Below are 461,373 nucleotides of genomic sequence, written 5' to 3' on the forward strand. Positions count from 1 at the left end.
TCAACGATTTAGGCTAGCTTGATGCGCTGTCACTTGAACTTAATTTTTTTGTACCGCCTTCATTTGTGTTTGAAGGCAATGTGGCCTCGTATTTTTTAAGTGCGGGCTCAATTTTTTGTACTGCGGTGATTGCATGCGTTAAATCGGCAATCGTCTGTTTTGCATCCGCTTTGAGCTTTTTTTCAGGCAGCGGTTTTGGTAATTCAATGTTTAGCATTTTTGCACAACTGGCAGTGGCAGCGGCGGATGCTGAAGTCTGTGCATTTTGCTGCGCTGTAATGGCGTTAAACATAGACATCCCTAAGGTTTCTGTACCCGTTATATCGAGCATGCCCATAGATTGTGCCGCGGCTCCGCCGGTGAGTAATGCATTGAGTTGTGTGATTGAATCTGTTATTTGGTCGTTAACTGTGCTCATCGTTATAGTCCTTACTGGTTGATTTCTTGAGATTGACGTTAACTTTTAGGTGCGACGGCTGCTTGTGCAGCACCCGCGCATACCATCAGTACACAGCACTGTGTTACCGCCGCGTTCTGAGTTAACTGCGCATTTTTGTCATTGCTCACAGCATTTTCCATCAATAAGGCGATGGAATTAGCCATGGCGATAGCTGCGATGTCTACGGAATAGAGCGAGTCGGTCATTATGTAGCCTCTTTAGATCAAGTGTGTATCTTAGTTGGCAAAGTCATTAACGCGTTTTGGGTGCAGCATTGCCGATTAAAGCTAAGCAATGCTGCGATACTCACTAATTAGCGAAATATCTTATGTGTTGCAGTGGCTGTTGCAGCTGTATCTACGCTAAAGAGCGTATTCACACCTTGAACCAGTGCAGCCTGTGCTGTAATGCCATTGTTCTGTTGCCCAGAAGTAGCGTTATGCGCAGCATTTGACAATGCTTGGCTTGTTGCAATCATAAAATTGCCAGTTGCAAGCGCCGGTGCATCACCGAGTACTTTTGTGTTTACTTGAGATACTGAATCGGTAATTTGACTGTTTACTGCTGTTGGAAATGCCATAGTATTATTCCTTTTTAAAGTTTTAAAATGTAACCATTATGATTACAGGGGTATTTACTGGGGACGAAAAACACCTTAGCTGAAATATTATGAGCCAAGAATTGCTTTTGTCGCCATGCCAGTAGATGCGGTATCAATGGAGTAAAGTAAGCTTACCCCCATTGTGGTGGCGGCTTGCGCCGTAATATTTGCTTGCTGCTGCGCTGTGGTGGCATTGTGGGCCGCGTTAGCAAGGGCTTGTGATGTCGCTTGAAATAAGTTACCCATCGCGACGGAAGGCGCGTCACCCAAAACTTGTACATTTGCTTGTGTTACTGAGTCGGTTATTTGACTGTTCACGGCTGTTGGAAATGCCATATTAATATCCTATAAGTTAAAATGATTGACCGAGTTATTAACCTAACCCTGCGACTTTATTGCTTGGAGTAAGAATATCTTTGGTTGCGACGCCAGTTGTTGCTGTATCAATTGAGTACAACGTAGTCACCCCCATTGTGGTCGCAGCCTGAGCCGTTACTGACGTTTGCTGTTGTGCCGACGTTGCATTATGTGCAGCGTTTGCCAGTGCTTGTGAAGTAGCTTGAAATAAGTTACCCATTGACATAGCGGGCGCATCACCGAGCACTTTTACATTGGCTTGGGTGACAGAGTCTGTAATTTGGTCGTTCACTGCTGTTGGAAATGCCATAATTAAACCTTTTTGTTTTATGTTAATAATCAAATGAATAAGCGTGTTTCTCTTAAGCAATAAAAACCTATTCAGCTTGCCTAAGCACTGAACTCAGTATACGTATTGCACAGATTGGATGATTGGTAAGAACGCGTAAGCTAATTGGTAAAAACAGGGAATAAATAACGGGTCTAAAGTACACGCATTTTATTGCGTAGATGTAGAAGTTTAACCATAGAGCAATAGTTAGGGGCTGTTGATCTTTGCTGTTCTCTTTGAGCGCGCTTTTATCGCGCTTTTATCGCGGCGCTTAATATATGGCCAAGTAATCTAAGCGAATATTAAGCAGCAAAGAGAAAGGGGTGCTCAAAAGAACCGGTAGGCAGCGCTTGATTGGCTTTTCTACTATGTTATCGGCTATGGAATAATCATGCTACGCAGCCTCTGCCTTGTATAAAACCCAATCAAACTGCTGCAAAAATGAACCTGAAAGATCAACAGCCCCTAAACTTCTATATCTATTAAATACTTTATTTGGCTAATGCTTAGCCCTTTGGTCACGGTAAACTCCAGGGCTCACGCCCACGACAGCTTTAAACTTACGAACAAAAAAACTTAAATCAGAAAAGCCAACGTCATCGCATACCTCAGTAACTTGGCTGTATGGGTTCTCTTTGAACCGCGCCATAGCGGTTTTGATACGAATACGCAGCAGAGTTTGTTTAAATGATTGACCTACATAACGCTTAAATAAAAACGATAAGTGTGACGGACTGACACACGCACATTCTGCGACCTCGCTTAAGCTCAAGGGTTGTGTGTAGTGTGCTTCTAAGTAATCTAGTGCCCTTTTCAGTGCAGGGTGGGGTTTGTAATGTACCGTTGCTGCTTCGGTGAGCTGAGGAGCTGTATTGATAGTTTGAAAATCCAGAGTTAATTCACCTTCTAGGTCAGTGTCAGGTTTTGGCAGCTGAGGCTGTAAAGATAGCTGGGTATCACGATTTAGTTCTGTATTTTTTGCAAAATTGGGTGCCATACAAGGAAATACATCGATGAGGGCTTGTGGTGTGATCTCGAGGTTGTCGTTAATAAAAGTGAGCTTTTCTAAGCAACGTTTTAACTGCTTTACATTGTCGGGCCAGCTATAGTTATTAAGCAGCGCGATGGTAGACTTTTCTAATTTTAATTGCCCAATACGCAGATCGGTCTTTTGGTAATAACTTATGAGTGGCTCGACATCTCCTTTTCGTTGCGATAAAGAAGGCAACACTAAAGTGAGGCAGTAGTATTGTAGCCACATGAGTGAATCATCAACTTGACCTGCGTCGGTTCTGGCACATTGGCTGGTTGATGTAATGAGCCTAACTGCATTATTGAGTGGGTTATCAAGTAACCAGTAATCTTTTATCTGTTCAAATTGCGTGCTACTTAGCGCATCAATATTCTTCAGGTAAACGGTGCCATGACAGGCTTGGTTGATTAATGAATCAAGTTCATTTCTGATACTCTCAGGTGCCCACAATTTACAACATGAAATTACCAGTTTGCCGTGTTGGTGTGGCGAATATTGGTGTATTTGTTGTACTACAAGTGACTTACCAGTCCCTGAGCTTCCGGTAATATGGATGGGAATGGTTGAACAAGCTAGTTTCTCAATATCTTGCTTTAGTTTAAAAAGTGCATCACTTTTGCCAATCCACGGGGTTATGTTGGGTGTTACTTTCAACTGTACAGACATGATTTTTCCTTTCATTGAATGGAGGGTAAACATGCGCAGGCAAAAATTTTACTTATGAGGCTGCGCATACTATTTGCTTCAACGAAAAGATATTTTTTTATCGCTTTTTATATTGGCTCAGATCCGGCTCACTTGTGCTATTTGACCTTTTTACACAGAGTTTTTAGCAAATTGAGTATGGTGATTTTTTATGCTCTCCCAAATTAACGGATGTGAGAAACGATATTGGTCGGACTCGCGTATGACTAATCCGCTGGCTAACATTTTTTGGGCCAAACACAGTGGTGCACGTATGTGTTGTTTCTGTGTAAATTGACTTAATTGGCTGGCATTAAAATGAAATCCTTGTAAAGCTGAGAATTGGAATAACTCTGCGAGCTCTGCTGGCATATCAGTTAATGTATTATCTATAAATCGCTGCAATTCAGTGGGAGGGCACGTTTGAGAATGAGGAGAAAAGAGTAATTGTTGTAAAAAAGCGGGGTTGCCAGCAGCGCGCTCTATCGCCATTTTTACTCTGGTCTGATATTTCGCAATAGATAATCCTCTTTTGGCGAGATAATGTTTAGCTAAGCGAGTTTGGGCGTCTAGGTTGAGTTGTTTTAACGGCATGGTGTGAGCAAGAGACAGCCACCCAGGGGCTGAAGTAAATAGACCTTTTGGCTGGGCAGTAATAATAAATAAGATAGGCTGGGCGTACTCTTCTTCGGTAAATAAACGTAGGAATTGCACTTGTGTATAAGTTAAATGATGTACATCATCGAAGGTGACCAGTGCAATATGTTTGTGAGCAGCGTAACGTATTAAATCATTGGCAATCTGTTTATCTATTTTATTTATTTGCAGCGGTGTTTGTTTTTCTAGCGTGTTACGTTGATTTTGATTGAGTGAAATCGCCAGTAATTGCAAAGTCCTTACATAGCTCAAAGAAGAGCTTACCACTAAATTTACTTTTTCTTTTATCACTACCTCAGTGGCTGTATGGTCAATTTTTAAAAGTTGTTTAATTAAATTAGCGATAGAAAATTTGAGTTTATGGGGGGGGCAATTATGGGGCTGGCCAAACGCTAAATCGTATTTTCCCGCAGCTTTAACACATTCAATAAAGTGGTGAAGTAAATGGGTTTTTCCAGAACCAGTTATACCGTAAATGTAAATAGTTTTGGCGCGATGTTGGCTTTCAACATAATTTAGTAATGAATGTAATTGATGAAGTTCCCATTCTCTACCTAAACAAGGCTCTACTGACTGGCTTATTAAATGTGTGTACAACCAAGCAGGTATAGGTGAGTTAGGCAGTAATACATCAATACTGACTTGAAAGAAACGCGCAAATATCGACAGTGTTCTATAGAGTATTTTTTCTCCAGCTTCGGCTCTTTTTATTGAAGAAACCGAAATTGGCAGTCTTTTATCTATACATTCTTGAGCCAACTGTTCTTGACTTAAAGCTTTTTTTTCTCAGTAACTGTAGTGCGTGCGCATTAATATTGATGCGCCCATTCGTGAATGTTTCCATTAGGTTACTCCTTATAACGCTGTAGTGTTTTTATTAAAATGGCGATAATTAGTCGCTCAATAGTGAAAGCTTTTTGGAATTATAAGTTTACTTTTTTGTTAATGTTTTTAATATTACAGTGTATTACGCAGAGCGCTTTACCTTATTTTATTGTCATTTTAATGACAGCATCGAAAAGCGTGCCGGAATATATTGTGGATATGAATATCGCGATTGAGCAACTAGCAATGGTTTTGTTAGATAAGCTAACCTTAAGGTTTTTATGTTTAGTTAATTACTCAGCCAGTATCAATAGCAGTGGTCGTATTGTTAAATAAAGTATGCTCGCGTGGAATACCTTATTGTTGTACTTTTTTAGAGGGTGCCATTAGTATGTACTAGTGTATTAATGTGCTTAATACACTATTACCTATGTCTTCATGGGGCCCATTTTGATAGCCTGATCTTTTTACATTTAACTTATATATTTCACTAATGGAGAACGTGATGTCTGGTGAAACTGACTTAAAAAAACTAATCGCAAGCATGGAACCGTCTTTAGACAATGAGTGCTATATATTTGCGACGTTAGAAAAATGGGATTATGCGCTTTTGGCTCAGCTCATGCCGGTGAGCACTTTTCAAGAAAAAGAGGGGTTAACGGTTGTTTTAACAAAAGATAAAGCAAACGAGTATGATATTGCATACTCGAGTGTTTTTAAATGTATTACTTTGGCGGTACATTCGAGTTTAGAGGCGGTTGGCTTAACAGCGGCTATAGCAACAAAGCTCACTGAAGTGCATGTTAGCGCGAACGTGATTGCGGCGTATTATCATGACCATGTATTTGTGGGTGAGCAACATGCAGACAAAGCGTTAGCGGCTTTACTGTCATTAGTGCAAGAAGGGAGATGATGTATTGCTATCTTTATTTTTATATATTTAACTATTTAAATGTGTGGTTTTTTGTAGTAGGTTAAATACTCAAAATAAATATAAGGATAATTCCAAATGAAAATAACACTTAATAAAAGAAACTTAAAATCTCTATCACAAAAGCCACTTGATACAGCTGCAACAAAAGATGTTGCTGGTGGATTTGGTATAACAGGGCCTTGTTCCGCAAGTCGATGTCAACCTAATAAATAAACGTTTTTATGTGAGAGTTGTATACTCTCACTTTCTATCGCTTCTCTTTCACAGGGAAAGATCACTCCAACATATCTAATTAGATAAAAACGTTCTTTCTATATAATAAAGACTCATAATTTTAGTATCTTTTTAATACTACTGCTCAGATTGGGTGCTACTTGATTTATAAGAATAGAATGTTCAATATTTTCTCTGGTTAACCTTTCTTCATGTGCTTTGTAGGCTGAGATTATGAGATTTTTATAATCATGAAACTCAATAATGTATATTGTTTTAAAGTATGCTTTTATTCGCTTTAACAAAGCGATTAAGCCTTGTTCAGAATAAGGGTTAAAGTTAAAGGTGATTTGCCCTTGAGCCGAGAGTGTTTGACTAATTTTTTGCCAAAACTTGTCGTGTTGTAAGAAGTCACTTTTTTGGTCTGTATGGATGATATCTAATAAGATCACATCAAATTGCAAGCTTGTTTCGTCGATATACTGTTGAGCACAGCCAATGTGCAATGTTGATGGTGTAAATTCAAAGTGTGCTTGTGCACAATGGGCAACGGCTGCATTGTGTTCCACACTGACGAGCGTATCTAACGTAAAGGGCGTACTATTTGCTAAATGATTCAGTGCTCGTTCAATGGCAGCAGTGCCCAAACCAAGATTAAGAACTCTATAGCTAGGCTGAGGTGCCAATACAAACAATAACAAGGCCTGTCCGACAGGAGCAATAATATGTGATGGATTTGCTAGGCTCATAATGCCCTGTATTAAACCATCTGAAAACGTGAGCCATCGGTAGGAGTGATTTTCATAGACAAACAGACTTAACTCTTGTTCATGGTGGCTGGCTTTTAGGTTTTCGTCTGTACTTTCTTGCTCTAAATCATACATTAAATTTTTGCAATATAGGCTTAATCGATGCGGGGATTATGAGCTATTAAACATGTTTTGTCATGCTGATGATGCGTGTTTATTAATGTGTTGATCACATGTTGTTGTAAACAAAATCCCCTATATTTCTATGACTTATGGTGCTTTCCCTCTGCATTTCATGCCTAAAACTACGCTGAGTACGCCATTTACTTGAGTGTTTTATATAGTTTTTTACACTTTTGAATTTCATCTTACACACAGTTACAGAAACCTTAAAGATCCACACTCATATTTTAATTATTGTAATAACCTGTTTTATTTTTAGGGGTTCAAGATGAAGGTTGAGTCGGTTGTTAAGTCGTCTGTTTGTAGTTTGATAAATATTCACGAAAGTGAATTGCATGAGAATACTTTGCTATTTGGCCAATACGCGGAGTTAGACTCTATGGGGGTGGTTATGCTGTTAATGGAGTTTGAAGAAAAGCTCAATTTGAATACCAGTAATATAGAGTTATCAGCGGAGTTGTTTGAGTCATTTGGTTCATTAGTGACAGGTGTAAAATGTGCTATTGGTGAAAAAGTAAATTAATATGAAGCATTTTATTGCCAGTAACTTAATCACTTTTATTGTTTTTTTATTGAAGTTACTCAAGCGAGATACTCGAAAAAGCATTGTTTTTTGGTTAGCTGAAAAAATTATCATGGGATTTGAAAAAACCAAATGCAGAGCATTGAGTAACTTGCGTGTTGCATACCCATACAATACCGATGAAGAAAACCTGCGTATCGCGGTGAGGTCATATCAAAATATTGCCTTTGGTGTTGTAGAGTGCTTTTGGTTGCAAGAATTAGAACAGCAAATTGATATTGTATGTGATGCGCAAACACTGGATATATTATCTCGAGAAGGCGGGGTGAGTATCGCAACAATGCATACAAGTTGCTTCGAGCTTGTGCCATTTGCGATACAGCACTTAACTGGTAATGTCACGACACTCTCTAAAATTCCTAAATTTCTATCAAAAGCCAAATCCATTTATCACTCTGCCAATATTGATGTCATCGATAAGCACGACAGCAACCCAATTATTGCACTTTTGAAGGCATCACGTGATAACAGAGCAGTATGTTTGCACTCAGATCATTATGCACAAGAGACCCCTGTGTCATTTTTTGGTTGTAAAACTCAAGCACCAACAGGCGCTGCTTTAATTTCTTCATATGGAAAAATGCCAATACTGATGTGTTACACCGTACTCAAAGATAATAATCGATATGATGTGGTGATTGAACGTTTTGTTGATGGCTACGTTGATAATAATAAAGAAGAAATATCGCTTACCATGGGAAAACTATATCAACGCTTTGAAGAGGTTATATATAAACATCCCGAGCAATGGTATTGGTCATATAACCGGTTTAGGCCTTAGCACATGGGATCAGCAATGCACAATGTAAATGCTCTAGTCAATGTGGCAACCGCCGCAGAAGATAAAAATGTGAGTGTGCGGTTATATCATTATTTGATGACGCAAAAATGGGTTGTCTTTATTGGAATATGCGCGCTGATATTGTTTAGTTTAGTGGATGCAGGGATGATTTATTTTATTAAACCGCTTATTGATGATGGTCTTAATCAATCAAACCCTAATACACTCATTCAAGGAGCCTACTTAACTGTTGCGATATTTGCTGTTCGTGGTGTCGCAAGTTTTGTGTCTAACTATTGTATTTCTTATGCTGGATCAAATGTGACGTATGCGATACGTCAGCAGGTATTTGAAAGGGTACAGTGTTTTTCTATGAGTGTGTTTAATTCGTACTCAAAAGGCACGTTGATCTCTAAGATCACTTATGATGCTGAGCAACTATCAGAAGCGTTTTTAACAGCCATTATTACAGTGATCAGAGAGGGTATTATTGTCATGGTCTTGTTAGCCATGATGCTATATGCGAGTTGGCAGCTTTCATTAATTTTCCTGATAATTGGACCGCTGATCGCACTTATTATAAATATTGTGAGTAAACGTTTTCGTAAAGTGAGTAAACAATTGCAAGATGGTATGGGCGGTTTGGCTAAAGTATCAGATCAAGCATTTAGTGCACATCAAGAAATATTAGTTTTCAATGCAACAGCGCGCGTTAATCAAGATTTTCTAAAAGTAAATAACCATACTCGCCAGCAAACAATGAAACTGGCGGCGGTATCCGCCATCAGTAACCCAGTGATCCAGCTGATAGGGGCCGGTGCAATTGCGGTAATCTTGGTCTTTGCGAGTATTGAGTCAATACTTGTTGAGCTGAGCGCAGGCACATTTACAATGATGCTGCTAGCGATGGGATCATTATTGAAACCCTTAAAGCAATTAACCGTCGTGAATCAAAAATTACAAAAAGGGTTCGTTGCGGCACGTAGCTTGTTTACATTACTCGATACACCGGTTGAGCATGATGATGGCAATTTACCTCTGCTCAAATGCAGTCATGAGGTCGCATTTCGACATCTTAACTTCAGCTATGGGAGTCATTCGAGTTTGCATGTTGAAGGGGTATCAGTTGTATTTGAAGCGGGTAAAGTATCCGCGGTGGTGGGTGGTTCTGGTTCAGGAAAAACAACAGTAGCAAATTTGATTTTACGTTTATACCAAGCTCCAGAAAAGTCCATTTTTATTGATGATGTAGCCATTGAGCGCTATTCGCTGCTTTCTCTACGACAAAGTATTGCTTATGTGTCGCAAAATGTCACTTTAATTGATGATACGGTGGAAAATAACCTGCTTTTTGGTTGTGATAAAGCCGTGACTCAACAAGCAATGCATGCTGCGATAGAGTCAGCGAATGTGCATGAGTTTTTGCACACGTTACCAAATGGTTTACAAAGTCAGATTGGTGAAAATGGGTCACAGTTATCGGGGGGCCAACGACAACGGATAGCCATTGCGCGTGCGTTACTTAAACAATCAGAGATTTTAATTCTTGATGAAGCGACGTCTGCATTAGATAACCACTCAGAACATTTAGTACAGGTTGCACTTAAGCGCTTAATGGTTGGTAAAACCGTGATTGTGATTGCGCACCGGCTCTCCACAATTGTTGATGCAGATAAGATTTTTGTTATGGATAAAGGTCAAATTATTGCTCAAGGAACGCATCAGAATTTACTGCACGGCTCAGTGCATTATCAATCACTTTTCAATAAAAAATCAACGGTGTAAACCAGATATATGTTATTACATGAATTAATTGAAACACAGGCAAAGCTCAAGCCTGACGCGCCGGCTCTTGGGTGTAAAAATAGCTGGGTAAATTATCAAACTCTTTCGAATTCAGTTGATCACGTTGCTTGCTTTTTAGCTTCGATAATGGACTCTACACAAGAGAGAGTTGCTATTTATACAACCAAGTCAGTAAATTGTGTGAGTAGTATATTTGGGGTGAGTAAAGCGGGCGGTGTGGCCGTCGTGATCAACCCTATTTTGAAAAAACCGCAAGTTGATCAAATTGTTGCAGATTGCGCTGCAACGGTGTTGATCACCAGCGTATCGCGTTATCAACAATTAGACTTAGTGCAGTTACCGAGTATTAAGCATGTTGTGTTGTTTGATGGGAGTATGGGAAATACGGATGGTCAGGTGCATCACTGGCATGCAATTCAGTCTTTGGATATAACCGATTTAAGAGCTGATTTACCACAGATGATAGCAACAGACTTAGCGGCTATTTTTTATACATCGGGAAGTACAGGGCGAGCTAAGGGGGTGGTGTTAACACATCAAAATCTAGTTATTGGTGCTCAGAGCGTGGTGGCTTACCTTCCGACTAAAGCAAATGACAAACTGCTGGCTGTGCTCCCTCTGAGCTTTGACTATGGTTTTAGTCAGCTGACAATCGCGTTTTTGACGGGGGCGAGCTGTTATCTTCAAGATTACTTATTTGTTAAAGATATCGTAGATGCAGTCCGTGATCACCAGCTCACATCAATGGCGTTAGTGCCGCCACTTTGGGTGCAATTGGCAAAAGGAGACTGGCAAGCACAAGAGTTAATGTCATTACGATATTTTTGTAATACGGGCGGGGCTATGCCGAGTGCCGTGCTAACTCAATTACGACAGCGTATTCCTCACGCATTACCTTATATGATGTTTGGTTTAACAGAAGCATTTCGCTCATGCTATTTACCGCCAGAGCATCTTGATGAGCGGCCAACTTCATTTGGTAAAGCCATTCCAAATGCGCGAGTTCAAGTGATTAATGAACAAGGAAATGAATGTGCGCCGTTTGAACATGGAGAGTTAGTGCATAGTGGCGTTTTGGTAAGCCAAGGTTATTGGAATGATCCCGATAAAACGCAGGCACGTTTTAAACGAGCACCCGTGTGTTTGGCGCAGCGGATGCTGCCACAGTGGGCGGTTTGGTCTGGTGATATTGTCTATCAAGATCACGAGGGGTTTTTCTATTTTGTGTCACGTAAAGATGACTTAATAAAGACCTCTGGGTATCGTGTTAGCCCTCAAGAAGTTGAAGAGGTCGTTTATACCTGTGATCACGTTAGCGAAGTGGTGGTGATTGGTGTGCCCCATTCTGAGTTAGGTCAAGCGATTGTCGCCATCGTTAATAGTACGGTGCAAACCGCAAGTCACCTAAGTGCAATGATCCAACACTGTCGAGCACAGCTCCCCATTTATATGGTGCCAAAAAGATTTATATATACCGAGCAGTTACCAAAAAATAGCAATGGTAAATTTGATAGAAACCACTGGCATACACTGTATGGGCGTTTATTTCAGGAGCAATATTGAAAATGGCAGGGTTAAGTAGAGTGCATCATGTTGTTGAAAACAATCAGTTGCAGGTTGCGGGGCTGGCGATTGAAGACGCCATTAAGATAGCAGGTGGTACACCATGCTACATTTATGATGGACAGCAAGTTGTTAATAATATTAAGAATTTAAAGCGACGGTTGCCGAGTAAGGTGAAGCTTCATTATGCAATAAAGGCAAACCCTTTCCCTTCGTTAATTACTCGCATGGCGACAGTGATAGACGGTTTTGATGTTGCATCTCATCAGGAGATGTTACTGGCTTTAGCATCTGGGCTGAAAAGTCACGCAGTCAGTATTGCAGGACCTGGCAAAAGTGATACAGATCTGAGCGCTGCTATCTGCGCGGGTGTCACAATTAACGTTGAATCAAAATTTGAACTAACTCGCCTACATGCGTTAAGTGAGACGCTAAAAAAGCGAGCAAAAGTCGCGTTGCGTATTAATCCTGCTTTTGAGTTAAAGCAATCAGGTATGAAAATGAGTGGTGGAGCAAAGCAGTTTGGTATTGATGAAGAACAAGTATTGGGTGTACTGGACTATATTAACTCTGACTATATTGATTTTAAAGGGTTTCACATATTTTCAGGCTCTCAAAATTTAAGTGAAGCGGCGATCATAGAATGTCACAACCAAACGTTTGAACTGATAAGCCGGTTGTTAAATGATACGCCTTTTAAAGCATCACATATTAATATCGGGGGAGGCTTTGGGGTTGCTTATTTTGAGCATGAATCGCCTCTAAACTTAGAGCCTATCATCGATAATTTACAGGTGCTACTGACGACATATGCAGCGGTTTTAAAAGGGGTCGATATTCACCTTGAATTAGGTCGCTATTTAGTGGCAGATGCCGGTATATACTTAACGAGAGTTGTTGATAAGAAGGTCTCTAGAGGCACGACATTTTTAGTCGTTGATGGAGGGATGCATCATCATTTGGCAAACTCAGGGAATTTAGGGCAAGTAATAAGAAAGAATTACCCTGTATGTGTTGCCAACCGTTACCAACATAACAACCAAGAACAAGTAGATATCGTTGGCCCTTTATGTACACCTTTAGATATTGTTGCAGCAAAAGTTCATTTACCAACTTGTCAACCTGATGATATTATTGCAGTTATGCAATCGGGTGCGTACGGTGCTTCAGCAAGCCCGCAAAGCTTCCTCAGTCAGCCAACATTACGAGAGGTGCTATTGTAACGTCAGTACCCCCAATGTTTAAAAAGGAATAATAAAGTGTCTATGCGTCGAGTATTGAGAGATAAAATTATACAAGTGTGTAATAAAAAAATAGCACAAAAGGGCGAGGAGGTTGGGGTGTCATTTTATGCTTTTTTCGCAAATAAAAATGATGATCCTGCGCTGTTAATGGAAGCGGCGACTTGGTGGATCCAAATACATGAATTGGATCATTTTGAGAAAGCGGTACGGATATTAGCATTAGTTGAAGCCGAATAGGAGGATACAAAAGGGTTCTGTTGAGACGGGTTTCTCATTTTCGCGACATAAAATAGCGCCAAGTTAGGCGCTTACTTATGTATATCGGCTGATATTCATCGAGCCTTTTAAATTTCCTAAATTTTATTTTCACACATAAAAACAATGACTTGAATAGTTTTTTTATAATGATTTACAATTGTTTTTTACCTATTTGTTATTTCTTTGGATTTCTTCGGTTTGATTTTATTAGTGAACTTTCTGGCTAAGGAAGCCTCGCTTTTAATAATAATTAACTTAATTTGACGAAGGAAGTCTTATGAAAAACAAACTCGCCCTTTTAACATGTGCAGTATCTGCCGCTTTAGCATTTCAAGCCAGCGCGACCACAGACCGTGACTATGACAATCGATGGATTGATTTAAAGTACGATCCGTTGGTGCAATATCAGTGGAACCTGCTGAACGATGGCACGCGAGCAGGCACAGTTGCCGGAGTAGATTTAAATTTATGGCAAACTCATATTTGGGGGCACTTAGGCCAAGACGTCAAAGTTGCTGTCATTGATACTGGTGTTGAGCTATCTCATCCTGATTTAGCTGACAACGTTATTATCGACCCAAATACCAATGAAAATGTGTCTGGTTCTCATGGCACTATGGTGGGGGGGATTATCGCTGCGGTTATGAATGATATTGGGGCACGGGGTGTTGCGCCAAGCTCAAAAGTCATTTCTTATGCCAATTTTGGTGGAGCTGTAGATAGCCATGCACAGTGGAAGCTAAGTCATGGTGACGACGGTGACATCAATGCACACACGATTGCGGATGAAATTCGTATATTTAATCAAAGCTATGGTGTGAGCCAAGCAATCAGTATTCCTTATGAATACTCTCAAACAATTTCAGCTGCATCGGGTGAACAGGTACTTTTAATTGATCAAGCTGATCGGATGCGTGTTTTAGAGCAAGTTTCTACCAGTCATATTCTAGACCCAAGAGAAGCCACATTTGTGAAGTCTGCAGGGAATGGCTATACGGGTACGCGTGTGCATGCTTTTGGCGATAATGGGCTTATTTTTAAGGGACATAGTATCCCAAGTAACAATAATTTTGGTTTGCCGTGGCATAATTCGAATGTAGACTTTGAACAAGCTAATTATTGGAATCTGACGGTCAGTGCGCTGAATGCGGATGGTAAATTATCTTCATACTCTTCTGTTGGGAGTAATGTATTTTTGACCGCACCAGGAGGGAATGACCAAGGGACACCGGGTCACGTTACGCCTACGTTGAGTTGTGAACTACTTAAACTTCGCGGTGAATTAGATACCAATGTGTTTAACCGCATAGCGTGTGACAATGTGGAGGCGATTGATACTTTATACGCAATATCAGAAAAGTATAGAGCCAACTATGGTAAAGACTTTATGTTATTAGCGCATTTACAGGAAAATGATACACAGGTTTCAGCACAAGATAAGCAAGCGATTTCAGCGGCATTTGCGGCTAATGCAGGTCATTTAGACTACTTGATTCTATTGCAAAATCGTAATCCTACTATTTCTATTGTGGGTTATATGGCAAGCCGAGCTGAATATAGTTATAGCATGAATGGTACTTCTTCCGCGGCACCAAATACATCAGGCGCAATCGCGCTTTTGATCTCCGCAGCAGAACAACAAAGCCATTCGCTATCTGCTCGTGATATCCGCCATTTACTGGCAAGAACAGCCACTAAAGTAGACCCTCATTACCAAGATATTTTAGTGGGTGATGTTGTGGGACTAGAAGGGTGGTCACAGAATAACGCAAAAGAGAAAGTCAGCTATTCACCATATTATGGTTTTGGTTTAATTGATGTTGATAAAGCCGCTGAACTTATTCGTCGTTATGCGATCACCGATTTACCCTCAGCGTTAATAATGACGCCATGGCATGGTCTTGAGACGGCAAAAAATATCGTTATTTCAGATGATGCACAAACGGTAACAGACACAGTAACAATTGCTGATGACTTATTTGTTGAAGCGGTTCAAATTCGCTTAGATGTTGATCATACACGGATCTCAGACCTGAAGGTTGAACTGGAATCACCCAGTGGCACGCGTAGTATCTTAATGTCACCACATAATAATTTGGTTGGTCGCGCTATTTCTCAATCACAAGGCATCGATGTAACAGAAGATGTGTTATATAAGGGATACAATGATCACTTGATGTTAAGTTATAAATTCTGGAATGAAAAGTCTAACGCAGTCAATGGTGAATGGAAACTGCACGTGACCGATGTAAGTAATACAGATCGTAACTTTAGTCTAAGACAAAGCAACGGTGAAACCGTGACAATTAATAATAAGAATAATGCTGTATCAGGCATATTAAAAGGGTGGTCACTGCGGGTTATTGGCCATAAAGAGAAGGTAACGAAGAAAAAATCCCTATAGTGATTATTGACTGAATAAATAACCTCAGGTTTGGATAAGGGTTTTGGAATAGAAAATGTTTTGTAAGTAAACTTACGTACAATCCAATGATGATATTTAGTTCAATATCAAGGCGCTTTTATGCAGTAATAGCGGGCTATTACAAATGAAAGCAACACCGAGAGTGAGAAAAATAGCTTTATTGGGCAAATTCGCTTATCCAGAGCTGAGATTAAATAGATAAATAAGACGATTGCTACTATGGGTCATCATGAATTGGTGACCCATATTTTGTTACGATGCAGAATGTGATTAAATCAAGCGATGAGATTTACCTTTGACTTTATACAGGAAGTTTGGCGATTAATAGCTTAGTTATGTGCCTTATTACTTTTGAGCAATGTGATCGTTGATACATACACTTTACTCATGACGCTTCACTAAATTGCATACTTTTTTGTAACCACTCACTTACACTATGCACGGCTTGCCGACTTTGCGCATGACGGGACAGCCTAAGTGCATAACTATAACCGGTCAACTTTGGCTATTTAGCGACGGGGTGCAACCATTGCTGTGCTACTGTTGAACTTGCAATAGGTTGCTTAATAAACCCCTACCTTGACCTGTCAGTGCCGCTTGTAAGACGTATTGCTTCTGGGTAAATGATGTGGCATTAAACTCTAGGTAGTTGTATTGAGTGCGCCAATCAAATTTTGCCAAACTTGGGTTATCTTGCCATTGCGTCACAAATAGATTTGTTGGCGTGTGTGAATGGCTGTCGTTATGGTTTATCGTGCAATAAACTTGCATATATTTAATGATTTAAGAATATCAAGAGCTTGCTGATAAACGCCATGCGCATTCTTTGTTGATTGCTTACAGTCAGCTTGAGAAAATATGAACGCCGCTCTAGATGCATCAGACACAGAAAAACCAATACGGATGAAAGTACCCGCATTGGTAAAGCGGTTATCTTTCTAATAAGATTTGTTGTTTTATCCAAATTCCAGCTTCTTTGAGCTGACTGTCAGAAAAATTCCCCGCGCTGCAAGTGCCTTGTTTCCATACTGCTCCACTGCGTGGGTCGTCAGAGTAGTTCCAATTAATCCAACTGATTTTTTTCCGTTTCATCAAATTAATATACGCTTGTGCGCGTTCGAAATCATTGTCGCCATCTCCCGTATAAAGCTGAGTTCCCCACTCTGTGACGAAAACCGGTAATACATCCGATGCTGTATCAAGTGCTTCGAGGTAAGCGTCAAAATGTGAGGCTGCATAAAAATGGAAGGTGTACATGATATTGTTGAAAGAGAGTGGCTTTTGAATAACCTCTTGTACAGACCCGCCATCAGAGATGCCAAATGTGGCCCAGCCGTGAGTGCCTACTAATACAACAGCATCACTTTTTATATTGCGAATAATCGGGATAACTTGCTCAGCATAGTTATGAACAGCATCCCATGATACATTGTTAGGCTCGTTGGCAATATCGTAGAGGATGTTATCTCGATGCTTATTCTGTTGTACAACACGACTAAAGAACTCTTTGGCTAGTGCAGTGTTGGCATTAGGGTCTCCAGGAGACAATTGATGCCAATCCACTAAAACATACATTCCTCTGTCACTGGCCATTGCGATCAGTTCATTGACTTGATTAATAAAGCCAGTTTTGTCTGTTTCGAAGCCCCCTTCTTGTACGTATAAACTGAGCCTTACAATATCTGCACGCCATTCATATGCGAGCGTATCGAGTGACTGTGATGTCAGGCATTTATTTAGTCCATACCACTGCAGACCATGGCTACTCATACCACGTAATTGTATAGGGTGATTATTTTTATTACACAGGTGTTTACCACATACGGAGAGCTTACCATGAGTATCAAAAGCACCTTGAATGGGAGTAGTTGGATTTGCACATATGCCTTCATAGCGCCATGACTGGTGCGAGCCAGGTACCGCCTTTGTCCACCAATTGGCCCTATATAGTTTATTTTCATGCTGCATTAAATCTCCAGCATTAGCATGATCGTATTGGCCTGACCAATTTTTAGCGGTCCAATTTGGGTATTCATTGATTGAACTACAGTTAGCGGCGTATGCCTGTTTCATGACGAGCAGTGATGCAAGTATATAAAGTACGCATGTCGTTTTTGACAGGTTCATTGAAGTGTTCCTCTTTTACATGTTGTGAACCTTAACTTTATGCGGTAGCTAAATAATCGCCTCATAGACTTTGGTCTAGGGGTTGTTGATCTTTGTTGTTCTTTGAGCGTGCTTTTATCGCGGCGCTTAATATGTAGCCTAGTAATCTAAGTGAATATTAAACAATAAAGAGAAAGGGGTACTCAAAAGAACCGGTAGGCAGCGCTTGATTGGCTTTTCTACTGTGTTATCGGCTGACTCACAAGGAATAACCATGCCACGCAGCCTCTGCCTTGTATAAAACCCAATCAAACGGCTGCAAAAAAGAACCTGAAAGATCAACAGCCACTAGATTTTAGGTAACAGAGAAAAGTGAATGGGCAGAGGTGGCAAAGAAATATTTTTTGATAAAAAGAAAAGTTGGGTCATCAAATAATGACCCAAAAAAATATACAAAACTGAAAAAGTTGGTGCAGGGGAAACACCTGTATTTGTCGAAAACATTATCGCCTATCTCTGTGACAATTAGATGGCAAATTTAAAGTTGGTAGTGTGATGGATGCTCAGTTTATCGAATAGGGGCATAGTTTTCTGGCGAGTGGATAAAGAAGCAAGCATGGCTGATACATTTGTCTTATTACTTTAAATTTTTATTAATTGAACGTTCAAATAAGTTGTCCCTATTTGTCATATTTATTTCCCATACTGCTTCGCGTTCAGCCATTTAACCTTAAATTAGAAGTTGGGAAATCATGAAAAATACTCTCTCGCTTAACCTGATCACTGCTGCATTATTAACGAGCTTTTCTGCAAGCAGCTTTGCTCAAGGCAATGCTGTTGAAAATAGCTCAGTAGAAGATAACACCATTGAAGAAGTTACTGTCGTTGGACAGAGCGTGTCGTTTGCAAATAACGCCACCACTCAAGAAATGTCAAAACAACAAGCTGCGATGACCAGTGCATTAGCGATTATTGATAACTTACCCGGTGTTTTAATAAATGAAGGCGATACATTTGGCTCTGATGATTGGTCTACCACGGTATCTATTCGTGGTTTTCAGCTGAGCTTAGATGAGCAGCAAATTGGTATTACGATTGATGGTATTGCCAATGGTAACTCTAATTATGGCGGCGGAGCCAAAGCAAACCGCTATATTGATACAGAAAACCTTGGCACGGTACAAGTATCTCAAGGTACAGCGGATGTCGCGTCTCGTTCAAATGAAGCATTAGGGGGCACACTTAACTTCACAACGATAGACCCGACAAAAGATGCAGGCTTAACTCTTTCATTCACCAACGGGGACTTCGAAGCACAGAAGTATTTTGCGCGCTATCAAACAGGGGAAGTATTTGACAATACCTATGCTTGGGTGAGTATATCTAGTTCGAGTAATTCAGATTGGGTACAACAAGTGGCAAATAGTGAGCGAGACCATATCGCGGCTAAAGTGCTACACAGCAATGGTCCATTAAGCGTTAAAGCATATGCATCTTATGATGATGTAAAAGAAGCGAATTACCAAAGGATCAGCACAGAACAATTCGCAATAGACCCTACATGGGATAGGTTAACTGACTCGATAACAGGTACTCCCTATGTAGATCAAGTTTTTCGTAATGGCTGGCAAACGTTAAGGGAAAATACCTTTGGTTATGTTCAAGCAAACTATGAAGCGCGTAACTGGGAATTGTCCGGCAATGTTTATTATCACCATAATGAAGGACGTGGTGACTGGATCCCGCCTTACCTTGAAGATATTTCGGCTGATGGCTTTAATCAACCTCATAGTGAGATCACATCTGATAAATCGTACACTGGGGGTAGCTCTAATGGTCGAATATATTTTGTCGACAAAGTTGGCCGACAACTTAGTCCGATTTCAGGATGTGAGTCGAGCATTACTTTTCCATATGGTGGCGCTGGGGCAGAGTATGATCCAGCTTGTTATCAAGCAGGTGCAATACCAGTGGGCTCATATCGCCATACTCATTATGGTAAAGACCGCTTAGGGTTCAACGCTGATTTTAGCTTTTACGGCAAGCTAGCTGATATGGACAATACGGTTCGAGCTGGAATATGGTACGAAGATTACCAGCGTCAAGAGTGGCGAGACTGGCATAAAAGAATTGATGCACGAGTGAGCGTAAACTTCGATAGTACTCCGTATTGGATACAGTACAACAGAGAATTCAATGTGGATACAACCATGTTCTATATTGAAAATGAATTGGACTTTAAAGTTGCAAGAGTGCGCGTTGGCGCGAAAAAGTTCTTAGTCGACCTTGAAGGTATTAACCTATTTGATGGGAGTAAAAACACCTCGATTGAGTCGGATTCAGAAACTTTATTGTCTGCAGGCATAGTGGCACCGACCCCCATTGAAGGCTTAGAGCTTTTTGCAGGGTATGCAGAAAACTTTGCTGCAATTAAAGATACCGTTTTGGAAAGAGATGCATCCGCACTGGATGAAATTGAGCCTGAGACGGCAGAGAATATTGACTTAGGCTTGCGTTATAGCTCAGATAAACTCAACGCCAGTGTGACATATTATGATGTTACTTTTGAAAACCGTTTAAATTTTATTGCGCCAGACTCACCTGATGGTATTAATTATTCGATTGGTAATAATGGTTCGTTTGAGAATGTTGGTGGTATTGAATCGAATGGATTTGAAGCGTCTGCGACATGGTACATGACCAATGAATGGGGAATGTATACGTCATATACCTATAATGACTCAACGTACACAGGCGGGTTAAGTACTTTCCCACAAGGGAACACAGTGTTTGGTTCAGCGGAAAACTTAGCTGTTATCTCATTTGATTGGAGCAAAGGTAATTATTTTGCTGGTTTATCAACAAAGTGGGTTGGAGATCGTTGGATGGATGCGGCAAATACTAAGAAAATTGATGCATATACAGTATCTGATTTTTATGCAGGTGTTGCGATTGATGCACCGATATCAGGGATCAAAGCCATGGAATTACGCTTTACCTTAAACAACGTGACGGATAAAAGTTACTTAGGAGGCGTGGCGAATCAGTCTGCATGGATAGGTGCTCCTCGTACTGCAGCAGTAAACTTTAAAGCTGAATTTTAACCTTTCGCTTGTATCAAAAGGCACATTGACTGTGCCTTTTTTTATTGTGCATTCTTAACATCAATACGCCTAATATTGAGGATCGACTCGTTTTTATCGTATCTGATAAAACAAATCCATACTTTAACTCACGTTCTCGTTTTTGATTAGACGAGTGGTTATTTGCTTATGTAGCAAAGTCATTTTATGCTAAACCTATATCAATAACGAGGCGACAACATGACTCATCACCATATTAATTACATTGAAATGGCTGCGTGTGATTTAGCGAAAACAGAACATTTTTTTTCTCGTGTTTTTAACTGGCAGTTTGAGCATTTCGGGCCAGATTACCGGGCATTTAGCAGCTCAGGCTTGGCTGGTGGGTTTTATAAGTCAGAATTAAGAGCCTGCACAAAATTAGGGAGTGCATTAGTGGTTATTTATAGTGTAAACCTAGAGCAGTCTTTACAAGATGTTGAGCTCGCGGGCGGGGAAATATGTGAGGCTATTTTTAGCTTCCCAGGAGGTCGACGTTTTCACTTTATTGAACCAAGTGGTAATGAATTAGCCGTATGGTCTGACCTATGAGTTTGATATAAATTTTGGTATGCTATTGGTAAGTAACACTTTTTATTGGGTATATTGTAATCAAAACCATACTAACCGCTATTATTCTATCAGCCAGCTCAGTATTAACAATGACCTTGGTTGAGGCTCGCCAGCTTTATGCCGATTTACCAGATAGTATTGATAAGCACGCGAAATATGTGTTTTATTCTCACGGTTACATTGTTGAGGGAACAAATCCTAAGCCAGTGGATACTCGATTTGGCTGGGGAGTATATGACTTTCCGGCAATCAAAGACGCGTTGTCAGACCCTAGCTATCATTTAATTGCGCACCATCGAAGCAAAAATACGGACCCGTTTGAGTATGCATACACACTGAGTGGGCAAGTTCGAACTTTGGTTGGGCAGGGAGTAAAGCCAAGTAACATTACCATTATGGGGTTTTCTCGGGGGGCGTTTATTACCGGAGTTGCGTCTGATAAGTTGTCTGATTTAGGCGTTAATACGATAATTCTTGCAGGGTGTGGTCGTTTAGTTTGGAAAAAGCACACAGATGTTAAAGTGTATGGTCACGTGTTATCTATTTATGAAAAAACGGACAAATCTAACAGCTGCAGTGCATTAGCAGAAAAAAGTACGTCCGTAAAATCATTTACCGAGCTTGAAATTAACACCGGTCTGAGTCATGGCGCTTTTTATCGGCCGAGGCCAGAGTGGGTGACCCCTCTAAAGGCATGGATTAAGTCGCAACGTTAACAACACTGAAAACAGCATGGCTGACTTCCCATCTTTGATGGGAATTTTAGTTTAATATGTGGTGTGTATGTTCTATTTTTGAAAAAGTTATTTCTCCAAAAGTATTAGGGGCTGTTGATCTTCTAGGTTAATTTTTGCAGCAATTTGATTGTATTTTATACAAGGTGGAGGCTGCTTAGCATGGTTATTCCATAGCCGACAACATAGTAGAAAAGCCAATCAAGCACTGCCTACCGGTTCTTTCGAGCAGCCCTTTCTCTTTGTTGCTTAATATTCGCTTAGATTACTAGGCCACATATTAAGCGCCGCGATAAAAGCATACTCAAAGAGAACGAAAATAGAACAGCAAAGATCAACAGCCCCTAGGCAATGCCTACATCCAGCTTGCTAAACCACTCTAAAAACTCATTCACCATCTCGCCTTTAAAAATACGACCATGTTGAGGTGCCATCATATTAATCTCAAGCTCTCGAACCCTCGCAACCCAGTTGTTTTTTGCGCGATTTGAAGGCATCCAACGGCGATGGAAGTACTCCATATACTTGATGTGCTGTGCGAAATTTTCAACGAATAATGGCACGTCACCATGCTCTAAAGAAGCGCCAATGTCTCCGCTCATTAAGATTTTTGCTTGGGGGTCGTAAACATTAAAATTGCCCGATGAGTGCAGGTAATGCGCAGGAATAAACTTTAGCGTCGCAGTGCCAAGCTTAATCTCGCCGCCTTCGTCTTTGATTGGCATATATTGGATGTTTTCCATACCAAAGTGACGTATGAACCCTTCCCAAAGCCATGGAGCATATAGCTTAGCGTTGGGCACTGTTTTATCCCATAAACCTAGCGAAGAAATGATGTCTGGGTCTTGATGGGATGCAAATAACGTGGTGATATTTTCTAGTTTTACATGGTGTAAAACTCCAGCAAGCATTGGCGAAAATAATTCAATGCCACCTGGATCTAGAATAATTGCTTCTTCAGCGCTTTTAATTAGGTATTGATTCGTGTCTATTATTTTTTCAGGTTTCGCTGGGTCTCGGCCTAGGACTAGCCACTGATGAGATTCTTCTGAATATAACTCGTTTGATTTCAACGCAGAGCTCCTCGTAATTTATATATTTCTTGTAGGTTATCATTGACGGCTTTTTTTATTTTTTTAGCGGCTTCAGCAATGAAGTCAGACACTGACTCTAGGCTATGACTAAATTCTCCGGCATTAGAGGCTTCAACTCGACTGGTGACCGCTATGTATTCGGCACTACGCATTTGCTTTTGAATGTCTTCAAAGTAGCTTTCGAGCGAAAAAATAGCCTGCTCTAAATTGCGCGTTTTTTGTTTTAAGTCCATTAAACTTTGTTGTTGCAAGGTGATAACGCATTTGTGCGCAGAAGTACTTTGTGCTTTTGTTAGTTGGTATTGATAGTCAGTACAGCGAACCACGGCTAATGCCAATGTAAACAGTTGATTTGAAAGTTTTGATATCTCAGAAGTGGTGCGAATTGTTTGTTCAGAAAACTCGTCAATAAAGTTTGTTATCGGTTTAAAGCCGTATGCCGCATCACCGGCTCTTAATGCGACGACTCGAGCGTTCTTTGCCGTCAAAGAAAGGTTTTTTGCCTGACTTAAAATCATATCTAAATTTGTAATGATATTAGCAACTCGCACAAAATTATTCATTGCTGATGTGGCTTGCTGAGAATTGATCATTGTATGACTCGGTTGTTGCAATTTTTACAGCATAGATAACTTTTATTTTATTTCCCAATTTATTGCCTATAAAACATGGTGTATATAGTGCTTTATCTTGTTGGAAACTTGATTAATTTTGCTCTGTCGCCAATAGTTTTAGTAGGCAATGAACAGAGTAATGGCTTATTGAGTTGATAAGCATTGGGCAAGTAGCCGACTAAGGTTTACGTGGATGAAACGGCATATATTTTGGGCGATAGGTTACTTAGTAATCGCTGTACTATTTATATTATACGGGCCCCCTCAACGAGTATGGGCTAGTCTTTGGGGCGCGGACCTTTGGTTAATTGCGGGGTTCATGACACTTCAGTACGGGAGTTGGTGGAAAACATCCACGCTTGCGTTAGCATTTACTTTTTTAGGTTACGTTGCTTTTGACTTCGTGAGTGTTGACGCATTCATTGTGTTGACGTTAAATATTTTTGAAGCTTATTTCATTGCTTTTTTCTTTAAACAACATTTTCAATTTCAACAAACAGTTAACCAGCCTAGTTATTTAGTAATGTGCTTAGTAAAGTTTGTGTTTCTCCCTTCATTAATACTAGGTGTAGCCGGTACCCAGTTGATTCCTGTGTTTTCAAACATGAGTGCACAGCGAGTGTTGATGGAGTGGTTTGAAGGGTCAGTTGTCACATTAGTAGTAGGTTTGCCAGTGGTTTTGTTATGTACGCAAAATGATAAATTAAAGTGGTCGTCTATCTATAATTTGCGAGACCTTGCATGGGGCGTGTCGGTGGCAGTTATTGCTATATGTTCCGCTTATATCTCTTGGGCGATGTTTGCAGTATTTACTGTGATTTTGTTGGCACTGTGCGCTGTTTTTCGTGGTTTTAAAGCACTGAGTTTGGCGGGGCTTATCTTAGCTGTTGTAATAGCTGTTGCGTTTAGTCATGGAGATTTATTAACCAAAGCCGAAAATAACACCAAATTGACAGTCTTGGTTACTATGCTTTTGGGCTATTGTAATGCTTTAATAATTTGCATGTATGACTTATCAAATAAATGCTCGTTCACACATATGCGCGCGCTGGATAGTCATTATCAACATACTTTTGAACAAAGCCCTGTCATGTTAGTTACGCTCGATGATGAAGGTAGAATCTTACATATTAGTGATGGGTTTATATGCAACCTTGAATACCGGCGTGAACAACTTCTAAATAAACCAATTACAGATTTTATGACGGATCATTCTGCGAGCTTAATTCATCACCGCGGATTGCAAGGAAACACTCAGTTTTCGATTGAAGAAATTGTCTTAGTGACCAGCCGCAATCAACAGGTAGTGTGTTTATTAGAAGCGGAGGTTTTTAGCGACCATGAAGGTGGTGGGCACACATTATGTTTCTTTCAAGATATGTCAGAGCGGCAAAAGCTGGCCGAAGCGCTATCAAAAGAGAAAGAGCTGCTAGAAGTGACGTTAAGTTCAATTGGAGATGGTGTTATTTGCACTGATGTAGATAGTAATGTGACTTATATGAATCCTGTTGCAGAAGCTATTTTGGCAAAGCTAACAGCTGAGGTTGCTGGGCAGCCATTTCAAGAAGTAATGCCACTTTTTAACGAAGATACATTACAGCCGATAGAAAATTTGACTGATTATTGTATGGGGAACCATCAAACATTAGGGTTACCAGAGCTTACGTGTGTTAAAAACCACTTAGGGCTAACATTTGCAATCCAAGATTCTATTTCGCCCATTTACGGTAAAAGTGGCAATATAATGGGATCTGTGATGGTTTTTCAAGATGTGACTGAGTCACGAATGATGTCGCGTAAAATGAATCATTTGGCTCATCACGACGCATTAACTGGATTGCCTAATAGATTGTTATTGCAAGATCGGTTAATTCAAGCATGTAAACGAGCCCGGCGCTGTAAACATCAATTCGCGTTGGTGTTTATTGACCTCGATAAGTTTAAGAAAATTAATGATTCGTTGGGTCATGATTATGGCGACTTGTTACTGAAGCAAGTATCAGAGCGGCTTGCTGGGTGTGTAAGAGCATGCGATACCGTGTCACGTATGGGGGGAGATGAGTTTGTATTATTGCTCGATGCCATTGAAGACAAACGCCATGTACGTAAAGTGATTAAAAAAGTACTGTCGAGCACGACAGGAGAATATGAGCTTAAAGGTATTCAATTAACAGTGTCTTTAAGCGCTGGTATTGCGATATATCCTGACGATGGTGATAATGCGGAAACACTGATGAAGCATGCCGATACAGCTATGTATAGGGCTAAGAAAGTCGCTAAGACTGATTTTCAATTCTATAGCGCAAAACTAGATCATGAAGCCGAATTGCGTGTGGAGATAGAAAGTGCAATTCATAAGAGCATTGAAAAAGGCGAGTTTATTCCTTATTACCAACCTATTGTAAATGCGAAAACATTTGAGCTTGAAAAGTTAGAAATGTTGGCTAGATGGCAACAACAAGATCAGTTGCTCGACCCAATTCACTTTATTGCTATTGCGGAAGATGCCAATTTGATTGGCAAGCTCAGCCTACAACTGCTGAAGAAATCATTTTCACAATTTGCTCAATGGTTGTTAATTAAACCTGGCTTAATTTTAAGCGTTAATATATCAGTGTTACAGCTCAGTGAAACACACTTTGTAAAGGAATTGCTTGATACAGCCGCTAAATATAATGTTCCGCCGACAAATTTAGAAATTGAAATCACTGAGTCGGCACTGGTATCAAATGTTGACGCGATGAAAAAAACATTACTGGAATTACAAAAACACGGCTTTGCAATAGCGATTGATGATTTTGGTACGGGGTTTTCTAGTTTGAGTTATTTGAAACATCTTAACTTTGACACAATAAAAATAGATGAATCATTTGTTGCAGACATCAGTGGCAGTAAGAAAAATGCTGATTTAGCGATGGTCATTGTTAATATGGCGAAAAGCCTTCAAGTCAATAGTGTTGCAGAAGGGGTAGAAAATGCGATGCAAGCGAAAGCGCTGACAGCATGCGGGTGCCAGCAGCTACAAGGCTATTTTTTCTCAGAACCGACTGATGCACAGGCAATGACCCATATGATTGAACATGGTCAAGTATTTAGCTCCATACACAAAGATAATTAAACTGTAATGTCGTAGTGTGTCGATTGAGGGATTTTAAGCCCTCGATGTGACTTTTTCATTTCTTAAGTTTTCCTTAATTTTCAAATTTTATAGTGACCATACCAACAAAACAAGGTGGTCACCATGACGATAGTTCATCACAATATATACAGTAACTTGCAAGCTATGTCGCAGTGGGCTGAAGTGGGCCAGCGAGGAAGAACTGAGCTTGAGGAAGCAGTAAGGATAGGCTTTTCACATGCATTTCAAGCGATGGTTTATGAGTTTTATCCATTGTTGAGTCAATTAAAGTTACCACAAGGTCAGTGCACGTTAGGACTTAGATTTGCATCGAATAGCGAGTTGTTTATTGAACAATATCTAGATGCACCAATAGAAAACTACCTTCCTCAAGCGGAAAGTAGACGCACCATTGCGGAATTAGGAAATTTACACTCAACTTACCGACGGGCTACTGTGTCGCACTTCATTGTGGTTACGATGGCCTTATTATCATCGCAAGTGCGATTTCTAGCTTTTACAGGCACAGAACAGGTTCGGCAGTTAATGTCTAGTTTGGAAATACCAATCTGTGAATTAAGCAAGGCTGAACCTCGTCGAGTTACAACTGCCCATCACTATGGACGGTATTATCAAGCCAACCCAAAGGCCTGTGTGGTCGATTTAACTGCTGCTATGAAGGTGATTAATAGGAATCATCTTTTTACCCAAATAGTTAATCAATTCCACCCTCATATTGAACATTTAGAACAAGGCTTTTCCCTATGAATTCTTTACTGAATTATTTACCTCATCAGTCGCAGCAGATAGTACTTCAAGATGAAAGTAGTGGGGTGTCTTTAGCGCAATTACAGGAGAATTGTCTACGATTGAGCAGGGAAATTATGCAATTTGATAGTCAGTGCATAGCAATCAAACTATCAAATTGCATTGCATGGGTTGTGCTTGATATTGCAATTATGCAGGCCAATAGGATCGCATTACCTCTGCCACCATTTTTTAGCTCAGATCAGCAAGACTATGCAATGGAAAAAGCTGGCTGCCAAGTGCTATTTACAGATGAGCCCCAAGATAACAATCTACTTATGTTTCGCCAAGAGATATTTGGCCGTGCAATTTATGTATATAAAACAAAGATACATAGTCCTGTGAGTATTTTTAAACAAACAAAGAAAATTACTTTCACTTCGGGTTCTACCGGTCAACCAAAAGGGGTTTGTTTATCATTTGAAAGCCAGCTTGCAGTTGCACGAAGCTTATGTACGAAGATAGACATTCAAGCCCCAAAACACCTGTGCATATTACCATTAGCTGTATTGCTGGAAAACATCGCTGGTGTTTATGCTCCGCTACTGAGTGGTGGACAGGTGGTTTTATTAACAAATGAGCAGTTGGGGTATTTAGGGGGGGAGCTTAATGATGGACAACGGCTACTTTCTGCAATTGATGCGAATCAGCCTACTTCAATCATTCTCGTACCTGAGCTTTTGAAGTACCTAATTATGGCCTGTATGGAAGGGTGGGTACCACCAAAGAGTTTAATGTTTATAGCGATAGGAGGGGCACATACAGATCGAGAGTTATTGCGCAGAGCTTGGGACATGGGGCTACCTGTATTCCAAGGATACGGGTTATCAGAAGCTGGTTCTGTTGTATGTTTGAATAGCTCAGAATATCAAGATGGTTCGGTAGGCCCAGTATTACCACATATTATAAGCCGTTGTGTTGAAGGTGAACTGCAAATTAAAGGTCCGCTTTTCTTAGGGTATTTAGGGGGGGCAGCCCATAACCCACATTCATGGTTTGCTACTGGAGATCTCATTGGCGAATCCTCAAAGTCAATGAATGGCGACCTTAATTTGCAGATCTTAGGGCGTAAATCAAATCTTATAATTAATAGCTATGGGCGAAACATAAACCCAGAGTGGCCGGAGTCTTTACTGTTGAGTAAACCATGGTTGCAACAGGCTGTTGTTTTTGGAGAAGCGAAGCCATTTTTAATTGCTCTGTTATGGGTTGGAAAAGACATTCTAGATGAGCAGGTAAGCGAGCATATCCACATGATTAATTCATATTTACCTGATTATGCACAAGTAAAGCGCTGGGTGCGATTGAGCGCGCCTTTGAGTCTATCGCAGGGATACCTAACACCCAACTGTAAACCTAAGCGATTGCAGATAGCTCAGGGGTTTAGAAACCAAATTTTAGAATTATATAACTAACGATAGGAACTGATAATGATGAATAATTTTTACAATAAACTTCAAGAGAGCACTCAATCAGAGCGTGAATATTTGCTGACTGCACCGATTATTAATGCTGTGTTTAGTGGAGATATTCAATTAGGTCAATACGCTTCATTTTTACAACAAGCTTTTCATCATGTTAAGCATACAGTGCCGCTTCTTATGGCATGTGGTAGCAAACTGGATGAATCGAAGGAGTGGTTACGTGTTGCCGTTGGTGAATACATTGAAGAAGAAACAGGGCATCAAGAGTGGATTTTAAATGATATTGCAGCGTGTGGCTTTGATAAAGAGGTGGTGAGAAGTTCACGACCGAGTTTTGAGACCGAAATGATGGTGAGTTACGCCTATGACAGCATCCATAGAGTGAGCCCATTGAGTTTTTTTGGCATGGTAAATGTTTTGGAAGGAACATCTATTGCTTTGGCCGATGATGCTGCGTCGATGATAGCTAATAAATTAGATTTACCATCGCACGCGTTTAGTTATTTAAGTTCTCATGGTGCTTTGGATATTGAGCACATTGAATTTTTCAAAGGACTGATGAATAAAATTACCTGTCCTAACGAGCAAGCCATTATTACGCACAGTGCAAAGTGTTTTTATCGTCTTTATGGGGATATGTTTAGAAGTTTAGAGTCCAGACCTAATTACACTCATGTTGAGGAAGCTTGCTAATGAAAAATCAAAATTTAGCTGTCATTACGGGCGCAGCAGGAGGCATTGGAGCAGCAATTGCTAAGCAGTTAAGCATCGCGGGTTGGCGCTGCTTATTATTGGGGCGTAATGAACAAAAACTGATTAAATTATGTCATACCTTAGAAGGTGAGCATCGTTATCTAGTGGCTGATCTACAAGAGGACGAAAGCTGCGAAATAGTATCTAAATTGGTGAAGGATCTAGGTGGTATTAAGTTGTTGGTCAATAATGCTGGAGTTAATCAAATGGCCCCATTTTCGTCAAACACACAAGTTGATATACGCCAACAACTTCAAGTAAATTTATTCGCACCTATACAGTTAACACATCAATTGCTTGATCAGCTGTTGTCAAATCAAGGGACGGTGGTAAATATAGGCTCTGCATATGGCTATATCGGATATCCATATCAAAGTGTGTATTGTGCCAGCAAGTTTGGTCTCAGAGGTTTTAGCGAAGCATTGTCGCGAGAATATGAAGGACGTCTTGCAGTTAAATACTTAGCACCACGTGCAACAGATACTGCAATAAATAATACTCAGGTCCGTGCATTAAATAAGTCAATGGGAAACAGGATGGATAGCACTGAAGCCGTCGCAGGTGAATTTATGGGGTTACTAGAATCGCGAAAGCGAAGGTTGGTGTTAGGGTATCCCGAGAAATTGTTTTCGCGTTTGAATGGTCTACTTCCAGAAGTAATTGATGCTGTGCTTTGCAAGCAACTGCGCACCATTAAGAGCTTTGTTGGTTCTGCTAACGAGCAAAAGGAATCATCACAATGATACGTATTTATTGGGCATTATTTATCGGTTTGTCATTCAGTACGCAAGCCGAGGCAAGTTTAGATATTCATTTAAGGGCAATTCAACAAGCATGGGTTGTTGCAAATTACGAATTATTCAATAGTGAGCAAGAAGAGGCCTTTGAAACATTGGTTAGTGAGAGCCAAAATTTAGTTATCAATTACCCCAACTCGGCAGAAAGCCATATTTGGCATGGTATAGTGCAATCAAGTTACGCTGGCGCAAAAGGTGGTATCGGGGCTTTAGGACTTGCAAAATCAGCGAAGGTTGAGTTTGAGCGCGCGATATCTATCAATGAGAGTGCATTAAATGGATCGGCATTAACCAGTTTGGGGACGTTGTACAGTAAGGTCCCAGGCTGGCCGATAGGCTTTGGAAATGATAAGAAAGCAGTCAGTTATTTTAAAAAGTCATTACTTTTAAATCCAACTGGGTTAGATATCAACTACTTTTATGGTCAATTTCTTTATGATGAGCGACAATACAAACAAGCATTGGATTATTTACAGACTGCATTGCTAGCCCCCTCTCGTGAAGGGCGTGAAAAAGCAGATGAATATCGTAAAGGAGAGGTCGCGGTGTTGCTACAAAAAATTAATAAGAAATTGAAAAGTAAACGATGAAGTTATTGTTAGTTGAAGATGATGCCTTGTTAGCGCAAGGCCTTATCCATTCACTTAAAAAAGAAGGTTATAGTGTTGAGCATGCGGGCTCAATATGCTGTGCGATGGCATTCATCGATGAAGGGAATATTGAAATGGTGGTACTGGATTTAGGGCTGCCAGATGGTGATGGACTATCAATACTTAAAGCAATTAAACAGTCTAAATTACCCATCGCTGTGTTATTGCTGACAGCAAGGGATAGTACAGATGATAAAATCATAGGCCTTGACTTGGGGGCTGATGATTACTTACCAAAGCCGTTTGATGCGAAAGAGTTATTTGCTCGGTTGCGAGTAATAGGACGCCGCTTAGGCAGCCAGCTAACAACACAGCTCAGCAGTATTTTAACATGCAGCAATGTGACACTGGATCTCGGGGGCCACCAAGCGTTTGTTGATGGTATTGCTATTGAGTTACCGCGAAAAGAATTCATGTTATTAAAAGCCCTTATTGAGAATCAAGCGCGTGTTTTATCTAAAGCGCAATTAGAGAATAAGCTTTATCAGTGGGGAGAAGAGTTGGGCTCAAATGCTATTGAAGTGCACATTCACCATTTACGAAAAAAACTACCAAAAGGGTTTATTAAAACTTTACGAGGGATAGGCTACGTCGTGGGAAAACAGTAATATGCAACGTACCCACACGTATGGATTGTCAATAAGTCGCCGTTTAACCATGATTTTGATTTCAGCCATGGTGCTTGTTTCGTTTATGGCTTTACTTGAGGGGTACAAGCGGAGCATGCAGCAAGCGCAGCAGCAAATGGACGCGCACTTACATAATTTAGCTGGAGTATTAATAAATGCTCAAACAACTCAATGGCCTGAAAATGATGACGTATATGCTAAGTTATGGGACAAGGGACGCGTGGTTTTTTCAGCAAAAAAACTTATACCAATTAGTGCAGTTCAAGTTATGGAACCAGGTATTAAAACAACGAATATGGTTGGGCTAAGATTGAGAGTTTTAGCTATAAAACAGGGGGATAAACACCTAATCGTGGGTGAACCGATGCAAAAGCGCTTCAATCTAACAGAATCACTCATTTTGTCAGCTATGATGCCGTTGGTGGTTGCAATGCCGATATTGGCATTGTTTATAGCATGGTACATTCGCCTCTCACTATTGCCATTGACTCAATTATCTAAGGAGCTAAAGCATCGAAAAGCCGACAACTTTGAGCGATTAAATACGGCGAGCACTGATGCTGAAGTGGCACCGGTGATTGAGCGATTAAATAGTCTATTTACAAAAGTTGAAGCGGCTTACTTAAGAGAGAGATATTTTGCATCAGACGCAGCGCATGAGTTAAAAACACCAATAAGTAGCCTTAAAATACATTTACATAATGTATCTCAAGAAATGAATCATGTTAGCTTCGATGCTATGGCACTAGGGCTAGAGCAATTGACTCATATTGTAGAACAGATGCTTACATTGGCGCGTACTGAGCCAGATTCATGGCAGGCAAACTTCACCAACATTGATGTATTGTCGTTAACTCAAACTGTTGTCAGTAATTTGTATCCCCGCATTGAGTTGAAACGACAACAAATAAGCTTGGAGGGGGAGGATGCCTATATTAGGGGTTGTGAATTTACTCTCTCAACTTTGTTTATAAATTTAATAAGTAATGCCATAAAATACTCGCCAAATGATGGAAGCATTCAACTCTCTGTTTTGAATAGTGAAGGCCGAATTGGGTGGCAAATAGATGATTCGGGGACGGGGATGAGCGAAGCACAGATAGCGAGAGTATTTGATCGCTTTTATAGGGTGGGGGGTGACAAGCATCCATCCGGCGAAAAAGGCGCGGGCTTAGGCATGGCAATCGTTTCTCAGATATTGGCGATTTATGGCGCTAAGATTGTGTTACAAGAATCGCATTTAGGCGGCTTACGTGCACAGGTTTGGTTTTTGAAGGAGCAAACATGTGTAACCGAATCAAACTGATATTATTGGGCTTCGTGGGTATATTGTACATGAGCTCGTTAAGTGCAGATAATACAATTAGTCTGGTATTAAGGGATCATTTATTTATTCCCGCGCAATTAGAAGTGCCGGCAAATAGAAAGCTACGTTTGGTGATAGATAATCAAGATATGACAGCGGAAGAATTCGATAGTTTTGATTTGAATCGTGAAAAAGTACTGTTTCCTAGACGTAAGAGTGTTATTTATATTGGGCCTCTAAGCCCTGGCGAATATCGATTCTTTGGTGAGTTCTCCCCAAACACGGCGCAAGGCTTGATTATTGCCAAGGAGTCTAGAGATGCTTCTTAATACAGTTATTATTAGCCTGAATCAATTTCTACCGCTAGGAGTACTTTGGGTATTGTTATCTCTTTACCCGCCGTCAACACTAGAAAACCGTGAATTTAGCCATACGCTTGGGGTCTTTGTTTTTGGTCTGATAAGCTGCTTCATTTATCTATGGTTGGCTGGTGATGTGAGCCAATGGTTTGATTTTCTTGGATTAGAGTTGGCTCAAATTACGTTTCTTTGCGGTATATATGCGTCTGTACTTGCTCTTATTGTATCAAATTATTGGTTGTACAAATACAGCGCATTGGTGTGTGCAATGCTTGCGTATTTAAGCCACTTTATGACTTATTTAAGTAGTTATGGTCAAGTAGGTATGGCGAAAAGTATGTTGATTGGCACAGTTTTAGGTATGGGGCTGTGTGTTAGTTTTATTATTCTCTTGTATTTTTCATTGGTGTGGGTGCGCAATATGTACTCAAAAAACTGGCTAATCGCTTTGATCACTTTACATTGTGCCAGCAAAATCGCAACGGCGACTGATTTAGCAAGTCAGGTAGATTTAATCTCGGCAAGTTCAGAAGTTTTCAATCTTAAATGGCTACTAGATGAATATAGCATTATTGGCCGGGTCCTTAAAGCACTTATCGGCTATGAAGCAAGTCCGAGTATGCTGAGTTTAGCCAGTTTTCTAATTGCAGTATTTGTAATGTTAATTGCGTTTCAATACAGGATGAAGATGATAAAAATAAGGGGCAAAGGGGCATAAAATGAAGCCGTATTATAAATTAGTAACAGGTTTTTTGTATCTGTTTCCCATGGTGTTTTCATTGGCTAGTTATGCAGATGGTATGGTCGTTGATAAAGTATATCATCCTTATGTGTTGCCGTTCGAAAGAGAAGTGGAATGGCGAATGCTGTCACGCAAAACACAAAGTGGTAACGTTTTGGCACAACGGGCAGGGTTGGGGTGGGCTATTGCTGAAACCGTGACTGTCGAGGGCTATGCGATTGGTGAACGAGATACAGAAGATAATTTTGATTTAGCTGCATATGAATTAGAAATGCGCTGGCAAGTTGTTGAACAAGGTCGTTATTGGGCAGATTGGGGAATATTGGTTGAACTGGAAAAACAACATAAAACCTCTGCATACGAAGCTGCGATCGGACTGCTGTTTGAAAAGGAGTTCGGCAAGTTGAGCTTAACGATGAATGGTTTTGTTGTTCGGGAGTGGGGAAGTGCTGTAGAGAATGAATGGGAAGGGGAATTCCGCGCACAAATTAGGTACCGATATATGTCTGAGTTCCAACCTGCAATAGAGTTGTATTCAGGAGAGGATTTTATCGGTGTAGGCCCTGCGGTGATTGGTTTATATCGTTTTCAAGGGCAAAAGCAATTGAAATGGGAAATTGGGTTTGTCACCGAACTAAGCCAATCAGTAAATGATCATAGTTTTCGGTTAGCAGTTGAATATGAATTTTAATCTGTCAATTGACTCAATTATTTTGTGCAATACGCCACAGTACTTTGCTCGGGTCAAGTAAACAAAACTCTGTCATGCCCCAAGGTTGTGTAACAATAGGGGTTACTTTACAGTTAAATTCTTGCTCTAAATTAAGAGTGAGAATATGCTCATGCCATGCATTCACGTCAGCAACCTGTAAATGCATCATATAATTCTCGCAATGCTGAGGCTCATAAAAATCTTGCAGTAAAAACGTATATGTTTGGTAACGAAAGAAAGCAATGCCTGCGTCTTGAGATTTGAGCTCAAACCCTAACCTTTTATAAAATTGTATTGATACGTCAAAATCCTTAGCTGGAATAAATGGTTTGAGTGATATGACATTTAAATTAAGCATAATTGTTCGAGAATGTTGTGACATTTCCTTATAGACGTTTACCACTACTGGCAATTTAGTCCAAAGCATCTGCTGTTTAGTGTGCAAATTGCCAACGTTAAGTATTAACCCAGAGCCAGCGTTATCATATGGTCGTTATTAGTACGCGAAATTATGGTTAAGTTACTTGGCTAGAACGCAACTTCATGATAGTTTTTCGCAAAAATAAATTAAGAGAAATACGATGCCAAAGGCCAGTGAAATAAAAAAACATGCAGCGATAGAATATAACAGTCGCGTTATGATCGTCAGAGATATTGAACGTTCAGTACCACAAGGACGCTCTGGTGGCAGTTTATACCGAATGCGCATGTATGATGTTGTAACAGGCGGTAAAGTTGATGAAACGTTTAAAGCAGATGAAATGCTGACGCTTGCCGACTTAATTCGCCGTCCAGTGATGTTTTCTTACATTGACGGTGATGAATATGTATTTATGGATGAAGAAGATTATACGCCATATAATTTGAATAAATCTTCGATTGAAGAGCAAGTGCTATTTGTTTCAGAGGATACAAAAGGGTTACTTGCGGTCATTGTTGAAGGCAGCCCAGTTTCAATCGATTTACCATCAAGTGTTGAACTGGTTATCGAAGACACTTCTCCTTCAATTAAGGGCGCTTCAGCGAGTGCGCGTACCAAACCTGCGACCATGAGTACAGGCTTAATCGTACAAGTTCCTGAGCACATTTCAAATGGAGATCGCATTAAAATTAATACCGACGAAAAGAAATTTATGGGTCGTGCTGATAACTAATACAAAGGTTAAAAGTGAGATGCCTTAGCGTATCTCTCTTTTAACTATGACGTTTTGTTTTAGAAAGGAATTATGTATGACGAGCAAATGGTTAAGCATCAGTAATGCGCATGCCAAGAAAACCCTTATTTGTTTTCCATATGCAGGTGGCGGGGTTAATATATATGCTGGATGGCAAAAGTTACTGCCAGATGATGTTCGTTTGGTTATTGTACAACCGCCAGGCCGAGGTGGGCATTTTGGTGAACCAGCCATAGATGATATGGAGCAGTTAATTAGTGCGTTACAGGTGCATTTGGATCCCTACATGCAGGGTGATTATGTACTGTATGGTCATAGTTTAGGTAGTCGTGTTGCTTTTGAACTTTTACGTCAAGCATTAAAGCGAGGATTGCCGTGCGCGAAGCACTTTTTTGCATCAGGCAGTGCAAGTCCAAGTTATTGCGGAAATAGAAAAGCAATTTACGATTTACCTTCAGCCGAATTTAGGGCTGAGTTGGCGAGTCTGAATGGCACACCGAAAGAAATCTTAGAGCATAGCGAATTGATGGATTTGTTTGAGCCAATGTTACGCGCAGACTTTAAGCTCGCTGACACTTATGGATACCATAAAGCACTGATATTACCATGCGCAGTGAGTGTTTTTGCGGGTACACAAGACCCTATACTTGAAGAACATACACGCCATTGGTTAACTTTTTTTGAGCAAGGTGAGTTTTCGTGGTTTGAAGGTGGACACTTTTTCATCAATGATTATACAGATGAGATTGTTGAGAAAGTTGGCGATAGGCTAGCTTCTATAACATAAAGCTTGAAAGTTGTAGCCTGACAAAGGGCGTTAATTTTAGCGTATATTGTTGAATTATATTAAACATCTGCTAACGTTGAATTGACTATAATAGCAACGAAAAGGAAAGTCATGAAAATCAAGCTAACGATCAAAAAGAAAAACCTAAAGGGTTTGTCGGATAATAACCACGCTATTTTTCACCAGCAAACACCGAACATAGTGGGTGGTAGAATGGACCCGCCATCTTTTGGTTGTGATACAGGCTACTTAGTATGTGGTGGTGATTCAATTATTCAGCGTAAGTAGTGCTTAGACTTTAAGCATAATAAGGCAGCGCAGTTAACAGTGCTGCCTTTTATATTTCTACTTATTACAACATTGCCGAGGTTAGGCGTTAGACAATGCTTGCTTGGCAACTTGTAAGCTGGGTAGACTACCGACGTTTTGTAAAATATGCGCTTTGATTTGGTACGTTTGTGCCAATTGTGCTTCTGTCAAAACTTCATCTGGTTTACCATAAGCCACTACGCGTCCGTTTTCTAACATGGTAATGTTATCAGCAAAACTAGCCGCAAGTGCTAAATCATGTACGACAGCCAACACACCAGCCCCTTTGTTGGCAATATCTCTGGCTAATTGCATAACCTGATATTGATGGTACAAATCTAGACTTGCGGTTGGTTCATCAATGAGTAAGTAGCACGGCTCTTGATTTTCTAATGCTGGCAATAGTTGACATAACACACGTGCAAATTGCACTCGTTGCTTCTCTCCACCAGATAACTGTGTAAATGGTTTATTGATCAAATGCGACATGTTTAACGTATTAATAGCTTGTTTAGAATAAGCTTGTAATGTGGTAAAAGGTGTTGAATCGGCATGTACAAAATGAGACATCTCGACAATTTCTTGTACTGTAAATGGGAAGTCACAATCATAGTTCTGCGTTAGAACGGCGCGCATGCGAGCGAACTGTTTTGCGTCATATTCATGGTAGTTTAGCTGTTGATATTCGACTTGCCCAGCCGTCAGTGGTATATCACCACATAGTGATTTTAAAAGTGTTGATTTACCGGCCCCATTAGGGCCCAAGATGACAGTCAGTTGCCCGCAGTCTAACGTTAAGTTAGCGTCATGAAGTAACGTATTCTGTGCTACTTTTACGGTAATATTTTTAGCTTCTATCATGCTAAAACCCTCTCGATTTATAGGTTTTTAGTAACATAACTAAGAAAAAAGGCCCACCAATGGCGCTGGTGATTAAGCCAATAGGCAGTTCAGAGGGCAATATGAGAGTACGAGCAAGAATATCCGCAAGGCTTAACAATATTGCGCCACCTAATATTGAAGCCGGCATGAGATAGCGATGATCAGGACCCATAATTAAGCGCATGATATGAGGAACTATAAACCCCACGAAGCCAATCATTCCAGTAAGGGCGACTGCTGAGCCGGTACACAATGCAGTATAAATAAATGCCTTTTTTTTCAAGGCGACAACATTAACTCCTAAGTGTTTTGCTTGTTGTTCACCAAGCAAGTAAATATTGAGTGGCTTGGCCATTTTAGTTAATAACACACAACATATACAGATGATGATTAATGACGGTAAGATCATTTCAAAACTGTTGCCAGCGAGCGACCCCATACTCCAAAAGGTTAAATCGCGTAATTCAGCATCAGTACTTATTAAGGTTAAAATGCCTATTAAAGCCCCAACAATGGCATTTACGGCTATTCCAGCGAGTAATAAGCTGATAATAGTAAACTGGTTGCCTTGACTAGATAGGCGATAAATCATTGCACAAATTATTAAGCAACCCAAAAATGCACCTATGGGGACAGCGTATATACCATATGTGTCACTAAAGCTACTGAGTAAGGTATTGCCCAATACGATGGTGGCAATGGCACCTAGTGCGGCACCACTGGTTATGCCAATTAAACCAGGATCCGCGAGGGGGTTTCTAAATATTGCCTGCATGGCGGCTCCACTAGCACCTAGTCCAGCACCAACCGCCATAGCGAGTAACAATCGTGGTAGTCGAATTTCCCAGATAACAGCATGTTGTAGGGAATCAGATCCGACATTATTTAAAATATGTATCAACTGACTGAACGCGATGTTTACCCCGCCAGTGGCGAGTGCCGTCAAACAAACGACCATACATAGACATAATAAACCGATCAGAAAAAGGCGCTTTACCGACTGAGCAGGCATAAATGATTGGCTAAGGGCTAACACTATAGTGCCTTACTGTTATGAGACGTTTGCGCTGCGCGTAATTGGTAACCGGCAGGGTAGGTCACATTGGCATGAATAGCCTTGGCAAGTTCGACAACAGCTTGAGGCGTTCTTGGACTCATACCTAATAGGTAAGAACCATCAAATGTAAACACCTGTTTGTTTTTAACCGCGTTAGAATATTTAAAGTGCGTAATTTTAGATACATCTATAGATTTGTTGGCGCCATGTCGACCCATAGTAACAATGATATCTGGGTTCATTGCCATTGCAGACTCCGCAGACAGAGGTTTCCAACCAGTGAAGTGAGCGCCGGCTATATTATGGCCTCCGGCTGCGGTGATCACCTCATGTGCCGATGTACCAGCGCCAGAAACAAGTGGTTGTCCGGCTTTTAAGCTTAAGACAAACAGTACGTTAGGTTTTAATTGAGTTTGCGACAAAATGTGCTTAAGCGCTTGGCGATCTGCTTGAATATAGGTATTAAGCATTTGGCCTTTTTGTTCGACATTAAGTAATTTTGCAATTTGACTAATTTTGGTTTCAATACCATGAAAGTTATCATTATTAGAGAAAATATGCGTTTTAAGACCCGTATCTTGTAGCTGCTTTACTACTTTATCAGGACCCGTATCAGCTTCGCCGAGTAGTAAGTCTGGGTTTAAAGATAATACCCCTTCAACATTGATGTTACGTACATAACCGACCTGCGCTTTTTTTGCTGCTATTGCAGGGAAAACACTGGTGCTATCTACGCCGATAATACGATCTTGCTCGCCTAATGCATAAATAATTTCAGTAATTGAACCGCCTGAAACGACCACCCGCTCATAATTCTGAGCGGCGGCTATTGAGGGGAATAAAATGAATAAACTAACGAAGTAAATACAAAAAATAGAATAACAAGACCAAGCTTTAACTTTCATAACAATTCCAAAGTTGCTATTATAATAATGAGAATAATAACAGTTATCATTATCAGTAATCAACATGAAGATCTTAACCTGTACCAGTATTTCCGTTATAGCCCATAGCTTATTATGGTTAGTAATGCCCTCTCAAAGCATGCAATTTGATGGCGGGGACAACGCCAAATTAATTGCATTAAAAGTTAAAATACAACAGGTTGCGACTTACTCGCACGCCAAGAAACCGACCGAGTCAGGTTCAGAAGCCGACTTAAATAAAACCATATTTAATGGTGAGAAAAATAAATTAGCCTTACAAGAGCAAGCCGTAATTGCAAAGGTGTTACCTGCTAAGCAGTCCGTAGAGCGAGTCGATAAGATAGACCACCAGCCAGTTCATCCCGTCGTTGATGCCGTAGCGCCGACAGATGTATCGATAGAGCCACCAGAGCAGAAAAAAATAGATGAAGATACCGTTACTGAGGTTGAAGCGACAGCTATTCAACTTGCGGCGCAGCATAGTGCGAATAATGCTCCCATTAATGTTACTCAGTTGCCGCTTTTTAAAATGCCAAGACCTGCATTGAAATATCCGTTGCGAGCTAAACGCCGAGGCCAGCAAGGCGTCACTATTGTCTCTATTGAATTAGATGAATACGGGGCTATTGTCGCTGTTGCGTTGGTCAAAAGCAGTGGTTTTTCGGTACTAGATAAAGCAGCCCTGAATAATGTAAAACAATGGCAGTTTCACGCTGTAGAGCGCTACGGACATGCCGTAAAAGCAAAATTCACTGTGCCTGTCGAATTTAGCCTCACAAGTTAATTTTATCAACTGGAGTAAGTACTATGAATGAAATAATTACGCAGTTAGGAATGATGCAATGGCCATTTCTTGTTTTGTCATCAGTGGCACTGACACTGATTTTAGAAAGAGGGTGGGTGCTGATCGAGGGCGTTTGGCGATTGGCGAGCATTAAAACATCTTTACGGGAAATACAGGCAACTCCCGAACGATTACAACTTCATATTCAGAAACAAGTTGCTCGGTGGCGGAAGCGTTTATCATTGATCAGCCTAATAGGCATGCTAAGTCCACTCATGGGGCTTTTCGGAACCGTTTGGGGATTAGTTGTGATGTTTAAAGGCATTGCAGATACGCAACAAGCGGTTACGCCTGCACTATTGGCTGATGGATTATGGGGGGCAATGTATTCAACGGTCGTTGGATTAGCCATTGCAATGCCTTGCATTGTTTTCAATGGGGTTTGCCAAGCATTGGTTGAGCATATGCAAACAGAATTGACTTTGTTTGCTAATGAGCAAATTGTTACTACGCAGGCGCAACATGCTTGAATTACCAAAACCCTCAGAGAATGCGTTAGTCCCAGACTTAACTGCGTTGTTAGATGTGTTATTTATTGTACTGGTTTTTTTGCTTTTAAGTGTCGCAGTCCAAGTTAATGTGATGGAAGTGTCATTACCTGATGCTGGAGATAATGGTAGTGCTGTGTCAGAGCAAACGCCAGTAGTACTAAGTCTCATGTATCACGACGATCATGTTAGCTATGCACTAAACGATCAGCCTTTTAGCACCCAAGAAACTTTAATGCAGGCAGTTAAGCACATAGAGTACGTAAGCCCAGTATTTATTGCTGTTGATAAGCATGTGCCCAGTGAAGCTCTGGTGCAACTATTAGCAAACCTTAGCCAAGAAAATCGATCTATTGCGAATATATTAATTGAACGCAAATAAAAATAGTTATCATTATTATTTTGTTGTGATATATTGCGCGCCATAAGTTAAAACCGCGCATCTTTCAGTATGGAGTTAACACCAATGCTTTCGCATTGGTGAAGGAACTGAGTTAAATGGGGCACTGAAGAGCACGGTTTGTTTTTGCTATTAATATTTAATCAGGAGTACCCCATGCGTTTATCAAAAATTAGTTTGTGCTTGGCAACATTTTCCCTTCCTCTGATGGCACACGCTAATACTCAAAATACCAATGATGCTGCTATCGTGACATCGTTAGATGCGGTAACGGTAACGGCTACGCGCACTGAAAAAACCGTGTTGCAATCAGCACAAGCTGTTAATGTCATTTCGAGTGAGCAAATAGAGAAGCAATTAGAAAGTAGCTTATTTAACACCTTGGATATGATCCCAAATGTCAGTGCAAATGGTGGCCCTAGAAATGGTGGGCAAAAGTTCAATATTCGAGGTTTTAGTGATGCTGAAGATGTGTTGGTAACCGTCGATGGCATGGTACAAACATTTGAAAAATATCGAATGGGAAGCTTGTTCACTGATTCTGAATTGTATAGAACGATTAGTATTAAACGCGGCACGAGTACAGTATTGCATGGTGGTGGTGCATTAGGTGGCGTTGTACAGCTTGAGCTCAAAGATGCAGCCGATTTTTTACGTGATGGAGAAACCGCTGGAGCGAAGGTGAAATTGGGTTACGATAGCAATAACGAACAAAAAAATGGTTCTGTATTTGCTTTTGCAAGACCAACAGAAACGCTAGATTTACTTGCAGCAGTAGTCAAACGAGACAGTGATGACTTTGAACTATCTAATGGTGAAATGTTAGATAACTCAGGGATTGAAAATAGTTCGGTATTACTTAAAGGTGAATACTTCCTTACAGATGACTCTCTATTAGGTGTGACTTACACAACCACACAGGATGCACAACGAACTGAGTTTAATACAACGGATGCCGGCGCATGGGGAACGGTTTATCGAGAAGTCGACCAAACTGCGGCTAACTTAAGTTATGAACTGATGCCAAGTGATAACCCTTACTTAGATTTAACTGCAAAGCTAGGGTTCACAACAAGTCAGGTAACAGAGACTGACGGTGAGGGCATGTTGAAAGATTTTGTCGGTATAAAATCGACATATGAATATAACATTACGACGTTAGATGTAATGAACACATCAAAAGTAGCTGGTCATGCGTTGACTTATGGCGTGCAATATACCGACAAAGAACGTATTGGCGAAAAAACAGCACTGCCCTGTGAGCGTATTAACTTTGAGACCTATGCATGTGAGCAATATGGCACGGTTGCCCAAACGGGTGAAATGACTTCTCAGCCCGGCGGTGACCAAGTACGTACAGGTGTGTATATTCAAGATGAGTTTAAGCTACAGGATTTGACTGTGATTACCGGCGTTCGTTATGAGCGTTATGAAACAAATCCAACAGCCAGTTTTTCGGCAAAGTTCAATGATTTAGATACGAATGTTACGCACAGTGATTGGGCTCCTTCAATTAGCCTTAATTACCAAGTAACGCCTGAACTGGCAATATTTGTGAATCGACAGTCAGGCTTTAGGGCGCCGCTTATTGATGAATTATACGATCAATATGGCGGTCGTCAAAGTGCACTTAATTTAGACATTGAGTACAGTGATAATAGTGAGTTGGGGATGACATATAGCGTTGATAATGTCCTAAACAACACTGACACTTTAAATCTACGAGTGATGTATTTTGATATTAGTGTTGACGATGAAATTACTTCACTAACCAGCGAAACGCAAAACCCAATGCCCAATCCAAGATACGCCAATCGCGCAAGTAACGATAGAGACGGATTTGAACTTGAACTCAATTATGCGAACCAATATTTATATTCGAACCTAACGTACAGCACGATTGACGGGGAAGATAATACAGGTAAAGCGCTTTGGTATTTACCGGCAGATAAATTAAGTGTGGATACGGGGTTTTCAATGCTAGACAACACGGTAATGCTTGGGGCAAAAATTGTTCATACTAGCAACCGAGATGTTGAAAGTTATAACCGCAGTACGCGTCAGTATGGTGTTGTAAAGCATCAAAGCCATACATTGTGGGACTTATATGCCAGCTGGGATGTAACACAAGACGTAAACTTGCGTTTAGCGATTGATAACGTCTTTGACAAAGAATATACAGTGATTGCGGGTACAGGTGGTGGTATTGGTGATTATGGTGTTGGTCGAAGTGTTAAAACTCAAGTGAGCTGGCGTTTTTAAGGAGGATTTATGAGCACGCTATTAAAGCAGTATCAAAAGCTGATCAGTGATAACCCGAAACTTCGGGCTGTAGAAGCGGCAAAAACATTAGGCGTCAGTGAGGCGCAGTTACTTAATGCGCAGGTTGGCCAAGGTGTTGCGAGATTAGACGATAATCAGATCCCCGCGATTCTGAAAAACTTGAAACGACTTGGTTACATTATGGCGCTAACCCGCAATGGCTCAGTAGTAAATGAAATAAAAGGTGTTTACGACAAGTTATATATTTCTGAGCATCAAGACAAAACGATGGGGATTGCTATTAACCCTGGTGGGATTGATATGCGTTTGTTCATTCATAATTGGCGCAGCGTATTTTCGGTTGAAACGGACAGCTATTCTAGTATTCAGTTTTTTGACGCCTATGGCCAAGCAGTCCATAAAGTGTTTACCACAGCTGAGTCAGATTTGAATGCCTTTTTGAATTTACGAGAACGGTTTAAATTAACAGAGGCTCTGGATTTTAGTGTCGACAATGCCACGGAACAAGTTAACGAAGCAGATAGGGCTCAGTGGCATATACCAAGTGAGCAACAAACGTTAGCATTTACACAAGCTTGGTCAGATTTAAATGATGTGCACCACTTCCCTAATTTACTTAGGGAGTTTAAGCTCGCTCGGCTACAGGCATTAGAGCTTGCTGGCGAGCCTTGGAGTGCCGAGGTGATACATAATGTTTTAGAAACTGTCTTGACACAAGCCAGAGATAAGCGCATGGAAATAATGGCATTTGTAGGGAATCACGGTGCAGTGCAGATTTTCTCCGGTACAGTGCAAAACTTAAAACAAGTAGGTCCGTGGTTCAATGTACTTGATGAACGCTTTAACCTCCATGTGAAAATAGAACAGATTAGTCGTGCGTTTGTTGTACGAAAACCGACGGACAATGGCAACACCATCGTGTCATCTATTGAATTCTTTGATAAAATGAATAACACGGTACTGACGTTGTTTGGTCGTCGCGCAGAGGGAAATACACAGAGTTCAGAGTGGCAAGCTTTGTGTGATAAATTAATACAAAGCAAGCGTGAAATTGCCTAGATAAAATGTTTTTCGTATGCATATAGCATATAAGTAAAGATGTAAAAGCCAGTACAATACTGGCTTTTTTCATTAACTGCCTTAAAAATAACCAACGGAAAATGAGTACCTATCGTTTACTTTAAGGTTTAAACGGCGTAGGGTTGCTCAATACGGAGGCTGCTTATTTATTGAGCTTTATTGTTGTTTTTCTGATGTTTGTTGTTTTAGATGTTAAATGTAATGGAAAGTTCATGTACCTTGATGGTAAAAAGCATTGACTTAGACTTGCATATCTATACTATTAGGTATAGACAAAAAATATGTCAGTGTTTATAAATCTCCATTACGTTGTTGTATAAGTCTAACTTGTAGTACCGTCCTGAAGTTTTTAAGTACCGTCTAGTTTTTGCTCTATGCGCCCATATGGGCATAGTTATAATTTTTTCAGGATATCAGATATGTCTAATACAGTAACTGGCACAGTTAAGTGGTTTAACGAGTCTAAAGGTTTTGGTTTCATCGAACAGGAAAATGGCCCAGACGTTTTTGCTCACTTCAGCGCTATCAAAGGTGACGGATTCCGTACGCTAGCTGAAGGCCAACGTGTTGAGTTCACTCTAGCTACTGGCCAAAAAGGTCCACAAGCAGAGAACATTACGCTGCTTTAAGCGATAAATGCTGAGAAAAAAAAGCAAGCAGAGGCTTGCTTTTTTTGTGCCTAGCGATAAATGCCCAGTATATATGATGTGATATAAGAGGGAGAGCTTTGTGTCATTTACCAGTTACAGGGCGAAGAATACTTCCCAGATTATTATCTTTTAACGCGTCAGAAAAAAACATTGCGAGGATATCTCGGTAGCAAATTGGTCGGGTAACACGTTCAATCGCGCTTGTACCAATTGAAGAGTGGATATGGATCACACTGCGTTATGGCGGCGCATATATATGCTTGCTTAGCCTCACTCATCGTCGTCTGTAATCGATTTACCGACGATAGAAGGTTCGTTTTTCACAGTGTTTTATTGTGACATGACGCGTTTGTATTCCTTTGAATTTTGCATTGTTTTATGGGCTGCTCTCAGTGCCCGCACAATACTCATAGGTGTTGTAACGCTGGCTGCTAAGTAACCGTTTAGCGTTAACTCAGGGACTTCATAAACAAATCTAAAACTGTCGCCCGGTAACCCAAATGAGCTTGCCAGTGGCGCTAGGTAACGGGCATCGTCTAAAATAATATCGACTTTTTTCGCCATCAATAATTTGTAAGACTGAGCTATGTCTGCTGTCAATATGTAGTCAAACCCATGAGATTTCAATACAAGTTCTGAAATATCCCCTCTTTGTAGTGCGAGCCTGTAAGGGATTGCCTGAGTAAGGCTTGCTATTTTTATGTCCGTTCGTCCTTTAAGGCTTACAAAACCTAATTTAAAAAGCGCTACGGGCCCAATCCAGTGAAACAGTGGCTCTCTTTCAGTTGTTCTGGCCATACTGTAAATGAGTGTATTGGGATGCTTTTTTGCTAGTAGATAGGCGCGAGCCCAAGGGTACATGGTAAATCGTGCATTGATTTGTGCATGTGTCAGAATTTTTTTTACTAATTCGGTGCTAGTTCCTGCTACTTGGTCGTTTTGTAAGAGCTGATTTGGAGGAGAAAGCTCAGTGACAACCTCCACACTAACAGTGTTTATATTAGCTTTACTCAAGGCCCATTGAGGTATGAAGAGCAATGCGAAGAGTAGGTACTTTGTCATTCAACCTCCCTTCGTCAATTGTTATTTAATTTATATGTTGTGCATTTAAGTGTAGCAAACATCGCGATGGTCGCGAATTTACCTATATTCACCATATTTATAAAGACTATTTGGTGTTTTGTCGACAATCTGTAATTTTGAATGTTGACGTAAACGTAAACTAGATCTATATTATCTGCCCATAAGCATCACCAACAAACTTCAAAAGGCAGCAATGGCCATTTTTAAAGAGCAGGCAATAACAGCATCTGATAAAGCATTCTTTCGATTGAGAAAAGAGATTGTTGATGGGGTTATCCCTGCGGGCTCTAAGTTGAGTGAAATGGAATTGTCGACAAACTATGCGGTAAGCCGTGCTGTTGTGCGTGAAGCAATTAACCGCCTTGAAGCATGTCATTTAGTCGAGCGTAAGGCGAACGTTGGTGCGCGGGTGGTTTCTTTAACTCCCGACGGGCTAATAGAGCTCTATCAAGTACGTGAGTCGCTTGAAGGGATGGCAGCAAGGCTTGCTGCACAAAATATGTCAGAAGAGGAAATTTTAGATCTAAATACCCTGCTGAATAGTCAATCCGATGAAGTGAAAACTGCCGAACTCTATTATCAAGAAGCGGGTGACCTAGATTTTCATTATCGTATTATTCAAGGTAGCAAAAACGCGTATTTAATCTCAATGTTAGTAAACGGTTTATATCATTTGGTGCGCATGTATCGAGTTCAGTTGGGGATGGCTGGTCCGAGAGTAACGAGCGCATTTGATGAGCATAAAAGCATAGTAAAGGCGATAAGTCTTCGAGACTCAGAGTTGGCAGAAATGCTAATGCGTCGGCATATTATGTATTCAAAAAATAATATAAAAGCAAAACTTCAATCATAAGATCAAGCTAAGAGAGAACATCATGAGCACAGGATATAAAAGCCCAGGAAAGACTTTTCGAGACGCACTGACTGCCAACCAGCCATTGCAAATTGTCGGTACTATTAATGCCTACAGTGCGATTATGGCTAAGCAGATTGGCCATCAAGCAATCTATTTATCGGGTGGCGGTGTAGCGAATGCTTCTTATGGTTTGCCTGACTTAGGTATGACGTCATTAAATGATGTGATTGTCGATGTTCAGCGTATTACAGCTGCATGTGACTTACCTTTAATGGTAGATATTGACACGGGTTGGGGTGGCGCATTCAACATCGCAAAAACCATTAAAGATATGGAAAAAGCAGGTGCAGCCGCTGTACATATGGAAGATCAAGTTGCGCAAAAGCGCTGTGGTCACCGACCGAATAAAGAAATTGTTTCGACCGAAGAAATGGTAGATAGAATTACAGCTGCGGTAGATGCTAGAACAGATCCTGATTTCTTTATCATGGCGCGCACAGATTCATTTGCACAAGAAGGGCTTGAGGCTGCTATTGAGAGAGCAAAAGCTTATGTGGCCGCAGGTGCCGATGGTATTTTTGCTGAAGCGGTAAAAACAGAGGCTCATTACCGCGCATTCAGTGAAGCGCTTGATGTACCAATTTTGGCGAATATTACCGAGTTTGGTCAAACAGAATTGTGGAATAAAGAAGAGTTAGGCCAATGGGGTGTGGACATGGTGCTATATCCACTTAGCGCCTTTCGGGCAATGAACAAAGCAGCCGAAAACGTTTACCAATCAATTTTATCAGATGGCGATCAAAAAGCTGTCATCGATACCATGCAAACTCGTATGGATTTATATGATTACCTTGGTTATCACGTGTATGAGCAAAAACTCGATTCACTGTTCGCTGAAGGTAAAAATAAATAGTAATAGATATTTTTATTAAGGGCCTGTAGATACAGGTCCGTAAAACAGCAAAATTATACAAAATAACTATCAATACCCAGCAGGTTAAAAATTTCAGGAGAAAATACCATGGCAAAAGTACTCAGTGGTGCTGGCCTTCGCGGTCAAGTAGCAGGGAAAACAGCATTATCAACAGTAGGTGTGTCAGGATCAGGCTTAACGTATCGCGGCTATGATGTAAAAGACTTAGCCCAAAACTGTGATTTTGAAGAAGTTGCACATCTTATTTTAAAAGGTCATCTTCCAACACAAGCGGAACTAGACAGCTATAAAAATACACTACGTTCGATGCGTGGTTTACCTGTTGCGTTAAAAGAAGTGTTAGAACGCATTCCAGCTGATGCACACCCAATGGATGTGTTAAGAACAGGTTGTTCAATGCTTGGCAATTTAGAAGGTGAATCTAGCTTTGATATTCAAGGTCAAGTCACTGATCGCATGTTGGCGTGTTTCCCGAGTATCATTTGTTACTGGTATCGCTTTAGCCACGATGGGGTGCGTGTCGAAGTTGAAACCGATGATGATTCAATCGGTGGACATTTCTTACATATGCTGCATGGTAAAAAGCCAAACGAACTGCATGAGCGTGTGATGCATGTTTCACTTATTCTTTACGCAGAACATGAGTTTAACGCGTCAACATTCACTGCACGAGTGTGCGCGTCAACGTTATCTGATATGCATTCATGTGTAACGGGAGCAATTGGATCATTACGTGGTCCACTGCATGGCGGAGCGAATGAAGCCGCAATGGAAATGATTGAAGGCTTTACGTCTGCTGATCATGCCGAAGAAGAAATGATGGGTAAATTGGCTCGTAAAGAGAAGATCATGGGCTTTGGGCATGCAATTTATTCTGAGTCAGATCCGCGCAATGAAATTATTAAGCAATGGTCAGAGAAATTGGCCAACGAAGTGGGAGATACTGTGTTATATGCGGCTTCTGAGCGCTGTGAAGCCGTGATGTGGCGTGAGAAGAAGTTATTTTGTAATGCAGATTTTTTCCATGCATCAGCTTATAACTTCATGGGTATTCCAACTAAATTGTTTACGCCTATTTTTGTGATGTCTCGATTGACAGGTTGGGCTGCACACGTCATGGAACAACGTGCAGACAATCGTATTATTCGTCCATCTGCAGATTACACCGGTGAAGATTTACGTCCAGTAACTCCGATTGCTGAACGTTAATTTGCACGCTTGATACTTTTGGCAAAACACCTACTTTGGTGTTTTGCCTGTTTGCTTTAGAACCGTCACCTTATTTTGCCTGTGGATGTAGTTATGAACACAAAATTCCGTAAACTGTTGCCAAATAGCCAGTTAAGCTTTTACGATACGCGCGAAGCCATTGAGTCGCTAAAACCTGGCGCATACGATACGCTGCCTTATACTTCTCGCGTATTGGCCGAAAACCTTGTACGTCGTTGTGAACCTGAAAAGCTAGATGCGAGCTTGACGCAAATTATTGAACGTCGTCGAGATTTAGATTTCCCGTGGTTTCCTGCCCGTGTGGTGTGCCATGATATTTTAGGTCAAACAGCTTTGGTTGATTTAGCCGGTTTACGAGATGCAATTGCCGCCAAAGGGGGAGATCCTTCAAAGGTAAATCCAGTTGTACCTACGCAGCTTATTGTTGATCATTCACTGGCTGTAGAGCATCCGGGTTTTGAAGAAGATGCATTTGAGAAAAATCGTGCAATCGAAGATCGTCGTAATGAAGACCGCTTTCACTTTATAAATTGGACAAAAACGGCATTTAAAAATGTTGATGTGATCCAGCCGGGTAACGGCATCATGCATCAGATCAATTTAGAAAAAATGTCGCCAGTGGTACATGCGCGTGATGGTGTTGCTTTTCCTGATACGTTGGTTGGCACAGATAGCCATACGCCGCACGTTGATGCACTGGGTGTTATCGCCGTAGGGGTCGGTGGCTTAGAAGCAGAAAGTGTGATGCTTGGACGTGCTTCTTACATGCGTTTACCTGACATTGTGGGCGTTGAGCTCATGGGTAAAGCACAACCGGGGATCACAGCCACAGATATTGTACTGGCGATCACTGAGTTTTTGCGTGCTGAAAAAGTGGTGGGAGCCTATCTTGAATTTTACGGTGAAGGGGCTGCCAGTTTAACCCTTGGCGATCGAGCGACCATTTCTAATATGACACCTGAATATGGTGCAACCGCAGCGATGTTTTATATCGACCAGCAGACTATTGATTACTTAAAAATCACAGGGCGCGATGATGAACAAGTTCAACTGGTAGAAAATTACGCTAAGCACACCGGTTTGTGGGCTGATAGTTTAGAAAGTGCTGAATATGAGCGGGTTTTAAAATTTGACTTGTCAGCGGTTGGGCGCAATATCGCCGGGCCTTCCAATCCGCATAAACGGGTAGCCACCGCTGATCTTGCTAAAACAGGAATTGCCGGTAAGGTTGAGCAAGAAGAGGGTAAAATGCCCGATGGGGCAGTGATCATTGCTGCTATTACAAGCTGTACAAATACCAGTAACCCACGCAATGTTATTGCAGCTGGATTATTAGCGCGTAATGCAAATGCGAAAGGTTTGGTACGTAAACCTTGGGTTAAGTCATCGTTGGCACCGGGCTCCAAAGCTGTAAAGTTGTATTTAGAAGACTCAGAGTTACTCCCTGAGCTTGAACAGCTTGGTTTTGGTATTGTCGCGTTTGCTTGTACCACCTGTAATGGGATGAGTGGGGCCCTTGACCCGAAGATTCAACAAGAAGTTATTGATCGAGATTTATATTCAACAGCTGTATTGTCGGGGAATCGTAACTTTGATGGTCGTATTCACCCCTATGCAAAACAAGCATTTTTAGCATCCCCTCCTTTGGTGGTGGCTTATGCCATTGCAGGTACTATCCGCTTTGATATTGAAAAAGATGTACTTGGACATGAGCAAGATGGCACGCCTATCACTTTGAAAGACTTGTGGCCAAGTGATGAAGAGATTGATGCAGTTATTGCGAAAAGTGTAAAGCCAGAGCATTTCCGTCAAGTGTATGAGCCGATGTTTGATTTAACAGTCGATTACGGTGAAGACAATGATCCATTGTATGACTGGCGCAAAATGAGTACTTACATTCGCCGTCCGCCTTATTGGGAAGGTGCATTAGCTGCTGAGCGCACCATGAAAGGCATGCGTCCGCTTGCCGTGCTAGGTGACAATATTACAACTGACCACTTATCACCTTCAAATGCCATTATGGCAAGCAGTGCCGCAGGTGAATATTTGGCAAAAATGGGCTTACCAGAAGAAGACTTTAACTCATACGCGACACACCGTGGTGACCATTTAACGGCGCAGCGCGCAACGTTTGCCAACCCTAAGTTATTCAATGAAATGGTACGTGATGATAACGGTGAAATAATACAAGGTTCATTAGCACGCATTGAACCGCAAGGGCAGCAAACACGCATGTGGGAAGCGATTGAAACCTACATGGAACGTAAACAGCCTTTGATCATTGTGGCGGGTGCTGATTATGGACAAGGCTCATCACGAGACTGGGCAGCCAAAGGGGTTCGCCTAGCGGGTGTGGAAGTGATTGCCGCTGAAGGGTTTGAGCGTATTCACCGTACCAACTTAATTGGTATGGGTGTATTACCCCTTGAATTTGCTGCGGGTACAACCCGTAAAACGTTATCGATTGACGGCACCGAAACATATGATGTTGAGGGTGATACAAGCCCTGGTGCAATGTTAACGCTTATTATCCATCGCGCAAATGGTGAACGTGTTGAAGTACCGATGCTGTGCCGGTTAGATACGGCAGAAGAAGTGTCGATTTATGCAGCAGGTGGTGTATTACAGCGTTTCGCGAAAGATTTCTTAGAAGCAAATACGTAATTTCTTTCATCTGAGCACGACGGTCTAGGCTTGAAATACGATGATTTTTTCAGGTCTAACTTCTTTTAGTCATGATATGTAATGGGCTTTTATGCAACAAAAGCTCTACCAAGGAATTCTGATGTCTTATAAACCACAAATCAAAATACCCGCAACCTATATGCGTGGTGGGACAAGTAAAGGGGTGTTTTTCAATTTAACTGATTTACCTGAAGCAGCCCAACAGGCAGGCCCCGACAGAGATCAATTACTGTTGCGTGTGATTGGCAGTCCAGACCCTTATGCCAAACAAACAGACGGTATGGGGGGAGCAACATCCAGTACTAGTAAAACGGTGATTTTATCCAAAAGTAGTCAGCCAGATCATGACGTAGACTATCTGTTTGGTCAGGTTGCGATAGACAAACCTTTTATAGATTGGAGCGGTAACTGCGGTAACTTAACTGCTGCTGTGGGGTCGTTCGCTATCAGCAATGGTTTAGTGGATGCACAGCGGATCCCTGAAAATGGCATTGCGATTGTGCGTATTTGGCAAGCCAATATTCAAAAGACCATTGTCGCCCATGTGCCGATCACCAATAATGAAGTGCAAGAAACCGGAGACTTTGAACTCGATGGTGTGACATTCCCAGCAGCAGAAGTGGTAGTGGAGTTTATGGATCCGGCGGCGGGTGGTGGTGCAATGTTTCCATCAGGGAACTTGGTTGACACTTTGGAGGTGCCAAATATAGGGCGCTTTAGTGTGACGATGATCAATGCCGGGATCCCGACTTTATTCTTTAATGCTGAAGACTTAGGTTATGAAGGAACAGAGTTACAAGAAGCGATTAATAATGATGAGCAAGCGCTTCAACGCTTTGAGACCATTCGCGCCTATGGCGCAGTTAAAATGGGTTTAATTGACAATATTGAAGAGGCTGTAACTCGACAGCACACGCCAAAGATTGCATTTGTCAGTCATGCCAAAAGTTATACTTCATCAAGTGGCAAGCCGATTGGTAGTAATAATATTGATGTGTGTGTACGTGCATTATCAATGGGTAAATTACATCACGCCATGATGGGGACTGCGGCGGTCGCCATTGCCACAGCGGCGGCGATACCTGGCACTTTGGTGAATAGTGCAGCAGGAAGTATTGCACGAGACAGTGTGACGTTTGGTCATCCGTCGGGCACTTTAAAAGTAGGTGCCGTGGCCCGTGAGGTGAATGGCCAGTGGCAAGCAAAAAGTGCAGTAATGAGCCGCAGTGCTCGTGTATTGATGGAAGGCAATGTAAGAGTACCGCACAGCGATTAGTGTCTTTATCAATCAAAATAAAAAAAGCCCTACTGGGCTTTTTTACTTTAATAATTTCATTTTTAGGGTGAATATGCATGGAATCAATAATATCACTCGTGCTTACTACTGCATTGCTTTTAGGCTCTCCTGGCCCTGCGCCGTTGGCATTAGCTGGGGTTGGTGCTAGTTTCGGTTTTAAGCGTGGTATGGGTTTTTTAAGCGGTATATTGTGTGGGTTGTTGGTGGTGATCATTGCTGTTGCCTGTGGGCTGGGTACTTTATTTATGGCTTATCCAACCGCCAGACTATTTTGTCAAACAGTCGGTATTGCGTATTTATGCTATGTGGCATACAAAATCGCGTCGGCACAAGGGGGGATTTCAGGGTTACATGGTCCAGCCCCGAGCTTTAAAGATGGGTTTATTTTAAATTTGATCAACCCTAAGGCATATGCCGCTTTTTTAGCGATTTTTGCTAATAATATACTGGTACTTGAAGACCCTTTCGTTAGCGTAATTGCAACGGGTGTCGTGTGTTTTGTTGTGGCTGTAATCGTGGATGGTCTGTGGATGGCTATTGGAGGAAGTCTGCGCCCATTTTTTTCTAAACCCGTACAGGCAAGGTGGTTACGGTGGACTTTTTCAGGCGCGTTATTAGCGAGTATCATCATAACCGCCATTCAGTAAGTATGCTGAGTATGGAAAATGATGTGTTTGTGGCTTTTACTCCGAAATATGAGTGAGTAGCTGAGTTTCAACATTGAGATTAGGCACTCAGATCTTTGTTCGTTAAGTAAAGACTAATAAGCTGTTGCAAGGCTTGTGTGTCTATGGGCTTGGCTAAATGGGCATTCATGCCGATACTTAAGTATGTATTGATATCAGATTCCATAACATTAGCTGTGAGTGCAATGATTGGTAGTTCTTTGCTATTGAAATGGTGTCTGATTTCTTTTGTTGCAGCAATTCCATCCATGACCGGCATTTGAATATCCATGAGTACCAAATCAAACTGTTGTGATAATACTGCATCTATGGCTTGTTGACCATCCGCTACCATTTCAGGTGTTAACCCCATTTGTTCCAATAAACGTTTGCTAACGAGCTGATTAATCGGGTTATCTTCAACTAGCAAAACTTTGTAGCAATTCAACTTTGCACGACTTACCTCAGGATTATCAGAAGCCTGATGCTCGGGTTTATCATTATGGCTCTGAGAGTTTGATTCGGTAATAAGTCTATTTAATCGGGATGGGTTCAGTTCACTGTGTAATAGCGGTAAGTGTAACTCAGAGAACCTTTTATCGAAAATATGTGTTCGGCTATCGGTTATTTGATATAAGCATGTTGTTACAGAGGGGGTTATTTCTATCGTTTCTTGGAGAAGTTTGGCTTGAATAAATGCAATGGCAGGATTGAGCCCGTTAAGCAGCTTTTTGAAGTGCGCAATGTCTTGCGCAAGATGCACATCATAACGCCAATACAAGAGTTGTTTTTGTAGGGACTTACCCGTTGGAGTATCGGGGTAAAGTAACACACAGCTTTTCTGTGAGTATGCTTCAGTGGGCATGGGATTTGGCAGTGTCACAGGTAAAGAAAATTGGAAAACAGTTCCGCTGCCATGCTTACTTTTTACTCTTATGTTGCCACCCATAAGAGTGGCGAGTTGTTTGGAAATAGCAAGGCCAAGGCCCGTGCCACCAAATTTTCGTGATGTTGACATTTGTGCTTGTGTAAAGCGTTTAAAAAGCGTACTTTTTTGTGCTTGAGTAATTCCGATCCCAGTATCAATCACTTTGAATAGAATATGCGCGTGCCGTTTTTTGGATATAGTGACTTTTACATCTAACTTCACAAAGCCAGTGTGGGTAAATTTAATGGCATTGTTTAATAAATTCAATAAAACCTGATTGATGCGTCCTTCATCACCATTAAAATGATCATAGCCATGATCATTGATTGTAAAAATCAAATCCAGCCCTTTATCTGTAGCTGACTTAAGTAATAGGTTTTTTAAGTGGTTGAGCACATTTGATAAGCGGAAATCACGAAGTTCAATATCAAGCTTATTTTCTTCTATTTTTGAATAATCTAAAATGTCATTGATGATCCGTAATAAGTTTTTAGTAGAGTAATCGAGCATACCTAAATGAGATTTAATTTTACTTACATCAGTTTCTTTTAAGCAGATTTCACTCAGCCCTAAAATACCGTTCATAGGTGTGCGAATTTCATGAGACATATTAGACAGGAATTGACTTTTTGCGATTGATGCTTGTTCTGCTTGGTGCGAACGATATCGTAGCAAGTTGTTTATTTTTCTAAAAATAACGCTGAGCAGTAAGATGAAAAGTAGTGCTACCACAAGAATAAAATAAATGATCTGTTTATTACGCTTCTCTAGGGTTTTGCTAATCCTAATTTTTTTTATTACGATAGCTTGAATGAGTGTTTGTTGTGTTAGCTTTAATATTGCATCATTAACCACATGCTGATTAGAAATTAAAAACAGTATATGTTTGTTGAGTTGTTGCCATTTCTGTTGATTAGGGTACGCACTGGCTAGTGTATTTGTGTGTTTGTTTAAATACAGTTCAACTGATTGTTGGTTAGTAATTGATGGTTTATTATAAAATGAAAGAATTTTACCAAATAAAATATTGGACGCATTGTTTTTGTTCGTATTTTGTTGAGCCTGCGCGATGATTTTTCGAGATGTTTTTAAGACACTTACAATTTGTAAGTACTGGGATATGGTATGACTTAAGCCGTACCAGTTATTGACAATTTCGGTGTCTATTATGGGAGATAACATGAGTTTATCGACGGTAAGCTGTCGAGTCGCTTGCTTGTCAAAATAGGTTACCGTGTCGTTATTAACGAGTAAAGTTTCTATAATTAGTTCATTAAGAGCGGGTTCGAGTTGGGCGTAAATATCACGCTCTGCATAGCTGTGCTTTTGTAAAGCAAGGTTATCAACTGTGGTAATAGAAACTGCTAAGATGAAAATCAGAATGATAATTTCGAGCGCATATTCACGGAGTATCATGGCCAACTCCTTCACTGCTAAAAGCGTGTAATAGTGAGACGATATCTTGTTGGGTTTGGGCTGATAATTCAGTTCCCAGTTGTATTTTAGCCATAATAGTGACCGCTTCATCTAATGTTGCAACCGAGCCATTATGAAAATAGGGAGCGGTTAAAGCGACGTTGCGTAAACTTGGGACTTTAAAAACATGCTTATCATTGGGGTTCTTGGTTACGTTGTAACGGCCTAAATCTTTTTTTAATACACCATGTATTTCGTCAATACGGCCTAGCTTTTGATACATGTTACCACCAATATTCCTGCCTTGATGACAACTTATGCACCCCAATTCCTGAAAAGCACTCCAACCTCTCTTTTGTTGTGCCGTTAATGCATTCAAGTTACCTAAAATGAAGCGGTCGAATGCGGAGTTGGGTGTAATCAAGCTTGATTGATAAATAGTAATGGCTTTACTTATGTTGTGCTGCGTAATGTCGTTTTCATTAAGATCTTTAAAGGCTTGTTTAATCTTTGGCTCATTATTGAGTTTGCCGATTATTTGTTGCCAGTTGCTGTTCATTTCAACCGGGCTATGAATAGGCCCTGCAACTTGTTCAAATAGATCTGTGCTTCTGCCATCCCAAAATTGTCGAAAATTAAATACCGCGTTGAGTACCGTAGGAGAATTACGTTCACCAAGCGCATTGTTAACTCCAGTTGAAAGTGCGAAACCGTCGTCACCACCATAATCAACAAGGTGGCATGATGCGCAAGAAACAGTGTTGTCGTCAGATAATAACTTACTATTAAACAGCGATTTGCCTAACTGTACCCAGGCTTGATCAAAGTTCGCTTTCGTCGGTATTGGTTGAATAGGCCCGTTAACGGTGATAAATTCAAAGTGAGGTTTATTAGAGGTTGACGTTAATGTTGCCTTAGAATCATTTGCTAACTTTAACCACGCATACCCCGCGATAATCAATACAGTGACAATAGCCATATAAGCCATATGCTGTGCATAATTATTTTTCACTTTTCAGCAAACCCTTTGCCCATGATCTTCTGCTACTAAGTGTAGTCACCTTTTTATTTTAAAGGGGAATTAAAAGTAAGATTTAGCTATTTGCAACGAAATAGTTTAGGACGTTCACTACCTGAGCGCATTGAGTTTGAGTGCTTACAAAATAGGCTTGATCCGAATCTGTTTTATATGGAAAAATCACGTATGTTTATTATTCAATCGTACTCATTTGTTGGTAAACTAACGGTAAAAAATGTTGTACGTCATCACTTAGGTGCCATTTGAATTATTTAGCTCATCTTTATTTTGCCCAAGAAAATGCGCATTCTTGTTTTGGCAACTTGCTTGGCGATTTTTGTAAAGGCGTAAATATTGAATGCATAGAAAAACCAGTCAAATTAGGGCTAGATAATCATCGGTTGGTTGATGCATTCACTGACAGCCATATTGCAGTGAAAGCGGCAAAGCAACGATTTACACCAAAGAGGCGACGTTTTTCAGGGGTTGTTTTAGATGTACTGTTTGATCACTTTTTGATAAAGCATTGGACATCATACAGTGATGTGTCGTTAAGTGAATTTAAACATTCTCGATATGCCTACTTGATTGAAGCAACGCCTAATATGCCAAATCATATGTCTCACGTTATAACACGCATGGTGGCAGAAGATTGGTTTTCACGATATGAGCAACTCACTTCCTTAAGTGGCGTGTTGGATAGCATTGCGCTGCGGATCCGATTTTCTAACCAGTTTGAAGGGAGCATTGAAGATATTATTGTGAATTATGAGTACTTTAATGACGTTTTCCTGCATTTTTTCCCAGATTTACTTCGCTATGTCACAGAAAAGAGCATCGAAAGACCAACGCAGTATTAGGGGGCTGTTGATCTTTGCTGTTCTATTTTTGTTCTCTTTGAGCATGCTTTTATCGAGGCGCTTAATATGTGGCCTAGTAATCTAAGCGAATATTAAGCAACAAAGAGAGAGGGGTGCTCAAAAGAACCAGTAGGCAGCGCTTGATTGGCTTTTCTACTATGTTATAGGCTGTCTCACATGTAATAACCATGCTACGCAGCCTCTGTCTTGTATAAAATCCAACTGCTGCAAAAAAGAACCTGAAAGATCAACAGCCTCTAACGTCGCAAGTTTTAAATATGCTTTATTTTTGCCAAGTTAATTGCCATTCCCACTGCGTGGTGTATTTGCTGAATTCGGCATTGACTCACGCATACGTTTTTCTCTTTCCATTTCAGCGAGTGTTTGATCTCTAATCAGTTTGGCTTGACGATATCCAGCGAGAAATTCTTTTCGTAATTCTAAAGGGCAAATTGAGTCTGATGTCAGACCGCTTTCACCGATTTTAAATCCATTATCAAAGGTACAGTACTCAATAAGACCATCGCTATAGCCATCAACGAAAATAGGTTGTGCAAGAGCTGCTTGTTGTGAGTTACATATTTTTTTAACTTGGTCAAAGATCCTGATACTTTCGCCTTTCATGGCTGAAGAATAACCTAATTTCTTCCAGTTTTGGGTGCCACATTGTTCTGCTGTGATAAAGGTTTCAGTGCTACTGCAGGCACTTAAGAATAAGGTTAATAAAATTATTGGGTATCGCATTTTTTCTTCCTTAGAGTTGGGTTTTGTTATTAGCTCTTACGAGGCTTTCAATGATTTCAATTTGGGCTTTGATCCCTGGTGTATCAGGATATTTTTGACTGACGTCTATGAGTAACAGATGAGCGGATTTAATGTCGTTGGTATTGATATATATTTGTGCTCTGCCGAGCATTGCAGCTAAGTTTGTGGATTCAAACGCTTGTGCTCTTAAATAAAGAGATTCAGCATCGACAAATTGTTTTATTGTCATTAAGAAATGAGCGTATTGAATGAGCGCTGAGGCATTGTTGTTATCAAAATCCAAAGCATCATTGAAATATTTTATGGCTTTATCAACCTGATTTTTTTGTGCATAAATAGCCGCTCGATATAATGATAATACACTTTTGTCGACATCAGAAGTGTTGGTTTTGATAAGGTATCGACTAAGAATACGTTCGCTTTCAGAAAAGAGCTTAGCTCGGTTTAACCAATATAAATATTCTTTGATCACATCAATCGGCACGTCATTTTCTTTGATGTTTTTATCAATTAACGTAATTGCTCTTTGAAAACTCTGAGTACGAAGGTGCAGTTGGACGGCTGTTTGTAAATTCTGTTGCGATACATCACCTAATAGCAGGCTATATTCAAGAGAAGTTAGTGCACTATCAAAGTCTTTAGTCTCTAGTTCTATTGCCGCCTTTGTCAGCCAAAATGATTGTTGTTTCGGGTGTTTTTTGATCAGCTCATTAAGCAATGCATGCGCACTCGGGAACATTTTTGATTCTAATAATGCGGTTAACAGACCTTGTTGCCAATCAGGGTTTTTCGGCTCTAATGTAAGCGCTTTTTGATAAGCGTAAATAGCAGAGAAAGCCCCGTCAAGCTGCAAATTTAAATACCCTAATTGACCGTGGATCAAAGCACTTGAAGAGCCTAAAGATAGGGCTGTTGAAAAATGTTTTTGTGCTTTATTAAGTTGTTGAGTAATGAGATACAATTGCCCTAAATCTTCATGCACACGAACAAATTGAGGTTTTCTCTTTAACACACTTAGATAAGTGGCTTCTGCTTTATCGTATGCTTTAATGGTAAAGTATACTTGCGCTTTGAGTGCCAACAAGGCGGGGCTAAGCTCAATATCATAATATGTATCTAGTTTGTTTGAGACAGCTTGAAAATCTTTGTTTGCCAGCAAGGCTTTTAATTCTTCAGCAAGCTCGTATTCCTCAGGTGCAAGCGTGGATTCGCGTTCTGAATATACCTCATTAAATGCAGGTATGACGAAGCGCACAGGATCTAATTCCACGGTGAGTTGGGTTTTAGTTGCGAACACAGGTTCATGAAATAGAGAGAAAGTAAGCGCAAGTATTATCGTTATTATGTGTTTCATATGATTATCCGTAATTAAAGTTAATACCATAGAAATATACGGCTTGAACGGGCCGACCTTCTTTCTTTGGGATCTCAAAACGCGCGTGCCTTACCCACTCTCTAATTGTATCGACCATTTCGGGGTAAACAGCATCGACGATTTTTTTTATATAGGGTTTACCGGTTTGATCGATGATTAACTCTACTTTTGTTTCAATTCTTTTATTACCGTACTTTCGGATGGATTTTGGCGGTTTAATATATTGTTGACGGACGACAATAGGAACCCGGTCTAAATGTTCAACTTGGAGCATCGGAATACTGGACGAAAATGTATCGATGATTTTAAACTCTTTTAAGTCGAGCTCAGGTCGCTTTAAATCACTGACCTTAGGCATAGCCATGGTTGGTGTGTCGCTATATTGCATAGCTACATTGCCTGTGAGTCCAACAACGTTTAAAGCTGCGGTGCTACTGCTTGATTGCTGTGTTTCTAGTATTGGCGGCGGTGGCGGTGGCGGCGGCAATGTTGCAACATCGATTTTAGTATGAATTACGGTCTCTTTTGGGGCCGTTGCAACGCCTTTGATCAGTAACATGATAATAAATAATGTCGCGACACAGAGCAAAGCGCAGGCTCCGATGAACATACGTATTAAAGGCAGTTTATAGCGTTTCATGCTGATTTATTCCCCTGCAACGGTAGCGAGGTTAATATTATTGATACCAGCTAGTTTTGCTTGATCTATCACGCTGACAAGCAATTCAGTGGTCACCGTTTTATCAGCTTGAATTATAAGCGGGCGAGGATCTTTATCGTTGATGTGCCCAAGCGTTGACCTTATTCCTGCAACCCCTATATTTGTGCCACTGTACATCACCTGTCCATCAGAGGTGATAGCAAGAAGCAATACGGTCTTTTGTAAGTTCTGGCTAGAAACTGCGGTTGGCTTGTCGACCTCTACACCTGTCTCTTTAACAAATACAGTTGTAACAATGAAGAATATCAGGAGTATAAATACCACGTCGAGTAAAGGTGCAAGATCGATATCTTGGCTTTCTTGTTCAGTTGTTCGAGCGTCTAATGAAGATTTCATTTTAGCACCATGATTGACTTTTTATATTGAGATGAGAGGTATTGTCGTAACACTACAGCGGGAACGGCTAGTATTAGCCCTAATTGAGTGGTTAATAGTGCGTCTGATATGCCTCCAGACATAATTTCATTTTGGCTAAGACCATGATTAGCAGAAATATAATTAAACGTAGTGAGTAGTCCATTGATTGTACCCAATAATCCAAGTAAGGGGAGTGCTGCGATGAGTGTTGATATCGGTTTACTCCAATAACTCACTCTGGCCAACCACAGCGTGCTAGGGTGACGTACTAATAGTAGTTCAATCAATAAACAGTATGACACCACAGCAACACCAAGCAGCGCTAAAATGATAGGGTTAGTGAGTATGTCAATATAATTACTGCTCATTTTTAAGCTCATTAGAGTTAAACTCAACTTTACTTAATTTGGTTGCAATTGCTTCCAAGCGTATGTCAAAACTTTTAGACTTCTTATTCAGTAACGCACTGGCTATGAGTGCAGGAATAGCAACGATGAGACCTATTTCAGTAGTGATAAGTGCTTGTGAGATGCCTCCAGATACAACCGAGGCATCACCTGAACCAAACACATTCATCATCATGAAAGTGTGTATCATACCAGATACAGTGCCAAGTAACCCTAGCAGTGGCGCAACAGCTGCACACGTCGTAATAATACCTAAGTACTTCTCATTGCGATATTTTTGATCTTTTAATTGCGCTATTAGTGAGTCATCGCGCTTTTGGGATATGGGCGTAGATTGTGCTATTTCAACGAGTGACTTTTGAATTGGTGCTAATGTGGTAATGTATGTTTGTAGCCTTGTTGAATCTTGTTGATGTATATAGGTTTCTATCTTATCAACCATTTCGTTTGCCAACTTGGGTAAACGTAAGAATTGTTGTGCTTTAAAAAGTGCAGTCATCAATGCGAAAAAAGCAAATAAAAGTATAGGATATGCCCAAATACCCCCTTTTTTAATATAGGCTGATATTGAAAGCTGCTGTTGATTTAATTTATCTGCATTACCTAGTGTGGGGTCAAAGTGGAGTTCTGTCTGACCTTGAGCGCGTAACTGAGATAAACTGCTAAATAAAGTACCGTTATCATTCAGTGTATTTGTCGAAATGCGCAATAGCGCATTATCGTCATTTATGAACCCTGCACTACTTTCATTTACAGCAACAGAAATAGGGCCAAGGGCCAAGGTTTCGAACTGTTGTAACTGGCTACTATTGTCAATGATTTGCTTTGTTTTCCATGAAGGAGATAGCTTTTTTTCTAGAAACGCTTTTACTTGTTCAAACTGTATTATGTTGTTGCTATCAGCAAGGGGGGACTGGGTTTGACTTGCAAAGCTTTGCACAAGTTGCTGCTGATAATTTTGTTGCGCTTGCCATGCTTGAACGCGTGACTTTAATGTTTCTAAGCTAAGTAGCTGTTCATCCTCTGCGCGTTGAATGTTCGCTGCTTTTTGACGTAGTGCTTTAATTTTACTTAATTTTTCTTTAATCTGTTTTGCTAATATATGATGCTCATTATTAATATCTTGTTGTACTTTATGAAGTTGTGATTGTGCAGTATCGATACGTTTCAAAATCTCATCTGACAGAGTGTCACTGGCAAAACAGTTGGCGCTGCTAAAAAGCATTAACATGACAAGGTGCTTTATCATTATAAACTCCCCTGATCGTTGTTAAGTAATGCCAGAGGCAATTGCACATATTTTGCTTGGGTTGGCGTACGAATAATCGTGGCAACTTGGGCTATTTGGTCCGCTGAAATGGGGGAGGTAAGTAATTCTTGGGCTTCATTATTGTGCCACCACCGCCAACCATTCTTATTACTTTGGCCATAACCATAAAATTGCTTATCAGCAGAAATGTACCAGCCGTGACTAAGGCCTAAGTAAATTTGATCTACTAATATTTGCTGTGTTCCCCCACTTGTGGGGATATTTAATAGCCCTGTGTGCAATGCGACTCGATTGTTGAAATCATCAGCTTGTTTGAGGAGCTTAGTTATACTCTCTAAACGATTTGAGTTGTCTTTGTTAGCTTCTAAAGTGGGTAATTCAGCAGCCCATAGAGTCTGTACGGGGGCTGGTAGTGTTGGCTTTGTGCGATTGAGGTGTGAAATAATAGCCTGAATATTTATTGTTGATTTAGCTTGATGTTGCTCTAACTTGGTTTGTTCCTCAACAAGTTCAATACGCCGTTCGCTCACTTTGGTACTATTGTTTTTTGAAAATTCAATAAGCTTTTCAAGCGCTTCTTGCTCTTTGTTAAGTAAAGAAAGTTGTTGTTCCAAAGTGACTTTTCGTATTTTCCAGTTGCTTTGAATACTGCCAATTTGTTGCTCTAGGTTCAACCATTGCTGTAATACTTCTTGAGTATCACTTTTTTCGTAAGCGAAACTGTATGATGACATCGCTGTCATTAAGAGTGCAATCCTAAACATGGTGTTCCTTATTATTATTCTAAGCGCGGTTCGACACATAATCGTTTTAATAATCAGTATTATTAAATGGTGCTTTATAAGAAGTCAATAACCATTTTTAGTACCATAGTATAATCAATAAGCGACTTTTATCAGAACAATCACTTTACTACTTACCTTTTAAATGAAAATGTGGTTAATATTAAATTGTTTGGTTTTTTTAGACTCTAAGCTTTTTTCCTTACATAGACGGCAAACATATCTTTCAATAATATCCAGAGATTACACGTGTGTAAAAGGGGTAATTAATTTCTTCAATATGGGTGGAGTACACTATTTATTACCGTCGATATGGATGGTTACCACTGGGTTACAGTGACCATCTGATTAGAGTTTTATGCCAATAACGTATAATGGAAAAGCGTAAATATGAAAATCACCTTGTTGATTATTTGTATAAATTAAAGTTGAGTTTCGACTCTAATTTAATGTTTTTCATTTGTTGATAGGCCGATAATAAAAAACAGTTAGCTCTGATTTTTAAACGTGGTGCACTTCAGACTTGAATCTGCGGTGAAAATATCTGTATCGAGGTATTTCTATTGTGAAATCTCATCTACAGGTTTTATGAAATCCAATTGGATATTCCACTTCTATAATAAGTGAGGTACAAAACCTCACTTATTTGTGTATTAGAAACGTACTATTGTGGAAACGGCTTCTTCTGTTGCTGTTTGAATCGAGAGTTTTATTTCTCTGTTTTGCCAATCAATGTCTAGCATTCCATAGTTACTACCGGATTTATTGATTAAGTGATGGTCACTGGTTGTCATTTGATTGACATTTTGACTCACTGTACCGACTCGGCCTGTTGGAATAGTGTCGCCTGTTGTTGCGCAGAATCCCCAGTGCTGATTGGTGCCGTTGCCATCGTTATCCAGTTGCGTATAACACCAGGGCTTTTCGCGACCTTCACTAGTACAGCCTCGATATGTTTTTCCTGCATGTTTCGCTGGAAACTGACATTGCTGCGTGTAATTATTATCGCCTTTAGCGTCGGCATAAATAGGAAGACGCAATGGATTTTCAATGTGATACGGCCAACTTTGTCCAAAACCTGATGCGGTGATTTCGTAAACTGTTGTCGCTTTACCATGTTCATGACTGGCTGGTATATTTTTTTGAAGTAATTCGCCCCAATGTTGGTCACCAGATAAAAAGATGACGGCCTTGGTTTTACCAGAATTTATTGATTTTTGCACCAAACGTAGTAGGCGCTCTCTTTGCGCAGGCATTTCAGCCCAAGATTCATAGCTTGTTCCTGACATATTGGTTTCACCGAGGGATGAAATCGCATTATCAAATGTTGTGCCTTCTGCATATGCACAGTATTTAGATTTGGGCCTGCCTTGATACAAGGGAGGAAGCACTTGAATGCCACTGGCAATTAACTTTATTTGCGATGGTTTTGCTAATTCATTTTCCAACCATTGCCACTGCGCCATGCCTAAAATAGTGCTACTTGAGCCTTCACATTCACCGTAACTACTAAATGTTGGTGAACGGAAGTATCGGGCATCTAATGTGATAACGTGTGTTTGTTCTCCTGGTTGTCCCAACATTTTCGCTTCATAAATACCGGCTTGTGTTGTATGGCGGGGATCGTCTGCTGGAACATCGAAATGACGTAAGTAAGCGGCTTGAGACTGCGCTCTTTTTGGGTAGTGCTTTCCTTCATTATTTAGGCCAAAATCATGGTCATCCCATGTGGCCATGGTTGGAATTTTCGCAGCTAAAAATTGTTGGTAATCTGAATTAAGTTTTTTATCATCATACTTCTGACGCATTTTACTCATATCAGTCGTATCCGCGTAAATATTATCTCCCAGCCATAAATACAGATCGGGTTTGTGGCCTATTAGGCGAGCAAGGGCGTCAGGCATATCGCCTTGTGTTTTGAAACACGAGCCCAAAGCAATACGATCTAACCGTTTACTTTGCTGTGGGTGGGTATGAGAGAGTAATTGTGCCGGTGGCGTGCGTTCACACTCTTCCCAGTTTTTTTCATCAGTGTAGCACCAAGGTGTTGTATGGTTACGAGATGAACATCCATAAAACTGCTCTCCCATATAAGACGATGGTGATCTGCATGATGTTCCTGATATAGTAGTAAACTTGGGAATGGTTTCGACGCGGACATTCCCCCAACTAGCGCCATCGATAGGCTTTTTCAAGTAGCACCATTGGCTGCCGGTGTTATTTTTGTTTGTTGTGCCTTGATAGTCAGCGCCGAGATAATTAAAACTTGGTTTACACTCGTTGTAATGAACTTCAGGTTCAGCGTGCACTGTTGTTGATAGCAGGCCAATAAACCAATAATTGATTATTTTCATATTAGAGTCTCAAACTTAAAGCGCATCATCATAAAGAGAATAGATGAAAGTTTTTTTTCAAATTTTTTTCAATATGAATATTTTGAGGAATTTAGAATTACCATCAAATTAGCTAAAGAGAAGTATTGATTGCTATATCTGTTCTATGTTGTTTTAAGGTGATTTACTGCTGTGCTTGAGGTGTATAAATCAGCCCAAATATTAGCCTATATAATGATAGGGCGCTGAGTGTTTCATCACATGCTTTTTGTATTTATATATGCGGAAATTTTCAATGGAGTTGTAAGTGTATGAGTATTATATTGAAGTCTGAGATGCAAGCTTTGACTTTCGTTGAAAAATATAACTGGTGATGAGCAGTGTAATTAATCACAGCGGGTTTTATATTTGAATTAAGGCTTGATGGTGATACCCATCAATAAGGGGAAGGTGTCACTAGGGACCTGTATATAGCCCATTGTGTTCTCCAATCTTAGTGATAGTTTTGTTACATTAATGTCCTTGTAGGAGGTTGTGAGCGGTGCTTTCGAGAATTGCTTCAATGGTGCATGGTTGAAAATTTCATATAGGGTAGTAATTTTACCTAGATTGCACATATACCTTGTAACAAAGCAATATTTTTAAGGGAGGTTTTTAGGGGCTTTTGATCTTTGTTGTTCTATTTTTGTTCTCTTTGAGCGCGCTTTTATCGCGGCACTTAATATCTGGCCTAGTAATCTAAGCGAATATTAAGCAACAAAGAGAAAGGGGTGCTCAAAAGAACCTGTAGGTAGCGCTTGATTGGCTTTTCTACTATGTTATCGGCTGATTCACATGGAATAACCATGCTACGCAGCCTCTGCCTTATATAAAATCCAATCAAACTGCTGCAAAAATGAACCTGAAAGATCAACTGCCCCTAGTTAATTTATCTTTATTTTCGGTAACGTGTGACGCTGGCGAGCGTCACTAAATCGAAGTTATTAATTCTGACTATTTCTATTCCAATTAAAAGTATAATTTAATGCGTGACACCTGTTATTTATAATGCAGTTGCTGCACCTTTTTCTGTTTTAGTAGGCTCATGTTATAGAGCTTTAAATGCCAGTTTGGATAAGTTAGGTTATTGAAACTTAGCAAGGGGGGATGTCAGAAGAGCGATATGAAGACGGTGTTTTTGACCTATGTATGGACTAAAGTCATAAGCTTAGGAAATGATAAAGTGTACATTTTGACTTTATATTATTGATTTTTATACAAAGATAATTGTTGATGATAAAGTGCTTATTTATGCGGTCGTTTAACTTTAAATAATGGGTTTAGAGTTAATTTAATAATTATTTTTCATTAATTAATTCATGATTGTTAGTTGTTTTGTTTAGTATCATTTCCTGAGAAAGTATGTAATAAATAATTCCCCGAAGCAGTGATATAAGCTGTCAAATGGGAAGTATTTAAAATTTAAAAAAGGATATTTATATGAATAAATTATTATCTGCACTTGTAATTGCATCAGGTTTTTTGTCAGGCGTTTCGGTTGCGGCAGACATTGAGCAGGGCGTAATGAAAGACGAGAACAATTACTATGGACTTGAGAAGGCACAATCAAATATCGCGTTGAATGCACCATTTTCAAAGCAATATGAAGATATGTCAGCTGAGTCTGAGATTACACCGTTTGGACCTGCAAGAGGTATTTCTTATTTTGAGATAGGTTTGGTACGTTCAGCAAATGGTGGCGATCAAACTATTACCAAAAGTGCCTTTTCGACAGGAACAGATCATGGTGGAAGTTATTTATATGTATACGCATGGCAGGTAGGTTACGGTAACCCTAACAACGCAACGATGAATGGCCAATCAAAATCTGCAGCATTGAGTGAAGCACGATGTGGTAGCGATTTACACCGTTGTAGAGCGGGAGAGACAGTGACTGGTTGGCTATATGGCTGGGATTTTTCAGGTCAACAAAATGGACAGGTTAAAGTATCGTCAAATTCAGTCGCGTCACCTTTTGGTAACTGGAGTGATTCGCTTTACATTAATTAATGATGTAGAAGCTAAAGCATAATGTGATGTGCGCATTATGCTTGTTAGTTTATTGATTTTTGCTCTGTACTAAGCGTTCTAGTACTGCTATTGAGTCTAAATATATTTGCTTTGACTGCTCGGTATGACCGCCCATTGCCGTAGATATTTTAAATGTTTCTCGCATATCATTAAGTAAGTCATGCTTTTGGTTAGGGTCTTCGTTCATAGATGTTGGCGCGCCTATTGCTATCATTTGACCTGTGCCAATAAAGCCCCCGTCATATAGGTCTTTGGAGAGTGAGCGCATATCTTTAGCTGTAATACTGTGCACATCATACTTATTGGCAATTTCTTGCCACTTTCCTTGTGCTTGTCTACCAGCATCACTAATTGAAACTTGATCCGATTTACCAGCCGATGTCGTTGTTTGACTACTACTTGCTGCAATTGGCTTCTGAGATTGTGTTGTATATGAGTGGTTTACATAACTAGTTTGATTGACAATCATTGGTAACTCCTTCCGTGCTAGTGTTTTCAAGACATTATCAAGTGATAATATAAGCAATTTGGGTGCCATTATTACATAATTTTAACAAGTGGGTATATAATTGAAGCATTGAGTGCTGTTTGATGAGTATGCCAGACAAGATATCTTGATATCGCAACTTTGGAAGGGAGTTATTATTAAGCTTTGAGTCTGTTGGGGGTTGTTGATGAGGAGGGAAAAAGTACCGACAGCTTTGCTATCGATACTTGTCCATGTAAACACTTAAATTAGTCGAACACTATCTGCGTAGTTCGATCTAATTTAACTAGACTGGATCTGAGTCGTCAACAAGTTCATTGATACATGTTTTTACTGCCATTCGCGTGGCTTTTTTTCCTTCAAAATAGACTGTAAACTCATCTAAAGTGACATCGTTACTAGTGTCAGAGTCCATTGCAGTGAAAGTATCGGTTCTATGTGTTGTCATTGCTGATGTAATTTCTGATAAGCTTAGACCACCGTTTACATCAGTATCTAATGCTGAAAACTTGTCTTCAGGTGATGCGAATTTATCGACATCCGGTACCGTTATATTGTTGTCTCCACTGGCATCTTTAGCGTCCTGAACACATTGTACAATCGCAGCAGCATAAGTTGATAAATCTGTTTGGTTGCGTTTTTTAGCTAAAAATTCGCTTAACTCAATTTCAGAGCTCGTATCGGTATCTGCTTTATCAAGTTTTTTCTGTGCGCGACTATCAATGTTTGCAAGTAGCTCATCCAAAGTAATGGTGGTACTTTCGTCTACATCGATGCGTGCAAACATAATTTCAGGGGTTTTCTTTTTACTTTTACCACCTTTACGTGCGTCTACAGGGTTACTGAGCGTAAGCGCGGTTAATGCAGTGCCGATTAATGCGATATTGATGATTGAAAGTTTCATAGTCATTCTCTTTTTAGTAGATTCAAAGGTTACAACGGTTAAGCCAGTGAATGGTTGACAAAGTTACCGTAAAAAAACTGTTTATTTTTAACTGTATGAAATAAAAGCAATTTTATTTTTCGGAACGCATCTACCAATTGTCTCGTGTTGGTTAAATCTAAAATGAAGGGTAAATGTGCAAAAAATGTGACTCAGTTTGTCAACCATCATATTTCTGATACGTTTAATAGAATGAGGACCAGTAATGTGTAGGTGGCAATATTCATAAAGCAACAGAGTTAGCGGTGGCTAAAGGAAATAATAGTGATTGCAAATATGGGTGAAACACCCGGCCAGATGTCGTTAAATAGCTTTCTAATGGTGGTTGAGAAAAAAGCGTATAACATGGCGCTTATCTCTTTGGCAAATCATGCTGAAGCGCTAGATATTGTGCAAGATGCGATGTTAAAGTTTGCTACTAATTATCACTGTAAACCACAAGAGCAGTGGAAACCGCTGTTTTACCGCATAGTACAAAATTTAATTATGGATTGGCATAGGAAGCAAAAGGTGCGTCGAATTATGACTTTTTGGCGTGAAGAAGACGGGACGCCGGAACCTTGGCTGGCTTCACTTGCCGATTGCCCTGAGCAAAGTGCGCAACAGAAACAACAGAGTGAATATGTGCTGGCAATGTTAAATGAGTTACCAGTGAAGCAGCAGCAGTGCTTTTTATTGCGCGCTTGGGAAGGGTTATCGGTAAAAGAGACGGCTCAGATAATGAAGTGTTCGCAAGGAACAATTAAGACCCACTTCTCTAGAGCGAGTGCAAAACTGAAAGTAGGCATTGAGGTAGGAAATGAGTGATAGACCATTAGCACAGCATGAACAACAGATATGCAATGTGTTGGATCAGAAACTAAATGATACTGACGGCTTGACAGCATCTCAGCTTGCAAATATGCGACTAAAAGCCATCGAAGCAAGCACTAATGTAAAGCACCAGCCAATGAAGGTTCAATTAAAGTATGCTTCGGCATTTGCGATTGTACTGATGATTGGAGGGGGATTTTTATCTAATTTGTTAGTAGAGTCGCCGATGGGAGTCACAAGTATCCCAACAGCAATGTTACACGCAAATGATATGCTGCCATCGGAGGATATTGCCATGTTAGAAGATATCGAATTTGTGCAATGGTTAGCAAATAGTGACTATGAGCTATAAAATAGCATGGGTGGTGATGTTAAGCGCTTCCAGCTTATTGAGTGCGAATGAAACTAATGAGCACAAGGTAACTGCATTGAAAAAGCAAGATACTGGCGCCGTATCTAAAGGCGCTATTTCGGTAGAATTTTTACTATATTTATCTGATTTAACACTAGTTAATGGTGATATCGTTGGGCCTTTAGATATGACAAAAGTGCAGGAAGCCGATACGCTTGAAAATACAGAGAAACGCGTTGAAGTAGAGAATAAACAGCCATTGAAAGTAAAGGAGGAGGTAAAATGAGAATCATTTTTTTGGTCTTTTTAGCTGTTTGTTTTACCTGTATGAATGTGGATGCACAGCAAAGCTGGGAGACTTTGAGTAAAGCGCACAAGCAAGTGTTGGTTAATGTTAAGGAGCAATGGGCTGAGCTGGATACTGGCAAACAGCAGCAGCTTATGAGAGGTGCTGACCGTTGGTTAAGCATGAATGAACAGCAACGCACAAGTAGTACTAAACAATTTGAACAGTGGCGAAGCTTGCCTAAAGAGCAACAACAAAAACTGCAGATTCAATATGATAAATTCAAAAAGTTGCCAGCCACGCAACAAAAAAAGCTGCGCGATGTGCATAAAAAGTTTAATCAGTTGCCAAAAGCACAGCAGCGTGCACTTCGAGATAAGTTTCGACAAACGAAGCAGAGAAAGCAAAGAGCAGTACAGCGAAAACGTATAAGAAAAGGCGGGGGCTGAGATACCAACAGGCAATGACACTAAAACTGATAGCCAAGGCCCATAGACAAATCATTGCCAGAGGAGTCACTTGAAAAATCTTGGCTGAATGACACATCTATTGTCCAAAATTCACCCAGCAGCAACATAGTGTAAAAACGTGCTTGTCCGTAGCTATCAGTACTCAGGTGATCAGTAATGCCAATGTTTGTTCTTGAATTAGTTCGACGTGTATTGCCCTGACGTATAGGGTTGGTGTTTAGCGCGGTTATACTGTTGTCTTTTACTAGTTGGTGCCAACTGACCTGAACACCATAAATAAGTGCGTTATGTTGACCCAATGTAGCATAGCGAGAAGCATCAAGCGCGATAGAGGCGAACGTTGTGTCAATTTCTTGAACGGTACGTGCGCTTCGAGTTTTGGGAAGAGTTATAGATTCATCACTTTCCCATTTATTGCTTTGTATTGTTGTGGATACATTGTAATAAAAAGATCCCATTTCTGTACCCCAGCCAAGGGTACCTGTGTAACTATAAGCGCGGTTTTTTTGTTCCAAAGCGTTGAACTTGCGCGCCGTATTCTGTATCTGAATATTATCTTGCCAGTGATCGTAAAAAACAGACCCATACCAGGCATCATCGAAATAGTAAGTAAGGGCAATGCCATATGTATCAACCTCAATATCTGCCTGGAGAGATTCAGTGATTTGGGTATCTTGTGTCCATAAACCGTAATTGAACGAGATGGTATGTTTTGCTGTGACGTCAAATGAGGCAAGTGCATTCACCCCAATAGGGTCAAAATCAACATGTTGTTGGCGAAATGGTATCGTGTGTTTTACTTGTGAAGCGCTAAGATAAATATCACTTGCAAGTACTTGTTGTATATTAAATAAAAAAATGGTGACCGTGAGATAAATCCATACTTTAATTATTGGCATTTGCGTTCTGTATTTTCTTATTGAGTAATGAATATTAGCGGAGTTTGAAAAAATGCTGAAGTTTTTGTTATATATATCGCTTAATGTTCGCATGTTTGGCGTGTTAAATGCTAGTGTGTTGGCTATTAGTACAAGGAATGACGTATGTCTTAGCATTGTTTTTTGGTTATTCGCCGTAAAATCATTGTTTGGTGTTGAGTCATACAACTTTTTACAGTTTTATGCGTGACCAGTCCCTGTTCTTTGTATAACTTTCAGTTTTTATATTTAATGAGCTTTTTATGTCTTCCAATAAAATTAATTTGTCACTGGTTCTGTCGGCTTCTGCGTTGGCTGTTGTTGTGTATGGTACGTTTTTTAAACAAGGAAGCTCGGAGGTTAGCGTTGTAAATGCAGCGTCCGATCATGAGAACACTCAGCAATGGGGGACACGGTCTGACAATGATGATGTTGATACGGAAATATTGGAATTACGTCGTTATATTTTAGATTTGGAAGAGCGCATAAATAATATTCAGTATAGTCAAAAAGAGACAGGCACTGTCGCAGGTGTATCTGGGAACTTTGCTGACGCGGTATTAGAAGTATTGGAAAATAAAGAGCAAAAAGAACGTGAAAAACTTCGTGAGCAAAACCCGATGTATGGGTTCTACGAAGATTTACCAGAAGATTATGAAATCAGAATTAAAACAGATCCAGAGTATGCGCGACAAGTTGGTAAGGATCTCAAACGACAGATCATCGATGAGAACTTACCGGTTATGGATAGACTTGCAGCTATGAGCCAGTTACAGATGACAATGTTTATGCTTAATAAGACGGAAATGCCAGAATATGATTATGAAGCTGTTGATGCTATTTTGAAAATTAGTAAAAACAGCAGTGATGATAAAGTTAAAATTCAAGCACTTGAGGTAGTCGCACATACACCTGTTGCTGATCCAAGGGTGTCGGATAGTTTTGTCACTATGTTAGAAAAAGAACAAAATGACTATATCAGAAGTATGGCAGCGGAAGGGCTTGTGGCTCAGTATTATAAAGCGCAAAGCAAGCAGCCTGAATACAGTAAGAAAGTTGCGGAAGATATTTTAGCACTTTATGATAATGCGCCTGATGCGAAATTGAAACAGTTGTTAGAAAGCATTATAGGCGATGAGAGAATGCTTGAAGAATTAAGAAATTCAGCTAACCCATAATGTTTGCTTAAGCTCTGTTGCACAGCATAACATCATGTAATATTACATGATGTTATGCTCACATTACTTGATCAGGTAAGTACAAATAGCTTTCTTTGTTTAAGGTCCAAGCGAGATCTTTTGACGTTTTGGTTGAGCATGTTTTTTGCTTCAATACGTCGCTTTGTTTAATACTATCAAAAGAAAAAAGTTGTATTGAAATGAGTGGCATGCCACCAATACATTCGCAAACAAACACCAAGTATGCTGATTTAAAGTCTTTTTTTTGCTCCGCTTTACTCATTCGTAGTGTTTCTTTTTCTATACTATGAATAATGGCGGGGGCGAAGGCGAGTTCTTGACCTGAGACATTAATGCCTAATAGTGTTTCAAATAATTTCGGGTGGTTATTTTGACGTAAATCTTGGTGGTTTATTGTCAACTCAATATTTGATGTTTGCACAAAGTAACCCGTTTTATTAATTAACGTTGATAATGCGTGATAATTAAATGCGGAGTATGGCTTTCCTGTTGCAGGGTTAGGTGTTGTCGAAAGTGTTTTCATCATTGCCGAGAATAAACTGACTGCTTTAAAAAATTGCAACTGTACGGTACTCGGTAATGGTTTTCTTGGATCATGATGTGTGGAAAACAAAATATGGCCAGTTGCATTAAAGTAAGTATAACGGGGCAGTGTGGTGCAAAGCTGGGTATTGGCTGATGTTTCACGGCTTTTACGGCTAAATAGGCTAAACCATTTCAAAAATAATATGCTCCATCAATTGAAGGCTTAGCCATATGTGGACTAAGCCTCAAAAAGTATACTTTATGAAGTTGCTATGTTAAATGTTTCAGCACTTTGAGCAACGACATTACCCGACTTATCAAGTACTTCTATAGTAGAAACCGTTGCTTGTGTACCTGACACAGTAAAGTTAATTGAATCAGTACCCCAATTAGCAGCAGCGATCACACCGTCACCGTCTGCAAATCTTAACTTCCCAGCCTCTACTGGTAAAAACTGACCTTGGATTTGGTAGGTTGTACCCGTAGAAAGTGCTGAACCAGATTCAATGATCGAGAATGTTTTAGCATCAACGATGTCATTTATTGTCGGTGTTTGTGTCAGCAAGCCACTTAACCAGTTGATTAACTCTAAGTAGTCAGGATCAGAGTTGATGGCATCTAAGTCCCCTGCATATGATTTAATGAACGATGGGGTAACAAACATATAAGTATCTTTATGTAGTGTCCACGTTGTTGAGATTGAAGACTCACTAAAACAAGGACCTAATTTAAGTTGCTGCTTATTTTGCTCGCAATCTGCATAGACGACAATGGCACTCACTATAGGCATACCTAGTAAGTATTCACACACAAAAACGATGTTACCTACTTTACTGCTTGAGTGGCTTTTAGAACCCGATATATTTAGGCCCTCTTTACCAATTGAAGAGACCATGGCTGAGGCAAAGCTCATTTCGCCGGCGCCAGTTGCTAAACCTAATAGTGATTCGATTAGCTCCTTACTAAAATCAGCACCGAAACTTTTTGTTTCGTATTTTACATCCTCTTCAGTAACATGAACAAAGAGCCCTGAGCCACTAATGATATTTTGTAGGGCTTCGTAGTTATATAGAGAATATGGCTTTTTAGTTGCTGGGTTTTTTGTGGTTGTTATTGCGCGTGACATGCCTGCAAAAAATACAGATACTTCGGCAAACACCTTTTGAACGGACTCAGATAAAGGGGTGCTAGCGTCTATGGTACTAGACATCATGATATTCCCAGTTTCGTTGAAAACATAATATTTCTTTGCTTCAACATTGTTAGGGTTTTTGACTGCTTGCTTTAGAGGGACTGTTTGAGTGTTTGTTGCCATGATACTTCCTTATTATTAAAGTCTACGGATATATAGTTGAACATGAGACAAAATACCACCTAGTTGCATTGGCACATGCCATGCAATTTCGGCTCATTAATTGTTGTTACACAATCATGATTATCTAAGACGACGGTAATCGCTTTGAGCGGGCAAGTACTTGCTCAAAGTTCAATGATGACCAATTAACAACGAGTGTAGTAATAATAAGCAAATAATGTAATTACAGTGCATTACAAATAAATAGTAGGGAAAGGATAAGAGGGCGTTTTCTGCAGAGCAGCTGTTGTTACTCTGGAGATTCTGATTCATTGACTACTTCGTGTTGCGCTTCTCTTTCAGCTTTCGAAATATAACGCGGTTTATTGCTTTTATGTAGTTTTGCATTGGCGCGCTTGTCTTTTTTCTTTAGTTTTTCGTATATCTTTTTTTTACGGTTCATTGGTGGCTCCTCAATAACAGCCCGCCATTGTATTGCGAATGCATTCACAATGGAAATAATACGATAAAAATTCTCACTGTTAGTTCCTTTTTTATGTTTTTATGTTTTTATTTTGTGTTTTTTGTTATTTATTTTTTACTATAAGTTGCTGTAAATTCGAATAATTGCAAATATTAACATGACAGCGATGTCTTTTCCTGTTGCTGAATTGTGACCTCAGTGTTATGTTTAGTTCCCCTTTCGGGGCTTAATTCTAGGGGAAATAATGAATCATAAAAAAAATATCATTGCTGCAGCCGTGCTTTCTGCAACGTGTGCGGCAAACGCGAATACAGCACCAACACAAGAACTCATAAAAAAAGATCCGCTGACTTACCAACAGTGGCATCTACAAAATACAGGTCAAACTGGTTTTTCATTATCAGCAGGCCAAGTTGGTGAAGATTTAAATGTCGACTTTTCTGACCGAATGGGCATTAAAGGTCGAGGTATTACAGTCTCAGTGATTGATACTGGTGTTGAAATTTCTCACCCAGATCTCGTAAACAATGTTGTAGCCGGTTCTAAAAACTTAATTGATGGTACTGATTCACCAACCGATACCCATGGTCATGGTACTGCTGTTGCGGGTTTAATTGCAGCGGAAGAAGGTAATGGTTTGGGTGGACGAGGTGTTTCACCCTATGCAAATTTAGTCGGATTTAACTTTTTAGATGAGCAGTCTATCCAATCTTGGATGATATCTCATGGACTAAATGAAGATTTCCGTGCATTAGATCGCTTTACAGATCCACGTGTATTTAACCAAAGCTACGGCAGCACACCGTCAGCACCGGTCAATGGCAAGTTAGAAAACAATCCGCGTTTTGCGTTAGAAGAGCAAGTAATGCAAGATATTACGTTGGATAGCCATTGGGGACGTGGTGCTGTTTATGTAAAATCAGCGGGTAACTCATTCAGAAGTTATTCGACCTACATTCAAGGTACCCGATTCTTAGTATTACCATATGAAAATAACCAGTTTTTCAATAACCAAGGGTTACCATTTCATGACGCCAATATTACTTTAGGTAATACGACCAATTGGAACCTTGTGGTGTCAGCATTAAATGCAGATGGTAAGTTATCGTCATATTCATCGGCCGGTGCGAATGTTTTCTTGTCAGCACCAGGTGGTGAATATGGTCAAGATAAGCCCGCGATGGTGACGGTGGATTTAACCGGTTGTGACAAAGGTGGTAACGTAGCTGGTGCACACAAAAATGTCCTACATGGTGGTTCAGAGCTTGATCCAAATTGTGACTATCGCGGTACTATGAACGGTACATCATCAGCAGCACCAAATACCTCTGGCGCGGTTGCAACGGTCATGTCGGCTAACCCTGCGCTAGATTCTCGTACGGTTCGCCATTTACTCGCTTCTACAGCACGTAAAACTGACCCAACACACAATGGTGTGACCATTAATTTTGAATCCGCAACAGGCGAGCAAGTGAGCTATGATGCGATTCCTGCGTGGCAAACAAATGCGGCAGGGTATCACTTTCATAACTTCTATGGCTTAGGTGCAGTCAATGTCGATGATGCTGTTTATAAAGCGTTATTTACAGGTGTGTCTTTACCTAAGTTGCAAACACTTGATTGGCAGCGACAAGAAGCGAACGTGACTATTCCTGATGCAAGTTTGGCAGGCGCACAGAGCACAACCGTTGTTGAAGAAAATCTAACGGTTGAAGCGGTACAATTGAAACTGAACATTGACCACGAACGTTTACGCGATATTGCGATAGAGTTAACGTCACCATCGGGTACTCGCAGTGTGGTCCTAAGTGCTCGTACCGGTTTCTTAAATGGCACAGATGGCGGGTTTACAGACGCAATTATGCTAAGCCACCATTTTTACGGTGAGCAGTCGCAAGGTAATTGGACAATTAAAGTAATAGATACAGATAAAGGCACAAGTAACACGCTAATTTATAATCAAAGCATTGGCTTATTTGGGACAAATAATGCAAATAACAGTGTTGATGGCGTATTAAAAGATTGGTCTTTAAGAATTTATGGTCACTAAGGGGTCGATGCATATGAAACAACTATTAGTAATGGCTGCTTTGACAGCATCTTCAGTGGCAATCGCAAACACTGATGTGACAAATGACGAGCTTGCACAACACCAACTTCAAGATGTCAGTGTTTTATTGGCACAAGGCGGTCAATTTGGCACAGTTAATGGCAAGCAAAGTGTTGAGAAAGGTCAGGTTATCATTGGTGAAAATGGTCTGAGTGCATATGAGGCAACTGGTGAAGTCATTATCGAGTTGGCATCATTTGCTGATGCAGATAAAGTTGCAGCAGCACACGGGCTAACATTGAAACAAGCCTACAAAACATTTTATGTTGTCACGTCATCAGAGTCTAACCTAACGGCAGTTGTGAATACATTACGTAAGCAAGGTACTGTTATATCTGCTGACTTAGGCTTAATTGACTTAAGTACTAAGGTTAATTAATTCATTAAGAAGGCTCAGAAGCTTGGCTTTTGAGCCTTCTTAATTGTACGCAAGCACTCGCTTAATCGTGTTACCTTCTTCGCTTTTCTTCATTCGCGTTCGTTCTAACTTAAAAAGTATGTTATTAAAGCGTGTTCGCTGATCACAACGCAACCACAGTGATAACTTAACAGACGGAGTAATGTTACCTTGGTATCATGCACTTAGATAAGATGTACGTAGATAAGGGCGGCTAGGTAGTAATAGGATGTGACGATATAAGCCGTGAGTGTTAACGCTAACTGGCAATTAAATAAAACTCAGGTTAGACCCGCGAAACAAAAATAACTGAGTACCTTAATACTCAGCCGATTAGATCAACATGTTTTAATTACTACCCCTGCTGTTTCTAACACCGTTTTTGCGTCAGCCCGTTCAATGACTTTTAAAAGGGTTGTTTGAATCGTTTCATCTTTCCTTGCATCTGTTTTACTGGAAAATTTTTGCGCTTGTGGCTGCGCCCCTTCTTCTGCAATAAACTCGACAATGACTTCGTTTGCGCAGTCACTCGATGCGCCATAATAAGCGAGTGAGATTTGTGGATAGCCTTGAAATCCATTTTTAACTCTTTTAGCGATACGTTTTGTTGATTTATCTAAATTCATAGCGGGTATCCGAAAGTGAGATTTGTGCTGATAATATCATGACCCTAAAGTAACAGCACTCAGTAAAATAGAGTCATCATTTAACGTGAGTCATTTACGAATAGCAAGAAGAAGTTACTAGCTAACCTCAGGTTTAGATAAGGGTTTTGGAATAGGAAATATTGTTGTAAACAAACTTACGTACAATCCAATGATGATATTTTGTTCAATATTAAGGCGCTTTTATGCAGTAATAGCGGGCTATTACAAATGAAAGCAACGCCGAGAGTGAGAAAAATAGCTTTATTAGGCAAATTCGCTTACCCAGAGCTGAGGTTAGCTAAGCTAATGGGAAATAGAAAATACACTAGACATTTCAGGCATTTACTTTAGTAACATAGCAAGGCTAATCATTATCAACGAGTATTTTGCTATTTTTCGAAGTTGTTGACATTTTTGGGTCCTTAACGACAAAATAGACTGCAAAGGCTGCACAAATAAAGCCTGCGATACCATAAATGTCGAATGTTTCACCAAATGCTAACCAAGCTTGTAGTGCCGTAACTGGCGGGACCAAGTAAAACACTGATGCGACACTTTCAGACTCTCCCTGCTTAACCATATACAACAGCAGTAATATTGCCGCGACCGATAGCACCAAGACTAACCAAGCAAGTGTTGCTATAAATTCGATGGTCCACTGCACTTGCATTGTCTCAAATTGCACCGCCCATGGAATAAATAAGCAGCTTGCAGCTATGTATTGAACCAATGTGGCGCCAACCAAATCGACATTTTTACAAAATCGCTTTTGGTACATAGTACCCAAAGTGATTCCGGTTAATGCTAATAGACTCATACCGATAGCAAATTGACTCTGTGCAGCATCTTGCCATTGAATGTTGCCTTGTAATACTAAAGTGATCCCGATAAAACCCAGTAATAATCCAGTCCATTGAACAACAGAAAAATGCTTATGTGATAGCACTAATAAAATGATAACGGTGAGAATAGGTTGAATACCGACTAAAAGTGCATTGAGTCCCGCAGGCATACCAAGTGAAATTGCTTGGAAAGAACCTCCTAAGTACATGCCATGGATCAGTAAGCCAACAACACAGCTGTGTAGGAATGCACGTCCTTTAGGAATGTGCCTTTTTAATAGTGCGACCAAGGCAATGAAGAAGATAATATTGATGATCATGCGAATTGACAATAAGGTTGCTGGTTCTGCATAAGCGAGACCAAACCGAGCCCCAATAAAGCCAGAAGCCCACAGTACAACAAACAAAACGGGTATAAATTTAATGAGCATATGAAACAACTGGCTTAAATAATTAACTTATCGTAACTTTAAATGGGCACAGATAAAATAAATAGGCACAGTTTTGAATGATTTTCAGGGTACAGGTAGTAAATTGGGTAACCCTAATCGCGGTCAGTTTAAGTATCAAAAAGTGGTTGAGTATATTAGAAACGAAATTGTACAGGGAAGTTTATCGTATGGTGAAAAGCTCCCGTCAATTCGGGGGTTAAGCCAATTACTTTGTGTGAGTAAGAATTCCATAATAAAAGCATATGATATGCTAGAAGCATTGGATGTTATATATAGCGTACCGCGATCGGGTTATCGAGTTAAAGAACTCATTATTGAAGAGGTAGCCAATTTACCGCAGCCAAAAGAAGTCGATTTACTGTCTGTTTCTAAAGAAGTGCTTAAGTACTCTAAGCTCCGTCATAGCATGCCTGCAGGGTCAGCACATCCAAGTAGTGAGTTGCCAGCGGTTCGGCAACTTTATGCAGAGATTGGGCGCCATAGCCGTCGCCAAACACACACACCAAGTTATTATCAACTGCCGCCAGGGGATGATAACTTACTGAAACAGCTTTATAAAATAACTCAACAACAGGGCATTAACGTTAAGCCGGCAGACATTGTAGTAACCAATGGGGCACAACAAGCTATCAGTTTGGCACTTCGTGCGATCACTGAACCTGGTGATATTGTTGCGATAGAGACCCCATGCTACTTTGGTTTGTTACTAATGCTAGAGTCACTCGGCTTGAAAATCTTGGAGATCCCATGTGATACACACAACGGTATGGATGTCAGCGCTTTAGAGCGTGTGCTTAAGCAATGGCCTGTCAAGGCCGTGTTAGTAACCCCCAATTTTAGTAACCCGACAGGGTCATTAATGCCGCTTGCACAAAGAAAGCTGCTGTTAAGTGTATGTGGCAATACGCCGATCATTGAAGATGATGTGTTTGGTGAATTGACTTTCTCAGGTTCCTTGCCGAGTTTAAAAATGCTTGATAAGCATAATACGGTGATTTATGTAAGCTCCCTTTCGAAAACACTCGATTCTCGATTGCGCGTAGGCTGGGTCATATCTGCACAATATCAGACTTGCATTAGTAAGCGCTTGATCAGCGAAAGTATGGGAGGCCATAATTTAATTCAGTCCGCAGTGGCTGATTTTTTAGCTAGTGGTAAATACAAACAGCATCTCAAATGTGCAAGAAAACAATATCAAGAAAATTTACACGTATTTTGTACACTTTTAAGACAAGCGTTGGATCATCACCCACAATTGAATGGTTGCTATCAATTAACGCATCCGCAGGGGTCATTTTTGTGTTGGTTAACATTACCAGTACGAGTGTGTGCTTATCGTGTATATGAAGATGCTTTGCAACACGGCATAAGCATATTACCGGGTCGTTTATTTGCAACAAATCATCAGTTTGAGCATTGTATTCGCTTTAGTTTGGCCAACTTTCATGACACTATGCCATGGCGTAAAGCCATTACCGAATTAGCCGCAATTATTGTGAAACAGCTGAAATGAACGGCGATTAATCGCATTGCTGTGTATATTGGATACAATAAATGTTATTACAGCATCAATGTATTATAAATAACTCAAACAAGAACATAGAAACGTGCTAAAAATAACAATAATACTCGTATGTTCATCACTCCAAGGAATTCTACTATGATCAAACAAAGCCTACTTGCATTCGCGGTTATTACTGCACTAGCTGGATGCTCCAGTGAACGCAGTCAATCGCAAGCTAGTAATGTAGAAAGTTCGGCAAATCAAGTCGTCAGCAGAGTAAGCGTTGATAAAGTGGTTACGCAATACACCCGTAATTTTATACAACATCAACCTGCACTGGCGACCTCATTGAAATTGACTGATGATCTATATGGTTCATACGCCGACCGATTACCAGACTATTCGGTGGCGGGTATGCAAGCATTACAAATTGATATGAATAAGGCTGCAGAACAGCTAAAGCAACTTCAGAGTAAAAACTTATCAGGTAATGACAGGCTGCATGTCAGTGTTAACGAAGTTATTGCGCGTTATTATGCAGGGGATGCAAAGTTCAGTGGCGGTTACATCGATACATGGGGTGGGCACTTACCTTTTATAATTAATCAGTTAGCAGGCCCTTTGGTTGATATACCCAACATTTTGAAAGATCAGCATGGTGTAGCAACAGCGTCAGATGCAGCAAATTACATTAAGCGCTTATCGGCGTTTGCAATATTGACAGAACAAGTGAGAGAAAAGGTACTTGCGGATGCAAAAAAGGGCATAGTGTTACCTAAACCTTTATTTGAAAACACCTTTGGCTATTTGAATAATTTTACAGCCCCGAACGCGTCTGACCATCCATTAGTGAGTTCATTTGCGACAAAACTTGCAGCTGTTGACTCGATTGATAAACCTGCGCAGCAGGCTTTATTGGCAAAAGCGCAGCACATTGTTGAGCAAGAAATTTACCCTGCATTTAACAAAGTGGTTAAAACAATGCAGGTACTTGAACTAAAAGCGCCTACAGAGGTTGGTATTTGGGCACAGCCCAATGGTGCGGCTTTTTATCAGCATGAAATTACCTACCTTGCTGATTCGGATATGACTGCAGAGCAAATTCACGACATCGGCTTGCAAGAAGTTGCACGCATTACGCAGCGTATGGATGAAATACTTAAAGAAAATGGTTATAGCAAAGGCTCAGTGAGTGAGCGTATGCAACAGTTAAATGATGAACCACGTTTTTTATATGATGACACAGATGAAGGGCGTGAAAAGTTATTGACTTTCTTACGTGGTGAAATTGAGACTATTAATGCCAAGGCACCAACGTTATTTTCAACTTTACCGCCACAAAAAGTAGAAGTAAGGCGTATCCCGAAAGCAGTAGAAGCGGGCGCTCCTGGTGGCTATTACAATGGCCCGTCACTTGATGGTAGTCGTCCTGGGGTATTTGCAATCAATCTAAAAGATATGAAAGCGGTTCCGAGTTTTGGCATGAAGACGTTAACTTACCATGAAGCTGTACCGGGTCATCACTTTCAAATCGCCCTGAACATGCTGCAAACAGATATTGGTTTAATGCGACAAAATGCATCGTTTAATGGGTATATTGAAGGTTGGGCACTTTACTCTGAATTAGTTGCCTATGAAATGGGCATGTATGAAAATGACCCTTTTGGTGACTTAGGGCGATTGCAAGCAGAAGCGTATAGAGCAGCGCGCCTAGTTGTTGATACAGGGCTACACTACAAAAAGTGGACTCGCCAGCAATCGATTGAATACTTTGCGCAAGCAACCGGCTCTGCTATGAGCGATGTAACAGCGGCCATTGATCGCTATATTGCTTGGCCAGGACAAGCGTTGGGTTACAAGTTAGGGATGTTAAAGTTTGTTGAGTTGCGCAATAAAGCGAAAACGGCATTGGGTAGTCAATTTGACATCAAAGCGTTTCATGATTTAGTGCTATTAAAAGGCGCACGTCCGCTTGCAATTGTAGAAGCCGATGTCGACCAATGGATAAAAACGCTTGGCAATACTTAATACCCAGTGTGAATTTTATTAACGGGGGCTTTGCCCCCATTTTTATTTAAGGAAACCCAGTGAAACGACTTTCTTTATTTGCGTTATCAATGATTGCGTGCAACGTACAAGCAAATTTACAAGATGCTAGCAAAAGGGTCGCTGACTACGCGGTGGATACTTATCAGCAAACGCAAATACACACACTCGCGAACATGGTGTCATTTAAAACAGTCAATAAACAAGGTATTAAAGCGCCTGAAAATCCACAGTTTATTGGCTTTAAACAATTATTGAAAATGAAAGCTGCCGAACTTGGTTTAGATTATCAAGATCTGGGTTATACCGTATTAATTGGACTGGGACAGCAGCGTGAGAAGGTGACCATTGTAACACATGGTGATGTGCAGCCAGCAGATGCAAAAAAATGGCAGAAAAGCCCTTATTTACTCGATATGACGTCACAGCCAGGCAAACTAATTGCCAGAGGCACCGAAGACGATAAAGGCCCTATTGCGACAGCGCTGTACGCAATGAAAGCAATAAAAGACAAAGGCATTGCGCTAGAAAACCGTTTGGAACTGATGATTTATTTGGCTGAAGAGTCGGATTGGGCGCCGCTTAAAGCGTTTATGAAAACTTACCAACAGCCTAAATACGCTATAACAATCGACGCAAGCTACCCTGTAGTGGTTGCGGAAAAAGGCTGGAGTTTAGTGACTCCGACATTTAATGCTACATCCGCGCAGACAGGAGTTTATGTATCACAATTAACGGGGGGCGCTTTTAAAAGTCAAATCCCAGAGGATGCGAGTGTTGTTTTGCATAATGCAAGCGAGGGGGTGATCACACAGTTAAAAGCAAAGGCAATGCAGCTAAGTGCAGCTAAATTTGCGTTTAATGTGGTCGCAGATGGGATAAAAATTTCGAGTAAGGGGGTATCAGCCCACTCCTCAGAACCAGCTGCTGGTGTCAATGCGATAGCTTACTTAGCAGCGTTACTCTCAGAGGTTGAACTTGAAAAGAATAGCGATGGCCAAGCACTCACCTTTGTAGGACAACTCATCGGCTTAGATTTACATGGTAAGCAATTTGGTAATATAGCTTATGAGCATGACTTTATGGGGCCTATGACAGTGTCGCCCACACTCATTGAGCGCAGTGGTAATATTGTGGAAGTGGCTATTAATTTACGCAGACCTGTTGGCAAAGAGAAAGCAATATTGGCGCATCAAATTAGTACCGCGGTGACAAAATGGCAGCAACAACACGGTGTGACACTTGCGAATATTACGGTTGATATAGGCGAACCGATGTTACTTGATAATGCCCCTCATGCACAAAAGTTACTCGATATATTTAAATATTATACCCAAGATGAAGATGCAGGGTTTGTATCAATTGGGGGGGGAACTAACGCCAAGCTGTTTGATAATGCGGTGAGCTTTGGTCCATCCATGCCCGGTAAAAAATATACTGGTCATTCTGAGCATGAATATTTAACGGTGGAACAAATTAAGTTAAACCTACGTATGTATACAGCAATGATGATGGAGCTGGGGAATATGTAACTGACTGTTATCGCCAGTTAGCCTGAGCGCGCTAACATCTGTAAAGCCAGCATGCTTTGTTAAAGTATGCTGGCTTTTTTGTATCTGGTAAATAGATGATATATAACCTGTAATTGACTGTAATACCCAAAAAACGATTTACTTGCTAAAACCATAGTCGAGCATAGGGGCACTATGCATTAACCATAGCAGGAGCAAATTATGTCGGATTCAGCAAGTAATGAGCAAAAACCGTCTCAGCGGGTGTTAAAAGCGGTAATGGGTCAAGAGGAAGCACTTGGCCCATTTTCTAATTTACCGGGAGTGTGGAAAAATACGGGGCAATTTAGTGGTCATGGTTGGAATATGATAGCGCTACCGTTTCCTACTGGTAAACTTGATTATCGGCTTTTAAATAATCAGTATAATGAAACACTTACCTTCCAATTGGTGGATAAAAACGTCCCGAACCGAGGTATGAATGGTGACCAAGAAGTAGAAACAATCGATTATGTGCAGCAAATAGAACAAATTGCAGCAGCTGATTTTCCTGATTCAGGGCTTGCTGGTGGATCTGGGCTTGCTATTCATCATGAACCGGGGCTGTGGCTGTATATGAAAAACCATACCACGGATGATCTCAATATCGCTCGATTATCAAGTATTCCCCATGGTGATTCGTTGATGGCGTTAGGCCAAAGTGCACAAAGTAAGACTGGGTTTGAAATCCCCAAGATTAGTGGTTTACCGATAGGAGTTAATGATAATTTAGAAGAAAATCCATATTTGATACCTTACTTACATTTTCATAAACATTTATTTGAAAATGTGTTCGACCCGACGCAGCCTAATGATTTGCTAAATAAAGCAATTTTGCCTTTTTTCCAACAAGGTAAAGTGGCTAATGTCACACAGTTGAAAGTAGACTCTAGGCTCGCCAGCGGTGGGGTCAATAATATTCCATTTGTGGTACGCCAAGCCAATGCCGGTCAAGTTGAAGCAACACTTTGGATATATGAACTGACAGAAAAGCACCCAAATGGTGAGCCTAAAATGTTACTGCAATATTCACAAATTGTTATGCTTGACTTCTTTGAGAGACGGGATGGTCAAGGCTTAATTAAATGGCCACATGTGAGCATTAATACGCTTGAAAAACAGCCAACAAGTTAACTTGCTGAATACAGAGTGCCTCAGTATGGTTGTGGAACACGATTAAGTGAGCCATAGCTTTGTTTTTTGGTACTCATATTGAACATGGTTTTCAAACACCGAATTCTGTAGTTTTTATATAGCAAGGTGTCGCTATGAATTTCCTGATAGGCTTATACTTTTTTTGCATCTGCTACCTCTGCCGAGAGGTCTGGATGCAGGTGACTTAAAACGTTAAACTAATTGAGTTTGAATACTTTTATTTAAGGCCGGAGATGACCAACAAGATACAACCGAGTAACCATGGCTTTGTTGATGATGTGTCAATTTTGATTGCGCAAGCAAAACAACGCACAGCAATTGCAGTAAATAATGAACTGACGCTACTGTATTGGCATGTTGGTCAGCGGATCAGCCAAGAGGTGCTTGCAGGAGAGCGGGCAGATTATGGCAAACAGGTTGTATCTACTTTATCTAAGTCGCTAACAGCACAATTTGGTAGAGGTTGGGGTCAACGCAACTTAATGCAAATGGTTAAATTTTATGATGTTTTTAGAGAGTTATCAATTGTGCAGACAGTGTCTGCACAATTGAGCTGGAGCCATTTTGTTATTTTAAGTAACCTCAGGTTTGGATAAGGGTTTTGGAATAGAAAATATTGTTGTAAACAAACTTACGTACAATCCAATGATGATATTTTGTTCAATATCAAGGCGCTTTTATGCAGTAATAGCGGGCTATTACAAATGAAAGCAACGCCGAGAGTGAGAAAAATAGCTTTATTGGGCAAATTCACTTATCCAGAGCTGAGGTTAAGTAGTATTCATGACCCGATAAAGCGTGATTTCTATACTACGATGGCAATTCAAGAACGTTGGTCAACACAGACACTTGATGAACGAATTGGCGCTGTTATGTTTGAACGCACAGCCATAGCCAAAAAGCCAGATGATGCTATTGTGTCTGAGCTGTCAGAATTGCGTGCATCAGGGCAATTTAATCAAGAATTGGTGCTGAAAGACCCTTATATATTAGACTTTTTAGAGTTGAATGATCGTTACTTAGAAAAAGATCTTGAAGATGCTATTTTACGTGACATTGAGCAATTTTTATTAGAACTTGGATCTGGTTTTACCTTCATCGCCATACAAAAGCGTATTCAGATAGACAATGATGATTTTTATATTGATTTATTGTTTTATAACCGCAAGTTAAAACGCTTAGTAGCCATCGATTTGAAGCTTGAGAAATTTAAGCACAGCCATAAGAGCCAAATGGAACTGTACTTGAGTTGGCTCAATAAATATGAAGTAGAAGAAGATGAAAATCCACCTTTAGGGATCATTCTGTGCACCAGTAAAAAATAAGAGCAAATCGAATTGTTAGGCATGGAGCAAGGCGATATTCATGTTGCCGAGTACCTGACTAATTTAGTCTCTATGGAGCAACTGGAACAGCGCCTCCATCATTCTATAGCCAAAGCAAAACAGCGCTTAGATTTACACCATAAAGATACATAGAAAACGCTAAGCTAGTTGCCTTTAAGAGCGCTATCAGCTTGTTCAAGATCGGGTAAACATACTACGGTGGGTTTTTTATCAAGCGGAGTGGGTATTTGGGCAAGCATGGATCCCAAACACCTCATCCTCAGTTTTGGGATGACGGCAGGGGGAAGTTTTGAGCTGAATTTAGTAAAAATGCTTAGTAATCGAAGTGCTGTTACACATTCCGTCGTCCTGAAAAGTGAGGTACGAACTTGTTCAGGAACCATACAACTTAACACCGTTTTTTATATAGGTAGAAGTGGGCATTTGGCTAAGTATGGCTCCTAAATATTGAACACCTAAGTGTTACCATTAAACGCACGTTGTTTGCGCATCGTCATGAAATTACATACTATGTTACCGTTTTGTTATAAGGAGAGCCAAGCAGTTGCTGGGCGTAAGGACAATGTCAGTACCTAATTATCAAGCATTTATGCAACCATTATTGCATGTTTTAAATGCGCAGTACCCTCACCCTGTGAAGCTGGGTGAGATTGAAAATAAAGTATATACTCAGCTTAACCTCACAGCTGAGGAATTGAAACAGCGCATACCCAGCGGTAAACAAACCTATTCAAATCATCGCTTAAATTGGGCAAAAACCTATTTAGTACAAGCGGGGCTTATCACACAGCCGAAGCGTGCCTATTGTGTTATCAGTGATGCTGGTAAAGCAGCTTTGAGCTGTGGTGAGCAAATAAATAATGCATATTTAAAGCAATTTTCGTCGTTTAAAGATTTTGTTCAGCGTTCAAAAAAAGCCAATGTCACATCCTGTGAAAGCGAGACGCAAAAGCCGGTGGAGAATGATGAGCAAACCCCACAAGAGGTCATCGAATCAGCTGTTGAAACAATGAATACTTCATTACGTGATGAGTTACTTAATTCAATATTGGCAGCCAGCCCGCTATTTTTTGAAAACCTCGTGGTCGATTTAATGCTGGCTATGGGTTATGGCGGCTCCCGTCAAGATGCAGGGCAAGCCACCCAATATACGCAAGACGGCGGCATTGACGGTATTATCAAAGAAGATAAGCTCGGCCTTGAAATGATTTACTTACAAGCTAAGCGATACACTGATAAAACGGTTGGCCGGCCAGATATTCAAGCCTTTGCGGGGGCACTTGATATGCATCGTGCAAAAAAAGGCGTATTTATCACCACCAGTGGTTTTAGTAAAGAAGCTAAAGCATACGTAAACATGATTGAAAAACGCATTGTGCTAGTCGATGGCGAGCAGCTTAGCGCACTGATGCTCAGCCACAATTTAGGGGTGAGTACTAAGTATCGATTTGAAGTTAAAGCACTTGATAGTGATTACTTTTTAGAGTCATAAATATAATGCTCACGTTTTAAAGTCACCATGGAATGAATAAAAACAATAAAATAGGAGGTAAATATGACTCAAGCAGAATATCTCGGTAGAGTAAAAAAAGGGAACAATGATGATCCGGTAATTAGCGAAATTAATTGGTTAATATGCGAGATCTACCTCCCCGCACATAATAAAATGAATAAACTGAGTAAATTGACCCGAAGCCTATCGGTGTTATTTGTTATTTGGGCTTTGACCTTGTTAAGTTACTTTTGTGCATCCGAACTGTTTAAAGATTTAGCGATATTCTCGCAAACTGTATTGTGGGATGGCTATGACTTTAATTGGATGATATTGAGTAGCGTCCCCTCTATATTATTAGCTATTGCAGTAACCTTCAGAAATTTCCCCTTTAATAGCAAAAGTGAAAAAGATAAATGGCAGAAAACACAATCTTGTATGTTATGCCTATTTAACGTGCCTTTTTTTGTGATCTTATTGTTTGAGTTCAGTAAGGAAACTGTGGCTGTCGCCGGGTTATTATGCTTTGCTGGCTTCTTTATCACTTATATGTGTAATAGGCTTTTTGGTTATACCTCAAGCTCAATTCGCAACCAAACGCTTGTTCATCACTTGGAGCGCTTAAAGCGTGAATATGAAATTGCGTGTAGTCAGGGTAATAAGACTGATTTACCTTATATACAAGAGCAAACGTTTGCACATTTATTTGAAATTATTGAGCAAGGCACCAACCGAAGAGACAAAGAAGTGATGGGCGACCATTATAAAGTACATGATAGCGCGGTGAGTTGGATTAAGGGATTAAGGAAGTAACATGGCTACGAAATATTTATTAGATTTAATTAAAGAAGAATATCGTGACGACTTTATCTCTTTGGATACGCATGAAGATCAAGAATACAAAGAGTTTTGGCAATTTGAAGCACGAGATAAGTTGCTTGAAAAGCTGCAAAACTTTGTTTTAGATGCACAAGCTTATAAAAGTAGTCGGGTTAAAGATAAAAATAAAACTTGGCTCTCACACAATGCAATATTAGTGAATGGTACAAGAGGAACAGGTAAAACGGTTTTTTTAAGAAATTGCCAAGCTATGTGGCGGGTACATTGTCAGCAAAACACGAACTTTGCGACATCCAGTATTTATTTTCTGCCCGCAATAGATCCCACTATGCTGATTGACCAAGATAACTTTGCCAATGTGATCATAGCGCAAATTTACAGTGAGGTAGAGTCGTGTCTTACTGGTGAAGCGAGCCATTCACCAATACGTGAAATCGATGAAGCAACTAAAAGTGGCTTTTACAAGGCATTACAGAAACTGGCTGATTCATTAGGAAAAAAGGAAGAATTTGACGGCTGTACAGGCATAGATAAAATCTTGCAATATAAATCGGGGATCAGTGTTGAAAAGCATTTTCACAGTTATGTAGAAAGTGCTTTGCATATATTGGGTTGTAATGCTTTGGCGTTACCCATTGATGATGTTGATATGGCACTGGGTCGGGCTTATGAAGTGGTTGATGAAGTTAGACGTTTATTAGGCTGCCCATATATCATACCCATTGTGAGTGGTGATTACAGTCTTTATGAACAAATGGTGGGTATTCACTTTGATGAAAAAGCGTACAGGAAAGATACTCAAGATGGATTACAAGTAGAAAAAGGGAAAGAACTCGCTGGTGATTTAACCAAGGCCTATTTGACCAAGGTGTTCCCGAGCCAAATGCGGATCACGCTACTACCGATACACTATATTTACCCGACACTGCGCTTTAAAGCTGCGCCAGATAGTAGTGCACCAGATAAAAGTATGCGAGATAAACAAAGTCAGTATTATGAGTATCGTGATTATGTTAAAAGTATTTACGCTGAATTTTACCCGCTTTGTTTAAACGAAGAAGTATTACATCACTGGCCCAAACCTGAATTTGCCCGTGAATTTACACAACTGGCGCGTGCTATTCCACCTAATGAGTTAGTGCTGGCAAAGACGGATAAATCGCTAAGCTATAAACTGTGGAAAAACTACATCAACTGGGCTGAGCAAAAACAAGAAGGCCTAGCGTATACCAATGCAAACTCTTATTTAACCTTTAAAAATGGCTCTGAAAATGACTTGTTTAATATATTGGATTTACCGAGTTTTAATCCAAAGAAGCAGATTAAACAAGATCATATTCAGTGGGCGGACAAGCGGTTCTTACGTTCTCAAATGCATGCATTGGGTATTGAAAGTAATCAAGAAGCAGCAGAGCTAAAAGGTGATAAGGGCGTTGATGGCTGGAAAAAAGATAATGTAGCGTTACTGAAGGCGGCATTTACCTATACCGATAGAGCACTTATGAGTATGCCGCCGCTGGAGTTCTATCACCCTAAAAGTATGGTGTCTAAACAGCTGCAAATTTCTACTACAGCTGATGTAGCAGCGACTTTGCAGCCAACCAAAGGTGTCGATGGCTCAGTTGCTAAAAAAGAGCAAGAGCAAACAAGAGTTGCTAGCTGTAGTTTGGATGGACTCTTGGTGACCTTATATACCCAAGAAGATGCGTACTCAACGTTAGTAAATAACTATCGGTTTGTTTGCTTAAGCAGAGCGTTTGAGGTTTTGCTGTATTCATTTTTAATGCCTGACAGTGGGTTAAAGGTGGCAGATAACGTAAGAGGCATTTTAAATCGCAGGCCTTTTTATAGCATCTTTAATATGTCACCAACAAAAGCCCTTGAAGATGAAAGTATTGATGATCAAGGTGACAGAATTGAGGATAAAGATGAGTTGACGTTTGTTCGTAATATGGATAATTCGGGTGCGATTGGAAAAGATGCCATTTGTGATGTGCTTGAAGTTGAAATTTTAAACTGGCGTAATAAACACCAAACCTTGTTTGAGGGTATAAGCGGTGAAAAACTCATTCCCATCTTTGCTTATATGTTTAATAAGACGTTTACCGCATTTCATTCGTTTAGATTTAATAATTTCATTAAAGGGAGCATTAAAGGGAGCATTAAAGGGATCATTAAAGAGAGAAATTACGAGAACGAGTATTTGACCGATCATATAAAACGCTTTGAGTATATGCTCGTTAATGCCGCTCATACCGCAATGATAGAAAGTACAGCCGTGCACGCCAGTGTTGCAATTACACCACGAGAGGAAACGATTAGAGATCCTAAAGAATTTAGAAAATACGACCGAACGCTCGGTCGAAATACCGCCCTTTTAGAAGCGCAGGAAGCGGATGAAAGCAGCGTCAAGCGATTATTTATCAGCAGTTTAAAGGATCACCCGCTGTTTACTTTAATAAGGGCAGATGAGACAAATGACTCGGCTGTTCCACCAAGAGTGAAGCTGGGAAAAGCTCAAGAAGAGAAGCAACCAGAGAAGACAGGAAAACGTGATGTTAGAGCACCAGCTACTCTTTTAGAGTTAGTAGAAGCCGAGGCTTCGTTTGAAGAGCGTCGAGGTGAGAGAATAATTTCTATTCATTCGGATAGCATAGTTACGAGTATTGAAGCCTACATTTTGAAACATGACCTTCACAGCTTAGCTCTGTGTCGGCCAAACAATTTGACTGAAATGAAAAAGCGCATTAAATACAATTCAGCGCTAGGTGAATTGTATTTATATTTAGATGAAACTACGGAGTTAAACTTTGACTCACTTAAAAAAGTGAATGGAGATTTCATTAATAATGTTTTAGTGGTGATAAAAGAAGTGGTTGAGAAGCATCAATCATGATTTTAATTAACGATGTTCAGCTGTGTGATATTGCCTTTTTATCCTCTGATAGCGCGATTGAACAATTGCATAAAAAGGGTGAATTGGGGCATGCATTTTTCAGCAATTTGACGCGTTACATTGCAAATTATCAGCCCTATATTCAGCGTAACTTACGTAAAGAAGATATTTTAAATCAGCTGCTTGCATTTGGGTATGATAAACCTGGAGTAACCATTCAGTCGGTATTATCTCGCTTAGCCAATACCTTTTTAGAGTGGCAGGGAGATCATTTTGATGTAAAGCCACATAAGCTAGAACAATGGTTAGAGCTGTTGTCACTAGTTGATGGCAGTTGGATTATTGCGCAAGCTTACACGGATATAGCACAAGACTATCAGATTGGCGATCACGATATTATAGAGTGCGTGAGTTCACGGCAATGCCCTCATGCATTTACCAATGAAGAACTACAAAAGCCATATGCTGACAATCATGTGCATTTAGGTGGGCATGGTCACATAGGGCCGTCATTACTGAGCTTTGCGCTATATGGTGAGTCGCTGCCAAATACCGGTTGGCCTACACGACCTGAATATACCTTATTTGAGAGCGGCCACTATGCAAAGGATAGCTTACCACGCTGGTGCGATGTGTTAGGTGGTCAGTTAATTGAGCGTGCTTTTACAAGTGAGGGAAGTGATACGCCAATTGATACGTCCGTGACTCAATTTGAGCCGTCTACTCAGTTGGGTTTATATTACTTACGTACTCAAGGCGCATCTAACTTGGCACAAAAAGCGTTTATGAGCGCACATAAGCGGCCAATTCGTTCTGATAGACGTTGGTTGTTGTTTTGCCTAGGGGTGCTTAATACGTCAGCGCCCAACATGGCGGCACAATTTGTGCGAGTAGCAAATGTCCTGCGTAATTATATGGTCGTATGGGGGACGGGGCTGAGTCAGTTTGTGGAAACATCTAACTTTAGTGCTAGAAAACAGCGAAATCGGCTTAATCAAACGACCCACATGCTTGATAGTTTATCTGCGGATATTGAGCAAAGCACTTTTCGGGAGTTTCGTATTGCGCCTAATTTGCTATTAGATAAACAAGCAAAGTTAGACTCCAAGATACTTCACTTAGCTTTGTCATCAGCCTATAAACACGCTTTAGCTGAAAATATCCATTTTGTGGTGCACTTTTCTCGTAGTTTAAAGCACCATGGTATCAAGCGTGACGATCGTTATCATAAGCCGCTTAGGGCTCAGATAAAACAACAAGTGGGCGCATTGCAGCGGTTTAAGGGCTCGGTCACTTTTTCGGATCAAGATGTTCAAACATTTAATGCAAATCGGCTTTTAAAAGCACCGCAAAGTATTGATTTACGCAAAGCTATTCGTGGATATGACGTAGCAGGCAATGAAAATGACTTGCCTATAGAAGTGTTTGCTCCCGCACTGCGGGTTATTCGAAGTGCAAAATATCCAACGGTTGATATTTTCAGTAAACGTTTTCAACGACCATTTTTAACGGTGCATGCAGGGGAAGATTTTAGCCATTTATTATCTGGGTTAAGAGCCGTTGATGAAGCTGTTTACTTTTGTGATTTTAAAGCGGGTGATAGGCTGGGCCATGCACTGGCTTTGGGCGTTATACCTACACTTTGGGCAAATAGGCAGCGGGTGGCCTATGTGACTTTGGGAGATCATGTAGATAATTTGGTATGGGGATATCAAAAAGCATTGGAAGTGGTTCAAAAAGCCCCGCGTTTTACTGGGGTGTTACATTTATTACAAGAAAAAATTAACTATTGGTCTGGCAAACTACATGAAGAGGATGTTTATACCACTCGTACTCTTTATGAGGCATGGAAATTGAGACGCAATTGTCCTGAGACATTGAAATTAAGTGCAGAGCATCATGCCATTCCAGAGGTGCACGCTTTAAACCCAGGTTATCAGCATTGGGTTGTGGATTTTAACCCTAAGCAGGCTGCTTCTCTGTCTGAAAAAGAAATGACGTTATGGAGAAAGTATATTCTGGCTCATGTGAGACAGGATGCATACTATCAATTAAGAAAGACCCCTGTCATTATTGATTGTTTAGCCAAACAAAGTGGAGAGCCTTATCGCGTTGATGAAGGGCGATTTTATGACTCTATATCGGCCGCAGAATTAGAATTATTTGAAGCTATTCAAGATCTTCAAATGGAAAAATATGCAGCACAAGAAATAATGATAGAGGCGTGTCCAACATCAAATATATATATCGGTCGATTTGAGCACTATCATGAACATCCTATTTTTAGGTGGGACCCACCAGAGCAAGCATGGTTAAATACTGGGAGCAAATTCAACCGATTTGGTTTACGAAAAGGCGCTGTTCCAGTGTGTGTTAATACTGATGATGCTGCGCTAATGCCAACCACAATTAAAAATGAGCATCGCGTCTTGCAAAAATCGGCGGTAGAACATTTTGAAGTCGGCATTAATAAAGCACAAAGCTGGATTGAGAAAATTCGAGAAACTGGAATGAATACATTTCAACGTAACCATCTTGAGTGGGTGAATAAATAAGAGGTCATTCACTCTCCTAATTTAAATAAGAGAGTATATGGAATTATTTACATTTTTAAATGCGCTAGATAAAGACTTAATCGCTAAAAATACCAAAATACACCTCGCTGTTAATAATGGAGATGAGAATCCGTTAGATATGTATTTTGCTGATAGGTTTGACGCATGGCAAGCGGTGCAAAATAAGCAAAACTTTAATCGCCATTATATTGTGGCATTAATACAACTGCCCGAATCAAATACTTGGCTATTTATTGGTGCCTACCGTGTTATTGCCAACCGCTGGGCGAATGATCATTATGTGTATACGACAGAAAAATTAAAAGGCACAAGTGATTATGCAGGCCGGTTGAAAGTCGCGTTTCAGCGTACAGGCAGGCAATCTTACCTATTGGCAGAGAATTGGTGCGACGATATGACGGTGCATACATTAATGCCAGAGCGATTGGCGGTTGAGCATTTCAAAGGGTATCAATTTACAAAGCTGTCAAAAGCGCATCTAGATATTATTGTGAAGCAACAAGTACAAAGTTGGAAAACGGCATTAGAAAGTGTGTCTGGGGTGTATTTAATTACCGACCTAGCAAGTGGTAAGCATTATGTTGGAAGTGCAACGGGTTGCGAAGGTATTTGGCAGCGTTGGTGTGACTACTCAAAGCATGGTCATGGATACAATGAACGTTTAATTGAGGTATTGGAGGTTCATGGGCCTGATTATGCTCATCACTTTCAATTTAGTATATTAGAAATCGCAGATACGCACATGACTGCGGATTATATTCGCACACGAGAAGCTCATTGGAAAGATATATTGGGTAGCCGTGTTTTTGGATATAATGGCAATTGAGTAATTCAATATTGATGACTTGCAGGTAAGTTATATTTAAGGTGCTAACGTTAACGAGCAGAGCTACAATATATAAAAAAAGGAATCAATATGACTGGGTTAATCGCCCCCGAAGCAAAAGTCGCTGGTAAAGTTTTTTCGGCGTTAAAAAAGCGCTCTGAGCAACGCCAGCAAGAGCAGATCCTGTCGATGTTAGAGAGCAACATGCTGTCTATTGAACAAGCAAAATTAAAAAGCCCGAGTTACTTGGCGTGTATAATTCGTACGATTGAAGCTGTGGAGCGCGCATCTGTTGAAGCCAAAGTGAATGCGCTAAAAAACTTATTTATTGTTAGTGAAACCCAAGGAATTATTGAGCACCAACCTGATTTTTATCAAGAAATATTGGCGATTTTTTCTGAGCTATCTTATCGCGAGATCATGATTTTACACTATTTGTCGGAAGGGGGCTTACCTTACACTGACGACTTACACGTTAAAGAACCAGAGCGAGTGGCTGATGATGACAGTTTACCAAACCCGCATGAGCAATACTCAGACGCACTCGATCATTGTGTACGAGAACTCAATGTAAAAAGGGATGTAGTGGGTGCATTACTCGGTAGATTGTCACGCACTGGGTTAATTGGTAATGCTGAAGAATGGACCTCTCTAGTCTATTTTTTCACCCCCCTTTACCGTGATTTAAAGCTGTTTTTCTCGCATGAATATTACCAATCTTAATGCGCTATTCACACTTGTTTATTAGTGGTGCACGCTAAGTTGATGCTTGAAATTTATTTGGTGTATGAGCTTGTTCAGAATGCGTCTGATTAATGGTAAGTTGAACGTATCTATCGTGGTGTCAGAACCACTCAAAAACACTAGAAAGTTAGATAAAAAACGGTGCTAATTTAGCACCGTTTTTTCAAGTATACAGCTCATTTGTAAGCGGAGGAATTATGACTTATTGCATAATAATTATGCTTTCCCATTTGGGTTGAGTGTTTTAGAAATCAAATAAATCAGTTGTTCCTTATGCGCAGCGCTGACCGTGTCACCTTTACGGCGCTTGATCATATCTTTAATTTCTTTCAGGTTGTAACGGGCCAGTGCTTGAATGCTTTGCTGGCTTGCACCTAGCTTGTCGTTATTGGCAATTTTTATTAAACGATTTACATATTCACGTTGTAGATTGCGTCTAAAGCTATTAACGTCTTTTCTTGCATCGACTTTGAAAATCGCATTCGTCAATTCAGCAAATACTTCATCTAATTTAAATTCGTTACCATACAGTTCGGTATCTACAATACGTTTTAACACAACAGGGTGAAGCACATGATTGAGCACCGATTTTTGTGTGCGTAATGCCATATCATGAAACTTTGGATCTTCTGTTTTTGAGTAGTTAAAGAAGAAACGGCGTTGAGTTTGCAGGTGTTGTGCCAGCGCTTGATCGACAGAGAATGCATTTGGTGCGAACACAAAATTACTTAATGCTTGCATAGCACGTCGTTGTTCTTTTTCAGGCACGGGTGTGAATGGGGTCTTTGCATTTTTTTGACCCGCAAAATCACGCTCTACGTATACGCCGCCAATATAACGAGAAATTACACCTACATTGTTGTGATATTCACGGTTTAGTAGCGCGTAGTCGGTCACTAAGCCTTGATAAGATTCACCTTCAACAATAGAGCGATTTAATAAATCGGAGACCAGTATATTTACTGTTTCTAAACGATCGGTGGCGTAGCCGATTGCGTCATTTGATAAGTCATAAATATTAACGCGTGGGTCGATGGCTTTGCCTGGTGCACGCATATCATCCGCATCGTTGCCAAACGCATTACCCAGTTCAGTTGAGCGCGCTAAGATTTTATTTAAGCGTTGTTGCTCTGCGTGCGCATTGTCTAGTGCACTAGAGTAACCATATTCAATGGCCCAGTTATCATATGGGCCAGCCATAGTGGTGTAGTACAACCCTTGCTTCTTTCCATGCGGGGCAAAGTTAATCGCCGGATATTCCATGACAGAACCAGTCAGAGGAAGGTTGTCACTTGGCATAATTGATTGCACTTTGTCTTTTGAATGCAATTGGCTCGAACGCATATTGTGGTTTAACCCAAGCGTATGACCCACTTCATGTAGCACCAAATAATGTAAGTACTCGCTGATAAAGCGTGCTTTATCAGCACTGCTTGCTGAAGAGGCATTTAAGGCTGCTTGTCCAAATTGTGCTGATTCGAACAATGCTGAGTGGTCATGATGGTCGTTAGATGTTGTTGCTTGTGTGCCACTGAATAAATCAAGTGTATCTAAACGGCGTCTAAAGCTTGATAGCTCAAGCATAATATCTGACCCTAGGATCTGGCCTGTTTTTGGGTTTGCAAAACTAGGACCATAGCCTGAAAAGCGCACTTTTGGAGACGATGTCCAACGCATTACATTGTAACGTAAATCTCCTGCATCCCATTTAGCATCATCAGGCTGTACCTTCACTACGATGGCGTTTTTAAATCCCGCTTTTTCAAATGCAGGGTTCCACGCTAATGCTGCCTGTTTGATTGTGTCTCGGTATTCTAGTGGTGTGGTGTTCTCAATCCACCAAACAATGGGCTCTATCGGTTCAGATACTGCGGCGTTTGGATCTTTTTTCTCTAAGTGCCAGCGATTAATGACATCACGATATGGGGTCGGGTCTTGAAGTGATGTCATATCATATTTTGTTTGACCAAAATAACCAATACGGGGGTCATCAAAACGGGCCTTGAAACTATTTTCCGGCATAGGGACTAGGCTGTGGCGTACATGAATATTAATACTTCGATCGTCAGTAAAGGCAAAATCCGCGCTAGTTGGTCTGGTAACCGTCGGTCTTACTGGGGCACCGTTATCATAAACATATTCAATGCTTAAATCGGTATTTTTAGGGTAGTTATGCAGTGCTAAATATTTTGTTTTATCTTTGCTTAACTTACCAAGTGTCCGGCGTTTTCCCGGTTTCTGCTTGGGGTTTTTAGATGGTTTTATTTGCTTAAGGGCTTCTGTCAAAAAAATACTTTTGGCATCAATGAGGATATCACCGCTTTTTTCATCGTGTGCTTTAATCTTTACGCTGGCAACAATTGGGCGGTTAATATTTGCATCTTTGGCACCGCTAACTGCGTTGCTAGGAGCAAAATAAAAATGTTGATTTTCAGCGCGAATTTCAATGCGATTAAAGACGCGATTGAATGTATAAACAGTGCCGCCGCGGTAGTTTCCTCTGAACCCAAAGTCACCAGAACCATCTAGTATTTGGGCAAAGTGTATAAACTCGCTGTTCAGTTGTGATTCGTTTAACTGTAGTAAAACGGCGCCTGATTTATTACTTTGAAATAAGGTAAAAAGACCTTCGTGCTTAGTATGGTTTTTAGTGAGGTCAGCAATCGTTTGCTGCTTCTTATTTTCAGCTTTTGTGGTTTGTTTGTCAGATGCATAAGCTGGCAGGCTGCATAGTGATGTGCTGATGCATGCAGCAATGCCAAGTGCGATCGTTTTTTTATGAAAAGTCATAGATATTCCTAACAGGTACAATATCTAGAATATAACGTGTTATGAGCCTAATAGGTGAGAAAGTACGGCGAAATTCATAAAAATAGGGTGAACTGGGAAGCTTGAATATTAACTAACCGGATAATGATGATCAGTGCTAAACCAATCATCATTAAGGGTGGGTTGTATTGGGCTTCTCATTATTTAGTGTGGTTAAAATTTACCAGATGGCGGCCAGTTTGGATTATCTATTTCATCCTCACCCACAGCTGTATCTGCTTCCATGGCAATGGATTTCGGCACATTGTCTTTTGGGATCACCACCTCTACCAAGAAATTGGTATCTGGATTAGCACGAATTTCCTCCATAACATTGAGTAATTCTCCTAATTGACTGACTTTACGGCCTTGTCCACCAAAAGCATCGGTTAAATTGGCGATATTCCAACTTGGCAGCTCATTATAAGGGTACACTTCATCTAAGAGTGGGTCTTTATAATCGACTGGCGGTGTTCTAAAAGGATTTGGATTAACTAGGTATTGCTCAATACCATAAATGCCATTGGCAATAACAAATACCACCGTATTTTGTCCGTAGGCATGTTGATCTGCAACGGCCTGACACGTTTCATGAAATGCACCATCGCCCACTACTACAATGGCGCGTTTGTCTGGATAAGCGCATTTAACCCCGGTGCCAGCTGGCACCGAGTAGCCAATAGATAGCCAAGAAGCCTGCGCTACAAACCCATTTTGACTTGGAATTTTTACACTTTGGGCACCGATAAGTGGAAAGCCAGCATCGACCACCATGATATCATCTGTGCAAAGCCATTGGCCTAAAGTATGGTAAAAATTGTCATACCCGAGTGTGTTTTGAGCATGGTACTGGGTGGCTAAGAGGGGAGGCTGTTGTTTTAGTCGTAGGCCCGAAAATGGAGCGTTTTTTTGTATTTCGAGTTCAGAAAAAGCGACAATAAGTTGATCTAAATAGTCGCTAAGCTGAACTGATGGATAAAACTCAGCACCAACATGTACACCGTCATGGGCTGCCAAAATCGTTTTGTCGCTGCGTATGTCTTCATTACCTGTATCTTTTCCGGTGGTCCAAGCGCCAATACCAATGAGTGCGCCTTCATCACCAACCAGTGTATCAATTTCTTCATTTTTAAGTGTGACACAGCCTTCAAACCAAGGATGAGTTTCAGCAATGACAGACTTACTCATTGCAGACGTCACGAAATGAATATGGTTTGCCGGCAGTGTATGGCTGGTGTTGATCACATCTAACAAAGCCAAAAACTTATCTTGTAGTCCATAACGTTGTAGCTCTACGCCAGCCCAAAAAATACTTTTTGGCCGCTTTAACATCATATTAATGGTTGCTTTTGCTGCATTAGCCGCTTCACTGATGGTTATTGTGGCATTCACACCACTGCTGAGTTTTCCTGTTGGTTTTACGCAGGGGGTTCGCCACACATCTTCAGCGACTTCAAAATAGATAGGTCGCTTTTGAGTGAGCATAGCGGTAATTGCAGAGTCTATTTGAAAAGGGGCTTGCTGTGCGTTAGTAATACGCTCAGCGGCTACCGTAATAGGCTTAAACATATGAATATCAACAAATTGATACCCGGTTGTATGTGAATAAAGTAAACCAGTTTGTTTTGATATTTGATCTTCTTTATTGGTTGGTGCGCCATTAATAAGTATGACCGGGACTTGTTCAACAAATGAGCCCGCGATGGTATTTAGTAAGCTAAAAGCACCAACGCTATAGGTAACATACAATGCACTGACACCTTTTAGCCTCGCATACGCATCAGCAGCAAATCCTGCACAAATCTCATTAGCATTACCGGAAATAGTAATTGGCGTTTCTTTATCGGCTAAAATAGTATCGAGCAAAGCGGCTGTATAATTACCTGCTACGCCAAACATTTGTTCAACACCAATTTCTTCGAGGCGATCTTTTAAATAATCAGCAACACAATATTCATTGATAACGTTATTCATTGCAGCTCCTTGAATTGGATCAAAAAAGGCGGCAAAAATACCGCCTGTTATTGAGGGAAGTTATGGTTTGTCAAAATAGGTTAAATTCACCCCTATTACCGTGTGTTCGTCGAGGTGTTTATCAATTGGCGCATCACTTGCTGAAAATTGACCATCAATGTATAGGTTGATCAGTTTTGCTGAATTTTCTTCATATACAGCTTTGATTGCGGTTGAAGGAGAAACATGTGTTGTGCTTTCATATGCTTCACTTAAAGGCGCCAGTCCGAATCCACGTTCAAGTACCAAATCTGTTGAGCGCAGTGCACCTTCAACCCAACCTTGATAATCAGAAAATGCTTCACCGCAGGTGAATAAGTTAGGAAGAGGCTCAATTAAATCTTCCATGACTTGTCTGTCGTCTGCGCCTACGGCCCATTGGTGTACACCGTAGCCAAATTGTTGGCTCACAGGAATATCAAAATTTACGCTGCCTTCCCAAATTCGTGCACTGGTTAATATAGGCTCTGGCACATAGTGGGTATTGAAGATTTCTTTGAAGAACTTAGTTGCCTGTTGCACCACGGCAACTGAAGCGGGATACATGTCACTAGGGACATTCTCTACCGATTGTTCTTGTTTCGGGTTATGATAAAGTTCGCCTTTGTTTTGTAATGCACTCCAAAAGTTAATGTTTAAATAATCACAGTAAATGGTGAGTGCGGCGGGGCGTTCGTATTTTTGACTATTGACAGCATCAAGTTGATGTTGCACACTTTTACTGGGGTCGGTATCTCTTTCTTCATACATAAGTGCCGCTGCAAGCTCATCGTTTACCGCATAAAATGGATAAACAGATCCCGTGGGTAAGTCGGCAAAGTTGGGTCCAAACTCAACCGCCGGACGGCCTGTTATCCCTCGACCCCACCAAGCATTATCATAATATAGGTTAATTTTCAGCAATGGCTGATTGGACGCGGTTTGCAGTGTATTCCAGAGTTTTTCACTGTGCTCTTTAGGCAATCGATTAAATGCATTTGATTTTACAAACAAGCGTTCTAACGCTAAGCGTGGTAATCCTAGAATAACTTTTTCAGCATGGACTTGACTGCGATGTTCGCCCCCTTGTTCATCTATGTGGGTATAGTGCAATATATATTTTCCAGATGCCTCGTCGTGATCAATTTCTTCAATACTGGTCTGTAAGTGAATGCGCTCAGTACCAATCTGATCAACGAGTGCGTTAGGTAATGTACTAAAGCCATCCTTAAAAGTTCTAAATTGTACATCTGCAGGAAAATCTTCTAACAATTGATAAGCGACACCAGCATTCATTTTCGATAAAAAAGTGCCGTTGAAACCCAATACGCGATATAGCATGGTGATACATTCTTGGCTGTAACCCATATCTGAGAATAAGTCCCATAAAGTCCATTCATTCAGACCTTTATCTTGCCATTGACAATCTAAGCGAAATGCCTGCCAAAATTCAGGACCACGTACTTCAGGGCGCGCATCAAAATGTGGATTAGCTTGTAAAATTCGGTTAAATACTACATTGATGATGTCTTTCGGATTAACGCCTTGTTCAGATGGCGACAAATTGTACAATTCGGACCAAATAGCATAATTATCTTGCTGTGCATCTGTAACAGAGAAGCTCTCGCCACGAAAATATAGACGGTTGTTTCCATCACTGTTCATAGGAAAAGGAACTATTTGATCCTGTAGATCCAACGACAAAAAGAGTGCCATTAAATCATCCATTCCCTCGAATAAGAAGCGCATGCCGCCTTGCTCTTCTTTGACGGTAATGAACTCAGGTTGACCTTCTCCTGTATGTTGGTTTTTAAAGTTAATGAGGTCGGAGTCTAAGCGACCCCCTGTTCTATTTGAGCGTTCGAATATCGCGAAGTCTTGTGTTTTATGTTCTTTTTCTAACCGCCACGCGCTATATAGACCTGACATACCAGCACCAACAACCGCCACCTTTACCGATTTCGGGATCGTTTTAGACTTTATCTCGTTACCAAATTTATAATGGGTCATGATAGTTCCTTATATGGATGAGAGGAGATAACACATTGATGTAGATAGCTCCTTGTTGTTAATTTTTGTCCAGTGTTTCGATTTTTTTAGACTTGTAATTTTACCTTTTGTTTACAAGTTTTTGAGCATATAAACTTTAGTTCATACTTAACGAAAAAGTAATTACAGCAGGTTACATTTTTATATTTTTGCTTAGGTTATTGTTTTCTATTAAAAATATATTTTTATTTTAAATCAATGTACTATGTTTATCGGCATGTGTAGAAATAGTGAAAAGAATGAGCAGTCACATTACTTTTGTTATCCTAGTCATCGATTGATGATGAAGATAATTACAGAAGGAAACACTCAATACAGGTGGCTTCTTTGGTGATAAAACGTGCACTAAAGCAGTGTATTCCGTTATACCTTAAATATGCAGCTAACATGCTGGTTTACTACATCAAATAAGGGCAACCAATACGTAGTTGTGCCGCCTGTTTTTTAATAAATCCAATTAGGTATTAAACGCTAAGGACATAAAATGAAATTACCACTTTATCAAGTTGATGCATTTGCGACTCAAGCTTTTGAAGGTAACCCAGCTGCGGTTATACCGTTGGCAGATTGGCTAGATGATGTGCTATTACAAAAAATAGCGGAAGAAAATAACCTATCTGAAACGGCTTTTTTCGTTGCTCACGGGGATAGTTATCAGTTGCGCTGGTTTACACCATTGGAAGAAGTTGATCTGTGTGGTCATGCTACATTGGCCACTGCACATGTATTGTTTACACATTTGGGGTATGACCGTGAGCAGATTTGCTTTTTAACGCGCAGTGGTCCACTTTACGTTAGCAAGGCAACGGGCGGGTATTCAATGGAGTTCCCTGCGACTATGGTCCACCCAATTGATGCACCTGACGTTTTGTTAAAAGGGCTAGGTAATATGACACCTTGCCAAGTAAGAACTGGGTTTGACTATGTGGTTGTACTCGAGAATGAAGCAGCGGTGAACGCGTTGAACCCAGATTTTAGCGCATGGCAGCAGCTTGACAAACGAGGTGTTGTTGTCACAGCCAAAGGAGACCATGTGGATTTTGTGAGTCGCTGCTTTTTTCCTAAACTACGTGTAAACGAAGATCCTGTAACAGGCTCCGCACACTGTGAATTAGCACCTTTTTGGGCTGAGGTTTTCAACAAGACTGAGCTTGTTGGTAAGCAGCTTTCTGCAAGAACAGGTGTTGTTGAGTGCAATGTGAAAGGAGAAAAAGTGGTATTGTCAGGTCAAGCCATCGATTATTTGAAAGGTGAAATTAGCGTTTGATATTAATGTAAACGCTATGTTTGAGTGCTTTTAGAGTTTTAGTACACAATAAGAAGAATGTTAATAAGGATAAATATGTTAAAGAAATGTGGTGCTATGTTTGCTGGCACTTGTACAGGGCTTGACTATTCTTACATTTCATTAAGTACTAAACATACCTCTAGAGCCGATGCTTACCTTACTGTTGGTGCATCGTTATATCAGCACAGCACTAAATTTGATATTTGGCCTTATTTAGACTCACGGTACATTGGTGCAGAGCTAGATCAGCTGCGTATTTATGTAAAATAAGTGAGTAGATGATTGGTGTTAAAGCTGATGAAGTTTTAGTGCAGTAGGGTGTCACCTTTTATCAGATAACAGTAGAAGCTGGGTTTACGTAACCCAGCTTTTTTATTGCAGTATGGATATCTTATAGCTATTATTTAACACAGTCCCTAATACAACTGATATTATTTCGTTGCTTTATATTTTAGTGTGACATTTTGATAGGGGAATATGCCGCGAATACCAAAGTGCCATGTACCGCTTTGGGCATTGGTTAAGGTACATTGTTCATTGCTTCCCCAAAGGTATGGACGACAATCAAAGCTGAGAAAATAAGGCTTTTTATTATGTCGAACATACAAGTCGGCTTCACCTTGTCCCTCAATATTCACTTCTAAAGTATTATACCCTTCAGGAAGTTCAATAGAAAAACGTTGCCACCATAACCAGCCATTGATATCTGTAAATTCTCCTTCAATGATATCTTGGGCAGGCGTCGTATCAAGCTCAATCACAATGGGATCGTGATCTGAAGAGCGATAAGCATGCTCTGAATACAAACTTGCCTTGTGCTTATCAGATTTATACTCAGTATTATAGTCAAGTGCAGCTGGTTCATCTGCATTAATATGCCAATCAGATACGGCTATGACTTTATTCATAAGCTCTGTACTGGCAAAGGCATGGTCAAGGCTTCCAATACGTCCTTTATATACATATGAATAGTCAGCTGTATTGCCATTTAACTGTTGTTTGATATTGGTATATCCTTGCTCAGTGAAGGTACGAATAGGATCTTCTTGGGCATAGGCATTAATATCACCTAAGATCAATGTATCAGGATCAGATATGCCCGTTGGTTCAGTTGAAACCCACGCTGAGAGTGCTTTTACTGCATTGATACGAGTAAGGTTCCAGCAACCTTGCCCATCATTTTGGTCTTGATCTAACCCTTCAGCACGGCTACAGCTCCCTTTGGATCTTAAATGTGTAATAACCACATTGAACGCTTCTTGACTGGCCAGCGACTCAAAAGTTTGCATGACAGGTGGACGGTTCCCGTAATCAAATGGTTCGGCTTCAGTAAATGACGGATCACCTATTTCTTTGACTTTATTACTTCGGTATATGAGTGCCGACATAATGGCATCGCCACCGACTTGTGCGGTGTTCAAATTGACATAAGCATATTGGTTGGTGCTATCTTGTGCATTTAATGAAGAGGTTAAATCGGCCAGTGCACTGAGTTCATCAAAACCATCGTTCTCCATTTCTAAAATACCGATGATATCGGCATCTAGATCAAGCATAGCAGTGATTATTTTGGCTTTTTGACGGTCAAATTCTTCTTGAGTGTCGGCCCCTCTGGGCGTTGGAAATCCGCCACCTTGGCCGTCACCGTTAAAGTAATTTAAGACGTTAAAACTGGCAATACGCAAATCTCCCCGCTCGGCTACATGAGGAGCTTCAGTACGGAGATTCTGTTGTATAAAGTTCGGTTGCTGTACTGGGTGAATACGATACTGCCCGTACCCAAAGCCTAATACGCCTAGAATATTGTTGACTTTATCTCCTAGCCTCATAGTATTGTAAGCATCAAGTTCTGGGGTTGGATAGGGGATCACTTCTGGATTTTGAGTTGAAATACCATCATCGAGGGTCAGCTCTTTTTGCTTATTTTGTACTTCTAATGCATTAGCTGGCTCACCGGGTAGGGCGAGTTGAGTTGCTTGATACAGTCGCTCACTGGCGAGCTTCACTTCACCATAACGTTTTAAACCATATGTATCATTTACAATGAGTTCATTGGTCACATTAACCAACATACCTTCGTATGCTTCTAGGCTTGGAAGTACTGGCATGGTGATATCCGTTGAAGATACCGGTGCTGTGCCACAATTGGCAATACCATTGACAGAATTAATTTGAGTTTGTCCGTACTCTTCGTGCACTTTCCCTGAAAGTTTGATTACATCTCCAGCAGTCACAGTGGAGCCAGTATAGGCTACAAATATTCCTTCTGAAGTGAGAGGATCATTATCATACTGAGAGGTTTCTTCTTGTATGAAAAAACCTTTGAGTTGGTCGTCCCCTTGCAGTGCTGTTGTAACAACACCCTGTATCTCAACATATTCTCCTAATAATGGGCTCTCATCGGTGTTACCTTGAATTGTACTTATGAGTACATTGTTTTCGTTACAAGTGAGCGTCGGCGGTTCTGGTGGTTGTTCATTGTTATGTTTGCCAATATTAGAAAAGTCATCTTTTGCCAATGCTGTCCATTGTTCAGAAGGAATAAACGCGTCGCTATCGTCACTATCACCTTGTGAAATACTGCTAATGCGTATTAAAGTGCGATCTTTAGTGCTCACACCTGAATCAGACCAGCTACTACCAGGATCAACCCCTTTTTGGCCTAAGCTATCGATTGTATTACCTGCATTACTCAGTATTACGGCATCATCACCATTGTACCAACTGCCACCTGAGAGTAGTTGTGCTTTATTCGCAAGCTCTGCCGTTGCGCTAGTGTGTGCAATAACAAAGGTGGTATTTGCTGCTATGGAGCCTTCAAGGTTGATGGTTCTGCCTGCGGTCGTTTTACCATTGAAGTAATAAGAGAGTGCATAACCGTCTAAGTTAATGGTATCTGTGCCAGTATTATAAAGCTCAATAGCCTTATTATTACTACTGCCTTCTATATATTCAGAGATAATGAGTTGTGCATGTGCTGGTACGCATACTGCCGAAATGAGTGATGCTAAAATCGCTTTTTTTAACATTTTCTTATTGTTCCCGTGTTAGATTTATTATTTTGAATAGAAAATTTAGCGTAGATATTCTACTTTAATTTTGTTTCTAAAATGTGTCAAATGTTTTTATTTTGTTGTGTTTTTGGTTGGGAGTCTTGTTTTTTAGCATGGGATTAGAAACGTTTGGTCGGGCTGTGTTGGTATAGTCGCTGCCGGATAAGGTATGTATGGATTAGAGTGAAATTGTAGGATCTTACTTTTGAGTAAATTTGTCTATTTTAAGTATGTGCTGGTAAGTGAATAACTTTACATGGATAGTAAGTACACAATAGTGAAGCTTGAGTGTCGCAAGTGAGCATCACGACATTTAAGTCGTGATTATATTCGTTAGCAAATAAACCTTTACGATTGAGCTGTAATTTTAGCTGAGATAATCCCTTTTTTGTTCTCATATCGGTTATATTAACCGGGTAGACTGATGCTCTAATGCGCTTCTAAGAGAAAAATAGTCACCGGTAGATACGGCCAATTTATGGATTAATTTCAGGAGATGGTTTTACTCACTTTGTCTATTTTTTCAATGGCTTGTTCCAATTGTTGAGTGGTTATATATGGTGCAGGGCCTAATCTCAACTGATTCCCACGGCTATCGCATTGCACGCCTTGAGTAGCTAGTGCACTGACCCACTGAGCCGCTACAGGGGTTGTCAGGGCTAAAAAACCGGCATTGTGAGTTAGTGAGTGAGACGAAAATTCAAAGTGTGCATTCAGCTTTGGCTGTGATTTAATACCGTTGGCTAAATACAAAATTTGTTGTTGACTAACAGCCCTTAATTTTGAAGGGGTTAGCTGCTGCTGAGCAAAAAAATCAAATACGGCAGCGGCGCGGTAGTGACTCGTTGGATCGTAAGTTGAACCATCAAATGCGCTACTACCCACCCCATATCGTACCTCACCCGGCGATTGCTCTAGCAGGCTAAACTCTGCAAACCACCCAGTAATGATAGGGCTTCCTTGATGGCTTGGTGGTATGCGCAACATGCAGTTTCCTTCACCGGCTTGGCAGTATTTATATCCGCCAGAGACAATAAATGCATGCTCTAAGTCCCACTCTTTTAGGCTAAATGGTACGACATTGAGCGCATGATATGCATCGACTAAACAAGGAACCGTGAGCGTATGGGCGTAACGTGCAACATGGCCTATGTCATTGAATATCTCGCTGGTACCGTAAAATACAGCGGAAAGCATGACCGCGTCAGTGTGTTGATCAATTTCCTCAATAAGTCGTTCAGCCAATGTTTCACTCGGTTGAACAGGTACATTCACTATCTTTATATTGAGATCTTTTAGGCGATTCAGTTGTCGTCGCATAGAATGGAATTCACCATCAGTGGTAACAATTTTGATAGGGCGTTTTCGTGGTGTTTTAAAGCATGATAGATCAGATAGGAACCTGAGTAATAGCTCATGAGTGGATGCGCCCAATGTAATTTGGGCAGTGGGATCATCGAGTAAAGATGCATAAAACGCTTTCACTTGAGCTGCTTTTTTAAAAGCCAGCTGCCATTTATCGTCTATGTGCTCAGCAGCGTGTTGGTAACACTCTAAGACCCCTTGCTTGGCAACGTTTGGCCACGCTTGATGAGAATGACCTGATAAGAGGATTCGTTTGTCAACTTTAAAATCACTGTAGTGCGGCTGCAGTAATTTGGCGAATTCTGTTGTCATTATTTTACTCCAATAAAAGCAGTTATAGGTGAGTACGTAACTCAAAGAGCTCAGGAAAAAAACTGATATCAAGTGCTTTTTTTAAAAAGCTTACCCCTGATGAGCCTCCCGTGCCTATTTTATTGCCAATAATACGTTGAACCGTATACATATGCTTAAAACGCCACTGCTGGAAGCTATCTTCAATATCCACTAATTTCTCGGCAAGCTCATATAAGTGAAAGTACTGCTCCGCGTTTTGGTAAACCGTTAACCAGGCATTTAAAACACTTTTGTTTGCTTGATACGGCAGGCTAAAGTCTCTCTCTAGGACCGCCTTATCGATTGGTAACCCGTGGGATTTGAGTGCAAGCAATGCTTCATCGTATAAACTTGGTTGATTGAGAATGTATTGCAGTTCTTGATGCACTTGAGGGTTACTTTCGTGTACTTTTAGTAGCTCAGCGTTTTTATTGCCTAACAAAAATTCGATCTTGCGGTAACCATAAGATTGAAACCCCGAAGAGTGACCGAGTGTATCGCGAAATTTTAAGTAATCTACAGGGGTTAACGTCGATAGAATTCCCCAAGACTGAGTGAGCTGGCTAAGTATTTGTTTTACTCGTGCGATTACTTTAAAGGCATGTCCAAAATCGCCACTTTTGATATTTTCTACCGCTTCATTGAGCTCATGTCCTGCGAGTTTAATCCATAACTCACTGGCCTGATGGATGACGATAAATAGCATTTCATCGTGCTGGTTAGAAAGAGGGTGCTGAGCATTCAGTACTTTTTCTAAATGTAAATAATCACCGTATGACATGTCATCTTTAAAGTCAGTATGAATGTTGTCTTCAATTGCTCGATAGTTGGTTTGACCTTCAGGGTCAGTGGGCTTATTGCTGTACGGACAACTCATTGCTTTTCCTGTTTTATTTGGTGCTACTAATTGGTTATTTTAGTTTTTTCTAGTGCAGAATAACAAGCAATGACCATTTCAACAAAATACACGTGATTTGAGAAAAGATGAGCTATCCATATTTATCATTTTGACATGGCGAAATATGAATATAAAACTGGTAATAGGCCATACTGTTAGAATGAGTATGGCCTACTTTTTAAGTTAGTATGCAGTAAGTTGGTAGTCACTTCCGTCTTTGGCCGTATACTGTTTAACACTGGAAGTGTTACATAACGCATGTTGAACACCGGTTAAAAAGCTCACCCAAAGACGTTTTAACTGTGGCTGAACATGTTGATTATCTAACGCACTTAATGCTGTTTCGAATTGAATATCATCGATATGCGCGACATCACTTTTACCTGTATTTCCACAGCGGTTAAATGTGAGTTCAACGTGTAATCCATCTGCTTTTTTCAGTAAAATAGCGGTTGGATCATCTTTATGTCCACATAAAGCAACAAATTGACAGGGCTGTTTTAGCCCACAATGAGTCCCATCTGCGAAGAAAGCCATTAGATGATTGTAGTAAACAACGTAATGCGTGGTTTGCATATGTGAGCCGTAATCTAATGGGCAATGTTCATCTAAAAATCGTTTTGCTAGTTCTAGTTTTTGACAACCTTGTACAGAATTGTCGATGGGTGAACGGGTAAGTGCTGTCATGGTATGTTCCTCATTCTTCGAGTCAGATAAATATTGTGAGAGTGGACAAATTCAGTGTAGAAGAATATTTTTTATAATTTGACAAAAAGAATTTTACAGTGTGAATTTTACAAATAATGCTAAGGTTAATGTCTATGCAATGTAACTGAGGTCAAATAAAAACAATGAAAAATAACCAAAGTTTGATGCGAAAATCTCATTTTACGGGGACAAAAATTCGTAATTTGCGAAAACGAAATAATTTAACGCTTGAAGATTTATCGGCACGCTGTATTAGAATTGATGCAGGTTCAGCACCCTCGGTTTCATATTTATCAATGATTGAAAGAGGAAAGCGAACCCCGAGTATGGATATGTTAGACAATTTAGCGGAGGTGTTTCAAAAGCCCATTGATTGGTTTTTAGACAATGATCCTGAACCCAACACAATCGCGCCGATTAAGGGGAATCACGGTGGAATTGAAGGTATGGCGTTAGAGCCTAATTTTTTATTCTCTAATGAGATACTACAAATTGCTATCCCTGAGATGCTGTCGCAAACGGGGATAAGTGGCCGTCAATTTGCTCACTTATTGATACGTGCACATCAAGAGCACCATCAAAATCATTTCCCTGATTTAGAGCGTGCTGCCGAAGAAGTGGGAAAGAAAAACCTCTATTTAAATGCCAACGATTTACTCACCATTGCCAAGGAAAAAGGTTTAAATATCAAGTGGTTTGATAACTTACCAAAAAATTTATTAAATCAAGAGAGGGCGGTAGATGACGTATTGGTAACATCCTATTTCACACCACCAAATACTGTAAATCTAAATACACTATTGCATCAGCGAGAGAGCCGTTTAAAGTATGATCTAGCTGTTCATATTGGTCATGCCGTGTTACATAACTTGGAAGGTTTACACTGTGTATTAAAAATAGGTGGCAGCGATGTTGAAGTACAGACTGAGCTGAGTACACCCAATGCACAAGATACACTGAATGCATGGCGAGATTTTGAATCTAGCTTTTTTGCAGGGGCTTTGTTGTGCCCTAAGGCCCCATTTCGTCAATTACTCGATAGCTGTGGATATGAGATTAAAGTGCATGAACAGCTTAATATTTCAGCATCTGTTGCAATGCGCAGAATGACGGTTGTGTCGTCTTACCCTCACTGGCATTATTTTGATGCTTATCAACCAGGCAAACTAAAAGCGGTGTACCGAGGTAATGGGATCCCATTACCATGGGGTAACATGCGTGTTGTCGAAGACCCTTGCCAACATTGGGCGGTATTTCGTAAATTTACTGATGACTCAGGGGTGAGTAGCGCGCAATTGTCTGTGTTAATGGTGGCAGGCGAGCCGAGATTATATTGTTGCGAGTCTATACAGGTACATGATTTAGCTGGAAGTCCACATATTTTATGTGCTGGAATTGATCTCACTCCTGCAATAGCAGCGCAAGGCTTTGATGCCCCCGAGATAATACGTCAACTGCAGCAATTATGTATTAAACATGGGGGATCAAGTGTTGTGCCTCACGTATTAAAAACACAACTTGTGAGTGTTGCTAGAATCTTAAACATAAATTGGATAGAGCGTGGAATTGAAAATGAAGTAAGAGTTATTTGTACTCGCGGTAATACGTGTCCTAGAGAGCCAAGCTGTTATCAGGCTTAGCTTGAATGGATGTACCTTATATAGTACCTTGTTTTGGTTTTAGTTATAAAGGACATTAAATGAAAGGCTCAATAGTACGGTTAACTTCAAGCTGTGATGGGGTGAGTGAGATTTTTTCAGAAATAGATAAATTGATGCACTCATTGTACCCAAACGAACTCAACATATTGCTGTCCGTAGATGAAGTTGACCAGGATAATAGTGAGTTGTGTGGAATTTATATTGAAGGGGAGTTAGCCGCATGTGGTGCTGTTATTTTCAAGCAGGAGGACAATGCTAAATATGGGGAGTTTAAGCGAATTTATGTCAAGCCCCAGTTTAGAGGTTTGGGTCTCTCAAAAAGAATACTGTCACACTTGATTTCGCTGGTCACAGAGCGGGGTTTAAATAAAATTATGCTTGAGACTGGGGTTAAACAATATGAAGCAATCGCATTGTATCGTTACTTTGGTTTTTACGAGCGGGATAGTTACGGAGCATATAAACCAGATCCGGAATCTATGTTTATGCAGTTGTATGTGGCGGATAAACCAATCTTGGCACAGACATAATTTTATTAAAAATCGAATATTTTAACTTAAGTACTTAAATATCTAACTTTTTGTCACGCAAAATGATTTTTATCATTTTCTTTTAGCTATAAAAATTGTAATTAATGATTCAATATAAAACACTCTGTTTTAGGGCTTTTTATATTGCTATTTTTACTAACTTTAGTAATAGTACCTTTAGGTACAAACTTACGATTCCTTATTTAAAAGCGAGGTGTTTTACATGAAAACGGTTCTTATCACAGGAGCAAACCGTGGTATCGGATTTGCTTTAACCACGTTGTATTTACGTGCTGGATGGCAAGTGCTTGCGACATGTAGAGACCCTAAAAGTGCTGAAGCGCTTCAATCGCTTACGCTTCGCTACCGTTCGTTAACTATTTTTACTTTAGATATAACCAATTACGCACAAGTAACTCAGTTGGCTTTGCAACTACAAGGTCAACCAATTGACGTTTTGTTAAATAATGCCGGAATTTACGGCCCTCAGAATTACGGCTTTGGCCATTGTGACACACAGGCGTGGCAAGATGTTTTTGAAACAAACGTGATTGCACCGATTAAACTAGCAGAAGCATTTGTAGCACATATAAAAAGCGGTGAGTTAAAAGTCATTGCAGCTATTTCTTCAAAAGTAGGCAGTCATACTGAAAATACAAAGGGTGGGGGTTATATATATCGTAGCTCTAAAGCTGCACTCAATTCAGCGATAAAAAGTTTATCGAATGATCTTTTACCGGAAGGGATCAAAACAGTGTCATTGCACCCTGGCTGGGTAAAAACCTCTATGGGTGGCCCTAACGCTTTGATTGAGGCTGATGAATCAGCGCAAGGTCTCAAGTATATTATAGATAACTTGCAAGATACCCAAAGCGGTGGTTTTTATAGCTATACTGGTGACGAGATACCTTGGTAAGTATCTTTGCGGCTTTAGCTTATTAACCTTTGAGTCGCTGTGAGGTTAAATGGATGGGTTAAAATTTGACCAGTGCAATTTGTAAACTGATTGCGTCATCAAACCCCATATCATTGAAGTAGTGGCTATATGCAAATTGAACGCTTAAGCGTGCAGTAAATTTATATTTTATAAATGGCTTTACATAAGTTGAGTTTTCAAATTGATACAAGTCTTGTTCTGTACATTGCTCACAGCGTAATATTGTTCGGGTCAAATCGTTATACTGATACCCTCCCAATACACCGAACTGCAGCGCATTTTGATAAAGAAAACTGGTAAATACACCTGCTTCTACGTAGATAGCTTTTCCAAAAATACTAGACTCTTTTTCAGATAACTCGCCAGTGAATTCATTTCTTACAGACTCTGAAAAGGGGAGTTTATCTTCTATGTAAATGAAATCAATTCCTGCTGAAAATAGCCCGAAGGACTCGTATTGGCCACTATAAAAAGCCCCTAAACTAACGCCAAAGTCTTCTAACAATAAGTTTTGTTCAGGGTTATTCGTTTTATTATTTACGCTCAGGTAACTGGTTTTTAACCCGATATGATACTTATAAAAGTCTAAATCGTTGGCTTGAGTTTTTACACTATGCGCGAGTAATAATATGAATATGGTAATTGAAAAGTATTTCATAGATTAAAGCTCCTTTAATTGAATTGGCAATCTCGTACTAAATGTACGGCATGCTTTTCGGTCCTATCACCATAAAAAATAATGCTATTTTGATATTGATAATGGAAGGTTTTTTCAGTCTCTTTACTATGTGGTGTTGCGCTCCAAACCTGTGTCATCGGTACATTTGCAAATGCAAAGGGGTTAAGCGCAGGTTCTTCACATTGGTTTTCTATGGTTCTTTGTAGTTCCTTAATATTAGGTAATCGCCAAGGGGTTTTGTTGTTTGTTTGTTCATTATTTTGATTTGCATATTCGAGTGCTTCCTGCCAAGTTAGGAGTGAAGCTTCTCCTTCTGCGCAATTTTCACCACTTTGTCCAGCAACACAGGCTTGCCAGATAAGCCCTGTAAATGTATCAAATATCTCTCCAGTTTCATCTCGTTTAAATCGAGCGATTGGTGCTGTGGCTGATACTATTGAGTTACAGCGTTGTTTAGGGGCAACTTGATTTCTTAATGAGGGATCTAATTCACGTACTGTTGCTTCTGGCAATTTATTTTCGAAGCGTTTACCTCTAACAAGCCGTATCATTTGTCTATTCGAACTAATCCCTCCGGCAACTGTGCCAAAGTTAAAGTTGATTGACCAGATACTATTTGTATCATCGGTATCGAGAGTGCTTGTCCAATAATTACCAACTTTGGTATTTGGAAAAGCGGATACATCAATAGCCGGTTGTACGGCGCTGTAATCTACAAGGTCTTGTAATTCTATTTTTGAGGGCAGTCGCCAATCATTGTACCCACAAAGGTTTTGGGTGTTGATGTAAGCAATATATTTTTGAGTATCACAGTTACCTAGGTTATTACATTCTCCTTGATCATAGGTCGAGTACTCTGGGTGTTTAGGATCTGCATAGCTATAGGTTTGGTCTGATGCGTTAAAAAGGCCACTCGTAGGCGATGTTTTAACTTCCCATGTTAAGTTGGTTAGGTTATCTCGAACACATTGCCATGTAGCAAAATCATTAGGTAAAACCTGACCATCGTTTGCTATTTTAGAATAATCAAAACTGGCAACACCAAACCCGACTTTAATTAATCCAGTTGCATCAGCTAGGAAATCTCGGCCTATTTGGCAGTCTTGTAAAAACGGGTCTTGTATGTTGCAAGAAGCTAAGTTTTCAGAGACATATCCTGCGCTATATTGAATCCCTGTGTCATTTCCTTTTAGCACTATTTCGTCACAACTGCATGAACCATTGCACAAAGGTATATCTGGTAGCTCAATAGTTTGAGGGGGTTCTGGTATATCGATATTAGGAAGGTTATTATCCGAATCGTCGGGTTTATAATTACAACCTATTAATGCAAAAAAAAGAATTAAAAAAATAAATTTTATCATTCTATTTAACCAAAAATAACTCATTCTATTTTCGCTCATAGCTATCCTAATTTCGCTAAATTTGTAAAAGCTCTATTATTTATATAACTGCAAGAGATAAAAAGTGGTAGCAACACCTATTTTAGATGATGATTTTATTTTCATCAAAAAAGCGAAAGTATTCACACATTATTCAGATAGAATTTTTGCAGTTCGCTATGTTAGCTCTATGCTTAGAATAATATATTTAGTTTCATATCATGACGCGATGAGCTGAATATAGCGTATTAGCTCATAGAAACAGAAACAAAAAGGAAACATTTATGGAGTCAGTAGACCCACTTTTAATTGCATTTCTACCGAAAGATATTCGTTCGATGTTTTTCCCATATGCGAGTGTTCAATTGGGGGCGTTATTGCTTAACTTGCTACTGGGGTTTGTACTTGCATCAGTTATTGGCTACCACTTTCGTAAATATTCTTCGGCATTTTGTAATCGGCAGGACTTTTCAAGGTTATTTCCACTATTGATGTTAACCGTTATTTTGATTATTACGGTTGTGAAGGCATCGTTGGCCTTGGCGCTGGGTTTAGTTGGCGCCTTGTCAATTGTACGTTTTAGAACACCTATAAAAGAACCAGAAGAGCTTATCTACTTGTTTTTAAATATTGGAATTGCAGTTGCACTGGGAGCTGGGCAAACTTTAGCGGCTATTGTGGCATGTGTGGTTACGTTGGTACTAGTGACTTTAGCGAAAAAGCGTCATGCCAAATCGTATGAAGAGAATGGCTTATTTTTGTCTTTGAGTTATTTAAATCCTGAGTCTGGTACTTCAACAAACGTGTCTTTAGACGCTTTAAAGACAACCTTGGAAAGGTACTCCGTGCGCATGGAAATGCGGAGATATGATACTGATAATGATAGATTTGACGCAACATTTTTTATTTCAATCAAAAATGCAGAGCACGTTGACAAGTTAGTTGATGACTTGAAATCTCAGTATAATGGAATAAATGTGTCGTTATTAGAGCAGCACAACATTACAGGTGTATAGCGATGCGTTTAGATTCAACTCACGCGCGTACTTCAAAGGCTGAAAAGCTAGCACTAATAGGTGCGTTATGCGTTATTGTCATTTTATTATTGCCATCGGTGAATATGGTTAAAACGCTGCTGATTCAAAGTGGTTTTGTATCTTTACATCAAGACAGTAAAGAAAAAGCCATGCAGCTAGTCAGTGATGTAGTGCGAGCGCCTTTGAATTGGGCTATGGCTGATAGCGACCTCCCTCTGTTAAAAATAGACATTAAATACCAAGATTGGTTGTTACTTGAGAAAGACCGGGATACTGCATTTACGCACGGGCAAATTCCAGAACAAAGAAGCGAGGTGGCTGGGAGTGTATTTTTTGAAAACAAGAAACTAAAAGCGACGATTAGACTTCAAGGCGATATGTTAGATCATGTAGCGGCATTTAATCGTTGGTCATTGCGTGTTGAATTGAAACAGAAGCAGGCTTTATTCTCGGCAAGGCGTTTTTCTTTATTGAGCTCTAATGTTCGAATACATCAAGGGCCTATGTTATTTTCCGAAACGTTAAAGCTGGCGGGCTTTGATATCATCACTCCGACGTATAGGCCTGTAAAAGTGGTAATTAATGGCCAGAACTGGGGCGTAATGATGTTTGAGCAAGCGTTTAGTCAAGATATGCTTGCAACAAACAATCGCACTGAGGGGATGATTGTTCGGTTAGATTTACATCAGCAAACAGCATCAGAAAATTTGCAATTGCAGCGGGTATTGAAGCCACGAGTTATTCAAAGAAATACGGTACTGAAAAATGCCAGCCTTAGTAAACAGCGACAAATAGCGTTGGCATTGCTGAGCGACTTTCTTGATGGCAGACGCACTGCGAGTGATGTTTTTGATGTAAAAAGGCTAGGACAATATTTGGCGACAGTTGATGTATGGGGGGCATGGCATGCATTAACGTGGAATAATTGGCGCTGGTATTACAATCCACATACAGCGAAGTTAGAGCCTATTCAAAGTGACGTAGCTGTTACCCCTGCAGAGCATCACTGGCTTATGCAGCCACCTTCAAATGACTTTTTGATCAGTAAACAAATGCTCGCAGACCCTCGCGTGAAACATGCCTATAACCAAGCATTACAAACATTAAAACGGCAATTTAGTCGTGGTGAATTGTTGGCAAAACTGTCAGAGCGCCAGCAGCGTTTTATTCAACGCATTCACGCTAGTGCCCCGCTTGTAAATACATTTAATTTAGCATTGTTAGAAAAGCAATTACATTGTATTGAAAATGGGTATTTGGATGAGCCTTGTCAAAATATTCAACCGATGGATAGCGCGCTTCATCGGCATATGACAAGTATGGTAGCGCAAAGAAGTTGGGACTTGGTGAGTGGGTTTACTAAATCCTCAGGGATATCTGAGGTGACTATACGCAATCCGGATTCGCAGTCTCTTGAAATAAAGGGGATCAGTGGTGTAAATAAATTTGATTTACAGTTTCCACTCGAGAATATAAATGCGCAATTACCGGTAATGCTTACAGCCGGCTCTGAATTGACCTTTTCACTACCGCAGGAGTTAACACAGGTAGAAGTGACTGCGGGCTTAAGTGGTAAAAAGAAAGCACGGTTTACGTTTATAGAGAATATACAGCCATTGAGCTTTATACCAAGACCAACACAGCACTTAAATCTTAAAAAGTATCCATTTATTGAAGTGGCAGAAGGGCACTGGAAAATTAAAACGGGTCATTGGACTATTGATGACTATATTGTCTCTACAGATGATATTGATTTAGTCATTGACGCAGGTACACATTTGACGTTTACCGAAGGTTCGGGGCTTATGATATTTGGAGGAGTGATGTTAAAAGGAGAGCTTGAAGCACCTATTGTCATTACACGTGCTGAAAATGCCTCATATTGGGCCGGAATTTCAGTATTTAATAAAAATAGTCGCTTAGGCTCATCAATCACACATACTCAATTGAGTCATGCAAGCAGTCCTAAATTAGGTTTGTGGCAACCAAGAGGCTCAGCCTATTTTATTGGTGGGAAAGTTAATATAGATGGCTTAAAAATAAGTGACAATTACTCAGAGGATGCACTAAATATCATCAATGGCGATGTAACAATATCGAGATTATCGATACGAAATGCCTTATCAGATGCATTCGATTGTGATTTTTGTACAGGAAGCGTAAGTAATTCGGCTTTCAATGATGTTGGGGCTCGTTCTGGGGGCGATGGAATTGATGTGAGTGGGTCTAACTTAAAGATAAGTGGTACGCATTTTACTAATATACGTGATAAAGCTATCTCGGCTGGGGAGCGAAGCCAATTAGCGGTATATGATAGTCAGTTTTCTCGGGTGAACTTTGCCTTAGTAGCAAAGGATGACTCAACGATTGTAGGAAGTAAATTAACGGTAATGGACGTAAATCACTATGCGTTAATGAGTTACAGCAAAAAGCCATATTTTGGGCCTGCTAAAATGGATATTTCAGAATTTACTTGTAAAGATGTTGGTTGTGGTCAAAAAATGGTGAGTCAAATTGGGAGTATGCTTAGTGTAAATGACAAACAGATAACACCACAGCCTTTAAGTGTTAAAGGGTTGTATCAAACAGTTATGAAATCGGATAAGCCAAAATGACGCAACAAAATAGACGGTTTGAAGTTAAGATACCGATACCATTAAATCGGCTACATAATATTCAAGCATGGCTTAAAACACATTTACTTGGGTTTGAAGAGAGTTTTCCTGAGCGTTATGTTAACAGCCTTTATTTAGATGATGCTCATTTGGAGCGATATGAAGAGAACTTAAGTGGTATTAGTTTTCGCAAGAAAGTTCGAATTCGTTGGTATCATGATTTGGTACAGGCTGAGAAAGCAAAGCTAGAATTTAAACACCGAGAAGCAGGGAAAGGGTATAAAGTAACTTTTCCATTAGATTTTGACTTAGCTAATGGGCAAGGGAGGTGGCCGAACATATTGCGCGTGGCTCATAAGTCGCTGCCCCATCGAGGGCAACTGCTATGGGGTAATGAGCAGATGCCGATTTTAGTATGTCGTTATCAAAGACAATACTTTGAGTCAAAATGCCGGCGAATACGGGCGACATTTGATCAAGATATGCATGTGTTTGATCAACGGTATCATACTAGTCTGAATTTACGTAAGCAGATATCTTTAGGTGCTTATGTGTTGATGGAGCTCAAAACAGATGAGTTATATGAACGTCAGTTGTCGGCGTTGGTAGGAAGTTGTCCGCTAAGACCTTCTCGACATTCAAAATACGTGAATGGCATACGCATGTTGACGTGGTATTAATAAAGCGCATATTTTTAGGGTATATGCTGGATTTAAATAGGTAACTAAGGCTTGTTTTGGGCCTTATCGGTTCCATTAATGAGTTTTGCAGGATTTTTTAAAAAAGCACTTTGAAACGAAGGTTAAAACCAGAGTTGTTACGTTGTAATTTAAATATAAGAAGGAAAAAAACTTATATTTAAATATACATAGGCTAAAAAATCATAAGCGTAACGTTCTCTACGGCTAAGAGTCTGTTTATACTTGATGAGTTATTTTCAAATACCTCATCGTGACAGGTACCTATACATTTGTAATTGTTGTGAGAAAGATAAAATATTGGCACTAATGTGAATTGGGGCAAGGTGGGTTACGGGTGCTCTTTCTTTGCTTCTCGCTAATGATTGAATGATTTGGATACTTTTTTTACTCGCTCCGTGATAATTCGCATATTCACTTTCTTGGCTGATTAGCTGTAAATAAGCATCACGTATTTCGATTACACGGGAGGCTAACGGAGAGTTTAAGCGAGACAATGTTATTCTGGAGTTATTTAGAGATTCATCCCAGTATGCAAGGGTATGTTTAGTGTGTCGGATCATTGGTTTCATCATCGGAATGACAACAACAGGGCTAAACAAATTAAGGTTATAGATTGTTGTTGTATAAAGCTCATTTAACTGAGGCACACTAGCAGTGGAAAAATCGGCAAGCTGTTTTGTTAGTAATAGGTCTAAAGTAACTTGTAGTTGATCGACCTGATTTTGACAGGCAGTGATTAGCTCCTTTATTATTGGGTCTTGTCGAGAGTTCTTTGGGAGTTGAGACAGTACCTGAGAAATGGTGTCACCATGTGTAATTAATGATTTATAAAGCTCATTTAATGCTAAGATTTTCCAGTGTGACGCGTTAGTTGATAAAAATGTTTTGAGGGGACTGACGCGCATATAGGTATTGTAAGATTGCACCGCTTCAATAAGGTGTGACACTTGCGCATAAGTTTGTAACTTTTTTAAAGTTTCATCAACTTGTATTGAATTGTTGGACAGTTTAGCTTGGTGTGCGGCTTGTTGTGCCTCAATTATTTGGCCTGCGGCTAAGAGTTGATTTGTATTATTTAATTGCTCTATGCTGCCTTGGATATTCGCTAGATGTATTTTCCATTCATCACTATCGTAATTAACTAATTCAGATAGCACTTTATACTGACCATTTAAATCTCTATTTACTTGCGCATTTTGCAATTGAGTTTCAAGTTGCGCAATATGGTTTGGCTTACACCCTGTTATTCCCAGACACAGAGTCAATATCATCAATTTTATTATTTTTATCATCGAGGGTCCTTAATATTGAAACAATAAAATACCAATAACTTGACGTTTTTACGATGAATAGTTCGATTTTACAGCCGCTTAATGCTTGATAGCAAGCATTCTTTGAGCTAGCCTTATAACTGATAAATATAATAACAAGTGATTTTTTGAACGGTGACCGAAGTAAGTCGTATAGGGTACATCATTCATCACAGGAGCACGGAGCGGCAGATGTGAACTCTAGAACGGTATTTAAGCAATGGACTAATAAATATTCGATAGCAACCTCAGTATTGGTATTCCTTGTGTTTAGTGCGATATCACTATTTATATCTACGGGACAGGTGGGTATTGATATTTGGTATGCGAACATGGCTTTTGGACTACTACTTTCCCTACAAAGCTACCACCATTGGATTAAGCATTGCTTAATCATTTTCAGTATTAACTTATTACTTTATGTATTAGTTGACAAGATTTCTACGATCGCGATTATTACTATGCTCAGTAATATTATAGAAGCGGTGTTAATTGCGCTTTTAGTAAAGCAAGCAATGCTTAAAAAAGTCAATGGGTATAATGTACTTGAGTTTACTTTATTATTGTATAAAGTTGTTGTTATTCCGAGTGTGTTAGGGGCTTTGTTTTTTTCCTGCGTAGAAGTTTATTTAGGAAGCCAACCTTGGTTTTCTGCTTTTAGTACAAAATTAATAGCAACTGTTTTGGGCGCCGTTTCTATTTTTCCGTTAGGTTACTATATTTGTCATACTAAAAAACAAGGTCAAACTCAATATGAACATAAGTCAATACTTCTTATTGCGCTGACGACTGTGATTAATGTTGTTGCATTAAAATATTTACCTTTTCCATACGCTTATACATCACTAGCATTGGTGCTTTCAGCATTATTCATGCCGTTTAGTATGGTTTCTATTAATATATTAATTAATAGTATTGTGAGTTTATACTTCGTTTCAATTGGCCTCATCACGATCACTAAAGGTGAACACGCTGAAACTTTATTTCTACTGCCTATGCTGATCACCTATATTACGCCAGCACTGCTTTCAGCTGCGTTGACAAGTTATCGGCATACTTACGCTAAATTAACCTCAGCACATGCAACGATTAAACGAATGTATGATTATACGCCAGTTGCTATGCTTTCTATTGATAGTAAAGGCATTGTAAACGCGGTAAGTGAGCAGTGGTTAGATTTACTAGGTTACACAAGAGAAGATGTTTTAGGCCGAAGAGCGATTGATTTCTTAACACCTAACTCACGAGAGTACGCAATTAATTATGTTCTTCCTGAGTTTTTTAAATTGGGTAAAGTTGAAAATATTCGTTATCAAGTCCAGCATAAAAAAGGCATGAGTATTGATGTAGAGCTAACCAGTGTTATGGAGCCGGAGTCATTACATTTAGGAAAATACTTTAACTCTTTGGCTGTTATTAAAGACGTAACTACTGAAATCACTTTGACAAAGAAACTAGCACAAGACCGAGAGCTACTGGAAACAACATTGATGTCAATTGGTGATGGGGTTATTGCTACTGATGTGCATGGTTTAACTCGGTTTGTCAATCCGATAGCAGAAAGTTTACTCGGTGTACGTCGAGGTGAAATGCTGAAAAGACCAGCAGAAAATTATATACATTTAATTGATCGGCATAACTCCACCAGGTTACCGTGTCCTATCAGGCAAGTGCTAGATAGTCGGAAGAAGTATACGTTTGAACAAGATGCGATACTAGTGAGCAAGACGGGCGTACAATATAGTATCCAAGATACCACGACGCCAATCGTCAGTTCAAAAGGGGAGTTACAAGGTGTAGTAATGGTATTTCAGGATGTAACTGAGTTGGTTGCAAGTAATGATAGGATGGCTTACCTTGCTCAGCATGACTCATTAACGGGTCTGCCAAATAGAACGTTAGCACTCGATCGCTTGCATCAAGCATGTAGTAAGCACACTAGGGTGCCACAAGCATTTGCAGTTGCTTTCGTAGATGTGGACAATTTCAAACAAATTAATGATACGCACGGTCATGATACTGGTGATGTCATTTTGCAGACCATCGGGAAAAAACTAAATACTATTCTAAGATCAAGTGATACGGCTGCGCGCATCGGCGGCGACGAGTTTCTATTGTTACTACATGATGTTGTTGATAGACAAGCAATTTCACAAGTGTATGAAAAGCTTAATACAGCAATATCTGAGCCGATTATAGTGAACAAAAAAGCGGTTTCGGTCTCAGTAAGTATTGGGGTCTGTCTGTTTCCCGATGATGGGACAGCGCCCGAATTGTTGCTGAAAAATGCAGATGAAGCAATGTACCATTCAAAATCGCAAGGTCGCAATAGATTGAGCTTTTATAGTCAATCTGTAGATATCAAGACCTTTAATTATATGTCATTGAGTGACTTTATTTCAGATCCGAGTATTAATTTTAATGAAATATTTTATATTACACCTTTGATAAAAGCGGTTGATCACAGTATTCAAGGAATAATTATTGGTTATGATTTCTCTAGTGTGTTACCTCAGTGTGAAAGTGCAGATGTATTTACTTTGGCACAAAAGCAAGGGGTGTTTTCTAAATTGAGTCGTAAGTGGTTTTTAGGGTTAAATAAAACATTATCGGGCATAAGGGGGGAGACACTAAAAGATATCACCATTCGAGTTGATGATAGACACTTAGTCAGCTCAGAGTTTTATTTAGCGATAGAACAAACCTTGGAGTCTTTAAACATAGCGGTTGAGAAAATTGTGTTGAGCTTTAAGGAGTCTGTATTTTTTCATGATAATAAAATAACAATCAGTGCCATAAATAAATTAAAAAACCTTAATATTCGATTAGATGTCAGAGAGTTTGGAGTCAACAGTATATCGTTAGATTTTCTGAATATAGTCCCTTTAGACTCGGTCACGATTGGTGCTGGTTTAACCTCACAAATGGAGACTGAGCAGCATAATGAAGTACTTGCTTACACGCTGATAAAATTAGCTAAAAGTGTGAACTTAAAGTGCACGGCAGTCACTGTTGCAACATCATATCAAGCAACTTTATTAGAAGCGATGGGGTGCGACTATTTACTGGGGGGCTATTTTTATAAGCCTTTGCCTATCGAACAAATTAATAAACTTATTGATAAGCCATGTAATATAATGTTGGTTAGTTCAGATTACTAGCGCGTTTGTTTAAATCTTGAATTGTCACATATAGACTACATTGTGCCATGGGCTTCGAAAAATAGTACCCTTGAATTCGCTCAATATTCAATTCAGAACATATCGCTACTTGTTGTGCGGACTCAACACCTTCAGCCACGACGGAGATCCGTAATTGGTGCAGCATATGACTCAGCCCTTTAAGAATATGATAGTACCTAGGGAGTACGTGCACTTTATCAAGCAGCGATTTGTCTAGTTTCACTATATCTATTGGGAAGGTGAGTAAATGAGAAATCGATGAGTATCCGGTACCAAAATCATCTAAGGCAATTAAACATCCAAGTTCTTTGATTGCACTCACACTGTGATGGACAGAGTTATCAGATTCGAGCAGTGCTGTTTCCGTGAGTTCAAAGACGATATTCTCACCTTTTGAGCTGTGTTTAGTTAAGCAATCCTGGATAAATGCAGGCAAATCATGATCGCGTAATTGTAACGGAGATAAATTGATGGTCATGATGATTTCATAACCTAATTTTTTGCTTATTGTGGTTTGTTCAATGATGGCTGTTTCAATAATCCAGCGACCTAAGCTATTAATGAGCCTAGACTCTTCTGCAATATTCATAAACTCTTGCGGGTTAGTTGCTATCTTCGCATTTGGCCATCGAATTAACGCTTCACATGAAATAACTTGACGAGTTTTTGTATCAACAATGGGTTGATAATGCATGGCCAAATCGCCGTGCTCATTGGCATGACGTAATCCTATTTCGATACGATACTTTCGTTGGAAATCTCTTTCCATATTATCTTCGAATAAACAGGCTTTATTTTTCCCAAGCTGTTTTGCTCGATACATGGCAATATCTGCATAGCGCATTAGGTCTTCAGCGGTATGCCCATTAAGGGGATGAAGTGCGATACCTATACTGCCTGTGACATGAATATGGCGTTGCTCAATTATAACGGGGTGAGTAACAAGTGTGAGAATACGCTGGGCAATACGTTCAATATACAAAGGCGAGCTAAAGGAAGTGAGAATAAATGCAAACTCATCACCACCAATGCGCGCCACAAGATCATTTTGCTTTAAAATACCTTTAAATCGTACTGCCATCTCTTGCAATAATGTGTTGCCAATATCATGGCCGAAGCTATCGTTTATATTTTTGAAGTTGTCTAAATCTAATTGCATTACTGCCAAGTTTGCACGGTAAGTTCGATTTGCAATAATTGACCGCTGCAGGGCTTCACCAAAATAATAACGGTTGTATAAACCAGTTAAATGGTCATTCTCTGCGAGTTCTTTCACTTGCTGATAGCTGTCAACAAGCTTTTTTTCTAATTCAAAGCGCTTCTTGGCTTGTAATAGGGCACGTTTTAGCTGACCAGCAGTGACCTCTGACTTTAACAAGAAGTCTTGTGCGCCGGCATCGATACTTTTGAGGATGATTGACTCGGAATGCTCATTACTAATCATCACTACAGCCATTTTATTGAGCCAAGATCGACGCTTTAATTCAAGTAACATTTCAATGCCATTCATTTTAGGCATCATGTAGTCTAACAAAATAACATCAAAATTGTCATTTTCGATTAGGTTGAGTGCCTGCTCTGCTGTGTTGGCCTCAGTGAGCATGTAACCACTGTGTTCGGCACTAATGGAGCGTTGTATCGATTTTATATCAACGATATCATCATCAATGAGGAGTATATTCATGCAACACCTACGCTTTAGGAAGTTTCAGAATTCGCCAATAGCCATCAAGTACATCAATCACATCTAGAAATTGTGTGCTGATACCATCTTTTATAAAATACCCAGCGACATGTTTTTGATAGCTTTGGACTATATCTTGCTCATTGCTTGATGTCGTGAGCACGAATATAACGGAGTCACTTAGTTGCTGGTTGTCTCTAACCGCAGCTAAGAATTCTAGGCCATTCATACGTGGCATTTGTAAATCAAGTAAGATGATAAACGGCTTTTTAACTTTTTCTGTTTGGAGCAATTCAAGTGCATGAACGCCATCAATAGCACGAGTGATGGGGTTGAGAATTTTACGCTTTTTGAAACTGCGAACAATACTCATGTAATCAATATCGTCGTCTTCAACGAGTAAAACGTTAAGATCATGATTCATGCGTGCACTCCAAAGGCAGTATGCTTAAGCACAGAGACTGAAGGCCATGAAATAATAAAAGATGTGCCCACGTCGTTATTGCGGATTGAAATATCCCCCCCGTAATTGCGTACTATCTTTTTACAGATAGAAAGTCCAATGCCAGAACCTTCTTGTTGATCTCTGGGCTTTAAGGTTTGAAACATTTCGAAAACTTTCGCATGATACTGCGAGTCTATTCCAGGTCCATCATCGCTGACTGTAATAGTATAAAATCCTCTATTTTCAGAAATATCAACATTAATACTACCGCTGTCGAGATGATGGTGTTTGATGGCATTACTGAGTAAATTTCGCAAAACAATCGTTATGGCATCTTTTTGCATTGAAATAGTTAAATCTTTACAAGTCACGTTAAAAGCATGGTCTACGCTCATCATATCAAACTGCTCAAACACGAGCTCTTTAAGAGAAAACTCTTCGGTAATTCTTGGTGTTTGGTTGACTCGAGAGTAAGTTAACATGTCGTTAAGGAGGCAAGTCATTCTATCAATTCTATTTTTGATTAGACTAAAATGTTCAATAGCGCCGGATGGTAATTCATCTTTGTAATCTTCATCTATCCATGATGCGAGTTTTGCAATGGCATTTAATGGGGCTCTTAAATCATGAGAAGCAATGTAAGCAAATTGATCCAAATCTTGATTTGATTTCTTTAATTGCTTTATTAAATGTTCTCTTTCAGTAATGTCTGTGCAAATACCTAAAATATAGGGGCTGCCGTCTGTGCCTAAAAATCGTTTTTTCCGGGTGAGCAATGTTCTTACGCTATTGTCAGGGAAATTAATTGTTTCAATCGTTTCACTATAGCCATCGATAAGTGCTTTTTTATCCATAGCTAGAAATTGCTCTGCTTCATCAGGTTGGTAGTCTTCAACAGTGGTATAACCAATCACTTTGTCCCTAGAGTTTTCCGGATACATAGAAAGAAAGGCGGCGTTGGCTTTCACGATTTTATAGTGTTCATCTTTGACAAATGCATAGCCCGGTATATTCTCAAATAAGAGGTCATTAAACTCGTTTTGGTCGTACGGCGTTGTATCAAGTAGTGTGGATGTTAATTCTGTTTTTTCTTCCATACCTCAATTCCTTAGAGTTAAAAGAGTGTAGAATATCGAGTTTACGCGCCATATCTTTATGTATAGCCTGTTTTTATTAAAACTCAAAAATGTACGATGATAATTATGTGAAAATGCGACAGATGGCATGTTGTCGGAATGAACAGTAGATCAATAGCTAAAAGAGACTGGGAATGATAGCTATTGCTATTGTTTAGGAGTCATAAGTAATGGGTGTGTTTTTTGTAGTAAAAGACTTAGCTCGAATTAAGTGAAGCAGGCTACTTAATTGAGTCAAGCAATGAAGCATATTGATAATAGGCCATTTGAGTGAACCGTCTAAATTGCGGAAATGGAAAATAGGGGACAGGTGTTTTATACATAGGTAAATTAGGGGGTTGGTATCCAGCAATTTGTTGTGCGAGGCGAAATGCAGCTTGTGCACTGAAGCTCACCCCTGCACCGCAATACCCTAGTATATAGCCAATGTTTTGATTAAAGTATACATGGGGCATGTCATCAAATGTGGCGGCTATAAATCCACTCCAATAGTAATCGTGGTTAATATTTTTAAGGCATGGGAAGCAAGCTGCTAGTCCTTTTTTAAGGCCATTCAAATATTTAGAGTCATGCTGTTGCGCCGCAAAAACAGCGCCGCGTCCACCAAATAGTATTCGGTTATCGGGTAAAAGGCGATAATAATACTTAAGTGTCCGGGTATCCATAGTGACTTGATGTGTTTTTAAACCTGTTTGAGCAAGCTCACTTTCTGTCAGCGCTCGGGTGACCATGATACTGCTGAGAATGGGCAGATAACGATTATTGATGTCAGAATGTGTGAGCTTATTATTGTATGCGTTACCTGTATATATAATATTCTTCGCGGTAATTGGGATGTCATTAATATAGAGCGTGTATGACTCATTTTGTTTTTTGGTATCTTGTACCAAACTATGCTCGTAAATTTTCACACCTGCGTTTAGCGCCATTTCTCTATACCCCAGTACCAATTTGAGTGGATTAACACCGAATCCATCGGTCAATCGCATTGCGCCGTAAGCTTGCACATTACGCATGTAGTGGTTTTGTAGTTGGGATGATGTTAAAAACTGGGCAGAATCCCCTAATTTTTGCATAAACAGGGCTTGCTCATTGAGGTTTTGCATGGCTTTGATATTATGCGCAACCTTTAGGTAGCCATTTTGTTGCTTGTCACATTGTATAGCGTGTTGATTTATGAGACTGGCAACGCGCGAAACTGCATTAGAATATTCACTATAAATATCTTTACATGTTTGCATTCCCCACTTTTTAGCAATGTGTGGGTAGCTCAATCGACCTGCTCCTTTCAAAACAAACCCCGCATTTCGGCCACTTGCACCAAAACCAACTTGATTGGCTTCTAGAACACAGCAGCTAATATTGTAGTGCGACGCCAAATAGTATGCGGTGAGTAACCCACTAAAGCCGCCTCCAACAATGGCAACTTCAAATGTTTGTGGCGTTGTAGGAGGTGATAATGCATCAGGAAGAGATATCGTACTTGTCCAATAACTTTGCGCAAAAGGCTGACCTTGGCAATTGGCATGAGTGAGCGGATCATAATACTTTGGCATATTTCTAGAAACCAATTAAAACAGTAAAGTCATTTCAGCTGCTTGACATTGACATTGGTTACCGCAAATAGTGCAATAATAGTTGTCGACGAGACAATTCTCTAGCCATCTTTCATCGTGAACTGCGACAAGTTGCCCTCCTGCTTTTGTGAAGTACTTAATTGCCCCATTACCTGGGCTTTGTTTCCACAAATGTGCAACACCCGCAAGGGCTCCTTGTTGGCGCAGTGCGTTTATTGATGCTTGGAGTAGTTTCGGTCCAATCCCTTGCCCTTGCGCAGTCGGTGAAATGGCAATACATTTAAAATAAGCCATTTGAGAGGGTAAAACCGGCCATTCTTTAGGGGTGCACCATTTATCAATTGTCCACTGTTGTGCTGAATAGCTGGTTCTAAAGCCAAGTAATTGCTCATTGTCATCGAGTGCGACGAAGCAGGCATTGATACCGTGCTTGGTTCCCATATCACACATCTTTTCTAGTCCCAGCCGATCTAAATAGTTTTCTCCATGGACTAAGTTTGCCAATGTGATCACGTCTTCATAGTGTTTATGTGTGATTGGAGTAATGATCATAATTAGGACCCTTCAAACTGCATTTATTAACCATACTGCTAAATGAATAATAAATCTTTAATAAATTTATGATAATTGTGAATTTTTTTAATTTTTAATTTTTATAACTGAATCAGCTGATTACACGACTTTTTAACAGTTCTGGTCCCTTTTGGTAGGTCTTTCTTACCATGCACAATGATATTGGCTTATTGACAGCGATGTCATTGTGTTAATAATGTAAATTGCTTGTGTCTTTCTCAAGTTGGGTACATGCAAAACAACATGACAAAAGGGAAATAAAAAAATGCATAAATTAATTTTAACGGCTTTGGCTGTAAATATAGCGGTGGCAACAAATACGAACGCTATGACAATCAAGCCTGATCCACAAAATCCGACGGGTTATATTGTCTCTGGTACAGAATTAACCTCAGCTGAAAACAGACTAACAATCGATCCTATGTACGATGTTTGGGCGAAAGCGCTTGAAACGAGAAGCAATGATATCGTAGAAGCAATTGTGCCAAATCGGGCTGGAAATCCAGTGAATGTTAAACGTGTAGAACGCGTATTCCCGCAATCACAGTGGGACTTTTTAACCGCAATGGCAGCGCCTGAATACACATATACTCGATTTTTAAGAGCGATAGGTAAGTTTCCTGCATTTTGTGGAGATTATACAGATGGTAGAGATGCAGACAAAATATGTGAAAAGTCCATTGTAACTGCATTTGCCCACTTTGCTCAAGAAACTGGCGGCCATATAGCAAAAGATAATGTGTCAGATAATCCTCAAGGATTGGAAGAATGGCAGCAAGCACTTGTGCATGTCAGAGAGATGGGGTGGTCAGAAGGACAGCCGGGTTATACTACAGGTTGTGGCCAAAATGATTGGCAAAATCAACGGTGGCCCTGCGCACAGGGTCAAGGTTACTTTGGACGAGGCGCAAAGCAGTTATCGTACCATTTTAACTACGGGGCCTTTTCTGAAGTGATGTATGACGGAGATGCAACCGTATTACTGAATAATCCAGGTTTGGTAGCTGATTCATGGCTAAACTTGGCTTCTGCGGTATGGTTTTTCTTGACCCCTCAAGCTCCAAAACCTGCGATGTTGCATGTAATCGACCGAACTTGGGCTCCTTCGCAAAGAGAGCTTGCTGCTGGAATTGGCTATGGGTTTGGCACTACCATCAATGTTATAAATGGCGGTATTGAATGTGGTGAACAAAATAAAAATAAAGGGCAGCCGGTCAACCGTATTCGTTATTGGGAAGGGTTAGCAAACCATTATAATATTCCTATCGAAGCGGATGAAGAAAACACCTGTTGGCAGCAAATGCCGTATGGCAGCTTGAATTTAGATGGTGCGACGGATGTATTGTTTACTAACTGGGATGGAAACTGGACTTATCATGCCGATAGGCCTGGAGGCTTCTCGTTTGAGTGTAAGCTCGTTGGATATCAAACTGCTTATTCTGCGTTAAAAGCAGGTGATTATAATAAGTGTGTTACTAATTATTATGGGTCACATATAGGCTGGCCAGAAGTGCGAGTGGTGCCGCATATCGAGCCTCCGGTAGATATACCGCCTGTTGACGGTGTTGCAGCTTGGAACGTAAATAAGGTATACCTAAAAGGTGAGCAGGTCAGTCACGAAAAAGCAATTTATGAGGCTAAGTGGTGGACCAAAGGAAATATACCTGAGCGAAATAAAGGTCCTTGGAAGTTTATTAAAGCAATCCCTTAAGGTAGTAACATCAATAAGCCGATAACTTAGTATCGGCTTATTGAGATAGGCATTAGTTTAAGAGGGTTTGAACCGTGTTATTACCTTCTTTATCGGTAAATTTAAATACGAAGTCATCTTTGCCATCAGAATTAATGTCGACCAGTAGGATATCATTGCTATTTTTTGGGAGTTTATGTTTTATTCTGGTGCGTTTTTTACTCAATAAAGAGTCTTCTTTACCGTGAAAAATACTGAGTGTCCTGCTAGAGCTACGCAGAATTGCATCTTGTTTTCCATCGCCGTTTACATCACCAATAAATAAAGAGATTATTCTATCGTCGCCGTTCATATTAATTTCCATTTCAACTTCTTTTTCTAAAGTCGGCTCTGGTGGGAAATATTGATTATGTTGCTGGTAAAATCCAACGTCAATATCTATGTCTGTACTGCCTCCGCCCAAAGCCATTGCCGCGATAGTGCCAAAACCAATATCAGCTTGTAGTTTTTGCAATTCAATTTTTCCATCACCATTAAAGTCGTGTTCAAACCTTAATTGCCCTGTGCCATTAGTTGTTGGTAATGCCACTAAGCTTGTTTCGAATTGGCCACCGGGCTTTCCCTGGTAAAGAGCGTAACTGGTATCCACTTTAATAGCGTCCATACCTTTGGTACGCGGTGCTTGACGGGTTACTAAATCAACAAACCCATCATTATTGATGTCTTTTAATGCGTAAATTCTGCGTTTACCGCCGCCTTCTAATTGACCGAGTTGCACTGGGAGCGTTAAGTTTGATAATTGTTTGGCGTATCCAGTATCGGTTGCATACAGTACTTGTGCTTGATATCGGGTATGAAACAATAAATCGAGTTTACCATCCTGATTAAGATCAATGACTTGAGGTGCAGGGTTTAATTCAATTTCGACTTCGAGTCGACTACCTTTAAAGTACCCAGATAAATCGGATTGTTTAGTAAACGGATGGGCATCGAATGCTCCTGTTTTTGACTGAATATATAGCGTGGAGTGACTAATACCGGGTAGCATGATATCACTTAATCCATCGTCATTGGCGTCCAAAACAAAATCTACTTTATTGAAATTCCTTACTTTTAAATGAGTAAAGAGGGATTGAGCTGAAATCAATGTTTTGTAGCTATCTTTGTGGCTACTAACGATACCATCAGGGGTTAACACCCAGGCCTGGGGGTGAGTATGATTTGCTGATGTTGCATAATCAAAACCAATGGCATGTTTGGGTATTGATAATTCATGACTGGTGTTATTTTTAACATCAATAACAGCAAGCTGTTTAGCTTCATTATTGAAGGCATAAAGTATTTCAGATTGAGTACTCACTAATGGCTTCGAGGTTTTTATTGCAATAGGTTGGGAGGCGAATAAGCTTGAGCTGACCAAGGCTGCAGTAGCGGTAAGTATTAAGCGTGTCATGATTCTCACTACGAAGATAATTATTGTTATTGTGTTTATAGTATTGGCTAAATTTTAACGGCAAACAATTCAATACTTGTAAGAAGCTGTTACAAAGAGAATTCGATTGTTTAGAAGTAAGCTCGCTGTGAAACTTAAAAAAAGTTACAATTACGTCTGGATTTTATTTTAGTTAGGGGTCTTCAGTGCACGCTGACCGTCAATCTGTTGAAGCTATTGTTGCTAGCTTGATACACATGTTCTCACACCAGCAATATGCTGACAAAGTGATTGAGCAAACGCTTGCCCAGCATCCTTTTTGGGACTTAAAAAGTAAAGAACGTTATGTTACGGATGTTTATAATGTACTGCGGTTTCGTCGTAAATTAGATTGCGCGCTGGGAAGTACCCAAAGCCAGAATGTAGAGTTCTATGCTTGGCAGCTTTGGGTAGCTATGAAACTACTCGACGGTGTGGTATTGCCTGAGTGGCCGGAAGTGGTCCGAGTTTCTAGCGAGCAACTCAAGCAGAACTTGGCGCAAGCTACCGATGCACAGCAATACTCATACCCCGATTGGCTTTGGCAAAAAGGCTTAGATGAGTTAGGCGAACAATGGACAACCGTGGCGCAAGCTCTAAATCAGTCGGCTAAAACTTATTTGCGCACCAATACTTTAAAGGTCGATAGCAATACGCTGAGACAGACGTTGAGCAAATCAAATATAGAGACCCAAGTGCTGCCGGAGGCCGGACTTGAAGTAACACAGTATGGTCCATTATTTAAGACCAATGCATTTCAAAGTGGGTGGTTTGAAATGCAGGATGCGGGTTCACAAAAAGTAGCTTTGTTATTGGATGTGAAACCGGGACAGAGGGTGGTCGATGCATGCGCAGGTGCTGGTGGGAAAAGCTTACATATTGCTGCATTAATGCAAAATAAAGGTTATATATTGTCGATGGATATTCAGCAACATAAGTTAGATACGCTGAAAAAGCGGGCAAAGCGAGCTGGCGTACACACGCTTGAAACCCGTTTAATTAAAAATAGTAAGACAATAAAGCGACTGAAAGAAAAGTTTGATCGTGTTTTGTTGGATGTACCCTGCTCGGGTATTGGTGTGCTGCGTCGTAATCCAGATGCAAAATGGCATCTTAATAGTAATAGTGTAGATAATTTGATCACATTACAAAGTGAAATATTACAGCGATACAGCCAAATGTGTAAAATTGGTGGGCGATTAGTATATGCCACTTGCTCTATATTACCGAGTGAAAACCAACTACAAGTAACCCAGTTTTTAGCTGAAAATAAAGCTTTTAAACTCATTGAAGAGCAGACTTTATTACCAGGGTATACTTCCGAATATGATGGGTTTTATATGGCCGCAATGGAACGAATTTCATAGCAGCCTTATTATGTCATTAGTATCGATGCGACGGTAGCGATTGAGCAGAGATTATTGAGCCACCGCACCTGTAGGTGGCTTTTGAGTAGCATCCCCAATTTTGCACCTGCCAGTAACCATGCCGCATCAATATGCGCCACAACCGCTAAACATAGTAGCACAAGCAGTATTATGCCAAAGGGCTGTTCTTTAGTTGATTTTATCGGGATCACCACAGGTGTAAGAATGGTGATCAAAGATGCGTAAGCCTTTGGGTTAAAAATATTGAGTAGCAAACCATACAAAAAACTTGGCACCTTGCTGTGTTTTAGTAGATCAGGGCTATTGCGCCAAAGTTTGACAGCGATGAACAATCAGTCGCTACCACATAACAAAAATAACGCAGGGGGCATAGAATGCGTTTGCTTGAGAAATGTATTAAGCCCAATCCTCACGGTGATCATTGCAAGTAAGAACCCAACAAGAATGCTCAATAAAAAGGGCTGGCTTTGTCTGTAACCAAAACGAGTAACAGATGCCAATAGGGATATGGGCTCGGACTTCCAAAAAGCACAAGAGTCGTGAGCACAAATGAGGATATAGCTTGTTGCATACTTGCTCCTAGCAATGTCCCAGTAGCAGAGCATGTTATGCTAAAAGTTCGGAGTCATATGCAGCAGTGAGTGAATATTTGCGTTAATTGGCGAGATTAGGCAAGTGGCGATAAAAAGCATCTGTATATAAGGCTTTAAACGAAGTGCAATCATTCAATAATTGTATTGTTTATTTATTAACAATAATTTAAGTGTGTGAGGATATGTCAAATAAGCCAATGATATTGACTTGCTTATTGTGAATTAACAGTCTCAATTTTTGAAAAATATCGTTCATTCTTTTTATAAAAAAATAGCTTCACGTTGTTGCAGTACCAATAGTGGCGAGAACATTGGGAGAGTCGCTGCCATAGTGTACGAAAAGAATGTTTGGAAATGGCATATGAAGAATGTAGGTGGTTTACTATTATTAGCGGCTATATGGGGCGGCTCTTTTTTGTTTATACGCATTGCGGTTCCAGCATTTGGGCCAGTGATGTTAATGGAATTTCGTGTATTATTGGGGGCTATTTTTTTATCTGCTGTGGGGATAACTTTAAAGCAGCAACCGCAGCTTTGGAAGAGGAAGAAGCACTACCTTATTTTAGGCTGGTTTAATTCTGCATTGCCTTTTTTGCTTTTTGCATATGCGGCGCAGACAATTGAAGTATCTACGCTGGCTATATTGAATGCTACGGCCCCTTTCTGGGGGGTATGTATTGGCTATATATTGTGTAAAGAGGGAGTCGCTAAAGCAAGCTTGTTTGGGTGTGTATTTGGCTTAATTGGGGTTTCGGTTTTAGTCGGGGTTGATCTTAATGATCAGCAAGATGTATCTTATTTACCGACCTTTGCCACACTTGGTGCAACTTTGAGTTACGCCATCGCGTCGCATTATACTAAAGCGTCGGCGAATGTGGGGGCATTAAACAATGCACATGGCAGTCTTTGGGGCTCTGCCATACTCATCATCCCATTTATATTCATGTTTCCCTATAATATCAAGACTGACACGCAAGTTGTCTGGTCAGTACTCCTTCTTGGTCTTATCTGTACTGGCGCAGCCTATATTCTTTATTTTAAACTAATAAACGCTATGGGGGCACAGTCGGCTTTGTCGGTGACATTCTTGATCCCATTGTTTGGTGTGTTATGGGGATATTTAGTACTTGATGAAGCATTAACTATGTATACGTTCATTGGTGGCGCATTCATATTAGTGGGGGTTGGGTTAGTGACTGGATTATCTCAGCAGGTGTGCAAAGGTGTGATATTTAAGCTGTGTTTTCGGTAAAACGATAAAAGGGCCTTGCGGCCCTTTGGTGAAGTATCGTTCAAGTTAGTGTGATAGCCTTAACCCCTTAAGGCTATCAACCAATTGTTTTGCAACTGTGTCAGTTTATCTCGTTAAGTTTCTAAGCTAGCGAGAGGAAAAACCCTGCAATTGCGGCGCTCATTAGGTTAGCCATTGACCCTGCTAAAACCGCCCTGAGCCCTAAGCGTGCGATATCCTTTCTTCGACTTGGCGCCATACCGCCGAGTCCGCCTAGTAAGATAGCAATCGATGATAAGTTAGCAAATCCACATAACGCGAATGTGACAATCGCTTGTGTATGTTCACTTAACGTATCTCGATAATTCATAAAGTCTAGGTAAGCAACAAATTCGTTAACTACCAACTTCTGGCCGATAAAACTACCGGCTGTTACAGCTTCATGCCACGGTACGCCGATTAACCAAGCGACGGGAGCAAAGATGTAACCTAAAATTTCTTGTAATGTTAATGTTGGGTGGTCAAACAAACTCCCAATGTTGCCCAATAACCCATTTAACAAAGCAATTAAAGCTACAAATGCTAACAACATAGCGCCAACGTTTAATGCTAAATGCATACCGCTTGAGGCTCCGCCTGCCGCTGCATCAATGACATTAACTGGCTTGTCTTCATTTGCATTCACATCGGCTAAATTCTCTTTTGGCGTTTCAGTTTCTGGCACGATCATTTTAGCCATTAAGAAACCACCAGGCGCGGCCATGAAGCTGGCTGCAATTAAGTATTTTAACTCGACACCAATCGCCACATAACCTGCCATTACGGAGCCTGCAACTGTGGCCAATCCGCCAACCATTACCGCAAACAATTCCGATTTTGTCATGCTGGGTATAAATGGTTTTACAATTAATGGGGCTTCAGTTTGACCCACAAATATATTAGCTGTAGCTGACAGTGATTCAGGACGTGATGTTTTCAGCAGTTTTTGCATGCCGCCGCCCAAAATCTTAATCATCCACTCCATAATGCCAATGTGGTATAACACCGCAACCAACGCAGAGAAGAAGACAATTACTGGTAATACTTGAACTGCAAAAATAAAACCAAGCGCTTCTTTATCGGCAAGAGAGCCGAAGAGAAATCCGATCCCATCATTTGCGTAGCCTATAACTGCAGATACACCAGATGAAATACTTGCTAATACGTTCTTGCCTGCTTCTACAAACAAGATAAATCCACCGATAAGTATTTGCATAGCAAATGCAATACCGACAGTTCTTTTGTTGATTGCACTACGGTCGGTTGAAAAACCGTATGCAACGCTAAGCAGCATAAACATGCCGACCAAGCTCATTATTGTTGTCATGCCAGAAAGTCCCGTTTTATTCTTGCAGTAAATATTTTATTTTACTTTTAATTATATCAATCGCAACGCGATTCATACCGCCACGGGTAACTACCAAGTCAGCATTGTGCTTAGAAGGCTCAATAAACTGATAAAACATAGGTCTTACCGTCGCTTGGTACTGTTCAACCACTGACGGCAAGCTTCTACCGCGCTGCTCGATGTCTCGTTGCATTCGGCGTAGTAGACAAATATCTAATGGTGTATCAATAAACACCTTAATATCGAATTCTTCACTAAGTGCTGAATCACTAAGTAACAAAATACCTTCAATAATCAATATTTTTGCAGGTATTACAGTGCGAGTTTCGCTGCTGCGTGTATGTTGAGCATAGTCGTACGTCGGCACCTCTATAGATTCGCCTCGTCTTAGTTGCTCTAAATGTTGACGTAGTAAATCATGTTCAAACGCATCTGGATGGTCATAATTTGTTTGAGTTCTATGTTCAAACGGAAGATGCGATTGATCTTTGTAATAAGCGTCTTCTTCTATAATTGCAATGGCGCCTGATTCTAATTCATTAACCAATTCATTATAAATTGTCTGTGTAAAGAGAGATTTGCCAGACGCAGATGCGCCAGCAATAGCTATAATTGTTCGTGTCACTAAAGTTCACACCCAGCTGTCGTTAACGTTGGAAGATCACAATAGCAAAAAAGACACGATTAATCTCTTTTGCTTCGCTTAGGTTGCAAATTTAGCGACTTTATCAAAGACAAAACAGGACTTTTGTCCTGTGAGACAAAACAAGACGCATCATGAAGTTTATGAATTTTGTTATGCTTTTATGACAGCGGACTTATGTCCTGTAAATTATTGCAGTGCAACAATAAAGTAGCAATCACTGAGAGCGTGACAAGCATAGTGACGCATTTTAAATTTACTCAGTCAGTTTATTAAAGAGGTGAGATATGGCAAGAGCAATCATACTAATGGCAGATAGCCTAGGCGTGGGTGCTGCACCAGATGCAGAAAAATTTGGCGATGTAGGTTCAAATACACTTGCTCACCTTTTAAAAGCGTATAAACAAGAAACAGGTAAAGCACTGCCGTTACCTAACTTGACAAGGTTAGGATTGGTTGATGCATGTGAAGCGGCTGGTAAGCAAACATGTGATGTTGCAGAGCGTCAGGCTCCTGAAGCCGCTTGGGGTTATGCAAAAGAGCTTTCAAGCGGTAAAGATACACCTTCTGGTCATTGGGAAATGGCGGGAGTACCTGTGTTATTTGAGTGGGGGTATTTTCCAAATACCACGCCTTGTTTTCCGCAGACGTTTATTGATGAATTGTGTAAGCGAGCAAATATTCCAGGCATTTTAGGAAATTGCTACGCATCAGGCACAACTATTTTAGAGCAATTGGGTGAAGAGCATGTGAAAACGGGCATGCCAATTTGTTACACCTCAGTTGACAGCGTTTTTCAAATAGCCGCTCATGAGCAATCGTTCGGTCTTGACAAGCTTTATCAGGTATGTGACATCGCACGGGCACTGCTTGATGAAATGAATATAGGACGAGTGATAGCGCGGCCGTTTATAGGCACTTCGAGTGCCGACTTTATTCGTACTGGTAATCGTAGAGATTACTCAGTATTGCCTCCAGCTCCCACCTTACTAGATAAGTTGGCTGCAGATGGTGGAGAAGTGATCAGCATAGGTAAAATTGCAGATATTTATGCACATCAAGGTATTACTCAGAAGCATAAAGCACCTGGATTGATGAATTTACTAGAAAAAACATCTGAATTAATGGATTCAGCGCCTGATCACAGTTTAATTTTTACAAATCTAGTGGACTTTGATGAAAAGTTTGGTCATCGACGTAAGCCGGTCGGATATGCCGAAGCGCTAAAGCAGTTCGATGATTATTTACCAACTATACTAGAAAAACTTGGTACCAATGACTTGTTGATAATTACAGCTGACCATGGTTGTGATCCAACGGCACCAGGAACTGATCATACTCGCGAATATGTGCCAGTATTGGCTTATGCTAAAGGTATGAATAATACTCCGTTAGGAGAAAGACAAAGTTTTGCAGACATAGGTCAAACACTTGCCCAGTGGTTTAATTTATCTGCGCTTGAGTATGGTGATGGCTTTATGGCTTCACTTAACAAAGCATAAAGAAGGAAATAGGTGATGAGCACTCCTCATATTAACGCAAATAGTGGTGATTTTGCTGAAACGGTATTAATGCCAGGTGATCCACTTCGCGCTAAGTACATTGCAGAGCACTTTTTAGAAGATGCGCGCCAGGTGACTGGTGTTCGTAACATGTTTGGTTTTACAGGGACATATAATGGTAAACCTGTGAGCATCATGGGCTCAGGCATGGGGATCCCGTCGATGTCAATTTATGCGCGTGAGCTTATTGTGAGTTACGGTGTAAAAAACCTTATTAGAATAGGTACTTGTGGCGGAATTAGTCAGGATATAAAAATCCGTGATGTGATATTTGCACAAGGTGCTAGCACGGATTCTAACGTAAACCGTACTCGTGTACGAGGTTATGATTTTGCTGCAATTGCTGACTTTGGATTACTGGAAAATGGCATTAATTCAGCTCGAAAATTGGGTATTGAAGCCAAAGTTGGTAACGTCTTTACGACTGATACGTTTTATCAGGCAGATGACTCATTTTATCAAGAATTAGATAAGCTTGGTATTATGGCTGTCGATATGGAAACTGCTGGTATGTATGGTGTAGCAGCTGAATATGGTGCTAAAGCGATGGCTTTATTTACGGTAAGCGACCATGTCATTACTGGTGAAGCAACGCCAGCCGAAGAGCGTCAAAGTACCTTCAATGAAATGGTAAAAATCGCTTTAGAATCTGTATAAAAAATTTAGCTTAGTAAGATAACTTATTAAGCAAAACCGTTCCTTGGTAACGTAATCGCAGAGTTTTGGAGACACGCCTAAAACAAAGCGAATCACACCCAAAAAGCCGCACCTAGTGCGGTTTTTTTTTCGACTAAATATCATTTGTCACACTTTATGAATAATAATGTAAGAGGGTATATTCATATTGTATTCATTCAAGTCTATTATTGTCTGACCACCATAATACTCAGGTGTAGGCATGACAATTACGTCAGTGGCTTTGTCAACAGTGTTGATGCTGCCCATTTCAATTACTGAACTTAATGATTTCAAACGCCTGGCGGTGAATAACCCCAAGCATGCATTGGTTGAATTTCCCCGTTTGCTGATGCGCTATCAAGGTGAAACGAGTAATCGGATAGCTTTGTTGTACTATAGTGCGTTAACCGCAGCGTCTCGCGCTGACGACTGGCCTATGTTCTTAGACATTATTGAAAAAATGCGCGCGCCAGCTTTAAGAGCTTACTCAGATGGGAATAAGTTACAATTACTTTCTAGTATTGGTGTTGCATATCGCCTCAATGGACAGCTAGAACAAGCCAAAATACATTATCAATGTGCTTTTAAATTTGCATCTAACGATATTGAACTTGCGCAATTAAAAGTGAATCAGTCGATTGTATATCGTTTATCATATCAGCCTGCTTTGGCTTTTCAGCTTATCGAGAGCGTTAACAGTAACCAATTGTCAGACAAAGTAAAAGCGGGATACAGTGTTGTTCATGGCAACATTCAGCAATCGATAGGTAATTTTCAAACTGCTTTACATAGTTATGAGCAAGCCCATGAACTGTATATTAAAATGGGGGATAAAGTATCTAAAACGGGTGTCACAGGTAACATATTAGGTGCTGCGTTAGCGGTAAAAAATCTCACTGTTTTCAATCGTTATAGAGGTGATTTAGACAAGGCGGCTCGTATATATTACCCACGAATTTTGGATTATTTACAGTGGCTTGACATTATCGCATATGCCTTGGAATCTCAGACATTAAGTACTGAGCACCAGCAATGGATAGAAAACCATGTAGTCAAGTTTGTTGAACTTGGGTATGAAGACGTGATAAAAGCCCATCTACTTTTGATTAAGGCAAGAGATCTTTATCCGAAAGGCACAAGCATGAAGTTTAAATCGTATAGCCTACCAGAGAAGCTTGGTAAACCGTGGTGTGGATCGTTTTGACTTTGACTTTATTTATGCCATGGTTATGAATGTAAATATGATATGTGGGGATGACAATGGCACAATGGGTTACGGGCAAAATAGTTGAGTTTAACTGGTGGACACCGAGTCTTTTTAGCATCAAGGTAGCAGCAGGCATAAAGCCATTTATTGCAGGCCAATTTACAAAGTTGGCATTAAATGTTGAAGGGAGACGTGTTGCTAGGGCCTATTCATTTGTAAACTCCCCCAATGACCCTTTATTAGAATTTTACTTAATAGAAGTACCTGATGGTCGATTATCATCACATTTAGCGACGTTAGATATTGGTGACACAGTTGAGGTTGAAGCGGTTGCTCATGGGTTTTTTACGTTAGAAGAGACGCCAAAAGCAGAGGTTTTATGGATGCTTAGTACAGGTACAGCTATCGGACCATTCCTATCTATCATTGCAGATGGCAAATTGTGGGAGCGGTACGAACGTGTGATTTTGGTACATGGGGTCAGGCATAATACCGACTTAACTTACCAAGACAGTATTTTAGCCACTGCGTCATTGTTTAAACAGTTTACTTACGTACCGGCAATTACACGAGAAAAGCCAGAGCAAGGTTTACAAGGACGCGTAACTGATTTACTTAGTTCTGGTGCGTTAATAAAGCATTGCGGAATGAATCAACTCAATAAGAATAGCCATTTTATGATTTGTGGGAACCCTCAAATGGTCAAAGATACGACTCAATTGTTGCTTGATAAAGGCTTCAAACGACATCGTAGAGCAGAATCTGGACATATAACAGTCGAACAGTATTGGTAGGCTTTAAAATTTTTTATATGTCTGTTATGTTAACAAAAGTTTGTACCTTACTTGATTATCATGAAATACATTATTATTCTCTTTTTTGTTCTATTTACGTTTTTATGTAGTGCTAATCCCGCATTAGAAAATGATACGAGGCCTCTTCAGTCAGTCATGACAGAGCAAGAGCGCGGAGCATCACAAGTTGTTGATAAATTGATCTTGGCCTACAATGATAGGAATATTGAAGCCTTCCTTGATTTGTACGCAGAGGATGTTGCGTTTTATATGTATCCACAAACGTTAATGTTTACTGGAAAAAAGAAATTGATTGAACGCTACGGTCTTATGTTTAAAAAAACGAAATGCCTCAAGTCTACATCACTTAAGCGTATCATCCACGGAAATATTGTTATTGACCATGAATCGTCACAGGTATGTTTTAATGATGCAGGAAAGGTTGATAAGTATTCAGAGTTTGTAACCAGTTATCAGATTGACGATGGAAAAATACGTAAAGTTGTATTTTTTAAATAGCAAGTAATATGATTATGCAAGGTATGTTGTTATGAGTCAGGATAAAAGATTAAGTTTATTGTATCGGGTGGAACCTGGGTGTTTGGGGCCAACTGGTATTGACTTTGTGGAAGGCTTTTGTGAGTTTGCACAAAAAAAAATAAAGGCACCAGTTTATGCACAGTTTGGCTTTGTTCCTCGGTATGACAAAGCACTACCGGAAAGAGAATATAAAATTGGTAATAAAAATTTATCGGATGCGCAAGTAATGGCTTTTCTTGATAAATTTGATAAAGATAAAAGTGATTTTGAAGAACAGATTGATGAGTTATTGTCACATGCTATTGATGCTTATCTAGACCGGTTATGATAACGACTCGGCTAGCAGCACCTTGCACTAGCCGATTTAGATATGCAGTGTAGCTCAGAGAGAATTAACCCTTTCCTTAGTATCGCATAATCATTATTTATACACGTCTTTTATATACTCAAATTTTTGAAGTCATCATTATCATGTAAGCTGGTGAAAGCAGCTTCATTTGATAGCTCATTCTTTAGGTTTGGTGCATACTCTAGGGCCATACGTATATCAGCTAAGGCATCACTATGTTGATGTAGCATTGCATAAGCACACGCACGTTGCCAAAATGCATATCCGTAGTCGTTATCTAACTCTAATGCTTGGTTACACAGTTGAATGGCAACACCCGTCTGGCCAAGTTCTAATAGCGCATCGGCTTTATAAGCGATAGCTTCTACTTCATCTGGTTTTCTTTTTAGTATTTCGTCATATATTTCTATTTTGGAACTCATATCACTTTCAAGATTGGCTCTCATCCATAAAGAGTGAACCTCATTGGTTATGGTAATCTTCTTGTGGTTACTCAGTATCTCTTCTGAACGAGCTTTTAACTTATCTTCAAGTACTTGTAAGCGTTGCTCATATTCATCGGTGATATCGCCAACACGTCGATTGACGATGTCTTCCACTTTACTTTTTATGTCTCTTAAAGAGTTCCAACCAACCAACATCAAAATAGATGCCGTGGCAGTTATAATAAATAAAATATTGTTTACTGTGTCAGTTGTGTATGTAAGCGCTCTGTCTGCGGCATCTAATTGTGAATGCGTCACTTGTTTTGTGACATCTTCTCGTAATTGCTGTTGATCTTGTCGTACTGATTTGAGTTCGTCTAAGATATAACGCTCAATTAGGGGTTGATACATGGGCTGTTGAACTTGTTTAAGGTTATTGTCATGCGATGCCTTATTTGTATCTTGTTGTGCTAAACATAGGTTACAAAATAAAAGTAAAGTGGCAAAGATATATTTCATCATAAAGTTAGCCAGAGTATGCAAGGTTTGTGTATGGTGCATGACTTATATGTAAATTGCAAAGAAGTGAATTAGCGAGATATGCTCTTTGCATTAATGGTTATTAAAGCCCATAATTAGTGAGAACTTTGTGTGAGTATCGGTGTAATGCTAAGAATAGTATTGATTGGGTTATGTTGTTTTTTTGCCAATGCAAATGAAGTTCAATTACAGGTCGTTACTGAAGAGTGGGTTCCGTATAATTTCACCAACGCAAAAGGCGAAATAGATGGACGTGCCACACACAAAGTACGTGAAATCTTAGCAGATGCAAATATAAGTTACGAAATAAGAAGTTACCCATGGGCCCGGTCCATGAAGCTGGCAAAAACGAAAAAAAACACCATGATTTACTCTATATACCGGACACCGGAAAGGGAACCGTCTTTTTTATGGGCATGCCCACTATTACAGCCAGTGAAAGAGTATCTCTTCAAACTCAAAACTCGTAAAGATATTCAGTTAAACTCATTGGATGATGCGAAAAAACACCTAATTTCTGTGGTAAGGGGCAGTGTATCTAATGAGTTTTTAATAAAAAATGGGTTTGAAAATGGCAAGAATATTGATATTACTGCGGACCCAAGTTCAAGCCCAAGAAAGTTATTAGCGGGTTACACAGACTTAATTATGACGACGGAGTATACGGCTTTTGAAAGCATGAAAAAACTGGGGGTGTCATTTGATCAAATAGAGATTGCTTTGGAAGTGACAAACACAAATAATAATCGAGCATGTCTCGCGTTTAGCCCAAGTTCTGATATGGAATTAGTTGAGCAAGTAAGGGCCGCACTGGCGCGACATAATTTACGCAGCATTGGGCCATAGGACTCTATTAACTAGTTGATTTTAGGGGGAGTTATTATTATAGTTTGGCCGCTTGCTCTATCACAATGGCGTGACGTTTAGCTAACCTAAGATGGTCTCTGTCGTAGCCTCCACCGATAACTGTACTGACAGGGATCCCTGCTTGTTGGCATGTTTTCAAAACTAAGGCATCACGTTTTTCCAGTCCTTGCCAGCTAATATCTAATTTTCCTAGTCCATCATGCTCCCATACATCAACACCGGCATCATATAATACGATATCTGGGTTGATATCGGTAATTAGTCCATCCAAGGTCTCTTTAACAATGTTTAAGTAAGCGCTATCAGTTAAGTTATTGACGAGCCCGACATCTAGGTCGCTGGGATGTTTGCGAAATGGAAAGTTTTTTTCACAGTGGATAGAGCAGGTAAATACATATGGGTTATGTTTTAGCAATGCTGCTGTACCATCTCCTTGATGTACATCTAAATCGAAAATCAGTACATTATTGACCTGCTTATTATTGATAAGAGTAGTTGCTGTGAAAGCGAGGTCATTCACCATACAAAATCCAGATCCGAAATCATAATGTGCGTGATGTGTCCCCCCAGCTAAATGACACGCTATGCCACTTTCAAGCGCAAGTTCTGCTGCTTTTAATGTGCCTAAAGGTGCAGTGAATGTTCTGTTCATTAATGCCTCAGACCAAGGTAACCCAATTCGGCGCATCGACTTTTCGCATAGTTGATTGTGCCATAGATCCCAAAGATATAATTCGCAATGAACTAATTCTAATGCACTGGGGGTACCAATATCAGGCTTATATAAATTATTGTTAATTAAGCCTTGCTGATAAATATATTGATATAAGTTAGCAAATTTGCTCATAACAAAGCGGTGCTTTGGATCGAAACTGAATGAATAGTTTGGATGATAAACCAAAGGTAGGTTGGGATTTAAGGTCATGGTATTTTGAGCTAAGAAGCCGTTATTTCAATAAAAATAATAAACAAATATTAGAGGCTGTTGACCTTTGCTGTTCTATTTTCGTTCTCTTTGTGCATGCTTTTATCGCGGCGCTTAATATGTGGCCTAGTAATCTAAGCGAATATTAAGCAACAAAGAGAAAGGAGTACTCAACAGAACCGGTAGGCAGCGCTTGATTGGCTTTTCTACTGTGTTATCGGCTGACTCATATGGAATAACCATGCTACGTAGCCTCTGCCTTGTGCGAAATCCAATCAAACTGCTGCAAAAATGAACCTGAAAGATCAACAGCCCCTAACCAGTGCCGTTATCATAACGTTTTTTCAAAAGAAGCACGAGAATATCCTTATTCAAACCCTCATTACGTGAGGTCCCGCCATTTGTGTTAGTGATACGAGCATTTTGTATTTAGGGAAAATGCTATTTTTAACTCGATAAATGGCCGGTTTTAACAAAAATCACTGTGTCTTCTTCAACAAAAGGTTGGTGTTGAGAAAAGTGTGGGTTTCTTATCCAGGTACCTATAGGGTAACTGCCGTGTTCATCTTTTAATTGCCCGCTTAATACCAGTATCTCTTCGCCACCATAGTGTTTATGAAGTACAAACATTTCATTCGCTGGCCATTTAACTAACGCGGTATGTGAGGTCTCAAAAGAGTGTAAAGGCAGTACTTGTAAATTCCCTTGTCCAGGGTGCCATCGTTTAGCGTTGCTATTTATACGCAAAGATTGGGTATCGTGTTTGCAAAATTGATTTAACTTAACAAAAAGAGTACAGCCGTTTTTACTAAATGGTGTATGTTTACTGCCTGGTGGGTTGCGAAGGTAGCTGCCAGCGGGGTAATCACCATGTTCATCAGAAAAGGTCCCTTCAAGTACCAATATTTCTTCACCAAAAGGGTGCACATGTTCTGTAAATGACGCACCTGCCTTGTAGCGTACAATACTGGTGATATGGCCTGACTTTGCATGTTCTCTTGCTAACGGTTTTCGTTCAACACCGTTTAAAGGACTTGGAAGCCAAGGTTGCTGTGCAGTATTAATGGTAACTCGTTTTGAAAAGTCGAGGTTTAAGTTGCTCGTATTTGGATTCATGGTACTTCCTAATTTCTGCCGGCCATAACTCCGCCATCTATGTTGAGTATAGTGCCTGTTACCCAGTTACTTTGTTGGGAAAGAAGGTACATGACACTATTGGCAATATCTTCAGGTGTACCAATTCGACCTAATGGATGGAAGTTATCAAAGCTGGCAAGCGTGGTGCTTAATTGTTCAGGTTTAATAAAATGATTATAAATAGGGGTTTTCACAACAGCAGGTGCGACTGCATTGACGCGTATATTATGTTCAGCAAGTTCGATGGCTAGATGCTGTGTTAGGGAATGAAGCCCTGCTTTTGCCATGGAATAAGCGGAAGAAGGGGTTGCTTTTATGGCTTGATGTGCCCACATTGAACCAATATTAACGATGGCACCTCTGCGTGCCTGTTTCATTCGAGAGACCGCAGCTTGAGTGATAAAAAATATGCTTTTATTGAGTGTCATATAGTGCTCATAATCTTCTTCTGAATGCTCAACAAATGGTTTGGGGTTAAAGTAACCCGCCGAATTGACGAGGTATGATACTGCGTCTTCATGGTTGTTAATATATTTTTCAACTCTGCCCCTATCTGCTTTTTTGCAAAGGTCTGCGACGAGCCCCTCGGCTTTTGGTGAGTTGAGTAATGCAATAGCATCGTTCACTTTCTCAGCGTTTTTACCGATGATAACCACCCGAACATGGTTGTTAATAAGCTGCTGCGCTGTTGCCAGTCCAATTCCACTGCTTCCACCCACAATCATTGCGAAACCTGATTTTGAAAATAACATATCAACTCCGATTAAAATATCTGCGCGACAATCGCGCCGTTTCAACGATAGAATACGGGGGCATGATATTTGAAAACAGTAAGCACATTTAGGTGACCTAGGCACTTGTTGGTACATATTTATGATTAATAAAGAGAAAAAAATTGAACGAATTATTGGGCCGCAGCAATCTGCACGTATGGTTGAGACGATTGTTGGTTGTAAGTGGTCCTTGACGGTATATCAATTACTGGCTTTGGGTGTTAATCGCCCTGGAGAAATGGTGAGAGTGACTGATGGGCTTTCAACCAAAGTACTGAATCAATGTCTCAAGCGCAATATTGAGTTTGGGTTGTTGCAGAAAATAAGTTATCCCGAGATCCCGCCTAGGGTTGAGTATAAGGTGACTGAACTAGGGCATAAGTTTTTACCTATACTCGATTCGTTAACCCAGCTGCAAGGAGAGATCGATAAATTAGGATAGTGTATTTAATCTATTGCATACGTATTCAATAGGATATATGTAGTTCTTGCTCTACATTGTTATCGGTTTGTAAATAAATAAACGACAACAAAAGAGCCTATTATGACAACATTACTAAAAACGGTCTTACCTAATAGTATCCGATTAAAAGCCACGCAGTGGTTACTTATCAGTGGTGCAACACTGATGAGTTTGACCGCTACTGTGAATGCCCAACCAACAACCTTTGTTCATTTATTTGAATGGTCATGGCCTGACATAGCTCAGGAGTGTGAAACATTTTTAGGCCCGAAAGGCTTTGCCGCCGTACAAGTTTCTCCACCGAATGAGCATATTATTGGTGAGCAATGGTGGACGCGTTATCAACCCGTGAGCTATCAGCTACAGAGCCGAGGAGGAAGCGAACAACAATTTAAAGACATGGTGCAACGTTGCAAACAAGCTGGCGTTGATATTTATGTGGACACTGTGATCAATCATATGGCCGCAGGAAGTGGGCAGGGCGTTGCGGGTTCAACATTCTCTTATAAGAACTTTCCAACTTACAGTCCGCAAGATTTCCATACGACCTGTGCAATTAATGGAGAGGATTATGCTAATAATGCATGGCGAGTGCAAAACTGTGAATTGGTCAGTTTGACTGACTTGGATACTGACTCGTCTTATGTACAGTCACAATTGTCTGGTTATCTGAATAGCCTCGTTGAGGCGGGTGTCGCTGGGTTTAGATTAGATGCAAGTAAACATATGCCGGCACAAGACATTGCAACTATATTAGCCCAAGTTACGGGCGCACCGCTTGTTTTCCAAGAAGTGATTGATCAAGGAGGGGAAGCGGTCAGTGCCAGTGAATACTTTAACAATGGACTTGTTACAGAGTTTAAGTATTCGACTAAATTGGGAGATACTTTCAAAAATGGCAAATTGGCATGGCTGAGTAACTTTGGCGAAGCGTGGGGGATGATGCCAAGTTATAAAGCCGTGGTATTCGTCGACAATCATGACAATCAACGTGGTCATGGTGGAGCCGGAAATGTTGTCACATTTGCTGATGGTAAGTTATATGAGTTGGCAAATGTGTTTATGCTCACATACCCCTACGGGTACCCAAAAGTTATGTCGAGTTTCGAGTTTTATGGAGACACTGATGCAGGCGGTCCTAATGTACCAGTTCATCAAGGTACGCAGTTGAATTGTTTCGCGCAGCAATGGCAGTGTGAGCACAGGAAAACATTGATTTCTGGAGCCGTAAATTTTAGAAACAATACAACAGGTGCATGGCAAGTTAATAACTGGTGGGATAACGGTAACAATCAAATTGCTTTCTCACGTGGTGCTGAAGGGTTTGTTGCGATTAACAAAGAGACAAATTTATTACAGCAAACATTACAAACAGGTTTAACTAAAGGTGTTTATTGTGATGTATTAACGGGTATGCTCAGCGCTGATAAAAGCAGCTGTACCGGTAAGTCTCTGGTGGTTAACGAGCAAGGTATGAGCGTTATTTCAGTCTCATCTATGGATGCAGTTGCTGTGCATCATCATAGTAAAATTGTTAATGGACCTACCTCTTCACCAATGCAACGCACTGTTGTTTTTATTAAGGCACAGACCACCACAGGTCAAGATGTATTTATTAGAGGCGGTATTGACCATACGTATGGCAAGAGTATTGGGCGAGATTGTGATGTTGAGCCATTTAAGTGTGCATTGCCAATGGCACATAATAATTTACGTAATACCACCACGCAAAGCTGGAAGGTTGGTGATAGTTACTTGGATTGGCATGGTGCGCAATCAGGGCAAAATACCAGTGCTGCGGGGACCGCTTTAGATTGGACAACCAATAAATGGCCAAATAATTGGGGTGTTAAGCGTACAGTTGAAGTAGATGGATACGGTGAAAGTGTGCTGAATGGCTATGGCCCGCATTATTGGATGTTGGATGTTCAAATGGACTGCTCGTCTTCGGTAAATGGTTGGTTTGAAGTGAAAGCATACATAAATAATGGGCAAGGTTGGGAGGGAGACATTAACCAAGCAGGCGCTCCTTATATGAGTAATAATCACTTTGCTCAGTGTGGTCAAATAAATGTGTTCGAGTTTGGCAATAGTTCAGCTATCCATGCCGATTTTTAAAAGAGTAGACATGGTGTATTAGGTTATGACCCACAGGATATATGTAAGTAGACTGGTGATTGCTTATTTGCATATATTTTTGCGTGACATGACTGCGCTAAAACACCTCTTTAACGCAATCCAAGTAATGAAGGTTAATGCTTACATAGCTGGTCCAGTAAACTATCAGGGACCGGCTTTAATTTTACTGCATTGAGATCCATTTTCGCATAAGGTGCAACGTGTTCTGTAACCCAAGGCACATCGATAATTTCCAAATACTTTTGTAACGAGTCTTTTAAACCATATGGGTATAAGAAAATGGCTCTCTCTAGCGCATAAGCCACACGTGAAAATTGCACTTCACTGGGGAGCATTTTTGCGGTGACGACCGCCTCCATGATTAAGTAATGGTAGAAATAGTGAAAGTTCTCTTTTTTTAAGTCAAAAATAGCTTGTTTTACCGAGTTATGGTAGCGCCAAAATTGCTGATACTTCCCTTGCAAAACAAGGCTATCAAGCAGGTTCAGGCCAGCTCTAACAGCATTTTCTGGAGTGCCTCTTAAGCTGTCGTCTCTAAATAGTTGAATAAAATAGCGTTGCGCTAATTCATACTGACCTGCATCTAAATGTAAACTGGCTTTTTTTTGCTTGATACGTTGTTTATCGCGGTGTGCACTGGCCATTGACTCAGCCTGTTTAAGTGATGATAGAGCTTCGTCATGCATGCCGAGTTTTAACTGAGATGAATACATGTTGAGCAGTATTTTAACTTGTTCATTTGGGTTATTTACAGCGAAACCTAAACCGCATTGATAAGCGAGTAGTGCTTTGCTGTAGAAGCGATTTTTTCTGTATAAAATCCCTAAATTGTTGAGTAAGTGGTACGGCTTATTTTCGGGGAATTCTTGCCATTCAGGTTGACTTAAACGTTTGCTAACCTTCACTGCGATGTCTGGAACGTTGTGTTTCACAGCGGCAATTAATATATTTTTATAGAATGTAAATGCACCTAGACTGGGGGGCAAGGCGTTGTATTTTGCAAATTGAGTTGAGATATAAAGTGGGTCTTTATTGGTACGTTCTTTAAACCCGTTGATGTTGGGTAAATCGGAAGCGGTATTCAAAGCAGCAACAAAAAACAAAGATGAAATGAGTACCACGACAAGCTCCTAAAGCGCTGCATTTCGTTATATTGTGCAATAGTATTCTATAACTGGCAAGTAAAGGAATATATTAAATACCTTTAATAAACAATATATAATATTGATAATATATATTTACTGAAAGTATATCCTAAAGAGGGTGAGTATAGAATATGTGGATAAAAAACCAACCACTAGAAGGCACGTATGTACAATTAGTTCCAATTGACTTGCAACATTGCGAGGCGTTAAAGCAAGCGGTAAGGGACGGTGAGCATTGGCGGCTTTGGTATGCGAACGTACCGCATCCAGATGATATGGGAAAGTATGTAACAGATGCGCTGGAGCAGGCTAAGCAGGGAAATATAGCTTATGTGGTGGTAGATAAACGAACAAATATAATTGTAGGAACTACCCGTTATTATGAGGTGGATAAAAATAATAAGCGGGCTGCTATCGGATATACTTGGTATGCAGATTCAGCCAGGCGCAGTCCCGTAAATACAGAAACTAAGTTGTTATTATTGAAAAATTTATTTGAACAACATAATGCCATTGCAATTGAATTTAAAACTCACTTTTTGAATCACCGTTCACGTACTGCGATTGAGCGTTTAGGCGCGAAATTGGATGGTGTGTTACGTGCTCATAAAATAATGAAAGATGGCTCACTTAGAGACACCGCAGTGTACTCCGTTATTGCCAGTGAATGGCCTGCTGTGCGAAATAACCTTGAATATAAGCTGGCTAGCTAACCAATCAATTTATTTAGCAAATTGTAACGATTGCTCCACAGACAGGTAGGCTCAATGCAGCCCCTGAAATGATGGAAATCAGTGGGCAGAGTGATGATAAAAAGTAAACGTATATCTGGGCCTGATTGAGCGCGTTATTTGGTATGATTTTAGGGAACTATAAGAGGGCTGTACATGCTGAAACAGGCAATAGATGATTGTTGGCCTCGGGTGTATTTTGTGTGTTTATTGTTGTAATGACGCTTGAGTAGACGAAGTATTCTAAAGTTGACCCTTTTGACGTTTTTTAGAAAATAACAACTTAACTTTATGGGAACTAAACCGAATATTGGTCAGTCTATGTTTGCTCTGTATGAAGGATAATGAGCATAGAGGTTATATGAAGTATTTTGTAGTTCCCGTGATGCTGTTGATACAAATAATATCTACATCTGCTATTGCCAGTGCAGTGGATAAGCATCAATTGGTTAATGAACTGAAAAAGCACATAGAAGAGTTTTACGTTTTGCAGCAGAATATTCCCGCAATAATGAGTCATTTAACACACTTTACACAGTCGGAGGACTTTACAAAGGCAAAGAGTGCATCAGAATTGCTGCCGATACTTAATACTCGATTGCAAGCGTTTGATAAACATCTTGGTGTGTCTCATAAACCGAATACACAGGATGCCATGGAAGCAAAAAAAGCGCCATATGAGTCTTGGTTTACGCAATTAGAACGCAAAAATTTTGGATTCAATCGGATTGAAATTCTACCAGGGAATGTCGGTGTTATGGCATTTTGGGGCTTTGCAAATGTAACGCAGGAAAGTAAACGAAAAGTACATGCCATTATGACACTGTTGAGTGATGTAGATAGTTTGATAATTGATTTACGTGAAAATGGCGGCGGAGATGCTGCAATGGTTCAACAAATAAGTAGTTATTTTCTTGATAAAAAAACGCATTTAAACAGCTTTTACTCTCGTGACACAGACCAAACTAGTGAGTATTGGACGGTTGCTATTGAAGGAAAAAAACGCCCTTCTTTGCCTATTTATATCTTAACGAGCAATGCGACATTTTCTGCTGCTGAGGAGTTTGCATACAATTTCAAACATTTAGGGCGTGCCATAATCATTGGCGAGAATACGAAGGGCGGTGCAAATCCATGGCGATTTGTTGATATTGGCGATGATATACATGTAGCTATGCCCGTTGCTATGGCAATTAACCCAATAACAAATACAAACTGGGAAGGTAAAGGGGTGCAGCCAGATCACAGTATAACTGCTGATAAGGCGTTAGAGTATGCATATAAAAAAGCGCTAGAACAACTCGCGTTGACACAAAAGAATCCACATGAAATGAGTGATATTAAGTCTGCACTTAAGCAACCAGTTTTAAAGTAATAGGAGAGAATGATGTTTCCAGTTGAGATTGTGTTAGCTTATTCCATCGCTTGTTTGTTGCTTGTTTGCTCTCCTAGGCCTGACAATTTATTAGCAATAGGACGGGGGCTCAGTCAAGGAAAGCGGGCTGCCGTTGTCTCTGGTATTGCGTCGGGTACTGGCATACTTTTTCATGTCTGTACGGCCTCATTAGGATTAACGCTGCTACTGCAAACGTCTATTGTGGCTTTTTATATCGTGAAATTGGTAGGTGCGAGCTATCTTATTTGGTTGGGTGTAAAAGTGTTGCGTCACCGACATTTATTTAACTTTGACCCCGTAGCCAAACAATCCTTGCGCTCGATATTCTGGACTGGGTTCTTGTCGGCTGCACTGAATCCAAAACCAGGATTATTTGTGCTGGCTTTTATACCTCAATTTGTCAACCCAGATTTGGGGTCTGTGACAGGCCAAATGATGGGATATGGGCTTTGGTTTGCGCTATTGACTACGGTTGGATTTAGTCTAATGGGTATGAGTGCATCGCGATTGCGTTATTGGTTACAGAAAAGTCCCACTATTATGTCAGGACTAAATATGGGTGCTGGGGTGGTATTTTTGGTGTCAGGGCTAGCTGTTGCATTGATGCGTCAAAAGTAGAGAGCGGACATTTACTTGAATTTGTAAAATTTGCCACTATTAATAGGGTCTATGCTTTGATGCACTTGGCTTACAAAAAAATGGATAGTGAGCTTTGGCCCGATAACTCTATTTAATTAAGGTAGTTTAATGAACCCAATTATTGCGATTTTGAAAGAACATAATATTAGTGATGAAAAAATAAGCGAACTATTTCAAACGCTGACAGAAAATCCGTTGATGGCGATGGGGGTTGTATCACAGCTTGGGATCCCACCGGAAAAGCTGCAGCAGCTCATGGGGTTGGTTATGCAAAATCCAGCGCTTATCAAAGAAGCGGTTGATGAACTCGGATTAGATTTTTCGAAAGTTGAAGAAGCAAAAGCAAAGCTTAATCAATAATTTAACTAAATTTAAGAGCGATGGAAAAATCCCTCGCTCGTTTACCTATTCGCGTTTCTGTTGCCCTTACACATAAAACTGCTCACGTCACTTTTCTCAGCCTCCGTATTGTATTTAATCGCATGTTATTCGCGATTCAACGTTAACCATAAACGTATATCACATTACTCAATACAATTGTGTTGGCGGGATTGTGTAACTTTTTTACTGACACAGCTCGTAAATTAACGTAACAGACTCCGTGCGTTTCTGGTTGTTCATGAATTGAGAACATTTAGAGGTTAACGAATAGCTGTGCTGATAAGTGATAAAAAAGCCAGCAATTGAGCTGGCTTTTAACGCATCTTTAAAATGTGTATTTATTAAAAGAGGTGTTTATTGCGCCTCATAATTAGGCTCAGTAATATGAGTAATAATAGGTTAAATGAGCCTGATGATTTTTTTACCTTTTCAGGCTGTGTATCGGGTGTTGGTTTTGTCGGTGTTTCAGTTGGGCTGAGTGTGACGGTCACAATAACCTCCCCGTTGGCTGTGGCACCGGCGTTATCAGAAATTGTATATAAGATAGTGGCATTTCCCGCAAAACCTTTGGTAGGCACAAAACTCAGTGTATTACCTGACGTAATACGCACAGAGCCTTCATCAACACTTGCCGCTGTGACTGTTAGAGTATCTCCGTCAACATCATGGTCATTGGCGAGTACATCAATTTCCAGTGTTTGATTGTCTTTGGTGCTCGCTGTGTCTCGCGTTGCTATCGGTGCACTGTTCATCACGATGGTGATACTGGCATGACCGGTTGCAGACCCTCCTTGCGTGTCTCCAACCATGTACGTTAGTTGTGCAAGCCCTGCAAAGTTATTGGGTGGCGTAAAGTATATGTCGTTGCCATTGAGCTCAACCGTACCAATATCGCTAGTGACATTAACAATAGATAATACATCACCATCAGCATCGTTATCATTGCTGAGTACATCTAGCTGAGTGCGCTTACCTGCAGTGATTGTGAAGGTGTCTTCGGTGGTAACGGGCAATGAATTGCCATTGAGTACGATAGCCATGCCGCTTGGATCAACCACTGATTTATTCGCGAGGCCATCATCATCGTTAGGACCACCATCGACAATTTGTAGTTTAATACACCAGTGACCAGGGTTAAGTCCTTCATGCCATTGGCTACTGCTTGATGCAGGACAATAGCCTGATTCGCCTTGAGCTGACATCACCGTGTTTCCGTCACCGAGCGTGAAGTTGACCCATTCGCCATTTTTGTATTTGCGATAGATAGCATTTAAAGGCACCTGCTCATATTGAGGCAGCACAATGGTAAATACATCACCAGCATTCATTAGGCCAGAGGCAATAAAGTCATATAAACCACCGACATTTTGTGCCGTATCGTCACTGGGTAATTCTGAGCTTAATAGTTGCGCGCCACCGGAATTATTTTGCGCAACAGATGTGCCTTTACGCAAAGATGTACCAGGTTGAGCTTCAATCAAATGGGCAGTTGAATTACCAGCACTGCCTTGTAACACATTCGGTTGTGAAATCGCATCTAGATAATCAGGGATCCCATCGCCGTCAGAATCGGCATAGCCTTCTTCGTTATCTGGGATCATATCACCATCGCTGTCTTGCGATGTTAGCGTAGCCAGTTGTGCAATGATTTCAAAATATACATCTTGAGAAGTTGTCAGTGCTGGCGTTGCGTTATCTGTCACGCTTGCAGTAATAGTATAATTACCCGCAGGTAGCTTTGCTGGCGAGAAGGTAAACTCTTTATCTATCCCACTGGTATTGTGAAGACGAGGGTCTGTACTTGCCCATGATACTTGTAATACATCATCGGCATTAGCATCATACACAGTTGCTAAGAGTGAGACTTCACCCTGATCAGCTGCGACGAGGGTACGGTTTTCGCCTTGTTGCGAGATTGTTGTGGTGATTTGCGGGGCGATATTTCCTTCTTCGATAGATATAGTGGCTGTATTACTTGATGAATTCGCATTCACTTCATTACCTAACGTAATCATAATTGCTTCGCCTTTTTCTTGCAGATCGTCCTGAATAACATCGAATGTGATTAAGCCTGAACGGCCTGAGGTAATAATGACCTCACCATTTTCTAAGGTGTGATCTGCAGCAGACGCAGAGCCTGAGACTGTATACGGTATGGTGACTGGGTAGCTAGGGGCATCACCATTTAGTTGGACACTTATGGTATTACTGCTGCCTTCACTGACGGTAAAACCCTGATCAATAGATACAATTGGGTTTACCGTGACGGTATGAGATGCCATAGCCGTGCGTGCTTGGCTATCTTGGGTTTGCCAATAAACAAGGTGTTTACCTGGGGTAAATATGCGCTTATTAGTGACTAATGACACTGCAAGTGTATTGCCTTGACTGTCGGTCGCGGTGGCGACACCCAGTTCTACCTTAGTGAATAAGCCCGTTGCATCCACTGAAATATCAGCTGGGGCGGCAATTACAGGTAAGCCCGTTTGCTGTGAGGTAATGTTTAACGTTGCACTTGATGCACTACGTGCTTGCTCAGGGTCCACAATCACATAGTGAATAGTCACAGTGGTTGAAGCTTGGGTTAGTGCTTGATATACCAATTGATTGTTTTCAACCAAAACACTGCCGATCGATGTCTGTGCACCAACGATAGTGAGTGGCTGCTCATCGAGGTCAGTATCGTTACTTAACACATCAAGTACATAGCGATTGGCATCGTTGCCGTCAAATGTGAATGTGTCAGGATTTGCTTGTGGCATATCGTTCACAGAAACAACATTAATAGCAATACGCGCTTCTGATGATTTGTCGGTGCCATCATCAACAATATAGGTGAGTGTATCTTCTCCATTGTAGTTGGCATTTGGTGTATATGTGAGGGTATTCCCTTGTACAGACGCAGTGCCAGCATTTGGTTGAGTAACAATTTCTACATTTAACGCATCACCGTCGATATCGTTGATAGCAGGTATAAAGCTCGTTGTACCATCTTCCTGTACCGATATGGTTTGTGCTTGTGCGCGAGGCGGTGTATTTGTAAAGGTCACGTCAATATTAAAAGCGGGTAAAGAAGCTGTGAGTTCTTGGTCACTGACTGTGATAGAAATGTTGTTACTAGTACCGACATCACCGCGAGCAGGGGTGCCTGATAAAGTCCCAGTTGTACTATCAAAATTAGCCCATGTCGGCTTATTGACTATGATGTAGCTCAGCTGTGTACTATCAATATCAGTTGCACTTGGTGTAAAGGTATAGATATTACCTTGACGAACTGTGGTCGCAGGTGTGCCTGTGATGTTTGGCGCATCATTCACGTTATTTATCTGAATATTGGCAACAGCACTGTTAGAGGTGAGCGAACCATCATTTACTTGGTAATTAAAACTATCAGTACCAGTAAAATCATCATTTGGAATGTAGTTTACTTGTCCACCAGACAGTGTCGCAGAGCCATTGCTTGGTTGATTGATAATAATAAAGCTAAGGTTGTCACCATCAATATCACTGCCATTGAGTGTTATCGAAATTGGGGTTTCTTCATCCGTAGTTGCTGATACATTTTGCGCGTTGGGTGCATCGTTTATCGCTGTGATCGTGATTGCTATTTGTGCCGGCGCAGAATCTAGCTCCCCGTCATTGGCGATAAATGAAATGCTGTCAGTGCCATTAAAGTTTGCTGTTGGCGTATATGACCATACTGCACCGCTTACTGGTGTGAGTACCCCGTTACTAGGTGTAGTGCTAATTTTGTAAGTTAGCGCAGACTTTTCAATGTCTGTTCCTGTTAGTGTAATGTCGATACTACCGTCTTCGACAACAGTCATCGCACTTGGTGTTGCTATTGGTGCATCATTTACCGCTTCAACTGTTACCAAGACTTCTGCTTTATTTGAAATAGCACCAGCAATGTCTTTGATTGTATAGGTAAAGCTATCAGAACCTGAGAAGTTTTCATTAGGTGTGTAGGTCGCGGTGCCAGTAGCTGATATAACCACTGTACCAGAACTGGCTGCATCAGTTAAAGTTACACTTGCTACATCTAACTTATCATTCGCATCTACGTCAGTATCATTACCTAAAATGTTAATTTCAAATGACCCATCTTCTTGAACGGTTGCTGTGTTGTTTTCAGCCACTGGTGCGTCATTAACTGGTTTAATGGTCACTTTCACAGTAGCTGGTACTGATGCCAATGCTTCACTATCTGTTAGCACATAGGTAAAGGTCAGTTCTCCAACGGCATCTTTAGCGGGTGCTATATGTAGCTGCCCATCGGCATTTACGGTAACAGTGGCAAGGTCAAACAAGCCTTCCCCTTTGCCTTGGTCTTCCAGAATAATGTTTGCCCCGTTAAAACCTTGGTCTTCAACATCAGAGTCATTATGTAATATGTCTAATGTTAATGGGGTATCCTCATCGGTTTGTGCACTGTCATTTTCAACAACGGGTCTGTCATTAATTGCGCCAATATTGATGCTAATAGTCGCTTCGTTAGACACTTCTTCGTTGCTGTCGGCAATGGTGTACTTAAAGGTGTCGGTCGCTACCACATTGAGATTAGGTATGTAAGTTAATGTGCCATTAGCTTGGTTCAAAGTCACTGCACCATGTGTCGGCTCAGAGGTAAGCTTAATGCCCCCTGTTGGATTAGTGTCTTCGATGTCGCTTGCTTGGGTGCGAATATCGTCTATCGAGATGACTAAGTCTGTATCTTCATCCGTCATTTTAGAGATGTTGACTGCTTTTGGCGCATCGTTTACGGCGGCAACTGCAATATTGACCGTGGCAGGTTCAGAGGTTAGTGGGGTGGAATCAGACACGGTGTAAGTAAATGAATCAGGCCCATTAGCGTGTTTATTTGGCGTGTAGGTGGCACTACCATTGATGATAGACACTGAGCCAAATTTAGGCTCTGTCACAAGCATGGCAGAAGCCGCAACAAGCTTTTGTTCTGCATCAGTATCATTGTCAATGAGAGAGAAGGTAACGGGCGTATCTTCTTGTGTGCTCACTTCATCATTTTTAGCTATTGGCGCATCATCAATAGGGTTAATCGTGAGTGTCACGGTTTGAGTTGTTGATACAAGATTTGTACTGTCTTTCACTCGATATGTAAATGTATCTTCGAGTGTTTCAGACCCATCATGTTCATAGATAAATGCACCGCTTTCATTGAGAGTAAGCGTACCGTATTTTACAGACTCTCTTAATATTGCAATAAGTGTATCGCCAGAGTCTAAATCCACATCAGTGGCAGTACTAAGCAAACCGTTTACTTTCCCAATAGTCAGTGCTTCGCCTTCATTCAATGTAAATTGAAAAGGTTCAGCTGAGGGAATGTCAGGGCTGTTAATAACTGTAATACTAAACGGAGCCAAGCTCACTGATGGGCTATCTGCTGCATTATCTTTGACACTGATGATGATGTTTTCGTAAGTACCTACATCTTTATCGGCGGTTATACCCGTCAGCGCGCCAGAGGCATCATCAAAGGTGAGCCAAGTTGGTTTATTTTTTATTGAAAAAGTGTGTATGTCTTCAAGGTCTGGGTCTGTTAATGTCGGTGCGAAGTGATATAGATTGTTTTGCTCGACTTCTAGCAAAGGAGCACCAGTAAGGGTTGGCGCATCGTTGATATTAGTTACTTCAATAGCAAAAGCAGGCAGTGTTGCTGTTGCCCCTCCTTTGTCAGCCACACTGATAATAATATTATCAGAGCTACCAACATGTTCATTAAGCGGTGCGCCACTCAAAGTGCCTGACTCAGTATTAAAGGTCGCCCATTCAGGTCTGTTTTGAATAGCAAAAGTATGTGAGTCATCAACATCAATATCGCTAAGTGTGGGTGTAAAAGTATACGCACTGTCTTGCGCTACACTTGATGGCGGCGTACCTGTTAACTGTGGTGCATCATTGGTGTTTGATACTGTAATACTAAAGGTTGGTAAAATCGCTTTTTCACCGGCTTTATCTGCCACACTAATGATAATATTGTCAGTGCTACCAACGTGTTTATTGAGTGGGGTACCCGTTAATGTACCTGACTCAGAATTAAAGCTCGCCCATTCGGGTTTATTTAAAATAGCAAACGTATGTGAGTCACTTTTATCAACATCAATGAGCGTTGGTGTGAAAGTATATACGCTGTCTTGTGCCACATTCGATGACGGCACACCGGTTAATTGTGGCGCATCATTGATGTTTTCCACCGTAATATCAAAGGCGGGTAATGTTGCTTTTTCACCGGTTTTATCTGTCACACTGATGATAATATTTTCAGTGCCACCAACGTGTTTATTGAGAGGGGTACCACTGACTGTACCTGACTCACTATTAAAGCGGGCCCATTCTGGTCTGTTTTGAATAGCAAACGTGTGTGAGTCACTTTTATCAACATCGGTGAGTGTTGGTGTGAAAGTATATGGACTACCTTGGGCCACACTTGATGACGGCGTACCAGTTAATTGTGGCGCATCGTTGACGTTTTTCACTGTAATATTAAAGGCGGGTAATGTTGCTTTTTCACCGGCTTTATCTGTCACACTGATGATAATATTTTCAGTGCCACCAACGTGTTTATTGAGAGGGGTACCACTGACTGTACCTGACTCACTATTAAAGCGGGCCCATTCTGGTCTGTTTTGAATAGCAAACGTGTGTGAGTCACTTTTATCAACATCGGTGAGTGTTGGTGTGAAAGTATATGGACTACCTTGGGCCACACTTGATGACGGCGTACCAGTTAATTGTGGCGCATCGTTGACGTTTTTCACTGTAATATTAAAGGCGGGTAATGTTTCTTTTTCACCGGCTTTATCTGTCACGCTAATGATAATATTTTCAGTGCTACCTATATGCTTGTTTGTTGGTGTGCCGCTAAGCACGCCTGATGTGGTATTAAAGGTTGCCCACACAGGTGAGTTTTCAATAGAAAAAGTGTGTGAGTCATCCAAATCTACATCAGTAAGTGACGGTGTGAAGCTATATAGCACATCTTCATTGATTGAGGTTGCTGGAGTGCCTGTTAATACAGGGGCATCATTGACATTAGTTACTTGTATGAAAAATGCGGGCAGTGTTGCTTTTTCACCCGCTTTATCGAGCACACTGATAATAATATTTTCAGTGCTACCAACATGTTCATTAAGCGGAGTGCCACTTAATGTACCTGACTCTGTATTAAAGCTCGCCCATTCAGGTTTGTTTTGAATAGCAAAAGTGTGTGAGTCATCAATATCAATATCGCTAAGTATGGGTGAAAAAGTATATGGACTATCTTGAGCCACATTTAATTGCGGTGTACCTGTTAATTGTGGTTTATCGTTGGTGTTTTCGACAGTGATAATGAAGGGAGTTAATACTGCTTTTTCACCCGCTTTGTCGGTCACTGTTAGTATAATGCTTTCAGTGTTGCCAACGTATTCATTTGTTGGTGTACCTGATAAACCACCATTTTCATTGTTGAAGACTGCCCAATCAGGTTTGTTTTGTATAGATACGGTGTAAGTATCATCTACATCAATATCATTGATTACTGGGGTGAATGAATATGCTTGATCTTGTGGTATCAGTTTGTTTGGCTCGCCGGTAATTGTTGGTGCATCGTTTATATTATTCACGGTGATACTAAAGCTGGGTAAAAGGCTTCTCGCCAATGATTTGTCCAGAACGGATATTTCTATGTTGCTGTACTCGCCAACATGGCTATTATTTGGCTTCCCACTTAAAGTACCATTATTTGAGTTGAAATTAGCCCAACTTGGCTTGTTTTCTATGGTAAAAGAGTGTTTCTCATCTTTATCAGGATCTATCACCTCTGGGGTAAAGACATATTGTTCATCTTGATCAATTTCAGCCAGTGGTGAACCCGTCAGAGTTGGCTCGTCATTTACATTGAGAACTGTGATACGAAATGCGGGCAATGATGCCTTTAAACCTTCCTTATCAGTCACTGATAATAGTATATTGTTGTATTCACCAATATCATTATCATCAGGGTAACCACGCAGCTCTCCCGTACTTTGGTTTAGGCTAACCCATTTAGGCTTGTTTACAATACTAAAACTATGGCTGTCATCTTTGTCAATGTCATGCAATGTTGGATTGAAGCTATACAGTTTCTCTTCTGTTGCTTCACTGTTTGCTGCACCGGTCAATTCAGGTGCGTTGTTTACATTATTTACAGTGATTGAGAACGGTGTTAAAGAATCACTTAGTCCGGCAAAATCTACAACTGAAATTTTTATGTTTTGATATATACCAACATCATCATTATTAGGTGTGCCTGTAAGTTCACCGGAGGTGTTATTAAAACTCGCCCAAGAGGGTTTGTTTAATATACTAAATGAATGGGAATCACCGTGATCTTCATCAATTAGAGTGGGCTTAAAGCTATATTGAGTATCTTCATCTATGCTTCTAAGGGCAACGCCAGAAAGGTTCGGTGCATCATTTTCGTTTAGTACTGTTACGTTAAAATAAGGTGAGTTTGCAGATGTTTGACCATCACTTATGTAATAAATCAAATTGTAATATTGGCCAATATTATTTTGTTTTGGTGTACCTGATAATTCACCTGTCATGGTGTTGAAGCTCATCCAACTGGGTTTGTTTGATATATGAATTGATAAGGCATCACCATCAACATCAGTGATAGTTGGAGTAAATCTAAAAAACTGATCTTCTAATATAGAGACTCTTGTAGAGGAGATCGAAATTGACGGTCTATCATTAATTGGCCTAATTGTTATATTTACAATTGCATCAGAAAAAAGACCTTCGTTATCGGTGGCTCTAAAAGTAAAACTGTCAGAACCATGGTAGTTTCTGTTCGCAGAATAAGTACCTTCACTTCCATTTAATGTTATTTCACCATTCTGAGGTGATTTAATTATTTTGTATGTTAAATGCGTACTATCAATGTCTTCTGCATTTAACATAAAAAGAGTCATTTGATCTTCATTTAAATATATATGCTGTTCCCGCGCGATTGGCGGGTCATTCTTGCCAATTACGTTAATGGAGAATGACGAAAGAGCGTCAGTTAAAAGTCCGTCTGATACTCTAATAGTGATATTATTATACAGGCCAACATCGGGGTCCTGTGGTATACCTGAAAGCGTGCCTGTTGTAGGGTCAAAATCAGCCCAGTGAGGCATATTTTCAATTGAATAGGATAGATTTTCTGGTGTTTCATTATCACTGGCTTGTGGCGTAAAAGTATATTGCTGGTGTTCGTTAACGGCGGTACTTGGGCTCCCTGATATTGTAGGTGTGGTACTTTTTTTAATCGTTACAGAAAGTGGAGCAATAGTTGTGTATTGACCATTATCACTGGTTATATGCAGTGCCGCACTCACTAGTTCAGTACTGTTTGATGTCGGTATTCCGGAAATATCACCGTACTGATTAACTTTTATCCAATCAGCGTTGTCATTGTCTGGCCATATTCGATGCATTGAATAACTAACAGGGCCAACCGGACTATCATACCTGTTGGATTTCCTGCCTGATAGGGAGAGTTGCTGACCGGCAAATACCTCTGCAGCTGGAAATTCAAAGGTTTTTATAGGAGCGACTTGGACATCTTCGGAAATAATAATGGTTATAGGTGGAAATTCAATCGTATTGTGATCATTGGTCGCGGTAATTAAAATGTTATCGTAAATACCCGCTTGAGGAGCTTTACCGTAAATAGCGTCCGAGTATGAAAGGATTTCTAACCAATCAGGGTTATTTTTTATCGTAAAACGATAGTCACTGGATTCATTAATGTTTATATATTCATGAATATTGAGGCTTGTGCCTCCATATATAATGGGATCTAAGCGAGGGGAAGGAGTTAGGTTATCGACTATATCGATCTTAAAATCTCGAGTGATAGAGTGAATTGAATTATAGGCTGTGAGCCTTATTGTATATGTTCCAATATTGTTGCTTGGCTTTGAGGTTATCGTCTGGGTGTGGTGGTGAAACATAAACTTGTCATTATCTACCGCTCCTTCTTCTAAGCGATAGTTGTAGCTAGCGGCATAGTTAGGGCTATCGTATTGCAAAAATATACGAAGTGGTTCACTACCAGAGATTTTAAACTTATTACCATCAAGTAACATTTTTTTAGGTGGGTGTTCATTATTATAAATTGCTGTTGAGGCTTTCCAGCCTGTGGCGCTGAATAGTGCACTAAAGGTTTTTTTTGGTGTTGAAGTAGAAGACGCAATAGTAAATTTGTTGTAGTAAGAATAACTAATACTTGTGGGAGGATAATCAACATTATCTGCGCCAATGAATTGTTTCTCGAACCGATTATCTCGTTGTATTTTATAAGTAACGGAAGATACTACTTTGTTTGCTTGGTTCTCATCAATACATTGAAGTGTACTAGCATTATTTTCAGTGACGACATGAAATTTTGTACATTCATCGGCATATGAGCTTAGGCTACAAAATGTCAGTAAAATATAGGCAAATACTTGATATAGATAAGTACCTTTCCAAGTAATCCCGAGATGGCTATTACACTGGCTCAAGGTTTTGTGTTTAGCTGATGAGAGGAATATCCACTCCCGTCGTTTTATAGTCATAATAGTCCTTTCTATTACTTCAATGCGTACTGGGTGATTAAATCAGTACTCCATGGTGTTAAATCAAAAATGGTGAGTGCAATGCACTAAATTCGTTACACTTTTTATTATTTATATGCAAAAAGGCATAACAACTTTAATGCAGTAAGTTGCCATGCCTAGCAGGCTTTGTAAGCGTTCGCTCAATGGGTTTTAATGTTACTGATCCGCTGTAATGTTTAAAAAGGCTGACTGTGCGAGCAAGTCCCTTATTTCATTGCTTGATAGCGGTTCGGTTCTTAGCCTTTGTAGTGTGGCAAAATCACCGTTAAATTGGTGAGCGGCGAGTGTTACGCTCAGTGACGGGTTACTGAGTTGTGCGGTACTTTCATTGAGGTAGTTACCAAATGATAAATCGGCAGCAATGTTTGCTTGCGCCTTGCCCCTGATCGCCCAGCTGACATTACCATTAAATTGGTCTTGCCACCTTAGGGTAACCGTGACTTCATTTATTCTTTGATCAGCATTACCAAAGTCATATGTTACAGATTGTGAGGCGTCACTAAATGAGTTACTAAATTCAGTAAATGCTGCGGCCAGCTCATAAGAGCCTTGAATGTGGGTAAGTGTGTTATAGGTGCCAGTATCATCAATTGTATTAGTGACAAATGATGCAATCGTGACGGATATGCCCGCTTGAGATGAGGTTTGCTCTAAATATGAGGTGATGTAACTTTGTTCAACAATGTTAGGGAAGATATAGAGTGGGGTATCAGAAAATCGTGCATATCTAGATTGCTCTCGCGTAACAAGATTGGCAGGGTTGGTTGATATTAAAACGTATTCGTTGGCTTGTGTGTGTTGTGTCGTATTGACTACGACGCCTGTTGAGGTGAAGTCGGCATCGCTTAGTACAATGTGATTACCATCAGTGAGTGAAAACATCCCGCCACGTACATCACCTGTATTAGCATTTTTAATAAACAGGAGTTTCTCTTGTAGTGAGTTTGCACAAAGTGTTAATTCCGCTGGGCTTTTTGCTAAAATGATATTGTCAGAAAACCCGGTTAATGTGTAGTCTGAATTAGTTACGGCTAATTCACTAACATCAAAATTAACAGTATTACAATCGCAGCTTTGATGACCTTTGAAAGTCACTGAGCCTAATGTTAGATCACTGGCGATGTCATTTACATTGTTGATGGTGATGATTTCAGTTTGCTTTTCATTATTGCTATCAGTTTGCGTTGCAATGATAGAAATATAATGGGTATCAGCAGGTCTACTATATTGAAACAGACCGTCTGGTTTTATCACTGGTGCTTCAATGGCTTGACCTTGCTCGTTATGAAAAACTAAACTACTTGCAATAGGCGCAACGCCACAGTCATTTTCAATTACTGTATTAAAACTGATGCCGTATTTAGAAACAGGGTTTGGTGGTGGGGTCGCGTTTACAGGTATTGTTGTATTAGTAGACGAGTTAGTAACATTGATATTGCTCTTTGACGAGCCGCCACAAGCAGTTAATAAACAGGCAGTACTTACCGCACACACGAGTGTGAGTCGTTTCATCTCATATCCTTCGAAAAATTAAATTCCATAATAACGGTACAGATTGTACCGCAAATGTTTTGCTTAATTCAATAGTATAAATTTTTGTTTTATATGAATTAATAGAAACTGATTAAGGCAGTATATGAGGAATAAAAATGAAAAAGTTCATAAATGTGTTTATTTATTTCACTAAACACTCGTGACTTATCAAAAGGTCACGCGCAAACTTCATTCGCCTGTTTTAGTCCATAGTTATTCCACATTTACATTTTATGATAGAGAAAAATCATCAGAGTAACAGGCTATGACACAGCATACATTCGACATATTAACAGGCGATGAGATTACGAATGCAATTGATGAAATTGCGCGGCTCAGGATCGACATTTTTGCTGAATATCCATACTTATATGGCGGATGTGTAAGTTATGAAGTTGAGTACCTTCGTAAATTTGCGAATACCAAGCAAAGTTTTATGGTGGTAATGAAAGACCAAGGAAAAATTGTTGGAGGATTAACAGGATTACCTTTGGCCCATGAACAACCGGCTGTGCGACGTCCGTTTGTTAATAGCATGTACCCATTGGCCTCGACATTCTATTTTAGCGAGGTTTTAATGTATCCACGTTATCGTGGCAATGGTTATGCAACGACAATGTTTAAATTGGCAGAGCAGTTTGTTAGCCAATTGTGTTCTTACAATTATATTGCGCTAGCGACTGTTGTACGTGAAGCAAATCATTTGAAAAGACCTCATTCATATCAACCATTAGACGGCATGTGGCAGCACTTTGGTTATAAACCACTGGCAAATCATATTTGTATTATGGATTGGCGAGAGCATGGTGATGAACAAGAAACTGCCAAGCCATTGATGTTTTGGATTAAATCTATGACTAATATGGGGAGTAGTAAAGGTTTATTTCCTGCTGCTACACTGCTAATGAGTGTGGTAGGTTAATCGTCAAATGACATTTTAAGTATTAATTTGAGACTAAATTAATAACTATTGAATAGTAATTATCACAATCTCGGTCTTTTGGTTATTAATTAGATGCCGAGGTCGATGATGACGAACAATCAAACCAGTAATATAGTGCGTATTACATTATTAATTAGCTTTACCCTATTGGGGTTTTCATTCTTTTTGGGTAGCAATGCGAATGCCATTACACATACATTTAACTTTTATTTGTTGACTGAGTGGGTTGATACGCCATTATTAAGCATTTTGACCGGAATTGTGTTTCTAGTCAGTGCACTGTTAGTTATTTTTGCTGCGAGAGAGCCCGCTTTACGCAGTGTATTGCTTACCATTGTTGCCATTCTTGCGTTAGTCCCTTTATTTACACTATTTAGCGAAACACGCTGGATAGCGAGCCTTGGTGGCTTTCCCATTATTGGTTCTGGCCAGGGAATAATAAAATATGCGGCGTTGCTCCCGCTTGCTGTGTACCTATGCAAATATGATGCAATGAGTCTTCGTCAACATGCATTGTTGAATTTTTTACCTGTCGCGTTAGTTTTGTACTGGATAGGAGCGATGAAGTTTTTTGAATTTGAAGCAAATGGCATTGTTTCATTGGTTGAAACATCACCCTTTATGTCTTGGTTATATGCCATATTTACTGTGCAAGGTGCGTCAAATGCAATAGGGGCTTATGATGTGTTGTTTGCCACTGTTTTGGGTTTTGCGATCTGGATGAAAGCCCCTCGAGTTGCATTTATAGCGGTGGTTGGGGCCGGTGCGGTGTTTGTTATGACGCAAACCTTCTTATTAACGGCAGAAGGTGCGTTCAGTTCTGCAACACTTTTAAGCGGTTTAGGGCAATTTGTGATTAAGGATTTATGGTTTATTGGCAACCTTGCTGTTATCACACAATACAGTATCAGCTTGGATAAATCGATATTTGTGCCACAGCAAGTTGAGGCGTAACAATGAAGACAAACTTAATATTGATAGTATTGATCGGTTTAAATTTTTTTACCGGAGCAGTATTTGCAAAGAGTGATCCGATAGCGATTGGCGGCGTTAATCATGTAGGGTTAACGGTGTCAGACCTTGAGCTGTCTAAAGCGTTTTTTGTCGACCAGTTAGGTTTTAAGGTCAATGGACATGACACAACTTACCCCGCTTATTTTTTATCTAATGAGCATGTTATGGTTACACTTTGGCAAGTGGTAGCACCTTTATCAATGCAACCGTTTAACCGCAAAAATAATGTAGGGCTACATCATCTTGCATTTAATGTAAGCTCAGTTGCCCAATTGAATGCGTTACATGAGCGTTTTAAAACATTAAAAAATATGAAAATAGAATTTGCGCCAGAGCTTTTAGGTAAAGGGCCAACCCAGCATATGATGATCCGTGAACCCAGTGGAAATAGGATTGAGTTTATTGTTCGTAGTGGCAAATAACGCTTTATTAGCGCTGCGACATATGCACGATTATCTTTATTATTGAATATGCATAATGGTTACTACATACTTGTAAGCATTATGCTTGTTTCACTATTTAATACTCCTTCCAACTCCCGTACTTGCCGTAGTATTCTATCGAATTCTGTTAGGTTAGGTGTATTCATTTCAGCAATCAGATCCCAAGCCCCATTCGTTGTATGTATTTTAACAAGTGCGGGGATCCCTTTAAGTTGCTGAACAACCTGGCTCGTAGACTTGCCTACGACTTCTATCATCATAATGGCTTTAATTGAATCTGTTTCAAGTTGTTCATGCATGCGAATCGTAAAGCCTAAAATCGCACCACTGCCAATTAGTCTATCTAAGCGGTTTTGTATAGTGCCCCTCGACACTTTTAGCTGGCTTGCCAGCTCAGATATGCTTGCTCTGCCATTATTTCTTAAGGCAATGATTAATTGTTTATCAAGAGAATCGTAAATATATGGCGTCATGATTCGTCGCTATATTTTATGTGAGTAGGTGATCAAACTAGCACTTTTTGTATTTATATCTAGCAATTTGTATAAAAATATTATTATTTGTGCATTTTATTGCCATTTCTTATAGTAATTGATCACGTTAAAATAATCACTCTAGCGTGACGAAGAGTCACTGCACTGTCTGAAAGTGTGATAATGCAGCTTAAGTTTCAAAGAGTTAATAATGGTGTTCTGCATCAGTATACGAAAGTTAGCGGTTTGGTCGGAACAGGAGTTTTAATATGAATAAAGTACATGCACCGAATACAGTAGTGATGATGAGACCTCATCATTTTACGTCAAACCCTCAAACCATGATGGATAATACTTTCCAAATATGTACAAAGGGTCGTGATGTGGCTAAACAAGCCTATCTTGAGGTTACACGTGTTGCTGAACAGTTAATGGCTGCGGGCGTGATGGTACATTTGTTTGAAGACGAATCGGATAAAACACCAGACTCAGTGTTCCCTAATAATTGGTTTTCGACCCATAGTAATGGTTCAGTGGTTGTGTATCCTATGTATGCAGAAAACCGCCGCTTAGAGATCCGTCAAGATGTTTTAGATTACCTCTCAGAACACTATGAAGTAAAGCAAACGATTGACTATAGTAACAGAGTCAACCGAGAGGTGTTTTTAGAAGGCACGGGTTCGATGGTACTAGATCATAATAATAGTGCTGCTTATGTGGTTGAATCAAAAAGAAGTAACCGAGAACTCGTTGAACAGGTATGTACGGAGTTAGCGGTTGAGCCTGTCATTTTTAATGCATATGACGTAAATAAAGTACCCGTTTATCATACTAATGTGGTGATGTGTGTTGCGGATCAGTTCGTGATGGTTGGACTAGATATGGTACCAAAGCACCAGCAACCAAGGCTACTCGCGCATTTTCGTAATAATAACTTAAAAGTGATTAAATTAAGTAATACGCAAGTCAATCAGTTCTGTGGAAACGCCATAGAGCTACAAGGGCGAAACAATAAGATATTAGCATTATCACAAACGGCATTTTCAGCATTGAGCTTAGAACAAATCGAAGTACTTGAAGAGTTTGTGGAATTATTACCATTTGATATCTCAACGGTAGAATCTGCAGGTGGCTCTGTTAGGTGTATGGTTGCTGGTGTGCATTTACCAAGTAAGAAATTTAATTAAGGTGGATGTAAAATTTTGTTAGCCGCTCTCTCATTGTTAAGTGTTGCATGTATATTGCAATTTGACCTGAGTATGAGCGCATGTGATATAACAATAATAAGGTGAAGATAGAACTTTAATTCAGAAATGCAGAACCTTGGGATAACTATTATAACACGTATGAAATAGCGTTAACAAAGAGGGCATTATGTTTGAACAATTTGTAGGTACAGTGAATGGTGTTTTGTGGGGACACGGTCAAGTATTGATTTATGTCTTACTCTTTGCCGGTGTATGGTTTTCATACAAACTAAACGTGATACAAATTCGCCAGTTTTGTCATATGTTTTCTTTGCTACGAGGCAGTAATAAGGCTGAAAAAGAAGGTATAAGTTCATTTCAAGCGCTTTGTACAGGGCTTTCAGCTCGGGTTGGCACTGGTAATTTAGCTGGGGTTGCCGTTGCAATATCATTGGGTGGCAGTGGTGCCATTTTTTGGATGTGGGTGATTGCGATACTGGGTATGGCCACTGGGTTTGCGGAAAGCGTACTCGGGCAAGTGTATAAAGTCAGAGATAGTCAAGGTGAGTTTAGAGGGGGACCTGCTTATTATATTCAACTGGGGTTGAACAAGCGCTGGTTAGCCGTGAGCTTTTCTGTGTGTTTATTTTTAGGTTATGGCTTTAGTTTTAGTGCGATGCAGACGAATACAATTACGGATGCGCTGCGTTTCGCATTTGATATACCCGAACTATATTCAGGTTTAGTGATCACCATACTGGCTGGATCTATTATTCTTGGCGGGCTGAAAGCAATCGCAAGGTTTGCCGAGCGAGTAGTACCAATTATGGGCATTCTATTCGTTTCTATGGCTGTGATTATTACTGCGGTGAATATCAGCGACGTGCCTGCGATGCTCAAAGAGATAATACTCTCGGCGTTCGGCTTACAAGAGGCTGGTGCAGGCGCAATGGGCGCTGCGATAAAAAATGGCATACAGAGAGGGTTATATTCAAACGAAGCCGGAGCTGGCAGTGTTCCCCATGCATCTGGTAGCGCTAGTCCAGTGCCGAATCACCCTGTAACCCAAGGCTATATTCAAATGTTAGGGGTTTTTTTAGATACTATTGTGTTGTGTAGTTGTACAGCGGTGATCATTTTATTGGCCGATATTAACATTAGTGGAGAAATGGAAGGGATCCGTTTGACACAAAGCGCCATGACCGCACACCTTGCTACAGGTGGCGTGTATTTTGTTGCCGCAGCCATTACATTATTTGCATTTACGTCTGTTGTGGCTAATTTTGCTTACGCAGAAAGTAACTTACACCTGTTTAAGTTAGATAATAGAGTGGGTCGTGGGCTGTATACATCGTTGTATTTATTAATGATGCTCTGGGGCGCAACCGCAACGTTAAAAGAAGTGTGGAGCTTAGCTGATATGGCTTTGGGCTTAATGACGTTAGTGAATATTTTTGCCATTGTTCAATTGACCCCAACCGTGATTGCGGTCAATAAGGATTATCATAAACAGCGAGCGCAAGGAAAAGAGCCCAAATTCAGTGACACTGAGGTTAACGTGCAAGGAAAGTGTGAACTAGGAGTTTGGTCAAAAGAGTAAAGAGGGAATGTGGATATCGAACCTGAAACAAGACAGGTTATAGATTTTAGCTTGGAAGTTTAATGCGCATATATACAGCATGCTTTTACTTTTACCGAGCACGCTTGTGAAATAGTCGCATATTTTATGTCATTGCTCTTCAAGTTATGTTATCAAATGGTTACTCTTTGAGCGTTTCAGTTGATTATTGATGAAAAAAACAAAAATAAGTAAACAGACTATTAAGCACTTACTCACCGCCAGTGTGTTAATTGTGTCAAGTTGTGTTAATGCGAACGTTGACACCATTATTTATGCTGGGCAAGCGCTTATTGACCCATTAGAGCCTTCACGTTCGAAGCAAACTCTGGTGATCGACGGTGGTAAAGTTGCTGCTGTATACGATGGTTACCGCACGCCCCAGTCACTCAATGCGCCAAATGCAAAAGTTTATGACTTAAAAGACAAATATGTCATGCCTGGACTAATAGATATGCATGTACATCTGGCTTTTGAACGCAACCCCGCAGCAAACCCACACCAGTGGGTCACTGAATATGCGACCGATCAAGCACTTCGTGCTATTCCTAACTTGTCGAATACACTGGAAGCGGGTTTTACATCGGTACGGGATTTAGGTGGGCCGCATAAAGTGATATTCGCATTAAAACGTGCGGTAGATAATCACCGAATAATTGGTCCAAGAATTTTTGCTGCTGGGGATTTTATATCAGCTACGGGTGGTCATGGTGATTTACATGGCTACCGCCATGACATCAACCAACTGGTGACTGGCGGATTAGGTATATGTAATGGTGCGGACGATTGTCGTCGGGCGGTGCGTTCGGTTGTAAAAAGTGGTGCTGATGTTATTAAAGTTACAGCGACGGGGGGAGTCTTAAGTAATACAGCAGCAGGTGTTAAACAGCAATTAACAGATGATGAACTTGCTGCGATTGTGACAACGGCACATAGTTTAGGCCGCAAAGTAACAGCACATGCGCATGGCACCGAGGGGATCAATGCTGCAATTAAGGCAGGCGTTAACTCCATTGAACATGGCTCTTATCTCAACAAAGCGTCAATTGAGTTGTTTAAACAACATGGTACCTATTTAGTGCCTACTTTATTGGCTGGAGCGACTGTGACCGAAGAAGCCAAAAGTAACCCGAAAATGCCAGCAGCCATTGTTGATAAAGTAAAGCAAGTAGCACCTGTGATGAAAGAAGCTTTTCAGAAAGCTTTAAAACACAAAATTAATATTGCCTTTGGTACAGATTCGGGTGTATCACGTCACGGAACTAATGCTAAAGAAGCGGAGCTCATGGTTGCATATGGTATGTCTGAAAAGCAAGTGCTGGTGAGTGCAACCGTGTCGGCTGCAAAGTTATTGGGTCAAGAGCATAATTTAGGTCGCTTAAATACGGGAATGAATGCAGATATTATTGCACTGAATAAAAACCCCGAGCACGATATTCGGGCATTACAGCAAGTGCCATTTGTTATGAAAGCGGGTATTGTATATAAAGAATAGTGCCAGATTAAAGCGATTGTTGCTGTATGACAAAAGTGCTTTGCGCTTAACCTATATTATCGACACTGTTTTTTCGTCTACACTTGCTAGCAAGCCGCTATTTAAATGATTAACGAGAACAAACAATGAAAAAAGTAATGATATTTGTCACGAACCACGCAACACTTGGTAGTACAGCACAAGCTAATGGGACATACGCACCAGAGTTAACTCATGTTGTGAGCGCGCTATTGGCTGCAGGTATTGAATATGACATAGCCTCAATTAAGGGCGGAAGTGCGCCTTTGTACGGTGTCGAACCAGATGGTGATGAAGTAAACCAGCAGATTTTAAATAATAACCAGTTTAATAACAAAGTCGACAATACATTGACGGCAAGTGAAATTGATATCAACGCATACGATGCTATTTTCTACCCAGGTGGGTTTGGGTTATTAAGTGATTTATTTGAAGATAAAACGGTTGCTGCAATAAGTGCCCAACATTATGAAAGTGGCGGAATAATAGCTTCGGTTTGTCATGGACCAGCTGGCTTATTGCCTATTACTTTGAGCAATGGAGAGTCATTGCTTTCGTCAGTGTCTGTGACAGGGTTTACGCGCGAAGAAGAAGTGGATTTTGGCACAATTGATGATATTCCATTTTTACTCGAGGATGCGCTAGCACGTAATGCGGTGCAGTATAGTAAAAAGCAGCCGTGGCAGTCATTTGTTGTTGAAGATAAGCGGGTTATAACGGGGCAAAACCCAGCGAGTGCGCATGCAGTGGGTGAAGTGCTCGTGAAGTATTTATCGTAAGCTGCTTGTTATTATGAGCCAGAATAGTTGTACTCTGGCTCTTGTTTCTGTTCTTGCATTTGACTGAACAGTTAATCGCTATTTCGTTCATTGGGTAAATCACTGCTATATTCGACGAACTCTATTTCAAAACCATCAGGGTCAATAAAGTAGGCATTTTTTCTGTAAGGGTGAGTATTGCTGCCTGAGTCGACATTAAACCCAGCTGCATTCATCCGTGTTACCAAGTGATCTAAGTTATTTACGACATAGGCAAAATGAGCTAACCCCACTTGATATCCGCTTAAGTCTCGTCCTTTAGTGGTGCCATGGTCGCTGAGTGCAATGTAATTGTTATCGTCACCCAAATGTAGCCAATTTCTGGGTTGACCGTTCCAGTCACCAGCCCCAGAACATCTGACTCTCCAATGTGGAAAGGCGGCTTGGTAAAACGCCAAAGCACGGGGTAAATCACTGACAACTAAATTGATATGTTCTAAATGCATGGGTTGTCCTTATTTATTTTTCATTGTTGAAACAATGAGATGTTGTAGCTTTTGCATAAAGCTCGATGTATTGTCGTTTAGTCGCTTGATGTTATTCATTGATTTTTCCTTGGGTTAATTTAATGCTTAGGGTCACTTTAATACCTCAAGTTAACTTAAGGTAAAGTGCTAATTTTGTGTGTAGATGGTGAAAAGTGAAATAAGGTAGGGATATGCTGATTTTTGTGGGTCTAGTACTAATTGTTGCTTGGTGTATTGCAATGATAGATACAGTCGGTGCTTTATTTGGCCAGTGGAGTGTGGTTGGTGATGGTCGACACTTAGTATTTGGCTTTGAAATAACGACGTTAATGTTATTGCTGTTTGTAAGTGTGATGATAAGGCGTTGGGTTTATTTGCAGTCGGATAGTAAAAAACTGCGTAAAATTGCAAACTTTAGCTTAGCCTCGTTGAGTTTATGTATGGTAGGAGATGTGATTAACTTTAACCTTCGAGAGCAATTTTATCATCATGGTGAAATCATTAAGCATGATTACCTTGCTGATTCTGTTTGGTTTTTTGCTCCTGGGTACGTATTGTTAATAATGGCAGTTTTTTCCGCGATAAATCATTTTGAAGCATTAAGTAGACAAAAAACTCAAGAAAGTGTAATCCATAGCCATTCTGATTTATATCATATAGGCCATCATTTTAAATTGTACATATTGGCTATTGTTGCAATCGTGGTAGGTGGAAGCGCTTTTATGTCCATGTATTTACCCGAAACAGGTTTATATATCTCGGTGCTAACTGCTTTACATTCGATTGTTATTACAGCTGTGGCGGTCAGTGCAATGATGATGATTTATTCAGTCGGTGTAAAAAACATGTCGACTGGTTTATGGTGTGTGGTGTGTGGCTTATTGCTCGCGGCATTAGCAGATGCAATTATCGGTCAATATTGGATTTATGGTGCACAGGGAGAGGGTTTTTTTCCACAAGTTAGATATATCAATTGGGCAATTTACATTACCTCGCAGTGTTTAGTCATATTACTTCCCTATTATGTAGTTCAGCATACAAAAAAAGCGATAAATACGGTGTAAAATTTCAGCTGAAAGCGGGAAAAGAATGGCTGGTATGAAGCTAGCAACTTGTAATTCGTTGATGTTAAACATACATTGAAGAATGAAAACACGGACTCGGGTGCGGGCAGTACATCATTGAGGAAGTTCGCAATCGTTGAGGGTATTGTGGCTTTTAGAAAGGCTGAGTGTGTAACTGCGGAGTGAATTTTTGATATTTAAGTGCGGCTTAATAAACCGGTTACGCAGAGTGAACAAACGCTAGCAAAGCCAAAACAGTTGGCCGAAGCATTAGTTAGCACAGTGGATATTGTGTTGGGTTACTGGTTGGAAACAGCTGTTGTCAGAGCTGAATTCGGTGACCGATATTCACGTATAAAGCGCGATATGGATGATATATCAAAGGGTTTGATATCAGCGGGCATTCGAAAAAGGCTCTTTTGCACCAATAGCCTGTTAAAACCCATAAGAAAAGTATAACGAATTATTAGATATTAATAGATTGAGTTTTTTGAGAACTCGTTTGGAAAAATACGGGGAATGATTGTGAATATAGATTTTCGCTCAGATACAGTGACAAGACCATGTAAAGCAATGAAAAAAGCCATGTTTGACGCAGAGCTGGGGGATGATGTTTATGGAGATGACCCTACTGTTAATGCGTTAGAGGTATACGCCGCTAAACGTCACGGCTTTGAGGCTGCATTGTTTTCTAGCTCTGGTACACAAGCTAATCTTTTGGCACTGATGGCTCATTGTGAGCGAGGTGATGAGTATTTATGTGGGCAAAATGCGCACAATTACAAATATGAGGCCGGTGGTGCCGCCGTATTAGGCTCTATTCAGCCGCAACCGATTGAAAATGAAGCTGATGGCAGCCTATGTTTTAATAAGCTATCCAGCGCGATTAAGGCTGACGATTTTCATTTTGCACGAACAAAGGTGTTGAGTTTGGAAAATACCATTGGCGGTAAAGTTTTAAGCCTTGATTATTTGAAACAAGCACAAGAGTTTTGTCAACAAAACCAGCTCATCCTACATTTAGATGGGGCGCGAGTGTACAATGCAGCGACTGCTTTAAAAGTTGATATTAAAGAAATTAGTCAGCATTTTGATTCAATGACCGTGTGTTTATCAAAAGGACTAGGTGCACCAATAGGGTCCGTGTTATTGGGTAATAAAACATTTATTGCTAAAGCTCGACGAATTAGAAAGATGCTTGGGGGCGGTATGCGCCAGGCTGGTATCTTGGCGGCTGCGGGTCAGTTTGCATTGATGAATAACGTTGAGCGGTTGATTGAAGATCACGACAATGCAGGGTATTTGGCACGTGAAATTAATGGTATTTCGGGTTTAAGCACTGAAGCTTATAAAGTAGAAACAAATATTGTTTATGTTGATGTTGCAGCGCATGTTGACATGAATTTTGTAACGCAGTCGCTCGCTGACCAAGGGATTTTGATAACTTCAGCATACATAGGCATGCGACTTGTTACGCATAAGGACATTACACGAGAAGATATTGATACATTGATAACACATCTTAAAAAATATCTAACTTGATTTAGACATAATACGCAGGGTTGTGTTAATTCGATATGAGTTGTGATAGTCGCACGAGTTGGGAGCAAATCCCCAAAGCGTGCGACTCAGTTGTATTTTCCGTCGTTAGACGGCACACCGACTGCCGCATACATAGAGGTCGAAGACTTACATCATTGAAATATTATTGGTGTTTGTTCACCTGCCAATCATTGTGTGTTAAATATGTTTTCCCTGCTGAAATAGCGCCTGTCTCTAAGGTAGTCGCCATGGTATCATTCCAGCGGTTTAAATAACCAAAGAGTGAAATAACACCTAAAATTTCAACAATTTCGCCTTCATCCCAGTACTTTTTCAATTCAGCTTCAATAATATTATCAACAGCATTAGGCACACTGGATGCGGCGAGTGCGAATTCAAAAGCGGCTTTCTCTGCACTTGTATACAGCTCACTTTCTCGGAATTGCCAAATATTATTTAGTCGCTCTTCTGAACCACCGTAGCGCTTTGCGGCTAATATTGTGTGTGCCTCACAGTATCTACAACCTGTATTGGCACTGGTGATATAGCCAATAAGTCGTTTTTGTTCAGCAGTGACTCTGCCGCCGTTTTCCATTACGGCCATATTCAAGGTGATAAATGCTTTTGCAATAGCGGGGCGAATTTGCATGGTTAAAACACTGTTTGGGCAAAACCCTAGCGTTTCATTAAAAAACTTAGCTAACTCACGCACTTCTTGGTTTTCATCTTGTGAAAGGGGGGTAACTAACGCCATAATAAGATCCTGTTTTGTTTTTATGTTGCATATGCAACATAAATAGTAAAGTGTCTTGGTGATTTTGTCTAGCAAAGTTACAGTGTGAGTAATTTTGGTGTAAAAGGGTTTTAAATGAGCAATAAAATGCGAAAAGCGGCATTTACATTAAATGCAGGTATTACAAAGCCATATGATTTATATAATCACTTACCGTATCGAGTTGCAGTGGCAAGTAATTTGTTGGCCATTGATAGAGATGCTGCTATTAAACAGTTTACTGAATTAGAAACGCGAGAGATAAGAGTACTTTTGAATATTGGCTCTTATGGACCGATTAATGCTGCAGATATTGCCTATCAATCTAGGTTAGATCCTTACTCGGTTAATCGAGCAATTAATTGCTTATTAAAATTACACTATTTAGATGAAGAGAAAAAAACGGAAAATCAACGATCTAAATTGGTTAAATTAAGTGACTTAGGCACTGATGTTTATAAAAAAATCACTTGTTACCTTGAACAAAGAACAACCCGTTTAACAGCCAATTTAACCAGCGAAGAGCAAATGACGCTATTACTGCTATTAGAAAAACTGGAGCTGCAAGCAGAACAAGTTTTGGCTGACACTGCAAAAGACATCGAAGCACAAGGAAAAACCATTACCAGAGATCAAAAAGAGGTGATCCGTTGGCACAAAAGAACCACCTCATGATGTGTAGTGATTAAAGGGTATCAACCCGATCTATTAGCACGTTTCTTCGTTGTATATAGCATTGACCTGACTTTATAACTAATTGGTCTTCATAACGGCCGTTAAAGACTTTCATAGGCTGAGTGCGGTCTTCAAGGCTAGTGAGATATAAAATAAAATGAGACTGAGCAGTGAGACTATTTTTTGAACTAGGTGTAATATTCATACTGGTGATCATATGAATACTTTTCTTTGTGATAAGGGCGCTTCTGACACGGTTAGCAATGGCGTCACTTCCTTGTAATGAGATATTTAATTTTGGTACCGAAAAGGTCGCATCCTCTGTGAACAGTGCTTGATAATCACGCACTGGGCCTTTATCTCTGTGCTGGGGGTACTTCATGAGTACGTCTTCACAGAGTGTGACACTTATGTCTTTTTGACTAATTTGGCATCCACCCAGCACTATGGCTAAGGAACATATGAATAAAGTTCTAAGCATGACTTTCCTTACAGTTAAATATGGAATATCAACGAATTATATCGCCAATACAGATCAGAATATCGTAAAAGAATAGATGAAATGTGAAATATCATCATATTTTAAAATGGAATAAGGCTATCGTTTCTAAGTCGATGAGAAAGGGAACATCATATTTTAGATTGCTGGCAGGACATATGGTTAAGTCTACGGTATATTACTAATCTATCTAATTTATAATAAAAAGAGTAAAGGAATATGAAAAAGCTTATTCTTACCAGCTTTATATCGTCAAGTATCGTATTAGCGCTTACGGGCTGTGGGAGTTCTACCGTTTCTCACACTGTATCAAAAGCAAATGATAGCGTGACTGCGGTTGCACCTCCTATTGCGAAAAAAATAGCACATGAGACTAAAATTCATGGCTATGTGATGCAAGATAATTACCATTGGTTACGAGATGATTCTCGCAGTGATCCAAAAGTACTTGCTCATTTAGAGCGTGAGAATACTTATAGTGATTCAATCTTAAATTCGACACAAGCACTACAAAATACACTATTCAATGAAATAAAAAGCCGCATGGTTAAGGATAAGCGTTCAGTACCGGTGAAAGACGGTAAATTCTTCTATTTTACAGAAACACTCGGTGAGCAAGAGTACCCATCACTCTATAGAAGTGACAACGTGTCGGGAAAGGGTGCGAAGTTACTGTTTGATATGAACATACATGCGCAAGGTCACAATTATTATAATATAGCGGACTTTTCAATCAGCACAAATGGTGACCTATTGGCCTATTCAGAAGATACGTTAAGCCGGCGTATCTATACGATTCGGGTAAAAAACTTGGTGACTGGTAATACACTTAGCGACGAACTTATCGGTGTCCAGGGTGGGGTTGTGTGGGGCAATGATGATAAAACGCTCTACTATGTGAAAAAAGATCCCGTTTCGTTACTTGGTACTCAGGTATTCAGGCATACTCTCGGTACACCGCAAAGCGCAGATGAGTTGGTATATAATGAAAAAGACAATACTTATTATACGTATATAAGTAAAAGTAAGGGTGGGGAGTATGTATACATTCACCATTCAAGCACTGAATCTAAAGGTGTATCAATTATTGATGCGAACAATGCCAAAGCACAGCCTCAGCGCTTCATTGAGAGAGAGAAAGGGCTTGAGTATAGTATTGCAAAATTAAAAGACTGGTTTTATATATCGACGAACTTAAATGCAGTCAATTTTAAGTTAATGAAGGTACATGAGAGTCAGTATTCAAATAAAGCGAATTGGCAAACCGTTATTCAACATGATAGCAAAGAAAAGTTTGAAGACTTTGCGCTTTTCGATTCCCACTTAGTATATAAAACCCGAAAAATGGGCCAAGCCTATATTACTATTCGGGATTTGGCGTCAGGCAAAGAACATCCGTTAGAATTTAATGATCCTGCCTATTTAGTTAATTTAACGGGTAACAAAGAACTGGGTAACGGTGCTGTGCGGATCAGTTACTCTAGTATGACTACCCCCAAAACGACGTTTGAAATAGACCTGAATACTTATACGAAAGCGATACTCAAAGAAGCAAAAATTTTAGGTGACTTTAATGCCGATAATTATGCATCGGAGCGAATATTTGTTACCGCTCGCGATGGTAAAAAAGTACCTGTTTCTCTGGTGTATAGGAAAGAGTTGTTTAAAAAAGATGGTACCAATCCGATATTACAGTACGCTTATGGATCATATGGCTATACGCGTGACGCAAGTTTTTCTAACTCTAAACTGAGTTTGCTCGACCGTGGTTTTGTCTATGCCATTGCCCATATCAGAGGGTCGCAAATGCTCGGTAGACAGTGGTATGAGGATGGCAAAAAGTTAAATAAAAAGAATACCTTTAACGATTTTATTGATGTAACTCGTGCGTTAGTTAAGCAAGGTTATGCAGATAAAGATAGAGTATATGCCCAAGGTGGAAGCGCTGGAGGGTTACTCATGGGGGCGGTGGTCAACCAAGCACCAGAGCTTTATCATGGGGTACATGCTGCGGTACCTTTTGTAGATGTCATTAATACAATGTTAGACGAAACCTTACCGCTAACGACGAATGAGTATGATGAATGGGGAAATCCAAATGAGAAAGTATACTTTGATTATATGCGGAGTTATTCTCCATATGATCAAGTGAAAACTCAAGACTATCCAAATATGCTCGTTACTACGGGTCTACACGACTCACAGGTACAATACTTCGAGCCGGCTAAATGGGTTGCGAAATTACGAGAGAAGAAAACAGATAGCAATAAATTACTGTTTAAAGTTGATATGCAAGCAGGCCATGGTGGGGCGTCAGGTCGTTATAACAGCATTAAGGACCGAGCATTGCATTATGCCTTCTTTGTAGAGTTGGCAAACGGTCGGTTATAACTTGGGTATGAAGAGCTTAGCGTTGTGTGCCTAAGCTCTTCATTAAACAATTCATATCAGCCGATAGCTTAAAAATATGTGCGATATCTATTACATGTACCTTAGTGATATGAACAAATTCATGTTTTGAGACACTATAACCAATAATAAATGATGAATATTTAAGTTCTATATTTAATACATTTGTACTTTATCTAGTAAAGAAAGCACTCTGGTTGAGCGATTAACAGGTCTACACTTTTTTCGGTCAAGTCTTACAGACCTCCCGAGTCAACTACAGTATGTTAGTATGAGTGGGTTACCTTAAATTTTTTAATAGATATGGATATCTGGATTTAATATGAAATGGATAGTGTTTTTTATACTGAGTGTGATAACTGCGCATCAGGCCCTTGCTTCGAATGCGCGTTTCACACCATCAACGTGTGAAAAGCTCGCCTATAAAAGAGCGATTTTAATCACACAAATCGACAAAAGTAGCCCGCAAAGTAAGCAATTCTCAGTGCAAGAGCAACGTATTTTTGTGCTTCTACAGCGTCATTGTAGTCATAGTAATGCCAATAGTGAATTGCGTCTGGCTTTGCCAGATGATGAATTACTCGCTTCACCAATTGATGGAATGACCTATGCGGGGAAAATGTTTTCAAACGATAAAAAACAACGCCAGTGGCAAAAGTTTTATTCAATACCCAGTCGGTGCAAAGTGAAGAACTCGAGTTTGGATGACTTTGTTTGGTGTAGTAACAATAAAGGCAAACAAAAAAGGTTATTTGAATTGTATTTGCTTAATGATGAAGATCTGGCGGTTAGTACAAATGGCTATTCTTTAGTTGCAGCAAAGATAAGTAACCAATGATATCATTGAGTTCCATCCATATGTGCTTTGTCGCAATTTATTTGTATTGTCATAGATTTAGCGTAAAACCTCATATCATAATTAATGTTTAAAGTGTGAGAGCCTTACATGTGGTACTTGACTAGATTCATACTATGTATGAGTTTGTTTTTGTCATTTATATTATCAGCACAGCAGCAATCTGTTGTTCTTATATCTTTAGACGGGTTTCGTTGGGATTATATTGAACAGCACGATGCCAAAGGGCTGAAAAAGATAGCGCAACAAGGTGTCCAGGTAAACAAAATGTGGCCTGTGTATCCAAGTAAAACATTTCCTAATCATATTTCGATTATTACAGGGCTGCGGCCGGTCAATCATGGCATTATCGACAACAAGTTTTGCGATAAAAATCGTAACGAATGTTATAAAATGGGATCTGGAAAGGACGACAGTACCTGGTTTAATGGCATCCCACTTTGGAATTTAGCGCGCATGCAGGGGCTAAAATCAGCCACTTACTTTTGGCCTGAATCGGACGCTAGATTTAATGGCATGGTGCCAAACTACTACTATCACTATTCACAACAAAGTGACTATCAGGCACGCATTGATCAAATCATTCAATGGCTTACTCTAGAAGAAGGTATACGACCACACTTTGTGGCAGGTTATTTTTCGTTGGTAGATTCTATCGGTCATGACTTTGGCCCAAATAGTACGCAAGTCTATGATGCCGTTCAACAAGTTGATAAGTTAATCACAGATTTACAGCTACGTATTTCTCAGCTCGCTCACCCCGTAAATCTAGTTATAGTATCTGATCATGGTATGACGGAGGTTGATGTCAGCCAACAAATAGATTTAGCACATCTTAGTATCCCTAAAGAGTGGGTGGTTAAAAATACGGGACCTAGAGCGTTAATCTATGCAAAACAAGCGTCCGCAAAAGATGTGCAAAATATTAAAAAGTTGCTCACTATAGAATCTAAAGGGCGCTTTTCTATATTGGATAAACACACACTCATGAAACGCCATTATGTGGGCTCACCAAGGATACCCGATATTATTTTAGAAACATCACCACCAAAGGTGTTTAGTGAACATAACAATGTAACTTATAAAGGTACGCATGGATATGTTGATACTGATGACATGGCAGCTATTTTTATTGCACAAGGGCCTGCTTTTAAATCCGGAATGAAAATTAGTGAAATGGAAAATTTGGAAGTCTACCCAATCATAGCTGAAATATTGGGTTTAAAATTGATGAATAAAATAGACAGTAATGGAGATGTACTTCGTAAAGCAGTGAAGTGAGTTATTTTTTCTTAGGCTTTCGGGGCATTACTCGCGAGCCTAGTGCATAAACGACGTAAACAAGGATCAGTGAGTTTCCTAAAACTAGTAAGTCTTTTTCGTCTACAAAAATCCACAATGCGGCGAGTAAAATAAAGGCGATGGTAAAGTGTGAAACTAGGGGGTTAACCTTTTTATCTTTCATTTAAATAAGCACTCCTTTACATAAACTCTTTTACCGAGATTATACATTGGACGACTATATTAAGCGACTATTCCCATGTGTTTCCATGAGCATAGTGAGATTAATCCTTGCCTTTAGTAATAAATCAACCCTTTAGTATGAGGGTGTTGCACTGTTGTTTTGATACGGCATAAAATGATAGACGAAAAAGTTAGATAAAGTGCTGGTGACAAGTGGTATTAATTGCTGTTATTAACAAGGAAAGGATATGTTGGGCAGTTTCAATTTAACAAAACAAATTGATTTAAAAAGGTTAATTTTTTTATTGGCTTTCTTTAGTATGGTGGTTTCGTTAGGTAATTCTCTATACGCCACATTTAAAGTACAAAAGTCATTACTTATTAATGATACTTTGGAATCAAACCGTGTCTATGCGGCGAAGCTAGCCGAAATCACAGAGTTATTTTTACAATCGGTCATTACGCAACTACAGTTCAGTGCTCAACAAATAGGGACTAATTTTTCTAGCGCATCGCTGCGGCAAAATGAGTTGTATCGATTGCACCGGCAAACATCAAGTTTTAATTCTGTTGTGGTGGTCGATAGCACAGGAAAAGTATTATCTTCAGAGCCTAGTACTCTTAATGTAAAAGGCTTTGTGGTAAAGGAGGGGCAAGGTGCTATGCCATTAACGACACAAGAAGTTTATATTTCTAAGCCGTTTATTTCTCCTGCGGGTAATTTAATCATTAGTGTGTCTTATCCTATAACAGCGAGCGACGGGGGTTATTTAGGATTCATTGCAGCAAGCATTTATTTGCAGGGTGACAATATTCTTAATCGATTGCTCGGCGAACACCACTATAACGATGGGTCATATTTATATGTTGTCGATCAAAATAGGCAGTTAATTTATCATGTAGATTCAAGTCAAGTGGGTAATACGATAGCGAGTAATGCGGTCATAGAACATGTGATGTCTGGATATTCAGGCGTTATGGCATTGCGTAATAGTGAGAATAGAGAGGTGTTGAGTGGTTATGCAGCTGTGCCTGTATCGGGGTGGGGTATTGTGGCGCAAAGATCAACGGACGCGACGCTTTCTCAACTAAATAGTACATTGCTGAATGTGGTAAAAAGCACCTTGCCAATCACGGTTATTATGTTAATGCTAATCTTGTTACTGGGTTCAAAAATAGCAAAGCCGTTGTGGCAATTGGCGGTGGGTGTGAAGGCTATGGATAGATATGCGAAATCTGATGTTCAAGCAATTAACGCGTGGTACTTTGAGGCAGAGCACTTAAAGCAAGCGATTGTTTCAGGTACGGAGTTAGTTGGAAAAACAATTCAAGAATATGATTTGGATAGACAAAAAGATCCGTTAACGCAACTTTTAAATCGCCGTGGTATGCTAGCAAAAATTGAGCATTGTAAAGACTCAGGAGTGCCTTTTTCAATGATTGCGTTAGATATCGATCATTTTAAGCGCATTAATGACCATTTTGGTCATGATGTAGGCGATCATGTAATACGTAGTATTGCAGAACTTATGCTGATTGGTGCGAGAGAAGAAGACATTATTTGTAGAACCGGAGGCGAAGAATTTTCGATTTTTTTACCTGATGTCAACCTTAATCAAGCTTACTCTATTGCTGAAAGGTTAAGGTTACAAGTTCATCATCATACATTTATGCCTGTAGAGCAGGTTAACATTTCACTTGGCGTAGCACATTGGCCAAGTTCTGCAAGTGAGCTGTCTCAAGTCATAAAGCAAGCGGATAAAGCGTTGTATAAAGCAAAACACACTGGCAGAAATAAAACTGAAGTTGATGATATTGACGGTTTTAGCAGAACGCCCAAAGCGAGTTAATATTGGGCGTCTAGAGAAAGGAGTTAGCTCCCACAACGAAAACTGAGGTTGATGAGGTAGGGCTTTCCTAATGAATGCTCTGCACTGGCACCGGCAATAGACGCAATGGCACCAGCATCATCAACATAACCATCCCCTAATACCCATAACCAAGTTCCAGCATTGGTGATTATTTCAGCCGTAGATTTATCACTCAAAAACTCATGCTCTGTTTTCTCACCTTGATATGTTACTGATTCATTGAGGACAAACATCGATTGTTTATCTTGTTTACAAAAATGCGTTGCTTGGTCAAGCGCTTCTTTTACACCTTGACCTCGCTCAGATGATTTAATAATGACGTAGTGCTGATTATCAGAACTAGGACGAACGTCATCATGATGTGCACACGCTGATAATAAAGATGTTAGGCCAACAGCTACTAATAGGTTTTTCATTGTTTATTCCCCTTGAATTTATGATGTCATTATTGTGCTTATCCTGCATCTACACCAGTAAGAAACTGTTAAAAACTGCGAAGAACATTGAGTAGAGTTTAACAATATAGACTCTGTGTGGCGCAAATATACGTATGTTTAACGAGAGTAAGTGAAAACAGTTTTTAAAGTGGGTATTATGTTGCTATTAAGGGGTCGCATAGTGCGGTGTCAAAAATTTAGGAGTACATATGGGTCGAACGCTCAAAGTCCCTCATACCTTGATCCTGTTGTTAGGTATGATGGTGATTGCTTTAATGGCTACGTGGATAGTGCCGCAAGGTTTCTTTGAAACGAGTTTGTCAGATTCTGGACGACAAATGGTTGTCTCTGGGACTTACCAGGTAATTGAGAATAAAACCTACTTAACGCCATGGGATTTGTTGACTGCAATTCCTCGAGCATTTGCTGCTGCGCAAGATGTTATTTTTTTCGTTTTGATAGTGGGTGGTGTTTTAGCTATTGCTAGAGCGACTGGTACGGTAGATGCACTGATCGGTCGACTCTTAGAAAAGTATGGTTCACGCCCCCAAAAGCTGATTTTTATGGTGGTGTTTTGCTTTGCGATGGCCTCAAGTAGCATCGGAACCGCGGGAGAATATATTCCTTTTGTGCTGATACTGGTTGCCCTGTGTAAAGCAATGAGATTAGATGCCATGACGGCTGTAGGTATGATTGTTGCTGGGTATGGTATTGGCTATGGCGTTTCCGCATTTAATCCGTTTACCGTACTGATTGCGCAACAGATTGCAGAGATCCCAGTCTATTCGGGCATTTGGCTTAGGCTCGCTATTTTTATTCCTTTTGTATTAATTGGTTTTCATCATGTGTGGCAATATGCGCAAAAAGTGAAGCAGGACCCAAGTAATTCAATGATGATCGGTGTTGCATGCCCATTAGATGGGCAAGTACAACCAAGTTACCCTAAATTAGAGACTAGGCACCAAGTCATTTTAGGGAGCTTTTTAATTACTCTGACAGTTGCAGTGTGGGGTATTGCTACCAAAGGTTGGTATTTGTATGAGCTCGGTGGTGTCTTTATTGCTTGGGGGGCGGTGATCGCAATATTAGGCAAGCTATCAGCAGATGAAACTGCAGAACGCTTTATTGAAGGGGTATCGGATTTAGTTACTACCGCCATCTTAATAGGCGTGGCTCGAGGTATTGCGCTTATTTTAGAAGATGGGCAAATCCTTCATACATTAGTGCATAGTATGTCACTACCACTGTCCTATGTAAGCGCAGAAATTTCCGCAGTGGGTATGCTGGTTATTCAAACAATATTGAATACTTTCATACCATCAGGTTCAGGTCAGGCGTATGTGACTATGCCACTGATGGTTCCATTGGGTGATTTAGTGGGAGTTCCACGCCAAGTTGCTGTTTTGGCTTATCAGTTTGGTGATGGTTTCTCAAATATGATTATTCCGACTAATGCGGTATTAATGGGGATCATCGGTATGGCCGGCGTGCCATATGCACATTGGTTCAGATTCTGTTTGCCATTATTGCTTAAGCTGATGGTTGCCGCTTCTGTGGTATTGGTACTTGCGGTTTATTTTGGCTATGGGTTAGATGTACAGCCAATGATCGAACCTTAAAAGTAAACAGTAAAAAGCCACATATGGACTATGCGTCCCTATGTGGCTTTTTTGTGTCTGTTAGGTCAATCCATTGCATATTTTATTGATCTACATTGATGTTAGAGGTAGTTTATTGAATTACTATGCCAATAATTTTTTGTATTTGCTTAAAAACAATAAAGTTGTGATGAAATGGTGAATGTGTCTTTTAGTCAGTTTTATAATTTAGCGAGCAGCGAAGCAAGATATGAACTTGCTTTGAGTATGCTTTATCAACGGTTTGGGGCCGCACATTGTTTCATTGGCAAGTTTGTGAGCAGTGATACACAGGTTAAAACGGTGTTTTATACTATTGATGGATGCCAAGCAGAAAATATTGTTTACGACTTAGAAGGCACGCCGTGTAAAGACGCTAAAGGTAGTGACTCTATTTGTGCGATTAACTGTAATTTACAAAGCCTTTATCGTCATGATGACATACTAAAAGTACTGAATATTGATAGTTATTTGGGTATTACATTGCGTGCTTTAGACCATACGCCTATAGGCATAATGGTGTGTATGTTTAATTCGCCGACGCAAGTTAGTCATGCTGAGCAAGCATGGTTTAAAGAGCTTAGCCATATCGTCGGGGCCGAACTTAATCACAACTTAGCATTATCTTCACGGGACTTACTCTTGAAGCAATTAGCGAAAGGCGAGCGAATTGCTAAGTTGAGTTCTTGGACATGGCGTATTCATCAAAACAAACATTGGTTTAGCGCAGAGATGGCGCGTTTGCTCAAGCACCATAATCCGAATATCACCTTGAATGTCTTTTTATCTCACTTGGAAATACTCGATGAACAAAAGTTACGTCATTTGTTGGTTAAAATTGGTGATAATAAATTAGATACGTTTGATATCAATGTCTCCCACAAAAAGCGTTCAGAATTGAAAGGGTTATTGAGAATTATTGGCCGTGTTGAATGGGATGAAGACAGCCAAGAGCGCGTATTTAGCGCAACGGTACAAGATGTGTCGTATATTTCAGCATTAAACCGTCAGCTTGAGTTAACAAATGTGGTATTTGAGCATGCGACGGAAGCCATTATGATCACTGATAAAAACAACAAAATCATTATGGTGAATCGAGCATTTGAACGCTTAACGGGTTATACCGGACATGAGTTGTTAGGGAGAGATCCGGTTGTTTTATCATCAGGACAACAAGATAAGCGGTTTTATCAATTGATGTGGAACCAACTGAGTAAGGAAGGTATGTGGAAAGGGGAGATCTATAACCGTAGGAAAAACGGTCAAATTTTCCCCGAAGAGCTCACGTTAAGTGTTGTGAAAGATGAAGAAGGGTTTGTATGCAACTATGTTGCAATTTTTAGAGACATCACACAATGGAAACGTAACGAAGCCCAGCTTACTTTTTATGCCAATCATGAGCCCTTAACGGGTTTGCAAAATAGACGCAGTTTTATGGGGACGCTCGAAGCTAAGATTTCGGACTCTCGGGCACAACAAACAAGCTGTGCTTTATTGTTTATAGGATTAGATCGTTTCAAAGAGGTTAATGACGTGTTTGGTCCTGAAACAGGCGATAAAGTGTTGCTTTCTGTCGCTAAAAGGTTGAAGAATGCGCTGCGTAGTCAAGACACAATCAGTCGATATGGTGGAGATGAATTTGCGATTTTATTAGACAGCGGTGACGATGACAGCACCATGCTGATAGCCGAAAAGCTGAGTAAAAAATTGAGTTTGCCCTATGTATTTAATGATTTAACTATAGAAATTACAGCAAGTACCGGCGTAGCAATATTACCAAACGATAAGCAAATTACGGCGGCAAATTTACTTCGAAACGCAGCACATGCATTAGGTAGTGCCAAAAAAAACCGAGTAGGAAGTATTGCGCTGCATAATGCGGCTATTCAAAATGCCTACCTAAATAAAATTAAGTTAAGAGATAAACTTAAAGATGCATTGAAGCATAAATTGTTGACTGTGCATTATCAGCCTATTGTTGATGCGAGAACGGGAAACATCCGAAAATTTGAAGCACTTATTCGTTGGTTTGATGATGAGTATGGCATTGTTTCTCCAGGGCGTTTTATTCCGATTGCTGAAGAGTTTGGTATGATCCATAACATTGGCCAATTTGTTTTGGAACAAAGCTGCCATGATTTATCTTTAATGCATCATGCGGGTTTTACAGATGTATCAATTTCAATTAACCGTTCCGTGAATGAATTTAAAAGCACGAATAATCAAGTGGCGTTAATTAGTGAGGCGATAGAAAAAGCTAAGTTACCCTATCATGCCATTACAATTGAAGTAACAGAATCTATGGCAACGAATAAATATACTTGGCATGTACTGAGTGAACTCAGAGCAAAGGGGGTAAAAGTTGCGTTAGATGATTTTTGTACGGGCTATTCTTCGTTAAGTAACTTAATCGAAAACCAAGTTGATTATGTCAAAATTGACAAGTCTTTTGTTGATAGCTTAGTTGCAGATACTTCAAAACAAGCAATGATTAAATGCCTTATCGAATTGAGCACGCAGTTAGATATTCGAGTGATTGCAGAAGGTGTGGAGCAAGCGGTACAGCTTAAAATGTTACAGCAGTTTGGGTGCCATAATATTCAAGGTTTTTACTATAGTCCTGCAAAACCATTGAATGAGTGTTTAGAGATGTTAGAAGCACCCGCAGACACGGCTATTTACGCAGAAAGAGTCAGTATATTTTAATCGGTCTTAGGGCGTTTTTGCGCGCCAACGATTGACGCGCAAAACATTTAAAGCATCGGCTTTATCACATCAAAGAGTGCATCGATATGATCATCTCGGTCGTTTAAAGCAGGAATGTATCGATAGCTTTTCCCACCTGCATGCTCAAAAATCTCTCGGTTTTCTTCTTCTAATTCTTCCAATGTTTCCAAGCAATCAGCACTAAATGCAGGGCTGACAATGGCAATATCGTGTATGCCTTGCGCAGGGAAGTTGGTGAGGGTCTCATCAGTATAAGGCTTTAGCCACTCAGCTTTACCAAAACGACTTTGAAAGGTGGTCATAACGAGATCTTTATCTAGCCCTAACGCTTTTATAACCAGACTGGTCGTTTGGTGGCATAGGCAATGATATGGGTCGCCATTGGTAAGAAATTGCTTAGGCATTCCATGATAAGAAAATACGAGCTTTTGCGGCGTACCGTGTTTTTCGAGATCTTCCGCTATCGATGCGGCCAATGCGGAAATATATTTTGGTGTTTTATGATACCCATTAATAAAATGTAATTCTGGTACCCAGCGCCACTTTTTTAATACCGCGGCCACGGCGTCAAACGTTGATCCAGTCGTGGGGCTAGAGTATTGCGGGTATAGCGGTAAAACAATGATCCGTGTTAACCCCTTATCTCGCAATAGTTCGAGGCCTGACTCAATGGAAGGGTTGCCATAACGCATCGCCATCACTACTTCAGTGTTTTCGTAGCCTTGTTGTTTTATCAAAAGTGACAATTTTTCAGTTTGTTGGGCTGAAATATGAATAAGGGGAGAACCATTTTCCGTCCAAATAGACTCATAAGCTTTTGCTGATTTTTTCGGGCGAACACGCAAAATAATACCATGCAGAATCATCAGCCAGATTAAGCGAGGTATTTCTACAATACGGGGGTCTGATAAAAACTCAGCTAAATAGACCCGTAGAGCTTTCGCTGTAGGGGCATCAGGGCTACCCAAGTTCGTAACTAAGATCCCTGTTTTTTGATTAAATCTTTGATCGTGTGGATTGTCAGTAACGGCTGAGAAACGGGACACATAGAGCTCCTTGAGCATATTATTAATGCAGATTTGAGAGTGTAATAGATAGGTACTTAAGTTAAAAACTTATCTGGTTATAATTTTACAAGATATTTGATACGTACGTAACTGAAAACTCGATCTATTCTAATACAAAATAAAAAGCGATAATATATTATTCATTCTTTTGTCTTATTTTCAAAACAATTCAGCTTTTCTCGCTTGCAAGCCTGCCTTGATACACGTAATCTCTCGACACTTTTTTGTATTTGATAATGATTACTTTCCCTATGTGAGGAGGGATCAGCTAAGCATCAAATGCACTGTTGAAATTTTAGCCTAAAGGGGATTTATGCGTCTGAATCAACCTGTCACAAATAATGAGAAAACATTTGCAAACAATACTAAGCTTATTTCCGTTACAGACTTACAAGGGAATATCGTTGACTGTAATGATGAGTTTGTTTCTGTCAGTGGTTTTACTCGGCAGGAATTAATTGGGCAGCCCCATAATTTAGTGAGGCACCCAGATATGCCTGAACTTGCATTTCAAACGATGTGGCAGCAGTTGAAATCAGGCAAGCCCTGGATGGGATTGGTTAAAAACAGGTGCAAAAATGGGGATTTTTATTGGGTTGATGCTTATGTAACTCCGGTAACCGAAAATGGTCAAGTTGTTGGCTATGAGTCGGTCAGGACCTTGCCTGACAGAGCGATGATCCAGCGTGCTGAGCAGTTATATCGCACAATTAATAATGGGAATAATACGTCATTAAAGCTGCCTAAACTAAGGGCTATTTGGCCCCTATTTATGGTCATATCAGCAGTATTGATCTGGTTCTTTTTATCTGAAACAGTGGCGTTTACATGGCTTATTGTTAATGCACTAGGGCTGAGTTCTTATAATTTATGGCGTGATAATGAGCAGCTATCTAGATTGGAGAAAACGCTTGCACATAGTTTCTGTGATGACGTCGCTACACGAATATATTCTACCTGGGAAGGTCAAATGGCAAAGATCCAGGTCCGTTTGTTGAGCGAGAAAGCACACTTGAATACAGTCATTACGCGGATAGAGTATTCGGCAAAGGATGTATCAAATGGAGCAAATAGTGCATTGTACGGTGCCACTGAGTCATATGAGAAATTGCAGCAGCAGCAGTTGGAAACGGAACAAGTTGCTACAGCAATGAATGAGATGAGTACGACAATTAATGACGTTTCTAGCCATGTTCAATCTACGGCCCATGAAGCGCAACGCTCTTTATTATTGGCCAATGATAGTGCAAAGCTGAGTGTGGCTACCAAGCAAGCAATTATTGAGCTGGGAAATACCGTATGTTTAATTCGTGATTCCGTGCTGGGTGTGTCAAAGCAAACTGCACGTATTGCAGATGTTGCGCAAATCATTGACCAGATCGCAGAGCAGACTAATCTACTGGCATTAAATGCCGCGATAGAAGCAGCGCGTGCTGGTGAGCAAGGTCGCGGATTTGCAGTAGTGGCAGATGAAGTGAGACATTTAGCTCAACGCACACAACAGTCAACTCAGGAAATTCATACAATAATTCAACAGTTAACTGATAGTACGCAAAATTCCGTAGATATTGCGGAGCGAGGTCAGAAGGAGTCCCAATTTGGTATCGAGCAATTAGAAGAAAGTACGCTAATGCTGGAAAGGATCAATGGTGCCATTGAGAAAATAAATGATATGTCTATGCAAATAGCAACGTCAGTTGAAGAGCAAGCCGCGGTATCAGATGACATAAACCAACAGGTTGTCAACATTGCGTCACTCGCGAATGTAAGCTTAGACAGCGCAGAACATGTGAAAGCCGTGAGTAAAAATCTAACGGTAGTCGCAAATGATATGTATGAGCTTGTTGTACGCTTTAAACGTTAATCATCTTTTATCATAATTCTAAAAGGTGTGGGTTTTTGCGTTTCCAGTTGCTGTAGCTTATTTATTGATTTTTCAGTAAATTGATGGCCTTTAGGTAACAACATGATGCCCTTGTGGCTATGAATGGCAAGTCCGAGGATCATACCTGGTTTTAATTGTTTTGAGGTAAGAATATCCATAGATTTGACGGTGTCAGATTGGGTATTCTTTTTATCTTTTAGTGTGGCTTCTAGTGCCGAAACCACTTTTGGATGATAAAAATTACCACTATACATTTTGATTAACTCTAGTGCGTCGGTATATCGTTGTTCCTGTGGCTTTTGACTGAGACTGATATTTTGCCAATAATCACGAGCAACGGATAAAATATGAGCACAGATTGGAATGTCGCTGCCTTTAAGACCTTTGGGGATACCGTTACCATTGTATTTTTCAAACTGGTGGTATATTGCTTCCGCAACCTCACTTAAATGTTGGGCTGGCATTAGCATGAGCTGTGCTGTGGCTGGGTGAGTATAAAATAACTTTCTCTGTTTTTCATTGAGCTCGGTCGGGGGCACCTTATATAAAGCAGGATCCATTGCGAGTAGCCCAACTTGTGCTAAATACCCCGCCATATTGGCCATTTCTATTAATTTATCACTTAATTTGAGAAACTGAGCGATATGCAAGCATGTTGTGGCAATGTTTTTGGCAAGTTGTGCATCTAGATTTGGATTTGCGTTGATGAAATTGTACAACAGCTCAACGGTGGCTTTATGGTCGGTTTTTTCATGTTCATTGGCTACTTCAAGTTGCTTTAACACCTGCCGAATTTGTTTTGTTCTTTTATCTACCAACAGCTCAAGAGAGTCATTTAATTCTTTAAGCTTACTGTTTTGTTCAACAATCTGTTTTTGTAACGTTAGGTTGTGTTTTTTGAGTCTGTATTTCTCAATTGCTTGTTCGATAAGATAGACTAACCTTTGGTTTTGCCAGGGTTTTTTCACGTAAGCATGAATTTCTCCCTGATTAACGGCGTTGACCGTTGATATGAGATCTGAGTACCCAGTTAATAGAATGCGCTGGGTATCGGGGGCGATGACTTTGGCTTTTTCTAAAAATTCAGCCCCATTCATATTTGGCATACGCATATCGCTAATGATCAGTGCGAAATCTTGTTTTTTGAGGGCAGCCAGTGCCTCAGTGCCTTCGGTAAAAGGCACTGCTTGTAATTTATGATGGCGAAGTAGGCGAACGAGTGCACGCAAAACACTAGGCTCATCGTCAAGGCACATTATTTGTACAGGGAACTTAGTTCTTTTTTCAAAATCTTCCATTTAAAAACAGCGCATTAGATGAGTATGTATGTTGATAAATTTAGACTAAGCTGTAGGTATAAACAAATACTTTATCGCTGTGGATGAAATGAATGGCTGATAATTCGCTGAATATACTGCTAATTGATGATGATGAACTTCTGTTAAGGGCGTTGTCTCGGACGCTACGACGCCTGTATAAGGAGGCAACTGTCAGTTGCTTGCAGTTTCCAGAAGAGTTTATTAATTGTATCGAAAGTAATGGCACACCAGATGTCATATTCTGTGATTCAATGATGCCTATTTTGTGTGGAGCGCAGGTATTAGAGCGTGCAAAAGAAGTTTGTCCAGCCGCCATTAGGTGTTTACTGAGTGGTGATTTGAATGACAATTACAAATGGCAAATAAACAATACGATACATTTTCATTTGGTTAAACCGTTCACACAAACTCACTTAACGGAGGTGTTAGACAGTGCCGTAATATTACAGGGACTCCCTATTACATCCTCGACACGGGCAATACTAGGGCAATTGTCTGATTTACCATATTTGAGTACGGTGGCTCATAGTATGTTGAAAGAGCTGCAAAATAACGAGCCTAATTTTGAGGTGTTAGCTAAACAGATCAGTCATGACCCTATTATGTCTGGTAAAGTGCTACAAGTCGCTAACTCGGCTTTTATAGGCTTTAATAATCATACCACCGACTTTAGGCAAGCCATTATTCGTATTGGTTTAAATGGGTTGAAAGCAATCGTTGTATGTTGTGAGTTATCACAGCAATTATTGAATAGTACAGGGCAAGAAGCATTAAATCAGTTGGTTAACAAGGCTTTTCAAAAAGCGAATATGGCACAATTACTTGCAAAAATGTTGCACCAAGATACACAAACACAGCTATTGTCATTTGCTGTGGCGCTTTTAAGTGGTGTCGGTGAATTGACCTATTTTTGTGTCGTTCAGGATTCAAAAGATAAAAGCAGAGTGTCTAAATACACATTAACTGCTTATCTACTAGCATTATGGGGATTTGAAGAGGCGATAGTGAGAGCGCAACTAATTGATGAACTCCCAGCAGAGCAAGAGATATCATTGACTTTAATACATAGAGTGGTTGATCAAGTATATAGTAAGCAGGCATTTGATTTAAATAAAGCTGAATATGATTTACTGGATGAACTTGGGTTATTACAAATAGCTCAGAACTGGTTTTTTGAGTGGCAGAAAACTCATAAGGAGGCTTTGTGAAAGGCGTTATTTTTAGAGGGTTAGAGTCGTTAGTAATAGAAAAGTGTGGCATGGCTGCTTGGGAAAGCTTACTCGAAAAAAACGCGCCTGATGACAGGGTGTATGTTTCTGCAAAAAGTTACCCGGATGAAGAGCTTGTCGGGCTAGCGCAAGATGTGGCAGTGGCTTTGTCATTGCCATTACAGGATGTATTAAAAGCGTTTGGCGAGTATTTATTTGGTTATTTGTTACAAAAGCATCCTACAATTGTAGATACATTTGATGGCTTCAGTTCTTTGATCATGGGGATTGACTCAGTGATTCATGTTGAAGTGGCAAAACTATATCAAGAGCCAAATTTGCCAAAAATAGAATGCGAATTGGTGCGTGAAGGTTTTATCTTGATGCAATATTATTCAAAACGAAAATTATGCTTATGTGCCGAGGGCCTGGTTTATGGTGCGGCTGCGCACTACAGTATTGATGTTACATTAGATCACGTTGAGTGTATGCATCAAGGGGCTGATGCATGCGTGATTGAAGTTAGGTATGAGAGTACAAATATATGAGTGATGATACGCATAATTATAAAAAAGCATATTTAAGGGAAAAGGCGGCCCGTGATGAATTAGAAAGCTTATTGGAAGATAAAACACGTGCGTTGTTTAACACTAATCAAGCGCTTGAAGAAAAAATAGATCAATTACAGAATCAACAAGCCATCCTTATGCAAACTGAGAAAATGGCAACACTAGGGACTTTGTCTGCCGGTGTAGCTCATGAGATAAATAACCCTTTGGCGTATGCAACCAGTAACTTAGAGAGTATTCGATACTTAACACCCACTTTGGTGTCGTTAATTAAACTGGCGCAACAAATTATGGCTCAAACAGTTTCTGAGCAGCAGGTAAAGGAAGTATTGATTCAATTGGATCAAGAGCAAAGCTTTAACTTTGTATTAGAAGACTTAGATGAACTGTTAGATGATACACATGAAGGATTACAGCGGATAAGCGCCATAGTGAACAATTTATTAAGCTTTGCTAGGCCAAAGAATAACCTCATGGCGATGGCTGATCTCACCGAATCTTTAGATGGTGCACTGAAGTTATTAACGAATCAACTGAAGAACTGTAAAGTGACATGCAATACAGATCCTTTACCCCTTAGCTATTTTAACTTGGCGGCAACGAATCAAATATTTGTCAATTTGCTGTTGAACGCTAAGTACGCATGTGATCTTGTTGAGGGGCAATATGCACAAATTAACGTGGAGGTTTCATCTGACACCGAAAATATTTATGTGGAGGTTTCTGACAACGGCTGTGGTATGGATGAAAATACGGTAAATCGTATTTTTGAACCCTTTTTTACCACCAAACCAGTCGGTGAAGGTACAGGGATGGGAATGGCGATAGTGTATGGCATCGTAAAAGAACACCGAGGTGAGATCCAAGTACAGAGTAAACTTAATGAAGGCACTCGTGTTTTGTGCCGCTTTCCTATCGCAGAAGATCCACAAGACGTATTGGCGTAATGTCATTCACATTGTGGTGTTCACAGGTTTCATTTTTAAATCACGCTTTTCAGCATAACTATTTCTCAGAAGTTGTGTATCAAACTCTTTAATGTATCGCTTTATTTCTATCCAGCTAAGTTTGTTGAAATATAAATGGCCTATTTCCTACCTCGGAAGCCTACTTTTTTGTACCTGAATGTATATAGAAGACTCGATTGAAACTTGTTTTTGTTAAAAATGAGAATAAATTATTTACAAAACATTGAGTTACAACTCTAAAGTTTACAGTGGTATTACTCTTTAGCGGGTCAATTGATGAAAGTTAGGTTAATTCACTTTGTTTTTTTATAATCAAAAAGTATATGTTATGCCTTTGGGTTATTATCGTGGGTATTTTATATTCATTAGTTTTATTTATCCGAAAGCGAATTGATTAGTAATGAATTCAATATACGTCCCTCCAATGTACTGTTTTTAATAACTTAATGGCTTCATATTAGGAAACGTTAAGATGAGTCAAATTCATATCAAAATTGAATTGTTGAGGCTGAATATTACTCATTTAGTTTTAGTGAAAATACGACATTATTACTATTTTAATGGCCAGTACTGGTTGAAAAGTGTTCAGGGGGCGATTGACGAGCCGAAACTATGTGTTACTTTTAATGTTAATTTGTTAAACAAAAGTTACATGTAAAGGTTGGAGAAATCATGAGAACACAAAAAATGTTCAAGTCGGCATTAAAATATAGTGCTATATCCCTCGGTTTATTTTCAAGCATAGGCTATGCATCAGATTTACCATATGACTGTACAGGCGTACCTGTTTGGCAAGAAAATACAGCGTATGTAAAAGGCGATGTTGTTCAAAAAGCGGATGCGGCTTATGAGTCACAGTGGTGGAATAAAGTTGATCCTGTTACGCATTCTAACCCGTGGCAAGAGTGGATTAAATTGGGTGTTTGTGACAGCGTTGTCAATAACACACCTCCTACAGTATCGGGGTTAACGCCCGCGTCAGGTACTGAATTTAACGTAAATGACAGCGTTGCCATTAGCGTAAACGCAACAGATTCTGATGGCACTGTAGCCAAAGTTGAGTTTTATGTTGATGATGTACTTGTGGCAACTGATACACAGGGTGCAGGTCAGGTATTTGACAGCGCGTGGGCGGCAACAGAAGGTACGCATACAATTTCGGTGAAAGCGACCGATGATAAAGGTGCGGTGTCAACGAAATTGAGTAACCAAGTAATTGTTAAAGCTGTAGTAGATCCGGTGAATAAAGCGCCAGTCGCGGCATTAGAACTGGTGAGCCTACCGACGGAATTGGTGATAGGTTCAAGCGTTGAATTTAATCTTTCTGGCAGTGATAGTGATGGTCAAGTAACGGCGCTAAGCTTTGCAGTCGACGGTGTTGAAGTTGCAGCTTCTAATGGGTCAGCAACGATGCACACTTGGCAGGCTTCTCAGTTAGGTTCGGTTACATTTACGTTAACGGTAACTGATAATGAAGGTGCCACAGGTCAAGTAAGTAAGACCCTAACGGTTGTAGAACCAGGGCAAGTCGATAACCGAGATGCTTGTCAGCCAGCAGGTTTATATCAAACTCCAGGTGTCAACACCCCATATTGTACTATTTACGACCAAAATGGTCGTGAAGTAATGGGGGCAGATCACCCTCGACGTGTAATTGGCTATTTTACAAGCTGGCGTAACGGCGCAAACGGTCAACCTAGTTACCTAGTTAATGACATTCCTTGGGATAAAATTACGCATATTAACTATGCCTTTGCACATGTTGATGCAGCGAACAAAGTGTCAATCGGTGATCCGAATGCAGTTGGCAATCCAGCCACCAATATGGAATGGCCTGGTGTCGCCGGTGCAGAGTTAGATCCAAGCTTGCCTTACAAAGGACATTTTAACTTGTTGAACAAGTATAAAAAGCAACACCCTGATGTTAAAACACTTATCTCAGTTGGTGGTTGGGCTGAAACTGGTGGGTTCTTTGGTGGGGATGGAAAGCGTGTTAAAAGCGGTGGTTTCTACACAATGACAACCAATGCAGATGGTTCAGTCAATCACGCTGGCATAGAGGCTTTCGCACAAAGCTCTGTTGATTTTATTAAAAAGTATGGTTTTGATGGGGTTGATATAGACTACGAATATCCGTCATCAATGAAGGATTCAGGTCACCCTGATGACTTCCCTATCTCTAATGCGCGTCGTGCAGGATTAAATGCGTCATACCAAGTTCTGATGAAACGATTACGCGAGGTACTTGATAAAGCGGGTGAAGTGGATGGTAAGCACTACATGTTGACAATAGCGTCACCTTCATCCGGTTATTTGCTACGTGGTATGGAAACTTTCCAAGTGACTAAGTATTTAGACTACGTCAACATCATGTCGTATGACCTACATGGCGCATGGAATTCGCATGTTGGACACAATGCGGCACTGTTCGATACCGGGTTAGATTCTGAATTAAAGCAGTGGGATGTGTATGGAACAAAAGAATTTGAAGGGATTGGATATTTAAATACAGATTGGGCCGTGCGTTATTTTAGAGGCGCAATTTCTGCTGGACGTATTAACATCGGTATTCCTTATTACACGCGTGGATTTCAAAATGTACAGGGTGGAACAAATGGCCTTTGGGGACAAGCAGCACTTGCAAACCAAAGTGCATGTGCGCCGGGTACTGGGGTTGGTGAGAAGAATAAATGTGGTGATGGTGCTGTAGGTATTGATAACCTTTGGCATGATAAGAATGATAACGGATATGAAGTACCAGCGGGGTCAAATCCACTTTGGCATGCTAAAAACCTTGAAAAAGGTGTTACACCAAGTTACTTAGGGGTATATGGTCTCACGCCGGACACAGATCCAACTGATGTATTAACAGGGACTTATACTCGCCACTATGATTCTGTTGCTGTAGCACCTTGGCTATGGAATGCAGACAAAAAAGTATTCATTTCAATTGAAGATGAACAGTCCATGGGCACCAAAGTTGATTATGTAATTAATAATGGCTTGGGCGGGATCATGTTCTGGGAACTGGCTGGCGATTATGATTACGATGCTGCTAAAGGTGAGTACTTTATGGGTTCAAGCATGACATCGCTTGCTTATAACAAGTTCAACCAAAGTGGTGTTGCATACGATGTTCATAATGGTGACCCGACATTCGTTGTGCCAACTGAGTCCGTTGATGTTTCTTTTGTAGCGAAGGATTTCCCAACGGGGGATGACAACTACCCTATTGCACCGACATTTGCTTTTACCAATAACTCTGCCATTGACTTAAGCGGGGCAAAAATTTCATTTGATGTGCCGGTATCGACATCAGCGATATTTAAATCAAATTGGGCTGCACAAGAGAAGTTGACTATGGCAGTTGACGTAAATGGTTCAAATGCCGCGGGTAATAACATTGGTGGTTTCGAGAATGAATATCATCGCTTCTCAATCACCCTTGTCAATGAGTGGGGAAGTGTACCTAAATCACTTGCGCCAGGTGAAACGGTTAATGCACAAGTGATGTATTACAACCCCATTACAGGCCCTGCTAACTTTGTCGCAGAGAAAGACGGTAAACGTTACGCATTTAAATTTGAGTATCCGAAACTACCAGCTGCGAAACCAGGTAATGGGGATGGCGGTCCAATCACCAGTTGTGAAGGAGTGCCGATTGCAGATATTTCGGTTTATCCAGCATTCCCACGTTCAACGCATGCAGCGGCAGGTGATTTGATTATTCAAGGGAACAAGGTATACAAAGCGAAATGGTGGTCGAATAAAGCACCACAGACAAGCAGTGATTATGACAAAGTCTGTAATTTATAAGCGTCAACTTTAGGGCAGCTATGCTGCCCTAATAAAGGGAATGATTATGAAAACATTAGATAAGAATATATCACGTCTGGGCTCTAGTATTGGCGCCATTGCCTTAACAATAGTAAGTCAAACGGTAATGGCACATGGCTTTATGGAGATCCCTAAAGCACGTCAAGCGATCTGTCAGGCGCAAGGTGGTTATTGGTGGCCAGATGATGGTTCCAGTATTCCTAACTTAGCGTGTCGCGCTGCTTTTTTAGAGTCTGGGTATGTTCAGTTCATTCAGGAACATGAGTTCGCAGTCAATACACCCGATTATAATAATCAAGCTGCAGTAGAGCAAAATATTCCTAATAGCACATTGTGTGCAGCTGGGTCGAATGAAAAACGCGGGATGAATTTACCTTCGTCGCATTGGCAAAAGACCGAGGTTACCCCGAATGCGCAAAATGAGTTAGCAGTTCGGTTTCGTGCGACAACGCCACATAACCCAAGCTTTTGGAAGTTTTACATCAGCAAGCCAACTTTTGATCCGTCAGTTGATACCTTGGGTTGGCAGGATCTCGAGTTGGTGACTGAAGTTGGAAATGTGGATTTTGTTAAAGACCCAGATGGCAAGCGCTTTTATGAAATGAAAGTTGCCATTCCTCAAGATCGAGTTGGTGATGCAATTTTATATACCCGTTGGCAACGTATTGATGTTGTTGGTGAGGGTTTTTATAACTGTAGTGATATAACGATTGTTCGAGACACCGGCCCAGTTAACTGGACTAGCGCTGGTTATTATTTAAAACAAGGTCAGTCTGCAAAAGTAACAGATACGGTATGGACACGTATTTTTGACGGCACAGGTAAAGAAATTGTTAGTAAGTCTCTAAAAGTGACCGCGGATAATGAATTGAATTGGCAGCAAAAATTGGCAGATATGCTTAATTTGGACCACGCCAATATAGTGCAAGTTGGTGTGCGCCAAGCGAGTGGTGACATCACCTTTGATGCTCAGAATTTATTGTCGAATGAAGTATTTGTAAGTCATAGTGAACATACCTATAACTTAACAGTACAAGTACAAGCCCCGAATACAGCACCTAAAATTCATAAGCCGGAACCTTTTATCTTAGATGAAAGTGCCACAGCGCAACTTCATGTTCATGCGTTTGATGATGAGCAGCAGGCACTGACGTATCAATGGCAGGTGCCGAGTCCTTTAACGTTCACAGGTAGTGGCGCAACGATTGATGTTACAGCTTCACAGGTAGATGTAGACACCGATTTTTCAATACTCGTTACGGTATCAGATGGTGAACTGAGCACTTCAGCAACCGTTCCTGTCACTGTCAAAAACACAACTGCACCACAATTTCCTAAATGGCGGGTTGATGGCACGTATGTTGGCGGAGATAAGGTCAGTCATAACGGAAATAATTATGAAGCTAAGTGGTGGACGTTAGGCGAAGAACCCGGTTCAGCACAAGTATGGAAGAAGCTATAGCGCCAATTTCTATAATGGACGCATAGTTCACAGTACAAATTTAGCAGTACAACAATAAGCAGTACAACAATAATCATCCACCATATTGGTTGGATACAACATGTAAAGAAGGTTGAGAAAGTAATGAAACTAAAGCAACTAACGGCTCTTGTAGGCTTAGCGTTGGCTTCAGGTGCAGTAATGGCAGCGCCATCTACACCAAGCCTAGATTGGAAACCACAGCAGTATTCATTCGTTGAAGTTAATCTTGATGGGAATGGATCATATAAGGATATCGTTACCGCCAAAGACGTTGTGACGATTAGTCTCAAATGGAATGCGTGGAGTGGTAGCGGTGGTGATGGCTACAAAGTTTATTTTGATGATATGTTAGTCAATGAAGGTGCACTCACTGCGGGAACAAAAGCGGGTACGGTCTCTTTTCCATACACAAAATCTGGGCGTCACACAGTTTATCTTGAACTATGTGAGGGTACTACGTGTGCACGAAGCGCAGGTAAACCCATTGTAATCGCGGATACTGATGGCGGTCACTTAGCGCCACTGCCAATGAATGTTGATCCTAACAATAAAGACTATGGTACTAAACCAGGTATGGTAACGGGTACTTACTTTGTTGAGTGGGGCATTTATGGTCGTAATTTTGACGTTACGCAAATTCCAGCACAAAATTTATCGCATTTATTGTATGGCTTTATTCCAATTTGTGGTGCAAATGAGTCGCTTAAAGAAATTGAAAATGGTAATAGCTGGCGTGCACTTGAAAAAGCATGTGGTGGTACAGCCGACTATGAAGTTGTTATACACGATCCTTGGGCAGCAGTACAAAAAGCACTACCAGGAGTAGACTCAAAAGATCCAATTCGTGGTACTTATTCGCAATTAATGGCACTAAAACAACGTTATCCTGATTTGAAAATTTTACCATCGGTAGGTGGTTGGACGTTATCAGACCCATTCCACGGTTTTACTGAAAAAGCCAACCGAGATACCTTTGTTGCATCAATGAAGAAATTCCTGAAAACATGGAAGTTCTATGATGGTGTTGATATCGATTGGGAATTTCCAGGTGGTGGTGGTCCAAATGCTAACTTAGGCGACCCAGTCAAAGATGGACCTGCATATGTTGCGTTAATGCAAGAGCTACGAGTAATGCTTGACGGTTTAGAAGCTGAAACGGGACGTACATACGAATTAACATCAGCAATTGGTTCTGGTTACGATAAGATTGAAGACGTAGATTATCAAGCCGCATCACAGTACATGGATTATATTTTTGCCATGACGTATGACTTTTTTGGTGGTTGGAACAATGTAACAGGTCATCAAACGGCACTGTATTGTGGTTCACATTTAAGTACTGACGAGTGTAATGGTACAGGTCTAGACGATAACGGCGAGCCCCGTAAAGGCCCAGCATATACAACGGATCACGCGGTACAATTATTGTTACAACAAGGTGTGAACTCGAAAAAAATCGTTGTTGGTGCGGCAATGTATGGTCGCGGTTGGGAAGGTGTGCAAGAACAAAATGCAACAATCCCTGGTAACCCAATGACTGCACCAGGTAATGGTAAGTACAAAGGTTCAACCTCTGAAGGTGTGTGGGAGGCGGGTATTATGGATTATAAGAGTGTTGCCGCTAACTTAATTGGACCAAACGGCACCGGTATTAATGGTTTTGAGGTAGGTTATGACGATCAAGCCGAAGGTGCATATGCATGGAATCGCAGTAATGGTAAATTATTGACCTTTGATACACCACGTTCAGTGAAAGCGAAAGGGGCTTATGTGAATACACATAACCTTGGAGGCTTATTCTCTTGGGAAATCGACGCCGATAATGGTGATATCCTTAATGCAATGCACGATGGCTTAGCAGGCGGAGTACCAGCAAATAGATTGCCTGTCGTGACGGTTGATTCTCAAGTGACAATCGCATCAGGTACGAGTGCTGTTGTGACCGCCAGTGCAACGGATGCAGACCGTGATGCTCTGACATATAGTTGGTCAGGTGATGCAGCACTGATGTTAACTAATGGTAATTCAGCATCTGTAACGGTTGCAGTACCAGCGGTAACAGTGGATACACAATACGCATTGTCAGTGACTGTATCTGATGGCAAAGGTCAAGTGACTCGTAGTGTCGTGGTAACAGCGAAAGCGGCTGGCTCAAATACTGCGCCGGTACTTTCTCCTATAGCAGATGTGACCGTAGAAGAGTTGGCGAGTGTCTCTGTTACTGCGTCGGCCTCTGATGCAGATAATGATGCATTAACGTACAACTGGACAGTACCTGCAGGTTTAACTTTATCAGGAACCGGTGCGAACGTGTCTTTGACAGCTGGTGAAGTTGCTGCTGATACAAGTTATCAAGTAACGCTGACTGTGTCTGATGGTCAAGCTGACGCATCGCAAACGTTTAGTGTGACCGTCACAAATAAAGTGGGCGGTGGTGACACTTGGCAAGCGGATAAAGTGTATGTTGGTGGAGACAAGGTTGTTTATGGTGGTGTAAATTACCAAGCTAAGTGGTGGACACTTGGTGAAGAACCGGGTAAAGCACAAGTATGGAAAGCGTTATAAGTAAGTTGTTATGGGCTTGATATCGATGGTGTTTAGTTGGTTGACTCAAGGATGGGCCAAGCCCTAAAAAAAATGTTATATATTGAATGATTAAAGGCGCCTTTGGCGCCTTTGTTTTTATGGTATCATGTTCCATAATGTAGTGACCTACTCTATTATCTTTGGCGTATTATTCTGAAATTCTCTTCTTTTTTTCTTTTTATTTTTAGTTGGTTGAGCTTTGTTACAAGCGCTTGCACTGATACTTTTAAAGTGGGAGTTGGTACCTCGTGGCCCCCTTATGTAATGTATGATGATGTTAGGTATACAGGTTTAGATGTTGAAATTACAGAACAGGTGTTTCTTCGCGCTGGGTTTTGTGTAGAGTTTGTTAAACTACCTTCCTCAGCACGAGGAATTGTCGAGTTACAAAAAGGTGAAATCGACGTGCTACCCTCTGCCAGCTATAACAAAAGTAGAGCGAAAATAGCCCACTTTAGTAAAGGGTATCGTAGAGAAAGGATGCGCCTATTTACCCGTCACATAAATCAACCCATTAATAGTCTGACCGAGCTTTTCTCTGCGGAATACACCTTTACGGCAAACCCTGGTGCGTATTATGGTGAGGAGTTAGCACAGATATTAACAATAAAATGGTATAAACAAAGATTGTTTGAGGTTGCAAGCGTGACACAACGGATGGAGTTAGTTAAGCGAGGGAGAGTGGACTTCTTAATTGAAGATGAAATAAGTGGTTTGTATTTTAAACGGTTATTAGGCTATAAAGATATTCAATTACATAGCTATGTTGTTAATGATAACGCCATTCATTTTATGCTCAACCGAAAAAATTTTGATAGTGAAAAGGTCAAGAAGGTAAATAACGCGATTAGTGAGTTAAAAGTAAGCTTGAAGGCAATTGAAGATAAGTATACCAAATGGATCAAGTCGCCTTAGCGCCCACTATATTAAGGACGCTGACAGTTTTTCGACGGGGGTATTTACCCTAGCCGTGTAATGCAAATACTGATATAACCAAAATTTTGACCGTAGTCTTGTGCAATATCATTGGCAAATGGAGTAAATTCACCTGAACGGTTTATCCTCATTTCACACGCATCGGTAATTACAAACGCATAATCATCAAGACAGCTAATACAGCCAATAAGCGCAAACCAAGGCGTGTTCATTGCACGCTTAAACGGCGTAAATAATTCGACCGGTTGCTGTTTTACGCCAATTGTTTGGCCTGTGCGTTGCCAACCTTTAATGCCAACTTCTTGCCCTTTATCATACCAAATACTGTTTTTCTCTATATTGAATTTATATGTGGCGCCTTTTTCAAGCATGATACCGGTTAGGTTATAGTATTCAGAGGCGTACGCCCTTATAGTGATACTTTCTCCTGCTTTTAATATGGTGATATGTTGATTTTCAAGTGTGATATGGGGGTTTAACCCTGAACACATAAGATGCTCTGCGTGGCTGTTTTCAATATTGTGAGGAAGCGACTTAAGTGATTCAGGTCGATAGCTACTGATTTTATTGATCCGTGTTGCAACGCTGTGATGAATGATTGGTAATCGTTCACTTACTTGGTTTTGTTCGAGCACAGTGCATAAACGGGTAACAGATTTAAAACTACTGTGCATCCAAAAATAGTCATGTTGATGACTTATAGCCAGTGGATCGGGGCTTAGTGTAAGGTCATCTTTATCAATGAGTAGCGTACCATCGTGTGGTAAGAGTGCTTGAAAGTTAATGTGTTCTTGATTCAAAAGCGTCAGAGGGATGTTAAGTGTAATAAGCCAGTTTAGTGCATAACGTAGGGTAATGTCAGATAAGCCACTGCGGTAATATCCACCACCAACATCTGAATGGCAGCCAGCAAACCAAATTTCTGTGACGTGAGGCGCATAATTAAATAATGTGGGCTCAAATGAGCGCCGCTTATCATCTAAGCTCACACAATGCAGTGCTTGTTCCACATTACTAGCGACACTGTGATCTTCAAAAATAACATGCTCAGCACCGCAGGTCGCCTTTGTTATTTTGGAAAAACCGATTGACGCGATAGTATCAAATACACATAAATAAACGCCACTACTTATATAGCGCTCTAAGCACTTTGCAAATCGTCTAGCCAGTGCCGCACCACGACTAAAGCCAATCAATAGCACTTTGTCGCCATCTTGGTAGTGATGGTTAAAGTCATTCATTGCGGTTGAAAGAATAGATCCGACTTCGGTGTCGTTAGGTGCCAGTATTTGATTGAGCAGTTTTTTTACCTCACTGCCTTGGTTCCCAATGCCTGAATAATAAAAGCATAGCTGTTGTGGCAAGGCTGCTTGAGCATGAGAGTGGAGTTTGCCTCCCAGCATAAGATGCAATTTAAGGACATTACTGATCCCGGTATCTTCTTTAAAATGCTCACTACTGTATTGATGCGTGTCTCTTGGTTCACTGGATGTTCCATCAAAGTTGAAAATGAGAGTTTTGTAAGCGGTAGGGTTAGGCATCAAGAACCTCTATGTTGGTTTTCAAGTGAAGTGAAACCCAGCTGACTATGAGCCGAGAACGTAATAAAAACTTCTACAACATGATCAGATACTGCACATTAGAGTATAAAAATATGATATTTTTAGGTCACTTTATTGAATATACTGAGACCATCTCTATGGTGCATGAGCAGCAACTGCTTCAAAGCTTATCGCAACATTTTGGATTTGCCACCTTTCGCACGGGGCAAGCACAAACAATCACACAATTATTAGCTGGGCAGTCGTCTTTAGCGATATTTCCCACAGGATCCGGTAAATCCTTGTGTTATCAATTGACAGCTTTGCATTTGCCTAACTTGACTTTGGTTGTTTCTCCTTTGTTAGCGTTAATGCAGGATCAAATAGATTTCTTGCAAAAAAAAGGCATTGCAGCTGCGAGTTTAGATTCAACGCAATCAAAAGCACAAAGTCAGGCGATTATGCAGGGAATTCGCAGTGGCGACATCAAGATATTAATGGTGTCTGTTGAACGCTTTAAAAACGAGCGGTTCCGTGAGTTTATTAAGCAAATTCCTGTTTCGATGATGGTTGTTGATGAAGCGCATTGTATTTCTGAGTGGGGCCACAACTTTCGACCTGACTATTTAAAATTACCTGAATATCGAAAAGCGTTAAACATTCCATTGGTGCTGTTACTTACTGCAACGGCGACAAAGAAAGTAAAAAAGGATATGGCTGAAAAGTTTCATATTGAAGCACAGCATATTGTTCAAACCGGCTTTTACCGCGCGAACTTGGATATTAATGTACTTGCGTTATCAAATGATGAAAAGCTCACTCATCTGGTACATTCGGTAAATGCTCAAATTGGAGCGGGGATCGTATATGTTACGTTGCAACAGCAAGCTGAGCAGGTCGCTAAACAATTACAGGCCTCAGGTATAAAAGCTGCAGCGTACCACGCAGGTTTAGGTGACGATGTACGGCAGCAGGTACAGCAAGCGTTTATGCAAAATCAACTTCAAGTCGTTGTTGCAACCATTGCATTTGGTATGGGTGTGGATAAATCGGATATTCGATTCGTGATCCATTTTGATTTACCGAAATCCATTGAAAATTACAGTCAAGAAATAGGTCGAGCGGGCCGAGATGGGCAATCATCGCAGTGTACTGTTTTGGCAAACCTGGATGGCATTGCAACGGTCGAAAACTTTGTGTATGGCGACACTCCCGAACTTTCAGGTGTTGAAACGGTTATAAAAACCATTCAATCTGAGCATCAAAGTGGTCGTTGGGATATGCAAGAGCTTGCATTATCAAAGGCAAGTAATATACGGGTGTTGGCTTTGAAGACGCTGTTAGTGCAATTAGAGATCCGTGGTGTCCTCACCTCACAGTACGCGTATTACGCTGATTTTAGAGTTAAATTGTTATATGCAGAACAAAAAATTCTGGCTAAGTTTGATCAACAGCGACAGCAGTTTTTACAACTGGTGTTTTCGGCAACGCAATTTAAGAAAGTGTGGGGAACGGTTGATATAGCCTCGTTAGTATCTCAGGGAGTTGATAGAGAGCGGGTTGTTTCAGCACTTGATTACCTCAGTGAACAAGGCTTAGTCGAACTAGAAAGTAAACGTGTCATGCAGGTGTATGATGTCAATATTGAACGGTTAGAGCAAGCCAATTTGGCTGAGCAACTCTATACGTATTTTAAATCAAAAGAGCAAAGTGAGTTGAAGCGTATTGCTGCGATGATCCGCTTTTTTGAACTAGACCGTTGTTTAAGTGCTAATTTGGCACATTACTTTGACGATACAGACGCGCCAGAAATGTGCGGACACTGTAGCGTATGTAAGGGGAGAGTGGCGCAGCTAGTAGCAAGCCAACAACGTGTTTTGCCAAGTGATGAACAGTTGCGAACAAATGTATTTGGTTTACAAAAGCACCTACATAATGCATCTGAAAGTGCCAGTGCAGATACGGTTCTACGGTTTTTAACTGGCGTAACCACGCCAATGTTTAGCAAATACAAACTCAAGCAGTTACCGGGGTTTGCCTGTTGTGAAGGCCATAGATACGCAGTGGTAACGGATAAAATTAAACAACTTGGGCTAGTTAGGGACTAGCTTATCAGGTGTTATTCAGATTGTGTTGAGTAATATTATGCTGATGATAAATAAAGGGCTAATGGTTGTGATGAAATTACAGATGTATACTTTTTTCGGTATTTTACTATTTAGCAGCACGCAAGTGTTGGCACAAAGCGACATATATAACTTTGATACTATTCAAACATTAATGCCTGCAAGCGCTTTTGAAAACAATGAACGCGTTTACCCTAAGCAAAGTGATTTTAGTATTGTGCGTGCGATCCCAATGAGTACAGAGTCAGGAGAACGCGCAGCGTTAGTTGTTATAAAAAACCAAGCATCAGGTCAGCGTATTTTTGATATCAAACAGGTTGTGGCCATTATCGCTGACGGTACGCGTGTTTATGCTCAATCGGAGAATTTAAAAGTGAAGCTCTCCGGCAATGAGCAAACAACAGTGAAGTTGGAATTTGGTAAATTTGATTACCCAATAGTGAGTTTATATACCTCAGAGAGTGAGTCGTAAAATACCAATGCATGTACATATAACAAAACTGGCAGACAGTGCAGCCCGTCAAAGCAAGTATATAATTGGCCTAATGAGTGGCACCTCACTCGATGGGCTCGATATTGCTTTATGCAGAATATCAGGCCATGGTCGTGCAACAAAAATAGAGGTCTTACAATTTACGACCTGTGATTATCCAAAAGAAGTGAAAGATAAAATAAGAACGGTTTTTGCTAAACCTCATGTAGATCTGGCGTATTTAACGTTATTGAATGGTTGGTTAGGACGTTATCATGGTCAGTTAGTCATTCAAGCGCTTACGCAGTGGCAAGTTGACTCGAAAGACATAGATGTTATCGCAAGCCATGGTCAAACGATTTATCATTGTCCAGCCCATCAACATCAATATAGTGAGTTTGGCGATGGTACCTTACAAATTGCAGATGCTGATCATATCGCAGTAACCACCGGGATCACAACATTGTCTGATTTCAGGCAAAAGCATATCGCGGCAGGTGGGGAAGGGGCGCCTTTGGCACATTATGGAGACTATTACTATTTCAGTAGTGATAGCGAGCACCGTATATTGTTAAATATGGGTGGTATAGCGAACCTAACCTGGTTACCTAAAGGTGCGAAATTTAATGAGGTTGTTTGTTCTGATATTGGTGCGGGTAATACGATTATGGATGCATATATGTATCGCTATTGTGCTCAGGAATATGATAAAAATGCACAATTGGCACTCCAAGGCCGTATTCATCACGAGTTATTAGCGCAGTTAATGAGTGAACCTTTTATTAACCGTCTGGGGCCAAAAACCACAGGGCCTGAAGTGTTTAATTTGGCAATGCTGGCAAAAGCTCAAGCACGCAGTGGTACTTGCTCTTTATCACACATGGATGTAATGGCGACTTTAAATGCCTTTAGTGCCCGTGTAATAGCAAAATACATCAATAATTTGGTTGAAGATGAACCGGTAACGATTTATGCAAGTGGTGGTGGGTATCATAACCCTTTGCTTGTGAAACAAATAAAAGAAGCACTCAACGAGAATTTTGTATTGGCAAGTAGCACTGAATTGGGAATAGACCCAGATGCAAAAGAGGCGGTTTTATTTGCCATCTTAGCCAATGAAGCACTCTCAGGAGAAAGTGACCAAGTACAAGCTGCTGCGCAAGGAAAACCAATGGTTACGATGGGAAAAGTCAGTTTTCCAGATTAAAATATCGAGAGGAATGATGTGAGCACACTGGCGGCATATCTTTTTGCTGTTTTGCTCCATGGCATGCTTAAAAATGGTTTTGAAGCACGTTGTTTTACTTTGAATTGATTTTGCAGTTGTGCACTAAACTCGGCTGAGTTTTTTACGGTGTTATAGATCCCAAGCAAGTTTAATTGGATCACATACTCACCATCATTACCACGCCCTTTAAGGCATAACTCAACGTGACCATTATCTAGGTGTTGTTTGGTCAGGTGACTATCAGCTGCAAAACTAGCGCCTCTGCCTGTTACAGATGTGGCAGACAGTGAAATACTATCTCCAATTTTTGCATCATAAGGTAAAATGCAATTAATCATTACCCCAGCTGGTTGATAATTAAGCAGAAGAGTGTCGTACTGCATCGCTTCTGCGCATACATTAGTGGTATGTTCGTCTAAGGTGCGTGCTGCAAAACTAAGCCGTACAGGCTGGTGGTTCATGATAGTTAACGTGCTCTGGTTATTTGATGGCGGTATTATTGATCAATACCATGACATTTTTATGACTTTAAATGCAATAAAGCGGTTTGTGACTATTAACTCAGTCTATGCAGGTGTGTTTAGGTATTAACCAGATTAAACCTGCATTGATAATGTTATAAATTTACTTTTTAAGCATAATTTTTTATTAGTGTGCCAATCTATTGCGTTACGCGAAGTATTTGCTCACCCACTGTAATCTCTTTAAAAGTGGGGGGCTGGGAGGTAAACTTTTGCTTGAGAAGCGCATCAATTAGCTGTGCTTCCGTAAATGGATTTTGGCCCATAGCAAAATGCATATTGGCGGTTTCCCAGTTAAGTTGTGGTTTATAAAATAGTATGAGCTCAAAGTGATGATCAAAGTGTGCGATTAATAGGTATTCTTTTTGAGAGTCTCCATATAAATCAACAGCAATAAAATTAAGCTTGGTACTATCAAATAAACTTCGATGTGTATTTTGGACGTGGCTTTGTAAGGCCACCAAAAGCTGTTTTGGGAGTTCTACCATGAGTAAGCCAATACTGCTGTCTAGCTTATCAATAATATTTACATTTTTGTGGCTTTGTTGCTGTGCGTATTCAGTTTCACCCGAAAGTACTCGATCAATTCTTTTTTGCAGTACTGTATCGTTTTGAGCGTAGGTATTTTTTAGCGATATTAGTGCCTCTTTACCAGGGATGCCTAACGAAAATGCAAAGTAATTAAGATCAATGTCTTCAACGGCTATACGTCCAGAGTTAATATAAGCCATTTGGCTCGATGCTGAGATTTTTTTAAAGTCGAGTAGTGGAGATTGACTTGCAAGCAGTGCTATCACCAATAACACCCCAATCCGTGTATTTATATTACCAAGATGTTGGTACCAAAGTGTTTTATATTTGACTATCACGGTACTGTAACAGGCATAATAAGCCATCAAAAATAGGCATACAAATATTCCCCATAGCCTATCAACAGATAACCCATATTGGCTGACTCGGTTGTACAGTCCATATCCACTTATTCCAACATAGATAGGTAAAATCAAGACACCGAGCGTGAGTGCAATGTATAGTGAGTTGGGAGCACTGAGTTTGTCTTTATCGTTTTGTAACGCCGTATTGAGCGTTAGAAGAATGAGCGTGAGTAAAATAAAAATTAACGCACTGCCACCATTATCCCAAAGCGGTTGTAAGCCTTGAATCATCAGTGTCATTAAAAATAAGCTACTTAGCGCAATTAAAAGAGGCAACAACGACAATGACAGTGCTTGAATGAGCCTATTGACTGTTTTCACCACGGTGACGTTGTTTTTTACTTTAATGACAGCCAATGCGTGACTGATTGATATCATAGGATAGATAAACCATGGCTCGTAGAATATGGTTTCAAAAACCGTAATATTAATAACGGCAAATAATTCGGCCCAAAGAACAAAAATCAACCAGACCATAAGTGTAAACAACCCTGCAAAAATTAGGGTAATGGCCAGTTTTGATGCGTGGTCTATCACGGCTGCATAGTTAATACGCCAGCCTTGTGAATGCTTTACAATGGACTTTGTAAACAACAGTACTTTGAAAGTGATGAGGGTCATGATCACAGTATAATTAAAACTATGATACCCGAGGGATGAGCCCGATATATCAGAGACTTGACTGCCCACATATGCGCCTAAGCAGCTACACATGAGAGAAAAGAAAGTCGCGTACCAAAAGTGTTTGGAGGGCGTGCTATTATTAACACCATATGTAAGAAGAGTCGGCATAGAAATCGAGAAAGTGTAGCAGGCAAACATGACAGCAGGGGAGCGTGCGATAGGCCAATTAAAGTCAATTGCTTGGTGTAATAAGAGTAATGTAAGCCCTTGCAACAAGGCAATTAAAAGTAACAATTTTGATTGAAATGGGGTTATTTCAGTATGCTTTGAAAGCATGAACAATCCTTGTTTTTGAGGGCTTTAAGCCTACTATACTATGTATTGTGAAGATTAGGTATTTCGTATTGCATTCAGCTTTGCTGAGAAGGTTTTTCTTAAATAGCCGGTTTTGCCACATCTAAAGCTTGATAGTATTTATCGGTGATCTTTTTTATATTTTGTTTATTTTTTATAATGGCCAAATTAAATGCTTGTAATTTGGATTCACTAAACATGCCAGGCCTGAGCATGTAATGGACAGGATCTTTGCGCACATTGAATCTTGTCGCTTTCACGTGACCTTCAATTTCTTTGCTATTTTTAATCAGGTAAGCACCCGTGAGTAAATCTTCAATAACGAAATTAACGCGTTTGTATTTTAATAATCGAAACCGTGCGATTGAAGCGTTCATTTCAACAACGCAGTCAGGGCATTGCGCTTTAAATTTGCTAAAAGGTGCACCGTACACACTGCCTCTATTGATTGCCGTTATTGATTTTTCTAAAAAGTCAGGAATACCTTTGGTTTTACCTGTCTCCATTGTGTCTGCGAGGATAAAGTCTTGGTGTGAGAACAGCTGCATGAACTCTGTTCGATAAGCGACGCTAAATTCGGAAAACCCCCTGCGCGGCGAGGTATAACTGGCTGCAAATATAAGGTCAATGTTGTCTTTTTTAAATTCTTGAAACGCACGACTAGAAGAAGGATAAGCAACATATTCCCAACACAAATTGATATCTGATAGGATCATTTCAATAATGTCGATATCTAAGCCTGAAAAGCCACCGTTATTTATATAAGAATAGGGGGGCCAGTCTTTTGCTGCACTGATGCGTATTTTTTGCTCGCACGCGTAACTCAACGGCACTAAGCCTAATGCAAAAAGCGGTATAAGAAGTTTAAAGAGGAACATGGCCCGCTTTATTGGCAAACAGGTTTGTACTATATACCTAAACATTAAGCGCCTTAGCACTGAGAACAGTTAATATCAGTAGTATAGCTATCGAGTAGCTTGAATCAATGTAAATGCGTTTCTTACTAAGAAACGCATTACTCAGGTTAATCTATGTTGAATCTACCCACAAGTTTGTCTAGTCCATCAGCTAAACTCACCAGTTTTGTCGCACCGTCGGACAGGCTGTCGGTGGAGTGACTCACTTGCTGCACCGATTCGGTCACTTTTTGAATCTGGCTATGGGTTTCATTGGCCGATATGCCCTGTTGACTTGCTTCATGGGCAATGGTGCTAATGAGCTCTTTTACCTTGGTTACACTACTGGCGATATCGTCGAATGCTTGATGTGCTTGTTCAGATTGGGTAATCGCATCATTCGATGCTGACACGCTTTGTGTCATTTTTTCTGATACAGAGCGAGTTTGGTCAATGAGTTTGGTTAGCACCTGCTCTATTTCTTGGGTCGCATCGTGAGAACGTTGCGCGAGGGTTCTTACTTCATCGGCAACCACGGCGAATCCTCTGCCTTGCTCTCCTGCTCGAGCAGCTTCAATGGCTGCATTAAGGGCAAGCAAATTGGTTTGTTCAGCAATTGCCCGAATAACACCCAGAATATTGGTGATATTGTTACTTTCACTTTCGAGTTGACTCATGGCCGCAGCTGATCCACTTAATGAGTCATTCAGCTGCGCAACTTGTGTTACGGTGTTACCAATTAACGTATTACCATTATGTGCGCACTCATCAGTTTGCGCAATTTCAGTCAAAGAGTCTTGGCAATTTTGGCTGACGATATGTGCCATATTGTTGACTGATTCAGTATTTGTGGCTGCTTGGTTTGCAGTGTCGGACTGACTATGGCATTGCGTGCGAATATCTGTAATTTGGGTTTCGAAATGATGGGCTGCACTATTTAAGGTATGCGCATTTTGTTGAATATCTTTAACCAGGCCATTGATTGAATTTAAAAATTGATTAAACCATGTGGCCAACTCACTGATCTCATCATTGCCAATGACTTGCAGTCGTTTTGATAAATTACCTTCCCCTTGGGCTATGTCTCTTAAGCCTTCAGATACTCGCTCGATAGGGTAAACAATTTTATTCGCCAGTACCACGGCGATAATGCCAAAAATAACCAGCATAACCAGAGCAATCATGCTGATGAGCATTGACATACTATAGGCCGAAGAAAGGATCTCCTCCTCATCAATGATTGCAACAAATCGCCAATTGAGTTTATCTGAGTGATAACGTTTTGCAGTGACCGTTTTTTGCTCTGTTTCAATAGATAAAAACGGCTGGTTACCGGCAGCTCCCAGTGCTTTATATAGCGGCGAATTCAACTCTTTCATATTTTTAAAGTTGTTATCTGGGTTTTTAGGATCGGCAAGGATCACACCATTGCCATCCATTAAAATTAAATAGCCCGTTTCACCTAAACGAATGTTGCTGACTATGTCAGTAAGTGTTGATAAGGTAACGTCTAAAGATTGCACACCGGCAAAGCTGCCATTTTTGTATATGCCCGTTGCTACAGACACCATAGCCTGGCCTGTGACACCTTGGTAGGGTTCAGTAATAATAACGTCGCGAGGGGACTTTTTCGCATTTTGATACCAAGGGCGTTTCCTAGGATCATAACCACCCAAAGGTTCAGCAGGGTATTGAATAAACCCGCCTTTCTCAGAGCCTAAATAAACAAATAAAAGTTCTTCGTGGGTTACGCCAAACGCTGTGAATAGTTCAAATATTTCAGCTTCTTGCGCGCCATTCTCAAGTGGTGCCATCATTCTTTCAGGGCCAGTGTAGGTGCTTATATCATCAGGAATATTACTGACCAGTTTACTTTGCGCTAAAAAACGTGCGTTATTTTTCATTTGATCGAAGAACAGCACAAACGTATTTTCGACTTGGCGAATTTCGTTACTGGAAGAGTCTAAAAATTGTTCCAAAGATTCCTGCTTAGTTTGAGAAATACTCACCAATGAAATGGCTAAAATGGGCACTATCACCGTTAATAGAAAACTCACTATGAGCTTTTGACGCATTCTCATCTGATACTCCCGAGATTGTTTGAATATTGGTTACATTTGTTATGTGATTATGTGTAACCCATTAAATTATACATACAATCGCAGATTTTGCTGGTTCTGTACAAAAATACACAATAAATAGTTGACGGAAAGGCGTCGCTTTATCTAGATTAGTCAGCATTCGATCTTACAAATTTAAAAATAGAGTTTTATTTAAACTGACAAATCACACATCTTTTTTAATCAGAAAAGGGCAGCTAATCCGACATTGCGGCCATAAACCCTCGTATAATTAATTACCAATTTTATTTAGATAATTTACTTACCCTTAAATTCAAGAAAATGTGCAATTCGCACGCTATTAAATAGTTATGTCGATTCCATAAACGATTTTAGGGGAGTCCATGTTCCTTCGACGTAATTGTTACCCCATTTAGCGACTTCTTGGAGAATTGGTAAAGTATCCCTCCCTTTCTTGGTTAACACATACGTATATCTTTTCGGTTTCGACTGATATTGTTCTCTTACTAACATGTTTTCGGCTTCTAGCATTTTTAATCTTTCTGCCAGCCTGTTTGTAGGTATGTTCTCTGGTGAATTAGCTAGCTCAGAATAAGTCTTTTTGCCGCAGACAAGGTCTCTAATAATAACTAATGTCCATTTATCTCCAAATATATCCAACCCGTTCACAATCGGGCAACCAGAACGTAAAAATTGATTATCAGAATTCATGCCAAACCTCTTTGCAACGACATACAAATATTAACCCATTTACTTGCGATATTGAAGTTACTAGTATAAAGTTCATCACTTCAATATCGTAAGTAACTAAAAACCATATCGTAACTCATTGCAAACCATATAGTACTAGTATTAATTTTCGCGGTTTTAGCTGTTATGTGTAGTTCTAATAGAGGTAAACATATTAATGAACAAGTCAGAATTTAGAGAAGTAATTAATGCCCCAAAAGAAAAAACATGGGAAGTTTTATTCACTCAGTATGGGGATATTCATGTGCACAACCCAGGAATGATGTCCTCAAACTATATGCATAATGCAAAAAGAGGTGAGTTGGGTTGTGAAAGGTATTGCCAGTTCAGTGAGAAGTTATCTCTCGACGAAAAGATAACTGAAGTAGATGAAAATAATAGCTTTAAGGTTGTAGTGACGAGGCATAATCTTCCCTTTATAAAAGAAATGTCTGCCACCTATGAGCTATCTTCAATTGAAAGCATGACAGGCGATGAAGTTACGGAAGTAAAGATGACTTCTTATGTTTCATTTTCTCTAGGATTTATGAAGTACTTGATGAGAGGGCAATTAGGGAAAGGCCTTGTTAAACACCTCTTTGGCTTGAAGTACTACATAGAAACAGGGAAGGTAGTGGATTCTCACAATTATACGGAAATTTATAAATCGTATAAATAACTTAGTTACTTTAAGCGGGGTTCTAGATTCATTAATAGCATAGGCTTCACAAGACAGGCTAATAGTTAAAGGCAAAGCAGTTGATTGTATTCGTTCCTCACCAATTCTAGCCACAAAATTTTGCCCATTAACAGGGCGCTGAGGCTATAGAATTACTCGTTTCAGGAACTTATTCTACACTGCTTAACCTGTTCGCTTTTTAACCTTGAACCGAATTGGTTACTGTGATCTAATAGATATTATTCACCCGCTGTAAATTGTTATGGCTAACTACAAGCCTGACTTTGTAACTCCCCCAAAAAAATAAATTCATTCCAATCAATTTTTCTGAACAGTTATTGCCAGGTACATTTGTAAAATTTACTTTGGCCGATACCCTGTTTATGGCAAATTTCAGGTACAGGAATACCCGACTCAGCTTCTTTGATCATACTGACAATTTGAGTTTCGGTGAACTTGCTTTTTCTCATCGTAAATTTTCCTACTTTAGTTAATGGAAAATTCTACTTATGAACTGTTTCATTTTTTGGGGGAATTACATGCGAAAACCACCGATAAAAACAGGACGGCAAGTACAGTTTAAAAATGATGACTCGCGTAAAAAGCGAAGCTACATGGATAAAATGAAAGTCAAAATAGACAGCCCCCAAAGACAACAACTTATTATAAAAAATGGTAAAAGGTTGGGGTGTATCGAGCCTGTTTTTCCTTTAGGTAAAAAGCGAAATATCACAGTGAATAAAGGGATGAATAAACTGACCTTACGCGGACAAACGAAAGTGAACGCGCAATGGCAGTTGTATTGTCTGGTACATAATATAGAAAAGCTACAAAACAGAATACATTAAGAAGAGTAGGGCCACTTTAACCAAAATAAAGCCACAAAAGTCCGCTGTTAAGACCGATGAAGTCCCCCTCAAACCACATAATGAAAATCAAAGTGGAAAACCACTAAACGATTGAATCAAAATAGGAAGTCGGCTATGGTTGAGGCATCAAAAAAATAAATTAAAACGAGTAATTCTACAGGCTCGTTAGGTCTGCAATAGGTTCATTGCTGACCTAATCAACTGTACGATTAGGTCAAATCCAAAATTGGAAAGTGTCAGATTAAATATGCGCTACTACACTTTATCTATACAGGCACTCAGTTTATATCGTGCTTTTTCATTAGTTTATAAAAGTCTGAGCGGTTTCTTTGCGCTAGCTTTGCAGCTTCAGCAACATTCCCCGCACACAGGGACAACACTTTTTGTATATACTCCTGTTCAAATTGTTTTTTTGCGTCGTTTAGCCCTTGAAAGTGATGCTCTGATTGCAAAGGTAGCGCGTTTGTCATGATATCCTCGGTGATGAGTTTATTGCTACTGAGCACCACAGCGTGTTCACAGACATTGTGAAGTTGACGAATATTACCAGGCCAATGGTAGTTTATTAAATGGGTCATAGCTTGTGGGCTTAGATGCTTTTCGTGTGCACTGAGTGTTTCTACAAACTGTTCAGCAAGTAGGATAATGTCTTCGGGCCGCTGGCGTAATGCAGGTAACGTAATGGAGACCACATTCAGTCGGTAATAGAGATCTTCACGAAACTCTTTGTTAGCCACAGCTTGCTGTAAATCTTTGTGACTGGCAGATAAAAAACGGACGTTGATTTTATGTTCAATATGCGACCCCAGAGGCCTAACAGTACGTTCTTGTAATACACGTAAAACCTTAACTTGTAGGTCTAACGGCATATCACCAATTTCATCTAATAAGATGGTTCCGCCATCGGCGCTTTGTAGTAACCCCGTTTTATCGCTAATGGCACCTGTAAACGCGCCTTTTTTGTGGCCGAATAACTCGGATTCTAACAAGTGAGCGGGTACCGCAGCACAGTTAATGGCGACAAATGGTCCATTGGCGTGCTCACTTGCTTGATGAATGGCTTTAGCTGTAACTTCTTTACCTGTACCACTTTCACCTTGGATGAGAATATTTACATTACTTGGCGCGAGTGCCTGAATATGCTTTACCACTTGTTGCATTGCTGAACTTTGATAGGTAATGCCAAAATAACGGTGCTGATCAGTGATGACACTGCGCGTTTGGGTGTGCTCTAATGCATTTTCTATGGTTGACAACAAAGCTTGGCTATCAATTGGTTTGCTTAAAAAGCTCAAAAAACCTTGCTGTATGGCATCTACCGCGTCAGGAATTGAGCCATGTGCGGTCATCATAATCACCGGAAGGCCAATATGGTGCTTTTTAATGTTTTCAAATAACTCAAATCCATCCATATGGGCCATTTTTAAATCGGTGATCACAATATCAATGACTTCTTGGCGCAGAATTTTTAACGCCTGTGTGCCTCGGTGAGCACATAGGGTGTGATAGCCATTGGCGAGCAAGCGCATAGCTAATAGCTCCGCAAGGGCGTGGTCGTCGTCAACAAGTAAGATGGTGGCTAAACTCAAGCTGTTATTCCTCTATTGAATTCGCGTTATTATCGGTTTGTGTTGCATTGAGGTGCCTAAGCTCAATGAGCGCAAGTTGACGTTTTAATTCAGCGAGGGCATTTTGCGTAACAGATAACTGCTGTTTTTCTTTCTCCAGTGCTTTGCGTAATTTAATATTTGCTAACCTTTGCTTTCGTAACCGTTGTGTATTGAACTTAAGTGAATCGAAATAAACTCGGTATTCATCTGGCCAGTTATATGAACGCGTAAACTGTTTCAACAGGCGCAGCTGTGTTGTCGTCGAGCGTGTGTTACACCAATCAGTGAAGAACGTATTAATTTGTTGGTATTGCTCAAAATGTACGGGAAGTTCACTGTTGTGAGAACATGCATTTTTTTGTGTGCTCATCAGTGTTGCCAACGGCGCATAAGTAGGAGAAGACACCTCGAGGGGCTGTGTGGGTGCTAGCACAGGGCTTGATTGGCAGGCACTTAACAAAAAAGTGAGGATGAAGAGTATGATAATACGCATTATTGACTGCCTTCCACTGGAAATTGTACGCAGATATGGGTGCCACTTTCTACGTTATTAAATTGAATGTTGCCCTTGAGTTGCTTGACGGATTCTTCAACAATGGCAAGTCCAAGGCCACTGCCTGAGTGGCTATGACTGTGTTGGCCTCTGAAAAATGGCTGCATGAGTTGCGCAAGCTCTGAAGATTCAATGCCAACACCATCATCCACAATAGAGAATGTCGCGATGTGGTTTTGTACCGAGAGGCTAACTTGCACTTTATGCTTGGCATATTGAAGCGCATTGTTGATAAGCTGGATTAAAATGAGTTTACAAGGCATATACGGAAGCCCCTCTGTTGAATCACTTATTTGCCAGTCGATATGTTTAGTGTGAGACAGTGAGTGCGTGCCAAACTGGGTTTGTAAGTCTAGCGCCAGCGAGTTCAAGGCCTTTCTCTTTTGTTGATGTAAAGGGTGACTCGCCGCACTGTAATTAAGTAAGTCATCAATCAGTATATTTAGCCGCGTTAACGATGTACCCATTATTGTTACGATTCTTTGTTGTTGCAGGTTGAGAATCCCTATGTCATCACTTTGTAACAGGCTATTACCTTCGCTTAACGACGATAACGGGGTTTTTAACTCGTGACTGACATGACGTAGGAAAGAGTCTTTTTGGGCATGACTACGTTGTAGTTCATCATTGAGCCAGCTGAGCTTCTGGCCAAGTTTACTTAACTCATTGCTGCCATGTAACTCAATTTCACCCGAATACTTGCCATCACCCAAGCGAGAGAGAGTGTGCTCAACTTTGTACAGTTGTTGAGTAACGCGATGAATGAGCGCGAGGCTGATCATAATAAATACAGGGAGTAAAATGAGCAATAAAGCTACAAACCAATGATTCGCATATGAAATATTGGCGCGCTTGGCAGCTAGACGCATTGCCAGTGCTTGGTGAAAGAGCTTTTCGGTCGTGCTGAGTTGGTTATGTAAGTCTTTATAACTAACAAGATGAGAATCATAAATGGGCACCAGCGAAAGCACTTGTTGCCAATTGGCAACAAGTGCTGTTTCTACAATGGCATTTTTAAGTAAAATAATGCGTTTATGGGTCATTTTCCACTTATTTTCGATACTATTTTGTAGTGCAGGGCTGTTGAGTAAATGATTATTTTTTTGTGCTTTTTCTAACGCAGAAATGTCTTCCTTTAACGAGGAAAACTCTAATATAAGTTGATGATTATTAACGTAAGCCTGATGCATTCTTTGTTGTTCAGAAGACACATGGTTTGCATACCAAATCGTCAGTGCAATAATGGGAATGAGTGCCACAGCCAGTGCCAATTTAGCCTGAAACCCCAAAGAGCGAGAAAAAAAATTTTCCTGCGATTTTTTGAGCTTTATAAATGGCGGAGCAACCTGCTTTTTTAACCTATCAATCGTCATATGAAATACTGTTCCTAGACACGCAGTCGCCAAATAGCAACTACATAACCTATTGATTTTTATAAATAACACGAATTTTGCACATTTGTATGTTGCTATTTAGCAACAGTCACACTTAATCCTTCCTGAACTAAGCACAGTGCTAATTCATAACTCACTGACTTAAATAGATTTTTAATATATGGCACCAAAGTTGAAATAATGACTGTGAATTCAATGAACTGTGTTTGTAATGTGCAGTTAGATACTCAACTTTGGAGTAATACGATATGAAAGCAGCACTACTGATACTGACGGTATCTATATCAACTGGTGTCATTGCTAACTCTGAGTTCACGCAATTAGATACGAATAATGACGGCGCTATTAGCTTGAGCGAGTCAAAGGCTAACCCAAGTGTCATGGCGCAATTTAAAGATTTGGATACCGACAATAATGGTCGACTATCAAAAGGTGAATACAGCCACTTTGTTAAAAAATAATGTGGTAGTTAGGTCGACAGAACAACATGCCCAAATATAAAAGAGGATACAACATGAAATTAGTCCACGCCTTTACGGCAACAACATTGATGTTCGTCAGTGCATTAAGCTTTGCATCTGGACTGACATTTGCTGATTTAGATTCTAACGACGACGCTCTAATAAGCGAAGAAGAAGCCTCGGTAAACATGCAATTAAGTGCACAGTTTTCGGCGCTTGATTTAGACAAAGATAAGCGACTTACTAGTCGTGAATTTTCAAACTTTAAATTATAGGTGATGATATGAAAATGCTTAATGTGATGGTTGTTGGCGTGTTAACAGCTATGAGTATGAGTGCGATAGCTGACGGCTTCAGTGACTTTGATTTAAACCAAGATGGATTTATTAGCCAAAGTGAGGCTGCCATATCGGATACGCTAACATCTCAATTTATGCGTTTAGATATCAATAAAGATGGCAAGTTATCTAAAAGCGAGTTCGCACACTAGATACTTGATTACGCATTGATTTATGACAACAGACGGAGAGTTCAATGAAGATATTTACCGCATTATTTACCGCAATCTTATTAGGTGTATCTCATGGTGCGATAGCGAGCAATTTCTCATCACTTGATAGTGACAAAGATGGTTTTATTAGTAAAAGCGAAGCGGCACATTCGGAGTCACTGTTAAAAGTATTTGATTTATTAGACAGCGATAAAGATGGCAAATTGTCGAAAAAAGAGTTTCATCAATAAGTAGCCTCCCGTACTACTTGACGCACAAAGCCTAGGTATGACCTAGGCTTTTTTCGCTTTGATCAGAAGCGATATGTGATATTGGCACTCACTTGAAATTGATTGAGCGTATCACCATCGAAATGCCAGCTACACATGTCGGTTGTTGCCGGATCTGAGTCACAGGTGACTTTAGATTTATTCTTTACGATAGTCGCTAACCAACGTACTTCAGTTCCCACGCTTAAGCTGTCTAACACTTGATATTCTAAACCGCCAAACAACCCGGATGCGAAGAACGAGTCAGCGTCAGCAAAGTTGGTATCAAGACGGTTAACCCCTAATTGTAAACCTAAATATGCGTCTAGATTATTGTAAATTGGGCGGTATACCGCACTTTGAAACAACAAGTATTCCATTTTCACTTTATGTTGCGTGCTGCCTTCTAATTCACCTTCATATTCACTATAAAATAAACCATATTTGGTATCGTCCTCATGCCAATCAACACTGAAACCGTAATGACTGTCGTCAGACAATTCATGTTGCTGAAGTTTAGAGGTGGTTAAAGTTTGACTATACGTTTGACCAGCATAAGCGGTAATTCCCACCTCTGCGTGGCTTGCGTGAGACGTAAGTAATAAGCCAACAATGCTTGCAAGTATAAGTTTTTTCATGAAATATCCTTTTTAAGAATGTCATGGTGTATGAAATTTTGCGCCTAGTATACGAGATAATCGCCTAGATGCCATTGAATAAAGGTAAGATTATGTAAAGGCGAGGGGTGATAGTACAAAAACTGTCAATATACTAAGACGAGGTTTAATAGTTAAATCAGAGCAGCGAATGTACGCTGCTCTGATAACATTCGAAAATACAATAAATAGAGGGTTATATGTATAACCCTTGCTGATTGATGGTTTGCTCATTGAGAGGTTCCTCCAGCCAGCCTAACTTAACAGGAGTTTGGTATAGGCGCGCGTTACCAAGCTGTGGCCAGATATGACATAAGCCGGGAACGAATACCTTAGCAGTATGTATAGGCAGAGGCTGCCTAGTGTAATCCAAAACTAATGTTTCTAGCCCAAGTAGCTCTAATTGCTCTGTTATGGCAATGATATCGTCTTTAAGATCGCCGGACTGAGTTAACGTATATGCGCCATGAGCAGCAGCATCGTGGGGATTCAAAAAATCGTCATCAGAGATGGCATCGAAGTCAAACGGCGCACCGTTTTGGTTTCTAATAGGAATTAATTGGCACAGCTCCGTGAGTGCACGTTGCGCCGCCATTTCTGGTTTTAAATGACAGCCAAAACCGAAGATCCAACCTTGGGTTGTTTTGTGCTTTCCAATGGCAGCCATTACAGCGACCCCAGTGTCTATAGTTAAGTCTAATACCCAATAGTCATGATGTTCACGGAGTGTTTGATCAAGAGGGGCTAAGTAATCTGGATTTAAACGCGAGAGGTCGAAACTGGGTTTTATAAGCCGGTTGTACCACCAAATTGCAGTGGCATCACGTTCGATTAGCTCAAACAGTGCTTGTAGAATTGCTTCCTCAAGGTTATTTCCGGCAGCGCAGCCATTGGAGTTCCATTTACCGTATATATCATCGTGAAAAGGCGTATTGGCAAAGCATAAAACAAAAGGTATATAGACCGCTTCATCAGATGTCAACGACCAAACGAGTTGCCAATTTATTGCTACGTTATGGGAATACGGTATTGATGCTTGTTTTCTTCGCGATTCACTATGAGACTCATTCGAGAAGTGCTGATATTGCGTGTCGCTATACGGGCTGATATCGTCAAAGCTGATATATCGATGAGGTAAGTCTTTCGCCTGTTTAGTAACGTATTGTTCATTGCCACAATACTGCGCATTCTTGCGTTCAATCGCTTCACATAGGGCACTGGCTTTAGATTGCTCTTCAGTAACACCTTTACCGAGTGATTTTTGTATGAAGTCAGACCCTGATATTTTAGTTGGTACTTTTTTTGGAGATTTATGATAACCAGAACTGAATATTTTAACATTAGAGTAAGGCTCAGATATTTCTTTTAATGGCAGCACGTAACCAAACTGTTGGTGAATAAAAGGCTTCAGTTTATTTATGGTTTGCTGAGCAAGGCATGTTCTTGAGCCACCGTCATTGCTATAAGTAATTTTTATGTTCCTCAGTGCTATTTTTGAAGGCTTATTATTTACTTCTTCAGGGAGGAGGAGTAGAGCGGAAAGTGAACAGGTTGAGCTTTTCTTCGAGTGTAATTCAATAACTAAAGCTTCTACTTCTGATAGTTTATTAATAGACTTCGCTAACTTTGAAGGCAAACTCGGGTAAGTAAGTAGTCGACTTTTACCAATTCCATAGTCGTTCATAAAGACATCGACAGGACGATTTCTGTTAAGTAAATTCTGATATAAAAGTAATTCCTCATTGGAGGCAATCAAAGGCGATACATAAACGCACTGCTTATAAATTTCTATAACTCTGGTTGGAAGTGTGAGGATATTATTTTTTAATGCGTTTACCCTCTCTACTAATGTACACGGAGTTTCGAGGCTAGATATGGTTGAGTGCCAAGGTGTGCTGTAATGTTTGTTAAATGAGGGGGAGCCGATCATGTTGCCGGTATATTGATAATCATTGTCATTAGACTCTGCTGTACTAAGCCACTCACACTTTTTTAAATTTTCGACTTGATAATAAAATAGTGCAAGCTCGTTAGGTGATGCGTATTTAATAACATCGTTTAGGTCTGTAAGGCTGGTGACATCACAAAGGTATGAGAATAAAGGGTAACTTTTTACATCAAGAACAACTTCATTTGATTGACTATTAAGCAATACATTATGTTGGCTATCAGAATAAAATTGAAAACATGGGTTAAACCGTAATTTCATAATAAACCTATATTTTTAAATGAAAGTGTTTTTGAAGATATAAAATACTGAGGATGTGGCAAACAATGATATCTTCTGAAAAGGCGAGAGTTGTTTTATTTTTTATCAAAAACGTGACGTAGTTAATGACTTTATTAATATCATATATGCCAAGCGTTACGTTATTACTGGCTACAGCATGAAGTTCATTGAGTAGGTGATACATTGCGTCTTGCGCTAAATTAGGAGGCGCTAGAAATGGTATTTTTTGTTTCTCAACTTGAAAATCAGGAAAGTTTTTAGAATATACATCTCGGAGGATTCGCTTATTAATACCGTTGTGATATTTGAAGTTTGTAGGTAGGGAATGAAGAAACCCAACTACCTTGTTGTCTAAGAATGGTTGTCGTCCTTCAATTGAATGTGCTAATTCTGTTTTGTCCCCGAGAGCCTGCAAATTATAATCTTGAAATACAGTATTATAATGAAGCCATTGGCTGTAACCTAGAGGTGATGTTATTAGTTCATCATCAGGTGCAATTAGGTGTGATTGATAGTTTGTATAGTAATATTCATCTAATCTTAGGGAGTTTAGAGTACTTGAAATGGAGAAAGTACTAGAAGCTGCGCTTGGCGTAAAGTTTAGCCTCTTTTCTAACTTAGCTTGCCCTTTGAAAAGTTCAACTTGATTGTGCTGATACTTTTGTGGAGTAGCAATATCATGTTGAAAAAAGTTATATCCCAATAGCGATTCATCCGCACCTTCACCAGTTAAGGCAATTCTGAAACCCAACTTTTTTGTCTGGTTACTGAGTAAAAACTTTGCCGCGACGTTCATATTTGGGACAATAGATTCAGCATGATATACAGCACTTTCAAAAGTGTTGATAAGATCTGATTGACTCAAAGATAAGGTATGATGTTGTATGCCTAACTGTTTGGCGAACTTTTCTGCTTTGGTGCTTTCATCTAGGGGGCTGTTTGTAAAGCCAATACTTATTGATGATGTATTTTTAGTTAGCTTACTTGCCATTGCACAGATATAAGACGAGTCAATTCCTGAGCTCAAGTAACACGCAAAATTTTCATTAGGGAGCCTTTTACTCACGGCGCTTTTAAGTAAAGTATCAAATTGGTTAATCGCGGACTCGTAATTGATGTTTAATTTTTCAAATGTATCAGGATAAGAAGGTAGGACTTTGCAATAAGAGTAGATTTGAACTTCATTATTTTTGCATTCTAATATGTGCCCAGGGGGAAGACTATAGATATTTTTGACGAAGGTTTGCTCTGCTCCAACTAGAAACCTTTCTTTTGCCATTAAATAGTTTTTGTTCCAAACAGCAGGCACACCTGTGGCTAAAAGGGCTTTTATTTCAGATGCAGCGATGAATTTTTCATTACTTTGGTAGTAGTAAAGTGGTTTGCTACCGTTACGATCCCTCGCAAGATAAAGGCTTTTAGTTTTTCTATTATAAAGACAAAGGGAAAACTCGCCGTCTAGTTCAGATATAAAGTTTACTCCAAATTGCTCTATTCCACGAAGTGCAAACTCAGTATCCGATTTTGTTCTAAATTTTGTTTTTACGACATCCAATTCACTTTTATCGTTGTAAATCTCGCCATTAACTCCAATCACCCATGGTGTACACTCTGACAGCATGGGCTGAACAGCATCTAATCCACCATTTATAGCGAGTCGATTGTGTCCAATATAGGTTTGACTATCAGTATCAATATATGTGTTAGATTGATCTGGGCCTCTATGTTTTATTGAAGATAAACCATTAATAAGGTCGAATGAGTCAACTTTACTTAGCTGGGATACTAATATTCCACACATAACTATGAATTAGCCTTTTGTTATTCAGAGCCATATGAATATTAAGTTAGTTCATAGGGCTTTAATATCGTGTTGATTTTATTTATTAAATATATTTTTAATTAATGAGCTCTGGGTGGTTTTTTCTTTTTACACTGAATTTAAATAAGGAGTTCCACTTTATTAAAGTCATTTTCTTCTTTTTCTTTATTCAAAAACCCAATTTTTACTGGAACTTTATATAACCTTTCAGCTGAAAAGTATGGGAATAAATGACAAAGTCCAGGTGCGACAGCTTTGACAGCATGTAAAGGAAGCTCCTCTCTAGTTTGATCAACATAATAAAAGTTTATTTCACATGTTTTTAATTTGTCGTGTACTATATTTAATGCTTTAGATAAATAAATGTAATTATGTATCTCTGTTGTTTTATAGCTTAGTTTTGAACCAAATAAAAAGCTTTCAATCGGTATATTACTGAAAGAGAATGGTGATGTATTAATGTCTTTAATCTCGATTACTTGAATTAGCTCTGTTAAAGCCCTTTCCTTGGCAGTTGATATATTTAAATGGCAACCAAATGAAAGAACTACTTCTTTTTTTATTTTACTCATTGCAACGGCGGCGATAACTGGGATATTTATATCATTTGTTATATCGATGAGCCAATAGTCGAAAGACCCAGATATTTGAGTGTTAACTTGAGACAGCAGTTTTTTACAAACATCAGAAGTGGAAGATTTTGGCATATTTAACTTATTATACCACCATATAGCCACAGCATCTCTCTCAATTAACTCTAATAAGGCTTGAAGAAGGGCTTCATCTAGACTGTTGCCACAGGCACCCCCGTTATGAAAGTATTTAACATATTTTGAATCAAAAGGTGTATTTTTATAGATGAACTCCAAAGGTATCCAATACTCATTGTGATTTATATCTTTACATTTAGTCCAGGCGATCTTTTGGTTATCATATTCTAAAGTTTCATATATTGATTGATTGTAGTTAGACATCCTACTTTTGAACTTTATATACTGCTTTATACTATACGGAGTTAACTTAGAAGGTAGTATCACTTTACCGTCTAGTTCTGTACCTTTTTTAAAGGTGTAAAAATCTCCTTCAACAAATAAAGATGAATACCGTTCGATAGCTTCACATAGAGAGCTTAGCTTTGACTGTTTATCACTAATGCCTTTTCCCATAGCAGTATAATAGAAGTTTTCTAACGCAAAACTTGATGGCTCTATAGGGTTTTCCGAGAATGTAGTAAAGTAGGTTTTGTTATTACCTGTCTCATTCTTATATTTATCATGGAATTTAACGAAGCCAAAAATGGGGTCTAATATGCTGTTTATTTGATCTAGAGTCTCATCTATAGTCCTTATTCTAGAACCGGAGTTGAAGTTTATTATCTTATCACTTGGTAAAGTTTTTCTTATTTGTTTTTTTTCATTTTTTTCTTCTTTTAGGGTGTTAATGTAACCCCACCCATAATTCCCCCTTCTTTTTAGGAGTGATAAAGATAAGTTACAAATTTCATTCTCAATACTTATTAATACTCCTTTATCGTGTAAGTATTTTCTGACGGGGTTGTTTTTTAAAGTCTTTAAATGAGCTCTTTTATATATATCTAAAGAGCTTTCATTCTTTGTTGGATAAATAAATTGAGGGTTTAACTTAGTTGGGTAGAGTATAATCGAATTTGGTGACTTAATTAACTCTTTCATGACTTCAGGAGATAAAAAGTCTTTAGTAATTATAACTTCTTTTTGGATGTCTATTGTAGAACTTTGGGAAGGTGGGGTTTTTGATAAAACCCCACCTTCCATTAATAGGTTTGTTATTTCTATGTTGTCACAGGCTAATTCATTGGTTTCTTTTTTTATGTCTAAATTCCCATCATGGAATGGGATTATAAACTCCTTGTTTTTTTTAATTATTATTAGTTTGTTTTTTATTTTAAATGCAAATGAATCTTTTTTAACGTAGTATTTCATATGATTGGGGATTTCTGGAAGTTAGAAATTTCTTTTGTTAACCCGTAGTCAGGCTCGTTATTTAGGCTGCTATTCTCTTTTCTAATAAATACATTTAGTAGAATTTGATGTGAGCCAGTGTTATTTTCTTTGGTACCTCTGAGTACTTCAGGGTCCATGAATACCGCGTCACCAGCTGCTAAAAATACTTCTAAAAATTCATTATTATATTCATCATCTAATACTGGGTGAGGTTTTTTTTTGACGTTAATGTTAATAATGATATCTGTAATTGCAATAAAAACGGAATAATGAGATCCATTAATAAAATTCACATGGTCGCTATCTTTATATAAAGTTATTTCAGACATTTCTTTTTTTGAAGAGGGGATAGTTATTATAGAAGAAGCCCAAATTTGTAGTGTATTACATTGAAATATTTTTGGTATATCAGGCTTTTTTATACTTTTTATTATTTTATAAGAAATAGGGCATGTATGGTGTATTTGATCCGCTTTTGCAACCCTATCTTTAATACTATCAAACCACCATAGTCTTAATGGAGTCCCATATTCCATAAATTGCTTATTTAAGTAATAATCTGCAATGTTGTTATCTATCCATTTCAAATTAATAAAGTTTTTACATATCGTATAATTCATTTTAGTTGGGGAGCAGAACTCCCCCTCCTATTCAGGTCGTAAACGGATAAATTTTTCCAAGCGCATCATAATCCATTAGTGCCATATTTGAGCTTTTTTCTGGAGCTGGTGGTAATTTCATTATGATAGTTGAAGATAAATTTAGATAAGCCGGGTTAGAACTAATATATTCATCCATTGTTTGAGAAACGATTGACTTTGCTTCATCAATAGATTTTGGTGTTGCTATTTCTTCGGTAGTGACAAACCATAAATTTCCTGATGGGTGTTTTACGACTAACCCAGTACTGGGGACAGATACCCAACCATTTACTGGAATATCATTCCAGACTTTAGTCTCATTTTTATATAAGTCATTACACTCGGATACCAGACTAAAAGATACAAAACCATCATTCTCGGTGTCTGCGATAACTGTTTTAGCATCTACTAAGTATGCTTTAAAACGTCCAGAAGCAAGATTACTTTTACTATAAGAAACCTTTTTCTCATTTTTTTCAATAGTAAATGAAATATCATCGTCTCGATTTGCATCGATAACTCTTATATCGACGCCTGCTGGTGGAACATAATTAAATTTAGCAAGTACGTCCAGTGGTTTCTCTAGTAATAGGGATTTGTTTTCCTGAGATTCCCATGCATAAGCGACAGCTCTTCCCCAAGCATGGCTCCATGATTCGTGAGCAGCAGTTCCATCCAAAAGGGCTTCGTCAAATAGTACTTGTAAAGTATGAGAAAACGAGCCAAATGCGGAGCTACCAAATCGTGTAGAATTTGAATTAGACATTACTTTCGTCCTTTAATAATTGTAGGGTTGTTTTTAACTGCGGGTTATCAAAATATTTTTTTAAATAACTCGTATTTTTATTTAGAGTTATGTTGTGTTTTTCTGCTAATTTAATGAGTATAAGGCTAGGGCCTATAATTTTATTGTTAAAGCAGGTTTCTATTATTTCTTGCAATGTTGAAATTTCATCATTGTTTTTTAAAGCTGACTCTAAATACATAGGTAACCAGTAAAAAAATGGTCCTCCTCTTTTTTGCTCTAGAATGTTAGAACAAAACTCTTTCGAGATACTTGTATTAGTATTCGCCCAATCTTTCCCTAGTTGGACAAATAACCTAAACCAGTTGTCAGCAGTCCAATCGCGCTCATCACTTAAGCAATTTGTTCTATTCTTCATTTCCTCACGATCACGTTTTAAATAAATATAAAGTATTTCAAATGCCCATGTTATATCATGGTCGATTTCACTCTCTATTTTATTTGCATGCTCATAAGCAAGTTTTATACTAATCTTTGCGTTGTCAAACTCTCCTAGAGAAGATTGAATTAATGAAAGCTGATTGTAGGCTACACACTTAGGATCCCAACCAAAAGTTCTATATAGATTTTTGTCTTTATCATCATTGTAAGAGCGAATAACTTCAGTAGCATATTCCTTACCTTTCTCGGGCTCTCCGATACAGGCTTGAGTTTGAACGAATTGTGCTAGCACTGTAATATAGAATTGACGTTCATTTGATTTTGAAAGTACTTTTAATAGCTTTCTACCTTGGATATCTGCCTCTTGAATGAGCGAGCGAAAATGTAGATCTTGGTAATTTATCCACATGATAATAAATTTAGACTTATCACTTAGTGTTTTTCCTTCAGGAAGCTCACTCTCTAACTTTGATAGCTCTAAACCAATGTTATAAACTTGTTCTGAACCCATTCCCTCATGCGACACAATACATGGAAATATAGACTCTAACAGTTCTACTCGGCTACTGATTAGAGAAGCCGGGTTTTTCATTAATCCAGCTTTACAATTATTATAAACAGAAATTGCGGTTACATAGTTATTTATTCGATAGTTGTATTTTATTGATTTTATTGATTTTATTGATATTTCTATGAATTTAGGGATATTTTTTGCTTTTAAAAAATGTTGTGCAATAAGGATTAGCTTTTCACCTGAATACCATACTTTAGAGTGGAGCATGGTGTTCGCTATCAGGTTATGTTGTTCAGATATAGAGTCAAATGACATGCTGTCATACGCTGCATCTCTCACTAAAGCATGTTTAAATATGTAGGTTTCGTTATTTATACTTCGCTTTTGTATAATTAAATCATTGGCTATCAGCTCATTCAGATCATTCTGAATTTGATTTTCACTTAATGATGACGCACTAATAAGCAACTCATATTCGAACTCACGTCCGATTGTCGCCGCAAGCTGGGCGGTTTCTTTGGCATGAATGAGGCTATCGAGTTTTTGCTGGAGCGATTCACGTAAACTGCTGGGAACTTGATCTAGTTTGTCTGGGCTTACAAAGTTAATTTCACCTTCAACGAGACCGACCAAGGCTTTTTGCTTTAACATACCAACAAGTTCTTCGATAAATAATGGAATACCATCAGTTCTACTGACTAATATATCGAGTACATTGCGTGAAACTGGCTGGTTATCAAATAGCCTGATAATAAAGTCTTCTGTGGCTTGTGCCGTTAATTTATTGAGATTGATTTCCAATAACGTGAGATCTTTTAGCGATGTGGGCACTTGCTGTCGAGACGTGCTGATCAACACATTACCTGTAGCTAGTTGACCCGCGAAGTGCTGAAGAAACTCAATCGTGGTGGTGTCAGCCCAGTGTATGTCTTCGATAATATACAGCTTATTTTCGCTTAAACTGTATTGCTGATTCAGTAAGAGGGCTGTTAAGCTATTGAACAGTATTATTTTTTGCTGGTCTGGTGCTAAGGTGGACGCTTGCATGTCTTCAGGTAATTCGATATTTAACCAAATCAGCAATATTGGCATCGCCTGTGTGGCAGTAACGCTTTGATCTTGCTTTTGTATTATGTCACTGAATAAGGTTATGGCGCTTTGTACATCGAGGTGTGCAGTATTAAACAAATATCGAATAAGTGTTAGTACAGGGTAAAGTGCATTGTTTTGGTGCTCGGGTAGGCATTGTGCCACTAAATGCTGGTATTGACCTGCGTGACTGCGTATTTCTTGTAGTAAACGAGATTTACCAATGCCTGCCTCACCATGAATGTGGGTTAAATGGCTTTGGGTATTTTTGCCCTTAATAACAGAAAGGGTTTTATCTAGCTCTTTTTCTCGGCCAATTAATTCATGATTATTACGTGTGCCTCGCATAAAGCCAAATGCTTCAACTTGCCTTTCACCTTTTAGACTATATACCGTTGCAGGTGAACCGGGTTGCTTTAATGTAGGGAAGTCAATCGTTTCAAATTCGCTGTACGGCTCTAAAATTGCTCTTGAGTCACCACTGCAAAGTATTTGTTTTGGCTTTGCGCTGCGAGCGAGACTCAAGGCCGTATTGGTAATATGACCTTCAGGAATGGCGTTGGCATAGGTAACAAATACGCCGGTATGCAAACCAATGTGTATATTGAAAGAAATGCCATGCACATCTTGCATTAAGGCATCTCTTTTTGACATTTCGCTCATGATCTCAAGTGCGGTGCGCGCAGATAGGCGAGTATCATTATCGCTGGCAATGGGAAAGCCGAAATAAAATAGCAGCATATCCCCAAGAGTACCGACATGGTAAGCATTAAAACGTGTCGCAATATCAATACATTGGTTTAATTGTGCCTTGGTTAATGCATCTATAACGTCTAAGTCTTTCGTGTTATCGCTAATTTCAGAAATACTAATTTTGAGTGCTAAAACTGTAATTTGTTTACGCTCAGTGAGTAGGGTGTGGTGATTTCCTTGGTCGCCTTCAGCATCTTTACGTAAGATGACGGTGTCGTCATCAAAACCATGCTGGGCTTCACCCTTGGTTAGAATGCCAACCAGATTTGCCACATTGATGCTATTAAGCTCATTGAAGCTTTCTTGTGAGGTGATCACGCGATCTATGGCGTTCTTCTTAAGCACTCTTCTTAGCAATGATGCCAAAGGGTGACCCAATAAAGGGGCTGGCAGCGGGACGTTTATATCGCTCAACTGCTTATGATAAATCGAGGCGATGCTTGAACCAGTTACCGCTGGCAAGCCTGTTAAACACTCTAGATACACAAGGCCCCAAACATACAAGTCGGTTTTTGTTGTGGCAGGTTCGCCACGTAACTGCTCGGGGGCGCTGTATGAGGGGGTACCTAGGGTTTCTTGCGTGAGCGTAAGGGTATTAAAGTCTGGCTGACGGTGTTCTGAAACCAAGGTGCCAATACCAAAGTCGAGTATTTTTGCGTAAGTTTTTGCCCCTGATTTCGCCAACATAATGTTAGCGGGTTTTATGTCTCGGTGTATTATGCCTCGGCTATGGGCATGTATCAGTGCATCTAATACTTGTAACATCACATCTGTTGCATCAACCGCATTCAGTGCACCTTCTTGTGTGAGGTGCTGACGCAGTGAAATGCCGTCAACGTATTCAAATACCCCGTAAAGGAGATGATCGTCGACTTGTCCTTTATCTAATAGTCGGACAATATGAGGGTGCTGTAGCTGGCTACTTAATTGTGTTTCACGCTTAAACCGTTCTATATAACGGCGCTTTTTTTGTTCTTCTAAATGAGGTTCTAAAGCGAGAAATTTGATGGCAACGAATTGATTGGTATTTTTATGCCTGGCTTTAAATACCTTACCAAACCCGCCTTCACCAATTTTATGAATAAGTTCATAGTGAGCACTATCAAAGCTATCAGTTATAAACTGATCTGAAAACTGTGTGAGCGACATAAGCTATATTTTCCAATAGTATTATTGTAACCATATCCTTTGTACAACGTCCCGGTTACGTTATTAGTATTTATTTGTAGTAACAAAGCTATTTCGCTCATCCTTGCTGTTGTTACATAAAATTACTTGTATAGATTAGCTTATCGGTAGGAGGTTAGGAAACTTTAATTCATGAAAAATAGAGGAATTTTTTATGAATTTATAATTGGGTACGGTAAGTATGTCAAATATATTACACGCACCCATTATAAAGACGGGGGTTATTAAAGTGATATAATAATATTGTCTAGTGAGCGTTGCTGTGCGGCATACGTACGACTGCCACTCACATAAGCAGGGTCAATTTGCCCATGGCGTCTGCGTTCGAATGTTAATGACCCAGTGCAATCGTGTTGAGTGTTAATCAGTGCGTCGTTGAAAAATTCAACATTCGATAAGTTAATAGTGAAATCACCATCGTCTGACACATTATTATATATTTCAGAGCCGGTTAATTTATCACCGTCTTTTTTAGTGCACTCCGTATTGAAAACAATGCTAAATTGATCACCAGCGCCGCTTTTTGTCCATTCGATCTCGATTGAATCGTCTTTATCATACAATTGACCCGTTTGTGGAGCGAGGATCTGATATTGCGGTGGCAGTGTTATCGTGTTGGTCAGAGTTTTATTTTCTGATGCGCGGTTAAGCTGCACAATAAATTTAGTGTCGCCTACCGCCACGTCAAAAACAGCGCGGTAATCTATATCGAAAAAGCCATCGTCTTCTTCTAATGTTTTGACTGTTGTGCCGACAGTCGCTTGTAATTTATCACCATTGGTTAATTTTAAGTTATTTCCATTTCGACTTGAGACATTTAACTCTGCGATAACGCGGCTATCTTGGCCATTCGAAGTCACGTAGATGTCAGACCAAATAGCCTCGGTTTTAACATTATTTGACTCTGTTGTTTCTGAAGAGCAGGCACTCAGTAGCGCGATTGCAATAGCCAGTGATGAATATTTTAAGTGATGCATGGTCGTCCTTGTAAAAGGCAGGTTTATAGATTATTCGTACCTTATATTACAACCGAATAGAATGTTAATTAAAGTGTTTTTACACAAAAATACAATTTAATATAATTATTCACAAGTTGTGCTGTGAGCTTGGTAACGAGAAAACTAACAGACACGATGAGGCAGCGTTTTAACCTGTAAAATTGACTCGATATTAAAGGCGATTGATGTTGTAAGGCTGGTATATGGTCATTCACCCGCCAAGCAAGCTATAAAAGTGGGCGTTTTATAGCTTGCTCTACCATATTGGAGCAATACTTTATTGAACGGTCATAAGCAAATCATGGGCTTTTAATGTCAATCCCATAGGTTTTATCTCATCATTAATAACGCCCAATGACTGGGATAGCTGCTTGCCACTGAGTGTATTGGTACAGAAAAGCTCAACTTTTAACGTGTGCTTGAGTTTACTCATTTGCCCATAATGAGTGAGGTATTCAAACTCCGGAAGCTGAGTTTTTAGTTCTTCGCAGGCATTGGTGAGTAATTGAATGAGTTGTTGTTCAAGCTTCTTTTGCGTTTTAGTCATGAGAGCTCTCAGCGGCAGCATAAATCCAGCAGGTGTTTCCTGATTGAAGAGGGGCACTAACTCGCTGATACGCATCTACCTCGTATTCATCGGCTTGCGCTAATTCAGCATCTGTTATTGAAAATACAGTACCACGCACTATGTCATCGTGATCCCCTGTATAATTTAAGATAGGGTGATGGGTTTTGCCGCTGCTGGCAATCACGGCTGCATCCGTTATCTCAACTTCACCAAGTTGATACCCAATTAATGCATCAGGTTCACCTTCTAACAATCGACCAAAAGTATCTAGCTGTACTTGTGAGTGTTGTAATGTACCGTAAGAGAAAAGTGCTTGCATAGAGGTTCCGTTGTTGGGTAACAAGATTGACGCAACAATAGCAAATTTGTTAAAAGCACTGCAACTCAAATGTCTTTGGGTCTGCCCATATCCGGTACGTCGTAATTACAAACGCCATGCGGAAATGTTGCTTGCAACCGAGCTCGCATATCTACAGTCATGTTGTGTGCGGCATAAATGCCTTTATCAATGGCAGAGTTGATACTCATTAAATAACATTTAAAAATATCACCGGCCCAAGGCGCACCTGACTCAATACGACTGGTGCTAAACATCGGGAATCTAGACTGGCAAGCGCCCTCTTTTTGATTATTCCACTTCCCGTTAAATACGGTACTGCCAGAGGCATGCACTTTGCCGTCACTATCAAAGCAGGTGTCTTGCAGTTCATTGGGCTTAGCATTCAATATTCCTTCAGGGGTATACTCGGTAATTGCCAGCAGCCACTTATCCATCATGGCAAAGGCGGCTTGAGTTGGGTCATGATCTTTATGAGCGACCCAAATGATGTGATTTTGAGTATGACCCAATGCTTTGTTAATGCGTAAGCGGCTATAAAAAGACGCTGACATGTGATGCATGTCTAACTCATTTTCTAAGTAATGACGAGCATCAATGATGGGGAGGGTAATATTACCAATGAATACCTGTCCTGAACGATACGCAGCATGCATTGCTTCGATATTACCTTGATGGCGAGCCGCTGGGGCTTCAGGTGCAGGTTCTGTGATATTCTCATTGCCCCACAAGGATAACCACAGGGGTAGGTTTGTGCCAAAAGGCGTTACTATTTGTTCTTGAGCCATGTCGTTTTGTGGTTTCCAGCTACCAATATTATGATTAATATCGATAAAGTCATCGAAGGAAATCTCACCGTTATTTAATGCATTTAAGCCGTATTGCACCCCCATATTGTCCCATGTAGAGCGGCCAAATCCTTGCTGATCTTTGCCGAGTATGTGTTGCATATCTTGCCAATAACTCCAGTTGGTGTTTTCGACCACAGAATCTGCGAAAAATGCCCGTAAAAAACCTTGTTTTGGATTGTTAATAAACGCGGATAGTCCAAAGTATCCGTTAATACATTCACTATTGCCCTCTGGAAATGTGGGTACAAAGCCAGCCATTAACTGATTAAGTGGCTGAAGAAAGCCTGCGCGTTGTGGAAAGTCGTTTATGGCATTCATACCTTCAATTAAGCGGCGGCGATCCCAATTGCGCCAGGTTTTTTTATCGTCGGCCCGAAACGTAAAATAGTTGTTTAGCAAGTCGCAATCAAGCGCATAAGTGGTTTGGGTTATCATATCTGGGTAGCTATACAATGGCAGTAAGCCATCCAAAATTCCGGTACTATTTTGGGCAATGAGGTATTGGGCGAGTCCACCGCCAGAGCCCCCAATACCAACGGTATATAAAGGCTCACCATAGAGACTCACAAATTGTTTCTTAACACGCCTTGCTGTGTCTTCTGCCAGTAGCATATTGTAGGTGTAGCTGGTTTTATTGCCGCTTGAACTGATGATTGCATATCCATCTAGGAGCTGCTGTGCTTGGCGTTTCATTACTTTCCAGGCTGTTTGCCTGCCTTGACGATAGCCAATGCCAGAACCACCATTAAATTGATAGATAAGCCGTTTATTCCACAAAGATGACGTATTGCGGTGAGGTATATCAAGCGGTGTAATAGGCACGATGATAGTATAAATAAAGCGGTTAATTGTGCCTTGTTCAACTCTAAATAAAGGCCCTGAAAAATCAGAAACACCTTCATTGTCTTTGAGTTTTCGTGGTGCTAGCTGCGTATCTATGGTGTAGTATTCAATACGGGATTTCACGCCACAATCTTTACTATAACCCAGTAATTTTTGTTGTTGGTCGTATACAGATACTCCGTCACCATCATGATTATCGACTTCAGGTAGGCCTAAACCCGAGTCAAGAGTCATACAAAAAAATGGGTATTGATTGGGGCCTGAGTAAAGATTGGTGTTGGGTCCAACTACGCCTAAAGGAATGGGGAACGAGTAGGGGTCTCTAGGACGTTTTGATTGTGAAATATGTGGATAAAAGTCAAGAATATGATGGTTATTTGATGTGGCAATTGCCTTCACTTGGCGCATTGTATATGCATCATCTTGGCTTAACATTCGCCAACCTAACGTTATGACTAGTATTACAAAAATGCTTCCTGCCAACCATTTTACGACTGTTTTCATACATCACCAAATTGGTTAACCATCATACTATTAAGTGTAGGCAGCGTGATTAAATTTGTTGTTATTACTTTGTTGCTGCTTTGTAAGTGCAGGCTAAGCATGTGATTACTGTAGGAATAAAACTATCAGCTAACTTTTATTTGTACAATTGGCGTATTTGGCAGTAACAAGCGCAACATAATGGGACAACTTTTTATCATCTGAGGTATTAAAGTGTGTACTTAATGTTGTGGCAGAAGCTATTCTGTCGACTCTAAACTCTCGATAGTCACGTCTTAATTGGCAAAACGCCACGAGAGTCCATTTTCCACCCCAATATACCAGTCCAAGGGGCTCTATTTGACGCATTGTGGAGGTGTGATTAACGTCCGAGTAGGCAAGGTGCAAACACTGTTTATTTTCAATTGCATGACGCAGCTGCTTGTTAAGCGCTTGCTGCTTACTGTCATGGCTATAGCTAGAGACTAAATAGGGTGAATCATCTTGAGATTGCTTTAAGTGGGTGGGCAAAACAGCTTCGATTTTTGCCATCGCTGATTTGGCATGTTCACTTAAGGTTGGATCTGTCCACGCGCCAACCATTTTGGTGCCAAGCAATAAAGCGGAGAGCTCTTCTACGGTAAACATCATAGGGGGAAGCGGGCAGTTGGCTATCAAATAACCGATACCTGCTTCACCCTCAATTGGCACTCCTGAGTTTTGTAAGTCTTGAATATCACGGTAAATGGTGCGTTCTGAAACGTGGAAATGCTCAGCCAGCTGTGCAGCCGTTGTCGCAAGTCGGCGGCCTTTTAAAACGTTGACTAATTGAAAGAGTCTTTCAGATTTATGCACATTTACACCCTAGTAGGTCAGTTAGTACATGCTGTTTGGGCTATCACGCGGTTATGCGTTAGCTCAACACTGTCTTCATTGATCAGTTGCATAAACTTTTTACAGTGTGGTGAGTCATAAAAAGCTTGTTGTACTCGTGTTGCATCATTGAGTGTGTTCCAGTATACAACATCAATATACACAGAGCTGTTTTGTTGTTTGGCGAGTGAGCGATAAAGCAAACCCGGTTGTGCGTTCAAAAAAGTTTCAAACTCCTCATTCGCTAACATAAAGTCCTGCTCTGTTACGCCACTGGCTAATTCAAATTTAACGACTTCGATGATATTGGTAGTCATAATGTGTTTTCCTTGAGTGATTTATAAGTCACAGCAAGTAAAACACATCACCCTGTCAGGGAGTGTCAGGAGGCTTTATCCAACATAACCATATAGGGCGAGCGCACCTGCAATAATCCCGCTGCTGGCAAACAACCCGTATTCAACTTTGGTTTGTAAACGAGCTTCTTTGCTGGATGATTTTTTAGTGATTGCCATAATGATACAAGTTACGGCCAAACAAAAACTGATGATAATAAAATTAACGAAAATGGCATCGAGCAGCATGAATTACCTCAAGTGATAAAATATTGAAATTTAAGCAAACATAAATTTTTAAACGCGGGAATTATACGTGGCTTTTTGGTGAACACATAGCTTTCTGTGGGTTTTTAATAAAGTTGCATGAGGAAGGATACTAAGCGGTAGAAGTGCGTTATTACGATGTATAAACCGGCACGACTACCGAGATCTAAACTGTGAATTTAAATACAGGTATGATCGCCGCCTTGAATTGACCAAAAACAGACCACTTTACAAGATTCGATTTTTGTACGGCAAAATACCGTATCAGGCACTCGACCGCCAGCAATTGCTGGAGTGTGTTTTGTAGCCAAATCTTGTTGTTGTGATAATAGCTTTATATTCTTTTTATTTAACGTCATTTTCATTGTAAGTATCCTTTTATTTAAGTCCCTGTTACGTTTACATATTGTTCTCCAAATGTAAATAGTTTATTTGTTTTTATGATACCATTTTGTAATAGAGTGCCCGATGAGCGAGGTAGCTAAGCCAAATTTTGTCTACTTGTTGTTGGTATAGCGGTATATTCTCAGCGTGCGTTAAACCATTATTTATAATTAATTCGCTTAATTGAATAGCACAGGCCATCGCATTGAACATACCTTGGGAAGACAGCGGATCAAAGCTTAGGGCAGCATCCCCTAAAGCAAACCAATTTTTACCAGAGCAACTCACTAACTTTGACGAATTCGCTGCCACTAGAGGGTGTAGTTGAGCATTTTTCTCTTCTATTCTGGATGAAAGTATGGTGAATCCAGGTATACTTTTAGCCCGATTTAATAGCTGAGATGGGTCAGTTATACGTGCATTTTTTATCAGTTTTGCATCTGCGTACCACGAAAACACCCTTTTTTGTTGCGCCTGAGTCGGGCTTTTTTCAGGGTTATGAATTGGAGCGCTATACCACCAACCCTCATCTGTGTGACTGATCAGCGCTGTTTTCTTTTTGATATTGACATTTGCAGTGAACCCAATTGACATGAGTTTGTCAAATTGCTGGCGAGTAATACCTTGTTGGCGTGCAAAAGCGCAATGACGACCTGATGCATCAATCACTGTGTTGGCATTGAGTTGAAGTGGGCTATTGTCGTGTTGCAATGAAAGTTGCCAGCCTTCATCAGTGGCAACACTGTCAGTTAATTGAGCCGGCCATATGCAGTGAATTTTTGCATCAATACAAGCATTACGTAGTTGTGTTTCAAAGTAGGATCTGTCTAGGTGCCAACCGAATCCATCTGGGTTTCTTAAATTGTCTATTAAAGTTGGTTCAGACGAGCCCCAATAAGATAACGTACCATGGCTGAGTATGTGGCGTTTATCATCGAGTAAATGTGCTAGTTTTAGCTGAGTTAAAATGCGCAGTGCAGCAGGTGCTAATGACTCGCCAATTTTGTTAATCGGTGCGGCTTCTTTGTCAATAAGCGTTACACAATAATAGGGCGCGAGTGCAAGAGCTGCAATACAGCCCCCTACACCAGCTCCTATTATCGCAACTTGCGTTTTTGGCAATTGCGTTGTAGTCATCGTCGTTAGCTTTTTTTGATAAAGCGATGTGCTTTTTCTGTTAGGCTTAAGTCAGGGCGAATACCCTTTTTAGCTTTGTGCTGAGCCGTAGATTTTAATGCGCTAACGGGTGCATTTGAATCCGGTGTTAAGCCGACTTGCATGGTACTTGGGAAGCCACTCACGCCTTTTTCCGTTTTTGGAAGTACGACCGCCAATTTATCAAAGTTATCAATCATGTCGTTGATTTGTGCCGTATAGTCAGTTGTGGGGCCAATGGGTAAATCATCAAGCCAAAACTCTCGTTCGTTAAACGCTGCTTGTCGCTCATCGATGGGTAAACTTTCGTTGATGACCTTGTTGTAGTTTTCTTGGTTTAACATATTATTTGGGACGCGCGCAGGCCAAAAGGTCGGCAAATATGGGTCGAGCGCTGTATTGTATCCATCTCTACAAGACGCAGTATCTGTTTGCCAAGGAATGGCCATCCAGCGTGTGATCCCCCCTGCTATTTGTCCATTATTTATTGGGCCGTCGAAAGAGAGAGCTGTATGTGGTGTTAGTACAGGGCCAAAATTAACATCGTGTGTTGGGGAGGTGTCCTCAGCATGGCGTAATCTAAAGGCTTCACTATACATACCGACACTGCGCATCGGCCATGTCATTTCGCAGCCAGGATGAAACGCGTCAGCCAAACAAAAATCCATGGCTGCTTTGGTTAGCATATCGGGTTGCTCTGTAACTGGAACATCATCAATAGCCGTAGGTACTGTGCGAGCAGGGTCATAATCGGCAATAAACTCTCCATCAACCCATTGCGATAATGCATTAAGCTGCAGTCTAGTCAGCGTTAAAAACTGTCGAGGTGACTCGTTTGCATCAATGCTCATTGCATCGCCATAGATCCATGGCCATTGTTGTGGAGACAAGGATGCGTTTGTTGGATCCCATGCGGTAACCGACATGGGGTTCTCGCCAATATCAAATTGGGTGTCTAAATTTCTAAAATTGTTAAACAAAGTACGTCTTGATTCTTGCCATGTTGCAGAAGGATCACTTAAGCGTGTTAGCCAAAGTTCTGATGTAAAATCAAATGGGCTCTGCCACCCAAAACCAGCAGCAAAACCGGCATTAACCCACTGTAAGTCGGTCATACGTTGGAAAATAGGTAAAATGTCGTGGGTAAAGGAAGGCTTGCCCGGAACAGGTAACATGTTAGCGCCAACGGCGATATCGCGCATTAAGTCCCACATTGTTCTGACAGATTTTTGCATCGGAGCATAATCAGGCGGTGCACATACAACCCAGCCAGGTTTTACCGATAATGATACATCGTCATAGACAACGTCGGCATTAATTGGGCCGTCAGAGGTATCATCATACCAGCCCTCGTTATTGCCAAAAGTAATTGCTTGATGCCCGAGTGGATTCGCTGATTTACCATGCCCACCTAGCATCACTAACCGTCCTTGAGAGTCAGTGGTCATTTCACCTAAGTATACTTTTACTTCATTAAACTGACCTACAAACTGCGTATCATTTCCTGGCGTATTACAGCCCGATATAGTGTGTTTAGCACCGTCAATTAACAAACCGCGTCGCTTGTCACCTTCTACTTTGGCGTTACGTAAAATAGAAGGTTTTGCATCCGCAGCTTCTGGAATATCGAGTGCGATTTCAAATTTGTACCAAGAGGCTTTTTGATTCGCAAGTTGCGCATGCCACGTTATATTGGCATTGTTGGCTGTTAGCTCCTTAACGACTTCGCCGTTCGCATTCAACCCATATATCCGAAAACGTGCAGCTTGGCGCTTTAAAGCGCCAGTGCTATCACGGTAAAAACTAGGTGATTGTGGGAGTGGTTCACTGACTTCTGGACCAATAAAATACTCCGACGGACTATTGCCGACACGCATTACACCGATTGGTGGATAGATAGCCGCTGAAACAATCGTTGAATCACAAGGGGTGTTTTCCATACCTAAACTTCCTTAAATTGACGCATGTATGTCATAATTAAAATGCAAATCGAGGCTGCATTTTCTCTAGTGCAGAAGTGTAGGCCGAGATATTAAGATTGACAATTACACCGTATTACGGCGCTTTTCTATGCTGTTTTATATAGCTGCCTATGGTATTGACCGTCTCTAGCCAATAGCCATTTTTAGGGTCTTTTAAATAGGTAATAAGTTGATCAAGCACGGTTTTATCTACGGAATATAAGCCTTTTTCGCCCACTTCATGTCCGGCAAGAATTATCCAGCTATTATTATGCTTGACCGATTCAAGCGTGGTTTTAATTTGTTTAAAGCTCTGTCCGTCAATCCGAATAGCAGTCAGCTGAGCAAAGTCAGTGAAGTTTGGGTTATTGGCGGTCTCATCATTCCATGTGCGCCCAAATTGAAATTGTTGCGCAATCAGCGGCACGTAGCTTCGAGTATCAATACCTCGACCGACAAAGGTGTTTCCGCATGGGTAGGCAAAACTGGTAGGGATAATACCTAAGTGCGTTTTGAGGTAGGTATTGGCTTGCTCTATATCATTTTTCAACCAGTCAAGGGTGGCATTTTCAAGGCTCATTCCCCGAGCTCTTAGCCATTCAAAATTGCCAGTACACGTATGGTTGCTGGTATGATTTGCAATTTCATGACCATATTCAACGGCTTTTTTCCACCCAATTAGCTGTCGAGATACACTTTCAGGCACAACATAAAAAGTCCCTTTAACTTGATGTTTAGCGAAAATATCCATCCCCACGGTTATTTGGCTGTCTCGCGCATCATCAAAGGTAATGCTGACGGCATTTTGAGCGCCCGATGGATACTTAAAACCAAGGTATTTTTTGCTATTGTAATTTTGCCAATCGGTGTTTGCTGAGCCCAGCTCAGATGCTGCTACGGTGTTGCTTGTAAGAACTGACGCAGTTAAGAGACCAAGACTCAATGCGAAATGCAAAGCTTGCATGCTATGTTTCCTTATAATTAAAACGCGTTATTATCTAAGCGAAGAAGGTCGTGCTGTGCAATAGCAATTAACTCAATGTATGCTGAATAATTCTTAACTTAAACCTTACGAAGTAATATTTTTGACTATGTGTATACATAACTTTATGTTTTAATTTGTAATAATATTTATTGGTCGAATTTTACACTCTGGATGGTATACGGATGATAGAACTTAAAAATGTCATATTTTCACGCGTTGATGGAGATATAAAGCGGAAAATATTGAATGACATTTCTTTGGCTATTACACCAGCAACACAACTTGCGTTAGTAGGAGATAGTGGTTCGGGTAAATCTACATTATTGAATTTACTTGCGGGCTTACTGCAACCAGACTCGGGTGAGGTGATTGTGAATAATACAGTCATTAGTGATTTGAAAGCCCAACAGCTCGCTTATTACCGCCGTTCTATCGGAATTATTTTTCAGCAATATCAGCTACTCAGTCCGCTCAGCGTAAAAGACAATATTACTTTTCAGGCGCGTCTCAATAAAATGCCTTGTGGCGAAGATGAAATAATAAGTTTGGCAGAGCGGTTGGGCATTGCGCATAAGTTAGATGCTTTGCCGCAACAATTATCAGGAGGAGAACAGCAGCGAGTAGGGATCGCGCGTGCATTATTAAATCGACCAAATTTACTACTTGCAGATGAACCAACAGGAAATTTAGACACCCAACGTGCTCAAGACGTACTCGAGTTACTCGTTGAGCTATGTGATGAGCGTGCAATTAATCTGGTATTAGTTACGCACAGTACGCGGTTAGCCTCACAATTACCTATGCAACTGACACTGAAAGATGGTCAATTGCATGGTTGAATTTAAGCTTATTTTACTGACATATTGGGGGTTCTATCGCCGTCACTTTGGACTACTCGTCCTCTTTCTGGTGGGTCTGAGTTTAGGCAGTGCCCTGTTAACGGCCATCCAAGGCCTCAATTTTGAAGCTGCAAAACGGTATCAGTCAACAACGGCGATGATTAATCACCCCATTAGTCATTTTATCCGCCCTATTTTAGGGCAAAATTACCTGCCTTTTGCACTGTGGGAGCAATTGCGTGCTAAGGGCGTAACATCAGCGCAACCAGTATTAGAAGGGACGATAAAAACCCAAGCCGGTCAACTGTTAAGAATAAAAGGGGTTAATTTATTGCAGTGGCTTAATAAAACGTCGACAGCGCAAAATGTAACCGCTCCTTTATCAAGAAGTCAAACGGCAGCCATGCCGATGTCATTTTTGAACACGCTGTATTTAGACCCGACTATGATTATCCGGTTAGGTTTAGACCCCGACAACCCCGTACTCATATTCGAAAATACAGAGCAAAGCATGCCCGTCATTGCGATGGAGGGGCTAGGAAAAAGCGGGCTAGTTGATATTCATGTGGCTGACACATTACTACAGGCAAACGGCCAAATTAGTTACTTTGAAGTAACGAACGATACAGCGAACTCTCAGCTGGCACTCAGTATTATCAGAGCACTAACGTCGACGGTTGGCCGAGTAGAGAGTGTTGAAGAGCAAGCATTTGATGGGTTGTCACAGGCGTTTTTCTTGAATCTGAAAGCATTGGCGCTATTAGGATATGTGGTAGGCGCATTTTTGAGTTTTAATGCGATCAAATTAGCTTATACGTCTAGGCAGGTCTTACAACAACAACTGTTTATTCTTGGGTGTAGTATGAAAATGTTGCTTAAAGCACTCATTGTTGAGCTGATAGCGCTAAGTTTCATTGCAGCCATATTCGGCGCAGTTTTAGGCAGTGTGTTAGCTAATTTATTAGTGCTAGATGTATCAAGCACCTTACAAAGTCTCTATAAACTGGATCGGGCATTGGTCGTATCATTTGATTGGTGGCTAGTTTTATTGGCGTTCATTTTAAATGGGGTTGTGTTGTTCGGGTTTGTCTTGATGCAGGTGCGTCATCGTCATTTAAAGTTTGTTTGGCTGAGATTTACTGCTGTTTTCGTTACGGTTTTTATAACTGGATATTACTATTTTTATGCCGTCACAGAAGTGGAGGCCTTAATGCTTTGCGTAGGGGTATTAATGCTATTTTTTATTGTTACCCCTATTACGATTAAGTCGGTGTTTGTTGTTAATTGGCCAACAAAAAATGTGGTGTTGTTATGGCTACGTGCAGACAGTAGTAATCAATTGTCGGCGTTATCTTCTTCGGTATTAGCGATGCTGATGGCTGTGGGGGCGGCAATCAGCATGCAAATTATGGTGGGCAGCTTTAGTGATGCACTTGATAAACATTTAACGAAGCGACTCAGTGCCGATTTGTATATTCGGGTCGAAGACAAATTAGATGAATTGAAAAATACATTAGCACAGCGCCAAGATATTGAGCGGGTCGGTGTGTACTGGCATGCCCCCGTTGAAGTGATAAAAAATACGGGAGAGTCTGATCACATTTATTCTGCAAAATTAATGAGTTTTGGGCAAAGTAGTGAATATTATTCGCATCTTAATTTATTAGGAGATAAATCGGTTACGCCTCGTCACTTTCGAGTTGAATCAAGCTACCACGGATGCCTCATTAATGAACCTGGGTTACTGAAATATCAGTTCTCCGTTGGCGATAAAGTCATTATTCAGCAACAAAATCGCTATTTAAAATGTGTCATAACGGGTGTATTTTATGATTATGGTGAACAGGCATTAGCATTTGTGAGTACGACCGATACCATGCTTAGCAGTACGATTCGCTTTCAGCAATATGGGGTATCATTATGGCTTGAAGATGCCAAAAGTGCTTCGGGCATTCGAGATGAATTAATGACATTACATGCCTTAGATAGCTCGCAAATTATTGAAAACAGGCAGTTTAAAGCGTTTGCTAAAAGGCTATTTAACAGTACGTTTACCGTTACCAGTGCTTTGAATTTTTTTATTATATTGATCGCATTATTTGGTATGTGGGTGAGCTTTTTAACCTTAGGGCGCCAGCAGTTAGAACCCATTACGGTTTTACAACGGTTGGGTGTATCAAATCGCACGCTTTTAGGTGCTAAGCTTTTACAAACAGGCCTCATTATAGGAGCAACTTTAGGGCTCGCTGTTCCTTTAGGCGTGTTATTAGGATGGGTTCTACTCAACTATGTTATGCCTATTGCATTTGGCTGGAGCATGGCATTAACCATAGATTGGTCAGTGTTAACGACTTTTATTGTCAGTATTTTCATCGCAGCGTTGGTGTTTAGCGCCATACCACTTCGTAAGGTATTAATACGGAACACGCCCAGTGAACACATGCACTTGTAAAGGAATCACCATGTTAACTTCTGTGATATCAATTTGCTTATTCATTTTGCTATTGGTTGGGTGTGAACCAATGCAACAGGGTCGTGAAGTTTCTATGAATGCAGTCCCGAAGTTGGGTGTGGATGTTGAGCCTAATACGTTACTTTCATTTCCTCAAGACCATGGGGCGCACTTAGCGCAAGGTATCGAGTGGTGGTACGTAACAGCAAATTTAGAAGCGGATGATGGCACTGAATTTGGTGTGCAGTGGACCTTGTTTCGTACGTCAGTTGGAAACACTGACGCGAGAAGTTCTCGTTGGTGGGATGGGCAACTTTACTTTGCACATTTTGCTATTCAAAATAACCAAACGCACAAAGCATTTGAAAAGTTTGCACGGGCAGGGCAGGTTGAAATCGCAGCTGCGCCTTTTGTTGCGCGAATCGATAATTGGTATCTTAAAGGAGGGGCAGATCAGACCTTCCCCTTGAACTTGATGGCGAAGCAAGGTGGTTTTTCGGCACAATTGGCGTTACACAACAGTGTAATGGCATTGCATGGTGATAAAGGATACAGCCAAAAAACGATGCAAGGTCATGCGTCGTATTATTATAGTTACCCATTTTTACACGCAAAAGGCGCACTTGAGTTCTTTGGCAAGCGCTATAAAGTCACTGGAAAGGCGTGGTTGGATAGAGAGTGGTCGTCATCATTGATTGACCCAAAGCATACCGGGTGGGATTGGTTCAGCTTACAGGCCAATAATGCGGATAATGGGGCCTTGATGGTATTTTGTATTAGAAATGCGCTGCAAGAATACGACCATTGTAGTGGTTCTCATATTTTGAGCAGTGGTGAAGTGCAGCACCTTGCAGACTCACAGATTTCGCTGCAACCAATTGAGCACGTATCACTGGATGGTAAACGGTACCCAACTCAATGGCACCTTGATGTTACCGGGTTTGATACAACCATTATTAACAGTGTAAATAAAGACGCTAGGAACCAATTAAGCATCCCTTATTGGGAAGGGCGCGTCACAAGCGTTGGAGGTTTTACTGCAAAAGGGTATGCAGAACTTGTAGGTTACTAGGGGCTGTTGATCTTTCAGGTTCGTTTTTGCAGCAGCTTGATTGAATTTTATACAAGGCAGAGGCTGCGTAGCATGGTTATCCCTTCTCTTTGTTGCTTAATATTCGCTTAGTTTACTAGGCCACCTATTAAGCGCGCGATAAAAGCATGCTCAAAGAGAAGAAATAGAACAGCAAAGATCAACAGCCCCTAGTTCTTCGCCGATATAGAACCATGCCTAGTAGGCGAATGGTGATTTTACTTTGTGCATCTATTTCATCGTATATTTCTCAAAAATTTGAACTTTATTGCCCTCAAAAAGCACGACTTTAAGTCGTGCAGGTTAATTCGAAATCGGGAATTTTCGTATTCTCGATTTCGGGAATTTCTATGGTTTATTCAATTTTTAAAATATAAATAATTGATATTATTGGTCTTTTTGTTTGGTATCGAATTTGCTTTATATCTTATGTCAATTGGATAAAGGTATTCATCATGGATAAAGTAAGGGTTGAAAGCAAAAAGCATCTGAGCGGTAAAGCGGTGGCTATAATGGCAACGCTTATTATGATAGTTGGTGTATTGGTAACACTGATGATTAATCGTTTTGATAAAACAGCAGTAGCAAGTCGTGATTTATGGCGAGCAAAAGTAGCACAACAAGATTTGGCGCTAGAAGCAAAGGGGTTTGGCAATTTACAGTCAAAGCAACAGCGATTTTTGACAGCACCTTATAGTGCAGTTGTAGAGCAAATATTAATAAAGCCTGGGTCCTTAGTTACAAGAGACAGTGTGATTGTAAAGCTGAGTAACCCTGAAATTGAGCAAGCAGTGCTACAAGCAAAAATGACATATAACGCACAGAAGGCGGTTGTTGGACAACTCTTGCTTAAACAGGAGCGTGAGAAACTAGCCGATGAGCAGTTATTACAAGAACTCAAAGTCGATTTGCAGGTTGCTCTCTCACGTCTTAATGCAGAAAAAGGGTTAGCTAAACAAGGGGTTGTATCTGCGCTAGATCTACTGGACAGTCAAGCCAAAGTTGATAAATTGACATTGCGCTATCAACATTTAGAAAACAAAAAAGCGAAAGTGACGCAATTGCACTTACAGGCTGCGCAAATCGAAGAGCAAAAACTTAACGAAAAGGCGAGCTTAATGGCGCTGGCGAAATCACAAGCTCAAAGGCTTAACGTGGTTGCGGGCATTGACGGCATGCTACAAACGTTACCAATCGAAATAGGGCAAAGCTTAGCGATGGGATCTCAGATTGCCTTAGTGGGAAGTGTTGATTCATTAATCGCGTTAGTAAAAGTGCCACAAAGAGAATTGCAAGGGCTAGAAATAGGCATGTCAGCAGTGATAGATACCAGAGGAGGAAAAGCGGATGCTTTGGTAAAACGTATCGATCCTGTTGTGACAGACGGTCATGTTGAAGTAGAGCTCGATTTGGTCGGTCAGTTGCCGAATAATGCGCGACCCTCACTGAATATTGCTGCGGTCATTAATTTAGGGGTAATACCGCAAACGTTGACGATACCCATTCCCGTTAATGCTAAGCCTCAAACACGGGTACAAGTTTACAAAGTCTCTGACAATGGAAAAAGTGCGACAAAAACTTGGATTGCATTGGGCCAAAGAAGTGGTCAACGCATTCAATTACTTTCAGGCGCGACTCAAGGCGAAGAACTTATCTTATCAGCAATAGATCAACATGCTGAAGATACCATCGAACTAAAATTATAAGGACTCTATCATGACAGCATCAATCGATAAAAAAGCGAGCATTTCACTCAAGCAATTAAGCAAAGTATACCTCACTGAAAGTATTGAAACGCATGCATTACAAGCAATCGACTTGGATATTTACCAAGGTGAATTTGTATCAATTTCAGGCCCATCAGGGTGTGGTAAATCAACATTGCTTTCGATTTTAGGTTTGCTTGATTCACCAAGTGATGGCCGCTATTTCATTGAAGGTGAAGCCGTTGAAGACTTGGACTTAGACCAACGGGCTGAGTATAGGAATTTAAAAATTGGTTTTGTATTTCAGTCGTTTAATCTGATCGACGAATTAAGTGTGTTTGAAAACGTAGCGCTTCCGCTGCGTTATAGGGAACCGGCAGTACAAGAAACCGATATTGATAAAGCGGTTAAGAAAGCGCTCACTCAAGTTGAAATGGCACATCGAGCAGAACATAGGCCAAATCAATTATCAGGTGGGCAACAGCAGCGTATCGCGATTGCTCGAGCACTGGTTGGTGCCCCAACGATATTGCTAGTTGATGAACCGACGGGCAACCTAGATTCTCACAATGGAGATGCGGTAATGACGTTGTTGCGTACATTGAATCGGCAGGGGACGACAATATGTATGGTGACGCATGATCCGCGTTATGCAAATTTTGCATCTAAGCAATATAACTTATTAGATGGAAAAATTGTGACCGTGCCAGCTCTCAGTGAGGCGATATAATGAAAGTAACTTCACATATCAAGCAGGTCGTAGCTGGCTTACAAAAAGCGCCGGGGTTTACCCTCATAATGATCTTAACTTTGGCATTGACGCTCGGTGCTTTATTGGCGGCATTTAATTTAAATCAGGTGGTGTTGCTTAAGCCGCTCCCTTACAAAAATGCGGAACAGCTGTATGTTTTAAAGCAAAACTTACATCAAGATGGCATTGATAATATAGGGGGACAAAGTGAGGGCGGGCAAATCGCTATGTACCAAGCGTCTAAACAAGCGGGTTATGAATCAGCCATGCTGACGCAAAGACGTGGCCGTATTACGAGTCGAGCGGATAAACCTGTAGAAGTGGTGATGTATGTCAGTCATGAATACCTACCACTGCTCGGTGCACAGTTAGTGTTAGGGCAAAACTTTAGTGCCACGGATAAAGTAACAGATGCATTACCTGAAACCGTTATTTCTTATTCGCTATGGCAATCTGATTTTGGCGGCGCATCTAATGTCATTGGTCAAAGCTTAGATTTTAATGGCGTTAGTTTACAAATTATTGGTGTCGTCAATGATAATTTTCGAGATCCAGAGCCTTTGAGCTTCTACGGAAAAAGCCGTTTATATTTACCCATGGCGCAAGCAGGAATAAGTGAAAAAGAGTTTAGAAATGCGTCACGCAATTTAGTTACGGTACAAAAAAATATCGCGAAGCAAAGTTTGTCCCCTTTACAAGGGTTACTAGATAGAGCATTAACACAGTCAATTGAAAGTAGTGAATTTGCCGTTGATTTTAAAGATTACGAACATAGAGCTGATTTGGCGCCGTTAACTAAGGTGATCAAAGGCGATAATCCATTTATTTCGCTGATGGTATTTGCTGGCGCTTTGGTATTGTTACTTATTGCGTTTGCCAATATTGTGAATTTGTATTTGTCTCATGTGATTAAAAAGCAGAGTATGTTGGCAATTAGTGCAAGCGTGGGGGCGAAACCAAAGCATATTTTTAAGCATTTATTGGTGGAAAGTTTGATCATCGTGCTAAGCGCATCAGCCTTTGGGCTTTTATTGGCAGCATGGCTATTGGTACTGACACAATATCTGGCACAAGGGTCGATTAATCGTTTAGATGAGCTCGGCATCAATGTTATGACCGTCGGATTTGCATTGATTGTGGCATTGGTGTTGTCGGTTGTTTTAGCCTGGGTGGCGAGCAAAAGTGTTGATCATGAGCGTTTAAAACAACATTTGACGGCAAGTGGAAAGGGGACGCAAAAACAAATATCACCGATTTTACGAAAAACCTTAGTTATATCGCAGGTTACCTTAACTGGCTTAATGTTATTTGCCACGTCAACTGTATTACAGGCAACACTGAAGATGGCAACAAAACCACTGGGTATTAATGTAGAGAATGTGTACAGCTTACAAATTGAAACGGGTGACAATTACCCATCACGAGAAGCGAAGTTGGCGTTGATTGAACAGCTCAAGCAGCATTTTTTAGCATTGCCACAGGTACAAGCTGCAGTAAAAAGTACCATCTCGCCAATCAGAAAAGGTGATTTCTCTAGTCCATTTATTGATTCGGAAGGGAACCGCCTCGGATTATTTGGTTTTAATACCATCGGCCTTGATTATTTCTCTGTGTTGGAGCAGCCAATTCTCTACGGCAGAAATTTAACGCAAGCAGACATTGAAGACAAAAGTAAAGTTATGTTGGTGAGTCGTTCAGTTGCAATCAATGCATTTGGTAAAGAGAATGCCGTCGGTGAGTCAATGTTCTTTTCACCTGATCAAGGTTTTGAAGTTATTGGGGTCGTGGCGGATCATTACAACGCATTCACGCAAGAAAAATACGCGGGTGTTACCTATTTTGCTATGAGTCCTATGCGTTTAAACTTAATGCTGAAAGTATCAGACAAGGCATTGTTTAATAAAACGGATATTGTGATGGAATTGGAGAAGGTAGATGCTAATTTGGCTGTGCTTGAGTTTCTGGATGTTGAGCAGACAAGTCAAGATTTGGTATTCAAATACCGGTTAGCAGCTTGGTTGAGTGGGAGTTTAAGCGTGTTAGCGTTGTTACTTGCATGCGCAGGTATTTATGGGGTGGTATCTTATGGAACACAAATGCGTCGTTACGAACTGGGTGTCAGAATGGCTGTTGGTGCTAAACCAAAACGTATTACCATGTTGGTTGTCAAAGATGCGTTCACGCCGTTATTAATCGGTATACTTTTGAGTATTATATTAGGGTTAGGTTTGTATGCATTGACGAGTCAATACAGTGATGCGGTGCCGGTACCAGATGCTTTACAAGTTGGGGCGTCATTGATACTGTTGCTTGGATTTTCCTATATGGCTTGTATTATTCCAGTAAAACAAATACTTAAATCTGATCTTATATCAGCATTAAGAAATCAATAAGGATTGACTGCCGCACTAAATACGGTGCGGCATGAAAAGAACATGCAGCGGACAATATTAATAATTGATGACAAAGCGGATGTCAGGTTATCAGCAAGGTTTTTGTTGAGTAATTATGGCTATGAGATTCTAGAGGCTGACTCACCCGTGGTGGGTTTGTCAGTATTACAAGCGCAAACCGTAGACTTAGTTCTCTTGGATATGAACTTTGCATTTGATACCACGTCAGGTGAAGAAGGCTTATATTTTTTGCGTAAGCTCGATGAGTTAGTGCAGGCGCCAGCCGTCGTGGCTATGACGGCTTGGGCTAATACAGAGTTGGTTGTAAAAGCATTACATAGTGGAGCATGTGATTTCATTGAAAAGCCATGGGATAATTCAAGGCTGACTCAGATAATTGAAAATGCATTAAAACTATCCGCGTTAGGGCAAAAAAATGAAGCGCTTAAACAAACAATTGCAGACAATACGCCTGATATTCATTTAATTTGTCATTCGCCTGCGATGCAGCACCTTAAAGCTCAAATCGACCGTGTTGCACAAAGCCAAGCAAATATTTTATTTACTGGGGAAAATGGCACGGGTAAATCAACGTTAGCAAATTATGTACACCAAGTTTCCAATCTTTCGGGAGAGTTTGTCGAGGTGAATATGGCAGCGGTGCCAGAATCATTGTTCGAAAGTGAAATGTTTGGACACACAAAAGGGGCATTCACGGGGGCTGATAAATCAAGAATAGGGCGCTTTGAATTGGCCAAAGAAGGTACTTTGTTTTTGGATGAAATTGCGGAAATGCCCATTTCTCAACAAGCAAAGCTATTAAGGGTATTAGAAAGTGGCCACTTTGAGCCGGTTGGAAGCAGTCAGACTCAATTTGCTAAGCCAAGAATACTCAGTGCGACAAACGCTGATATTGTCATGATGGTTGCACAAAGCAAGTTTCGTCAAGATCTCCTTTATCGGGTTAACACAATAACGATAGAGGTGCCGAGCCTTGCTCAGCGTAAAGAAGATATTCCGGCACTTGCGGAACAATTTTTACTGCGGCATCAACAAGCTCATCATAGAGATGACTTATGTTTTGCGCCTTGTGCGCTCAGGGCGCTGCAGTCATACCAATACCCCGGTAATTTACGAGAATTAAGCCATGTGGTAGAGCGTTTGGTTTTATTGAGTGTGAATCCACAAATTGTGGGGGAAGATATCGACACCTTATTGATGAATAATCCGCGAGAGAATATTAGTCAGACAGGGACATTGCCATTGATGACATTGGCTGATGCTGAGCAAGCCTTATTAACGCAAGCCTTAACAAGCACGCAAGGTCAAACGTTAGAAGCCGCAGCTTTATTGGGGATCAGTAAAAGTGCAATCTATCGGCGGCTTGAGAAGTATGATATTGCAGCAAAGGACTTTATACAGTGAAATTCAGCTCTCAAGAGCAGTTGTTTAAAGTTCTATCTGTTATTAATTATTTGATATTAATACTTTTAACCCTTAGTTTTGTTTGGGTTTATACACGTGATGGGTTGTATGTTGTGACCGCGTTTATGGTGTTGACTCCTATTTATGTTACGTTGTTTTGTTCGATTTACAACCAGTTCTTTGCACCTTATCGGGCGATGCAAACCGCTTTAGATGCCATTCGCTTTTCAGATACAAGTGTTAAAACCGTGCCAATTTATCAAAGTGGTGTGGCAGCACAGTTACACCATGAATTGGAACACATCACGACGATTTTTGGACAATGGCAAAGCGAACAAAATCAACATGCATTATTGGTAAATGAATTATTACAAGCACTTGATAGCCCTATTTTGATTGTGAACCAAGACTATCGCTTGATTATGGGGAATGTGGCGTTGACACATTGGTTAGATGCTGACTGGCGTTTGAAAAAGTTAGAAATTATCACAGAGATTGGTTTCAGACGTGTTGATGAAAAGTGGTGTTTTACTAACGGCGCCATCGCGGCTGCACACCAATTACGAGGCAGTGAAATCAGTTTAAATGGTGAAAAACACCACTTGTTGTTAATTAGTAATATCAAAAGTGAGTTAAAGCAGTCGCAAACAGATGCATGGCGACAGTTGGTTAAAGTGCTAAGTCACGAAATAAAAAACTCACTCACACCCATTAAATCAATAGCACAAACACTTGAACAGTTTTCTCATGATGACACTCAAAAGCAGATGCTGTCAGTGATTGTCGAACGGAGTGTGCATCTTCAGCAATTTGTATCTAACTACAGTAGTCTTGAAAGGCAAGTAGAGCTTCATAAGTGTAATGTCGCATTACACCCATTATTTTTAAGCGTGCGACAGCTTTACCCTCATTGTGAGATCTCGATATTAGTGAATGTCGAACAGTGGAATTTAGATCCCATATTGATTGAACAAGTACTGATCAATTTGTTAAAGAACGCGATGGAATCTTGTGAGGCTGGAGATATCGTGCCCCATATTGCACTGCGTGCAGATCAAAATGAGTTTGGCTTGACGATTGATGTTATTGATAATGGTATCGGTTTAGGGTCTGCAGAGCATTTATTTGTACCACTGTACACCACAAAGCAACATGGGCAAGGTATCGGATTAGTGTGGTGCAGAAAAGTAATTGAACAACATGGTGGTACTTTGACATTGACCGCTCGAGAGGGCTCAGGAGCGGTCGCTACGTTGGTGCTACATGCGCATTAGCGAATTTGAAACTGTTGTTGTTCATTATTGGCATCATATTGCCACTCGTATGTCATAGGTGTGGTGTTGTTATCGTAAAACCACACCTCTGCGACGAGCTGAATGTCACTGCGGCTGATTGTGAGTACTGTATTTAGAGGTGCATTACCTAGTGCAGTTCTGAGAACACAGTTATGTCTGTCGGCTTTAACTTGCCCTGTGAGCTTTTGACATATGTTTAAATAAGCGCGTTGATCTTCAAGTTTTAAATCTACATCAATAAGCAAAGAAAATTTAGTTGATAAATCAAAGTCTGTATCAATGACTAAGTCTGCCATTGATGTCACGTCAGGCGTTGGCTCAGGCGTTGGCTCAGGCGTTGGCTCAGGTGTTGGTTCTGGATCTGGCGTTGTCCCCGTGCCTGGCGCTGGGTCTGGGTTTTGAACCACAGGACTTGAATTTTGATTCGGTGTAGACGCCCCATCCTCACCACCGCCACATGCACTTAAAAAACAAAGGCTAAATAGAGTTACAGTTAATTTGTTCATTATTGTGCTCCCGATGTAATTACTTTACTAAGTTGCGGTTCGCTATACCACGTAATGCTGTTTTTACCTGCGGAGGTCGCAAATGCGGCAAATTTAGAATACGCATTGGTTATATCAATATTTTCAATAGGGTGTTGCCACGCTGAGCCAATTTCCATCGCCCAAGGTAGCCCTGAAGCAGTTTGAAAATAGGTATTTCCAGCCGGGTTAGAGGCGTCGTCACTGCCTGACACATTGTACAGCGACTGGGCAAAAGCTTCCGTTGGTGCTCTGTTTTTTAAATGCACTTCCCAGCCTCTTTTATCTACATTATTCATGAATTCACCGTGAAAGTGATCGTTACTTGCGAAGATAAATGGGTCTAATACATTCGCTGGGGAATCAGCGAGTGCTTTAGGTGCCAGTAAGGGAATTGTGACCGAAAATGTTACTTTGCTGCCATTTTGGCAGTTTACTTCCGTTCTAAAGTACTGACATCCACTATTTTTCTGAACATAATCCCAAACATCTTCCATTACAATAATGATGGCATCTGAGCGGTTCGCCTCGAGAGGAGAGTTTTCTTGCACAACGCCATCGATGGAGAAACTAATATTGGCCTCATCGACTTCGGAGCGGGCTACTCTGCGCTGTGTTGAGGCATTGATTTGATCATAAAGCCTGACAGCGAAGCCATTGTGGTAAGTTGCCCCAACGCCGACAATTTCACCTTCAATACGATACCCAACTATTGCCCCATTTTCTTTATAGCGTGTGCTTCTAAAGTGCATCACTAAATCGTTAAAGTCATAGTCTCCAGCAAAAGGCCATTTATCTTCATACGACAAGGTTACCCAGTCACTTTCACTTGGATACGCATCGCTTGCATAGGTGGTAATTTCATAATCTTCAACTTCCCCTCCTGAAACGCCACCGGTTGCACTGATATTTGACGCTTCTGTGCCATCTGTGACGCGAAACCGTGCCCATGTATTGCCTTCTAATGTAGTTTCAGGAACAGCAATCAGCAAACTGTTATCGCCTGCATTGATGGCGACTTTATCTAGAGCAACTTCGTCAGACGAGAAAACCTGATCTTGGTTCCAGTCGACCCACGCGTATAAGTAACTATTTTGAGAGGCGGTTACAATGACTTGTGTCGTTTGCCCGCCAACAAAATCAGTAACAAAAGCAACGCCATCATCAGAGTTATCAATAGGTTCCGCCGCTAAATCAGCTGCAGTATTTATGTTTTCACCATCTACGCTGGCACCCAAGTAAACAAGGTTTTGGCCATCATCATTTGGGTCATATAAGTGACGGGGTCCACTGTCGGCAAGTGTGGTAGCATAGCCATTGGGGGCATCACCAAAGTCGATTGAATTATCAGTTACTTTTACTTCAGCAATGGCGCAGCGAGCACCGTCATTTTGTGATGACTTAGGACCACTGGTAAACACCGCCGCGGTTGGTGTGTATCCAACAACTGGACTCGTAGATAAATCTATCTTATGAATTTTTCCGCTTTTGTTATTACTGATATAAAATTGCCCATTAATATCAAAGTATGCTGCGCCGAATGCACCGCTGTCACCTGAAGTGTCTAACTGCGTTATAAACGTTGTGGTAGCTGTGTTGACGTTGATTTCATGTAAGTTGCCATTAGACTCCATCGCGTAAAGTAAATTACTGTTGGGATGAAAAGCAAAGTCATAGATTTTAAAATTCCAGTTCTCACTGCCGGTGTAATGAATGGCATTAATTGTTTGAGTTAAATCGCCATTAAGCGGAATTTTGTAGAGTCCATAGTTAGGCGTGTAAACAAAATAGTATGCAGATTGGTTAGGCTCAGTGCCTACTACCTGAATATCACCGACGTAAAAATTGGTGTCAGGTAGTCCAGTTACATCAAGTTCGGTCATATTATAGTCATCACCAATTTGCACAACGCTTCCAGGTGATTGTTTACTATACCCATACATATATTGATCTTTATAATTAAACCCAACAGCGTTGACGCTTGAAGTATTGGCAGCGCCTTCACGTGTTAGACTTGCTGTGATGGTGGTGGCTTTTGCTGAAACTAAGTCAATACCATAGAGTTTTGCGACAGAGTCTTGCATTAAAAATGCTTTACTCGGACAGTTTTCGAATGGGCCAGCAAACACACTCCCAGATGAGCATAATATACACAAGGACGCGATAGACGTTAATTTCATAATGAAGAACCAATTTAAAAGGTAGATATAGTCTTGAAAGCATGAGCTGTTCCAATTTTTAAATTGTTGATATCAAGGGTTTAAATGATTTCTTGGTGTTGAGCTTTTGCATCTTGCAATTACTTGTTTGCAGTTTGCGAGTAATATTCAATTTTCTGATTGGCCACAATCCGTTATTATGTGACTTTTTTAAGCTGTGATGAGGTATGAAGTGGAATTAACAACCTGGTTAAGTTTGGCGTTTATTTGTATGGTTGGAGCGATGTCGCCAGGGCCGAGTTTAGCCGTCGTTTTACGTCATTCTCTCTATAACAGTGCCGCACATGGTATTGTGGCAAGTGTGAGCCATGGTCTGGGTGTTGGACTTTATGCTGGACTATCGTTAGCTGGATTAGCCAGCTTGATCAATCATTTCCCTATAGTATATCAAGCGCTTGTTTATGGTGGTGCCGGGTATTTGGCTTATATGGGGCTGCGTATATTGATGAATAAATCCTCCGGTATAAACGTATCTGACCAAGGGGGAATAAACACGTTCAAGCAAGCTGCGCAAGATGGTTTTGCCATTGCGTTTTTAAATCCAAAGTTAGCGATATTTTTTGTCGCACTGTTTTCTCAGTTTATAGATCCGCAAGCAATGACCATCCAAGTGGCCTTGATCATGTGTGCAACTGTGTTACTGATTGACACGGCCTGGTATTTTGTTGTTTCGGTGGGAGCAGCTAAAGCCAGAGATAAATTTGATTTGACGAAAAAGCAGTCGTCTATTGACAAGATTTTAGGGATTGCTTTCTTATTGTTAGCATTGCGAGTGGTCATCGAACAATTTGTATAGTTGCGAGCTTATTCAGGATGCACTTGATTGTAATACTCGAAAATTTCCTGCTTTAAGTGCATTAGCCCATCATGTATGTTCATTATCTCAAGCGCGATAGCGGTGTCGTTAATGACCCGATTACTGGTAACATCAAATTTAGCTATATTTCCTTGAGATAAAATGAGCGTGACTTTGCTGTAATCCAAGTATTCGGCCAACTTAGTGGCGTTATATGGGAAGGTACGTATAACAAGACCAGATAAAGACAAAGAAAGGACTTTAAATGAGAATCCTAATTTTGTTGCCCGTAGTTGTACGCCAGTTAACTTTTCTGTTCGCCAATGCCTGTGATTTGAGTTTGTGTCAAAAATACTTGGTAGTCCGCAGCTAAAAGTGGGATTGTTTTTACCTTTCGTTTCTATATGGGCTGGAAAATACATAATTTGGGAGTTTATTTTTGCGAGTAATTGCAGATCGCTCGCTTGAGTGAGTGTTGTCAGCCACTGTTGTAACTGAGCCGTCTCAATATCGGAGAGTTGAATATCTAGTTGCGCCGTACTGTCTTGTTGCAGTACCTGTGTTATAAAATTTGATTCTTCTGATGTAAGCTTCATGGCTAATATTTACCGCTAGATTGTGCACCAGAGTAAATTATGCACAATCTATACCGACAAATATTATAGCGTTAAGTCAGTATTTTTACCTTACTAAATAGCCGACGTTTGAGCGTGAGTTGTAAAAAAGTGAAGCTAATAAGTGCTTGAAAGAAAACAGTTGCAGCAGATAAAAGCCATATTGTTGTGGTTGTTATCGTTGCTTGAGAAGTAAAATATATCAGCAGTATACTGAAACTCCCCACTCTTAAAAAAGTGCTTAAGAGTGCTGGCCAAGTATTGCCAAACGCTTGAAACATCGCCGAACATGAAAACACTAAACCAGCGGGCACAAAATTAAACCCAACATAGCTTAGAAATGTTGCGGCCACAGCTATAACCTCAGGGTCATTGCTAAAAGGTGTAAAAAAGATATCAGGCATTAAAATACACGGAATGGCCAGCAAAAACATCAGTGATGTTGTGGCAAGTGTGGTTGTTTTATAAGTGGTGTAAACACGCTTCATTTTACCTGCGGCATAATTTTGAGCAGCAATAGCAGGCGCCGCAAATGCAATGGCCATCACAGGTAAAAATAAAGATTGCATAATGCGGATCCCAAGACCAAACCCTGCTTGTTCATCAGTGCCTAATTGACTTAGTGCCCAATAAATAATCGCCATGTAGAGGAATGTTAGCATGAACTCACTCCCTGCCGGACCTCCTATTTTAAGTAATGATTTTAATGTCTTAGTGTCATTCTTTATCAAATTAGGGGCCAGTTTAAGTAGCCCTGGAGTGCGCTTAATATAAAAAATAGTCATGATAAGGCCACTAATTGTCGCAATAGAGCTTGCAAGGCCTGCCCCAGCTACGTGCATACCGCTAAACAGGCCAATGCCCGTAATGAGTACTGGTGACAGCACCATATTTAGTAGTAAGGCGACCATTTGAATGACCATAAAAGGTTTTACGAGCCCAGCACCACGCATAGAGGCAGAGATAACCGTTAATATAAACTGCAATGCTAACGCTGGAATAAACCAATATAGGTAACTCAATCCAGTTACTGCAATATCATTGGTCGCAGCCAAAAGAGAAAAGTAATATGGGCCAAATAAGTAGCCTATGGCACTTAGCAGTATGGTTGCGGCTATACCGTAAAAGAGGGCATGACTATATATGGCCGCTGCATTTTTTTGGTCTTTACGCCCAATGGCATGGGCAACCAAGGTTGCGCACCCCACATTGAATACTTGTGTTAAGGCCATGACAAAAAAGAACAGATTACCAGCGGTACTCACGCCAGCCAAGGCAACATCCCCTAAATTGCCGACAAAATATAAGTCAATGATGAAATATAACGTTTGAATAAATAGGCCAATGGCAATTGGCAAAGACATAGTAATAAGGTGTTTGTGAATGGGACCGCGGGTTAAGTCTTGCATTTTATGTTCTTAATAATCCATTTTAAGTACCTATTTTATCAATCGAGTTTCTCACGTCTTGATTGTAATTGCTATGAGAGTTGTATTTTGATTTCATTAATGATTATTGTGAGTTGTGTTTTTACTTCGTCAGTGGGCACTAGGCCTATATTGAGTCTGAAACAGTGATCATACCTATTGGTGTTACAAAATAAAGAACCCGACTTTATATAGATATGCTGGTGGGCAAGTTTCATGGCGAGTTGCTCAGTATTGAGTGCTGGAATAGCCAGCCACAACACCATTCCGCCACTGGGCATGTATATACTACTATTGTTTGGGAGCTGCTCCTGTAAATAATGAAGATACAAATTTTTATGGGCGCACAGATGTTGATTGACGTGTTTTAAATGCTGTTGGTAGTGGCCTTTGTTGATATAGTTAGCCATGGCTAATTGCAATGGTTTATTAACGCCAAGCGTACGAACTGAAAGCTGCTTTAAGAAGGCATCGAAAAATCGACCTGGTGCACACCAACCTAATCGAAGGCCGGCAGACAATGATTTTGAAAAGCTACCACACCAGATCACCCAACCGGTGCGATCATAATGTTTGATTGGCAGTGGTGTTACTTTAGTATGGCTTAGTTCGCGGAACACATCATCTTCGATAATAGGTGTTTGGTAGGTGTGTGCCAATTCAGCTATTTTTTGTTTTTGTGTATTGGTTAAGCTATGTCCTGTTGGGTTTTGATGATTTGCGCTCAGTAAGCACGCTGACACGCTATATTGACGTAGCGCATTCTCCATTTGTTCGAGATCTAAGCCATTATCAGTGCTTGGTATTTCTATTACTTGTCGGTTCAAAGAGCATAACAAATCAAGCAAACCGCTGTAACACGGAGAACTTACTAAAATAACATCATTGTGGTTCGTTGTGACCGAGATAGCGTGTTGAACTGCATCTAAGCAACCATGGGTGACCAATAGATCGCTCGCTGGCAGTGCAAACCCTTGATGTGTAAAATGATTACTTAACGCATGACGAAGCACGTATTCCCCTTCAGGGCTGGCATAGCCCCAGAGTTGATCATGATGTTTGCAGGCTTGTGTTAATGATTGACTGAGCCGTTTACTGTCAATCAGAGTGCTGTCTAACTCCGCAGTTGCAAGTGTTTGGCTTAAATTCTTCAATTGGCTTTTAGGTCTTACAAATGAAGCGGGCTCGGCTTTAAATTGTGGAAATTGATAGTGCTGTTGCGTAGTAGGAAGGCCCGTAACGAAATACCCTTTTTTAGGAAATGCCGTAATATAGCCCAGTGATTCAACATAGCGATAACATGCTAAGGCCGTTGTCATGCTTATTTGGTGTAAAGTACAAAACGTTCTCAGTGATGGCAGCGGCTCATCAATTGAATATGCATTGTTTTCAATATTATTAATTAGCTGTTGACCAAGCTGCTTATATTTTGCTGTTTTGCTCATCTGTTATCTAAAAAAGCCATTGTCTGTATCTGTTATCTAATATTGGTGAGCATAAACTAATGGGTATGTTTAGTCATCAATTAGGTTAAAAAATGGCATATAGCTCAGCAACACAAAAGCGCCTTCTAGAGATGCTTGAAGCACAATTCAATCAATTTCATACTGAACTTGGTTGTCGAGCGGTGATATCGAATGATACAACTTTGGAACCCGTACCCCTGCCTACTCATGGCATGGGGGTTGAACAACTTTGTATGCATTTCAATGATCAAGTCGCACCTAAATTGTCGGCGAGTAATGGAGGGCGGTATTGGGGGTTTGTAACAGGTGGCGCTAACCCTGCGGCGACATTAGCCGATTGGTTTGTCACGGTATTTAATCAGAATGTGTCTAAAGGAGGCGACTCGGTTGCATCGCAATTAGAGCGGCAAACAATCGACTGGCTCCGAGCGTTATTTTATTTGCCTGATAGCTTTACTGGACTATTTACAACAGGGGCGACTGCGGCAAATTTATTGGGTGCGTTAACAGCTCGGCAATTTATTGGTGCGCAACAAGGGATTGATGTTGCACAGCAAGGCATGGCTGGCTTAGATGTGATGATTTATGCCGCATCACCACATGCCAGCATGATAAAAAGCTTAGGGATGGCTGGGTTTGGTCAGCAAAATTGGCAGTGTGTAGATACGTTACAAGACACGGAGGCGATGTGCATTGATTCGTTAGCAACACATTTATCACGTTGTGATAGCCTAGGAAAAATAGTGATTGCCAGCGCTGCGACAGTAACAGGAACTGATTACGACGATTTAATCGCCATCAGTCGACTGTGCGAAACACATGGCGCTTGGTTACATGTTGATGCAGCATTTGGTATTTTCGAACGATTAATGAATGGCCCAGAGCATAAAACCAATGGCATTGAATTCGCAGACAGTATCACACTCGATTGTCACAAATGGTTAAATGTCCCTTACGATTGTGGGGTTTTTTTAACGCGCCAACCCAATCACTTGGTCGCAACATGTCATGTTGATGCACCTTATTTAGCGAGTTCAGCGCAAAACCAAGATTATATGTCTATGGGCATTGAGAACTCGCGTAGATTCCGAGCTTTACCTGTCTGGGCTACGTTATTATCTTATGGTAGACAAGGTATAACAGCACATATTCAAAGTAATGTTGATTTGGCACAGGCACTGGCGAGCTGGCTGGAAAATTCACAGTATTATGTATTACTTAAGCCGTGTGAGTTAAATGTCGTATTGTTTAAACCAGGAGATATGCATGTATTGCAAGAAGTCAGGCTGTGTTTGGAGGCAATTAATCAGTCAGGGAAAGTCTTCATGACACCCGGTGTTTGGCAAGGAGAGCGTATTATTCGGGCGGCATTTAGTAACTGGGAAACCACTGCAGAGGACTTATTATGCGTCATTGAGCTGCTAGAGAGGTTGGCAAAATAAGCAACGCGGCAAGTTATTGCCGCTTAATATCAACGCACGCTTCGAATATGTCTATGTTTAGACATCATACGTACCAATATAAAGAGAAACCTATTGGAACGGCTTTTGCTTTCAATGGCTTAATATTGAGTTAAGCGGATCAAACGTGCCATGTCATTTATACAAAGCATCAATAGTAACAGTCGGCCTTATACACAGTTTTCTGCAGTCAATGAGAAGAGCCTTAATAAGCAGACACAGTTCCATATCCAATATGAAAATGTGCAAAAGCCAAAGCAGGCTGACTCTGATTTTGCGGTGAATATATCGAGAAGCCATGCGGACGCATCTAAATTTGCAACTTTCTATTATGAAAAGATAAAAGGGCACGCTAACTCTGTCGTTGATGATTCACTTCCCGCTGATAAGTATAGTAAAGGGCTGCATCACGAAACACTTAGTCAGATTATGAAAATGCCCATTGATGTAGAAGTAGAGCGCCATGAAATGCAGCAGGCGCTATTGTTTAACTCTTTAGGTATTGATTTTTTGGCGTATAAAGAATTGGGTGTACGTCGTGAAATGTTGGCGTTGGCCGAAGATGATATCATGGGAGATGATCGATTGGCTGATTATGAAAAAGCAAGGTTTGTTGACGCAATAAGAGGCTTTGATGCACGTTTGGAAGAGGCGCAAAATGCGTTGCTTGGTGGCGTACCATCAGATGCTTTAGACGCAGATATGAACGACCCGAGTAACCCTTGGTCAATTTTGGCAAAGGCTGCTGCGTAGTCAATAGGACTTTAATCGCGCTTTAAGCTGCTGATGGTGTTTAGACCAAAAATAGCTGTCACCGTGGCGTGTGCGGCAAGGTAATGACGGGCAGATTTAAAATTGATTAAATAACCTCAGCTCTGGATAAGCGAATTTGCCCAATAAAGCTATTTTTCTCACTCTCGGCGTTGCTTTCATTTGTAATAGCCGGCTATTACTGCATAAAAGTGCCTTGATATTGAACAAAATATCCTCATTGGATTGTACGCAAGTTTGTTTACAAAATATTTTCTATTCCAAAACCCTTATCCAAACCTGAGGTTAAATAACCTCAGCTCTGGATAAGCGAATTTGCCCAATAAAGCTATTTTTCTCACTCTCGGCGTTGCTTTCATTTGTAATAGCCGGCTATTACTGCATAAAAGTGCCTTGATATTGAACAAAATATCATCATTGGATTGTACGCAAGTTTGTTTACAAAATATTTTCTATTCCAAAACCCTTATCCAAACCTGAGGTTAAATAAGATTTACAGCGTTTACTATTGATTATTGGTTGAAATTCATTACTGTATCGATTCATCCGCAGTAAAAGTAGATTGTTTTGAAACTACAGTATAAAACACAGGGCTTTACCATTGATGAGAAAGCATTCAGTGTGATTTCAGAAGAGGGTACTACGCGTGCGCTCCGCCCTAAAACATGCCAATTACTCATTATTTTACTTAAAAATTCAGGTCAAGTTGTCACTAAGCAGCAGCTTCTTGATGCCGTCTGGGCGAATAGCGTCGTGGATGAACAGGTTATCTTTCAGTCGATTAAAGAAATTCGTCAATTGTTTCAAGATCATGATGTGATTAAAACATTGCCTAAGCAAGGGTATATTTGGTTACCGAATGTAAAAACCAGTCATGTAATAAGCTCCGTTATCGGTCTTCCCTACATGAGATTTATGGTGATACTGCTTATCGCCACGGCATTTAGCTTGAATTACTTTTGGTTCTCGTCAGCACCTAATACGTCATTTCATTCGGATATTACAGGCTCTGTGGTGATATTACCGACTGTGAACAATATTGAAGGTAATGATCACAGTTGGGTGCGATTAGGTATGATGGATCAAGTAATCCAAAGATTGCCTAACCATGATAAATTTGGGATCTTGCAGACGGATTATGTCTTGGAAGTATTAGCGCGAGCAAACGTGCCGTTACAAAATATAAAGCCTCATCACGTCGGTGATATATTTCAAGTCTCAGGGGCTGAGTTGTTGGTGAGTACTAAGTTATCGGGCACACCTCACGATTATCAATTGAGCTATACTTTTTACTATCGAAAAGCGCAAACTAAAGGTGTGCTTTTTTCGACTGACCCGCAATTGTTAATTGACAAATTAGTGAGGGAATTAAATTTGGCGTTGGGGGTCAGTGATGATAGTAATCACGGATATTATCATAGTGACTTTAGTGATGAGATGCTGGGTGTGGCAATTGATTTACGCTTGGAAAACAACCACCTGGCGGCAAAAGAGTTGTTAGAAGTCATCGTCCTAAAAGACCCCAATAATTTGACTGCGCAGCGTCTATTCATTGAAACGCTTTTAAATTTACAGCAATTAGCTGAGGCAACTCAGCAACTGGCTATAGCACTGCCATTGGCACAACAACAGCAAGATCATTCAGAGCTGACTCGATTATTATATTTTCAAGCGATAAACTTAATTCAAAGCAATAGTCCCACTGAAGCATATGGAATCATCGCACGCGCGTTCAAATTAGCTGAAAGTTATCACGACTGGTTATTTATGGCTTACTTAACTGATTTAAAAGCTTATTTAGCTACACAAGCACAACAGTTTTCAAAAGCAGAGGCATATTACCACCGGGCAATGCACTATCATCGCGTATTAAAATGCCCTGTAGGGGAGTCTTCAACATGGGTTCGTTTAGGTTTACTTGCAAAGCAGCAAAATAACGTAGAGAAGCAAACGTTTGCATTTGAGCAAGCAAAATCCATTGCAACGCAACGAGAATTACATCAGCAGGTCGAATTAATAGAGCAAATTGGATTTAAATAAAAGTATAAATATCATATGTTTCAGTAAATTTTAGAAAGCTTTATTAGAGAAAGACATAACTTGATGAGATAACAGAGCCCTTATTTAACAGGAGCTAGTTATGTCGTTTTTACATTCTCGAGTGCTGATTGGGGCACTCTTATTTTTTGCTTTTTTGGTGATGCTTGTCACATCTATTTTGTTATTCACTCAGCGCCATGATGCAGCAATTTCGGTTATGCACACCATGATAGGTGTGGTGATGAGCGGTACTATTGTTTGGCACACAATTAAGAATCGACGGATACTTCTTAGTTATTTAAACCCTCTCAAAAAGCATAATGGCGCTTACTCATTGTCATTTTTCTTAGCTATAAGCTTAGTGACATATTTAAGTATGGCACCTTATTTTAGTTTGAGTCCTGCAGCGATGGTGTATCGATTTGGACAATCATTAAAAGCGGCAGACAAAGCTGAGCATGGCAAAGAGGTTATATTTGAAGAGTACAACGCTGCCATCCCAAAAGCACAGGGACAGACGGTCACTGTTGAATTCAAAAAAGGTCCGTATTTTATGTGGCCGCAATACGCGCTTTGGATTGAAACACTGGAGGGTGAATTTGTTCAACCTTTATATGTCACGCGTTCAATTGCGACCAATAATTTTACAAACAAAGTAACGAAAGTGGATGCTGAGCAGGTATTTGATAGCCATTTAATGATTGGTGAAAGTCCACTCGCATTAACGGCTTTAGAGGGGGGGGAAGATCCACAAACCAAGAACACACGTATGAGGCCCGAGTCTTTACCGGTTTTTTTGCATAAGTTAGGCAAACAGGCAAGTAATGGTTATTTTTTGCCAACAGATAATGCATTACAAGTGGATGGATATAGTGGCGCTACTATGATGAATAACTTCATTTACCATACTCAAATGAGGGATAGATTAGTTGGCCAATATCGGGTTAGGCTAGAAATAAATCACTCTTTTGATTACAACAGTTATTATCGTAGTGATAGATTCCCAGATGACAAAGTCTACTCGGGAGATGGTTATTCTGCGCAACCGTCAGTGGTGTATGAAACAGTGATTGATTTTTCACAACCACAGCAGCTACAAAAAATGACCATTGTTGGACGAGGTCATCACTCAGGAAAAGATGGTATTTTATATCGAGACTTAGAGAACTTGACCACGGCACTGGAGCTGGTTGACCGAGTGCTTATTAGCCATTCCTTGTAAACGTATATTAACATGCTTACTCATTGCAATTGTGTAAGGTACCAGCGACAAATAATGCCTTAACTGCAACGGCATTGAGAATGACTGATGTGAATTAACAACATACTGAAATTTTTTCCTAGTGGTAAATCACTTATCAGTTGCCTGCATGATCATATATTTAATGAAATTCGCAGGCTCAATTGTTTTGACATGCTACCGACTAAAGTCGCTGCATGATGAAGTGTGTAATGTACTGATTAGTAGAGATGGTAAGCACGTAAGTTAATGACATGAGGGAGTTGCCAAAGCTATTTTGCGTCACTCCCATAATTTCTGATTATTTGGTTTTCAGCTTTGAGGATGAGTGCGTCTAACTTTCCTGATTGCTTCATTTCTATGATTTTTTGGTCTACCTCAGGTACTAGATGTGCAAGAGATTGATGAACATAGTGATATAGACTCTGTCGGTCGAGGCTTTGCGGTGATGGTATGACATTGGTAATATTCAGTTGTTCTAACATTACCAGGCCGTCGAGTGTGTTTGTTAGTGCAACGTCCGCAAGGCCTGCTGACACCAATCTCATTAGCTGTTTTGTAGAATTCATGTCTGTGACATGAGGCATTCCTTTCGTGATATTTTGGGTATGTTTTACGCCTCTGACTTTAACAATACGGTATTGGTTTAGATCTTTAGGTGTTTTTATGTCTATATTGCTATTGATGCGCACAAATGCCATTGTTTCTAAATAGTAATAAGGCGTAGGAACCCGGATAGTTGAAGGTGTTTCTTTACCATAGCTATAAATACGCATTATTTCCCCGTCCTTTAAACCGGTTCGTGCTTCATGTTGAGCGCGTTTCCCTGGTAAAGGGGAAATGGTAATTTTTATGCCTAACTCGTTATAAACTTCAGACAAAATAACTCTGCCAATTTCTTGCTCAATAAGATAGTTAATCGAGGCAAAATGGTACTCTTGTGCATGGGGTTTAGACATGATGAGTAATAATACAAATAAATACTTCATGTAGTTTGAGGTGCTGCCGATCGTGTTGTTTTACTTTATCTCTCTAGTTTAGCAGTGTTCAAGCATTGCGTCATTGTCTTAGGGGCTGTTGCTCTTAGCTGTTTTACTTTTTACATCAAAAAAGATTGCTTTGTTTATAAAGGTTTTCTGATTGGTTTAATTTATGTTTCATTTGGTTTTTGGCACTTCTTTTGCTGCTTTTTTATTACTTCTCGTGAAGTAGTTGTTAATTCAGTTGTTGACACAATATACGGCAAGTTATTGCCATATCAATTCATACTTGTAAGGAATAACAGACATGAAATTTTTAGTTGTTACAGCAATGGTTATTAGTAGTGTGTTTATATCGACTAATATCAGCGCATCAGATCAACCAAAACCGCAGAATTTACCGCAATTACTCGAATACACTAACGGTGCGAAGCTATTAATAGAACAAGGAGCCTTTGATGATGCTTTAGCTCGACTTCAATGGTTAGATGAAAACGCGACGCGCATCAGTTATGACTTTTATGATTTAAAGCGACCGCTGGTTTACAGTTTGTGGTGGGATTTAGTCGCATTGTCAGCTTCGGCAGATATTGCTTATACTCGAAAGCGTGGAAATATGGCAAAGCAATTTATGTTGTCTCCTCAACAGTGCGAAACCTTTGATACGGTGTTGTGGCTCAATCAATCTCAAGAGCATGAACAGCGTACGCTCGGCAATTTGACGACTGTCCATAACAATTATAATGGGAGTTTAGAGCGATGTTGGAATGGCGATGCAGAATACCTTGCTGTGAAATACATAAATCACGCATTATTGGAGCGATATTCTCCTGATATCTTATCGGGTTTTATCCAAAATATTATTGTTCGAGTAACCAACGCTTATGAAGCATGTAACATGGCAGACGAGCAGCAAGTATGTGAAGAGCAAGTTCGAGATCATCTAGTAGAGACTTCAATTTTATATCAAGCGGTTGCAATGGATAGAGATGACCTACCACTGGCTGGACGTATTGGTGGAGAAACGCTCAAACTGTTATTGCAATGGCAATATAGCCCACTTTAATTGAGAGAGCCTCGAAGTATTATTATTGTAAATCTTACTATGAGTGATACCACGATGTTTTATCACTCATAGTATAGATTTTTGGAGGACAGTGATTATGCTGATGTGTAAGGTTATGGATAACATCAGTAATACCTGAAGATTTTTACACTACACTTAACATTCTTGTTTTAGGTGAGTGACATAATGACTGACAGAATACATCAAACACTTGTTGAGCAGTATCAAATTTCGGAGTTGGAAATTCAAACCCGTAAGAATCTCTTTGAATTAAGTGATGATGAACTTGAGTTTTTAAACAAGTATCGTTTGGTCATCGATGGGCATTTAGATGAGGTTGTTGCTCATTTTTATACCTTACTTTCAAAAGATGAGTATGTCGGTTTGTTAATAGGAGATAGTGAGACGTTTGAGCGGCTCAAGAGTGGGCTGCATAAATACGTGTTGGATTTGTTCTCTGGATTTTACGACGCTGAATATGTTAATAATCGACTGAGAATTGGGCTTGTTCACAAACGCATAGGCTTAGAGCCAAAATACTTTTTGTCGGCAGAGCGTTATTTGCGTCAGAGTATAGATGTGACGCTGCAAACGCTTGTGGATGATCCTGTTATTACGGGGAAAATTTCATCGATTTTAGAGAAATTGATAGCGTTTGACATGTCATGGATATTTGATACTTATATTAGCTCTATGCTCAATGAAATGAACTCGTTAAAATTAAAAACAGACTTATATGTTAAATCGTTAGAAGAGCGTATCAGGGGGCTATCTCGACTCGCCAGTAAAGATCCACTGACTGATTTATACAATGTTCGTAGCTTTCGCGACTTTTTACGTCGAGAATTGTTGTTGGCTAAACGCAGTCATGCCTCAATTTCAATTGTGTATTTCGATATTGACGATTTTAAAGAAATTAATGATAAGTGCGGACATAAAGAAGGAGATAACGTTTTGAAGAGCATTGGTAAAATACTGATGTCTATCGCAAGAGAAACTGACATCGCAAGTCGTCAAGGCGGGGATGAGTTTTGCCTTGCTTTAATAGGCTGTGAACTCTCTGAGGCACAAGCCATTAGTAAGCGGCTCGTTGAAAAGTTTGCGGCTGAATTTCCTCATTACGCCTTAAGTATTGGCATTGCTGAACTGCAAGACCAAACCGATTTAGATGTAGATGGCGTTATTCATCGAGCAGACCAAAAAATGTATCAAGCTAAAAAAAGTAAAGGATGTAAAATTTGTAGCTAACCTGAACTCTCAGTAATGAACATAAAACAATATATACGCTCAGAAGGCTATTTGAATTCGCCTAATTGCCTAGCTAACTGAATGCTGGCGGAAAGTACGTAGCAAAAACGTTCGATTGCTCATGATGTAAGCCCCTTAGAATTAACAAAAGTATTAAATGACATTGTGCAGGTACGCACTTAAGGCATATCAATGTGATAGGCGATATAGGTGCGAGAAGTATATTATTTTCTTGCAATCAATAACATACCGATGATAACGAATACAGCACCGATAACTCTATTGGGTGTGATATCGATTTTAGGGTAACCTAGCCAACCATTTTGATCTAATGCCAAAGACGCGATGATTTGCCCACATACAATTGAAATTGCCAATATCATAGCGCCCAATTTGGGCGCTAAGAACACAGACATAGCAATGTTAAATGCGCCGAAAAACCCACCAAGCCATGCCCACCATGGAATAGAAGAAAACGCATTGGGCTTAAACCATGCTCCACCTTGAACAAAGGCAATGACGCCAAGCACTATTGTACCGATCAAAAAAGAAATAAAAGCAGCTTGTATTGGGCTGTGTAGGGCGATTCTTAATTGTGCATTTACGCCCGCTTGAGAGGCAAGTGAGAAGCCAATTAATATGCTGAAAGGCAAAAGTATGTATATTCCAAGGTTCGACACGGGGTTTCTCCAAAGTATTAAACATGAATGATATGGGGTGTTAGAAAAAAAGCCAGTATTTGTTTGAATATGCTACGTATTGTAGAAAAAAGTATGGCGTTATTTGGAATAAATTGAACGTATGCACACCACTTGGTAAATGATTGGTATACAGCCCGGTTAAATGAAGAGGTTGAATCACCTTTAATATTTATAGTCGTTGTGTCTTAATGGGCATATTCATATCTAACTAATTGACGATTAATACAATGATCATCCTACGAAATATGTGTAATGACGATAAACAGCATCTTGTTGAGTATTTGAATGATCCGACTGTGACAAAATACTTATCGTCAAAGATCCCAAGCCCCTATACAGTTGCAGATGCAACTTGGTGGATTGATATTGGCTCAAAAGAGCACGCGATAGTCAGAGCCATTACATACAATGAGGTATTTTGCGGAGTGATTGGTGTTTATACCCAAGCGTTTGAATACGCACACAGTGCAGAAGTGGGTTACTGGGTTGCTAAACCTTATTGGGGAAAGGGGCTTGCTACACAAGCACTGCGTTTATTTACTGATGAGGTGTTCAACAGCACCCAGATCACGCGAATCTTTAATCCGGTATCAGAGCCAAATACAGCGTCGATGCGAGTGCTTGAAAAAGTGGGTTATCAACACGAAGGTATATTGCGAAGGTCGGTATGTAAAGCGGGCCAATGTTATGATGAGTACGTATTTGCAAAGCTCAAAAATTAAGGATATTTGATAATAGATTTACACTGGGGAGAATATTTTAAAATGACAATGAGTACGGTACTGTGCGCTCATTGTCATTATTTACAACGCTAAATAGTGGGATAGATGGTTAGCGCCAAGGCATTGCATCTAGTTTAATTTCTTTGCCTACCACTTTTTCAATTAAGGGCACCAAGCGCTCCTGTTCAGGGCTGACAAATGAAAATACATGACCATGGATGTGCTTACTCTTTAAGTCAGGCGCATCGACAATGCCAAACATTTCTGTTGATGCGACTTCGACAGAGAGCTTTTGTTTCGCAATTTTTTCTTCAATCGCTTCTTGCGTAGGATCTACAATCGGTGTGGTGCGTGCTGTGCGTCCGGCACGGTGAATATAATCATTGCTGTTGACTGGTAAGTCATAATTGATCACATAATAAAGCTGATCAATGTCTATACCACGAGAAGCAATATCGGTTGCCACAAGCAATTTACAATCGCCATTTTTAAATTCGGTGAGGCTTTGTTGGCGCTTTTTCTGAGGGATCTCATTATGAATGCCATGACAACTGAAGCCTTGCTCAGATAGCTGCGCGACTAAATTGTTTACATCGTGTTTTGTGCGGGTAAAAATCAGTGCTTTATCGCAATTGAGCATTTTCAGTAAAGTCATGAGGTTTTCTGATTTGTGATCACGTTGGCACTTATACATGGTGTGCAATATTTTGTTTACAGCAGGTTGAGTTTTGCTCGCGCTGATCTTTTTTGTATGTTGCTGATGTGTTTCGCTGTATTTAGCCAGTGCATTGGAGTCTGTTGCAGAAAAGATCACCAGTTGTCTTTTTGCTGGTAAAGCTTCCATGATGGTTCTGAGTTCTTTAACAATGCCCATGCTGACGAGGCGGTCAGCCTCGTCCATCACAAAGTGTTGTACTTCAGACAGTGAAAATACGCCTTCTTTTAACAAATCGACGAGGCGCTTCGGTGTTGCGACTAGAATGTCGGTACCACGTTTGAACCGTTTTGTTTGCGATGTGATGCGCACGCCACCAAATACACTGATGGTTCTTAATTTAAGGCCAGTATCGAATTCGGCAATAGATGCTTCTACCTGCAGTGCTAGTTCACGTGTTGGTACTAAAAATAGCGCGCGTAAAGGTCGAACTTGTTTATCGCTATTATCAACTTGACTCAGCTCCTGTAAAGTTGGCAACAAATAAGCCGCAGTTTTACCAGTACCAGTTGGTGCAATCGCATAAGTATCAGCCCCTGATAGCACGGCGCCAATAGACTTTTCTTGAATTTCAGTCGGTGTAGTGTAACCAAGGCGTTTTATATTTGCTTGAAGGGTCGGGTTAAGCCCGAGCTTTGCGAAAGTTGTCATGTTGACCTGTCTATAGGATAGTAAAGGCGCATTATAGCGAGTTTTTGCATGAGTGCACAGTTCAGAATGAGCGGTAAGATCAGGTATTGTTTGTAAAGTATATTCAAGTAGGCCTAATTCGTCTGATACAGTGCCCTATTCGGGCACTAAAAATCTAGGTACGCCCATTATATTTGTTGCTGAAAAGCGATATTTAAACTTTTACATCAATAATTGATTGTCCAGCTTCAAGACCTAACTCATCAACGAGTTGGGCATAAATAGCATCTTTATTGTCTTGGCTTAGAGTCGCATATTGCTGTCCAGAGTTGCTAGCTTCAGACACTAACTCAGCAAATTGCTCGGTGACTGTACTCAAGTCAATTGATGCGTGCGTATTTTGGTGTGGTAGAGGCGGTGGTCGCTGTCCTTTACCTACATCGGCAAGTTCCGCTACCGTTTTTGCATCAAAGCCAGCATCGGCCATTAATTGCCCGAGTTGTTTATTGGCTTTAATACCCGCTTCAGAAAACGTACTCACAATGGCTTGTGCATCTTCTTTGGACAAGCTTTGTGGGTCAAATTCAGCAAGCGTGTCAGTGATAGTGGTTTTTTGGTTTTGGCTTAGTTGATCATTTTTAAAAAAAGTATCATGTGAATGCAAAGATGACATGCCATTAATCATAGTATTGCCCTGCGGGTAAATGCACGATAGGGCTTAACCATAAATGTGAATTGTGCAAAAAATGTGTAAATTGATAATGTGATGAACGATCACTATAGCATCCAGAGCAGCACTCATTGGCGCGTATTGGGATGTAATAACTTAACTTACTTGCAAAACGTGATTGCATCCCTTAGCCTTACACTGTTGGAACTTTTTGGTTTGTGATGTTAATGGCACGATATTTACACAGTTTGGTTATGGTTACGTTGCTTTTTGCCGTTATGGGCCAAAGCTTTGCGGCTGCTGATCTGCCATGTAAAATGATGATGCAACACATGACAAACAGCGCTCATCAACATGACTCTCATAAAACCAGCGTGTATCAAAGTAGCGCTCATCACAATCATGTCGAAGATATGCGCTCAGGTAATATGGCGCATAACACTATGTCGCACATGATGGATGTGGCAGATGAACCAGACTGCTGTAAAACACAGTGCAGTTGCCCACCCAGTGGCTGTGTGCCTTTTGCTTTAGCGCTTTTTAATAGCAAGCTTTTGTTTCATGTTGCAACATATACTCAACCGCGTTTTGCCTTAATGGCGTTTATTGATTCCCCAATACAGAGTTTATTTAAGCCCCCCATAGTTGCTTAACCTAGGACAAGTCCGTCCAAAATCTCTTTAAATTAAATGATTTTTAAGTCATTTACGTTACTTGCACATACACCTTAATGTATTGCGATAGTTGATTTTATGTACCTTGCCATGGCTTTGCGCAGACTTGCAGTCAGCGATATTCAATGATGAGTCAAGGTACTAGTAGGCAAATTATGACCCCTGTTTTAAACGTATTAATGGACGATTTTTATGTGTTATCACCATTTATGGGAGTTAGCGCATGAAAATGTTTAAGTTATTTTATGTATTATTGATGCTCAGCCCATCATCTCAATTGTTAGCAGGCTCTACGCCTGAATTAACGCTTTCTATGGCAATTACACAAGCACAAAATAATGATTTGTGGCGAGTGCAAAATAAACATACGCAAGCAGCAATAAGCGCCCAGCAAATTGCTGCAGGTACCTGGCAAGATCCCAAGGTTGCTATGTCAATCAATAATTTGCCAAGCAATGACTTAGCATTTAACCAAGACAATATGAGTCAGTTGAAAGTCTCACTGTCACAAGCAATCCCCCGTGGCGACTCATTGCAGATTAAGCAGCATATTTTGACGCTTGAAGCGCAACAGCAACCCATTTTACGTGCAGAACGCCAAGCAAAAGTCGCAATGGCAGTGAGCGAATTATGGCTAGATGCCTATGCCGCGAAGATGACCATTGAGTTAATTTCTAAAGACGCACACTTATTTGAGCAACTTGTTGAAATTAGTGAAGCAAATTATGCCTCAGCACTGGGTAAAACACGTCAACATGATGTGATCAGCGCGCAATTAGAATTGGCTCAATTACAAGATCGTTTGGCCGTTGAACAGCAACGTTTAGTAACTCAAAAAGCCAAGTTATTAAATTGGTTACCCGAGTTTGATGCCTCGTTAAATACGTGGCAATTGCACACCCGTAGTGACGCATTTGAAATTTCTAAAGCGTTACCAACAGATGCTTTATTTGTATCAGCAATGGCATCTATTAAGACGCTCACGCGATTTAGTGACAATACAATCACACGTTTAATGCATCATCCGACTTATTTGGCGCAAAGTAAACAGATTGAATCAGCTAAGCAAACCGTATCCCTGTTCCAGCAAAAATACCAACCGCAATGGGGTGTAAATGCCAGCTACGGTTACCGTGGCGATCACCCTTCAGGGTTGAAACGACATGATTTACTGTCGGTTGGGGTCAGTTTTGATTTACCGTTATTTACTGAAAATAAACAAGACAAAGAGGTGCTGAGTGCGCAATACCGTACCGAAGCATTGAAAACTGCACAACTTTTAACACTAAAAGAATTAGGCGCTGGGCTTGCAACCGAGCAGCAAGCGTTCAGGCAGCTACAAAAACGGCTGAAATTATACAAAACCACCATACTTGAGCAAAGTCACCAACAGTCTGAGGCCGCTTTGAGCGCTTACAATAATGATGACGGTGATTTTAATACCGCTGTACAAGCAAAAATTACAGAGCTGAATGCACGCATAGCGACCCTTAATATTCACGTTGAAAAACTAAAAACCCTAACACGAATTAATTATTATTTGGCAGGAAATTCTACCTCAACGGATGATGCGACAGGAGTATCGAATGAACAGTAAAGTAACCTTCATCGTTGGGATTTTTTTAGGTGCTGGATTCACTTATTCGATTGTGAACTGGATTGCGTCAAGCACGTATTTAGATGCGAGCGTAAACAATTCTGAACCACAACCTTTATATTGGGTGGCGCCAATGGATGACAATTATCGCCGTGATAAACCGGGGCTTTCTCCGATGGGGATGGACTTAGTACCTGTGTATGCAAATGAGGGAAATCAAGAAAGTGTAAGCCCTGGCACTGTGATGATTGATCCCTCAGTTATTAATAATTTAGGGGTGCGCACGGCACCAGTACAACGAAAAGCATGGCAGCAACAAATTGAAACGGTTGGGTACGTACAATATGACGAAGACAGCATGGTTCATATACATCCGCGAGTTGAGGGCTGGATTGAAACGCTTTATGTTAAATCGGCTGGCGATAAGGTGTCTCAAGGGCAGCCGCTTTATACGCTTTATTCTCCTCAGTTAGTGAACGCGCAAGAAGAGTATCTTATTGCATTAAAACGTAATAATCAGACCTTGATGAGTGCCGCAGCCGATAGGTTACGGGCACTACAATTATCAGATGAGTTTATAGAGAGACTTAAAAAACGTCAGAAAATACGTCAGTCAATCACTTTTTACGCATCACAATCGGGCGTTGTTGATGTATTGAAAATCCGTGAAGGGTTTTATGTACAGCCAGGTACGACGTTAATGAGTTTGGCAACGCTCGATCAAGTTTGGGTTGAGGCGGAAGTCTTTGAACGTGACACTGCGTTTATTGAATTAGGGTTACCAGTCACCATGACATTGGACTATTTGCCCAATAAGCAATGGGGGGGGAAAGTTGATTACATTTACCCAAGCTTAAATGCCACGACACGTACTTTGAGAGTGCGTTTGAGGTTTGATAATCCGCAACAACAGCTAAAGCCAAATATGTTTGCACAAGTGAGTATTGCAACCAAGCCTCAGCCAGCCCAGTTACACGTGCCCAAAGAAGCTGTGATACGCACGGGGAAACAAGATAGGGTGGTTTTAGCCTTAGGTGACGGTAAGTTTAAGTCGGTAGTGGTTACAGTAGGCAGTGTCAAACATGATTTTATTCAAATTATAGATGGATTAGTTGAGGGGGATGAAGTGGTTACCTCAGCACATTTCTTAATTGATTCTGAGTCGAGTAAAAATTCCGACTTTATGCGTATGCATCATGATGATGTTAATAACACCGTATCGGTACAGGCTAAAGTGCTATCAATAGATACCGAAAAGCAACAACTGACACTGGATCATGGTGCAATTGAAGCATGGCGCTGGCCACCAATGGTGATGGATTTCACCGTGAGTACAGCGGTAGATATGGTACAGCTTGATGAAGGTAAGCAGTATGTATTCGAAATTGAGAAAAATCATAACAGTGAATATAAAATCACACACTTTTCACCAGTAACGGATAACGCACAAGTACAAAGTGCGACGGTTACAGGGCGAGTGAATACCATTGATACCGTAACACGCGTGATCAACATTAGTCGTGGGCCTATCGCAAAGTGGCAACGCGATGCAGCGACAATGGATTTTGTATTGGCCGATGATGTAGACATTACCTCACTTGAACCTGAACAAAATATCACTTTTACCTTTGAGGTGCGAGATGACTTAGTTGTGGTCGATTTTTCAGATCAAAGTGCCACAGAGCGTGGCGATGAAAAAAATGGTATGAATACCATGGAAGGGATGCAGCATGATTGAATCAGTGATTTATTGGTCGGTAAAAAACCGACTGTTTGTCCTCATGTTATGTATCATTATGGCTGTGGCTGGGGTGTTTGCGATTAAAAATACGCCGGTTGATGCACTCCCTGATTTATCGGATGTACAAGTTATTGTTAAAACCAGTTATTCGGGGCAATCACCTCAAGTGGTGCAAGATCAAGTTACTTTTCCACTCACCACCGCGATGTTATCTGTGCCTGGCGCTAAAACGGTGCGCGGCTTTTCTTTTTTTGGAGACTCCTATGTATACATCATCTTCGATGATGATACAGACTTATATTGGGCTAGAAGCCGCGTGTTGGAGTATTTAAGTCAAGTAGCGCCCTCGCTACCTGCGAATGCTCAGTCACAGTTGGGGCCTGATGCAACAGGGGTTGGTTGGGTGTATATGTATTCACTGGTTGATAAAACTGGGCAGCACGATATTAGTCAATTGCGCAGTTTACAAGATTGGTTTTTAAAATATGAATTACAAGCGGTCTCTGGCGTATCTGAAGTGGCAGCAATTGGTGGCATGGTCAAGCAATATCAGGTTCAGGTCGACCCCGATAAGTTACGTGCATATGGTGTATCGCTGGCACAAGTGCAACTGGCGATTTCACGTGGCAACCAAGAAACAGGCGCATCAGTGGTTGAAATGGCGGAAGCCGAATATATGGTAACTGCAACGGGATATATTAAGAGTGTTGCTGATATTGCGGCTATTCCACTGGGTTTAAATAGCCAAGGCACGGCTCTGCGCATTGGGGATGTTGCACATATTAACCTAGGGCCACAAACTCGTCGCGGTATTGCAGAGCTTAACGGAGAAGGTGAAGTTGTAGGCGGAGTCGTGGTAATGCGTTTTGGTGAAAATGCCCAGCAGACCATTACGGGTATTAAAGCGAAATTAGCGCAACTGGCTCAGGGCTTACCTGAAGGGGTCGAAATTGTGACCGTTTACGACCGTTCTATATTAATTGAGCAGGCTGTAGAAAACCTCTGGTCTAAGTTACTCGAAGAATTGGCGGTGGTGGCATTAGTATGTGTGGTTTTTTTGTTTCATATACGCTCGTCAATTGTGGCGGTGATCAGTTTACCTATGGGTATTCTTATCTCATTTATGGTGATGTATAGCCAAGGGATAAACGCCAATATTATGTCGTTAGGGGGCATTGCCATCGCCATAGGCGCGATGACCGACGGCGCGATAGTGATGATTGAAAATATGCACAAGCATATGGAAAAAACACCATTAACAGATGAAAACCGCTGGCAAGTTGTGAGCAAAGCAGCCTCTGAAGTCGGCCCGGCATTATTTTTTAGTTTATTGATCATCACTGTAAGCTTCTTACCAGTGTTTATTTTAGAAGCGCAAGAAGGGAGAATGTTTGCGCCACTGGCATATACCAAAACCTACGCGATGGCTGCGTCTGCAGGCTTAGCGGTTACTTTGATCCCCGTGCTCATGGGGTACTTTATTCGTGGGAAAATGATATCAGAGCGGAAAAACCCCGTAAATAGGGTATTAATTGCGGCGTATATGCCGATTTTGAAAAAAGTATTAACATGGCCAAAAGTAACACTCGCAGCTGCAACGGTTATCACTGTTATAGGTTTTTACCCGATAAATAAAATTGGCAGTGAATTTATACCCCCATTGGATGAGGGCGACTTGATGTATATGCCTACCACGTATCCAGGTATTTCAATTGGTAAAGCTCGGGAGTTACTCCAGCAAACGGATAAGCTGATCCGCACAGTACCAGAGGTAGAGCTGGTGTTTGGCAAGGTGGGCAGAGCTGAAACTGCCACTGATCCTGCGCCACTCACGATGATCGAGACCTTTATAAAACTTAAACCTCGAAGTGAATGGCGTGATGGCGTGAGCACAGAGTCACTTAAGCGAGAACTTGATACATTGGTTAAGTTTCCGGGTGTGACGAACGCGTGGGTAATGCCAATAAAAACCCGCATCGACATGTTGGCTACTGGCATAAAAACACCGGTTGGTCTTAAAGTTGCGGGACCAAGTTTAGATGTGATCCAAGACATCGGACAAGACATAGAACGTATTCTTTCAACTGTGGCCGGTACTGCATCGGTATATTCAGAACGCGTAGCAGGTGGCCGCTATATTAAAGTCGATATAAATCGTCATAAAGCAGCGCGATATGGTTTGAACATTGCGGATATTCAACAGGTTGTCACAACCGCGATTGGCGGGATGAACGTGGCACAAACCATCGAAGGGCAAGAGCGTTACCCGATCAACGTGCGTTACCCGCAAGATTACCGTGACTCGCCAGAACAATTGGCACGATTACCTTTGGTGACCGTAGCTGGGCAGCGAATTGCATTAGGTGATGTTGCAAACGTTTATATCGAAAGTGGACCACCAGGAATAAAAAGTGAAAATGCGCGTATCAATGGTTGGACTTTTATTGATATTGAACACAGTGATATCGGCAGCTATGTTAAGCATGCGCAACAAGTATTAGATCAGCAATTGGCATTACCTGTTGGTTACTCTGTGACTTGGGCTGGGCAATATGAATACATGGCACGTGCAAAAGCGAAGCTTGCCTATGTTTTACCTCTGACTTTGGCAATTATTGTGGTGCTGCTGTATTTGAATTTTCGTCGCTTTCGAGAGGTGATCATTATTATGGGCACATTACCATTGGCTATGATTGGTGGGCTTTGGCTGTTATATCTCGAAGGATTCAATTTTTCTGTCGCGGTGGGGGTTGGGTTCATTGCCTTGGCTGGGGTCGCTGTAGAAATTGGCGTGATCATGCTGGTTTATCTTAATCAAGCACGCACGGCGGCGTTGACTACTCATGAAAAATTGACCTCGGTGTTATTAATAGAGGCGATTTTACAAGGGGCCGGCATGCGAGTTAGGCCAATAATGATGACCGTAGCAACCATTATTATAGGTTTATTACCAATTTTATATGGTAGTGGCACGGGCTCTGAAGTGATGAGTCGCATTGCTGCGCCTATGGTTGGTGGCATGCTCAGTGCTGTGGTACTTGCATTATTAGTGCTTCCCGCTGTGTACTTTTTACTACACAAACCGAAGAGTAATTGATTATTTTAGGGATTTTGTGGTCAGCTGTTGGGCGATTTTATCGCGCTAAAGTGAGTGGTGTGTCGTTTACGTTGATCTACGTACATGTGCGATAATGCAGAAATAATGCCAAACAGCTGCAGCTAAAAGTGCAAGTCCTAACTGCTGTGCTAAATAAAGTGCTAAATAAAGTGCGCACTTTGTTGTTACTTTTTGATTAGGTTGACTGGGTAGAAAAACAGCGCAGTGTCGCGCTTTAAAGCACGAGAGGTGAATTTAGCCTATACAGCAAAGCTCACATTCCTTAGAGAAAATTGAAAATATTTTACGCATCGCATGAACCTTTAGTGCTTATTAAACGCCTTGTAGAAAAAGGTGATAGAGGAGGTGAAATCAACCGGATGAATTCAACAGAAATAGCACTACAGGTACTTGATGCACAATCAGGTGATAAACAGGCATTCTCGAAGTTATGTGATGCCTTATATCAACCGAGCTTTCGTTTTGCGCTGAAGCTTGCAAAGCAGCAGGACTTCGCAAAAGATGTGACGCAGGAGGCATGGGTCACTGTGGCAAAAGACATTAAAAGTTTACGAGAGCCCAGTGCCTTTAAAGCCTGGTTATTTAAAGTGGTCTACCGACGTTTTATTGATGCGGTGCGTAAAAAAACCGACTTTGAACCATTAACAGATGAACTGTTGGCAAATACGGCGCCAGAGCAAGAATACGATTTATTGAATTTAATCAATAAGCTGCCAGATATTGACCGCCATACGGTGTATTTATTTTATTTTGAACAAATGACCATGAGTGACATTGCAATTGTGTTAGGTGTCGCCGGTGGCACAGTAAAATCACGATTGCACCGTGCACGTAGCATGTTGGCACAACTGGCCAGTGACGAAGATCAAGAGGGAGAATATTGATGAATATTGATGAAAAAATAAAAGCGAGTTTAGAGGCAGAGCAACAACAGCTTGATCAAGTTATTGATGATAAAGGCTTGTTTTCTATGCTGACAAATGTGTACCAAGGCAGTATGCGCCGATGGGTAATGGTTAGTTCATGCGTTGCATTATTGGTCTCAATTGGGTTTATATATGCGGCGTATAGGTTCACCGTAACTGATGTACTTAGTGAACAGGTGTTTTGGGGGGTCTGGTTTATAGCAGGCTTACTGGTGCAAATAGCCATAAAGCTATGGATATTTATGGAAATGAATCGCATATCAACATTGAAAGAAATTAAACGCTCAGAGTTAAATATAATACGGTTGATAGAGCGAAAATAACGCAATTCATTGGTTTAGCTTCTGGTTAAAAATCGGCTTTAAGGTGAATAATAAAACTGCTCGTTCATTTAAAAAATGGGTGATCCCCTATATAAAATGAAAGAAAAATTGATAGTCACTAGGCTATCGTTATGTAGATCGAATGAGGTGCTTTATCAACATCTCATTTGATTTAAGTTAACTTGATTCGGTTTAATTGATCTAATTGGAGAGTGTATAATTATGTTCCTGTCCCATGTGCTCTCAATGGCGCAGTAGGGCGACCACAAAAGCTTGATAATTATTGTGCGAGCCTAGAAATTAAACGACGGGCTAACTATAAGCAATGTGAAAGGTTGCTGGCTTAACGTTTGCTCTATTAAGATAACCCCCCAACATACTCTAATCAAAGACTACATAGCATTAAGATGGTGGATTAACCATGCCCTCTGAGTGATATCATTTTTGTATGCTGTTGAGTATACAGCTTATATTTCAAATTTAAATTTATGAAATAGGCGATATGCTTGTGATATTCTTCGGGAGCTGGCTTAATTTTTGAATGGGTGTCATCAGTAGGTTCTAATTTTTGAATGGGTGTCATCAGTAGGTTCTCTTATGAATATTTGTTTTAGCAGAATTGATGTGAATCTGTTTAAAGAATATTGAATAACTAATATAGCTATAACTACTTGTATAGTTGAACAAAGTTTGTTTAATTGTAACTATAAAAAGTAATCGGGGTGTTACGGATGGCGCAACTAAGGAATCGTGAAGAAGCTTTCAAAAAGTTTGAATCGCTGGTTTGTTCTTATAAAGGAAAGGAAGATTTACTTTATTCGTCAAATGAAGCTAAGACAAGGCTCCTGTTAATTGATGAAATCTTGGAAATATTAGGCTGGGACAAATCAAGCTTTAATCCTGAGACTTATATACCTAAAGCTGGCTTTTCTGACTATTTACTAACAATCGATGACAATCCTAGATTAGTAGTCGAAGCAAAGAGAATAGGTGATACCTTTCGAACAGCTAAATCCAAGCTGTTAAAACGTGAGTATGAAGTACGCTATTTCAAAAGAGCGTTTAAAAGCTCCTTTTCTGATGTGATTGAGCAAGCAAAAGATTATTGTATTGAAACAAAAGTTCCATTTGCACTGCTTACAAACGGAGCTGAATGGGTAGCGTTGCAACTTTTAACCTTACCCGGTGTAAGTATTGATACTGCTAAGGGAATATGTTTTCGGAGAAGTTTGAGTTCGACCTGTTTTGGGATCTAGTCTCAAGAAATGCTTTCAATGATTGTCAATTGGAAGAGTATTTATCACATATAAACTACCAGCCTTCAGAGGTATGTAGAATATTACGCTCGGATTATAGCTCTCTCCAATGGCAGAGTGATATAAAAGCAGCATACCTTTCAGATTTTTATGAACATTTTTTCTCGCAAATTACAGAGTCCAATAAAAGAAACATGCTGGAATTTTGTTTTGTTAGCGATTCAAAACTAGATCAATACAGAGGAGAGTTGAAACGTCTATTAAAAGACAGTGTGCCTAAATTTTTGCCATTAGGAACTGATGATTTTGAGCCGGGACAAAGCAAAGAGTTAATTCTAAATGATAGTAATAGTGGGCAAGTTGTAATTATTACTGGTTCTGTAGGGTGCGGTAAGAGTACATTAGTAACAAAGTGCTTAGTGGAAGCTAGACAGCAAAAAGGAAACCTAGCAAAGCCCATATTAATTGATTTAATAAATGAAGTGAGTAGGTCTAATATTAATGCTCGCAATATTATCTTTCAGCTCATTTATAAGTTCCTAGAAGAAAAATTTTAAAATGTCTTTGAGCAAGAATATTTAAGAAAAATATATTACAGAGAAATTAAGCAATTAAAATATGGCGAATATCGTGACTACTTTTCAGTTGCACCTCACGAGTTTATCAAACAAGAAGCTGAACTAATTTCTAGTAAGAAACAAGATATTGAAGATTTTGTGTTAAGAGCTTTAAAACAGTTAACTAGCGAAAATAACTCGGTTATTTTGATTATAGATAACGTAGATCGTGCTCATGAAAAGTTTCAGGAAGAAATGTATGCATTGTCACACAAAATATCTTCATTTACTGGAGCAAAGACGATAATAACACTTAGGGAATTTACCTTCTTTAAAAATAAAAGTGGTGGATTTCTTGATGTAAGATCTGATGATAAAGTTATTCATTTAAAAGCTCCTGATTTTGAAAAGTTAATTTCTAAACGTATAAAATATATAGAAACTCAGCTAGATGATGATTATCGAAAGAAAGAATGGCGCAGGAGATATGGAAATTACGATGACTTTTTAAAGGGGATGAGACAACATGCATCTGCTATTAAAAAAAGTGTTCAGATATCTTCGGATGGTCATAATATTTTAGAAACATTGTCATCCATATCTTGGCACAATATTAGATATTTTTACGAGCTGTTAAAACGTGTTCATCGGCAGCTAGGTTCTACAGATATTTGGAATAGCAGTGAGGTCATCGCAGCTTTAATGGCCTCTACCGAAATAGGTGAAAAGCCCACACTACCTAATTTATTTATCCCCTACCAAAATGTAAATCAAGCGTATTTTCTGAAGCTAAGGTTGATTGCATTCTTGAGCATTTTGAAGGCAGGGGAAGTAACAAATGGCGTTCCTGTAAATAGAATAATTGACTTTTTGAAGTTATACGGATACCAAAGGGGGTGGATCACTGCAAGTTTAACTGAGTGTGTAAAACAAAGGTTGATTGAATGTCTTGAAATACCATCCGAAGCAGAGTCAATTGAAAATTTTGAGTTAGATTACGATGGTACTTATAGGTTATCGCCCTTAGGGTTACTGTATTTAAACCAAATAATCAAAAATAGGACATATCAGTCCCTAATTTCTGTTGACTTACCATTTCACTCTTTACTTGATTTTGACTCAATAAAAGATGAATTTGATCTTGTTATTTCTTGTATGACAGACCAAAAAAAGTCTCTAATATTTAAAGAAGGGTTGGATATTATTGTTAATTCAAGTCTTCCTCAAAAGACTGGAGAGTATCTCAGCAAAGAGCTAATAAAAGAGCAAACTTTAACAGAAGGCTTCCTGTCTCATTCAGAATTACAGCTCACGGAGCGAAAAGTTCAAGAATTATTCATGAGTTTGAGTGAATTTGATATTACAAACTCACAATCAACTAAGTACAGCGAACCTACTTCAAAAAGTGATACTGAGATTGGTGGACAGCAATGCTTGAAATTTGAAGATGATGAAGATGAAAATGAAAATTTTGAGCTAGTAGCAACAAGGGAGTGTGAAATTGATCATCGAGATTTTGTACAGTCATTGGAGTACGAGTTTGATGATTGTAATTATTTAGGGACTGAATATATCCCTCTAATATTCTGTGCTTTGAGGCTTAGACTAATTGAGGGAATAGAATATAGTTCAGGTGCAGAACTAACCAAATTAATAAATGATTATCTGGTTAGTGACACGAATCAAAAATTTCCAAACAATGTTTCAAGAGCGCTACGCTCGGCGAAACTTCAATCGCAAAACTGGCTAGATTGTAGAGCCGACATGCATGTAAAAAATAAAATGTTTGGATTGACTGACTGCTGGGAAAAGCACTGGGCTGAAATATTCCTTTAGGAAGAAATTGAATAACCTTTACTGAGAAATAACAAAGACATATATGGGCACTCACAGTGTGTCAAACAAAATAACTCTGGCGGGGTAGAATAAACTACCTCGTTTTTCATTTCGTCGCTGCCACTGTTTGACGTTTGACCCATTTGCAATAAAGCGTTGCTCTGACATATATCCGGGTTTAACTGTTATTTCAGTGCCCGTAATGAGCTTCGAGCCCATACACCCTAATTTGAATACACCCAAGCGGTTTATATACCGTGCCTTTGTCGGGTTTTGTATAGACAGGCTAGGCCTTTTTTCATCTAACTCTGTTTTTAAACGTTACCTTGAACCTGGTTGCATGAACGTATGGGGCGGTAATATTCATTTTTAGAGGGGAGTTACACACCTATCAACACTCAAAGAAATCACGTGTTCAGGTTTAAATAATATCATGCGATTGATAGAACTAAAGTCATTTAATGCCCTATTTGATTCTCCTTTTAACGTGAAAAAAAAGCACGACTCACTGGTAGCATATGTGTCGTGCTCTTATTTACATCAAGTTACAATACCAACGCTTAGAACACAAAGTCTACGCCTAGGCTGATAGCGCGTGCATCTCCATGATATGCCCAGCCTGTTGCTTTATCTCCTTGGTCAACAAATTTGTCATACTGTATTTTAAATGCGGCGTTCGGCAGGAAGTTATAGCGAACACCATAGCTAAGTACGTAGTGTTCTTCTAAGTCTTCCGTAGGCACTTTTGTTCGCTCTTGATCCGCTTTTGAATAGGATATATAAGGTTGGTAGTCATCCCAATTGTATACTAGTGACAGTAAGTAAGTTGGAAATTCAGTGCCAACTTCATCATCATATTCTACAAAGTTAACATCAAACAATAAGGTAAATTGATCTAACGAAACATTGCCGCCAACACCGATAAAGGTTTGTGAAAAAGGTGTGTATGGGTCGATGCTGCCATCTTGCTGAATCGTTTCTCTATCACGATCGTTTTGAAAATAGACAAACCGCACATCAAAGTTGTCGCCTGAAATATTCCAATTCATGCCGGTAATGTCAGTCCAAAACTCATTGACAGTTCGAGCATTGCCCCCGTAAAGTTTGTTGTAATACAACATTTCTACATTATCGTCTGAATATTCATTCCCGTAAAATACCGTTAATGTATTTGAATAGTCACCTATTTCAAAATCATACAGTGCACTAATGCCATTAAACTGGGTAACTTGCCACCAATACAAATTTGACGGTGGGCGCATCCACGGATACGCATAACCCACTTCTGAAAACTCAGAAAAATAGTACATGGGTATATTACGCCGACCAGCCATCAATGTTAGATCGTCAGTCGCTTGGTAGGTCACGTAGTACCAATCAAACTCGGGTTCAAAATCATCGATGCCTTTGGCAACTAGTTGTGCAGTGACAGAAAAATTGTCGGCTAAGTCCATGACACCTTGAACAGCAAAGATAGACTCAGGTTTAATACTAATATCGTTATCGTATTGACCAACATCGTAAAAATCGGCGGTAAGTATTTCATCTCGTGTTTGACCTGGGTTTAAAGGGTCATCAACGGTGCCGAGTGTTTTACCTGCGATAACGGATCCATAACCACTGATCCGCATTTCAGCAAAAGCACTTGATGAAACGAGCATCGCGATACTAGAAGTAACAGTGAGTAATTTTTTCATAATCATACCTCTACTTAAAATGTGGCTACAACTTTAACGGTGTCTGAGATTGCGCTTGCGTCGACATAACCAATTGCATCGGGATTTGATGCGACGGCCGCAATTACATCGCTGGCTGAACCCATTTCTTGTGGGGGAGTACCTTTACCTGTAAATAAGATCTTAGACCAGTAGGCCTTCACTTGACTGCTCGACTTACCAATCACTTTTTTATTAAATTCGTCGGTAACAGGGTCTTTAGAGCTGGTGCTGATTAAAATCGCAGATCGGCCATTGGAGAAAGACTTGGCTTTACCCAAAAAAATCTTTTTAATGTGCTTTTGATCAAATGAAGAGGCGTTGCTGGGGTGAACAACGATAGCGACTTCAGCGAAGGCGCTAGAGGTATTAAATAAACTGAAAGTGGAGACAGCTAGAATAACTTTCCACGTTACTTTTTTTACAGGCCATAACATATGAAATTCCTTGTGTAATTGCAGGGAGTTATAAATTATTCTTACAAAAGTAAAAATAGCTGCAACTGTACGTTAAGCAAGTATTTATGGCGGAAATATTAGTGATTAGATAGGAAATAGCGTCTTCTAAGGCATTGAATTTCGGTTGTAACAATTGTGCTGCTGATAGCTGATAGGCTCAGAGCTAGGCTATACAAAAGCAACACGTTTTTTAGGTGGGGCAATTTGGTCTTTTATTGCAAGGTTTGATATTTTCACCTTAATATCGCGTATTTATACAAGATAACAATATTGGCATAAATTCCATTCGTCACACTCTATGCTGCCGACATTTTTGGCGTTGAGTTATGCGCATCTGAGAGTCTAATGAATCGCTTAGTAGCGCAATAATGTATTTAACAATATGTATTAAAAGCCGTATTAAGCCACATGCATGTGGCTATTTTAATCGGTAATTACCATCAAGTAGTGGCTATAATTTCCCAGTCGGTACACTGTAGGTGGTCGCTAGTCGCGTTGCAAAGTGCAGACCAAATAGTCACAAAATGGGCTTTTTGAATATCACTACCACTGTGCATAATACTATTTGAAATAGCGGTTAACAAAGGGGGACCAGACAGGTAAGGGTGAGAATTCTTATATTTCTTATAGATCCAGTTATCTTGACCGAATTTATCTTTAAGTTGTCGTTTGCGTGTAGAGTGTAGGTCGTTTTTTTCATCTATTTTTTGCTGCGCATACCTTGCTTCTGGTTTTTTGGCTATGGTGGTGGTTGAAATTAAATTTGGCAGTGGAATATTCGCCTGTGTGACCATTTGGGTGTAACCATCTTGCATTAAACGCAAACGGTCGGACCCGGTTGTCACTGAGGTGGATGCTAAAGTGACCGGCCAAACACGATCAAGTTGGATTTTCGATAGAGTAGAGTTACTGTGAATGCCAAGGTACTCATCGGGCAAGCCAAGCATATGTCCAAATTCGTGTGTCATAACTATGTATTTGTGAGGCACTGTGCGTTCGACGTTGTTCGGCGTTCGAATAACAATGAGTGCCCCCCCATCTTGGCCTGATGTGGTGTGGTTACGTGGCCGTGTTTTTAGAAATTTAACGGCGTCTTTTGCCCATTGTTCAGAGGTATCTGATGCAATGGCAAAGTTGTCGCCTGTAATACGGGTGTTAATGTAGTTAGCAATTGCAGTGGCACGATTGGACTCTAAATTGTGTGTAAACGTGCCATCATTTTTGCCTTTTAGGCCGATGATATACGCTTTTATACCCAGCACATCAGATGTTCGTCTCATTCTTACAATTGCAAGAAAGCGATCTAGGTAGGTTTTCATACTTGATGGTAATATATGTTGATTCGCTGAAAAAGTAACATAGTCCCCATCGCCTGCTGGCAATAAACTTCGTAATCCGGCGCGGATCAGTCCTTCTTTGTAATTAAAAATGTATTCTTGATTTTTGGTAATATCAACTTCGTTGGCGAAGTTGTTCACACCACACACATGTGGGGTTACACCGTGATTTATGCCGCCACTTGATTTATATCGGGCAAGTTTTTTTACTTCAATAACATATTGGCAATAGGCAGGGTTGTTTACTTGGGCAATGACAAAGTCAATATTCATGACAAACTCTTCCCAACCTTGTTTGATACAACGAATTTTATAGTTATCTGACCATTTATCGATAATGGCACGACGCGTATCGCGTTTGAAATCGCTTTTTTGGATCATTGTCCAAGTGAGTTCATCTTGGGTATTATCAATAAATCGATAAAAAACTTTAACAATAACCGTGATTTTTTTCTTGTGTGGTTCTACTTTAAGGTCAAATTTTCCGATATTGGTAGCAGGTACAAAACTTTTGACAGTGAGGTTACCTCTTATGCCATCCCTGATAAATTCATCTTTCATCTAAACTCTTTTTTATCACACTGTAAATTACGCGTAACTATAGCTGAATGTGTGCATCGGAGCAAAATTTAAGCCTCTATATTTAAAGCATTTTTTAAATGTAATATGCGGGGGTGAAGCGCTGCAAGCCTTGCTTTAATCATTTTAAACGGTGTATTTTCGAAAATATGAACCGGTGATTGGAAGTATTATAAATACGCTCACATAGTCATTCTTTACGGTGATAAAAAATCTTAAACCCAAGGCATAAAGTCGTTCACTCATGCTTGTTTTATTAAAGATCTATTTGGCTATCAGTACGCAGCTGTGATGGTGTCATACCGAAAAACCGCTTAAATAGCTTACTGAAATAGCTAGGGTCCACAAATCCGGTGTCAAAACACACGGATGACACGGGCAGCGTTGTCTCGATAAGTAGTTTGCGTGCTTGTTCTAATCTGATCTCAATCAAAAATTGCTTAGGGGTTTTAGCTAGGTGTTTTTTAAATCGTCGCTCGAGTGCACTAACTGACAGGTGAGCGATGTCAGCAAGTTGTTCGACAGTGATCTGATCGTGATAATTGGTGCGGATAAATTCAACCGGTGTTTTTATGGCGTCAATATTGGCGAGCGTGGTTGAAGTTTTCTGTAAATGCCGTGTTATACCATAAGTGCCGATGATCTTATTCTTGTCATCAAAAATGGGTCTTTTTGTGGTGGTAAACCAAGCTAAATCTCCCTTTTTGGTTTGATTCATTTCGAACCGCTCAGTGACGCGCTCCCCTTTGAGTACATTGTTATCGTCTTGAATAAATTGGCGTGCAACATGAGGCGGCGAAAAATCAAAATCATTCTTGCCAATAATATTTTCTAGCCGTGAAACCCCCATGTGCTCTAAAAAAGTATGGTTCGCATATATAAAGCGGTGCTTAGAATCTTTCACCCAAAATAAAATGTCTGGAATGAAATCGTACATGAGTGCTATTTGTTTTACCCCCATTTTCTCCATAAAAATTAGTTGTTTATCGTTCTTTTCCATCGCTTTGTAACCTCTATTTTTGGTCGGAGCTTAAAATGACATGACGCTGAATTAGTTATATAGTTCACTGAATTTATCTTACCCACATAAGTGACAAAATCATAGACTGGTCGTTAAAGAATAAAATGAAAAAATGAGTAACAGCCCGTGAAAAGAATAAAAATGGGGATGGTAGGGGGAGGCAATGGTGCGTTTATTGGTGCAGTACACCGTATGGCCGCCTCATTAGATGGTGATATAGAGTTAGTGTGTGGTGCTTTTAGCGCCAATGAACAAAGCTCTATGCGCTATGGACAAAGCTTAAATTTAGATCCTGCTCGATGCTATGGTTCTTACCAGCAAATGTTCATTGAAGAAGCGAAACTACCCTCTTCACAAAAAATGGATTTCGTCGTTGTGGTCACGCCGAATCATTTACATTTTCCTGTTGCTAAAATGGCACTAGAAGCTGGGTTTCATGTGCTCAGTGATAAACCCGCCACTTTTGATTTAACACAAGCATTGCTGTTGGAGGCGTTGGTGGAAAAGTCTGGGCGTTTGTATGGACTGACACATACATACACGGGCTACCCATTAATCAAACAAGCAAAGCACCTTGTAAAGCAAACTGATTTTGGTCGAGTTACGAAAGTGGTTGTGGAATATAGTCAAGGCTGGTTGGCGGTGGATGACGATAACAAGCAAGCTCAGTGGCGACTCGACCCACAGCGCAGTGGTATGAGTTGCTGCATGGGAGATATCGGTGTTCATGCTGCTAACCTTGCTGAGTATGTGAGCGGTTCAGATATTACGGCAATCTGCGCAGATTTAACCGCCAGCAAAACAGGCCGAGTACTTGATGATGATGGCAGTGTGTTATTGCAGTTTAATAATGGCGCAAAGGGCGTTTTGCTTGCCAGTCAAGTGGCGGTTGGAGATGAAAATAATTTAACTTTGCGCGTATACGGAGAGCATCAGTCTCTGCAGTGGAGCCAACTTGACCCCAATACTTTACTGTTAAAATCAGCAGTTCACCCAACACAAGTGATCCGAACCGGTATGGCCAGTCTTTGCACGCAGGCGAAAATGGCGACGCGTTTACCCAGTGGACATCCTGAGGGATATATTGAAGCCTTTGCCAATATATATCGAAATTTTACGATGCAGATCCGTGCCTTCGAACAGGGGGATGCTACGGCCCTGCATAACTTTGACATACCAGACATCTCAGATGCTGTTAGGGGTATGGCATTCATTGAACATGTTGTTGCCGCGAGCCAATCAACACAGAAATGGCACCCAATATCATTGGTGCCCACACCGAGGTCAATATGAATCAAATAAAAGGCCCTGGAATATTTTTAGCACAGTTTATTCAGGATGAAGCGCCATTTAACTCTTTATCAGAAATCGGCCAATGGGTTGCTGATTTAGGTTATAAATCGGTACAACTTCCGACGTGGGACAAACGCATTTTTGACCTAGAGCTGGCGTATGAAAGTGACAGTTATTGCGACGAAGTCAAAGGGACTCTGCAAGATTTAGGGCTGCAGATCAGTGAGCTTTCAACGCATTTACAAGGTCAGCTCGTGGCGGTTCACCCTACGTATGATAAACAGTTAGATGCCTTTGCGCCCCTTGAGTTCCAAGGGAATGCACAGGCACGCACACAGTGGGCCATTGCACAATTGAAGATGGCGGCAACAGTCAGTGAGAAATTGGCACTCACTGCACATGCCAGTTTTTCAGGCTCATTGTTGTGGCCAAGTGTTTATCCGTGGCCGCAACGGCCAAGTGGGCTAATTGACGAAGGGTTTGCGGAGCTCGCCAAGCGCTGGACTCCTATTCTTGACACATTTTTAGACCGCGGTGTCGATGTGTGTTTTGAACTACACCCGAGTGAAGACTTACACGACGGGGCAACGTTTGAACGATTTTTGACAGCAACAAATGCGCATCCAGCTGCAAATATTCTTTATGATCCGAGCCACTTTGTTTTGCAGCAGCTTGATTATCTCGCTTTTATTGACCATTACCATGAGCGTATCAAAGCGTTTCACGTTAAAGACGCGGAATTTAGAATGAATGGCAAAAGTGGCGTATATGGCGGTTATCAAGATTGGCAACATCGGCCCGGTCGTTTTCGCTCGTTAGGTGATGGGCAAATAGATTTTAAGCAAGTGTTTAGCAAGCTGACTCAATATGGGTTTGATGGATGGGCGGTGCTTGAATGGGAGTGTTGTATAAAAGATGCGCACGAAGGCGCCAAAGAGGGCGCGCCATTTATCAATAAGCACCTTATTAAACCTGCACAGCGTGCGTTTGATGATTTTGCATCGAGTCAAGCTGACAGTCAATTGAATCGCCAAATTTTGGGCCTAATGGAGTAAAACAATGAATCATATTCAGTCAAATAAACTGTTTATTGCTTGCTGTTTAGCGTTAACGGTCACGGCTATGACGTTTGCGATTAGAGCTGCAATATTAACCCAGCTTAGTCAAGACTTCGCGCTCACGGACACCGAGCTTGGGTGGGTTAACGCAATGGCTTTTTTGGGGTTTCCTGTTGCGACTGTTATTGGTGGGTTGTTGTACAATACGCTGGGCGCAAAAAAATTGTTGGTGGTCGCGTTTATCGGACATGTTATTGGCTTGGCGTTAACCATCAATGCTGTCGGGTTTTGGTCGTTAATCATTTCAAGTTTTTGTATTGGTTTTGCAAACGGTGCGGTAGAAGCTGGGTGCAACCCTTTGGTTGTGCAGCTGTATAAAAATAATAAAACAACCATGCTCAATCGCTTCCATGTCTGGTTTCCTGGTGGCATTGTTATAGGTGCATGTGTTGCGATGGGGATGTCGCATTTAGCGCTATCTTGGCAAAGCCAAATCGCGATTATGTTCATCCCTACCGGTATTTATGGTTATTTAATCGTACGTCATACTTTTCCACGCACTCAAACAGTACAAGCTGCTACGGTTGTAAACGTAAAGAGTTTGCTCTCACCACTATTCATATTTATGGCTTTTTGTATGTCTTTAACTGCGGTAACAGAGCTTGGTACACAGCAATGGATTGAACGAATATTAGGGGCGTCGGGTGCAAGCCCAATGGCAATTATGGCAATGGTAACTGGGTTAATGGCGGTCGGTCGTTATTTTGCTGGCCCCTTAGTACATGCGCTTAATGCGACTGGTGTGTTACTTGTCTCGGCTATATTTGCGACGTTGGGCATATTTTTAATGAGTGTTGCATCTGGCGTTGAAGTGTACATTGCAGCCTTTTTCTTTGCGCTTGGCGTGACGTACTTTTGGCCTACAATGTTGGGCTTTGTTGCCGAAAAATTGCCACAAACAGGGGCGATAGGATTGTCTCTTATGGGGGGAATTGGCATGCTATCGGTCAGTATTTGGAGCCCCGTCATAGGAAATTGGATTGACCTATCAAGAGAATACGCTTTGCAGCGTAACTTATCAGCAGCTCAAGCTGAACTGATCGCTGGGCAAACAACACTCGGGTATTTGATGATATTTCCATGTGTACTGATATTTGCCTTTTCCATTTTATTGGCGTACCAACGTAAAAATAATAATTTTGAGCAAAATGAAGATGTTGCATAGGAGTACAGCAATGAGTGAAACAGTAGGTATTGATAATAACAGGCGGCATTTTATGCACAGCTTTACGGTTTTGCTTGGGAGTGCGACGGCGGCACAGCTTATTGATGGCTCTGGGTTGTCGTCAGCCCTAGCTTATCGGGCCAAAGAAGACAGTACGGCGCAAGATGCCATGGTATTTAAGCAATTACACATGCAAATGCTTAAGTGCATATGTGACCTAATTATGCCCAAAACCGAGACTTTATCGGCCAGTGAATTGGATGTTCATGGCTTTGTTGATCATCAACTGAATAAAGTGTACTCACAGCATCAGCAAGTACAAGCAATTGGTTTATTAGAAAAAATGACACGTACAAGCCAGACTCATTTTAAGCATGACTTTCATTTATTGCGCTCCGCTGCGCAGGTAGAAATTCTGGCGTCGATTGAGAATCAGAGTATGGGCTTTACTGAGCAAGATACAACGATATTTAAGTTGCTAAAGAGCTTGATTGTATTTGGTTATTTTACCACTGAGTATGGGGCCACTGAGGTGTTGAAATACCAGGCGATACCTGGTGGATACCGAGGTTCAATTCCCTATAAATCAGTAGATAGCAGTTGGGGGTCTCTAGGGTTTTACTAGATAAACATCATGACAGACTTATATATTAAAAATACCAAAGAAAAATTCGATGTGCTCGTGGTTGGTTCTGGCATAACCGGTGGGTGGGCGGCAAAAGAGTTCTGTGAACGTGGATTCAAAACTTTGATGGTTGAGCGCGGGCGAGTTGTTGAGCACCAAAAAGATTATATTGGAGAGCATAAAGGCCCATGGTTGTTCGACAATCGTATGAAAGTTGACAACTTACTGACGGCGCAACAACACTACGTACAAAAGCTATGCTATGCCTTTAGTGATTCGACCAAGCACTTTTTTGGTAATGATAGAGATTTACCTTACACGACTGCAAAAGGCACGGGTTTTAGTTGGATCCGTGCAAATCAATTAGGGGGAAAGTCGTTGCTTTGGCATCGGCAATCTTATCGCTTTAATCAGTGGGATTTCCAAGCGAATAAGGCGGATGGGTATGGTATTGATTGGCCGTTACGGTATGCTGATTTAGCACCTTGGTATGACCATGTCGAACAGCATGCGGGCATTGCCGCACACAACGATAATTTAGATGTTTTACCGAATAGTGTATCGCAGCCGGCTTTTGAATGGACCGCACCTGAGAAAATGCTCAGAGATAAATTTAGCTCACTATACCCAGATAGGCCTATGGTGATGGGACGGGCTGCACATTTAACAAAACCTACTCAGCTGCACCTATCTCAAGGCAGGGTACAATGTCAGGCGCGTAATGAATGCCAAAAAGGCTGCTCATTTGGCGCATATTTTTCGACCCAAAGCTCAACGTTACCCGCAGCAGCTAAAACGGGAAATTTACACATCGCGCCAAACAGTGTGGTGCATAGTTTAATTTATGACTCTCGTCGAAATAGAGTCATGGGTGTGCGAGTGATTGACAATGATACCCTAGAAACACGAGAGTATTTTTCCAAAGTGGTATTTTTGTGCGCGTCTACGTTAGGCTCTACACAAATTATGCTGAATTCGAAATCAGACTCTTTTCCCAATGGTATTGCAAATACTTCCGGCGTATTAGGACATTATTTGATGGACCACAATTACAATGCGGGAGCCGTGGGCATCGTTGAGGGATTTGACGCAGAGTATTATTCGGGTAGGCGTCCAACTAGTCCCTATATTCCAAACTTTCAGTATAAACCAAGCCGCTATGCAAAGGGTTACAAGCGAGGATATGCGCTTGCCGCATGGTCAAGCCGTGAAGATTGGCGAGCAATCGCAAAGCAAGATGGCTTTGGGGTGGATTTTAAGCGTAAATTAACACAAGCAGGAAGGTGGCGGTTTGGTTTGTCTGCGCAAGGAGAAATGCTACCAAGGTATGAGAATCATGTGGCACTTCATGCTACGAAAACAGATAAGTGGGGGATACCGCAACTCGCTATAGATTGCCAATGGTCAGACAATGAAAAGCGCATGATGGATGACGCCGCCGATACAGCGAAAGAGATGTTGACTAAGGCAGGTTTAAAAGGCGTGTATAGCTATACACGCTATCATGAGCGTCACCCAGGGATTGCAATTCACGAAGTGGGCACCGCTAGAATGGGCGCAGACCCAAAAGCATCGGTACTGAACGGTTTCAACCAGTGCCACGATATTCCAAATCTTTTTGTCACTGATGGCGCCAGTTTTTGCTCTACTGCCACGGTTAATCCATCACTGACATTTATGGCAATCACGGTGCGAGCAGTTGATTACGCCGTTAATGAACTTAAAAATAACAGGATTTAAGGTAACACGAATGAGTAAAACATTAGCCGTAATGGCATTATCAAGTTACGCTTTGATGGGGTGTCAAATAACAGACAATAAGCAAACACAGCCAGATGCAACAGCTTCAACACAGCAAGCCGCTAAAGTTAGTGTGCAATTGTGGTCAGTGAAAGACACATTAAAGCAAGATTTTAAAGGGACATTACGACAGTTGGCCAATATGGGCTTTGAAGGCGTTGAGTTTGCAGGCGAATTTGGCCCGTATAAACATGATCCTAAAGGGTTAAAAAGCTATTTAGATTCACTTGGGCTGCAAGCCAGTGGCGCACATATCGATTTTAAACAGTTCTCAGATGAGCAATTTGCCGACAGTGTGCACTTTTATCAAACGTTAGGCGTGAAATATTTAATTGATCCATGGGAAAAGCGCGCATGGGACCATACTCAAGTCGCCAGTGTTGTGGATGATTTGAATCGTTTAGCTGATAAGCTTGAGCCTTATAATATGCAAATTGGGTATCATAACCATCAACATGAATTTGCAGATTATAAAGAGTCAACGTTTTGGGATTACATTGCTGAAAATACAAAATCAAATGTGGTGTTGCAACAAGATGTTGGCTGGACTTCCTTTGCAGGTAAAGACCCAGTGTCTTATGTTAAAAAATACCCAAATCGTACCATCACCACCCATTATAAAGTGGTTATTCCAGAACAGAATTCAGCGGATCTATCTCCGATCATTGGCCAAAATAACGGCATAGATTGGTATAATTTAACGCAAGCTTTATACACTGACGGAGGTGTACAGTGGATTGTGTTAGAGCAAGAGGACTATCCAGAAGGACTTACGCCATTACAATCGGTTAAATTATCGAAGTTAAATTTAGATAAAATTTTACAGTAATTATTTGATTAATTTATTTTTTATTAATCGGTGTGGTTAATGGAACGCGCTTTTTAGATATTTAACGTATCGAAATATATCGATGTGCTGTGATTTAAACTCGATAAACCGCTTAATCACAGGCTGATTATTTGTACGAGGTATTAAGGCGTTTAAGTCTTATAATGCGCACTGTAGATGCTTAGCTGTGGTTAAGGTAAAAGCATAGTAAAACGCTTAATTCCACCGTGAATAAAGGATTTTATTCACGGTGTGAGGAGTGACTCTCCGTTATGTGCCTGGTAGCTCAACAATGCGCCAATAATGATCTAAGAGTTTGACCAACTCATCGAAACCATGTTGTAGATTTTCTTTTACAATATAGCCTGCGATGTTTTGATCATAGGCGGCAAATTTATCTTGCTCATCCTTACTGGTGGTTAGCACAAAGACGACGCTACCTTTGAGCTGTTGATCGTTTCGTAGTTCAGCTAAAAACTCAAGACCACCCATTCGAGGCATATTAAGGTCGAGCAAGATCAAAAAAGGTTTTGGTACTTCGTCATTTTTTAATAACTCTAGTGCGTACATCCCATCTTTTGCGCGTATGATAGGATTAGCAATACGCATTTTTTTAAAAGCTCGGACAACACTCTTCGCATCTATATCGTCATCTTCGACTAATAAAATCGATGCGTGTTTGTAATTCACTTCACTCATATTTTATTTTTACCTCTATAATATTTTTGGCCACGTAAATGTAAAACAGGTACCACTGATCCCATCTGAAATGACATTAATCTCACCTTTATGATAATCAAGTAGCTTTTTAATAATTGATAACCCCATACCACTGCCTTCGACATCGTCTCTGGGCCTAAGAGTTTTAAAAAGTTCAAAAATCTGCTGATGATACTTAGGGTCAATACCTACGCCATTATCAGCAACAGAGAACTGATAGTGGGTAATGTGTTCTTGACCCGACACATCAATCATTAATTTACCCTCGCCTTTATGTTTAATCGCGTTGCCAATGAGGTTGCGGAAAATGGTTTCAAGTGGCGCGATAGGTGTATTAATTTCAGGTAAAGTAATGTCGCAGGTCATTGAGATGTTCTCAGAAGAGGGCTGTAAGTCAAATATATTGAGCACCAACTCATGGACATTAGCTCGTTGAATTTCGCCGCCTTTTCGTCCCACACGAGAATAAGATAATAAATCTTCTAATAAGCTTTCTAAGCGTGCTGTTCTGCTTTTAAGTAAAGACAAATTCTCTTTCGTTTCCTCATTTGCAAACTCTATGATGTCTTCTTCTATCCAGCAGGAAAGTTGCATAATGCCTCTTAATGGGGCTTTTAGGTCATGGGAGGCCACATACGCAAAGTCATTTAACTCTTTATTACTGCGCTTAAGTTCTTCGGTTATTTTTACATGCTCGGCCATATCTATAATTGTGGCTAACACTTTTAAATCATTACCATCTTTAAATTGTGCAATGCCAATTTCAGCAGGAAATTCATAACCGCTTTTTGTCATCCCGAATATTTCTCGGCCTATACCCATTTGGCGGTGCGAGGGGTTTTTATGAAAGCTGTTACGATGCTGAGGATGGTTGGGTTGAAATCGTGAGGGTACGAGCATTTCAATTTTTTTGCCGATGAGCTCATCATCAGTGTAACCAAAGAGTGATTTGGTTTGCGGATTTATTTGCTCTATCACCCCTTCGTCACTGGTAATGATGATCCCACAAGGTGCCGATTCAATGATGTGTCTGTAATATTCTTCTTTAATGGCGAGAGAATGTGTAATTTGATTGGCGATTGCCATTGCACTGTTTTGTGCGCGGGTCAATGTAACAAAAATAAATAACAACAATGCGTCAATCAAAATACCGCTACCTAAAATAATAAGCGGTTGGCTTGAGTGTGTGGATGTTCTAAACGACAGCGCCGATTGAATATGAAACGTCCATGGTCTGCCGTACATATTGAGTGTGACTGTTTTACTAAACAGTGGCTTATCGTCATAGTGATGATTGCTTTCAGTGAGCTCGTCATACAAATTGTCTTTACCATCAAATATACTAAAAACAATCTGCCTATTACTTTGTTGTAGTGTGCCTTCCATTAATTTGTACATAATAAATGGGGCGTATACGAGGCCCACAAAGTGTGTTTGTCTTTGTGCAAGGCTTGTGATTTCAGAGGTATCGTAAAAAGGAATAAACTGTAAAAAACCAGGCGTTTTCTTTGCGTCCTGCACAAGGACTATGGGGGCAGTAATTTGTGTGGAAGCAGTATCTCTGGCTTTTTTGGCTGCACTAAAGCGATTATGTTCAAAAGCCATATCTAGCCCTACCGCCTTCATATTATGCTCAACGGGCTCTATGTAAGTAATTGGCCAGTACGCTTGTTCTTGCTGTTGTGGATGAATGGCGAAATTAGGTCTGGTTTTACGTTGCTGTATGAGAAACGAGTCGAGTTCGCTTTTTGGGATATGGTAAATAATGCCGATGCCATTTATACCCGGGTAAGATTCGGAGATATTAAGTGTGTCAGAAAATGTCTTCCAATCACTGGCTGGAGTTTGCAAAGAGTAAGTTTGAACTGCTGCGGCGCCTGCTTTTAATGCAATTTCATAATGAGACATACGTTCTGATATTTGGGTTAAGAGTAATTCGGATTGCGCTTTAAATAAAGCTGCTCTTTTGGCCTGAATTTGGTTATCCGATATTTTCCATGCTGTCACGGTGAGTAAGAGTGATGCAAATACAACAAGCCAATGATACCAATGTAAAAACCGAGCTGGAGAGACCTGCTTTTTTGTCATTGTAATTCCCTTTCCCTATCCTTGTGCGTGATTTTGAGGTGAACCAGTCGACTATTCATTATGACAATAGCACTTATGGGCAAATCCTTAGTACTTGAGTGTAGACCAATAGAAAAATACTGGAGAAAATTTCCAATTAATAAGTGTTTACGTTCATTATTCAATTAAGGGGCGTTATAGAAAAGTACGTGCGAGGTGTGTTACCAGAGACCGTGATACAGGTTTGCCCTATGTTTTGACTGCATTGTGAAAAGCTGGGAAGTCCAAGCATCTTCATATACGTAAAGTAAACTACGACAAGCATTCTGGCGCAATAATGGCAGCGCTCGTTGGTGTTACTTTTTTGATAACTAATTATATCGAAAATAGCCATTGAGTTAATTTTTTTACACCCATCGGTCGGACTTTAAGCAAACAGTAGGGAGTACGGCAATACTTCCTTAAATACAATTGCAAATAAAAATAAATCGCATTAATCTTCCCGCGATTTTGCACCTAATGTGCAGTGAATTTTTAGTTTGGAGTGTATTCATGCGTTACTCGGTTTTATGTTTAGCTGTTGGTTCAGCGATAGCGGCATCTAATGTGTCAGCTCAGTCGTCAAATGTAGAAGTTATTGAAGTTAAGGGCACTTACTTCAACGATTATCAAGTCGATACGGCCAAAGGTGCTTTGCGGACTGATACTTCCTTACTTGAGACTGCACAGTCAGTATTTGTTATCTCAGATACTGTGATAGATGAGCAGCTCGCAACGACGCTTGGGGAAGTACTGAATAATGATGCCAGTTTGACCGCTGGGTCTAAGCAGCGAAATCGTGAAACATTTAACCTCCGTGGATTTGGATTAAGTTCATCAAATGGTTATTTGCGTGATGGTCATCAGCATTGGTCACACTATCAGCAACCAATAGAAACTCTGGAACAAGTTGAAATAATCAAAGGCCCATCTAGTATTTTATACGGTCAATCAGGTCCGGGTGGTTTAGTGAATATGGTCACTAAAAAACCCACTGCGAATACACTGGTGAATCTTGGAGTTGATTTTGATCATTTAGGTTCTACACGTGCCACATTAGATTTGGGTGGTGCGTTAACAGATGCTGAAGATGTGCGTTATCGAACCGTTTTGGTGAAACAAGACGTGAATTTTAACCGTGAATATGTCGATGGTGGAGCGCGTACTCGAGACCGCTTTTTAGGCTCAATCGTCCTTGACTATGATATTAACGATCACAGCTTTGTGCGTGTTCATTATGATAGAACAAATGATGAAGCGGGTTTAGATACTGGTGCGTGGTTAGATAATAACGGGCAGGTGATTGGGAATGATAAAACAATCAGAGACTTCTCTTGGGCATTTACTGATATAACTGTTGAAAATAAGGGGATTGATTTTAAACAAGTTTTATCTGAAAGCTGGCAAGTAACTGTTGGCTACAATGAGCAAGATTTTTCTCGTCAGCGTTTTGAGTCAGCTCCGCGTAAGCCGGATGATTATCAGCAGGGCAACAGTTATGACTCTCGTCCGTACGATCGCTTTGACGATTGGCAGTTTACTACCGCGTTTGTTGATGTGACGGGGGAGTTCGAATTAGGTGGAATTGATCATCAGGTGCTTATTGGTGCCAACTCATTAGACTATTACTACGGGCAGCTTCGAGTTAAAGCAGAGTCCGTCGCGTTTGTTGAAGGGAGTGACCAACCGCTGCGTCCAGATATCAGTTATGCAACAGATGACTCATTATATACGAGTGAATTTGATTACTATGGTATTTATGTTCAAGATTTAATGACAATTAACGAGCACTGGCAAATCTCGCTAGGTGGTCGTTATGACAAACAAAATAAAGAAGGCGCTGATAACGAGTCATTTTTACCTAAAGGTGGAGTGTTATATCACCCAAGCGACAATGGCACGGTGTATTTTAGTTATTCAGAGGGGTTTGAGCCTCAACGAAGTGATAGGCTAGATAATAAAGAAGATGAAAATCACAATATGAAGCTAGATGCTGTGACATCGCAGCAGTATGAAGTGGGCACAAAATGGCAGTTGGCTGATGATAGATTGCTGGTGACAGCAGCTGCGTTCGATATCAGTAAAACAGGTATGCTTATTTCAGTACCGTCTGATAGTGCAGAATATCAGACAGTAACGACCCAAGCTGGCGAACAGCGTCATAAAGGTGTTGAGTTTACAGCACAAGGCGCGGTAAACGATCGGTTGTTTGTGATGGGGTCACTGATGAATTTAAATGCTGAATATGTCCAAGACAAAAAGTATCAAGGAAACACCCCAATTGATGCTCCTCAGTGGTCGGCATCATTGTGGTCACGCTATGAGTTTAGCGATGTCTTTGCTATTAATGCCGGGGCATTTTATCAAGGTGAACGTTTTGCGAATTATGAGAATACCATAACAAAAGCAGCGTACACACGAATAGACGCTGGGGCAACTTATAAACTAGGCCTTCAACATGCCGATGTTAATGTACGTTTTAATATTGAAAACCTATTTGATAAAAATTACCTTGCAGGCGGTGGTGTAAATAACGTAACTGTCGGTGAAGAGACAACATTTAGATTGGCGTTACACGCTGCATTCTAATCTTTTTGTGTAAAATGACTAAGGCGCTGGTTTTACCAGCGCCAATTCATATGAAGTGCACTAAGACTTGAGCTGACAGCCACACAAATTACATCGATTTACACTCTTTTTAATACCGAATAACACACCGATTTGTTCGTAATTTGTACTGTTTTAATGTTCCCGATTATGTATGCTGAAGGCTTGAAATTTGAGCTGACAGCCACACAAATCACATCGATTTACACTCTTTTTAATACCGAATAACACACCGGTTTGTTCGTACTTTGCACTGTTTTAATGTTCCCGATTATGTATGCTGATTATGAGCGCTGATGGCTTGAAATTTGAGCTGACAGCCACACAAATCACATCGATTTACACTCTTTTTAATACCGAATAGCACACCAATTTGTTCGTATTTCGCACTGTTTTAATATTCCGATTATGTATACTGGCTATGAGCAATGTAAGTTATTAATAGGGAGAATGAATATGAACAAAGTGAATCTCAGTGAGAAATTTGCGTTATTCCACCAGCAATGGAAACCCAAAGTGATTGCGCAAATGAATGATTACCAATTTAAGGTGGTTAAATTACAAGGGGAGTTTATCTGGCATCAACATGACCATACTGATGAAACATTTATTGTTATCTCAGGGCAGTTAAACATTGCGTTTGAGGACGAAACGGTTGTTTTAAATGCAGGGGAAATGTTAGTGGTACCCAAGGGTATACAGCATAAACCGTTCGCAGAACAAGAGTGCCAAGTAATGATCATTGAGCCTAAAGGTATCTTAAACACGGGTGAATCGCGCAGTGAGCGAACCGCTGAAAATGATGTGTGGATCTAGCTTTCGTGGATACACCCATTTAATAAGCGTAAAAAGCCCTTATAGCGGGCTTTTCGACAAGTAAAGAATCTGGGGAGGTACGGTAAAATATGCTGATAATTGTTTTAAAATACCATTATTGGCAATAAACTGCATATAGTGCTGGTGAGCTTCAATCGATTGCCAGTCTTCGTCAATTAGCATGATGTTTTGGGGTTCATCAAAATAAATATCGACACGCAAACACCCACTAAAGCGACGGACATTATTTAAGTTATCAGCTAAAAACTTGTGTAGCATTGTATGTTGTTGGCTTTTAAGTTGGCAGACTAAGTTAACCCGAACCATAAGTGCATCCTTTTATATAAATAGTGATGCCACTTTGCCATTGATGAAACCTTCACAATATGACTTTTTTGACAAAATAGGGGTTTTATTATGAATATTTATATCTGTTTGGTGTAACGCCAAACTTGCGCTTAAACATTTTGATGAAGTGTGACGTGTCGAGGTAACCTGTTGTTGTGGCAATGTCGGTCACAGTTAGGTGAGTATGGATCAGCAAAGATTGGGCGTGTGAAAGCCGCTTATGTGTTAACCACTGTGTGGGTGTCATATCATAGGCTGATTTAAATTGCCGTAGAAACGATGCATGAGACATGTTGCATAGCTGTGCCATATCTGTGACAGACAAAGTCAGAAAGTCACATTTTTCAATCAGCCGTTTGAAGTTATCGCGTGCCCCTAAAAGGTGGTTGTTAGTATTAAGTAAGGTGCTAAGTGAAGGGGTACTTAGCGTCTTTAGAATACATAATAGCTCGGTCGTTTTGGCTGTGAAGAGCTGATCACACAATAATGACTTTTGTTGGTAGGCCGTAAGACTCGTGAAAAACGTACTGAGCAGCGATGTATCAGAAACTGAAGAGAAAGAGGCGTTTGCGTGATGGACATTGGGTGTGTGTTCATGATGTGGCAAATCAAGTAGCATCGCTGGTGAAAAAAAAACCAGCCAGGCTGTAAGTGTACCGCTGGCACTGAAATAATCTGAATGTAGCGTTTCTCCTGGTGCCAAAATGATGGCGTCACCACGACAGAGTGTTATTTGCTCATTGTATTTTGAGAGCAAGGTTTCTTTGCCCGAGACAACATAAACTAAGCACACTTGATTAGAATAAAACTCGATATCAAATAAGTCATGCTTAAGTGTTTTATGGTAGATGGTACAGTGTATACCACTATAGAAACAAACAGCGCCTTCAAGTTGCGTTAATGCTTGAGGCAATACCAACAAACCATGGTTATTCACGCCCCTATTTCGATTATTAGTATTATGTCCATTTTTAGATAACATGATGCGCTACCTCTATCCTTTAACGTATTTAGCAGCGGTGGACCTAAGGAATACCTGCTGGGATTTTGACAACATTATCGCGTATTGATGTTGAATTGCGACAGTGCATTTGCATTGTTTAAATGCTAAACGGAACATTGCATCTTCACACTATAAAGGCCATCAAGCTTTTGTCCAACAGGTGCTCGTATTGATAGTCAATGACAAGCCAGTTATTCAGGTGTAATAAATTGAGGTTTACTCTTTTTAGAAACAACGTTAGTGTATTTCTATTTAGGAGCTTGCAGCCGATGTATTATCCTCAGCCGCTGAAACCTGGAAGCCGCATTGCCATTTGTGCATTCTCATCATCTGTGCCGTCAGTATGCTTTGCAAGATTAGATAAAGCCATTGAATTATTGCACGGTTATGGATTCGAAGTTGTTGAAGGGGATACGGTTCGAAATAGTGCTCAAATAGACCCACATATTCGGGCAGATGAGTTGACACAATTTCTCTTAGATGAACAGATTTCGGCCGTAGTACCGCCTTGGGGGGGAGAGTTAGCGATGACTATTTTACCTTTACTGGACTGGCAGGCATTGGAAAATGCATCACCAAAATGGGTATTTGGTTTTTCTGATGTGAGCACCATCATGACAGCCTTGACTACTCGACTAGGATGGGCCACGCTCCATGGCAGCAATTTAATGCAGTTAAGTGCTTTACAAACGGATAGTTTAACGCGCAACACACTTGATATTATGTCATTGCAACAAGGAGATGAAATCACACAATACCCCAGTACTTTTTTTGAAAAAACGAATTCTCAGTCGATTTCGGACCCAACGATGATTTTTAATCTCACAGAGCCTACAAAGTGGCGTCTACTTGCTGAGAGTGAGACGAAGTTAGCCACGCCCGTCATTTTTTCTGGCCGATTATTGGGCGGTTGTTTAGATACGCATCAGCACCTTATGCAAACGGCATTTGCGCAGCTTGATACCTTCGTATGCAGTCACGAAAATGACGCACTGATCTTGTATTTTGAAAATGCACAACTGAATGACAATGCCTATATAAGAGCTTTGTTAGGACTGAAATTTCGAGGTGTGTTTGAACGGGCATCTGGTATATTGATTGGTCGAAACACCGCGAATGATGGACCTAATGGCACACATAAAGCAGTATTAGAGCGGGCGTTAGGTGAGCTAAACATCCCCATTGTTTTTGATGTGGATATAAGCCATCAGCCGCCAAATATGCCGTTAATTAACGGTGCACATACCGAAGTGAAACTGTTGGCGAAAAGAGTCAGTGTGACCCAGCACTTGATATAATTAAAAGAGTGGTGTTATCAGAATGTAATTTTTGTATTTTTTCGATCTTGAGGTTAACATACTTGATGTGACAATTATCAGTTTCTTTGGAATAGATAATATTTTATCTTGTTGTTTATGCAATTTTTTATTTGCTTTTGTTAGTGAGAAATGATGAGTTTATGAGTTGTTTCTCAGTAGTTTATGTGAATTTTGGCTCAGTGTTGTGACTTCAATTATTTTTCAATTGATTAATTATTTGCAATGCTTTAGTCTTGGTTTTTTGCTGTGGTAACGAGCATAAGCGCTCTTTGATAATAATTATAAGTTTGTTCTAGGATTAGGGTTATGAAAGCCACGGAATTTGATACGTCACTTTCTCATTCTGCGCAATGTATGAAGCAAGCCATTCCTCTTATGGTTAAATATAAAATGCCAGTCACACCGGTAAACTATGCTATTTGGTACTGTTATGTGCTCGGTTCGAACGACAAGTTAAACAAAGAACTCGACGATATTTTGGCACACTACCAAACATGCCCGCCAGCACAAGCAAAACAGCTGTTTAACGCTTTTTTATCAGATAAAGATCTTGCTTTGTTTCACCAAATGTCTGATTCATTTCATAATACAATTGCTGATGTGCAAACCGAAATAGGTAAAACACTTGAGTCGTCACAAGACTTTTCAGCCATTTTATCTCAATGCCATTCAGGTTTATACGGTTTGAAGAAAAACAGTTTAGACTCATTTGATGATGTATTGGGTTATGTGGATCGTTTGACTGAAGAGTCTGTTGTGATGCAACAAAATGCGTATCAATTTCAGAAGAAACTAGAGAACGCTTACGCTGAGATCAGCGATTTAAAAACAGCATTAGTTAATACGCAAACTGCAGCCAGCCAAGATCCCTTAACTGGGTTGCTTAACAGAGGCAAGTTTGATGAAGACATTGTCTTATTTTGCAAGGCTGAGCACACTGGCAATCACCGGGCTTTAATTTTTGTTGATATTGACCACTTTAAACAGTTTAACGATGATTTTGGACATCAAAAAGGAGATGATGTTTTAAAAGTTGTATCGACAAAAATAATGAAGCATACCGAGGGCATTGGAAAAGCATATCGTTATGGTGGTGAAGAGTTTTGTATTACTGCCGAATTGGATAGTTTAAGTGAAGTGGTTAATTTTGCTGAGAGTATTCGTAAAGATATTGCGAAGTTATCGGTGAAGGGCAAAAAGACAGGCAAAGCCGTTCGTTCAATTACTGCAAGCTTCGGTATTGCATTACATGGTGAGCAATGCTTAGTCACTCAGCTGATTGAGCGAGCCGACAAAGCACTTTATTTAGCCAAGGAACATGGACGAAATAGAATTGAGATTGCTGCATAACATCTTCTTAGGATTGCTTACCCTATAATTTTCATACAAAAACTCAAATAGCAAGGTCATTTAAGGTGTTGACTTAAATAGGAACACTTATAGAATTGCGCGCATAATACAATGTATAGAATATAACAAATGAAAAGAATCATCGTCTGTATGGATGGGACGTGGAACAAGCCTACGCAATATGACCGAGGAAAGCGTAAACCCACTAATGTAGTGAAAATAGCTCGAGGTATTGAGCCTATTTGTCCAAATGGTGTCCACCAAGTTGTTTATTATAGTGAAGGTGTGGGTACACAATGGGGATTAGATCGGATCCTTGGTGGCGGGTTTGGCATGGGTTTATCTCAAAATATAATAAAAGCCTATCGTTTCATTGTGCACAATTATCAGCAAGGCGACGAAATATATTTATTTGGTTTTAGCCGCGGAGCTTATACGGTTCGTAGCTTGGCAGGGTTGCTGAATAAAGTGGGGCTTTTACCAAAAAATCACGCATTTTATATGCCGGAAGCATATAGACTGTATCGTAATGGCCCGTCAGAAGCACAGTTAGTGTCTTTTCAAAAGCAGCATCATTGTATTGATGTGAAGGTAAAATTTGTGGGCGTTTGGGATACGGTCGGCGCTTTAGGTATTCCAGTTGGTTTTGGTAAATTTAATCGTCGTTATCAATTCCATGATGTCAGCTTAACGCGCAATATTGAACATGCATATCAGGCATTAGCCATTGATGAACGTCGTGGTATTTTTAATCCTGCAATTTGGCAATTACCGAAAGACTCAACGCAAACACTTCAACAGCAATGGTTTATAGGTAGTCACAGCAATGTGGGTGGGGGCTATAGTCAAGATGGTTTAGCGAATATAAGCTTGCATTGGATCAAAGATATGGCGACTCAGTACGGGTTACATTTTAACGAACCCTTTTTAAGTTATTATAAAGCTTATCATTTGGATGAATACCGAGATTCAATGACCTGGTTATATAAATTGACCGAATCAATACGGGAAATAAACAGAAAGCCTTCGACCAATGAATCATTGCACCACAGCGTTCTTCATCGCATCAGGGATCTGTCTAGTTATCGCCCGGCAAACGTGATGCCAATGGTCGAGTCAAGTAAATTTAAGGTAGTAGGTTGATACATGACTTTCATCATAAAACAAGGCACGTTGTGCGACTTGTTGCACATTGAAAATGATATTCCTGAGTTTATTTCGCCAAAATCAGTGGATGCTATCAGAGCTAAGATTGACGCTCATAAGCACGTTTTATTTGTTGCATATATTGAGGGAAAGCCCGTTGCTTATAAACTTGGGTATGAAAAACAGAGTCGATTATTCTATAGCTGGCTTGGTGCAGTGCTGCCTGATTATAGAGGGTTAGGCATTGCAAAATCACTGCTATTACACCAAGAGGCGTATGCTAAGCGAGAGGGTTATCAAATTATAGAAGTTAAGTCTATGAATCGCTTTAAGCGCATGTTACAGATGCTGATTGCATACGATTATCACATTATTGGGTGCGCGCGTTTGGATGACAACAGCGACAGTAAAATTACATTTAGAAAAAAATCTAGTTTACTTTTTTAAATTATTGCCTCGAAGGTAATGATTTCTTCCTTTATTTCTACCGCAAAAAAATCAGTCGTAACACATTATCATTACAAGTGTAAAAATTTAGTAAATAAAGTTGTTTAATTGTTCATTGTAAACAATTATCATTACGGACCTAAAATAAATACATGAGCATTGTCTGGGGTGAGGCATGCTTGATTTTTGGTATGTGATTGAAGGAGTAGTAATGTCACGTCACTTTTTTCTAACAGGTGCAACAGGTGTGGTTGGTTTGTCGATTCTTGAACAGCTTGAAGAGGACGACCAAGTGTCGATTTTGACTAATAGGCAAAAATTTAGTGTCTTGCCCAAGGGGGTTGCTCGACAGTTAAAAGGCAACATATCTAAACCAGATTTTGCTCTTAGCGCTGATGATTTAGCAACGCTAAGTCAAACAGATATATTAGTGCACAGTGCTGCTTTGACTGATTTTACAGCGGATCCCGAGGTACTCGCTGAAGTGAATATCGCTGGTTTAAAGCATGCAAAAGCGTTGGCAAATAAGCTGAATGCGCGCTTGGTTTACATTAGTACCGCATTTGTAAAAGGTCGAAATGGGCATGCATTTAACAATTACGAGCACAGTAAAAAACTGGCAGAATATTCTCTAGATGAAGATATAACAATCATTCGTCCATCGGTCATAATTGGAGACAGCATTAAAGGGATCATGCCTAAAAAACAGGGAATGCATAATATGCTTAAGTTAGCGACCAAAGAAGTGATCCCAGTCGTACCTGGGGATGCGAGCACACTGGTCGATGTTATTCCAAGAGATACCGTCGCTAGTGGCATATTGGCGGTCATTGACAATAATTTATCAGGTGAGTTTTGGCTAACCGCAGGAGACAGAGCAAGCACGTTAGGTCAAATGTTAACAATTGGCACTAATCCAGATTATTTTGAGCGTTATCAAGTCAAGTTTAAGCCCCCTAAACTGATCAACCCCACCACTTTTGAACGCTTGATCAAGCCTGTATTCCTTCCAGCATTACCACGTCGCTACAAACGTATGTTTGAAGAAACATCGATTTATTTAAAATATTTGGATATGAGCGAAGGTTTTTCATCTGATTTAAATGTATTGGGCACTTATAAAAATGGCCCTCAACCATTTGATATTCCTGAAGTTATGGTTAAAAACATTGCCGCATTTGACGAGGTCCATCCACTGACGGAGACGCTTATTAATGAGTCTTCGTTATGAGAGAAGAAACGTTAAGTATGTTGAGGTCTCATAGTAACCGCTCAAGAGCGAAGCTATCAAGTATGATGAATTTACCTATTGAACACGCTGCACAAGGCAGTGAGATTATCGATACACAAGGACAAACATACCTAGATTGTGGTGGGTTCGGGGTGTTTATTCTCGGTCATCGTCACCCTGAAGTTGTTGAAAGCGTGGTACAGCAGCTCAACATATTGCCGATGAGCAGCCGGACGTTGGTGAATAATACGCTGGCAATCGCCAGTAAAAAACTGGCTGATTTTTGTCCTGAAACATTGGATTATACCTTTTTTACGAATTCTGGCACTGAGTCGACCGAGCTTGCGTTAAAGCTCGCACGAGCCAATGGCTGTAATAAAGTTGTGGCCATAACGGGAAGTTATCATGGCAAGACATTAGGTGCACTAAGTGTGACCCATAGGAGTGCGTTTAGAGCCCCATTTGAACCTCTTTTTGACGAGGTTACTTTCGTTGCACGCGATGATATGACAGCGCTGTCTGCGTGTTTTGAAAATGACTCAGATAGGGTTGCTGTGATCATTGAACCCGTACAAGGGGAAGGAGGCGTATATGCACTAAGCAGCGAATTTGTGCAGCTCGCCAAAGCACTATGTGTGGCTCATGATGGCTTGTTGATTGCAGATGAAATTCAATCAGGGCTAGCTCGAACCGGCTTTGATTGGGCTATTGAGGCACATCAAGTTACGCCAGATATGATGCTAGTGGGCAAAGGGTTAAGTGGTGGGGTTGTGCCATGTGCTGCGCTTGTTGCCACTGCTGCTACGTTCGAACCACTTAACAAAGATTTCATGCTACATAGCAGTACGTTTGGTGGTTCCCCGATAGCTCTTGCCGCCGCAATTACCACGTTAGATATCTTAAAGCGGGACAACATTGCAAACAAAGCCCGCACCATTGGACTAAAGCTGGTGGCTGCACTATCACCCCATGCAACCAAAGCGGGCGTACGTGTGAGAGGAAGCGGAGTACTCATTGGTCTTGACGCTCAAAACCCAGCGAGGGCAGGTCAGCTTACTTTGGCTTTATTACAACATAAAGTCATCACCAGCCACTCTTTGAGTAATGCCAATACGGTACGTTTAACACCCAGTGCTTTGTTAACTGAAGTACAAATAAATCAAATAATTACGGCATGTATCGCCGCATTTTCATCATTACCAGCTAAGGATTTACCCTAATGAGACGTGTCACAATTGAAAAACGAGTGCCAGTATCAGCAGCATTGGCATATCAAACAATTTCTGATTTTAAACAGTTTGAAAAACACTGCGCTGCGGTGATAAGTATTGATGTAACCAAAGTATCAGATACGCAAAGTGATTCAACATGGCAAGTTCACTTTCACGATGGCCAGATGTGCTGGCGAGAGCAAGATGTGTTTGATGAGCAGGCTCTGACCATAGATTTTAATCAAGTAGAAGGGGATGCGGAAGAGTTCTATGGGCGTTGGCAGGTTGAAGTGCTGTCAAGCGACAGTGCTAAAATTTGTTTTGAAGCGTCATTTTGTATGGGGATCCCAACGCTTGCTGACATTTTAGAGCCGATCGCAGAAATGGCGATCACAGCGAATATTACCGACATGTTGACCGAGTTATTTTCACTTGAAAAAGAAGGGGAGCCGGTATGACTATAGTCAGTGATGCTCTCGCCAGTGTTGATAGCTTCTTACCTGGCTTAGCTGATAAATTGAGTGCGAATAGTTTCATAGACAATGAATCTGAGCAGAGTCAGATTATAAATTGGTTTAAGCTAAGTGGCGGTTGCAAATTGATGGTAAAACGCAGCTATGGCGGTCGAGAATTGACCCCGTGGCAAGGGGTATTAGTACAATTAGGATTAGGTATTTATTCTCCGTCACTGGCGATTGGTGCAGGTATGCACCAGTTCTCAATTGCTACTTTGCAGGAAATGGCGAAAACAAGTCACGGTTTAGAGTCATTGCTACTTGAGGCGATAGCGAAGAATGATTTGCTCGTCTCGTCAGCATTCAGTGAAGGCAATACCGCTAGAAGCATTTTGCAAAGTCAGATTGTTGCTAAACCCAGTGGCAAAGGATTTTTAATAACGGGTACAAAAAAGCCCTGTAGCTTAGCCCATGATATGGATTTATTAACGGCTAGTGTGCAGGTTGAGCCCAGTGATGGTGAACCTTACTTCGCTGTGGCGCTTATCCATAAAGAAAATGACGGTGTTAATGTTGAGTCATTTTGGAATGCTAGCTTCTTGAAAGCAAGTCAGAGTGAAGCCGTCCACTTAGACGAGGTTTATGTGCCGCATAGTATGATGGTTAATGTTGACGAGCAGTCGGCTTATCATGCGCATATTAGCGGCTTTGTGTGGTTTGAGTTACTCACGAGTGCATCATATTTGGGGATGGTATACGGCTTAGTCGAACAAGCAGATAAACATAAGCGTTTATCATCTGAAGATAAAGCCGCGGCTTACATTAAACTTGATTCAAGTGCATTGGCCTTGAAGGCGATTGCGTATGATATGAATAACCAAACGCAGGATACCTTGGCACAGGTACTGGCATGCCGCTATCAATTACAAGAAGTGTTGGCCCAAGTGATGACGCAAATCATCGAGAAAGTTGGCGGAATAAACTATATCGGTAATGCTTACTTTTCAAGTATTGCGCAAACAATACACGCGTTTAATTTTCACCCGCCAGCTAAGCATAGTATGTTAACGCCGTTAGCATCGTATTATGATAACAAACCGTTAATCATGGTGTAATTATGAAAGTAGCACTTTCTAATATAGAGAATGTTGCCACTCAAGAAGCGATGGTGACGGTCATACGCCGCCATCACCGTGATATTAAGTTGGTAATATTAAGCGATCCTTATTCAAAGAAAAATGGCGGATTTTTTACACAGTTGACCCGCAATTTAAACCTCAGAGGCTTAGGGTTTGTCAATTATTTGTGCGTAAAAATGACGGCTATGCCGATAATGCGATGGGTATCTAATCTGTTGGGTAAACAGTCACTGCCCAGTATTCGTCAAATATGTGATACGTATCAAATACCTTGTATTAAAGTAAAAGACATCAATGCCCCAGATGTGGTCGCGCAGATAAAAAAATATAATATTGATTTATTAGCTATTTTTTACTTCGACCAAATTTTGCAACAGCCAATGATTGATGCGCCTAGATTAGGCGTTGTGAATTTCCATCCTGCGTATTTACCCAGTTGTCGAGGGCTTTTTCCTATTTTATTTAGTTATTTGTATAACCAGCAGCAATATGGTTTGTCTGCTCATTGGGTAACAAATACCGAGATAGATGCGGGTCCACTCATTGCCCAATGTGATATAAGGTGTGACCAACCACGCAGTCTATTACAGCTAGATCGTATGGTATGCAATCAATTCACTGTATTTTATCCGCAAGTAATGGCATTGTTAAGCAAAGACTTGGGTGTACTCGCGCCGATACCAACGGTGCCTGAAAGTTACTATTCGTATCCTAACCGAGCACATTTAAAGGAGTTAAAAATGCGTAATCTTCCACTGGTTTGTAGCAAAGATATAACAGATTTAATCCTTGATAAAGCCCAGTCAAGATAAGCAGGTTAGTACTGAACAATAATATTATTTACGTCACGTCGCGGTGACATTTAATTTAGCATGAATCACCTAACTTAATACCACAGAGAGATTGCTTTGATAAAACAAGGATTTACCATGAAACTACTCACATTCTTTTTCAGCTTTTTGTGGTGTTGGAGTGTATTTGCAGCTAAAAGTGGTGACCATCTGCCTATTGCTGCGTATCAAGTCAAACTTGAATCTGGATATACACAGCTACGCGCAGTGACAGGACAAGTGGTTAAGCAGCATGAGGCGAATTTGAGTTTTGAGCTTTCCGGTAAAGTCCACACGATTTTGTTTGACCAAGGCGATTGGGTTGATAAAGGGGAGGTTATTGCAAAACAAGATACGCAATTACTTGAAATAGAAAGACTTGAACTTGAAGCGCAGAAGGCGAAACTTAAGGCGCAGCTAAAGCTAGCAAAAGTAGAGCAACAACGATTTGAGAAATTGAGCAAGAAAAATCACTCTGCGGCACAACAACTTGATGAAGTCACTACCCAAATTGAGGTAATTGCAGCAGAGCAGTCTTTACTTGACGTTAAGCTAAAATCGGTTGCAATTCGGTTAGAGAAAGCGTCTCTTACAGCTCCTTTTTCAGGCCTGATAGCGCAAAGAAATGTGCATTTAGGTGAAGTTGCAAGTGTGGGTCAAGTGATGTTTAGATTGTTAGAGCATAACAAATCCCAGGTTGTGCTCGGCGTGCCGGTGTCATTGCAAGCGTATGTGAACGACACTATGGTGATTACAGTATCGGGAAAGCAATATCCAGCAAAATTACTGAGTAAAGGGGCGCTTATTGACAATATGTCCCGAACATTAATGATGCGTTTTCAATTACCCAAAGGGGTCGAAGTCTACGCTGGCACGTTAGCACGAATGGGGATCAGCACCTTTACGGAACAACCGGGCTTTTGGGTGCCGTTGAGTGCTTTAACGGATGGAGTGCGTGGTACTTGGTTAGTGTATGGTGTAGAGGCGGGAACAATAGTCCCTATATCGGTTAATGTGCATTATACCGATGGGGAATATGCTTTTGTTAGTGGTGCTCTAACACAGTACCCATTAATTGTAGCGAACGGGCTACATAAAATGGCGGCGAACATTTCCGTTGAGGTTGTCCAGACCCTTAATAGCCGGAGTTTGTAGCCATGCAGTTTTTATTTTCAAATGGCAGGCTTCAAGCTTTACTCGTTGCTTTGTTAATAGTGACAGGCTTCTCCGCACTTAATAATTTACCACTGAGTGAAGACCCTCGAATCATCAATCGTTTTGCAATTATTACCACATATTTACCAGGCGCAACTGCGAGCCGAGTTGAAGCTCAGATCACAGAAAAACTCGAGCTAAAATTAAAGTCTCAAGCTGAAATAAAAAACATTATTGGTATGTCGCGTGCGGGTATATCAGTGATCAGTATTGAACTCAAAGATGAAGTCACTGCGGTTATTCCCGTATGGTCTCGAATACGAGATTTATTAGCGGATGCCCAATCTCAATTACCACAACAAGCCAGTTTAACAGTCCTTGAAGATGATAGAGGGTATGCATATACCAAGATCATCGCGATTACGGGGGAGCAAAATGCTGCTTCTTTAATGAGGTTAAACCGCTTTGCAAAAGAATTAAAAAACCAGTTAACAAATACTCCAGGTGTTGAGATTGTTCATTTATTTGGCGGCATTGAAGAAGAGATCCGAGTGACGTATGACTCGGACAAAGCAACGCTAGCAGGTGTATCACTGCAGCAGATTGCAGATGCCGTAAAAGGTGCAGACCCCAAAGTTGCTGCTGGTTCGGTGATAAATGATGAGTCTCATTTACAAATAGAGCTCAATGGAACGTTTGATTCTTTAGCACGTATTGCTGGTATTCCATTGGCCAGTAACGATGATATTGCGCAGTTTGTGTTAGCAGACGTTGCAACGGTAACACGGCAGCTGCGCTCACCTCGCACAGAAGTGGCGTTAATTGATGGTCAGCAAGGTGTATTTTTAGGAGTAAGGATGCAGCCTGAATTCAGAGTCGATCGCTGGTCTGCAGTCATAGATGAGAAACTAAGCAATTTTGAGCTCACGCTCCCAAGTACTGTACAGGCACACACGGTATTTGACCAAAAAGTCTATACACAGGCCCGGCTAGGAGAACTGATTGATAATATTGCGGTAGGCTTTGCGCTGATACTCGGCGTATTGTTGCTCACGTTAGGGTTACGCGCGGCGCTTATTGTGGGGGCGGCTTTACCTTTGACCGTGTTGTTTACGTTGGCGTGTATGAATATTTATGGATTACCTATTCACCAAATGTCGGTCACGGGGTTAGTCGTAGCCCTTGGGATCATGGTAGACAACGCGATTGTGATCACCGATTCAATCGCAAGGTATCGTCAACAGGGCATGACTGCTTTGCATGCAGTGAAGAAAGCGGTAAACCACTTTTGGCTACCGTTATTAAGTTCAACGTTGACCACCATTTTAGCATTTGCGCCTATTGTGCTGATGCCAGGACCATCAGGTGAGTTTGTCGGTGGCATTGCGCTCAGTGTTATATTCGCATTGATTGGTTCTTACGTTGTTTCACATACCTTGATTGCCGTTTTTGCTGGTCGTTTTTTACCACAAAAAAGCCAGCAGGGTATATTACACAATGGAGTCAATTTACCTAGTTTATCGGGACGTTTTAAATCACTGCTATATTTTGCAATTGCGCGCCCTAAACTTACTATTTTATTATCAATGATATTGCCTACTTTAGGCTTTATTAGCGCAAGTCAATTGACTGAGCAGTTCTTCCCCCCCGCAGATAGAGATATGTTTCATATCGAAGTTCGATTATCTCCTAATAGTAGTATCTCAGCGACGCAAAAGCGTATTGATGAAATGTCTGAGTTTATTCATCAATATGAAGGAATAGAGCAGCTTAACTGGATGATTGGGAATAATATTCCGTTGTTTTATTATAATTTATTGCAACGAGATAAGGGGGCCAAAAACTATGCGCAAGCTATGGTGAAAGTGTCTGATTTTAAACGGGCAGATGAACTCATTCACGAGCTTCAATATGAATTAGATAGGGCATTCCCTGAAGCTCAGACTTTGGTTCGTAAATTAGAGCAAGGCCCACCTTTTAATGCGCCAATTGAGTTAAGAGTATTTGGGCCGAATTTATCGACCTTAAGCTCTATAGGACAAAAATTGCGTACAGAGCTCATTGCACACCAGCAAATTACTCATACAAGGGCGACGCTAGAATCGGGGAGCGCGAAAGTGACGCTTAACGCCGATGAAACGTTATTAAGCCATGCTGGTGTTAAATTAACCGACATAGCCACTCAATTAGAAGCGCAGTTTGAGGGAGTAGTAATTGCGTCTGTCTTAGAAGAAACCGAAACAATACCTGTGCGTTTGCGCACGTCACAAGAGCAAAGTGAATCAATAGATGCACTGTATGGAACACAGTTTATTACTGAGCAGCCATTATTGCTGGCTGCTTTTGCTGATGCGTCATTGGAACCAGTACAAAGCGCAGTGCATCGGCGCAATGGAGAGCGCGTTAATGTTATCGAAGGTTTTTTACAAGCAGGGATATTACCACAGAAAGTTCTCAATGAAATTCAACCTAAATTGCAGGCAGCACAAGCGCAACTACCAGCCGGTTACCGGATTGAGGTGGGGGGGGAGTCGCAACAGCGAGATGAAGCGGTTGGCCGACTACTTGGCAAAATAGGCATTATTGTGGTGTTGTTGGTTAGTGTACTGGTACTCACATTTAATTCATTTACCACCACCGCGGTTATTTTAGTGACCGCCGTACAATCAGCCTTGTTAGGGTTATTAAGTGTTTATATTGCAGGCTACCCATTTGGTTTTACTGTAATAATCGCGTTACTTGGTTTAATGGGATTAGCTATCAATGCTGCCATTGTCATACTGTCTGAATTAAAAGTGAATAATGCAGGCCAAAATGACGACAAAGTAGTGATGAGCGTAATGACATGTGGCAGACACATTAGCTCTACGACAATTACCACAGTGGGTGGTTTTATGCCGTTGATACTTGCGGGAGGCGGATTCTGGCCACCATTTGCCGTAGCGATTGCTGGTGGTACGGTATTAACAACCTTGTTGTCGTTCTTTTTTGTGCCAGCGGTGTATAAATTGTTTATAAAAACAACAGAGGTTCAAAATCCAGAGGCTCATACCCTAGCAGTAAGTGATATGTAAATGAATTTGGGTATTTCGATAACAAGTGGTGATAAGTTAATGCATTGAATGAAATAACAACAATTCGGTTTTTTCGATGATAAAGACCGTTATAATATGATTTTATTTTATTATTAGGTTGGTAAACTGGCTTTGTTTTCACACTTATCCCTCATCATTACCCATGATGTGTTTGGCCGCTTTATGCGGCCTTTTTTCTTTATCGCTCTCTTATATTTAGATTAGATTCATCTAGCAGCAAGGTTGACCCTGTTACTATGCTGAGCATATGTTGAATTGAATGAAGTGAATCTTGATGAAAGTGTTTCTCTTATATCTTGTATTTCTTGCTAGTCTACTGACTGGCTGTACGTCCACCCAGAGTCATTCCATTGATGAAAAGCGTGCCATGGTTAATGTTATGGAACAGACAACATTAACGAAACTATTTAAGCAAAAGCCTGATGTTCGACAACAGGTAAAGCATGCTGCGGGATATGCGGTATTTGATAGTGCGAACGTGAATGTGATCCTTGCGAGTTTTGGCGGAGGCTATGGGGTTGTTGTTAATAATCAAACAAATAATAAAACTTACATGAATATGGCTGAAGCCGGTTTAGGGCTTGGGATCGGGGCAAAAGATTTTAATATTGTGATGGTTTTTCATACTCAAGCAGCCTTGGCCAAGTTTATTGGTCAGGGCTGGACGTTTGGCGGTAATGTAGATGCAGCAGCAAAGCACAAACAACAAGGCAACGCTGTATCGGCAGAAGCGATTATCGATGACGTAACGGTTTATTCATTAACTGATACAGGGCTTGCACTGCAAGCGGTATTAAAAGGCACTAAATTTTGGATTGATGATGAGATGAATTAGGTGCGATTTTTTCTTATATACCCTATATACCTTATATATAGTGTCGACGTTGCGAAGCGTATTTAATGCTGTTTTGCTACATTGAAGAAGTGGATTAGAGTGATATTGGCGTGGTTAAGCATAGAGCGTTTGTGATGAGTGACGAAACGTAGTTTCGCAGCACTTCAATGTGAGGTCATGGCAGATTTTTTGTTCCAGACAAAACCTAAGTACCTGCATCCATGCAGGCAATGACCGATGTAATTCAGCTCCATGGCAGGATTGTTTACGCTTAAGTGGCAATTTCATGGATCATGAATCAAGTTCAGGGCGACGAAGATGATGAGCTTGTGGTGTATCTTATTTCTGTAGTTATGCACCGAGTGGTGTTTGTGGTCATATTCTGTCGTGTTTGTTAGCATTTCTACCGAATACCGAATACCGAATACCGAATGACTGAGAGTATGCCACAACTATCGTTTTTATGGCGCAGGTCAGAATCTATTCTTTTTAAGTGACAGTATAGAATAAGTAAGCATATGGACCCTGAATCAAGTTCAGGGCGACGAAGATGATGAGCTTGTCATGTATTTAATTTCTGTAGTCACGCACCGAGTGGTGTTTGTGGTCATGTCTCCAATTTTTTGTGCTCACATATCCAGTGGTGTTTGTTACCATTTCTACTGCATTACTGAATAAAGAGTGACCGAGGATATACCACAACTATCGTCTTTCTGGCGCAGGTCAGAATCTACTCTTTTTAAGCGATAGCATAGGGTAAGTAAGCATATGGACCCTGAATCAAGTTCAGGGCGACGAAGATGATAAAGCTTGTGGTGTATCTTATCTCTGTAGTCACGCACGAGTGCTGTTTTTGTTACTATGTCTACCGAATACCGAGGATATGCCACAACTATCGTCTTTCTGACGCAGGTCAGAATCTACTGTTTTTAAGTGGCAGCATAGGATAAGTAAGCGTATGAACCCTGAATCAAGTTCAGGGCGACGAAGGAGGGAAGTCCAGTACGTTGTACTTAAAGCCATACACACTTCGTCTTCCTGACGCAGGTCAGGATCCACAATATCGCATATGTTTCAACATGGCCCCTGAGCCAAGTTCAGAGCGACGTAGGTCGGGAACCATGGGTTTTAAGGGTTTACTGGTTGAATAACATGGCCCCTGTGCCAAGTTCAGGGCGACGAAGGTGGACAGGATGATGATAGTGGTTGAGATCAAACTGTTATGCATATTGCCGTGCCGTGGATAAACTTTATATCTCGTCTTTTTGGCGAAGCCATATTGTCGTAAAAATAACGCCACGCGTTTTTGAACGAGTGGCGTTAAATTAAAGGGAACAGTTCTTTTTTAAGGCGTGTAGTTACCGACTAATTGAACATCCGTATAATTGTTGTGACCGAGTAGCATGATGTAGTATGTGCCAGCTTGTACATTGTTAATCGTACATGACTCATTACTGCCGACTTTCCAAGGGCGGCAGTCATAACTTGCTTTGGTAGGTGCTTCGCCAAATTTAACGTGCATATCGACATCACCACTGCTACCGCTGGTTGTAATGGTTAAATTGCTAGCACCAGCAGGCACAACCAAGGTATAAATCGACTCTTCATTTGTTGTACCAGATACGAGTTTGACGACGCCATTATCTAATGAATTGCCGTTTGAAGCGCTGCTAATAGTTGCTGTTGTGGTTGTACTGGCTGTGGCGCCTTCATTATCAGTGACCGTGAGTGTCACGGTATATGTGCCAGTGGTACTATACGTATGGCTTGGGTTTGCAGAGCTACTTGTTGAGCCATCACCAAAATCCCATGCTCTACTTGCTATTGACCCATCACTGTCTGAGGAGTTATTACTGCTCATTGCTATTGCGGTGTTAACATTGCCAGAATACGGGCCATCGGTTAATGCTGTCGGTGCAGCGTTGTTATTTCCTGTCGTATATTTCCCCACAAGGTTTACATCAGTGAAGTTATCGTATCCGCGTAACATAATATGGTACGTGCCAGCTTGAATGTTATCCATGACACATTGTTCAACGTTGCCCCCTTTGTATGGTCTACAGTCATGGCTATTTGTTGTTGGTGCTGCACCATATTTGACATACATATCAGCATCACCTGTACCACCACTGGTATCAAAGGTTAAGGTCGCTACGTTAGCTGGTACTTGCATGGTAAAGTGGACTTCTTCACTTTTCTGTCCTGATACCTTTTTACTGACACCATTCACTAATATATTGTCATCAATGGGGGCACCATTTTGTATGTATCGAGCGAGTACAGTGACATCTGTAAATTCACTATCTGCTGGCACGTGAATATAGTTCCAACCCGCCTTTACATTAGGGACTAGTATTGTTTCATTGTTTGATGGGCCATTGGAGATATGATCATACGTTGTACTGTTAGGTCGTTTATCCCAGCGGTGTAGTAGGTTTGCATTACCAGTACCATGACGCAATGTGATTTCTAAGCTGACATCAACTAGGCCAACAGGCACATTGAGCCCGAGTTGTACTTGATGGTTATTTGCTTTGTTCTCGATGCATATCGCTTTGCCCGCTGAAATATCTCTTGACTCACGCGGCCGATTCAATGCACATGCGTTTATGCCTGGTAACTCATCACCTTGGATATCACCGATATCAATCGGTTCAATCGGCGATGGTGGTCGGGTATTATCTACTGTACAGCCTGATGATGTGACGGTTGTTAACCAATTCGAAAAATCTGCATCAAAGGTTTTATTGGAAATCCAGCTATCGACCATACTCGTGCGATAAGATGCATAATCACCTACTTTAAATTTGTCTAACATATTAAAAAAGGTGGTATTTTGTCGCTCAAACATGTAGCGCGACGCTAAATAGCCCCACGAGTATATGCGATTTTGACCAACACCATATTCATTACCAAAGATGGTACTAATGTTATGAGTTGCATTGCCTGCTTCTGTTGCTGCCCCATCATTACAATTACGGCGAGAAATATACTCGGCGATACCTTCGCCATACCACACGGTTTTACCCGCGCCGTTAACGTCCCTAAAGTCACCTTGAGTGATAAAGCGGCCATCTAAATAGTGAATATATTCGTGGCGTAAATTCCAAATATCAAAGATAGGTCGAGCAGGTACTTCTTCATAGGCAAAGAATGTTGCTTGGTCGCCAGCTTTACTTGGGTCGCCCTCTAAATATAAGCCACCATTGTCGGTACTTGCGCCAAACAAAACACCGCCATAGATACGCCATTCGGCTGCGTCGTTAAATACAACCATCCTTAATAAATCATTATCGTCAGGTGTGACTGGAATACGATTTGTTTTTAATGTGGTATGGAAATGCTCTTCATGACTGCGTAGTGAACTACATGCCCAGTCGAGTTGAGCTTGGTTCATATCTTGTGCCCACATAAATAATGTACCAGAAGGGCAATTGATGCGGTCATTTAATACACTAGAGATGATTTCATCTTTTTTACTACAGACATTATGCTCGCTACATTTACCTCGATAATTCACCGCGTTAAGTGTCTGTAGGTATGCTCTTCTGCCGCTGTCTGCTTTTAGTGGACCATAACTATTAAATACTTTATTAACTTCATTGACAAGGGTTGCTTGTATCGAAGAAAAGTGACTATCATTTTTGCCGCTATATATGTTACCTAATTGATAGCCTAAATTGTGTAAATGGTAATCTGTAGCGCCTTTATCTAACCAATTGATATTATTATGAATGAAATTCCCTAACTTGGTAATAAATGCAGCGGTATGCTCAGCAGTCCGGCAATCCGCAAAACGCGCGCAGGCATTTGGGATCCCCCAAATCGCCGCGGCAAATATGTCCCCCCAGCCTGCAACTTCTTCATAAGACTCGTCATAACGGTCCAGTAACTGATGTACAATAGGCATGTATTTTTCTTGTAAGCTTGCATTGTTGAGGTTAACAACGGCAAGCTCGATGACTTTGGCATTTTCTGCTGTTTTATCATACATATGACTGTTGGCGAATAGGGCATCTAATGCCGATTTAGTCGCTTGTTGGTTTTCAGGCGTCAATAACTCTCGATTGCCATAATAGTAAAATGCTCTGATCCAATATTGCAGTGCCTGCATGTATTGATCGGCATCGGTCCCATTATAGGTTAGCGCTTTTGCTTTTGCTTCATTGGCAACCGTGATGATATTTGCTTGTGTAAAGGTACCTATGCGTACAGCGTCAGATGCGTCGGTAAACAAACGCCCGACACAATCGTAGCTTTGTGTTTTTATTTGCGTTAACAAGTTTCTGCCAGAAGTGACAAAAGCGCTGTCGTTACAGTTTGTTGTGTCTGCATTTACTGTGTTTAATGCGGCCGTACTTACAGTGTGCTTTTTTACGTGCTGCGTATGTACTTCGTCAGCAGGGGTACTGTAATTGTCAGCATGTAAAGCGATTGATGAGGTTGTATTCTTGGCTTTGGCATGCGCGACAGCATCCGTGGCTGATGAAGAGATGCCTACAGCCGGTGGATTCGAAGACGCTAATGCTGTTTGTACACACGTTGTGAGTAATAAGAGCGGGAGTGTTTTTATTATTCGCATTATTCATCCCCCCACACTATTTGTTTATTGTTGTGCACGGCCGTTGTAGTGATGAGCGACATAATCTGTGCTAGAAATTTCCTCATTATTTAAACCCTTATGTTTGTTGTATGTTTTTTCATGATTTTAGTTAAAGAACTCAGTGATTGTTTGGTATATTTTATACAAATCAAGTTGAGCATAAAATATACTAAATACAATTTCACAAAAATGCAATTTCTAAAACATTTAAATTTAACAATTGATATGTCTCAAATTAAATTGTGTAAATTATTGCTTTGCATTCCTGTTAATTGTCTATCAGTTCCTGAAAGTAGTACTTATGAAACAAAAACGACCAAAAGATATTTTTATGGAAGAAATATCAGTGACATGCCAGCGTGATCGCCATCTATTTTTCATGTTGTATCGGCCAAAATACGTTGCAACCTTATTTGGTTTTTAAAGAAAGAAAAAGGTTAATTTTTTGTTTTGTGGATGAGTGTTTTAATCGACGGTTTGCCCTGTGTTTATTCATCCAATTATCCGGATAAAGTGATGTGTAAATAGACACAAACTTGGTATTTGTAGTTTTAACCGTCACTAATTCAGTCATGATTAAACGCACAAATGTAAACTGCAAAATTATCTATCAATTATTCTTTATGGCAGAAATATGGCGTGGGTTATTTGTAGTGTTTTGTTGTTTTTAATATCACTTATTATTGGAGGTACGGCATTTTTTAACAAGCGAAAGTACCTTGGGATCTGTAGCTTAATAGGACTGTTGTTAAGTGGAATGCTGATGGGCAGCAGTACTTTCAGCGATTTTTTTCAGGTGGATAAATGTTTAGACTCGGGTGGAAGATATAATTATGAAGCCAAAACATGTGAAAACGGGTAGGGGTCATTTAACTGGCATGTTGAGATTTAAAAGAGTGTCACAATTCGATATTCAATTACCATACTGTTATTTTCGGATGAAATAGTCGTTTTAATACGCGATGGGTAATAAAAGGGCACGGTAAGAATTAACAATTATGACACAGGTGCAGGCGTGTGAGTTCATTCGATGCTTCGTATACGGGTGGATTCATAATACAAGATGAGTTCTTTAGATATCGTTTATACCCGTCAGTCAGATTTGAAGGTTGAACTAGAGTCGCTATATTGCAAAAGCATAAAACCAACCGTTGACGCAAAAATAACGAGGCTATCGTGACCATTTAATGCTCACTTAGAAGTTCTAGGACAAGAAAGCGAACGCTGTTAATGAGCAGCGGAAGCTTCATGTGCCGGATGGAGTAACCAAACACGCAATATTAATTGGTATGCTACCGGCGTAAAACAAATTCCGTTAGCTAACAATAAAGCTGCGGGTGTTGTTAATAACTGGTCATTGTGAGCCAGTTGGTGTAAAAATTAAAGAGAAATAATGACTTATATATTATGTTGCTTTATTGTCTAGTACCTCGTGTCAGTACCAATTTGGGGGAGCTAACCCCTTTATTGATAGGACGCTGTTGTAAAATTGACTAATGGCTGCCAATTCTCAGCCCATGTATGGTTCGTTGTTTCGTCCATATCTTTTAAAGACGATTGGATGAACTCGATAAAAACACGGACTTTTTCAGGCAAATAATCACGTTTTGCATAAATCGCAAAGACGCCATTATCAGGGGTAGGAGGCCTAAAGTGAGGGTAAAGTGATACCAGTTCACCTGAATCTAAGCCTTTTTTGGCTAGAAAGTGAGGAAGTTGTGCAAACCCAAAACCATCCGCACACATGTGTGCCATTGCTTCGCCGTCATCTGTAATATGGCTGCGCTTTAATTCGTACGGTACGTATTCACCTTCTTCATTTGGTAAGAAAATAGGCTGTAATTGCTGTGTTTCTTTGATGCGAAAACCAATCCAATTATGTTGATGAAAATCATTGGCGCAACGGGGGATGCCTTGTTTTTTAATATATTGCGTCGACGCACAAATCAGGAAGTCCATTGGACTGAGTCGCCGAGCAATTAAGCGGCTGTCTTTGATGTAACCCGTACGTAATGCAATATCTATATCAGCATCAATAATATCAACATGAAAATCACTGACTTGAAAGTCTAATGTAATGTCGGGGTAGCGCTGGCAAAAAGCCATGAGTAGCGGGCGAAGATATAAGTGACCATAGCACACTGCGGCGCTAATGCTTAAGATACCACTGGGTGAGTCATTACGCTGTTTTAGCTCTTCTTCGCAGACGCTTAAATCTTGGAGCATTTTACGGACCGTGTTTGCGTAGCGTTTTCCCGCTGAGGTTGTGCGCAATTTCCGCGTCGAGCGTTGAAAAAGCGTTAATTCTAATTGAGCTTCTAAGCGTGTTATCGCTTTACTGACCGTTGATGGGTCGGTATTACACGTTTTGGCGGCCTCAGCGAAACTTCCTCCATCACATGTGGCTAAGAAAATCTCTAATGCACGCAGTTTATCCATCATATCGTCCCACAAAGCCACTTCAATGACCTTAATATAGCATGGAAAATTCGTGAATTATATTCATGATAGATAGGTTTTTTTACCTATTTTTTATTTATTATCAGTTGCATAGAATTTATATACACACAAAATATTCAGTCTAACTGAAGGAGGTTGGATGAAGGACGCTAAGTTAGCGAGCGTATCTATCACGGGTGCCATGAGCTATGTACTGTTTGCATTTATTGCCATGGCGGGGTTGTCGTATATTAATTATTTGCCCGGAGTTGTAAATGCGCTGGCAGGCGGGATTGGGTTTACGGATGTAGAGGCGGGTGAAATTGTTGCACTCAATGGTTACGGTGGTTTGGTTGGCAGTCTTGTGGCAATTTTTCTGGTAAGACGAATTCGTTGGCGGCCGGTGATGTTTGTACTGTTAGCGACATTGGTTGCTGTGGACTTCGGCACTGGGTGGGTGGAAGATTACACCATGATGTTAGTATGGCGTTTCTTCGCAGGTGTGTTAGGCGGATTATGTGTGGGTATTGCATTTGCAACCCTTGCTAAATTAAATAACCCTGATGCGGCGTTTGGCACTGTGCTATTTATACAATTTAGCGTCGGATCCTTGATCATTTATTTGCTTCCTGTATTGGAGCAAAAAATTAATGCCTACGCCGTCTTTTATGTTATGGCAAGTTTGGTGTTAATGAGTTTAATAATGCTCATATATGCACCATCTCTTCCAGGGAAAGCGCTACCACAACGACAATCATCGATGTTGGTTGGGGTCTCAGGCCGAGCGATACTGTTATTGTTAGCAATTACTTGTTATCAAATTGCGGCCAGTGCTATTTGGACGTATGTTGGTTTGATTGGTCACAGTGCAGATATTGTCGAAACTAAGGCCAATTTATATATTGCAATTACGGGGTTATTGGGATTGCTAGGAGCTATGGTACCGGTGGTTAGTGGTCATCATTTTGAGCGTAAATATATGATTATTTTCGGTATAACCTTATCTATGATAGCTGCTATTTTACTTAACTTTTCTTATTACACGCCGCTTTATATTGGTGCTATGGCTTTATTGTTTTTTTCATGGCCCGCAGTTCAATCTTACTTATTGGCCATCACCGCAGAAATGGATCGAACGGGCAGGCTATCAACGATGGCTGTGGTTGTTACTTCTGTGGGTTTAGCGACTGGACCGCTATTTGCGTCAAGTTTACTTGTGGATGGAGAGTTCACTGTGATGCTGTATGGCTGTGCAATCGTGTTCTTTGTGAGTTTTTTGTTTGTTATTTCAACGAACGCTGAAGCCAAGAGACTGCAAAGTTAAAAGTTGTTTTTCTATTAATATTTAACCTCAGCTCTGGATAAGCGAATTTGCCCAATAAAGCTATTTTTCTCACTCTCGGCGTTGCTTTCATTTGTAATAGCCCGCTATTACTGCATAAAAGCGCCTTGATATTGAACAAAATATCATCATTGGATTGTACGTAAGTTTGCTTACAAAACATTTTCTATTCCAAAACCCTTATCCAAACCTGAGGTTATTTAAGGAGCTCGTTGTGATTAAAACCATGTTTAACAAAATACTATTGTCGATGAAAAGTCGTTACAACTATGATGTACGTTATATGCAAGACATTCTAAATGCAGACCTCATGGCTTTTTTAAAGCTCATGGGGTGTCAAATAATGTCTTCTCACACAGGAAGCTTACCCACAGGACCCCTGTTTGCGGCAAGATTACGCGCAATTATCTGGGATGACTGCGGGCCATGCACTCAGCTAGTGGTTAATATGGCGTTAGAGGCAAATATAGAACCGCGCATTGTACGGGCAATTGTGGACAGAGATTTGGCGCAATTACCTGCTGATATTGCGTTGGTGGTAGAATTTACAGAGCGGGTACTTGCTCATGACCCGCATGCCAATGAATTACGAAAAAAGGTGGTGTCTTTATGGGGACGAAAAGGACTGATAGCGATAGGGTATAGCATTAGTTCATCACGTGTGTACCCTGCTTTAAAATATACTTTGGGGTACGGGGATGCATGCCATAAAGTGAATGTGCATGACTTATCACTGGTGCCAAGACGGTACTCTGATGCTCATCAAAGCTGACTGGCTTGATTCTGCATGATGTTTGAAGCAATTGGGCGATAGTGCACTGAATGATAAAATAGCGGCATAATTCGGTATTTTTGTAATTAATCCAAGACTATTGCCGCGAAAAAGCAGATAATTAGCCTAATTTAGATTAGTTTGTTCGCGGCTTTTGTATGGGAAGTGTAAAGCATGCCCATATACGATAACGCGCAGCACCAAAACGTGGAATACCTCAATGGAAATTAAAGTTAATTTTCTCGATAACCTGAGACTTGAAGCTAAGTTTGATGATTTTACCGTCATTGCAGATCAACCGATTAGATATAAAGGCGATGGCTCTGCGCCTAGCCCATTTGATTACTTTTTAGCATCTTCAGCATTATGTGCTGCATATTTCGTGAAAGTATATTGTGTTGCACGTGATATTTCGACGGATGGAATTCGACTGTCGCAAAATAACATTGTTGATCCAGAAGATCGTTATAATCAAATTTTTCAAATTCAAGTTGAGTTACCAGAGAGTATTTCAGATAAGCACCGTGAAGGTATCTTACGTTCAATTGAGCGTTGTACAGTTAAAAAGGTGATACAGACAGGGCCAGAATTCAAGATAGAAACGGTTGAAAATCTAGACGAAGACGCACAAGCCATGCTGATGACGCAGGCCGATAACGGTTCGAGCACGTTTATTGCGGGTAAAGACTTACCCCTTGAGCAAACCATTGCAGACATGACCGGTATTTTAGCTGAGCTAGGGATGAAAATTGAGATTTCATCGTGGCGTAACATCGTCCCACATGTGTGGTCTTTACATATTAGAGACGCTGGTTCTCCAATGTGTTTTACCAACGGTAAAGGGTCAACAAAGGAAAGTGCACTATGCTCTGCGTTAGGGGAGTTTATCGAACGCTTAAACTGTAACTTTTTCTATAACGACCAATATTTGGGCCAAGATATTGCGAGCAGTGAGTTTGTACATTACCCGAATGAAAAGTGGTTTAAGCCAGACGAAACCGATGCGTTACCTACAGAAATACTTGATGAACATTGCTTAGACATTTATAACCCTGAAGGGGAGTTACGTGGCTCTCACTTAATTGACACCAACTCAGGCAATGTAGCACGTGGTATTTGCTCAATTCCATATGTACGTCAATCGGATGGTGAAACGGTATACTTCCCTTCAAACTTAATTGAGAACTTGTTCTTAAGTAATGGTATGAGTGCGGGTAATAATTTTGAAGAAGCCAAAGTACAGTGTTTATCTGAAATATTTGAGCGCGCGGTTAAAAGACAGATCATTGAACAAGAAATTGTTTTGCCTGATGTGCCTCGTTCAGTTATTGAAAAGTTTCCGGGTATTTTAGAGGGTATTGAAGGGCTTGAAGCGCAAGGGTTTCCGGTTGTTGTCAAGGACGCGTCACTTGGCGGTCAATTTCCTGTGATGTGTGTGACGCTAATGAATCCAAAAACTGGCGGTGTATTTGCCTCATTTGGTGCTCATCCAAGCTTTGAGATTGCGCTTGAGCGTAGTTTAACAGAGTTATTACAAGGGCGTAGCTTTGAAGGGTTGAACGATGTACCAAAACCAACCTTTAACAGTATGGCAGTCGCAGAGCCAGAAAACTTTGTTGACCACTTTATTGATTCTACTGGTGTGATCTCATGGCGCTTCTTTAGCACCAAATATGATTACGCGTTCTGTGAGTGGGACTTTTCAGGGACTAATGAACAAGAATGCGCACAGTTGTTTGGTATTTTAGAAAGTTTAGGCAAAGAAGCGTATGTGGCCGAGTTTTCAGACTTAGGCGTTGCATGTCGTATTTTAGTGCCTGATTACTCAGAAGTGTATCCAGTTGAAGATTTAATTTGGGATAACACCAATAAAGCGTTGCAATATCGTGAAGACATATTGAATTTACATACGCTTGATGACGATGCGTTAGCTGATCTAGTTGAGCGTTTAGAGGAAAGCCAACTCGATAATTATATTGATATTCGCACCTTAATTGGGGTTGAATTCGATGAGAATACAGTGTGGGGCCAAGTCACCATATTAGAGCTTAAAATATTGATTTATTTAGCATTGGGTGAGTTAGAAGAAGCGATTGAGTTGGTAGATTCATTCTTACAATATAACGATAACACCGTGGCACGCGGATTATTCTATCAAGCGGTTCATGCTGTACTTGAAGTGAGTATTGATGACGAACTTGAATTAGTGCATTTTGAAGGCAACTTTACCAGAATGTTTGGACAAGACGTCATTGAAAATGCCATTGGCTCAGTGTCTGGTGATGTGAAGTTTTATGGCCTAACACCAACAAATATGGCACTTGAAGGGCTTGATAAGCATTTACGCTTAATTGATAGTTATAAAAAGCTGCATCAAGCACGCGCCGAAAAAGCTGCGCAATAAAGTCGCAGTCTTATACAGCATGAAAGCCGATACAGTTAATGTATCGGTTTTTTTATGGGCAGTGCTTGTTTATAAACGCTGATATTCGTATCAAGGTTCATTTTTGTATTGGCTTTAAGCACTTGAACTACCAGCCTGTAAGTTAATCAGGCAGTTCCAATCGGGCTAAGCGTTGCTCAACAAAGCGCAAGAAGGTATCTAGTTTTTTAGAACTTTCTCGTTTTACGCGATACAGTGCGCCTAAAGTTTTTTGTTCTCGTGGTAACTCAGGCAATAGTTCAACAAAACCTCCGGATGCAATGTCTTTTTGACAAAAGTAGGATGGCAACATACCAATCCCAATACCGGCAAGAACCGCCTCTCTGATATGAAATCGATTGTTAGCAATTAGGTTACCAGTAAAAGTATATTGAGGACCATTGTCTTGTACCCATGAATTTTCGAGTACTGAATGACGGGTGAGTAATACATTGTGCTGAGCTAGGCAATCAAGACTGTTTGGCGTGCCACAACGTATTAAATACTCTGGTGAAGCAACAAATAACAGCTTCACTTTGAGTAGACTCACACAATAAAATGGACTGTCGGGGAGTGTGTGCCATGTACGAAATGCAATGTCTATGTTCTCTTCAATCAAGTCTAAATGGGAGGCGGTAAATATGAGCTCTAGCTCAAAATCTGGATAAGATTTTAGAAAATCATTACAGATTTGGCTAAATAGCATGCGGCCTAAAGTATTCGGAAAAGTAACGCGTAGTTTGCCTTTTGGCGCACTGCTTAACTCTTCTAATTCCTCTTCGAGAGAGCGAAAGCCCTCAAGTAAAGCTTGTGCGCGTTTATACACGAGCTTACCTTCGTCGGTAGTTGATAGTGCTCGTGTGGTGCGCAGCAATAAGGTTTTACCTAAATGGCTTTCAAGTTGTGATACCGCTTTACTAACCGAAGAGTTAGGTAAATCAAGGTGCCGAGCTGCTTTTGAAAATGAACCTTTTTCAATTACTTGGCAAAATACATTGAGCAAGTGATGCTTGTCCCATTCTCGTCGCATAGGTACCCTTTATTATTTCCATAAAAGAAAAAGAGACTTTCTTTTTTACATCTATATTTTCTTTATAGCATAAATATAATGTGTACGTAATTCAATAGGAATACCAAGGAGCTAATATGATAGAGCAGCAATGTTATTGTGCGGAAGTAAAATATCAAGTGTTGTCCGATTACGTGCCAGTGTACAGTGAGCATGATAACTTGTGCTTTATACATGCTGTCGGATTAGTGAATGATCCCAAAAAATGCGTAAAGAGGTATGTGCAAAGGGCTGAGGGAGCATTTGAACATGCGTTTTGCGGCCAATGTGGTTGTCCAATTTATCAAATTAATGAAAAAGGCGAAGTAAAGTACTGTATTTGGCAAACAAGTACAGTACATAAAGGTCTTTATAGTGGTGCAATGCAGTTTGGTTTGTAAGACAAATTTTGCCTGTGAGCACGCAGTTTAGGTGTTCTCAGACAAGGGGATTGCATCAAAATGGACTTCTTCTAGGCCGTTTCGATTTGCTAAAAATGCGCGAATGTTTTGGTGATCAATTGCATCAGGGTGAGCTAATACATCTTTTCTATAATAGTCGCCAAAGCAATGTAATGTTTGTTGTTTAGTTAGATTATGTAATTGGGCAAAGGAAAAAATTTTACATGATCCCGAGTTTGTACCGGCCTCGTTGTGCACACCACTGTTTTTAAATGAAGTGGCTGTAAAATGATACAAGCTGTCTATTACGCTCATAGTTTGTGTGAAAGAGACTGAATCAGGATTGTCTTTTAAAGATTGCAATAATGCGTCTAGTTTCATGCTATTACCCTAAAATTATGATGATATAAGCATACAATAGAAGGGTATAAATGTTGAGTGAAATATCTCAATAATGGCCACAGCAGCTTGATACTGTGGCCAGTGTTTTAGTCTTGAATCACTGATACATCACCAGTGGTTGAGTCATATACCAATCGCATAGATGCATCGTCGTTTAAGCTGTAAGTACACAAACCATTTTGTGCACTGGCTACTTTGTAGTCGCCATCTGTCGTAGAGTAATACCATTTAGTTGAACCATCGGCTTTTTTGCCCCCAGCACCACTTTGATTCAGCGTGTATTGGTGGTCCAGAAAGTTATTCCACATCCTTGCACAGCGGTTTGCATTAGGGTGCTTGGTTATTTTGTTGTGATTTCCGCCTTGGTCTTTAGACTCTACCGGAAAACCAGCTGCATTAAAGTTAAACGAGCCGTCTCTAAACCCTTCAACATTGGCTATTGCACCATTGAGTGCATTATCAAGGTAATATTGGTGTGCAGCATTTACACCATTACGGTATAAATTATCAATACTTATCAAACGATTTCCGCAACCATTCACATAGGTCAAGTCAGCCATATGCCTTGGGCCATCCATCAGATAAGCGGCCTGTGCCGTATTTACATCAAGCGTATAGATCTTTGCATTTTCATTGGCATTGCGTGCCGAAACATAGAGGGTACCGTCGCTGCCAATCGCTAAGCCAGACGCCCAATTGAGACCATGCTCCCCAATTTTGTCTAATGTCATGTCGTTTTCATTGAGCATGTACAGTGATTTTGCGTTCAATACATATACAATATTGCCATCATTGGAGTAAGCAATATCGCCATGTTTAAAATCTGCATAGCTGGCATCGCTAGTTTGCATTTTCCCCATGACTGTTTTTACACCCGTTATAGCATCAAATTGATACATGTAAGTTTGACTCGTAGCCAGTAAGTAGCTGCCATCAGGTGACATTGCAGAGCGCTTAATCGTATACGAGGTCGTATCTGCTAATGTGCGCTGTTGCCCAGTTGATAAGTCAAATGCATAAAGCTTTGATGCTCTGGTATTACTGTCCACTTTCTCCATCATATATAGGGTATTACCAAAACTTGCGATATTGCTTGCGGCAGTAGTAGTACCTGATAGTAAAGTGAATGATAAATTGGCCGTGTCCAAATGATACAAACTTCCTTGTTCACTTTGCCCTGTGCGGTCGATCGCAATTAACCCAGATAAACATGCATTGTCGTCCGCAGCCATGCTTACTGTGCTCAGTGCGACGGCACTCATCAAGGCACACTGTAGTGACGTTTTGGTTAAGGTTTGTGTCATATTTGACTCCTAATAAGTCTGCTATTTAAGCAGTGTTTACTTTGTATTTACTTACTAAAAGCAAATTTCACGCCATCGCACCCTAAAAGTACAACTAAAGTACTAAGTTTGTGATATTTAGAAATTAACGTTAGCGAATACAGTAGGTTACTGAGTACACATAATATAAATTTAAGCGTATATTCTTTGTACTCTGGGTAAAGCAGTATATTTACTTTGTTTTAGATTCTGAACATGTTAAAAATTCATTGCAAAGTGCGATCATGTCTATACTTATCTTTGCAAAATGCGAATGATGTGATAGCTGAGTGTCTGTAATAGGACCTATTTTGACATGTGTCAAATAACTATTACCCGAGCATAGTTATGAGAGCAGAGGGTTATAAAACTTGTATAGTATCAACTGCCGGTGGTGACTTTGCTGTATAAGTATTGCGCTTAATTAACCTCAGGTTTGGATAAGGGTTTTGGAATAGAAAATGTTTTGAAAACAAACTTACGTACAATCCAATGATGATATTTTGTTCAATATCAAGGCGCTTTTATACAGTAATAGCGGGCTATTACAAATGAAAGCAACGCCGAGAGTGAGAAAAATAGCTTTATTGGACAAATTCGCTTATCCAGAGCTGAGGTTAATTAATGAGTTTAAAACACGTCGTTGCTTTTCAACTTGATGGATTAAGTTAAAAAGCGATCACGTCGTGTTACTTACCAAGCAGGCTATAAAAAACCTAATCTCAGCGCTGCTTCGAGTGTGTTCTCATTAATTCAGCGACAGAATCTTGGCCCTTAGTCATTAAGCTTTTGATCACTTGCTGTCTAATGTGACTGGGTTTATTTTGGCTTAGCTTAAATACGCCTGTGCACTGTAAGGGTTTGATGCGTAAAAAGCGAATGTGTTTGAACATAGCATTTACCAATTGGTCATCCAGATCTGCTACTTGCCATGGCGTATCAAAGCCACGTTCAAAGTGATCAGTTAGCGTATTCATCGCAGCAAGTTGCGCTTGCGGTTCAGTGATTAATTCCAAAATGCCTTCAACTTCGACTGTGGCGTACAGCCAGCTTGGCAAGGTTTCATTATTACAGTGATTTGGGGATAAATACGCGTTTGGTCCATTAAACAATAGTTTAACGCTTTTACTTACTTGCAAAGTGAGAGGGTTGTTTGCTGTAACATGGCAAATAAAGTGCGAACAAGTTTCATCAAATAGCATTGGAATTTGACACGTATTATTAAGCGCCGTGTTTGGGTCAGCACTGAGTATGGTTGCCAGTGGGTACTGGGCCATAAGGTGATATAAGTCGGTTTCATTCACTTCGGTAAATGGCTTAGGGGGATAATTCATAGGCGGCTTTCCAAGAAACGTTTAACCTCAGGCCAGGTATCATCGGTGATACTATGAATCGCTGAGTTACGAAATGTTCCGTCGGGGGATAAACGGTTTTTATAGGCAATGCCTTCTAATTTTGCACCTAAACGCAAGATAGCTGAGCGCGACTTGTCATTTTTTTCATTGGTACATATGGTCACACGTACTAAGTTAAGCTGCTCAAATGCATAAGTTAATATCAGATGTTTCGCATGCGTATTAACGTAACTTCTTTGCCATGGAACACCAATAAATGTGTGGCCTACCTCAGCACTTAAATTATGACTATCTAGTCTAAACAAGCGAGTGGTACCTACCACGGTGTGTGTGTCGATGTCGATGATGGCAAACGTTAATTGTGCTTGTGGGTTGAACTTAGCGTTGTCGTCTAACCAAGTTTGTAGTGTGCTTGGTGACCGGCAGTAATTGGTGGGTACCCAGCGCCAAATACTGGCATCTTGTCCTGCTATTAACAGCTGCTTAAGGTGCTTCTGAGCAATTGGTTCAAGTGTTATTTTGTGGCTTGATAGTGTCGTTGGAGTAAGCATAATATCTTCCTGAATCTGTTTTATACTGAGTAATTTACGACATTCTGGTTGTATATATACAACCAGAATGAAGAAATGATATAGACCAGATTAAAAGCCTCACACCTCGATACTGGTTTCATTGCTCCAGTCATCTGGTATGGTAGATAACAACAAATTGAATCAATGTATTAGACCAATGAATCCAATTAGTATTGAATTTACTTCGATAGGGCCGGCACGTTATTTACAACTGGCAAAAGCGCTTAGAAAAGCCATCAAATCTGGTGATTTAGTACCGGGTACAAAACTCAGCTCGGCACGCAAAATGGCTGACATATACGCTTTGAATCGCCATACGGTAATGAACGCATTGCAAATACTGGTAGCCGAAGGCTGGTTGGAGTCTCGTCAGCGTGCAGGGTATTTTGTGACAAATAGCCTACCCATAGATTCAAGTGTTACACGCAGTGAGAATAAACACACTCAATCCGAAGGAGGGCGTGAATACAGCACTTACCAGTTTAGTTTTGCGAACGACATTAAATTTCAAAAGGCGATGTCATTGGCCGATTATCAATATAATTTTGCTGGTGGCTTGCCTGATCTGGCCGCGTTTCCATTTGCAGAATTCAAACGGGCGACAAGCAGTGCTTGTCAGCGACTCAATACCAATTTACTTCATTATGGTGAAGCAGCTGGGGTGCCCGAGTTAAAGTCACAAATTTTGGCTTATTTGCACCGAGCCCGTAATTTGAATGCAAAGGAGCTATTGATCTGTAATGGCTCGCAAGAAGCTTTGTTCATAATTGCAAAAGCATTTGTTAAACAGGGAGACTTTATTGCTGTCGAAACATTAGGTTATCCGCCGGCTCGCAAAGTATTTTCAGCATGTGGTGCATCTTTAATTGATATTCATCAGGATGAAGAAGGTTTATGTGTGGATGATTTAGCCATGCAGCTTAAGCAATATCCGATAAAATTATTGTACTTAACGCCGCTTCATCAATATCCAACAACAGTCACACTGTCGATGACTCGGCGTATGCAAATTTATCAATTGTGCTACGAACATGGTGTTGCAATTATAGAAGATGACTATGATCACGAATTTCATTATCGATGTCATCCGGTTGCGCCTTTGGCATCCGATGACCCCGCAGGCATTGTAATTTACGTATCGACCTTTTCAAAATTGATGTTTGCAGGCGCAAGGCTTGGCTACGTGACATGTAGTTCAGGGATCATGGCGCAATTACAAGCCATTAAACAGTTGATTAATCATAAAAATGATGTATTGACGCAATTATCGGTTGCTCAGTGGATGAAAGAAGGTGGGTTTGAGCGTCATTCAAAACGCATGACCAAATTGTATAAGCAGAAATACGCTCACCTCGATAGTTTGCTTAAGTCATATCAATTAAAAGGATATCCAATTACCTATGATAAACCTGATGGTGGTATGGCAATGTGGGTGAACATGGGGGTCAATGTCAGCAAGTTAAAAGAAAGCGTCAAGTCACACGGTGTTTATGTGCAAACTCAAACTGAATTCTACTTTAATGAGAGTAGTCGTTCGCTAAACTTGGCTGAGAATAAACATACTCACCTTCGCCTTGGTTTTGCAGGCCAATCATGTGAAAACGCCAGTCATGGATTAAAAATAATTATTGAGCAATTGTATCATTCATGAGCATGTTAAAGCGCACTTTTCAGATCAAGTAAGTCTTGTGACAATGCCGTTTTTAATTGCCGGTTCATAAAAGGGGAAAATACCCAGTTGAGTATTTTCGACAGTGTTGTATGTGCTTCTGCCCTAAAATGCATTGTTAGTTCACACCCTTTGGACTTTTCTATAATTTCTAACGTTGTAATATAAATACAGCCATGGCTTTGGGCGCATGTGGTGTAATATTTGTTGGTTTGTGCGCTGGTGATCCACATGGTTTCTGTGGCGTCTTTACCAAACATGGTGCGTGTTTCTTGCCACTTTAGGCCAATCAACCCTGAACTAGGTCGGGATAATACACGCAAGGTTTTAATGGCGCGTATGCGTTGTTGTGCGCCGTCGATGTCGGTAATGATAGACCATACATGCTCGGCTTTGGCGGGGAAAAACGCACTGACACTGACTTTCATAACAGGGTTACTCGGCAGGTTACTTAATGTCAGTGTAGTTGATTAGTAAGCTAATTGGATGATAATTTTTGCATTTTCCACTGTGATTGATTAGGTGTCAAAATAAAGACTTTACTAAATTGATTTTCGTTAATTGTCACAATGTGACCACTTAATAGCTTTATGAGCGCCGGCGTTGTATTACTGTGACCAGCAATCGCTACCGTGCCTGTGAGTTTTCGTATATTGTCAGCGAATGTACTCAGATCATGCGGCTCATAGTGGGTAACGGGTAGAGCAACTTTTTTAGCCAGCGGTAAAATCGTTTGCTGCGTGCGGTTATAATTGGTACTAAACAAATGTTTAGGCGCATAGGATTGCACCATCGTCGCTAATCGCTTAGCGCGTTCTTGACCTTTGGCTGTGAGGTGTGGGTCTTTCCCTTGCATTTTTTCTGCATGTCGAAATAAAATAATGTGCTCAGGCTGTGAAAAAGCGTGCCAAGTTGTTAATGTACACAGCAATCCGATGAGTATAATTTTCATGATATGAAACGTAAGCTTGTTGATTTTTAGAGACTTTACCAAAGAGAAAAGCGTGAAGCAAATAGGCAGGTTTCCCTGCCAAAGTGCGTAACTTTATCTTTAACATCAGAAATTTAATAATGAATAAATAGCTTGCGTTTGATGCTGTGTGTTGAGTGTGTGAAGTAGTGCCTCACTTGGTTCGAACAAATCAGAGTCATTTAGAGTAACCTGCAATAGATCTTCAGCAATCGTGTTATTGCTAAGCAATGGATGTTCAGGGTTATAAACAATGAATAGTGCACAGCAACTCGCTGCAAATAGTTGTGTATATTGTTTGGTTATCGCAAAGCGAGCGATACTTGTTGGTTCGTTTTGTTCACTATGTTGAAGCGTTTGTACGCAATCGCACCAGTTTAAAATTTGCTGTTTCAGGACTGCGAATTGCTGCGCTAAAGACGCGGTTACCGTATGTTCATGGAGTTGCTCGGTGATGGCGAGAAATGACGATAGAACCGGATCATTACCCATGTTATTTATTGATAAATCATGGCTATCAAGGTTTGCTACTGGTTTGGTGGTATCTAGGCTGAACCACAGCTCTAAGTCTTGATGAAGCTCCACTTGAGCCAGCAATTTGGCTGCAATGGCATTAGTTTGTGACGATATCAACCCGAGATTCAACTGACTACTGCCATCAAACAAAGAGACAACGGCATTGTCCCTTTGCATTTTTTGAAATATACCCGCTTGGTACTCTTCACGTAAATAATACCGAGCGCCTAAAATGACTTTTAGTTCGTCAATCGCTAACTCAGTGGTTTTAGGCACCCAATATTTACAACATGCAGAATAGACGCTTAAACTTTTACTGGCATAACTAATGGCTTTACTACTGGCTAAAGACACCATTTCAGCAACAATTAGCTTCGCAAAACTGCGGCCAAGACCTTGCTTCACCGTTGGCATATCAAGTACGGTTTTTTGGTATAAAGCGCGGGACTTTGCAAAGTCATACGTTAAGCGTAAACAGGTATCAAAAGCCCCCAATGAAAAGCCTGCACATAATATGCGTGAAATTTGCAATGCTTTAAGCACGCCATACATACCGGGTTCATTGGTTTCAATCAGTGCTGACTTGGGCACTTTTGTGTTATTGAAACGAACTCCACTGATATCTGCGCATCGGATCCCATGAGTGTTAATTTTCTCGATTGCTTCATAATCAGTAAGCTGAGTTTTATCTAGTAGAAATACTGCAAGCGATTCACGTTGATTGCTATCGTATTTGCGAACCAGAATAGTCATAGTGTGGCCCTCAGTTGCATTGTTGATAAGCCACTTTTCGCCATGTAGCAGGTAACCATCGGTGCAGGGCGTCGCACTGACTTCACTGGCCAATAAGTTACTGCCATGGCGTTTTTCGGTGAGCGCCAAGCAGCCTAAATGGCCTTCGAGTATATGTTTAGCTAATTGCTTTTTTTGCGTCTGATTAGCACATAACCAAATAGGCAGTGCACCTAACATGGTTTGCCCAGTTGCAATGGCTGCGGTCAAATCTCGACGAGAGAGTGCTCTGCACATAAGCAGTAGCTCTGAAAACTCACCTAATTGCCCCCCCAACTCTTGTGGAACAAAGTAGCGAAAATACCCGATGTGGGTTAAATAACTGATATATTCTTCTGGAAATTGCTGTGTTTCATCCAGCGCGACAGACCGTGCAAAGTGAATGGTATTGCTCGCATCGGTTGGGTCGCCGAGGGTGTTTTCAAGTAACTGAACATGATGTAAAAAATCAGGAGTAAGATGCGTCATAATTAGGTTCTAATAATAAAATATCGTGTTGATGAAGTTGCCACGCCTGATATTGCCAATGCGTGATTTGTGTGTAGAGATTGTTGTTAATGATGATGTTATTTGGTTGCCATTTTACAACGGAAACAGCTTGACAAAATGTAAGGAAAGGGCCATGCCCAATAGCTTTGTAAAGCGCTTCTTTAATACACCATAACTGGGTTGCCGTGCGTTTTCCCAGTGTACTCAAACATACTTGTTCACCGGGAGTTAGCCAAGGAGCGGGTGTGTTATTAAACCTTGACTGGTGTTCGGTATCAATGCCGAATGTGCCAGTACACAGTGCCGCAATGGCCAACTCAGCGGTGTGACTGAGGCCTACTGGTAGACCAGAAACTGCACAAAAAGGGGCGCCTTTATTATTCTTAATTAATGATAATTGATGGGTCTTTAGATGAGAGTGAACGTGGTTTTTTAATAACCATTTGGCACTAAGACGCGCACCGAGCCAGCGCAGAGCCGGTTGTTTGAATGTAAAGTCATGATATGTGGCAAGCTCATCATCAGATAAATGTGACATGAGCTGTAGCTTCATAGCAGGGACCATTAACCGCAGCTTTAACTGCGGTAAATGGAGTGCATAGACCTCATGTGTGGGAGATGATTTAAGTTGCGTAAGCATATTAGATGATCACCATTGATAACCCGGCATGAGCTCATCTGCGTGGATGGTTTCCACCACATCTGCCATTTGTGTGAATCTTTCGACTAGAGACTGAAACAAAGGAGTATGGGTTTCTAACTCGAATTCAGCCAATGACGTGACGGATACAACTTCTACATAGTCATAATCTAGGTTATGTACTTTACTCACCACAAAACGTTTTACGGTTTGTAAATCACGACATGCGACGTAATCCGTGTCTGTGACCCACTGTTCAAATTGCGCTCTATGTGCGGTTGATTTCAGTTTTATTTTATCGATAATAATCGGCATTTAATCTTCCTTATCTACAATTACCAGCCCTCTATGGGCATCAATAGTGACTACGTCTGCGGTGTTGATCAGGGTGCTGGCGTGGTGGGTATTTACCACACACGGAATCCCAAATTCACGGGCGACAATTGAACTATGAGATAGCATTGAGCCAATATCCGTAACAACCGCACTGGCAAGTGCAAACAGTGGGGTCCACGAGGCATCGGTGAAGGGCGCAACCAGGATATCGCCTTTTTGAAAGTCGCTGGCTTGGGTTGCTAAATCGGTGATCACGCAGGCACGTGCTCTGCAAAAACCTTCTGAGGTCGTTAACCCCTGTAACGACGTTAAGCTCGGATCAAAAATAAGATCAGGTTGACTGTTAGGTTGACCAATGAAAGTCAGCGGCGGCTCTGGTTGTGTTTGCCATTGCAGGTATTGCGTGCGGTGCTTATTAAGTTGCGTTTGATCGACGAGGTGTTCGGCTGTGCAGCGCTTGTCTAAGTATTTAATGATGTTTTCAAAATCGAGATACGCGACGTCGTCAAGATGGGTTAACAGTCCTTTTTGCATTAAACGTCTGGCGACTTCATACACTACGCGACGAATTAACCAAATTGAGGTGGTCATACTCATGCGTGTTTCTTCGCGTAATTTGGCACATCCACAATATAGTGAAATAACTCGGTTAATTGTAAAACGCTGTGTCCAGCTCAGTTCATTCAGTAGATCACGACTGATTTTTTGCTGTTTTTGTGTTTGTTCAGCCAAGGCACCATCGACTTCATAGCCTTGTTTTAGATAGAGCTTTATCATTTGTAGCACGTAGGTTCTATCGTCTAACCAACGTGGGTTTGTGAGTTCCATTTCTTCACGGCCACGTACACCATTATCGCGCATAAAATTGGCCAAAGGGCCTTGCGAAAATCTCAGTCCGAGTGAGGTCGTGGTGAGGAAGTCTTCAATTTCAGAAATCGTTTTGTTCGTAAATACATCTTTAACCTGAGGCCATGCATTTAGTATTTTACACAATTGCCAAAGCTCTTGTGCACTGGCGACGGTTCGCAAGTTTGACATGTCACCTTTAATTTTATTTTGTAGGTGCTTACTTTTATCACCTAACCATTTAGCACTGAGCTCTTCCAATAACCCATAACAGGCAAACGCATTGATATAATAGGGTAAATAACCTTCGTGCATGGTTTTAAAATACGTTAAGCAATGTGTAAATTCATTGTTGAGTGCTTCGTGAGACAACGCGGTAATATCTTGAACTTGGACTCGATCAAACTCTTCAAAACGTGATGCTATCATTGATTTGGCACGACGTTTTGCTTGAAAAAATTCTTTAACATTTTGCTTGATCCAATACTTTAAACACTGTTTAGGTGTCATATCGGGATGGCTGTGAGCGGTACCATAGGGGTTTTCATATCCAGTTAGGTCGATGGCTTCACTACTAAAACGTGCTAAAAATGGGGTTTGATCTGCTCCGACAGGAGTTTGAGATAGCTGCCACGCTGTATACGATACGTTTAAATAAACGTGACCTTTGTAATAAGCGATAGTTTCATTGGCTTCACCGAGATCCAGTAAACCAAGCTTTTTACCGCAATCAATGTGTACACGGGTTTGATAGTACTGGGCAAATGACAGTCCCAATGGTGTCATACGACCGGTAAATATTTCACCAATGTCCATACGAGACCAGAGAATGTCTTTTTGTACGTGCATTGATTTATTACCTAAATAAAAAGGCTCTGGTTTCACTTTTTGACTGGTAATAGGTCGACTTTGTAGTAGCCAGACTTTGCCGTCACTGATTGTCCACTCGACATCTTGCGGACGGCCAAAATAAGACTCGACTTGACGGAGCACACTATACAGAGCTTGTTGATCAATATGGTTGAGTACTGGCTCATTTTGTAAAGTTGGTGGAACTGAAAGCTTTTTTATATCGCCATTAAGATAAACGACTTGATGTTGCTTTGGCTGGGTTGCATGCGCAATTAACTCGCCATGCGTTTTATCAATATGATAACTATCACTGCTCACTTGGCCTGAAACTAGCCCTTCACATAAACCGTAACAGCCTTCAATAATAAATGCACTTTGTTCGAGTGTGGTTGGGTGTTGGCCAAATGCCACTCCGGATACATCACCAAATTGCATTTGCTGGACAACTACAGCAATTTTTGGTAGCTCAGTTGCTTGGCCCAAGGTTTGTCGATATTGAAATGCGGCGTCACTCAATGCCGAAGCCCAACAAGCTTTAACTGCTTGTAATATATTGTCGGTGCCTTCTACTGCAAGTTTAGTCAGGTGTTGGCCTGCAAATGAGTGGCTTTCGCTGTCTTCATCCGTTGCAGAAGAACGCACTGCAACAGGACCAATTAATAGGGATGCGGCATTACAGACTTGCTCGGCGATATGCTCTGGTATACTGGCGGTCAAAATAGCCTCAGCCAGTGCGCGCCACTGTGTCGCGCCCTGGGTCAGATCAAAGTGTACGAGTAGCTGAGTTTGCTCAAGAAATTCTTCAAATAATGCGACAGTGATGCAGTAGCCATTGGGGACTGGTAAGCCTGCATTGTGCATCGCAATTAGTGACGCACCTTTACCACCTACCTGTTCGGCACGCGCACTGCGTCGAGTATCAAAATGAATAATGCCCTCACAGAGCGGTTGTTTAATGGCAAGAGAATGAATTGTCATGTGTATGTCCTTACGCAAGAAGTAACTTATTTTTGTGCCAAAAATGCAAAGTAGCTTTCACCGGGCATTAAGCGTTTACTGTTGACTTGAGAAAAGCCTGTGCGAGTGAGTGAGCGTTTAAGCTGTTCAACATCAGGTAATGCTCCGCCAATATCGCTTAAGCTGAACCAGAGGTTTAACGCCGTGATGGCGCTACTGCCACCTTGGCAACTGGTGGTCATGAGTAGCTGTCCACCCGGTTTGAGAAGCGAGAGGGCTTTGGCTAGCACTGCTTGTCGCTGGCTCTCAGTGAAGTAATAAATATTGTTATGTAACGTGATCAGGTCATATTGTGATTCGCCTTGTAAGTCAAAGAATGATTTATGGCGTAAATCGACACTTTTGATACCGTGCTTAATTAAGGTTTGATTAGCGTGGGCAACAACATCAGCTTGATAATCAATTGCGGTAATATCGCAACTGTTAAGACGTTTACTGAGGTACACTAAATACTTGCCAGCACCACACCCGACTTCTAAAATAGCCTTCGGTTGAGGTTGCTTTTTTAGTCCCCATTCGATGGCTTCTTCCACGAAAGGTTCTAAAATTTGGGATGACTGGGCAATCACTTTACCGTCTTGATCTGAGAGTTGGTAAGCGTTGTTTTGTTTCATTCGAGTTGGGGCACTCAGTAGCGCGTCATAATGATAACGAATGGCTTCTTCGAACATGGCCGCTGCAATTTGATTTTCTTGTTTAGCTAAGTGACGACTTAGTTTACCTTTTAAACGATATCGGCCTGCGCTAAATCCAAGCTCACCTAAACGTACACCACATTCTAACCAAGCCTCAAGCGCATCTCGTTTATTGTCTTCAATGGTGAGTTGCTGCTGTAACTGGTCTAAGCTTTGTTCTGCTTGACTCAAACTGTTGAGTAAACCACTGGAGTTTGCTGCGGTGACAAAGCTGGTTCGATATACGGTATCTACTTGCTTTCCAAGGCGCAGGAACGCAAAGATATTTTTATCAAAGATGAGCTTTCTTAAAGTGCTTAGTTGCATCATTTATCCTTAAAAATAGTAACGGATCCCAAACTGCAAAAGATCTGAAAACTGTTCAAATTCACTGTTTCTTTGCCCTTTCTGTGGGGTATAGGCCAGCGCGAGTCGTATTTGTAGGTTGTCACTTGCAGAATGGGTAATTACGGCTGAAATGTTAACGTGGTTGTCAATTAGGTTTTGGATTGCCAATAATTCATAGCGAGTTAAATCGCTCCATTCATCAGTGAAAGAAACCGCCATGTAACGCTTAGCAATTCCGAGGTTGGAAATGTTGCTTTGTGCGTAACGTTTTTGCCAAAGCAGATAATCAGAAGCAGTTTCGGCTGCCAGCGTTTGTTGAGTCCATTCGATGGTCAACATGCCATTGGCACCGAGTTTCCTACTTAACCCTAGCAGCATGCGTTGCTGGGATGATTGCTCAAAAAGTTGTTTACTGGTTTGTGATAAATCACCGTATAAGTACTCGGCATATGCATCAACGTTGAGCCAGTTGATGAAATGCTGTGTACTCAAAGAGGCGTATTGCTGTGACTCTCGGTTTGCCAGAGTCAGCAGCCAAACACCCTGCTGTAAGCTTCCCTTTAGCGTTTGTAGCAGGTTGACGTGGCCATTATTATTTACAGTGATAACGCTCTGAGTTTGTACTGTATTGGGGAAGAAATAGTCGTATTTAATGGCATCTACGCCTGACTTGTATAGCCTATCCAAATCGAAGATGTTAAATGCCCCAAGCGGGTCAATTGGTGAAAAAATCCGACCCAGACCAATCGTGATCGGCTGTCGACCAAGCGTGAGGCTGCTACGAGAAAAGCGGCGTTGCCAGTAACTCCAATCAAGCTGTCCGAGCCATTGATGATGGCTGTGTTCATCTTGCCATGTCGCATCGAGTTTACGGTCAACAACTGGTGACGGTGTGAACATGGATAATGCCGATTGATTATCCACGTAATCGAAATCAATTTGTGCATGATTTACCCACTCGCCTTGCAAAAGGTACGACTGCGATTCTAATCGGACGAATTGATTGGAGCCAAGTGCAGCGCGGTCATGGCCATCAATGGCAACGATATTAGCTTCATACACGCCAGACCACATGGGTGCTGGCGTGCTTTGTGATTCTAATAGCAGCTCAAAGTCATCTTCGAACGCGGTGCTGGTAACCTGCATTAATATGCAGGTACTGATGAGTGCTTTTTTTATCACGATGGGATTGCCGCCGGCGAATGTGTCGATGAGATATGTTGCAATTGTTCGTCACGGATGACTTTGCCATCTTGTAGATGAATAACGCGGTGTGCACGTTCGATAACACGGGGATCATGAGAGCTGAATATAAACGTGATCCCTTGCTTTTGGTTCAAGGACACCATGAGATCCAGTAAGCTTTCGGTGGCGCGTGAGTCTAGGTTTGCTGTAGGTTCATCTGCAATGACTAACAAAGGCTTCGCTGCAATAGCGCGTGCAACGGCTACGCGCTGTTGTTGACCGCCACTGAGTTGGGCTGGGAAGCGGTCTTTAAATTCACCTAACCCAACGGCTTCAAGCGTTTCTATGGCGCGTTGTTTTCTTTGCTTTTTATCGATACCAGAGAATTCCATTATCATTTCAGTATTCTCCAAAGCAGTTAGGACAGGCATTAAGTTATATGCCTGAAATACAAAGCCAATTTTTTCTCGGCGGATGTCTGCCAATTTATTATTACTGAATTTAGCAACCTCTTTGTTATCAAATTGATAGGTTCCATTTGTAGGCTGATCTAACATACCAATAATATTGAGCAGGGTGGATTTCCCTGAACCTGAAGGCCCTGCGATAACTGTGAATTCGCCTTGTTTAACCGTCAAATCTATCTCTTTGAGACAGTGAAAAGATTGGTGCTTGTCGGCAAAAACTTTATTAATTTTATTAAGAGTGATCATGATTATTCCTTTAGGCATCTTGGGTTGCAGCAAGCGGTGAACGGTGACCTGCACGGATCGCAGGGATCAAAGTAACAACAAGAGTAAGTAGAAAAACAAATAGAACGCTAAGTGATAGTTTGCTTGCGTCTAATATTGAGTAAAATTTGTCAGGTAATAATACCCCACCTGCTTCCATTGCAGTGCCAAAAACCTCTTTAAAGTCTAGACCTTGCGTTGCAAAGTGGTGATGTCCCCACAAACCTAAAGCAAGACCAAGCGTGAGAGAAAAAGCACTGAGATAAACCGCTTCTAGTAGCACAATTTTTGATACGGTACTGGGCCTTGAACCAAGTGCTATCATCATTGTGAATTCTTTTTTCCGTTTAAAAGTCGACATCAACACCGTATTCAAGATACCAACCGCGACTACGACATAGACGATAAGCATCAGTAGGTACATACCAGCAGCATCGAGCGTGACGGCCGAATAGAGTTCGGGAGCGGCAGTTTGCCATGGTGATATGTTCACATGATTGAATGACGTTTGAAGTTGCGTGGTGGTGTGGGCTAAGCTTTCAGGTGTTTCTAGACTGTATAGACTAATTTGACTGACTTGATCTGGTACCCCTAACAGTGCTTGCAAAGTGTGTAGCGGGACCTCAGCCCAGAATGTATCGAGCTCATGTAAGCCGGTTTTGAAAATACCGGCTACCACAAATGCTGCGCGGGATAAATCGGCGCCACTGGCTGGTTTAGCTGTGATTGTGACTGTATCTCCAACACGTACTTCCAAGTTATTAGCCAAGGTTTCGCCTATGACAATGCCATCAAGGTGGTGGAACGTTTTACTTTGGGGGAACTCAGCGAGCGTTTTCCCTTTAGTGATGGCTCTTTGGTCAGCAATGGCTGACATTTTGACTTCTTTGGCAGGCTCTACACCAGAAATGGTTAATGCAACACCATGGCGGCCAGCTTGAATGAGTGCATCGACGCGTAATCGTGAAACGGCAGTCAACTCTGGTTTATTTTGCCGTATTTGTTGAATTAACTGGTTTGGTTGAACGATTAAATGCTGTAATGATGGGTCATCACTAAAGGATTTATGCTGCACGATGATATGCCCTAAGCCCATGCGTACGCCAATATCAATCATGGCCTTATGGCCTCCATCAGAGAGGCCCATAAATAAAACCATCATGCTAAAAGCAAAAACAATGATAACCGACGTTAAGCATGAACGGCGTTTATTTCTAAGTAAGTTTCGTAATGCGAGCTTATGTATCATGAGCTTCTCATTCCTTGTGCTGGTATTAATTTTGCGGCAGACAAAGCAGGGTATAGCGCGGCGAGCAATGCGATGATGAACATGACAAATACAGGAGTGAATAAGTTATCTAATGTTAATTTTGCTTTAAGTGCGGTGGTCATACCCACACCCGCCAAGCTAAATTCACCAAATTGGCTAATATCCCAACCATACTGTTGTAAATAGCTACCCAGCGTAATTCCCATGATAAGCCCAGCAATTGATGCGATAAGCGTAAGTAGTAAGGTTTCTATTGTCACCACCCACACAACATTACTGCCTTTTAGACCAAGCGCTTTGAGCAGGCACAGTTCTTTTTTGCGTTCCATCACACTGACCAGCATTGCATTCATTACTCCGACGCCAGCGATTAAGAAAATGATAAACACCAACGTGCCCATGAGCGCTTGATTTGACTGGATCAAGGCCAGTATATCTGGGCGTAACTGTGACCAAGTTTGTACGGTTAATGGTTGCTTATGCTCTGCAATAACCGGAGTGAGGGCATTCTGTGTACGTGCCACTGTGGTTAAGTCATATGTTTTGATGGCAATTTCATGACTTTGTTTGGGCAGCTGCAACAGTTTTTGTAGGTCATTTAAATGAAATATAATTCGAGTTCGATCTATAAGATCAGTACCCTGACGACTGGTACCAGCTACTTCTAGCTGTAACGATTGTTGGGCTCCCATTGATGTTTCATACAATAACGTAACAACATCCCCTATATTGGCTTGTAAATTTCTTGCCAATTTCACACCTAAAATAACCTTTGGTGGCACATCCGGTAACGGTGCGAGTGTGTCAATCAGTTGATTGGTGTGTTGTTGAGTTGATGAGGTATTCGAAGATAAGCCATCTAATTCAGCAAATGCGGCAACGACAGCTTGTGCAGTTAATTGTTCATCTAAGCGTAGTTGTGCATCGGTCAATGGACGACTTAATGGCCAAGGAGTCGGTTTGCTTAAAAATTCACCGCTGACCATTTGTTGTGCCAATGTTGTGACTAAACGCTCGTGCTGAGGTTCAACACCGAACAAACTAACACCCACAGATTTATCATTTTTACTGAGATAGCCAAAACTATATAATCTCGCCGCGACGGCAGAAATATCTTTACGGGCGCGCAAGACGTTGAGCAGCTCGGTGTCGTGAGAAATGGTTTGCTGTAATTGGCGTTTTGCTAAATAGTCCTGCTGGTGGATTTGTAGATGTCCGACCTGTCCTGCGGTAGTCCCAGTGACTAAATCATGACTTAATCCATCCATGATGGCTAAGGTGGTGATACAAAAGCCAATACCTAAAGTGATCCCCAATGCGGTCACTGTACTACGTTTGCGGTTCCGTAGTAGATTTCGCCAAGCGAGTTTTATAAATAGTCTCATGTTTTGCCCTTATAAAAATGCTTGTTCTGAAAACTTACTTGCAGCGAGGTCAGTGTTAAATTTAATTTTTTGATAGTGCATACGGGTGAACTCTTGAGGTTTATCACTGACTCGCATTTCCATCACGGTGGGTACCAACATGCCATCCATATTTTTTACTTCTGAATAGGTCAATGTGCGTTCTGGATGCTTGTCTTCTTTTCGTCGGTAATAGGTCACTTGTTCAGGAAAAACACGGTCATTGTCGATATATAGTCTGTATAGCACCTTTGCCCACACAACGGGCGCCGATGGCTGTGGAGTGAGTTCAATTAGGTGGTAGTTACGAGCGTCTTTTTGCCATGCTTCTTTTGCTTCATAGCTGTAGTGCCTTGCTAAATCAGTTTCGCGCATCAGATCGTCATTACTAAAATGGCTGCCCATCCAACTCGATGCCAACATTGAACTACTCATAATTGTCGTGCGTTTATTTCGAGGTTCAAAAAATGAAATACGGTCGTCGATTTTAAGCGTCATATTGCCTCGCCATAATGCTGGCCCGAGCATGCGAACCATCACTTTTTGGGTATCGTTTCTATCGTCAGTAAGCACCAATAACGTAAAATCACGCTGGTATTCGGCCTTATTAATATTCATTTTCAGAACAGATGCAGAGGTTTGAGCGCGTAAAATACGTTCAGCATTGTCTATCCAAAGACCTAACGGTAAATCTGTTTGTGCTTTACTGCCAAAAGAGGCAAAGCACATCAAGAAAAAAATGAGTTGTTTCATAATGATCCTTTTAGTGTTGTTTTAATATGCGCGACAATGATGTGCGATATCTAAATTGAGACGTAAATTCGGGATTAGCTTCACTGGTGCCCACTCTGGCAATAAACAAAGGGAAGTATTGCGGACCTAAATTGTGATGCAGTGCTGCTTTCGCATCTGGGTGTTGCAGAAGTACACTCAGTGGGTGGACTGCTAACCCTTGCGCGGTCGCTTGTAACCACATCTCAATCATTTTTTGTCCGGCACAGAGCCAATCATAAGTTGACTGTTGCGAATTTTGGTATAGGCAAATAATTTGTGTACTGTGTGCTGTTAGCTCCCCCAGTGTTTTTGCCATATGCTCAGCAAGTCCAAACTTTGCTAATAGCGTCATTGTGATAGGGTTGAGCAATACTTGATGAAAGCGCCGCTTAAATAATGACATTGGTCCCATCAATTGTTGAATATTGAAGCCTCGGTCGCTATTCGGTGTCTTTGAGAAGTCGATAAATCGATATGTCTCTTTCCATGCATTGGCATGTTTGAAATCTTGACTGGCAAATTGACTAACAAGCTCAGCCGTTTGTTGGTGTTTGCGAGTATCTAAGCTTAACCACCTAATGTTCGGGTTATGCCAAAGCTCGGTCGTTAATATGTGCTTCTGAGGCATTAATTTTGCACAACCACGTAGTGCGCCTCTGTGGGTATGTCGTTGTTCTAATAATGACTTTATGTGGTGAAATTTGGCTAAATCAGGCTGTGTTGGGTGATAGCTCAAATGTACTTCTAAGAGATAGCTGTGTTCACAGGCTGAAATATGAACGCCTTGCACTATTGGGCTCGATATCACACACTTAGCCCCCAATGACTCTAGCAAATTGATTAATACCGTACTAAAGCCTGCCAAACTCATCCACATTTCGTTCTGTAACGCAGGAAGTGCATTAATCATGTTTTCACGGTTAAAGCCAATTTGAAGGCAGCCATCAAATGGTACACTTTGCGCGTACCATTGAACCTGCCAAGGCTGACAATTATGTGAAGAGGGCACGAGTTTTGCCAATTCCACACATTGTGCAACAAGATCAGCTAGCGGCTTGCAAGGTGTCATTTTGCGGTTTCTCCTGATCGAGTTCAAAGCCATGAATAGCCGCTAAAGCTTGCACTTGTTCTACCTGCGAGCAGGTCAGGGCGCCCATGCTGAAATGGCTAAATATACCGGCTAAACCAAGCAGCATTGTTTCGCCGCAACAAGCATATACTTGGCCTGATGGCAGTAACATGCCAGGCAAAGTGAAATGGGGATTATTAGGTAAATTAACGACTCCGCCGCGGATCAATTTAACATTGGGGCGGGTCAATATAATGTCTTCAGGCACATCTTTTGGTACTGCGACATCACTTATTAATACTGGCTTATGTTGGGCAATATAGGCGGGGGTGAAAACTGCCGCTGGACTACTGGTATTACTGACAATGACATCGGCTGTTTGACATGTTTCAAATTGCTCACTAACAGTGATCAGCTGACGCGCGAGCAGCATACGTTGTAACGCTTTGACCAAGCTGCTCGGTGTCTCATTGCCTAAACGAGGTGATAACCAGTCTCGACATGCTTTTAGTAGCCTCCCTCCTTCTTGCTGCGTATCTACAGCTAAGTAGAGATTTTCGCAAATAATATTGAGGGTTTTGTTAATGTTATTTGCACTGCCTGAGCGTGTTATTAGTAACAGAGATTGGCAATATTTCGCTAGAATAGCACTGTGTACTTGACCAATATTGCCTGCAGCGCCACATATTGCGATTGACGCATGTTCTAAATCAATACCATGACGTACTGCACTACTTAAAACAGTATTGATACTGGCGGCGACGGTAAGGGCATTGCCTGATGTTGCAGCAGGTGTATTGAACGTAAAGTCGCAGCAGTTGTTGGTAACAATTGAGGTATAGCCACCAAACCCAACCAGTTTACATCCTTCTTCACGCGCTAATCTGTAGGCTTCATGGACTTGGCTACGAATGACTTTAGCTTGATTGAAGCGCCTATCGGCTTCAATACTTTCAGCATCCATCTGAATACCGAATAATACCAGTTCAATTTGCTTTCCGGTATTCGAGGTGACGCGTCTTCTAGCTAATATACTGGGAATGGTGACGGGTAGAATATGTTGATTGAGCTCTTCTTGCTCATATTCATCGAATACCTCCCAACCGGGGTCAATTTCGTTAAGGCTATTGAGATCAATTAGGTGACTAATAAAAGCGACTTTATCAATTCCTGCGCTGATGGGGTCATCACGCTGTGGATGATTCATGATTTTATTGCAAGGAGTAACGGCTACGTCGCTGTGAATTAAATGGGCCAACAAAGGGGCAATTTGATGGCTGCGAATTAAGTCAAAAGCGGTTCGAAATGCGCTAACCACGTTAGGGATTTGGGTAAGACAGAAGTAACCTGAAGGCTGCATTCTCAGTACTTTGCGTTTACCTAAAGATGGTAATACGCGAATGTGGTGTTTATGTAGCAAATAACCCGCTAAGGTCATGGAGAGCACATTTTCACTGTCTAAATTAGCGATAGTGGCACTGGGGTGATTAGCTTGTGACGCCAGCTCTATTCCCAACATACACCCCCTGCCCCGAACATGTGCGATCATATCGGGATATTCCTTCGCAAGCGTTGAAAATGCACTTAAAAATGCGTCACCAATACGTTCCGCGTTGTGTTTAATATCATCCCGGTCAATCAGTGCTAATGTTTTTATTGCGACGGCGCTACTCAGGTCATCATCAGAAAATGTGGTACTGTGTAGCATACTGAACTCTTTATGATAACGACTCTTTTCGATGGCTATCGCCGATATTTTGCACAACCCACCCCCTAAAGATTTCGCCAAGGTTATGTAGTCATTTGGCGTGTTTAACCTCGAGCTTTCCAAAAATGAACCAGTGCGGCCTAACCCACATTGAATCTCATCGGCAATAATGGCGGTATCTGGGTAGTGAGTTTGAATATTTTGCAATAATGAGATATGTGCTGAGGATAGTGGCACGACACCACCTTCTCCTTGGATGGGCTCATAAATTAACGCCGCCAGTTGATTTATTGGTTTTTTCACGAGACGCACAGGTGAGAATTCAATATACCAATAGTGGCTTTGCCATGTATTTAACTTTTCAATAAACGCGTTGGTGTCGTTAATAAAAGTGGTATCAGTATTGTTTGATATAAAAGGCAAGCGCGCATCGCGATTATACGTTGTTGCTAGGCTCCCTCGAGTTTTCCCGTGAAACGCGCCCTTAAAGGCTGCCACTTTACTTGGCAAATTAAATGCAATTTGGTTTCTATATTCAATAGCAGATTTAAGCTCATCCAGCGTTTCAATAGGCTCCTGCTCAAGTAACTGTTCGCATTCAGTGAAAAAGTCGCGATTGAGTAGTGTATGATTACTTGATAGTCGAACGAGTAGCGTTCGCCAGTTCTCTGCACAGTCTTTTTGTGCGTTACTGAGCCGTTGGAAATATTCATATTGTGCATGCTTCAAGGCCGCCTCTACAGCCTCTGTTCCTGTATTTAGTAATATAATTTGATATTGCTTTTGTGTTTCGCTGTAGAGTTTATCAGCCAAAACAGCACGCAACTGACGAGCCATTGGGCGTTGTGCACCTTGCACCCACATTGGCCGTTCAGCACTAAGCAATTGTTGCATTGTTTGTACTAATTCAGGGTGATTGTGGCCCAATAACGTACTACCAAAGCCTCCTACTAAATCTAATACTTGATGTTGTTGGTCATCTTTTCTCCACGTGAGCATATCTCCTTTAGCTTGTGTAAACTCTACTAATAACCCGGCACTATCTAGCAGGTCTTCTCGGCTTAATACTTCTTGTCCTAATCGAATTTGCATATGTTGTTTTCCTAAATCCACTGAGCTTTTAAGCGCTTGATGAGCGTGCTACTGATATTGTTTTTGAGCACGTTGGTGGTCCCAGAAAAAATGGCGCTGGGCATGGCATCTCGAAGCATTCGCTCAATATCACCACTTAAAACTCCCTTAGCCCCATGTAGCTGGACGGCAGTTTGGCCATTACTAATCGCGGATTGAGACACGGTTATTTTTGCCAAACTACTGGCGACGCCAGACACATCGCCTTTATCTAGGGACCAGGCGGCCTTGTATAAAAGCAGCCGACTAGACTCGTAGTTTAAGTACATGTCGCATAATTGGTGTTGTATTGACTGATAGCTGGATAGGGGAGCATCAAATTGGTTTCGTTCACTGATATAACGCGCTGTTTTTTGTAGTTGCCTCTTCATTTGCCCAAGATAAAGTGCAAACAAACATACTCGCTCCCATTCCATAGAGACTTGGAAAATTGGCGCGCCAGCGCCTAAACGCCCAATAAGAGCCGATTCAGGTAATAGGCAGTTGTCGAAATAAATGTCGCCCATCGCGGTTGTGCGTAAGCCTGATTTATTATGAGGTGTTTTTGAAATTGATACGCCACATTCATGGGAGTCTAAAATAAAAGTAGAGTAATCAAAGTAATTATCTCTATCTTCAGTACGAAGGTGTACCACCACAAAGTCGGCCGCAGGTGCATTTGTGATGTATTCTTTGTGCCCATTTAAAACAAACCCTTGGGTAGATCTCTCGGCACGTGTTGTCATGGCGTAAATATCAGAGCCTGCTTGAGACTCTGTAATTGCGTGGGTGCCAAGCCATGCTTCACTGGTGATTTTTGGTAACCACTGTGCTTGTTGCTGGTCGGACGCAAATGCGCGAATAGGATGGACACAAGCACATAAATGGGCGGAAAGCGCAAAAACTAATCCAGAGTCTTCACACTGCTCAGCTAAGGATTCAATGCCAGCTGTCAGCTCAAGGGCATTGAGGTTGTCGCCTTTCATACTGATTGGTAGCAGCCAGTTGCCAATGCCTTGGTTGATCAATTGACGAAATAAAGGCTTGGAAAATGTACCGGCCAAATCGCGTTGCGTTAAATCGTCAAGATTTAACGTTTGAGCAATCATTTTTGCTTGGTCTGCGACACGCTGTTGTTTTTCGGTAAAGTTAAAGTTCATCGTTGGTTCCTTGATACTTTGCGAATATTAAGCAAAGTCGCTCATAATTACGTGATAGTTGACACCACCTGTGCCAAACCCGTTGACCGTTGCATGGCGCATTCCTTTGGGCGTCGAATAAGCTTGGTTTGAGTTCAGAGGGTCATAGCCAAGCTGAGAAAGTTGTAAGTCGCTGTGTAGATCACCTCGAATTAAATTTCTTGGTATTTGATTATGTTCAAAGCTCAGTAGCACTTTAATAATGCTTGCTAATCCGGCTACTGCGAATGTATGCCCAAATTGTGTTTTGAGCGCACCTAGCTTCAATTGGTTGTGTGTACGGGCGCCATAGATAGATGAAATGGCGTTGATTTCGACTGAATCCCCAATAGGCGTGCCTGTCCCATGTGTTTCTACGAATTCAATATGCGATGGTTTTATGAATGTTTGTGCAAAAGCATGGCGCATTGCCTGAATCTGGCCTTCAGTATTAGGCGCTATCATCGATTTACTGAGCGTACTGGAGCCAATCGCATTAAGTTCCGCTTTTATTGGCCAATCGTATTTTTGAGCCAGCGTATTGGTGGTTAGCACGACCATTGCACAACCGTCACCGGGTGTGAAGCCATCAGCAGTTTGGCAAAAAGTTGCTATAACGTCACGTGAAAGCATTTGTTGGTTAGAGCATACACTGAGGTCATGTAAATTGACGGGCAGCTCGAGTGCGGCGACAATTGCAACGTCAATTCTGCCACTGGCGATGGCATTTTTGGCACAATCCAATGCGGCAATAGATCCGGCACAAGCGGCTTCAATCGCAAGGTGCTGGCAATCCTCTAATGCAAAGTGCGTGGCTACTTGTTTACTTAAGTTACTGGCTTGAAAGTCTTCACTTAATGCATCTTCATTAAATTGTGTTTGCCATTCACTGAGAGACGTAAGTGCTGAACTGTTTGGATTGTTGCCATTGAGTATCTCGTAGCATTGCGTACATAGTGCCTTTAATTTCGATGCGAGTAGTTTGCGACGTTCACTATATGGGCCTAAATTAGTCGCCGTGATAACCATGGACCGACTATGTTTTGGTATATCTAAAGATGGCCATTGCTTGAGCGTTTGGGCGAGCACGCCTTTAGGGGAAGGTTGCCCAAGTTGATCTCGGTGTGTCGTATTAAGCTTCGCTGCCGCATTGCAATAGTAGCTGTCATGTTGCGCCCCATTTTCATGATATAAGGAGCCTGACGCATATGTATCATGGATTAAAGATGATATACCGCCCGTTTTATCCGTGAGGCCTTGCCAATATTCAGTAACGCCAGAGCGGTTAGCCATCCAAATCTGATGGTCGCATAGCACAACCGCATGTGCCTCATTTACTGCGATTGGGCAAAAAGTACGACTGATAGTAAAGCTCGGTGCGGAGTGCCCCTCGTTTGTGTCGAAAAATAAAGCTCTGGTATGATTGTTTGGCTTTTTTAACCAATTATTAAGTACTAAAGCACTGCCGACGATACCGGTATCGGGCAATATATTTGCACGAAGGTCTAAATTAATATTATGTGTGTGAAGCGCGGGTTTTAGTTGTTCAGTCAGTGGCGCATTTGTGATTGTGCACAGTACCACGCTCTGTGATGATTCAGTCTTTGCATGCTCAACAATGCGGTTTTTTTCACACATTAAGGCGTTGACTAGATATCCTCTCGCGTTGTCTATTGGTTTATTACAACGCTTCAAAAGCAGCACACTCGCACCAAGGCGCTGCGTATTGGAGTGGTTGGGTATGTCGTTAGCAATTGCAATTAGAACAGAGTCAGTTTGTCCAGTACGTAAGCTATCGAACGCCAATGCCATAGCTTGTGCAAAGCTATTATTGGCCGCTTCTATAGCAAACGAACGGCCATTTAATCCGCAGCTCTGTGCTATACGGGTTGCCATTGTCGTTGCCATCTCACCGACTTTATCATGGCTGCTGTTTAGCTCAGTGGGTAACAAATCAGCCAACTGTGATGCTGACTTATTACAGCTTAAATGCATTAGCTCCCTGAGCATCGCATTCGCAGTGAGCCGATAGTGATTCGCTAATTGTCTATCAGTGCCAGCGTGGGTGCATAGAATAACGTCTGTTCTATCGTTATTGATGTGCGCTTTATGGGTATCAATTAACGTACTACTGAGTTGTAATAGGGGTAGCTGCATACGATTGATTGCTGTGCGATAAATTGGCGGAATAGCAAATTTAGCGTATTGCTTTTTATCATTTAGCAAGGCCAAAGAACCATCTTTTGGTGAGCCAATAAGGTGGGCACAATCAATCAGTGCAATTGCGGTGTTGTTATTTAATGTCATGAGCACTCCACCTTCGCCAGTTGTGGATAATCAATCTTTCCATTGGCGTTTTTAGGTAACTTACTGAGTGCTTTAAAGCGATGTGGGATCATGTACACAGGTAAATGTTCTGCACAGTATGCTTTTAGTTCAATGGCGCTGGGCTTATTTGCCATATTTGTTGGTGAGTACGTCGCAATGATTTTTGCTGACTCTATACAGTATCGCGTTGCGACTTCTGTGATACTTTCATGCAGGCTCAGTCGCGCTTCGATTTCACCCAGTTCAATACGAAAGCCGGCAACTTTAATCATGCGATCACGGCGGCCGAGAAAGTAATATTTACCAGCTGCAAATTGCACAATATCACCTGTTTTATGAAGGTGCTGCTGATGGTTTTTACTTTGTTGGCCTTCATTACAATAACCAGGGGTAACGCACGAACCCCTGACGACTAATTCGCCGATTGCACCTTCTAATTGCGGTATTTCTACGTTATCTTCACCGACTAACTGGACTTGGCTATCGCCAAAGGGTGTACCAATGGGTATTGCCCCGTCGCTGATAATATCTTCATCTGTGATGGAGTATGCAAGGCAGACGTTTGTTTCAGTAGGCCCATAAAAGTTGAAAAACCGGCAGTGTTGAATGTTGTCATTTAACGTCCGTAAACAGGATTTTGGCATGACCTCACCAGCAAAAATAATATGGGTGAGTGATAGCACTTGAGCTTGTTGCCAAAGTGCAATTCTATTCATTAAATTCAGCAGGGAAGGGACGGTATACATCACGTTGATTTTTTGCTCTTTTAAGATATTTGCCAAAAGCAAAGGCTGCTTTACGACGTCTTCTGATGTGACGTATAAACTGCCGCCAACAGTCAAGCTCATAAAGAGATCAAAGGTACTTAAATCAAAATTGAAACTGGCGATATTTAAAAAACGATGTGTGCTTGATAACGATAATGATTGTTGACACCAGTTGATAAAATGTAACAAATTCTTGACTGATAACTTCACACCTTTCGGCCGGCCTGTTGAGCCAGAAGTAAATAAAATTGCTGCTAGGTCATTGTTATCAAAGCTTACCTTTGGTTTTTTGTATGAAGTGTGAATATGTTTAAACCAATTAAAAGAGGTTATGTTAGGTGTTGATGCGCCTGTTTTGCTTATTTCAATGATGCGAATATTTGGATATTCACTTTGTAGGGCTATCGCTTGGGTTAGGTGTGTAGAGTCTACAATAAGCGTATCCACTTCTGCGTCGCCCAAAATGAGTGAGACTCGTGCCGCAGGCTGCTTTGCGTCAATTGGCACATAAGCAGATCGAGCCGTTAAAGAGGCTAAAATTGCCAATACATAGTGATTGTTCTTCTCAAGCCAAATAGCCGTTCGTTTGGTTGATTGAAGCACAGTTGCCAAGGCGCCAACATAATTTGCGGCTTGTTGGTAACTACACATTGGTTCAGCCAATAGAAACGGCTGCTCTGGTTGGGATTGAGCCCAATGAAATAGCGCGGTATGCAGCGCATTTGACAACGTGTTATTCATCACTACTCCTTAGCTATTAAAACCGGGTAAACCCACTTCTTTTGCGGCTTTAATTAATATTTCTATTGCTTGATCTAAATCCTCTTTAGTATGTTGAGTGAGCACACTGATCCTGAGTCTTGCATCGCCTACGGCAACGCCAGGAAAGACAACGGTTTGGCAAAACATGCCCATTTGTCGAACATGATGGCCCAGCTCCATTGTGCGCTTTTCATCGCCAATAACGATGGGAATGATGGCACTTTCTGAATCACCTGTATCAAATCCACACTCACGAAGTGCGCTATGTAAGTAATTGACATTACTCCAAAGGTTTTCTAGCCTCTGGGGTTGTGTTTCCATGATATCGATGCACTGTATTAACCCAGCAGCAACATGGGCAGGAATGGTGGCTGCAAAGACGTACGAATTTGCATAAAAACGCAAATAATCAATAACCTCTTTATCGCCGCAGACGAACCCCCCCATACCGGCAAGCGTTTTACTCATGGTGCCAAGTTCAAGGTCTACTTCATGTTTTAAGTTGAAATGTTCAGCTGTACCAGAACCAGTGGCACCTAATATCCCAGTTGAATGAGCATCATCTATGAGAATACGGGCTTGATATTTGCGCGCTAACCTGACCATTTCAGGGAGTTTGACGATGTTGCCGTGCATGCTAAATACGCCGTCAGCGACAATGAGCTTACCACCGTCATTATCACTACAGTTTTTAAGGACTTCTTCCAATGACGCCATGTCATTGTGTTTGTAAATTCGCTTTTTAGCACCAGACAATTTACAACCATCTTGAATACTCATATGGTTATACACGTCAGTGATAATGGTGTCTTTGGGGCCCATTAATGCTGAAATTGTGCCTAAATTAGCAGAGTAACCTGAAGGGAATACAATACAGGCTTCACGGCCTTTAAAGCGGGCCAAGCGCTCTTCTAATTCAAGGTGTAAGTGGTTCGTACCGCCAATTAAGCGGCATCCCGTGTTAGTGGCTCCATACTGCTTTACAGCATCACTAATTGCGTTAACAACCCGAGGTTCATTGGCTAAGCCTAAGTAGTTGTTTGACGCAAACATTAAGAACTCACGCTCTTTATTTTGATATGCATCAAAAATAATGGCGCGATTCTCACATTTTGAACTAAGTGGCATGCCGTACCAAAAGTCGCCCGTTTTTTCATGTGATGAATAGAAATCATTAAACTTTCTCACTTTACTGAACAGGTCAGGACTCCCATCCGCCACGAAATCTCGCATGGTTTGAGAGGAGATTGAGGTATCAGCAGTGACAATTTGGTTAGTATCTTTCAGCACAGGTTGTACGCTGATATTCATGCCCAGTGAGGCAAGTTTTTGTTGTCCTTTTTCTGTAATTGCAACGTCTTTACAACAATTTATAAGATCGGCAATGGTATTAAAGCTTGCTGTATTGAGTTTGTTCTCAAAAGCAAATAGCGGCTGCATTTCATCCACAATACTTGCCAATATAATGGAGTCGATACCTAGGCCTTCCTCCATAGCTTGATCGAGCACTAAGTCTGACTCTGAATAGCAGGTTTGCTCTTTAACGATATCGAGTATGAGCGGCTGAATCTCAGCCGCTAAATGGGTGTTTAGTGTCATGTATAAATCCGTTTATTTAGTTGATTTCTTCAATGCCAATGATTTGTTCAAGGGAAGGCGCCTCAAACTCACCTGTAGGTTTAGTGGAAATTTTTTCCTTCAAAGCCTTTTGTTCGTTTGCTTCACGGATCAGCTTTTCTCTAAAGCGGATATAATGTGCGTTTACTTTATCTAGTGGGATCAGACGATTGGCCTTTGGACTTGATACTTTTGGATTTTGATATGAGATCACAGCCATATCTTTATCCTGTTGTACAAAACGTTCGATACGGCACATGTACCATGGGCGCACTGGTCGCCAAAACGGGATCGGCAGTGGTTTAATGAGTGGCAGTAGCAAATCACGTTTGGGTTCTTGGTAACAAACACAGACCCAGCAGGTATTGTCGTCTATGGGGGTCGGTATGAAAATAACATCAAACACATCACTTCTGATCAATACCAAGTTAGGCATTTGGACATCAATACCAAACTTCCAACCACGAGTCCAAGGCTTACGAGCGACGAGAGTTTCCTCTGCTGTACGTTCATCATCAGGGCGTAATACAAAATCACTGGTTATTAGCGTGCCATCTACTTTGCACTCAAAGTTGTCTACTTTACCGCCTTTAGGATCCCAAATGTTGATTGCAGATCCTTTGTGAACAAAGGGAATATGATAAATTTCACACACACTTTCAACGTAGCGAGTGTAGTTGATTGGTGCATCCCAACCGTAAAAAGAATAGTATCCTTGGTATTCTTTGAACTGTTTAAACATAGGAACTTCAGGATACTCATTCTCTGGCAATTGATCACCATACCAAAACCAAATGAGTCCGAACTCTTCTTTTACTTTATAGGTTTTTACACACATTCCTTTAGGAACGTCACCGTTTTTTCCCAATACAGGCATGTGAACACAATCACCTTTTTGGTCAAATTGGAAGCCATGGTAAGGGCAGGCAATTACATCACCATGCTGCTGTCCGCGACTTAACATAACGCCTTTATGTGGGCATTTATCATCCATGCAGACGAGCTTGCCTGTTGTATCGCGATATAATACGAGTAGCTTATTTAGACGTTTTAGCCCGATTGGTTTCTTTTTGACATCTTGGATTCTTGAAATTGCATACCATTGATTAGGGATCATAGTGCGGCCTCCTTATTGCTGTGATGTTCGACGACTTTGCTGAGTACTGCGACGGTCGCAAAATTGTCAGGGTGAATATCGATAACCGGTAATCGCAATGCAAATTCGCGATGTATAAACTCAACAACGTCAAAAATAGACGCTGAATCTAAGATGTTTAGTTTGATTATTGGTGTGTCAGGGGCAACTTGTTCATCGTCATCGAGATAGCTGGTGGCGATAAAGTGGCATAGCTTTGCTGACACAGTTTCAACTGAGGGGTTTAACATGTTGAGTCTAACTCCGTTGGGGTCGTTTTATTTGCTACTTGGTGTATTTTGTTCGCCAGCAAAGAGGGAGTATTACAGCTATAAAGTATGTCGGGAGCCAAATAAACGCCGGTTTGCTGTTCTAATCTAAATAGGATCTCCATGGCCAATACCGAGTCTAGTCCGACATTAGCGAGAGAGTCTTTAGGTGATATTTGTGCACTTGCAACACCCGTTAGTTCAGTAACTTGGAGAATTAACCAGTGTTCAATATTGAGGGTATCTTTCAAGTTAAGCGTGTGCGAAGCGCTGGATTTTGGGTTAGAACTATGTCGTTGTTCTTGAAATTTAAAATGGAAATACGTATGCAACTCAGATTTCTCAAACGCCTGCTTAATTGCAATGCGTTGTAACTTACCTGATGAGGTGATCTTGATGGTTTTGCGGGGTAAAAACAGTATTTGGTCTGCTTTGACACCAAAACGATCAATTAATCGTGTGTTCAACGACGTAGTTAGTGCCTCAAAGTTGTCAATATTACGAGGCACCTCGATGGCCATCACCAATTGCTCATTCTGTTCATGCATGACCGAAAATGCAGCACTTCGGCAATTTTTTAACTCAGGAAAAGCCAGAGATGCCTCATACTCAAGATCTTGAGGATAGAAATTGGCACCTCTGAGAATAATGACTTCTTTTAAGCGGCCAGTGATGAATAATTCATCATTATCATAAAAACCGAGATCACCTGTACGATGAAATGTTTCGTCGTAGTTATCCAGTTGTAGGCCAAAGTTTGCGATGGTCCGAGCTTCATCTTGCCAATATCCTGGGCTTATGCTGCTGCCTTGTAGCCACACTTCCCCCACTTGCCCTTGTGCCACCTCAGAGTGTGAAATGGGGTCAACTACCTTAACATTAAGAGAGTGATGTACAGTGCCGCTACTGACCAACCATTGACTGTGTTTCGCTTCAGCCGATGCTTGTTTTACAACACCGCGTTTAAGTAATGGTTCATCAACACACAGTTGTTTGTATTGGTGCCCATGAGGTTTCCCGCTTACCATGAGGGTTGCTTCAGCCATACCGTAACAGGGTAAAAAAGCATTGGCTTGTAGGCCGCATTGCGCAAATTTATCAAAAAACTGAGTAATGGTATGCGAATTTATAGGCTCAGCACCACAAAATAGATTCTCAAGCGATGATAAATCAAGCTCGGCTAATCTAGCTGGACGAATGTTTTTGAGTGCCAAGTCGAATGCAAAATTAGGCGCGCCCGTTGTGGTCGCCTTAAAATCAGTGACTGCCTTCAACCAAGTAAATTGGCTACGTAAAAATAAATCAGTTGGCATTAGTAGGGTTGGGTATCCGGTATAAACACCTTGCATAACACCACCGACTAGCCCCATATCATGATGGGGAGGAAGCCATAACATCATTCGAGTTTTGTCTTCTACGTGTCCGAAACTTTGGCGTATAAGTTCAGAATTTTCTAGGGTGTTTTGATTGGTAATGATGACACCTTTAGGCTTACCTGTGGTGCCAGAGCTATATTGCAATAGGGCAATATCGGCATTATCAGTTTTGAACTCATGTAACCCAGGCGCATGCGTATTGGTACAATCCTCGACCAATAACCAACGAACATGTTTATCAACAAGTTGTTCTTGCAGTAAGGGAAGGATCTCCCTATTAGTGATTATGATTGGGTTGCCTAAGTCACTAATCGCATAATCGAGTCGTTCAATTTGTAGCTGATTTTTAGGTGGGAAAGAAGGGACTGCAATAACCTTCGCGGCCATACATCCGTAAAAAGCAGATACAAAATCAGCACCTTGTGGGAGCACAATGAGTGCTTGATCTTGTTCTGAGTTCACACATTTAGACAGCGAGAGCAATGTATGAGCTATTTGGCTTATGGCCGTCGCGAGCGTTTTGTAATCATAGCTTACTGATTGCTCACCCTTCGCAGTTATAAACTGAAAAACTTCTTGGTCAGGCTTACTTAGTGCGTCCGATGCGAGTAAATCAATCAAGCTATTTGCTTCACATTGTAAAAGGTCTCTTTTTGGAAAAAGAGGGTTCGAAGTTCCCATGCTACATAATCCTTTTTGCTTTACTTGGTTACATAATTGAACATAAATGTGAAAGAAGTGTGTAGAAATGTTAAATATTAACTCGGATTAATGGGTTTTTATTAACATTAAGTTAACTCTTGTGGGCGAATATTTTCGGTTTTTGGTGATTTTTTAGCAACTTTGTTGATAGTGCGTTTCATTACTGTTCCTGTGATAGATGTATATTTGTCGTCTTTTTGAACAGGTGGATTCAGGTAGGGTGATTTTATTTTAAGTTAAAACAATAATTTAAAATTTAATTTTAAATGGCTTTCGATTGCTTCCTTGGTGGGGGCGGGATTGTTGTGAATTTTGATGACGTGGATACTCTATTCTTAATTTTAATAAATTAAATAAGTCATGAAAATAATTTGTATTGGGTTTAGTTCCCATTATTGCTGCATAATGCGCAATATTTGATCACTATCATTTAGATCACGTTTTACTGTGTTGAGTGAACAGGACTTAACAGTAGTAAAAGTGTCCATGCGGACACTTTGAACTGTCCGCGGACAATAAATACCACTCATTAAAATTAAAACTCCTTTATAATCAGGTGTTTATTTTTTGGCATGATATTCGGATAGTAAAAGGAAAGTCAGATTATTTAAAGAGTACAAGATGTTGTTAACGAGTGCGTTTCTAATTTCTCCAGTAATTATGTTTATTGCTGTTGCTTTGGTCACCCTATGTGAAGCAATGAGTACTGTTGTAAGGAGAAGAAAATGATAAAAGACACCAGTGGACAAGATAAGCCCGTTCAAGTGAGCAAATCATCACATGTTAAAAAAGGCTTATTGGGCGTTGCATTACTTTTGGGGATTGCAGTATCTGCCAATGCAGTGATTAATACCAGTAATGCACAGTTATCTTTAGCGAAAAGTAGCTTAAACATTGCGAAAGTGACTGTGGGTAATTTTGTCAGAGATGTTGCGGCAACGGGGTTTGTGGTTGCTGCGAATGCGCCACAAGCATATAGTCCAGAGCAAGGCTTTGTCACACTCAAAGTGAAAGCTGGAGACTCAGTTAAACTCGGGCAGACTCTGGCGTTAGTAGACAGCCCTGAATTGGAAAATATATTAAAACAACAACAATCAGAGTTACTCCGTCTTCATGGAGAGCTGTCACGTCGTGAATTAGAAGCCAGACGAGATACGCTAGCACTGAACAAGGCATTAGATTTGGCAAAAGTTGAATTAACGGCGGCCCAACGCGAAAATAGACGTGCACAACTGTCTATTAAGCAAAGCCTTATTAGCCAAATTGATTTGGAACAAGCACAAGATGAGTTAGCAAGAGCTGAACTTACCTTTCATCATGCAGTTAAAGAAGCGGAGATCACAAAAGACACTTTGGCGTTTGAATTAGAGTCAGCAAAAAATACCGTAGCACAACAGCAGCTCGCGGTGGATGAGTTAATTCGTAAAGTTAATAACTTAGATGTGAAAGCAAGTGTTGCAGGTATTGTGGGCAACTTGTTAGTACAACCTAAATCAGCCGTATCAAAAAACCAAGCATTAATGACGTTAGTAGATTTAAGTGCCTTTGAGGCGCAGTTGCAAGTACCCGAAAGCTATGCAAATGAATTAGGCCTCGGTATGGATGTAGCGTTGAAAATTGGCGGTAAAGATGTGATGGGCAAATTGTCAGCTATTTCTCCTGAGGTTAACGATCGGGAGGTCACTACTCGCGTTCGTTTTTCTCAAGAACACATCAGCAATATTCGGCAGAACCAACGGTTATCAGCAAGGATCATATTGGAAAATAAAGAAGACGTATTGATGATCCGTAGAGGCGCATTTTTAGATGCTGGAGGTCATGTTGCTTATAAAGTCGAAGGTGATACTGCAAAACGTATGTCAATTAACACCGGCGCGACGAGTATCCGCAGCGTAGAAGTACTCGATGGTTTGCGTTTAGGCGATGAAGTGATTGTGTCAAATTATGCCCAGTTTAAAAAAGCAAATACGGTGTTGCTACGAGAGTAACTCTACTTAACCTCAGGTTTGGATAAGGGTTTTGGAATAGAAAATGTTTTATAAACAAACTTACGTACAACCCAATGATGATATTTTGTTCAGTATCAAGGCGCTTTTATGCAGTAATAGCGAGCTATTACAAATAAAAGCAACGCCGAGAGTGAGAAAAATAGCTTTATAGGGCAAATTCGCTTATCCAGAACTGAGGTTACTTAGCAACCCTGTTTTAAATCAAATATTCAAATTGTAGAACAATAAAAATTATTAGGAACAAACATGTTAAATATGAATGGTATAAGCAAAGTGTATCAAACAGAAATGGTGCAAACTCATGCCTTGCGAGACTTTGATTTGCAAGTTAATGAAGGGGAATTTATTGCAGTAACGGGGCCTTCAGGCTCAGGTAAAACGACCTTTTTAAATATTGCCGGTGTACTGGAGCCGTTTACACAAGGCCAGTATTTACTTGATGGTGTAGATATTGGCAAGCTAAATGACAATCAACGTGCTGATATTAGGAACCAAAAAATAGGTTATATTTTTCAGGGGTTTAATTTAATACCAGACTTAAACTTGTATGAAAATGTTGAAGTGCCATTACGTTATAGAGGCATTAAAGCTGCCGAGAGAAAGCGTCGAATTGAATCGAGTTTAGAGCAAGTAGGTTTAGCGAGCAGAGCGAAACATTTACCGCAGCAGCTATCAGGCGGTCAGCAGCAAAGAGTAGCTATAGCTCGCGCATTAGCGGGTAAACCACGTTTTTTATTGGCAGATGAACCAACCGGTAACCTAGACAGTTTAATGGCTCGGCAAGTAATGGAACTCCTAGAACAAATTAACCGCGATGGGGCGACCATCGTCATGGTAACACATGATCCGGAGCTTGCTCGTCGAGCGCCAAGGAATATTCAAGTTGTTGATGGTCAAATCGCGGATTTTTCTCTTTATCAGGGAAATCCAGCAGCAGTTGTTGGAGCGTAATTATGTTTTTTCATTATGTTGATTTAAGTTGGCGAAGTTTGAAGCGTACACCGATGGTGAGTTTACTGATGGTGATAGCCATAGCTGTGGGAATTGGCATCACGATGACGAGCCTCTCGGTTTACCACATGATGTCAGCAGATCCGATCCCGAGCAAAAGTACACAATTACATCACGTTCAATTACAAACGATGGATGACGGTCGCGATTGGTGGTCGGATGATAATATGCCTTATCAAGTTACTTATCCGGATGCGATAAATTTATTAAATGCAGACTTACCCTATCGTCGAACCGCAATGATTGCAGCAGGGTTTGCGGTACATGTGGATGATAGCGATATGAAACCCTTTCTAGAGCGAGCACGGGTCGCCAATGCAGATCTTTTTTCCATGTTTAATTTGGAATTTATTTACGGAAGTGCCTGGACGCGAAACGATGAAGACTCGCAAGCATCGGTGGTGGTTATTTCACAAAGTTTGAATGACACACTGTTTCAAGGTGAAAATTCGGTTGGTAAAACAATCAACTTGGATGGTATGACGGTACGTATTGTGGGTGTTATTAAGGATTGGCCAACCTACGTCAAGTATTATGACCTGAATAACGGGGCATTTCGGGACCCTGAGCACATATTTTTACCATTTAGCTTAATTGCACCAAATGAAATCATTACTTGGGGGAATAGTAATGGTTGGAAAGCGGAGAATGTCAGAGGCTTTCAAGATAAACTCAAATCAGAACAGTTTTGGGTACAGTTTTGGGTTGATTTACCTACAGACGAAGATGAGTTGGCATATGGGCAATTTTTAATGTCGTATATGGCCGAGCAGCAGAAACTAGGTCGGTTTGCCCGGAAAGAGTTGGATTTTGCATTACGTGACGTTAAGCAAATGATGGTGTATCGCGAAGTGGTTAATGAAGATAATAAAATATTGGTGATGCTGAGCTTTATGTTTTTAGCTGTTTGTCTTGCCAATATACTCGGACTGCTGCTGGCGAAGTTTTTACGACGCGCACCTGAAGTTGGTGTAAGGCGTGCACTTGGGGCAAGTAAGACACAGGTATTTATTCAGCATTTAGTGGAGGTAGGGTTACTTGGTGTAATAGGAGGAATACTCGGTATTTTCATTGCACAAGCTGGCTTATGGGGAATGCGAAAAAGCAATGATGCGTACACGGTGATTGCAGATATGGATTTAACTATGTTGCTTTCAGCCCCAGCCATTGCTGTAAGTGTCTGTATTTTAGCTGGCCTTTACCCGGCATGGTTAGTATGTCGAACCACACCAGCCACTTACCTTAAAAGTCAATAAGGACCCATTATGTTTGAATTTAGACCCATTATTAACGCATTGCTGCGTGCTAAGTCTGGTGCGATCTTATTACTAATGCAGATTGCGATTACCACCGCCATTGTTAGCAATGCCGCCTTTATTATTAACGATCGTATTGCGTACTTAGAGCAAGAAACTGGATTACCTGAACAAGATCTTTTTCAATTTAATATGATGATTTTTGGGAAAAATATTGATTTAGCAAAACAGATTGAAGTTGATGAAAGCTTGTTGCGCAGCATACCAGGCGTGATTGATGCAGTGTACATTAATGCAGTACCACTGTCGGGCGGTGGTTCAGGGGGGAGCTATAATTTACTGCCCTCAAACGAAAAATCTCCGTCGATAAATGCCTCCTATTTTAGAGCTGATAGCCATGTGTTAAATACACTCGGGGTGGAACTGGTCGCTGGACGAGATTTAAATGAATCAGATGTAATGGTCACCTCTGATGTAAGTGAATTGCCTAAAGTCGCTTTAGTAACCCAAGCAATGCATGACGAAATGTTTCCACAAGGGAGCGGTCTTGGTAAAACCATTTATCGTCGAGATAATGCGATAAAAATTGTAGGCATTATTAAACTTTTAAAAGGGCCGTGGTTACAAGATGAAAGAAGAGACCGTTCACTTATTTTTCCACAAGTTCGACCAAGCAGTTTTCAAAAGTTTTTGATTAGAACAGAGCCCAATGAAAGAGCTGCAGTGATGCGCCGAATTGAAGATGTTTTACTTGCGGAGTATCCTGATAGAGTCATTGACGTGATCAAAGGCTTAGATCAATTAAAGGCGGAATATGTGGCCGAGGATACTCTGATGGTTCGCATGTTAATGGTGCTTATAACGGTGTTAGTTTTGATAACAGCGTTAGGGATCTTTGGTTTAACCCTATTTAATATCAATAAACGATTAAAGCAGATAGGGACTCGACGCGCACTTGGCGCAAGAAAATCCGCGATAATACGGTATTTCTTAGTAGAAAACACATTAATATGCTCTGTGGGAGTTGTATTGGGGAGTGCGGGTGCGCTGTGGATGGGGGCGAAGTTAATGGCGTTATTTTCATTACCCTCGTTATCAGTGTCTTACGTTATTGTAACGGGCGCATTCGTTATTTTGATGAGTTTATTTGCTGTCATTGGGCCAGCCAAACGCGCAGCAGATATATCCCCTAGCATTGCCACGAGAAGTATATAATTATTCTTTATTTATTAGTTGTTTAGCATAATTAACCAACATGTTACACTGCATCAGCGGTGTAACATAAAAGAAGAAAAAGATGGATAAAATACTGATTGTGGATGATAACCAAGCGGTGCTTGATGCATTGTCTTTATTACTTGAAATTCATGGATATGATGTTGTGACAGCCGTATCGCCTTTTGATGCAGAGCAAATAATTCGATACCAAAAAGTATCGCTTGTAATGCAAGATATGAATTTTACCGCGGATACTACATCTGGCGAAGAGGGCATTGCACTGTTTAATGTGCTAAGACGTTTAAACCCAACATTACCCATTATTTTGATGACGGCTTGGACCGAGTTGGAAACGGCCATAGAGCTGGTCAAATTAGGCGCAGCTGATTACATTGCGAAACCTTGGGATGACACCAAGCTGCTGACCAGTATTACTAACCTAATCGCTTTGGGTAAAGCCAATGCACAGAATCAGACCCATGAACGACAGAAAAACGAACGCAGGCTTCCTAGAGCGCAGGCAAACCTTGTGGGCTTGGTCTATGCGAGTACAGCAATGGAGCGAGTGGTTGATATGTCGTTACAGTTGGCAAAATCCGATGTGTCGGTATTGATCACTGGACCAAACGGCAGTGGTAAAGAGCGTATTGCGGAAATCATTCAAGCCAACTCAACCGTGGCAAACAAGCCATTTATTAAAGTCAATGCGGGGGCACTACCGCAAGAGCTGATAGAAGCCGAGTTATTTGGTGCAGAAGCAGGTGCCTATACAGGCGCAAACAAAAAGCGCATTGGTCGATTTGAAGCGGCAGATGGTGGCACACTCTTTCTAGATGAAATAGGGAACTTACCTTTATCAGGGCAAATAAAGTTATTGCGGGTGTTACAAACGGGTGAGTTTGAACGATTGGGATCAACCGTCACTCAAAAGGTGTCTGTGCGGGTTGTCTCTGCTACCAATGCAAATTTGCACAATGATATTCAAGCTGGGCGATTTCGAGAAGATTTATATTACCGCTTAAATGTGATTGAACTTAATCTTCCACCATTAAACGCCCGTCAAGACGATGTTATTCCGCTTATTCGTCATTTTCTGCCAAGGAGAGAGATAAGTTATCATGCAGAACAAGCACTTATTGCACATAACTGGCCAGGTAATGTGAGGGAGCTTGAGAATGCCTGTAAGCGCGTAAGTGTATTAAAGCCACAGGGCATACTTGAAATCGAAGACTTTGGATTATCAGAGTCTTTGAATATAGAGTCAAACCAAGCACCAACACCAAAGCTTGAGCCGAGTAAGCAGGAGATTGAAGCTGCAATGCATTCACATCAAGGGGTGATCGCCAAAGTTGCTCGCCAGTTTGGATTAACACGTCAGGCGCTATATCGTCGTTTACAAAAATTTGAGATTGACTATTGATGCACGCATTAAATAAGTGGACTCCAAGGTCATTGAAAGGGCGGTTTATTGCTGCATCTAGCGCGGTGGTTTTATGCGTTTGTATGCCAATTTTGACGTGGCAATTTAGTAACTGGCAATGGGTTGTGGCAGCGACTATTGGCATATTACTACTGACTAATGTGTTGTGCCGATGTTTTTTGTCGGCACTACTGGAGCCAATTAAAGCTCTTGAAGTGGGGTTACTGAATTTTAAAGATGGTGAGTTTTCTCACTCATTGGCTTACGCTGAGCATGATGAATTAGGGCGGTTGTGTACGCTATATAATGAAACAGCTCTGCAATTGCGACAGGAAAAACAATGGATCTATCAGCGAGAATTAATGCTAGATAAAGTATTACAAAGTTCTCCGCAGGCACTACTTTTAGTCGACAGCAATGACACGGTTGTATTTAGTAATTATAGTGCAAGGGCATTGTGTAAAAGCAGTGCAGCATTAGAAGGTATGAAAATTGATGTGTTAATGCAAGAGACTTCTGATGAATTTTTTGAGGTATTACAGGCTGGACGTGAAGGGCTCTTTAGTATTCAAGTTGATAAAGATGAAACACAAACTTGGCACTTAGCAACTGGGCAATTTTTACTTAATAATCAAAACCATAAACTGTACTTGTTTAAGCAATTAACCCGAGAGTTAAGTCGTCAAGAAGTGGCTGTATGGAAGAAAGTGATACGTATTATTAGTCATGAGCTGAATAACTCATTGGGACCAATGTCATCTATGTTACACAGTGCAAAACTGCTAACTGACCACGTTGATGACAAGCGACTTGAGCGGGTATTTTCTACTATTGAAGAACGTATTCATCACTTAACTGAATTCGTGCAGGGCTATGGTAAGTTTGCTAAATTACCACCACCAAAATATAGTCAAATAAATTGGACTTCTTTATTAGCAGGTCTTCATCAGCAATGGCAATTTAACGGACCAAACATTTTACCTACACAGCCGTTTTTGGCTGATCAAGTACAATTAGAACAGTTGCTGATTAATTTAATCAAAAATGCTCATGAATCAGGCTCTAAACCTGAACAAGTCACAATGCATATTACTCAAAGTATGCAAGGTGTTACTCTCTGTGTTCAAGATCAAGGCAAAGGAATGAGTGAGACTGTTATGGCAAACGCGTTGATCCCGTTTTACTCAACGAAGTCGACTGGAAGTGGCTTAGGGCTGGCACTATGTCGTGAAATTGTAGAGGCACATCATGGTCAACTTAGTTTGCATAATCATGAAGAAGGTGGTTTGAAAGTAAAAATATTTATACCACATGAGTGAGCTAAGTGATACGTCAGTACCACTGAGCTTTATCAACATACTACCTCGGTGGGTCTATTTGTCCATTGACAGAACTGTTTACTCTAAACCACCCTGCAATTGAATATCGTGGGCGTGTGGCTGGAAGCACCTCATGCGGATATTCATCACTTAAAAAAGTGACTAATGTACCAAACTGTGGCGTGATTTTTTGCTGTAGAATACTGTGATCGTGGGCGTCAAAAATAGCCAGTTCACCACCGTAATCGGCTTGCCAGTTTTGATTTAAATATAACACAGTAGAGAGTACGCGATTGGTATTGCCTTGAAAGGCATCGAGGTGTTTTTTATAAAAAGCACCGGGTTCATAATGAGCAAAATGACATTCATAGCTGAATAACCCCATAAAAAGCCGGCGATTCAGATGGTTTTTCAGTTCGTCCATATACATCAAAAACGTATTTTCTAACGCATGACCGCTGTCAAGCCAATGAATTTTATCGCTGCGTATTTCGGTGTTTTGAGTGTGTTCCGTTTGTCGGCCAATGCCCGCGGCTGAAAAATCACTGCCTGAGAATAATGACAACCGTTGTACTAATGCTTGTAAGGCAGGTTCGGTTTTATCTATGGTTTGAACACTTAAACCCGTGACTCGTAAATCTTGGGCGATACGATCAAATAGTTCGTCAGTTGTATGCAAGAAGACCTCGGCTTGGGCTGTGCTGAATAATATTCAGGGGTTTTACCATATTGCGATTACGTACGCGACTTGAAAGTGTCAAAATAAGCAAAAATGAAGGTATTTACTGATCTAGATCTGCCATTATATGTTGTGCCGCATTTTCAATGAGGTCAAGCACAACTTCAAAGCCATCACCTTCACCATAGTATGGATCTGGGATTTCATCGTAGCGCGAATCACCATAACTTAGAAAAAGCTTTAATTTATGTTGATATTGTGCGGGACACATAGCGGATAGATCAGTGAGGTTTGCTTTGTCCGCGGCCAATATCAAGTCAAAGTCAGCAAAGTCTTTTGAATTAATTTGGCGTGCACGCATATTACCAAAGTCATATCCTCTTCGCTCACCCGAAGCGCGACTTCTTTTATCGGGTGGATTGCCTTGATGGTAGGCAATGGTACCTGCTGAGTCGACGATAATATTAAGCTTGGTATTAAGTGCCAATTTCCGTAATACCGCTTCACCGGTAGGGGAGCGACAAATATTGCCCATACAAACGATGAGTATTTTTGCGCAATCATATTTTTTCATCTGGATGTAAATTACAACTTTGATATTATTTAAAAGTACACGAATGAGCGTAATTCGCAATAGCCATAAGTGATGTATTTAATTTTGGAATATATAAAAAGCAAATAATCTTATTGGTTATTATAGTCTTTTAATTGATGAACAGCTTGAACTTATGTTAGATAATAAATTTCCATATTGCTTTGATAATTTATGTAGAGTGCGTGTAATACAGAGAAAAAGGGCAACTTAAGTTCAATTTCTAAGTAATAGTAATATAAGGGGAAGTTGGCCATATTTTTAAGTATTAGAGTTAATGAACTGGAGAGTAAATGAGAAACACCTTAGTAATGATAATAGTGAGTATCTTCTCATTCAATATTTATGCGACTACTTATAGTAATCAAGAGCTTAGGATAATTCGTAGTCCTGATGAACGCCCGTGTATGCTGTTTCAGCTTAAAACGGTATCAAATGCGGGAGGATCGGGAAATCCATGGTTTGCGCTTAAGCAAAGTCATATCGGCTATAACGATATAGTCTCTATGCTATTGGCGGCCAAAATCAGTAACACAAAGGTCCATGTATCAACGAATGATAGACAAGTAACGCAATGTGGCGGTCATGTTGAAGTGACGGTGGTAAGTTTGCCATAAAAAGCAATTACACTGCTGAAATAAGAGACAGCTATATGTCAGTATTTTAAAAGTACTAAAAAGATGTATTTTTTAAACGTAAAGCAACCCGTTCAAACGGAGTTGCTTTACGGTGTTTATTGCAACAGTATATGCTGTCGTAGTGAAGTTATAATGACTCGTGCGGCCCAAATACTTCATATAGTATTCGCTCAGGAGCCACATTGAGTGCGAGCAATTGTTGTTTCATCGCAGCCATAAACGGTGTGGGTCCGCATAGGTAAAATTCACCAGATTCTGTGGGGAGTGACAGCTGCGCTAAATTTATTCGCCCTTGATGATGACCTTCGCCTTGTTCGTACCAAATATCGGCATTTATTTCTATGCGGTCGGTTGTTAATGTGTCGACACGTTTTGCAAAGCTATGTTCTGCTTGATTAATACAGGCGTGAACAAAGTGTGTTTGCGGTGGTTGTGTCAAAGTGGCTATTGATTCAAGCATTGCCATCATTGGCGTAATGCCAACACCTGCACTGATCAGTACTTTGGGCGACATATTACTCTGAAGCATAAAATCTCCAGCTGGTGGGCTGAGCTCGACTTCATCGCCTGCTTTTAAGCTATGCATGTGGTTAGACACTAACCCTTGTTGCTTCACGCTGATCCGGTATCCATTAGGTTGCTTTTCACCTGATAAAGAGTACTGGCGTATTTGTACATTTTGGCATTCTACTGGTTTAACATGTACCCCAATGTACTGTCCAGGTTGAAAGTCGACAACGGCTTTGTTATCTGCACTGCGTAAGTAAAAACTTTTAACTTTGGCAGACTCTTGCACAATGCGATCAACAATAAATGTTCGAGTGTTGCGCCATCCGCCGAGTTTTTCCTCAGTGGTTTTATAAATTCCTTCTTCTTGTGTGATAAACACATCTGCCAACAAAGCGTAGGCTTCACGCCAAGCTTGTTCTATATCTGGGGTAAATTCATTAGGCGCGAGCTCTTTGAGTGTTTCAATAAGATGCAGCCCAACAATGTCATAATGATGCGGCAAAATATTTAAACTCGCATGTTTATGATTAATACGTTCAACGGCTGCTGCTAGTACCGGCAAGTTATCAATATGAGTTGCATACGCTGCGAGGGCGTTAAATAGCGCAAAATGTTGTTTACCACTTTGCTGGTTGCTCATGTTAAAGATATCTTTTAGCTCAGGGTTATGTGTAAACATCCGATCGTAAAAATGGGCGGTTACAGCGGTACCTGCTTGAGAGAGCAGAGGGATAGTACTTTTAACAAGTGCAATTGTGTTGCTTGATAGCATTAAATTCTCCAATGAATAAATTAACCACGACGTCCGTCTACACGTTTGTGTGTTAAGACTTTAAAATAAGAAATACTGAATACAGCAAATGCAGCGCTCCATAATATTGCGCTGGCGATCCACGCTGGGTGTGGGCCTATGAGTTGAGGTAAGAAAGCGCGGATCACCGCGCCTAGGGCCAATAAGGCAAAAGCGATGGACATAAATTTATTTGGCGTCAAAGCCCGTCCGGTATGGCCAAGTGACACGCGTGCAATCATCGCTAAAATAGTTAACCCGATTCCGCCTAATGTTATGAGGTGCAGCGCATCAGTGAATATGATTGTTGGTGTAAAAAAACTAACCCCACACAGCAGCAGTCCACATGCGGCAAATAAATAACCCAGTTGTAATGACCATAAAAGAGGAACGTGGACGATGCCTTTGTGAAACCATAAAGCACTTCGCGTCAAATGTAATACAGAAGCTAAAACAATAAGGTAGCCAGGATTTATTGGTACGCTAAAGAGTTGGTTTACGGCAAATCCGCCGATCCCAAAAGTACTAATAATGAGTAGTAGTTTGTCAAGTAGAGGTGTACGTATTTGCTGCTCAAGTTTAAGTCCACGAGCAGTAAAAAATGGGATCACGCGCCCACCGACGACGCCAATCAGTAACATAAACCCCAACACGGCAAGTTGACTAAACGTACGCGCAATCATGAATTCACCTTGCGCGCTGACAATCAGAAATAAAATATTAAATGTACACAAACCGCTTAATATTGCGATGAATGCGTAGTTATTCTTCGATTTTGCGCTGATCAGCATATGGCTTAGATATACAATTGAGTATAACCAAAAGGCCAATTGACCTAGGATCACCACAGGCAACAAATGCGGTGAAACAAAAAAAGTGATACGAGTTATACACCATATGAGTAGTAATGTTATGAGTCGAGGCCCAGACATACTGGGCACATTGGTCCATGTTTGTGCTGCAGTAAGTAAGAAACTCACGGCAATGGCACCAGCAAATGCAAAGATCATTTCATGGGCGTGCCAAAGACTGGCGGGGAGGCTGGTTTGCCACTGTAATTGCCCAGTCAGTAACAACGCCCAGAGTATAATGGCCAGTGCACCCCAGATACTGGCGAATAAGAAGAAAGCCCTGAATGGCATCATGAATAACGGCCATTGGGACACTTGATACCATTTGTATTGTTCTAGTACAGGTTCTGCTAGGTTGATTGGCCTCATTAACGTACCTCCATGCCGAGCTGATATTGGCACACACAGCGCAATACATAGCTAATTTTAAATAAGCCGGCTAATACAATATTGCTTATGTGGCTGGCAATTTGTGTTGTTAATGTAAAGTGCTCAGCAAGCGGGTAGCTCACGACAATACTTGCGATAAAGCAAAGTCCAAAGGTTAGCAATGCAGCATTGGAATAGTCTAAATGTTGTTGTGATATGAGCATGCGGTTCACCTGAGTTTATCTATGTTGTTTTAGTTATTGCACGCGCTGTGCCAATAAAAAACATGATATAATTCAGTGTATTAATGTTTTTACGTTTGTAAATAGAGTCGAATTGACTTATATTGTATGAGTCTTTAAATAACGAATAGGTCATATTGACATGGATCAAAGAAGCCTTTCACAATTACTCACGCTTAGCTCTTTGTTAACAAAGGCATTACCTAAAAAAACCGAGCAAAACTTAAATCAATTTTATAGTGCTGTAGTGCAAGCAATTAAAACGTGTGTGAGCGCTGATGCCGTTGCTTTACTATTGCATCAACAAGGTGCGTTAGTCCCCGCCGCAATAGATGGTTTGACGCGAGATACGTTTGGTCGACGCTTCAATATTGAAGATCACCCTCGACTGTTGGCAATATCCAGTAGCACAACCCCTATTATTTTTAATGAGCATAGTGAATTACCAGATCCATACGATGGTTTGTTGTTAGCGCAAGAAGGTGATATTCCAGTGCATGCCTGTATGGGGATCCCGTTGTATCACCAACATACACTACAAGGTGTTTTGACATTAGATAGCCTGACTCCAGGCATGTTTAAGCAATACCCCATGCCTTTTTTGCAGCATATTAACGATATTTTGGCGGAGCATTTGAATGTCGCTTTGTATCACGAGCAGTTATTACGCAAAGCCCAACATGGCGATGCGTTAGTGTCTGAATTAAACCAAGCAGCACACGATATGGTTGGTAATAGCACGCTGATGCAATCGTTGAAAAGTGATATTGAACTGGTGGCAAGTTCAGATTTTACGGTGTTGGTATTAGGCGAGACCGGTACAGGTAAAGAGCTGGTTGCGAGAAACATTCATGGTGCGTCACGTCGCTCAAACCAAGTTTTTGTACAAGTAAATTGTGCCTCACTACCAGAAAGCCTTGCTGAAAGTGAGTTTTTCGGACACCGCAAAGGCGCTTTTACAGGCGCAGACAAACACCGAGATGGTAAATTTTTATTGGCAGATGGCGGGACTTTATTTTTAGATGAAATAGGGGAGCTCCCTTTGAATATTCAAAGTAAGCTATTACGCGTGTTGCAAAGTGGTGAAATTCAACCCGTGGGTGCCGATAACACGCAGCATGTTGATGTTCGCATTGTCGCTGCGACCAATCGGGATCTTAAAGCTGAAGTTCAAGCTGGGCGCTTTCGGGCTGACTTGTACCATAGGTTAAGTGTATACCCTTTGCAGGTGCCGCCGCTTCGAGCCAGACAAGATGATATTCCGTTATTGGCTGGTTTTTTTATAGAGCAGGTTCGAAAGAAGTTAGGCATTGGTCAATTGACCTTAAGTCACACATTAAGCCAGTCGTTAAGTGAGTATGATTGGCCCGGTAATATTCGCGAGCTTGAACATGTAATAAGCCGCAGCGCACTCAAAGCGAAGCAGGCGCAATGGCAACAAGATATTGTACGAATTGAGTTGATACATAGTGAGTTGAGCCAAAGTGAGCAGCAGGATAAACCCGTAAAAACCGCTGTTGTTGAGGTTGATTCGGCCCTGCCTTTTAAAGAAGCGGTCGATAATTTTCAAAAATCACACATTATTGCTGCACTCAAAGCGCATAAGCTTAATTGGGCTGCAACAGCTCGTGCGCTTCAGATGGACAGAGCCAATCTCGTTCGGTTAGCGAAACGGCTTGGGATAAAAATGATAAAGAATTTATAACTTATTGAATAATGATGATTAAAAATATTGATTATTGATATAAATACCGATGGTAAATATTACGAAAAAGGTATTAGTATTGCAACTCGAATTAGCAATGAAAATAAGTCTCAATAATGTTATAAGTTGTTTATTTTAAAAGAGTATATTAAAAAAATTATTAGTTTTAAATTATCTTGATTCGTACATATTTTGGACTAGGGTTAGAGGGCAAGTAACTTTTAACTTAGGGGGCCCTATGCAGGGTAACAAAAAAGTCCTTTTAGTATTGAATCAAATGTTGACGTTTGAACTTACTTCAATCAATCAATATTTTCTTCATGCACGTATGTATAAAAACTGGGGTCTCGAAGAACTGAACGAAAAAGCCTATAAAAAATCAATAAAAGACATGAAACAGGCTGATGAACTGATTGAGCGGATCTTGTTTTTAGAAGGGCTGCCTAATTTACAACATTTAGAAAAGCTACGCATTGGCGAACACACTGAAGAAATGCTGGCGTGTGATATGGCTTTTGAGTTAGAGCAGGTACCCGCCCTCAAAGATGCCATTGCTTTATGCGAAGCCGAGCAAGACTTTGTGAGTCGAGATATTTTGGAAGACTTACTAGAGTACGAAGAAGAGTACGTTGATTGGTTAGAAACACAGCAGTTCTTGATCAAAAATACTGGTATTGAAAACTATTTACAGTCGCAAATTGAGGAGTAACGTATGCAAGGCAGTAAAAAAATTATTGATTTACTAAATAAGCAGCTGACCTTAGAGTTAACCTCAATGGATCAGTATTTAGCCCATTCAAAAATTTATGAAGATTGGGGGCTTGAAAAGCTAGGACAAAAGTTGGCACACGAGTTTGACGAAGAGTTGGACCATGCCAAAGCGATAATTGAGCGCATTTTGTTTTTAGAGGGGAAACCAGACACCGCATCACGTGAGGCAATTCATGTTGGTGATAACGTGAAACAAATGCTAGAAAATGATCTCGCGGCTGAAATGACCGTGGCGGCAAGCTTAGTGAACATTATTACGGAGTGTGAAAAAGAGAAAGATTACGTAACACGAGAAATATTGGAAACCTTGTTAGATGATACTGAAACTGACCATATTTATTGGTTAGAGCAGCACCTTAGACTGATTAAGCTGATTGGTTTACCGAATTATATTCAAAGTCAAATGGAGGGTGGCCCCGCCACATAGGGGTTGCTTTTTAAGGCTGCGCTTGCAGCCTTATTTTTTGTGCGGATATATTTAAAATTGACGCTAATTAACTACAGCACTGCAATACGTAGAGCTTAAATGTATCGTGTTTAAATAAACTAAAGTGGCTTAATAACTGTAAATCATTCGTAGTAAATAATTTAAGAGCCTGAATTGCACACGGAGCGAGAAGTACAGATTACGCTTAACATAGAAATGCGACTATAAAAGTGTTTTGGATAAAAGCGCATTTATTGCAACGTCTCCATTATAAAAAATTCATTATAAAGCATTGATTAAAATGCATTTATTGCAAGCTATTCATCAAATGCTTTGTATCTAAAATGATGCTTTACGCATAGATAATAAAGGCGAGCAAGTGCCAAATAAAGACCTGATATTATGTTTTACCGGATTTTTAAGAAAGTGTTTTTAAACCACTAAAAGTAAACGCTTAAGCGCGGGTAACAGATAACTCATCCCGAACGATAATTAACCTCAGGTTTGGATAAGGGTTTTGGAATAGAAGATGTTTTGAAAACAAACTTACGTACAATCCAATGATGTTATTTTGTTCAATATCAAGGCGCTTTTATGCAGTAATAGCGGGCTATTACAAATGAAAGCAACGCCGAGAGTGAGAAAAATAGCTTTATTGGGCAAATTCGCTTATCCAGAGCTGAGGTTAATTACACCCCAAATCTCGCGATGGTGGGCATTTTGCTGATTTTACACACTTTACGCAGGGGTAAGGTAAGCCCCACAGCCAATCTGAGGCATGAGTTCTTTCTCTAAAAGCACAGTCGAGTTAGTTAAGTGTTTGAGCGCTTTTTATGCAATTTTAGTCACCTGTATATTGCCTTTGTTATGTTACTTATCAGGAGCTTAAATTATGTCTGCTTTTGTATCGAGTGTATTGAACTCAATCAATTCTCTATCGGGTCATGTTAGTGGAATAACCGCTATTAATTCGAGAGATATTGCTACTTTTAGGTATTACTGAGCGCACTTTCTTAGCTTCATATGTTGTTCATTGCATCGTAAAACTGTGTACGCGGCAGGTGTTATTTAGATACCGAATGCATTGCTATTATATTTTTTTTGGTTATTATAAAAACGAACGTTCGTACTTTTTTGAGGTTTGAGTGGGTAAAGGTAAGCAAACAAAACAGCAGATCTTGGCAACCGCATTGAATGTGGCGACAGCCACTAGCCTGAATGATTTGACTATTGGGGGGTTGGCGACGATCACGGGGCTGTCAAAATCAGGCCTGTTTGGGCATTTTAACTCAAAGGAAAATTTGCAATTGGAGGTGTTGGAATATGCTCAGAGTATATTCACCGACGCCGTGATCCAGCCAACAGTAAACATGAACTCAGCAATGGAGAAACTTTTGACGACCGTTGAATGTTGGCTGAACTGGTACCGGTCGCAAGGGAGTAGCTGCATTTTTGTATCTACTTCAGTTGAATTTGATGACCAGCCGGGCGCTATTCAAGATTTAGTCAAAAAGCGTTTGCAACAATGGCTAGAGTACCTGACTCAATTGGCGCAAACCGCAGCGAATGAAGGGCAAATGAAAGGCGATGCACGGCAATTTGTGTTTGAACTTTATTCATTATATTTAGGGTCTCAACAGATGGTGTGGGTCGGATTTGAAGATGAACAACATACTCGATTTAAGTGTGCTTTGAGCGCGCTTATTCAACGGTATCAATAAGAGAGTGTTATGAGCAGTAAGATATATTTTTCAGACAAAAGTGACGCTAAAAGTGTGCGCTTTTACGCTATGCAAATACTGTCAAAGTCCATGCACAGTGTCATGCCGCGTACAGCACAAAAGTACGCTAAAAAGTTATTAATGACGCCGGTACGTCATAATGTCAAACAAACGGTACCTGCGCGGTTTAAATCAGATGTGTTGGCGAGTAAGTTAGGCCCCATTCATGTTATTAGTGTCGGAGAAGGGCCTGTGGTGTTATTTACACATGGCTGGTCAGGCAGTGCGAGTCAATTTTATGCGTTGATGGATCATGTGGTTGCTTTGGGCTTTAAAGTGGTGGCATTCGATCATTATGCCCATGGCCAAAGTGGTGGCGCCCAAGCAAACCTTCCCAAGTTCATTTTTGCATTAAATGCGGTGTTGGAAATGATAGCTCAACCAGTTAAAGCGATTATTAGTCACTCTATGGGCGGTATTGCGGCACTTAATTCAAATTGGCAGATTGAGCAGCATATTTTGATTGCGCCCCCGTTTGACTTTTATACAGGGTTTAGAGATAGGATCCTTTCTATCGGAATTGTTGAATCGTTATTCATTGATGTACTGGCGTCGATTGAAAACGAGCATGATATGAAGTTTAGTGATTTGTTGCCTGAGCAACAGCTTATAAATCACAGTAAAATCACAATTATTCACGATATTGAAGACAAATTTGCGCGTCATGATCTAGCTTATGAGCAAGCACAGCAACATGCGCATATTGATATATATTCAACACAGGGTTTAGGTCATGGGCGAATTTTGAATTCACAACAAGTTTGGGGGCATGTTGGTGAATGTTTAATGAGCCAGAAGAGTTAGGTACGAATTTTATTTGCTAACTAACTCCACAATCTCTGTTATTTACGCTATTTTTAAGTATTGAAAAACAATGCTAAATACGGACTATAAATGACAAAACTTATAATGAGGCTAATAGGTTTAGCACTGTGTTTTAGTACTGCGTGTTTTGCCGCTAATGAAGATAAGATTTTAAAAATTTATCACGACTCAGATTATTCAAATCACCACGCTTCTGCGCAAGCGATGAAAATGGGCTTTATGACGGCACTGGCCCAAGTCGACAATACGGTGCAAGGTTTTAAAATTGAGTTTGTTGAAAAAGATCATCGTGGTAACAGCAATCGCAGTTTGCTGCATATGCGTCAATTTCTAAAAGATCCTCAGGCATTTATCATACTTGGGGGGCTGCACTCTCCCCCTTATATTAAAAACCGTAATTATATTAATGAAAATAACATTCTACTGTTGGTACCGTGGGCAGCAGGTGGGCCCATTACGCGGTATCCAAGTGATAACAATTGGGTTTTTAGAGTATCAATTGATGACACTAAAGCCGGGTATAAAATTGCTAATTATGCCGTTGATAGTTTGAATTGCAGCAATCCACATATGTTGTTAGAAAGCACCCCGTGGGGCCAGTCGAATGAGAAAACGATCCGAGCTGCGTTAAAGAAAACGACAATTAAGCAAGCTGATGTAAACGTCACCTGGTTTAATTGGAATACACAGCTCAATCGCAGCAAAATAATATTAAGAGATATTATAAATTCAAAGGCTGACTGTATTTTGTTCGTAGGCAATGCAATAGAAGGAAAGTATTTTGTGAAGGCGATGGGAAGTCTACCCAATAACTTAAGACTACCCATCATCAGTCACTGGGGCATTACTGGGGGAAATTTCTATGCATCAGTCAAAGATGAGTTACAAAAGAACCTAGCCCTTAATTTTATACAAAGTTGCTTTTCGCTAAAGCATCGACCACTAACAGAAGAGGGACGTCGTGCAATACTTGCTGGGCAAGCGCTGTTTCCTGACAAATTGGCGGATCCAGATAGACTCGCTGCACCAGCAGGCTTTGTTCATAGTTATGACATGGGTAAAATACTTATTGCAGCGCTGCAACAAACCCCGCTAACAGGTAATTTAACTCAAGACCGAAAACGACTAAAAGACTCACTTGAGAATTTGAAAAAGCCGGTAGTGGGTTTACTGAAAACTTACACACGACCCTTTGGTGAATGGAGTACAACTAACCCAGATGCGCATGAAGCATTGGGACTTGAGGACATTTGTATGGCCAGTTTTGATGAGTTTGGTGGGATCAACGTACTACCTAACCGCACCGAGTGATGAAAAATATGCGTAAAGAAATACAAGAAAAGCTCAGTCTTACGTCAGATAAAGCTTTTTATGCATTTTTAGGAGCAAGCTTATTTATATCCCTGATTGTTAGTATTTTATTAGTGGGAAGTCGTGCTGACGATACGGTACGAGTACTACAACAGCAATCAAGTAAAGTGGAAGCCCAACTTGCTGCGAGCTATTTGAGACAGTTTTTAGAGACTCGACAACAGATTTTACAAGATTTGGCTCGTCATCCTATTTTAACAAATGGGGTGATGGGCAGTGAACTATCGAAAGCATCGGTCTCTGACTTTCTCGATGGATATAAAATATTAGGGCAGAAAGAACCAATACGGCTGGTCAATATTCTTGGAGACATAGTATATAGTAATGCGCCATTGAGACCAGCAATAGAAACGCAGAATGAGTGGTTAACGCGTATATTAGATGGTGAATTGAGTCATGCAATAGTGCTTAATAAGGTACACCAAGATTACTTTTTTAAAGTGTTGGTACCCGTCCAGTATAATGGCTTCACGGAAGGGGCATTATTGGTTGAATTTAAAACCAGCTTACATGAGTTATTGGCGGTTGCGTTAGATAGCCGCGCTCATGCTATTAGCATTGAAGGGCAATGGGTTTCGTTTACCAATGTAGACGCTGAGTATGAGTATGTTAGTACGGGTGTGCAAAAAATTGGCTCAACAGGCATAAAATTTGAGTATCTAACGCATGTCAATTTACTGGATGATAAAGTATGGGGTTTCATGCTCGATATTGGTTGGGCAATTGTCATTAGCTTAGTATTGTCATCGGGTTTGCTACTGATTTTTGGTAAACAGTTGTTGTTAAATCCATTTAAGCAATTGGAGCTATCTCAACAAGCAACCATCGCCAGTGAAGAAAGGTACAAATTAGCTGTGCAAGGTAGTCACGATGGGTTGTGGGATTGGAATATTGTGACTGGTGAAGTGTATTACGCACCGCGTTATAGAGAGTTACTGGGCTATGAAGGAGATGACTTTGATGGCTTTCCAAATTTATTCTCAAGCTTAGAAACACATTTGCACCCGACAGATAAAGATCGAGTCATTGAGCAACTCAATAAACACATTGAACATGGTGACCCATACGATGTGGGTTATCAATTGCGTCATGCGACTGGCGAATATCGCTATTATCGTGCCAAAGGGATTGCACTGAGAGATGGCAATGGACGTGCAACTCGAATGGCCGGTTCGTTGACGGACATAACCGAGCAAAGGCTATTTCAAGAGGCTCTTAAAAAAGCCAAAGAGCATAATGATTTGTTAGCTCAGGCGATTGAGTCATGCAATGTGGGTATTTCAATATCGAACGCTAGAACGGATGATCACCCTCTAGTTTTTATTAATAGTGCTTTTACTCGAATTACAGGTTATGACAAACGAGTATTGGGAAGTAATTGTCGATTTTTACAAGGCAAAGAAACGCAAGAAGACACCATTGCTGAAATTAGAAAAACACTACGACAGCGTAAAAAACATCGTGTTGAAATATTAAATTATAAAGCGGATGGTACGCCTTTTTGGAACAATTTACAGATATCACCTGTGTTTGATGAAACGGATACATTGACTGCTTTTGTTGGTATTCAACAAGACATCACTGAACGGATTGAATCTCAACAAGCGCTCATCGAAGCAAAAGCGATGGCTGAAAATGCCAGCATCGCTAAAAGCGAATTTTTAGCGTCTATGAGCCATGAAATAAGAACCCCTATGAATGGGGTGTTAGGCATGCTGAATTTATTACTCAACAGCGATTTAACTGATGAACAGCACCACAGGGCACGTGTTGCTATGAGTAGTGCAAACTCTCTATTGACCCTGATTAATGATATTCTAGATTTTTCAAAGGTGGATGCAGGTAAGCTTGAATTAGAGTACTTAGACTTTGATTTACGTGGCATGCTCGGTGAGTTTGCGGAAGCAGCTGCAATTCAAGCGCATGATAAGCAATTAGAACTTGTGCTAAACATGACCAGCATAAATGAATCGGTGGTTAAAGGCGACCCAGGCCGGTTAAGGCAAATATTGACTAATTTAGTAAGTAATGCCATTAAGTTTACCAGTGAAGGTGAAGTGGTTATTGAATCGAGTTTGTCTGAAGCCGATGAAACGCATTGGCTATTAAACTGTGTCATTCGAGATACGGGGATTGGTATTTCGAACGTTCAGCAAAGTAAGTTGTTTAAGTCGTTCTCGCAAGTGGATGCCTCGACGACTCGTAAATATGGTGGTACCGGGCTGGGGTTAGCGATTGTCAAAAAGCTATGTGAATTGATGCATGGCGATGTGGCGGTTACCAGTGATGTCGGTCGAGGTAGCCAGTTTAGTTTTCATATCAAACTACAAAAAAGCGCGGGCTCATTGCAGGTAATTCCAAGCGTTGACACCACTAAGTTGCATTTACTTATTGTTGATGACAATGATACTAACCGTGAAGTGCTAAGAGGCCAGTTGGAACATTGGGGCGCACAAGTTTCAGAGGCGCCTTCGGGGGTGCAAGCTTTGGCGATATGTGAAGCGTATTATGCAGAGCACAATACGTGTTTTGACATTGCTTTTTTAGATATGCAAATGCCGAATATGGATGGCGCGCAACTAGGAAAGGCATTAGTTGCTAATACACGCTTTAAGAATATGAAGTTGGTTATGATGACCTCGATGGGTCATCAAGGTGATGCGCGGTTTTTTGCTGAATTGGGCTTTGCGGGATATTTCCCTAAGCCAGCGACAACATCAGATTTATTCGATGCTTTGGCCATTGTGGCTGAAAATGGTGAGGCACTGGCTAAGGCTGAACCTTTAGTCACTTCGCACTATATTAAAACGCTTAAGAATAAAGTGGGTCCTGACATTGAAAATGTACAATGGTGTCAATCGATTAGAATATTGTTAGCTGAAGATAATCAGGTAAATCAGATTGTCGCAATCAGCATGTTTAAAAAGCTTGGGTTATTATTTATTGATGTTGCTGCAAATGGTAAAGAAGTGATCTCTTACTTAAAACAGGCCCAACACTCAAAGCCTTACAATGTTATTTTTATGGATTGTCAGATGCCGGAAATGGATGGGTATGAAGCAACCAAAGCCATTAGGGCCGGAAAAGGCGGGGCGTTATACACAGATATTCCGATTATTGCGATGACGGCTAATGCTATGGTAGGAGACAGAAATAAGTGTTTGGAGGCGGGAATGGATGACTATGTTGCGAAGCCTATTGTGCCTGAAGTACTGTACGAAAAAATGCTCACATGGTTACCACACTCGCTAGAGAGTGATAAAGAATAATGTTCTTGAGTACAATTTAAGTATGTTTTATTGCCATTTCATTGACCAATCTGCGTGTATCTAGCGTTTAAATGATGCCATCATTTAGGTCTGATTTTTGGCTGCGTAAGCAGAATAAAATAGAAGTCGGTGGTGATAGAGCATTAAAGGATATGCATTGGTAGACTCAGGGAATAGGAGAAAGTTTAACGTGTATTATACATGTGGCCTTTTTTGATTAACCTCAGCTCTGGATAAGCGAATTTGCCCAATAAAGCTATTTTTCTCACTCTCGGCGTTGCTTTCATTTGTAATAGCCCGCTATTACCACATAAAAGCGCCTTGATATTGAACAAAATATCATCATTGGCTTGTACGTAAGTTTGCTTTCAAAACATTTTTATGCCAAAACCCTTATCCAAACCTGAGGTTAATTAATCAGGCAATTCATAATGAGGCCAATAAGTTAAACCCTACAGTATCCGGCTTTACCATATGGCAAGCTTTTCAAGATAGCGTCAATAAAGGAAACGCTACCTCTAGTCGCACATTTCTTGCGGCCGTAAAGCCTTTTGTTTCCTCTGAGTTCTTTACGCAATTGCAACGGATAATTCTACCCCAAAACACATGTGCAGCGATGGATATTGAGCAATTGATTAAGATGAGCCAGCAATAGAGCGGTATGTTATTACTGGCATAGGGCATGGATGTTTGATCACCATCGAGTGAAATGCATCACGGCGCTCAAATGGGAAGAAGCATCTTTAATTCGCAATATGTGCAGCAGACATAAAGCCGTCAACTGCTTTTTCTTAATGAATGGTTGGTTGTCATTTTTGAGTACTGATAACCAATGTCCTATGATCCCCCTAAAGTTAAGTCTTGGAAGGTGTTGTGTGTCTTTGGGCGTAGTGGCAACTTCTGCATACTCATGCTCTTGATATGCGGTCCACGGGAATCGACAGACTTGCGGGTAAGCATAGTTTACCCATGTATGATAAAAAGCGTGGTTACGTACTTTCTCAACTGGCAATGCTAAAGCACTTTGAATGATTTTATGTGAATAGAAAGGGCAAAAATACTCGACTCGATATTGGTCTACGTTCTCAAAAATGGTTTCTAAATGGTGATGTTGCTCGTTCAGCAAGAGAAACAGCTGCACCGCCTTATCTAACCCTAGAGATTGGTACTGACCAATGGCCTGGCAGAGGTTATAGATGAGCGCTCGTTGAAGTTCATCTGCATGATTAATAACCGACTTAGGAAGATAACCTTGTTGTTGTTCTAAGAATTTGTGTACCAGACACAGTAAATCACTCGATTTAGCTGCTTGGTATACTTCATCGGTGTAGTTGGTTAAGCCAAGTGAGCTGTTGCCACCATGACCGACCCAGGCGAGGGTTGGCCTAGATACACCTCTGAGAAATTTAGGGTGACTATCGTTTAAATCACCTAAAATTGCTTCTAGAGAATTTAATTGGTGATATTCTGGGTTTACGGCAGTCAATATAATGTCATTTTCCTGAGTAAATTCAAATAACTGCTTTTTTATTTGGGCGGGTTTTCGAGTGAGATGAACGGCTTTGATTTTTTTACTTATTCGCGAAAGTTGCGTATTTAGCACTCTGCTATCAAGTCCATTTGATAGGGTGCTGAGTACAGTTGAGTCTGTTTTACTTGCTTTAGCGACGACAGATTTAAAGGCTTGATCCAACTCTGTAACAGCATCACCTAAATCTAATTTTTGTTTGGCTAATGCCAGCCAGTCGAGGTAATTCTCACATGTGTACCCACTTTTATCGAACACTAACAACTCAGCGGGTGTAGCTCTGCGAACTTCGTTATACGGGGTATGATCAAGTAACGTGTACCCAAGCGTGGCTAATTCACATAGTGCTGCGTAATTACGTGTTAATGTCACCCCTAATCCTTTAAATAAGTTAAGTTGTGTCGAAAACAATAGGCCAGTACCAATATGCATATAATAAAATGGGCGGATAGCGAGGGGGTCGGTTGCTAGCACCAACTTTTCGTGTTCGGTGTTGTATTGGGCGTAATTGAAAATACCATCACTGCTAAGCAGCGTTTCTGTTAACTTCTCAAAATTACCCGCAAGCGTTGCAAGGTCGTTGCTGCGGTCACTGGTAATAAGTGGGTGGCCGATAAGCGTTGCAACTTGCAAATCATTGTGCAACCACGCAGGCTGTTTGTAAGCGTCAAAGTCGTATTGGAGTATGACACCGCGATTGCAAGTAAAGCGATTCACATCACTACTCGGATATGATTCAAAATATCGTATTAACTTGTTTATTATGCATTTTTTGTCAGCATGAGCCGTATCAAAAGAAAAATAACCTGCTAGAATTGCCATATTTGTTTGCTCTTAAATCAATTGAGATAAGATTGATGTAGCGAGAACTAAGCCAGAGCGTTTCGTCAATGCGTATGGGTATAGAAATTAAGGAGAATAATTGAACAGTTTTGCACGCGCTATCGGTCACTCCATACTTTTTTTTAATGGTTTGATGCTTATTTTACTCGGTGTCGAGCGACCTGCTATAGGAAAGTATATTGCAGTAGTTGTGTTGGTAGCCAATGGTATTTTTGTGGTGTTGTTTTGGCTAGATAAACGCCGAGCCTGCAGGCAAGAGAAAAGGCTCAGCGAACTCAGTTTACTCCTTGTATCGTCTTTAGGGGCGCACTTTAGTATGTACGTTGCTCAAGATGTGTTTCACCATAAGTCTAAAAAGTGGCAATTTAACGTTAAGTTGCTTTGTGTACTGCTGTGTCAAACTGCCTTACTTGGGCTCATGTGCTATTGGTTATTGAGTGGGTTGGCGAGTGTACGTGTCAATGAGTGACCAGCGGGTGTCTTTCTTTTGACCTCCTAAACCTAAAATCCAATAGTTATAGGCGTCATGTACTTTACCATTGGCTTTTTGAATATCGAGCCATGAATTAATATAGCTCAGCAGATCCAGATTGCGTTTAGCGATAGCAAACCCAACAGGGTACTTGATGGAACCTTCTTGGGGGACAATTACACCAAATTCAGGGTAAAACATACTCCATGCGAACCCTGCTTCAGCACTGATCACCAGTGCGTCAAAATTATTAGAGTCCGTAAAATATTGCTTTAAATTGTTCAGTTCAGAAAAGTGTATATTGGGGTATTGCTTTGTTACCTTATTTAAAATAGGGCCATATTCTACATGAGCAAACTGTACGCTAGAGAGATTTGTTATATCGCTTTTATGTGTAAAGCGTTGTAATTGGTGATCTTTGGCGAGTAATGCTAATTGCAATTTTAGAACATGATCACTAAATCGAACCTTGGTTAAATCGACCACATTTATTTCTAACCCAGACATAGCAATATCAAAATAGCCTTTGTTAAGGTATTCACTTAATTGGTGTTTTTTAAAGGGGATAAACTCAACTTCGACTTGTAAATCATCAGCAAGCCGATGGGCCAAACTAATATCAAAGCCAACGAGTTCATTTTTTTGGTTAAAGTAGCTAAAAGGGACATTATCAACTAAATAACCAATCCTAATTAAGTTTCGCTTTTGAATAATATCAATGTTGGTGAGCGACAATTCTCCGGAATGATATGCTTTGGGTACGTGGTTTAATACATGTGCAGGGACTGTTTCTGCAATCACCATATTTGCAATGATGTCATCAGCAGCTTTACTGTTGCCTGCTAAATGAGTATTTAGTGTGTAGCTGGCGAACATGAATATGGGTAGGCACACGCTCAATAGTGCAAGGTAATATACCGAGCGTAATCGTTTTAAATGCAGTTGTTTTCGGCAATAGAAAATACTTAAAAATACAAAAGAAAATATATAAATGACCGTGGTAGGTGATACTACTTTGGCACTGAGTACCGACATAGATAAGTACAACTGATAGCTATCGGCTGGAATTTTCAAGCTATCAAGTAAAAACGGGATTGCGATATGCACATTTGCAAAGTAACTCAGCATGGCCGACAGGGTAACATTAGGAATATCAGAAATACCGACTGGACTCCCCGTTAACCATGCTGCGAACATGACGAACATCAATGTGGTGAGTTTACCGAGGCTAGGGAATGTGTAAGCAATAGGCACAAGTACCTCGGCAATGTGATCAGCTTGCTCATCAGCTTGATTGGTTTTTCGCAGGTGCTCTTTTATCCCTTCTGTGATAACCGGCAATACAATAAAGACGTTTCCGGTACTGAAAGCCGTTATCCACGCATTACGCATTACTAGAATAAGGTCCCGGTATTTTATTGGTGTAAAAGCAGCCACTATCATCGGCATGAGTACAAGCATTAAATACAGTCCAAGGCATAATACCAAGACCCAATATACTTGCAGATTATTTAATTGTTCACCACTGAGCGTACCAGCCGTACTGGCGGTCATCGCAAAAATACCAACAGGGAAAATCGCAATGATCTTTTTTGAGATTACCGTTAGTCCCTGTCCAATGACTTCAAGAAAGTCAAGTACCGTTGTTTTACGTTTATTTGCTATTAATGAACTGCCTAAAGCGATACAGAAAATGACGATGGCAGGTACGTTACCTTGTGCTAAAGAGGCGAATGGATTGGCGGGGATATAATGTTCAGCAAAATCGATGGAGGCCGCAGGGCTAATAAGGGCTGGCGAAAAAAATGTCCCAGCGTCATGTTGAGGTAGTGTTAATGCAAAGCACCAAATAGCAGCGAGACCAATGCACCATAAGCTTATCATTACGGTTGCAGCTTTGAGTAAAATACTTTTGACTTGCTCAGGACTAAACTTTCCTAGTCCGACTATCAGGCTTACGACAATATACGGGAATATAGTGATCTGCATCAGCTTAACGAAGCCATTACCTATGGGTTGTAAAAATGCAACGCGTTCACCAAAAATAAGGCCTGTAGCAACACCTAAGATCAGTGCCCACAGCATCCAATTACGACTTTTCAAAAAAGAAAAAAATGTATTCATTGTGTGCATCGCTCAATATTAGCTTCAATTAAGCATAATAGAAAAATAAAAGAGCGGGGATTATAGTGATCGAAACTGACTGGTGTCTGAACTGACTATGCTTAAATTGATTAATAGAAAAATGTGCAGCAATGGATGCTTTACTGTATGTAAAAGAGTAAAGCATAGTTAATGAACGTTATTGCTTAATCGTGATAGGCTGGTTTTCAATACCAGCATAAAAAACCATAATTTCAGCAGTGTCAGTACCGGTATTTACCCCGTAGTGCCATGTGTCTATTACTTCAGTAATAGGATCACCGGCAGTCATTTTGAGCTTTTTCCCTTTTTTGGTTGTAACTAGCAACTCACCTTTGAGTAACACGCCTGCATTAATAACGGGGTGTTGATGCCAAGGCAATGTGACGCCTGGGGCGATAGCTATTTTCAAAATAGTAATTTCTGGTTGACCTTTTGGGTAAGCTGGGAGTGTATTACCGTTCCAGCTTTGCGTTGTTTTTACAATCGTTTCTACTGAGATTGGTACGTGTTTTTCATCAGCGGTACTATAAAAAGATAGTAATACCATAAGGGGTGGTAGAAGATATTTCATTGTTCACCTATGGGTAATTAGAAAGGTGTTTGTGAGGGCAAACACATATAGTTACTATGGGCCTATTGTAAGCAACAGAGTGAACTAGGCTCATTCTGCTGCTTATTATCTCGTTATTGCATCAATTTCGTTATGTACTTAACGGGTGCACTGCCAAAGCTTAAAAATGTTTCATGGAATATTTTCAAGTCGAAGCTATTCCCCAATTTAACTTTTTGTGCCTCACGCAAATCGTAAATTTCTCGGTATCCGCTGTAGTAGCTGGTTAATTGTACTTGGCTAAGGGTTGCTCTGCGCCATTTACCTTGCGCTTCTGCTTGTTCTTGAAATGCCCCATTCATCAGCAAGTCTAGTCCGGCCTCTTTACTAAGTCCTTCGACATGAATAGCGTAATCCAAAATGGTGTTACAGATCACACGTAAATTCCACTTGTAATACATAAGCCACATTTCAGGCTCAAAGTTGCCGTAACCTTCTTCAAGCATCATACGTTCAGTGTATACGGCCCAACCCTCTATCATGGCACCATTACTAAATAGACTTTTAATTAATGAAGGAGATTTGTTCGCGTACACTAACTGAGTGTAGTGACCAGGGATTGCCTCGTGAATATTTAAAATTTGTAAAATCCAATGATTGTACTCACGAAGGTAAGAGCTTGCTTTTTCATCGTCCATGTCGCCAAGCGGCTCGACATTATAGAAGGTGTTGCCTTTGCTTTCGTATGGGCCTGGAGAGCTAATCGAGGCCATCGCGTAACCACGCATATATTCAGGTGTTTTACGGACAACGAGCGGTTTATCAGCATCAAGTGTGATTAAGTCTTTTTCTTTCACAAAGGCTTCAAGTGCAGGGATTTGAGTCGAAATCTCATCAACAAATTTGTGCTTGTCGACGTGTTTAGCTGATAAGTGTTTAATTAATTTTGAGATGGCTTGAATATCGTTCTCTGGTTGCGGTGTTGCAGGAAAATACTTAGGCCATAACTTGTTGGTAATGCAGATCATTTCAGAAGTCACTCTGCCTTTGTCAGCAAGGGCTTTTTGGTACATTTGTTTGGCCGTGTAGCCAGACTGTATATCGAACGCAAATTTTTGTTCATAGAGTGATTCACCAATTCTAAATGAACGTGCGGAGTCCGTGGCAACTAGTTCCTTCTCTAACTTGATTAGATAGTCTATATAACCATGAATGGCGGCTTTAGCGTCGGCAAAACGGCCCTTGAATAGCGCTTTATCGGCACTGGATAAATTAGAACTGCTTAACATTTCTAGCAGTGAATCATCTAATACACTGAAAGCGCCTTGGTTTTGTTGTATTGCGAGTTGAGTATATTCAAGAGTTGGGTTTTCAATATTGTTTTGTGCTGCTTGATAATAGTCAGGCACAAACTTCAAACGATTAAGAACAAGGTTTAATTTTTCGTCAGTGCTTTTAAAACGGTTGTTAAGTAACAATGCAAAGCCACCAGACACGTTATAGTTTGATGGATTCCATTGCCAACTTTTAAATGTTTGGTTGTGCCAAAGGCTTTTCTGTAAGCGGTTTTTAATTAGGTAGTAATCTGTTTGTTGATTCGCACTCAGTGTGTTTATATCGAACTGCTGTAAAGCGTCAAGCTGCGCTTCATTAAATGTATTATTGCTTGCCCTAGTTTGTGCGTTGGGAATTGAAATAATATCATCATACTTGCCATAGCCAGCATAACTTGAGGCTTCCGGATAGTGCTGCCAGTATGAATCTATAAGCGATGCTGCGAATTGTTCGAAACTTTGGTTAACTGAGGTTGTCGATTCGTTTTTGGTGTGGGTTGTTTGGTTGGCAGAGTTGCATGCAGTTAAACCTAACGTAACAACCAATGCTAAGCCGAGAGTCGTTTTTTTCATTATGGATCCGTTCTTAATTGTAATGTACGTATGGTACCAAGGATTACATGTCATCGCATGTCACTCTCTCAGCGTAACGAAGAAATACAACCTTTGTTTGAGGACGATTTTACAGTGCATAAAACATAGGTGAGCGTATGTATTTAGTCATGTTCGAGCAATACGGCCCCACTATTTGATTCTCCTAGAATATCTTCTGGATTATATAGCGGACAACTACTCATAGACAAACAACCACAGCCAATGCATCCATCAACTCTGTCTCTCAACCTCTGCATATAGGCAATTTTTTCATCGAGTTGTACTTGCCATTGTTTTGACAGCTTTTCCCAGTCATGTTTATTGGGGGTTCGGCTATCAGGTAGAGTATTGAGCGTTTCTTTGATCTCTTCGAGAGTAACGCCCATTCTCTGTGCTGCTTTTATGACTGCGATACGTCTGAGAACATCAGGTTTGTAGCGTCTTTGATTGCCATTGTTGCGCCAGCTACGTATTAACCCCTTTGTTTCATAGAAATGCAGCGTTGATACTTTCACATCACTGCGTTTTGCGACATAGCCGACGGGTAAATTGGCTTCTTGTAGTTGCTGAGTGCCCATAAAACTCCTGAATAAAATGCTTTACCTCAAGTCTACTTAAGGTTTTAACATGCTACTAAACATATAGCAAATAAGGACTGTAATGAAAACAATCGTGATATATTCAAGCGCAAATAGACATGGTAATACTGCGACAGTAAGTGAAAACTATGTGTCACAACATGAAGGGGCTGATTCGGTGTATTTAGATGACTTGGTTATTCATGATTATAGTTATGACCATAGGCATAAAGAGGATGATTTTCGCCGTATATTTTTACAAGTGTTACAATACGACCATGTGGTATTTTCATCTCCAGTATATTGGTATGCCGTTACCCCGAGAATGAAGGCATTTTTTGACCGAATTACAGAGTTTATGGATGATGATGCACTTAAAGCGTCATTAAGGCAATTAAGAGGCAAACGTTTTTCGATACTGACCAATTCAATTAGTAGCGCTGCCCCCGCGCCGATGTTAGAAATGATGATTAAAACATGTGAATATTTAGGTATGAAAGAACAGGCACATCAGCACTTTCAATTTCCGGTATCGATTTAATAATGTGTACTTTAGTGTAATAAAAGGCCATAGTTTATGGCCTTTTTAAATGAGTTACAGGGTCTCTCATTGCCTGTGTTGATGGTCTCAAAGGTTTTCCTGATGCAATTAATGCCGTTTCCCCTGACACCCAAATTCAACTCTGTATTGTGCATATGGTACGTAATTCACTCAAATTCGTCCCGTGGAAAGACGACAAAGCGATCACGGTTGATTTAAAGCGAATATATCAATCCATAACAGAAGATGAAGCCTTGATGTCACTCGAGCAGTTTGAGCAACGTTGGGATAGTAAATATCCCGATATATCACGCTCATGACATAATAACTGGCGAAATTTCAGTACGTTACTCAACTATCCTGAGGATATCCGTAAGGCCATTTACACCACCAATACGATAGAATCACTCAACAGTGTTATTCGTAAAGCCATCAAGAAACGTAAGCAATTTCCACATGATGATTCAGCGAGGAAAGTTATTTACTTAGCGATTGAGCAAGCATCGAAAAAATGGACAATGCCAATAAGAAATTGGAAAACGGCCTTGAATCGTCAGAATAATGACCTTATTTTACGTAATAAAGTAGCTCATTTTGGTGGTGCCGAGAGCTTTCATCCGTGCCATTTGGCCAAACATCAAACTTTGTACTTGAGTTGGGGGCTTGAAATACTGACGCGCCTTGATACGTGTAAGAATTAATGCGAGTCGAGTCTTTATCGCCTAAAATGACACCCGCATAATCCCATGAAGCATTGCAATTGGCATCTTCATGAAGTCAAATTAAGCCATATTCCCCTTCAGTTGATAAATTGGCTAAGTCATCTTCCGAATGAATATTTCGACAATTTGCATTGATCATCTTCGTTTGTGTAACTGCCGTAATATTTTGATGTTCATCAATGAACATCATGCCGCCTGTGACGGTTTTTCTCAGTGCCTGCCAACGTTGTGACTGCATCACCGCATATGAATTTGGAGATATAATATCTCCTGCAACGATATTTTCGATGTTATCTTTATGGTTGGCAAACAAGGTCCAGCCACCCCCTTGATGTTCCATATCACACCATACTTTAAATGGTTCAACCCCTAAATGTGCGCCGTCTGGGTCTATTTCATATAAATCTGATTGGGCATCAGTAAATTTATTTTTGATATCTAAGCAATTTTTACCAATGCCACTAACTTTGTCTTCTAGAATGCCTACTTTAGATTCTAGCAATGCGATACGCGCAAGTAACTGTTGATATTTTTGATCTTGTTTAAATTGTTCAGCGTCATGGTAAGCTTTTGTTGCTAAGTGGTTTGCTTGGGTTGGAGTGGCAGCTATCACGTTACCAACCACGTCTAATTGAGCTGAAGGGGTAAGCGTGCCTATGCCTACGTTAACGTGAGTGACAACGCTATTTGTGAGGTCTTGCCATGATGATGTTCCTGCGACTCCTTGAATTCCTTTATCGCCTTTAGCACCGACATTACCGGTATCTCCTTTGTCTCCTTTGATACCAACGGCACCTACATCACCTTTATCGCCTTTATCACCTTTGTCGCCCTTATCACCAGCAGGTGCTGCGGCTACCTGCCACGATGCACCATCGCAAAATTGCAGTTCAGATAAGGCAATTTCATATTTTAAAATGCCAATACTAGCGTTATCACATGAGGTTGAAGTTTCGGCATTTGTTGATGTAGATGGTGTGCTACTAAACAAGCTTGGGTTTGATTGGCCGACGTACTCAGCATAGTTTGAGTAGCCATCTCCATCTAGGTCAGAGTATTTATCATCATTACTGTATGTGTTAGTCGCATTGGCATTTTCCCAAGTGTCGGGAATACCGTCTGCATCGCTATCAGTTTGCATTCCTGAAAGAGAGATGTTGTCGATAAATACCATGGCGTTATTTGAAATGTTTTTTATTGAAAGTGAAGCTTGTTCATGCGTTGCAAGTAAGCTTTTGAGTGGTTCAGATACTGTTATTTGGGTATGAAATTGGGAAAAAAAGTTTGTTTCTTGTAAAGAAAGAGTGGATAGCAAGACATATTCATCATTGACATGGAAGCCAATTTGAAGATGTTGTTCTTGAATATCCAGATCATGCAACTTAGCATCAAACCTTAACCAATACAGCTCATGAGATAGCTGTTTTGTCTCGATGGTTTGCGCCAATGAAGAATGTGGCGGTAATTCGGCGATATTACCAAACTTTTCAAGTTTAGAGATCGATACATTGTTGGTGAATACCGAGCTACTCCAGTGTTGGGATGTTTTTTCAAAGGCACCATTGTTCAGTAACTGTTGTGCATTTGCCAATGGAAAAAGGCAGCAGGTCATAGTTAGGGTAATTAAGTGCAGTTTTAACTTTGAAGTCACTATAAAATCTTTGATTTATTTAAGTTAAATAGCAATTAATGAGCGATTTAATTGCGTATTATAATATATAAAAGTATGAATTAATTTATTTTAATTGAGTATTTAGGTTGGTGTTGTGTTGAGTGTTAGGGAGGAGGTAATACAGTGTTGTGAACCTATCAAATTGTTCTATATATACTTTTTATGTTTTTTTAAAAAGCTCAGGCAATTCACTTACAGGCTTCTATACTGATTAAGTTAAATAAAATGTTGGAATCAATGATGAACATAGTTGTGTACAGTCTAATAATAGGCGGTAGTATGTCTACCGCTTTATCCAATGAGCAAAGTAACTGGTCATGGCAAGCCATAGACGGCAGTTTATCAAAAACTGCCATGCAAAAAGGTACTGTCAATCCGAGCGAGCGATATTTCTCAGCTGATATTCAAAAGGCACAGAAAGATTTGATGGCTGTGGCACTCAATGACAGCTCAATACGCATTAGTTTGCCAACGTTAAGCGGCAAATTTGTACAGTTTTCTATCTCACATGACTCAATAATGGCGCAGGCGCTGCAAGAAAAGTTTCCATCCATTCGCAGTTTTGCAGGTTACGAAGTAGGTAATTCAAGTAATAAAGGTCGATTTGATATCGGGCCAAATGGCGTGCATGGCGTTTATTACATTAATGGGGAGCGTCTATATTTAGATCCTGCGGACAGCGGTATTTTAAAGCTTTATAAAAAAACAGCTAGACAGCAGGCGTGGAGCGATGAGGTGCTCACGCCTGAACTGGACGTATTAACACTTAAAAACACACAGTCGCGTGGACCCTTGATTGGTAATGGTGGCAACGTAGATTTTGTGACGTATCGTTTAGCGGTAACAACCAGTGATGAATATACTGCTTTTTTTGGTGGCAAAGTGGGGGCAATGAATGGCATTGTGACGACCATAAATAGAGTGAATCAGGTGTTTAAAACCGACCTTGCTGTTAAATTAGAGCTGATTGCGAACAATGATGCCCTTATTTTTGAAGCTAATGACCCGTATGATAATGGCAATGCAGACGACACTTTAGGCGTTGTTCAAACTCAAATAGATAGCATAATTGGTACGGCGAATTATGATGTAGGCCATCTTATGGCCACAGCGGGGGCCGGTCTAGCTGGTTTAGGGGTTGTGTGTTCGGAAGGTGCAAAAGCATGGGGTATGACGGGGATTTCTACGCCTCAAGGTGATGCATACGATGTTGATTATGTAGCCCACGAAATTGGGCATCAGTTTGGCGCTAATCATACCTATAATGGTTCAAGCGGCTCTTGCAATACGCGAGTGGGTTCTGCGGCGTATGAGCCAGGCAGTGGCATAACCATAATGAGCTATGCTGGTATTTGTGGTGACGATAACTTGGCTCAAAATTCCATTGCCATGTTTCATTCACACAGTATTGATGAAATGAATACGCATTTAACGACGGGATCAGGATCTACCTGTGGTACACCTGTGGGAATTGGTAATAATGCGCCCATTTCAGACGCAAAGTTAGATTACACTATTCCAATCAATACGCCATTTATGCTATCGGGTTCTGCCACAGATCAAAACACTGCAAATACATTAAGTTATGCATGGGAGCAAATGGATTTGGGGGCCACAACTTTAGGGGCATCCCAACTCATTGATAATGGTGAAGGACCATTGTTTAGGCCTTATTTACCTAGTAGTGGCGCGACACGTTATTTTCCAAAGCTTGAAGATGTGATGAATGGGACGACTACGAAAGGCGAAGCGTATCCAACAACAAATCGAACTATGAATTTTCGGTTAGTCGTTCGAGATGGAGAGGGCGGGGTAAATTATGACGCAATGACCGTTACCTCCACAACGTCTGCGGGTCCATTTGCAATAACATCTCCTACCTCTTCAACTATGTTAGAGGGAAGTAATTCAGTCAATGTGCAATGGAATGTTGCCAATACAGATCAGACGCCCGTTTCGTGTGCAAATGTTAACATTATGCAGTCATCAGGCGACACATCATTTGAGCAAATGTTACTAGAAAATACACCGAATGATGGTTCTGAAACGGTTAGTTTAGCAGGCAGTGCCGATAATAAAGCCAGGGTAATGGTGAAATGTAGTACAGGGATCTTTTATGCATTATCTCAAGAGTTTCAACTGGGCAGTATTATTTCTATTACTGCACAAGACACATTGAGCATGAACGAAGACGCAAGTCTATTGTTGACGCCAGCGATGTTTACGGTCATTAATCAACAACCCGATTCGACATTAACCGTTACAGTTTCGACAGGCACAAACTATACAGTTAATGGTGAGGCAATTACACCTACGTCCAATTTCTTTGGTGAATTAACGGTTCCCGTGAGTGTCAGCGATGGTAATAATTCCAGTGTTAACTTTTTAACCAAGGTTAGCGTAGTCGCTGTGAATGACGCCCCCACAATTACAGGTCAACAAGATATAGCGGTTAATGAAGATGCATCGTTAACGTTAAGTTTAACGCATTTTAATATTGTGGACATCGACAGTACGAGCTTCACATTGACCGCACAACAAGGTGATAATTACACGTTAGACGGTTTAAAAGTAACACCCTCCACTAACTATAACGGCGCATTAACGATTCCTATTACTGTCGCTGATGAGTTAGGTGCTTTGGTTGATTTTAGTGCTCAAGTAACCGTCACGGCCATTAATGATGCGCCAGTGGCAACGGCTGATAGTGGTACGGTTGTCCAAGGTGAAACCGTAGAATTGAACGTGTTAAACAATGATACAGACATAGACAGTAGTGAACTGAAAATAAGCATGGTTGATTATAGCGGGACAGGCACTGTAACTATTAGCGGGGCGGTGCTCATTTACCAAGCGAGTGCTGACTTTACAGGGCAAGAACAATTTAGCTATGAAGTCGACGATAATAATGGTGGAAAAGGAATAGGTACGGTTACTGTTGATGTTACGGAAGCTGTTGTTGAGCCAACGCCAGAACCAACACCCACAGTGCCAGTTACACCTGCGGAGCCTGTATCTGATTCAGGTGGTAGTAGTGGTACTTTGTTCTTCTCAGGGATCATTTTAATGCTTATTGCCTTCAGACGGTTTATTGCATGGAGGTTTTAAGATGTTGAATTACAAGCATCTTATCTGGATTTGTTTACTAGGTGGTTGTGTGGCGACTAACTCAACAGATAAAAGTGCTACACCTGAGCTCGTTAATGAGCTCAGGGCGTTAACGTGGTTTGGTGAGCAGCGTGTTGAAGAGGTGATCCAATTACACCAACAGCAAAAAGTATATGGCTTAATTGCGTTAAATAGACGGGGGTATTTTTATCCAAAAATTGGTATGTCTCGAAAACCGCTTAAGTTGAAAGCAGGCTGCATGACTTGGTTGTTATCTAGTTCATCTGATGTCATAACAAGTGATAGTAACAAGGACCTTAGGGTCTCACAGCAGAAATTTTCAAGCCGTTTTAACGAAGCCATGGCGCCAAATTGCTTGGAATAAAGGTCTCCTTTAAACCATACAAAAGTGGTGTCGCATAATAGGTCAAACAGGGGACGTTTGGCCTTTTTTATTGAGAAAAAATATCTGATCATTGAGTGGGTCAACGCTGCTTTGTTGCCAAAGTTAGCTATAGTTACAGGAGTGCTTGAGGTAATAATATGATCGATATTAATAATTGTTTTGTGAAACACCCCCATCCTTTTTTCGATTGTCAAAAATGGCAGCAGCTGGTTAATACACTTGCAGAGCTATATGACGCGGCCAGTGGTACAGTTGTTCAGCTCAGAGAAGATGAGTTTAATGTTGTTGCGACCAGTTCTAATGATGATAATTTTTTAGCTCAAAATAGCAACTGGCCCTGGGAAATGCGCAGTTTTTGTCGACATATGATGGAAACAAAGCAATCATTGTATGTTGGTGATGCAGCTAATCATGCCATGTGGTGTCAAGTACAGCCTGTGAGTGAAGGGCCTGTGCGCTCATACTTAGGTTTTCCACTGTTTTGGCCAGATGGTGAACTGTTTGGCTCGATTTGTGTTATCGATACTAAAGTGACAGATTACCCACCAATTTTGGTGCAGCTCCTTTCGCAATTTAAAACAATTATAGAGGGAGATTTACGGCAAATTGTTGATTATGAAAAAATAAAGTTACTTGCGTTAGAAGATGAACTCACCGGTATAAATAATTTACGTGGATTTAACGTACTCGCAAAACAAAGGCTAAAAGATGCACACCGGTTTATGCAGCATGTTGCCATTGTCTATCTTGATATTGATAACTTAAAGCAAGTGAATGATGAATATGGCCACCAAAGCGGTGATCACTGTATTGTTGCATTAGCAACGCTATTGAAAAGGGCAAGTAGAGATGCTGATATTAAGGCACGGGTTGGTGGAGATGAGTTTGTAGTTATGTTGTTATCATCAAGCGACGCGTTTATTTCGCACTGGTGCAAGAGTTTAATAGAAAAATATGCGGGGGTGTTGAAAGATAAGCCCTATACTCAACTTATAGGTGTAAGTGTAGGATACAGTATTTACGACCCCGTTGATAAAGTACCTTTAGAAGACATGGTTGAGCGAAGTGATAATGCTATGTATGCGAATAAACAAGCTAAAAAGCGTGCTTAACCTCATTTTCATGGGTATATCTGGGCCCTATTTGTATTCGTGATAGTTTATAGTTGGTAACGAACGCCAATATAGAAACGTCTTCCATTGCTGTAAATTCCTGTTGGTGCAAACATATTTCTTTCGTAGCTATATAAAATTTCGTTGGTTAAATTAATAAAATCGAACGTGACTTTGATTTTTGGGGTTACCGAAAGTGTGACGTTACCGTCGAGTTGACCATAATCATCAGTTATCGTTTCGCCAACACCGGTGGCAAATTCTGTCCGAAAGTTATAAGCAAGGCGCGTACTGATAAAGTGATCTTCATAATAGGCTGTGATATTAAAACTGTGTTTTGAAGTGCCTGGTACTCGGTCTTTTTGCGAGGTGAGGTTTTGTACACGAGTGCCATCGACGTAAGTATAGTTGGTAATTATGCCAAACCCATAAGCGATATATTGTTGATAACTTAGTTCGACTCCTCTGACACTTCCGCCGTTACCATTGATAGGTCGGTCAATTGACATTAAAATATTTTCATGGCGCTCTAACTCCCTTTTGAACTCGATAAAGGAGTCGACATTTTTATTGAAAACCGCTGCAGAAGTAAGACCACCTTCTTGAAAGTACCACTCAATACTGGCGTCAAATTGTGTGGCGCGATAAGGGTCTAAATCAGGATTCCCTCCTTGGCCTTGTGCTTGGGTCACATTGTAGTTAGTTGATGGCATTAGGTGGTTAAATTGTGCTCGCGACATGACCCGAGCAAAAGAAAATCGAGATACAACATCATCTGCCAGTTCAATGTTGAGGTTGATACTGGGTAACAAATCTAAATAGGATTTTTTGTCGTTAACCCATTTAAGTTCAGTATTCACTGAATTAACTGGGAGCTGTTTAAGTGCTGCGGCATTTTGCCAAGTCGAAACGGCTCTAACACCTAAATTTAATCGATAAAAATCACTGTCTAAAGCTAATTTAAAATACCCAGCCAATGTTCGTTCTTCGATGTTAAATCGACTGGCTCGCTCCACGGTTTGTACAAAACCGAGTGACTCAAAGTCATTGTTTAATTGCGCAATATTGACAAAGCTATATTGTTTCAGTGTTTGTTCGTTGCCGATATCGTGTAGGAAATCATTCGCAACAGTAGCAGGGTAATTTGCTAACGTGGTGTTTAATTGCCCTGCGAGTCCATTTAAACCGCCATTGATTGACCGTAGGCGACGGAAATCTCGTTGGTGTTCTCGATACTTAAGGCCAACTTGAATACTCGATATAATTGGGTGCTCAAGTTGATAAGTAGAGTCAATTTGTGCGAAGTGTGCTTTGTCATCACCATGCTGCGCATCTTTTCTTGCTTCGGTTAGGAACCAGCGCTGTGCATCGAGAGGGGAAATGTCATATTGGGCTATGATGTTTTGTTCTTGTCGTGTATCGACACTAAATTGGGTATTTGCAGAAAATTGTGACGTGCTGTCTTCGCTGGTTCCGCCTTGCGCGTGACTGAAACCTATTTGGTATTGAGTTTGCCACACAGGGCCTGAATATAATAAATCGAAATGAATGCTCTGTGTTCTTATTTTAGAATTACGCCAAATGGCCTCCATGCTGGTATTGAACATTTCATTCTCTAGTTGGCTATATTGTCCGTAAGTCAGCGTTTTTTTGTTGAGGACAGCCCCTTTTATCTTGCCACCTAAATCTAAAACTTTTGCGGGTTGCCATAAAAAGTTTTGATTTGTGTTGTCGGCTTGTAATTCTGAGTGAAGTAGGTGTGCGTTCAACTGCCAATGGTGGTTGAACTTATATGCGAAATTGGCTGAGACAGTTGATAAAATGCGCTCTTGCTTAAATATTGCTGAGCCCCCTCCGCCTGGCGTCCAAATATTTGACAGGTTTTCATTTGCGGCTTTTTTAACTGGCACTAAATCATGGTTATTATCAAATTGGTAATTTCGCTCATGCCAGCCCCATGACTCTAAACCATCACGACGAAGTTGCCTTTTATTTTGAGTGGCCGTAAATAGTGCTGCGAAATCTTCATTGGGGTTTTTATAGTTAAAAATTACGGACAGTTGAGGGTCAAGTTCTTTTGATAAATCATTATACTGTAGCTGAGTATTTAGTACCAAAAAGCGGTTATCCGTGAGTAAAGGGTCTAACGTTTTAATATTGATAGCTCCGCCTAGAGAGCCCTCGTCTTGATCTGCTTGCGGGGTTTTATATACTTCGAGAGAAGCAATAATATAGGCAGGTAACAAAGTAAAGTTAAAGCCACGATTTGGCTGAGATGAAATCCACCAATCAGCAGATGCTAAGTATTGACCATTTAGGTAGGTTCTATTTTGTTCTGGCGTTGTGCCCCTAACGCCGACTCTTTCACCTTCACCTTGTATTCTAGATAAAGATATTCCGGTAATACGTTGTAAGGCTTCTGCGACATTTTTATCTGGAAACTTACCTATTTCTTGGGCGCTAATAGAGTCTGTTATTTGATCACTAAATCGCTTATTATTAAGAGATTTGACAACGCTGTCATGAAATCCCCTAATTTGTATTTTTTCAAGCGTGTTGTCACTCGTTTGCTGCGGTGTATTTGCTAATAGAAGTGTAGGAAAGAGCAATATTTTTAATAAGAATAATGAATAACGACGATGAACCATTTAGCTTCCCCATACAGCTTTGGGTAAATAAACCCGTTTTTGCGTATTGTACTATTGATAATCAGTGTATTATTAATGCCAAATATCATACTCTTTTATTACGGTTTTAACCATACCTTTACATTGTACTTAGGACACTATGCAGCAGAATAGGCCCAAAAAACTGTTAATTAATGATGTTGAATTAGACGTTGTTGGGTTACGCGTCAAAGTGGCTGAGCAATGGCGTACGATTGAAGTAAAGCAATTGGCACTGCTACAGCTATTGTTAGACAATGAAGGTAAAACAGTGTCGCGTGATACCATTATCACAACGTTATGGCCTGATATTATCGTCAGTGACAATTCAGTCAGTCAGTTGGTTGTTCAACTGCGTAAAACGCTCGGTGATGATAAAAGTAGGCCGCAATTTATAAAGACAGTTCCTAGGGTTGGTTATCAGTTAATTGCTGCCGTAAATGATGTGCCAGACATCGCCTCGAAACTCATCAAAGCACAAGAAAATAGGCCTATATACTGGCTTTTAGGGGGGCTGTTATTTGGCGCTGTAGGTTATAAGGTTACCGGGGCTCTGCTTACAACCCCCGCTCATACTATTGACTATAAATATCAATCTAGGCTAACAGCCTCACCAGGGGCAGAAGTTTATTTACGCTATTCTCCCGATGGGCGTTATTTGGCATTTAGTCACGTGGGTAATAATCAAGAACAGTTTGATCTATCCGTCATTGATATGAAAACTCAGTCTTTACATAACTTAAAGAGTACAGGGTATAGCGAAGAAGCGCCGGTTTGGTCCGCAGATGGAAAGTGGCTTGCTTATTATCGGTATGATCCATTTTCATGTACTGTCCGCGTATTTTCTGTTGATAGTACAATAGAAATGTGGCGCTTGAGTCCTGAAACGGCTTTATTTGAATGCGATCCAGCGCAAGGGCCTAAACCTTTATTTTGGCCAAAAGAAACTGCAATTTATGCGCAGCAATGGCGCGATGATGATGTAAAAATTACGCGTTATCATCTTGAATCTGAAAATAGCTTCATTATCACAAAAGAGACTGAATACTCAGATAGCCAAGGTATGCTACATGATGTAAATCCAAACAACCAAATGCTGCTATTCTCGCATGCTAAGCAGGGAAAAAACCAACTGCTATCAAAGAGTGAATTTCATGGTGATCTAAATAAAAGGTTGTTAAGTGCAGATGCCAAAGGCCCTGTTGTATGGGGAAGAGAATCTGGTACCTATTGGACAGGTGACGACTCATTAAGTCTTTCAGATATTGCTGGGAAATCGCAAAAAATACATACGCCAAATGGCGTTATTACAGATATTGCGGTTGACTTTAATCATGGCCATGTAGCGCACTCAGAAGGGATTTCTCAGGTCAATTTGTATCATTTAGATACATCGAATGAAAGTGACAGTTCTGATTTAATCGCGATTTCTTCCGCGGCGAAACTAGACATACTAGCGGAGGTTTCACATGATGGACACTGGTTTGCGTTTGCTTCTTATGATCAGCAAATAAAAAGCCAACGTGCGCAAGTTGAGATCTGGGTTAAACATAGACAAAGGCCTACCGCGAGCTTACTTGCGTTGTTACCAAGCCAAGTATTTCCAAAACAGTTGCTTTTCTCACCAAAAGGGAACAACTTACTGATTGTTTCTAATCGTGGTGATACCTACTTAATTAATTTGTTTTCTAAGAAACTTGTCACCATCATTCAAGATTACAATAAAACACGGAATATGGTTTGGAGTGCTGACGGGCAATCAATCAATTATCAAGCGAGACATTCAGAGGGCACTTGGCAGTTATGGCAATACTCATTGAATGAAACGACAAATCGATTGCTGTCTAAGGATGTTAAATCTATTGATGTAGATGAGTTAGCATTGGCGTCTAAAAATCAGAGTTTTACAGGTTTTTTGGATGATGCTACGTCCTATTTGTTGAAATATACTGCACAAGATATCGACCCAAATCAGCTTCGTGCTTCGCTTCGTTTATATCAGCCAGCCTTATTTGAGAAAGGCATTTATTACGTATTACGTCAGGGTCATCAGCTGTATTTGTATTGTTATTACACCGACAGACAAGAAAACGTGAGAGTTAGAGCGTTAGGTACGTATCTTTATGATATTAACGTTCCACTTTCGCTAAGTACTGACTGGCGAGGAGAGCATATACTCATTAATAAAGTGGATGGAATAGAAACGGACATTGTGTTACATCACTTTACTCCAAAGACGCAATGAACGAATCAATCTGATGAGTAGACCATGCTCTAGAAAGAGCCGATTTTTTGGCCTTTAACGCGAGTGCTTTAGCTGCAGGTTGAACTGGGGCTAGTTGCGCTTGATAAAGTAGTAGAGTGGGGTGGTCATTATCTAAAGCGCGTGCTTTGTTTATCCATTTATGTATTGTTTCACTTGCGGTGTCATTGCGTATCAGCTCCTTGATGAGTGTCAACTGAGCTCTGAGGTGTTGCTGTTGTGCTGCACGCTTAAGCCATTTAATGCCTTTATTTGGTGCATAATAACTTTCAGTTTTTTGTAAATAACTAAGTCCGAGCCTGAATTGCGCTGCCGCTAGGTTGTGGTCTGCGGCTTTATGTAGCCAATTTTGGCCAACCAGTTTATTCGGGTGCGATGTTTCTGTGCTCATTAAGCTGGTGGCGAGTTTATATTGAGCTAAAGGATAATTGTTCTTGGCTGCGGCTAATAATAAGGCTGCATCTGCATTATCATCTCGCCAGTGATATTTTAATAGCCTGCTTGCATTATACTTATCAGAGTTTAACCATTGAGAAATGTAATATTGTATTTTGCCGTTTCCTTGTTCTGCAGCATCAATATGTTGTGTTATTTCTCGTTGATACTCTTTTCTCTGTGCTCCCAAACTTTTGTCATATTGCTTACCTTTGAAAGTGGTGAAATGGTATGTCAAAGAACGATTGAATATCGGGGTCGTAACATCGTATTTCCAATGTGTTAAAGCATTCAGAATACTGGCTGTAAAGGTATTCTTTGGGTGACTGTCAACAATAGATATATCTGTGACATTACCATTGTCGTCAATATCAAATTCGGCCCATACCCAACCTTCAAGTCCTAGTCGCCGAGCTTCATCTGGATATTTTGGGGGAACATAAGTTGTTCTAGACAGAGAGGGGGTGGAATTGGGCGTCAAAGCAGGAAAGAGCAGTTTAGAAATAACATCGTAAGAATAGAGTTTTTGTAATGTTTGGTACATATCGGTCATAGCATGAGGGTCATTATAACTTTGTAATACCAGCTGTGCCGTCTGTTGCGCATCGTGTGAACCAAACTCACCAGCAAGCATGAACCATGCATAAGCACGAGGTTTACTTTGTGTGACCCCTTGACCATGTAAAGACATGACGGCCAAATTATACATCGCATCAGCATTACCTAACTGTGCTAATTGCTCGAATGAGTTATACGCAGAGCGGTAGTTTTTATTCTGGTAAGCGACAGTAGCACTATATAAATCTGCAAATACGACTTGGCTTTTAATTACTAAGCAGATGCTTAGTATGACAATCAGTCGGTTGAAATTCATAGTGCCTTATTGATTTATGATGAAAAGATAACAGGGCGGATAACCCAATAATTTCCTTACAATCGATTGTACTGTTTTATTTTATAAATACCAGTTTCCGAACCTATATCAGGTGGATAAAAGAAAAAGCTGATAGCAACTGCTATCAGCTTTTGCCCCGGGCAAGGAGCGTCCATCCATGGATAGTCGAATCTGTGTTAGCTATACAATCTTCGACTAGAAGTTAAATCTAATACCAGCAACAAAGCGACGGCCATCGGCATACACACCCGTGAGAGCATGCTCAACGCCCTCTTCTTGGTAACTAAACGTATGCTCGTCTGTTAAGTTAACGGCTTCAAAAACAGCGGTAATATTTTCGGTAACGTTGTAACTCAGTGTTGCGTCAATTTGGCCATAGGCATCTTGGTATCCTGGCCATGCTCTACCAGTATCATACCCTGTTCGGTAGTTGTATGAAATTCGACCGCTATATGTCTCTGTTTCATAATACGTACTAAAGTTGAACGTACTTTCAGATATGCCAGGAATAAGAATATCATTACCGTCAACATCTTTGGACTCGCCATCTACGTAGGTGTAATTGGCTGAGATACCGAACCCTTCAGATATTTCAGTTTGAAAGCCTAATTCTAAGCCTTGTAAGGTGCCAGACGGACCGTTAATCGGACGACTAATCTCAATCGGCACACCGTCAAATATTTCTGTTTGCGTATTATTCCCAAGTGTTGATTGCAAATCCTTATAGAATATCGCCGCTGAGAATATGCCAGCTTCAGAGAAGTACCATTCATATCCAATGTCAAATTGCGTGGCACGATATGGATCAATTTTTGAATTGCCACCAGTTCCAACACGCGTTTCAGTATTGTAAGTTGTGGCATTGGTCATTGCTGCATAGTCAGGGCGAGTCATAACTCTCGCTGCGCCAAAGCGCAGTAACATATCTTCATCAAGGTCAATGGCAAGGTTAATACTGGGTAAAATATCAAAATAGCTGGTGTCTTCTTCTTTCCAAACTTTAGCATCAGCCGGGCCGACATAAGCACCGGTTGTCTGTTGTGTTTCTACCAACCTGACACCAAGGTTACCGCGCATACCTTCAACATCTATATCTGCTTTAATATAACCGGCCAAAATCTCTTCTTTGATAGCGAAGTTACTATCGTGAAGCAATCCGTATTGCCAATCTAGCGCATCGCCAGCTGCACGTGTTGTAGTGAGGTCTGTCATTGCATAATTTCGTAACGTGTCGTTTGTACCAATGCCAGACAAAAAGTCACTGGGGGAGGCAAATGAATAGTCAGCTAAACTCCAGTTTAAGTCCGTTCGTGTTTGTGAACGTAAGCGAACATTTTCTCTTTTATGGTCTCGATACTTAGCACCTATCTTAATTTTGCTAAACACAGCTAAGTCAACCGGTCGTTCAAAATCAGTTTGAAGATAGTACTCTTTATCCAATGCATCGTTGCTGTCATAACGTAAGAAGCCGAGGTCCCATTTACTGCCATCAGCAGGGTCATTGGCATAGCTGGTTCCAATGCTTTCTTTTTGTGACGCATTAAAGCTATGAACAGCATTGCCTTCCCATCCCACACTCCGGTCTGTTTGTGTTCCACCAGAGCCTTCCGTGACACCTATGTGGTATGAAGAACTCCACAGTTCACCTTCATGATCTAATTTTAAGTCATAAGATTTGGTTTTGAGCTTTGAATTACGAATTTTCGTTTCATCAAGAATATTATTGCCGTCAGGAGAAAGGCCCATTGTGCCCGCTTGTGCAAACTTCCCTACTTTGTCGTGTTCAACAACGTCTAAAGAGGTGTATTGAGAGTTACCATAGCCTGGAAGCCAGAGAAAGTTCTGGTTTGCATTGTTAGCCTCCATTGTAGAATCTAGCGCGTTGAAAGTAATATCTGTGTTGTCAGATGGACGATACTGAAGTGTTAAGTTGAACCCCGTTCTAATGCGTTCTTGAGTGAACATGGCTGAGCCACCACCACCGGGCGTATACACATTGTTTATTTCAGTACCATCTTCTAAGGTAATGTCACGATGTGACCAGCTCCATGCTTCGATACCATCGCGTCGTAAGTTTCGTTCTTGCCTAAATACGGAAATTAAAGCACCAAATTTTTCTTCACTGTCTTTCCAGCTATACAAACCCGCTACTTGAGGGTCGGTTTCGCCAGAAATTTCACTGTGCTGCATAAGAACTGAGCCCGCAATCTTATTGGCATCAAGATCGAGTGGTTTTCGAGTACGTACAATTACTGTACCACCAATAGACCCCTCATCTATATCGGCTTCTGGTGATTTGTATACCTCTAGGCCTGAAACAATTTCTGATGGCAACATGGTGTAGTTAAAGCCTCGGCTGGCTGACGAGTCGACCCACCAATCTGCAGAACCAACGGCTTGGCCATTTAATAGGGTTCTATTTTGATTCTCTGATGTACCTCGGATACTGATGCGCTCGCCTTCACCAAAGTTTCTACTCATTGATACACCGGTAATACGCTGTAGCGATTCGGCAACATTTTGGTCTGGAAACTTACCTATGTCTTCAGAAGTGACGGCATCGACGATAGAATTTGCGTAGCGTTTAGTATTGATTGACTTAACCACGCTGCCACGAATACCTCGTACTTGAATTACTTCTACTTCATCTGTTTTTGCACCCGCTGCATGTGCAAATGAAGAAACTCCGGCTGTTGATGTCATTAACAGGCTGCTAATGATTAAAGTAAGTTTGTTTTTCTTATTGGTGAGCATGTTTAGTCCCCTTGGTTGCATTTTATATATGTAATTGGTATTGCGACTAAGGCTATTAAACACGCTGTAAAAAATTAAATCTTGAATTGAAATGATTAATTGTGAAAGATGGTTTTTTGTTTTTTGATATTATTAAAATTAATAATATCAATTGCTTGCATGGTTGTTGGTTTGGTTTTTTGCTTTTTGAGTAATATTACCCAGAAAAAACAGTGAGCGCAGTGGTTGCTTTCACAAGTAGAAATAGCGATAAGGAGGGTTTAGGCCGCTTAACGCTATTTCACATAAGTGAGTTAGAGGCTCTTTTTAGGAGGAAGCGCGACATTGGCAAATATAAGTCCTGCCACTAACGACATGAAGATGAGGAATGTCTGTTGTCCTATATGATCTGCGTGTAAAAAGCTTTGCCCTTCAATAAGAGAGTTTAAACCGATATACGTCTTTGACCCAGGAACGAGTACAATGAGACCTTGCATTGCAACAATAGAAGCTGGTGCATTCACCATACGATTGAAGAAGTTACTAAACACACCGACGGCAAAGGCGCCGACAAAGGCACCGATTGAATAATCAAAATAAAGCGCTGCGCTGACACTGGCACCATAGGCTATAAAACCAGAAGCGATAGACCAACTAGCATGCTTTAGTTTGGTTCGGAAGATCACGATGAGACTGGTACACAGAAGTAAAATGGCTAACCAAGCAGTCCATTTTGGTAACGGCTCAGGCTGAACAAAGTCGGTAATGCCAAAAAGAGCAAAGCCAAGACTCATTCCGAGGAATGCGCCAAAGTAGAGCTTGAACAATAGCATGAGGGCATCCATAACACGTGCTGTACCAGATACCAGATGTCTTGCTGATAGTTCAGCAAATGCGAGCGCGAGCGCTAAGCCTGGGATAAATACAATAATGGCCGAGAGCACCACGAGCCGAATGTTAATGCTTGGGTCGATATAGCGACTGATAGCACATGCGCCTAATGCTGCAACAATTGCAACGAGCGGTTCTAACATATGTGTGACGCGTTTGGAGCGAGCAGACCATATTACAAAAATAAAGACTAGAATTGAGAATAACCCAGACCATAAAACGTCGTTCCAACTAGTGCCCATTAACATGGCAAAAGCAGCACCAGAAATAGAAAAAGCGGTACCAGTGAGGAGTTTACTGTATGGATTAAGTTGTTCACTAATATTGTCTAAACACGTATCAGCCTCATCAATTGATAGCTCACCAGCCAACATACGAGACACAATTTCGTCGGTATCAGCAAGACTACCTAAATCGTGGTCGCCCGGTTCTACTCGTGCGACGTGAGTGTATTCATCCTCATGGCCTTCAGACCAAATAACAAAGGTAACTGAAGTTGGAGACATAACAAAAGCCGACTTAAGATCTAAGTGGGTTGCGACTTCCATTAAATGAGCTTCAAGGCGATAAGCTGGCGTGCCATATTTATGAAGCATCTTGCCAAGTTTCACAATAAGCTTTCGTTTTTGGGTAAAGGTAGCTGTGTTCAACGGTGTTAAACCTAAAATGATAAAAAGACTACGCAATTCGTTGCGTCGCGATACCTTATATAGTCTAGTTAATTATAAAAATTAACTCTAATAATGGTAGATTTCTGCGCATTTTAATCGCTTTTATCGCAAAGTCTAGGTCATTTATCGAATTTAATTTGCATTTTTATAGGGTTGATAAATTACTCGGGTAAATATGCGTTTTCAACCTTAAAATATGCAGTTAATTTCATAAATTTTATTGTATTAACCATATGAAAATAATTGAATATTTTGCATTTATTTGATTTGGGTCCAATTTTATTCTCAATCTTCACTTATACTAGTTCTAATAGAATAGTCGTAGGTGCGAATATGTTAGGTATGATTGAAGGTATGGCGCTGGGTAAGCAGTTAAGATTGTCATTCTCATTGCTAATTATTTTGTTAGTGGTGGTCAGTGTGTCTGGGTATTACGGTTTAAGTTCGGCGCAAAGTGGCTTCACCAGTTATCGAAGCTTAGCGCTGGAAACGAATTTATCGGGCCGGATGCAAGCGAATTTACTTTACGCAAGAATTGGCGTGATAAAATATCTATCAGATAGTAGCCCTGCAATTGTTAAACAATATGACGAACGAATGGACAAGTTACAAGGTTTCTTTTTAGAAGCGAAAACGAAAGTGACCGATCGTCAGCGTCGTCAAATATTGGAAAAAAGCAGTGATTTGCTCACAGAATATGATCGCGCATTCAAAGAAGTGCAAGGGCTCATCTCGCAACGTCATAATGTTGTCAATAATGAGTTAAACCCGCAAGGGAAAGACATTCGAGAGCAATTTACACGATTACTAGATAAACTAAATAATGAACAACGTTCTCAAGAGTTATATGCCATAGCCAAAGCCGAAGAGTTTTTACTTTTGGGGCGTTTGTACGTTGTTAAATACTTAGTGACGAATAGTGATACTGATAGAAACCGTGCAGAATCTGAGCTCAAAGAAAAATTGATGCGGGCACTTGATGGCACTGTGAGTCAATACCCTGAAATCTCACCTGAGCTGGCTCAAATTAAATCGTCTGTGAAAAGTTACCTCGCGTCTTTTGACAAAGTTACCAGAATTATCTCAACAAGAAACGGTCTTATCTCTGCAAAACTGAATCCAATTGGTGCTGAAATTGCTGAACAGTTAGAGGAGTTAAAACTGGGAGTCAAAGCGAAGCAAGATGAAATAGGTCCAAAAGTAAAAGGTACAACGGAGTTTCTGTTGAGCTTAGTGAGTATTATTTCTGTTATAGCTGTGATTGGTGGCATATTCTTGGCCATTGTATTACCCAGAGTGATCCGTAAACCGATTGGTGGAGAACCGCTTGAAATTGCGGCCGTAGCTGAGTGTATTGCTAATGGCGACTTTACGCAAAAGTTTGATGGAAAGTCTGAAAGTACCGGTATTTATGCGTCTATGGCGGCTATGTCAGATAATTTGAGCATGGCTATTTCAGGTGTAGTAAGCACGGGACATCGATTAACTGAACAAGCTCAGTTATCAGCGATGATCGCTGGTGAAACGCAAGATGTGGTGTCTCAGCAAAAAGATCGCAGCGCCCAAATTGCCACAGCTTTAAATGAAATGGCATATAGCATTCAGGAAGTCGTTAAGCTTTCAAGTAGCTCGGCATCCTCGGCGAATGACGCAAAAGTTTCAGCTGAAGGCGGTTTATCATTGATTGAGCAAATGGTATCGGCGATTGAGCGATTATCTTCAACCATAGAAAACGCGATGCAGGATATAAAAACACTGGCCCAAAGCAGTCAAAATATTGGTGCAGTAGTAGAGGTTATTGGTAACATTTCAGAGCAAACGAATTTACTTGCATTGAACGCCGCAATTGAAGCAGCGAGAGCTGGAGAGCAAGGCCGAGGCTTTGCTGTGGTGGCAGATGAAGTAAGAAGTCTTGCTAAACGGACTCAAGATTCAACGACCGAAATCCAGACCATGATAGAGTCTTTGCAATCAGGTACTAATAAAGCGGTGGCGAGCATGAATGAAAGTTCAAGTGAAGCGTTGAATACCGTGGAGCTGTCGTCTGAAACAAAAGAATCACTGGATAAAATATTAGGTAAAATTAGTGTCATTAACGATATGAATAATCAAGTTGCAGTTGCCATTAATGAACAGTCGACAGTGTGTGAGGATATCAATCAAAACATTACATTTTTAACTGATTCAGCTGAATTGAGTGAGCAAACGAGCAATAAATCAGCGGCAGCCAGTGAGGAGCTCAAAGGGTTAGCAGATCAGTTACAAGACATTGCTGGCAACTTTAAAGTATAAGGGAGCACATTACTGAAGCATGACTCCACGTGTTAGGCTTCAGTAATACATATCTATGTATGATCAATGCTTGTTTTTGGCTTCGATCCATTGGGCCATATACTTGGTGCTTTGCATGGTGTGATGTTTGAGCATTTGACCGGTAAAGTTTTGGTTTCGGTGCTCGTTTAAGTGCGCAATAGTGCGTTGAATTTTGTCAAGCAATTGAGTTTCTAATTGCCTACTATCATAGTGATGTTCAAGTAACTTGTTGCCGGCATTTTGAGCGTCATTGTAGCGTGTTGGCGATTGATATAAAGCAATGGCTTGTTGGGCAAACTCTTCTGCTGAATCAGCTATGGCGCCATGCCATGCTAGAGTACCATGCATACCTTCGGCACCAATACTAGTCGTAACACAGGGGGTTTGCGTGATCATTGCTTCAAGTAGCTTGCCTTTAATACCTGCACCGAAACGAAGAGGAGACAAACACACTCTACTTTTTTGCATAACTTCCAGTGCGTTTTCAGCCCATCCTTTAATCAAAAAACCCGTTTTAGTGTTGTTAAGAGCAGTGGCCTTTGGGGGAGGATAAGAGCCATAAATATGTAATTCAGCATTTGGCAGCGATTTTCTGATCAGAGGCCAGATCTCTTGTAAATACAATACGGCATCCCAATTCGGCGCGTGACGAAAGTTGCCAATGGTCATAAAATGTTGACGCTGTTCAAAGCTTGGGACATTTTTATTTATTTTATCCAAGTCGACCATAAAAGGTAAATGATGCAGTAATGTGTTATCCACTTTAAAAACAGACGCCAATAAGGTCATTTCATAGCTAGAAATAATCAAACTCATGTCGCAGCGTAATATTGCGGCAATTTCTCGCTTAGCGAGTGAACTCATCAGGTCATTGTGTGTAAATGAGCGCTGAGCTTTATGGGCATCATGGCGTGCATTTCGTAAGCATTGTAAATCTTCAGTATCGAGGATTTTAAGCGCGTTAGGTGCATACTTATCAACTCGCCAGCCAAATTGCTCTTCCATCATAAACCGATCAAACATGACGATATCGGGTGCGAACGATTGAACATACGTATCAAAGCTAGCACAATTAAGGGTAATACTCTTGGTGGTTATGTCTTCATATGATAAGTCAATCATATGCTCTGTAACTTGAGCTGGGCTGGCAAACTCAACTTGCCATTGTTGTTTTTTGAAGAACCGCAAAATAGACATCATATGACTACCTGCAGCTGATGAGTTAGGCTCTGGCCATACATAGCCAATCACCAATACTTTTTTACTCATAGTGACGATTCACGTATTTGAACTGAAACATCAACAAGTGTCCTGACTGCTGGCTGCGCTTTATTAAGTATCTCACCCAGTGTCTGACAGGTTCTTTTTCCTATGTCATTGGCATCAATACGCACAGATGATAATGCAGGCTGCATCAGACATGAATCTGCTAAATCATCAAACCCGACGACTTTAACGTCTTTTCCTGGGATTAAATTGTGCTGACGCATAGCTTCGATAGCGCCATAGGCAATTACATCACTGAAGCACACGATGGCTTTGGTATTTGGTGCTTGTGTAAACAAGGTATTAAACGCTTCTCTGCCGCCTTGTCGGTTGGTAGGGGCTTCAATGATGCGCTTTTGGTCTGTGATACCTTTTAACTTTAAGGCGGAATTAAAGCCTGCAATTCGCTCATGGTAATCAGAAATATCAGCAATACCGCCAAGAAACGCGATATCTGTAATACCTTGCTCTAATAAATGTGAGGTGGCTAAATGTGTGCCTTTTTGGTTGTCGGGTAAAATGGTGGGCGCACTAGAGTAGGGGATTTCACGCATGATATTGATAACAGGAAATCCACTGTTGATTAAGTTATCTACCCATTCACGATCAGTACCAGGTGCAGGGCACATGACAAATGCTGCCACATTATATTCTTTTAAGGTGTTTACTACTTGTTGCTGGCGCGCGAAGCTTTCGCCTGTATTCACTAGCATAGGTACCATGCCAAGTGCATAAATGTGTTTTTCAAGCCCGACCGCTAATTGTGCTGAATACGGGTTTGTTAAATCATTGATCACAACAGCTACGAGATTTGAGCGTTTACTGCGCAGCGCTGCGGCATCGCGGTTATAGACATATCCAAGTGTTTCAATGGCTTTTAGCACGCGCTCTTTACTCTTATCACTGACCTTATCACTTTGTGTTAATACTAAAGAAACAGTAGATTTGGAGACTTGTGCTTCTCTAGCTACATCGAAAATGGTTACTTTTTCTGGCTTATTATTTTTCATAAGAGACGGTATTTGCCTAAAGTAGGGGCTTGCTGTTGACGAAAATGCATTTTAGCGTAAATAAGAGCGTCAAAAAAGTAGTAGCGAACGTTAAAAATCCCTTATTTGGCTGCATTTTTCTATTATTCACGTATATTATGGCCAAGTTAGTCATTTTAAGTGCAGGGATTTTTACAAAATGAGAAATTGGTTGTTTTATTGCGTTATAGGGTGGTGGAGTATTACCGCTATTGCAGCAGAGCAAAGCGCAGGTTATCAAAGCCCTTCAGCAGAACTAATGAACATTGTCGATGCGCCGCTTATTCCACAAAGTAAGTTAAGCGCTGATGGCCGCTGGTTAGCACTACTAAAACGCGAGCGAGTTGTCCCTTTAAATGAATTAAAATTACCTGAAAAAGCACTAGCAGGAGTTAAATTTAATCCCCTTACGTTTATGCGAAAATCATCGCGAGTGTATTCAGAAATAGAGCTGAAACATGTAGAAACGGGTTCCATTGTCAGTCTTAAAGGACTTCCCAATGGAAAGTTAAGAGATGTCAGCTGGTCATCAAATAGTCAATATATTAGCTTTATTGTAGAACAAAAACACAGTGCTACTTTGTGGCTATATGACATTAAAACTCGTCAAACAAAACAAATGACAACAACATCTCTCAATGGTGTTGTTACTAAAAATGCCTATAAATGGTTGCCTGATAGCAGCGGCTTTGTGGTGAACTTTGCGGTCAATCATGGAAAGCCGCTAATGTCTGAGAAAAGCCAAAAAATAGCGCCGATTGTACAACAAAGTAGCGGTGTGAAAGCGCCAATTCGTACTTATCAAAATTTGTTGAAAAACGCACAGGATGAAGCCGAATTCAAATTTTTTGCGCAAGGTCAACTTGCAAAACTGCGCTTGAATGGTCAAGCAAAAGTCATCGGTAAGCCAACTTACTTAAAGTCATTTTCGGTTTCTCCTGATTCGACCAATTTAATCGTGGGAATGATTGATACGCCTTTTTCTTACCAGCTACCGTACCAGCGCTTTGCATCAGTCTGGCAAGTGTGGGGAATGACGGGGTTTCCTCTTTATCAATTGGCGCTGCAGCCTTTGGCCGACAATATACCGCAAGGCTTTGATAGTGTACGCGTTGGCGCAAGAGATTTTCAGTGGCGCAAAGATAAAGGTGCAACGGTATTATGGGCTGAGGCTCAAGATGGTGGAGATATGAAAAATGCTGCTGAATATCATGACCATCTTTATACCATAAGTGCACCATTTAAAAGAGAGCCAGAACTGTTTGCTAAGGTAAAAGACAGATTTTCCGGTATTCAGTGGGTGGATGATAATATTGCGATGCTTACAGAGTGGCAATTTGCTAATCGTATGGTTCGTACATCTGTTATTTCCCCTCGCAATGCAGATGATAGACGAGTGGTTTTTTCAGAGCGTAGTTACAATGATGCGTATAAGCACCCAGGGCGATTTGTGACAGAGAAAAATGACTTAGGGGTTGATGTCTTAAAGCTAGTTGGAGGTCGCTATTTATTTTTGCAAGGTGATGGGGCAAGCAAAGAAGGTAATAAGCCATTTTTAGATAGATTTGATGTAAAAACCAATAGTACCACTCGGTTATGGCAGTCAGAAGCGCCGTATTATGAACGGGTACGCGCTTTATTAGATGACGAAGGAATGCGTTTTATTACGTTACGAGAGTCTAAATTGGAGCAACCAAACTTCTTTATTCGTGATCTTACATTTGATTCATTAACGCAGTTGACGCGTTTTCCTCATCCTTATCCCAAATTTAAAGGGGTGACTAAGGAGCAGCTTAAATACCAAAGAAGTGATGGTGTAGAGTTAACAGGGAATTTATATTTGCCACTTAATTATGATCCATCAGAAGGGCCTATCCCTGTACTCATGTGGGCATATCCACTGGAATACAAAAATAAAAAAGTTGCTTCACAAGTAAGAGAGTCTCCATATGCATTTCCATACATTGGGTATTGGGGACCAATGCCTTATTTAGCGAAAGGAATAGCGGTGTTTGATGACCCCAAAATGCCAATTATTGGTGAAGGTACACAGCAACCCAATGACAGTTTTAGAACTCAACTCATTGCAAGTGCAAAAGCCGCTGTAGATATACTGGTTGATCAAGGTATCGCTGATCCTGAGCGTATTGCGATTGCAGGGCATTCATATGGCGCATTTATGGTGGCAAACTTATTAGCGCACTCTGATTTATTTGTGGCAGGTATTGCTCGCAGTGGGGCATATAACAGAAGCTTGACACCATTTGGTTTTCAAGGAGAAGAACGTGACTTCTGGCAAGCACAAAGTCAGTACAACGCAATGTCTCCTTTTTTCCACGTAGATAAAATTAACGAACCAATGTTAATGATCCATGGAGAAAAAGATCCAAACGCGGGCACGTTTCCTATGCAATCAGAGCGTATGTATGCTGCGATGAAAGGGCTGGGAAAAGAAGCGCGATTGGTTATGTTACCTTATGAAGGACATAGTTACCGAGCTCGAGAGAGTATCTTACACGTCCTATGGGAGCAAGAAAAGTGGATAGAAAAATACTTGTTACCGCTGCCTAAGGTGGACGAGATCAACAATATTGATTCAATTTTACTCGATGACATGGTAGATGCGGGTGAGACGGGCACTGACGTACTTTAAGTTACTCGCAGTTACGTGTGTGGTATAGGGTTATGCACGTGATTATAACGGCTGGCTTGAATTTATGGTAAGTGGCTGCATTATAGTTAGTGGATGATCATGTTAGGTGTTAACGGTGCTTTTAGCTTTATTTAAACATATGACCATATCAATCAATTGTGCTGTTTTGGTGCTACTGATTGGACTGTCGTGTCTTAATATTGATAACAGTGCTGCCAGCAGGTTTTTAGCAGAGCCAATGATAGAGCAAACTCTATCAAATGTAGTATATGATAATCCCAGTATTGTTACTTCGAGCACAAATGCAGCCCTATTCATTCACGCTGTTCAACTATATGTTGAATTTTTCGTTATCCTATTGTTGGGTGCGATGGGGTGTTTATGTAAACGTTATCACGTTTATACACATTTAAAACATCCGCCATGGTATTTAAAGCTCGGGCTGGGGGCTGTGCATCGAGTGGGTATATGGCGAGATTCAAATGTATTAGAGAAGCAAACTAAGCATGGTTTAAGGTTATTTTAATTTTTTGATTTAACACGTTTATAACGACATTCAATTAATTAATAAAGGCATACCATGAATTATTTTTATCTTTTCTTACGCTTACTAGTTGTCATCCTGAGCATATTTTTAGCGCATTATGCAGATGCCTGTGATGGTCGACTAACTATAGCACAGCGTCAAAATGCCATTGAGGGTATTGGTCACGCCATGCGTGATACCTATGTTTTACCAAAAGTGGGCGAATCTGTTGCTCAGGAAATGGCTCAAAAACAGATCCAAGGTCAGTTTTCTCACATTAATACTAAACGTGATTTTATTAAAGAAGTCACTGAGCTGTTGCAAAGTTTAAGTGGAGACCGCCACTTGAGCGTTCAACTTGTTCCCAAAAATGGTCGAGTATCACATGTGCTCAAAGAGGAAGATGAAAAACGAGTTAATAACTTTGCTTTTGAGCAAGTGCGGATATTAACAGGGAATGTAGGATACATTAAAATGCATAAGTTTCATCCTGACCATATGGCAAAACAAGTTGCTTCTGAGGCCTTCGCATTTTTATCTAGAAGTAATGCGTTAATTGTTGATTTACGAGACAGTGGTGGGGGGTCCCCTTCTTTAGTGCAGCATATAATAAGCCACTTTGTCCCACAGGGCACCATTCTGTGGGATTTGCATGGAAAAGGTGGCGAGTTAGAAGCTCGAATTACCAGCTACTATATCGAAGGAACGAATTCTTTTAAAAATACTCCGCTGTACATTTTAACCAGTGATCGCGTTGCCAGCGCGCCTGAAATATTAAGTTATACGTTGAAACATTTAAAAAGAGCCGTTGTGATAGGGGAGAAAACAGCGGGTCTGGCGCATTATACAGGGGCTCAAAAAATAAATGATTGGCTATTCATTCGCATTCCAATGGGTCGCCCGGTAAGCCCGATAACAAAAACAAATTGGGAACAAAAAGGGGTCAGCCCGCACTATAGAGTCGATGCAGACTCTGCACTCGATTGGACTATTAACTATCATTTATCGTCACTTAACAATAATGGCGCTGAGTAGGGTAATTAACTGCCTGTTTTATGACCGTGAATATGGCTATAAACGTGCGGTACTTTGCACTTTTTAGTCGTTGCGATGAGTAGTTCATAATCACTAAAAGTATCATGGTCTATACTCCATGATACTTTTTATCAAACTAAGACTATGATGATTTTGAGCCTGACATAGAACTGCCCAACGAGGCTATTATTACCATGAATACCGCTGTCCATTGCAGGAGTGTGAGCATTTCTGCCAATATTAATAGTCCAGCCAGTGCGGCAATTGCGGGCTCTAAACTCATCATTATGCTAAAGCTCTGTGCCGACATATTTCGTAGTGCAACCATTTCTAAACTGTATGGAAGGGCGCTAGATAATAAACCAATCATGATACCAAGAGGGAGCAATTGCCAATCAAGTAATGCACTGCCTTGCAAGGCTACACCATAAGGGACGAGTACAATTGCAGCTACGGTCATACCGAGAGCAACCGTTGCGCCTCCCGAGCCTTGGTTACCTGTTTTTTTACCAAACAATATATATCCTGCCCAGAATGCACCTGCCACGAGTGCTAAAATAACGCCAACTGGATCAAGACCATCAGCACTGTTAATATCAGGCAGCAAAAGTACGATACCTAACATAGCAAATGCGACCCATAAATAATCGCGTTTACGTTTTGATGAAAAAAGCGCGACAGCAAGCGGCCCAGTAAACTCTAATGCGACGCCAATACCAATGGGGATCCGTTCAATTGCATAATAAAATGTAATGTTCATCCCACCTAGGCATAGGCCATAAATAATAATGGGTTTCCAATTGCGAGGCAGGCGTCGCCACGGGCGAAAAATAAGGCAAAGAATGAGCGCTGAAAACCCTAAACGATAAGCTGTCGTGCCTTCTGGACCAACAAATGGGAATAGCTGTTTGGCGATTGATGCACCGGATTGAATAGTGATCATTGCACAAAGTAAACACGCAACCGCAAATAGCGCATCTTTGTTAATTGTTGGCATAAACGTACTCTAAGGACAAAGCGTAAAACAGGGCGCTAGTCTACTGTGAGATCAGCGGCGCCTCAAGCATATTGTATACCTTATCGTAAAGTTTAACTTTTGTTGTTCTGTGCATTTACAAGGTGAAACTTTGAGTTTTCTTTTTGTTTATTTTAAAGGGTTCGATTTTCATAAATTTCACTCAATCCTAGGTGTTTATACCAATCATTTTGATGACGTAACATAGTACGGTGCTTCTTAGAATTTAGGTGCGCCAGCTGATCTTTCGTGGTCATAAAAGGTCCGGCGCGACAAAGCGCGCAATGATTATCAGCTAAATAATAGGGTTTTGTGAGCTTGTTTTTTAAGTACGGATTACATTTTCTAGACCAAACATACGTTGTGCCGCTGGTGTCTTTTACATGCTTATCTCTATCAACATTACGAATTCTATAACCATCGAACAGGGTAATATCAAATGGAGATTGCCCTAGGTATTTAATATCAAGGCCAATATTTAAGGAAGATTCTAAGTCCCACTCACAATAGGGTTTCACATCTTTAGAGGTGATGTAGCATAGCATTTCTCCATGAGGGTCTAACGCATAGCGGTCTGCAAACAGTAGAAAATATCGCAGTAGTCTGCGGTTTAACGTATTAACGGATAACGCTTGGGTATCAAATTCTCCTTTACTGGTAAAACCAGGGATCAGTGGAAACTGAAAAATCACGACATCAAAGCTTTGTTGTTTTATACGTTGCCAACTCTCAGGCTGAGTGACATCAAATTCGGTATACACTTCGATATGGTTTTCTTGAAGGACGTCGAGTGAATGAGATTGATATTTCTCTCTCAACTGCAATTCACTGTCGTATATGCTTGCCGTTAAATGCTGTGGGTGTAAATTGTTCAGTAAAGCCAGTGAAAAGCTTAAGTCGCCATCACCTACGGTTAATATCCGCCATTGCTTATTTAATATCATGAAATGCCATACTCAGTTTATTCCTAGCAAGTATATCATTTCCTTTATAGGCACGGTTCAATTTATCGGTGAACGGAGTGTATTAGGAATTTTTGAACCGATTGATGATAAACTCCTTAAAGACTCTCAGTCTTGCTGGTTGATGTTGGTCTTTAACATACATTAAATAGAATGGCGTAGAATCTATATGCCAATCGTCGAACAATTGAACCAATAGTCCGCTATCGAGTTCGGCTTTACAGTATATTTTGGGCACTCTGATAACACCATTGCCAGCGACGGCAGAAGAGACCATAACTCTGCCATTTTTGCAGGTTAAACTACCATTAACGAACACATCTAATTTGCGGTTCGTTTTGCCATGGGTAAAGACCCAATTCTTAATACTTCCGATGATACACTTATGCCGTGTTAACTCTTTAGGTGAAGTAGGCTTGCCATACAAAGATAAATATTGTGGGCTTACATACGTATCGATTTTAATATCTGTAAGTTTTTGTGCGATAAGCGCTGAATCTTCAAGTTTCCCCATCCGAAACACAAAATCAAACTCACCGGATATGAGATCCACACGTTTACTTGAAAAATCAATTTCGATATTAATATGTGGATATGTGTTCATGAAATCGTTTATCAAAGGGGCAACAACATCTTCACCGATATGGCCGCCGATGCAATTGATCTTTATGCTCCCAGAGAGGGAGTGTGAGCTATCTACCACAGTGTCGATTGCACCAGAAATACCACTAAGAGCATTACTACATTGCGCAAATAATATTTCACCTTGCGCTGTAAGGTGCTGAGTTCGAGTTGTTCTTATTAATAGGGTAACTCCCAGTGCAGACTCTAACTGAGCTAACTGTTTTGAAATGTACGACCGTGAGCAGGATAATTTTTCAGCGGCTTTTGTAAAGCTACCCACTTCGGCCAATACCACAAAAACGTTTATATCCGTCAAGTTTACTTGTTTGTTCATATAGACCTTATTGTCAATGGTTAATAAACCAAACCCGAGGTTAGTGTATGTAACTATAAGTGGCACAGTGGTAAATCATTACTGATGTTTCTTAATGATTAATGTCGTTAACGTTCATACTGTGGAGTTTATTGTCAACTAATAGGACTCAATGATATGAATTCTAGGCTATATATCGTCAAATACAATGTCTTTATTATACTTCCCTGTAACACAAACAGTTTAATGAAAAGGTATAAGATGAAAGGTTTAGTCGTAATCACAGGTGCGAGTTCTGGTATTGGTGAGGCTTTAGCGAAGAAAATGAGTGAACTGGGTCATCCGCTTTTACTGATTGCAAGACGTGTTGAAAAGCTGCAGGCGCTCAAGCTAGCCAATACACTATGTGCGAAGGTAGACGTAACGGATTGCACATCATTTCAAGAAGCCGTGAATTTAGCGGTACAAACATATGGGCCTGTAGATTTACTGGTCAATAACGCTGGTGTAATGTTACTTGGTCAGATCAACAATCAAAGTACAGCTGAATGGAAAACGATGTATGACGTTAACGTACTCGGATTACTCAATGGTATGCAAACAGTACTATCAGCAATGAAATCTCAAAATACGGGGACCATCATAAACATTAGCTCGATAGCTGGGCGAAAAACGTTTGCCAATCACGCTGCATATTGTGGAACTAAATTTGCTGTTCACGCCATATCAGAAAACGTCAGAGAAGAAGTAGCTGAGAGTAATGTTAGAGTGATAACGGTGGCGCCGGGGGCGGTTGAGACCGAATTACTATCGCACACGACATCGACTGATATTATTATGGGTTATGAATCATGGAAAGAAGATATGGGTGGTGCGCTAGAGCCTAATGATGTTGCCAATGCCATTTTATTTGCTTACTCGCAACCTCAGCATGTGTGCATTCGAGAAATAGTTTTGGCGGCAACGAAACAGCAGCCATAGTATGTAAGTTAATTCGATTTGTTAAATGATATGAAGTGAATGGTTGTGTTTTCTAGATAACCTCTGGTTTGGACAAGAGTTTTGGAATAGAAAATGTTTTGAAAAACTGACTTAGTTGATGAGACGACTAAGTCAGTTCACATTTGAACTGTAACGGCGAATAGGGGAGTTATGTCAATTGGTCAAGCAAGGCCATTACTTCGTTACTCGCATTTTCCATTCTGTTGAGCTGCGCGATAGCAGCTTGTTTATCTCCGGACGAAAATAACATCATGGCTTCGACACCCGCTCGGTGTACTTCTTTATGTGGAGTATCAATACGTTTGAACGCGTTTGAGTTGCCGAATTTTTTGGCACCTTCACCTTTTAACCAACGGCCTAGGCGACAGCTGGCATGGTCAGCAAAACTATCGATCGGTTGTTTATCTGCACCAATTAAATGATTATATACATCGCCTTTCCATACAACGTGATCAAGTTTGACTGTTTGAATAAAGGTTTGAGTGGTCGCATTCATGATCGTATTTTTCATTGAACCACAACTACTGACAATGTCTTTATATTCATCGTTTAAGTGTGAAATGCTGCCAGAAAGGTTCTGGTTTGAATCTTGAATAATGCTTACAGCATTCACGGTTAACTGTGTGGTATCAATAATTTTCTTAACTAAGTCAGATACCTCATTAGCAGATTCATTGGTATTATTGGCCAATGCACGAACTTCATCTGCGACGACGCTGAACCCGCGTCCTGCTTCACCAGCACGAGCTGCTTCTATCGCTGCATTTAAGGCCAGTAAGTTAGTTTGGTCAGATATTTTAGAAATGGTTGTCACGAACGTATTAATGTTATCAGCCATTTGTGACAAACCTGAAATATTATCTGTCATATCACCCATATTGCCAGCCAAGCTCTCCATACCTTGGAGAATATTCTTTAATGAATTCTCTGAGGTTTCAAACGACTTGTTTACTTGCGTGATAGACTGGCTTTCTTGATCAATATCAGTGAAGCTTTGCAAAACTGTTTCGCGGATCCCCTGGACTTGTGACAGTCCATGCATAGCACATTGGAGTAATTGGTTATCGGTATTATCGTTGAGTTGCGCTTGCGTTTGAACGAGCTTTTCAGTTAGGTCATCATTGTCGGCTTTGAGTTGCGTATTTTCACGAGTCAGCTCTTCGATTGAGCGCTCTAGATCTGCAATTTTTTGTTTTTGGTGTTTGTTACTAAATAGTTGATCTAACACGGCCGATATCCCTGATTAAACAATTTTCAATGCTGAGGGTATCAGTGAATTAGCTAAAGTGCTACAACAAGTCACTTAGTTATTGAGGTAAATCTATTTTGAGTTAACTAAAACTTAATTTTGGCGCGGTCGGGTTCGAACGATTTTACTGGCTTTATCAGAGTACATACTAGAATCTGCACGCTGGACTATCGTATCGGGTTGTTCTTGTGGGTTTGTTTCTGCTGTGCCTATACTCAATCCAACGCCATACTCAAAAATGTGCTCGAGTAATAAATCTCTTAAGACTGAAACATCTACATGGGTATTATCAGCAAAGGCAACGAATTCATCTCCTCCAATTCTAAAGCAAAATGCGTCTCCAAACTCTTTGACGAGTGAAGTAGAAAACGCTTTGAGTATATTGTCGCCAACGTGATGGCCATATTTGTCATTTGCGTGCTTAAAGTCATCTAAGTCAAAATAGAACAATAGAGATTTTTTGTTACTCACGTCATTAAATGTTTCAAAACAGGCTTTTCGATTGCCAATCTGGGTAAGGGGATCATGATTGGCTTCGTAACGCAATTGTGCTTCCAGCTTTTGCCGTTGTTCGATTTCTTGGTTGAGTAAACCAATGACACTGCGTTTGGTTAAGATCATAGCAAACATGCCATAGCAGGTAATTAAAAAACCAATATTCTTTAAGGAGGTATCGAGTACGAGTAATGGGAAGGTTGCATCACTGATAAAATCATCCGTTATATCAAGCAGCAATCCCGCGCAGTATAAAGCCCAGCCAAATAGCAGTAATTTATTTTTGAAGTGAGGCAGGCTAAGTGCAATTAAAGATGTGGTCAAGCCGAACCAGAAAATTTCCTCAAAGGTATCCCAATAAAAATCAGGCTGATTGAATTTCCACACAGTGAATAGTGCGACAATTAACCAGATCAGTACGAGGAGCCCTCTAACCACCATATGCATGCCTTTCAAATATCTTATTTATATGTATAGCAGATAATTTAAAAAATAGGCTATAACCGTGTTAACTCAACGCTTTGCGCTAACATAAATAAATGACACACAAATACCACAGAGGTTAGAACATACCGCATCTTGTGGTAATCCTTATGGTAATTTTGCCAAGTAGGCATACCACGTTCAAACACCAACAGCGTAGGATACGAAACAGCGAGGTAGCCCAGTACTGTCGGAGCATTAAAGAGTGCGAGCAAAGGAAATGGGATCACAACCAGTACAGCCATCACTGCGTGCGTGTAAGATTGTTCTCCCGCACGCCACAATGTCCCTGCCATAAACGCTAATATGCCTAAGCTGTAATAGATAAATGTGTCGATGGCTATGACCGATGTACCTAGCAATAATGGCCAAAACACGCAAGCCAAAAAGGGTAATAGGCCAAAGTAGCCAAGTTGGATATGGTTTATGAATGGATGCATTGCTGACTCTTTATTGTTTAAGGTATTCATGTTGTACGTGATCAGTATACCTTAGGCACAATGCTTACGGTACGTTTTGTCTACTTCATTGGTATTTTCGCACGAAAGGGTGACTGTTGTTTTATTTCATCCAAAATATCGATTGAGTTAATCTAAACAATCAATTTTATTTGTTACTCATAAAGCTCTATCTTAGTTACCAAGCAAAGCGAACAAGGTTAGTAACGCTAATTACTGTTCGCTAACACACTTGAATAACAGTAACTAAAAGAGAGAATTTAACTATGAGTACTTCTTTGATAAATACAACAATTAAGCCTTTCAATGCAACTGCTTACCACAACGGTGACTTTGTAGAGGTGAGCGAGCAAGACTTACTTGGAAAATGGTCAATTGTGTTTTTCTACCCTGCAGACTTCACATTTGTTTGCCCAACTGAATTAGGTGATGTTGCTGATTATTACGCTCAACTACAAGAAATGGGTGTAGAAGTTTTCTCAGTATCAACTGACACGCACTTTACACATAAAGCATGGCACGATACGTCTGACACGATTCAAAAAATTAAATTCCCAATGGTAGGTGACCCAACAGGACGTATTACGCGTAACTTCGGTGTGATGATTGAAGAAGAAGGGTTAGCACTTCGCGGTACATTCGTGATTAACCCTGAAGGTGAAATTAAAGTGATTGAAACGCATGACTTAGGCATTGGTCGCAGCGCAAAAGAGTTACTACGAAAAGTACAAGCGGCGCAATACATTGCAAGCCATGATGGTGAAGTATGCCCAGCATCTTGGCAGCCAGGTGAAGAAACACTTGCACCATCACTTGACTTAGTTGGAAAAATCTAACGAGTAAGCTGTTTATTGGGGGTGGTCTGTTCACCCCTTTATTTTTATTGCTGTGAGGATCTCAAGCATGCTAGACCAAAATATTAAAAACCAATTAAAAAGCCATTTTAGCGCTATAAAAACACCAATTGAACTGGTTATAGCACTTGATGATAGTAAAAAATCACAAGAAATCAAAGTACTAAGCGATGATTTATCATCATTGAGTGACAAGATCTCTGTGATTGAAACTCACCAAAATGGTATACGTAAGCCGAGTATGGTTGTACGGTCACCGACGAAAAATACCCATATTGAATTTGCTGGGGTGCCTATGGGACATGAATTTACCTCATTGGTATTAGCACTATTGCAAACCGGAGGCCACCCAGCTAAAGCGTCAGATGATGAAATCGCGCAGATACAAAGTTTAGATAGGCCACTCAATTTTGAAATATATATTTCTTTGAGCTGTCAAACTTGTCCGCAAGTTGTGCAAGCGCTGAATCTAATGGCGGCAATAAACCCAACAATATCAGCAACAATGATTGATGGGGCGTTATTTCAAGATGAAGTCAATGAGCGTGATGTATTAGCTGTCCCAGCAGTGTATTTGAATGGAGAATTATTTTCACAAGGCGCTATTGGCTTAACGGATATTCTCAATAAAGTGGACAGTGGCGCACAACAAAAACAAGCAAAGAGGCTCAGTGAGAAAGCGGTGTTTGATGTCTTGGTTGTTGGTGGTGGTCCGGCAGGTGCATCGGCCGCAATATATTCAGCCCGAAAAGGACTGAATACCGGCGTTGTTGCTGACCGCTTTGGTGGCCAAGTATCAGACACGTTAGGCATAGAGAATTTCATCTCTGTTAAAGCAACAGAAGGTCCTAAGTTGGTAGCTCAATTAGAAGAGCATGTGACGCAATACGATGTTGATGTTATGAAAGGTCAGCGAGCAAAGCACATTACCCGAGATGATGTATTAACCATTGAACTTGAAAATGGTGGACAGTTAAAAGCTAAATCGATTGTTTTGGCCACAGGGGCTCGATGGCGCAGTATGAATGTGCCAGGTGAAGCTGAATATAAGGGCCGAGGCGTCGCATATTGCCCTCATTGTGATGGTCCATTGTTTAAAGGTAAACCTGTTGCAGTGATTGGCGGGGGGAATTCAGGTATTGAAGCGGCGATAGACTTGGCTAATATTGTCGAGCATGTAACAGTTTTAGAATTTGCGGATACCTTGCGAGCAGATGAAGTATTGATAAGAAAAGCCAACAACTTAGCGAATGTCACCATTATCAAAAGCGCTCAAACAACACAAGTCATTGGCGATGGTAAACGGGTAACTGGCTTGATTTACACAGACAGAAACTCAGGCAGCGAACATCAACTCCCATTGGCCGGAATTTTCGTTCAAATTGGGTTAGTACCTAACAGTGAGTGGTTGAAAGAGTCTGGTGTTCAGCTCAGTCAGTTTGGCGAAATAGAGATTGACTCTAAAGGTGCAACTTCACTGCCGGGCGTTTTTGCAGCCGGAGACGTAACTACCACACCATTTAAACAGATTATTATTGCCATGGGCGCAGGGGCAACCGCGAGCCTCGGCGCATTTGACTATCTTATCCGTTATGATGGCAATACAGAGCAAGCGGCTTAATGACTTAATTTTTACAGATCATTGCATGTCAGCTTGTTAGGTTGCTGACAACACCCAGCAATGCAAAGCCATTTGGTTTTTAATAAACTAAATGGCTTTTTTTACAATGGGTAGTGCGTTTGCTGACTGATATTGTGCGGCTGAAATAAATTGTCCAAAACTTTCACACCAAATAATGACAGTGTTAAATTCTTCAATATTAATTGCATCGGGAATGGGGACGATGAAAGAGTCGAATGTTTTAATGTCCCCAAGGTGCGCCATACTACCTTTGAATGTATGGAAGTCAGCTTCAGTTTCAATGAAGCGTTTCGCTAGATAGAGTTGGTAATCTGGACCTGGCGCAATATTGCCTTTAAAGGCGATATTATCATTGGAAACACTGACGTCACCTTTAGCAAAATGCAACAGATCAGAGTCTTTTAAAGTAGTGACAAACTGCCCTTTATATTTTGTATGTTGCGTCGCAGTCGCCAGTTCTAGCATACTGGGGCTGTTTGGTGCACTGATAATGGGTAAGGCATAAATACCACTTATGAACCCCAACACAAAAGTCAAAATAACGCATATTGACAGTTTAAATATCCGCATCTATTGATCGCCTTTCATCATAAATTTTATAGATTATAGCGTAAAGCACCTATCAAAGTGGTGCGTTTTATTTATGGCATCACTTCAGAAAAACAGATTACTCACCCTAAATGGTGGTTTTTTTATTTTTTCTAGTGTTTTTATCATAGGTTTAACTGGTTTGATTAGTTTGTTTTGTAACGATTGAAATACACAGTTTTGTCAGTTGGTGGTGTGAAATTTGTGCTAATAGTAGGTGTTATTATTGTTATTATGTTGTTTTAATCAATAAAAACAACGAGTTTCGGTATATTTTATAGTGTGAGATTATTTTATTTCTAATCCTTTTTTGTGTGATTTTTAAATTAAACCAATCCCTTGTGGTTGGTTTTGTCGCGTGTAGAATTCTGCGCCGTGTCTGGCTATCGGTACATATGTAATCTTTTAGTAGCGCAAATAACAAAAAACATACAAATTAGGAAGGGTTTATGTCGTATTTCTACGAAAATAGGCGTGTTTTTCAATTTAGTGCAATAACGGCTGCCATGTTAAGCAGCTCAGCGTTCGCAGTAATTGATTGTGCACCGCTGGATAAATGGCAAGAAAACACCGTTTACACCAGTGGTGATCACGTTCAGCAGGACAAAGTTGCTTATAAAGCAAATTGGTGGAATAAAGCTTCTCCAAAGCTTCGTTCAGGTCAGTGGCAAGAGTGGAGTAAATTGGGGATATGCGCGTCTTCAGGGACGGCAAATAAAATGCCGAGCGTGCATTGGTTAAAGCCTGCTGCAGATATTACTTTGGTTGAAAATGACAGCGTTATCATTGAGTTTTCAGCTACAGATTTGGATGGTTCTGTTAAGCAGGTAGCGGTATATCATGATGACGAGCTTGTGCGTGTGTTAGACAGTGCGCCGTATTTGTTTACTTGGCAAGCAAAGGTCGGTGAGCATCAATTTCATGCGGTGGCATTGGATAATGAGGGTGATACGGGGCGTTCAATTAGTCGCAAAGTAACAGTAAACACGTTACCAAAAGACACTAATAAAGCACCGACTGTGCGTCTTGCAGCGCAATTGCCTTCAGAGTTGGAAGTTGGCGCGAGCATTGGCTTTACACTTAAAGCTAATGACTTAGATGAGGATACTCTCAAGCAAGTGTTGCGTCTTAATGGCGAGATACTGGTTGAAACGACTGAACTAACGCATCAGTTTGATTGGCAAGCGAAAGCAGCAGGCCGTCAGGTATTTACGTTAAGTGCTATAGATGAACATGGCGCTGAGTCAGAAGTGGTACAACGTGTATTTACCGTAAAAGAAAAAGGCGACCAGCCAGATAGCCATGAAAACTGTCGTCCTGCCGGTTTGTATCAAACGCCTGATATAACCCCTGCTTACTGCGATATTTACGACAGTGAAGGCCGCGAAAAAATGGGGGGGGATCATCCTCGTCGTGTTATTGGTTACTTTACGAGCTGGAGAACGGGTAAGAATGATCAACCGAGTTACCTCGTTAAAGATATTCCTTGGGACAAAATCACCCACATCAACTATGCATTTGCCCATGTTAATGCCGCAAATGAAATCAGCATTGGTAACCCAAACGCCGAAAACAACGCGGCAACCAATATGACTTGGCCGGGCGTTACGGGTGCTGAGATGGATCCTGCGCTCCCTTATACGGGTCACTTTAACCTCCTAAACAAATATAAGCAGCAATATCCTCACGTAAAAACCATGATCTCTGTCGGTGGTTGGGCTGAGACTGGCGGCTTCTTTGATGAAACAGGAAAACGTGTTGCCAGTGGTGGCTTTTACACTATGACAACCAATGAAGATGGCAGCGTTAATCATGCGGGTATTAACGCATTTGTTGCCAGTAGCGTTGAGTTTTTACGGACCTATGGCTTTGATGGCTTAGACGTAGATTACGAATACCCATCGTCAATGAAAGACTCAGGCCACCCTGAAGATTTTGAGATCAGCAACCAGCGTCGTGCGGGGCTGAATAAATCTTATCAGGTACTGATGAAAGCACTACGTGAGGCCCTTGATAAAGCAGGTGAAACTGATGACAAGCATTATATGTTGACCATTGCTTCACCGTCATCAGGCTATTTATTACGCGGTATGGAAACCTTTCAAACTGCGCAATACTTAGACTTCGTGAATATTATGTCATACGACTTACACGGCGCATGGAACGACCATGTGGGGCATAACGCACCGTTATTCGACACGGGTAAAGATTCAGAGTTGAAGGTGTGGAATGTGTATAGCACCAAAGAGTTTGGTGGTATTGGCTATTTGAATACCGATTGGGCGGTGAATTATTTCAGAGGCGCATTACCGTCAGGGCGAATTAATATTGGCTTACCCTATTACACCCGAGGTTTTCAAGGTGTGAATGGCGGAGAGAATGGCTTATGGGGGCGCGCACCGTTGCCAAATCAAAGCGATTGTCCCAAAGGCACCGGCATTGGTGACAAAAACAAATGTGGTAACGGCGCGATTGGCATCGATAACTTATGGCACGACCTTGAAAATGGTCAAGAAGTGGCCGCTGGTAGTAATCCGTTATGGCATGCTAAAAATTTGGAAAATGGCATAGTACCCAGTTATTTGGCTACCTATGGCCTGACGCCAGAGTCTGATCCTGATGATGTTATGACGGGTAAATATGAACGTCATTATGATGATGTGGCAGTTGCCCCTTGGCTGTGGAATGCGCAGAAAAAAGTGTTTTTATCGATAGAAGATACTGAGTCTATGAAGACGAAGTTAGATTATGTTATTGATAAAAACTTAGGCGGCGTGATGTTTTGGGAGCTTGCCGGTGACTATGCATTTGATGCCAGTAAGGGTGAATACTTTATGGGCTCGACGATGACATCGTTGGCATATGACACTTTTAATCAAAACGGTAAAGCGTATGGTGCGCATTTGGGCGACTCGCAATTTACACCACCAGAAACGGCGGTCGATGTGAGGTTTGTTGCAAAAGACTTCCCTGTGGGTGACCAAAACTATCCGATCAGACCTACTTTTGCTTTTACGAACCACTCAGAAATCGATTTAACGGGGGCAAAAATATCGTTCAATGTGCCAACGTCAACGTCGGCTATTTTCAAGTCAAACTGGAATGCACAGAAAAAGCTTGGGATGCAAGTTGAATTAGACAACTCAAATACCTCAGGTAACAACATTGGCGGATTTGAAAATGAATTCCACCGTTTTTCAATCACCTTAAAAAATCAATGGGGTGGTCAGCTTGAGTCTTTCAAGCAAGGCGAAACAGTCAATGCGCAAGTGATGTACTACATGCCCATTACTGGGCCGGTAAATTTCGTTATTGAAAAAGACGGTAAAAAGTATGCGTTTGCAACTGAGTACCCAGCGCTGCCAATTGCTAATAACGACACACCTGACCCAGGTGATGGCACCCCCCCATCAGACAAACAATGTAATGGCATTGATGTATCAACGCTTAATACCTATCCAAATTGGCCACGTACTAATTGGGCTGGGCAGCCAAGTCACGCATTAGGTGGCGACCATATTATTCACAACCAAGCAGTATTTAAGGCGAAGTGGTGGACCAATAGTGCGCCGTCAGACGGTGGTGTTTGGCAAAAAGTGTGTGACCTTTAACCATTTTGGTTTAGGGAGCGAAAAACACACAGTCTAATTCAAGGGTCGCTTGCGGCCCTAGGGAAACTTATGAAACAACAATTAACACTGACAGCGGTTGCGCTGGGGATCGCTGTGGCTGCAATACCGCAGGTGCACGGCCACGGATATATGGATAGCCCGAAAGCGCGTCAAACCATTTGCCAAGAACAAGGGGGCTTTTGGTGGCCAAAAGATGGTAGCAATATTCCCAATGCGGCATGCAGAGCTGCCTTTGTGAAAAGCGACCATGTACAGTTTATTCAAAGGCATGAATTTGCAGCGAATGTGGCAGATTTTAATAATCAAACTGCGGTTGAAGCGGCAGTGCCAAATGGCAAGTTATGCGCCGCTGGCGATGCCAATAAAGCCGGTATGAATATCGCGTCAACCGACTGGCAGCGTACGGTGGTTAAGCCAAATAGTAACGGCGATATAAAAGTCCGATATCGGGCTACTACACCCCATAACCCCAGCTTTTGGCAGTTTTATTTAAACAAACCAGGCACACCAATTAGCACAGAATCACTGCGCTGGGACCAGCTTGAATTGGTACAAGAGCATGGCAATGTGGCATTTTTTATGGCACCCGATGGCAGGCGATATTATGAAATGACAGTTGCTATACCTGAAAAGTTTGACGGTGACGCAATTTTATATAGTCGTTGGCAGCGAGATGATGTGGTTGGTGAAGGGTTTTACAACTGCAGTGATATTACCATTGAACGCACAGATAGCACGCCTGAACCGGTGGTTTGGCACTCAGCTGGTTTTTACGTAAAGCAAGGTCAAGACGCATTCGCGGGTGACACGGTATGGCTGCGTTTGTTTGATGCAAACGGACAGGAGCTAATTCAACAGCAATTTAAAGTAACAGAGCAATCATCAGATTGGGCGATGCAATTGGCTCAGCTAGTTGTGCAAGATAATCCAGATTTGATTCAAATTGGTGTTAAGTCGGGAGCAGGTGATGTGACGTTCGATCATCAAAACCTGGCATCAAATCAGGTTTTTGTAGGTGACACAGCGCATAGCTATAACTTAAGTGTGGTAAAAAAGCCTGTTAATACCGCGCCGACAGTACACACGCCACAGCCCTTAACATTAGAAGAAAATACCAGTAAGCATTTGCATGTTCATGCCTTTGACGATGAGCAAAGCAGGCTGAGTTTTGACTGGCAATTGCCCAATGCGCTGAGCTATACAGGGGTTGGTTCAACAATCACACTCACCGCACCTGAAGTGGCTGCAGACACTGAGTATACCGGGCAGGTTACGGTATCTGATGGGATGTTAAGCAAAACAGTTCCGCTACATATTACCGTTACTAACAAGGTAACCCCGCCAACGCCTCCGATACCGCCAGAAGGTGACACGTGGCAAGCAAATAAAGTCTATACCGCCGGAGATACTGCGGTTTATAACGGTAAAACCTATCGTGCTAAATGGTGGGTAAAAGGCCAGCGACCAGACCAAAGCCAAGCGTGGCAATTAATAACAACAGACGATAGCAGCAATGCGTGGAATGCAAGTACGGCTTATCAAGGGGGCAGTATTGTGACCTTTCAAAGCTTGAAGTACAAAGCGCGTTGGTGGACTCGAGGCCAACAACCAGGCAGCAATGCTGTGTGGCAGAAACTATAACCAGCTTATAAACCTTTAAATTTCATTGCTTTATTAAAGCATTAAATAATAACTATCAAAACAACATACTATAGGAAAAACTATGTTTAAATATTTACTCTCAGCGGTTGCTGTTGGGGCTGCGCTGGCAAGTGCAAGTACCGTAGCAGCACCATCAACACCCAGTATCACGTGGAAGCCACAAAATTACTCGTTTGTGGATGTGAATATTTATGGCCGTGGATCATACAAACAACTTATTCAAGCAAAAGACGAAGTAAACATTCAAATTGAGTGGAACGCTTGGTCTGGTAAAGGTGGCGATAGCTATCAGGTATATTTCGACAATGAACTCGTCAATGAAGGTCAGTTATCGCCTGGTTCTAAAAGTGGCGTGATCAGCTTCCCGTATAAAAAATCGGGTCGTCATCAACTGCAAATTGCATTGTGTGATGAAACCGGCTGTGTAAAAAGCGCCACTAAGCCAATTGTGATTGCCGATACTGACGGCGGGCATTTAGCGCCATTACCGTTAAACGTTAACCCAAATAACAAACAGTTTGATACTGATCCTAATACGGTTGTTGGTGCATATTTTGTTGAATGGGGTATTTATGGTCGTAAGTTCGATGTGACGCAAATCCCAGCTGATAACTTAACCCATTTACTCTACGGTTTTATTCCAATTTGTGGCCCAAATGAGTCACTGGCTGAAATTGAAAACGGTAACAGCCTGCGTGCATTAAATTTGGCATGTGGGGGTTCAGAAGATTACGAAGTGGTGATTCATGATCCGTGGGCTGCAGTACAAAAAGCACTGCCAGGTGTAAGCAGTAGTGATCCAATTCGTGGTACCTACGCACAGCTGATGGCGTTAAAGCAGCGCAATCCAGACTTAAAAATCTTACCTTCTGTCGGGGGCTGGACGTTATCAGATCCGTTCTTTGACTTTGACAATAAAGCCAACCGTGACACGTTCGTTAAGTCGATGCGAGAATTCTTAACCACATGGAAGTTTTATGATGGAATTGATGTTGACTGGGAATTCCCCGGCGGAGACGGTGCGAACCCGAATTTGGGCAGTGACAAAGATGGTGAAGTTTATGTGACGCTGATGAAAGAGCTACGCATTATGCTTGATGATCTTGAAGCGAAAACTGGCCGTGAATATGAACTAACCTCTGCGATTGGTTCTGGGTGGGATAAAATAGAAGACGTTGATTATCAGCAAGCTGCGCAATATATGGATTACATTTTTGCGATGACGTATGACTTTCATGGTGGTTGGGACAACGTAACAGGACATCAAACAGGTATTTATTGCGGGTCGCATCTATCAGCAGATGAATGTAATGGCACAGGTGTAGATGAAAAGGGTGAGCCGCGCAAAGGGCCTGCCTATACATTAGATAATGCGGTTAAGTTGTTGCTTGAACAAGGCGTGCCAAGCGAAAAACTAGTGATAGGTGCTGCGATGTATGGCCGTGGTTGGGAAGGGGTGAAACCTGAAAATGCGACCATTGCAGGCAACCCAATGACGGCACCAGCTAACGGTAAATTACGTGGTTCAACGTCTCAGGGCGTGTGGGAAGCGGGCGTGATTGATTATAAGGGATTAAAATCTCATATGATTGGTGCAAACGAGCAGGGTGTAAATGGCTTTGAAGTTGGCTATGACGAGCAGGCACAAGCCGCATATGTGTGGAATCCGCAAAAAGGCACGTTGGTAACGTACGATAGCCCACGCTCAGTGCAAGCAAAAGGCCGATATGTGCGAGAGCATAATCTCGGTGGTTTATTTGCGTGGGAAATTGATGCAGACAATGGCGATATACTCAACGCGATGCATGAAGGTCTTGCTGGAAAATCAACGCCAGTTCCTCCGAAAAACCACGCGCCAACACTTGAGTTAATTAACGAAGTGAAGGTTGCATCAGGTGAGACGATTCAACTTGTCGCGACAGCAACAGATCCAGAAGCAAAGCCTCTGACTTACCTTTGGCAGGGAGACAGTGCGTTAACTTTGACTGCTAATAATGAAACACTCGTTATTACAGCGCCAGAGACCACAAAAGATGCCGTCTATACCGTGAATTTAACGGTATCTGATGGAGTCAATGACGTAACTGCTTCGGTCAAAGTAATGGTGAGTGCACCTGTCGTAGAAAATAAAGCGCCGAGTGTGGCAGAAGTTACAGACATTGTTGTGGATGAAAACAGTGAAGTTGCACTGAGCGTGGTGGCTTCTGACCCAGAAGGGAAAACATTGAGCTATAGCTGGCAAGTACCCGGTCATAGCATTGTCGGCTCTGGCAGTGAAGTGATATTGACCACCACAGAAGTAGAACAAGATCAACGTGTAACAGGCGCTGTTTCAGTCTCTGATGGGGTGAATACGGTTGAGCGTAAGTTTAGCGTGACGGTGAAAAATACAGAAACTACGCCAGATCCTACACCTGAGCCAGATAAAACAACATGGAATGCAAACACCGTGTATGTGGGTGGCAACATCGTTTGGTATAACGGCGTGCAATATAAAGCGCGTTGGTGGACCAAAGGCGCTGTGCCAGGTAATGGCGGTGTATGGCAAGAGATCATTCCTGATGACGGCACGGTTCGTGATTGGCGCAGTGACTTAGTCTACACAAGTGGTGATCAAGTAAAGCACAATGGCATTAAATACCAAGCACGTTGGTGGACACGAGGCCAAACACCGGGCAGCAATGCTGTGTGGCGCAAGCTATAGCCTAAAGTCTATTTAACTAACACACGATTGGGGCAAGGAGGCCCTTTTTACAAAAACAAAAATTATAGAGATCATTATGTTCAAACTAACCCCAATCGCGCTACTGGTTGCTGCCAGTAGTTTCCCGCTTTATGCCTCTCAAGCTACGCAGATACATAAAAATGTAGAATTAAAGCAAAAGCTTATGGATGTTTTCTCACCTCAGCAAAGCCAGTTCTCTACTCAGGGTAACCATGAAACGTCGTTACAATTTAAAGCGCATCAGCGCTCAGCAGATGGTAAACACATCCGCCGCAGTCAACATTATCGCGGCGTGCGTGTGCACGGTGGTGAAGTTGTCACTCATCATGACGCTGAAAACTATGTAGGCGCATTAAATCATCGCCAAGGTACAATTAAGTCAGTGAGTGGCAGCGTGGTTGAAAATGCCTATGTTGACGTGACGGTTCCGAGTTTTGACGAGTCGAAGGCCATTGAATATGGTCGTCAAAATGTGGCGAATATACAATTTACCAATGATGAACACGCAGAGCTGGTGATCTATCCGTACCAAGAGAGCTTTCGTCTTGCCTATATTGTTACATTTTATGCGGAAACGCTTGAACATCCGACTCGTCCCGAGCTGGTGATTGACGCGCAAACGGGTGAAGTGTTAAGTCAAACAGAGACATTAGCACACGCAAAAATTGGCATGGGGCCGGGTGGTAATGAAAAAACTGGAAAGTATTATTTTGGTGAGTCAAAAGCCAAATTTAACGCGACCGACTTAGGGAATGGACACTGTGCAATGCAAGATAGCGATATCCGCGTGATCGACATGGAGCATGGCACAACGAATACCCATACTTTTGAATTCCCTTGCTTCGAAAATACTTACAAAGCCATCAATGGCGCATATTCACCACTCAATGATGCGGTATTTTATGGTCAAGCAACCCTAGATATGTTTCATGAATGGTTCGATAGTAGAGCGTTGAGTAGCGATTTGGTGATGCGTATTCATTATCGTCAAGACTACCTAAACGCTTTTTGGAATGGTAAAGAAGTCACGTTTGGCGATGGCGATCATCGTGTATATCCATTTACGTCCTTAGGTGTAATTGCCCATGAGGTTGCGCACGGTGTGACACATCAAAACTCAAAACTTGTATATAGTGCACAATCTGGGGGGGTTAACGAATCGTTTTCAGATATGACATCTGAAGCGTTGGAATGTTATCTGAGCGAGCAAGCTGATGGCAGCTGTGTAGTTGATTGGAAAATTGGCGCACGTATTTTTAAAAACCTTGATGCGATGCGTTATTTAGATATGCCAAGTAAAGATGGTCGCTCTATTGATCATGCCAGTGAATATAAAAATGGATTAGACGTCCATTATAGTTCAGGGGTGTTTAATCGTGCTTTTTACTTGCTTTCTACGACTGAGAATTGGGGCGTAAAAAAAGCGTATGAAGTGATGCTTCATGCTAATAAAAATTATTGGGTTTATAACGGTAATTACGAGTCGCTAGCGTGCGGTGTTACCGCTGCAGCAAAAGACTTTGGTTATGATATCCAAGCGGTAGGGGATGCGTTTAGTAAAGTGGGTGTATTTGCTTGTACCGACAATAAAGCGCCAACCATTAATATTACCAGCCCAGTTAACAACAGCCGCCATATTGTGGGCACGAATATCGAGCTAAAAGCACTCGCAGAAGATGAGTACGGTGAAGTGTCAAAAGTGGTATTTAGCGTAAATGGTGAGGTTTATAAAACACTGACGTCTGCACCTTATACAACGCAATTTCAAAGTGACACGAAAGGTGAGTATGTCGTCACAGCAATAGTCACCGATAATGAGGGGCTGACTGTTAATGCCCCTGCTGTGGCATTCAATTTAATTAACCCAAGTGATTGCGATACGGCGCAGTGGCGAGCTGGTCAAGTGTATACACAAGGCAATAAAGTGGCCTTTGAAGGGTTTGAATATACCGCCAAATGGTGGAACCGTGATCAAAGCCCAGCCACAAATGCGAATGCATGGGGGGTGTGGAAAAAAGGATTAGAGTGTGGCTCAGGTTCAGAACAACCGAATCAAGCGCCAAGTGTAAGATTTGTCAGCCCAAACACGACTAATAGTACCGTAACTATGGGCGACAATGTGACCGTAAATCTAGCTGCAAATGATATCGATGGCCAAGTGGAACACGTTAAAATTAGCGTTAATGGCGTCCTAATGACGACTTTAAATACAGCACCTTATCGTTTTAAGTGGCAACCTGATGCAGTCGGTACTTATCGTATAAGCGCCGAAGCAATGGATGATAAACATACTAAATCAGACATTGCAGCTGTGACTGTGGTTGTTAAAGAGGCTGACTCAACGCCAACTGCACCCAGTGTTACTTTACTCTCCCCCAGTAGTGGCAGTGTGTTTGAGCAAGGCAGTATTGTACCTCTGCAAGTAAGTGCAAGTGACAAAGATGGGGACTTAAAACAGGTGATTTACTATGTTAATGGGGTTGAAGTGGTGAGTCATGAAGGTCCATATTGGGCGAATATTACACTTGATAGCAATGGGCAATATCAGGTCTATGCGATTGCAACAGATGCCCTTGGATTAGCCTCTCAGTCGCAAACACATCAATTTAGTGTGGTGGCAAAACCAACTGGCTGTGAGCTTGATAGTTGGCGAGCGGCCACAGTTTATACTGCGGGTAAAAAGGTCAGTCACGAGGGCTTTATTTATGAAGCAAAGTGGTGGACGCGCAATCAAAACCCAACCAATTATTCATCTCAGTGGAGCGTGTGGAAAAAGCTAAATAGCTGTAAATAGAAGCAGCAGGTCATGAGTAGAAATAATTAGTAGGAATGTAAAAAAGCGCAGTGTTTAAACACTGCGCTTTTTATCGTTACAACAAGTAGCATCGGTAAATATGACACTAATGTTGCTATTTAACCTCAGCTCTGGATAAGCGAATTTGCCCAATAAAGCTATTTTTCGCACTCTCGGCGTTGCTTTCATTTGTAATAGCCCGCTATTACTGCATAAAAGCGCCTTGATATTGAACAAAATATCATCATTGGATCGTACGTAAGTTTGTTTACAAAACATTTTCTATTCCAAAACCCTTATCCAAACCTGAGGTTATTTAGTTCAAATTGAAATATTAAAACTTCCAAACAAGTGTTAGTCGGGCATCTCTGCCTGGCTCAGCTAAGCCAGAATCAACTGGGCCAAGTGCTGCATAGGTCGCGTGGTCATAGTAAAACTTATCAAAGATATTTTTGACTGCGGCTTCAACTACCAGCTCTTCGCTACCCATGACATACCAAGTTGCCTGTAAGTCATGTGCAGCATAGCCTGCTTTTTCAGGGAGAGCTTGGTTGCTCCACACATTCACCCCAGAATTGGTTAAACGTTGCACAAAACGGCTATTCCAGCTCACCTCTAAATCATCCGACACGGTGTAATTAATACCAGCAGTTAAAGTATTACCAGAGCTAGTGCCAATTGACCAATCTTGGTCACTAATTGCAGTGCCACTGAGTGCCGGGTTAACGTGGTTTTCCCATTTAGGCTTACTGTGGTTATAGTTTAAATTAATGCTTGCATCGTCAAAGCGGTAACGTGCTTGCAAATTATAACCACTATTTTCTATATCACCCACATTGGTAAGCAGCGTGTGCTCAATTGAATCGTTATTTTTAACCGTTGAAACAGCATCTTTAATGGTTGAATCAAACACATTACCCGTGACGGTCAAGCGATCGCCTAAATATTTAAAACCAACTTCGAAGTTGTTAGCTTGCTCTTCTTTTAAATTGATATCGTTGTCATAATAACCAAGTACAAACAGTTCTTTTACTTTTTGACCGCGTAGCGCTTGAGCAAAGCCTGCATTGAGGGAGAAAGCATTGGTAATGGCGTAGCTCATGTTGATGTTAGGGCTAAAACCGTTGGAATTCATTGTCACACCATTATCGTCAACCAGCTCGTAATTGTCGTAACGTACACCTGTGCTAATTTGAAATTGCGCTGTGATATCAATGTAGTTTTGCACATATAATCCAAAAACTTTACCTTTTTCAAGGCCTTCTGTTTCAGCGTTGGTACCTATGTTTTGCAGCTTTGCCTCATCTGAGCGATAATCAACTCCTGCAACAATTTTTGTATTGCTCAGCTGTGCGGTATTACGTAAGTCAAAACCGGTTGAGTCATACACTGCGTGATAGGTGTTTTGAACCCCTTTATGTAGTGGATGAGCGTGCGTAATGAAGTTTTCAGTATCAAATACATTGAGGTGTAAATTGATCAGCGCATCATTTGGGTTGTATGTATAGTTAATTGTGCTGGTTGTACGCTCACTTTCTTGTGGTAGGGCGTAATTTTTTCTGCTCGGATGCCAATGTGCACGCAACAAACGTGTACCATTGTCTTGGCGCATGTCATAACTGGCTGAAATAGTTTGTGTATTGCTCAGTTCACCGGTGATTTTTGCGAATCCAACTTCTTGCTCTGACGCTGTGTAAGCAATGATGTTGCCTTTGCCATCTTCCATGTCTTTAGTATCGCGTTTTAGCACAGTTACTAAGCCAGACCAATTGTCATTAATATGACCATAGGCGGTCAGGCTGGCTTTAAAACCTTCGCTGTTGCCATAGTAGCCAAGCTTAATATTACCACCAAACTGCTCATCACCAGAGAGTAAGTCGCTGGCATCTTTGGTTAAAAAGCGGATCGCGCCCCCTAATGCACCTGAGCCAGACGTCGCATCACCAGCACCTGCAACGATATCTACTTGCTTAAGTAGTTCAGGCTCGATAGTTAATCGGCCTTGATGGTGAAATAAATAACCCGCTTGCAAAGCACCGTCAATAGACACATTTAACATGGTGTCTTCTAAGCCACGCACATAAATCTTTTGTGCAATAGGATTTGAACCACCCACTGAAACTTCGGCTTGGCTTCTAAATATGTCGCCTAAGTCATTGGCTTGAAGTTGTGCCATTTGAGCTTGACCGATGATCTGATCAGCATCAGATACTTTGCCATGAACTTCAATGATTTCCATTTTATCTGACTGTTCATCGGCCAGTACTGGGGTGCTAACAAGAGCGGCAGTGGATAAAGCTGCCATTGCGATATAAAGAGGAGAGCGAGAGAACTGCATGTGAAATTGCCTATTTTGTAAATGCGAATAATTATCAATGTCGTGTATTATTCATTGTTTATAAGGGAACCGAAAGGACTTTTACAACTGTTACATTTACGGTGACAGTTTATTGAGCGATATCGAAATGGTTAAGCCACCTGCATCTTGATTGTGAGCCGAAATATGACCACCTAGGTGGTGTATGTGACGTTTACACAGTGCTAACCCAAGCCCAAACCCATTGCTCTTTTGTGCTGAGGTTACGCGAAAAAATGGCTTAAATATATCGTCTAATGCATCGTTTGGAACGCCGCACCCATCATCTGTAATGTGTATTTCATGCGGGTTGGGCATGCTTACCGTGATGTGGTTTTTTGCGTAGCGGCTGGCGTTTCTTAACAGGTTTTCGATAACTTGGCCCAAAATGCGACTATTGCTGTGTATTTTTAAGCTGCTCGCACAGTGTGTGAAAAATTTTATGTGGGGTGCTTCAAATTGCACATCTTCAATAATGCTATCAATGAGGTCGATTAAATCAAAAGTATCCAGATCAATATTTTGACGCATTGTGGCTGATTCATTTTCTAACCAAGTGAGTGTCAATGTATCTTCGGCGAGTGTACGCATGGCAGTGCAGTCTTTGCGAATTCGGACTAACATATTCTGTGTTTCTATAGCATGCTCCGCACAATTCAAAGCGGTTTCGACTCTCGCAATGGGGGTACGGATTTCATGGGAGAAATCAGCAATAAACTGCCTTTGAGATTCGATGGTATGTTCAATACAGTCAGCCATTTGATCAAATGTTGCGGCTATTTTCTTAAATTCACTATCGGTAGTTGAAATTTTATCACTGATACGTGTACCGAGTTTACCCGCAGCAAAGTCTTGCGTGGCATGTTCTAGTTGTTTTAAAGGCACCATAATTGCGCGATATATGAGGATGCAAAATCCGGCTAAAAAGATCATGGGCAAAATAAACTGCAAGGTTAAGTATGCGAGCTTCCAATAGTCTCCCGGTCGCATATGGGCTGGGAGTTGAATAAGAAAGTGTGTTTTTTTATCGGCAAAAGGCACGTCCATAATGGGATTGTAGTTAAAGTATAAGTGTATTTTCCAAGAGACATCGCGGCCAAGAGAAATATGGTCGCTAAATAAGGGAGTAAGCGTGCCGTTTGCCAAGGGCGTGACTTGTTTTTGCACCACGGCAGCCCATGTATTTTCATTTTGCTCAATTGTGTCTATGTACTGTTTCAGTGTTTCTAAGTCACCAGCCAAATATAGCTTTTCGGCATGCTGACCGTAATGTCGTAGCGTGTTTTGATGGCGCATTTCAAGTTGACTCATTTTAATTTCAGTGTAACTGGCCAGTACGTCGATGAGCCAAAAAAGAGAAACCGCGCCCGCAATAATGAGCAGACACAGTTTTGTAAAAAAAGAATGTGTTTTTAACGGATTACGCATTAAAAGAGTAACCCCGACCATGTAATGTGGTGATTGATTCAGCACTCATACCGACGGCAATGAGCTTTTTTCTTAGTCGGCTTAGATGCATATCGAGACTGCGGTCATAGCGACTGAACTGACGTTCTAACACTTGTTGATATAAGTAAGGCTTACTGAGCGCTTCACCGGCATGTTCAGCGAGGTGCCAAAGCAGCTTAAATTGTATGGCGGTCATTTCAATGTGTACGTCATTAAATTGGGCATGAAGCTGACGTTTGTTCAGTGATAGCCCATTTGTTTTAAGAACATAATTATTGGGGTTTTTTTCTGTGTGTTGCGAGCGACGTAAAATTGCTTCAACACGCAGTATTAACTCTTCAATATTGAAGGGTTTAGGTAAGTAATCATCAGCGCCCATACTTAGGCCTTTAATTCTATCTTGTTCAGCACCGCATGCTGATAAAATCAGTACTGGGGTTTGTTTACATTTACGCAACTGTGACAGTACCTCATAACCCTCTATGATGGGGAGTCTAATATCGAGAATGATGAGTTCATAATCATGTGCTAATGCTTGCGTTAAACCCTGCTCTCCATCATGGACACAGGTTACGTTAAATCCTCGTTTTTCGAGTAATGCACACACTTGCTGATTTAATAAAGGATCATCTTCAATAACCAAAATAGGGGCTGACACGATACAATTGCCTATCTAAATAATAATGATTGTATTTTACGTGTATTGTTCGGGTGCAATCAACAGTCGGTTTCAGATAATTGAAATTCAATAAAAATCAAGTTGGTAAGGCTTGCGAATTGTTCGTGTGAAAACTAAGTTAACTAGTTCCGAATGCAATAAAGGAACAACAACATGTATAAGGTAATTTCTAGTTTATTAGCGCTGGGTATTGCGGCGACCGTACAAGCTCAGTCATTACAAGCAACCCATTATGCAGTTCAGTATGAAGGGCGTATTGTTAAAAGTTATGACAGTGGACAAGTCCAATTTAATTGGCCTGGTAGTTATTTTAAAACTAAGTTAATAGGTCGCAGTATCGACATTGAATTGACGGGTTATGGCGATCAATTTGATATATTAGTTAATGGTCGTTTTCATAAAAAAATAGTGACAGACTATTCAGGTCAACCACAGTCTTTTGAGTTATTTAGTCAAGAAACTGCCAGTGAAGTGTTGGTTGAGGTGGTAAAAAGAACTGAAAATTATGATGAGTTTGCCACAATTCATAGTTTTAATGTCGACGGCCGTTTAGAGGGCGTGTGGCAAAACCAAAAGCATATTCTCTATATTGGAGATTCAATCAGTGCGGGGTTTGGCAGTGAATCAAATAAACGCCAGTGTACTTGGAGTGAAGTGGTTGAAACCAGTAATGCTCGTCTGGCGTTTCCTTATGTGACATCGAAGGCGTTGAATACCAGTTTTACTCAAGTCTCTTTTTCTGGTTTGGGCCTTATTCGTAATTGGGCCGGCAACCAAACTCACCATGATTTAGCGTATTATTATGACCGAGCGGGTGGCGTATACGGCACGAATAAACTCTATCAAGATACGTATCCTGACTTGATTGTTGTAGAAGTGGGTACTAATGACTTTAGCACAGACCCTCAACCTCATGAACCATGGGATGATATAACGCAGGTGCAACAAGCATGGGTTGATGAAATGGTGAGCTTTGTAGGTACGTTGCGTAGTCGTTATCCAGATCGAACAATTGTATTTATGCCACGTCCTGCCTATCCATATGATGTGATTATTTCATCTACAGAACAAGCCATTAAACGGTTGCAGCAGCAAGGGGAGTCGAATCTATATTCTCATAGCTTTAATTCTCAACTGAGTGGCTGTATTTGGCATCCAACAAAAGCCGAACATCAACAAATAGCGTCTGAGTTAGTAAAGTTTATTCATGACAAAGAGTTACTGTAGGTTTTTTTGTTCACAAGGTTAGCTGTGGCATAGCATCGAGTGCTATATAACAGATGCGGCAAGCATGTACGTCCCTTTTTCGTACACGCGCCGCATTTTTACTTATTGGGGAATGAGCACATTTAAATTAAGGTTTTGGTTCTACCCACAATACACCCACTTCTTTTTTAGTTACTCGCACCGCAGTCCCTTTTGAAATGGGGTTTTCAGATTTTAGCTGCCACTGAATACCTGAATAAGCGTGCTGTACGTTAGCTTCATGGTTTAATTCATGCTCTAACGTGAATTCAATATCAGCAAAATCACTGTTAACTTGCTTACTGTCAACATTCTCTTGCATACGCTTTAGCGGTTTCCACAATAACAGTGCAAAACCAAAAGTCAGTATGGCGTTAACCCACAACGCATTAAGCCAGTTGGGTTCGAGTAAACCGGCATACATCATACCGCCAGAGAATACCAAAGAGAGGCCCAGAAACAGCAATACAAAAGTGGCAAAACCCAGTACAGCTACTTCGATGATCAAAGCCAGAATTCCTAGAATGACTAATGCTTGTGCAGTATTTTCAATAAAGTAGCTCATACAACTTACCCCTTTTGTTTGCTATTAAGGCTATTGATGATTGACATGCCTTGTGCAACAAGTGAACTGGCATCAGTGCCATTTTCTGGTAGCAATACCACAGAAGACTCTTTAGCAATGGCTTCTTTTGCAGCAATGGCTTTGGTCGCCAAGTCGAGCTGTATGGCTTTTTGACCTTGCTCTGTATCTGCGGCTTCACCTACTTTACGTAACGCAGCGGCTTGTGCATCGGCAACGGCAATAATAGCTTGGGCTTCACCTTCAGCGGTGAGGATTTGCTCCGTTTTATCAGCTTCAGCAGCTAAAACTTGTGCTTGCTTTTTACCTTCAGCGACGTTGATGGCAGATTGTCTATCACCTTCAGATTCTAATATTTGTGCACGTTTGACACGTTCAGCCTTCATTTGCGCTTCCATTGCTTCCATAACTGATTGAGGTGGCACAATGTCTTTTATTTCATAACGTAGTACTTGAATTCCCCATGGATCTGATGCTGAGTTAATGGCTGACACAATATTGGTATTGAGTAAATCTCGCTCTTCAAATGTTTTGTCTAGCTCCATTTTACCTAACTCACTACGCATCGTTGTTTGCGCCAGTTGCGTGACGGCAAAAATGTAGTCATCCACCCCGTAAGTTGCTTTATATGGGTCTAATACGCGAAAGTAGAGTACACCATCCACAATAAGAGAAATATTGTCTTTGGTTATTGCTGATTGAGAAGGCACGTCGACCGCTTGTTCTTTTAAACTTCTATCTGCAGAAATGCGGTCAATAAATGGCACGATAAAGTTAAGCCCTGCTTCTTTTGTTGATTGATATTTACCAAATCGTTCAACGACCCAGGCTTTATTTTGAGGAACGAATTTTATACCGCTTTTTAAAACGATGATGACAAAAATAAGTAGTGCAACTTCTATATTGAAAAGAAGGTTAAATATTTGCGAGACTGGATCCATAATGTTCCCTTATATGTTATCGAGTGCATGTTCAGTTGAAAGTTAAATAATGACTGAACGTGAGTAATACTTGAGAGTTTAAGTTACCATTGGCAGTTGGAGACGCCAACTTCAGTTGTGTGTTCGGTAGTGGTTACAGAGCATGTAAATAGAGTAGGGCATTATCAGTATAAATACCCTATGAATTTTAATTTTGTGTGTTGGCTGTGCAGATAGATGGACGAGAGTTATCGGCATTTAAGCCAATTGCAGTGCATAAAGTTGGACCCGAGTGTTTACCTGCGCCAGCAATCAGCATGGTTGCTTCTTGTGGTAATTGTGTCTTATCGTTTGTGAGTGTTTTTATATTTTTTTTATTTAAAGATAATTTCATCGTTCAGTCCTTTATATCGGTATAGAGCTTATATTGATAACGTAATTTATTTATGAAGACAAGGATTATTTAGTTTTTGGGGTTAAAGGTAATCGCTAAAATTTCTTGTTTATTACTATCGGACCAAGCCAGTTCAGCAGCTTCGGATTGTGGCAACCATTGATAAGCGGTATGTTCGTTTGGGTCGAGTACAACAGGGGTTGCTATGGGCACACAGATGCTAAATACGTACTCTGTATTTATTGTGGCATTGCTAATATAGCGATGTCTCCAGCACTGTCTTATTTCGTAATTATTTGTTTTATTATGGTTATAAATATCTATTCCGAGTTTTAGCGCATCAATGCCTGTTTCTTCTTTGAGCTCTCTATACGCAGTTTGTGTTGGTGTTTCATGTTCATCAATTCCTCCAGTTACAGATTGCCAAAAAGTAGCGTCGTCGGTACGACGGATCAATAAAAATTCGTTGTTTGTATTGTAGATCACGACTAAGACAGAATAAGGCTTGCGAAGCGTCATTATTGAGGACCATGTAGAGATTTAGCTCAGTTTACCTTAAAAATATCTAAGAAGGGTAAACTTTACATGATTGTTGGAGAGCCAGTTAACGGTTTTCTCTAGGTGAACAGGGTAAAAAAAAGGCAGGCCATAGGCCTGCCAAACATAACTACACCCTTTAAAGTGTGCTAAGGAAGATAAAAACCAGCCAACGTCCTTGTTGACTAAAACTCTACTCATTGAAGTTCACTAAGTGCCTAGAGAAATATGCCCTTAATGTGGGACACATGCTAAATTAATGATGATGAGTTGTAAACAAAAATAATCAATTATTTTAATTGTGTGTTTATTTGTTAACCCATTGTGCTGTTTTTTGTACTGTTAATTATCATGAAATTGTTTTTTGCTTGTTTTAAGTATAGCTAACCATATGTTTTTCTAACTTTTAAAGATTTTTTTTCAAACGTCTTGAAAAATTCGTTGATGTGTAAATGTAAATTACTTGTATTAATGCATGAACTTGGAAACATATCGAAAGTATTTAGTTGGTTTTGGGTACTGTTTTTACGATAAACATCGTGTTCTTCATGATTGTTCCATAATTTATTACTACAGTGGCGGCTGTAACGTAGCAACACTCATTATGAGAGTAAGCGCATTACTTTTCCTATAGTATGTAGGCTCATGGATGGGCCTTTTTATTGTTTTTTGACTTTAGCGCACTTAATGGAAGTTAAGTGGAAGTAGCGTGTCAGCGTGTTTACTCCCTCCAACTCGACTCAAGATCAGTACTTATTCGTCTTCCACAAGTTCAACACTCCTTCGTTTCACGCAAGTTCAATACTCCTTCGCCGCCCCCAAGTTCAATACTTCTTCGTCGCCCTGACGTAGGTCAGGGTCCATGGGTATATAGGAGCAGATGCGTGGATCCTGAATCAAGTTCAGGAAGACGAACTGGGTGAACTAAGCTTAGGGAGGCTTTTTATTGATGAGACATTCAAGCTCGACACTCATTCGTTTCACACAAGTTCAACGCTTCTTCGTCTTCCACAAGTTCTGCACTCATTCGTCGCACACAAGCTCAACACTTTTTCGTCGCCCTGACGTAGGTCAGGGTCCATGTATATATTGGAGCAAATGTGTGGATCCTGAACCAAGTTCAGGAAGACGAAGTGGGTTATACTAGGCTTTGGCATGCCCTTTATTGTTGAAACATTCAAGTTTAGCATCTACTCGTCTCGCACAAGCTCAACACTTCTTCGTCGCACACAAGTTCACACTCATTCGTTTCACACAAGCTCAACGCTTCTTCGTCGCCCTGACGTAGGTCAGGGTCTATGTGTATATTGGAACTGATGTGCGTGGATCCTGAACCAAGTTCAGGAAGACGACGTGGGTGAACTAGGCTTAGGGAGGCTTTTTATTGATGAGACATTCAAGTTCAACGCTTCTTCGTCGCCCTGACGTAGGTCAGGGTCCATGTGTGTATTGGAGCTGATGTGCGTGGATCCTGAACCAAGTTCAGGAAGACGAAGTGGGTTATACTAGGCTTTGGCATGCCCTTTATTGTTGAAACATTCAAGTTTAGCATCTACTCGTCTCGCACAAGCTCAACACTTCTTCGTCGCCCTGACGTAGGTCAGGGTCCATGCGTATATTGGAACTGATGTGTGTGGATCCTGAACCAAGTTCAGGAAGACGAAGTGGGTGAACTAAGCTTAAGCAGGCTCTTTATTGATAAGACATTCAAGCTCGACACTCATTCGTTTCACACAAGCTCAAAACTCATTCATCTTCCACAAGTTCAACACTCATTCGTCTCACTGAAGTTCAACACTTCTTCGTCGCCCTGACGTAGGTCAGGGTCCATGGGTATATAGGAGCAGATGCGTGGATCCTGAATCAAGTTTAGGAAGACGCAGTGGGTGAATTAGGCTTAAGCAGGCTCTTTATTGATAAGACATTCAAGCTCGACACGCTTATCGTTTCACACAAGCTCAATACTCATTCATCTTCCACAAGTTTAACACTTCTTCGTCGCCCTGACGTAGGTCAGGGTCCATGCGTATATTGGAGCAAATGCGTGGATCCTGAACCAAGTTCAGGAAGACGTAGCGGTCAATATACGTTCAATGAGGCTGTAACACTGAGCGTGATCGAGCGCGATATCTCAAAGTAATAATTGAGTGCTAAAAATTATAGCTGATGTTCGCTGATGTAATACTGTAGTCTTTGCTATTGAAGTAGCGAACATTAGCTGCCCATTGACTGTTGAAGTCGTATCCGATCTCAGCAGATAAAATTAGATTCGTTTCGCTTCCTTCATTTTTTACACGTTTAATATTAACGCTTGAATCTGATTCTGCACCAATACCTGCTTCTAGATAGAATTGATCGATGTATTTTCGATAGTGCACTTTAAACGTTAACAAATCGACTGAATCGCTTTCTGAAAATGGTTCGTCATACACTACGTTAACAGTACCATCTTCAGTAATGTGGGTATAACGTTCATGGCCGTCTACGTCTAATGATATTTTACTAAGGTAACCGTGGATATTTAAATATGATGTATCACTTAATGTGATCATTTTACCGATGCCAAGCTCAATGAAATCTACATCTATATCAAAATCGCTGCCGCCAGAGAGTGATTGTTGATTGTGTTCTAATGCAAAGAAGCCGTGCATATCGGTTGTGAGCTGTCGATATACGCCAGTTAGATAAAAAGCAGGG

At 40.7% G+C, this 461,373-nt stretch carries 376 protein-coding genes and 2 pseudogenes (1 of these 378 cut by a window edge); 204 read left to right on the forward strand and 174 right to left on the reverse strand.

The window, feature by feature from the left end; all coding sequences use genetic code 11:
- Window positions 1–13: 13 nt before the first annotated feature.
- The 7 genes from PAUR_RS20740 to PAUR_RS20770 form a co-directional block, all read right to left on the reverse strand.
- On the reverse strand, window positions 14–418 hold the full coding sequence (locus PAUR_RS20740) for a RebB family R body protein (RefSeq protein ID WP_192509629.1): 405 nt from the start codon (window positions 416–418) through the stop codon (window positions 14–16).
- Window positions 419–456: 38 nt separating this feature from the next.
- Window positions 457–645 (reverse strand): RebB family R body protein, encoded by a 189-nt coding sequence (locus PAUR_RS20745; RefSeq protein WP_010366141.1) that lies wholly within the window; start codon window positions 643–645, stop codon window positions 457–459.
- 107 nt (window positions 646–752) lie between these two features.
- Window positions 753–1,019, reverse strand: a complete 267-nt coding sequence (locus PAUR_RS20750) for a RebB family R body protein (RefSeq protein WP_010366139.1) — start codon at window positions 1,017–1,019, stop codon at window positions 753–755.
- Between the two features lie 87 nt (window positions 1,020–1,106).
- The gene (locus PAUR_RS20755) at window positions 1,107–1,376 is read right to left on the reverse strand and encodes a RebB family R body protein (protein WP_010366137.1); all 270 of its coding nucleotides are present in this window, start codon (window positions 1,374–1,376) and stop codon (window positions 1,107–1,109) included.
- Window positions 1,377–1,413: 37 nt separating this feature from the next.
- Window positions 1,414–1,707: a RebB family R body protein gene (locus tag PAUR_RS20760; protein ID WP_010366135.1), complete on the reverse strand. Its 294-nt coding sequence runs from the start codon at window positions 1,705–1,707 to the stop codon at window positions 1,414–1,416.
- A gap of 520 nt (window positions 1,708–2,227) precedes the next feature.
- Window positions 2,228–3,427, reverse strand: coding sequence for an AraC family transcriptional regulator (locus tag PAUR_RS20765; RefSeq protein ID WP_192509630.1), 1,200 nt, complete (start codon window positions 3,425–3,427; stop codon window positions 2,228–2,230).
- 150 nt (window positions 3,428–3,577) lie between these two features.
- A complete protein-coding gene (locus tag PAUR_RS20770; protein ID WP_192509631.1) occupies window positions 3,578–4,861 on the reverse strand; it encodes an AAA family ATPase in 1,284 nt (427 codons plus the stop codon).
- A gap of 246 nt (window positions 4,862–5,107) precedes the next feature.
- Here PAUR_RS20770 and PAUR_RS20775 point away from each other — a divergent pair, with 246 nt between their 5' ends.
- The 3 genes from PAUR_RS20775 to PAUR_RS20785 all read left to right on the forward strand — a co-directional run bounded on the left by PAUR_RS20775 (window position 5,108) and on the right by PAUR_RS20785 (window position 6,074).
- A complete protein-coding gene (locus PAUR_RS20775) occupies window positions 5,108–5,263 on the forward strand; it encodes a hypothetical protein (RefSeq protein ID WP_192509632.1) in 156 nt (51 codons plus the stop codon).
- Window positions 5,264–5,432: 169 nt separating this feature from the next.
- A complete protein-coding gene (locus PAUR_RS20780; protein WP_192509633.1) occupies window positions 5,433–5,840 on the forward strand; it encodes an ACT domain-containing protein in 408 nt (135 codons plus the stop codon).
- 96 nt (window positions 5,841–5,936) lie between these two features.
- Window positions 5,937–6,074, forward strand: coding sequence for a hypothetical protein (locus PAUR_RS20785; protein WP_192509634.1), 138 nt, complete (start codon window positions 5,937–5,939; stop codon window positions 6,072–6,074).
- A gap of 113 nt (window positions 6,075–6,187) precedes the next feature.
- Here PAUR_RS20785 and PAUR_RS20790 read toward each other — a convergent pair whose 3' ends face one another.
- A complete protein-coding gene (locus PAUR_RS20790; RefSeq protein WP_192509635.1) occupies window positions 6,188–6,958 on the reverse strand; it encodes a polyamine aminopropyltransferase in 771 nt (256 codons plus the stop codon).
- 316 nt (window positions 6,959–7,274) lie between these two features.
- Between PAUR_RS20790 and PAUR_RS20795 the strand changes: the two genes are divergently transcribed.
- The 7 genes from PAUR_RS20795 (at window position 7,275) to PAUR_RS20825 (ending at window position 15,645) form a co-directional block, all read left to right on the forward strand.
- Entirely contained in the window at window positions 7,275–7,529 is a 255-nt protein-coding gene (locus PAUR_RS20795; protein ID WP_192509636.1) for a hypothetical protein, read from the forward strand.
- A 1-nt stretch (window position 7,530) separates the two neighbouring features.
- Window positions 7,531–8,370 carry a lysophospholipid acyltransferase family protein gene (locus PAUR_RS20800; RefSeq protein ID WP_192509637.1) on the forward strand — a complete coding sequence of 280 codons (840 nt, stop codon included), beginning with the start codon at window positions 7,531–7,533 and terminating at the stop codon, window positions 8,368–8,370.
- A 15-nt stretch (window positions 8,371–8,385) separates the two neighbouring features.
- Window positions 8,386–10,155 carry an ABC transporter transmembrane domain-containing protein gene (locus PAUR_RS20805; RefSeq protein ID WP_192509638.1) on the forward strand — a complete coding sequence of 590 codons (1,770 nt, stop codon included), beginning with the start codon at window positions 8,386–8,388 and terminating at the stop codon, window positions 10,153–10,155.
- A 9-nt stretch (window positions 10,156–10,164) separates the two neighbouring features.
- Window positions 10,165–11,739 (forward strand): acyl-CoA ligase (AMP-forming), exosortase A system-associated, encoded by a 1,575-nt coding sequence (locus tag PAUR_RS20810; protein ID WP_192509639.1) that lies wholly within the window; start codon window positions 10,165–10,167, stop codon window positions 11,737–11,739.
- 2 nt (window positions 11,740–11,741) lie between these two features.
- The gene (locus tag PAUR_RS20815) at window positions 11,742–12,962 is read left to right on the forward strand and encodes a pyridoxal-dependent decarboxylase, exosortase A system-associated (protein ID WP_192509640.1); all 1,221 of its coding nucleotides are present in this window, start codon (window positions 11,742–11,744) and stop codon (window positions 12,960–12,962) included.
- Between the two features lie 42 nt (window positions 12,963–13,004).
- On the forward strand, window positions 13,005–13,220 hold the full coding sequence (locus PAUR_RS20820) for a DUF6500 family protein (protein ID WP_192510155.1): 216 nt from the start codon (window positions 13,005–13,007) through the stop codon (window positions 13,218–13,220).
- 298 nt (window positions 13,221–13,518) lie between these two features.
- On the forward strand, window positions 13,519–15,645 hold the full coding sequence (locus tag PAUR_RS20825; protein WP_192509641.1) for a S8 family serine peptidase: 2,127 nt from the start codon (window positions 13,519–13,521) through the stop codon (window positions 15,643–15,645).
- 558 nt (window positions 15,646–16,203) lie between these two features.
- Here the strand turns inward: PAUR_RS20825 and PAUR_RS20830 are convergent.
- The gene (locus PAUR_RS20830) at window positions 16,204–16,437 is read right to left on the reverse strand and encodes a hypothetical protein (RefSeq protein WP_192509642.1); all 234 of its coding nucleotides are present in this window, start codon (window positions 16,435–16,437) and stop codon (window positions 16,204–16,206) included.
- Window positions 16,438–16,596: 159 nt separating this feature from the next.
- Window positions 16,597–17,793, reverse strand: a complete 1,197-nt coding sequence (locus PAUR_RS20835) for a cellulase family glycosylhydrolase (protein WP_192509643.1) — start codon at window positions 17,791–17,793, stop codon at window positions 16,597–16,599.
- A gap of 731 nt (window positions 17,794–18,524) precedes the next feature.
- Here PAUR_RS20835 and PAUR_RS20840 point away from each other — a divergent pair.
- From PAUR_RS20840 to PAUR_RS20850, 3 genes are all read left to right on the forward strand, one after another.
- Complete coding sequence (locus tag PAUR_RS20840) at window positions 18,525–20,876, forward strand: TonB-dependent receptor domain-containing protein (protein ID WP_192509644.1); 2,352 nt, start codon at window positions 18,525–18,527, stop codon at window positions 20,874–20,876.
- Window positions 20,877–21,095: 219 nt separating this feature from the next.
- The gene (locus PAUR_RS20845; protein ID WP_192509645.1) at window positions 21,096–21,446 is read left to right on the forward strand and encodes a VOC family protein; all 351 of its coding nucleotides are present in this window, start codon (window positions 21,096–21,098) and stop codon (window positions 21,444–21,446) included.
- 110 nt (window positions 21,447–21,556) lie between these two features.
- Window positions 21,557–22,183, forward strand: coding sequence for an alpha/beta hydrolase (locus PAUR_RS20850; RefSeq protein ID WP_225738533.1), 627 nt, complete (start codon window positions 21,557–21,559; stop codon window positions 22,181–22,183).
- Between the two features lie 362 nt (window positions 22,184–22,545).
- On the opposite strand, the gene PAUR_RS20855 is transcribed toward PAUR_RS20850, so the two are convergent.
- Together PAUR_RS20855 and PAUR_RS20860 are read right to left on the reverse strand one after the other, a co-directional pair.
- On the reverse strand, window positions 22,546–23,274 hold the full coding sequence (locus PAUR_RS20855; RefSeq protein WP_192509646.1) for an oxygen-binding di-iron domain-containing protein: 729 nt from the start codon (window positions 23,272–23,274) through the stop codon (window positions 22,546–22,548).
- Window positions 23,271–23,888 carry a chemotaxis protein gene (locus PAUR_RS20860; protein ID WP_192509647.1) on the reverse strand — a complete coding sequence of 206 codons (618 nt, stop codon included), beginning with the start codon at window positions 23,886–23,888 and terminating at the stop codon, window positions 23,271–23,273. The genes PAUR_RS20855 and PAUR_RS20860 overlap by 4 nt, the downstream gene beginning before the upstream one ends.
- Before the next feature lie 340 nt (window positions 23,889–24,228).
- Between PAUR_RS20860 and PAUR_RS20865 the strand changes: the two genes are divergently transcribed.
- From PAUR_RS20865 to PAUR_RS20915, 11 genes are all read left to right on the forward strand, one after another.
- Window positions 24,229–27,027, forward strand: a complete 2,799-nt coding sequence (locus tag PAUR_RS20865; RefSeq protein ID WP_192509648.1) for an EAL domain-containing protein — start codon at window positions 24,229–24,231, stop codon at window positions 27,025–27,027.
- 123 nt (window positions 27,028–27,150) lie between these two features.
- Window positions 27,151–27,795, forward strand: a complete 645-nt coding sequence (locus PAUR_RS20870) for a thermostable hemolysin (RefSeq protein WP_192509649.1) — start codon at window positions 27,151–27,153, stop codon at window positions 27,793–27,795.
- On the forward strand, window positions 27,792–29,249 hold the full coding sequence (locus PAUR_RS20875) for an AMP-binding protein (RefSeq protein ID WP_192509650.1): 1,458 nt from the start codon (window positions 27,792–27,794) through the stop codon (window positions 29,247–29,249). Before PAUR_RS20870 ends, PAUR_RS20875 begins: the two co-directional genes overlap by 4 nt.
- Before the next feature lie 18 nt (window positions 29,250–29,267).
- On the forward strand, window positions 29,268–29,951 hold the full coding sequence (locus tag PAUR_RS20880) for a TenA family transcriptional regulator (RefSeq protein ID WP_192510157.1): 684 nt from the start codon (window positions 29,268–29,270) through the stop codon (window positions 29,949–29,951).
- Window positions 29,951–30,754, forward strand: coding sequence for an SDR family oxidoreductase (locus tag PAUR_RS20885; RefSeq protein WP_192509651.1), 804 nt, complete (start codon window positions 29,951–29,953; stop codon window positions 30,752–30,754). The genes PAUR_RS20880 and PAUR_RS20885 overlap by 1 nt, the downstream gene beginning before the upstream one ends.
- Window positions 30,751–31,398 (forward strand): tetratricopeptide repeat protein, encoded by a 648-nt coding sequence (locus PAUR_RS20890; protein ID WP_192509652.1) that lies wholly within the window; start codon window positions 30,751–30,753, stop codon window positions 31,396–31,398. The genes PAUR_RS20885 and PAUR_RS20890 overlap by 4 nt, the downstream gene beginning before the upstream one ends.
- Window positions 31,395–32,066, forward strand: coding sequence for a response regulator (locus PAUR_RS20895; protein WP_192509653.1), 672 nt, complete (start codon window positions 31,395–31,397; stop codon window positions 32,064–32,066). Before PAUR_RS20890 ends, PAUR_RS20895 begins: the two co-directional genes overlap by 4 nt.
- Before the next feature lies 1 nt (window position 32,067).
- Window positions 32,068–33,393 carry an ATP-binding protein gene (locus PAUR_RS20900; RefSeq protein ID WP_225738534.1) on the forward strand — a complete coding sequence of 442 codons (1,326 nt, stop codon included), beginning with the start codon at window positions 32,068–32,070 and terminating at the stop codon, window positions 33,391–33,393.
- Entirely contained in the window at window positions 33,372–33,722 is a 351-nt protein-coding gene (locus tag PAUR_RS20905; RefSeq protein WP_404821717.1) for a cupredoxin domain-containing protein, read from the forward strand. The genes PAUR_RS20900 and PAUR_RS20905 overlap by 22 nt, the downstream gene beginning before the upstream one ends.
- Window positions 33,712–34,470 (forward strand): hypothetical protein, encoded by a 759-nt coding sequence (locus PAUR_RS20910; protein WP_192509654.1) that lies wholly within the window; start codon window positions 33,712–33,714, stop codon window positions 34,468–34,470. The genes PAUR_RS20905 and PAUR_RS20910 overlap by 11 nt, the downstream gene beginning before the upstream one ends.
- 1 nt (window position 34,471) lies before the next feature.
- Window positions 34,472–35,185: a hypothetical protein gene (locus tag PAUR_RS20915; protein ID WP_192509655.1), complete on the forward strand. Its 714-nt coding sequence runs from the start codon at window positions 34,472–34,474 to the stop codon at window positions 35,183–35,185.
- 13 nt (window positions 35,186–35,198) lie between these two features.
- Here PAUR_RS20915 and PAUR_RS20920 read toward each other — a convergent pair whose 3' ends face one another.
- Window positions 35,199–35,588, reverse strand: coding sequence for a VOC family protein (locus tag PAUR_RS20920; RefSeq protein WP_225738535.1), 390 nt, complete (start codon window positions 35,586–35,588; stop codon window positions 35,199–35,201).
- Window positions 35,589–35,787: 199 nt separating this feature from the next.
- Here PAUR_RS20920 and efpL point away from each other — a divergent pair, with 199 nt between their 5' ends.
- The 3 genes from efpL to PAUR_RS20935 all read left to right on the forward strand — a co-directional run bounded on the left by efpL (window position 35,788) and on the right by PAUR_RS20935 (window position 37,456).
- Window positions 35,788–36,360: an elongation factor P-like protein EfpL gene (gene efpL / locus PAUR_RS20925; protein ID WP_192509657.1), complete on the forward strand. Its 573-nt coding sequence runs from the start codon at window positions 35,788–35,790 to the stop codon at window positions 36,358–36,360.
- Between the two features lie 76 nt (window positions 36,361–36,436).
- Window positions 36,437–37,168: a thioesterase II family protein gene (locus PAUR_RS20930; RefSeq protein ID WP_192509658.1), complete on the forward strand. Its 732-nt coding sequence runs from the start codon at window positions 36,437–36,439 to the stop codon at window positions 37,166–37,168.
- 111 nt (window positions 37,169–37,279) lie between these two features.
- Window positions 37,280–37,456 carry a hypothetical protein gene (locus PAUR_RS20935; RefSeq protein ID WP_192509659.1) on the forward strand — a complete coding sequence of 59 codons (177 nt, stop codon included), beginning with the start codon at window positions 37,280–37,282 and terminating at the stop codon, window positions 37,454–37,456.
- A gap of 81 nt (window positions 37,457–37,537) precedes the next feature.
- Here PAUR_RS20935 and PAUR_RS20940 read toward each other — a convergent pair whose 3' ends face one another.
- Genes PAUR_RS20940 through PAUR_RS20950 form a run of 3 tightly spaced genes read right to left on the reverse strand, consistent with a single transcriptional unit; the run spans window position 37,538 to window position 40,321 of the window.
- Window positions 37,538–38,338: a heme ABC transporter ATP-binding protein gene (locus PAUR_RS20940; protein ID WP_192509660.1), complete on the reverse strand. Its 801-nt coding sequence runs from the start codon at window positions 38,336–38,338 to the stop codon at window positions 37,538–37,540.
- Window position 38,339: 1 nt separating this feature from the next.
- Window positions 38,340–39,395, reverse strand: coding sequence for a FecCD family ABC transporter permease (locus tag PAUR_RS20945; RefSeq protein ID WP_192509661.1), 1,056 nt, complete (start codon window positions 39,393–39,395; stop codon window positions 38,340–38,342).
- A complete protein-coding gene (locus PAUR_RS20950; protein ID WP_192509662.1) occupies window positions 39,395–40,321 on the reverse strand; it encodes a heme/hemin ABC transporter substrate-binding protein in 927 nt (308 codons plus the stop codon). Before PAUR_RS20950 ends, PAUR_RS20945 begins: the two co-directional genes overlap by 1 nt.
- A gap of 64 nt (window positions 40,322–40,385) precedes the next feature.
- Here PAUR_RS20950 and PAUR_RS20955 point away from each other — a divergent pair, with 64 nt between their 5' ends.
- The 6 genes from PAUR_RS20955 (at window position 40,386) to PAUR_RS20980 (ending at window position 46,066) form a co-directional block, all read left to right on the forward strand.
- On the forward strand, window positions 40,386–41,126 hold the full coding sequence (locus PAUR_RS20955; protein WP_192509663.1) for an energy transducer TonB: 741 nt from the start codon (window positions 40,386–40,388) through the stop codon (window positions 41,124–41,126).
- 23 nt (window positions 41,127–41,149) lie between these two features.
- Window positions 41,150–41,656 (forward strand): MotA/TolQ/ExbB proton channel family protein, encoded by a 507-nt coding sequence (locus PAUR_RS20960; protein ID WP_192509664.1) that lies wholly within the window; start codon window positions 41,150–41,152, stop codon window positions 41,654–41,656.
- Window positions 41,649–42,056: a biopolymer transporter ExbD gene (locus PAUR_RS20965; protein ID WP_192509665.1), complete on the forward strand. Its 408-nt coding sequence runs from the start codon at window positions 41,649–41,651 to the stop codon at window positions 42,054–42,056. The genes PAUR_RS20960 and PAUR_RS20965 overlap by 8 nt, the downstream gene beginning before the upstream one ends.
- A 174-nt stretch (window positions 42,057–42,230) precedes the next feature.
- Window positions 42,231–44,336 carry a TonB-dependent receptor domain-containing protein gene (locus PAUR_RS20970; RefSeq protein WP_192509666.1) on the forward strand — a complete coding sequence of 702 codons (2,106 nt, stop codon included), beginning with the start codon at window positions 42,231–42,233 and terminating at the stop codon, window positions 44,334–44,336.
- A gap of 9 nt (window positions 44,337–44,345) precedes the next feature.
- Entirely contained in the window at window positions 44,346–45,416 is a 1,071-nt protein-coding gene (locus PAUR_RS20975) for a hemin-degrading factor (protein WP_192509667.1), read from the forward strand.
- 440 nt (window positions 45,417–45,856) lie between these two features.
- Complete coding sequence (locus PAUR_RS20980; RefSeq protein ID WP_192509668.1) at window positions 45,857–46,066, forward strand: cold-shock protein; 210 nt, start codon at window positions 45,857–45,859, stop codon at window positions 46,064–46,066.
- A 351-nt stretch (window positions 46,067–46,417) separates the two neighbouring features.
- On the opposite strand, the gene PAUR_RS20985 is transcribed toward PAUR_RS20980, so the two are convergent.
- Window positions 46,418–47,149, reverse strand: coding sequence for a substrate-binding periplasmic protein (locus PAUR_RS20985; RefSeq protein WP_192509669.1), 732 nt, complete (start codon window positions 47,147–47,149; stop codon window positions 46,418–46,420).
- Window positions 47,150–47,363: 214 nt separating this feature from the next.
- On the opposite strand from PAUR_RS20985, the gene PAUR_RS20990 reads away from it, so the two are divergent.
- The 6 genes from PAUR_RS20990 (at window position 47,364) to PAUR_RS21015 (ending at window position 54,819) form a co-directional block, all read left to right on the forward strand.
- On the forward strand, window positions 47,364–48,023 hold the full coding sequence (locus PAUR_RS20990) for a GntR family transcriptional regulator (protein WP_192509670.1): 660 nt from the start codon (window positions 47,364–47,366) through the stop codon (window positions 48,021–48,023).
- Between the two features lie 22 nt (window positions 48,024–48,045).
- Window positions 48,046–48,939 (forward strand): methylisocitrate lyase, encoded by an 894-nt coding sequence (gene prpB / locus PAUR_RS20995; protein WP_192509671.1) that lies wholly within the window; start codon window positions 48,046–48,048, stop codon window positions 48,937–48,939.
- Window positions 48,940–49,047: 108 nt separating this feature from the next.
- Window positions 49,048–50,169 (forward strand): bifunctional 2-methylcitrate synthase/citrate synthase, encoded by a 1,122-nt coding sequence (gene prpC, locus PAUR_RS21000; protein WP_192509672.1) that lies wholly within the window; start codon window positions 49,048–49,050, stop codon window positions 50,167–50,169.
- 93 nt (window positions 50,170–50,262) lie between these two features.
- A complete protein-coding gene (gene acnD / locus PAUR_RS21005; RefSeq protein WP_192509673.1) occupies window positions 50,263–52,854 on the forward strand; it encodes a Fe/S-dependent 2-methylisocitrate dehydratase AcnD in 2,592 nt (863 codons plus the stop codon).
- A 121-nt stretch (window positions 52,855–52,975) separates the two neighbouring features.
- Window positions 52,976–54,151: a 2-methylaconitate cis-trans isomerase PrpF gene (prpF, locus tag PAUR_RS21010; RefSeq protein ID WP_192509674.1), complete on the forward strand. Its 1,176-nt coding sequence runs from the start codon at window positions 52,976–52,978 to the stop codon at window positions 54,149–54,151.
- A gap of 77 nt (window positions 54,152–54,228) precedes the next feature.
- Window positions 54,229–54,819 (forward strand): LysE family translocator, encoded by a 591-nt coding sequence (locus PAUR_RS21015; protein ID WP_192509675.1) that lies wholly within the window; start codon window positions 54,229–54,231, stop codon window positions 54,817–54,819.
- A 79-nt stretch (window positions 54,820–54,898) separates the two neighbouring features.
- Here PAUR_RS21015 and PAUR_RS21020 read toward each other — a convergent pair whose 3' ends face one another.
- Window positions 54,899–57,181: an ATP-binding protein gene (locus PAUR_RS21020; RefSeq protein WP_192509676.1), complete on the reverse strand. Its 2,283-nt coding sequence runs from the start codon at window positions 57,179–57,181 to the stop codon at window positions 54,899–54,901.
- On the reverse strand, window positions 57,168–58,193 hold the full coding sequence (locus PAUR_RS21025) for a cytochrome-c peroxidase (RefSeq protein WP_192509677.1): 1,026 nt from the start codon (window positions 58,191–58,193) through the stop codon (window positions 57,168–57,170). The genes PAUR_RS21020 and PAUR_RS21025 overlap by 14 nt, the downstream gene beginning before the upstream one ends.
- 269 nt (window positions 58,194–58,462) lie before the next feature.
- Between PAUR_RS21025 and PAUR_RS21030 the strand changes: the two genes are divergently transcribed.
- Window positions 58,463–59,059: an acyl carrier protein phosphodiesterase gene (locus PAUR_RS21030; protein WP_192509678.1), complete on the forward strand. Its 597-nt coding sequence runs from the start codon at window positions 58,463–58,465 to the stop codon at window positions 59,057–59,059.
- Window positions 59,060–59,356: 297 nt separating this feature from the next.
- On the opposite strand, the gene PAUR_RS21035 is transcribed toward PAUR_RS21030, so the two are convergent.
- The 8 genes from PAUR_RS21035 to PAUR_RS21070 all read right to left on the reverse strand — a co-directional run bounded on the left by PAUR_RS21035 (window position 59,357) and on the right by PAUR_RS21070 (window position 67,090).
- Window positions 59,357–59,803, reverse strand: coding sequence for a DUF2799 domain-containing protein (locus tag PAUR_RS21035; protein ID WP_192509679.1), 447 nt, complete (start codon window positions 59,801–59,803; stop codon window positions 59,357–59,359).
- 10 nt (window positions 59,804–59,813) lie between these two features.
- A complete protein-coding gene (locus tag PAUR_RS21040) occupies window positions 59,814–61,178 on the reverse strand; it encodes a tetratricopeptide repeat protein (RefSeq protein WP_192509680.1) in 1,365 nt (454 codons plus the stop codon).
- 4 nt (window positions 61,179–61,182) lie between these two features.
- Window positions 61,183–61,839 carry a hypothetical protein gene (locus tag PAUR_RS21045; RefSeq protein ID WP_192509681.1) on the reverse strand — a complete coding sequence of 219 codons (657 nt, stop codon included), beginning with the start codon at window positions 61,837–61,839 and terminating at the stop codon, window positions 61,183–61,185.
- 6 nt (window positions 61,840–61,845) lie between these two features.
- Entirely contained in the window at window positions 61,846–62,256 is a 411-nt protein-coding gene (locus PAUR_RS21050; protein WP_192509682.1) for an ExbD/TolR family protein, read from the reverse strand.
- Window positions 62,253–62,645 (reverse strand): MotA/TolQ/ExbB proton channel family protein, encoded by a 393-nt coding sequence (locus tag PAUR_RS21055; RefSeq protein ID WP_192509683.1) that lies wholly within the window; start codon window positions 62,643–62,645, stop codon window positions 62,253–62,255. The genes PAUR_RS21050 and PAUR_RS21055 overlap by 4 nt, the downstream gene beginning before the upstream one ends.
- Window positions 62,635–63,933 (reverse strand): MotA/TolQ/ExbB proton channel family protein, encoded by a 1,299-nt coding sequence (locus PAUR_RS21060; protein ID WP_192509684.1) that lies wholly within the window; start codon window positions 63,931–63,933, stop codon window positions 62,635–62,637. Before PAUR_RS21060 ends, PAUR_RS21055 begins: the two co-directional genes overlap by 11 nt.
- On the reverse strand, window positions 63,933–64,718 hold the full coding sequence (locus PAUR_RS21065) for a DUF3450 family protein (protein WP_192509685.1): 786 nt from the start codon (window positions 64,716–64,718) through the stop codon (window positions 63,933–63,935). Before PAUR_RS21065 ends, PAUR_RS21060 begins: the two co-directional genes overlap by 1 nt.
- A 671-nt stretch (window positions 64,719–65,389) precedes the next feature.
- Window positions 65,390–67,090, reverse strand: coding sequence for an alkaline phosphatase D family protein (locus tag PAUR_RS21070; RefSeq protein ID WP_192509686.1), 1,701 nt, complete (start codon window positions 67,088–67,090; stop codon window positions 65,390–65,392).
- Window positions 67,091–68,548: 1,458 nt separating this feature from the next.
- On the opposite strand from PAUR_RS21070, the gene PAUR_RS21075 reads away from it, so the two are divergent.
- The gene (locus PAUR_RS21075) at window positions 68,549–69,118 is read left to right on the forward strand and encodes a DUF4879 domain-containing protein (RefSeq protein WP_225738536.1); all 570 of its coding nucleotides are present in this window, start codon (window positions 68,549–68,551) and stop codon (window positions 69,116–69,118) included.
- Window positions 69,119–69,167: 49 nt separating this feature from the next.
- On the opposite strand, the gene PAUR_RS21080 is transcribed toward PAUR_RS21075, so the two are convergent.
- Window positions 69,168–69,608, reverse strand: a complete 441-nt coding sequence (locus tag PAUR_RS21080) for a hypothetical protein (protein ID WP_192509687.1) — start codon at window positions 69,606–69,608, stop codon at window positions 69,168–69,170.
- Between the two features lie 304 nt (window positions 69,609–69,912).
- Window positions 69,913–70,530, reverse strand: coding sequence for an EF-hand domain-containing protein (locus PAUR_RS21085; RefSeq protein WP_192509688.1), 618 nt, complete (start codon window positions 70,528–70,530; stop codon window positions 69,913–69,915).
- Between the two features lie 303 nt (window positions 70,531–70,833).
- Between PAUR_RS21085 and PAUR_RS21090 the strand changes: the two genes are divergently transcribed.
- Genes PAUR_RS21090 through PAUR_RS21105 form a run of 4 tightly spaced genes read left to right on the forward strand, consistent with a single transcriptional unit; the run spans window position 70,834 to window position 72,469 of the window.
- The gene (locus PAUR_RS21090) at window positions 70,834–71,376 is read left to right on the forward strand and encodes an RNA polymerase sigma factor (protein ID WP_318782643.1); all 543 of its coding nucleotides are present in this window, start codon (window positions 70,834–70,836) and stop codon (window positions 71,374–71,376) included.
- Window positions 71,369–71,734, forward strand: coding sequence for a hypothetical protein (locus tag PAUR_RS21095; protein ID WP_192509689.1), 366 nt, complete (start codon window positions 71,369–71,371; stop codon window positions 71,732–71,734). The genes PAUR_RS21090 and PAUR_RS21095 overlap by 8 nt, the downstream gene beginning before the upstream one ends.
- Window positions 71,724–72,020 (forward strand): hypothetical protein, encoded by a 297-nt coding sequence (locus tag PAUR_RS21100; RefSeq protein ID WP_192509690.1) that lies wholly within the window; start codon window positions 71,724–71,726, stop codon window positions 72,018–72,020. The genes PAUR_RS21095 and PAUR_RS21100 overlap by 11 nt, the downstream gene beginning before the upstream one ends.
- The gene (locus tag PAUR_RS21105) at window positions 72,017–72,469 is read left to right on the forward strand and encodes a DUF3106 domain-containing protein (protein WP_192509691.1); all 453 of its coding nucleotides are present in this window, start codon (window positions 72,017–72,019) and stop codon (window positions 72,467–72,469) included. The genes PAUR_RS21100 and PAUR_RS21105 overlap by 4 nt, the downstream gene beginning before the upstream one ends.
- Before the next feature lie 20 nt (window positions 72,470–72,489).
- Here PAUR_RS21105 and PAUR_RS21110 read toward each other — a convergent pair whose 3' ends face one another.
- Complete coding sequence (locus PAUR_RS21110; protein ID WP_192509692.1) at window positions 72,490–73,389, reverse strand: hypothetical protein; 900 nt, start codon at window positions 73,387–73,389, stop codon at window positions 72,490–72,492.
- A 281-nt stretch (window positions 73,390–73,670) separates the two neighbouring features.
- Here PAUR_RS21110 and PAUR_RS21115 point away from each other — a divergent pair, with 281 nt between their 5' ends.
- A complete protein-coding gene (locus PAUR_RS21115) occupies window positions 73,671–74,585 on the forward strand; it encodes a hypothetical protein (RefSeq protein ID WP_192509693.1) in 915 nt (304 codons plus the stop codon).
- Between the two features lie 58 nt (window positions 74,586–74,643).
- On the opposite strand, the gene PAUR_RS21120 is transcribed toward PAUR_RS21115, so the two are convergent.
- The 3 genes from PAUR_RS21120 to PAUR_RS21130 all read right to left on the reverse strand — a co-directional run bounded on the left by PAUR_RS21120 (window position 74,644) and on the right by PAUR_RS21130 (window position 76,888).
- Window positions 74,644–75,327, reverse strand: a complete 684-nt coding sequence (locus PAUR_RS21120; RefSeq protein ID WP_192509694.1) for a hypothetical protein — start codon at window positions 75,325–75,327, stop codon at window positions 74,644–74,646.
- Between the two features lie 63 nt (window positions 75,328–75,390).
- The gene (locus tag PAUR_RS21125) at window positions 75,391–76,446 is read right to left on the reverse strand and encodes a hypothetical protein (RefSeq protein WP_192509695.1); all 1,056 of its coding nucleotides are present in this window, start codon (window positions 76,444–76,446) and stop codon (window positions 75,391–75,393) included.
- Window positions 76,447–76,735: 289 nt separating this feature from the next.
- Window positions 76,736–76,888, reverse strand: a complete 153-nt coding sequence (locus tag PAUR_RS21130; RefSeq protein WP_192509696.1) for a DUF2986 domain-containing protein — start codon at window positions 76,886–76,888, stop codon at window positions 76,736–76,738.
- A gap of 265 nt (window positions 76,889–77,153) precedes the next feature.
- Between PAUR_RS21130 and PAUR_RS21135 the strand changes: the two genes are divergently transcribed.
- Together PAUR_RS21135 and PAUR_RS21140 are read left to right on the forward strand one after the other, a co-directional pair.
- Complete coding sequence (locus tag PAUR_RS21135; RefSeq protein ID WP_192509697.1) at window positions 77,154–78,959, forward strand: S8 family serine peptidase; 1,806 nt, start codon at window positions 77,154–77,156, stop codon at window positions 78,957–78,959.
- Between the two features lie 13 nt (window positions 78,960–78,972).
- Window positions 78,973–79,398 (forward strand): hypothetical protein, encoded by a 426-nt coding sequence (locus tag PAUR_RS21140; protein ID WP_192509698.1) that lies wholly within the window; start codon window positions 78,973–78,975, stop codon window positions 79,396–79,398.
- 356 nt (window positions 79,399–79,754) lie between these two features.
- Here PAUR_RS21140 and PAUR_RS21145 read toward each other — a convergent pair whose 3' ends face one another.
- Both PAUR_RS21145 and PAUR_RS21150 read right to left on the reverse strand, forming a co-directional pair.
- Window positions 79,755–80,042 (reverse strand): hypothetical protein, encoded by a 288-nt coding sequence (locus PAUR_RS21145; RefSeq protein WP_192509699.1) that lies wholly within the window; start codon window positions 80,040–80,042, stop codon window positions 79,755–79,757.
- Window positions 80,043–80,427: 385 nt separating this feature from the next.
- Window positions 80,428–81,336: a DMT family transporter gene (locus tag PAUR_RS21150; RefSeq protein ID WP_192509700.1), complete on the reverse strand. Its 909-nt coding sequence runs from the start codon at window positions 81,334–81,336 to the stop codon at window positions 80,428–80,430.
- Between the two features lie 73 nt (window positions 81,337–81,409).
- On the opposite strand from PAUR_RS21150, the gene PAUR_RS21155 reads away from it, so the two are divergent.
- The 13 genes from PAUR_RS21155 (at window position 81,410) to PAUR_RS21210 (ending at window position 98,311) form a co-directional block, all read left to right on the forward strand.
- Window positions 81,410–82,870, forward strand: coding sequence for an aminotransferase-like domain-containing protein (locus PAUR_RS21155; protein WP_225738537.1), 1,461 nt, complete (start codon window positions 81,410–81,412; stop codon window positions 82,868–82,870).
- Between the two features lie 147 nt (window positions 82,871–83,017).
- Window positions 83,018–84,889 (forward strand): DUF885 domain-containing protein, encoded by a 1,872-nt coding sequence (locus PAUR_RS21160; RefSeq protein ID WP_192509701.1) that lies wholly within the window; start codon window positions 83,018–83,020, stop codon window positions 84,887–84,889.
- Window positions 84,890–84,978: 89 nt separating this feature from the next.
- Window positions 84,979–86,439, forward strand: coding sequence for a dipeptidase (locus PAUR_RS21165; protein WP_225738594.1), 1,461 nt, complete (start codon window positions 84,979–84,981; stop codon window positions 86,437–86,439).
- Between the two features lie 201 nt (window positions 86,440–86,640).
- The gene (locus tag PAUR_RS21170; protein ID WP_192509703.1) at window positions 86,641–87,591 is read left to right on the forward strand and encodes a heme-binding protein; all 951 of its coding nucleotides are present in this window, start codon (window positions 86,641–86,643) and stop codon (window positions 87,589–87,591) included.
- Between the two features lie 254 nt (window positions 87,592–87,845).
- Window positions 87,846–88,208: a DUF1016 N-terminal domain-containing protein gene (locus tag PAUR_RS21175; protein ID WP_225738538.1), complete on the forward strand. Its 363-nt coding sequence runs from the start codon at window positions 87,846–87,848 to the stop codon at window positions 88,206–88,208.
- Between the two features lie 108 nt (window positions 88,209–88,316).
- Window positions 88,317–88,937, forward strand: a complete 621-nt coding sequence (locus PAUR_RS21180; RefSeq protein WP_225738539.1) for a PDDEXK nuclease domain-containing protein — start codon at window positions 88,317–88,319, stop codon at window positions 88,935–88,937.
- Window positions 88,938–88,949: 12 nt separating this feature from the next.
- Window positions 88,950–89,090 (forward strand): hypothetical protein, encoded by a 141-nt coding sequence (locus PAUR_RS23695; RefSeq protein ID WP_225738540.1) that lies wholly within the window; start codon window positions 88,950–88,952, stop codon window positions 89,088–89,090.
- Between the two features lie 430 nt (window positions 89,091–89,520).
- Window positions 89,521–90,450 (forward strand): restriction endonuclease, encoded by a 930-nt coding sequence (locus tag PAUR_RS21185; RefSeq protein WP_192509704.1) that lies wholly within the window; start codon window positions 89,521–89,523, stop codon window positions 90,448–90,450.
- A gap of 63 nt (window positions 90,451–90,513) precedes the next feature.
- Window positions 90,514–91,263: a hypothetical protein gene (locus tag PAUR_RS21190; protein WP_192509705.1), complete on the forward strand. Its 750-nt coding sequence runs from the start codon at window positions 90,514–90,516 to the stop codon at window positions 91,261–91,263.
- 1 nt (window position 91,264) lies between these two features.
- A complete protein-coding gene (rdrA, locus tag PAUR_RS21195) occupies window positions 91,265–94,186 on the forward strand; it encodes an antiviral RADAR system adenosine triphosphatase RdrA (RefSeq protein WP_192509706.1) in 2,922 nt (973 codons plus the stop codon).
- Complete coding sequence (gene rdrB, locus PAUR_RS21200) at window positions 94,183–96,741, forward strand: antiviral RADAR system adenosine deaminase RdrB (RefSeq protein WP_192509707.1); 2,559 nt, start codon at window positions 94,183–94,185, stop codon at window positions 96,739–96,741. The genes rdrA and rdrB overlap by 4 nt, the downstream gene beginning before the upstream one ends.
- Before the next feature lie 37 nt (window positions 96,742–96,778).
- Window positions 96,779–97,588, forward strand: a complete 810-nt coding sequence (locus PAUR_RS21205; RefSeq protein WP_192509708.1) for a GIY-YIG nuclease family protein — start codon at window positions 96,779–96,781, stop codon at window positions 97,586–97,588.
- A gap of 90 nt (window positions 97,589–97,678) precedes the next feature.
- Window positions 97,679–98,311, forward strand: coding sequence for a hypothetical protein (locus tag PAUR_RS21210; protein WP_192509709.1), 633 nt, complete (start codon window positions 97,679–97,681; stop codon window positions 98,309–98,311).
- 237 nt (window positions 98,312–98,548) lie between these two features.
- Here the strand turns inward: PAUR_RS21210 and PAUR_RS21215 are convergent, their stop codons facing one another.
- The 3 genes from PAUR_RS21215 to PAUR_RS21225 form a co-directional block, all read right to left on the reverse strand.
- Complete coding sequence (locus tag PAUR_RS21215; protein WP_192509710.1) at window positions 98,549–101,122, reverse strand: zinc-dependent metalloprotease; 2,574 nt, start codon at window positions 101,120–101,122, stop codon at window positions 98,549–98,551.
- A 192-nt stretch (window positions 101,123–101,314) separates the two neighbouring features.
- Window positions 101,315–103,114, reverse strand: a complete 1,800-nt coding sequence (locus PAUR_RS21220; RefSeq protein ID WP_192509711.1) for an alpha-keto acid decarboxylase family protein — start codon at window positions 103,112–103,114, stop codon at window positions 101,315–101,317.
- 60 nt (window positions 103,115–103,174) lie between these two features.
- The gene (locus PAUR_RS21225) at window positions 103,175–105,142 is read right to left on the reverse strand and encodes an FAD-dependent L-amino acid oxidase (protein ID WP_192509712.1); all 1,968 of its coding nucleotides are present in this window, start codon (window positions 105,140–105,142) and stop codon (window positions 103,175–103,177) included.
- A 523-nt stretch (window positions 105,143–105,665) separates the two neighbouring features.
- Between PAUR_RS21225 and PAUR_RS21230 the strand changes: the two genes are divergently transcribed.
- Both PAUR_RS21230 and PAUR_RS21235 read left to right on the forward strand, forming a co-directional pair.
- A complete protein-coding gene (locus PAUR_RS21230; protein ID WP_192509713.1) occupies window positions 105,666–106,448 on the forward strand; it encodes a PhzF family phenazine biosynthesis protein in 783 nt (260 codons plus the stop codon).
- Window positions 106,449–106,523: 75 nt separating this feature from the next.
- A complete protein-coding gene (locus tag PAUR_RS21235) occupies window positions 106,524–106,739 on the forward strand; it encodes a hypothetical protein (protein WP_192509714.1) in 216 nt (71 codons plus the stop codon).
- A 161-nt stretch (window positions 106,740–106,900) separates the two neighbouring features.
- Here PAUR_RS21235 and PAUR_RS21240 read toward each other — a convergent pair whose 3' ends face one another.
- From PAUR_RS21240 to PAUR_RS21255, 4 genes are all read right to left on the reverse strand, one after another.
- On the reverse strand, window positions 106,901–109,498 hold the full coding sequence (locus PAUR_RS21240) for an ExeM/NucH family extracellular endonuclease (protein ID WP_192509715.1): 2,598 nt from the start codon (window positions 109,496–109,498) through the stop codon (window positions 106,901–106,903).
- Window positions 109,499–110,011: 513 nt separating this feature from the next.
- Window positions 110,012–111,199 (reverse strand): aminotransferase class V-fold PLP-dependent enzyme, encoded by a 1,188-nt coding sequence (locus PAUR_RS21245; protein WP_192509716.1) that lies wholly within the window; start codon window positions 111,197–111,199, stop codon window positions 110,012–110,014.
- A gap of 22 nt (window positions 111,200–111,221) precedes the next feature.
- Window positions 111,222–112,097, reverse strand: a complete 876-nt coding sequence (kynA, locus tag PAUR_RS21250) for a tryptophan 2,3-dioxygenase (protein WP_192509717.1) — start codon at window positions 112,095–112,097, stop codon at window positions 111,222–111,224.
- Between the two features lie 204 nt (window positions 112,098–112,301).
- Window positions 112,302–112,805: an aldolase/citrate lyase/malate synthase family protein gene (locus PAUR_RS21255; protein WP_192509718.1), complete on the reverse strand. Its 504-nt coding sequence runs from the start codon at window positions 112,803–112,805 to the stop codon at window positions 112,302–112,304.
- 164 nt (window positions 112,806–112,969) lie between these two features.
- Here PAUR_RS21255 and PAUR_RS21260 point away from each other — a divergent pair, with 164 nt between their 5' ends.
- The 3 genes from PAUR_RS21260 to PAUR_RS21270 all read left to right on the forward strand — a co-directional run bounded on the left by PAUR_RS21260 (window position 112,970) and on the right by PAUR_RS21270 (window position 115,933).
- A complete protein-coding gene (locus PAUR_RS21260; RefSeq protein ID WP_192509719.1) occupies window positions 112,970–114,466 on the forward strand; it encodes a DUF3612 domain-containing protein in 1,497 nt (498 codons plus the stop codon).
- A 59-nt stretch (window positions 114,467–114,525) separates the two neighbouring features.
- Window positions 114,526–115,017, forward strand: coding sequence for a GNAT family N-acetyltransferase (locus PAUR_RS21265; protein WP_192509720.1), 492 nt, complete (start codon window positions 114,526–114,528; stop codon window positions 115,015–115,017).
- A 223-nt stretch (window positions 115,018–115,240) separates the two neighbouring features.
- On the forward strand, window positions 115,241–115,933 hold the full coding sequence (locus PAUR_RS21270; protein WP_192509721.1) for an SDR family oxidoreductase: 693 nt from the start codon (window positions 115,241–115,243) through the stop codon (window positions 115,931–115,933).
- 58 nt (window positions 115,934–115,991) lie between these two features.
- Here the strand turns inward: PAUR_RS21270 and PAUR_RS21275 are convergent, their stop codons facing one another.
- Together PAUR_RS21275 and PAUR_RS21280 are read right to left on the reverse strand one after the other, a co-directional pair.
- Complete coding sequence (locus PAUR_RS21275; protein WP_192509722.1) at window positions 115,992–116,612, reverse strand: hypothetical protein; 621 nt, start codon at window positions 116,610–116,612, stop codon at window positions 115,992–115,994.
- Between the two features lie 14 nt (window positions 116,613–116,626).
- A complete protein-coding gene (locus PAUR_RS21280; RefSeq protein WP_192509723.1) occupies window positions 116,627–118,036 on the reverse strand; it encodes an Lcl C-terminal domain-containing protein in 1,410 nt (469 codons plus the stop codon).
- 263 nt (window positions 118,037–118,299) lie between these two features.
- Here PAUR_RS21280 and PAUR_RS21285 point away from each other — a divergent pair, with 263 nt between their 5' ends.
- Genes PAUR_RS21285 through PAUR_RS21295 form a run of 3 tightly spaced genes read left to right on the forward strand, consistent with a single transcriptional unit; the run spans window position 118,300 to window position 122,347 of the window.
- The gene (locus PAUR_RS21285) at window positions 118,300–119,031 is read left to right on the forward strand and encodes a DUF4956 domain-containing protein (RefSeq protein ID WP_192509724.1); all 732 of its coding nucleotides are present in this window, start codon (window positions 118,300–118,302) and stop codon (window positions 119,029–119,031) included.
- Window positions 119,032–119,033: 2 nt separating this feature from the next.
- Window positions 119,034–121,667, forward strand: a complete 2,634-nt coding sequence (locus tag PAUR_RS21290) for a CotH kinase family protein (RefSeq protein ID WP_192509725.1) — start codon at window positions 119,034–119,036, stop codon at window positions 121,665–121,667.
- On the forward strand, window positions 121,664–122,347 hold the full coding sequence (locus PAUR_RS21295) for a polyphosphate polymerase domain-containing protein (protein WP_192509726.1): 684 nt from the start codon (window positions 121,664–121,666) through the stop codon (window positions 122,345–122,347). The genes PAUR_RS21290 and PAUR_RS21295 overlap by 4 nt, the downstream gene beginning before the upstream one ends.
- A 266-nt stretch (window positions 122,348–122,613) precedes the next feature.
- Here the strand turns inward: PAUR_RS21295 and PAUR_RS21300 are convergent, their stop codons facing one another.
- Window positions 122,614–123,660 carry a hypothetical protein gene (locus tag PAUR_RS21300; protein ID WP_192509727.1) on the reverse strand — a complete coding sequence of 349 codons (1,047 nt, stop codon included), beginning with the start codon at window positions 123,658–123,660 and terminating at the stop codon, window positions 122,614–122,616.
- A gap of 212 nt (window positions 123,661–123,872) precedes the next feature.
- Here PAUR_RS21300 and PAUR_RS21305 point away from each other — a divergent pair, with 212 nt between their 5' ends.
- Window positions 123,873–126,839 carry a diguanylate cyclase domain-containing protein gene (locus PAUR_RS21305; RefSeq protein WP_192509728.1) on the forward strand — a complete coding sequence of 989 codons (2,967 nt, stop codon included), beginning with the start codon at window positions 123,873–123,875 and terminating at the stop codon, window positions 126,837–126,839.
- On the opposite strand, the gene PAUR_RS21310 is transcribed toward PAUR_RS21305, so the two are convergent.
- The 5 genes from PAUR_RS21310 to PAUR_RS21330 form a co-directional block, all read right to left on the reverse strand.
- Window positions 126,823–128,544, reverse strand: a complete 1,722-nt coding sequence (locus PAUR_RS21310) for a putative bifunctional diguanylate cyclase/phosphodiesterase (RefSeq protein ID WP_192509729.1) — start codon at window positions 128,542–128,544, stop codon at window positions 126,823–126,825. The genes PAUR_RS21305 and PAUR_RS21310 overlap by 17 nt on opposite strands.
- Window positions 128,545–128,551: 7 nt before the next feature.
- Window positions 128,552–128,968, reverse strand: coding sequence for a response regulator (locus PAUR_RS21315; RefSeq protein ID WP_192509730.1), 417 nt, complete (start codon window positions 128,966–128,968; stop codon window positions 128,552–128,554).
- Window positions 128,965–130,086, reverse strand: coding sequence for a PAS domain-containing sensor histidine kinase (locus tag PAUR_RS21320; RefSeq protein ID WP_192509731.1), 1,122 nt, complete (start codon window positions 130,084–130,086; stop codon window positions 128,965–128,967). The genes PAUR_RS21315 and PAUR_RS21320 overlap by 4 nt, the downstream gene beginning before the upstream one ends.
- Window positions 130,087–130,346: 260 nt before the next feature.
- A complete protein-coding gene (locus tag PAUR_RS21325) occupies window positions 130,347–131,681 on the reverse strand; it encodes an NAD(P)/FAD-dependent oxidoreductase (protein ID WP_192509732.1) in 1,335 nt (444 codons plus the stop codon).
- Between the two features lie 15 nt (window positions 131,682–131,696).
- A complete protein-coding gene (locus tag PAUR_RS21330; RefSeq protein WP_192509733.1) occupies window positions 131,697–132,254 on the reverse strand; it encodes a GNAT family N-acetyltransferase in 558 nt (185 codons plus the stop codon).
- Window positions 132,255–132,540: 286 nt separating this feature from the next.
- Between PAUR_RS21330 and PAUR_RS21335 the strand changes: the two genes are divergently transcribed.
- Complete coding sequence (locus PAUR_RS21335; protein ID WP_192509734.1) at window positions 132,541–133,986, forward strand: chitinase; 1,446 nt, start codon at window positions 132,541–132,543, stop codon at window positions 133,984–133,986.
- 52 nt (window positions 133,987–134,038) lie between these two features.
- Here PAUR_RS21335 and PAUR_RS21340 read toward each other — a convergent pair whose 3' ends face one another.
- Entirely contained in the window at window positions 134,039–135,418 is a 1,380-nt protein-coding gene (locus tag PAUR_RS21340) for an FG-GAP repeat domain-containing protein (RefSeq protein ID WP_192509735.1), read from the reverse strand.
- A 185-nt stretch (window positions 135,419–135,603) separates the two neighbouring features.
- Here PAUR_RS21340 and PAUR_RS21345 point away from each other — a divergent pair, with 185 nt between their 5' ends.
- Window positions 135,604–136,803: an RsmB/NOP family class I SAM-dependent RNA methyltransferase gene (locus PAUR_RS21345; protein WP_318782644.1), complete on the forward strand. Its 1,200-nt coding sequence runs from the start codon at window positions 135,604–135,606 to the stop codon at window positions 136,801–136,803.
- A gap of 8 nt (window positions 136,804–136,811) precedes the next feature.
- On the opposite strand, the gene PAUR_RS21350 is transcribed toward PAUR_RS21345, so the two are convergent.
- On the reverse strand, window positions 136,812–137,156 hold the full coding sequence (locus PAUR_RS21350) for a hypothetical protein (protein WP_192509736.1): 345 nt from the start codon (window positions 137,154–137,156) through the stop codon (window positions 136,812–136,814).
- A 622-nt stretch (window positions 137,157–137,778) separates the two neighbouring features.
- Here PAUR_RS21350 and PAUR_RS21355 point away from each other — a divergent pair.
- Window positions 137,779–138,669 carry a DMT family transporter gene (locus tag PAUR_RS21355; protein WP_192509737.1) on the forward strand — a complete coding sequence of 297 codons (891 nt, stop codon included), beginning with the start codon at window positions 137,779–137,781 and terminating at the stop codon, window positions 138,667–138,669.
- 121 nt (window positions 138,670–138,790) lie between these two features.
- Here PAUR_RS21355 and PAUR_RS21360 read toward each other — a convergent pair whose 3' ends face one another.
- A complete protein-coding gene (locus tag PAUR_RS21360; RefSeq protein WP_192509738.1) occupies window positions 138,791–140,014 on the reverse strand; it encodes a NupC/NupG family nucleoside CNT transporter in 1,224 nt (407 codons plus the stop codon).
- Between the two features lie 16 nt (window positions 140,015–140,030).
- Complete coding sequence (gene udk, locus PAUR_RS21365; RefSeq protein WP_192509739.1) at window positions 140,031–140,660, reverse strand: uridine kinase; 630 nt, start codon at window positions 140,658–140,660, stop codon at window positions 140,031–140,033.
- 305 nt (window positions 140,661–140,965) lie between these two features.
- On the opposite strand from udk, the gene PAUR_RS21370 reads away from it, so the two are divergent.
- The 6 genes from PAUR_RS21370 to PAUR_RS21395 all read left to right on the forward strand — a co-directional run bounded on the left by PAUR_RS21370 (window position 140,966) and on the right by PAUR_RS21395 (window position 145,787).
- Window positions 140,966–142,180: a phosphopentomutase gene (locus PAUR_RS21370; protein WP_192509740.1), complete on the forward strand. Its 1,215-nt coding sequence runs from the start codon at window positions 140,966–140,968 to the stop codon at window positions 142,178–142,180.
- A 15-nt stretch (window positions 142,181–142,195) separates the two neighbouring features.
- A complete protein-coding gene (gene deoD, locus PAUR_RS21375) occupies window positions 142,196–142,897 on the forward strand; it encodes a purine-nucleoside phosphorylase (protein ID WP_192509741.1) in 702 nt (233 codons plus the stop codon).
- Between the two features lie 241 nt (window positions 142,898–143,138).
- On the forward strand, window positions 143,139–144,122 hold the full coding sequence (locus tag PAUR_RS21380) for a tetratricopeptide repeat protein (protein WP_192509742.1): 984 nt from the start codon (window positions 143,139–143,141) through the stop codon (window positions 144,120–144,122).
- A gap of 56 nt (window positions 144,123–144,178) precedes the next feature.
- Window positions 144,179–144,919 (forward strand): ferredoxin--NADP reductase, encoded by a 741-nt coding sequence (locus PAUR_RS21385; RefSeq protein WP_192509743.1) that lies wholly within the window; start codon window positions 144,179–144,181, stop codon window positions 144,917–144,919.
- A 156-nt stretch (window positions 144,920–145,075) separates the two neighbouring features.
- Window positions 145,076–145,438 carry a nuclear transport factor 2 family protein gene (locus tag PAUR_RS21390; protein ID WP_225738541.1) on the forward strand — a complete coding sequence of 121 codons (363 nt, stop codon included), beginning with the start codon at window positions 145,076–145,078 and terminating at the stop codon, window positions 145,436–145,438.
- 31 nt (window positions 145,439–145,469) lie between these two features.
- Window positions 145,470–145,787, forward strand: coding sequence for a hypothetical protein (locus tag PAUR_RS21395; RefSeq protein WP_192509745.1), 318 nt, complete (start codon window positions 145,470–145,472; stop codon window positions 145,785–145,787).
- A gap of 110 nt (window positions 145,788–145,897) precedes the next feature.
- Here the strand turns inward: PAUR_RS21395 and PAUR_RS21400 are convergent, their stop codons facing one another.
- Entirely contained in the window at window positions 145,898–146,752 is an 855-nt protein-coding gene (locus tag PAUR_RS21400; protein ID WP_404821729.1) for a TPR end-of-group domain-containing protein, read from the reverse strand.
- Between the two features lie 147 nt (window positions 146,753–146,899).
- Between PAUR_RS21400 and PAUR_RS21405 the strand changes: the two genes are divergently transcribed.
- Window positions 146,900–147,619, forward strand: a complete 720-nt coding sequence (locus tag PAUR_RS21405; protein ID WP_192509747.1) for a substrate-binding periplasmic protein — start codon at window positions 146,900–146,902, stop codon at window positions 147,617–147,619.
- A gap of 37 nt (window positions 147,620–147,656) precedes the next feature.
- On the opposite strand, the gene PAUR_RS21410 is transcribed toward PAUR_RS21405, so the two are convergent.
- The 3 genes from PAUR_RS21410 to PAUR_RS21420 form a co-directional block, all read right to left on the reverse strand.
- Window positions 147,657–148,565 (reverse strand): histone deacetylase family protein, encoded by a 909-nt coding sequence (locus PAUR_RS21410; protein WP_192509748.1) that lies wholly within the window; start codon window positions 148,563–148,565, stop codon window positions 147,657–147,659.
- Window positions 148,566–149,012: 447 nt separating this feature from the next.
- The gene (locus PAUR_RS21415) at window positions 149,013–149,681 is read right to left on the reverse strand and encodes a cupin domain-containing protein (protein ID WP_192509749.1); all 669 of its coding nucleotides are present in this window, start codon (window positions 149,679–149,681) and stop codon (window positions 149,013–149,015) included.
- A gap of 8 nt (window positions 149,682–149,689) precedes the next feature.
- On the reverse strand, window positions 149,690–150,454 hold the full coding sequence (locus PAUR_RS21420) for an SDR family NAD(P)-dependent oxidoreductase (RefSeq protein WP_192509750.1): 765 nt from the start codon (window positions 150,452–150,454) through the stop codon (window positions 149,690–149,692).
- Between the two features lie 121 nt (window positions 150,455–150,575).
- Here PAUR_RS21420 and PAUR_RS21425 point away from each other — a divergent pair, with 121 nt between their 5' ends.
- Together PAUR_RS21425 and PAUR_RS21430 are read left to right on the forward strand one after the other, a co-directional pair.
- The gene (locus PAUR_RS21425) at window positions 150,576–150,917 is read left to right on the forward strand and encodes a winged helix-turn-helix transcriptional regulator (RefSeq protein ID WP_192509751.1); all 342 of its coding nucleotides are present in this window, start codon (window positions 150,576–150,578) and stop codon (window positions 150,915–150,917) included.
- Window positions 150,918–151,103: 186 nt separating this feature from the next.
- A complete protein-coding gene (locus tag PAUR_RS21430) occupies window positions 151,104–153,056 on the forward strand; it encodes an alpha-amylase (RefSeq protein ID WP_225738596.1) in 1,953 nt (650 codons plus the stop codon).
- 134 nt (window positions 153,057–153,190) lie between these two features.
- Here the strand turns inward: PAUR_RS21430 and PAUR_RS21435 are convergent, their stop codons facing one another.
- Window positions 153,191–154,198 carry a tetratricopeptide repeat protein gene (locus PAUR_RS21435; RefSeq protein WP_192509753.1) on the reverse strand — a complete coding sequence of 336 codons (1,008 nt, stop codon included), beginning with the start codon at window positions 154,196–154,198 and terminating at the stop codon, window positions 153,191–153,193.
- A gap of 155 nt (window positions 154,199–154,353) precedes the next feature.
- Here PAUR_RS21435 and PAUR_RS21440 point away from each other — a divergent pair, with 155 nt between their 5' ends.
- The 4 genes from PAUR_RS21440 (at window position 154,354) to PAUR_RS21455 (ending at window position 157,348) form a co-directional block, all read left to right on the forward strand.
- Window positions 154,354–154,935: a GNAT family N-acetyltransferase gene (locus tag PAUR_RS21440; RefSeq protein ID WP_192509754.1), complete on the forward strand. Its 582-nt coding sequence runs from the start codon at window positions 154,354–154,356 to the stop codon at window positions 154,933–154,935.
- Between the two features lie 379 nt (window positions 154,936–155,314).
- Window positions 155,315–156,328 (forward strand): S41 family peptidase, encoded by a 1,014-nt coding sequence (locus PAUR_RS21445; RefSeq protein ID WP_192509755.1) that lies wholly within the window; start codon window positions 155,315–155,317, stop codon window positions 156,326–156,328.
- A gap of 9 nt (window positions 156,329–156,337) precedes the next feature.
- Entirely contained in the window at window positions 156,338–156,967 is a 630-nt protein-coding gene (locus PAUR_RS21450) for a LysE family translocator (RefSeq protein WP_225738542.1), read from the forward strand.
- 129 nt (window positions 156,968–157,096) lie between these two features.
- Window positions 157,097–157,348, forward strand: coding sequence for a DUF2999 domain-containing protein (locus PAUR_RS21455; RefSeq protein WP_192509756.1), 252 nt, complete (start codon window positions 157,097–157,099; stop codon window positions 157,346–157,348).
- A gap of 362 nt (window positions 157,349–157,710) precedes the next feature.
- Here the strand turns inward: PAUR_RS21455 and PAUR_RS21460 are convergent, their stop codons facing one another.
- Together PAUR_RS21460 and PAUR_RS21465 are read right to left on the reverse strand one after the other, a co-directional pair.
- Entirely contained in the window at window positions 157,711–167,955 is a 10,245-nt protein-coding gene (locus PAUR_RS21460) for a tandem-95 repeat protein (RefSeq protein ID WP_192509757.1), read from the reverse strand.
- Window positions 167,956–168,153: 198 nt separating this feature from the next.
- A complete protein-coding gene (locus PAUR_RS21465; RefSeq protein WP_192509758.1) occupies window positions 168,154–169,509 on the reverse strand; it encodes a hypothetical protein in 1,356 nt (451 codons plus the stop codon).
- A 286-nt stretch (window positions 169,510–169,795) separates the two neighbouring features.
- On the opposite strand from PAUR_RS21465, the gene PAUR_RS21470 reads away from it, so the two are divergent.
- The 3 genes from PAUR_RS21470 to PAUR_RS21480 all read left to right on the forward strand — a co-directional run bounded on the left by PAUR_RS21470 (window position 169,796) and on the right by PAUR_RS21480 (window position 171,909).
- The gene (locus PAUR_RS21470; protein ID WP_192509759.1) at window positions 169,796–170,452 is read left to right on the forward strand and encodes a GNAT family N-acetyltransferase; all 657 of its coding nucleotides are present in this window, start codon (window positions 169,796–169,798) and stop codon (window positions 170,450–170,452) included.
- Between the two features lie 108 nt (window positions 170,453–170,560).
- A complete protein-coding gene (locus PAUR_RS21475; protein ID WP_192510165.1) occupies window positions 170,561–171,427 on the forward strand; it encodes a DUF417 family protein in 867 nt (288 codons plus the stop codon).
- Window positions 171,428–171,429: 2 nt separating this feature from the next.
- Window positions 171,430–171,909, forward strand: a complete 480-nt coding sequence (locus PAUR_RS21480; protein WP_192509760.1) for a VOC family protein — start codon at window positions 171,430–171,432, stop codon at window positions 171,907–171,909.
- 62 nt (window positions 171,910–171,971) lie between these two features.
- On the opposite strand, the gene PAUR_RS21485 is transcribed toward PAUR_RS21480, so the two are convergent.
- Window positions 171,972–172,403 carry an Lrp/AsnC family transcriptional regulator gene (locus PAUR_RS21485; protein ID WP_192509761.1) on the reverse strand — a complete coding sequence of 144 codons (432 nt, stop codon included), beginning with the start codon at window positions 172,401–172,403 and terminating at the stop codon, window positions 171,972–171,974.
- A 269-nt stretch (window positions 172,404–172,672) separates the two neighbouring features.
- Between PAUR_RS21485 and ctlX the strand changes: the two genes are divergently transcribed.
- The 4 genes from ctlX (at window position 172,673) to PAUR_RS21505 (ending at window position 177,500) form a co-directional block, all read left to right on the forward strand.
- Entirely contained in the window at window positions 172,673–173,590 is a 918-nt protein-coding gene (ctlX, locus tag PAUR_RS21490) for a citrulline utilization hydrolase CtlX (RefSeq protein WP_192509762.1), read from the forward strand.
- Window positions 173,591–173,777: 187 nt separating this feature from the next.
- Complete coding sequence (locus PAUR_RS21495; RefSeq protein WP_192509763.1) at window positions 173,778–175,190, forward strand: alanine/glycine:cation symporter family protein; 1,413 nt, start codon at window positions 173,778–173,780, stop codon at window positions 175,188–175,190.
- A 190-nt stretch (window positions 175,191–175,380) separates the two neighbouring features.
- On the forward strand, window positions 175,381–176,703 hold the full coding sequence (locus tag PAUR_RS21500; protein WP_192509764.1) for a metal-dependent hydrolase family protein: 1,323 nt from the start codon (window positions 175,381–175,383) through the stop codon (window positions 176,701–176,703).
- 125 nt (window positions 176,704–176,828) lie between these two features.
- A complete protein-coding gene (locus PAUR_RS21505; protein ID WP_192509765.1) occupies window positions 176,829–177,500 on the forward strand; it encodes a type 1 glutamine amidotransferase domain-containing protein in 672 nt (223 codons plus the stop codon).
- Window positions 177,501–177,571: 71 nt separating this feature from the next.
- Here PAUR_RS21505 and PAUR_RS21510 read toward each other — a convergent pair whose 3' ends face one another.
- Window positions 177,572–177,985 (reverse strand): VOC family protein, encoded by a 414-nt coding sequence (locus tag PAUR_RS21510; RefSeq protein WP_192509766.1) that lies wholly within the window; start codon window positions 177,983–177,985, stop codon window positions 177,572–177,574.
- Window positions 177,986–178,197: 212 nt separating this feature from the next.
- Here PAUR_RS21510 and PAUR_RS21515 point away from each other — a divergent pair, with 212 nt between their 5' ends.
- The 3 genes from PAUR_RS21515 (at window position 178,198) to ltaE (ending at window position 180,612) form a co-directional block, all read left to right on the forward strand.
- Entirely contained in the window at window positions 178,198–179,070 is an 873-nt protein-coding gene (locus tag PAUR_RS21515; protein ID WP_192509767.1) for a hypothetical protein, read from the forward strand.
- 201 nt (window positions 179,071–179,271) lie between these two features.
- Window positions 179,272–179,529 (forward strand): hypothetical protein, encoded by a 258-nt coding sequence (locus tag PAUR_RS21520; RefSeq protein ID WP_192509768.1) that lies wholly within the window; start codon window positions 179,272–179,274, stop codon window positions 179,527–179,529.
- A 114-nt stretch (window positions 179,530–179,643) separates the two neighbouring features.
- Complete coding sequence (ltaE, locus tag PAUR_RS21525; RefSeq protein ID WP_225738597.1) at window positions 179,644–180,612, forward strand: low-specificity L-threonine aldolase; 969 nt, start codon at window positions 179,644–179,646, stop codon at window positions 180,610–180,612.
- 163 nt (window positions 180,613–180,775) lie between these two features.
- Here the strand turns inward: ltaE and PAUR_RS21530 are convergent, their stop codons facing one another.
- The gene (locus tag PAUR_RS21530) at window positions 180,776–181,366 is read right to left on the reverse strand and encodes a carboxymuconolactone decarboxylase family protein (RefSeq protein ID WP_192509770.1); all 591 of its coding nucleotides are present in this window, start codon (window positions 181,364–181,366) and stop codon (window positions 180,776–180,778) included.
- A gap of 114 nt (window positions 181,367–181,480) precedes the next feature.
- Between PAUR_RS21530 and PAUR_RS21535 the strand changes: the two genes are divergently transcribed.
- Entirely contained in the window at window positions 181,481–182,059 is a 579-nt protein-coding gene (locus PAUR_RS21535; RefSeq protein ID WP_192509771.1) for a MarR family transcriptional regulator, read from the forward strand.
- A gap of 10 nt (window positions 182,060–182,069) precedes the next feature.
- On the opposite strand, the gene PAUR_RS21540 is transcribed toward PAUR_RS21535, so the two are convergent.
- Window positions 182,070–182,540: a nuclear transport factor 2 family protein gene (locus tag PAUR_RS21540; RefSeq protein WP_192509772.1), complete on the reverse strand. Its 471-nt coding sequence runs from the start codon at window positions 182,538–182,540 to the stop codon at window positions 182,070–182,072.
- Window positions 182,541–182,777: 237 nt separating this feature from the next.
- Here PAUR_RS21540 and PAUR_RS21545 point away from each other — a divergent pair, with 237 nt between their 5' ends.
- The 3 genes from PAUR_RS21545 (at window position 182,778) to PAUR_RS21555 (ending at window position 187,104) form a co-directional block, all read left to right on the forward strand.
- Window positions 182,778–184,949 (forward strand): S9 family peptidase, encoded by a 2,172-nt coding sequence (locus PAUR_RS21545; RefSeq protein WP_192509773.1) that lies wholly within the window; start codon window positions 182,778–182,780, stop codon window positions 184,947–184,949.
- Window positions 184,950–185,289: 340 nt separating this feature from the next.
- Window positions 185,290–185,805 carry a hypothetical protein gene (locus PAUR_RS21550; RefSeq protein ID WP_192509774.1) on the forward strand — a complete coding sequence of 172 codons (516 nt, stop codon included), beginning with the start codon at window positions 185,290–185,292 and terminating at the stop codon, window positions 185,803–185,805.
- A gap of 108 nt (window positions 185,806–185,913) precedes the next feature.
- Window positions 185,914–187,104 carry an alkaline phosphatase family protein gene (locus tag PAUR_RS21555; protein ID WP_192509775.1) on the forward strand — a complete coding sequence of 397 codons (1,191 nt, stop codon included), beginning with the start codon at window positions 185,914–185,916 and terminating at the stop codon, window positions 187,102–187,104.
- Between the two features lies 1 nt (window position 187,105).
- On the opposite strand, the gene PAUR_RS21560 is transcribed toward PAUR_RS21555, so the two are convergent.
- Window positions 187,106–187,288 carry a hypothetical protein gene (locus PAUR_RS21560; RefSeq protein WP_192509776.1) on the reverse strand — a complete coding sequence of 61 codons (183 nt, stop codon included), beginning with the start codon at window positions 187,286–187,288 and terminating at the stop codon, window positions 187,106–187,108.
- Between the two features lie 247 nt (window positions 187,289–187,535).
- On the opposite strand from PAUR_RS21560, the gene PAUR_RS21565 reads away from it, so the two are divergent.
- The gene (locus PAUR_RS21565; protein ID WP_192509777.1) at window positions 187,536–189,137 is read left to right on the forward strand and encodes a sensor domain-containing diguanylate cyclase; all 1,602 of its coding nucleotides are present in this window, start codon (window positions 187,536–187,538) and stop codon (window positions 189,135–189,137) included.
- Between the two features lie 23 nt (window positions 189,138–189,160).
- On the opposite strand, the gene PAUR_RS21570 is transcribed toward PAUR_RS21565, so the two are convergent.
- On the reverse strand, window positions 189,161–189,574 hold the full coding sequence (locus PAUR_RS21570; protein WP_192509778.1) for a hypothetical protein: 414 nt from the start codon (window positions 189,572–189,574) through the stop codon (window positions 189,161–189,163).
- A 230-nt stretch (window positions 189,575–189,804) separates the two neighbouring features.
- Between PAUR_RS21570 and PAUR_RS21575 the strand changes: the two genes are divergently transcribed.
- Both PAUR_RS21575 and PAUR_RS21580 read left to right on the forward strand, forming a co-directional pair.
- Window positions 189,805–191,214 carry a YfcC family protein gene (locus PAUR_RS21575; protein WP_192509779.1) on the forward strand — a complete coding sequence of 470 codons (1,410 nt, stop codon included), beginning with the start codon at window positions 189,805–189,807 and terminating at the stop codon, window positions 191,212–191,214.
- 174 nt (window positions 191,215–191,388) lie between these two features.
- A complete protein-coding gene (locus PAUR_RS21580; RefSeq protein ID WP_225738543.1) occupies window positions 191,389–193,938 on the forward strand; it encodes a putative bifunctional diguanylate cyclase/phosphodiesterase in 2,550 nt (849 codons plus the stop codon).
- 47 nt (window positions 193,939–193,985) lie between these two features.
- Here the strand turns inward: PAUR_RS21580 and hemH are convergent, their stop codons facing one another.
- Window positions 193,986–195,005, reverse strand: a complete 1,020-nt coding sequence (gene hemH / locus PAUR_RS21585) for a ferrochelatase (protein ID WP_192509780.1) — start codon at window positions 195,003–195,005, stop codon at window positions 193,986–193,988.
- Between the two features lie 334 nt (window positions 195,006–195,339).
- Here hemH and PAUR_RS21590 point away from each other — a divergent pair, with 334 nt between their 5' ends.
- On the forward strand, window positions 195,340–196,890 hold the full coding sequence (locus PAUR_RS21590; RefSeq protein ID WP_192509781.1) for a methyl-accepting chemotaxis protein: 1,551 nt from the start codon (window positions 195,340–195,342) through the stop codon (window positions 196,888–196,890).
- On the opposite strand, the gene PAUR_RS21595 is transcribed toward PAUR_RS21590, so the two are convergent.
- A complete protein-coding gene (locus PAUR_RS21595; RefSeq protein WP_192509782.1) occupies window positions 196,887–198,209 on the reverse strand; it encodes an HD domain-containing phosphohydrolase in 1,323 nt (440 codons plus the stop codon). The genes PAUR_RS21590 and PAUR_RS21595 overlap by 4 nt on opposite strands.
- A 92-nt stretch (window positions 198,210–198,301) precedes the next feature.
- On the opposite strand from PAUR_RS21595, the gene PAUR_RS21600 reads away from it, so the two are divergent.
- The 7 genes from PAUR_RS21600 to PAUR_RS21630 all read left to right on the forward strand — a co-directional run bounded on the left by PAUR_RS21600 (window position 198,302) and on the right by PAUR_RS21630 (window position 209,796).
- Entirely contained in the window at window positions 198,302–199,438 is a 1,137-nt protein-coding gene (locus PAUR_RS21600) for an HDOD domain-containing protein (RefSeq protein ID WP_192509783.1), read from the forward strand.
- Window positions 199,435–199,986, forward strand: a complete 552-nt coding sequence (locus PAUR_RS21605; protein ID WP_192509784.1) for a heme NO-binding domain-containing protein — start codon at window positions 199,435–199,437, stop codon at window positions 199,984–199,986. Before PAUR_RS21600 ends, PAUR_RS21605 begins: the two co-directional genes overlap by 4 nt.
- Window positions 199,983–200,954 (forward strand): sensor histidine kinase, encoded by a 972-nt coding sequence (locus PAUR_RS21610; protein WP_192509785.1) that lies wholly within the window; start codon window positions 199,983–199,985, stop codon window positions 200,952–200,954. Before PAUR_RS21605 ends, PAUR_RS21610 begins: the two co-directional genes overlap by 4 nt.
- A 693-nt stretch (window positions 200,955–201,647) precedes the next feature.
- Window positions 201,648–204,791 carry a glycosyl hydrolase family 18 protein gene (locus tag PAUR_RS21615; RefSeq protein WP_192509786.1) on the forward strand — a complete coding sequence of 1,048 codons (3,144 nt, stop codon included), beginning with the start codon at window positions 201,648–201,650 and terminating at the stop codon, window positions 204,789–204,791.
- A 46-nt stretch (window positions 204,792–204,837) separates the two neighbouring features.
- Entirely contained in the window at window positions 204,838–206,274 is a 1,437-nt protein-coding gene (locus PAUR_RS21620; RefSeq protein WP_192509787.1) for a lytic polysaccharide monooxygenase, read from the forward strand.
- Window positions 206,275–206,397: 123 nt separating this feature from the next.
- On the forward strand, window positions 206,398–208,860 hold the full coding sequence (locus PAUR_RS21625) for a glycosyl hydrolase family 18 protein (RefSeq protein ID WP_192509788.1): 2,463 nt from the start codon (window positions 206,398–206,400) through the stop codon (window positions 208,858–208,860).
- Window positions 208,861–209,112: 252 nt separating this feature from the next.
- On the forward strand, window positions 209,113–209,796 hold the full coding sequence (locus tag PAUR_RS21630) for a substrate-binding periplasmic protein (RefSeq protein WP_318782645.1): 684 nt from the start codon (window positions 209,113–209,115) through the stop codon (window positions 209,794–209,796).
- A gap of 44 nt (window positions 209,797–209,840) precedes the next feature.
- On the opposite strand, the gene PAUR_RS21635 is transcribed toward PAUR_RS21630, so the two are convergent.
- A complete protein-coding gene (locus PAUR_RS21635; protein ID WP_192509790.1) occupies window positions 209,841–211,358 on the reverse strand; it encodes a phospholipase effector Tle1 domain-containing protein in 1,518 nt (505 codons plus the stop codon).
- A gap of 158 nt (window positions 211,359–211,516) precedes the next feature.
- On the opposite strand from PAUR_RS21635, the gene PAUR_RS21640 reads away from it, so the two are divergent.
- From PAUR_RS21640 to PAUR_RS21650, 3 genes are read left to right on the forward strand one after another with little or no spacing between them, the layout of a single operon-like run.
- A complete protein-coding gene (locus PAUR_RS21640; RefSeq protein WP_225738599.1) occupies window positions 211,517–213,466 on the forward strand; it encodes a RecQ family ATP-dependent DNA helicase in 1,950 nt (649 codons plus the stop codon).
- 37 nt (window positions 213,467–213,503) lie between these two features.
- Entirely contained in the window at window positions 213,504–213,956 is a 453-nt protein-coding gene (locus PAUR_RS21645) for a hypothetical protein (protein WP_192509791.1), read from the forward strand.
- 7 nt (window positions 213,957–213,963) lie between these two features.
- On the forward strand, window positions 213,964–215,163 hold the full coding sequence (locus PAUR_RS21650; protein ID WP_192509792.1) for an anhydro-N-acetylmuramic acid kinase: 1,200 nt from the start codon (window positions 213,964–213,966) through the stop codon (window positions 215,161–215,163).
- Here the strand turns inward: PAUR_RS21650 and PAUR_RS21655 are convergent.
- The 5 genes from PAUR_RS21655 to PAUR_RS21675 all read right to left on the reverse strand — a co-directional run bounded on the left by PAUR_RS21655 (window position 215,160) and on the right by PAUR_RS21675 (window position 221,306).
- Complete coding sequence (locus PAUR_RS21655) at window positions 215,160–215,645, reverse strand: hypothetical protein (RefSeq protein ID WP_192509793.1); 486 nt, start codon at window positions 215,643–215,645, stop codon at window positions 215,160–215,162. The genes PAUR_RS21650 and PAUR_RS21655 overlap by 4 nt on opposite strands.
- Before the next feature lie 200 nt (window positions 215,646–215,845).
- The gene (locus PAUR_RS21660) at window positions 215,846–217,600 is read right to left on the reverse strand and encodes a DUF4153 domain-containing protein (RefSeq protein ID WP_192509794.1); all 1,755 of its coding nucleotides are present in this window, start codon (window positions 217,598–217,600) and stop codon (window positions 215,846–215,848) included.
- A 98-nt stretch (window positions 217,601–217,698) separates the two neighbouring features.
- Window positions 217,699–218,496: a substrate-binding periplasmic protein gene (locus tag PAUR_RS21665; protein ID WP_192509795.1), complete on the reverse strand. Its 798-nt coding sequence runs from the start codon at window positions 218,494–218,496 to the stop codon at window positions 217,699–217,701.
- Between the two features lie 146 nt (window positions 218,497–218,642).
- Complete coding sequence (locus tag PAUR_RS21670) at window positions 218,643–220,595, reverse strand: methyl-accepting chemotaxis protein (protein ID WP_192509796.1); 1,953 nt, start codon at window positions 220,593–220,595, stop codon at window positions 218,643–218,645.
- A 348-nt stretch (window positions 220,596–220,943) separates the two neighbouring features.
- Window positions 220,944–221,306: a winged helix-turn-helix transcriptional regulator gene (locus tag PAUR_RS21675; RefSeq protein WP_192509797.1), complete on the reverse strand. Its 363-nt coding sequence runs from the start codon at window positions 221,304–221,306 to the stop codon at window positions 220,944–220,946.
- A 196-nt stretch (window positions 221,307–221,502) separates the two neighbouring features.
- Between PAUR_RS21675 and PAUR_RS21680 the strand changes: the two genes are divergently transcribed.
- Complete coding sequence (locus tag PAUR_RS21680) at window positions 221,503–222,003, forward strand: SRPBCC family protein (protein ID WP_192509798.1); 501 nt, start codon at window positions 221,503–221,505, stop codon at window positions 222,001–222,003.
- A 335-nt stretch (window positions 222,004–222,338) separates the two neighbouring features.
- Here the strand turns inward: PAUR_RS21680 and PAUR_RS21685 are convergent, their stop codons facing one another.
- A complete protein-coding gene (locus tag PAUR_RS21685; protein ID WP_192509799.1) occupies window positions 222,339–222,473 on the reverse strand; it encodes a transposase in 135 nt (44 codons plus the stop codon).
- A gap of 69 nt (window positions 222,474–222,542) precedes the next feature.
- On the opposite strand from PAUR_RS21685, the pseudogene PAUR_RS21690 reads away from it, so the two are divergent.
- Window positions 222,543–222,851, forward strand: a pseudogene (locus tag PAUR_RS21690) (transposase); the annotation flags it as partial.
- Between the two features lie 299 nt (window positions 222,852–223,150).
- On the opposite strand, the gene PAUR_RS21695 reads toward PAUR_RS21690, so the two are convergent.
- From PAUR_RS21695 to PAUR_RS21705, 3 genes are read right to left on the reverse strand one after another with little or no spacing between them, the layout of a single operon-like run.
- Window positions 223,151–224,461: a sigma-54-dependent transcriptional regulator gene (locus PAUR_RS21695; protein WP_192509801.1), complete on the reverse strand. Its 1,311-nt coding sequence runs from the start codon at window positions 224,459–224,461 to the stop codon at window positions 223,151–223,153.
- Window positions 224,462–224,465: 4 nt separating this feature from the next.
- Window positions 224,466–224,975, reverse strand: coding sequence for a hypothetical protein (locus PAUR_RS21700; RefSeq protein ID WP_192509802.1), 510 nt, complete (start codon window positions 224,973–224,975; stop codon window positions 224,466–224,468).
- Window positions 224,975–226,408, reverse strand: a complete 1,434-nt coding sequence (locus tag PAUR_RS21705) for a HAMP domain-containing sensor histidine kinase (RefSeq protein WP_192509803.1) — start codon at window positions 226,406–226,408, stop codon at window positions 224,975–224,977. The genes PAUR_RS21700 and PAUR_RS21705 overlap by 1 nt, the downstream gene beginning before the upstream one ends.
- 269 nt (window positions 226,409–226,677) lie before the next feature.
- Here PAUR_RS21705 and PAUR_RS21710 point away from each other — a divergent pair, with 269 nt between their 5' ends.
- From PAUR_RS21710 to PAUR_RS21725, 4 genes are read left to right on the forward strand one after another with little or no spacing between them, the layout of a single operon-like run.
- The gene (locus tag PAUR_RS21710; protein ID WP_192509804.1) at window positions 226,678–226,890 is read left to right on the forward strand and encodes an EF-hand domain-containing protein; all 213 of its coding nucleotides are present in this window, start codon (window positions 226,678–226,680) and stop codon (window positions 226,888–226,890) included.
- Between the two features lie 53 nt (window positions 226,891–226,943).
- Complete coding sequence (locus tag PAUR_RS21715; RefSeq protein ID WP_192509805.1) at window positions 226,944–227,165, forward strand: EF-hand domain-containing protein; 222 nt, start codon at window positions 226,944–226,946, stop codon at window positions 227,163–227,165.
- A gap of 8 nt (window positions 227,166–227,173) precedes the next feature.
- Window positions 227,174–227,380, forward strand: coding sequence for an EF-hand domain-containing protein (locus tag PAUR_RS21720; RefSeq protein ID WP_225738546.1), 207 nt, complete (start codon window positions 227,174–227,176; stop codon window positions 227,378–227,380).
- A gap of 44 nt (window positions 227,381–227,424) precedes the next feature.
- Window positions 227,425–227,631 (forward strand): EF-hand domain-containing protein, encoded by a 207-nt coding sequence (locus tag PAUR_RS21725; protein WP_192509806.1) that lies wholly within the window; start codon window positions 227,425–227,427, stop codon window positions 227,629–227,631.
- 62 nt (window positions 227,632–227,693) lie between these two features.
- Here PAUR_RS21725 and PAUR_RS21730 read toward each other — a convergent pair whose 3' ends face one another.
- From PAUR_RS21730 to PAUR_RS21810, 18 genes are all read right to left on the reverse strand, one after another.
- Window positions 227,694–228,287: a porin family protein gene (locus tag PAUR_RS21730; protein ID WP_192509807.1), complete on the reverse strand. Its 594-nt coding sequence runs from the start codon at window positions 228,285–228,287 to the stop codon at window positions 227,694–227,696.
- A gap of 214 nt (window positions 228,288–228,501) precedes the next feature.
- Window positions 228,502–230,514 carry a YcaO-like family protein gene (locus PAUR_RS21735; protein ID WP_192509808.1) on the reverse strand — a complete coding sequence of 671 codons (2,013 nt, stop codon included), beginning with the start codon at window positions 230,512–230,514 and terminating at the stop codon, window positions 228,502–228,504.
- 7 nt (window positions 230,515–230,521) lie between these two features.
- Window positions 230,522–232,336, reverse strand: coding sequence for an asparagine synthase (glutamine-hydrolyzing) (asnB, locus tag PAUR_RS21740; RefSeq protein ID WP_192509809.1), 1,815 nt, complete (start codon window positions 232,334–232,336; stop codon window positions 230,522–230,524).
- Between the two features lie 140 nt (window positions 232,337–232,476).
- The gene (locus tag PAUR_RS21745) at window positions 232,477–234,318 is read right to left on the reverse strand and encodes a YcaO-like family protein (protein ID WP_192509810.1); all 1,842 of its coding nucleotides are present in this window, start codon (window positions 234,316–234,318) and stop codon (window positions 232,477–232,479) included.
- Window positions 234,315–234,875 (reverse strand): hypothetical protein, encoded by a 561-nt coding sequence (locus tag PAUR_RS21750; protein ID WP_192509811.1) that lies wholly within the window; start codon window positions 234,873–234,875, stop codon window positions 234,315–234,317. Before PAUR_RS21750 ends, PAUR_RS21745 begins: the two co-directional genes overlap by 4 nt.
- Window positions 234,876–234,990: 115 nt before the next feature.
- On the reverse strand, window positions 234,991–235,746 hold the full coding sequence (locus PAUR_RS21755; protein ID WP_192509812.1) for a hypothetical protein: 756 nt from the start codon (window positions 235,744–235,746) through the stop codon (window positions 234,991–234,993).
- Window positions 235,739–239,671 (reverse strand): TOMM system kinase/cyclase fusion protein, encoded by a 3,933-nt coding sequence (locus PAUR_RS21760; RefSeq protein WP_192509813.1) that lies wholly within the window; start codon window positions 239,669–239,671, stop codon window positions 235,739–235,741. The genes PAUR_RS21755 and PAUR_RS21760 overlap by 8 nt, the downstream gene beginning before the upstream one ends.
- 263 nt (window positions 239,672–239,934) lie before the next feature.
- Complete coding sequence (locus tag PAUR_RS21765; RefSeq protein ID WP_192509814.1) at window positions 239,935–240,687, reverse strand: hypothetical protein; 753 nt, start codon at window positions 240,685–240,687, stop codon at window positions 239,935–239,937.
- 298 nt (window positions 240,688–240,985) lie between these two features.
- The gene (locus PAUR_RS21770; RefSeq protein ID WP_192509815.1) at window positions 240,986–241,255 is read right to left on the reverse strand and encodes a hypothetical protein; all 270 of its coding nucleotides are present in this window, start codon (window positions 241,253–241,255) and stop codon (window positions 240,986–240,988) included.
- Window positions 241,248–241,595, reverse strand: coding sequence for a gamma-glutamylcyclotransferase family protein (locus PAUR_RS21775; RefSeq protein WP_192509816.1), 348 nt, complete (start codon window positions 241,593–241,595; stop codon window positions 241,248–241,250). Before PAUR_RS21775 ends, PAUR_RS21770 begins: the two co-directional genes overlap by 8 nt.
- A 65-nt stretch (window positions 241,596–241,660) precedes the next feature.
- Entirely contained in the window at window positions 241,661–243,811 is a 2,151-nt protein-coding gene (locus tag PAUR_RS21780; RefSeq protein ID WP_192509817.1) for a DUF6351 family protein, read from the reverse strand.
- A gap of 129 nt (window positions 243,812–243,940) precedes the next feature.
- On the reverse strand, window positions 243,941–244,645 hold the full coding sequence (locus PAUR_RS23940; protein WP_192509818.1) for a helix-turn-helix transcriptional regulator: 705 nt from the start codon (window positions 244,643–244,645) through the stop codon (window positions 243,941–243,943).
- 17 nt (window positions 244,646–244,662) lie between these two features.
- Window positions 244,663–244,980 carry a hypothetical protein gene (locus PAUR_RS21790; protein WP_192509819.1) on the reverse strand — a complete coding sequence of 106 codons (318 nt, stop codon included), beginning with the start codon at window positions 244,978–244,980 and terminating at the stop codon, window positions 244,663–244,665.
- 75 nt (window positions 244,981–245,055) lie between these two features.
- Window positions 245,056–245,178, reverse strand: coding sequence for a hypothetical protein (locus tag PAUR_RS23855; protein ID WP_263973716.1), 123 nt, complete (start codon window positions 245,176–245,178; stop codon window positions 245,056–245,058).
- Window positions 245,179–245,444: 266 nt separating this feature from the next.
- A complete protein-coding gene (locus tag PAUR_RS21795; RefSeq protein WP_192509820.1) occupies window positions 245,445–245,630 on the reverse strand; it encodes a hypothetical protein in 186 nt (61 codons plus the stop codon).
- Between the two features lie 73 nt (window positions 245,631–245,703).
- On the reverse strand, window positions 245,704–246,786 hold the full coding sequence (locus tag PAUR_RS21800) for an NAD(P)/FAD-dependent oxidoreductase (RefSeq protein ID WP_192509821.1): 1,083 nt from the start codon (window positions 246,784–246,786) through the stop codon (window positions 245,704–245,706).
- Window positions 246,787–246,791: 5 nt separating this feature from the next.
- Window positions 246,792–248,744 (reverse strand): LodA/GoxA family CTQ-dependent oxidase, encoded by a 1,953-nt coding sequence (locus tag PAUR_RS21805; RefSeq protein ID WP_192509822.1) that lies wholly within the window; start codon window positions 248,742–248,744, stop codon window positions 246,792–246,794.
- 115 nt (window positions 248,745–248,859) lie between these two features.
- Window positions 248,860–249,729 carry a polysaccharide deacetylase family protein gene (locus tag PAUR_RS21810; RefSeq protein WP_192509823.1) on the reverse strand — a complete coding sequence of 290 codons (870 nt, stop codon included), beginning with the start codon at window positions 249,727–249,729 and terminating at the stop codon, window positions 248,860–248,862.
- Window positions 249,730–249,932: 203 nt separating this feature from the next.
- Here PAUR_RS21810 and PAUR_RS21815 point away from each other — a divergent pair, with 203 nt between their 5' ends.
- The 8 genes from PAUR_RS21815 (at window position 249,933) to PAUR_RS23945 (ending at window position 261,680) form a co-directional block, all read left to right on the forward strand.
- A complete protein-coding gene (locus tag PAUR_RS21815) occupies window positions 249,933–250,589 on the forward strand; it encodes an ABC transporter ATP-binding protein (RefSeq protein WP_192509824.1) in 657 nt (218 codons plus the stop codon).
- On the forward strand, window positions 250,582–253,041 hold the full coding sequence (locus tag PAUR_RS21820; protein ID WP_192509825.1) for an FtsX-like permease family protein: 2,460 nt from the start codon (window positions 250,582–250,584) through the stop codon (window positions 253,039–253,041). Before PAUR_RS21815 ends, PAUR_RS21820 begins: the two co-directional genes overlap by 8 nt.
- 10 nt (window positions 253,042–253,051) lie before the next feature.
- Window positions 253,052–254,113 carry a lipocalin-like domain-containing protein gene (locus PAUR_RS21825; RefSeq protein ID WP_192509826.1) on the forward strand — a complete coding sequence of 354 codons (1,062 nt, stop codon included), beginning with the start codon at window positions 253,052–253,054 and terminating at the stop codon, window positions 254,111–254,113.
- A 473-nt stretch (window positions 254,114–254,586) separates the two neighbouring features.
- Window positions 254,587–255,837, forward strand: coding sequence for an efflux RND transporter periplasmic adaptor subunit (locus PAUR_RS21830; protein WP_192509827.1), 1,251 nt, complete (start codon window positions 254,587–254,589; stop codon window positions 255,835–255,837).
- A gap of 10 nt (window positions 255,838–255,847) precedes the next feature.
- Window positions 255,848–256,567, forward strand: coding sequence for an ABC transporter ATP-binding protein (locus PAUR_RS21835; RefSeq protein WP_192509828.1), 720 nt, complete (start codon window positions 255,848–255,850; stop codon window positions 256,565–256,567).
- Entirely contained in the window at window positions 256,567–258,981 is a 2,415-nt protein-coding gene (locus tag PAUR_RS21840; RefSeq protein ID WP_192509829.1) for an ABC transporter permease, read from the forward strand. The genes PAUR_RS21835 and PAUR_RS21840 overlap by 1 nt, the downstream gene beginning before the upstream one ends.
- Window positions 258,982–259,023: 42 nt before the next feature.
- Entirely contained in the window at window positions 259,024–260,406 is a 1,383-nt protein-coding gene (locus PAUR_RS21845) for a sigma-54-dependent transcriptional regulator (RefSeq protein WP_192509830.1), read from the forward strand.
- The gene (locus tag PAUR_RS23945) at window positions 260,403–261,680 is read left to right on the forward strand and encodes a sensor histidine kinase (RefSeq protein ID WP_192509831.1); all 1,278 of its coding nucleotides are present in this window, start codon (window positions 260,403–260,405) and stop codon (window positions 261,678–261,680) included. The genes PAUR_RS21845 and PAUR_RS23945 overlap by 4 nt, the downstream gene beginning before the upstream one ends.
- Here the strand turns inward: PAUR_RS23945 and PAUR_RS21855 are convergent.
- The gene (locus PAUR_RS21855) at window positions 261,677–262,207 is read right to left on the reverse strand and encodes a hypothetical protein (protein ID WP_192509832.1); all 531 of its coding nucleotides are present in this window, start codon (window positions 262,205–262,207) and stop codon (window positions 261,677–261,679) included. The genes PAUR_RS23945 and PAUR_RS21855 overlap by 4 nt on opposite strands.
- On the reverse strand, window positions 262,207–264,405 hold the full coding sequence (locus PAUR_RS21860) for an LruC domain-containing protein (protein WP_192509833.1): 2,199 nt from the start codon (window positions 264,403–264,405) through the stop codon (window positions 262,207–262,209). The genes PAUR_RS21855 and PAUR_RS21860 overlap by 1 nt, the downstream gene beginning before the upstream one ends.
- Window positions 264,406–264,616: 211 nt before the next feature.
- Here PAUR_RS21860 and PAUR_RS21865 point away from each other — a divergent pair, with 211 nt between their 5' ends.
- Window positions 264,617–265,240, forward strand: a complete 624-nt coding sequence (locus PAUR_RS21865; RefSeq protein ID WP_192509834.1) for a LysE family translocator — start codon at window positions 264,617–264,619, stop codon at window positions 265,238–265,240.
- Window positions 265,241–265,248: 8 nt separating this feature from the next.
- Here the strand turns inward: PAUR_RS21865 and PAUR_RS21870 are convergent, their stop codons facing one another.
- The 3 genes from PAUR_RS21870 to PAUR_RS21880 form a co-directional block, all read right to left on the reverse strand.
- On the reverse strand, window positions 265,249–265,836 hold the full coding sequence (locus tag PAUR_RS21870; RefSeq protein WP_192509835.1) for a hypothetical protein: 588 nt from the start codon (window positions 265,834–265,836) through the stop codon (window positions 265,249–265,251).
- A 71-nt stretch (window positions 265,837–265,907) separates the two neighbouring features.
- Window positions 265,908–267,263: an MATE family efflux transporter gene (locus PAUR_RS21875; RefSeq protein WP_192509836.1), complete on the reverse strand. Its 1,356-nt coding sequence runs from the start codon at window positions 267,261–267,263 to the stop codon at window positions 265,908–265,910.
- A 71-nt stretch (window positions 267,264–267,334) separates the two neighbouring features.
- Window positions 267,335–268,726, reverse strand: a complete 1,392-nt coding sequence (locus PAUR_RS21880; protein ID WP_192509837.1) for an aminotransferase-like domain-containing protein — start codon at window positions 268,724–268,726, stop codon at window positions 267,335–267,337.
- Window positions 268,727–268,818: 92 nt separating this feature from the next.
- Here PAUR_RS21880 and PAUR_RS21885 point away from each other — a divergent pair, with 92 nt between their 5' ends.
- The 4 genes from PAUR_RS21885 (at window position 268,819) to PAUR_RS21900 (ending at window position 274,240) form a co-directional block, all read left to right on the forward strand.
- Complete coding sequence (locus tag PAUR_RS21885; protein WP_192509838.1) at window positions 268,819–270,189, forward strand: pyridoxal phosphate-dependent decarboxylase family protein; 1,371 nt, start codon at window positions 268,819–268,821, stop codon at window positions 270,187–270,189.
- 150 nt (window positions 270,190–270,339) lie between these two features.
- Window positions 270,340–270,960 (forward strand): hypothetical protein, encoded by a 621-nt coding sequence (locus PAUR_RS21890; protein ID WP_192509839.1) that lies wholly within the window; start codon window positions 270,340–270,342, stop codon window positions 270,958–270,960.
- Between the two features lie 585 nt (window positions 270,961–271,545).
- Entirely contained in the window at window positions 271,546–273,018 is a 1,473-nt protein-coding gene (locus PAUR_RS21895) for a winged helix-turn-helix domain-containing protein (RefSeq protein ID WP_192509840.1), read from the forward strand.
- A gap of 100 nt (window positions 273,019–273,118) precedes the next feature.
- Window positions 273,119–274,240, forward strand: coding sequence for a hypothetical protein (locus PAUR_RS21900; RefSeq protein ID WP_192509841.1), 1,122 nt, complete (start codon window positions 273,119–273,121; stop codon window positions 274,238–274,240).
- A 290-nt stretch (window positions 274,241–274,530) separates the two neighbouring features.
- Here PAUR_RS21900 and PAUR_RS21905 read toward each other — a convergent pair whose 3' ends face one another.
- Window positions 274,531–275,247 carry a substrate-binding periplasmic protein gene (locus PAUR_RS21905; RefSeq protein ID WP_192509842.1) on the reverse strand — a complete coding sequence of 239 codons (717 nt, stop codon included), beginning with the start codon at window positions 275,245–275,247 and terminating at the stop codon, window positions 274,531–274,533.
- A gap of 298 nt (window positions 275,248–275,545) precedes the next feature.
- On the opposite strand from PAUR_RS21905, the gene PAUR_RS21910 reads away from it, so the two are divergent.
- Window positions 275,546–276,304 carry a hypothetical protein gene (locus tag PAUR_RS21910; RefSeq protein WP_192509843.1) on the forward strand — a complete coding sequence of 253 codons (759 nt, stop codon included), beginning with the start codon at window positions 275,546–275,548 and terminating at the stop codon, window positions 276,302–276,304.
- Window positions 276,305–276,490: 186 nt separating this feature from the next.
- Complete coding sequence (locus PAUR_RS21915; protein ID WP_192509844.1) at window positions 276,491–277,552, forward strand: GGDEF domain-containing protein; 1,062 nt, start codon at window positions 276,491–276,493, stop codon at window positions 277,550–277,552.
- A 224-nt stretch (window positions 277,553–277,776) separates the two neighbouring features.
- Here the strand turns inward: PAUR_RS21915 and PAUR_RS21920 are convergent, their stop codons facing one another.
- Window positions 277,777–278,232, reverse strand: a complete 456-nt coding sequence (locus tag PAUR_RS21920) for a DMT family transporter (RefSeq protein WP_192509845.1) — start codon at window positions 278,230–278,232, stop codon at window positions 277,777–277,779.
- A 248-nt stretch (window positions 278,233–278,480) separates the two neighbouring features.
- Between PAUR_RS21920 and PAUR_RS21925 the strand changes: the two genes are divergently transcribed.
- Entirely contained in the window at window positions 278,481–278,975 is a 495-nt protein-coding gene (locus tag PAUR_RS21925; protein ID WP_192509846.1) for a GNAT family N-acetyltransferase, read from the forward strand.
- A 109-nt stretch (window positions 278,976–279,084) separates the two neighbouring features.
- Here PAUR_RS21925 and PAUR_RS21930 read toward each other — a convergent pair whose 3' ends face one another.
- Window positions 279,085–280,341: a DEAD/DEAH box helicase gene (locus PAUR_RS21930; protein WP_192509847.1), complete on the reverse strand. Its 1,257-nt coding sequence runs from the start codon at window positions 280,339–280,341 to the stop codon at window positions 279,085–279,087.
- 193 nt (window positions 280,342–280,534) lie between these two features.
- Window positions 280,535–281,005, reverse strand: coding sequence for a hypothetical protein (locus PAUR_RS21935; RefSeq protein ID WP_192509848.1), 471 nt, complete (start codon window positions 281,003–281,005; stop codon window positions 280,535–280,537).
- 212 nt (window positions 281,006–281,217) lie between these two features.
- Between PAUR_RS21935 and PAUR_RS21940 the strand changes: the two genes are divergently transcribed.
- The 9 genes from PAUR_RS21940 to PAUR_RS21980 all read left to right on the forward strand — a co-directional run bounded on the left by PAUR_RS21940 (window position 281,218) and on the right by PAUR_RS21980 (window position 293,018).
- On the forward strand, window positions 281,218–281,643 hold the full coding sequence (locus tag PAUR_RS21940; RefSeq protein WP_192509849.1) for a phospholipase C/P1 nuclease family protein: 426 nt from the start codon (window positions 281,218–281,220) through the stop codon (window positions 281,641–281,643).
- 244 nt (window positions 281,644–281,887) lie between these two features.
- A complete protein-coding gene (locus PAUR_RS21945; RefSeq protein ID WP_192509850.1) occupies window positions 281,888–283,261 on the forward strand; it encodes a TolC family protein in 1,374 nt (457 codons plus the stop codon).
- Window positions 283,251–284,999: an efflux RND transporter periplasmic adaptor subunit gene (locus PAUR_RS21950; RefSeq protein WP_192509851.1), complete on the forward strand. Its 1,749-nt coding sequence runs from the start codon at window positions 283,251–283,253 to the stop codon at window positions 284,997–284,999. The genes PAUR_RS21945 and PAUR_RS21950 overlap by 11 nt, the downstream gene beginning before the upstream one ends.
- Window positions 284,992–288,099, forward strand: coding sequence for an efflux RND transporter permease subunit (locus PAUR_RS21955; RefSeq protein WP_192509852.1), 3,108 nt, complete (start codon window positions 284,992–284,994; stop codon window positions 288,097–288,099). Before PAUR_RS21950 ends, PAUR_RS21955 begins: the two co-directional genes overlap by 8 nt.
- A gap of 326 nt (window positions 288,100–288,425) precedes the next feature.
- Window positions 288,426–289,004: an RNA polymerase sigma factor gene (locus PAUR_RS21960; RefSeq protein ID WP_318782646.1), complete on the forward strand. Its 579-nt coding sequence runs from the start codon at window positions 288,426–288,428 to the stop codon at window positions 289,002–289,004.
- Window positions 289,004–289,369, forward strand: coding sequence for a DUF6768 family protein (locus PAUR_RS21965; RefSeq protein WP_192509853.1), 366 nt, complete (start codon window positions 289,004–289,006; stop codon window positions 289,367–289,369). The genes PAUR_RS21960 and PAUR_RS21965 overlap by 1 nt, the downstream gene beginning before the upstream one ends.
- 731 nt (window positions 289,370–290,100) lie before the next feature.
- Complete coding sequence (locus PAUR_RS21970) at window positions 290,101–290,625, forward strand: hypothetical protein (protein ID WP_192509854.1); 525 nt, start codon at window positions 290,101–290,103, stop codon at window positions 290,623–290,625.
- 29 nt (window positions 290,626–290,654) lie between these two features.
- Entirely contained in the window at window positions 290,655–291,182 is a 528-nt protein-coding gene (locus tag PAUR_RS21975) for an ATP-binding cassette domain-containing protein (protein ID WP_192509855.1), read from the forward strand.
- Window positions 291,183–291,341: 159 nt separating this feature from the next.
- Window positions 291,342–293,018: a hypothetical protein gene (locus PAUR_RS21980; protein WP_192509856.1), complete on the forward strand. Its 1,677-nt coding sequence runs from the start codon at window positions 291,342–291,344 to the stop codon at window positions 293,016–293,018.
- Window positions 293,019–293,578: 560 nt separating this feature from the next.
- On the opposite strand, the gene PAUR_RS21985 is transcribed toward PAUR_RS21980, so the two are convergent.
- The 4 genes from PAUR_RS21985 to PAUR_RS22000 all read right to left on the reverse strand — a co-directional run bounded on the left by PAUR_RS21985 (window position 293,579) and on the right by PAUR_RS22000 (window position 298,107).
- A complete protein-coding gene (locus PAUR_RS21985) occupies window positions 293,579–294,715 on the reverse strand; it encodes a hypothetical protein (RefSeq protein WP_192509857.1) in 1,137 nt (378 codons plus the stop codon).
- Between the two features lie 14 nt (window positions 294,716–294,729).
- Window positions 294,730–295,170 (reverse strand): substrate-binding domain-containing protein, encoded by a 441-nt coding sequence (locus tag PAUR_RS21990; RefSeq protein WP_225738547.1) that lies wholly within the window; start codon window positions 295,168–295,170, stop codon window positions 294,730–294,732.
- Window positions 295,171–295,631: 461 nt separating this feature from the next.
- Window positions 295,632–297,089: a hypothetical protein gene (locus PAUR_RS21995; RefSeq protein WP_192509858.1), complete on the reverse strand. Its 1,458-nt coding sequence runs from the start codon at window positions 297,087–297,089 to the stop codon at window positions 295,632–295,634.
- Window positions 297,090–297,363: 274 nt separating this feature from the next.
- Window positions 297,364–298,107 carry an AraC family transcriptional regulator gene (locus tag PAUR_RS22000; protein WP_225738548.1) on the reverse strand — a complete coding sequence of 248 codons (744 nt, stop codon included), beginning with the start codon at window positions 298,105–298,107 and terminating at the stop codon, window positions 297,364–297,366.
- A gap of 162 nt (window positions 298,108–298,269) precedes the next feature.
- Between PAUR_RS22000 and PAUR_RS22005 the strand changes: the two genes are divergently transcribed.
- From PAUR_RS22005 to PAUR_RS22030, 6 genes are read left to right on the forward strand one after another with little or no spacing between them, the layout of a single operon-like run.
- The gene (locus PAUR_RS22005; protein ID WP_192510172.1) at window positions 298,270–299,421 is read left to right on the forward strand and encodes a Gfo/Idh/MocA family protein; all 1,152 of its coding nucleotides are present in this window, start codon (window positions 298,270–298,272) and stop codon (window positions 299,419–299,421) included.
- Window positions 299,418–300,476 (forward strand): sugar phosphate isomerase/epimerase family protein, encoded by a 1,059-nt coding sequence (locus tag PAUR_RS22010; RefSeq protein ID WP_192509859.1) that lies wholly within the window; start codon window positions 299,418–299,420, stop codon window positions 300,474–300,476. The genes PAUR_RS22005 and PAUR_RS22010 overlap by 4 nt, the downstream gene beginning before the upstream one ends.
- A gap of 4 nt (window positions 300,477–300,480) precedes the next feature.
- Window positions 300,481–301,704, forward strand: a complete 1,224-nt coding sequence (locus PAUR_RS22015; protein WP_192509860.1) for an MFS transporter — start codon at window positions 300,481–300,483, stop codon at window positions 301,702–301,704.
- A gap of 10 nt (window positions 301,705–301,714) precedes the next feature.
- On the forward strand, window positions 301,715–302,329 hold the full coding sequence (locus PAUR_RS22020) for a gluconate 2-dehydrogenase subunit 3 family protein (protein ID WP_192509861.1): 615 nt from the start codon (window positions 301,715–301,717) through the stop codon (window positions 302,327–302,329).
- A 9-nt stretch (window positions 302,330–302,338) separates the two neighbouring features.
- The gene (locus tag PAUR_RS22025) at window positions 302,339–304,069 is read left to right on the forward strand and encodes a GMC oxidoreductase (protein ID WP_192509862.1); all 1,731 of its coding nucleotides are present in this window, start codon (window positions 302,339–302,341) and stop codon (window positions 304,067–304,069) included.
- Between the two features lie 10 nt (window positions 304,070–304,079).
- Window positions 304,080–304,958 carry a sugar phosphate isomerase/epimerase family protein gene (locus PAUR_RS22030; protein WP_225738549.1) on the forward strand — a complete coding sequence of 293 codons (879 nt, stop codon included), beginning with the start codon at window positions 304,080–304,082 and terminating at the stop codon, window positions 304,956–304,958.
- A gap of 270 nt (window positions 304,959–305,228) precedes the next feature.
- On the opposite strand, the gene PAUR_RS22035 is transcribed toward PAUR_RS22030, so the two are convergent.
- Both PAUR_RS22035 and PAUR_RS22040 read right to left on the reverse strand, forming a co-directional pair.
- Window positions 305,229–305,657: a response regulator gene (locus PAUR_RS22035; protein ID WP_192509863.1), complete on the reverse strand. Its 429-nt coding sequence runs from the start codon at window positions 305,655–305,657 to the stop codon at window positions 305,229–305,231.
- Window positions 305,658–305,672: 15 nt separating this feature from the next.
- Window positions 305,673–307,766 (reverse strand): CHASE domain-containing protein, encoded by a 2,094-nt coding sequence (locus PAUR_RS22040; protein ID WP_192509864.1) that lies wholly within the window; start codon window positions 307,764–307,766, stop codon window positions 305,673–305,675.
- 531 nt (window positions 307,767–308,297) lie between these two features.
- Here PAUR_RS22040 and PAUR_RS22045 point away from each other — a divergent pair.
- Window positions 308,298–310,373: a TonB-dependent siderophore receptor gene (locus PAUR_RS22045; protein WP_192509865.1), complete on the forward strand. Its 2,076-nt coding sequence runs from the start codon at window positions 308,298–308,300 to the stop codon at window positions 310,371–310,373.
- Between the two features lie 474 nt (window positions 310,374–310,847).
- Window positions 310,848–311,207 carry a cupin domain-containing protein gene (locus PAUR_RS22050; RefSeq protein WP_450091388.1) on the forward strand — a complete coding sequence of 120 codons (360 nt, stop codon included), beginning with the start codon at window positions 310,848–310,850 and terminating at the stop codon, window positions 311,205–311,207.
- A 39-nt stretch (window positions 311,208–311,246) separates the two neighbouring features.
- On the opposite strand, the gene PAUR_RS22055 is transcribed toward PAUR_RS22050, so the two are convergent.
- Both PAUR_RS22055 and PAUR_RS22060 read right to left on the reverse strand, forming a co-directional pair.
- Window positions 311,247–311,534, reverse strand: a complete 288-nt coding sequence (locus PAUR_RS22055; protein WP_192509867.1) for a putative quinol monooxygenase — start codon at window positions 311,532–311,534, stop codon at window positions 311,247–311,249.
- 88 nt (window positions 311,535–311,622) lie between these two features.
- Window positions 311,623–312,537 (reverse strand): AraC family transcriptional regulator, encoded by a 915-nt coding sequence (locus tag PAUR_RS22060; RefSeq protein WP_192509868.1) that lies wholly within the window; start codon window positions 312,535–312,537, stop codon window positions 311,623–311,625.
- Between the two features lie 290 nt (window positions 312,538–312,827).
- Between PAUR_RS22060 and PAUR_RS22065 the strand changes: the two genes are divergently transcribed.
- The 12 genes from PAUR_RS22065 to PAUR_RS22120 all read left to right on the forward strand — a co-directional run bounded on the left by PAUR_RS22065 (window position 312,828) and on the right by PAUR_RS22120 (window position 326,771).
- Entirely contained in the window at window positions 312,828–313,856 is a 1,029-nt protein-coding gene (locus PAUR_RS22065; RefSeq protein WP_192509869.1) for a S66 family peptidase, read from the forward strand.
- Window positions 313,857–314,183: 327 nt separating this feature from the next.
- Window positions 314,184–315,227: a GGDEF domain-containing protein gene (locus tag PAUR_RS22070; protein WP_192509870.1), complete on the forward strand. Its 1,044-nt coding sequence runs from the start codon at window positions 314,184–314,186 to the stop codon at window positions 315,225–315,227.
- A gap of 129 nt (window positions 315,228–315,356) precedes the next feature.
- On the forward strand, window positions 315,357–316,370 hold the full coding sequence (locus PAUR_RS22075) for a DUF2235 domain-containing protein (RefSeq protein WP_192509871.1): 1,014 nt from the start codon (window positions 315,357–315,359) through the stop codon (window positions 316,368–316,370).
- 3 nt (window positions 316,371–316,373) lie between these two features.
- Window positions 316,374–316,820, forward strand: coding sequence for a GNAT family N-acetyltransferase (locus tag PAUR_RS22080; RefSeq protein ID WP_192509872.1), 447 nt, complete (start codon window positions 316,374–316,376; stop codon window positions 316,818–316,820).
- A gap of 211 nt (window positions 316,821–317,031) precedes the next feature.
- Window positions 317,032–318,051 (forward strand): SDR family oxidoreductase, encoded by a 1,020-nt coding sequence (locus PAUR_RS22085; protein ID WP_192509873.1) that lies wholly within the window; start codon window positions 317,032–317,034, stop codon window positions 318,049–318,051.
- Between the two features lie 62 nt (window positions 318,052–318,113).
- Window positions 318,114–319,271 (forward strand): aspartate aminotransferase family protein, encoded by a 1,158-nt coding sequence (locus PAUR_RS22090; RefSeq protein ID WP_192509874.1) that lies wholly within the window; start codon window positions 318,114–318,116, stop codon window positions 319,269–319,271.
- Window positions 319,271–319,720 (forward strand): type II toxin-antitoxin system RatA family toxin, encoded by a 450-nt coding sequence (locus PAUR_RS22095; RefSeq protein WP_192509875.1) that lies wholly within the window; start codon window positions 319,271–319,273, stop codon window positions 319,718–319,720. Before PAUR_RS22090 ends, PAUR_RS22095 begins: the two co-directional genes overlap by 1 nt.
- Window positions 319,717–320,832: an acyl-CoA/acyl-ACP dehydrogenase gene (locus PAUR_RS22100; RefSeq protein WP_192509876.1), complete on the forward strand. Its 1,116-nt coding sequence runs from the start codon at window positions 319,717–319,719 to the stop codon at window positions 320,830–320,832. The genes PAUR_RS22095 and PAUR_RS22100 overlap by 4 nt, the downstream gene beginning before the upstream one ends.
- A 2-nt stretch (window positions 320,833–320,834) precedes the next feature.
- A complete protein-coding gene (locus PAUR_RS22105) occupies window positions 320,835–321,668 on the forward strand; it encodes a formyltransferase family protein (RefSeq protein ID WP_192509877.1) in 834 nt (277 codons plus the stop codon).
- A 117-nt stretch (window positions 321,669–321,785) separates the two neighbouring features.
- Window positions 321,786–322,841, forward strand: coding sequence for an efflux RND transporter periplasmic adaptor subunit (locus PAUR_RS22110; protein ID WP_192509878.1), 1,056 nt, complete (start codon window positions 321,786–321,788; stop codon window positions 322,839–322,841).
- Window positions 322,842–322,843: 2 nt separating this feature from the next.
- Entirely contained in the window at window positions 322,844–325,915 is a 3,072-nt protein-coding gene (locus tag PAUR_RS22115) for an efflux RND transporter permease subunit (RefSeq protein ID WP_192509879.1), read from the forward strand.
- Between the two features lie 295 nt (window positions 325,916–326,210).
- Window positions 326,211–326,771, forward strand: a complete 561-nt coding sequence (locus tag PAUR_RS22120; protein WP_404821725.1) for a lipid-binding SYLF domain-containing protein — start codon at window positions 326,211–326,213, stop codon at window positions 326,769–326,771.
- Window positions 326,772–328,116: 1,345 nt separating this feature from the next.
- Here the strand turns inward: PAUR_RS22120 and PAUR_RS23950 are convergent.
- Entirely contained in the window at window positions 328,117–331,353 is a 3,237-nt protein-coding gene (locus PAUR_RS23950) for a collagenase (RefSeq protein WP_192509881.1), read from the reverse strand.
- A 322-nt stretch (window positions 331,354–331,675) separates the two neighbouring features.
- On the opposite strand from PAUR_RS23950, the gene PAUR_RS23865 reads away from it, so the two are divergent.
- Complete coding sequence (locus PAUR_RS23865; RefSeq protein ID WP_263973717.1) at window positions 331,676–331,798, forward strand: hypothetical protein; 123 nt, start codon at window positions 331,676–331,678, stop codon at window positions 331,796–331,798.
- A gap of 1,040 nt (window positions 331,799–332,838) precedes the next feature.
- On the opposite strand, the gene PAUR_RS22130 is transcribed toward PAUR_RS23865, so the two are convergent.
- The gene (locus tag PAUR_RS22130) at window positions 332,839–333,816 is read right to left on the reverse strand and encodes a LysR family transcriptional regulator (RefSeq protein WP_225738550.1); all 978 of its coding nucleotides are present in this window, start codon (window positions 333,814–333,816) and stop codon (window positions 332,839–332,841) included.
- 157 nt (window positions 333,817–333,973) lie between these two features.
- On the opposite strand from PAUR_RS22130, the gene PAUR_RS22135 reads away from it, so the two are divergent.
- From PAUR_RS22135 to PAUR_RS22145, 3 genes are all read left to right on the forward strand, one after another.
- Window positions 333,974–335,137: an MFS transporter gene (locus PAUR_RS22135; protein WP_192509882.1), complete on the forward strand. Its 1,164-nt coding sequence runs from the start codon at window positions 333,974–333,976 to the stop codon at window positions 335,135–335,137.
- Between the two features lie 232 nt (window positions 335,138–335,369).
- Window positions 335,370–335,927: a hypothetical protein gene (locus tag PAUR_RS22140; RefSeq protein WP_192509883.1), complete on the forward strand. Its 558-nt coding sequence runs from the start codon at window positions 335,370–335,372 to the stop codon at window positions 335,925–335,927.
- A 220-nt stretch (window positions 335,928–336,147) separates the two neighbouring features.
- Window positions 336,148–338,331: an OsmC domain/YcaO domain-containing protein gene (locus tag PAUR_RS22145; protein ID WP_192509884.1), complete on the forward strand. Its 2,184-nt coding sequence runs from the start codon at window positions 336,148–336,150 to the stop codon at window positions 338,329–338,331.
- Window positions 338,332–338,473: 142 nt separating this feature from the next.
- Here the strand turns inward: PAUR_RS22145 and PAUR_RS22150 are convergent, their stop codons facing one another.
- Window positions 338,474–339,379: a LysR family transcriptional regulator gene (locus tag PAUR_RS22150; protein ID WP_192509885.1), complete on the reverse strand. Its 906-nt coding sequence runs from the start codon at window positions 339,377–339,379 to the stop codon at window positions 338,474–338,476.
- Window positions 339,380–339,495: 116 nt separating this feature from the next.
- Between PAUR_RS22150 and PAUR_RS22155 the strand changes: the two genes are divergently transcribed.
- Window positions 339,496–339,798, forward strand: a complete 303-nt coding sequence (locus tag PAUR_RS22155) for a hypothetical protein (protein ID WP_192509886.1) — start codon at window positions 339,496–339,498, stop codon at window positions 339,796–339,798.
- A 27-nt stretch (window positions 339,799–339,825) separates the two neighbouring features.
- On the opposite strand, the gene PAUR_RS22160 is transcribed toward PAUR_RS22155, so the two are convergent.
- The 4 genes from PAUR_RS22160 to PAUR_RS22175 all read right to left on the reverse strand — a co-directional run bounded on the left by PAUR_RS22160 (window position 339,826) and on the right by PAUR_RS22175 (window position 343,428).
- The gene (locus PAUR_RS22160; RefSeq protein WP_192509887.1) at window positions 339,826–340,179 is read right to left on the reverse strand and encodes a HopJ type III effector protein; all 354 of its coding nucleotides are present in this window, start codon (window positions 340,177–340,179) and stop codon (window positions 339,826–339,828) included.
- 107 nt (window positions 340,180–340,286) lie between these two features.
- Window positions 340,287–341,504, reverse strand: coding sequence for a lactonase family protein (locus PAUR_RS22165; protein ID WP_192509888.1), 1,218 nt, complete (start codon window positions 341,502–341,504; stop codon window positions 340,287–340,289).
- A gap of 740 nt (window positions 341,505–342,244) precedes the next feature.
- Window positions 342,245–342,856: an FMN-binding negative transcriptional regulator gene (locus PAUR_RS22170; protein WP_192509889.1), complete on the reverse strand. Its 612-nt coding sequence runs from the start codon at window positions 342,854–342,856 to the stop codon at window positions 342,245–342,247.
- A complete protein-coding gene (locus PAUR_RS22175; protein WP_192509890.1) occupies window positions 342,853–343,428 on the reverse strand; it encodes a GNAT family N-acetyltransferase in 576 nt (191 codons plus the stop codon). The genes PAUR_RS22170 and PAUR_RS22175 overlap by 4 nt, the downstream gene beginning before the upstream one ends.
- A gap of 178 nt (window positions 343,429–343,606) precedes the next feature.
- Here PAUR_RS22175 and pdxR point away from each other — a divergent pair, with 178 nt between their 5' ends.
- The gene (pdxR, locus tag PAUR_RS22180; RefSeq protein ID WP_192509891.1) at window positions 343,607–345,100 is read left to right on the forward strand and encodes a MocR-like pyridoxine biosynthesis transcription factor PdxR; all 1,494 of its coding nucleotides are present in this window, start codon (window positions 343,607–343,609) and stop codon (window positions 345,098–345,100) included.
- 5 nt (window positions 345,101–345,105) lie between these two features.
- Here pdxR and PAUR_RS22185 read toward each other — a convergent pair whose 3' ends face one another.
- The 21 genes from PAUR_RS22185 to PAUR_RS22285 all read right to left on the reverse strand — a co-directional run bounded on the left by PAUR_RS22185 (window position 345,106) and on the right by PAUR_RS22285 (window position 371,961).
- Window positions 345,106–345,546 carry an SRPBCC family protein gene (locus PAUR_RS22185; RefSeq protein ID WP_192509892.1) on the reverse strand — a complete coding sequence of 147 codons (441 nt, stop codon included), beginning with the start codon at window positions 345,544–345,546 and terminating at the stop codon, window positions 345,106–345,108.
- A gap of 50 nt (window positions 345,547–345,596) precedes the next feature.
- The gene (locus tag PAUR_RS22190; protein WP_192509893.1) at window positions 345,597–346,070 is read right to left on the reverse strand and encodes a SixA phosphatase family protein; all 474 of its coding nucleotides are present in this window, start codon (window positions 346,068–346,070) and stop codon (window positions 345,597–345,599) included.
- 105 nt (window positions 346,071–346,175) lie between these two features.
- Window positions 346,176–347,864 carry an acyl-CoA dehydrogenase family protein gene (locus PAUR_RS22195; protein ID WP_192509894.1) on the reverse strand — a complete coding sequence of 563 codons (1,689 nt, stop codon included), beginning with the start codon at window positions 347,862–347,864 and terminating at the stop codon, window positions 346,176–346,178.
- Window positions 347,845–348,525, reverse strand: coding sequence for a 4'-phosphopantetheinyl transferase family protein (locus PAUR_RS22200; protein WP_192509895.1), 681 nt, complete (start codon window positions 348,523–348,525; stop codon window positions 347,845–347,847). The genes PAUR_RS22195 and PAUR_RS22200 overlap by 20 nt, the downstream gene beginning before the upstream one ends.
- A 9-nt stretch (window positions 348,526–348,534) precedes the next feature.
- Window positions 348,535–348,840 carry a RedY protein gene (locus tag PAUR_RS22205; RefSeq protein ID WP_192509896.1) on the reverse strand — a complete coding sequence of 102 codons (306 nt, stop codon included), beginning with the start codon at window positions 348,838–348,840 and terminating at the stop codon, window positions 348,535–348,537.
- A complete protein-coding gene (locus PAUR_RS22210) occupies window positions 348,841–351,537 on the reverse strand; it encodes a PEP/pyruvate-binding domain-containing protein (protein ID WP_192509897.1) in 2,697 nt (898 codons plus the stop codon).
- 26 nt (window positions 351,538–351,563) lie between these two features.
- Window positions 351,564–352,577 (reverse strand): class I SAM-dependent methyltransferase, encoded by a 1,014-nt coding sequence (locus PAUR_RS22215; RefSeq protein WP_192510175.1) that lies wholly within the window; start codon window positions 352,575–352,577, stop codon window positions 351,564–351,566.
- 9 nt (window positions 352,578–352,586) lie between these two features.
- Window positions 352,587–353,780, reverse strand: a complete 1,194-nt coding sequence (locus PAUR_RS22220) for a hypothetical protein (protein WP_192509898.1) — start codon at window positions 353,778–353,780, stop codon at window positions 352,587–352,589.
- Window positions 353,777–354,496, reverse strand: a complete 720-nt coding sequence (locus tag PAUR_RS22225) for an ABC transporter ATP-binding protein (protein WP_192509899.1) — start codon at window positions 354,494–354,496, stop codon at window positions 353,777–353,779. The genes PAUR_RS22220 and PAUR_RS22225 overlap by 4 nt, the downstream gene beginning before the upstream one ends.
- Window positions 354,497–354,506: 10 nt before the next feature.
- The gene (locus PAUR_RS22230; protein ID WP_192509900.1) at window positions 354,507–355,763 is read right to left on the reverse strand and encodes an ABC transporter permease; all 1,257 of its coding nucleotides are present in this window, start codon (window positions 355,761–355,763) and stop codon (window positions 354,507–354,509) included.
- Window positions 355,760–357,169, reverse strand: coding sequence for an ABC transporter permease (locus PAUR_RS22235; protein WP_192509901.1), 1,410 nt, complete (start codon window positions 357,167–357,169; stop codon window positions 355,760–355,762). Before PAUR_RS22235 ends, PAUR_RS22230 begins: the two co-directional genes overlap by 4 nt.
- Window positions 357,170–357,178: 9 nt before the next feature.
- The gene (locus PAUR_RS22240; RefSeq protein WP_192509902.1) at window positions 357,179–357,940 is read right to left on the reverse strand and encodes an outer membrane lipoprotein-sorting protein; all 762 of its coding nucleotides are present in this window, start codon (window positions 357,938–357,940) and stop codon (window positions 357,179–357,181) included.
- Between the two features lie 10 nt (window positions 357,941–357,950).
- Entirely contained in the window at window positions 357,951–359,030 is a 1,080-nt protein-coding gene (locus PAUR_RS22245; protein WP_192509903.1) for a nitroreductase, read from the reverse strand.
- Window positions 359,005–361,830, reverse strand: a complete 2,826-nt coding sequence (locus PAUR_RS22250; protein ID WP_192509904.1) for an aminotransferase class III-fold pyridoxal phosphate-dependent enzyme — start codon at window positions 361,828–361,830, stop codon at window positions 359,005–359,007. The genes PAUR_RS22245 and PAUR_RS22250 overlap by 26 nt, the downstream gene beginning before the upstream one ends.
- Window positions 361,831–361,841: 11 nt before the next feature.
- The gene (locus PAUR_RS22255) at window positions 361,842–363,008 is read right to left on the reverse strand and encodes an acyl-CoA dehydrogenase family protein (RefSeq protein ID WP_192509905.1); all 1,167 of its coding nucleotides are present in this window, start codon (window positions 363,006–363,008) and stop codon (window positions 361,842–361,844) included.
- Window positions 363,009–363,035: 27 nt separating this feature from the next.
- Entirely contained in the window at window positions 363,036–365,333 is a 2,298-nt protein-coding gene (locus tag PAUR_RS22260; RefSeq protein ID WP_192509906.1) for a polyketide synthase, read from the reverse strand.
- Window positions 365,330–366,862, reverse strand: coding sequence for an AMP-binding protein (locus PAUR_RS22265; RefSeq protein WP_192509907.1), 1,533 nt, complete (start codon window positions 366,860–366,862; stop codon window positions 365,330–365,332). The genes PAUR_RS22260 and PAUR_RS22265 overlap by 4 nt, the downstream gene beginning before the upstream one ends.
- Before the next feature lie 9 nt (window positions 366,863–366,871).
- A complete protein-coding gene (locus PAUR_RS22270; protein WP_192509908.1) occupies window positions 366,872–368,482 on the reverse strand; it encodes an aminotransferase class I/II-fold pyridoxal phosphate-dependent enzyme in 1,611 nt (536 codons plus the stop codon).
- A 16-nt stretch (window positions 368,483–368,498) separates the two neighbouring features.
- Entirely contained in the window at window positions 368,499–369,617 is a 1,119-nt protein-coding gene (locus tag PAUR_RS22275; RefSeq protein ID WP_192509909.1) for a Rieske 2Fe-2S domain-containing protein, read from the reverse strand.
- The gene (locus tag PAUR_RS22280; RefSeq protein ID WP_192509910.1) at window positions 369,614–369,886 is read right to left on the reverse strand and encodes an acyl carrier protein; all 273 of its coding nucleotides are present in this window, start codon (window positions 369,884–369,886) and stop codon (window positions 369,614–369,616) included. Before PAUR_RS22280 ends, PAUR_RS22275 begins: the two co-directional genes overlap by 4 nt.
- Window positions 369,880–371,961, reverse strand: a complete 2,082-nt coding sequence (locus PAUR_RS22285; protein WP_192509911.1) for an AMP-binding protein — start codon at window positions 371,959–371,961, stop codon at window positions 369,880–369,882. The genes PAUR_RS22280 and PAUR_RS22285 overlap by 7 nt, the downstream gene beginning before the upstream one ends.
- A gap of 746 nt (window positions 371,962–372,707) precedes the next feature.
- On the opposite strand from PAUR_RS22285, the gene PAUR_RS22290 reads away from it, so the two are divergent.
- The 6 genes from PAUR_RS22290 to PAUR_RS22315 all read left to right on the forward strand — a co-directional run bounded on the left by PAUR_RS22290 (window position 372,708) and on the right by PAUR_RS22315 (window position 380,215).
- Window positions 372,708–373,970, forward strand: a complete 1,263-nt coding sequence (locus tag PAUR_RS22290; protein WP_192509912.1) for an efflux RND transporter periplasmic adaptor subunit — start codon at window positions 372,708–372,710, stop codon at window positions 373,968–373,970.
- 267 nt (window positions 373,971–374,237) lie between these two features.
- Entirely contained in the window at window positions 374,238–374,942 is a 705-nt protein-coding gene (locus PAUR_RS22295) for an ABC transporter ATP-binding protein (protein ID WP_192509913.1), read from the forward strand.
- 2 nt (window positions 374,943–374,944) lie between these two features.
- Window positions 374,945–376,258 carry an ABC transporter permease gene (locus tag PAUR_RS22300; RefSeq protein ID WP_192509914.1) on the forward strand — a complete coding sequence of 438 codons (1,314 nt, stop codon included), beginning with the start codon at window positions 374,945–374,947 and terminating at the stop codon, window positions 376,256–376,258.
- 9 nt (window positions 376,259–376,267) lie between these two features.
- Complete coding sequence (locus tag PAUR_RS22305) at window positions 376,268–377,473, forward strand: ABC transporter permease (RefSeq protein ID WP_192509915.1); 1,206 nt, start codon at window positions 376,268–376,270, stop codon at window positions 377,471–377,473.
- An 82-nt stretch (window positions 377,474–377,555) separates the two neighbouring features.
- Complete coding sequence (locus tag PAUR_RS22310) at window positions 377,556–378,896, forward strand: sigma-54-dependent transcriptional regulator (RefSeq protein ID WP_192509916.1); 1,341 nt, start codon at window positions 377,556–377,558, stop codon at window positions 378,894–378,896.
- 83 nt (window positions 378,897–378,979) lie between these two features.
- The gene (locus PAUR_RS22315) at window positions 378,980–380,215 is read left to right on the forward strand and encodes a sensor histidine kinase (protein WP_225738551.1); all 1,236 of its coding nucleotides are present in this window, start codon (window positions 378,980–378,982) and stop codon (window positions 380,213–380,215) included.
- Window positions 380,216–380,255: 40 nt separating this feature from the next.
- Here the strand turns inward: PAUR_RS22315 and PAUR_RS22320 are convergent, their stop codons facing one another.
- Complete coding sequence (locus PAUR_RS22320) at window positions 380,256–380,894, reverse strand: 2OG-Fe(II) oxygenase (RefSeq protein ID WP_192509918.1); 639 nt, start codon at window positions 380,892–380,894, stop codon at window positions 380,256–380,258.
- A 103-nt stretch (window positions 380,895–380,997) separates the two neighbouring features.
- On the reverse strand, window positions 380,998–381,468 hold the full coding sequence (locus tag PAUR_RS22325; protein WP_192509919.1) for a low molecular weight protein-tyrosine-phosphatase: 471 nt from the start codon (window positions 381,466–381,468) through the stop codon (window positions 380,998–381,000).
- 311 nt (window positions 381,469–381,779) lie between these two features.
- Here PAUR_RS22325 and PAUR_RS22330 point away from each other — a divergent pair, with 311 nt between their 5' ends.
- Window positions 381,780–382,103 (forward strand): hypothetical protein, encoded by a 324-nt coding sequence (locus tag PAUR_RS22330; protein WP_192509920.1) that lies wholly within the window; start codon window positions 381,780–381,782, stop codon window positions 382,101–382,103.
- A 148-nt stretch (window positions 382,104–382,251) separates the two neighbouring features.
- Here PAUR_RS22330 and hmpA read toward each other — a convergent pair whose 3' ends face one another.
- From hmpA to PAUR_RS22345, 3 genes are read right to left on the reverse strand one after another with little or no spacing between them, the layout of a single operon-like run.
- Window positions 382,252–383,406 carry an NO-inducible flavohemoprotein gene (hmpA, locus tag PAUR_RS22335; protein ID WP_192509921.1) on the reverse strand — a complete coding sequence of 385 codons (1,155 nt, stop codon included), beginning with the start codon at window positions 383,404–383,406 and terminating at the stop codon, window positions 382,252–382,254.
- Between the two features lie 20 nt (window positions 383,407–383,426).
- Window positions 383,427–384,644 (reverse strand): NnrS family protein, encoded by a 1,218-nt coding sequence (locus PAUR_RS22340; RefSeq protein ID WP_192509922.1) that lies wholly within the window; start codon window positions 384,642–384,644, stop codon window positions 383,427–383,429.
- Window positions 384,644–384,868, reverse strand: coding sequence for a hypothetical protein (locus PAUR_RS22345; protein ID WP_192509923.1), 225 nt, complete (start codon window positions 384,866–384,868; stop codon window positions 384,644–384,646). The genes PAUR_RS22340 and PAUR_RS22345 overlap by 1 nt, the downstream gene beginning before the upstream one ends.
- A 160-nt stretch (window positions 384,869–385,028) precedes the next feature.
- On the opposite strand from PAUR_RS22345, the gene norR reads away from it, so the two are divergent.
- The 7 genes from norR to PAUR_RS22380 all read left to right on the forward strand — a co-directional run bounded on the left by norR (window position 385,029) and on the right by PAUR_RS22380 (window position 395,035).
- Window positions 385,029–386,591 (forward strand): nitric oxide reductase transcriptional regulator NorR, encoded by a 1,563-nt coding sequence (gene norR, locus PAUR_RS22350; protein ID WP_192509924.1) that lies wholly within the window; start codon window positions 385,029–385,031, stop codon window positions 386,589–386,591.
- Between the two features lie 238 nt (window positions 386,592–386,829).
- Window positions 386,830–387,300 carry a bacterioferritin gene (gene bfr / locus PAUR_RS22355; RefSeq protein ID WP_192509925.1) on the forward strand — a complete coding sequence of 157 codons (471 nt, stop codon included), beginning with the start codon at window positions 386,830–386,832 and terminating at the stop codon, window positions 387,298–387,300.
- A gap of 3 nt (window positions 387,301–387,303) precedes the next feature.
- The gene (gene bfr / locus PAUR_RS22360) at window positions 387,304–387,789 is read left to right on the forward strand and encodes a bacterioferritin (RefSeq protein ID WP_192509926.1); all 486 of its coding nucleotides are present in this window, start codon (window positions 387,304–387,306) and stop codon (window positions 387,787–387,789) included.
- 1,145 nt (window positions 387,790–388,934) lie between these two features.
- Window positions 388,935–389,510: a TetR/AcrR family transcriptional regulator gene (locus tag PAUR_RS22365; RefSeq protein WP_192509927.1), complete on the forward strand. Its 576-nt coding sequence runs from the start codon at window positions 388,935–388,937 to the stop codon at window positions 389,508–389,510.
- A gap of 9 nt (window positions 389,511–389,519) precedes the next feature.
- Entirely contained in the window at window positions 389,520–390,374 is an 855-nt protein-coding gene (locus PAUR_RS22370; RefSeq protein WP_192509928.1) for an alpha/beta hydrolase, read from the forward strand.
- Between the two features lie 90 nt (window positions 390,375–390,464).
- Window positions 390,465–391,706: an ABC transporter substrate-binding protein gene (locus PAUR_RS22375; protein WP_192509929.1), complete on the forward strand. Its 1,242-nt coding sequence runs from the start codon at window positions 390,465–390,467 to the stop codon at window positions 391,704–391,706.
- A gap of 8 nt (window positions 391,707–391,714) precedes the next feature.
- A complete protein-coding gene (locus PAUR_RS22380) occupies window positions 391,715–395,035 on the forward strand; it encodes a PAS domain-containing hybrid sensor histidine kinase/response regulator (RefSeq protein ID WP_225738552.1) in 3,321 nt (1,106 codons plus the stop codon).
- Window positions 395,036–395,729: 694 nt separating this feature from the next.
- On the opposite strand, the gene PAUR_RS22385 is transcribed toward PAUR_RS22380, so the two are convergent.
- On the reverse strand, window positions 395,730–397,385 hold the full coding sequence (locus tag PAUR_RS22385; RefSeq protein ID WP_192509930.1) for an asparagine synthetase B family protein: 1,656 nt from the start codon (window positions 397,383–397,385) through the stop codon (window positions 395,730–395,732).
- Window positions 397,386–397,485: 100 nt separating this feature from the next.
- Here PAUR_RS22385 and PAUR_RS22390 point away from each other — a divergent pair, with 100 nt between their 5' ends.
- Entirely contained in the window at window positions 397,486–397,875 is a 390-nt protein-coding gene (locus tag PAUR_RS22390; RefSeq protein WP_192509931.1) for a DUF1294 domain-containing protein, read from the forward strand.
- Here PAUR_RS22390 and PAUR_RS22395 read toward each other — a convergent pair.
- From PAUR_RS22395 to soxR, 4 genes are all read right to left on the reverse strand, one after another.
- Window positions 397,837–400,002 carry a cation:dicarboxylate symporter family transporter gene (locus PAUR_RS22395; RefSeq protein WP_225738553.1) on the reverse strand — a complete coding sequence of 722 codons (2,166 nt, stop codon included), beginning with the start codon at window positions 400,000–400,002 and terminating at the stop codon, window positions 397,837–397,839. The two genes, PAUR_RS22390 and PAUR_RS22395, sit on opposite strands and share 39 nt — an antisense overlap.
- Before the next feature lie 178 nt (window positions 400,003–400,180).
- Window positions 400,181–400,594: a cupin domain-containing protein gene (locus PAUR_RS22400; protein ID WP_192509932.1), complete on the reverse strand. Its 414-nt coding sequence runs from the start codon at window positions 400,592–400,594 to the stop codon at window positions 400,181–400,183.
- 113 nt (window positions 400,595–400,707) lie between these two features.
- Window positions 400,708–402,480, reverse strand: coding sequence for a DUF885 domain-containing protein (locus tag PAUR_RS22405; RefSeq protein WP_192509933.1), 1,773 nt, complete (start codon window positions 402,478–402,480; stop codon window positions 400,708–400,710).
- A gap of 143 nt (window positions 402,481–402,623) precedes the next feature.
- The gene (gene soxR / locus PAUR_RS22410) at window positions 402,624–403,079 is read right to left on the reverse strand and encodes a redox-sensitive transcriptional activator SoxR (protein WP_192509934.1); all 456 of its coding nucleotides are present in this window, start codon (window positions 403,077–403,079) and stop codon (window positions 402,624–402,626) included.
- 82 nt (window positions 403,080–403,161) lie between these two features.
- Between soxR and PAUR_RS22415 the strand changes: the two genes are divergently transcribed.
- Both PAUR_RS22415 and PAUR_RS22420 read left to right on the forward strand, forming a co-directional pair.
- On the forward strand, window positions 403,162–403,620 hold the full coding sequence (locus tag PAUR_RS22415; RefSeq protein ID WP_192509935.1) for a flavodoxin family protein: 459 nt from the start codon (window positions 403,162–403,164) through the stop codon (window positions 403,618–403,620).
- A gap of 65 nt (window positions 403,621–403,685) precedes the next feature.
- Window positions 403,686–404,174 (forward strand): annotated as a pseudogene (locus PAUR_RS22420) (IS256 family transposase); the annotation flags it as partial.
- Between the two features lie 223 nt (window positions 404,175–404,397).
- Here PAUR_RS22420 and PAUR_RS22425 read toward each other — a convergent pair.
- Complete coding sequence (locus PAUR_RS22425) at window positions 404,398–405,993, reverse strand: fibrinogen-like YCDxxxxGGGW domain-containing protein (protein ID WP_192509936.1); 1,596 nt, start codon at window positions 405,991–405,993, stop codon at window positions 404,398–404,400.
- 300 nt (window positions 405,994–406,293) lie between these two features.
- Here PAUR_RS22425 and PAUR_RS22430 point away from each other — a divergent pair, with 300 nt between their 5' ends.
- The 3 genes from PAUR_RS22430 (at window position 406,294) to PAUR_RS22440 (ending at window position 410,640) form a co-directional block, all read left to right on the forward strand.
- Window positions 406,294–409,122 carry a reprolysin-like metallopeptidase gene (locus PAUR_RS22430; RefSeq protein WP_192509937.1) on the forward strand — a complete coding sequence of 943 codons (2,829 nt, stop codon included), beginning with the start codon at window positions 406,294–406,296 and terminating at the stop codon, window positions 409,120–409,122.
- A gap of 1 nt (window position 409,123) precedes the next feature.
- Window positions 409,124–409,507, forward strand: a complete 384-nt coding sequence (locus PAUR_RS22435) for a hypothetical protein (protein WP_192509938.1) — start codon at window positions 409,124–409,126, stop codon at window positions 409,505–409,507.
- A 158-nt stretch (window positions 409,508–409,665) separates the two neighbouring features.
- Window positions 409,666–410,640 (forward strand): sensor domain-containing diguanylate cyclase, encoded by a 975-nt coding sequence (locus PAUR_RS22440; protein WP_192509939.1) that lies wholly within the window; start codon window positions 409,666–409,668, stop codon window positions 410,638–410,640.
- Window positions 410,641–410,687: 47 nt separating this feature from the next.
- Here the strand turns inward: PAUR_RS22440 and PAUR_RS22445 are convergent, their stop codons facing one another.
- Entirely contained in the window at window positions 410,688–413,288 is a 2,601-nt protein-coding gene (locus tag PAUR_RS22445) for a TonB-dependent receptor (protein ID WP_192509940.1), read from the reverse strand.
- Between the two features lie 139 nt (window positions 413,289–413,427).
- Here PAUR_RS22445 and PAUR_RS22450 point away from each other — a divergent pair, with 139 nt between their 5' ends.
- Window positions 413,428–415,551 carry a winged helix-turn-helix domain-containing protein gene (locus PAUR_RS22450; RefSeq protein WP_192509941.1) on the forward strand — a complete coding sequence of 708 codons (2,124 nt, stop codon included), beginning with the start codon at window positions 413,428–413,430 and terminating at the stop codon, window positions 415,549–415,551.
- Here PAUR_RS22450 and PAUR_RS22455 read toward each other — a convergent pair.
- The 3 genes from PAUR_RS22455 to PAUR_RS22465 all read right to left on the reverse strand — a co-directional run bounded on the left by PAUR_RS22455 (window position 415,532) and on the right by PAUR_RS22465 (window position 421,173).
- Window positions 415,532–416,878, reverse strand: coding sequence for a TonB family protein (locus tag PAUR_RS22455; RefSeq protein WP_192509942.1), 1,347 nt, complete (start codon window positions 416,876–416,878; stop codon window positions 415,532–415,534). The genes PAUR_RS22450 and PAUR_RS22455 overlap by 20 nt on opposite strands.
- A gap of 216 nt (window positions 416,879–417,094) precedes the next feature.
- Window positions 417,095–419,653, reverse strand: a complete 2,559-nt coding sequence (locus PAUR_RS22460; protein ID WP_192509943.1) for a TonB-dependent receptor — start codon at window positions 419,651–419,653, stop codon at window positions 417,095–417,097.
- Window positions 419,654–419,946: 293 nt separating this feature from the next.
- A complete protein-coding gene (locus PAUR_RS22465; protein WP_192509944.1) occupies window positions 419,947–421,173 on the reverse strand; it encodes a threonine/serine exporter family protein in 1,227 nt (408 codons plus the stop codon).
- Between the two features lie 354 nt (window positions 421,174–421,527).
- Here PAUR_RS22465 and PAUR_RS22470 point away from each other — a divergent pair, with 354 nt between their 5' ends.
- A complete protein-coding gene (locus PAUR_RS22470; RefSeq protein ID WP_192509945.1) occupies window positions 421,528–423,486 on the forward strand; it encodes a methyl-accepting chemotaxis protein in 1,959 nt (652 codons plus the stop codon).
- Between the two features lie 63 nt (window positions 423,487–423,549).
- Here PAUR_RS22470 and PAUR_RS22475 read toward each other — a convergent pair whose 3' ends face one another.
- On the reverse strand, window positions 423,550–424,776 hold the full coding sequence (locus PAUR_RS22475; protein WP_192509946.1) for a glycosyltransferase: 1,227 nt from the start codon (window positions 424,774–424,776) through the stop codon (window positions 423,550–423,552).
- Window positions 424,773–425,783: a LacI family DNA-binding transcriptional regulator gene (locus PAUR_RS22480; protein ID WP_192509947.1), complete on the reverse strand. Its 1,011-nt coding sequence runs from the start codon at window positions 425,781–425,783 to the stop codon at window positions 424,773–424,775. The genes PAUR_RS22475 and PAUR_RS22480 overlap by 4 nt, the downstream gene beginning before the upstream one ends.
- A 178-nt stretch (window positions 425,784–425,961) precedes the next feature.
- On the opposite strand from PAUR_RS22480, the gene PAUR_RS22485 reads away from it, so the two are divergent.
- The 3 genes from PAUR_RS22485 (at window position 425,962) to PAUR_RS22495 (ending at window position 430,015) form a co-directional block, all read left to right on the forward strand.
- Window positions 425,962–428,454 carry an alpha/beta hydrolase family protein gene (locus tag PAUR_RS22485; RefSeq protein ID WP_192509948.1) on the forward strand — a complete coding sequence of 831 codons (2,493 nt, stop codon included), beginning with the start codon at window positions 425,962–425,964 and terminating at the stop codon, window positions 428,452–428,454.
- Window positions 428,455–428,569: 115 nt separating this feature from the next.
- Window positions 428,570–428,980: a hypothetical protein gene (locus tag PAUR_RS22490; RefSeq protein ID WP_192509949.1), complete on the forward strand. Its 411-nt coding sequence runs from the start codon at window positions 428,570–428,572 to the stop codon at window positions 428,978–428,980.
- 54 nt (window positions 428,981–429,034) lie between these two features.
- Window positions 429,035–430,015, forward strand: a complete 981-nt coding sequence (locus PAUR_RS22495; protein ID WP_192509950.1) for a S41 family peptidase — start codon at window positions 429,035–429,037, stop codon at window positions 430,013–430,015.
- A gap of 142 nt (window positions 430,016–430,157) precedes the next feature.
- Here the strand turns inward: PAUR_RS22495 and PAUR_RS22500 are convergent, their stop codons facing one another.
- The 3 genes from PAUR_RS22500 to PAUR_RS22510 all read right to left on the reverse strand — a co-directional run bounded on the left by PAUR_RS22500 (window position 430,158) and on the right by PAUR_RS22510 (window position 432,950).
- On the reverse strand, window positions 430,158–431,012 hold the full coding sequence (locus tag PAUR_RS22500) for an EamA family transporter (RefSeq protein ID WP_192509951.1): 855 nt from the start codon (window positions 431,010–431,012) through the stop codon (window positions 430,158–430,160).
- A 152-nt stretch (window positions 431,013–431,164) separates the two neighbouring features.
- Complete coding sequence (locus PAUR_RS22505; protein ID WP_192509952.1) at window positions 431,165–431,974, reverse strand: Rossmann-like fold-containing protein; 810 nt, start codon at window positions 431,972–431,974, stop codon at window positions 431,165–431,167.
- An 82-nt stretch (window positions 431,975–432,056) separates the two neighbouring features.
- Complete coding sequence (locus PAUR_RS22510) at window positions 432,057–432,950, reverse strand: LysR family transcriptional regulator (RefSeq protein WP_192509953.1); 894 nt, start codon at window positions 432,948–432,950, stop codon at window positions 432,057–432,059.
- Between the two features lie 240 nt (window positions 432,951–433,190).
- On the opposite strand from PAUR_RS22510, the gene PAUR_RS22515 reads away from it, so the two are divergent.
- The gene (locus tag PAUR_RS22515) at window positions 433,191–433,910 is read left to right on the forward strand and encodes an SDR family oxidoreductase (protein WP_192509954.1); all 720 of its coding nucleotides are present in this window, start codon (window positions 433,191–433,193) and stop codon (window positions 433,908–433,910) included.
- A gap of 169 nt (window positions 433,911–434,079) precedes the next feature.
- Here PAUR_RS22515 and PAUR_RS22520 read toward each other — a convergent pair whose 3' ends face one another.
- The 3 genes from PAUR_RS22520 to PAUR_RS22530 all read right to left on the reverse strand — a co-directional run bounded on the left by PAUR_RS22520 (window position 434,080) and on the right by PAUR_RS22530 (window position 436,598).
- Window positions 434,080–435,159, reverse strand: coding sequence for a methyl-accepting chemotaxis protein (locus tag PAUR_RS22520; RefSeq protein WP_192509955.1), 1,080 nt, complete (start codon window positions 435,157–435,159; stop codon window positions 434,080–434,082).
- 114 nt (window positions 435,160–435,273) lie between these two features.
- A complete protein-coding gene (locus PAUR_RS22525) occupies window positions 435,274–436,116 on the reverse strand; it encodes a GGDEF domain-containing protein (protein WP_192509956.1) in 843 nt (280 codons plus the stop codon).
- A 56-nt stretch (window positions 436,117–436,172) separates the two neighbouring features.
- Window positions 436,173–436,598, reverse strand: coding sequence for a DUF3429 domain-containing protein (locus PAUR_RS22530; RefSeq protein WP_192509957.1), 426 nt, complete (start codon window positions 436,596–436,598; stop codon window positions 436,173–436,175).
- Between the two features lie 284 nt (window positions 436,599–436,882).
- Between PAUR_RS22530 and ahpC the strand changes: the two genes are divergently transcribed.
- The gene (ahpC, locus tag PAUR_RS22535; protein WP_192509958.1) at window positions 436,883–437,452 is read left to right on the forward strand and encodes an alkyl hydroperoxide reductase subunit C; all 570 of its coding nucleotides are present in this window, start codon (window positions 436,883–436,885) and stop codon (window positions 437,450–437,452) included.
- Between the two features lie 67 nt (window positions 437,453–437,519).
- On the forward strand, window positions 437,520–439,091 hold the full coding sequence (ahpF, locus tag PAUR_RS22540; RefSeq protein WP_192509959.1) for an alkyl hydroperoxide reductase subunit F: 1,572 nt from the start codon (window positions 437,520–437,522) through the stop codon (window positions 439,089–439,091).
- 87 nt (window positions 439,092–439,178) lie between these two features.
- On the opposite strand, the gene PAUR_RS22545 is transcribed toward ahpF, so the two are convergent.
- A complete protein-coding gene (locus tag PAUR_RS22545; protein WP_192509960.1) occupies window positions 439,179–439,682 on the reverse strand; it encodes a DM13 domain-containing protein in 504 nt (167 codons plus the stop codon).
- Window positions 439,683–440,149: 467 nt separating this feature from the next.
- On the opposite strand from PAUR_RS22545, the gene PAUR_RS22550 reads away from it, so the two are divergent.
- The 4 genes from PAUR_RS22550 (at window position 440,150) to PAUR_RS22565 (ending at window position 450,513) form a co-directional block, all read left to right on the forward strand.
- Window positions 440,150–443,311, forward strand: coding sequence for a glycosyl hydrolase family 18 protein (locus tag PAUR_RS22550; protein WP_192509961.1), 3,162 nt, complete (start codon window positions 440,150–440,152; stop codon window positions 443,309–443,311).
- A gap of 69 nt (window positions 443,312–443,380) precedes the next feature.
- Window positions 443,381–444,973: a lytic polysaccharide monooxygenase gene (locus PAUR_RS22555; RefSeq protein WP_192509962.1), complete on the forward strand. Its 1,593-nt coding sequence runs from the start codon at window positions 443,381–443,383 to the stop codon at window positions 444,971–444,973.
- 82 nt (window positions 444,974–445,055) lie between these two features.
- Window positions 445,056–447,698, forward strand: coding sequence for a glycosyl hydrolase family 18 protein (locus tag PAUR_RS22560; protein WP_192509963.1), 2,643 nt, complete (start codon window positions 445,056–445,058; stop codon window positions 447,696–447,698).
- 76 nt (window positions 447,699–447,774) lie between these two features.
- Window positions 447,775–450,513 carry an Ig-like domain-containing protein gene (locus tag PAUR_RS22565; RefSeq protein WP_192509964.1) on the forward strand — a complete coding sequence of 913 codons (2,739 nt, stop codon included), beginning with the start codon at window positions 447,775–447,777 and terminating at the stop codon, window positions 450,511–450,513.
- A gap of 334 nt (window positions 450,514–450,847) precedes the next feature.
- Here the strand turns inward: PAUR_RS22565 and PAUR_RS22570 are convergent, their stop codons facing one another.
- The 3 genes from PAUR_RS22570 to PAUR_RS22580 all read right to left on the reverse strand — a co-directional run bounded on the left by PAUR_RS22570 (window position 450,848) and on the right by PAUR_RS22580 (window position 454,976).
- Window positions 450,848–452,851: a TonB-dependent receptor domain-containing protein gene (locus tag PAUR_RS22570; protein ID WP_192509965.1), complete on the reverse strand. Its 2,004-nt coding sequence runs from the start codon at window positions 452,849–452,851 to the stop codon at window positions 450,848–450,850.
- Between the two features lie 96 nt (window positions 452,852–452,947).
- Complete coding sequence (locus PAUR_RS22575) at window positions 452,948–454,297, reverse strand: sensor histidine kinase (RefSeq protein WP_192509966.1); 1,350 nt, start codon at window positions 454,295–454,297, stop codon at window positions 452,948–452,950.
- Window positions 454,290–454,976 (reverse strand): response regulator transcription factor, encoded by a 687-nt coding sequence (locus PAUR_RS22580; protein ID WP_192509967.1) that lies wholly within the window; start codon window positions 454,974–454,976, stop codon window positions 454,290–454,292. Before PAUR_RS22580 ends, PAUR_RS22575 begins: the two co-directional genes overlap by 8 nt.
- Before the next feature lie 174 nt (window positions 454,977–455,150).
- Between PAUR_RS22580 and PAUR_RS22585 the strand changes: the two genes are divergently transcribed.
- Complete coding sequence (locus PAUR_RS22585) at window positions 455,151–456,224, forward strand: SGNH/GDSL hydrolase family protein (protein ID WP_192509968.1); 1,074 nt, start codon at window positions 455,151–455,153, stop codon at window positions 456,222–456,224.
- Window positions 456,225–456,351: 127 nt separating this feature from the next.
- Here the strand turns inward: PAUR_RS22585 and PAUR_RS22590 are convergent, their stop codons facing one another.
- From PAUR_RS22590 to PAUR_RS22610, 5 genes are all read right to left on the reverse strand, one after another.
- Window positions 456,352–456,807: an NfeD family protein gene (locus PAUR_RS22590; protein ID WP_192509969.1), complete on the reverse strand. Its 456-nt coding sequence runs from the start codon at window positions 456,805–456,807 to the stop codon at window positions 456,352–456,354.
- A gap of 5 nt (window positions 456,808–456,812) precedes the next feature.
- A complete protein-coding gene (locus PAUR_RS22595; protein WP_192509970.1) occupies window positions 456,813–457,766 on the reverse strand; it encodes an SPFH domain-containing protein in 954 nt (317 codons plus the stop codon).
- Between the two features lie 187 nt (window positions 457,767–457,953).
- Window positions 457,954–458,139, reverse strand: coding sequence for a hypothetical protein (locus PAUR_RS22600; protein WP_192509971.1), 186 nt, complete (start codon window positions 458,137–458,139; stop codon window positions 457,954–457,956).
- 69 nt (window positions 458,140–458,208) lie between these two features.
- Entirely contained in the window at window positions 458,209–458,658 is a 450-nt protein-coding gene (gene nudB / locus PAUR_RS22605) for a dihydroneopterin triphosphate diphosphatase (RefSeq protein WP_192509972.1), read from the reverse strand.
- Between the two features lie 2,168 nt (window positions 458,659–460,826).
- On the reverse strand, window positions 460,827–461,373 hold the 3' portion of the coding sequence (locus PAUR_RS22610; RefSeq protein ID WP_192509973.1) for a hypothetical protein. 158 nt of this gene lie beyond the right edge of the window; only the last 547 of its 705 coding nucleotides appear in the window; the start codon falls outside the window, past its right edge; the stop codon is at window positions 460,827–460,829.

The sequence above is a fragment of the Pseudoalteromonas aurantia 208 genome, assembly GCF_014858725.1.
Lineage (GTDB): Bacteria > Pseudomonadota > Gammaproteobacteria > Enterobacterales > Alteromonadaceae > Pseudoalteromonas > Pseudoalteromonas aurantia.

Excerpts from the sequence above, each read along its gene's own strand:
- PAUR_RS22525 (WP_192509956.1), bottom strand. The coding sequence starts at position 436,116 with ATGGTGGTTAGAGGGCTCCTCGTACTGATCTGGTTAATTGTCGCACTA.
- PAUR_RS21160 (WP_192509701.1), top strand. The coding sequence starts at position 83,018 with ATGATCAAACAAAGCCTACTTGCATTCGCGGTTATTACTGCACTAGCT.
- PAUR_RS21885 (WP_192509838.1), top strand. The coding sequence starts at position 268,819 with ATGGCATATAGCTCAGCAACACAAAAGCGCCTTCTAGAGATGCTTGAA.
- PAUR_RS21555 (WP_192509775.1), top strand. The coding sequence starts at position 185,914 with ATGTGGTACTTGACTAGATTCATACTATGTATGAGTTTGTTTTTGTCA.
- PAUR_RS21830 (WP_192509827.1), top strand. The coding sequence starts at position 254,587 with ATGGATAAAGTAAGGGTTGAAAGCAAAAAGCATCTGAGCGGTAAAGCG.
- PAUR_RS21570 (WP_192509778.1), bottom strand. The coding sequence starts at position 189,574 with ATGAAAAACCTATTAGTAGCTGTTGGCCTAACATCTTTATTATCAGCG.
- PAUR_RS21730 (WP_192509807.1), bottom strand. The coding sequence starts at position 228,287 with ATGAAAAAACTTATACTTGCAAGCATTGTTGGCTTATTACTTACGTCT.
- PAUR_RS22455 (WP_192509942.1), bottom strand. The coding sequence starts at position 416,878 with ATGAATTTCAACCGACTGATTGTCATACTAAGCATCTGCTTAGTAATT.
- PAUR_RS20910 (WP_192509654.1), top strand. The coding sequence starts at position 33,712 with ATGCTTCTTAATACAGTTATTATTAGCCTGAATCAATTTCTACCGCTA.
- PAUR_RS21485 (WP_192509761.1), bottom strand. The coding sequence starts at position 172,403 with ATGACGCCATATATTTACGATTCTCTTGATAAACAATTAATCATTGCC.
- PAUR_RS22065 (WP_192509869.1), top strand. The coding sequence starts at position 312,828 with ATGTATTATCCTCAGCCGCTGAAACCTGGAAGCCGCATTGCCATTTGT.
- PAUR_RS21410 (WP_192509748.1), bottom strand. The coding sequence starts at position 148,565 with ATGACCTTAAATCCCAACCTACCTTTGGTTTATCATCCAAACTATTCA.
- PAUR_RS20760 (WP_010366135.1), bottom strand. The coding sequence starts at position 1,707 with ATGGCATTTCCAACAGCAGTGAACGACCAAATTACAGACTCTGTCACC.
- PAUR_RS21310 (WP_192509729.1), bottom strand. The coding sequence starts at position 128,544 with ATGAATATACTCCTCATTGATGATGATATCGTTGATATAAAATCGATA.
- PAUR_RS21145 (WP_192509699.1), bottom strand. The coding sequence starts at position 80,042 with ATGAATTTAGATAAATCAACAAAACGTATCGCTAAAAGAGTTAAAAAT.
- PAUR_RS22050 (WP_450091388.1), top strand. The coding sequence starts at position 310,848 with ATGAACAAAGTGAATCTCAGTGAGAAATTTGCGTTATTCCACCAGCAA.
- PAUR_RS20930 (WP_192509658.1), top strand. The coding sequence starts at position 36,437 with ATGACGAGCAAATGGTTAAGCATCAGTAATGCGCATGCCAAGAAAACC.
- PAUR_RS21180 (WP_225738539.1), top strand. The coding sequence starts at position 88,317 with ATGAAAGCAACGCCGAGAGTGAGAAAAATAGCTTTATTGGGCAAATTC.
- PAUR_RS20785 (WP_192509634.1), top strand. The coding sequence starts at position 5,937 with ATGAAAATAACACTTAATAAAAGAAACTTAAAATCTCTATCACAAAAG.
- PAUR_RS21205 (WP_192509708.1), top strand. The coding sequence starts at position 96,779 with ATGGAATTATTTACATTTTTAAATGCGCTAGATAAAGACTTAATCGCT.
- PAUR_RS22300 (WP_192509914.1), top strand. The coding sequence starts at position 374,945 with ATGTTTTTTCATTATGTTGATTTAAGTTGGCGAAGTTTGAAGCGTACA.
- PAUR_RS22120 (WP_404821725.1), top strand. The coding sequence starts at position 326,211 with ATGAAAGTGTTTCTCTTATATCTTGTATTTCTTGCTAGTCTACTGACT.
- PAUR_RS21285 (WP_192509724.1), top strand. The coding sequence starts at position 118,300 with ATGGAGTCAGTAGACCCACTTTTAATTGCATTTCTACCGAAAGATATT.
- PAUR_RS21890 (WP_192509839.1), top strand. The coding sequence starts at position 270,340 with ATGTCATTTATACAAAGCATCAATAGTAACAGTCGGCCTTATACACAG.
- PAUR_RS21075 (WP_225738536.1), top strand. The coding sequence starts at position 68,549 with ATGAATAAATTATTATCTGCACTTGTAATTGCATCAGGTTTTTTGTCA.
- PAUR_RS21105 (WP_192509691.1), top strand. The coding sequence starts at position 72,017 with ATGAGAATCATTTTTTTGGTCTTTTTAGCTGTTTGTTTTACCTGTATG.
- PAUR_RS21325 (WP_192509732.1), bottom strand. The coding sequence starts at position 131,681 with ATGCCAAAGTATTATGATCCGCTCACTCATGCCAATTGCCAAGGTCAG.
- PAUR_RS21060 (WP_192509684.1), bottom strand. The coding sequence starts at position 63,933 with ATGATAAAGCACCTTGTCATGTTAATGCTTTTTAGCAGCGCCAACTGT.
- PAUR_RS21265 (WP_192509720.1), top strand. The coding sequence starts at position 114,526 with ATGAAAGGCTCAATAGTACGGTTAACTTCAAGCTGTGATGGGGTGAGT.
- PAUR_RS21600 (WP_192509783.1), top strand. The coding sequence starts at position 198,302 with ATGGCTGATAATTCGCTGAATATACTGCTAATTGATGATGATGAACTT.
- PAUR_RS22500 (WP_192509951.1), bottom strand. The coding sequence starts at position 431,012 with ATGCCAACAATTAACAAAGATGCGCTATTTGCGGTTGCGTGTTTACTT.
- PAUR_RS21545 (WP_192509773.1), top strand. The coding sequence starts at position 182,778 with ATGAAAAAGCTTATTCTTACCAGCTTTATATCGTCAAGTATCGTATTA.
- PAUR_RS22195 (WP_192509894.1), bottom strand. The coding sequence starts at position 347,864 with ATGACGCATCTTACTCCTGATTTTTTACATCATGTTCAGTTACTTGAA.
- PAUR_RS22400 (WP_192509932.1), bottom strand. The coding sequence starts at position 400,594 with ATGAAATATCTTCTACCACCCCTTATGGTATTACTATCTTTTTATAGT.
- PAUR_RS20985 (WP_192509669.1), bottom strand. The coding sequence starts at position 47,149 with ATGACAAAGTACCTACTCTTCGCATTGCTCTTCATACCTCAATGGGCC.
- PAUR_RS20835 (WP_192509643.1), bottom strand. The coding sequence starts at position 17,793 with ATGAACCTGTCAAAAACGACATGCGTACTTTATATACTTGCATCACTG.
- PAUR_RS21150 (WP_192509700.1), bottom strand. The coding sequence starts at position 81,336 with ATGCTCATTAAATTTATACCCGTTTTGTTTGTTGTACTGTGGGCTTCT.
- PAUR_RS21825 (WP_192509826.1), top strand. The coding sequence starts at position 253,052 with ATGTTAACTTCTGTGATATCAATTTGCTTATTCATTTTGCTATTGGTT.
- PAUR_RS22560 (WP_192509963.1), top strand. The coding sequence starts at position 445,056 with ATGTTTAAATATTTACTCTCAGCGGTTGCTGTTGGGGCTGCGCTGGCA.
- PAUR_RS23865 (WP_263973717.1), top strand. The coding sequence starts at position 331,676 with ATGAAACAAAAACGACCAAAAGATATTTTTATGGAAGAAATATCAGTG.
- PAUR_RS22275 (WP_192509909.1), bottom strand. The coding sequence starts at position 369,617 with ATGATCCCTAATCAATGGTATGCAATTTCAAGAATCCAAGATGTCAAA.
- PAUR_RS22570 (WP_192509965.1), bottom strand. The coding sequence starts at position 452,851 with ATGCAGTTCTCTCGCTCTCCTCTTTATATCGCAATGGCAGCTTTATCC.
- PAUR_RS22600 (WP_192509971.1), bottom strand. The coding sequence starts at position 458,139 with ATGAAATTATCTTTAAATAAAAAAAATATAAAAACACTCACAAACGAT.
- PAUR_RS21275 (WP_192509722.1), bottom strand. The coding sequence starts at position 116,612 with ATGAAATACTTTTCAATTACCATATTCATATTATTACTCGCGCATAGT.
- PAUR_RS21495 (WP_192509763.1), top strand. The coding sequence starts at position 173,778 with ATGTTTGAACAATTTGTAGGTACAGTGAATGGTGTTTTGTGGGGACAC.
- PAUR_RS20780 (WP_192509633.1), top strand. The coding sequence starts at position 5,433 with ATGTCTGGTGAAACTGACTTAAAAAAACTAATCGCAAGCATGGAACCG.
- PAUR_RS21280 (WP_192509723.1), bottom strand. The coding sequence starts at position 118,036 with ATGAGCGAAAATAGAATGAGTTATTTTTGGTTAAATAGAATGATAAAA.
- PAUR_RS21755 (WP_192509812.1), bottom strand. The coding sequence starts at position 235,746 with ATGTCTAATTCAAATTCTACACGATTTGGTAGCTCCGCATTTGGCTCG.
- PAUR_RS21870 (WP_192509835.1), bottom strand. The coding sequence starts at position 265,836 with ATGAAGCTTACATCAGAAGAATCAAATTTTATAACACAGGTACTGCAA.
- ahpF (WP_192509959.1), top strand. The coding sequence starts at position 437,520 with ATGCTAGACCAAAATATTAAAAACCAATTAAAAAGCCATTTTAGCGCT.
- PAUR_RS21855 (WP_192509832.1), bottom strand. The coding sequence starts at position 262,207 with ATGAACAAATTAACTGTAACTCTATTTAGCCTTTGTTTTTTAAGTGCA.
- PAUR_RS20975 (WP_192509667.1), top strand. The coding sequence starts at position 44,346 with ATGAGCACGCTATTAAAGCAGTATCAAAAGCTGATCAGTGATAACCCG.
- PAUR_RS22185 (WP_192509892.1), bottom strand. The coding sequence starts at position 345,546 with ATGAAAGTCAGTGTCAGTGCGTTTTTCCCCGCCAAAGCCGAGCATGTA.
- PAUR_RS21065 (WP_192509685.1), bottom strand. The coding sequence starts at position 64,718 with ATGTTTAGGATTGCACTCTTAATGACAGCGATGTCATCATACAGTTTC.
- PAUR_RS22130 (WP_225738550.1), bottom strand. The coding sequence starts at position 333,816 with ATGATGGATAAACTGCGTGCATTAGAGATTTTCTTAGCCACATGTGAT.
- PAUR_RS20805 (WP_192509638.1), top strand. The coding sequence starts at position 8,386 with ATGCACAATGTAAATGCTCTAGTCAATGTGGCAACCGCCGCAGAAGAT.
- PAUR_RS22345 (WP_192509923.1), bottom strand. The coding sequence starts at position 384,868 with ATGCTCATATCACAACAACATTTAGACTATTCCAATGCTGCATTGCTA.
- PAUR_RS21465 (WP_192509758.1), bottom strand. The coding sequence starts at position 169,509 with ATGAAACGACTCACACTCGTGTGTGCGGTAAGTACTGCCTGTTTATTA.
- PAUR_RS22315 (WP_225738551.1), top strand. The coding sequence starts at position 378,980 with ATGCCAATTTTGACGTGGCAATTTAGTAACTGGCAATGGGTTGTGGCA.
- PAUR_RS21170 (WP_192509703.1), top strand. The coding sequence starts at position 86,641 with ATGTCGGATTCAGCAAGTAATGAGCAAAAACCGTCTCAGCGGGTGTTA.
- PAUR_RS20775 (WP_192509632.1), top strand. The coding sequence starts at position 5,108 with ATGACAGCATCGAAAAGCGTGCCGGAATATATTGTGGATATGAATATC.
- PAUR_RS21385 (WP_192509743.1), top strand. The coding sequence starts at position 144,179 with ATGGCACAATGGGTTACGGGCAAAATAGTTGAGTTTAACTGGTGGACA.
- PAUR_RS21020 (WP_192509676.1), bottom strand. The coding sequence starts at position 57,181 with ATGATACTCCGTGAATATGCGCTCGAAATTATCATTCTGATTTTCATC.
- PAUR_RS21745 (WP_192509810.1), bottom strand. The coding sequence starts at position 234,318 with ATGAAATACTACGTTAAAAAAGATTCATTTGCATTTAAAATAAAAAAC.
- PAUR_RS22240 (WP_192509902.1), bottom strand. The coding sequence starts at position 357,940 with ATGAAACAACTCATTTTTTTCTTGATGTGCTTTGCCTCTTTTGGCAGT.
- ctlX (WP_192509762.1), top strand. The coding sequence starts at position 172,673 with ATGAATAAAGTACATGCACCGAATACAGTAGTGATGATGAGACCTCAT.
- rdrB (WP_192509707.1), top strand. The coding sequence starts at position 94,183 with ATGATTTTAATTAACGATGTTCAGCTGTGTGATATTGCCTTTTTATCC.
- PAUR_RS22450 (WP_192509941.1), top strand. The coding sequence starts at position 413,428 with ATGCAGCAGAATAGGCCCAAAAAACTGTTAATTAATGATGTTGAATTA.
- PAUR_RS21655 (WP_192509793.1), bottom strand. The coding sequence starts at position 215,645 with ATGAACCACCAGCCTGTACGGCTTAGTTTTGCAGCACGCACCTTAGAC.
- PAUR_RS20790 (WP_192509635.1), bottom strand. The coding sequence starts at position 6,958 with ATGTATGATTTAGAGCAAGAAAGTACAGACGAAAACCTAAAAGCCAGC.
- PAUR_RS21215 (WP_192509710.1), bottom strand. The coding sequence starts at position 101,122 with ATGACTTTTCATAAAAAAACGATCGCACTTGGCATTGCTGCATGCATC.
- PAUR_RS21460 (WP_192509757.1), bottom strand. The coding sequence starts at position 167,955 with ATGACTATAAAACGACGGGAGTGGATATTCCTCTCATCAGCTAAACAC.
- deoD (WP_192509741.1), top strand. The coding sequence starts at position 142,196 with ATGAGCACTCCTCATATTAACGCAAATAGTGGTGATTTTGCTGAAACG.
- PAUR_RS22110 (WP_192509878.1), top strand. The coding sequence starts at position 321,786 with ATGAAACTACTCACATTCTTTTTCAGCTTTTTGTGGTGTTGGAGTGTA.
- PAUR_RS20920 (WP_225738535.1), bottom strand. The coding sequence starts at position 35,588 with ATGTCACAACATTCTCGAACAATTATGCTTAATTTAAATGTCATATCA.
- PAUR_RS22595 (WP_192509970.1), bottom strand. The coding sequence starts at position 457,766 with ATGGATCCAGTCTCGCAAATATTTAACCTTCTTTTCAATATAGAAGTT.
- PAUR_RS22485 (WP_192509948.1), top strand. The coding sequence starts at position 425,962 with ATGAGAAATTGGTTGTTTTATTGCGTTATAGGGTGGTGGAGTATTACC.
- PAUR_RS21085 (WP_192509688.1), bottom strand. The coding sequence starts at position 70,530 with ATGAAACTTTCAATCATCAATATCGCATTAATCGGCACTGCATTAACC.
- norR (WP_192509924.1), top strand. The coding sequence starts at position 385,029 with ATGGATCAAAGAAGCCTTTCACAATTACTCACGCTTAGCTCTTTGTTA.
- PAUR_RS21370 (WP_192509740.1), top strand. The coding sequence starts at position 140,966 with ATGGCAAGAGCAATCATACTAATGGCAGATAGCCTAGGCGTGGGTGCT.
- PAUR_RS21380 (WP_192509742.1), top strand. The coding sequence starts at position 143,139 with ATGACAATTACGTCAGTGGCTTTGTCAACAGTGTTGATGCTGCCCATT.
- PAUR_RS22255 (WP_192509905.1), bottom strand. The coding sequence starts at position 363,008 with ATGAACTTTAACTTTACCGAAAAACAACAGCGTGTCGCAGACCAAGCA.
- PAUR_RS21395 (WP_192509745.1), top strand. The coding sequence starts at position 145,470 with ATGAGTCAGGATAAAAGATTAAGTTTATTGTATCGGGTGGAACCTGGG.
- PAUR_RS20765 (WP_192509630.1), bottom strand. The coding sequence starts at position 3,427 with ATGTCTGTACAGTTGAAAGTAACACCCAACATAACCCCGTGGATTGGC.
- PAUR_RS21185 (WP_192509704.1), top strand. The coding sequence starts at position 89,521 with ATGTCAGTACCTAATTATCAAGCATTTATGCAACCATTATTGCATGTT.
- PAUR_RS22210 (WP_192509897.1), bottom strand. The coding sequence starts at position 351,537 with ATGACAATTCATTCTCTTGCCATTAAACAACCGCTCTGTGAGGGCATT.
- PAUR_RS22290 (WP_192509912.1), top strand. The coding sequence starts at position 372,708 with ATGATAAAAGACACCAGTGGACAAGATAAGCCCGTTCAAGTGAGCAAA.
- PAUR_RS21535 (WP_192509771.1), top strand. The coding sequence starts at position 181,481 with ATGAGCAATAAAATGCGAAAAGCGGCATTTACATTAAATGCAGGTATT.
- PAUR_RS22170 (WP_192509889.1), bottom strand. The coding sequence starts at position 342,856 with ATGAATTATCCCCCTAAGCCATTTACCGAAGTGAATGAAACCGACTTA.
- PAUR_RS22040 (WP_192509864.1), bottom strand. The coding sequence starts at position 307,766 with ATGACAAAAAAGCAGGTCTCTCCAGCTCGGTTTTTACATTGGTATCAT.
- PAUR_RS22475 (WP_192509946.1), bottom strand. The coding sequence starts at position 424,776 with ATGAGTAAAAAAGTATTGGTGATTGGCTATGTATGGCCAGAGCCTAAC.
- PAUR_RS21220 (WP_192509711.1), bottom strand. The coding sequence starts at position 103,114 with ATGAATAACGTTATCAATGAATATTGTGTTGCTGATTATTTAAAAGAT.
- PAUR_RS22245 (WP_192509903.1), bottom strand. The coding sequence starts at position 359,030 with ATGACACCTTGCAAGCCGCTAGCTGATCTTGTTGCACAATGTGTGGAA.
- PAUR_RS21295 (WP_192509726.1), top strand. The coding sequence starts at position 121,664 with ATGACGCAACAAAATAGACGGTTTGAAGTTAAGATACCGATACCATTA.
- PAUR_RS22550 (WP_192509961.1), top strand. The coding sequence starts at position 440,150 with ATGTCGTATTTCTACGAAAATAGGCGTGTTTTTCAATTTAGTGCAATA.
- PAUR_RS21760 (WP_192509813.1), bottom strand. The coding sequence starts at position 239,671 with ATGTCGCTCACACAGTTTTCAGATCAGTTTATAACTGATAGCTTTGAT.
- PAUR_RS21675 (WP_192509797.1), bottom strand. The coding sequence starts at position 221,306 with ATGAATTCTGATAATCAATTTTTACGTTCTGGTTGCCCGATTGTGAAC.
- PAUR_RS20745 (WP_010366141.1), bottom strand. The coding sequence starts at position 645 with ATGACCGACTCGCTCTATTCCGTAGACATCGCAGCTATCGCCATGGCT.
- PAUR_RS22155 (WP_192509886.1), top strand. The coding sequence starts at position 339,496 with ATGATAGAGCAGCAATGTTATTGTGCGGAAGTAAAATATCAAGTGTTG.
- PAUR_RS22380 (WP_225738552.1), top strand. The coding sequence starts at position 391,715 with ATGCGTAAAGAAATACAAGAAAAGCTCAGTCTTACGTCAGATAAAGCT.
- PAUR_RS22230 (WP_192509900.1), bottom strand. The coding sequence starts at position 355,763 with ATGATACATAAGCTCGCATTACGAAACTTACTTAGAAATAAACGCCGT.
- PAUR_RS22515 (WP_192509954.1), top strand. The coding sequence starts at position 433,191 with ATGAAAGGTTTAGTCGTAATCACAGGTGCGAGTTCTGGTATTGGTGAG.
- PAUR_RS22165 (WP_192509888.1), bottom strand. The coding sequence starts at position 341,504 with ATGACACAAACCTTAACCAAAACGTCACTACAGTGTGCCTTGATGAGT.
- PAUR_RS21805 (WP_192509822.1), bottom strand. The coding sequence starts at position 248,744 with ATGGAAAACACCCCTTGTGATTCAACGATTGTTTCAGCGGCTATCTAT.
- PAUR_RS21330 (WP_192509733.1), bottom strand. The coding sequence starts at position 132,254 with ATGATCATTACTCCAATCACACATAAACACTATGAAGACGTGATCACA.
- PAUR_RS21640 (WP_225738599.1), top strand. The coding sequence starts at position 211,517 with ATGGTGCATGAGCAGCAACTGCTTCAAAGCTTATCGCAACATTTTGGA.
- PAUR_RS20965 (WP_192509665.1), top strand. The coding sequence starts at position 41,649 with ATGCTTGAATTACCAAAACCCTCAGAGAATGCGTTAGTCCCAGACTTA.
- kynA (WP_192509717.1), bottom strand. The coding sequence starts at position 112,097 with ATGAGTTGTCCGTACAGCAATAAGCCCACTGACCCTGAAGGTCAAACC.
- ltaE (WP_225738597.1), top strand. The coding sequence starts at position 179,644 with ATGAAAAAAGCCATGTTTGACGCAGAGCTGGGGGATGATGTTTATGGA.
- PAUR_RS21225 (WP_192509712.1), bottom strand. The coding sequence starts at position 105,142 with ATGACCCATTATAAATTTGGTAACGAGATAAAGTCTAAAACGATCCCG.
- PAUR_RS21425 (WP_192509751.1), top strand. The coding sequence starts at position 150,576 with ATGATTAATAAAGAGAAAAAAATTGAACGAATTATTGGGCCGCAGCAA.
- bfr (WP_192509926.1), top strand. The coding sequence starts at position 387,304 with ATGCAAGGCAGTAAAAAAATTATTGATTTACTAAATAAGCAGCTGACC.
- PAUR_RS22295 (WP_192509913.1), top strand. The coding sequence starts at position 374,238 with ATGTTAAATATGAATGGTATAAGCAAAGTGTATCAAACAGAAATGGTG.
- PAUR_RS22555 (WP_192509962.1), top strand. The coding sequence starts at position 443,381 with ATGAAACAACAATTAACACTGACAGCGGTTGCGCTGGGGATCGCTGTG.
- PAUR_RS21140 (WP_192509698.1), top strand. The coding sequence starts at position 78,973 with ATGAAACAACTATTAGTAATGGCTGCTTTGACAGCATCTTCAGTGGCA.
- PAUR_RS21515 (WP_192509767.1), top strand. The coding sequence starts at position 178,198 with ATGCTGATTTTTGTGGGTCTAGTACTAATTGTTGCTTGGTGTATTGCA.
- PAUR_RS21255 (WP_192509718.1), bottom strand. The coding sequence starts at position 112,805 with ATGACAGCACTTACCCGTTCACCCATCGACAATTCTGTACAAGGTTGT.
- PAUR_RS21905 (WP_192509842.1), bottom strand. The coding sequence starts at position 275,247 with ATGAAGTATTTATTTGTATTATTACTCATCATGTCTAAACCCCATGCA.
- PAUR_RS21665 (WP_192509795.1), bottom strand. The coding sequence starts at position 218,496 with ATGTTCCTCTTTAAACTTCTTATACCGCTTTTTGCATTAGGCTTAGTG.
- PAUR_RS22265 (WP_192509907.1), bottom strand. The coding sequence starts at position 366,862 with ATGAATAACACGTTGTCAAATGCGCTGCATACCGCGCTATTTCATTGG.
- PAUR_RS20850 (WP_225738533.1), top strand. The coding sequence starts at position 21,557 with ATGACCTTGGTTGAGGCTCGCCAGCTTTATGCCGATTTACCAGATAGT.
- PAUR_RS22020 (WP_192509861.1), top strand. The coding sequence starts at position 301,715 with ATGAGTGAAACAGTAGGTATTGATAATAACAGGCGGCATTTTATGCAC.
- PAUR_RS22330 (WP_192509920.1), top strand. The coding sequence starts at position 381,780 with ATGAGAAACACCTTAGTAATGATAATAGTGAGTATCTTCTCATTCAAT.
- PAUR_RS21795 (WP_192509820.1), bottom strand. The coding sequence starts at position 245,630 with ATGAAAATGACGTTAAATAAAAAGAATATAAAGCTATTATCACAACAA.
- PAUR_RS21595 (WP_192509782.1), bottom strand. The coding sequence starts at position 198,209 with ATGGAAGATTTTGAAAAAAGAACTAAGTTCCCTGTACAAATAATGTGC.
- PAUR_RS22565 (WP_192509964.1), top strand. The coding sequence starts at position 447,775 with ATGTTCAAACTAACCCCAATCGCGCTACTGGTTGCTGCCAGTAGTTTC.
- PAUR_RS22200 (WP_192509895.1), bottom strand. The coding sequence starts at position 348,525 with ATGCTTACGCAACTTAAATCATCTCCCACACATGAGGTCTATGCACTC.
- PAUR_RS22395 (WP_225738553.1), bottom strand. The coding sequence starts at position 400,002 with ATGAATACATTTTTTTCTTTTTTGAAAAGTCGTAATTGGATGCTGTGG.
- PAUR_RS22150 (WP_192509885.1), bottom strand. The coding sequence starts at position 339,379 with ATGCGACGAGAATGGGACAAGCATCACTTGCTCAATGTATTTTGCCAA.
- PAUR_RS21045 (WP_192509681.1), bottom strand. The coding sequence starts at position 61,839 with ATGAAACGCTATAAACTGCCTTTAATACGTATGTTCATCGGAGCCTGC.
- PAUR_RS22375 (WP_192509929.1), top strand. The coding sequence starts at position 390,465 with ATGACAAAACTTATAATGAGGCTAATAGGTTTAGCACTGTGTTTTAGT.
- PAUR_RS21650 (WP_192509792.1), top strand. The coding sequence starts at position 213,964 with ATGCATGTACATATAACAAAACTGGCAGACAGTGCAGCCCGTCAAAGC.
- PAUR_RS21510 (WP_192509766.1), bottom strand. The coding sequence starts at position 177,985 with ATGCATTTAGAACATATCAATTTAGTTGTCAGTGATTTACCCCGTGCT.
- PAUR_RS21775 (WP_192509816.1), bottom strand. The coding sequence starts at position 241,595 with ATGCAAGCACTTTTCTCTTACGGTACATTACAACACTCACAAGTACAG.
- PAUR_RS20810 (WP_192509639.1), top strand. The coding sequence starts at position 10,165 with ATGTTATTACATGAATTAATTGAAACACAGGCAAAGCTCAAGCCTGAC.
- PAUR_RS20860 (WP_192509647.1), bottom strand. The coding sequence starts at position 23,888 with ATGATCAATTCTCAGCAAGCCACATCAGCAATGAATAATTTTGTGCGA.
- PAUR_RS21955 (WP_192509852.1), top strand. The coding sequence starts at position 284,992 with ATGATTGAATCAGTGATTTATTGGTCGGTAAAAAACCGACTGTTTGTC.
- PAUR_RS20820 (WP_192510155.1), top strand. The coding sequence starts at position 13,005 with ATGCGTCGAGTATTGAGAGATAAAATTATACAAGTGTGTAATAAAAAA.
- PAUR_RS22235 (WP_192509901.1), bottom strand. The coding sequence starts at position 357,169 with ATGAGACTATTTATAAAACTCGCTTGGCGAAATCTACTACGGAACCGC.
- PAUR_RS21320 (WP_192509731.1), bottom strand. The coding sequence starts at position 130,086 with ATGGAAGAAAAAACAGAATTAACATCCACACTACTTGATACAACGCCG.
- PAUR_RS21770 (WP_192509815.1), bottom strand. The coding sequence starts at position 241,255 with ATGACTAAAACGCAAAAGAAGCTTGAACAACAACTCATTCAATTACTC.
- PAUR_RS21945 (WP_192509850.1), top strand. The coding sequence starts at position 281,888 with ATGAAAATGTTTAAGTTATTTTATGTATTATTGATGCTCAGCCCATCA.
- PAUR_RS21110 (WP_192509692.1), bottom strand. The coding sequence starts at position 73,389 with ATGCCAATAATTAAAGTATGGATTTATCTCACGGTCACCATTTTTTTA.
- PAUR_RS22075 (WP_192509871.1), top strand. The coding sequence starts at position 315,357 with ATGAAAAGAATCATCGTCTGTATGGATGGGACGTGGAACAAGCCTACG.
- PAUR_RS22370 (WP_192509928.1), top strand. The coding sequence starts at position 389,520 with ATGAGCAGTAAGATATATTTTTCAGACAAAAGTGACGCTAAAAGTGTG.
- PAUR_RS22415 (WP_192509935.1), top strand. The coding sequence starts at position 403,162 with ATGAAAACAATCGTGATATATTCAAGCGCAAATAGACATGGTAATACT.
- PAUR_RS22085 (WP_192509873.1), top strand. The coding sequence starts at position 317,032 with ATGTCACGTCACTTTTTTCTAACAGGTGCAACAGGTGTGGTTGGTTTG.
- PAUR_RS21835 (WP_192509828.1), top strand. The coding sequence starts at position 255,848 with ATGACAGCATCAATCGATAAAAAAGCGAGCATTTCACTCAAGCAATTA.
- PAUR_RS21930 (WP_192509847.1), bottom strand. The coding sequence starts at position 280,341 with ATGACAACTTTCGCAAAGCTCGGGCTTAACCCGACCCTTCAAGCAAAT.
- PAUR_RS22405 (WP_192509933.1), bottom strand. The coding sequence starts at position 402,480 with ATGAAAAAAACGACTCTCGGCTTAGCATTGGTTGTTACGTTAGGTTTA.
- PAUR_RS21685 (WP_192509799.1), bottom strand. The coding sequence starts at position 222,473 with ATGAGAAAAAGCAAGTTCACCGAAACTCAAATTGTCAGTATGATCAAA.
- PAUR_RS22430 (WP_192509937.1), top strand. The coding sequence starts at position 406,294 with ATGTCTACCGCTTTATCCAATGAGCAAAGTAACTGGTCATGGCAAGCC.
- PAUR_RS22545 (WP_192509960.1), bottom strand. The coding sequence starts at position 439,682 with ATGCGGATATTTAAACTGTCAATATGCGTTATTTTGACTTTTGTGTTG.
- PAUR_RS22340 (WP_192509922.1), bottom strand. The coding sequence starts at position 384,644 with ATGAGGCCAATCAACCTAGCAGAACCTGTACTAGAACAATACAAATGG.
- PAUR_RS21660 (WP_192509794.1), bottom strand. The coding sequence starts at position 217,600 with ATGCTTTCAAAGCATACTGAAATAACCCCATTTCAATCAAAATTGTTA.
- PAUR_RS21725 (WP_192509806.1), top strand. The coding sequence starts at position 227,425 with ATGAAGATATTTACCGCATTATTTACCGCAATCTTATTAGGTGTATCT.
- soxR (WP_192509934.1), bottom strand. The coding sequence starts at position 403,079 with ATGGGCACTCAGCAACTACAAGAAGCCAATTTACCCGTCGGCTATGTC.
- PAUR_RS20830 (WP_192509642.1), bottom strand. The coding sequence starts at position 16,437 with ATGCAAGTTTATTGCACGATAAACCATAACGACAGCCATTCACACACG.
- PAUR_RS21995 (WP_192509858.1), bottom strand. The coding sequence starts at position 297,089 with ATGAAAGATGAATTTATCAGGGATGGCATAAGAGGTAACCTCACTGTC.
- PAUR_RS22280 (WP_192509910.1), bottom strand. The coding sequence starts at position 369,886 with ATGTTAAACCCCTCAGTTGAAACTGTGTCAGCAAAGCTATGCCACTTT.
- PAUR_RS22015 (WP_192509860.1), top strand. The coding sequence starts at position 300,481 with ATGAATCATATTCAGTCAAATAAACTGTTTATTGCTTGCTGTTTAGCG.
- PAUR_RS22025 (WP_192509862.1), top strand. The coding sequence starts at position 302,339 with ATGACAGACTTATATATTAAAAATACCAAAGAAAAATTCGATGTGCTC.
- PAUR_RS21810 (WP_192509823.1), bottom strand. The coding sequence starts at position 249,729 with ATGCAAGCTTTGCATTTCGCATTGAGTCTTGGTCTCTTAACTGCGTCA.
- PAUR_RS21625 (WP_192509788.1), top strand. The coding sequence starts at position 206,398 with ATGAAACTAAAGCAACTAACGGCTCTTGTAGGCTTAGCGTTGGCTTCA.
- PAUR_RS21455 (WP_192509756.1), top strand. The coding sequence starts at position 157,097 with ATGAACCCAATTATTGCGATTTTGAAAGAACATAATATTAGTGATGAA.
- PAUR_RS22590 (WP_192509969.1), bottom strand. The coding sequence starts at position 456,807 with ATGAGCTACTTTATTGAAAATACTGCACAAGCATTAGTCATTCTAGGA.
- PAUR_RS22460 (WP_192509943.1), bottom strand. The coding sequence starts at position 419,653 with ATGCTCACCAATAAGAAAAACAAACTTACTTTAATCATTAGCAGCCTG.
- PAUR_RS21390 (WP_225738541.1), top strand. The coding sequence starts at position 145,076 with ATGACAGAGCAAGAGCGCGGAGCATCACAAGTTGTTGATAAATTGATC.
- PAUR_RS21415 (WP_192509749.1), bottom strand. The coding sequence starts at position 149,681 with ATGAATCCAAATACGAGCAACTTAAACCTCGACTTTTCAAAACGAGTT.
- PAUR_RS21230 (WP_192509713.1), top strand. The coding sequence starts at position 105,666 with ATGAAATTACCACTTTATCAAGTTGATGCATTTGCGACTCAAGCTTTT.
- PAUR_RS22225 (WP_192509899.1), bottom strand. The coding sequence starts at position 354,496 with ATGATCACTCTTAATAAAATTAATAAAGTTTTTGCCGACAAGCACCAA.
- PAUR_RS21470 (WP_192509759.1), top strand. The coding sequence starts at position 169,796 with ATGACACAGCATACATTCGACATATTAACAGGCGATGAGATTACGAAT.
- efpL (WP_192509657.1), top strand. The coding sequence starts at position 35,788 with ATGCCAAAGGCCAGTGAAATAAAAAAACATGCAGCGATAGAATATAAC.
- PAUR_RS20795 (WP_192509636.1), top strand. The coding sequence starts at position 7,275 with ATGAAGGTTGAGTCGGTTGTTAAGTCGTCTGTTTGTAGTTTGATAAAT.
- PAUR_RS22070 (WP_192509870.1), top strand. The coding sequence starts at position 314,184 with ATGAAAGCCACGGAATTTGATACGTCACTTTCTCATTCTGCGCAATGT.
- PAUR_RS22080 (WP_192509872.1), top strand. The coding sequence starts at position 316,374 with ATGACTTTCATCATAAAACAAGGCACGTTGTGCGACTTGTTGCACATT.
- PAUR_RS21815 (WP_192509824.1), top strand. The coding sequence starts at position 249,933 with ATGATAGAACTTAAAAATGTCATATTTTCACGCGTTGATGGAGATATA.
- PAUR_RS21620 (WP_192509787.1), top strand. The coding sequence starts at position 204,838 with ATGAAAACATTAGATAAGAATATATCACGTCTGGGCTCTAGTATTGGC.
- PAUR_RS20845 (WP_192509645.1), top strand. The coding sequence starts at position 21,096 with ATGACTCATCACCATATTAATTACATTGAAATGGCTGCGTGTGATTTA.
- PAUR_RS21235 (WP_192509714.1), top strand. The coding sequence starts at position 106,524 with ATGTTAAAGAAATGTGGTGCTATGTTTGCTGGCACTTGTACAGGGCTT.
- PAUR_RS21175 (WP_225738538.1), top strand. The coding sequence starts at position 87,846 with ATGACCAACAAGATACAACCGAGTAACCATGGCTTTGTTGATGATGTG.
- PAUR_RS21720 (WP_225738546.1), top strand. The coding sequence starts at position 227,174 with ATGAAAATGCTTAATGTGATGGTTGTTGGCGTGTTAACAGCTATGAGT.
- PAUR_RS22000 (WP_225738548.1), bottom strand. The coding sequence starts at position 298,107 with ATGGAAAAGAACGATAAACAACTAATTTTTATGGAGAAAATGGGGGTA.
- PAUR_RS22285 (WP_192509911.1), bottom strand. The coding sequence starts at position 371,961 with ATGGGAACTTCGAACCCTCTTTTTCCAAAAAGAGACCTTTTACAATGT.
- PAUR_RS22530 (WP_192509957.1), bottom strand. The coding sequence starts at position 436,598 with ATGCATCCATTCATAAACCATATCCAACTTGGCTACTTTGGCCTATTA.
- PAUR_RS21680 (WP_192509798.1), top strand. The coding sequence starts at position 221,503 with ATGAACAAGTCAGAATTTAGAGAAGTAATTAATGCCCCAAAAGAAAAA.
- PAUR_RS22435 (WP_192509938.1), top strand. The coding sequence starts at position 409,124 with ATGTTGAATTACAAGCATCTTATCTGGATTTGTTTACTAGGTGGTTGT.
- PAUR_RS21050 (WP_192509682.1), bottom strand. The coding sequence starts at position 62,256 with ATGAAATCTTCATTAGACGCTCGAACAACTGAACAAGAAAGCCAAGAT.
- PAUR_RS21055 (WP_192509683.1), bottom strand. The coding sequence starts at position 62,645 with ATGAGCAGTAATTATATTGACATACTCACTAACCCTATCATTTTAGCG.
- PAUR_RS21610 (WP_192509785.1), top strand. The coding sequence starts at position 199,983 with ATGAGTGATGATACGCATAATTATAAAAAAGCATATTTAAGGGAAAAG.
- PAUR_RS21500 (WP_192509764.1), top strand. The coding sequence starts at position 175,381 with ATGAAAAAAACAAAAATAAGTAAACAGACTATTAAGCACTTACTCACC.
- PAUR_RS22145 (WP_192509884.1), top strand. The coding sequence starts at position 336,148 with ATGGAAATTAAAGTTAATTTTCTCGATAACCTGAGACTTGAAGCTAAG.
- PAUR_RS22060 (WP_192509868.1), bottom strand. The coding sequence starts at position 312,537 with ATGTTATCTAAAAATGGACATAATACTAATAATCGAAATAGGGGCGTG.
- ahpC (WP_192509958.1), top strand. The coding sequence starts at position 436,883 with ATGAGTACTTCTTTGATAAATACAACAATTAAGCCTTTCAATGCAACT.
- PAUR_RS21875 (WP_192509836.1), bottom strand. The coding sequence starts at position 267,263 with ATGCAAGACTTAACCCGCGGTCCCATTCACAAACACCTTATTACTATG.
- PAUR_RS21970 (WP_192509854.1), top strand. The coding sequence starts at position 290,101 with ATGGCGCAACTAAGGAATCGTGAAGAAGCTTTCAAAAAGTTTGAATCG.
- PAUR_RS23950 (WP_192509881.1), bottom strand. The coding sequence starts at position 331,353 with ATGCGAATAATAAAAACACTCCCGCTCTTATTACTCACAACGTGTGTA.
- PAUR_RS21260 (WP_192509719.1), top strand. The coding sequence starts at position 112,970 with ATGAAAAATAACCAAAGTTTGATGCGAAAATCTCATTTTACGGGGACA.
- PAUR_RS21845 (WP_192509830.1), top strand. The coding sequence starts at position 259,024 with ATGCAGCGGACAATATTAATAATTGATGACAAAGCGGATGTCAGGTTA.
- PAUR_RS20890 (WP_192509652.1), top strand. The coding sequence starts at position 30,751 with ATGATACGTATTTATTGGGCATTATTTATCGGTTTGTCATTCAGTACG.
- PAUR_RS21290 (WP_192509725.1), top strand. The coding sequence starts at position 119,034 with ATGCGTTTAGATTCAACTCACGCGCGTACTTCAAAGGCTGAAAAGCTA.
- PAUR_RS21900 (WP_192509841.1), top strand. The coding sequence starts at position 273,119 with ATGTCGTTTTTACATTCTCGAGTGCTGATTGGGGCACTCTTATTTTTT.
- PAUR_RS21040 (WP_192509680.1), bottom strand. The coding sequence starts at position 61,178 with ATGAAACACATAATAACGATAATACTTGCGCTTACTTTCTCTCTATTT.
- PAUR_RS21790 (WP_192509819.1), bottom strand. The coding sequence starts at position 244,980 with ATGACTACCAATATCATCGAAGTCGTTAAATTTGAATTAGCCAGTGGC.
- PAUR_RS22055 (WP_192509867.1), bottom strand. The coding sequence starts at position 311,534 with ATGGTTCGGGTTAACTTAGTCTGCCAACTTAAAAGCCAACAACATACA.
- PAUR_RS20865 (WP_192509648.1), top strand. The coding sequence starts at position 24,229 with ATGACACTTCAGTACGGGAGTTGGTGGAAAACATCCACGCTTGCGTTA.
- PAUR_RS21565 (WP_192509777.1), top strand. The coding sequence starts at position 187,536 with ATGTTGGGCAGTTTCAATTTAACAAAACAAATTGATTTAAAAAGGTTA.
- PAUR_RS22205 (WP_192509896.1), bottom strand. The coding sequence starts at position 348,840 with ATGCCGATTATTATCGATAAAATAAAACTGAAATCAACCGCACATAGA.
- PAUR_RS20990 (WP_192509670.1), top strand. The coding sequence starts at position 47,364 with ATGGCCATTTTTAAAGAGCAGGCAATAACAGCATCTGATAAAGCATTC.
- PAUR_RS21925 (WP_192509846.1), top strand. The coding sequence starts at position 278,481 with ATGATCATCCTACGAAATATGTGTAATGACGATAAACAGCATCTTGTT.
- PAUR_RS22010 (WP_192509859.1), top strand. The coding sequence starts at position 299,418 with ATGAATCAAATAAAAGGCCCTGGAATATTTTTAGCACAGTTTATTCAG.
- PAUR_RS22095 (WP_192509875.1), top strand. The coding sequence starts at position 319,271 with ATGAGACGTGTCACAATTGAAAAACGAGTGCCAGTATCAGCAGCATTG.
- PAUR_RS21575 (WP_192509779.1), top strand. The coding sequence starts at position 189,805 with ATGGGTCGAACGCTCAAAGTCCCTCATACCTTGATCCTGTTGTTAGGT.
- PAUR_RS21550 (WP_192509774.1), top strand. The coding sequence starts at position 185,290 with ATGAAATGGATAGTGTTTTTTATACTGAGTGTGATAACTGCGCATCAG.
- PAUR_RS21670 (WP_192509796.1), bottom strand. The coding sequence starts at position 220,595 with ATGAGAATGCGTCAAAAGCTCATAGTGAGTTTTCTATTAACGGTGATA.
- PAUR_RS22105 (WP_192509877.1), top strand. The coding sequence starts at position 320,835 with ATGAAAGTAGCACTTTCTAATATAGAGAATGTTGCCACTCAAGAAGCG.
- PAUR_RS22100 (WP_192509876.1), top strand. The coding sequence starts at position 319,717 with ATGACTATAGTCAGTGATGCTCTCGCCAGTGTTGATAGCTTCTTACCT.
- PAUR_RS20935 (WP_192509659.1), top strand. The coding sequence starts at position 37,280 with ATGAAAATCAAGCTAACGATCAAAAAGAAAAACCTAAAGGGTTTGTCG.
- PAUR_RS21705 (WP_192509803.1), bottom strand. The coding sequence starts at position 226,408 with ATGACGATTGATAGGTTAAAAAAGCAGGTTGCTCCGCCATTTATAAAG.
- PAUR_RS21245 (WP_192509716.1), bottom strand. The coding sequence starts at position 111,199 with ATGACAACAGAATTCGCCAAATTACTGCAGCCGCACTACAGTGATTTT.
- PAUR_RS20755 (WP_010366137.1), bottom strand. The coding sequence starts at position 1,376 with ATGGCATTTCCAACAGCCGTGAACAGTCAAATAACCGACTCAGTAACA.
- PAUR_RS21190 (WP_192509705.1), top strand. The coding sequence starts at position 90,514 with ATGACTCAAGCAGAATATCTCGGTAGAGTAAAAAAAGGGAACAATGAT.
- PAUR_RS21880 (WP_192509837.1), bottom strand. The coding sequence starts at position 268,726 with ATGAGCAAAACAGCAAAATATAAGCAGCTTGGTCAACAGCTAATTAAT.
- PAUR_RS21300 (WP_192509727.1), bottom strand. The coding sequence starts at position 123,660 with ATGATAAAAATAATAAAATTGATGATATTGACTCTGTGTCTGGGAATA.
- PAUR_RS22305 (WP_192509915.1), top strand. The coding sequence starts at position 376,268 with ATGTTTGAATTTAGACCCATTATTAACGCATTGCTGCGTGCTAAGTCT.
- PAUR_RS21915 (WP_192509844.1), top strand. The coding sequence starts at position 276,491 with ATGACTGACAGAATACATCAAACACTTGTTGAGCAGTATCAAATTTCG.
- PAUR_RS20800 (WP_192509637.1), top strand. The coding sequence starts at position 7,531 with ATGAAGCATTTTATTGCCAGTAACTTAATCACTTTTATTGTTTTTTTA.
- PAUR_RS21935 (WP_192509848.1), bottom strand. The coding sequence starts at position 281,005 with ATGATTAATGGCATGTCATCTTTGCATTCACATGATACTTTTTTTAAA.
- PAUR_RS22005 (WP_192510172.1), top strand. The coding sequence starts at position 298,270 with ATGGGGATGGTAGGGGGAGGCAATGGTGCGTTTATTGGTGCAGTACAC.
- PAUR_RS22445 (WP_192509940.1), bottom strand. The coding sequence starts at position 413,288 with ATGGTTCATCGTCGTTATTCATTATTCTTATTAAAAATATTGCTCTTT.
- PAUR_RS21940 (WP_192509849.1), top strand. The coding sequence starts at position 281,218 with ATGGCACGATATTTACACAGTTTGGTTATGGTTACGTTGCTTTTTGCC.
- PAUR_RS22495 (WP_192509950.1), top strand. The coding sequence starts at position 429,035 with ATGAATTATTTTTATCTTTTCTTACGCTTACTAGTTGTCATCCTGAGC.
- bfr (WP_192509925.1), top strand. The coding sequence starts at position 386,830 with ATGCAGGGTAACAAAAAAGTCCTTTTAGTATTGAATCAAATGTTGACG.
- PAUR_RS22585 (WP_192509968.1), top strand. The coding sequence starts at position 455,151 with ATGTATAAGGTAATTTCTAGTTTATTAGCGCTGGGTATTGCGGCGACC.
- prpF (WP_192509674.1), top strand. The coding sequence starts at position 52,976 with ATGTCTTATAAACCACAAATCAAAATACCCGCAACCTATATGCGTGGT.
- PAUR_RS22480 (WP_192509947.1), bottom strand. The coding sequence starts at position 425,783 with ATGAAAAATAATAAGCCAGAAAAAGTAACCATTTTCGATGTAGCTAGA.
- PAUR_RS21315 (WP_192509730.1), bottom strand. The coding sequence starts at position 128,968 with ATGAATCATGATCTTAACGTTTTACTCGTTGAAGACGACGATATTGAT.
- PAUR_RS20970 (WP_192509666.1), top strand. The coding sequence starts at position 42,231 with ATGCGTTTATCAAAAATTAGTTTGTGCTTGGCAACATTTTCCCTTCCT.
- PAUR_RS22030 (WP_225738549.1), top strand. The coding sequence starts at position 304,080 with ATGAGTAAAACATTAGCCGTAATGGCATTATCAAGTTACGCTTTGATG.
- PAUR_RS20825 (WP_192509641.1), top strand. The coding sequence starts at position 13,519 with ATGAAAAACAAACTCGCCCTTTTAACATGTGCAGTATCTGCCGCTTTA.
- PAUR_RS21590 (WP_192509781.1), top strand. The coding sequence starts at position 195,340 with ATGCGTCTGAATCAACCTGTCACAAATAATGAGAAAACATTTGCAAAC.
- prpC (WP_192509672.1), top strand. The coding sequence starts at position 49,048 with ATGGCAAAAGTACTCAGTGGTGCTGGCCTTCGCGGTCAAGTAGCAGGG.
- PAUR_RS20905 (WP_404821717.1), top strand. The coding sequence starts at position 33,372 with ATGTGTAACCGAATCAAACTGATATTATTGGGCTTCGTGGGTATATTG.
- hmpA (WP_192509921.1), bottom strand. The coding sequence starts at position 383,406 with ATGCTATCAAGCAACACAATTGCACTTGTTAAAAGTACTATCCCTCTG.
- PAUR_RS21035 (WP_192509679.1), bottom strand. The coding sequence starts at position 59,803 with ATGCGATACCCAATAATTTTATTAACCTTATTCTTAAGTGCCTGCAGT.
- prpB (WP_192509671.1), top strand. The coding sequence starts at position 48,046 with ATGAGCACAGGATATAAAAGCCCAGGAAAGACTTTTCGAGACGCACTG.
- PAUR_RS21800 (WP_192509821.1), bottom strand. The coding sequence starts at position 246,786 with ATGACTACAACGCAATTGCCAAAAACGCAAGTTGCGATAATAGGAGCT.
- PAUR_RS20955 (WP_192509663.1), top strand. The coding sequence starts at position 40,386 with ATGAAGATCTTAACCTGTACCAGTATTTCCGTTATAGCCCATAGCTTA.
- PAUR_RS21270 (WP_192509721.1), top strand. The coding sequence starts at position 115,241 with ATGAAAACGGTTCTTATCACAGGAGCAAACCGTGGTATCGGATTTGCT.
- PAUR_RS21340 (WP_192509735.1), bottom strand. The coding sequence starts at position 135,418 with ATGACACGCTTAATACTTACCGCTACTGCAGCCTTGGTCAGCTCAAGC.
- PAUR_RS21240 (WP_192509715.1), bottom strand. The coding sequence starts at position 109,498 with ATGTTAAAAAAAGCGATTTTAGCATCACTCATTTCGGCAGTATGCGTA.
- asnB (WP_192509809.1), bottom strand. The coding sequence starts at position 232,336 with ATGTGTGGAATATTAGTATCCCAGCTAAGTAAAGTTGACTCATTCGAC.
- PAUR_RS22090 (WP_192509874.1), top strand. The coding sequence starts at position 318,114 with ATGATGAATTTACCTATTGAACACGCTGCACAAGGCAGTGAGATTATC.
- PAUR_RS21710 (WP_192509804.1), top strand. The coding sequence starts at position 226,678 with ATGAAAGCAGCACTACTGATACTGACGGTATCTATATCAACTGGTGTC.
- PAUR_RS22310 (WP_192509916.1), top strand. The coding sequence starts at position 377,556 with ATGGATAAAATACTGATTGTGGATGATAACCAAGCGGTGCTTGATGCA.
- PAUR_RS21130 (WP_192509696.1), bottom strand. The coding sequence starts at position 76,888 with ATGAACCGTAAAAAAAAGATATACGAAAAACTAAAGAAAAAAGACAAG.
- PAUR_RS22260 (WP_192509906.1), bottom strand. The coding sequence starts at position 365,333 with ATGACATTAAATAACAACACCGCAATTGCACTGATTGATTGTGCCCAC.
- PAUR_RS20980 (WP_192509668.1), top strand. The coding sequence starts at position 45,857 with ATGTCTAATACAGTAACTGGCACAGTTAAGTGGTTTAACGAGTCTAAA.
- PAUR_RS21440 (WP_192509754.1), top strand. The coding sequence starts at position 154,354 with ATGTGGATAAAAAACCAACCACTAGAAGGCACGTATGTACAATTAGTT.
- PAUR_RS22215 (WP_192510175.1), bottom strand. The coding sequence starts at position 352,577 with ATGCAACTAAGCACTTTAAGAAAGCTCATCTTTGATAAAAATATCTTT.
- PAUR_RS22135 (WP_192509882.1), top strand. The coding sequence starts at position 333,974 with ATGAAGGACGCTAAGTTAGCGAGCGTATCTATCACGGGTGCCATGAGC.
- PAUR_RS21210 (WP_192509709.1), top strand. The coding sequence starts at position 97,679 with ATGACTGGGTTAATCGCCCCCGAAGCAAAAGTCGCTGGTAAAGTTTTT.
- PAUR_RS21700 (WP_192509802.1), bottom strand. The coding sequence starts at position 224,975 with ATGCGTATTATCATACTCTTCATCCTCACTTTTTTGTTAAGTGCCTGC.
- PAUR_RS21080 (WP_192509687.1), bottom strand. The coding sequence starts at position 69,608 with ATGATTGTCAATCAAACTAGTTATGTAAACCACTCATATACAACACAA.
- PAUR_RS22385 (WP_192509930.1), bottom strand. The coding sequence starts at position 397,385 with ATGGCAATTCTAGCAGGTTATTTTTCTTTTGATACGGCTCATGCTGAC.
- PAUR_RS21965 (WP_192509853.1), top strand. The coding sequence starts at position 289,004 with ATGAATATTGATGAAAAAATAAAAGCGAGTTTAGAGGCAGAGCAACAA.
- PAUR_RS21100 (WP_192509690.1), top strand. The coding sequence starts at position 71,724 with ATGAGCTATAAAATAGCATGGGTGGTGATGTTAAGCGCTTCCAGCTTA.
- PAUR_RS22325 (WP_192509919.1), bottom strand. The coding sequence starts at position 381,468 with ATGAAAAAATATGATTGCGCAAAAATACTCATCGTTTGTATGGGCAAT.
- PAUR_RS20815 (WP_192509640.1), top strand. The coding sequence starts at position 11,742 with ATGGCAGGGTTAAGTAGAGTGCATCATGTTGTTGAAAACAATCAGTTG.
- PAUR_RS21615 (WP_192509786.1), top strand. The coding sequence starts at position 201,648 with ATGAGAACACAAAAAATGTTCAAGTCGGCATTAAAATATAGTGCTATA.
- PAUR_RS22175 (WP_192509890.1), bottom strand. The coding sequence starts at position 343,428 with ATGCTTACTCCAACGACACTATCAAGCCACAAAATAACACTTGAACCA.
- PAUR_RS21560 (WP_192509776.1), bottom strand. The coding sequence starts at position 187,288 with ATGAAAGATAAAAAGGTTAACCCCCTAGTTTCACACTTTACCATCGCC.
- nudB (WP_192509972.1), bottom strand. The coding sequence starts at position 458,658 with ATGACGCTTCGCAAGCCTTATTCTGTCTTAGTCGTGATCTACAATACA.
- PAUR_RS21475 (WP_192510165.1), top strand. The coding sequence starts at position 170,561 with ATGACGAACAATCAAACCAGTAATATAGTGCGTATTACATTATTAATT.
- PAUR_RS22250 (WP_192509904.1), bottom strand. The coding sequence starts at position 361,830 with ATGCAAATTCGATTAGGACAAGAAGTATTAAGCCGAGAAGACCTGCTA.
- rdrA (WP_192509706.1), top strand. The coding sequence starts at position 91,265 with ATGGCTACGAAATATTTATTAGATTTAATTAAAGAAGAATATCGTGAC.
- PAUR_RS21405 (WP_192509747.1), top strand. The coding sequence starts at position 146,900 with ATGCTAAGAATAGTATTGATTGGGTTATGTTGTTTTTTTGCCAATGCA.
- PAUR_RS21015 (WP_192509675.1), top strand. The coding sequence starts at position 54,229 with ATGGAATCAATAATATCACTCGTGCTTACTACTGCATTGCTTTTAGGC.
- acnD (WP_192509673.1), top strand. The coding sequence starts at position 50,263 with ATGAACACAAAATTCCGTAAACTGTTGCCAAATAGCCAGTTAAGCTTT.
- PAUR_RS23855 (WP_263973716.1), bottom strand. The coding sequence starts at position 245,178 with ATGGCAATCACTAAAAAATCATCCAGCAAAGAAGCTCGTTTACAAACC.
- PAUR_RS22115 (WP_192509879.1), top strand. The coding sequence starts at position 322,844 with ATGCAGTTTTTATTTTCAAATGGCAGGCTTCAAGCTTTACTCGTTGCT.
- PAUR_RS20885 (WP_192509651.1), top strand. The coding sequence starts at position 29,951 with ATGAAAAATCAAAATTTAGCTGTCATTACGGGCGCAGCAGGAGGCATT.
- PAUR_RS22575 (WP_192509966.1), bottom strand. The coding sequence starts at position 454,297 with ATGCGTAATCCGTTAAAAACACATTCTTTTTTTACAAAACTGTGTCTG.
- PAUR_RS21125 (WP_192509695.1), bottom strand. The coding sequence starts at position 76,446 with ATGGCAACAAACACTCAAACAGTCCCTCTAAAGCAAGCAGTCAAAAAC.
- PAUR_RS21750 (WP_192509811.1), bottom strand. The coding sequence starts at position 234,875 with ATGGAATATGGGACTCCATTAAGACTATGGTGGTTTGATAGTATTAAA.
- PAUR_RS20895 (WP_192509653.1), top strand. The coding sequence starts at position 31,395 with ATGAAGTTATTGTTAGTTGAAGATGATGCCTTGTTAGCGCAAGGCCTT.
- pdxR (WP_192509891.1), top strand. The coding sequence starts at position 343,607 with ATGAATCCAATTAGTATTGAATTTACTTCGATAGGGCCGGCACGTTAT.
- PAUR_RS20950 (WP_192509662.1), bottom strand. The coding sequence starts at position 40,321 with ATGAAAGTTAAAGCTTGGTCTTGTTATTCTATTTTTTGTATTTACTTC.
- PAUR_RS21360 (WP_192509738.1), bottom strand. The coding sequence starts at position 140,014 with ATGACAACAATAATGAGCTTGGTCGGCATGTTTATGCTGCTTAGCGTT.
- PAUR_RS22440 (WP_192509939.1), top strand. The coding sequence starts at position 409,666 with ATGATCGATATTAATAATTGTTTTGTGAAACACCCCCATCCTTTTTTC.
- PAUR_RS21070 (WP_192509686.1), bottom strand. The coding sequence starts at position 67,090 with ATGAAAATAATCAATTATTGGTTTATTGGCCTGCTATCAACAACAGTG.
- PAUR_RS20960 (WP_192509664.1), top strand. The coding sequence starts at position 41,150 with ATGAATGAAATAATTACGCAGTTAGGAATGATGCAATGGCCATTTCTT.
- PAUR_RS21115 (WP_192509693.1), top strand. The coding sequence starts at position 73,671 with ATGTCTTCCAATAAAATTAATTTGTCACTGGTTCTGTCGGCTTCTGCG.
- PAUR_RS21135 (WP_192509697.1), top strand. The coding sequence starts at position 77,154 with ATGAATCATAAAAAAAATATCATTGCTGCAGCCGTGCTTTCTGCAACG.
- PAUR_RS22510 (WP_192509953.1), bottom strand. The coding sequence starts at position 432,950 with ATGAACAAACAAGTAAACTTGACGGATATAAACGTTTTTGTGGTATTG.
- PAUR_RS21840 (WP_192509829.1), top strand. The coding sequence starts at position 256,567 with ATGAAAGTAACTTCACATATCAAGCAGGTCGTAGCTGGCTTACAAAAA.
- PAUR_RS21645 (WP_192509791.1), top strand. The coding sequence starts at position 213,504 with ATGCTGATGATAAATAAAGGGCTAATGGTTGTGATGAAATTACAGATG.
- PAUR_RS20915 (WP_192509655.1), top strand. The coding sequence starts at position 34,472 with ATGAAGCCGTATTATAAATTAGTAACAGGTTTTTTGTATCTGTTTCCC.
- PAUR_RS22045 (WP_192509865.1), top strand. The coding sequence starts at position 308,298 with ATGCGTTACTCGGTTTTATGTTTAGCTGTTGGTTCAGCGATAGCGGCA.
- PAUR_RS21445 (WP_192509755.1), top strand. The coding sequence starts at position 155,315 with ATGAAGTATTTTGTAGTTCCCGTGATGCTGTTGATACAAATAATATCT.
- PAUR_RS21990 (WP_225738547.1), bottom strand. The coding sequence starts at position 295,170 with ATGTTATGGCCTGTAAAAAAAGTAACGTGGAAAGTTATTCTAGCTGTC.
- PAUR_RS22035 (WP_192509863.1), bottom strand. The coding sequence starts at position 305,657 with ATGAGTGAAGTGAATTACAAACACGCATCGATTTTATTAGTCGAAGAT.
- PAUR_RS21820 (WP_192509825.1), top strand. The coding sequence starts at position 250,582 with ATGGTTGAATTTAAGCTTATTTTACTGACATATTGGGGGTTCTATCGC.
- PAUR_RS21480 (WP_192509760.1), top strand. The coding sequence starts at position 171,430 with ATGAAGACAAACTTAATATTGATAGTATTGATCGGTTTAAATTTTTTT.
- PAUR_RS21400 (WP_404821729.1), bottom strand. The coding sequence starts at position 146,752 with ATGAAATATATCTTTGCCACTTTACTTTTATTTTGTAACCTATGTTTA.
- PAUR_RS20870 (WP_192509649.1), top strand. The coding sequence starts at position 27,151 with ATGACGATAGTTCATCACAATATATACAGTAACTTGCAAGCTATGTCG.
- PAUR_RS21735 (WP_192509808.1), bottom strand. The coding sequence starts at position 230,514 with ATGAAATTACGGTTTAACCCATGTTTTCAATTTTATTCTGATAGCCAA.
- PAUR_RS21985 (WP_192509857.1), bottom strand. The coding sequence starts at position 294,715 with ATGAAAAAATTACTCACTGTTACTTCTAGTATCGCGATGCTCGTTTCA.
- PAUR_RS20875 (WP_192509650.1), top strand. The coding sequence starts at position 27,792 with ATGAATTCTTTACTGAATTATTTACCTCATCAGTCGCAGCAGATAGTA.
- PAUR_RS20840 (WP_192509644.1), top strand. The coding sequence starts at position 18,525 with ATGAAAAATACTCTCTCGCTTAACCTGATCACTGCTGCATTATTAACG.
- PAUR_RS21530 (WP_192509770.1), bottom strand. The coding sequence starts at position 181,366 with ATGGCGTTAGTTACCCCCCTTTCACAAGATGAAAACCAAGAAGTGCGT.
- PAUR_RS20750 (WP_010366139.1), bottom strand. The coding sequence starts at position 1,019 with ATGGCATTTCCAACAGCAGTAAACAGTCAAATTACCGATTCAGTATCT.
- PAUR_RS21430 (WP_225738596.1), top strand. The coding sequence starts at position 151,104 with ATGAGTTTGACCGCTACTGTGAATGCCCAACCAACAACCTTTGTTCAT.
- PAUR_RS20740 (WP_192509629.1), bottom strand. The coding sequence starts at position 418 with ATGAGCACAGTTAACGACCAAATAACAGATTCAATCACACAACTCAAT.
- PAUR_RS22505 (WP_192509952.1), bottom strand. The coding sequence starts at position 431,974 with ATGATATTAAATAAGCAATGGCGGATATTAACCGTAGGTGATGGCGAC.
- PAUR_RS21540 (WP_192509772.1), bottom strand. The coding sequence starts at position 182,540 with ATGCTTAGAACTTTATTCATATGTTCCTTAGCCATAGTGCTGGGTGGA.
- PAUR_RS20880 (WP_192510157.1), top strand. The coding sequence starts at position 29,268 with ATGAATAATTTTTACAATAAACTTCAAGAGAGCACTCAATCAGAGCGT.
- PAUR_RS21165 (WP_225738594.1), top strand. The coding sequence starts at position 84,979 with ATGATTGCGTGCAACGTACAAGCAAATTTACAAGATGCTAGCAAAAGG.
- PAUR_RS21095 (WP_192509689.1), top strand. The coding sequence starts at position 71,369 with ATGAGTGATAGACCATTAGCACAGCATGAACAACAGATATGCAATGTG.
- PAUR_RS21355 (WP_192509737.1), top strand. The coding sequence starts at position 137,779 with ATGAAGAATGTAGGTGGTTTACTATTATTAGCGGCTATATGGGGCGGC.
- PAUR_RS21910 (WP_192509843.1), top strand. The coding sequence starts at position 275,546 with ATGAAATTTTTAGTTGTTACAGCAATGGTTATTAGTAGTGTGTTTATA.
- PAUR_RS22470 (WP_192509945.1), top strand. The coding sequence starts at position 421,528 with ATGTTAGGTATGATTGAAGGTATGGCGCTGGGTAAGCAGTTAAGATTG.
- PAUR_RS22160 (WP_192509887.1), bottom strand. The coding sequence starts at position 340,179 with ATGAAACTAGACGCATTATTGCAATCTTTAAAAGACAATCCTGATTCA.
- PAUR_RS20940 (WP_192509660.1), bottom strand. The coding sequence starts at position 38,338 with ATGATAGAAGCTAAAAATATTACCGTAAAAGTAGCACAGAATACGTTA.
- PAUR_RS21420 (WP_192509750.1), bottom strand. The coding sequence starts at position 150,454 with ATGTTATTTTCAAAATCAGGTTTCGCAATGATTGTGGGTGGAAGCAGT.
- PAUR_RS21450 (WP_225738542.1), top strand. The coding sequence starts at position 156,338 with ATGATGTTTCCAGTTGAGATTGTGTTAGCTTATTCCATCGCTTGTTTG.
- PAUR_RS21860 (WP_192509833.1), bottom strand. The coding sequence starts at position 264,405 with ATGAAATTAACGTCTATCGCGTCCTTGTGTATATTATGCTCATCTGGG.
- PAUR_RS21765 (WP_192509814.1), bottom strand. The coding sequence starts at position 240,687 with ATGCATCACTTAAAATATTCATCACTGGCTATTGCAATCGCGCTACTG.
- PAUR_RS20900 (WP_225738534.1), top strand. The coding sequence starts at position 32,068 with ATGCAACGTACCCACACGTATGGATTGTCAATAAGTCGCCGTTTAACC.
- PAUR_RS21635 (WP_192509790.1), bottom strand. The coding sequence starts at position 211,358 with ATGCCTAACCCTACCGCTTACAAAACTCTCATTTTCAACTTTGATGGA.
- PAUR_RS21335 (WP_192509734.1), top strand. The coding sequence starts at position 132,541 with ATGCATAAATTAATTTTAACGGCTTTGGCTGTAAATATAGCGGTGGCA.
- PAUR_RS22190 (WP_192509893.1), bottom strand. The coding sequence starts at position 346,070 with ATGAAAATTATACTCATCGGATTGCTGTGTACATTAACAACTTGGCAC.
- PAUR_RS21715 (WP_192509805.1), top strand. The coding sequence starts at position 226,944 with ATGAAATTAGTCCACGCCTTTACGGCAACAACATTGATGTTCGTCAGT.
- PAUR_RS21780 (WP_192509817.1), bottom strand. The coding sequence starts at position 243,811 with ATGAAAACAGTCGTAAAATGGTTGGCAGGAAGCATTTTTGTAATACTA.
- PAUR_RS21950 (WP_192509851.1), top strand. The coding sequence starts at position 283,251 with ATGAACAGTAAAGTAACCTTCATCGTTGGGATTTTTTTAGGTGCTGGA.
- PAUR_RS22270 (WP_192509908.1), bottom strand. The coding sequence starts at position 368,482 with ATGACACTAAACACCCATTTAGCGGCTGAGATTCAGCCGCTCATACTC.
- PAUR_RS21505 (WP_192509765.1), top strand. The coding sequence starts at position 176,829 with ATGAAAAAAGTAATGATATTTGTCACGAACCACGCAACACTTGGTAGT.
- PAUR_RS21580 (WP_225738543.1), top strand. The coding sequence starts at position 191,389 with ATGGTGAATGTGTCTTTTAGTCAGTTTTATAATTTAGCGAGCAGCGAA.